This is a genomic window from Gordonia sp. PDNC005 (assembly GCF_016919385.1).
Lineage (GTDB): Bacteria > Actinomycetota > Actinomycetes > Mycobacteriales > Mycobacteriaceae > Gordonia.
The window spans coordinates 3,430,651-3,892,023 of the sequence record NZ_CP070351.1; the positions used below are offsets into that span (position 1 = coordinate 3,430,651).

At 66.1% G+C, this 461,373-nt stretch carries 437 protein-coding genes, 9 tRNA genes, 1 pseudogene and 1 riboswitch (2 of these 448 cut by a window edge); of the genes and pseudogenes, 233 read left to right on the forward strand and 214 right to left on the reverse strand.

What is annotated here, in order from left to right; all coding sequences use genetic code 11:
- Positions 1-594, forward strand: partial view of a hypothetical protein gene (locus JVX90_RS16540; protein WP_205329776.1) — the 3' portion only. Its footprint begins 357 nt before the window's first position; the window shows 594 of its 951 coding nt (coding positions 358-951); its start codon lies beyond the left edge, outside the window; it ends in the stop codon at positions 592-594.
- Here the strand turns inward: JVX90_RS16540 and JVX90_RS16545 are convergent.
- Positions 585-1,217 carry a hypothetical protein gene (locus tag JVX90_RS16545; RefSeq protein ID WP_205329777.1) on the reverse strand — a complete coding sequence of 211 codons (633 nt, stop codon included), beginning with the start codon at positions 1,215-1,217 and terminating at the stop codon, positions 585-587. The genes JVX90_RS16540 and JVX90_RS16545 overlap by 10 nt on opposite strands.
- 399 nt (positions 1,218-1,616) lie before the next feature.
- On the opposite strand from JVX90_RS16545, the gene JVX90_RS16550 reads away from it, so the two are divergent.
- A complete protein-coding gene (locus JVX90_RS16550; RefSeq protein ID WP_205329778.1) occupies positions 1,617-2,273 on the forward strand; it encodes an NAD(P)H-binding protein in 657 nt (218 codons plus the stop codon).
- 8 nt (positions 2,274-2,281) lie between these two features.
- Here JVX90_RS16550 and JVX90_RS16555 read toward each other — a convergent pair whose 3' ends face one another.
- Positions 2,282-3,502: an oxygenase MpaB family protein gene (locus JVX90_RS16555; protein ID WP_205329779.1), complete on the reverse strand. Its 1,221-nt coding sequence runs from the start codon at positions 3,500-3,502 to the stop codon at positions 2,282-2,284.
- Positions 3,503-3,653: 151 nt separating this feature from the next.
- On the opposite strand from JVX90_RS16555, the gene JVX90_RS16560 reads away from it, so the two are divergent.
- Positions 3,654-4,568 carry a TIGR03564 family F420-dependent LLM class oxidoreductase gene (locus JVX90_RS16560; RefSeq protein WP_205329780.1) on the forward strand — a complete coding sequence of 305 codons (915 nt, stop codon included), beginning with the start codon at positions 3,654-3,656 and terminating at the stop codon, positions 4,566-4,568.
- Between the two features lie 38 nt (positions 4,569-4,606).
- Positions 4,607-5,452: a sulfurtransferase gene (locus JVX90_RS16565; protein WP_205329781.1), complete on the forward strand. Its 846-nt coding sequence runs from the start codon at positions 4,607-4,609 to the stop codon at positions 5,450-5,452.
- A 4-nt stretch (positions 5,453-5,456) separates the two neighbouring features.
- Here the strand turns inward: JVX90_RS16565 and JVX90_RS16570 are convergent, their stop codons facing one another.
- Both JVX90_RS16570 and JVX90_RS16575 read right to left on the reverse strand, forming a co-directional pair.
- Entirely contained in the window at positions 5,457-6,677 is a 1,221-nt protein-coding gene (locus JVX90_RS16570) for a DegT/DnrJ/EryC1/StrS family aminotransferase (protein ID WP_205329782.1), read from the reverse strand.
- 286 nt (positions 6,678-6,963) lie between these two features.
- Positions 6,964-7,425, reverse strand: coding sequence for a type IV toxin-antitoxin system AbiEi family antitoxin domain-containing protein (locus tag JVX90_RS16575; RefSeq protein WP_240193931.1), 462 nt, complete (start codon positions 7,423-7,425; stop codon positions 6,964-6,966).
- A gap of 96 nt (positions 7,426-7,521) precedes the next feature.
- Between JVX90_RS16575 and JVX90_RS16580 the strand changes: the two genes are divergently transcribed.
- Positions 7,522-8,766, forward strand: coding sequence for a solute carrier family 23 protein (locus JVX90_RS16580; protein ID WP_205329783.1), 1,245 nt, complete (start codon positions 7,522-7,524; stop codon positions 8,764-8,766).
- Position 8,767: 1 nt separating this feature from the next.
- Here JVX90_RS16580 and JVX90_RS16585 read toward each other — a convergent pair whose 3' ends face one another.
- Both JVX90_RS16585 and JVX90_RS16590 read right to left on the reverse strand, forming a co-directional pair.
- Entirely contained in the window at positions 8,768-9,295 is a 528-nt protein-coding gene (locus JVX90_RS16585; protein ID WP_205329784.1) for a DUF4334 domain-containing protein, read from the reverse strand.
- Positions 9,292-10,158, reverse strand: a complete 867-nt coding sequence (locus JVX90_RS16590; protein ID WP_205329785.1) for an oxygenase MpaB family protein — start codon at positions 10,156-10,158, stop codon at positions 9,292-9,294. Before JVX90_RS16590 ends, JVX90_RS16585 begins: the two co-directional genes overlap by 4 nt.
- Positions 10,159-10,252: 94 nt before the next feature.
- Between JVX90_RS16590 and JVX90_RS16595 the strand changes: the two genes are divergently transcribed.
- Positions 10,253-10,822, forward strand: a complete 570-nt coding sequence (locus JVX90_RS16595; RefSeq protein WP_205329786.1) for a TetR/AcrR family transcriptional regulator — start codon at positions 10,253-10,255, stop codon at positions 10,820-10,822.
- Here the strand turns inward: JVX90_RS16595 and JVX90_RS16600 are convergent.
- Positions 10,807-11,676 carry an SDR family oxidoreductase gene (locus JVX90_RS16600; RefSeq protein WP_205329787.1) on the reverse strand — a complete coding sequence of 290 codons (870 nt, stop codon included), beginning with the start codon at positions 11,674-11,676 and terminating at the stop codon, positions 10,807-10,809. The genes JVX90_RS16595 and JVX90_RS16600 overlap by 16 nt on opposite strands.
- A gap of 47 nt (positions 11,677-11,723) precedes the next feature.
- Positions 11,724-12,839, reverse strand: a complete 1,116-nt coding sequence (locus tag JVX90_RS16605) for an amidohydrolase family protein (protein ID WP_205329788.1) — start codon at positions 12,837-12,839, stop codon at positions 11,724-11,726.
- Between the two features lie 126 nt (positions 12,840-12,965).
- Here JVX90_RS16605 and JVX90_RS16610 point away from each other — a divergent pair, with 126 nt between their 5' ends.
- Complete coding sequence (locus JVX90_RS16610) at positions 12,966-14,120, forward strand: globin domain-containing protein (protein WP_205329789.1); 1,155 nt, start codon at positions 12,966-12,968, stop codon at positions 14,118-14,120.
- A 14-nt stretch (positions 14,121-14,134) separates the two neighbouring features.
- Here the strand turns inward: JVX90_RS16610 and JVX90_RS16615 are convergent, their stop codons facing one another.
- Positions 14,135-15,001: a MerR family transcriptional regulator gene (locus tag JVX90_RS16615; RefSeq protein ID WP_205329790.1), complete on the reverse strand. Its 867-nt coding sequence runs from the start codon at positions 14,999-15,001 to the stop codon at positions 14,135-14,137.
- Between the two features lie 151 nt (positions 15,002-15,152).
- On the opposite strand from JVX90_RS16615, the gene JVX90_RS16620 reads away from it, so the two are divergent.
- The 7 genes from JVX90_RS16620 to JVX90_RS16650 all read left to right on the forward strand — a co-directional run bounded on the left by JVX90_RS16620 (position 15,153) and on the right by JVX90_RS16650 (position 19,898).
- Positions 15,153-15,692 carry a DNA starvation/stationary phase protection protein gene (locus JVX90_RS16620; protein WP_205329791.1) on the forward strand — a complete coding sequence of 180 codons (540 nt, stop codon included), beginning with the start codon at positions 15,153-15,155 and terminating at the stop codon, positions 15,690-15,692.
- A 76-nt stretch (positions 15,693-15,768) separates the two neighbouring features.
- A complete protein-coding gene (locus tag JVX90_RS16625) occupies positions 15,769-15,975 on the forward strand; it encodes a CsbD family protein (protein WP_008382003.1) in 207 nt (68 codons plus the stop codon).
- A 97-nt stretch (positions 15,976-16,072) separates the two neighbouring features.
- Positions 16,073-17,023: an SDR family NAD(P)-dependent oxidoreductase gene (locus JVX90_RS16630; protein ID WP_205329792.1), complete on the forward strand. Its 951-nt coding sequence runs from the start codon at positions 16,073-16,075 to the stop codon at positions 17,021-17,023.
- On the forward strand, positions 16,987-18,510 hold the full coding sequence (locus JVX90_RS16635) for an SDR family oxidoreductase (RefSeq protein WP_205329793.1): 1,524 nt from the start codon (positions 16,987-16,989) through the stop codon (positions 18,508-18,510). The genes JVX90_RS16630 and JVX90_RS16635 overlap by 37 nt, the downstream gene beginning before the upstream one ends.
- On the forward strand, positions 18,503-18,940 hold the full coding sequence (locus JVX90_RS16640) for an SRPBCC family protein (protein WP_205329794.1): 438 nt from the start codon (positions 18,503-18,505) through the stop codon (positions 18,938-18,940). The genes JVX90_RS16635 and JVX90_RS16640 overlap by 8 nt, the downstream gene beginning before the upstream one ends.
- Before the next feature lie 74 nt (positions 18,941-19,014).
- Positions 19,015-19,374 carry a metalloregulator ArsR/SmtB family transcription factor gene (locus JVX90_RS16645; RefSeq protein ID WP_205329795.1) on the forward strand — a complete coding sequence of 120 codons (360 nt, stop codon included), beginning with the start codon at positions 19,015-19,017 and terminating at the stop codon, positions 19,372-19,374.
- Entirely contained in the window at positions 19,371-19,898 is a 528-nt protein-coding gene (locus tag JVX90_RS16650; RefSeq protein WP_205329796.1) for an SRPBCC family protein, read from the forward strand. Before JVX90_RS16645 ends, JVX90_RS16650 begins: the two co-directional genes overlap by 4 nt.
- Positions 19,899-20,187: 289 nt before the next feature.
- On the opposite strand, the gene lon is transcribed toward JVX90_RS16650, so the two are convergent.
- Positions 20,188-22,566: an endopeptidase La gene (gene lon / locus JVX90_RS16655; protein ID WP_205329797.1), complete on the reverse strand. Its 2,379-nt coding sequence runs from the start codon at positions 22,564-22,566 to the stop codon at positions 20,188-20,190.
- A gap of 28 nt (positions 22,567-22,594) precedes the next feature.
- Positions 22,595-23,152 carry a MarR family transcriptional regulator gene (locus tag JVX90_RS16660; protein WP_205329798.1) on the reverse strand — a complete coding sequence of 186 codons (558 nt, stop codon included), beginning with the start codon at positions 23,150-23,152 and terminating at the stop codon, positions 22,595-22,597.
- 65 nt (positions 23,153-23,217) lie between these two features.
- On the opposite strand from JVX90_RS16660, the gene JVX90_RS16665 reads away from it, so the two are divergent.
- Positions 23,218-24,846: a DHA2 family efflux MFS transporter permease subunit gene (locus JVX90_RS16665; protein ID WP_205329799.1), complete on the forward strand. Its 1,629-nt coding sequence runs from the start codon at positions 23,218-23,220 to the stop codon at positions 24,844-24,846.
- Between the two features lie 63 nt (positions 24,847-24,909).
- Here JVX90_RS16665 and JVX90_RS16670 read toward each other — a convergent pair whose 3' ends face one another.
- The 4 genes from JVX90_RS16670 to dnaK form a co-directional block, all read right to left on the reverse strand.
- The gene (locus tag JVX90_RS16670) at positions 24,910-25,314 is read right to left on the reverse strand and encodes a helix-turn-helix domain-containing protein (protein WP_205329800.1); all 405 of its coding nucleotides are present in this window, start codon (positions 25,312-25,314) and stop codon (positions 24,910-24,912) included.
- Between the two features lie 6 nt (positions 25,315-25,320).
- Entirely contained in the window at positions 25,321-26,487 is a 1,167-nt protein-coding gene (gene dnaJ / locus JVX90_RS16675; RefSeq protein ID WP_205329801.1) for a molecular chaperone DnaJ, read from the reverse strand.
- Between the two features lie 90 nt (positions 26,488-26,577).
- Positions 26,578-27,120: a nucleotide exchange factor GrpE gene (gene grpE / locus JVX90_RS16680; protein WP_205329802.1), complete on the reverse strand. Its 543-nt coding sequence runs from the start codon at positions 27,118-27,120 to the stop codon at positions 26,578-26,580.
- Positions 27,117-28,955, reverse strand: a complete 1,839-nt coding sequence (gene dnaK, locus JVX90_RS16685; protein WP_205329803.1) for a molecular chaperone DnaK — start codon at positions 28,953-28,955, stop codon at positions 27,117-27,119. The genes grpE and dnaK overlap by 4 nt, the downstream gene beginning before the upstream one ends.
- A gap of 613 nt (positions 28,956-29,568) precedes the next feature.
- On the opposite strand from dnaK, the gene JVX90_RS16690 reads away from it, so the two are divergent.
- The 13 genes from JVX90_RS16690 to JVX90_RS16750 all read left to right on the forward strand — a co-directional run bounded on the left by JVX90_RS16690 (position 29,569) and on the right by JVX90_RS16750 (position 40,986).
- Positions 29,569-30,279 (forward strand): hypothetical protein, encoded by a 711-nt coding sequence (locus JVX90_RS16690; RefSeq protein ID WP_205329804.1) that lies wholly within the window; start codon positions 29,569-29,571, stop codon positions 30,277-30,279.
- A 210-nt stretch (positions 30,280-30,489) separates the two neighbouring features.
- Entirely contained in the window at positions 30,490-30,996 is a 507-nt protein-coding gene (locus tag JVX90_RS16695; RefSeq protein ID WP_205329805.1) for an alternate-type signal peptide domain-containing protein, read from the forward strand.
- Between the two features lie 22 nt (positions 30,997-31,018).
- Positions 31,019-31,555 (forward strand): hypothetical protein, encoded by a 537-nt coding sequence (locus tag JVX90_RS16700; RefSeq protein ID WP_205329806.1) that lies wholly within the window; start codon positions 31,019-31,021, stop codon positions 31,553-31,555.
- 41 nt (positions 31,556-31,596) lie between these two features.
- Positions 31,597-32,622, forward strand: coding sequence for a signal peptidase I (locus tag JVX90_RS16705; RefSeq protein WP_240193932.1), 1,026 nt, complete (start codon positions 31,597-31,599; stop codon positions 32,620-32,622).
- A gap of 13 nt (positions 32,623-32,635) precedes the next feature.
- Positions 32,636-33,265, forward strand: coding sequence for a SipW-dependent-type signal peptide-containing protein (locus JVX90_RS16710; protein WP_205329808.1), 630 nt, complete (start codon positions 32,636-32,638; stop codon positions 33,263-33,265).
- A 7-nt stretch (positions 33,266-33,272) separates the two neighbouring features.
- Positions 33,273-33,848, forward strand: a complete 576-nt coding sequence (locus JVX90_RS16715) for a signal peptidase I (RefSeq protein ID WP_205329809.1) — start codon at positions 33,273-33,275, stop codon at positions 33,846-33,848.
- Positions 33,841-34,758, forward strand: coding sequence for a hypothetical protein (locus tag JVX90_RS16720; protein ID WP_205329810.1), 918 nt, complete (start codon positions 33,841-33,843; stop codon positions 34,756-34,758). The genes JVX90_RS16715 and JVX90_RS16720 overlap by 8 nt, the downstream gene beginning before the upstream one ends.
- Positions 34,759-34,905: 147 nt before the next feature.
- Positions 34,906-35,919 carry a hypothetical protein gene (locus JVX90_RS16725; RefSeq protein WP_205329811.1) on the forward strand — a complete coding sequence of 338 codons (1,014 nt, stop codon included), beginning with the start codon at positions 34,906-34,908 and terminating at the stop codon, positions 35,917-35,919.
- A gap of 120 nt (positions 35,920-36,039) precedes the next feature.
- Entirely contained in the window at positions 36,040-36,393 is a 354-nt protein-coding gene (locus JVX90_RS20700) for a DivIVA domain-containing protein (RefSeq protein WP_205329812.1), read from the forward strand.
- Positions 36,394-36,442: 49 nt separating this feature from the next.
- Positions 36,443-37,237 (forward strand): crotonase/enoyl-CoA hydratase family protein, encoded by a 795-nt coding sequence (locus JVX90_RS16735; protein ID WP_205329813.1) that lies wholly within the window; start codon positions 36,443-36,445, stop codon positions 37,235-37,237.
- A gap of 87 nt (positions 37,238-37,324) precedes the next feature.
- A complete protein-coding gene (locus JVX90_RS16740; protein WP_205329814.1) occupies positions 37,325-38,521 on the forward strand; it encodes a DUF5931 domain-containing protein in 1,197 nt (398 codons plus the stop codon).
- Positions 38,476-39,162: a response regulator transcription factor gene (locus JVX90_RS16745; protein WP_205329815.1), complete on the forward strand. Its 687-nt coding sequence runs from the start codon at positions 38,476-38,478 to the stop codon at positions 39,160-39,162. The genes JVX90_RS16740 and JVX90_RS16745 overlap by 46 nt, the downstream gene beginning before the upstream one ends.
- Before the next feature lie 120 nt (positions 39,163-39,282).
- Positions 39,283-40,986: a DUF1720 domain-containing protein gene (locus tag JVX90_RS16750; protein WP_205329816.1), complete on the forward strand. Its 1,704-nt coding sequence runs from the start codon at positions 39,283-39,285 to the stop codon at positions 40,984-40,986.
- A gap of 72 nt (positions 40,987-41,058) precedes the next feature.
- Here JVX90_RS16750 and JVX90_RS16755 read toward each other — a convergent pair whose 3' ends face one another.
- Both JVX90_RS16755 and JVX90_RS16760 read right to left on the reverse strand, forming a co-directional pair.
- Positions 41,059-41,589, reverse strand: coding sequence for a hypothetical protein (locus JVX90_RS16755; protein ID WP_205329817.1), 531 nt, complete (start codon positions 41,587-41,589; stop codon positions 41,059-41,061).
- 68 nt (positions 41,590-41,657) lie between these two features.
- On the reverse strand, positions 41,658-42,782 hold the full coding sequence (locus JVX90_RS16760) for an NDMA-dependent alcohol dehydrogenase (protein ID WP_205329818.1): 1,125 nt from the start codon (positions 42,780-42,782) through the stop codon (positions 41,658-41,660).
- 198 nt (positions 42,783-42,980) lie between these two features.
- On the opposite strand from JVX90_RS16760, the gene JVX90_RS16765 reads away from it, so the two are divergent.
- Positions 42,981-45,143 (forward strand): acyltransferase family protein, encoded by a 2,163-nt coding sequence (locus JVX90_RS16765; protein WP_205329819.1) that lies wholly within the window; start codon positions 42,981-42,983, stop codon positions 45,141-45,143.
- Positions 45,144-45,146: 3 nt separating this feature from the next.
- Here JVX90_RS16765 and JVX90_RS16770 read toward each other — a convergent pair whose 3' ends face one another.
- Both JVX90_RS16770 and JVX90_RS16775 read right to left on the reverse strand, forming a co-directional pair.
- Positions 45,147-45,662 carry a hypothetical protein gene (locus JVX90_RS16770; RefSeq protein ID WP_205329820.1) on the reverse strand — a complete coding sequence of 172 codons (516 nt, stop codon included), beginning with the start codon at positions 45,660-45,662 and terminating at the stop codon, positions 45,147-45,149.
- Between the two features lie 31 nt (positions 45,663-45,693).
- Positions 45,694-46,311: an ElyC/SanA/YdcF family protein gene (locus tag JVX90_RS16775; protein ID WP_336819911.1), complete on the reverse strand. Its 618-nt coding sequence runs from the start codon at positions 46,309-46,311 to the stop codon at positions 45,694-45,696.
- A gap of 201 nt (positions 46,312-46,512) precedes the next feature.
- Between JVX90_RS16775 and JVX90_RS16780 the strand changes: the two genes are divergently transcribed.
- Positions 46,513-47,901, forward strand: coding sequence for a wax ester/triacylglycerol synthase family O-acyltransferase (locus tag JVX90_RS16780; protein ID WP_205329821.1), 1,389 nt, complete (start codon positions 46,513-46,515; stop codon positions 47,899-47,901).
- Positions 47,902-47,981: 80 nt separating this feature from the next.
- Here JVX90_RS16780 and JVX90_RS16785 read toward each other — a convergent pair whose 3' ends face one another.
- Positions 47,982-49,274 carry a hypothetical protein gene (locus tag JVX90_RS16785; RefSeq protein ID WP_205329822.1) on the reverse strand — a complete coding sequence of 431 codons (1,293 nt, stop codon included), beginning with the start codon at positions 49,272-49,274 and terminating at the stop codon, positions 47,982-47,984.
- A 427-nt stretch (positions 49,275-49,701) separates the two neighbouring features.
- On the opposite strand from JVX90_RS16785, the gene JVX90_RS16790 reads away from it, so the two are divergent.
- From JVX90_RS16790 to JVX90_RS16800, 3 genes are all read left to right on the forward strand, one after another.
- The gene (locus tag JVX90_RS16790; RefSeq protein ID WP_205329823.1) at positions 49,702-52,962 is read left to right on the forward strand and encodes a (Fe-S)-binding protein; all 3,261 of its coding nucleotides are present in this window, start codon (positions 49,702-49,704) and stop codon (positions 52,960-52,962) included.
- 293 nt (positions 52,963-53,255) lie between these two features.
- Complete coding sequence (locus tag JVX90_RS16795) at positions 53,256-55,187, forward strand: Ig-like domain-containing protein (protein ID WP_240193933.1); 1,932 nt, start codon at positions 53,256-53,258, stop codon at positions 55,185-55,187.
- A gap of 26 nt (positions 55,188-55,213) precedes the next feature.
- The gene (locus tag JVX90_RS16800) at positions 55,214-56,956 is read left to right on the forward strand and encodes an Ig-like domain-containing protein (RefSeq protein ID WP_205329824.1); all 1,743 of its coding nucleotides are present in this window, start codon (positions 55,214-55,216) and stop codon (positions 56,954-56,956) included.
- Between the two features lie 158 nt (positions 56,957-57,114).
- Here JVX90_RS16800 and JVX90_RS16805 read toward each other — a convergent pair whose 3' ends face one another.
- On the reverse strand, positions 57,115-57,975 hold the full coding sequence (locus JVX90_RS16805) for an exodeoxyribonuclease III (protein ID WP_205329825.1): 861 nt from the start codon (positions 57,973-57,975) through the stop codon (positions 57,115-57,117).
- Positions 57,976-58,032: 57 nt separating this feature from the next.
- Here JVX90_RS16805 and JVX90_RS16810 point away from each other — a divergent pair, with 57 nt between their 5' ends.
- From JVX90_RS16810 to JVX90_RS16830, 5 genes are all read left to right on the forward strand, one after another.
- Positions 58,033-59,286: a pyridoxal phosphate-dependent aminotransferase gene (locus tag JVX90_RS16810; protein ID WP_205329826.1), complete on the forward strand. Its 1,254-nt coding sequence runs from the start codon at positions 58,033-58,035 to the stop codon at positions 59,284-59,286.
- Between the two features lie 86 nt (positions 59,287-59,372).
- Positions 59,373-61,139 carry an SDR family oxidoreductase gene (locus tag JVX90_RS16815; RefSeq protein WP_205329827.1) on the forward strand — a complete coding sequence of 589 codons (1,767 nt, stop codon included), beginning with the start codon at positions 59,373-59,375 and terminating at the stop codon, positions 61,137-61,139.
- A gap of 9 nt (positions 61,140-61,148) precedes the next feature.
- The gene (locus tag JVX90_RS16820) at positions 61,149-62,063 is read left to right on the forward strand and encodes a metal-dependent hydrolase (protein WP_205329828.1); all 915 of its coding nucleotides are present in this window, start codon (positions 61,149-61,151) and stop codon (positions 62,061-62,063) included.
- A gap of 4 nt (positions 62,064-62,067) precedes the next feature.
- Positions 62,068-63,189: a PDR/VanB family oxidoreductase gene (locus tag JVX90_RS16825; protein WP_205329829.1), complete on the forward strand. Its 1,122-nt coding sequence runs from the start codon at positions 62,068-62,070 to the stop codon at positions 63,187-63,189.
- 67 nt (positions 63,190-63,256) lie between these two features.
- The gene (locus JVX90_RS16830; RefSeq protein ID WP_205329830.1) at positions 63,257-64,021 is read left to right on the forward strand and encodes a MerR family transcriptional regulator; all 765 of its coding nucleotides are present in this window, start codon (positions 63,257-63,259) and stop codon (positions 64,019-64,021) included.
- A gap of 32 nt (positions 64,022-64,053) precedes the next feature.
- Here the strand turns inward: JVX90_RS16830 and JVX90_RS16835 are convergent, their stop codons facing one another.
- Together JVX90_RS16835 and dcd are read right to left on the reverse strand one after the other, a co-directional pair.
- On the reverse strand, positions 64,054-65,199 hold the full coding sequence (locus JVX90_RS16835) for a hypothetical protein (RefSeq protein ID WP_205329831.1): 1,146 nt from the start codon (positions 65,197-65,199) through the stop codon (positions 64,054-64,056).
- A gap of 1 nt (position 65,200) precedes the next feature.
- On the reverse strand, positions 65,201-65,770 hold the full coding sequence (gene dcd, locus JVX90_RS16840; RefSeq protein WP_205332467.1) for a dCTP deaminase: 570 nt from the start codon (positions 65,768-65,770) through the stop codon (positions 65,201-65,203).
- Positions 65,771-65,924: 154 nt separating this feature from the next.
- Between dcd and JVX90_RS16845 the strand changes: the two genes are divergently transcribed.
- A complete protein-coding gene (locus JVX90_RS16845) occupies positions 65,925-66,506 on the forward strand; it encodes a lipocalin family protein (RefSeq protein ID WP_205329832.1) in 582 nt (193 codons plus the stop codon).
- Between the two features lie 19 nt (positions 66,507-66,525).
- Here the strand turns inward: JVX90_RS16845 and JVX90_RS16850 are convergent, their stop codons facing one another.
- Positions 66,526-67,854, reverse strand: coding sequence for a deoxyribodipyrimidine photo-lyase (locus tag JVX90_RS16850; protein ID WP_205329833.1), 1,329 nt, complete (start codon positions 67,852-67,854; stop codon positions 66,526-66,528).
- Positions 67,855-67,968: 114 nt separating this feature from the next.
- Between JVX90_RS16850 and JVX90_RS16855 the strand changes: the two genes are divergently transcribed.
- From JVX90_RS16855 to JVX90_RS16870, 4 genes are all read left to right on the forward strand, one after another.
- Positions 67,969-68,042, forward strand: a tRNA-Gly gene (locus tag JVX90_RS16855).
- A 95-nt stretch (positions 68,043-68,137) separates the two neighbouring features.
- Positions 68,138-68,929, forward strand: coding sequence for a potassium channel family protein (locus JVX90_RS16860; RefSeq protein ID WP_205329834.1), 792 nt, complete (start codon positions 68,138-68,140; stop codon positions 68,927-68,929).
- A gap of 228 nt (positions 68,930-69,157) precedes the next feature.
- Positions 69,158-69,919: a lytic murein transglycosylase gene (locus JVX90_RS16865; protein ID WP_205329835.1), complete on the forward strand. Its 762-nt coding sequence runs from the start codon at positions 69,158-69,160 to the stop codon at positions 69,917-69,919.
- 118 nt (positions 69,920-70,037) lie between these two features.
- A complete protein-coding gene (locus tag JVX90_RS16870; RefSeq protein WP_205329836.1) occupies positions 70,038-70,898 on the forward strand; it encodes a hypothetical protein in 861 nt (286 codons plus the stop codon).
- 253 nt (positions 70,899-71,151) lie between these two features.
- Here the strand turns inward: JVX90_RS16870 and JVX90_RS16875 are convergent, their stop codons facing one another.
- The gene (locus JVX90_RS16875; RefSeq protein WP_205329837.1) at positions 71,152-72,690 is read right to left on the reverse strand and encodes a DHA2 family efflux MFS transporter permease subunit; all 1,539 of its coding nucleotides are present in this window, start codon (positions 72,688-72,690) and stop codon (positions 71,152-71,154) included.
- A 100-nt stretch (positions 72,691-72,790) separates the two neighbouring features.
- Between JVX90_RS16875 and JVX90_RS16880 the strand changes: the two genes are divergently transcribed.
- Complete coding sequence (locus tag JVX90_RS16880; RefSeq protein WP_205329838.1) at positions 72,791-73,369, forward strand: TetR-like C-terminal domain-containing protein; 579 nt, start codon at positions 72,791-72,793, stop codon at positions 73,367-73,369.
- Between the two features lie 40 nt (positions 73,370-73,409).
- Here the strand turns inward: JVX90_RS16880 and JVX90_RS16885 are convergent, their stop codons facing one another.
- Positions 73,410-74,390 (reverse strand): HEAT repeat domain-containing protein, encoded by a 981-nt coding sequence (locus tag JVX90_RS16885; protein ID WP_205329839.1) that lies wholly within the window; start codon positions 74,388-74,390, stop codon positions 73,410-73,412.
- A gap of 7 nt (positions 74,391-74,397) precedes the next feature.
- Complete coding sequence (locus tag JVX90_RS16890; RefSeq protein ID WP_205329840.1) at positions 74,398-75,042, reverse strand: HEAT repeat domain-containing protein; 645 nt, start codon at positions 75,040-75,042, stop codon at positions 74,398-74,400.
- Between the two features lie 133 nt (positions 75,043-75,175).
- Between JVX90_RS16890 and JVX90_RS16895 the strand changes: the two genes are divergently transcribed.
- A complete protein-coding gene (locus JVX90_RS16895) occupies positions 75,176-76,333 on the forward strand; it encodes a hypothetical protein (protein WP_205329841.1) in 1,158 nt (385 codons plus the stop codon).
- A gap of 150 nt (positions 76,334-76,483) precedes the next feature.
- The gene (locus tag JVX90_RS16900) at positions 76,484-77,773 is read left to right on the forward strand and encodes a family 1 glycosylhydrolase (protein WP_205329842.1); all 1,290 of its coding nucleotides are present in this window, start codon (positions 76,484-76,486) and stop codon (positions 77,771-77,773) included.
- Here the strand turns inward: JVX90_RS16900 and JVX90_RS16905 are convergent.
- From JVX90_RS16905 to JVX90_RS16915, 3 genes are all read right to left on the reverse strand, one after another.
- Entirely contained in the window at positions 77,767-77,934 is a 168-nt protein-coding gene (locus JVX90_RS16905) for a toxin-antitoxin system HicB family antitoxin (protein WP_008381576.1), read from the reverse strand. The two genes, JVX90_RS16900 and JVX90_RS16905, sit on opposite strands and share 7 nt — an antisense overlap.
- Positions 77,931-78,815 carry an SPFH domain-containing protein gene (locus JVX90_RS16910; protein ID WP_205329843.1) on the reverse strand — a complete coding sequence of 295 codons (885 nt, stop codon included), beginning with the start codon at positions 78,813-78,815 and terminating at the stop codon, positions 77,931-77,933. Before JVX90_RS16910 ends, JVX90_RS16905 begins: the two co-directional genes overlap by 4 nt.
- A 70-nt stretch (positions 78,816-78,885) precedes the next feature.
- Entirely contained in the window at positions 78,886-80,559 is a 1,674-nt protein-coding gene (locus JVX90_RS16915) for an alkaline phosphatase D family protein (RefSeq protein WP_240193935.1), read from the reverse strand.
- 116 nt (positions 80,560-80,675) lie between these two features.
- On the opposite strand from JVX90_RS16915, the gene JVX90_RS16920 reads away from it, so the two are divergent.
- The gene (locus JVX90_RS16920) at positions 80,676-81,740 is read left to right on the forward strand and encodes a metallophosphoesterase (RefSeq protein ID WP_205329844.1); all 1,065 of its coding nucleotides are present in this window, start codon (positions 80,676-80,678) and stop codon (positions 81,738-81,740) included.
- Here JVX90_RS16920 and JVX90_RS16925 read toward each other — a convergent pair.
- Positions 81,673-82,314, reverse strand: a complete 642-nt coding sequence (locus JVX90_RS16925) for a DUF998 domain-containing protein (protein ID WP_205329845.1) — start codon at positions 82,312-82,314, stop codon at positions 81,673-81,675. The two genes, JVX90_RS16920 and JVX90_RS16925, sit on opposite strands and share 68 nt — an antisense overlap.
- 53 nt (positions 82,315-82,367) lie before the next feature.
- Here JVX90_RS16925 and JVX90_RS16930 point away from each other — a divergent pair, with 53 nt between their 5' ends.
- On the forward strand, positions 82,368-83,654 hold the full coding sequence (locus JVX90_RS16930; RefSeq protein WP_205329846.1) for an acetyl-CoA C-acetyltransferase: 1,287 nt from the start codon (positions 82,368-82,370) through the stop codon (positions 83,652-83,654).
- A 140-nt stretch (positions 83,655-83,794) separates the two neighbouring features.
- On the opposite strand, the gene JVX90_RS16935 is transcribed toward JVX90_RS16930, so the two are convergent.
- On the reverse strand, positions 83,795-84,448 hold the full coding sequence (locus tag JVX90_RS16935; protein ID WP_205329847.1) for a LysE/ArgO family amino acid transporter: 654 nt from the start codon (positions 84,446-84,448) through the stop codon (positions 83,795-83,797).
- A gap of 55 nt (positions 84,449-84,503) precedes the next feature.
- Here JVX90_RS16935 and JVX90_RS16940 point away from each other — a divergent pair, with 55 nt between their 5' ends.
- Complete coding sequence (locus tag JVX90_RS16940; protein ID WP_205332469.1) at positions 84,504-85,454, forward strand: LysR family transcriptional regulator ArgP; 951 nt, start codon at positions 84,504-84,506, stop codon at positions 85,452-85,454.
- A gap of 13 nt (positions 85,455-85,467) precedes the next feature.
- Here the strand turns inward: JVX90_RS16940 and JVX90_RS16945 are convergent, their stop codons facing one another.
- A complete protein-coding gene (locus JVX90_RS16945) occupies positions 85,468-85,650 on the reverse strand; it encodes a hypothetical protein (protein WP_205329848.1) in 183 nt (60 codons plus the stop codon).
- A gap of 32 nt (positions 85,651-85,682) precedes the next feature.
- Positions 85,683-86,063 (reverse strand): carboxymuconolactone decarboxylase family protein, encoded by a 381-nt coding sequence (locus JVX90_RS16950; protein ID WP_205329849.1) that lies wholly within the window; start codon positions 86,061-86,063, stop codon positions 85,683-85,685.
- 168 nt (positions 86,064-86,231) lie between these two features.
- On the opposite strand from JVX90_RS16950, the gene JVX90_RS16955 reads away from it, so the two are divergent.
- Both JVX90_RS16955 and JVX90_RS16960 read left to right on the forward strand, forming a co-directional pair.
- Positions 86,232-87,851, forward strand: a complete 1,620-nt coding sequence (locus tag JVX90_RS16955; RefSeq protein ID WP_205329850.1) for a hypothetical protein — start codon at positions 86,232-86,234, stop codon at positions 87,849-87,851.
- On the forward strand, positions 87,848-88,699 hold the full coding sequence (locus tag JVX90_RS16960; RefSeq protein WP_205329851.1) for an alpha/beta hydrolase: 852 nt from the start codon (positions 87,848-87,850) through the stop codon (positions 88,697-88,699). Before JVX90_RS16955 ends, JVX90_RS16960 begins: the two co-directional genes overlap by 4 nt.
- Before the next feature lie 94 nt (positions 88,700-88,793).
- Here the strand turns inward: JVX90_RS16960 and JVX90_RS16965 are convergent, their stop codons facing one another.
- Positions 88,794-89,960: an ATP-grasp domain-containing protein gene (locus JVX90_RS16965; protein ID WP_240193936.1), complete on the reverse strand. Its 1,167-nt coding sequence runs from the start codon at positions 89,958-89,960 to the stop codon at positions 88,794-88,796.
- A 98-nt stretch (positions 89,961-90,058) separates the two neighbouring features.
- Between JVX90_RS16965 and JVX90_RS16970 the strand changes: the two genes are divergently transcribed.
- Positions 90,059-91,009 (forward strand): EamA/RhaT family transporter, encoded by a 951-nt coding sequence (locus JVX90_RS16970; RefSeq protein WP_205329852.1) that lies wholly within the window; start codon positions 90,059-90,061, stop codon positions 91,007-91,009.
- A 1-nt stretch (position 91,010) separates the two neighbouring features.
- Here JVX90_RS16970 and JVX90_RS16975 read toward each other — a convergent pair whose 3' ends face one another.
- The 3 genes from JVX90_RS16975 to JVX90_RS16985 form a co-directional block, all read right to left on the reverse strand.
- Positions 91,011-91,769 (reverse strand): thiazole synthase, encoded by a 759-nt coding sequence (locus JVX90_RS16975; protein ID WP_205329853.1) that lies wholly within the window; start codon positions 91,767-91,769, stop codon positions 91,011-91,013.
- A complete protein-coding gene (gene thiS / locus JVX90_RS16980; protein ID WP_205329854.1) occupies positions 91,762-91,959 on the reverse strand; it encodes a sulfur carrier protein ThiS in 198 nt (65 codons plus the stop codon). Before thiS ends, JVX90_RS16975 begins: the two co-directional genes overlap by 8 nt.
- Before the next feature lie 22 nt (positions 91,960-91,981).
- A complete protein-coding gene (locus tag JVX90_RS16985) occupies positions 91,982-93,019 on the reverse strand; it encodes an FAD-dependent oxidoreductase (protein WP_205329855.1) in 1,038 nt (345 codons plus the stop codon).
- Positions 92,988-93,099, reverse strand: a riboswitch (TPP riboswitch). Its footprint overlaps the gene before it by 32 nt.
- A 28-nt stretch (positions 93,100-93,127) precedes the next feature.
- Between JVX90_RS16985 and thiE the strand changes: the two genes are divergently transcribed.
- Together thiE and JVX90_RS16995 are read left to right on the forward strand one after the other, a co-directional pair.
- Positions 93,128-93,784 (forward strand): thiamine phosphate synthase, encoded by a 657-nt coding sequence (thiE, locus tag JVX90_RS16990; protein WP_205329856.1) that lies wholly within the window; start codon positions 93,128-93,130, stop codon positions 93,782-93,784.
- 121 nt (positions 93,785-93,905) lie between these two features.
- The gene (locus JVX90_RS16995; RefSeq protein ID WP_205329857.1) at positions 93,906-94,367 is read left to right on the forward strand and encodes a hypothetical protein; all 462 of its coding nucleotides are present in this window, start codon (positions 93,906-93,908) and stop codon (positions 94,365-94,367) included.
- 67 nt (positions 94,368-94,434) lie between these two features.
- On the opposite strand, the gene JVX90_RS17000 is transcribed toward JVX90_RS16995, so the two are convergent.
- Positions 94,435-94,908 carry an NUDIX hydrolase gene (locus tag JVX90_RS17000; protein WP_205329858.1) on the reverse strand — a complete coding sequence of 158 codons (474 nt, stop codon included), beginning with the start codon at positions 94,906-94,908 and terminating at the stop codon, positions 94,435-94,437.
- A gap of 119 nt (positions 94,909-95,027) precedes the next feature.
- On the opposite strand from JVX90_RS17000, the gene JVX90_RS17005 reads away from it, so the two are divergent.
- Genes JVX90_RS17005 through JVX90_RS17015 form a run of 3 tightly spaced genes read left to right on the forward strand, consistent with a single transcriptional unit; the run spans position 95,028 to position 99,887 of the window.
- Positions 95,028-96,479, forward strand: a complete 1,452-nt coding sequence (locus JVX90_RS17005; protein WP_205329859.1) for a hypothetical protein — start codon at positions 95,028-95,030, stop codon at positions 96,477-96,479.
- A complete protein-coding gene (locus JVX90_RS17010; RefSeq protein WP_205329860.1) occupies positions 96,476-97,450 on the forward strand; it encodes a glutamate ABC transporter substrate-binding protein in 975 nt (324 codons plus the stop codon). The genes JVX90_RS17005 and JVX90_RS17010 overlap by 4 nt, the downstream gene beginning before the upstream one ends.
- Before the next feature lie 4 nt (positions 97,451-97,454).
- Entirely contained in the window at positions 97,455-99,887 is a 2,433-nt protein-coding gene (locus JVX90_RS17015; protein WP_205329861.1) for a serine/threonine-protein kinase, read from the forward strand.
- On the opposite strand, the gene JVX90_RS17020 is transcribed toward JVX90_RS17015, so the two are convergent.
- Positions 99,888-100,964, reverse strand: a complete 1,077-nt coding sequence (locus tag JVX90_RS17020) for an HtaA domain-containing protein (RefSeq protein WP_205329862.1) — start codon at positions 100,962-100,964, stop codon at positions 99,888-99,890.
- Between the two features lie 107 nt (positions 100,965-101,071).
- Here JVX90_RS17020 and JVX90_RS17025 point away from each other — a divergent pair, with 107 nt between their 5' ends.
- The 3 genes from JVX90_RS17025 (at position 101,072) to JVX90_RS17035 (ending at position 102,876) form a co-directional block, all read left to right on the forward strand.
- Positions 101,072-101,464, forward strand: a complete 393-nt coding sequence (locus tag JVX90_RS17025; protein WP_205329863.1) for a VOC family protein — start codon at positions 101,072-101,074, stop codon at positions 101,462-101,464.
- On the forward strand, positions 101,437-102,255 hold the full coding sequence (locus JVX90_RS17030) for a helix-turn-helix domain-containing protein (RefSeq protein ID WP_205329864.1): 819 nt from the start codon (positions 101,437-101,439) through the stop codon (positions 102,253-102,255). The genes JVX90_RS17025 and JVX90_RS17030 overlap by 28 nt, the downstream gene beginning before the upstream one ends.
- 111 nt (positions 102,256-102,366) lie before the next feature.
- Complete coding sequence (locus JVX90_RS17035) at positions 102,367-102,876, forward strand: hypothetical protein (RefSeq protein ID WP_205329865.1); 510 nt, start codon at positions 102,367-102,369, stop codon at positions 102,874-102,876.
- 836 nt (positions 102,877-103,712) lie between these two features.
- Here JVX90_RS17035 and JVX90_RS17040 read toward each other — a convergent pair.
- From JVX90_RS17040 to JVX90_RS17050, 3 genes are read right to left on the reverse strand one after another with little or no spacing between them, the layout of a single operon-like run.
- Positions 103,713-104,774, reverse strand: a complete 1,062-nt coding sequence (locus JVX90_RS17040) for a DNA primase small subunit domain-containing protein (RefSeq protein ID WP_205329866.1) — start codon at positions 104,772-104,774, stop codon at positions 103,713-103,715.
- Positions 104,767-105,819: an ATP-dependent DNA ligase gene (locus JVX90_RS17045; RefSeq protein ID WP_205332471.1), complete on the reverse strand. Its 1,053-nt coding sequence runs from the start codon at positions 105,817-105,819 to the stop codon at positions 104,767-104,769. Before JVX90_RS17045 ends, JVX90_RS17040 begins: the two co-directional genes overlap by 8 nt.
- 47 nt (positions 105,820-105,866) lie before the next feature.
- Entirely contained in the window at positions 105,867-106,376 is a 510-nt protein-coding gene (locus tag JVX90_RS17050; protein ID WP_008377792.1) for an Lrp/AsnC family transcriptional regulator, read from the reverse strand.
- A 188-nt stretch (positions 106,377-106,564) separates the two neighbouring features.
- Between JVX90_RS17050 and JVX90_RS17055 the strand changes: the two genes are divergently transcribed.
- The 3 genes from JVX90_RS17055 (at position 106,565) to JVX90_RS17065 (ending at position 111,681) form a co-directional block, all read left to right on the forward strand.
- Positions 106,565-107,638 carry a Glu/Leu/Phe/Val dehydrogenase gene (locus JVX90_RS17055; protein WP_205329867.1) on the forward strand — a complete coding sequence of 358 codons (1,074 nt, stop codon included), beginning with the start codon at positions 106,565-106,567 and terminating at the stop codon, positions 107,636-107,638.
- Between the two features lie 47 nt (positions 107,639-107,685).
- Positions 107,686-109,638: an alkaline phosphatase family protein gene (locus tag JVX90_RS17060; RefSeq protein WP_205329868.1), complete on the forward strand. Its 1,953-nt coding sequence runs from the start codon at positions 107,686-107,688 to the stop codon at positions 109,636-109,638.
- A 66-nt stretch (positions 109,639-109,704) separates the two neighbouring features.
- On the forward strand, positions 109,705-111,681 hold the full coding sequence (locus JVX90_RS17065) for an alkaline phosphatase family protein (protein WP_205329869.1): 1,977 nt from the start codon (positions 109,705-109,707) through the stop codon (positions 111,679-111,681).
- Here the strand turns inward: JVX90_RS17065 and JVX90_RS17070 are convergent.
- Entirely contained in the window at positions 111,667-112,146 is a 480-nt protein-coding gene (locus tag JVX90_RS17070) for a DUF456 domain-containing protein (protein ID WP_240193937.1), read from the reverse strand. The genes JVX90_RS17065 and JVX90_RS17070 overlap by 15 nt on opposite strands.
- A 30-nt stretch (positions 112,147-112,176) precedes the next feature.
- On the opposite strand from JVX90_RS17070, the gene gluQRS reads away from it, so the two are divergent.
- Complete coding sequence (gluQRS, locus tag JVX90_RS17075; protein ID WP_205329870.1) at positions 112,177-113,121, forward strand: tRNA glutamyl-Q(34) synthetase GluQRS; 945 nt, start codon at positions 112,177-112,179, stop codon at positions 113,119-113,121.
- Between the two features lie 5 nt (positions 113,122-113,126).
- Here gluQRS and JVX90_RS17080 read toward each other — a convergent pair whose 3' ends face one another.
- Positions 113,127-114,635, reverse strand: a complete 1,509-nt coding sequence (locus JVX90_RS17080) for an HNH endonuclease signature motif containing protein (protein WP_205329871.1) — start codon at positions 114,633-114,635, stop codon at positions 113,127-113,129.
- Positions 114,636-114,864: 229 nt separating this feature from the next.
- Between JVX90_RS17080 and JVX90_RS17085 the strand changes: the two genes are divergently transcribed.
- Complete coding sequence (locus tag JVX90_RS17085; protein WP_205329872.1) at positions 114,865-115,569, forward strand: LpqN/LpqT family lipoprotein; 705 nt, start codon at positions 114,865-114,867, stop codon at positions 115,567-115,569.
- 62 nt (positions 115,570-115,631) lie between these two features.
- Here JVX90_RS17085 and JVX90_RS17090 read toward each other — a convergent pair whose 3' ends face one another.
- The 4 genes from JVX90_RS17090 to tgt are packed head-to-tail and all read right to left on the reverse strand — an operon-like array spanning position 115,632 to position 118,869.
- Entirely contained in the window at positions 115,632-116,039 is a 408-nt protein-coding gene (locus JVX90_RS17090; protein WP_205332473.1) for a VOC family protein, read from the reverse strand.
- Between the two features lie 16 nt (positions 116,040-116,055).
- Positions 116,056-116,493, reverse strand: a complete 438-nt coding sequence (locus JVX90_RS17095) for an AraC family transcriptional regulator (RefSeq protein WP_205329873.1) — start codon at positions 116,491-116,493, stop codon at positions 116,056-116,058.
- Between the two features lie 11 nt (positions 116,494-116,504).
- Complete coding sequence (locus JVX90_RS17100) at positions 116,505-117,590, reverse strand: alanine racemase (RefSeq protein WP_205329874.1); 1,086 nt, start codon at positions 117,588-117,590, stop codon at positions 116,505-116,507.
- Positions 117,583-118,869, reverse strand: coding sequence for a tRNA guanosine(34) transglycosylase Tgt (gene tgt, locus JVX90_RS17105; protein WP_205329875.1), 1,287 nt, complete (start codon positions 118,867-118,869; stop codon positions 117,583-117,585). The genes JVX90_RS17100 and tgt overlap by 8 nt, the downstream gene beginning before the upstream one ends.
- On the opposite strand from tgt, the gene JVX90_RS17110 reads away from it, so the two are divergent.
- Positions 118,868-119,317, forward strand: a complete 450-nt coding sequence (locus tag JVX90_RS17110; RefSeq protein ID WP_240193938.1) for a hypothetical protein — start codon at positions 118,868-118,870, stop codon at positions 119,315-119,317. The two genes, tgt and JVX90_RS17110, sit on opposite strands and share 2 nt — an antisense overlap.
- 10 nt (positions 119,318-119,327) lie before the next feature.
- Here the strand turns inward: JVX90_RS17110 and murF are convergent, their stop codons facing one another.
- Positions 119,328-120,647: a UDP-N-acetylmuramoyl-tripeptide--D-alanyl-D-alanine ligase gene (gene murF / locus JVX90_RS17115; RefSeq protein WP_205329876.1), complete on the reverse strand. Its 1,320-nt coding sequence runs from the start codon at positions 120,645-120,647 to the stop codon at positions 119,328-119,330.
- Positions 120,648-120,686: 39 nt separating this feature from the next.
- Between murF and JVX90_RS17120 the strand changes: the two genes are divergently transcribed.
- Positions 120,687-121,760 (forward strand): D-alanine--D-alanine ligase family protein, encoded by a 1,074-nt coding sequence (locus JVX90_RS17120; protein WP_205329877.1) that lies wholly within the window; start codon positions 120,687-120,689, stop codon positions 121,758-121,760.
- 67 nt (positions 121,761-121,827) lie between these two features.
- Here JVX90_RS17120 and JVX90_RS17125 read toward each other — a convergent pair whose 3' ends face one another.
- The 6 genes from JVX90_RS17125 to JVX90_RS17150 all read right to left on the reverse strand — a co-directional run bounded on the left by JVX90_RS17125 (position 121,828) and on the right by JVX90_RS17150 (position 124,129).
- Entirely contained in the window at positions 121,828-122,151 is a 324-nt protein-coding gene (locus JVX90_RS17125) for a hypothetical protein (protein WP_205329878.1), read from the reverse strand.
- Positions 122,152-122,191: 40 nt separating this feature from the next.
- Positions 122,192-122,467 (reverse strand): hypothetical protein, encoded by a 276-nt coding sequence (locus tag JVX90_RS17130; RefSeq protein WP_205329879.1) that lies wholly within the window; start codon positions 122,465-122,467, stop codon positions 122,192-122,194.
- Positions 122,468-122,529: 62 nt separating this feature from the next.
- Positions 122,530-122,617 (reverse strand) — tRNA-Ser (locus JVX90_RS17135).
- Between the two features lie 71 nt (positions 122,618-122,688).
- Positions 122,689-123,063 carry a mannosyltransferase gene (locus JVX90_RS17140; protein ID WP_205329880.1) on the reverse strand — a complete coding sequence of 125 codons (375 nt, stop codon included), beginning with the start codon at positions 123,061-123,063 and terminating at the stop codon, positions 122,689-122,691.
- A 59-nt stretch (positions 123,064-123,122) separates the two neighbouring features.
- Entirely contained in the window at positions 123,123-123,599 is a 477-nt protein-coding gene (locus JVX90_RS17145; protein ID WP_205329881.1) for a nucleoside deaminase, read from the reverse strand.
- 8 nt (positions 123,600-123,607) lie between these two features.
- Positions 123,608-124,129 (reverse strand): tRNA adenosine deaminase-associated protein, encoded by a 522-nt coding sequence (locus JVX90_RS17150; RefSeq protein ID WP_205329882.1) that lies wholly within the window; start codon positions 124,127-124,129, stop codon positions 123,608-123,610.
- A 71-nt stretch (positions 124,130-124,200) separates the two neighbouring features.
- On the opposite strand from JVX90_RS17150, the gene JVX90_RS17155 reads away from it, so the two are divergent.
- A complete protein-coding gene (locus tag JVX90_RS17155; RefSeq protein WP_205329883.1) occupies positions 124,201-125,154 on the forward strand; it encodes a prephenate dehydrogenase in 954 nt (317 codons plus the stop codon).
- An 18-nt stretch (positions 125,155-125,172) separates the two neighbouring features.
- Here JVX90_RS17155 and JVX90_RS17160 read toward each other — a convergent pair whose 3' ends face one another.
- Positions 125,173-125,766: a putative glycolipid-binding domain-containing protein gene (locus JVX90_RS17160; RefSeq protein WP_205329884.1), complete on the reverse strand. Its 594-nt coding sequence runs from the start codon at positions 125,764-125,766 to the stop codon at positions 125,173-125,175.
- 16 nt (positions 125,767-125,782) lie between these two features.
- Complete coding sequence (locus JVX90_RS17165; RefSeq protein ID WP_205329885.1) at positions 125,783-126,469, reverse strand: hypothetical protein; 687 nt, start codon at positions 126,467-126,469, stop codon at positions 125,783-125,785.
- Positions 126,470-126,602: 133 nt separating this feature from the next.
- On the opposite strand from JVX90_RS17165, the gene JVX90_RS20630 reads away from it, so the two are divergent.
- Entirely contained in the window at positions 126,603-127,097 is a 495-nt protein-coding gene (locus JVX90_RS20630; RefSeq protein WP_240193939.1) for an excalibur calcium-binding domain-containing protein, read from the forward strand.
- Positions 127,098-127,299: 202 nt separating this feature from the next.
- On the opposite strand, the gene JVX90_RS17175 is transcribed toward JVX90_RS20630, so the two are convergent.
- From JVX90_RS17175 to JVX90_RS17185, 3 genes are all read right to left on the reverse strand, one after another.
- The gene (locus tag JVX90_RS17175; RefSeq protein WP_205329886.1) at positions 127,300-127,692 is read right to left on the reverse strand and encodes a hypothetical protein; all 393 of its coding nucleotides are present in this window, start codon (positions 127,690-127,692) and stop codon (positions 127,300-127,302) included.
- 187 nt (positions 127,693-127,879) lie between these two features.
- Positions 127,880-127,955: transfer RNA gene (locus JVX90_RS17180), tRNA-Arg, on the reverse strand.
- A gap of 62 nt (positions 127,956-128,017) precedes the next feature.
- Positions 128,018-128,107 (reverse strand) — tRNA-Ser (locus JVX90_RS17185).
- 113 nt (positions 128,108-128,220) lie between these two features.
- Between JVX90_RS17185 and hisC the strand changes: the two genes are divergently transcribed.
- Positions 128,221-129,282, forward strand: coding sequence for a histidinol-phosphate transaminase (gene hisC / locus JVX90_RS17190; protein ID WP_205329887.1), 1,062 nt, complete (start codon positions 128,221-128,223; stop codon positions 129,280-129,282).
- Positions 129,283-129,397: 115 nt separating this feature from the next.
- On the opposite strand, the gene JVX90_RS17195 is transcribed toward hisC, so the two are convergent.
- The 7 genes from JVX90_RS17195 to JVX90_RS17225 all read right to left on the reverse strand — a co-directional run bounded on the left by JVX90_RS17195 (position 129,398) and on the right by JVX90_RS17225 (position 136,366).
- A complete protein-coding gene (locus JVX90_RS17195; protein ID WP_205329888.1) occupies positions 129,398-130,390 on the reverse strand; it encodes an alpha/beta hydrolase family protein in 993 nt (330 codons plus the stop codon).
- An 87-nt stretch (positions 130,391-130,477) separates the two neighbouring features.
- Entirely contained in the window at positions 130,478-131,485 is a 1,008-nt protein-coding gene (locus JVX90_RS17200) for an alpha/beta hydrolase family protein (protein WP_205329889.1), read from the reverse strand.
- Between the two features lie 128 nt (positions 131,486-131,613).
- The gene (locus tag JVX90_RS17205; RefSeq protein ID WP_205329890.1) at positions 131,614-132,816 is read right to left on the reverse strand and encodes a hypothetical protein; all 1,203 of its coding nucleotides are present in this window, start codon (positions 132,814-132,816) and stop codon (positions 131,614-131,616) included.
- 99 nt (positions 132,817-132,915) lie between these two features.
- Positions 132,916-133,521, reverse strand: coding sequence for a response regulator transcription factor (locus JVX90_RS17210; protein WP_205329891.1), 606 nt, complete (start codon positions 133,519-133,521; stop codon positions 132,916-132,918).
- Positions 133,518-134,660 (reverse strand): sensor histidine kinase, encoded by a 1,143-nt coding sequence (locus tag JVX90_RS17215; protein WP_205329892.1) that lies wholly within the window; start codon positions 134,658-134,660, stop codon positions 133,518-133,520. The genes JVX90_RS17210 and JVX90_RS17215 overlap by 4 nt, the downstream gene beginning before the upstream one ends.
- Before the next feature lie 8 nt (positions 134,661-134,668).
- Positions 134,669-135,436, reverse strand: coding sequence for an ABC transporter permease (locus JVX90_RS17220; protein WP_205329893.1), 768 nt, complete (start codon positions 135,434-135,436; stop codon positions 134,669-134,671).
- Positions 135,437-135,445: 9 nt separating this feature from the next.
- Positions 135,446-136,366 (reverse strand): ABC transporter ATP-binding protein, encoded by a 921-nt coding sequence (locus tag JVX90_RS17225; protein WP_205329894.1) that lies wholly within the window; start codon positions 136,364-136,366, stop codon positions 135,446-135,448.
- Between the two features lie 161 nt (positions 136,367-136,527).
- Between JVX90_RS17225 and JVX90_RS17230 the strand changes: the two genes are divergently transcribed.
- A complete protein-coding gene (locus tag JVX90_RS17230) occupies positions 136,528-137,781 on the forward strand; it encodes a helix-turn-helix domain-containing protein (protein ID WP_205329895.1) in 1,254 nt (417 codons plus the stop codon).
- A gap of 14 nt (positions 137,782-137,795) precedes the next feature.
- On the opposite strand, the gene JVX90_RS17235 is transcribed toward JVX90_RS17230, so the two are convergent.
- Both JVX90_RS17235 and JVX90_RS17240 read right to left on the reverse strand, forming a co-directional pair.
- On the reverse strand, positions 137,796-141,170 hold the full coding sequence (locus tag JVX90_RS17235) for an arabinosyltransferase domain-containing protein (RefSeq protein ID WP_205329896.1): 3,375 nt from the start codon (positions 141,168-141,170) through the stop codon (positions 137,796-137,798).
- A 10-nt stretch (positions 141,171-141,180) separates the two neighbouring features.
- Positions 141,181-144,429, reverse strand: a complete 3,249-nt coding sequence (locus JVX90_RS17240) for an arabinosyltransferase domain-containing protein (protein ID WP_205329897.1) — start codon at positions 144,427-144,429, stop codon at positions 141,181-141,183.
- 218 nt (positions 144,430-144,647) lie between these two features.
- On the opposite strand from JVX90_RS17240, the gene JVX90_RS17245 reads away from it, so the two are divergent.
- On the forward strand, positions 144,648-146,171 hold the full coding sequence (locus JVX90_RS17245) for an aldehyde dehydrogenase family protein (protein ID WP_205329898.1): 1,524 nt from the start codon (positions 144,648-144,650) through the stop codon (positions 146,169-146,171).
- Positions 146,172-146,272: 101 nt separating this feature from the next.
- Positions 146,273-146,689, forward strand: coding sequence for a DUF779 domain-containing protein (locus JVX90_RS17250; protein ID WP_205329899.1), 417 nt, complete (start codon positions 146,273-146,275; stop codon positions 146,687-146,689).
- On the opposite strand, the gene JVX90_RS17255 is transcribed toward JVX90_RS17250, so the two are convergent.
- The 3 genes from JVX90_RS17255 to JVX90_RS17265 all read right to left on the reverse strand — a co-directional run bounded on the left by JVX90_RS17255 (position 146,690) and on the right by JVX90_RS17265 (position 149,544).
- On the reverse strand, positions 146,690-147,589 hold the full coding sequence (locus JVX90_RS17255; RefSeq protein ID WP_205329900.1) for an SDR family NAD(P)-dependent oxidoreductase: 900 nt from the start codon (positions 147,587-147,589) through the stop codon (positions 146,690-146,692). It lies immediately after the preceding gene.
- Complete coding sequence (locus tag JVX90_RS17260) at positions 147,586-148,491, reverse strand: oxidoreductase (protein ID WP_205329901.1); 906 nt, start codon at positions 148,489-148,491, stop codon at positions 147,586-147,588. Before JVX90_RS17260 ends, JVX90_RS17255 begins: the two co-directional genes overlap by 4 nt.
- Before the next feature lie 63 nt (positions 148,492-148,554).
- Positions 148,555-149,544, reverse strand: coding sequence for a putative sulfate exporter family transporter (locus tag JVX90_RS17265; protein WP_240193940.1), 990 nt, complete (start codon positions 149,542-149,544; stop codon positions 148,555-148,557).
- 118 nt (positions 149,545-149,662) lie between these two features.
- Here JVX90_RS17265 and JVX90_RS17270 point away from each other — a divergent pair, with 118 nt between their 5' ends.
- Both JVX90_RS17270 and JVX90_RS17275 read left to right on the forward strand, forming a co-directional pair.
- Positions 149,663-150,562, forward strand: a complete 900-nt coding sequence (locus JVX90_RS17270) for a LysR family transcriptional regulator (protein ID WP_205329903.1) — start codon at positions 149,663-149,665, stop codon at positions 150,560-150,562.
- Positions 150,559-151,206 (forward strand): class I SAM-dependent methyltransferase, encoded by a 648-nt coding sequence (locus tag JVX90_RS17275; protein WP_205329904.1) that lies wholly within the window; start codon positions 150,559-150,561, stop codon positions 151,204-151,206. Before JVX90_RS17270 ends, JVX90_RS17275 begins: the two co-directional genes overlap by 4 nt.
- Positions 151,207-151,223: 17 nt before the next feature.
- On the opposite strand, the gene JVX90_RS17280 is transcribed toward JVX90_RS17275, so the two are convergent.
- Positions 151,224-151,973 carry a LysR substrate-binding domain-containing protein gene (locus JVX90_RS17280; protein WP_205329905.1) on the reverse strand — a complete coding sequence of 250 codons (750 nt, stop codon included), beginning with the start codon at positions 151,971-151,973 and terminating at the stop codon, positions 151,224-151,226.
- A gap of 47 nt (positions 151,974-152,020) precedes the next feature.
- On the opposite strand from JVX90_RS17280, the gene JVX90_RS17285 reads away from it, so the two are divergent.
- Positions 152,021-152,440, forward strand: a complete 420-nt coding sequence (locus JVX90_RS17285) for a DUF5997 family protein (protein ID WP_205332475.1) — start codon at positions 152,021-152,023, stop codon at positions 152,438-152,440.
- On the forward strand, positions 152,437-154,041 hold the full coding sequence (locus tag JVX90_RS17290) for an FUSC family protein (protein ID WP_205329906.1): 1,605 nt from the start codon (positions 152,437-152,439) through the stop codon (positions 154,039-154,041). Before JVX90_RS17285 ends, JVX90_RS17290 begins: the two co-directional genes overlap by 4 nt.
- Here JVX90_RS17290 and JVX90_RS17295 read toward each other — a convergent pair.
- Entirely contained in the window at positions 153,987-155,264 is a 1,278-nt protein-coding gene (locus JVX90_RS17295; protein WP_205329907.1) for an MFS transporter, read from the reverse strand. The two genes, JVX90_RS17290 and JVX90_RS17295, sit on opposite strands and share 55 nt — an antisense overlap.
- Positions 155,265-155,335: 71 nt before the next feature.
- Between JVX90_RS17295 and JVX90_RS17300 the strand changes: the two genes are divergently transcribed.
- Positions 155,336-156,316, forward strand: a complete 981-nt coding sequence (locus JVX90_RS17300; protein ID WP_205329908.1) for a helix-turn-helix domain-containing protein — start codon at positions 155,336-155,338, stop codon at positions 156,314-156,316.
- Here the strand turns inward: JVX90_RS17300 and JVX90_RS17305 are convergent.
- From JVX90_RS17305 to JVX90_RS17315, 3 genes are all read right to left on the reverse strand, one after another.
- The gene (locus JVX90_RS17305) at positions 156,287-157,198 is read right to left on the reverse strand and encodes a D-isomer specific 2-hydroxyacid dehydrogenase family protein (RefSeq protein WP_205329909.1); all 912 of its coding nucleotides are present in this window, start codon (positions 157,196-157,198) and stop codon (positions 156,287-156,289) included. The genes JVX90_RS17300 and JVX90_RS17305 overlap by 30 nt on opposite strands.
- Before the next feature lie 91 nt (positions 157,199-157,289).
- Positions 157,290-157,931 carry an isochorismatase family cysteine hydrolase gene (locus tag JVX90_RS17310; protein ID WP_205329910.1) on the reverse strand — a complete coding sequence of 214 codons (642 nt, stop codon included), beginning with the start codon at positions 157,929-157,931 and terminating at the stop codon, positions 157,290-157,292.
- A 19-nt stretch (positions 157,932-157,950) separates the two neighbouring features.
- Entirely contained in the window at positions 157,951-158,370 is a 420-nt protein-coding gene (locus tag JVX90_RS17315) for a PaaI family thioesterase (protein WP_205329911.1), read from the reverse strand.
- Positions 158,371-158,458: 88 nt separating this feature from the next.
- On the opposite strand from JVX90_RS17315, the gene JVX90_RS17320 reads away from it, so the two are divergent.
- A complete protein-coding gene (locus tag JVX90_RS17320; RefSeq protein WP_205329912.1) occupies positions 158,459-158,926 on the forward strand; it encodes a helix-turn-helix domain-containing protein in 468 nt (155 codons plus the stop codon).
- 4 nt (positions 158,927-158,930) lie between these two features.
- Here JVX90_RS17320 and JVX90_RS17325 read toward each other — a convergent pair whose 3' ends face one another.
- Complete coding sequence (locus JVX90_RS17325; protein ID WP_205329913.1) at positions 158,931-159,725, reverse strand: LysR family transcriptional regulator; 795 nt, start codon at positions 159,723-159,725, stop codon at positions 158,931-158,933.
- Between the two features lie 69 nt (positions 159,726-159,794).
- On the opposite strand from JVX90_RS17325, the gene JVX90_RS17330 reads away from it, so the two are divergent.
- Positions 159,795-160,703, forward strand: a complete 909-nt coding sequence (locus JVX90_RS17330) for an EamA family transporter (protein ID WP_205329914.1) — start codon at positions 159,795-159,797, stop codon at positions 160,701-160,703.
- On the opposite strand, the gene JVX90_RS17335 is transcribed toward JVX90_RS17330, so the two are convergent.
- A complete protein-coding gene (locus tag JVX90_RS17335) occupies positions 160,663-161,982 on the reverse strand; it encodes an MFS transporter (protein ID WP_205329915.1) in 1,320 nt (439 codons plus the stop codon). The genes JVX90_RS17330 and JVX90_RS17335 overlap by 41 nt on opposite strands.
- Positions 161,983-162,040: 58 nt before the next feature.
- Positions 162,041-162,727 carry a hypothetical protein gene (locus JVX90_RS17340; RefSeq protein WP_205329916.1) on the reverse strand — a complete coding sequence of 229 codons (687 nt, stop codon included), beginning with the start codon at positions 162,725-162,727 and terminating at the stop codon, positions 162,041-162,043.
- A 131-nt stretch (positions 162,728-162,858) separates the two neighbouring features.
- On the opposite strand from JVX90_RS17340, the gene JVX90_RS17345 reads away from it, so the two are divergent.
- A complete protein-coding gene (locus tag JVX90_RS17345; protein WP_205329917.1) occupies positions 162,859-163,689 on the forward strand; it encodes an SGNH/GDSL hydrolase family protein in 831 nt (276 codons plus the stop codon).
- 18 nt (positions 163,690-163,707) lie between these two features.
- Here the strand turns inward: JVX90_RS17345 and JVX90_RS17350 are convergent, their stop codons facing one another.
- A complete protein-coding gene (locus JVX90_RS17350) occupies positions 163,708-165,879 on the reverse strand; it encodes an acyltransferase family protein (protein WP_205329918.1) in 2,172 nt (723 codons plus the stop codon).
- A 265-nt stretch (positions 165,880-166,144) separates the two neighbouring features.
- Between JVX90_RS17350 and JVX90_RS17355 the strand changes: the two genes are divergently transcribed.
- Positions 166,145-168,319 carry an acyltransferase family protein gene (locus JVX90_RS17355; protein WP_205329919.1) on the forward strand — a complete coding sequence of 725 codons (2,175 nt, stop codon included), beginning with the start codon at positions 166,145-166,147 and terminating at the stop codon, positions 168,317-168,319.
- 6 nt (positions 168,320-168,325) lie between these two features.
- On the opposite strand, the gene JVX90_RS17360 is transcribed toward JVX90_RS17355, so the two are convergent.
- The 5 genes from JVX90_RS17360 to JVX90_RS17380 form a co-directional block, all read right to left on the reverse strand.
- Positions 168,326-168,967 carry an NUDIX hydrolase gene (locus tag JVX90_RS17360; protein WP_205329920.1) on the reverse strand — a complete coding sequence of 214 codons (642 nt, stop codon included), beginning with the start codon at positions 168,965-168,967 and terminating at the stop codon, positions 168,326-168,328.
- Positions 168,964-170,079, reverse strand: coding sequence for an AAA family ATPase (locus JVX90_RS17365; RefSeq protein ID WP_205329921.1), 1,116 nt, complete (start codon positions 170,077-170,079; stop codon positions 168,964-168,966). Before JVX90_RS17365 ends, JVX90_RS17360 begins: the two co-directional genes overlap by 4 nt.
- On the reverse strand, positions 170,076-170,744 hold the full coding sequence (gene pnuC, locus JVX90_RS17370; protein WP_240193941.1) for a nicotinamide riboside transporter PnuC: 669 nt from the start codon (positions 170,742-170,744) through the stop codon (positions 170,076-170,078). The genes JVX90_RS17365 and pnuC overlap by 4 nt, the downstream gene beginning before the upstream one ends.
- A 31-nt stretch (positions 170,745-170,775) precedes the next feature.
- Positions 170,776-172,266 (reverse strand): alanine/glycine:cation symporter family protein, encoded by a 1,491-nt coding sequence (locus JVX90_RS17375; protein ID WP_205329922.1) that lies wholly within the window; start codon positions 172,264-172,266, stop codon positions 170,776-170,778.
- A 161-nt stretch (positions 172,267-172,427) separates the two neighbouring features.
- Positions 172,428-173,897, reverse strand: coding sequence for an MFS transporter (locus tag JVX90_RS17380; RefSeq protein ID WP_205329923.1), 1,470 nt, complete (start codon positions 173,895-173,897; stop codon positions 172,428-172,430).
- A gap of 573 nt (positions 173,898-174,470) precedes the next feature.
- On the opposite strand from JVX90_RS17380, the gene JVX90_RS17385 reads away from it, so the two are divergent.
- The 6 genes from JVX90_RS17385 (at position 174,471) to JVX90_RS17410 (ending at position 181,129) form a co-directional block, all read left to right on the forward strand.
- Positions 174,471-175,352 carry an NAD(P)-binding domain-containing protein gene (locus JVX90_RS17385; protein ID WP_205329924.1) on the forward strand — a complete coding sequence of 294 codons (882 nt, stop codon included), beginning with the start codon at positions 174,471-174,473 and terminating at the stop codon, positions 175,350-175,352.
- 63 nt (positions 175,353-175,415) lie between these two features.
- The gene (locus tag JVX90_RS17390; RefSeq protein WP_205329925.1) at positions 175,416-176,690 is read left to right on the forward strand and encodes an aminotransferase class III-fold pyridoxal phosphate-dependent enzyme; all 1,275 of its coding nucleotides are present in this window, start codon (positions 175,416-175,418) and stop codon (positions 176,688-176,690) included.
- Positions 176,687-177,691, forward strand: coding sequence for a dihydrodipicolinate reductase (locus JVX90_RS17395; RefSeq protein ID WP_205329926.1), 1,005 nt, complete (start codon positions 176,687-176,689; stop codon positions 177,689-177,691). Before JVX90_RS17390 ends, JVX90_RS17395 begins: the two co-directional genes overlap by 4 nt.
- 16 nt (positions 177,692-177,707) lie before the next feature.
- Positions 177,708-179,057: an NAD-dependent succinate-semialdehyde dehydrogenase gene (locus JVX90_RS17400; RefSeq protein ID WP_205329927.1), complete on the forward strand. Its 1,350-nt coding sequence runs from the start codon at positions 177,708-177,710 to the stop codon at positions 179,055-179,057.
- Positions 179,058-179,073: 16 nt separating this feature from the next.
- Positions 179,074-180,192: a Zn-dependent alcohol dehydrogenase gene (locus JVX90_RS17405; protein WP_205329928.1), complete on the forward strand. Its 1,119-nt coding sequence runs from the start codon at positions 179,074-179,076 to the stop codon at positions 180,190-180,192.
- A gap of 37 nt (positions 180,193-180,229) precedes the next feature.
- The gene (locus JVX90_RS17410; RefSeq protein ID WP_205329929.1) at positions 180,230-181,129 is read left to right on the forward strand and encodes a phytanoyl-CoA dioxygenase family protein; all 900 of its coding nucleotides are present in this window, start codon (positions 180,230-180,232) and stop codon (positions 181,127-181,129) included.
- Between the two features lie 75 nt (positions 181,130-181,204).
- On the opposite strand, the gene JVX90_RS17415 is transcribed toward JVX90_RS17410, so the two are convergent.
- The 4 genes from JVX90_RS17415 to JVX90_RS17430 form a co-directional block, all read right to left on the reverse strand.
- On the reverse strand, positions 181,205-181,807 hold the full coding sequence (locus JVX90_RS17415) for a TetR/AcrR family transcriptional regulator (protein ID WP_205329930.1): 603 nt from the start codon (positions 181,805-181,807) through the stop codon (positions 181,205-181,207).
- Positions 181,808-181,895: 88 nt separating this feature from the next.
- Positions 181,896-183,446 carry an AMP-binding protein gene (locus JVX90_RS17420; RefSeq protein ID WP_205329931.1) on the reverse strand — a complete coding sequence of 517 codons (1,551 nt, stop codon included), beginning with the start codon at positions 183,444-183,446 and terminating at the stop codon, positions 181,896-181,898.
- A gap of 45 nt (positions 183,447-183,491) precedes the next feature.
- Positions 183,492-184,730 carry a helix-turn-helix domain-containing protein gene (locus JVX90_RS17425; RefSeq protein ID WP_205329932.1) on the reverse strand — a complete coding sequence of 413 codons (1,239 nt, stop codon included), beginning with the start codon at positions 184,728-184,730 and terminating at the stop codon, positions 183,492-183,494.
- Positions 184,731-184,804: 74 nt separating this feature from the next.
- Entirely contained in the window at positions 184,805-185,665 is an 861-nt protein-coding gene (locus tag JVX90_RS17430) for a phytanoyl-CoA dioxygenase family protein (protein ID WP_205329933.1), read from the reverse strand.
- Positions 185,666-186,031: 366 nt separating this feature from the next.
- Here JVX90_RS17430 and JVX90_RS17435 point away from each other — a divergent pair, with 366 nt between their 5' ends.
- From JVX90_RS17435 to JVX90_RS17450, 4 genes are all read left to right on the forward strand, one after another.
- A complete protein-coding gene (locus JVX90_RS17435) occupies positions 186,032-187,573 on the forward strand; it encodes an NAD(P)/FAD-dependent oxidoreductase (protein ID WP_205329934.1) in 1,542 nt (513 codons plus the stop codon).
- Positions 187,570-188,625: an alpha/beta hydrolase gene (locus JVX90_RS17440; RefSeq protein ID WP_205329935.1), complete on the forward strand. Its 1,056-nt coding sequence runs from the start codon at positions 187,570-187,572 to the stop codon at positions 188,623-188,625. The genes JVX90_RS17435 and JVX90_RS17440 overlap by 4 nt, the downstream gene beginning before the upstream one ends.
- Positions 188,626-188,633: 8 nt before the next feature.
- On the forward strand, positions 188,634-189,362 hold the full coding sequence (locus tag JVX90_RS17445; protein WP_205329936.1) for a hypothetical protein: 729 nt from the start codon (positions 188,634-188,636) through the stop codon (positions 189,360-189,362).
- A 157-nt stretch (positions 189,363-189,519) separates the two neighbouring features.
- Positions 189,520-189,801, forward strand: coding sequence for a cyclic-phosphate processing receiver domain-containing protein (locus tag JVX90_RS17450; protein ID WP_205329937.1), 282 nt, complete (start codon positions 189,520-189,522; stop codon positions 189,799-189,801).
- Positions 189,802-190,048: 247 nt separating this feature from the next.
- Here JVX90_RS17450 and JVX90_RS17455 read toward each other — a convergent pair whose 3' ends face one another.
- Together JVX90_RS17455 and JVX90_RS17460 are read right to left on the reverse strand one after the other, a co-directional pair.
- Positions 190,049-190,417, reverse strand: a complete 369-nt coding sequence (locus JVX90_RS17455; protein WP_205329938.1) for a hypothetical protein — start codon at positions 190,415-190,417, stop codon at positions 190,049-190,051.
- A 111-nt stretch (positions 190,418-190,528) separates the two neighbouring features.
- Positions 190,529-190,613, reverse strand: a tRNA-Ser gene (locus JVX90_RS17460).
- A 77-nt stretch (positions 190,614-190,690) separates the two neighbouring features.
- Here JVX90_RS17460 and JVX90_RS17465 point away from each other — a divergent pair.
- Both JVX90_RS17465 and JVX90_RS17470 read left to right on the forward strand, forming a co-directional pair.
- Positions 190,691-191,653, forward strand: coding sequence for an NAD(P)H-quinone oxidoreductase (locus JVX90_RS17465; RefSeq protein WP_205329939.1), 963 nt, complete (start codon positions 190,691-190,693; stop codon positions 191,651-191,653).
- Between the two features lie 27 nt (positions 191,654-191,680).
- The gene (locus JVX90_RS17470; RefSeq protein WP_205329940.1) at positions 191,681-192,301 is read left to right on the forward strand and encodes a CHAP domain-containing protein; all 621 of its coding nucleotides are present in this window, start codon (positions 191,681-191,683) and stop codon (positions 192,299-192,301) included.
- A 65-nt stretch (positions 192,302-192,366) separates the two neighbouring features.
- On the opposite strand, the gene JVX90_RS17475 is transcribed toward JVX90_RS17470, so the two are convergent.
- The 3 genes from JVX90_RS17475 to JVX90_RS17485 form a co-directional block, all read right to left on the reverse strand.
- Entirely contained in the window at positions 192,367-193,875 is a 1,509-nt protein-coding gene (locus tag JVX90_RS17475) for an HNH endonuclease signature motif containing protein (protein WP_205329941.1), read from the reverse strand.
- 343 nt (positions 193,876-194,218) lie between these two features.
- Entirely contained in the window at positions 194,219-194,635 is a 417-nt protein-coding gene (locus JVX90_RS17480; protein WP_205329942.1) for a nitroreductase family deazaflavin-dependent oxidoreductase, read from the reverse strand.
- 95 nt (positions 194,636-194,730) lie between these two features.
- Entirely contained in the window at positions 194,731-196,569 is a 1,839-nt protein-coding gene (locus JVX90_RS17485) for an NAD(P)/FAD-dependent oxidoreductase (protein ID WP_205329943.1), read from the reverse strand.
- Positions 196,570-196,745: 176 nt separating this feature from the next.
- On the opposite strand from JVX90_RS17485, the gene JVX90_RS17490 reads away from it, so the two are divergent.
- Positions 196,746-197,963, forward strand: a complete 1,218-nt coding sequence (locus JVX90_RS17490) for a GAF domain-containing protein (RefSeq protein ID WP_205329944.1) — start codon at positions 196,746-196,748, stop codon at positions 197,961-197,963.
- Positions 197,964-197,999: 36 nt separating this feature from the next.
- Positions 198,000-198,734: a metallophosphoesterase gene (locus tag JVX90_RS17495; RefSeq protein ID WP_205329945.1), complete on the forward strand. Its 735-nt coding sequence runs from the start codon at positions 198,000-198,002 to the stop codon at positions 198,732-198,734.
- Positions 198,735-198,752: 18 nt separating this feature from the next.
- On the opposite strand, the gene JVX90_RS17500 is transcribed toward JVX90_RS17495, so the two are convergent.
- Both JVX90_RS17500 and JVX90_RS17505 read right to left on the reverse strand, forming a co-directional pair.
- Positions 198,753-201,233 carry an ABC transporter permease gene (locus JVX90_RS17500; RefSeq protein ID WP_205329946.1) on the reverse strand — a complete coding sequence of 827 codons (2,481 nt, stop codon included), beginning with the start codon at positions 201,231-201,233 and terminating at the stop codon, positions 198,753-198,755.
- Entirely contained in the window at positions 201,227-201,958 is a 732-nt protein-coding gene (locus JVX90_RS17505) for an ABC transporter ATP-binding protein (protein WP_205329947.1), read from the reverse strand. The genes JVX90_RS17500 and JVX90_RS17505 overlap by 7 nt, the downstream gene beginning before the upstream one ends.
- A 104-nt stretch (positions 201,959-202,062) precedes the next feature.
- On the opposite strand from JVX90_RS17505, the gene JVX90_RS17510 reads away from it, so the two are divergent.
- Together JVX90_RS17510 and JVX90_RS17515 are read left to right on the forward strand one after the other, a co-directional pair.
- Positions 202,063-203,322 carry a histidine kinase gene (locus tag JVX90_RS17510; protein WP_240193942.1) on the forward strand — a complete coding sequence of 420 codons (1,260 nt, stop codon included), beginning with the start codon at positions 202,063-202,065 and terminating at the stop codon, positions 203,320-203,322.
- A complete protein-coding gene (locus tag JVX90_RS17515; RefSeq protein WP_205329948.1) occupies positions 203,310-203,948 on the forward strand; it encodes a response regulator transcription factor in 639 nt (212 codons plus the stop codon). The genes JVX90_RS17510 and JVX90_RS17515 overlap by 13 nt, the downstream gene beginning before the upstream one ends.
- On the opposite strand, the gene JVX90_RS17520 is transcribed toward JVX90_RS17515, so the two are convergent.
- The 5 genes from JVX90_RS17520 to JVX90_RS17540 form a co-directional block, all read right to left on the reverse strand.
- Positions 203,949-206,783: a hypothetical protein gene (locus JVX90_RS17520; protein ID WP_205329949.1), complete on the reverse strand. Its 2,835-nt coding sequence runs from the start codon at positions 206,781-206,783 to the stop codon at positions 203,949-203,951.
- Complete coding sequence (locus JVX90_RS17525) at positions 206,780-208,552, reverse strand: HSP90 family protein (protein ID WP_205329950.1); 1,773 nt, start codon at positions 208,550-208,552, stop codon at positions 206,780-206,782. The genes JVX90_RS17520 and JVX90_RS17525 overlap by 4 nt, the downstream gene beginning before the upstream one ends.
- A gap of 233 nt (positions 208,553-208,785) precedes the next feature.
- Positions 208,786-210,225, reverse strand: coding sequence for a Re/Si-specific NAD(P)(+) transhydrogenase subunit beta (pntB, locus tag JVX90_RS17530; RefSeq protein ID WP_205329951.1), 1,440 nt, complete (start codon positions 210,223-210,225; stop codon positions 208,786-208,788).
- Between the two features lie 5 nt (positions 210,226-210,230).
- Positions 210,231-211,763: a Re/Si-specific NAD(P)(+) transhydrogenase subunit alpha gene (locus JVX90_RS17535; RefSeq protein WP_205329952.1), complete on the reverse strand. Its 1,533-nt coding sequence runs from the start codon at positions 211,761-211,763 to the stop codon at positions 210,231-210,233.
- A 263-nt stretch (positions 211,764-212,026) separates the two neighbouring features.
- Complete coding sequence (locus tag JVX90_RS17540) at positions 212,027-213,484, reverse strand: FAD-binding protein (protein ID WP_205329953.1); 1,458 nt, start codon at positions 213,482-213,484, stop codon at positions 212,027-212,029.
- A gap of 70 nt (positions 213,485-213,554) precedes the next feature.
- On the opposite strand from JVX90_RS17540, the gene JVX90_RS17545 reads away from it, so the two are divergent.
- Positions 213,555-214,523: an alpha/beta hydrolase gene (locus JVX90_RS17545; protein WP_205329954.1), complete on the forward strand. Its 969-nt coding sequence runs from the start codon at positions 213,555-213,557 to the stop codon at positions 214,521-214,523.
- Here the strand turns inward: JVX90_RS17545 and JVX90_RS17550 are convergent.
- The 4 genes from JVX90_RS17550 to nadB all read right to left on the reverse strand — a co-directional run bounded on the left by JVX90_RS17550 (position 214,520) and on the right by nadB (position 218,623).
- Positions 214,520-215,044, reverse strand: a complete 525-nt coding sequence (locus JVX90_RS17550) for a hypothetical protein (protein WP_240193943.1) — start codon at positions 215,042-215,044, stop codon at positions 214,520-214,522. The two genes, JVX90_RS17545 and JVX90_RS17550, sit on opposite strands and share 4 nt — an antisense overlap.
- Positions 215,045-215,276: 232 nt before the next feature.
- Positions 215,277-215,597, reverse strand: coding sequence for a metal-sensitive transcriptional regulator (locus JVX90_RS17555; protein WP_205329955.1), 321 nt, complete (start codon positions 215,595-215,597; stop codon positions 215,277-215,279).
- A gap of 88 nt (positions 215,598-215,685) precedes the next feature.
- Entirely contained in the window at positions 215,686-216,975 is a 1,290-nt protein-coding gene (locus JVX90_RS17560) for a hypothetical protein (RefSeq protein ID WP_205329956.1), read from the reverse strand.
- Between the two features lie 58 nt (positions 216,976-217,033).
- The gene (nadB, locus tag JVX90_RS17565; RefSeq protein ID WP_205329957.1) at positions 217,034-218,623 is read right to left on the reverse strand and encodes an L-aspartate oxidase; all 1,590 of its coding nucleotides are present in this window, start codon (positions 218,621-218,623) and stop codon (positions 217,034-217,036) included.
- 137 nt (positions 218,624-218,760) lie between these two features.
- Between nadB and JVX90_RS17570 the strand changes: the two genes are divergently transcribed.
- The 7 genes from JVX90_RS17570 (at position 218,761) to JVX90_RS17600 (ending at position 228,544) form a co-directional block, all read left to right on the forward strand.
- The gene (locus tag JVX90_RS17570) at positions 218,761-220,128 is read left to right on the forward strand and encodes an AarF/UbiB family protein (protein ID WP_205329958.1); all 1,368 of its coding nucleotides are present in this window, start codon (positions 218,761-218,763) and stop codon (positions 220,126-220,128) included.
- The gene (locus tag JVX90_RS17575) at positions 220,125-221,747 is read left to right on the forward strand and encodes a DUF3068 domain-containing protein (RefSeq protein WP_205329959.1); all 1,623 of its coding nucleotides are present in this window, start codon (positions 220,125-220,127) and stop codon (positions 221,745-221,747) included. The genes JVX90_RS17570 and JVX90_RS17575 overlap by 4 nt, the downstream gene beginning before the upstream one ends.
- Positions 221,748-221,934: 187 nt before the next feature.
- Positions 221,935-222,897 carry an alpha/beta hydrolase family protein gene (locus JVX90_RS17580; protein WP_205329960.1) on the forward strand — a complete coding sequence of 321 codons (963 nt, stop codon included), beginning with the start codon at positions 221,935-221,937 and terminating at the stop codon, positions 222,895-222,897.
- Positions 222,898-223,002: 105 nt separating this feature from the next.
- Positions 223,003-224,010: a Dyp-type peroxidase gene (locus JVX90_RS17585; protein ID WP_205329961.1), complete on the forward strand. Its 1,008-nt coding sequence runs from the start codon at positions 223,003-223,005 to the stop codon at positions 224,008-224,010.
- A gap of 40 nt (positions 224,011-224,050) precedes the next feature.
- Complete coding sequence (locus tag JVX90_RS17590) at positions 224,051-224,842, forward strand: family 1 encapsulin nanocompartment shell protein (protein ID WP_205329962.1); 792 nt, start codon at positions 224,051-224,053, stop codon at positions 224,840-224,842.
- A gap of 52 nt (positions 224,843-224,894) precedes the next feature.
- Entirely contained in the window at positions 224,895-226,628 is a 1,734-nt protein-coding gene (locus tag JVX90_RS17595) for an ABC transporter ATP-binding protein (RefSeq protein ID WP_205329963.1), read from the forward strand.
- Positions 226,629-226,657: 29 nt separating this feature from the next.
- The gene (locus tag JVX90_RS17600) at positions 226,658-228,544 is read left to right on the forward strand and encodes an ABC transporter ATP-binding protein (RefSeq protein WP_205332479.1); all 1,887 of its coding nucleotides are present in this window, start codon (positions 226,658-226,660) and stop codon (positions 228,542-228,544) included.
- 153 nt (positions 228,545-228,697) lie between these two features.
- Here JVX90_RS17600 and JVX90_RS17605 read toward each other — a convergent pair whose 3' ends face one another.
- Positions 228,698-229,708, reverse strand: a complete 1,011-nt coding sequence (locus JVX90_RS17605) for a DMT family transporter (RefSeq protein ID WP_205329964.1) — start codon at positions 229,706-229,708, stop codon at positions 228,698-228,700.
- Positions 229,709-229,799: 91 nt separating this feature from the next.
- Between JVX90_RS17605 and JVX90_RS17610 the strand changes: the two genes are divergently transcribed.
- The 4 genes from JVX90_RS17610 to rnhA are packed head-to-tail and all read left to right on the forward strand — an operon-like array spanning position 229,800 to position 232,045.
- Positions 229,800-230,693 (forward strand): LysR family transcriptional regulator, encoded by an 894-nt coding sequence (locus JVX90_RS17610; protein WP_205329965.1) that lies wholly within the window; start codon positions 229,800-229,802, stop codon positions 230,691-230,693.
- 14 nt (positions 230,694-230,707) lie between these two features.
- On the forward strand, positions 230,708-231,235 hold the full coding sequence (locus JVX90_RS17615) for a DUF1697 domain-containing protein (RefSeq protein WP_205329966.1): 528 nt from the start codon (positions 230,708-230,710) through the stop codon (positions 231,233-231,235).
- Positions 231,232-231,564 (forward strand): DUF202 domain-containing protein, encoded by a 333-nt coding sequence (locus JVX90_RS17620; protein WP_205329967.1) that lies wholly within the window; start codon positions 231,232-231,234, stop codon positions 231,562-231,564. Before JVX90_RS17615 ends, JVX90_RS17620 begins: the two co-directional genes overlap by 4 nt.
- Before the next feature lie 22 nt (positions 231,565-231,586).
- On the forward strand, positions 231,587-232,045 hold the full coding sequence (gene rnhA / locus JVX90_RS17625; RefSeq protein ID WP_008376994.1) for a ribonuclease HI: 459 nt from the start codon (positions 231,587-231,589) through the stop codon (positions 232,043-232,045).
- Between the two features lie 58 nt (positions 232,046-232,103).
- On the opposite strand, the gene JVX90_RS17630 is transcribed toward rnhA, so the two are convergent.
- The 3 genes from JVX90_RS17630 to JVX90_RS17640 form a co-directional block, all read right to left on the reverse strand.
- Positions 232,104-233,030, reverse strand: a complete 927-nt coding sequence (locus tag JVX90_RS17630; RefSeq protein ID WP_240193944.1) for a hypothetical protein — start codon at positions 233,028-233,030, stop codon at positions 232,104-232,106.
- A gap of 117 nt (positions 233,031-233,147) precedes the next feature.
- Positions 233,148-235,157: a YhgE/Pip domain-containing protein gene (locus JVX90_RS17635; protein WP_205329968.1), complete on the reverse strand. Its 2,010-nt coding sequence runs from the start codon at positions 235,155-235,157 to the stop codon at positions 233,148-233,150.
- Positions 235,157-235,855 (reverse strand): hypothetical protein, encoded by a 699-nt coding sequence (locus tag JVX90_RS17640; protein WP_205329969.1) that lies wholly within the window; start codon positions 235,853-235,855, stop codon positions 235,157-235,159. Before JVX90_RS17640 ends, JVX90_RS17635 begins: the two co-directional genes overlap by 1 nt.
- Before the next feature lie 176 nt (positions 235,856-236,031).
- On the opposite strand from JVX90_RS17640, the gene JVX90_RS17645 reads away from it, so the two are divergent.
- The 6 genes from JVX90_RS17645 to JVX90_RS17670 are packed head-to-tail and all read left to right on the forward strand — an operon-like array spanning position 236,032 to position 241,801.
- A complete protein-coding gene (locus JVX90_RS17645; protein WP_205329970.1) occupies positions 236,032-237,204 on the forward strand; it encodes an acyl-CoA dehydrogenase family protein in 1,173 nt (390 codons plus the stop codon).
- Complete coding sequence (locus tag JVX90_RS17650) at positions 237,201-238,358, forward strand: CoA transferase (protein ID WP_205329971.1); 1,158 nt, start codon at positions 237,201-237,203, stop codon at positions 238,356-238,358. The genes JVX90_RS17645 and JVX90_RS17650 overlap by 4 nt, the downstream gene beginning before the upstream one ends.
- Positions 238,359-238,366: 8 nt before the next feature.
- Positions 238,367-239,563, forward strand: coding sequence for an acyl-CoA dehydrogenase family protein (locus JVX90_RS17655; protein WP_205329972.1), 1,197 nt, complete (start codon positions 238,367-238,369; stop codon positions 239,561-239,563).
- Positions 239,550-240,188 carry a TetR/AcrR family transcriptional regulator gene (locus JVX90_RS17660; protein ID WP_205329973.1) on the forward strand — a complete coding sequence of 213 codons (639 nt, stop codon included), beginning with the start codon at positions 239,550-239,552 and terminating at the stop codon, positions 240,186-240,188. The genes JVX90_RS17655 and JVX90_RS17660 overlap by 14 nt, the downstream gene beginning before the upstream one ends.
- A gap of 6 nt (positions 240,189-240,194) precedes the next feature.
- Positions 240,195-240,938, forward strand: coding sequence for a 3-oxoacyl-ACP reductase FabG (fabG, locus tag JVX90_RS17665; RefSeq protein WP_205329974.1), 744 nt, complete (start codon positions 240,195-240,197; stop codon positions 240,936-240,938).
- Positions 240,938-241,801: a MaoC family dehydratase N-terminal domain-containing protein gene (locus JVX90_RS17670; RefSeq protein ID WP_205329975.1), complete on the forward strand. Its 864-nt coding sequence runs from the start codon at positions 240,938-240,940 to the stop codon at positions 241,799-241,801. The genes fabG and JVX90_RS17670 overlap by 1 nt, the downstream gene beginning before the upstream one ends.
- A gap of 15 nt (positions 241,802-241,816) precedes the next feature.
- Here the strand turns inward: JVX90_RS17670 and JVX90_RS17675 are convergent, their stop codons facing one another.
- Positions 241,817-242,206, reverse strand: coding sequence for a DUF5313 family protein (locus tag JVX90_RS17675; protein ID WP_205329976.1), 390 nt, complete (start codon positions 242,204-242,206; stop codon positions 241,817-241,819).
- Between the two features lie 104 nt (positions 242,207-242,310).
- On the opposite strand from JVX90_RS17675, the gene JVX90_RS17680 reads away from it, so the two are divergent.
- Entirely contained in the window at positions 242,311-242,766 is a 456-nt protein-coding gene (locus tag JVX90_RS17680) for a MarR family transcriptional regulator (protein WP_205329977.1), read from the forward strand.
- A gap of 3 nt (positions 242,767-242,769) precedes the next feature.
- On the opposite strand, the gene JVX90_RS17685 is transcribed toward JVX90_RS17680, so the two are convergent.
- Positions 242,770-243,627, reverse strand: coding sequence for an SGNH/GDSL hydrolase family protein (locus tag JVX90_RS17685; RefSeq protein ID WP_205329978.1), 858 nt, complete (start codon positions 243,625-243,627; stop codon positions 242,770-242,772).
- A gap of 166 nt (positions 243,628-243,793) precedes the next feature.
- Here JVX90_RS17685 and JVX90_RS17690 point away from each other — a divergent pair, with 166 nt between their 5' ends.
- Positions 243,794-244,159 carry a RidA family protein gene (locus tag JVX90_RS17690; protein ID WP_205329979.1) on the forward strand — a complete coding sequence of 122 codons (366 nt, stop codon included), beginning with the start codon at positions 243,794-243,796 and terminating at the stop codon, positions 244,157-244,159.
- 41 nt (positions 244,160-244,200) lie between these two features.
- Positions 244,201-244,740, forward strand: a complete 540-nt coding sequence (locus JVX90_RS17695) for a MarR family transcriptional regulator (RefSeq protein WP_205329980.1) — start codon at positions 244,201-244,203, stop codon at positions 244,738-244,740.
- A 67-nt stretch (positions 244,741-244,807) separates the two neighbouring features.
- On the opposite strand, the gene JVX90_RS17700 is transcribed toward JVX90_RS17695, so the two are convergent.
- From JVX90_RS17700 to JVX90_RS17780, 17 genes are all read right to left on the reverse strand, one after another.
- A complete protein-coding gene (locus JVX90_RS17700) occupies positions 244,808-245,842 on the reverse strand; it encodes an aromatic ring-hydroxylating dioxygenase subunit alpha (protein ID WP_205329981.1) in 1,035 nt (344 codons plus the stop codon).
- Positions 245,839-246,072: a recombinase-like helix-turn-helix domain-containing protein gene (locus JVX90_RS17705; protein WP_205329982.1), complete on the reverse strand. Its 234-nt coding sequence runs from the start codon at positions 246,070-246,072 to the stop codon at positions 245,839-245,841. The genes JVX90_RS17700 and JVX90_RS17705 overlap by 4 nt, the downstream gene beginning before the upstream one ends.
- Positions 246,073-246,082: 10 nt before the next feature.
- Positions 246,083-247,045, reverse strand: coding sequence for a PDR/VanB family oxidoreductase (locus JVX90_RS17710; RefSeq protein WP_240193945.1), 963 nt, complete (start codon positions 247,043-247,045; stop codon positions 246,083-246,085).
- 122 nt (positions 247,046-247,167) lie between these two features.
- Positions 247,168-248,808 carry a thiamine pyrophosphate-binding protein gene (locus JVX90_RS17715; RefSeq protein WP_205329983.1) on the reverse strand — a complete coding sequence of 547 codons (1,641 nt, stop codon included), beginning with the start codon at positions 248,806-248,808 and terminating at the stop codon, positions 247,168-247,170.
- 71 nt (positions 248,809-248,879) lie between these two features.
- A complete protein-coding gene (locus tag JVX90_RS17720; RefSeq protein ID WP_205329984.1) occupies positions 248,880-249,665 on the reverse strand; it encodes an SDR family oxidoreductase in 786 nt (261 codons plus the stop codon).
- 13 nt (positions 249,666-249,678) lie between these two features.
- Positions 249,679-250,407, reverse strand: coding sequence for a 3-oxoacyl-ACP reductase family protein (locus JVX90_RS17725; RefSeq protein WP_240193946.1), 729 nt, complete (start codon positions 250,405-250,407; stop codon positions 249,679-249,681).
- A 29-nt stretch (positions 250,408-250,436) separates the two neighbouring features.
- Positions 250,437-250,937, reverse strand: coding sequence for a cupin domain-containing protein (locus JVX90_RS17730; RefSeq protein WP_205329985.1), 501 nt, complete (start codon positions 250,935-250,937; stop codon positions 250,437-250,439).
- Between the two features lie 42 nt (positions 250,938-250,979).
- Entirely contained in the window at positions 250,980-251,762 is a 783-nt protein-coding gene (locus tag JVX90_RS17735; protein ID WP_205329986.1) for an alpha/beta fold hydrolase, read from the reverse strand.
- 11 nt (positions 251,763-251,773) lie between these two features.
- Positions 251,774-252,712, reverse strand: a complete 939-nt coding sequence (locus JVX90_RS17740) for a VOC family protein (RefSeq protein ID WP_205329987.1) — start codon at positions 252,710-252,712, stop codon at positions 251,774-251,776.
- A 97-nt stretch (positions 252,713-252,809) separates the two neighbouring features.
- A complete protein-coding gene (locus tag JVX90_RS17745; RefSeq protein ID WP_205329988.1) occupies positions 252,810-254,306 on the reverse strand; it encodes an aldehyde dehydrogenase in 1,497 nt (498 codons plus the stop codon).
- Complete coding sequence (locus tag JVX90_RS17750) at positions 254,303-255,676, reverse strand: MFS transporter (protein WP_205329989.1); 1,374 nt, start codon at positions 255,674-255,676, stop codon at positions 254,303-254,305. The genes JVX90_RS17745 and JVX90_RS17750 overlap by 4 nt, the downstream gene beginning before the upstream one ends.
- 119 nt (positions 255,677-255,795) lie before the next feature.
- On the reverse strand, positions 255,796-256,935 hold the full coding sequence (locus tag JVX90_RS17755; RefSeq protein WP_205329990.1) for an FAD-dependent monooxygenase: 1,140 nt from the start codon (positions 256,933-256,935) through the stop codon (positions 255,796-255,798).
- Positions 256,936-257,050: 115 nt separating this feature from the next.
- Positions 257,051-257,851: an SDR family oxidoreductase gene (locus JVX90_RS17760; protein WP_205329991.1), complete on the reverse strand. Its 801-nt coding sequence runs from the start codon at positions 257,849-257,851 to the stop codon at positions 257,051-257,053.
- Positions 257,852-257,962: 111 nt separating this feature from the next.
- The gene (locus JVX90_RS17765; protein ID WP_205332483.1) at positions 257,963-258,802 is read right to left on the reverse strand and encodes an SDR family NAD(P)-dependent oxidoreductase; all 840 of its coding nucleotides are present in this window, start codon (positions 258,800-258,802) and stop codon (positions 257,963-257,965) included.
- Complete coding sequence (locus tag JVX90_RS17770; RefSeq protein ID WP_205329992.1) at positions 258,795-262,196, reverse strand: pyruvate carboxylase; 3,402 nt, start codon at positions 262,194-262,196, stop codon at positions 258,795-258,797. Before JVX90_RS17770 ends, JVX90_RS17765 begins: the two co-directional genes overlap by 8 nt.
- 177 nt (positions 262,197-262,373) lie before the next feature.
- Entirely contained in the window at positions 262,374-263,876 is a 1,503-nt protein-coding gene (locus JVX90_RS17775) for a hypothetical protein (protein WP_205329993.1), read from the reverse strand.
- Positions 263,877-264,045: 169 nt separating this feature from the next.
- The gene (locus tag JVX90_RS17780; protein WP_205329994.1) at positions 264,046-265,515 is read right to left on the reverse strand and encodes a hypothetical protein; all 1,470 of its coding nucleotides are present in this window, start codon (positions 265,513-265,515) and stop codon (positions 264,046-264,048) included.
- A gap of 231 nt (positions 265,516-265,746) precedes the next feature.
- Between JVX90_RS17780 and JVX90_RS17785 the strand changes: the two genes are divergently transcribed.
- Positions 265,747-266,349: a glyoxalase gene (locus tag JVX90_RS17785; protein WP_205329995.1), complete on the forward strand. Its 603-nt coding sequence runs from the start codon at positions 265,747-265,749 to the stop codon at positions 266,347-266,349.
- A gap of 8 nt (positions 266,350-266,357) precedes the next feature.
- On the opposite strand, the gene JVX90_RS17790 is transcribed toward JVX90_RS17785, so the two are convergent.
- The 3 genes from JVX90_RS17790 to JVX90_RS17800 all read right to left on the reverse strand — a co-directional run bounded on the left by JVX90_RS17790 (position 266,358) and on the right by JVX90_RS17800 (position 271,039).
- On the reverse strand, positions 266,358-267,248 hold the full coding sequence (locus JVX90_RS17790) for an oxidoreductase (protein WP_240193947.1): 891 nt from the start codon (positions 267,246-267,248) through the stop codon (positions 266,358-266,360).
- A 372-nt stretch (positions 267,249-267,620) separates the two neighbouring features.
- The gene (locus JVX90_RS17795) at positions 267,621-269,069 is read right to left on the reverse strand and encodes an MFS transporter (protein WP_205329996.1); all 1,449 of its coding nucleotides are present in this window, start codon (positions 269,067-269,069) and stop codon (positions 267,621-267,623) included.
- Positions 269,070-269,104: 35 nt separating this feature from the next.
- A complete protein-coding gene (locus JVX90_RS17800) occupies positions 269,105-271,039 on the reverse strand; it encodes an NAD(P)/FAD-dependent oxidoreductase (RefSeq protein ID WP_205329997.1) in 1,935 nt (644 codons plus the stop codon).
- A gap of 184 nt (positions 271,040-271,223) precedes the next feature.
- On the opposite strand from JVX90_RS17800, the gene JVX90_RS17805 reads away from it, so the two are divergent.
- Both JVX90_RS17805 and JVX90_RS17810 read left to right on the forward strand, forming a co-directional pair.
- Positions 271,224-272,159, forward strand: coding sequence for an SDR family oxidoreductase (locus JVX90_RS17805; protein ID WP_205329998.1), 936 nt, complete (start codon positions 271,224-271,226; stop codon positions 272,157-272,159).
- A complete protein-coding gene (locus tag JVX90_RS17810) occupies positions 272,156-273,082 on the forward strand; it encodes an alpha/beta hydrolase (RefSeq protein ID WP_205329999.1) in 927 nt (308 codons plus the stop codon). Before JVX90_RS17805 ends, JVX90_RS17810 begins: the two co-directional genes overlap by 4 nt.
- 7 nt (positions 273,083-273,089) lie before the next feature.
- On the opposite strand, the gene JVX90_RS17815 is transcribed toward JVX90_RS17810, so the two are convergent.
- Complete coding sequence (locus tag JVX90_RS17815; protein WP_205330000.1) at positions 273,090-273,686, reverse strand: TetR/AcrR family transcriptional regulator; 597 nt, start codon at positions 273,684-273,686, stop codon at positions 273,090-273,092.
- A 46-nt stretch (positions 273,687-273,732) separates the two neighbouring features.
- Entirely contained in the window at positions 273,733-274,119 is a 387-nt protein-coding gene (locus tag JVX90_RS17820; protein WP_205332485.1) for a MarR family transcriptional regulator, read from the reverse strand.
- A 113-nt stretch (positions 274,120-274,232) separates the two neighbouring features.
- Here JVX90_RS17820 and JVX90_RS17825 point away from each other — a divergent pair, with 113 nt between their 5' ends.
- The gene (locus tag JVX90_RS17825; RefSeq protein WP_240193948.1) at positions 274,233-276,413 is read left to right on the forward strand and encodes an MMPL family transporter; all 2,181 of its coding nucleotides are present in this window, start codon (positions 274,233-274,235) and stop codon (positions 276,411-276,413) included.
- Here JVX90_RS17825 and JVX90_RS17830 read toward each other — a convergent pair.
- Complete coding sequence (locus tag JVX90_RS17830) at positions 276,407-277,045, reverse strand: TetR family transcriptional regulator (protein ID WP_205330001.1); 639 nt, start codon at positions 277,043-277,045, stop codon at positions 276,407-276,409. The genes JVX90_RS17825 and JVX90_RS17830 overlap by 7 nt on opposite strands.
- Before the next feature lie 138 nt (positions 277,046-277,183).
- On the opposite strand from JVX90_RS17830, the gene JVX90_RS17835 reads away from it, so the two are divergent.
- The 6 genes from JVX90_RS17835 to JVX90_RS17860 all read left to right on the forward strand — a co-directional run bounded on the left by JVX90_RS17835 (position 277,184) and on the right by JVX90_RS17860 (position 283,568).
- Positions 277,184-278,500: an NAD(P)-binding domain-containing protein gene (locus tag JVX90_RS17835; RefSeq protein ID WP_205330002.1), complete on the forward strand. Its 1,317-nt coding sequence runs from the start codon at positions 277,184-277,186 to the stop codon at positions 278,498-278,500.
- A complete protein-coding gene (locus tag JVX90_RS17840; RefSeq protein WP_205330003.1) occupies positions 278,497-279,297 on the forward strand; it encodes an SDR family oxidoreductase in 801 nt (266 codons plus the stop codon). The genes JVX90_RS17835 and JVX90_RS17840 overlap by 4 nt, the downstream gene beginning before the upstream one ends.
- On the forward strand, positions 279,294-280,073 hold the full coding sequence (locus tag JVX90_RS17845) for an acetoacetate decarboxylase family protein (protein ID WP_205330004.1): 780 nt from the start codon (positions 279,294-279,296) through the stop codon (positions 280,071-280,073). Before JVX90_RS17840 ends, JVX90_RS17845 begins: the two co-directional genes overlap by 4 nt.
- 5 nt (positions 280,074-280,078) lie before the next feature.
- Complete coding sequence (locus JVX90_RS17850) at positions 280,079-281,305, forward strand: NADH:flavin oxidoreductase (RefSeq protein ID WP_205330005.1); 1,227 nt, start codon at positions 280,079-280,081, stop codon at positions 281,303-281,305.
- A 131-nt stretch (positions 281,306-281,436) separates the two neighbouring features.
- Positions 281,437-282,945, forward strand: a complete 1,509-nt coding sequence (locus tag JVX90_RS17855; protein WP_205330006.1) for an HNH endonuclease signature motif containing protein — start codon at positions 281,437-281,439, stop codon at positions 282,943-282,945.
- Positions 282,946-283,052: 107 nt separating this feature from the next.
- Positions 283,053-283,568, forward strand: coding sequence for a nuclear transport factor 2 family protein (locus tag JVX90_RS17860; RefSeq protein ID WP_205330007.1), 516 nt, complete (start codon positions 283,053-283,055; stop codon positions 283,566-283,568).
- Here JVX90_RS17860 and JVX90_RS17865 read toward each other — a convergent pair.
- Complete coding sequence (locus tag JVX90_RS17865; RefSeq protein ID WP_205330008.1) at positions 283,555-284,436, reverse strand: LLM class F420-dependent oxidoreductase; 882 nt, start codon at positions 284,434-284,436, stop codon at positions 283,555-283,557. The two genes, JVX90_RS17860 and JVX90_RS17865, sit on opposite strands and share 14 nt — an antisense overlap.
- Positions 284,437-284,659: 223 nt before the next feature.
- Between JVX90_RS17865 and JVX90_RS17870 the strand changes: the two genes are divergently transcribed.
- Positions 284,660-285,019, forward strand: a complete 360-nt coding sequence (locus tag JVX90_RS17870; protein ID WP_205330009.1) for a PLD nuclease N-terminal domain-containing protein — start codon at positions 284,660-284,662, stop codon at positions 285,017-285,019.
- A 79-nt stretch (positions 285,020-285,098) separates the two neighbouring features.
- A complete protein-coding gene (locus JVX90_RS17875; RefSeq protein WP_205330010.1) occupies positions 285,099-285,326 on the forward strand; it encodes a hypothetical protein in 228 nt (75 codons plus the stop codon).
- A 28-nt stretch (positions 285,327-285,354) separates the two neighbouring features.
- Here the strand turns inward: JVX90_RS17875 and JVX90_RS17880 are convergent, their stop codons facing one another.
- From JVX90_RS17880 to JVX90_RS17900, 5 genes are all read right to left on the reverse strand, one after another.
- Positions 285,355-285,579 (reverse strand): cupin, encoded by a 225-nt coding sequence (locus JVX90_RS17880; protein ID WP_240193949.1) that lies wholly within the window; start codon positions 285,577-285,579, stop codon positions 285,355-285,357.
- A gap of 156 nt (positions 285,580-285,735) precedes the next feature.
- The gene (locus JVX90_RS17885; protein ID WP_205330011.1) at positions 285,736-286,230 is read right to left on the reverse strand and encodes a hypothetical protein; all 495 of its coding nucleotides are present in this window, start codon (positions 286,228-286,230) and stop codon (positions 285,736-285,738) included.
- Between the two features lie 88 nt (positions 286,231-286,318).
- Positions 286,319-288,532, reverse strand: coding sequence for a replicative DNA helicase (dnaB, locus tag JVX90_RS17890; RefSeq protein ID WP_205330012.1), 2,214 nt, complete (start codon positions 288,530-288,532; stop codon positions 286,319-286,321).
- A gap of 393 nt (positions 288,533-288,925) precedes the next feature.
- Positions 288,926-289,990: a lipocalin-like domain-containing protein gene (locus tag JVX90_RS17895; RefSeq protein ID WP_205330013.1), complete on the reverse strand. Its 1,065-nt coding sequence runs from the start codon at positions 289,988-289,990 to the stop codon at positions 288,926-288,928.
- A 13-nt stretch (positions 289,991-290,003) separates the two neighbouring features.
- Positions 290,004-291,257, reverse strand: coding sequence for an oxygenase MpaB family protein (locus tag JVX90_RS17900; protein ID WP_205330014.1), 1,254 nt, complete (start codon positions 291,255-291,257; stop codon positions 290,004-290,006).
- Between the two features lie 43 nt (positions 291,258-291,300).
- On the opposite strand from JVX90_RS17900, the gene JVX90_RS17905 reads away from it, so the two are divergent.
- Complete coding sequence (locus JVX90_RS17905; protein ID WP_205330015.1) at positions 291,301-291,864, forward strand: TetR/AcrR family transcriptional regulator; 564 nt, start codon at positions 291,301-291,303, stop codon at positions 291,862-291,864.
- On the opposite strand, the gene JVX90_RS17910 is transcribed toward JVX90_RS17905, so the two are convergent.
- Positions 291,858-292,334 (reverse strand): nuclear transport factor 2 family protein, encoded by a 477-nt coding sequence (locus JVX90_RS17910; protein ID WP_205330016.1) that lies wholly within the window; start codon positions 292,332-292,334, stop codon positions 291,858-291,860. The genes JVX90_RS17905 and JVX90_RS17910 overlap by 7 nt on opposite strands.
- The gene (locus tag JVX90_RS17915) at positions 292,331-292,963 is read right to left on the reverse strand and encodes a TetR/AcrR family transcriptional regulator (protein WP_205330017.1); all 633 of its coding nucleotides are present in this window, start codon (positions 292,961-292,963) and stop codon (positions 292,331-292,333) included. Before JVX90_RS17915 ends, JVX90_RS17910 begins: the two co-directional genes overlap by 4 nt.
- A 46-nt stretch (positions 292,964-293,009) precedes the next feature.
- Between JVX90_RS17915 and JVX90_RS17920 the strand changes: the two genes are divergently transcribed.
- The 3 genes from JVX90_RS17920 (at position 293,010) to JVX90_RS17930 (ending at position 295,878) form a co-directional block, all read left to right on the forward strand.
- Entirely contained in the window at positions 293,010-293,993 is a 984-nt protein-coding gene (locus tag JVX90_RS17920) for a nitronate monooxygenase family protein (RefSeq protein WP_205330018.1), read from the forward strand.
- A gap of 50 nt (positions 293,994-294,043) precedes the next feature.
- Positions 294,044-294,592 carry a hypothetical protein gene (locus JVX90_RS17925; RefSeq protein WP_205330019.1) on the forward strand — a complete coding sequence of 183 codons (549 nt, stop codon included), beginning with the start codon at positions 294,044-294,046 and terminating at the stop codon, positions 294,590-294,592.
- Positions 294,593-294,699: 107 nt separating this feature from the next.
- Positions 294,700-295,878: a low temperature requirement protein A gene (locus JVX90_RS17930; RefSeq protein ID WP_205330020.1), complete on the forward strand. Its 1,179-nt coding sequence runs from the start codon at positions 294,700-294,702 to the stop codon at positions 295,876-295,878.
- Here the strand turns inward: JVX90_RS17930 and JVX90_RS17935 are convergent.
- From JVX90_RS17935 to rpsF, 5 genes are all read right to left on the reverse strand, one after another.
- Entirely contained in the window at positions 295,875-297,086 is a 1,212-nt protein-coding gene (locus tag JVX90_RS17935) for an acetyl-CoA C-acetyltransferase (protein ID WP_205330021.1), read from the reverse strand. The two genes, JVX90_RS17930 and JVX90_RS17935, sit on opposite strands and share 4 nt — an antisense overlap.
- Before the next feature lie 148 nt (positions 297,087-297,234).
- Entirely contained in the window at positions 297,235-297,684 is a 450-nt protein-coding gene (gene rplI / locus JVX90_RS17940; RefSeq protein ID WP_008379330.1) for a 50S ribosomal protein L9, read from the reverse strand.
- Positions 297,685-297,701: 17 nt separating this feature from the next.
- The gene (rpsR, locus tag JVX90_RS17945; protein ID WP_205330022.1) at positions 297,702-297,959 is read right to left on the reverse strand and encodes a 30S ribosomal protein S18; all 258 of its coding nucleotides are present in this window, start codon (positions 297,957-297,959) and stop codon (positions 297,702-297,704) included.
- A gap of 42 nt (positions 297,960-298,001) precedes the next feature.
- Positions 298,002-298,562, reverse strand: a complete 561-nt coding sequence (locus JVX90_RS17950; RefSeq protein ID WP_205330023.1) for a single-stranded DNA-binding protein — start codon at positions 298,560-298,562, stop codon at positions 298,002-298,004.
- A 136-nt stretch (positions 298,563-298,698) separates the two neighbouring features.
- Positions 298,699-298,980 carry a 30S ribosomal protein S6 gene (rpsF, locus tag JVX90_RS17955; RefSeq protein WP_008379334.1) on the reverse strand — a complete coding sequence of 94 codons (282 nt, stop codon included), beginning with the start codon at positions 298,978-298,980 and terminating at the stop codon, positions 298,699-298,701.
- 139 nt (positions 298,981-299,119) lie between these two features.
- On the opposite strand from rpsF, the gene JVX90_RS17960 reads away from it, so the two are divergent.
- Entirely contained in the window at positions 299,120-301,120 is a 2,001-nt protein-coding gene (locus JVX90_RS17960) for a GNAT family N-acetyltransferase (protein ID WP_205330024.1), read from the forward strand.
- A gap of 13 nt (positions 301,121-301,133) precedes the next feature.
- Here the strand turns inward: JVX90_RS17960 and JVX90_RS17965 are convergent, their stop codons facing one another.
- From JVX90_RS17965 to JVX90_RS17975, 3 genes are all read right to left on the reverse strand, one after another.
- Entirely contained in the window at positions 301,134-302,660 is a 1,527-nt protein-coding gene (locus JVX90_RS17965) for a glycosyltransferase 87 family protein (RefSeq protein WP_205330025.1), read from the reverse strand.
- A complete protein-coding gene (locus JVX90_RS17970; RefSeq protein WP_205330026.1) occupies positions 302,661-304,907 on the reverse strand; it encodes a transglycosylase domain-containing protein in 2,247 nt (748 codons plus the stop codon). It lies immediately after the preceding gene.
- A 127-nt stretch (positions 304,908-305,034) separates the two neighbouring features.
- The gene (locus JVX90_RS17975) at positions 305,035-305,424 is read right to left on the reverse strand and encodes a DUF5318 family protein (RefSeq protein ID WP_205330027.1); all 390 of its coding nucleotides are present in this window, start codon (positions 305,422-305,424) and stop codon (positions 305,035-305,037) included.
- Between the two features lie 148 nt (positions 305,425-305,572).
- Here JVX90_RS17975 and JVX90_RS17980 point away from each other — a divergent pair, with 148 nt between their 5' ends.
- The 13 genes from JVX90_RS17980 (at position 305,573) to JVX90_RS18040 (ending at position 319,803) form a co-directional block, all read left to right on the forward strand.
- Complete coding sequence (locus JVX90_RS17980) at positions 305,573-306,220, forward strand: PadR family transcriptional regulator (RefSeq protein ID WP_205330028.1); 648 nt, start codon at positions 305,573-305,575, stop codon at positions 306,218-306,220.
- Positions 306,213-307,307, forward strand: coding sequence for an inositol-3-phosphate synthase (locus JVX90_RS17985; RefSeq protein ID WP_205330029.1), 1,095 nt, complete (start codon positions 306,213-306,215; stop codon positions 307,305-307,307). Before JVX90_RS17980 ends, JVX90_RS17985 begins: the two co-directional genes overlap by 8 nt.
- A gap of 162 nt (positions 307,308-307,469) precedes the next feature.
- Positions 307,470-308,639, forward strand: a complete 1,170-nt coding sequence (locus tag JVX90_RS17990; RefSeq protein ID WP_240193950.1) for a cation:proton antiporter — start codon at positions 307,470-307,472, stop codon at positions 308,637-308,639.
- A 327-nt stretch (positions 308,640-308,966) separates the two neighbouring features.
- Positions 308,967-309,542 carry a TerD family protein gene (locus JVX90_RS17995; RefSeq protein ID WP_205330031.1) on the forward strand — a complete coding sequence of 192 codons (576 nt, stop codon included), beginning with the start codon at positions 308,967-308,969 and terminating at the stop codon, positions 309,540-309,542.
- Positions 309,543-309,670: 128 nt separating this feature from the next.
- Positions 309,671-310,762: a DUF475 domain-containing protein gene (locus JVX90_RS18000; protein WP_205330032.1), complete on the forward strand. Its 1,092-nt coding sequence runs from the start codon at positions 309,671-309,673 to the stop codon at positions 310,760-310,762.
- Between the two features lie 88 nt (positions 310,763-310,850).
- Positions 310,851-312,038 (forward strand): hypothetical protein, encoded by a 1,188-nt coding sequence (locus tag JVX90_RS18005; RefSeq protein ID WP_205330033.1) that lies wholly within the window; start codon positions 310,851-310,853, stop codon positions 312,036-312,038.
- A gap of 31 nt (positions 312,039-312,069) precedes the next feature.
- Positions 312,070-313,305 carry an HpcH/HpaI aldolase/citrate lyase family protein gene (locus tag JVX90_RS18010; RefSeq protein ID WP_240193951.1) on the forward strand — a complete coding sequence of 412 codons (1,236 nt, stop codon included), beginning with the start codon at positions 312,070-312,072 and terminating at the stop codon, positions 313,303-313,305.
- The gene (locus JVX90_RS18015; RefSeq protein WP_205330034.1) at positions 313,302-315,698 is read left to right on the forward strand and encodes a phosphoribosyltransferase; all 2,397 of its coding nucleotides are present in this window, start codon (positions 313,302-313,304) and stop codon (positions 315,696-315,698) included. Before JVX90_RS18010 ends, JVX90_RS18015 begins: the two co-directional genes overlap by 4 nt.
- Positions 315,695-316,564, forward strand: coding sequence for an HAD family hydrolase (locus JVX90_RS18020; protein ID WP_205330035.1), 870 nt, complete (start codon positions 315,695-315,697; stop codon positions 316,562-316,564). The genes JVX90_RS18015 and JVX90_RS18020 overlap by 4 nt, the downstream gene beginning before the upstream one ends.
- 11 nt (positions 316,565-316,575) lie before the next feature.
- Positions 316,576-317,889: a TerD family protein gene (locus tag JVX90_RS18025; protein ID WP_205330036.1), complete on the forward strand. Its 1,314-nt coding sequence runs from the start codon at positions 316,576-316,578 to the stop codon at positions 317,887-317,889.
- 83 nt (positions 317,890-317,972) lie between these two features.
- Positions 317,973-318,530 carry a permease gene (locus JVX90_RS18030; protein ID WP_205330037.1) on the forward strand — a complete coding sequence of 186 codons (558 nt, stop codon included), beginning with the start codon at positions 317,973-317,975 and terminating at the stop codon, positions 318,528-318,530.
- A 115-nt stretch (positions 318,531-318,645) separates the two neighbouring features.
- The gene (locus JVX90_RS18035; RefSeq protein ID WP_205330038.1) at positions 318,646-319,221 is read left to right on the forward strand and encodes a TerD family protein; all 576 of its coding nucleotides are present in this window, start codon (positions 318,646-318,648) and stop codon (positions 319,219-319,221) included.
- A gap of 12 nt (positions 319,222-319,233) precedes the next feature.
- Positions 319,234-319,803, forward strand: coding sequence for a GNAT family N-acetyltransferase (locus JVX90_RS18040; protein WP_205330039.1), 570 nt, complete (start codon positions 319,234-319,236; stop codon positions 319,801-319,803).
- Between the two features lie 79 nt (positions 319,804-319,882).
- On the opposite strand, the gene argG is transcribed toward JVX90_RS18040, so the two are convergent.
- The gene (gene argG, locus JVX90_RS18045; RefSeq protein ID WP_205330040.1) at positions 319,883-321,298 is read right to left on the reverse strand and encodes an argininosuccinate synthase; all 1,416 of its coding nucleotides are present in this window, start codon (positions 321,296-321,298) and stop codon (positions 319,883-319,885) included.
- 106 nt (positions 321,299-321,404) lie between these two features.
- Here argG and JVX90_RS18050 point away from each other — a divergent pair, with 106 nt between their 5' ends.
- Positions 321,405-322,292 carry a type IV toxin-antitoxin system AbiEi family antitoxin domain-containing protein gene (locus JVX90_RS18050; protein ID WP_205330041.1) on the forward strand — a complete coding sequence of 296 codons (888 nt, stop codon included), beginning with the start codon at positions 321,405-321,407 and terminating at the stop codon, positions 322,290-322,292.
- 21 nt (positions 322,293-322,313) lie between these two features.
- Here JVX90_RS18050 and JVX90_RS18055 read toward each other — a convergent pair whose 3' ends face one another.
- Positions 322,314-323,615 (reverse strand): TrpB-like pyridoxal phosphate-dependent enzyme, encoded by a 1,302-nt coding sequence (locus JVX90_RS18055; RefSeq protein ID WP_205330042.1) that lies wholly within the window; start codon positions 323,613-323,615, stop codon positions 322,314-322,316.
- A gap of 37 nt (positions 323,616-323,652) precedes the next feature.
- Between JVX90_RS18055 and JVX90_RS18060 the strand changes: the two genes are divergently transcribed.
- The gene (locus tag JVX90_RS18060) at positions 323,653-324,564 is read left to right on the forward strand and encodes an NADP-dependent oxidoreductase (RefSeq protein WP_205330043.1); all 912 of its coding nucleotides are present in this window, start codon (positions 323,653-323,655) and stop codon (positions 324,562-324,564) included.
- Between the two features lie 118 nt (positions 324,565-324,682).
- Here JVX90_RS18060 and JVX90_RS18065 read toward each other — a convergent pair whose 3' ends face one another.
- Both JVX90_RS18065 and JVX90_RS18070 read right to left on the reverse strand, forming a co-directional pair.
- Positions 324,683-325,585: a diacylglycerol kinase family protein gene (locus JVX90_RS18065; RefSeq protein WP_205330044.1), complete on the reverse strand. Its 903-nt coding sequence runs from the start codon at positions 325,583-325,585 to the stop codon at positions 324,683-324,685.
- Positions 325,582-327,177: an FAD-binding oxidoreductase gene (locus tag JVX90_RS18070; RefSeq protein ID WP_205330045.1), complete on the reverse strand. Its 1,596-nt coding sequence runs from the start codon at positions 327,175-327,177 to the stop codon at positions 325,582-325,584. Before JVX90_RS18070 ends, JVX90_RS18065 begins: the two co-directional genes overlap by 4 nt.
- A gap of 40 nt (positions 327,178-327,217) precedes the next feature.
- On the opposite strand from JVX90_RS18070, the gene JVX90_RS18075 reads away from it, so the two are divergent.
- Together JVX90_RS18075 and JVX90_RS18080 are read left to right on the forward strand one after the other, a co-directional pair.
- On the forward strand, positions 327,218-327,871 hold the full coding sequence (locus JVX90_RS18075; protein ID WP_205330046.1) for a TetR/AcrR family transcriptional regulator: 654 nt from the start codon (positions 327,218-327,220) through the stop codon (positions 327,869-327,871).
- A complete protein-coding gene (locus JVX90_RS18080; RefSeq protein WP_205330047.1) occupies positions 327,868-329,421 on the forward strand; it encodes a glycerol-3-phosphate dehydrogenase/oxidase in 1,554 nt (517 codons plus the stop codon). Before JVX90_RS18075 ends, JVX90_RS18080 begins: the two co-directional genes overlap by 4 nt.
- Positions 329,422-329,438: 17 nt before the next feature.
- Here the strand turns inward: JVX90_RS18080 and dinB are convergent, their stop codons facing one another.
- A complete protein-coding gene (dinB, locus tag JVX90_RS18085; RefSeq protein ID WP_205330048.1) occupies positions 329,439-330,650 on the reverse strand; it encodes a DNA polymerase IV in 1,212 nt (403 codons plus the stop codon).
- 137 nt (positions 330,651-330,787) lie between these two features.
- Here dinB and JVX90_RS18090 point away from each other — a divergent pair, with 137 nt between their 5' ends.
- Genes JVX90_RS18090 through JVX90_RS18110 form a run of 5 tightly spaced genes read left to right on the forward strand, consistent with a single transcriptional unit; the run spans position 330,788 to position 334,500 of the window.
- Entirely contained in the window at positions 330,788-331,066 is a 279-nt protein-coding gene (locus tag JVX90_RS18090; protein ID WP_205330049.1) for a hypothetical protein, read from the forward strand.
- The gene (locus tag JVX90_RS18095; RefSeq protein ID WP_205330050.1) at positions 331,063-331,983 is read left to right on the forward strand and encodes an ABC transporter ATP-binding protein; all 921 of its coding nucleotides are present in this window, start codon (positions 331,063-331,065) and stop codon (positions 331,981-331,983) included. The genes JVX90_RS18090 and JVX90_RS18095 overlap by 4 nt, the downstream gene beginning before the upstream one ends.
- Positions 331,980-332,747, forward strand: a complete 768-nt coding sequence (locus tag JVX90_RS18100; protein ID WP_205330051.1) for an ABC transporter permease — start codon at positions 331,980-331,982, stop codon at positions 332,745-332,747. Before JVX90_RS18095 ends, JVX90_RS18100 begins: the two co-directional genes overlap by 4 nt.
- Positions 332,744-333,883 carry a histidine kinase gene (locus tag JVX90_RS18105; RefSeq protein ID WP_240193952.1) on the forward strand — a complete coding sequence of 380 codons (1,140 nt, stop codon included), beginning with the start codon at positions 332,744-332,746 and terminating at the stop codon, positions 333,881-333,883. Before JVX90_RS18100 ends, JVX90_RS18105 begins: the two co-directional genes overlap by 4 nt.
- A complete protein-coding gene (locus JVX90_RS18110) occupies positions 333,880-334,500 on the forward strand; it encodes a response regulator transcription factor (protein ID WP_205330052.1) in 621 nt (206 codons plus the stop codon). Before JVX90_RS18105 ends, JVX90_RS18110 begins: the two co-directional genes overlap by 4 nt.
- A gap of 236 nt (positions 334,501-334,736) precedes the next feature.
- On the opposite strand, the gene JVX90_RS18115 is transcribed toward JVX90_RS18110, so the two are convergent.
- Positions 334,737-335,372, reverse strand: a complete 636-nt coding sequence (locus tag JVX90_RS18115) for a class I SAM-dependent methyltransferase (protein WP_205330053.1) — start codon at positions 335,370-335,372, stop codon at positions 334,737-334,739.
- 86 nt (positions 335,373-335,458) lie between these two features.
- On the opposite strand from JVX90_RS18115, the gene JVX90_RS18120 reads away from it, so the two are divergent.
- Positions 335,459-336,253, forward strand: a complete 795-nt coding sequence (locus JVX90_RS18120) for an LLM class F420-dependent oxidoreductase (RefSeq protein WP_205330054.1) — start codon at positions 335,459-335,461, stop codon at positions 336,251-336,253.
- 7 nt (positions 336,254-336,260) lie between these two features.
- Here JVX90_RS18120 and JVX90_RS18125 read toward each other — a convergent pair whose 3' ends face one another.
- Entirely contained in the window at positions 336,261-336,728 is a 468-nt protein-coding gene (locus JVX90_RS18125) for a hypothetical protein (RefSeq protein ID WP_205330055.1), read from the reverse strand.
- Positions 336,725-337,366, reverse strand: coding sequence for a sigma-70 family RNA polymerase sigma factor (locus tag JVX90_RS18130; RefSeq protein WP_205330056.1), 642 nt, complete (start codon positions 337,364-337,366; stop codon positions 336,725-336,727). Before JVX90_RS18130 ends, JVX90_RS18125 begins: the two co-directional genes overlap by 4 nt.
- Positions 337,367-337,497: 131 nt before the next feature.
- Here JVX90_RS18130 and JVX90_RS18135 point away from each other — a divergent pair, with 131 nt between their 5' ends.
- The 6 genes from JVX90_RS18135 to JVX90_RS18160 are packed head-to-tail and all read left to right on the forward strand — an operon-like array spanning position 337,498 to position 340,053.
- Positions 337,498-337,998, forward strand: a complete 501-nt coding sequence (locus tag JVX90_RS18135; RefSeq protein WP_205330057.1) for an Asp23/Gls24 family envelope stress response protein — start codon at positions 337,498-337,500, stop codon at positions 337,996-337,998.
- Positions 337,998-338,285: a hypothetical protein gene (locus JVX90_RS18140; RefSeq protein ID WP_205330058.1), complete on the forward strand. Its 288-nt coding sequence runs from the start codon at positions 337,998-338,000 to the stop codon at positions 338,283-338,285. Before JVX90_RS18135 ends, JVX90_RS18140 begins: the two co-directional genes overlap by 1 nt.
- Entirely contained in the window at positions 338,285-338,467 is a 183-nt protein-coding gene (locus JVX90_RS18145) for a DUF2273 domain-containing protein (RefSeq protein ID WP_008379423.1), read from the forward strand. The genes JVX90_RS18140 and JVX90_RS18145 overlap by 1 nt, the downstream gene beginning before the upstream one ends.
- Complete coding sequence (locus JVX90_RS18150) at positions 338,460-338,921, forward strand: Asp23/Gls24 family envelope stress response protein (RefSeq protein WP_205330059.1); 462 nt, start codon at positions 338,460-338,462, stop codon at positions 338,919-338,921. The genes JVX90_RS18145 and JVX90_RS18150 overlap by 8 nt, the downstream gene beginning before the upstream one ends.
- Entirely contained in the window at positions 338,918-339,496 is a 579-nt protein-coding gene (locus tag JVX90_RS18155; protein WP_205330060.1) for a DUF6286 domain-containing protein, read from the forward strand. Before JVX90_RS18150 ends, JVX90_RS18155 begins: the two co-directional genes overlap by 4 nt.
- A complete protein-coding gene (locus JVX90_RS18160) occupies positions 339,493-340,053 on the forward strand; it encodes a hypothetical protein (RefSeq protein WP_205330061.1) in 561 nt (186 codons plus the stop codon). The genes JVX90_RS18155 and JVX90_RS18160 overlap by 4 nt, the downstream gene beginning before the upstream one ends.
- Positions 340,054-340,057: 4 nt before the next feature.
- Here JVX90_RS18160 and JVX90_RS18165 read toward each other — a convergent pair whose 3' ends face one another.
- On the reverse strand, positions 340,058-341,473 hold the full coding sequence (locus JVX90_RS18165; protein WP_205330062.1) for an NAD(P)/FAD-dependent oxidoreductase: 1,416 nt from the start codon (positions 341,471-341,473) through the stop codon (positions 340,058-340,060).
- 58 nt (positions 341,474-341,531) lie between these two features.
- Here JVX90_RS18165 and JVX90_RS18170 point away from each other — a divergent pair, with 58 nt between their 5' ends.
- Together JVX90_RS18170 and JVX90_RS18175 are read left to right on the forward strand one after the other, a co-directional pair.
- Positions 341,532-343,229 (forward strand): TPM domain-containing protein, encoded by a 1,698-nt coding sequence (locus JVX90_RS18170; protein WP_205330063.1) that lies wholly within the window; start codon positions 341,532-341,534, stop codon positions 343,227-343,229.
- A 1-nt stretch (position 343,230) separates the two neighbouring features.
- A complete protein-coding gene (locus JVX90_RS18175) occupies positions 343,231-343,908 on the forward strand; it encodes an SDR family oxidoreductase (protein ID WP_205330064.1) in 678 nt (225 codons plus the stop codon).
- Here JVX90_RS18175 and JVX90_RS18180 read toward each other — a convergent pair.
- The 3 genes from JVX90_RS18180 to JVX90_RS18190 are packed head-to-tail and all read right to left on the reverse strand — an operon-like array spanning position 343,811 to position 349,829.
- Positions 343,811-348,121, reverse strand: coding sequence for a non-ribosomal peptide synthetase (locus tag JVX90_RS18180; protein ID WP_205330065.1), 4,311 nt, complete (start codon positions 348,119-348,121; stop codon positions 343,811-343,813). The genes JVX90_RS18175 and JVX90_RS18180 overlap by 98 nt on opposite strands.
- Positions 348,118-348,882 carry a methyltransferase gene (locus JVX90_RS18185; RefSeq protein WP_240193953.1) on the reverse strand — a complete coding sequence of 255 codons (765 nt, stop codon included), beginning with the start codon at positions 348,880-348,882 and terminating at the stop codon, positions 348,118-348,120. Before JVX90_RS18185 ends, JVX90_RS18180 begins: the two co-directional genes overlap by 4 nt.
- On the reverse strand, positions 348,837-349,829 hold the full coding sequence (locus JVX90_RS18190; RefSeq protein ID WP_205330066.1) for an iron-containing redox enzyme family protein: 993 nt from the start codon (positions 349,827-349,829) through the stop codon (positions 348,837-348,839). Before JVX90_RS18190 ends, JVX90_RS18185 begins: the two co-directional genes overlap by 46 nt.
- Positions 349,830-349,914: 85 nt before the next feature.
- Between JVX90_RS18190 and JVX90_RS18195 the strand changes: the two genes are divergently transcribed.
- Complete coding sequence (locus tag JVX90_RS18195; RefSeq protein ID WP_205330067.1) at positions 349,915-350,136, forward strand: CDGSH iron-sulfur domain-containing protein; 222 nt, start codon at positions 349,915-349,917, stop codon at positions 350,134-350,136.
- 4 nt (positions 350,137-350,140) lie between these two features.
- Positions 350,141-351,256, forward strand: a complete 1,116-nt coding sequence (locus JVX90_RS18200) for an MFS transporter (RefSeq protein WP_205330068.1) — start codon at positions 350,141-350,143, stop codon at positions 351,254-351,256.
- Here the strand turns inward: JVX90_RS18200 and JVX90_RS18205 are convergent.
- Positions 351,229-351,831 carry a TetR/AcrR family transcriptional regulator gene (locus JVX90_RS18205; RefSeq protein ID WP_205330069.1) on the reverse strand — a complete coding sequence of 201 codons (603 nt, stop codon included), beginning with the start codon at positions 351,829-351,831 and terminating at the stop codon, positions 351,229-351,231. The two genes, JVX90_RS18200 and JVX90_RS18205, sit on opposite strands and share 28 nt — an antisense overlap.
- Before the next feature lie 76 nt (positions 351,832-351,907).
- On the opposite strand from JVX90_RS18205, the gene JVX90_RS18210 reads away from it, so the two are divergent.
- Entirely contained in the window at positions 351,908-352,777 is an 870-nt protein-coding gene (locus tag JVX90_RS18210; RefSeq protein ID WP_205332490.1) for an alpha/beta fold hydrolase, read from the forward strand.
- On the opposite strand, the gene JVX90_RS18215 is transcribed toward JVX90_RS18210, so the two are convergent.
- A complete protein-coding gene (locus JVX90_RS18215) occupies positions 352,764-353,159 on the reverse strand; it encodes a nuclear transport factor 2 family protein (RefSeq protein WP_205330070.1) in 396 nt (131 codons plus the stop codon). The two genes, JVX90_RS18210 and JVX90_RS18215, sit on opposite strands and share 14 nt — an antisense overlap.
- A gap of 84 nt (positions 353,160-353,243) precedes the next feature.
- On the opposite strand from JVX90_RS18215, the gene JVX90_RS18220 reads away from it, so the two are divergent.
- Entirely contained in the window at positions 353,244-353,576 is a 333-nt protein-coding gene (locus tag JVX90_RS18220) for a YnfA family protein (protein ID WP_205330071.1), read from the forward strand.
- Positions 353,577-353,603: 27 nt separating this feature from the next.
- On the opposite strand, the gene JVX90_RS18225 is transcribed toward JVX90_RS18220, so the two are convergent.
- Positions 353,604-354,794 carry an acyl-CoA dehydrogenase family protein gene (locus JVX90_RS18225; protein ID WP_205330072.1) on the reverse strand — a complete coding sequence of 397 codons (1,191 nt, stop codon included), beginning with the start codon at positions 354,792-354,794 and terminating at the stop codon, positions 353,604-353,606.
- A 70-nt stretch (positions 354,795-354,864) separates the two neighbouring features.
- On the opposite strand from JVX90_RS18225, the gene JVX90_RS18230 reads away from it, so the two are divergent.
- Positions 354,865-355,923, forward strand: coding sequence for a DUF2804 family protein (locus tag JVX90_RS18230; protein ID WP_240193954.1), 1,059 nt, complete (start codon positions 354,865-354,867; stop codon positions 355,921-355,923).
- Between the two features lie 24 nt (positions 355,924-355,947).
- On the opposite strand, the gene JVX90_RS18235 is transcribed toward JVX90_RS18230, so the two are convergent.
- Positions 355,948-356,394: a recombinase family protein gene (locus JVX90_RS18235; RefSeq protein WP_205330074.1), complete on the reverse strand. Its 447-nt coding sequence runs from the start codon at positions 356,392-356,394 to the stop codon at positions 355,948-355,950.
- Positions 356,395-356,501: 107 nt separating this feature from the next.
- On the opposite strand from JVX90_RS18235, the gene JVX90_RS18240 reads away from it, so the two are divergent.
- From JVX90_RS18240 to JVX90_RS18250, 3 genes are all read left to right on the forward strand, one after another.
- Positions 356,502-356,574, forward strand: a tRNA-Arg gene (locus JVX90_RS18240).
- Positions 356,575-356,602: 28 nt separating this feature from the next.
- On the forward strand, positions 356,603-357,061 hold the full coding sequence (locus tag JVX90_RS18245) for an HNH endonuclease (protein ID WP_040520094.1): 459 nt from the start codon (positions 356,603-356,605) through the stop codon (positions 357,059-357,061).
- Between the two features lie 40 nt (positions 357,062-357,101).
- The gene (locus JVX90_RS18250; protein ID WP_205330075.1) at positions 357,102-358,310 is read left to right on the forward strand and encodes an RtcB family protein; all 1,209 of its coding nucleotides are present in this window, start codon (positions 357,102-357,104) and stop codon (positions 358,308-358,310) included.
- Between the two features lie 97 nt (positions 358,311-358,407).
- Here the strand turns inward: JVX90_RS18250 and leuS are convergent, their stop codons facing one another.
- A complete protein-coding gene (gene leuS, locus JVX90_RS18255; RefSeq protein ID WP_205330076.1) occupies positions 358,408-361,275 on the reverse strand; it encodes a leucine--tRNA ligase in 2,868 nt (955 codons plus the stop codon).
- 98 nt (positions 361,276-361,373) lie between these two features.
- Here leuS and JVX90_RS18260 point away from each other — a divergent pair, with 98 nt between their 5' ends.
- Entirely contained in the window at positions 361,374-361,946 is a 573-nt protein-coding gene (locus tag JVX90_RS18260; protein ID WP_205330077.1) for an SdpI family protein, read from the forward strand.
- A 5-nt stretch (positions 361,947-361,951) separates the two neighbouring features.
- Positions 361,952-362,944, forward strand: a complete 993-nt coding sequence (locus JVX90_RS18265; RefSeq protein ID WP_205330078.1) for a bile acid:sodium symporter family protein — start codon at positions 361,952-361,954, stop codon at positions 362,942-362,944.
- Here JVX90_RS18265 and JVX90_RS18270 read toward each other — a convergent pair.
- Positions 362,932-363,546, reverse strand: coding sequence for a DedA family protein (locus JVX90_RS18270; RefSeq protein WP_205330079.1), 615 nt, complete (start codon positions 363,544-363,546; stop codon positions 362,932-362,934). The genes JVX90_RS18265 and JVX90_RS18270 overlap by 13 nt on opposite strands.
- Positions 363,547-363,568: 22 nt before the next feature.
- A complete protein-coding gene (locus JVX90_RS18275; protein WP_205330080.1) occupies positions 363,569-364,162 on the reverse strand; it encodes a YqgE/AlgH family protein in 594 nt (197 codons plus the stop codon).
- 147 nt (positions 364,163-364,309) lie between these two features.
- On the opposite strand from JVX90_RS18275, the gene JVX90_RS18280 reads away from it, so the two are divergent.
- The gene (locus JVX90_RS18280; RefSeq protein ID WP_205330081.1) at positions 364,310-365,608 is read left to right on the forward strand and encodes an MFS transporter; all 1,299 of its coding nucleotides are present in this window, start codon (positions 364,310-364,312) and stop codon (positions 365,606-365,608) included.
- Positions 365,609-365,620: 12 nt separating this feature from the next.
- Here JVX90_RS18280 and JVX90_RS18285 read toward each other — a convergent pair whose 3' ends face one another.
- The 3 genes from JVX90_RS18285 to JVX90_RS18295 form a co-directional block, all read right to left on the reverse strand.
- The gene (locus JVX90_RS18285) at positions 365,621-366,013 is read right to left on the reverse strand and encodes a hypothetical protein (RefSeq protein WP_205330082.1); all 393 of its coding nucleotides are present in this window, start codon (positions 366,011-366,013) and stop codon (positions 365,621-365,623) included.
- 64 nt (positions 366,014-366,077) lie between these two features.
- The gene (locus tag JVX90_RS18290; protein ID WP_205330083.1) at positions 366,078-367,169 is read right to left on the reverse strand and encodes an aminotransferase class V-fold PLP-dependent enzyme; all 1,092 of its coding nucleotides are present in this window, start codon (positions 367,167-367,169) and stop codon (positions 366,078-366,080) included.
- Between the two features lie 115 nt (positions 367,170-367,284).
- Positions 367,285-368,763: a CCA tRNA nucleotidyltransferase gene (locus JVX90_RS18295; protein WP_205330084.1), complete on the reverse strand. Its 1,479-nt coding sequence runs from the start codon at positions 368,761-368,763 to the stop codon at positions 367,285-367,287.
- A gap of 88 nt (positions 368,764-368,851) precedes the next feature.
- Between JVX90_RS18295 and JVX90_RS18300 the strand changes: the two genes are divergently transcribed.
- The 4 genes from JVX90_RS18300 to JVX90_RS18315 are packed head-to-tail and all read left to right on the forward strand — an operon-like array spanning position 368,852 to position 376,530.
- Positions 368,852-369,826: an NUDIX hydrolase gene (locus tag JVX90_RS18300; protein WP_205330085.1), complete on the forward strand. Its 975-nt coding sequence runs from the start codon at positions 368,852-368,854 to the stop codon at positions 369,824-369,826.
- A complete protein-coding gene (locus JVX90_RS18305; protein ID WP_205330086.1) occupies positions 369,816-372,368 on the forward strand; it encodes a DUF6049 family protein in 2,553 nt (850 codons plus the stop codon). Before JVX90_RS18300 ends, JVX90_RS18305 begins: the two co-directional genes overlap by 11 nt.
- Entirely contained in the window at positions 372,365-375,919 is a 3,555-nt protein-coding gene (murJ, locus tag JVX90_RS18310; RefSeq protein ID WP_205330087.1) for a murein biosynthesis integral membrane protein MurJ, read from the forward strand. Before JVX90_RS18305 ends, murJ begins: the two co-directional genes overlap by 4 nt.
- Before the next feature lie 2 nt (positions 375,920-375,921).
- Entirely contained in the window at positions 375,922-376,530 is a 609-nt protein-coding gene (locus JVX90_RS18315) for a DNA-3-methyladenine glycosylase I (protein WP_205330088.1), read from the forward strand.
- Between the two features lie 6 nt (positions 376,531-376,536).
- Here the strand turns inward: JVX90_RS18315 and JVX90_RS18320 are convergent, their stop codons facing one another.
- Positions 376,537-377,412: a sterol desaturase family protein gene (locus JVX90_RS18320; protein WP_205330089.1), complete on the reverse strand. Its 876-nt coding sequence runs from the start codon at positions 377,410-377,412 to the stop codon at positions 376,537-376,539.
- A 57-nt stretch (positions 377,413-377,469) separates the two neighbouring features.
- Here JVX90_RS18320 and JVX90_RS18325 point away from each other — a divergent pair, with 57 nt between their 5' ends.
- Positions 377,470-378,165, forward strand: coding sequence for a TetR/AcrR family transcriptional regulator (locus JVX90_RS18325; protein WP_205330090.1), 696 nt, complete (start codon positions 377,470-377,472; stop codon positions 378,163-378,165).
- Here the strand turns inward: JVX90_RS18325 and JVX90_RS18330 are convergent.
- A complete protein-coding gene (locus JVX90_RS18330; RefSeq protein WP_240193955.1) occupies positions 378,152-378,472 on the reverse strand; it encodes a hypothetical protein in 321 nt (106 codons plus the stop codon). The genes JVX90_RS18325 and JVX90_RS18330 overlap by 14 nt on opposite strands.
- A 167-nt stretch (positions 378,473-378,639) precedes the next feature.
- Between JVX90_RS18330 and JVX90_RS18335 the strand changes: the two genes are divergently transcribed.
- Positions 378,640-378,831 (forward strand): sigma factor, encoded by a 192-nt coding sequence (locus JVX90_RS18335; RefSeq protein WP_205330091.1) that lies wholly within the window; start codon positions 378,640-378,642, stop codon positions 378,829-378,831.
- 224 nt (positions 378,832-379,055) lie between these two features.
- Here JVX90_RS18335 and JVX90_RS18340 read toward each other — a convergent pair whose 3' ends face one another.
- The 8 genes from JVX90_RS18340 to JVX90_RS18375 form a co-directional block, all read right to left on the reverse strand.
- A complete protein-coding gene (locus JVX90_RS18340) occupies positions 379,056-379,619 on the reverse strand; it encodes a hypothetical protein (RefSeq protein WP_205330092.1) in 564 nt (187 codons plus the stop codon).
- A gap of 49 nt (positions 379,620-379,668) precedes the next feature.
- The gene (locus JVX90_RS18345) at positions 379,669-381,738 is read right to left on the reverse strand and encodes an HNH endonuclease signature motif containing protein (RefSeq protein ID WP_205330093.1); all 2,070 of its coding nucleotides are present in this window, start codon (positions 381,736-381,738) and stop codon (positions 379,669-379,671) included.
- A 664-nt stretch (positions 381,739-382,402) separates the two neighbouring features.
- Positions 382,403-382,612 (reverse strand): hypothetical protein, encoded by a 210-nt coding sequence (locus JVX90_RS18350; RefSeq protein WP_205330094.1) that lies wholly within the window; start codon positions 382,610-382,612, stop codon positions 382,403-382,405.
- Between the two features lie 207 nt (positions 382,613-382,819).
- Positions 382,820-383,455 carry an MspA family porin gene (locus JVX90_RS18355; RefSeq protein ID WP_205330095.1) on the reverse strand — a complete coding sequence of 212 codons (636 nt, stop codon included), beginning with the start codon at positions 383,453-383,455 and terminating at the stop codon, positions 382,820-382,822.
- Between the two features lie 1,112 nt (positions 383,456-384,567).
- Positions 384,568-385,044, reverse strand: a complete 477-nt coding sequence (locus tag JVX90_RS18360; protein WP_205330096.1) for a hypothetical protein — start codon at positions 385,042-385,044, stop codon at positions 384,568-384,570.
- Complete coding sequence (locus JVX90_RS18365; protein WP_205330097.1) at positions 385,037-386,356, reverse strand: hypothetical protein; 1,320 nt, start codon at positions 386,354-386,356, stop codon at positions 385,037-385,039. The genes JVX90_RS18360 and JVX90_RS18365 overlap by 8 nt, the downstream gene beginning before the upstream one ends.
- Before the next feature lie 980 nt (positions 386,357-387,336).
- Positions 387,337-387,528, reverse strand: a complete 192-nt coding sequence (locus JVX90_RS18370) for a hypothetical protein (RefSeq protein ID WP_205330098.1) — start codon at positions 387,526-387,528, stop codon at positions 387,337-387,339.
- A gap of 200 nt (positions 387,529-387,728) precedes the next feature.
- Positions 387,729-388,367, reverse strand: coding sequence for an MspA family porin (locus JVX90_RS18375; RefSeq protein ID WP_240193956.1), 639 nt, complete (start codon positions 388,365-388,367; stop codon positions 387,729-387,731).
- Positions 388,368-388,684: 317 nt separating this feature from the next.
- Between JVX90_RS18375 and JVX90_RS18380 the strand changes: the two genes are divergently transcribed.
- Complete coding sequence (locus tag JVX90_RS18380) at positions 388,685-389,578, forward strand: ScbA/BarX family gamma-butyrolactone biosynthesis protein (protein WP_240194188.1); 894 nt, start codon at positions 388,685-388,687, stop codon at positions 389,576-389,578.
- Positions 389,579-389,651: 73 nt separating this feature from the next.
- Here the strand turns inward: JVX90_RS18380 and JVX90_RS18385 are convergent, their stop codons facing one another.
- Complete coding sequence (locus JVX90_RS18385) at positions 389,652-390,290, reverse strand: ScbR family autoregulator-binding transcription factor (protein WP_205330100.1); 639 nt, start codon at positions 390,288-390,290, stop codon at positions 389,652-389,654.
- 92 nt (positions 390,291-390,382) lie between these two features.
- Here JVX90_RS18385 and JVX90_RS18390 point away from each other — a divergent pair, with 92 nt between their 5' ends.
- The 6 genes from JVX90_RS18390 (at position 390,383) to JVX90_RS18415 (ending at position 394,919) form a co-directional block, all read left to right on the forward strand.
- Positions 390,383-391,237 (forward strand): NAD(P)-dependent oxidoreductase, encoded by an 855-nt coding sequence (locus tag JVX90_RS18390; RefSeq protein WP_205330101.1) that lies wholly within the window; start codon positions 390,383-390,385, stop codon positions 391,235-391,237.
- Positions 391,238-391,366: 129 nt separating this feature from the next.
- Entirely contained in the window at positions 391,367-391,927 is a 561-nt protein-coding gene (gene sigM, locus JVX90_RS18395) for an RNA polymerase sigma factor SigM (protein ID WP_205330102.1), read from the forward strand.
- Between the two features lie 112 nt (positions 391,928-392,039).
- A complete protein-coding gene (locus tag JVX90_RS18400) occupies positions 392,040-392,231 on the forward strand; it encodes a hypothetical protein (protein WP_205330103.1) in 192 nt (63 codons plus the stop codon).
- Between the two features lie 102 nt (positions 392,232-392,333).
- Positions 392,334-393,272 (forward strand): thioredoxin-disulfide reductase, encoded by a 939-nt coding sequence (trxB, locus tag JVX90_RS18405; protein WP_205330104.1) that lies wholly within the window; start codon positions 392,334-392,336, stop codon positions 393,270-393,272.
- 32 nt (positions 393,273-393,304) lie between these two features.
- Positions 393,305-393,634: a thioredoxin gene (gene trxA, locus JVX90_RS18410; RefSeq protein WP_008381440.1), complete on the forward strand. Its 330-nt coding sequence runs from the start codon at positions 393,305-393,307 to the stop codon at positions 393,632-393,634.
- Between the two features lie 136 nt (positions 393,635-393,770).
- A complete protein-coding gene (locus JVX90_RS18415) occupies positions 393,771-394,919 on the forward strand; it encodes an N-acetylmuramoyl-L-alanine amidase (protein ID WP_205330105.1) in 1,149 nt (382 codons plus the stop codon).
- A 422-nt stretch (positions 394,920-395,341) separates the two neighbouring features.
- Here the strand turns inward: JVX90_RS18415 and JVX90_RS18420 are convergent, their stop codons facing one another.
- From JVX90_RS18420 to rpmH, 9 genes are all read right to left on the reverse strand, one after another.
- Positions 395,342-396,061, reverse strand: coding sequence for a hypothetical protein (locus tag JVX90_RS18420; protein WP_205332493.1), 720 nt, complete (start codon positions 396,059-396,061; stop codon positions 395,342-395,344).
- Positions 396,062-396,158: 97 nt separating this feature from the next.
- Positions 396,159-397,220 carry a ParB/RepB/Spo0J family partition protein gene (locus JVX90_RS18425; RefSeq protein WP_205330106.1) on the reverse strand — a complete coding sequence of 354 codons (1,062 nt, stop codon included), beginning with the start codon at positions 397,218-397,220 and terminating at the stop codon, positions 396,159-396,161.
- Positions 397,220-398,164 (reverse strand): ParA family protein, encoded by a 945-nt coding sequence (locus tag JVX90_RS18430; RefSeq protein ID WP_240193957.1) that lies wholly within the window; start codon positions 398,162-398,164, stop codon positions 397,220-397,222. The genes JVX90_RS18425 and JVX90_RS18430 overlap by 1 nt, the downstream gene beginning before the upstream one ends.
- A 61-nt stretch (positions 398,165-398,225) precedes the next feature.
- Positions 398,226-398,942, reverse strand: a complete 717-nt coding sequence (rsmG, locus tag JVX90_RS18435; protein WP_205330108.1) for a 16S rRNA (guanine(527)-N(7))-methyltransferase RsmG — start codon at positions 398,940-398,942, stop codon at positions 398,226-398,228.
- A gap of 133 nt (positions 398,943-399,075) precedes the next feature.
- Positions 399,076-399,606, reverse strand: coding sequence for a R3H domain-containing nucleic acid-binding protein (locus tag JVX90_RS18440; protein WP_205330109.1), 531 nt, complete (start codon positions 399,604-399,606; stop codon positions 399,076-399,078).
- A 50-nt stretch (positions 399,607-399,656) separates the two neighbouring features.
- Positions 399,657-400,787: a membrane protein insertase YidC gene (yidC, locus tag JVX90_RS18445; protein WP_205330110.1), complete on the reverse strand. Its 1,131-nt coding sequence runs from the start codon at positions 400,785-400,787 to the stop codon at positions 399,657-399,659.
- A gap of 13 nt (positions 400,788-400,800) precedes the next feature.
- Entirely contained in the window at positions 400,801-401,094 is a 294-nt protein-coding gene (gene yidD, locus JVX90_RS18450) for a membrane protein insertion efficiency factor YidD (protein WP_205330111.1), read from the reverse strand.
- Complete coding sequence (gene rnpA / locus JVX90_RS18455) at positions 401,091-401,504, reverse strand: ribonuclease P protein component (RefSeq protein WP_205330112.1); 414 nt, start codon at positions 401,502-401,504, stop codon at positions 401,091-401,093. The genes yidD and rnpA overlap by 4 nt, the downstream gene beginning before the upstream one ends.
- Before the next feature lie 28 nt (positions 401,505-401,532).
- Complete coding sequence (rpmH, locus tag JVX90_RS18460) at positions 401,533-401,676, reverse strand: 50S ribosomal protein L34 (protein WP_006337454.1); 144 nt, start codon at positions 401,674-401,676, stop codon at positions 401,533-401,535.
- Between the two features lie 302 nt (positions 401,677-401,978).
- Here rpmH and dnaA point away from each other — a divergent pair, with 302 nt between their 5' ends.
- From dnaA to JVX90_RS18525, 13 genes are all read left to right on the forward strand, one after another.
- Positions 401,979-403,478 carry a chromosomal replication initiator protein DnaA gene (gene dnaA / locus JVX90_RS18465; protein ID WP_205330113.1) on the forward strand — a complete coding sequence of 500 codons (1,500 nt, stop codon included), beginning with the start codon at positions 401,979-401,981 and terminating at the stop codon, positions 403,476-403,478.
- A 517-nt stretch (positions 403,479-403,995) separates the two neighbouring features.
- A complete protein-coding gene (gene dnaN, locus JVX90_RS18470) occupies positions 403,996-405,198 on the forward strand; it encodes a DNA polymerase III subunit beta (RefSeq protein ID WP_205330114.1) in 1,203 nt (400 codons plus the stop codon).
- Positions 405,199-405,232: 34 nt separating this feature from the next.
- Positions 405,233-406,147: a phosphogluconate dehydrogenase (NAD(+)-dependent, decarboxylating) gene (gnd, locus tag JVX90_RS18475; RefSeq protein ID WP_205330115.1), complete on the forward strand. Its 915-nt coding sequence runs from the start codon at positions 405,233-405,235 to the stop codon at positions 406,145-406,147.
- A 16-nt stretch (positions 406,148-406,163) separates the two neighbouring features.
- On the forward strand, positions 406,164-407,390 hold the full coding sequence (gene recF, locus JVX90_RS18480) for a DNA replication/repair protein RecF (RefSeq protein WP_205330116.1): 1,227 nt from the start codon (positions 406,164-406,166) through the stop codon (positions 407,388-407,390).
- Positions 407,383-407,922, forward strand: coding sequence for a DUF721 family protein (locus tag JVX90_RS18485; protein WP_205330117.1), 540 nt, complete (start codon positions 407,383-407,385; stop codon positions 407,920-407,922). Before recF ends, JVX90_RS18485 begins: the two co-directional genes overlap by 8 nt.
- A 176-nt stretch (positions 407,923-408,098) precedes the next feature.
- Complete coding sequence (gyrB, locus tag JVX90_RS18490; protein ID WP_205330118.1) at positions 408,099-410,156, forward strand: DNA topoisomerase (ATP-hydrolyzing) subunit B; 2,058 nt, start codon at positions 408,099-408,101, stop codon at positions 410,154-410,156.
- A 97-nt stretch (positions 410,157-410,253) separates the two neighbouring features.
- Entirely contained in the window at positions 410,254-412,755 is a 2,502-nt protein-coding gene (gene gyrA, locus JVX90_RS18495) for a DNA gyrase subunit A (RefSeq protein ID WP_205330119.1), read from the forward strand.
- 52 nt (positions 412,756-412,807) lie between these two features.
- Positions 412,808-413,617: a DUF3566 domain-containing protein gene (locus JVX90_RS18500; RefSeq protein ID WP_205330120.1), complete on the forward strand. Its 810-nt coding sequence runs from the start codon at positions 412,808-412,810 to the stop codon at positions 413,615-413,617.
- 76 nt (positions 413,618-413,693) lie between these two features.
- Positions 413,694-413,770: transfer RNA gene (locus JVX90_RS18505), tRNA-Ile, on the forward strand.
- Positions 413,771-413,809: 39 nt separating this feature from the next.
- Positions 413,810-413,882: transfer RNA gene (locus tag JVX90_RS18510), tRNA-Ala, on the forward strand.
- Positions 413,883-414,026: 144 nt separating this feature from the next.
- Positions 414,027-414,179, forward strand: coding sequence for a hypothetical protein (locus JVX90_RS18515; RefSeq protein ID WP_205330121.1), 153 nt, complete (start codon positions 414,027-414,029; stop codon positions 414,177-414,179).
- Positions 414,134-414,403, forward strand: a complete 270-nt coding sequence (locus JVX90_RS18520; RefSeq protein ID WP_205330122.1) for a phosphotransferase — start codon at positions 414,134-414,136, stop codon at positions 414,401-414,403. Before JVX90_RS18515 ends, JVX90_RS18520 begins: the two co-directional genes overlap by 46 nt.
- Positions 414,404-414,448: 45 nt before the next feature.
- The gene (locus JVX90_RS18525) at positions 414,449-414,601 is read left to right on the forward strand and encodes a hypothetical protein (protein WP_205330123.1); all 153 of its coding nucleotides are present in this window, start codon (positions 414,449-414,451) and stop codon (positions 414,599-414,601) included.
- 180 nt (positions 414,602-414,781) lie between these two features.
- Here JVX90_RS18525 and JVX90_RS18530 read toward each other — a convergent pair whose 3' ends face one another.
- On the reverse strand, positions 414,782-415,486 hold the full coding sequence (locus JVX90_RS18530; protein ID WP_240193958.1) for a cutinase family protein: 705 nt from the start codon (positions 415,484-415,486) through the stop codon (positions 414,782-414,784).
- A gap of 44 nt (positions 415,487-415,530) precedes the next feature.
- Entirely contained in the window at positions 415,531-417,078 is a 1,548-nt protein-coding gene (locus JVX90_RS18535; RefSeq protein ID WP_205330125.1) for a PucR family transcriptional regulator, read from the reverse strand.
- Positions 417,079-417,192: 114 nt separating this feature from the next.
- On the opposite strand from JVX90_RS18535, the gene JVX90_RS18540 reads away from it, so the two are divergent.
- On the forward strand, positions 417,193-418,443 hold the full coding sequence (locus tag JVX90_RS18540; RefSeq protein WP_205330126.1) for an FAD-dependent oxidoreductase: 1,251 nt from the start codon (positions 417,193-417,195) through the stop codon (positions 418,441-418,443).
- A gap of 18 nt (positions 418,444-418,461) precedes the next feature.
- On the opposite strand, the gene JVX90_RS20635 is transcribed toward JVX90_RS18540, so the two are convergent.
- Together JVX90_RS20635 and JVX90_RS18550 are read right to left on the reverse strand one after the other, a co-directional pair.
- Positions 418,462-419,010: a DUF4190 domain-containing protein gene (locus JVX90_RS20635; protein ID WP_240193959.1), complete on the reverse strand. Its 549-nt coding sequence runs from the start codon at positions 419,008-419,010 to the stop codon at positions 418,462-418,464.
- Between the two features lie 9 nt (positions 419,011-419,019).
- A complete protein-coding gene (locus JVX90_RS18550) occupies positions 419,020-419,184 on the reverse strand; it encodes a hypothetical protein (protein WP_205330127.1) in 165 nt (54 codons plus the stop codon).
- A gap of 102 nt (positions 419,185-419,286) precedes the next feature.
- Between JVX90_RS18550 and JVX90_RS18555 the strand changes: the two genes are divergently transcribed.
- Positions 419,287-419,808 (forward strand): peptidylprolyl isomerase, encoded by a 522-nt coding sequence (locus tag JVX90_RS18555; RefSeq protein ID WP_205330128.1) that lies wholly within the window; start codon positions 419,287-419,289, stop codon positions 419,806-419,808.
- 151 nt (positions 419,809-419,959) lie between these two features.
- A complete protein-coding gene (locus tag JVX90_RS18560; RefSeq protein WP_336819722.1) occupies positions 419,960-420,664 on the forward strand; it encodes a rhomboid family intramembrane serine protease in 705 nt (234 codons plus the stop codon).
- Between the two features lie 37 nt (positions 420,665-420,701).
- Here the strand turns inward: JVX90_RS18560 and JVX90_RS18565 are convergent, their stop codons facing one another.
- Entirely contained in the window at positions 420,702-421,142 is a 441-nt protein-coding gene (locus JVX90_RS18565; RefSeq protein WP_205330130.1) for a PH domain-containing protein, read from the reverse strand.
- An 88-nt stretch (positions 421,143-421,230) separates the two neighbouring features.
- Positions 421,231-421,521 carry a cell division protein CrgA gene (crgA, locus tag JVX90_RS18570; RefSeq protein ID WP_205330131.1) on the reverse strand — a complete coding sequence of 97 codons (291 nt, stop codon included), beginning with the start codon at positions 421,519-421,521 and terminating at the stop codon, positions 421,231-421,233.
- Between the two features lie 56 nt (positions 421,522-421,577).
- On the opposite strand from crgA, the gene JVX90_RS18575 reads away from it, so the two are divergent.
- Positions 421,578-422,222: an aminodeoxychorismate/anthranilate synthase component II gene (locus JVX90_RS18575; RefSeq protein WP_205330132.1), complete on the forward strand. Its 645-nt coding sequence runs from the start codon at positions 421,578-421,580 to the stop codon at positions 422,220-422,222.
- Between the two features lie 72 nt (positions 422,223-422,294).
- Here JVX90_RS18575 and pknB read toward each other — a convergent pair whose 3' ends face one another.
- The 7 genes from pknB to JVX90_RS18610 form a co-directional block, all read right to left on the reverse strand.
- On the reverse strand, positions 422,295-424,214 hold the full coding sequence (gene pknB / locus JVX90_RS18580; RefSeq protein WP_275889931.1) for a Stk1 family PASTA domain-containing Ser/Thr kinase: 1,920 nt from the start codon (positions 424,212-424,214) through the stop codon (positions 422,295-422,297).
- A gap of 4 nt (positions 424,215-424,218) precedes the next feature.
- The gene (locus tag JVX90_RS18585) at positions 424,219-425,529 is read right to left on the reverse strand and encodes a serine/threonine-protein kinase (protein ID WP_205330133.1); all 1,311 of its coding nucleotides are present in this window, start codon (positions 425,527-425,529) and stop codon (positions 424,219-424,221) included.
- A complete protein-coding gene (locus JVX90_RS18590) occupies positions 425,526-427,028 on the reverse strand; it encodes a penicillin-binding protein 2 (RefSeq protein WP_205330134.1) in 1,503 nt (500 codons plus the stop codon). The genes JVX90_RS18585 and JVX90_RS18590 overlap by 4 nt, the downstream gene beginning before the upstream one ends.
- Positions 427,025-428,449, reverse strand: coding sequence for an FtsW/RodA/SpoVE family cell cycle protein (locus JVX90_RS18595; protein ID WP_205330135.1), 1,425 nt, complete (start codon positions 428,447-428,449; stop codon positions 427,025-427,027). Before JVX90_RS18595 ends, JVX90_RS18590 begins: the two co-directional genes overlap by 4 nt.
- Positions 428,446-429,879: a protein phosphatase 2C domain-containing protein gene (locus JVX90_RS18600; RefSeq protein WP_205330136.1), complete on the reverse strand. Its 1,434-nt coding sequence runs from the start codon at positions 429,877-429,879 to the stop codon at positions 428,446-428,448. The genes JVX90_RS18595 and JVX90_RS18600 overlap by 4 nt, the downstream gene beginning before the upstream one ends.
- The gene (locus JVX90_RS18605) at positions 429,876-430,340 is read right to left on the reverse strand and encodes an FHA domain-containing protein (RefSeq protein WP_205330137.1); all 465 of its coding nucleotides are present in this window, start codon (positions 430,338-430,340) and stop codon (positions 429,876-429,878) included. The genes JVX90_RS18600 and JVX90_RS18605 overlap by 4 nt, the downstream gene beginning before the upstream one ends.
- 112 nt (positions 430,341-430,452) lie before the next feature.
- Entirely contained in the window at positions 430,453-431,829 is a 1,377-nt protein-coding gene (locus tag JVX90_RS18610) for an FhaA domain-containing protein (RefSeq protein WP_205330138.1), read from the reverse strand.
- Positions 431,830-432,088: 259 nt separating this feature from the next.
- On the opposite strand from JVX90_RS18610, the gene JVX90_RS18615 reads away from it, so the two are divergent.
- Positions 432,089-432,171: transfer RNA gene (locus JVX90_RS18615), tRNA-Leu, on the forward strand.
- A 209-nt stretch (positions 432,172-432,380) separates the two neighbouring features.
- Here JVX90_RS18615 and JVX90_RS18620 read toward each other — a convergent pair.
- Positions 432,381-432,614 carry a helix-turn-helix transcriptional regulator gene (locus JVX90_RS18620; RefSeq protein ID WP_275889932.1) on the reverse strand — a complete coding sequence of 78 codons (234 nt, stop codon included), beginning with the start codon at positions 432,612-432,614 and terminating at the stop codon, positions 432,381-432,383.
- A gap of 239 nt (positions 432,615-432,853) precedes the next feature.
- Here JVX90_RS18620 and JVX90_RS18625 point away from each other — a divergent pair, with 239 nt between their 5' ends.
- The 7 genes and pseudogenes from JVX90_RS18625 to JVX90_RS18660 form a co-directional block, all read left to right on the forward strand.
- Positions 432,854-433,471 (forward strand): MspA family porin, encoded by a 618-nt coding sequence (locus JVX90_RS18625; protein ID WP_205330139.1) that lies wholly within the window; start codon positions 432,854-432,856, stop codon positions 433,469-433,471.
- An 83-nt stretch (positions 433,472-433,554) separates the two neighbouring features.
- On the forward strand, positions 433,555-433,833 hold the full coding sequence (locus JVX90_RS18630) for a hypothetical protein (RefSeq protein ID WP_205330140.1): 279 nt from the start codon (positions 433,555-433,557) through the stop codon (positions 433,831-433,833).
- Between the two features lie 463 nt (positions 433,834-434,296).
- A complete protein-coding gene (locus JVX90_RS18635) occupies positions 434,297-436,117 on the forward strand; it encodes a hypothetical protein (protein WP_205330141.1) in 1,821 nt (606 codons plus the stop codon).
- Positions 436,114-436,572, forward strand: a complete 459-nt coding sequence (locus JVX90_RS18640) for a hypothetical protein (RefSeq protein ID WP_205330142.1) — start codon at positions 436,114-436,116, stop codon at positions 436,570-436,572. Before JVX90_RS18635 ends, JVX90_RS18640 begins: the two co-directional genes overlap by 4 nt.
- Positions 436,573-436,597: 25 nt before the next feature.
- Positions 436,598-437,107 carry a hypothetical protein gene (locus tag JVX90_RS18645; protein WP_205330143.1) on the forward strand — a complete coding sequence of 170 codons (510 nt, stop codon included), beginning with the start codon at positions 436,598-436,600 and terminating at the stop codon, positions 437,105-437,107.
- 1,196 nt (positions 437,108-438,303) lie between these two features.
- Positions 438,304-438,852: a hypothetical protein gene (locus tag JVX90_RS18655; RefSeq protein ID WP_205330145.1), complete on the forward strand. Its 549-nt coding sequence runs from the start codon at positions 438,304-438,306 to the stop codon at positions 438,850-438,852.
- A 686-nt stretch (positions 438,853-439,538) separates the two neighbouring features.
- Positions 439,539-439,976, forward strand: a pseudogene (locus JVX90_RS18660) (nitroreductase family deazaflavin-dependent oxidoreductase); the annotation flags it as partial.
- A 56-nt stretch (positions 439,977-440,032) separates the two neighbouring features.
- Here JVX90_RS18660 and JVX90_RS18665 read toward each other — a convergent pair.
- Complete coding sequence (locus tag JVX90_RS18665; RefSeq protein ID WP_240193960.1) at positions 440,033-440,953, reverse strand: aldo/keto reductase; 921 nt, start codon at positions 440,951-440,953, stop codon at positions 440,033-440,035.
- Between the two features lie 129 nt (positions 440,954-441,082).
- Between JVX90_RS18665 and JVX90_RS18670 the strand changes: the two genes are divergently transcribed.
- Positions 441,083-441,703: a TetR family transcriptional regulator gene (locus JVX90_RS18670; protein WP_205330147.1), complete on the forward strand. Its 621-nt coding sequence runs from the start codon at positions 441,083-441,085 to the stop codon at positions 441,701-441,703.
- Here the strand turns inward: JVX90_RS18670 and JVX90_RS18675 are convergent.
- Positions 441,664-443,043 carry an NAD(P)/FAD-dependent oxidoreductase gene (locus JVX90_RS18675; RefSeq protein ID WP_205330148.1) on the reverse strand — a complete coding sequence of 460 codons (1,380 nt, stop codon included), beginning with the start codon at positions 443,041-443,043 and terminating at the stop codon, positions 441,664-441,666. The genes JVX90_RS18670 and JVX90_RS18675 overlap by 40 nt on opposite strands.
- Before the next feature lie 249 nt (positions 443,044-443,292).
- Here JVX90_RS18675 and JVX90_RS18680 point away from each other — a divergent pair, with 249 nt between their 5' ends.
- The 14 genes from JVX90_RS18680 (at position 443,293) to JVX90_RS18745 (ending at position 455,762) form a co-directional block, all read left to right on the forward strand.
- A complete protein-coding gene (locus JVX90_RS18680) occupies positions 443,293-443,559 on the forward strand; it encodes a hypothetical protein (protein ID WP_205330149.1) in 267 nt (88 codons plus the stop codon).
- A gap of 266 nt (positions 443,560-443,825) precedes the next feature.
- Positions 443,826-444,590: a hypothetical protein gene (locus JVX90_RS18685; RefSeq protein WP_205330150.1), complete on the forward strand. Its 765-nt coding sequence runs from the start codon at positions 443,826-443,828 to the stop codon at positions 444,588-444,590.
- 45 nt (positions 444,591-444,635) lie between these two features.
- Positions 444,636-445,253 (forward strand): TetR/AcrR family transcriptional regulator, encoded by a 618-nt coding sequence (locus tag JVX90_RS18690; RefSeq protein ID WP_205330151.1) that lies wholly within the window; start codon positions 444,636-444,638, stop codon positions 445,251-445,253.
- Positions 445,254-445,405: 152 nt separating this feature from the next.
- Positions 445,406-446,326 (forward strand): SDR family NAD(P)-dependent oxidoreductase, encoded by a 921-nt coding sequence (locus tag JVX90_RS18695; RefSeq protein ID WP_205330152.1) that lies wholly within the window; start codon positions 445,406-445,408, stop codon positions 446,324-446,326.
- Between the two features lie 36 nt (positions 446,327-446,362).
- The gene (locus tag JVX90_RS18700) at positions 446,363-446,965 is read left to right on the forward strand and encodes a TetR/AcrR family transcriptional regulator (protein ID WP_205330153.1); all 603 of its coding nucleotides are present in this window, start codon (positions 446,363-446,365) and stop codon (positions 446,963-446,965) included.
- Positions 446,966-447,168: 203 nt separating this feature from the next.
- The gene (locus JVX90_RS18705; RefSeq protein ID WP_205330154.1) at positions 447,169-447,660 is read left to right on the forward strand and encodes a VOC family protein; all 492 of its coding nucleotides are present in this window, start codon (positions 447,169-447,171) and stop codon (positions 447,658-447,660) included.
- Positions 447,657-448,457, forward strand: coding sequence for a mycofactocin-coupled SDR family oxidoreductase (locus tag JVX90_RS18710; protein ID WP_240193961.1), 801 nt, complete (start codon positions 447,657-447,659; stop codon positions 448,455-448,457). Before JVX90_RS18705 ends, JVX90_RS18710 begins: the two co-directional genes overlap by 4 nt.
- A gap of 42 nt (positions 448,458-448,499) precedes the next feature.
- Entirely contained in the window at positions 448,500-449,717 is a 1,218-nt protein-coding gene (locus tag JVX90_RS18715) for a DegT/DnrJ/EryC1/StrS family aminotransferase (protein WP_205330155.1), read from the forward strand.
- The gene (locus JVX90_RS18720) at positions 449,710-450,444 is read left to right on the forward strand and encodes an SDR family oxidoreductase (RefSeq protein ID WP_240193962.1); all 735 of its coding nucleotides are present in this window, start codon (positions 449,710-449,712) and stop codon (positions 450,442-450,444) included. Before JVX90_RS18715 ends, JVX90_RS18720 begins: the two co-directional genes overlap by 8 nt.
- Positions 450,441-451,328: an aldo/keto reductase gene (locus JVX90_RS18725; protein ID WP_205330156.1), complete on the forward strand. Its 888-nt coding sequence runs from the start codon at positions 450,441-450,443 to the stop codon at positions 451,326-451,328. Before JVX90_RS18720 ends, JVX90_RS18725 begins: the two co-directional genes overlap by 4 nt.
- Positions 451,329-451,345: 17 nt before the next feature.
- Entirely contained in the window at positions 451,346-452,689 is a 1,344-nt protein-coding gene (locus JVX90_RS18730; RefSeq protein ID WP_205332499.1) for an MFS transporter, read from the forward strand.
- A gap of 749 nt (positions 452,690-453,438) precedes the next feature.
- Positions 453,439-454,152 carry a hypothetical protein gene (locus tag JVX90_RS18735; RefSeq protein WP_205330157.1) on the forward strand — a complete coding sequence of 238 codons (714 nt, stop codon included), beginning with the start codon at positions 453,439-453,441 and terminating at the stop codon, positions 454,150-454,152.
- A 249-nt stretch (positions 454,153-454,401) separates the two neighbouring features.
- Positions 454,402-454,929 (forward strand): hypothetical protein, encoded by a 528-nt coding sequence (locus JVX90_RS18740; RefSeq protein WP_205330158.1) that lies wholly within the window; start codon positions 454,402-454,404, stop codon positions 454,927-454,929.
- A gap of 299 nt (positions 454,930-455,228) precedes the next feature.
- Entirely contained in the window at positions 455,229-455,762 is a 534-nt protein-coding gene (locus JVX90_RS18745) for a LuxR C-terminal-related transcriptional regulator (RefSeq protein ID WP_205330159.1), read from the forward strand.
- Between the two features lie 36 nt (positions 455,763-455,798).
- Here JVX90_RS18745 and JVX90_RS18750 read toward each other — a convergent pair whose 3' ends face one another.
- Genes JVX90_RS18750 through JVX90_RS18765 form a run of 4 tightly spaced genes read right to left on the reverse strand, consistent with a single transcriptional unit; the run spans position 455,799 to position 460,284 of the window.
- Positions 455,799-456,662, reverse strand: coding sequence for an LLM class flavin-dependent oxidoreductase (locus JVX90_RS18750; protein ID WP_205330160.1), 864 nt, complete (start codon positions 456,660-456,662; stop codon positions 455,799-455,801).
- Positions 456,663-456,701: 39 nt separating this feature from the next.
- Entirely contained in the window at positions 456,702-457,343 is a 642-nt protein-coding gene (locus JVX90_RS18755; RefSeq protein ID WP_240193963.1) for a TetR/AcrR family transcriptional regulator, read from the reverse strand.
- Between the two features lie 42 nt (positions 457,344-457,385).
- Positions 457,386-458,363: an oxygenase MpaB family protein gene (locus tag JVX90_RS18760; protein WP_205330161.1), complete on the reverse strand. Its 978-nt coding sequence runs from the start codon at positions 458,361-458,363 to the stop codon at positions 457,386-457,388.
- A gap of 16 nt (positions 458,364-458,379) precedes the next feature.
- Positions 458,380-460,284: an acyl-CoA dehydrogenase family protein gene (locus tag JVX90_RS18765; RefSeq protein WP_205330162.1), complete on the reverse strand. Its 1,905-nt coding sequence runs from the start codon at positions 460,282-460,284 to the stop codon at positions 458,380-458,382.
- A 132-nt stretch (positions 460,285-460,416) separates the two neighbouring features.
- Here JVX90_RS18765 and JVX90_RS18770 point away from each other — a divergent pair, with 132 nt between their 5' ends.
- Together JVX90_RS18770 and JVX90_RS18775 are read left to right on the forward strand one after the other, a co-directional pair.
- The gene (locus tag JVX90_RS18770; protein WP_240193964.1) at positions 460,417-460,968 is read left to right on the forward strand and encodes a TetR family transcriptional regulator; all 552 of its coding nucleotides are present in this window, start codon (positions 460,417-460,419) and stop codon (positions 460,966-460,968) included.
- Positions 460,968-461,373, forward strand: partial view of an MFS transporter gene (locus JVX90_RS18775; RefSeq protein ID WP_205330164.1) — the 5' end (the start) only. Its footprint extends 1,142 nt past the window's final position; the window shows 406 of its 1,548 coding nt (coding positions 1-406); it begins with the start codon at positions 460,968-460,970; its stop codon lies off the right edge, out of view. Before JVX90_RS18770 ends, JVX90_RS18775 begins: the two co-directional genes overlap by 1 nt.

Consider the following 461,373-nt stretch of genomic DNA (forward strand, 5'->3'; position numbering starts at 1 on the left):
GCCGCGTTCGGCTCCGCCTTTGTGATCGTGGCAGGCCTGTTCTCCCTGGCCGTCGGCGTGCGTTACATCGCGTGGCACGCCCTCGGACGAGCCATCGCGCTCTATCTCCTCGGTCTCGCAGTCGCGATGGTTGTGCTGATCATCGATCCCGCCAACCCCGACCCCGGTACCAGTTGGTGGGCGACCGCGATCGTGCTGATGAGCCTCGGTTGCTCGTCGGTGATGATCGAGTCCTGGTTCCTCGCTCGGTTCGATCTGCGGATCAGCGGACGGCTGTCGGAGATGTTGCTGACCGCGCACCCGGAGCTCGCGTCTGCCGACTACAAGTCAGCGACCCCGGTCCTTCGCGCCGATGACCGCGTTTCGCAGATTCTCGACGGCCTCTACCTGCATGCAGGCGCGGGAGTTGTAATCGTCGAGCTAGACGACGTCGACGCGCTGTCACCGCAGGAACGAGCCGTCCTTGTGGCTGCGTGGCTACACGACTCCGAGGTGACTCCTATCGATCCCGATCTGTTGTCGACGCCGGATGTGCTGTCGGATCGCACCTGGGTGCGGATGGTCTCACGGGAGTTCAACAAGTCTCAGCGGTGACGCGCATGCGGTTTCGGCGGCCGATCGGAGACGACGCCGTAGTAGGCCACGCCATTCCATTCGACTGTTGAGAACCAGGTGGTGTCCCAGCCGCTGACGAACCAGTCCCGCAGGTGTGGCGAGCCCGTCCACGCGTAGAACGGGCGGTTGTTCTCCGTACAGAATTGTTCACACGTCTCCATCATGTCGAGGACCAGTGAACCTCTGCGGTGATCAGGCAGGACCGCCGTGAACACACAGTTGACGGCGTCTTCGGCGGGCATCGGGAGCGGCGGTGAGGTCCACAACTCCACGAGCCGCTCACGCAGCCCCGGCGTCGCAGCCGCGACGTCGACGTCGGCCGGTGTCAGCGGCGGCGTTCCGTCGGGTGACAGATTCGCATCGTGTGGCTGCCACGCGACGATGCCGATGAGCTCACCGTCGGAAGTGTGGGCCCCGACCACACAGTCCGCGTTCAACAGAGGTCGCAGGATCAGTTCCGCGAGCCATTCACGTTTGCTCTGGTCGTCTATGTGTTCACCGAGAAGCCAGCGATACAGAGGAATGTCTCGGATGCCCTGCTCGGCGACCCTGATGACGTCGGGCAGCAGGGTGCGGTCGAGGGCTCGAATAGTGGTGTGCATCGGTGATACGAGTCGGGCCGCTCCACCTTCACGGCGGAGCGGCCCGACTGCATTGAATCCGGTTGAGACCTACTCGCTGCTACCGCCGGCGGAGCCGGTGCTCAAGTGCTCAAGAATCGGGCCGAGGATGTCGATCTCCAGGCGGATGGGTCCTTCTGCCATTGTCTGCTTCTTTCTAGCGATCTGAGTGGGAGTACGTCCGACCGACGATTCAGTCGTCCGTTCGGACCACGATGCTCCCGTATGTGATGTTCGGCACACGATTTGATAAATGTCGTTATTGAACCGTTACCTCACCTGTTCGAACGACACCTGATCGGACTACATCCTTGCCGACCCGCATCTGATGTAACGACAGCCAAGCCTGCAGCGATATTTGTCCTTCAGTACCGTTGACTCATGGCTGACATCATCATCATCGGCGGGCACGGCAAGATCGCACTCCTCCTCGCCCCCTTGCTGAGTGAACGCGGCGACAGCGTGACTTCAGTGATTCGCAATCCGGCCCAGGCCGATGCAGTGGTCGCCGCAGGTGCACAACCACTCGTGTTCGACGTGGAGACCGCGACCCGAGACGAGATCGCCGACGCCCTGTCCGGCTTCGACGCAGTGGTGTGGAGCGCGGGAGCAGGCGGCGGTGACCCGGCCCGCACGTACGCCGTCGACCGAGACGCCGCGATCCGCACCATCGCCGCCGCTGGCGACGCGAGCGTCAACCGCTTCGTGATGGTGTCGTACCTCGGAGCCGGCATCGACCACGGCGTGCCCAGCGACAACTCGTTCTTCGCCTACGCCGAGGCGAAGGCCGCCGCCGACGTCGCCCTCCGCGAATCGGATCTCGACTGGACTGTCCTGATGCCGGGCGCGCTCACCCTCGACGAGCCGTCCGGAACCATCGATCCCGCCGCGATCCGGGCGTCGAATCTCCCCGGGACCTCGCGTGCCAACGTCGCACTCGTAGCCGCAGCGGCACTCGCCGGCACGTCCACGATCGGTCAGAACATCCCCTTCACCGACGGTTCCGTCCCCATCGACGTCGCTCTCGCCGCGCTCTGATTCCTCACCTAGCGGCGGAGCGCCTTCGACGCGTCGAAAGTCTCTTCGCGTCGCCCGATGTGCCACGCGTGCCAACGGCGCCAGCTGCGCATCGCGACGGTTTGTTCGGCGCGGTCGACAGCAGGGATCACTCGGCGTAACAGCTCGACCACGGCGATGAGCGGCGCTCGTGCCACCATGAACGCCAGGCCCGGCAGCCCGCTGGGCAGGCGGTAGTTCCTACGGTTCCAGGGGAGCATGAACAGCCTCGTGTACCCGGCCTGCAGGTGCAGGTGGAACAGAGTGCGCACCCGCTGGAAGCCTCGCACCGACTCCGCAGGCTCGAACGACGGCACAAAACCTTCGACGAGTTCAGGCCCGAGGTCGCCGGAGTCGTGCTTGCGGGTGGCGTCGAAGAAATAGAGCAGGCGCACGCCGTCGCCCACTGTCGCGGGGAACATGTCGTCGACGCGGCATCCGACGAGGTGGCCGAGGTAGCGGTTGAAGTGCAACACCGCTCGCATCTCCGCCGGGCTGGTGATGAAGCCCAGTGCGTACAGACCGAGCGCCGGGCCGACGCTGCCGCCGAGGAGGGTCAGCATCATCTCGCTCTGACTGATCGGCAGACCATGGACGTCGGATCGCCATTCCGGGTGTGCCGCTACGCGCGCTCGCACTGACACATGCATCACCCGCACCTTGAGCGACACCTCACGCGCCGTTGATCCCGGTGTCAGAACCGCGCCCGGGCGACACACTTCGAGCCACCAACGGCTCGTCTCCAAGTACCGGTGAAGGGCCGACGCTCCGGCGTAGCCGCCCGACAACGACAGCGGGACGGCGAGCGACGCCTCGGTGTAGGTGTCCATCGTTCCGGCGTTGCCGACTGCCCCGAGGCTGTATCCCCAGCGCCGCCACACTGCCGCGCCTTGTTCGATGAGGTCCGGGTCGAGCCAGTCGGGGATCGTCTCGAACTCGGCGAAGAGCGCACGCATCGACTCCGGCGCATCGGCGACGTTGGCGATTCCGACGCGCAGCGCCTCGTCGAGCAGTGCTCGTGCCTTCTCGCCACCCATCTCACCGTGGTAGGTCTCGGCGACGAATCGTTCTGCGACGGGGTCGCCTTCCGAGTGCCCGCGGATGAAGGCTTCGGCGACGTCGTCGGACGGCAGCAGATCGAAACGCGCGAATCGTTTCACGCGATCGCGGATCTTCTGGTGCTGCGGAGACACAGTCAACTCGACGCTCATGCCTGACGACGATAGATCCGAACCGCGTGAGACGCCAGCTCGGATTCGTCTCAGGCGTGTTCCGGGCCAGTCACAAGCACTCCGTCTCGGACGCTCGCCCAGCACAAGTATTGTCGACTTCACAGCCCGCCCCACACACATGGAGATCAACATGCAGGTCAGCGTCGTCTGGACGATCAATGCGAAGAACCTGTCCCTCGACAAGTCGATCGAGAATCTCGCGAGACTCCACGACGAGGGCTTCGCACGCGTGTGGTCCACACAGATGCCGAACGAACCCGATCTGCTGACTGCAATCGCGGTCGCGGGACGCGAAGTGCCCGGAATCGAGTTCGGCACCAGTGTTCTCCCGATCCAGTCGCAGCACCCGATGAAGCTCGCTCAGCAGGCGTTGACCGTCAACCAGATCATCGGGGGCCGCCTCAATCTCGGGCTCGGATTGAGCCACCGTGTGGTCACCGAAGGCATGTGGGGTGTGCCGTACGCGAAGCCCGTCCAACGCACCTCGGAGTATCTCGACGGGCTCCTGCCTCTTCTCGCGGGCGACAAAGTCAGTGCCGCAGGCGATCTCGTGACCACTCGCGGCAAGCTTTCGCTGGTGGACGTCCCGACGCCGCCCGTCTACTTCGCCGCACTCGGCCCCAAGATGCTCGACCTCGCGGGCCGTCGCACAGCGGGTACCGTCACCTGGATGACCGGCCCCAAGACTCTGCGGGACCACATCGTCCCGACACTCCGGCAGGCCGCGGCCGACGCCGGACGACCCGAGGGATCGGTCCGCACGGTCGCGATGCTGCCGGTCAGCGTGACCGACGACGTCGACGGCGCGCGAGCCGAGGCCGGACGACAGTTCGCCATGTACGACGGGCTGCCGTCGTACAAGGCGATGCTCGACCGCGAAGGCTTCACGGGGCCCGCAGACGCTGCGATCATCGGCGACGAGGCGACCGTCGCCGATAAGATCCGCGAATTGGCATCGTTCGGCGTCGACGAGTACGTCGGCATCCTCTTCGACCGCGATGCGGAGACCCGCGCCCGAACTCGAGCACTGCTCCGCACCCTTTGAGGGCCGCCGTCAGCACGCGCCTCGCTACGCTCGATCGTATGCCTGACGCCTCGGACCAAGCCGTACTGATCACCGTCGAGGATCTCGTCGAATCGATGCTATCGAATCGGCCGCCCGCGGTGCTCGACATCCGTTGGCAGCTGGGGCGGGACGACGGTGCCGAACGCTACCGCGACGGTCACCTGCCCGGTGCCGTCTACGTTGATCTTGAGACCGAACTGGCTGCGCCCGCAGATCCTGCACTCGGCCGGCATCCCCTCCCCGACCTCGAACGACTGCAGGTCTCAGCCCGCAGTTGGGGAGTCGACTTCGGTTCGCCGGTTGTGGTCTACGACGACAACGCGGGCATGTCCGCGGCACGGGCGTGGTGGCTTCTGCGCTGGGCGGGAGTCGCCGACGTGCGAATCCTCGACGGCGGATTCGATGCGTGGCAGGACGCCGGTATGCGCGTGTCGAAGGGCGACGCGAAGCCGCGGACCGGCACCGTGGCCTTGCCCGGAGGAGCCCTGCCGACCGTCGACATGAACGACGTCGCCGCCACCTCGGCGATTGTGCTCGACGCTCGCGCCACGGAACGGTTCCGCGGGGAGGTAGAGCCCGTCGATCCGCGCCCCGGACACATTCCGGGCGCGGTGAGCGCGCCGACGTCGGACAACGTCGACGCGTCCGGCCGCTTCCTGTCCCCAGCCGAACTCCGCGCCCGATTCGCGGATCTCGGCGTGACCTCCGGGCAGGATGTGGTGGTCTACTGCGGGTCGGGTGTCACCGCAGCTCACCAGATAGCGGCGCTCGCGGTGGCCGGCATCAACGCCACGCTCTATCCCGGCTCGTACTCCCAGTGGTCGTCCGACCCGACGCGCCCGGTTGAGACTTCTCTTCCCTGACCGCTCACCCTCGCAGACCGGCCTTGGCGGCCGAGAACAGTGCCGCGACGACGTGATCCTGCTCGGTGATCGTGAGACTCGGAAACATCGGAAGACGCAGCACGTTCCCGGACCGTGACGTCTCGACACCGCGCTGGGCGAGGGTCTCGCCGGTGTGCGCCGCGAGCCGGGTGTCCTGGGTGACTGCGAACTGGTTCCACACGTGGTTGTCGACTCGCTCGGGCAGGGTGATGAACCCGGTGTCGGCGAGCGGCGCGAGCCAGTCGAGGTAGCGCAACGCCAGGACCGATCGACGCAGGTTGTTGAGTGAGAGATGAGGCAGCCGCGCCGAAAGCGCTGCCGCCTGGACGTCGTCCATAGGGGTGTCGAGACTGAGTTTGCGCGCGAGTTCGGCGACGTCGGACCTGTTCGTGAGCACCGCGCCCGAGCGCCCGCACGAGGCGAGGTTCTTCTCGACGTCGAATCCGACGGCGACGGCGTCCGACCACACCCCCAACCCGTCGAGACCGATACCCTGACCGCCGTCCTCCACGATCGCGACGGCGGTGCCTGCAACAACGGCGCTGATCGAACGGATGTCGGCGGCACGGCCGTTGAGATGGATCGGGACGATGCAGCGAGTGCGCTTGGTCAGCACGTCACGCACCGACTCAGGGTCGAGCAGGTGATCGTCACCCACATCGGCGACCACCGGAGTCGCTCCGGCGAGACAGACGGCGTTAGTGGTCGTGTGCGGCGCGTTCGACGGGATGACGACTTCGTCGCCGCGCCCCACCCCGACCGCGTGCAGTGCCACGACGAGCGCATCCGTGCCGGAGGCTGTTCCGACCGCGCTCACCACTCCGTGGAATCCGGCGAACGCGTGCTCGAACTCCGCGACCTGGGGACCCGCGGTGAACAATCCGGTCACCAGCACGTCGTGGACGGCCCGTTCGATGGGCCCGATCTCCTCGACCGCGAGCAGACGATCACACGGCGCGGCCGGAACCGCCGTCACCACACCTCCGACGTCGACGATCGACTTCCGCTTCCAGAGGGGATTACGCGTCCCCATGTGCCGCAGCTGCTCATTGCCGGGCACGTCGAGAACCATCACCGGCCGCGGTGGGAGACGGTGCATCACCCGATCCGCGAGCAGGCTCAGATCGGCGGCTCGACCGTTGACGGTCATCGGCTCGATGTCATGGACGCCCTGCTCCGACGTGCCCGAGAACACTTGTGTCATCTTCCGTCCCTTTGTAGGCTCAGCGGCCGCTCCATCAGCGGCTGCTCATCCAGAACTACCCCCGATTCGTGTCGTCGGGAACGGGGCGAAGCGTCAATATCTCGTAGGGAAATCGCTAAGACTCCGACTCGAAACACATTCAGTCGACGTTTCGGCGGAGGTCAAGGGTGCTCATGAGCTCGATCACGACTTCGTCGGGCGAGAACTCGAGGCGTTTCCACGAAGATCAGCGGCACCCAGCCGATGGCCGACAACGAGTTCGTCCACCCCGTGATGCCGTGCTTGTTCAAGAACCGCACGAACTTGCGCTCCAACTCCGATTCGGACAGATCTTCCGCGGACCGCAGGAGCCGTCGGGCGGTCCGCATTCCCCGCGAACCCGCATTCCGTTCGAGGGCCGAGCGACGGTACGGCGACACACCGACGCGGGCACCGTGCACGAGTCGACGACGTGCGAGCTCCGCGGCAGTGAGAGCGTCACCTCGTCGGGCAGCACCTTCGTCAGACCGTGCAACCACGCCGCCGCAGTCCTGTCGACGACTGCCCCGGCGTAGCCGTTCGCGACGATCCGGACCCGCGCCATGTCAGTCATCCGGTGCTCCGCCGACAGGAACGTCGACCGCGCGTGCGCTACCCACAGGCCCCTCTCGGTCCGCGCGCGCAACTGCCCTCTTGTCATGCCGAGATCGCGAGCCTGAGCCGTGGTGATGACGCCGTCGTGGTCGGCAAGAAAGCGCGCAGCACGCACTCCGACCGATTGTTCTGCCCCCATACTCGTTGGACGCACGCCACGCCGTTGCGGTTCCACTGCCGCCCCTCGGGCGTGTCGGATAACCTCCGACGCATGTTGACGTGGAAGACCGTCCCGGCAGACGCGACGGTCGTCGCCCCGGACGAACGCTTGTCCTGGCCTCGAACGATCGGAATCGGCGCGCAGCACGTGGTCGCGATGTTCGGCGCCACGTTCCTCGTCCCGGTGCTCACGGGCTTCCCACCGTCGACGACGCTGCTGTTCTCGGGCATCGGCACGATCGCCTTCCTGGTGATCACCGGCAACAAGCTCCCCAGCTATCTCGGCTCGAGCTTCGCGGTGATCGCACCGGTGACCGGCGCAGTCGCGGCACACGGCACGGGCAGTGCACTCGGCGGCCTGATCGTGCTCGGCCTGGTGCTCATCGCGATCGGCGCCGTCGTCCACCTCCTCGGAACCCACTGGATCGACGTGATCCTGCCGCCGATCGTCACCGGCGCGATCGTCGCGCTGATCGGGTTCAATCTGGCGCCCGCCGCGAAGGACAACTTCGAGAAGGGCCCGGTCGTCGGCCTCATCACGCTGGTGCTGATGGTGGCGGTACTCGCGTTCTTCCGCGGCCTCGTCGGCAGACTGGCGATCTTCCTCGCCGTCGTGGTCGGTTACCTGATCGCGCTGGCCCAGGGCGACGTCGACACCTCGGCGATCGCGTCCGCCGCCTGGATCGGATTCCCCGAGTTCCACGCGCCGTCGTTCAACCTGTCAGTCCTCCCGCTGTTCCTACCCGCCGTGATCGCCCTGATCGCCGAGAACATCGGCCACGTGAAGTCGGTGTCGCAGATGACCGGCCGCGACCTCGATCCGATCACCGGCAAGGCGCTGATGGCCGACGGTGTCGCGACCGTCCTGGCGGGCGCGGGCGGCGGATCGGCGACGACGACCTACGCCGAGAACATCGGCGTGATGGCGGCGACCCGCATCTACTCGACGGCCGCGTATTGGGTGGCCGCGATCGCGGCGATCCTCTTGTCTCTTTGCCCGAAGGTCGGCGCTGTGATCTCGGCGATCCCTCCGGGTGTCCTCGGCGGCGCGACCGTGGTGCTCTACGGCCTCGTCGGCATCCTCGGTGTGCGGATCTGGCTCACCGCGAACGTCGACTTCTCCAAGCCGATCAATCAGATGACCGCCGCGATCCCGCTGATCATCGGCATCGCCAACTTCACGTGGCAGGTGGGTGACCTCATGTTCACCGGTATCGCGCTCGGTTCGATCGCCGCACTCGCGATTTACCACGGCATGCGTCTACTCACTGCGGCACGCGACCTCAAGACCGACTGATTCACCAGTCGCGTTCCAAGAGGAAGAAGTACGGCTCGGTCGAGCCGCGGACGTCCATCGCACCGAACAGCGTGTTCTGGTCGAGCGCGCGGAAGTGATCGATGATCGGCAGTTGGTCGTAGACCATGCTCGTGCTGACCACGCCGCGGTATTCAACACGACGCAGTCGGGCTCGGTGCCGACGGGTCCTCGTCAAGGCGAAGCCGACGCCGACACCCGGAATCTTCGGGCGCGGGAGCCGGTCGCCGAACTTCACGAGTGTCTGGAGCGGCATCGCTCCCGGGTTGACCGGGAACAACGAACCGGGTGTGCCGAACAGGAGCGGGTGCACATGATCGGCGTCGTCGAAGCGTTTGCCGTACCAGCCGCTCACTGCGAGGAACCCGTCGAGCGGGTGACCGGTGGGCACCTCGGAGCCGTGCCATTGCCCGAGGACGTCGTCGACTCCGACGCCCGGCAGCGAGTCGTAGAGAGCGGCCGCGTCGGCGTTGGGCAGTCCGGCCTGAAGGTCGGCGACGGTGATCGTCATCGTGCTTCCTCCAGGTGCTTCACCGGACAGCCGCCCGGGAACGTGCCGAGCTTCTCGACCTCGAATCCGGCGGGGTACGACTTCACTCGGCGACTGTCGCCGAAGCCCATCGGGGTGCGCCGCGGCGGCAGCATGCGAACGAACCATGCTCGTGCACGCATCGCCCGTCGGCTCAACGCTACGACGGCGGCGGACGGTTTCTTGTAGTGCAATGCGTCGAGCAGTGGATCGTCCATCAGCGCGCGTGAGAACACCCGGACTGCTGGACGCGCCGGCTTCGGGTAGAAGGTCGCAAGGAGGTCGAGCGTCATGTCGGCGACAGCACGTCCGCCCTCGTCGAAGGCGAAGTGCTCGGCCTCGTACTCGTCGAGCAGTGTCGAGAACTCGTCGTAGGTCGCAGGGATGTCCTTGATGTTCATATGGCGACCGAGCTCGCGGTAGTAGTTCGTCGCGGCGACGACCTCGTCGTAGCTGAGCTTGCGCCAACCGTGGTCGTCGATCCACCGCTTGGGCACCACGACGAAGGTCGCGAGGACGTATCGGAAGTCGTCGTTGGAGATGTCGTATCGGTGATGCATCTGGTTGATTCGACGCAACGCGGCCTTGCCGTCAAGGGACGCGAACCCGCAGACCAGCGGGGCTTCCAGGAGCAGCCCGGTGTCGTCATACCGCTTCTGCGTGTCGTCGAATCCGCCCGAGGCCGCCAGAAGCGACCCGACACTGGGCACCGCGTACGTCCGGAACAGCGCGAAGCTGAGCGCCTGGTTGAAGTCCCACGGGAAGTCGAGCATGGACATGTTCCGGTACATCTCCGTGTAGTCGCGGTGCGGGTCGAGCCCGGCATTGCGATCTGGGTTGAACATGGTGGGTCCTCTCCTAGGCCGTCCACTCACCATAAGTTTACTTACGGGCGGTTCGCAAGGGATTGACCGAACTCGACGTGACAGAATCCCATTCATGGAGACGTCAGCCGAACCCGACAAGCTGCGTTCCCGTTTTCTCGACGCAGGAATGACGGTGCTCGCCCGTGACGGCTATTCCGGGTTCAAGCAGGCCGCGGTCTGCGCCGAAGCAGGCGTCACCACCGGCGCGTTCTACCACTCGTTTCGCAACTGGAAGGCCTTCGAGTCCGAACTGATCGGACATTGGCGAGTCGAGGCCACCGACCGCCTCGTGGAGTCGGCCCGTGGTGTCGCCGACCCCCACGAACGCATCCGCGCGCTCATCTCGATCGCACTCACCCTGCCGCACGCCACCGAGCGCGCCATCCGCACCTGGGCAGCCAACGACCCCGAGGTGCACGCAGCCCTCGCCGACGTGGAGAACGCCAGGCGCAGCGCCATCGCCGAGATGGGGGTTGAACTGTTCGGCGAGGCCACCGCCGACCGCCTCGCGTCGACCGCAATGCTGCTTCTCACCGGATTCGAGAACTCGACACAGCCGTCACTCGACGATTTCAAGTGGGCGATGGACACCTTCACCGCTGCCGCGTTGACGATGACCGGCGCGGATCAGACGTCGGAGTAGTCGGCCACCTGGCCGCGCCTCGGCGCCTGATACATGGTCCACGCCATGCGCGGGAGCAGCCGCCCAGGTAGTCGAGCGGGCCAGTCGTCGGGCCGCAGGAGTGCCTCGGTCCCACCGTCGACGGTAATCACCGATCCGACCATGAAGTCGGCCGCAGGCGACAGCATCGTCATCACCCATTGGGCGAGCTGCGCTGGGGTGCCGTACTCACGCGCCGGCACCGGGAACGACCTCACCTGACTGCCGGTTGGGCTCGACAGCTGCCCCGCGAGCAATGGTGTCATCACCGGCCCGGGTGCAATCACGTTCATGCGGATCCCCGAACCCGCCCACTCGGCCGTCACCGATGTCCGACGGACCCAGCGAGCGACTGCGATCTTCGATGCCGCGTACGACGCGGGCGCCGACAACGGGCCTCGACGCGACAGGATCCGGGCGGCCTTCCCTGCATCACCCGCGAGCAGGGCACGGACCGCTCCGCGCGGAACCAACGGCGTCGACGTGGTCGAATTCGATCCGAACACAACAACTTTCGCGTTGTGCGCCTGCGCCAGGCGCGGCCTGAGCGCCTCCAGGAGTTCGGTGACACCGAGGTAGTTCACCTCGACGAGCGTGCGTTCTCGTCCGCGCCGCGGACCCATCCCCGCAGCCAGAACCGCGCCGTGGATCGGTCCGTCGACCTTGGTCAGGATGTCGCGGGCCGCCGCGATGCGCCCGCCCTGCGTCGACAGATCCGCGGTCACGTCGGCATCAGCGAGATCCACGCCGATCACGTCGTGGCCGTCGTCCCGCAGGCGCTGCGCGACCGCCGCTCCCATGCCCGACGCCGACCCGGTCACCACATACACACCCATACCGCTACTAGAACACGTTTCACTTCTGGTCGGTAGTCCAACCGGACTCAGATTCCGTAGACGCGCTTGGCGTTCTCTGCGAAGAGATGAGCCAGGAGGTGATCACCACGATCACCGACCACGTCGAGCAGGGCGCCGACGACCACGTCGAGCGCGGCGTTGGGCCTGTCGATCGGCATGTCCGAGCCGAACACGACCCGCTCAGGACCGAACCTGTCGACAACATGCAGGACGAGTGGTCCGATCATCTCGGCGAGAATGTCGCGGCCCCCGATGTTGCCTGCCGTCTCGCGGCCGTAACCGAGCGGACCAAGCGCCAACCCTGACACCTTGACGATGATGTTGGATCGAGCGGCGAGCATGCTCATCCGCTCCTTCCACAGGTTCAGGATCTCGGCACGGGCGGCAGCCGTGGCTCCCGCCCCGGACCCGACTGGGCCGAACACCCCGACCGGCAGCCCGAGATGTTCGATGACAATCGTCGTCTCGGGGAATCGCCTGGCCAGGAAGTCGAGCTCGCCCAACTGGTGAGAGTAGGCGAACGAATGGAAGACGAGGCCGTTCTCGGCGATCGACTCGAACCCGCGTAGGAACGACGGGGTGCTGAGAATCCCTGACTCACGGCGCCACTGCATCACCTGCGTATCCGAGTGCCGCGCCCATTTGTAGCGGACACCACGCACCAGCGGGCTGTAGCGCATCTGCTCCTCGACCGACGCACCGAAGTCGGCGTGGGTCGGATCACCTGCGATCACGAGCGCACCGAGATCAGGGATTCCGTTGTGGCCGAACGGCAGACCGGTCACGTAACGCGTCTCGGCGAACGACGACGCCGCATCTGAACTATCGCCGAACCAGTGCGATTCCATGTGGACCACTGAGCTGACGCCGACACCGGCGACGCGCCGGATTCCAGCGGCTTCGGCACCGTACTGTCGAGATCCGTACGGGGAGCGAACGATGCTCGGGTCGATCATCATCCGCATCTCAGAACGCCGGGCCTTCATCCCGGACACCCACAGCGCGGGGCGTGGGAACCGTTTGATCAGCGGCATGGTCGCCACTCGCGCGTACCGAGACAGCGCCCAGGTTGATCGCATCGGGTCGTAGAAATGGACGTGAGCGTCGACGATCCCTGGGATCACTCCACTCAATGTCACCACCGATTCAGGGTCCCATATGCGTCCGACGACACATGCCGCCACCGGCTCAATTCACGTGTCGTGTCGGCCCCGACCGTTACCCTCTAGTACTAACAGTCGGTCGAGAAGCTGAGGAGGACGTCGCCGGTGAGCTCACCCGCGCAGCCCGTGCTGACCGTCCTTCGTGAACGCATCGCTCGCGATCCCGATCGTTTCGCCGTCGGCGTGTTCAATCGGCTGTTCGCCGAGACTCCGTTCCTACGTGAGCTGTTCCCCGGCGACATGAGTCGTATGCGAGCGACGTTCACGCAGGTCGTCGACCACGTTCTCGATGCGATCGCGAACGACGACGACCACGCCGAACTCATCGAGTTCCTCGCACAACTCGGACGCGACCACCGCAAGTTCGGCGTCATCTCAGACCACTACTGGCTGATGTACGACGCACTCATGGCCGAGTTCGCCGCCATGTTGGGCCCGGGATGGTCCCCCGAAGCCCAGGAGGCGACGTCGCACGCGATGATGCTGATGACCGGCGTCATGCGCGGTGCGGCCGACAGCGTCGAGGGGCCCGCGGTCTGGCACGCCCGCGTGGTCCAGAAGTTCCAGATCAACCGGGAACGGGCAGTCGTTCGCCTGGTGCCCACTGGCCCGCGGATGCCGTACCGCTCCGGCGAGTACACCGAAGTCCAGATTCCACAGCATCCGCATCTGTGGCGAAATCTGTCTCCGGCGACGCCGCCGAACGACCGCGGCGAACTCGAGTTCCACGTGCACGCGATCCCCAATGGACTGTTCAGCGGCGCGATCGTCCGCGACACGAAGCCTGGCGACGTGTGGCGCTTCGGCCAGCGGCACGGAACCATGCAGGTGAGCGGCAACCGTCCGGTCCTCATGGTCGGCGGCGGCTCCGGCCTGTCGCCGCTGCGCGCGGTCCTGCTCGAGATGGCTCGCCGCCCGGACTCACCTCCGACCCACATCTTCTACGGCACCCGCCACCCGGGTGAACTGTATGAACTCGGCGTGCTCGCCCAGCTGGCGTCGACCAACCCGTGGCTCCGGGTGACGGCCGTCGCAGAGACACCCGACGACCCGTGGTGGATCGGCGACTCCGCCGATCCACGCCAGTGGGGATTTGAACTCCGATTCGGTCGGGTCGGCGACATCGTCGCCGGATACAGCGACTGGACCCAGCACGAAGTCCTGCTCTCCGGCCCCGCGCCGATGGTGTTCCACACCCAACTCAAGCTGCGCGCGTCCGGCGTCTCACCCGACCGCATCCTCCACGATCCGCTGAACTGACCGCATCTGCCCTGCTAGCGGAGTCGAGAGGCAACCACCACCTCAGTCGACGCCGACATCGACAGAGGGAGCGGGATGGCCGACGGCACGTCGACGGCGTGCTTCCCGCCGACGTACACCTGAGGGACACCCGCGTCGTGCAACACCGCGCAGGCCGCGCTCGCGTTCACGGCGTCGTCGGGCATGGTTGCGACCATCACAACGGTGCGCGGCGCCCATTCGGCGGCGAGTCGCCGCCAGCTGTCCAGGGGCACGTCGGCACCCGCGTACAGGACGTCGACGCCGCGTCTGCGCAGGCAGACGGAGAAGGCGAGTGCTGAGATCTCGTGATGGCAGTCTGGCGGCAGGCCGACCACCACCCGTGGTCCGACTGCCGGTGCGGCGTCGAAGAGTCGCCCGAGCCGACGCATCACGGCGGCGGCTATGTAGTGCTCGACGAGCACCGGTATCCGCCCGCTCGCCCACGCTTCGCCGACGGCCCGCATGCTCGGCATCAGCCATCGTTCGAGAGCCTCTTCGACGTCGGGTTCGGCCAACGCCGCATCGAGTAGTGCGTCGAGTTCCGCTCCGTCGTAGAAGGCGCCGGCCCGCACCAGCGCGTCGTGGTCGTCGAGCAGTCCCTGGAGCTTCGGGCCGGACTGCTCCTCAGCCCTGGGGGTGGTGGCCACGATCGCTGCGGCTCGGTTCGGTGCGATTCCCGACTCGACCAATGCCCGCATGTGCCGTAGACGGTCCACATCGGCCGGCAGGTAACCGCGATAGCCCGACGACCCCGACCTGACCGGTACGACGATCCCGTATCGCTTCTCCCAGGCTCGAAGTGTCGTCGTCGGGATGCCCACGACGCGCGCGACGTGGCCGATCCGCAGCCCCTCTGACATGGGCGATCACCTCCCCGTGCATTCTCGCATCACCCCAAACATTAGACAAACATGGATATTTGTGTAAGGTTTTCGGTGTCGGCGGCCCAACAGGCAATCGACGGGACGAGATCCCGCCCCTCACCGCCACAAGCTGAAGGAGGAAGAACACATGACCGCATTCAGCATCCCCGGGCTCAGCACGAACGACACCGAGAAGGCTGTCGCGATCCTGCAGAAGCGCCTGTCGGCGTACAACGATCTGCATCTGACCCTCAAACACGTGCATTGGAACGTCGTCGGAAAGTCGTTCATCGCAGTCCACGAGATGATCGATCCTCAGGTCGAGCTCGTGCGCGGTTACGCGGACGCAGTCGCCGAGCGGATCGCCGCCATGGGCGCCTCTCCTCGCGGCCGGGCCGGCGACGTCGTCGCCGACCGGGACTGGGACGACTACAGCCTCCTTCGCGACACGACCGACGCCCATCTCGCGGCACTCAACAAGGTGTACGACGGTCTGATCGCCAGCAATCGCGGCGCCATCGCCGCGCTGGGCGACCTCGATCCCGTGTCCGAGGATCTACTCATCGGCCAGACCGGCGAGCTGGAGAAGTTCCAGTGGTTCGTCCGCGCACACCTCGAAGACGAGTCCGGCGCCATCGCAGGACAGGGCGAGCACACCGAGACGGCTGCCGCCGCACGAGCTCGCTGACCCCTCGCTCCCCGATGGGGCGCGGCACAAACCTCACCACCTCACCACAGAAGATCCACGGAAGGACCACAAGATCATGGGCGTTCAGGACAAGTTCGAGAACAAGGCCGAAGAACTCAAGGGCCGTGCAAAGGAGACCGCCGGCGCTGCGCTGGGCGACGACGACCTGAAGAACGAGGGCAAGGCCGACCAGGCGTCTTCCGCCATCCACAAGGGTGTCGAGAAGGTGAAGGACAAGGCGAACGAGATCGCCGAGAAGCTGGTAGGCGACGACAACAAGTAGTCGACGACAGCACTGCGACACGAGGCGGCGGGAGGACGGTTCCCGCCGCCTCGTGGCATTCGGACCACCGGCACCACCTGTTGGAGAGGACTGCACGATGGCACTGCTCGACACCGTGCTGGACCGTTCCGTGATCGGGGGCTACTCACGCCTCGGGTACGCGATCCGGTCCCGGACATGGAATCGGCTTACCCCCGGATCGATGGTGGAACGCACAGTGGCGGTCACGGGCGCGACGTCCGGGATCGGCGCAGCCGCTGCGGCTCGCATTGCCGCACTGGGCGGCAGCCCGATTCTGGTCGGTCGAGACTCCGACCGCGCCGAGAGGGTAAGGGCCTCGATTCTTCAGGCCCAGCCAGGCGCGGTCGTCGGGATCGAACTGGGCGACGTCTCCGACCTGTCCGAGGTCCGCGAGCTCGCGAACCGGCTGACCGATCGAGGAGTGGACGGGATCGTCCACAACGCGGGTGTGATGCCTCCCGAACGCACCGAGTCGGCAGACGGCCACGAGATGTCATTGGCCACGCACGTTCTCGGTCCGGTGCTGCTGACCGAACTGCTGGCCCCACACCTCGCCGCTGCCCGCGACCCGCGCGTCGTGTTCATGTCGTCCGGCGGCATGTACACAGCCTCGCTGCCTTCCGACGACCTCGAGTACCAGTCGGGCGCCTACCGCGGCGCACGCGCCTACGCCCGCAGCAAGCGAGTCCAGGTGGCACTGCTGCCGATACTGGCGGATCGTTGGGCCGCGGCGGGAGTCACGGTGTCGGGCATGCACCCGGGATGGGTGGACACTCCCGGCGTGACCGAGTCGCTGCCGGGATTCCGGCGGGTGGTGAGGCCGCTGCTGCGTTCGGCAGAGGAGGGCGCCGATACCGCTGTGTGGCTCCTCTCGATGGAGCCGACACCGCCCAGCGGGCTGTTCTGGCACGACCGCGCGCCGCGTCCCACGCACTACTTCGGCGGCTCCGACGACGGCCTCGCGCGCGTGTGGCGCGAGATTGCCGACGCATGTCGCATCCCGGAGACGAAGGCGGCACAGCCGTGAGAGTCGTCGTGTTCGGCGCCACCGGGTACATCGGCGGACGGCTCGTTCCCGAGTTGATCGCGGCGGGGCACACCGTGCGACTGATGGCGCGTTCACCGGAGAAGCTCGACGACGTTCCATGGCGCACCGACGTCGACGTGGTCCAGGGCGACGTCACCGATCAGACGTCGGTGCGCGCCGCACTCGACAACCAGGACGTCCTCTACTATCTCGTCCACTCGCTCGTGCGAAAAGACTTCGTCACCGTCGACGCCGACGCCGCCCGACTCGTCGGCGCGCAAGCCGCCGACGCCGGAGTACAACGCATCGTCTACCTCGGCGGCCTCGTACCGGACGCCGAGGAGCTGTCACCGCACTTGGCATCCCGCGCCGAAGTGGGACGGATCCTGCGAAACAGCGGAGTGCCGACGGCGGAGTTGCGGGCCGCGGTGATTCTCGGCTCCGGCTCGGCCAGCTTCGAGATGTTGCGCTACCTGTCCGAGCGTCTGCCCGCAATGATCACCCCGCGCTGGGTGAAGAACCGCATTCAACCGATCGCCGTGCGCGACGTCCTCCACTACCTCGTCGGCTCAGCCATGCTTCCCGCCGATGTCAATCGATCGTTCGACATCGGCGGCCCCGACGTCCTCACCTATCTCGAGATGATGCGCGAGTACGCCGTGGTCGCCGACCTGCCGCGGCGTCTCGTGGTCCCCGTTCCAGTGCTCACACCGTGGCTCTCCGCGCAGTGGGTGAACCTCGTGACGCCGGTCCCGCGGTCGATCGCGGTCCCGCTGATGGAGTCGCTGGTGCACGAGGTGGTCTGCCACGAGCACAACATCGCCGAGTACGTCCCCGACCCGGACGGAGGGCTGACCGGCTACCGACGGGCCGTCGAATTGGCGCTGGCGCGCATCCGCGATCTCGACGTGCCGACCCGATGGTCCGACGCGACGTCGAGCCCTGCCCCGTCCGATCCCATTCCGTCCGATCCAGAGTGGTCGGGCGGCACTCTGTACAAGGACGAACGTCGTCACGACTCCGATGCGCCCCCGCAGGTTCTCTGGGAGGTCATCGAGGCGATCGGCGGCGAGACCGGTTGGTACTCGTTCCCGCTCGCATGGAGTGTCCGCGGATGGATCGATCGTCTCAGCGGCGGCGTAGGCCTCCGCCGAGGTCGACGGGATCCGCGAAGGCTGCGGGTCGGGGAGGCGCTCGACTGGTGGCGCGTCGAGGACCTCGAACGACCGAGGCTCCTCCGACTGCGCGCCGAGATGAAGGTGCCGGGCGACGCATGGCTGGAGTTATCCGTCGAACCCGGTGACAACGGCGGATCGGTGTATCACCAACGTGCACTGTTCCGTCCGAACGGGCTGGCCGGACATGCCTACTGGGCCTCGATCCTGCCTTTCCACGGCGTCATCTTCAGCGGCATGGCACGCAACATCACCGGGCAGGCTGCCGCGCAGTCCAAACACGTCGCCGAACAGGAGAAGGACCATGATTGAGATGCAGCGAACGGTGTCGACCGAGGCATCCGCCACCGCGGTGTTCGACTACTTGTCCGATTTCACCAACGCGGAGCAGTGGGATCCGAATGCCGTCGCCGTGAAGTCGCTCAGCGGCGACGGGCGCGTGGGCACCCGGTATCGAGTCGAGAGCAAGTTCGCCGGTCGAACTACGACGCTCGACTACGAGCTGACTGATCTCAAACCGCACTCCCTCATCCGACTCCGTGGAGAGAAGAAGTCCATCACCGCTGTCGACACGATCACGGTGACCGAGGGCCGAGGCCGCACCGATGTCACCTACGCGGTCGCTTTCGACTTCAACGGCGTGCTCGGGTTGTTCGAGCCGCTGCTGCGCTTCGCCGTCCGACGCCTGTTCTCAGACGGTGCCGAAGGGCTCACCAGGGAACTCGACCGCCTGACGCACTGACCTGAGCCGGGAGCCACGTCGACACGGTGCCGAATCGCTTGACTATTGGTAACCAATTGATTACCAATAGAGGTGTGGACGCTTTCGAAGCTCTCGCAGACCCGGTGCGACGCAGCCTGCTCACGCGGTTGCGCGGCGGGCCGGCTCGAGTAGTCGACCTCGCGAGCCACCACGACATCAGTCGGCCCGCGATCAGCAAGCACCTGCGGCTCCTGACCGAGGCCGGGCTCGTCGACGCGTCGACCTCCGGTCGCGAGCGGCACTATCACCTGACCGCCGACGGAATCGTCCCCGTACTGGACTTCCTCGACGGTCTCCGACCACCTGTGCCATTGATTCCGGAGCATGTCCTCGACGGACTTGATCTCGAGGTCCGACGCACCAGCCGAGAGCGCCGTGAGAGCGACGCCGACCCCAAGGAGAACACCGCATGAGCACACCCACCCCGACCGGTCGACGACTCGATGCCGCCGACGGCACATACTGCGAATGGCGCAGGACGTTTCACGCGCCAATCGACGACGTGTGGGCCGCGATCTCCGAACCGGAGCGCCTGGCCCGTTGGATCGGCACATGGACTGGCGAGCCCGCTTCGGGCGAAGTGCGATTCCAGATGCTGTTCGAGGGCGACGACATGCCGGCGGAGGCGTTCGCCATCGACGAATGCGACCCTCCCCGGCGACTTCGCGTCACGACCACGTCGCCGTACGACGGCGAGAATCCGACACACTGGCGCCTCCGCCTGGACCTCGCCGAGGCCGACGGCGTCACCACGTTGACGTTTGCGCAGAGCGTCCCCGACCCGAAGATGGCTGAAGGCGTCGGCCCCGGTTGGGACTACTACCTCGACCGTCTTGTCGCGGCCGAGACCGGAGACGACGCCTCCGCCGTCGACTTCGCCGACTATCACCCGAACGAGACGTTCACCGCGCATTACCGCGCCGAGTTCGGCTTCTGACGGCCCTCACACCCCCTGCTCCTCGAGCAAGCCCGTCCCCCGCCCCTTGAGCGAGCTCCTCCCCTGCCCTTGAGCGAGCTCGTCCCCTGCCCTTGAGCGAGCTCGTCCCCCTGCCCCTTGAGCGAGCTTGCGAGTCGAAAGGCCTGTGCCGCTACACCTTTCGACTCACTGCGTTCGCTCAAGGAGCAGGTGGATCCATTCGTTCAAGGAGCAGGTGGGTCCGTTCACTCAAGGAGCAGGTGGGTCCGTTCACTCAAGGAGCAGTTGCGGCACAGTCGGACGCCCGGCGTCACGCAGCGGCTTCGACCTCCGACGCAGGCTCCAGTGCAAGCGCGACGATCTCGGCGACGTCCACCATCGGCTTCACGTCGAGAGCATCGAGCACTTCGGCGGGCACGTCGTCGAGGTCGGGCTCGTTGCGCTGCGGGATGAACACCGTCTTCAGGCCGTTCCGTTGCGCGGCCATGAGCTTCTGCTTCACCCCGCCGATCGGAAGCACGCGTCCGTTCAGCGTCACTTCGCCGGTCATGCCGACATCGCTGCGGACACGGCGACCGGTCAGCATCGACACGAGAGCGGTGACCATCGTGACGCCCGCCGACGGCCCGTCTTTGGGGACGGCCCCTGCCGGGAAGTGAATGTGCACTTCGCCGCGGAGCGCCGCCGGGTCGATTCCGAAGTCGGCTGCGTGCGCCTGCACGTAGCTCAGCGCGATCTGCGCCGACTCCTTCATGACGTCACCGAGCTGTCCGGTGAGCTTGAGTGTCAGCGCTCCACCGCCGTCGCCCTCGTTGCTGCGTTGGCCGAGCGCCGACAACGCCTCGATGAACAGCACATCGCCGCCCATGCCGGTGACCGCCAATCCCGTTGCGACGCCGGGGACTTCCGTTCGTTCGGCGATCTCGGGCGTGAAGCGGGGTCGTCCGAGGTAGTCGACGAGGTCGTCCACATCGACGACGATCTCATCTCCCGGGTTCTCCGATTCGCGGACAGCGACCTTGCGGAGCGCCTTCGCGAGAAGTCGCTCGAACTGTCGGACACCCGGTTCCCGGGTGTAATTCGCCGCGATCTCACGGAGTGCGGCGTCGGTGATCGTCGCTTCCGCGGCCGTCAGCGCAGCTCGGTCCATCTGACGCGGGACGAGGTAGTCGCGCGCGATGGCCACCTTGTCGTCCTCGGTGTAGCCGTCGATGGACACCAGCTCCATGCGGTCGAGCAGTGCGGACGGGATGTTCTCGACGACGTTTGCGGTCGCGAGGAACACCACGTCCGAGAGATCGAGGTCCAGGTCCAGGTAGTGATCGCGGAACGTGTGGTTCTGCGCCGGGTCGAGGACTTCGAGCAGAGCCGCCGCCGGGTCACCGCGATAGTCGGAGCCCACCTTGTCGATCTCGTCGAGCAGGACGACGGGGTTCATCGAGCCGGCTTCGCCGATCGCTCGAACGATCCGGCCGGGCAGCGCCCCGACGTAGGTACGACGGTGACCGCGGATCTCGGCTTCGTCGCGCACGCCGCCGAGGGCCACCCGCACGAACTTCCGGCCGAGCGCACGCGCCACCGACTCGCCGAGCGACGTCTTGCCGACTCCGGGAGGACCGGCCAGCACCATGACCGCGCCCGACCCACGGCCACCGACGACCGACATGCCACGTTCGGCGCGGCGGGTGCGGACCGCGAGGTACTCGACGATGCGGTCCTTCACATCGTCGAGCCCGTGGTGGTCGGCGTCGAGAATCTCTCGCGCACCGGCCAGGTCGGTCGAATCGTCGGTGGTGACGGCCCACGGCAGGTCGAGGACAGTGTCGAGCCATGTGCGGATCCAGCCGGCCTCAGGACTCTGGTCGGTTCCGCGTTCCAGCTTGCCGACCTCTCGAAGAGCGGCCTCACGGACCTTCTCCGGCAGATCAGCAGCCTCGACGCGCCCGCGGTAGTCGTCGGCGCCGTCGGGCTCGTCTTCTCCGAGCTCCTTGCGGATCGCGTTGAGCTGCTGCCGGAGCAGGAACTCCTTCTGCGTCTTCTCCATGCCCTCGCGGACGTCGGAGGCGATCTTCTCGCTCACCTCGGTCTCGGCGAGGTGCTCTCCGGTCCAGTCGATGAGGAGTCGGAGACGTTCGTCGACGTCGCCGGTCTCGAGCAGTTGGCGCTTCTGGACGTTGGTCAGCCACGACGTGTAGCCGGACGTGTCCGCCAGCGCGGCCGGGTCGGTGAGCCGGTTGACGGCGTCGATAACCTGCCACGCTTCACGACGCTGGAGCATCGCCAGGACCACCTTGCGGTACTCGGCGGCGAGTTCCTTCGTCGTGTCGGTGATCGGGGTGTCGTCGACGACCTCGACCTGCACCCACAGTGCCGCACCCGGGCCGCTGGTTCCGGCACCGATGTGGGCGCGCTGCTCGCCGCGGACCACCGCGACGTACTGCTCCTGGCCCTGCATGCGCCCGACCTGCACGATCGACGCGATCACGCCGTGTGTCGGGTAACGATCGTCGAGCCGCGGCGCGATCAGAATCTTGCCGTCGGATTCTCCCGGATCTCCGAGGAGAGTCGAGGGGCGAGCCGCGTCCACCGCGGCCTGCGCTGCGTCGTCGAGCGGAACCGGCACCACCATTCCGGGCAGCACCACCAAGTCGGGAACGAACAGGACGGGAACGGAAATGTTCTCAGACATGACACCTCCAAAGTTCAGTCTGTTCGACTCAACCCCTAAAGGCGCCGCCTTGTTCCCCATCAGTTCCGCCGTCGGCGAACGCGTCCGAATGTGCAGCCAGACGGTCGGACATCACGACCAACAGGTCGTCGAGGAATTGCTCGAAACGAGCGATGTCCGCAGCGGGGTATCCCCGCACGAGTGCACCCACGTCGCGCCCGAGAGGTGCGAAGAACCTGTCGGCCAGCGCCTGCACATCGGAGCCGCTCCGCAAGGTGACGACTCGCCGGTCGCCGTTCTCCCGAGTGCGGACCACGTGCCCAGCGGCTTCGAGCCGATTCAGGACAGCCGAGGTCGCCGGGTTCGACTTACCGATTCGCCCACTCAGGCGAGCAGGAGACAGTGGGCTTCCCTGCTCCTCTGCGGCGAGTATCTCCAAGAGCGCTTCGGCGTCTGTCGAATGCAGACCGAGCCAGGCGGCGAACCGCCGACTGAACTCGCGGTAGTTCGCTCCATATGCGCGGAGCCGCTCCGTCAAGCCTTCCCACTGGTCACCATCCCCGACGTTCGATCGGGCAGCTCCCCGAGCCGCAGGCGTGACAGGCATGTTGACAAAGTTACACCGCCCCATTTAGTTTCATGCTGGAATTATTCATCAATGGAAGCATTCACATGACAGGCTCTCAGCCACCCGAGATCGCCCCCACCCGACGGCAATGGCTAGGCCTGCTGGCCATCGCCCTCGGCGTGGCACTGATCGTCGTCGACACGACGATCGTCAATGTGATCGTCCCGTCGATCATCGAAGACTTGGACACCGACTCGACCCAGGCCCAATGGATCCAGGAGTCGTACGCGATCGTGTTCGCGGCCCTCTTGCTGGTGGTCGGACGAGTCGCCGACATCCTCGGCGCGCGGCGAGTGTTCATCGCCGGGGTGATCGTCTTCGGCGTCACGAGCATCCTCGCCGGACTCGCGTCGGGCAGCGATCTGCTGATCATCGCTCGCTTCCTCCAGGGTGCGGGCGCGGCGATGATCCTTCCGACGTCACTCGCCCTGCTCAACGCGACCTTCACCGGCAAATCTCGCGGCCAGGCTTTTGCGATCTGGGGTTCGACGATCGGCGCGGCCGCCGCGCTCGGACCATTGTTGGGCGGCTGGCTCGCCGAGCACGTCTCCTGGCGTTGGGCGTTCGGCATCAACGTGCCGCTCGCCGTTCTCATCGTGATCGGCATCGTGACCTGCATGGATCGCTCGCCGCGCATCCCTGGCCGCATCGACGTCGTCGGGGCTGTCCTGTCCGTGATCGGCCTCGGCCTCCTCGCCTTCGGGCTCATCGAGGGCCGCACCTACGGCTGGACGACGACCACGACACCGCTCTCGGTCGGCGGCTTCACTTGGGGAAGCGGCCCGTCTCCGGTCTTTGTCTCACTCGTCGTGAGTGCGTTCGCAATCGTCGGGTTCGTCGTGCGTCAGGCGGTGCTGCGTCGCGGAGGCAATTCGGACAAGGCGCTGATGGACCTCGGACTGTTCTCCGTGTCGTCGTTCCGAAACGGTAACGTGGCGACGCTGATCATCGGTGTCGGCGAGTTCGGCGTTGTCGCCGTTCTCCCTCTGTGGCTGCAGTTCACTCTCGGATACAGCGCGTTGCAGGCAGGCCTGGCGCTGGTTCCGATCGCGATCGGGAGTTTCATCGCTAGTGGGGCCAGTTTCGGTCTCGCCGACCGCGACGTGACGCCTCTGACGCTGCTACGTGCGGGCCTTGCCTTCGAAGTGGTCGGCCTCGCCGCGCTCGCGCTGTTCGCGAAACCCGACAGTTCCTGGTGGACGCTCGCCCTGATCCTCGCTGTGTACGGGATCGGCGTCGGTTTCGCGACTGCACAGGTCACCAACGTGGTCCTCGCCGACGTTCCCGAGACAGACAACGGCCAGGCCGCCGGAATTCAAAGCGCCTTCCGTCAACTCGGCTCCGCACTCGGCATCGCGATTCTGACCACCGTGTTCTTCACGACCCTGGGTTCACGTGTATCCGATCAGTTGACCGCCGACGGTATGGACGCGAGCGAAGCCGGACAGCATGCCGACACCATCACCAGCACCGCAGGAGCCGCGATCGAGGGGTTCGCCGCTGCGCCTGGCACCGCCCCGGTCGCCGACGCCGGACGTGTCGCGATGACCGACGGCATCATGGTCGGCGGTTACATCGCTGCAGGCTTCGTGTTCCTCGGCCTCGTGGCGTCACTGCTGATTCCGGCGATGAACTCCGCCGCCGCCAAACCATCGGCACCCGCCGCCGTTTGACGGAGTGTGGAGACACGTCGACGAGCCCTGTGACCGCATGTGGTCACAGGGCTCGGGGGTAGTTCAGTTCTTCCGTTTGCGCGGCTGCCAGACGACAAGCGCGTTGGTACGCGGGACGGGAACCAGTTCAGTCCCCGGCCGGATGTTCCGCCGCGCGTTGTCGAGCTCGTTCTGCATCTCGGCGAGGCGGCTCCGCAGGGCGTCGACCTGATCAGTCAGCTCGATGATGCGCTTGACGCCCGCGAGATTGACGCCCTCGTCCTGCGACAGCCGCTGCACTTCGCGCAGCATCTCGACGTCGCGAGACGAGTAGCGCCGCCCGCCGCCACTGGTGCGTTGCGGGCTCACCAGGCCGAGTCGGTCATACGTGCGCAGGGTCTGCGCGTGCATGCCGGCCAGCTCAGCCGCCACCGAGATCAGAAAAGTGGCGGCGTCACCGGCGTCGTCGTGCGATTTCCGTGTGGCCATGACCGATCACCGGGCCCATCCGTCTCGTGGATCGAATCCGCTCGACCGTTCCGCCTCGGCGTACGACTTCATCGCAGCCATCGCTGCGTCGTCGAGCTTCGACGGTACGGCGACCTTCACGGTGACGAGCAGGTCGCCCGCACCGCCGGACCGCTTCGGGACCCCGCGACCCTTGAGCCGCAGCGTACGTCCATCCGAGGTGCCCGCGGGGATCTTCACACCGACAGTCCCGTCCAAGGTGGGAACAGACACCGTCGCACCGAGCACCAGCTCGGAGAACGCGACAGGCAGTTCCACCTTGAGGTCGTTCCCGTTGCGCGTGAACACCTTGTCGGCGTTCACGTGCACGGTCACATACAGGTCGCCCGACGGCGCACCGCGTCGCCCGGCCTCGCCCTGTCCGGCGAGCCGGATGCGCTGCCCGTCTTCGACGCCCTGCGGGACGCGGACGTTGATCGTGCGCGGGCGCACGGTGATACCCGAGCCCGAGCAGTCGGGGCACGGATCGTCGATCTTGGTTCCGGTGCCCTGGCAGTCGGGGCACGGCTCGGAGAATCCGAAGTGACCCTGGTTGCGGCTGACGAAACCCGAACCGCTGCAACTCGTGCACGTGCGAGGGCTCGTCCCGGGCTTGGCGCCGCTGCCGTGGCAGTTGGTGCACGGCGACGGACTAGTCACCCGCAGTTGGACCGTCGTTCCCTGCACCGCGTCGCGGAACGCGAGGGTCGTCTCGGTCTCGAGGTCGTTGCCTCGACGCTGGCGGGGCGCGGCCGTCTTTCGACTGCGTCCGCCGAACAAGCCGCCGAACAGGTCGCCGACATCGGCTCCCCCTCCACCGGCTCCGCCACCGAACAGGTCGCCGATGTCGAAGCCTCCGGCGCCACCTCCGAAACCGCCCGCCGACGGTCCGCCGTCAGCGCGGAATCGACCGCTCGCCATGAGTGTGCGCATCTCGTCGTACTCTTTGCGCTTCGCGTCATCGGCGAGCACGCTATGGGCTTCCGACACTCGCTTGAAGCGTTCCTCGGCGGCCGTGTCGCCGGGGTTGGCGTCGGGATGCAGCTCACGAGCGAGCTTCCGGTATGCCTTCTTGATCTGCTCCGCAGTGGCGTCGGAAGAAACGCCGAGGTCTGCGTAGAAATCGCGTTCCAGCCATTCACGCTGGGCTGCCATCAGACGTCACCTCCTGAAAGTCTGTGTGTAAGTGATCGTCCCGACTCCGCTCGACGACATGAGATCGTCGAGCGGAGTCGAGACGTGTGTTCATTCCGCCGCAGGGGCGTCGTTCACGGTGACCATCGCAGTGCGGATCACCTTGTCACCGAGCCGGTATCCGGCGCGGTAGACCAGTCCGAGCACCGGCTGGTCGCCGGAGCCGTCGTTCTGGATCGCTTCGTGCAGCTCCGGGTCGAACACGTCGCCCGGTTCGCCGAACTTGGCGAGCTTCTCGCTGGTGAGGACGTCGCCCAGCTTGTCGGCGAGCGCCTTGAGCGGGCTGCCCTCGGCAAGGTCGCCGTGCTCGCGGGCACGGTCGAGATCGTCGAGCACGGGCAGCAGCTTCTCGACGAGAATCTGCTTTCCGCGAGTGACGGCCTGGAGAGCCTCCTCGGCGCTGCGGCGCTTGAAGTTCGCGAACTGTGCGCGCTCCCGCTGCAGTGCCTCGGTGAGTTCGGCGACCTGCGGGTCGGCCGCAGCCTGATCGGCTGCGACCTCCTCCGCGTCCGCTTCCTCAACGACGGCCTCGGCCACCGTCTCGTCCGCTTCCGGCGTCACGTCGTCTGGCGTCACGTCGTCGGGCGAGGTCACTTCTTGTCATCCTCTGCCGGGTCGTCCACGACCTCTGCGTCGACGACGTCGTCGGCACCGTCGGCTGCCGCGCCCGCGGCTTCACCCTCGGCCTGAGCGCTGGCGTAGATCGCCTGGCCGACGGCCTGCGACTCCTCCGACAGCTTCTCGATGGCGCTGCGGATTGCAGCGGTGTCGGTGCCCTTCAAGGCCTCGTTGGCCTCCGAGATGGCAGCCTCGACCTTGCTCTTGACGTCGGCCGGGACCTTGTCCTCGTTCTCCTTGAGGAACTTCTCGGTCTGGTTGACGAGCGACTCCGCCTGATTGCGGGTCTCCGCCTCCTCGCGGCGAGCGCGGTCCTCTTCAGCGTGCGCCTCGGCGTCCTTCACCATGCGGTCGATCTCTTCCTTCGAAAGACCGGAACCGTCCTGGATGCGGATGCTGTTCTCCTTGCCGGTGCCCTTGTCCTTCGCCGTGACGTGCACGATGCCGTTGGCGTCGATGTCGAAGGTCACCTCGATCTGCGGGACGCCCTGCGGTGCAGGTGCGATGCCGCCGAGTTCGAACGAGCCGAGGAGCTTGTTGTGCGCCGCGATCTCACGCTCACCCTGGAATACCTGGATCTGCACGGACGGCTGGTTGTTCTCAGCGGTCGTGTAGGTCTCCGAGCGCTTGGTCGGGATGGTGGTGTTGCGCTCGATCAGCTTGTGCATCACGCCGCCCTTGGTCTCGATGCCCAGCGACAGCGGGGTCACGTCGAGCAGGAGCACGTCCTTGACCTCACCGCGAAGCACACCGGCCTGCAGTGCGGCGCCGACGGCGACGACCTCGTCGGGGTTGACGCCCTTGTTGGGGTCCTGTCCACCGGTGAGTTCCTTGACGAGCTCGGTGACGGCGGGCATGCGGGTGGAACCGCCGACGAGGACCACGTGGTCGATGTCGCCGACCGAGATGCCTGCGTCCTTGATGACGGCCTGGAACGGTGTGCGGGTGCGCTCGAGGAGATCACTGGTGATCTTCTGGAACTCACTGCGGCTCAGCTGCTCGTCGAGGAACAGCGGGTTCTTGTCGGCGTCCACTGTGATGTACGGCAGGTTGATCGAGGTCGACTGCGACGACGAGAGTTCGATCTTGGCCTTCTCAGCAGCCTCGCGCAGACGCTGCATCGCCATCTTGTCCTTGGTCAGGTCGATGCCCGAGGTGGACTTGAACTTGTCGACGAGCCATTCGACGAGACGCTCGTCCCAGTCGTCGCCACCGAGGTTGTTGTCGCCCGACGTGGCGCGGACCTCGACGACACCGTCGCCGATTTCCAGGAGCGAGACGTCGAACGTGCCGCCACCGAGGTCGAAGACGAGGATGGTCTGTTCGCTCTCGCCCTTGTCCAGGCCGTACGCGAGTGCGGCCGCGGTGGGCTCGTTGACGATGCGCAGGACGTTGAGGCCGGCGATCTGGCCGGCTTCCTTGGTCGCCTGGCGCTGCGAGTCGTTGAAGTAGGCGGGGACCGTGATGACGGCGTCGGTGACGTCCTCACCCAGGTATGCCTCGGCGTCACGCTTGAGCTTCATGAGCGTGCGCGCGCTGATCTCCTGAGGGGTGTACTTCTTGTCGTCGATCTCGACGGTCCAGTCGGTGCCCATGTGGCGCTTGACCGAACGGATGGTGCGATCGACGTTGGTGACCGCCTGGTTCTTGGCGGGCTGTCCGACGAGGACTTCGCCGTTGCGGGCGAATGCGACGACGGACGGGGTGGTGCGGGAGCCTTCGGCGTTAGCGATGACGGTGGGCTCGCCGCCTTCGAGAACGGACACCACGGAGTTGGTGGTGCCGAGGTCGATTCCGACAGCACGGGACATATGTGTTCCTCCTTGTGGGCGGCTACCTGACGAAGCCGGTTGGTTGGTTGGCCTGGCGTGGCCTTCGTTTCCGAAACCCTTAGCGCCTCGGACTCAGGTCTACCGGCCAAACTCTGCGCCGTCAACTTTCTTGAGTCTTCATCACTCAGGTTTCTTGCTTCGTTCAACCTGTCGGGACACGGTTCCATTCCCTGAACTTGAGCTGCATCCACTCAAGTTTGTGTAATCATCCTCACAACCCCGTCACTCGAGCAAACTCGACACGCCCACCCGACGAGCGAACCTCAGCCCGTCGAGCCGGGCCGAGACACGGGCCGCTCGATCGACAGCCTGAGCACCCCTGCAGCAAATCCGGGTCAACCCACTCGCCACTGGCACGAATCAGGCGCAGAAATGTGACGTCCTGCATGCTTACCTTCCGTGCGTGATGTCGGTCACCATCCCATGAGACCTGGACCTCGAAAGCGTCTCTCTTCGCAGGCAGAGTCACCACCGCCCCTTGTCATCAGCGGCACGAATCGGACGTAGGGGACGGCAAATCCGTGCAGGTCACGTGCTTGTCCCTAGAACGGGTTACAGAAATCGATCGATCGAAAGAGTCACTATTCATCCCATGCCAAACAACGCACGACTGACCCAGACTGTTCGACGCGCAGCCGTCGTCGCTGCTGCCGGCGCAACTGCGGCAGCGCTTGCCGGACTCGGCTCGGGAGCCGCACACGCAACTGTCGGAGAGAACCTCCCGGACAGCTGCCTGCAGTTCTCGGTGAACGGCAACACGTGGGGCGATATCAACACCATTGCGTGGACGGGCAACGTCCCATCACCGGACAACGAGGTGCTGCAGGCCGCGTTCAAGGTGAAGAACAACTGCGACACGCCCGCGAAGTTCCAGGCATACGCAGGCAACTGGGACCTACCGAACGGCGGATCGGCATTCGTGCGCGCAAACGCCGGTGCGGTGACCGGAGTCAAGAAGGATCTCATCGGCGACAAGGGCATCCTCGTCGTCGAGTCGAACCGCCTGACGAAGGGCACACCGATCGACGTGAAGCTGTTCGTCGGCATCCCCGCCGGCGAAACCCAGCAGGGCTTCGTGATCAAGCCTGATTGGAGCACTGCGCTCGAAGAGGTCGCAGGCGACGGTCCCGTCGATCCGGTCGACCCAGGTGAGTGCGACAGCAGCAGCGGCAGTGCAAGCGGATCGCTCGGCGACATCCTCGGCCCCATCCTCTGCAAGGGCACCGGAAGCCTCGGGTCCGGCAGCGCGGCGTCGAAGCTGATCCAGCTCGACTCGCCGAACGTCGTCGCAGCCTCCCGCTGACCGACCAACACTCGACTCCCTCCCTTCCCCGATCTGCCGTGGCGGGCCACCTCCCCGAGGCCCGCCACGGCACCCCCAAGACTTCGGCCGCACCCTTGGTGACCCCGGCCGTCGGCATGCGCTCTGCGCAAGTCAGCTCTGCGCTACGGCAACGAGCACTCCCTCCCAGCACTCCGGCAGTCGGAGTGCCCGACCCGACAAGGGACAAACATGAACAAGGTAACCAAGGGCGCACTCGCCGCGGCCGCAGGCGCAGCCATCCTCGCCGGCGGCGCAGGCACCATGGCCGCGTGGAACAGCAACGTCGGCACCAACGGCGGCACAGTGACCGCCGGTCAGCTGAACCTCACTTCGGTCGACGCAGGCTCCTGGAAGTGGGTCGGCGGAGCCAAAGACGGACAAGCATTCGTCCCCGCGACTGACCGTCTCGTCCCAGGCGACACCGTCCGCTACACCGCGACCTACAAGATCACCGCTGTCGGCACCAACCTGACCGCAACCCTTACCCCCAGCCTGGGCGGCGTCACCGGCGACCTCTCGTCCTACCTGACGGCGACCCCGACCGGCGGCGCAGGCGCCACCGTCACCGCGGCCGACAACAACACCAACAAGACAGTGTCGACCGACATCACTTTCAAGACCGCGACTACCGGCACCGACGGCCAGAACAAGACCGCCGACCTCTCCGGCGCCACGGTCACCCTGCAGCAGAACTAATCCCTCCCCCTAAGAGGAAATCGTGAAGCCCCAAATCAAATGGGCGCTCGCAGCGGCGGCGGTTCTGCTGGTGGGATTTGTGTCCCTCCAGCAGACCGGCGCCCTCTGGCGTTCGGAAGCAACCGCACCCGGCGGCACCGTCACTGCGGGCACGCTCGAAATCTCGGCAGGCCAGAGCGGCGTGAAGAGCTTCAATCTCGACGGATTGACTCTGACCGATGCCGATGCAGGCCAGAGCGTGCAGAAGCCGTTGCCGGTGATCAACTCAGGCAACGTCACCATGCGCTACAAGCTCAACAGCGTTGACGTGAACGGCTCCACACCGCTCATGCTCCGCGTCGCCACGGTCAATACTCAAGCCGAGTGCACGGCCACCGGGACTCCCGGCACCGAGCTGTACAACGGTGCCGCGAACACCGCGTTCACCGCACCGCAGAACGTCTCGGCCGGAACCACCGAAGTGCTCTGTCTGAAGGTGACGATCGCGTCCAACGCGCAGACCTCACAGTCGAGCAACGCAACCTTCACCTTCGGCGCCGAGTCGGTCTCGAACTCATGAATTCGGGTCGCGGAAGCCACCACACCGGCGAGACTGCCGTCTTGCCGGGTCCTGACGACGTCGAGGGCACAGTCGACGACGATGAGAAGACCTCACTGTTGTGGTGGGTCAAGACCATCGCCTCGTGGACTCTGCTCTGCGCCGCCGTCGCGCTGCTCGCAGCACTCGTGGTGGTTCCGCGACTGACTGGTTCAACCGCTTACACGGTGCTGACCGGCTCGATGGAACCGACGTACCCGCCGGGAACGCTCATCGTCGTCAAACCGACACCGGGAGCCGACCTCAAGGCGGGCGACGTCATCACGTTCCAGCCGAAATCGGGTGATCCTTCTGTCACCACCCACCGCATCGTCAGCATCGTCTACGACGCGTCCGGCGTGCGGAAGTTCATCACCAAGGGCGACGCCAACAACGCGACAGACGAGCCGATCATCGAGGAGCAGGTCCGTGGCCGTCTCCTCTACTCGGTGCCCAAACTCGGCTATCTGAACAACGTGATGTCGGGCAACACCCGAAGCATCGCGGTGTTCCTGATCGGCGGCGGGCTCGGCCTCTACGCGTTGTGGATGTGGATCAGCAGCATCCGCGACCGGAAGAAGCCGAAGGACGAGGATTCTGCCGACGAGGCAGCTCCAGCGCCGTCTCCGCCACTCGACTCCCCGAGTTCCAACGAGTGGCCCGTAGCCGATCTCTCCAGCTCCCCGGCAGCAGACTCGAGTGCTGAAACGGTCATCAGCTGTCCTCCGACCGCAGCCCGCCATCGCGCTCCGAGCGATTCCGGTTCCGACTATCTGATCGTCAGTGACGGCTCCCCGAGCATCAGTTCCGACTACCCGATCGTCGTTTCCAGTTCTCCGAGCGCAGGCGAGGAGTTGTCCGCGACAAGCCAGGCCACCGTCGCGTACTCGTCCCTCGCAACTCTGTTCCCCGCCCAATCGACCACGGTGGCCGAGTCACCGCAGTCATCGACATGCCACGCGTGTGGCGCGCCGGCCCCTCCCCCGGCTGAACCTCTCGCGGACGTGCCGTCGACCGCGACTACCCGACCGATCCCCATCATCAAGTGACTTGAGGCAAACGATGTCTTCTCCCACACAATCCCGCTTGCGCGGCCGCCTCGGCGAGACCGGCTGGACGCGCGCCCGCGCCATCGCGTCGCTCGGCATGGTCTTCGGCCTCGGAGCCGTCGGCACGATGGCCGCGTGGTCCGACACCGCGACCGCTACCACCGGCATGTTCACCACGAACTCCATCAACATTCAGATGAAGGTGAACGATAACCGCCCTGTCTACAACTTCACGAGTCTGAAGAAGATCAACATGGCTCGCGGGGCGACCACCGCCGGCGTGCTTGAAGTGAAGAACACCGGGTCCCACCCGTTCACCTACGTCATGAGTGTCGACACCGCCAACAACGGGACCGCGACGTACGGCAGCGCAAGCGCCGCCGTCTTCGCTCAGAACCTTCTTGTCACCGTGTCAAAGGGTGGAACCAAGAGCGGCGACACCTGCACCGGCGGCACCACTCTCGGCACGGCGGACAAGCCGCTTGTCCTCGGGTCCACCGCACTGGTCCCTACTACCGGTCCGCTCGCCGTCAATGCGTCCGACAATCTGTGCGTCCAGGTGACGGTGAACTCGAACGCGCCGAAGGAAGCTCGGATGGCAGCGATCTCGGCGAAGTTCAAGCTCACTGCGACCAAGGTCTGACGTTCGGATGAGTCAGCACACGGACGACAATCCGAAGCCCCGTTCCAGTCGTGAGCTCGCGCTCAATGTCGGTGCCGTACTCGGGCTGGTCTGCATCGTCGTGGCCATCGCCTCGATGCTGTTCGGAATCACACCGCTCGTGTTCCGCTCCGGGTCGATGTCCCCGGACATCCCGACCGGTTCACTCGCACTCGCTCGTACCGTCGACGCCACCGACCTGCGTGTCGGTGATGTGGTGAGTGTCGACAACGAGGTCGGGACCCGCATCACCCACCGGGTGGTCGACATCGAGAATGCGGGAGGCGGTTCTGTCTCCTTGACTCTGAAGGGTGATGCCAACCGCGTTCCGGATCCGTCGCCGTACCAGGTGACCGAGGCAGACCGTGTGATCGGCAGCGTCCCGGTTCTCGGCTACGCCGCAGCCTGGCTCTCGAGCAAAACAGCGATCTTCATCGGCGGCGTCGTCGCCGGCGTTCTCTTGATGCTCGCGTTCGGACCGATCCGACGTCCGCGCGACAGCACTCTCACGACCGACGAGCCCGCCGTCAGCGAGCCGAAACTCCAGGAGGCAGACCATGCCTGACACACTCCAGACCATTCGAGGCAAGACCCCCTCCACGCGGGTACTCCTCGCCATCGGCGGAGCAGCCGCCGTTGCCGTCGGCGCGTTCTCGACAACAGACACACTCGCCGCTGAGAACGACACCGTCAACGCCAACACCTCACAGATCGCCAGCCAGAACTTCTTTCCGGTGCTTGCTCCGACGAATCCGAGCTACAGCAACACGGGCTGGTGTGGTGGCAACCCCACGCTGAAGTGGGCCGCGTCTCCCAACACTCCCGCAGACCAGCGCTGGATCATGGAGGAGTGGAGCGAGAACGGCGGCTCACTAATGTGGACCAGCGCTGAATTGACCAGCACGTCGCGCCAGACTGGGATGGAAAGCGGAGGCGGCGGGACGCACGTGTATCGAATCTATGGCCTGAACAACACGACCAAGGAGCGCTCCACCGGCTACGTCTCGATCTACGTGTGGAGGAACAACGGAAGCTGCGGTCGGCCTGAAGGCACAGCCACGGAGGGCCGGACCGCCGTCACCACCTGGCAGGAGACGACGAGCCACACGCCGTTCGACGCCGAAGAAGTGATCAATCCCCCGAGTCTGAACCGCAGCAAGTTCAACGCGCCGACCGACACCCAGACACCGAAGTCGACCGCACCGTCGTCGGAGTCGGCGTCAGTGGAACCGTCGGCGCCGTCGGAACCGTCTCCGACCGAGTCCTCTGCTCCGAAGGCCCCCGTGAAGATCACCGCTGCGTCGGCGGCGGCCGGCGCGGCGTCCGGGTTCATCATCTACCACGACGGTGTCGAGAAATGCAGCGGGCCGAAAGCCGAGACAGACATCGTGAACTTCGGCAACAACCATGTCACGCTGACGACGGCCGACGGCGCTGTGAAGAACGTCGACGTGAACACCTGCGAAGTCTCGTGAGCACGACCAGTCGTTGACGATAGGCGCGTCCGACATTCCTCCGTCGGACGCGCCTCGTCGCAATTCCGCAGTTCCGGTATACCCGCGGTCCGCTCCACTGCGGATCGAATCCACACTAACCACGCCCCGAAGTCGAGGAGACCAACCGTGGCTGAGCTTCTGCAAATCCTGCGCACAGCAAGCGCACACAAGCGCGCAGTCGTCGCTGCCATCGGCGCTGCCGCAGTCGTGTTCGGCATCGCCCAGACCACCGGCACGATGGCGGCCGAGCAAGACGACGTAGAGGCCACGACCTCGCAGATCGCGAGTCAGAACTTCTTTCCGACGCCGCTTCCCACGTCCATTTCGTGTTCAGAGAGTGGAACCTTGGGCTTCCACAACGCGAACGTGTCGTGGCCGAGCGCAGGAGCCGGCATGAAGTACCGCGTCACCCTGTGGAACGAGGCGATGACGTCCGTTGAACGCGGACCATCCTTCCAGGACGGCACCGGGTGGACGCTGAGCGTGAACTACAACCTCGCTTGGAACAACTACGTCGTCACTGTCGAAACGGTGAACGTCGCCAGCAACACCGCGGACGCCAATCGCCTCGTGTCGTCGGGGCACCGCAGGATTACGGTCGGCTCCAACGCCCAGCGCAATGCCAGCTGCCAGGGAGGTGCCGGCGTGAAGGCGAACGCGACCTGGGAAGACGGCGCATCGTGGGCTCCAGCTGAACCGCAGGTCTTCGGCCGCTCGAGTGTCGGTCCGGAGAGGGAACTCCAGCGGCAGACACCGTCGTCGGTGAGCAAGACACCGGATGCGGAGACAGAAGAAACAACGACGACTTCCGCTCCCGAGCCCTCGGAGACGTCGGCCTCTCCGACGACATCAGAAAAGCCGACGTCGGAGAAGCCCGGGGATGACTCGGAGGAGCCAACCAGCACCTCCGCTGTCCCTTCACGCCCGTCCGCATCGAAGTCTGCCGCGGAGCCGATCATCACTGCAGGAGTGATCGCCGGCTCGACGTCGAAGTTCGTGGTCAGTCACGACGGTGTGGAGAAGTGCCGCGGAGACAAAGATGCGACCGACGTCGTGAGCGTTCGCGGCAACGAAGTTGCTCTCACCACGAGCGATGGCGCAGTCAAGAAGATCGACCCGTACACATGCAGGACATCGTGATCTGATGCGCTAGTGCTGCCGACGCGTCCGGGCCCTGCCCGGACGCGTCTCTGTGTTCTCGAGCAAGACGCCTCCGACGTGCGGTGGGGAGATGTCCGATCTCAACGGTACGATCCGCACATGCTGACCCCAGAGAACATCCGGCTAGTCCGATTCCAGCCGACCCGCCGGTTTGAGAAGGGCTACCGCGAAGAGGACGTCGACCAGTTCCTGCGGGTCGTGGAAGACGACTTCCGCGAGCTGCAACGCCGCGTCGATGGCGGAACCGAAGTGGTCAAGTCGCCGAGCCAATCTGCTGCGACTCCTCGGCCAGAGCGCACGCTTCTCCCCGAAGAGATTCGCGACGTGGCCTTTTCCAAACCTCCGATCGGTCTGCGCGGCTACAACGAGGACGAGGTCGACCAGTTCCTCGACGAGGTCGAAGCGACCGTGCGGATTCTCCGCGACCGCCTGTCGAAGTACGAGGCGCTGTAGGTCAGAAGTGGATGAACGATCATCCGAATGACTTCACTACCCTCACACCATGAGCAACATCAGCTACGAGGTCCGCGAACAGGTGGCGCATGTGCGCCTCAACCGCCCGGAGAAGCACAACGGGCTCACCCTCGACATGCTCGACGACCTCGCCGCCGCGGCCGACCGCGCAGCCAAGGACCGCAGCCTGCGCGCCGTGATCCTCTCCGGCGAAGGCGACTCGTTCTGCTCCGGACTCGACTTCGCCTCCGCAGGCAGAGAACAGGGCCGGATCATGCGGATGCTGGTCCCCAAGAAGGCATCCGCCGCCAACAACTTCCAGAACGCGGGATGGGCGTGGCGCAACGTGCCGGTCCCGGTGATCGCCGTCATCACGGGCCACTGTTACGGCGGCGGTCTGCAGATCGCGCTCGCCGCCGACTTCAGGTTCGCCGCCTCCGACGCCGACCTCTCGATCCTCGAGGCGAAGTGGGGCCTCATCCCCGACATGTCACTGTCGGCGAGCATCGCGCAGCTCACCACCATCGACATCGCGAAGCGCCTGACCATGACAGGCGAGATGTTCGACGCCGAGCAGGCCCTCGACTGGGGTCTGGTGTCCGGAGTGTCCGACGACCCGTTCGCCGATGCCGACGCTCTCATCGAGCAGATCAAACAGCGGTCGCCCGATGCTGTCGCAGCGTCGAAGGCCCTGTTCGAGAACACCTGGTACAACGGTTCGCGCCTGTCGTTTCCCGTGGAACAAACTCTGCAGGTCCGTCTGCTTCGCGGCCGCAACCACACGATCGCCCGCAACGCCGGCCTGAAGAAGGAGAAGCCCGTGTTCGGGGATCGTCAGATCTAGGTGCGCCTCGCCTGCGCTCAACCAGCAGGGTGAACTCCGCTCGACGGGCAGGGGCCGCCGACTGGTCGGACATGGGAAGGTCGAAGGATGCAGGCAGACAGTCGCAGCCGACCGCAGTTGGTTCAGAGTTGGCGAGAGATCGAGGACCGCGACCCGGTGGGCCCGCTGTGGCGAGCCGCGCAGATCTTCCGACTCCTGTCGTTCGTGTACGCGCTCGGCTTCCAGATCGCGATCAACGGTGACCTCACCCGGCCGGGCCTCACCTGGACACTGTTCGGGTTCCTGACCGCCGCCAACATCTGGTGGGCGGCGGGCTACCTCGTAGGATTCGGACGACGCCCCTGGTTCGTGGCCGTCGAAGTCGTCGTGTCGGCGAGCATGATGCTGTCGACGTCGTTCGTCACCGACAACGACTGGATCAGCCACAACCAGACCTGGCCGACAACCCTGTGGATGACCAACGCCGCGCTCTCGGCGGCCGTCATCGGCGGAACGCTGTGGGGCGCCGCCGCAGCGCTCGCCATCGCTGGGGCCAACTATTACGTCAAGGGCGAGATCTCCCTGAACTTCGGCCGCAACGCCACGACGATCCTGCTCGTGTCGGCAGCAGCCGCCGTCGGTATGGCCGCCTCGCGGGCCCGAACGGTGCACGGCGAGCTCGTCTCGGCCATCGCTCTCGCGGCTCGCTCGGCCGAACGCGACCGACTGTCCCGCGAAGTGCACGACGGCGTCCTCCAAGTTCTCGCGTTGATGGCCAAGCGTGGGCGCGAGATCGGCGGCGACGCAGCCGAACTCGCCGAACTCGCCGCCGAGCAGGAACGCCGACTCCGGGCGCTCATCGCCGACGAACCCGAGACCCCCACCGCGCTTGCACCATCGAGCCGTGATCTCGCGGCTGCCCTGCGATCGTCGGTCGCGCACCGCGCCCAGGTGAGCGCCCCCGCCGACCCGGTGACCGTCGACGCCCACATCGCCGACGAACTCCTCGCCGCCGTCGACAACATCCTCGACAATGTCGCGCACCACGCGGGCCCCGGAGCAGAAGCCTTCATCCTCCTCGAAGACCTCGGCGACGAAGTGATCGTCAGCGTCCGCGACGACGGCGTCGGCATCCCCGACGGGCGCCTCGCCGCCGCCGAAGCCGAAGGTCGTCTGGGCATCTCACAGTCGGTGATCGGCAGGGTCGAGGCACTCGGTGGAACGGCACGCCTGGAGTCCGCGCCCGACGCCGGGACAGAATGGGAGCTGTCCGCACCGAAACACGACGGGAAGGCCACACCGTGAGCGACCTTCGAGTGATGGTGGTCGACGACCATCCGATGTGGCGCGACGGCGTGGCCCGCGACCTCACCGACAACGGGTTCGACGTCGTCGCGACCGCAGACAGTGTCGCCGCGGCCGCAGTCCGCGCGGCCGCCACCCTGCCCGACGTGGTCCTCATGGACATGAATCTCCCCGACGGAACCGGCGCACAAGCCACCGCCGCCGTTCTCGACGTGCACCCCGCGGCACGCGTTCTGATCCTGTCGGCGTCCGACGAGCGCGACGACGTCCTCGAGGCCATCAAGGCCGGGGCCACCGGGTACCTCGTGAAGAGTGCCCAGCAGTCGGAGCTGATCGCCGCGGTCACCTCGACCGGCGAGGGCCAACCGGTCTTCACTCCCGGCCTCGCAGGACTTGTTCTCGGCGAATACCGCCGCATGTCGCAGTCGCCGCAGTCGGACGCGCCGGTTCTGACCGGCCGTGAGACCGAAGTACTCCGGCATGTGGCGAAGGGCCTGTCGTCGCGGCAGATCGCGACCCGACTGGAGATCAGTCCGCGCACCGTCGAGAACCACGTCGGTTCGGCACTTCGGAAACTGCAACTCGGCAACCGAGTCGAACTCGCCCGGTACGCCATCGAACACGGGCTCGACGCCGACTGAACTGCGCGGCGAGCCATCTCTACGGCGCGATCTCCTACGGGATGCGCACGCGCAAGTGACCAGGGGAAGTGCGTAGTCCTACTCATGTCCTCGGGCCCGATCCGGGCGAGGGTTGAAGGCATGAACGAGACCCCGCAGCCAACGCCCGTCAATCGTCTGTCCAACCAGCTGCCGCCGACCGGTCCGCAGCCCTACCAACCGCACATCCAATACCAGACCTCCGGCTACACGCCGTACCCCGCCATGGCACCGTTGCCGCCGACTCCGACCATCGGCCAACGACTATCCGCCGCCGCTGAAAGCGGCCTCATCGGCCGAGTCCTCGCCGGTGTCGGCGTCGCGATCACACTTTCCGGAATCGTGATGCTCCTCGTCCTCGCCGCACAGGCCGGACTCCTTCGTCCCGAAGTCCGTGTTGCAGGCGGCGGTGTCCTCGCCGCCGCACTCACAGCTCTCGGAATCTGGATCGGCCGCACACCCGCCAAGCGCCCAGGCGCCATCGCCATCGTCGCGACCGGCATCGCGGGCCTGCTGTTCGACGTCCTCGCGACCAGCGCCATTTACAACTGGGTGCCCGCCGCAGCGGCACTCGGAGTCGCAGGCGCCATCGCAGGCGGTGGACTGTACCTCGCCCACCGTTGGGAGTCCCAGACTCTTGGATTGATGGTGTCGATCCCGGTCCTGATCCTGGCGCCCATCGTCACGCAGGGCAGCGACGAGACACTCGTCGCATTCATGATCGTGTACGTCGCAGCCACCACTTGGATTCAGGTCGGCCGAGACTGGACCGCCATGTTCCTGGTCAACGCCGCCGCCGTCATCATCCCCGCCGGGCTCCATCCCCAGTTCGCCGACAACCCGTGGGTCGCGGCGTCGCTCGCTCTCGCCGGAGTCGCAGTGCTCACCGGCTCATCGGTCCTGATCGCTCGCACCAGCAGCAACCCCGAACTCATCGCCCTCGCCGCCGCGATCGGCGCGCTCCCCCTGATCACCTCGGTCACCGACCTCGGCGCACCCGCCGCAGCACTTCTCACCGGTGGCGCCGCAACCTTCGCCACGGCCGCCTTCGGCACCGCACGCACACTGGGCCGCGACGTCCGGATCATGTGGCTCATCCCGGCAGGCCTGCTCCTGCTGCTGGCAGCCGGTTACGCCGTCGACACGGCCTACCGCCCCTCGACCATCCTCGCCGCAGCCGTCGTCCTCGCCGGAGCGTCGTTCTACGCACGTGACCTCGCACTCCCGATCCGCGTCATCGCCACCGTGTTCGGCGCAATCGGCATTCTGATGCTCAACGCGTACGGCGCCGCGGCGCAGGTGTTCGTCCCGACCCTCGACGAACGCTCCACGTATGCATCACTCCTCGTCGGCACCATCGTCGGCCTGATCACCACCGCGCTGCTCACCTGGGCATGGGCCACCTCTTTCAAGGCGCACGCACTCCGCATCAGCCTGGCCGGCGGCGTCACCGCACTGTGGCTCATCACCAGCGGCAGCCTCAGCGTCGCGCACCTGATCACCGACGACGTCGACGCCGCCTTCCGTGCCGGCCATGCGGCCACCACGATCATCTGGGGTTCGGTCGCTGTGGTCGCCCTGCTGAAGGCTCGCCGTCTCGCCGGGTCAGACCGCGCAGTGGTCCTCACCGCAGGTCTGGCGGTCATGGCCGCAGCGATCGGCAAGCTGTTCCTGTTCGACCTCGCCGCCCTCGACGGTGTGTACCGCGTCATCGCTTTCATCGTCGTCGGCCTCATGCTCCTCGGCCTCGGCGTCTCATACGCCCAGACTCTGGTCTCCTCTGACGAAGAGCCTGCTCACGCCTGACGCAAACACACAAAACGGGCCGGATCCCATTGGGGTCCGGCCCGTTTTGTGTTCCGTTGCGACGAGCAAGGACTACTTCTTGAGAACTCCCATGACGACGCCGCCCGCAAGAGCGACGATGGCACCGACCAGAGCGAGGTACAGACCCGAACCGGCCTTGAATTCGTTGCCGATCGTCAGAAGAGCGAAGCCCGCGCTGAGCAGTGCGAAGACGCCGGCGATGATCGGAGCGCGCTTCATGTTGTCGGTGAACTTGCCAAGCAGACGCGCGACGGCCACAACGATCAGCACGACCATCGCGATGCCGGCGACCCAGTGCAGACGTCCCATCGACGCGGAGGTGATCTCGTAGACCTCGCCGCTCGTCTTGGCGCCCAGGCCGGTGACCGTCGCCCCGGAGTCGGCCTTGGCGACCATCCAGACCATCGGGTAACTGATCAGTACCAGAACAGCACCGACGATCGATACGACGGCGCCAACGGAGAAACCCGTGTACTCGTTCGCCTGCGCCGGCAGCGTGTAGTCGGCCTGGCCGACCGGCTGCTGCGCGTAGTTCGGGATGTCCTGCTGCGGCGGGAGGTTTGCGGGATTCTGCTGCGTCATGCCGGAAACGTAACGCACCCGCACGCAACTGCGTGCGGGTGCGTCGATCGGGTGAATGGACGAGCGACCTACCAGTCGGCCTCGTCGTAGACGACCATGCCGCGGATGTTGTTGCCTTCAAGCATGTCGTCGTAGGCGCGGTTGATGTCTTCGAGCCGGTAGGTCTGAGTGACGAGGTCGGCGAGATTGAGCTGGCCCGCCCGGTACTCGTTGAGCAGCTTCGGGATCTGCGTGCGCGGTCCGGCGCCGCCGAAGATGGCGCCCTGAATCCGCTTCTGCAGCAGAGTCAGCTCGAACAGGTTGAGCTTCACGTCCATCGCGGCGTAGTCGCCCATGCCGACAACAACCACCTGGCCGCCCTTCGCGGTCAGTGCCGCAGCAGGCGCGATGTACTCGCCCTTCATCTCACCGATGGTGAGGACGACGGTGTTCGCCATCTTTCCCCACGTCAGCTCGTTGACAGCGGGGATCGCCTCCTCCATCGACTCGAAAGTGTGCGTCGCGCCGAGCTTCTCTGCCATGTCGCGCTTGAACTTCACCGGGTCGACGGCGACAACGTGCCGCGCGCCGGACGCCTTCGCCCCCTGGACCGAGTTGATGCCGACACCACCGATACCGACGACCACCACGGTGTCGCCGACACGAGTCCCGCCGATCTCCGACGCCGAACCCCAGCCGGTTGCAACACCGCAGCCGAGCAGAGCGGCTTGCTGAAGCGGAATGTCGTTCTCTACCTTGACCAGCGACGCCTCGTTCACCGTGATGTAAGGCGAGAACGTGCCCAGCAGACACATCTGGGTGAGACCCTCACCGTTCTGCGTCACGCGGTGAGTCTTGTCAGAGATCGAGAGTCCGGTCAGCAGACCCGCACCCTCGTCACAGATGTTCTGCGCGCCACGCGAGCACGGCTCACAGACGCCGCATGCCGGGATGAACGCAGTGACGACATGGTCGCCCTCCGCGAACCGAGTGACGCCCTCGCCGACCTTGACGACAACACCTGCGCCTTCGTGGCCGCCGACAACGGGGAACGGCGCGGGCGACTGCCCGGTCCGCAGATGGTGGTCCGAGTGGCAGAGTCCGGATGCGACCAACCGCACCTGGACTTCCCCGGCGACCGGGTCGCCGAGCTCGATCTCCTCGATCTTCCATTCCTCGTTGACGCCGTGCAGGACTGCGGCTTTCGTCTTCATGCGCACATCACTCTCTTCGTGGAGTAGGTCGTTCGGGTCACGCGCCGAGCGTGTGACCACGGTCTCATCCTGCCCTCCGAGGCGCGTTCCGCGTGAGCATATGTCGAATTACGCCGACGCCCGATCCACGGCAGCGCACGGATCGACACGCCGGACCGGAATGGAAATCGGCGTGTCGATGCACGTAGCATCCGGGCTGTGACGAACGCCGGAAGCAATACCCGACCACCGTCGCCGCAGGACTCGTCGAAGCCCGCCGCGACCGGAAAGTCGGCGGACTACCGGCTCGACCTCGACGGACTCCGCGGAATCGCCATCTTCCTCGTCGCCGTCTTCCACGTCTGGTTCGGGCGGGTGTCCGGCGGAGTCGACGTCTTCCTCACCCTGTCCGGATACTTCTTCGTCGCCTCACTGCTCAAGCACGTGATCACCACCAACCCGTCGGACGTCGGATGGTCGGTGGCGATCAACCCGTGGCCGAGGCTGTCGCGGATGCTGCGGCGTCTCGTCCCCGCACTCTTCCTCGTGCTTGCGGCGATCGCCGTCCTGATCTGGTCGCTGATGCCCAGCACAAGGTGGGGCCCGCTCAGCCGTGAACTGTTCGCCTCGGCGTTCTACTACCAGAACTATCACCTGGCGTTCGCGTCGCAGGACTACGGTGCGGCCGACTCCGCGATCAGCCCGATGCAGCATCTGTGGTCGATGGCGATGCAGGGCCAGTTCTTCTTCCTCACCATCATCTGCGCTCTCGCGCTCGGCGGCCTGCTCAAGCTCGGCGCTCGACGATGGGAGGCTCTCGGGAAGCCCAAGGTCATCACCGGCGTCGTCGGCGGATCGCTCGCGCTCGTCGCACTCGTGTCGTTCGCGTGGGCCAACTACCGCCACGGCATCCATCAGACGTTCAACTACTACGACACCATCGCGCGCCTGTGGGAGCCGATCACCGGCGGCCTGCTCGCCATCTGGATGCCACGACTCGCGATGCCGAACTGGCTGCGATCGGCACTCAGTTTCGTGGCCGTCGCACTCATCGCGTCGTCCGGGTTCTGGATCGCCGGCGTCGAAGAGTATCCGGCGGCAATGGCGCTCGTGCCCGCCGGTTCGACGCTGCTACTGATCTGGCTGGGCTCCGCGGCCACCGCTCCGTCATCGGACGCAGGCCTGTCACCGATGGGCCGGGTGCTCGCGCACCCGAGGATCGTGTGGCTCGGCTCGATCGCATACGCCCTCTACCTGTGGCATTGGCCGCTGCTGATCTTCTACATGACGTGGCGCTTCCAGGACGACGTGTCGTTCGTGGAGGGCACCGGCATCCTGATCGTCTCAGTCGGCATCGCGTGGTTCACCACCAAGTACGTGGAGACCCCTCTGCGCGCCGGACGCGGCGGAGGCTTCTCCGCCCGGTACCGCAAGCTGATGGCGATCTTCCTCGTCTGCGTGTCGCTGTTCGCCTTCGCGAGCGCAGGCTACTGGCAGTACCGCGAGTCCAAGCAACAGATCGACACGACCAACCTCGATCCCAGGCTTTACCCCGGTGTCCGCGCGTTCTTCGACGACGTGCCCGTCCCGGCGGTCGACCCGGTACCGACCCCCGAGGGCGCCGAAGGCGACTGGCCGCTCAATCACCGCCCCCACTTCTCCAACTTCGGCGACCCGTCCATCCGAATCGGCGTGTACGGGAACACGCGCGCGAAGCGCACCATCGCCGTCGTCGGTGGATCGCACTCCGAACACTGGATGACCGCGATTGATGTCATCGGCAAGCAACGCGGCTTCCGTGTCACGACGTATATGAAGGCCGGCTGTGCGCTCAGCACCGAAGCCGCGGTCGAGTTCAACGGCCGCATTCTCACTGAATGCAACGACTGGTCCGAACGCGTCATGGCGAAGCTTGCCGAGGACAAGCCGGACGTCGTCTTCACCACGGCCACCCGGCCGGTCGACGACGGGCCGGGCGACGTGACACCACGCGGCTACCTCGACATCTTCGATCAGTTCAAGAAGTCGGGACAGAAGGTGATCGCACTCCGCGACACACCGTGGACCAACGGCCCGATGCTCCCCCGCGACTGCATCGCCGCGGGTCGAAGCCCAGAGGTGTGCGGCATAAGTCGCGACCGGGCCCTGTCGCCAGTGAGCCCCATCGACGCCATCCGGGCCGACTACCCGAACATCACGTTCCTCGACTACAGCGACGGGTTCTGCCGCGACGGATACTGCCCCGCGGTGGTCGGCAACATCCTCGTCTGGCACGACTCGCATCACCTGACCACGGCCATCGTCCGCAGCACAATCCCCTACCTCGACTCCGACTTCGGACGCGCCACCGGATGGTGGAAACCGACGAAGGCTCCGCGCTGACGGTCAGTCGAGCAGGCAGCGGACTGACGCGCCATCGAAGCCCGGCGCCACGAGGACGACGTCGTCGTGACCACCGGTCCGGCTGTCCAGCAACGCCCGGACCGGGGACACCGAACGGATGACGAGCGGATCGTGACCACCCGGCGGCCGAGTGCTGTGCTCGCCCACGGTGAGGACCACCGACGCAGCTCCCTCCTGTTCGGCGTCGGTGATCAAGACGGCCGAACCGCCTGCCAGGAGCGACGCCCCGACTGCCAGCGCCGACACAAAGCCCGCAGAGCCGCCGTCGACGTCGAATGTCCGGACCGTCCACGACGCACCGATGCCGTCCCGGACGGCCGTCGCGACACCCGCCGCGGCGCGGTCGCCGACGTGGATCACCGCTGTGAGAGCCGACGGACCGAGCCCGGCGTCGTCGAGCGCTGCGTAGGCGGCGCGGAGCGGGAGCAGCGTCCCGGACCAATCGCCGCTGGTCACCGCTATTCCCGCCACGTGCAAGCCGGGTCGCCGCGTAGTCATGCGACCACGCTAGGCCCGCTGCCGGCGGTGCCTATTCGTTCGAATGACGCACGGCGTCGAACACCGCGCGTGGACGCGATAACAGCGCCTCCCTGAGATGATTGCGCACCTTGCTGTACAGCGAGCAGTGCCCGCAAGGCGCGATCACTCCGGTGGCGGCGACTCCGAACGCGTCGCACAGCATCACCGCCCGTCCGGCGTGGAAGTCCTGCGTGACGATGAGCGCCTCGGTGATCCCGAACTCAGAGGCCGCACGCCTGCATGTCGCAGCCGTGTTGAGTCCGAGCGGGTCGTCGACGATCACCTCGGGCGGTACACCGTGGTCGACGAGGTATGAACGCATCACTGCGACCTCGTTGCCCGCATCGTCGGAGTTGTTGCCGGAGTTCAGAATTCGGTCGATCCGACCCTGCCGGTAGAGATCTACCGCGACGTCGAGCCGCGCTCGGACGTAGTCGCCCGCCTCGCGGTCCTCAACCTTCGCGCCGAGGACGATGAGGGTTCGCGGCGCGTCGTCCGGCAGCTCAGTCGGTTCCACGACCCTGCCCCGAGACGCCACTGCCACCCATGACGAGGTGACCACGATCAAAGTCTCCACTGCGATCACCAACAACAGTGCGAGCAGGCGGAAACGACGACGAATGATCACCCGTTCACGTTAGTCGCGCCGTTCAACCAGTCCCGCTCACGGGAAGCAGACCTCCTGTGCGCCGCGCTCCGGCTGAGCGGTGATCGTTGAACTCAGACCTGGGCGAGAGGCACCTCAATGCGGACTTCCAGTGTGCGGCATGTCACAATTGTTCGCCTGCGTGAACGCGCAGCGCACTACTCACCCGGAGGCGCACCACCGATGCAGTACATGCCGGTCACGGAATCGATGTTCTTGGTCGCGGAGACCCGCGACCAGCCGATGCACGTCGGCGGACTGCAGTTGTTCGTACCGCGCGAGGGCCAGACCTCCGACGAACTCGCCGAAGAGATGGCCGCCAGCTTCGCCGCGGCGACTGACGTGGCACCGATGTTCCTCAAACGACCCGCGACGCCCGCTCAGTTCGCCGGGTACACCGCGTGGTCGTTCGACGACGAGATCGATCCCGACTACCACCTGCGCCGCATCATCCTGCCCCGCCCGGGCGCCGTCCGCGATCTGCTGCGTTACGTCTCGCTCAACCACGGCGCGCTGCTCGACCGACGCAGGCCGATGTGGGAGATGCACATCATCGAAGGGCTCGCCGACGGCCGGGTGGCGCTGTACACGAAGGTCCACCACTCCGTCGTGGACGGCGTCACCGCACTCCGCCTGTTGCAGAGGACGCTGTCGACCGATCCGACCGACCGCTCGGGTACCGCCGTCTGGGACGCACGACTCAAGCGCCGCCGGCCCCCGGTCGAGAGCGAGTCCAAGGGACTGCTCGCCTCGATAACCGGAGTTGCAGGCCAGGTGCTCGACATCGCCGACCAGGTGGTCGGGCTTGCTCCAGCCGCGGCGAAGATCGCGATCGCGGGAGTCACCGACAAGGACTACTTCGCGCCGATGCAGCAGGCGCCGCAGACGATCCTGAATGTCCCGATCGGATCCGCACGACGCTTCGCCGCGCAGGATTGGCCTGTCGAACGGCTCCGCGCAGTCGGCAAGGCACAGAAGATGACGCTCAACGACGTTGTGGTCGCGATGTGCGCGGGCGCGATGCGCACCTACCTGTCCGACCACGACGCCCTCCCGGACGAATCACTCGTCGCGGTGATGCCGGTGTCGCTGCACGCCGAAGGGGACGACGACGGCAACGCCGTCACCGCGATCTCGGTGCGCATGGCGACCGACCTCGACGACGCGGGTGAACGTCTCGCGGCGATCAAGGCGTCGACGGCCGCGGCAAAGAAGGCGGTCCGCGGACTCCGCCCCCTGCAGGCTCTCGCGCTCGGCGCAGCCACCATCTGGCCCCTGGCCTTCAACACCGTCCCCGGGTTCGTCGAGTACACGCCGACCGGCTTCAACCTGATGATCTCGAACGTCCCCGGCCCCGAGGAGCAGTTGTACTGGAACGGCGCACGCCTCGACGGCTGCTACCCCGTGTCCATCCCGATGGAGGGCCTGGCGATGAACATCACCGTCACCACCGTCTCCGGCAAGGCGAACTTCGGCATCATCGGCGCCCGTGCCGAACTACCACGCCTTCAGCGCATCCTCGATCACCTCGAAACCACGCTGTCCGAGCTCGAGGCCCTTCCGCCCGCCTGACCACGGCGCCGAAAGACGGCAGAAACACTTCGGCCACCGCGAACAATCGCGGTGGCCGAGGTGCCTTTATCGGGGACCGATCACGCAGCAGCCGGAGCTTCTTCGGCAGCGGCAGACGCTTCGTCAGCGGCCGGAGCCTCGTCGGCGGCCTCTGCGGTCGGAGCCTCAGTCGCAGGAGCCTCGGCAGCAGGCGCTTCCTCCGCCGGAGCCTCAGTGACAGGAGCCTCAACCACGGGCGCCTCGACGACCGGAGCCTCGACCGCAGGTGTCCCGAGGTCGGGCGTTTCGACCGCGGGTGTTTCGACGGCCGGCGTCTCGACGATCGGTGCCGGCTTCTTGTCGGCGACGACGGCTGCGGTCGGCGCAGCCGGGGTGTCAGCCTTGGGCTTGAACAGGTCCGACTCGAACTTCGGCCCCTGCGGGGTCATCACGACACGGAACAGGTCGTCCGAGAACTTCGGGATGATGTTGCCTCCGAGCAGGTCCATGACCGACTTCGGGATCGGCAGCTTGATTCCCATGGCCTCCTGGACCGCGCTGAAATCCGAGAGGACCTTGAGCGGGTTGCCCAGAGCGAGCGACAGCGGGTTCTTGATCGCGTAGACGACCGGACCTTCACCCTCCTGCGACTTCTGGAAGATGAAGAGAACGCTGGTGCACGACGAGACATTCTTGCCCGTGGTCGGGTCGGTGACCTGCGCGGTGCCGTAGATCGCGGTGCAGATCGTCTGCGCTTTGCCGGTGAAGCCGTCGTGCTCACCGGACGCTGCGGCGATGCCGCCGAGAGCGGTGGCCGAAGCGTTCTGACCGAGGCCCACTGCCAGTGCGATGCCGCCGGGCAGCGCCTTGGCGTTGGCCTTCGCGTCGCCGATACCTGCAGCCAGGGCGAAGCCGCCCAGGTTGGCGTGCGCCAGACCCGTGCCGCCGAGGCCACCGATGCCGATGGCGCCACTCAGGACGTAGTCGGCGATGGCCGTTCCGGTACCGCCTGCGCCGATCGCGGATGTGAAGCCGCTGCCGGAGATCGTGGCGTTGCCGGGGTAGAGGAGCTGCGGATCCCACTGGGAGCCGAGATCCAGCGGAATCGTGATCGCTTTGTTCATGTCACCGAGGTGGATGCCGAGGTTCGGCGCGATGAGGCCGAGAATCGCGTCCACGCCCTTGGCGATGACCGAGGGTGCGGCCGTCGAGCAGTCGGCGGACCAGTGCTCGGTCATGTCGCCCTTGATCGGGTCGCCGGGGTTGCAGCTGTAGGAGGGAAGATCGGGATTTCCCTCGGCGGCGTGCGCGGGAGCAGGCATGAGCCCACCCGCGGCCAGGGTCAAGGAGGCGAAGCCCGCCACCAGTGACCTGCGAATTGTCGACTTCTTCACGTCAACTCTTTCTGTGCAGTTCCTGTCCGGAACACGGATGTCGTGCATACAGGGGACACGACCTGACCCGACAGTAACTTCTGTGATGTGGATTAACTCCACAGCGTGGGTATGCACGGAGTCACACGGCATGAATCACCCGCTCGCGCGACAGATTTGTGCCCGGGGGCATCGAGAAGGCCCTATTGGATCGATTGATCGACAACGATCACAGGCCATCGCCGCGGACTTGGCCCCGTCATTACTCGCGAGTAACATTCTCCACAGACACCTGGAACCCGTTGCAACCTGCAAAGTTAGGTAAACCTTGGCGGCGCAGGGCGGGGCCGAAGCCTTACGGTTACCAGGAGAAAAACGTCGACTTCGACGCGGGCATCGGCCGCTCACGTCGAGTCTTGGTACGACCTGAAGAAAGGCCGGTACTTCCATGACGACGACCACGGTTGTGATCGGATCGATTGCGGTTCTGATCAGCATCGCCTGCTGGGGATCATTCCTCCGCGGCGTGACCAACATGGCACGCACGATCTTCCAAGGGCAGAAGGTCGACTCGGGACGCTTCGCGTACCCGGGCAAGCGCCTGTACACGATGCTCAAGGAGTTCATCGCGCACACGCGCATGGTGAAGTTCCGGACAGTCGGTGTGGCGCACTGGCTCGTGATGATCGGCTTCCTCGGCGGCTTCCTGCTCTTCTTCGAGGCATACGGGCAGTCGATCAACCCCGAGTTCCACTGGCCGATTTTCGGCAACACCTTCGGCTGGCACCTCTGGGACGAGATCCTCGGCATCGGCACCGTCGTCGGCATCGTGACGCTGATCGTCATCCGCCAGATCAATCACCCGCGCATCCCGGGTCGTCTCTCGCGCTTCAGCGGCTCGCGCTTCGCCCCCGCCTACATCATCGAGAGCATCGTGCTCGTCGAAGGCCTGGGCATGATCTTCGTCAAGGCAGGCAAGATCGCCACGTACGGTCACGCGAACGCAGGGTCGGACTTCTTCACCATGCAGGTCGCCAAACTCCTGCCGTCGAGCGCGCTGATGGTGGCGCTCTTCGCCGTCGTCAAGCTCCTGTCGGGCAGCTTGTTCCTGCTGCTGGTGGGCCTGAACCTCAACTGGGGTGTCGCGTGGCACCGCTTCGCCGCGTTCCCCAACATCTTCTTCAAGCGCGAGGCCGACGGTGGCGTCGCCCTCGGTGCGGCCAAGCCGATGATGAGCCAGGGCCAGGTTCTGGACATGGAGACCGCCGACCCCGACGTCGACGCGTTCGGCGCGGGCAAGATCGAAGACTTCAGCTGGAAGGGCTGGCTCGACTTCACGACCTGTACGGAGTGTGGCCGCTGCCAGAGCCAGTGCCCGGCCTGGAACACGGGTAAGCCACTGTCGCCGAAGCTGATGATCATGTCGCTGCGCGACCACGCGTACGCCAAGGCTCCGTACCTGCTCGCAGGCGGCAGCAAGGACATGAGCGGCGATGAGGTCGGTCTCGTGGACGCCGACGGCAACGTAGACGAAGCGAAGCTGAACGCGATCCCCGAAGCCGCCCGCCTCGAAGCCGAGCGCAAGCTCGTCGGCGAGTCGCTCGGCGACGATCCGACCGGCGCTGTCATCGACGCGGAAGCGCTGTGGAGCTGCACCACGTGTGGCGCCTGCGTCGAGCAGTGCCCCGTCGACATCGAGCACGTCGACCACTTCATCGACATGCGCCGCTACCAGGTGCTCATCGAGTCGGACTTCCCGTCCGAGCTCGCGGGCATGTTCAAGAACCTCGAGAACAAGGGCAATCCCTGGGGCCAGAACTCGTCGGCGCGCACCGCGTGGATCGACGAGATGGACATCAACATCCCGGTGTACGGCAAGGACGTCGAGTCGTTCGAGGGCTACGAGTACCTCTTCTGGGTCGGTTGCGCCGGCGCATACGAGGACCGCGCGAAGAAGACCACCAAGGCGGTGGCCGAACTCCTCGACATCGCCGCTGTCGACTTCCTGGTCCTCGGCGAGGGCGAGACCTGTACCGGCGACTCCGCTCGCCGCGCGGGCAACGAGTTCCTTTTCCAGATGCTGGCGCAGCAGAACATCGAAACGTTCAACGAGCTCTTCGCGACTGCCCCGACTCAGCGCAAGAAGATCGTCGTCACCTGTGCACACTGCTTCAACGCACTCGGCAACGAATACCCGCAGGTCGGCGGCGACTACGAGGTGGTTCACCACACGCAACTGCTGAACCGCCTGGTGCGCGAGAAGCGCCTCGTCCCGGTGGCCCCGATCGGCGGCGGCGAAGCCGTCACGTACCACGACCCCTGCTACCTGGGCCGTCACAACAAGGTTTACGACGCTCCGCGTGAGCTGATGGACGCAGCCGGCGGCCAGCTCGCCGAGATGCCGCGTCACGGTGAACGTTCCATGTGTTGTGGCGCCGGTGGTGCTCGCATGTGGATGGAAGAGCAGATCGGCAAGCGCATCAACGTCGACCGCGTCGACGAAGCGCTCGACACGCTCACCGCCGCACCTGCGGGTGAGACGACCAAGAAGATCGCGACCGGCTGCCCGTTCTGCCGCGTGATGCTGACCGACGGCGTGACCGCCCAGCTCAGTGGCACCGAGGACGAGGGCAAGGTCGAGGTCGTCGACGTCGCGCAGATGATTCTCGAGGGCGTCAACCGCGGCCGCGAGCAGGTCAAGCGTGGAGGTCAGTTCCTCGGCCCGATCCCCGTCGCCGCGCCTGTCGCCGAGGCTCCGGCCGCATCCGCTCCCGCCGCCAAGCCGGCCGCCGCCGCTCCGGCAGCGGCCAAGCCCGCGGCAGCTCCGGCGGCCGGCGGCCTCGCTCCTGCGGGCGGCCTGAAGAAGCCGGGCGGCCTCAAGAAGCCCGGCGGCGCACCCAAGCCGGGCGGAGCGACGGCCGCTGCACCTGCGGCACCTGCGGCCGGTGGACTCACCATGGGCGGCGGACTCAAGAAGCCGGGCGGCCTCAAGAAGCCCGGCGGCGCACCCAAGCCGGGTGGAGCGGCGGCCGCCCCGGTCGCCCCCGCTGCCGAGTCTGCACCCGCAGCCACCGCAGCGACCGAGGGCAAGGCAAAGGGCTTCGGCATGGCCGGAGGGTTGAAGAAGCCGGGCGCCAAGAAGCCCGGTTCAGCAGCCTCTGCCGCCGCACCGGCCCCGACAGCTCCCGCCGCCGAGCCCGCAGCAACTGAGCCTGCCACCGACGCCGCGATGACTGAAGGAACCGAGGGCAAGGCCAAGGGCTTCGGCATGGCGGGTGGATTGAAGAAGCCGGGCGCCAAGAAGCCCGGTTCGGCGGCCCCTGCCGCCGCACCGGCTCCGGCCGCACCTGTTGCCGAGCCCACGGCATCCGAGCCGGTCGCCGATGCTCCGACGCCGGAAGCGTCTGTCGCACCGTCGGCCGCCGCAGTGACCGAAGGGACCGAAGGCAAAGCCAAGGGCTTCGGCATGGCAGGCGGACTCAAGAAGCCAGGCGCCAAGAAGCCCGGCGCTGCTGCACCCGTCGCGGTATCGGCAGCCGAGCCCGACGCAGTCGTTGAGAAGACACCGACGGCGGACGAGTCCCCGGCAGCGGACGAGACCCCAGCGGCAACCCCGGCAACCGATTCGCGAACGATCACCGAGACAGGTGCGTCGAAGGCGAAGGGGTTCGGGATCGCAGCCGGAAAGAAGCGTCCCGGCGGCAAGTGATTCGTTAGGAGAACGGCCCGGAAGCACTCGCTTCCGGGCCGTTTTTCGTGCGCGTCTATCAGGATGAATTCGTTCGATCGATCGACAGTCATTCCCAAGCGGAAATGTGCCGTGCGCCACTCATGAAGTTGAATGTGTGCCGACTTTCAGCAAATTGGCACACGGTTGTGTCAGATGATCACTCCAGTCACATGCGCACCAGCACTGGTCGCCGAGTGTCTTAGATTCGCCTCAGCAATGCCCGGATCGACATCCTCCTGTCGAATTCGACCGCACGACGAAGGGGAAGCTTCATGTTCAGCCGCAAGAGTGCGGCGACCGTCGCGACGATCGCCACGGCGGTCGGTTCGCTGGTCGCGTTCGCACCCGCATCACCCGCGTCCGCCGCGGACGTCATAACCACAACCGCGTTCTCACACGCCTGCGCCGTCGACGGGTCGTTCTCCGACTGGACAACGAACTACAACGACACCATGGTCGTGAGTGCGCCTGCCACCGTCGCTCCGGGCGAACAGTTCACCATCAAGATGCAGGCCGGCTCGCTGGTGATGCCCGATGCCAACATCGGCCGCCTGAAGTACGACTTCAAGGTCCCGACCGGCGTCACCATGGAATCCGCCACCATCGTCCCCGGCACAGCCGTCGGCCTCAGTGGTCAGACTCCGACACTGTTCCGAGTGAACTCAGCCGGCCAGGTCGACCCAGCCGGCGAGTACCTTCGGATCACCGGCGATGGTCACCTGACTATCAACAACGGCCCCAACGGCAAGGACAACGATCCCGGCAAGGGACTCCAGGCAAACAAGAACGTCCAGTGGAAGACACCGCAGATCGCGATCGTCGTGAAGGCCTCGATGACCGAGGGCACCCACATCAAGACCGGCATCCGCACCGGTGACGACTCTGCAGCGATCAAGGCCAACGAGACGAGCATCAGCTTCGGCGACACCCGCAATCTCGTCGACAAGACCGCGACATACTGTGTCGCAGCGGGCGACGGACGCGGAGCGCTGTCGGACACCGAAGTCATCGACCCGGCCATCCGAACCTCGGTTTCGCTCGATGTCCCGGACAACGCAGGCGTCGGCCAGGAAGTTGCCCTCAAGGCCACTCTGGACCCCGCCAGCGCCGAGGGCAAAGTCCAGTTCAAAGACGGCGCTGACGACATCGGCGGGCCGGTGACCGTCCACAACGGTGTCGCGACTCTCGATCACACTTTCACCACACGCGGCGACCATGACATCAAGGCCGTCTTCACCGCCGATGCGGGCTTCCGCGACGCCTCGTCCACCGTCAAGACAGTGACCGTGAAAACTGCGACCACCACAACGCTCACCGCACCGGCAACCGCTCGCGTCGGGGAAGACGTCGAGTTCACAGCGAACGTCTCCCCCGACGAAGCGACCGGCACCGTTCAGTTCAAGGAAGGCGCGACCGACCTTGGCGCGCCGGTACCCGTCGTCGACGGCAAGGCGACGATCACCCGCAAGTACGACGAGGCCGGCAGTCACACGATCAAGGCAGTCTTCAACGCCTCGGGCCACTTCGCCGACTCCGAATCGGACGCCAAGACCACCACCGTCAAGGACGCCGACTTCTCGACCACCGCAGTCGTCATCGATCCGACGGACGCCGTGACCGGCGAGTCCACCGCGCTGCGCGCCACGGTCCGCCCGATTCCCGACGGCGGCGAGGTCGAGTTCTTCGTCGATGGCACGTCGGTCGGCAAGGCTGATGTCGGCACCGGCGACGGTGTCGCCGTCCTGGCCCACACATTCACCACCGCGGGCTCGGCATCTGTGACCGCGAAGTATCTCGGAGCAGACGGCTTCGCCGCCTCCGGAGAGTCGGCGCCCCGCACGGTGACCGTCCGCAACCCGGACACCCGCACCGACTCGAGCACCTCGCTGACCGTCGCGGGCGCGCCCAATGTCGGCAAGACTGCGACGTTCACCGCTCGTGTCACGCCCGGCACCGCAGGAGGAAAGGTCCAGTTCCGCGTCGGAACCACCGAGGTCGGTGCACCGGTCGACGTCGTCAACGGCGTCGCAACCCTCACCCACACGTTCAATGCCGAAGGCACTTTCGCGATCACCGCGGAGTACCTGGGCGACGACAACAACCGCGGCTCCGAGTCGGGCCCGACCGTCGTCAAGGTGACCACCGCGTCCACTCCGGTCGATCCGGGCGGCAACGGCTCGCTCTCCAACATCTTCGGCAGTTAGCCGACACCTTCCACTAGGAGATTCTCGTGCAGAAGAGAACCCGCCGACTCGTCACGATCGGCGCAGTAACCCTCGCCGGGCTCACGGTCGTGCCGACTGTGCCCGCGAACGCAGAAACCACCACCACCGTCTTCGACGTCATGTGCAAGGCGACGCCGTCGTCGTCCCTGGCAGGCGGACCACAGAACATCGGCAACCCCGGGGCACCGATCGAGGTGACCGCACCGGCAACCGTCGAACCCGGCCAAGAGTTCGACGTGATCATCGCGCCGCCGCCGATCACGATTCCGAACGGGATCACCGCGTCCGGGATCACGGCGACTGTCAAAGAGTCGTCTCGCATCAAGATCGACGTGATGGTGCCGGACAACGCTCAGTTCCTCGGCGCCGACGTGATTCCGGGGACCAGCATCGGCCTCAGCGGTGTCGCGCCGAACATGCTGCGGGTCAACGAGTCGGGGAATGTCGATCCCAACGGATCGATCATCCGACTGTCGGGCAACAACCAGACGATCGGCAACGGCCCCAGCTCCAACAAGAGCTCGTCGGGCGGCATCGTCGCCAAGAACGTCGGCGGCAGCGGCGACTCGACGACCTTCAAACTCCCCCAGGTCAAAGCGCGGCTGAAGGCCGGCCCCTCCGGTCAGATCAGTCTGAAGCTCCGCACCGCGGGTAGCGCGGGCGACTTCGGCAACGACGCCAACCCGATCACCCTTCTCCCGCAGGCCACCGCGCCACTGGTCGGGACGATCTGGGCTCCGGCGCAGTGCACACCGCGCACCACAGCAGACGGCCCACTGAACAACGGTGCAGGTCCGCTCGCGACAGTGAACATCGAACAAGCCGACAAGGCCACGACGACAACTCTCGCCGTGCCCGGAACAGTCAAGAACGGCGACACCGCCACACTGACCGCGAACGTCGCACCCGCGGCGAACGGCGGGACCGTGCAGTTCTCGCTGAACGGCGACGACCTCGGCGCGCCGGTCGACGTCGAGAACGGCACGGCCTCGATCGAGCACAAGTTCGAGACCGACGGCGATTTCGACGTGAAGGCCGTCTTCTCCGGGACGAACGGTTTTGAGGGCTCCACGTCTGGCACGAAGACGATCAAGGTCACGACCGACGACGTCGCCACCACGGTCCGCACCACCGGCCCCAACGACGCGTACGTCGACGAGGACGTCAACCTGACCGCCCAGGTCACCCCTGCTGTCCAAGGCGGCACAGTCACGTTCACCGTGGACGGCGCTCCCGGCCCGACTGCGAACGTCGGGTCCGACGGAACAGCCGTCGCGCCGTACAAGTTCACGACGCCGGGCACACACCGAGTGCTGGCCCGCTACTCGGGCCGTGCGGGTGTCGCCGGCTCGGTCGCCCCGATGTTCCCAGTCAGCGTGACGACTGCACCCGCGGCCGCCGTCTCGACCACGACCACACTGGCTCCGGTCGGCACGGTCAACAAGGGCGAGTCGGTGACCCTGAAGGCCACCGTCGATCCGTCGAACGCGAACGGCACCGTTCAGTTCAAGATCGGTGACGATCCGATCGGACGCCCGGTCCGTGTTGTCAACGGCGTCGCGACTCTGACCACGACGTTCGCCACCGGCGGCACGTTCGCGATCAGTGCTCAGTTCAAGGCGGACAACGGGTTCATCGACTCGGCGTCTGATCCCCAGACCCTGACCGTTCCCGGCGGCCAGGATCCGACCGATCCGGGTACCAACCCCGGCGGAAACGGTTCGCTGGACAGCATCTTCGGCAGCTGATCCCCTCTGCTGAACCACTTCGGCCCCGACACCGTCGTCACGGTGTCGGGGCCGTCGTCGTGTCAGGACCGCAAACGTTGGCGGCTTTTCCGGTCCCACAGCCGTGTTATGTCTCAGGACATCGGCCCCACACCAAGAATCGCTGCCAACGTTGGCAGTCAGTCGCGGTAGCGGACCGACAGCGGAGCGTGGTCAGACAACCGCGAGTCCGGTGAGTGCTCCTTGTCGACCCAGACGGCTTCCGCGCGTCGAGCGAGGGTCGGCGAAGCCAGCTGATGATCCACTCGCCAGCCGACGTCCTTGCTGAACGACTCCCCGGCCCAACTCCACCAGGTCAGCGGTCCGGGACGGTCACCGTGCACCTGCCGGATCACGTCCACCAGACGCCGAGGCGACAGTAACGATGAGAACCACTCGCGCTCCTCGGGCAGGAATCCCTCCATCTTCCGCGCCGCGCGCCAGTTGGTGACGTCGTGCTCCACGTGAGCGACATTGAAGTCGCCGATCAGCGTGAAATCGCGCCCGGCACGCGCTGCGGCCAGCCTGTTCCGATCGAGTTCGCGCGCGAAGCCTGCGAGGAATGCCATCTTTCGCTCGTACTTCGCACCGCCGTCCATCTCCGCCCGCATCCCGCCGGGGCGCTGAAGGTGCGCGGGGAGGCCGCCCTTCGGCAGGTAGAGGCAGGCGACGGTCAGCGGGCGGTCGGCGAGGTCGACCTCGATGTAGCGCCCGTGGCCGGCGTATGCACCGAGGCCACGGGCCTTCGGCGGACCGGTCGCCCATGACCGCACGGCGACCGGTTCGTGGCGAGTGAGCAGGCCGACGCCGTTCCGGCCGGGGATCGACCCGACGTCCACCGCCGCCGAGTACCCGCGGAACTCGCCGACCTCCGATGCCGGGCAGCGCAACTCCTGAAGTCCGACGACGTCGGGCGAGCGGTCGGCCAGCCAGTCGTCGAACCCGCGGCGTCGCGCGGCCCTAATGCCGTTGACGTTGAACGAAGTGACAGTGAAACCCACGCCACAACAATGCACGCTGGCTCATAATCGCTTGCCTGCGGCTGACAGAATGTACGCATGAGCCGCCCCCATGTGTCGCACCAGAACCTCAATCTGCGGACGATCGAGCAGTCCGAGAAGCTGCAGAACGTCTGCTACGAGATCCGCGGACCGGTGCACGCGCACGCATCGCGACTCGAGGCGGAGGGACACCGGATCCTCAAACTGAACATCGGCAATCCGGCCATCTTCGGCTTCGAGGCCCCCGATGTGATCCTGCGCGACATGATCCACGCGCTCCCCTACTCGCAGGGGTACTCGGAATCGGCGGGCGTACTGTCTGCCCGCCGTGCCGTCGTGACCCGCTACGAGCTGATCCCCGACTTCCCGTACTTCGACGTCGACGACGTCCTGCTCGGCAACGGCGTGTCCGAGCTGATCACGATGACGATGCAGGCGCTCCTCAACAACGGGGACGAAGTCCTGATCCCGGCGCCCGACTACCCGCTGTGGACCGCGATGACAGCTCTCTCCGGCGGCACCCCGGTGCACTACAAGTGCGACGAGGACAACGGCTGGAATCCGTCGATCGAGGACATCGAATCGAAGATCACGCCCAACACCAAGGCGATCGTCGTCATCAACCCGAACAACCCGACGGGTGCCGTCTACTCACGAGAGGTGCTGCAGAAGCTCGTCGACGTCGCGCGGAAGCACTCGCTGCTGATCCTCGCCGACGAGATCTACGACAAGATCCTGTACGACGACGCCGAGCACATCAACGTCGCGTCGCTGGCACCCGACCTGCTGGTGTTCACCTTCAACGGATTGTCGAAGGCGTACCGCGTGTGCGGCTACCGCGCGGGCTGGGTCGTGATGACCGGACCGAAGGACCACGCGCGCGGCCTCATCGAGGGCATGGGCATCCTCGCGTCGACCCGTCTGTGTGCGAATGTGCCCGCCCAGCACGCCATCCAGGTGGCCCTCGGCGGCTACCAGTCGATCAACGATCTTGTCCTTCCCGGAGGCCGGCTGCTCGAGCAGCGCAACATCACGTGGGACAAGCTCAACGAGATCCCCGGCGTGAGTTGCGTGAAGCCGATGGGCGCGCTGTACGCCTTCCCGCGCCTCGATCCCGAGGTCCACGAGATCCACAACGACGAGAAGTTCGTCCAAGATCTCCTGCTTCAGGAGAAGATCCTCGTGGTCCAAGGATCGGGATTCAACATGTCCGACAACGAACACTTCCGGATCGTCACCCTGCCGTGGGCGCGCGACCTGGCGGACGCTGTGGAGAGGATCGGCAACTTCCTGTCGTCGTACCGCCAGTAGTCGAAACTCGCGCTAACAATTGTTAGCGTGTTATGTGTCACCGGTGGTACCGTGTCAACGAATAATGGCACGATCGGAGACGACACATGACGGACTGGCAGCGCACCGACATCACGGCAGGCGCCGCGCGGATCGCGACGTTCGCGTACGGCGACACCACCGACACCAACCGCCCCGCGGTGGTCCTGGTGCACGGATGGCCCGACACGCATCACCTGTGGGACCGCATCGCCCCGCAGCTCGCAAAGCACTACCGCGTTTTCGCGTACGACACTCGCGGCTTCGGTGAGAGCGACCGTCCCACCGACGTGCCGTCGTACGCGCTGCCCGGCCTTGCGGAGGATCTGTTCGCCGTGATCGACGCAGTCACCGACGGTGGCAGTGCACACGTCGTCGCCCACGACTGGGGTTCGGTCCAGACGTGGGAGGCCGTGACCACGCCCGACGCCGAGAAGCGCATCAAGTCGTTCACCTCGGTGTCCGGCCCCAACCTCGACTTCCTCAGCGAATGGGCACGCGCCCAGCTCGCGTCGCCGACACCAGGGAACGTCGGGCGTGCACTGTCGCAGGTCGCGTCGTCCGCGTACACCGGCTTCTTCCAGATCCCCGGCGTCTCGGACGCGTTCTTCCGCGCGTTCGGCTCCGAGAAGATCTGGACCGAGTTCCTGCACACGATCGAGGGCACCCCGCGTGACAACGTGTCGTTCGCTCCGACGCTGCGCGAGGACATGATCTCCGGCCTCAAGCTGTACCGCGCGAACATTCGCGGCAAGCTCGCCCGCCCCGAACCGCGTCCGACGAAGGTCCCCGTTCTCGAGGTGGTCAACGACCGCGACATCGCGCTGCGCCCGGCGATCTTCGACCTGACCCACACGCACGCCGAGAAGCTATGGCGCAAGAGCGGCACGTCAGGCCACTGGCTGCCCTACACGAATCCCGACTACCTGGCGGACACCGCTCGCGAGTTCATCGACTTCGTCGAGAACGGCACATCGAGCGCCCCGAACACCATCGACCGCGCCCGTCAGTTCGGCAAGCCGCTCGCACTCACGGGCAAACTCGCCGTCATCACGGGCGCAGGCAGCGGCATCGGACGCGAGACGGCGTACGCGCTGGCCGCTCTCGGCTGCGAGGTGGTCCTCGCCGACATCAACGTCGCCAGCGCCGAGGAGACGGCCACCGAGTGCAAGGCGAAGGGTGTTCTCACCAACGTCTACGAGCTCGACGTCTCGAAGGTCGCCGCGGTGGACGAGTTCGCCGAAACCGTCCGCGCCCGCCACGGCGTTCCGGACATCGTGATCAACAATGCGGGCATCGCGCTCGCAGGCAGCGCTCTCGCGGCGACGGACGAGCAACTCGATCGCCTCTTCGACATCAACGTTCGCGGCGTCATCTCCGGCAGCCGCGCGTTCGCCCGTCAGATGGTGGCCCGCGGAACCGGCGGCCACATCGTCAACCTGTCGTCGGCAGCGGCGTTCACCCCGTCCCGCGACCTCGGCCTGTACTCGGCGAGCAAGGCTGCGGTCCTCATGTTCTCCGAGAGCCTGCGCGCAGAGCTCGCCGAGCATCGCATCGGTGTGAGCGCGATCTGCCCCGGCATCGTCCACACGAACATCACGAGCAACACGCAGTTCGCGGGCGCCACCGATGAAGACGCCACGCGCGCCAAGATCGACGGGTTCTACGAGAAGCGCAATTACACCCCCGACCGCGTGGCACGCCAGATCGTCGACGCCGTCGTCTCGAACAAGGCCGTCGTGCCCGTGACACCGGAGGCCGAGTTCGGCTACCGCGTTTACCGATTCTTCCCCTGGGCGTCGCGCATCGCCGCACGTCAGAAGCTGAACGGATAGGACCACACCATGACCGCAGTGCACGCTAACCGTTCCACCCCCGAGACCGATCCGGGCGAGGTGGAGCTGCACGCCCGCAACGTCGCGTTCGACCTCTCGAAGACACCTCTTCACTGGATTCCCGGGGCTCCCGTCTCCTCGAACATGATCACCGTCCTCAACCTGCTGCTGCCCGAGGGCGAGCGCTGGTTCGTGGAGACCTTCAACGAAGCACTCCCGATGATCAAGGACGAGAAGCTCGCGACCGCGATGCGCGGCTTCGTCGGCCAGGAGGCGATGCACGCCGAGGTTCACGACAAGGCCGTCGAGAACTGGCTGACACGCCACGGGGTGGACGCGACCGGCTACATCGAGCAGATGGAATGGATCTTCCGCAAAGTCCTCGGACCGCGCCAGGGCCAGACGCCGGAGCAGGACCTCAAGCACCTCATCGAGCGTCTCTGGCTGATCGCGGCGATCGAGCACTACACGGCGCTGCTCGGCGATTTCGCCTTGAACTCCACGTGGGTCGAGAACGGCGCCGATCCGAACATGGCCGACATGTTCGTCTGGCACGGTGCGGAGGAAGTAGAGCACCGGGCCGTCGCGCACGATGCCGCGGCCTACTTCGGCGACACCCCGCTCCGGCGTGGTCGTGCGATGGCGCTCGCGATGCCGTTCCTGGCGATTCTGCTGGTCCGCGGTTTCCGCTTCATCAACAGCCAGGACCCGCTGTACGACGACATGAGCGTCCCCGCCAAGTACAGGAAGTACGTCAAGGACTACTTCGTCGAATCGCGACGTGGGTTGTTCCCGAAGATCGGCGGCCTCGTGTGGGCCACGGCCACCTACTTCAAGCCGGGCTTCCATCCGAACGACATCGGTGACACCGCGCAGGCTGTCGCCTACTTGGCGTCGTCGCCGGGCGCTCGTCGCGCGGGGTGAACCGATGAATCATCTGATGCATCCGCATGAGACGACGCTGGTCACCGAGCCGCCGCACCTCCAGGGGCGGTGGCGACGCGACCCGCTGATGCGCCTGATCACCGGCATCGGCAAGACCTGGTTCCCGTTCTGGGGAAGTCTCGAACCATTGCGGGAGACCGCCGAGAACAACGGCATTCAGGTGCTCGAGATCGTCGGCCGCGAGGTAGTGGCCAACGACGACAACGTGATCGCGTTGACGTTCGCGGCACCGGATCGATCGGTCCTCCCCGAATGGCACGCCGGGGCTCACCTCGACCTGTTGCTGCCGTCGGGCCGCATGCGCGAGTATTCGCTGTGCGGCGATCCCGGCGACCGGACGACGTACCGGGTGGCAGTCCGCCGCATTCCGGGTGGCGGCGGCGGTTCGGTGGAGGTCCACGACGACCTCGCCGTCGGCGACACCATCTCGATCAAGGGGCCGCGCAACGCGTTCCCGTTGGCGATGCCCGGCTACGGCTCCCCGGTGGGACGCCTGCGGTTCGTCGCCGCGGGCATCGGCATCACACCGATCCTGCCGATGGTCGCGATCGCCGACCGATTCGGGCTCGACTGGTCGATGATCTACACCGGCCGGACACTCGACTCCATCCCTTTCCGCGACGAGCTCGCACGCTACGGCGACCGTGTTCAGATCCGCACCGACGACGACCACGGTCTGCCCACGATGACCGAACTGGTCGGCGACATCGGTGATGACGGCCTCGCCGTCTACTGCTGCGGTCCGACGCCGATGCTCGAGGCGCTTCGTGTCCACCTCGTCGATCGCGCCGACGTGGAACTGCACTATGAGCGGTTCTCACCGCCGCCGATCGAGAACGGCACCGAGTTCGAGATCCGTCTCTCCTCGACAGGCGAGACGCAGACCGTCGCCGCCGACGAGTCTGTGCTGACGGCGCTGCGCCGACTCCGCCCGAACACCCCGTACTCGTGCCAGCAGGGCTTCTGCGGCACGTGCAAGCTGCGGGTGTCCGACGGCGTCGTCGATCACCGAGACGGCAGCCTGATGGAACCCGAGCGCGAGGCGGGCTACTTCCTGCCGTGTGTCTCGCGCTGCGACTCGGACTCTCTCACTATCGACGCCTGACCGCTCTTCGAACGTGCCCTTCCTGGTCTTCGAGCGCAGTCGAGATGGACTTTGACAGAATGCACGGGTGACCGAGTACCGAATCGACGATCTGGCGCACGCCGCGGGCACCACCACACGCAATGTCCGCGGGTACCAGGACCGCGGGCTGATTCCGCGTCCCATCCGCCGGGGTCGGATCGCGATCTACAACGATGAGCACCTCGCTCAGCTGCGAGTGATCAACGACCTGCTGGGTCGTGGGTTCACGATGCAGCACATCGGCGAGTTTTTCGAGCGGATGCGTCAGGGCGAGGATCTCGCCGAGGTGCTCGGTCTGCGCGAGATGGTGTCGGAGCCGTGGTCGCGAACTCCGTCGGAGACGGTGTCCGCCGCAGAACTGCATGAACTGCTGGGCACCGACGACGCCGAGCTTCTCGCTCGGGTGCAGGCGTCGGGTCTGATCGAACCGGTCGGCGACGAGACTCCGCCGGCTCAGTACTTGATCACGGACACCGAGAGCATCGACGGCTACGTGCGTCTGATGGCGATCGGCGTGCCGTTGGAGTACATCCTCGGCCTGCAGAGCAAGCTCGACGACGACATGGACCGCGCCGCGCACACGCTGATCTCAGCGGGTCGCAGCGCCATCACCGAGGGCAGGTTCGACGGCTGGATCCCGGAGAGCGACGAGGAGTCGGGGTGGGCGTCGCTGTTCCTCGGCGAACTGCGTCGCACGGGCCGTGTCGCCGCGCACAACACGCTGTACCGAGCACTCGACCGCGAACTGTCCCGCCAGCTGGACGACTACCTGTCCATCGCCCGGGAGCGCAAACACGCCGCCGAGTCCTGATCAACGCCCGCCGGCAGAGAGACGCCGGCGCGCTACCGGACGACGATCGGCGGGAGGCCGGGGATCGGGTTCGGCACGGTCCGGCGGTGCGGGCCGGGCGAAGGATTGCGGCCGGTCGACGGCTTCTTCGTCGTCTTCTTCGGCGGCGGCGGTGGCGGAGGCGTCGTATAGCGGAGCATCGTCGAGCGGGCCGCCGCGAGTTCGGCCGGGTCAGCCGAGTTCGGGATGTGTTCAGGTGCCGATGTCGACGTCGAACCCGTGGTCGTTGCCGCACTGCCGGAATCGTTGACCGACGCCATGTTCGGACCGGCATGTTCGTGGAGGTTCATCGCAACGGCCGCGCCTGCGCCACCGAGTCCCAGCAGAAGCGCTATCGACGCTGCTGCTGTCCAGCGAATTCGGCGCTTGGCCTGGTGCTCGCGAGCGGCTCGCTCCTCGTCACTCTCCTCGAAGTCGTCCTCGGCGACCGGGGCGTCGAACTGGACGTCCCCGTTGGCGTCGAGTTGGTAGTCGGCGGGGTCGATGCCTGCCGCGCTGAACGACAGCGGACCACTCTCGGTGGTGTCGGTCCATGCGAGTTTCGAGGGTGCGTCGTCGACGCGGTCGAGCAGGCCTGTCGGGCGCTCGTCTCCGCCGAACGTGGTCGGAAACGGATCGCCAGGCAGGAGCGCGCTGAATCCGCGTTCGGTGAATGCCTCCCATAGTCCGGGCCAGAGGTCGGTCCCGGGGCCGAGGAGGATGGCGTCGACGGGGGCCGGGCCTGCCAGTTCGATCAGCATGCCGTGAAGTCGGTTCACTTCTGGGACGGTCGCCTCGACCATCTCCAGTCGCGTGACGGACACGAACTTGAGGGTGCCGCGGCCCATCGCGAGTGCGGAGTCGCGGTCGCCGATGGACTCTCGAGCCCGCGACGCCAGGTCCACGAGTTCGTCGAACACATCGGCGTCGGACGCCTCGGGGACCTTTCCGTTCTCCAGCAGCTCACCTGCGATCCTCATGTCCAGCACGGGCGGGACGATCCGGGGCTCACGAAGTTCGGCGAGCACATCGCGGGAGCCGGTCACACGGCCCATCCACACGCCGGAGTCGCCGAACGTGACAGCGAGCACGGCACCCGTGGGGACGGGCGGGACAGTGAATCCCGCCAACCATGCAAGGGCGCCGCGTGCGTCGGTCATGTCAATCGGTCTGGAAGTTCAGGTAGGCCTTCGACGGCGTCGGACCGCGCTGCCCCTGGTACTTGGAGCCGACAGCGGCGCTGCCGTACGGATTCTCTGCCGGACTGGACAGGCGGATGAGGCACAGCTGCCCGATCTTCATGCCCGGCCACAGGGTGATCGGAAGGTTCGCGACGTTCGACAGTTCCAGCGTGATGTGCCCGCTGAAGCCGGGGTCGATGAAGCCCGCCGTCGAATGGGTGAGGAGACCGAGGCGGCCGAGCGACGACTTGCCTTCGAGTCGTCCCGCGAGGTCGTCGGGGAGCGAGAGGACTTCGAGCGTCGACCCGAGAACGAACTCGCCGGGATGCAGAACGAACGGTTCACCCTCGACCGGCTCAACGAGCGTGGTCAGCTCGTCCTGCTGCTGCTTCGGGTCGATGTGGGTGTACTTGGTGTTGTTGAAGACGCGGAACAGCCCGTCCAGACGCACGTCGACGCTCGACGGTTGGACCATGGCCTCGTCGAACGGTTCGACGCCCAGCCGTCCCCCGCCGATCTCGGCACGGATGTCGCGATCAGATAACAGCACACGAAGAGCGTACTGGAATTTCGGGCCGATCTTGACATCCGCCGTCGTGACAGTTGTTGACATCTCACGTCCGCGGCGGCCCATCCGATACTGTTTCGGCTCCGAATCGCCTGGTGTTCCTGCTCGCAGATTTCCACCAGATCGGAGAATCTCCATGATCCGTCGTCTTGTCGTCGCCGCGCTGGTCGCACTGACCACCGCAGCCGTGGCACCCCTCGGCGCGACCGCTCACGCCGCTCCTCTGCAACCTGTCCCTCGTGTGGACCTCACCCGCTATCTCGGCGTGTGGCACCAGGTCGCGGCGAACCCGGCGCCCTTCAACATCGACTGCGTCCGCGACACGACTGCGCGGTATTCGCTGATCGATTCCCGGACGATCCGGGTGAAGAACTCGTGCACCACTGTCACCGGCACCACACGGTCGATCGTGGGCCGGGCGCGAGTCAACGGTCCCGCCTCATTGCATGTCTCGTTCCCGGGCGTTCCCGGGCAGTCGGCCGTGGATGGCCCGAGTAATTACCTGGTGGCCTACATCGCCGACGACTACTCGTGGGCCCTCGTCGGCGACCCGACACGGCTGTCGGGGTTTGTGCTCTCACGTTCGGGTTCTGTCGACCGCGCGAAGTGGCGGAGCATCCGGTCGGTCGTGGAGCGGAAGGGCTACAACGCGTGCTTGATGCTGACGTCGCCGGTCACCGGAGGGATGCGTGACATCCGGCCCCTGTGCACTGTCTGAAGCCACGGCAGGAGTGAGGTCAGTCTTTGATCGACGTGTATCGGTCGAGCGCGTCGAGGCGCTCGGCGGAATGGTCGACGATCGGCTCGGGGTAGTTCCCGGGCCGATCGCCGGTCGGCTTGTGCACCTTCTTGCCTGCAACTGATCGGAGTTCGGGCACCCAGCGGCGGACGTAGTCGCCGGTCGGGTCGAACTTCTCTCCCTGCGTGGTCGGGTTGAACACCCGGAAGTACGGCGAGGCGTCGGTTCCACAACCGGCGACCCATTGCCATCCGTGCTGGTTGGAAGCGAGGTCGCCGTCGATGAGGAAGTCCATGAAGTGCCGGGCGCCCCACTGCCACGGCAGGTGGAGGTCTTTGGTGAGGAACGACGCGACGATCATCCGCACACGATTGTGCATCCATCCTTCGGCTGCGAGTTGGCGCATGCCCGCATCGACGATCGGATAGCCCGTTCGGCCCTCGCACCACGCGCGGAAGGCTTCCTGTGCGTCCGATCCGGTGTTGTGGGGCATCCGACGGAACTTCTCGTTGAACTCGATGTACGCACTGTCGGGCCGGTGATTCAGGACGTCGGCGTAGAACTCGCGCCAGCACAGTTCACTGCGGAACTTCGCCGCTCCGTCGTCGGTGCGCGACCTCATGTCGTGGAGGAGTGTCCGCGGGTGCAGGCATCCAGTTTTCAGATAAGCCGACAGCCGGCTGGTCCGGTCGAGGTCGGGGCGGTCTCGACTCGTGCCGTAGTCGGCGAGGTCGTCGGTGAGGAAGTCGTGCCACCGTTCCAGCGCTGCGGCTTCCCCCGCGGGCGCGAGTGGTTTCGCGGCCGGCTGCGGCACGTCCTGCCTACCCCGCACTCCCGTCGGATCGAGCCAAGTCAAAGTCGTGGCGTCGCTCGAGGCGGGCGGTCGCCAGCCGTGCTCGTGCCACGCGCGCTGGTAGGGGCCGAACACCCGATACGGGGTGCCGTCGCCCTTCACGACGCGACCCGGCGCGACGGCGTACGGCGACCCGGTCGGCACGAGCGGCGTCTGTCCAAGCGCCGTTTCCACCGCCTCGTCGCGGCGACGTCCGTACGGCGAGAAGTCGGCCGAGATGTGGACAGATTCTGCGCCGATCTCGTCGACCAGACGCGGCAGCTCCACTTCGGGTTGACCGTGCAGGATGAGCAGCCTGCCGTCCAACGACTCGTTGAGCGCGGCCAAGCAGCCGAGGAAGAAGTCCGTGCGAGGTCCCGGCCGAGCCACCTGATCATCGAGGACGAACACGCCGACCGCCGTGTCTGCATCGGCGGCAGCCGCAGTCAACGTCGGAAGATCGTGCACGCGCAGATCGCGTCGAAACCAGACCACCGAAGGGTTCGCTTGAGACTCGATAGGACAACTCCTGCCTGTTCACGACATGCTCTGCACCGTCCACGGACCGTGTTTGTTACGGTAGTCCTCGCACGGGTCACCCTGCGCAGCGCCGATGTAGTTTAGTGGTAGAACATCAGCTTCCCAAGCTGAGAGTGCGGGTTCGATTCCCGTCATCGGCTCCACCAAATCCCCTGATCAGAGACTCTCGGACTCTTCATCCGAACGACTGATCCTAGTTGTTCTCGATGAGTGGGCACCTTCGGCAAGAATCTCCGCCATGACATCTTCATCGGAGCAGGCGGCCCGACGCCCGTCTCGCCTTTCCCGCCGAGCCGCATGGGAGCGTCACTCCGAACCGGTTCTGGCTGCCGCGGCTGTCGCATTTCTGATCGCCTATGATGCCCCGATTGTGAAGTCCGACCTGAGCCCAGGTTGGCAGTCTGCGTGTACCGCCGCGACGATCGTGGCCTGGATCATCTTCGCTCTCGACTACGTGGCGCGCCTGATCCTGACCGGCGACAAGAGGTACTTCATTCGCCACAACTGGTTCGACGCGCTGATTCTGGCCATGCCGGTGCTCCGACCGCTTCGCGCGCTGCGACTCGTCGCGCTTCTATCGATCGCACACCGCGCCGGAACGAACACTCTCCGCGGCCGAGTCGTCACCTATGCGGCCGGCGGCACAACGCTCCTCCTCATACTCTCGTCACTCGCGATCACCGACGCGGAACGAGGACAGCCTGGAGCCACGATCAACGGGATCGGCGACGGACTCTGGTGGTCGATCACCACGATGACAACTGTCGGATACGGCGATCGTTATCCCGTCACGGCATCTGGCCGATTCATCGCCGCAGCGTTGATGCTGGCCGGGATCGCACTTCTGGGCGTCGTCACCGCCACCGTCGCATCCTGGCTCATCGAACGGATCGACGACGCCAAGAAACAGGAAGCCACCACTCAAGCATTGGTCAACGAACTACGGATTGAGATCGAACGACTGCACAAGCGGCTCGACGCTCGCGAGCAGCTCGCCGAATCGGACGATCAACGCGATACCGGAAACTAGGCCTCCTGACGTGCGCCGTCTCACACTGGGAGGCCCTCCACCGGATGACCTGCGGGTGCGCTGCCAGCCTCCCGGCAATCAACCTGTTTTATAACGACTAGATAACAACAAGACCGCGGATTCATGTACGTTCGTCGGAGTCCTCGATCGGACGCGACGCATGTGTCGCACCGCCTCCCCCACCTCGGGCGGCCGACGAGGAGAACTTTCCCCGACCCCTGGGAGACCATGCATCCGCACCGCCCCCTCCGTAAGACCATCGTGCTCGCAATGGCCGGCGTCGCTCCCGTCGCCGCCCTTCTGACGGGTGCGGCGGCGAGTACCGCCGAGCAGGCGGCTGCTCCCGCCGTCGTACAGGCAGCGCAGGTCCAGCCGCAGCAAGAGCACCCACAGATGTCTGCGCCCGCGACCACGCAAGTTCAGGTCCGTAAAGCGGCCCTCACCCGCCCGGTCGCACCGCCGCGAGTTCCCGCGTCTGTGTCCAAGGGACTCGTTCCGCGCGTGAACTTCGACGCCTACCGTTCGGCGGAGGCGTCGATGGCGAAGTCGACACCCCGCTGCCACATCAACTGGAAACTGATCGCGGGCATCGGACGCGTCGAGTCGCACCACGCCAACCTCGGCGACACCTTCCGCAACGGCAAGCTGCGCACCCCGATCTACGGCCCGACGCTCGACGGCTCCCTCGCGGGCAACCGAGTCGTCTCCGACACCGACGGCGGACGCCTCGACGGCGACTCGACGTACGACCGCGCAGTCGGACCCATGCAGTTCCTCCCGTCCACCTGGGAGCACTACGCCGCCGACGGGAACGGCGACGGGAAGAAGGATCCGCAGAACCTCTTCGACGCAGCGCTCACCACCGCACGCTACCTGTGCGAGGACCGCGTCGACCTGCGTAAGGCAGGCGACCGAGTCACCTCGATCCTGCGGTACAACAACTCGATGGAGTACGTGAACGACGTCCTCGGCTTCGCGCGAAGCTACTGACGGTTCGACGAACTTCGGCACTCCCCACCGCGCATAGCGCGGCGCGGAGTGCCGAAGTTGTTTCGTCGCCAGAAGGCGGCCCGTTGACACGACTCTGCGAGACACAGATGGTGGAGGCATGACCGCTGCACGGACCGCGTACGAGTCCCTCGAGCCATTCCACGTCCTCGCCTACTTCAACCCCGGAATGGGCGACGCCCTCAAAGACACCGGCGTCGACCCGTCGTCGTTCTACCTCGGCGCTCGCGGAGCACCCCTCGGCGACTGCGCCCCCGAGGTCGTGATCTCGACGTTCTACAACTTCGCACCGGCCACGGTGACGGCCGGATGGGCGACCGCGCGCGCAGCAGGCCTCCAGAAGATCGCCGATCGCCGCTTCGCGATGCTCGACGCGTCGCTCCGCGACATCCTCGGCGACCTCGCCGGCAATCCCGAGATCACCGAACTCGCCGACGGCTTCGGCCGTCTCGCATCCGACCTCCCGCTCGGCGGACGCGCACTGGCCGCCGCATGGTCGACGTCGACGCCGCCGGACGGCAATCACCTGCTCCGACTGTGGAACAACATCGCGATCCTGCGTGAATGGCGCGGCGACAACCACATCGCAGTGCTCGTCGCCCACGGGCTCGACGGCATCGACGCCTGCACCTTCCACGAGTCGACGCTGCTCGACCCGACCATCCGCCGCCGCGCAATGGGTCGGCGGTTGACTCAGCTGACCCGCGGCTGGTCGGACACCGACTGGGAGGCATCCGTCGATCGGCTGGTGGCACGCGGCATCGTCGAACGGACCGACGACGGGCATCGCCTCACCGCCGACGGGGCCGCACTCTACGACGACATCGAAGCCACGACCGACGCTCTCGGCGAAAACGTCTGGTCGGCCCCCGGCGCCGACGATCTGGTCGCTCGGATGCGGCCGTACGTCAAAGCCGTCATCGACGCGGGCGTGCTCCCGGGGACCAAAAAGAAGGCCTGACGACAGGACTGCCCCCACCGCTCCTCAAGCGAAGGGAGTCCCCTGCTCCTTGAGCGAACGAAGTGAGTCGAAAGGTCGTCGTCCACCGCCGAACTACGTCCACGAGCCCACCGCCTGACGGGTCATAAAGGCTGGCGTGAGAATCCTGGTTTCGTGTATTCGGCGAGGCGCTTCGACTCACTTCGTTCGCTCAACGAGCAGTGGGACTCCGCGCGCTCAACGAGCAGGTGGGTCTGTTCGCTCAACGAGTGCGTCAGCCGACGAGCGCAGGTTCGGGCTCCGACGCCTCCACACGGGGCGCGCGCAGAGCCCACGCCCCGATCACCGCGGAAAGAACCGAAACCCCCACTGCAACCCAGGTGGCCTGGGCCAGCCCGTCGATGAACACCGACGACACCGCGTCGTGCACAGCCTGTCCCGCACTACCCGGGGCCCTTTCGGACACCGCGACGCCGGCCATCACCGACTGCTCGGCGGTCTCACGAATCTGGGCGGGCACGCCGATGGAGGTGAGACGGTCCGCGACATCGGCGGCGTACACCGAAGTCATGACTGACCCGAGGACGGCGACGCCCAACGTTCCGCCGATCTCGCGGGTCGTGTCGTTGACCGCAGAACCGGCACCGGCCTGCTCGGGCGTGAGCGCATCCATGATCACCTGGGTGCACGGGCCGGAGATCAGCGCGAGTCCGGCCGCCATCAGCATCATCGACCAGATGATCAAGCCGAAGTACGTCGACTCCATTCCGACGAACTGAACGAGCCCGAAGCCTGTAGCCATCAGAAGTGCTCCGGTCACAGCGACCGGTCGCGGACCGAATCTGTGCGACGCCGCCATCGCGAACGGCGACAGCGCCGCGACCACGATGGCGAACGGCAGTGTGCGGATGCCGGCCTGCAGTGGGCTGAAGCCCTGCACGGCCTGGAAGTACTGCGTGATCAGGAAGATGAACCCGAACAGGGAGAAGAACGCGACAGCCACCATGCCCGCGGCGGCCGCGAAGCGACGATTGGCGAACAGTCGGACGTCAAAGATCGGATTCGTGACCCGTTGTTGATGGATGACGAACACGGCCAGAATCACAAGCGAGGCCAGTAGACCGACGATGGTTCGCGCTGATCCCCAACCTGCGGCGGGACCTTCGATGACCGAGTAGGTGAGCAGACCGAGGCCGGCGATCGACAGGACGACTCCCACGGCGTCGAACCGCGGAAGCAACGCATGAGCATCGACTCCGCGCGTGGGAACCACAGCGAGCACGGCGACGAAGGCGACCACACCGAACGGAACGTTCACCCAGAACACGGACGACCACGAGAAGTGTTCGAGCAGCCATCCGCCGAGCACCGGTCCGATCGCGATGGCGATCCCCGACGTCGCGGCCCAGACGCCGACTGCTGCTGCCCGCTGCTTGGGCTCGGTGAAGATGCCGACGATCAGCGCGAGCGTCGCCGGGAACACCAGGGCCGCGAACAGTCCAAGACCGGCGCGAGCCGCGATCAGTTCACCGAGTGAACCGGCGAGGGCCGCACCCACGGACACCGCCACGAATCCGACGATGCCGCCGAGCAGCATCCGCCGGTGTCCGAAGCGGTCGCCGAGGTAACCACCCGTAAGGAGCAGTCCGGCGAAGACCAGCGTGTACGCGTCGACGACCCACTGAAGTCCCGAGATCCCCGCTTCCAGATCCCGACTGATCGTCGGCAGCGCCACATTCACGATCGTGTTGTCGACCATCACCAGCAGCTCGGCGAAGCAGAGCGCCGCGAGGGCGAGCCATTTGGTTCTCATCAGTTCCTCCGTTGTAGAACGACGTACCAAATTAGTAGTACGCCGTCCTACAATGAAGGTCAAGAACTTTATAGAACATCGTTCTAGTAAGGTGGAACACATGCCGCGTTCACCAGTCAGCCGACGCACCCCTGCCGCTCAGGTCCGGTCGTCCCTCCTCGCGGCCGCACGACAGATCCTCGAGAGCGAGGGGCCGAGCGGGTTGACTGTGCGCGCGGTCGCCGCGGCCGCGGGCGTTGCACCGATGGGCGTCTACAACCACTTCGACGGCAAAGACGGGCTCCTGTCGGCCGCCGTCAACGACGGCTTCGCAGAGTTCGCGCGAGCCATCGCCACCACGGACAACGATCCCACCGACAGACTGCTGGCATCGGGCCGCGCGTACCGCGCGTTCGCACTCGCCAACCCGACTCTCTACGTGCTGATGTTCGGCGGACAGTGCGACCCCGACATCGCCGTGGCATCCGCCGCGTTCACCGCCCTCGTGGAGATCGTTCAGTACGGCCAGGTGGGAGGCATCATCCGAGACGACGACCCCGGCTCGATCGCCATGCAGGTGTGGTCGTGCGTCCACGGCGCGACAAGCCTCGAACTCGCATCACCCACACCTCCGGGAGCGACGATGGACGAGAACTACGAGAACGTCATCAACTTGATCGCGCGGGGCCTCGCGCCCTAGAGAACTATGGAGGCGCTTCCCGGTGCCACGACCGGAATCGTCACCAACGTTGAGAATCGACGAGATAGCGGGCCGTGACCGCTGTCCCGCGGTCCGGATCGTCGACGAGCCGCTGCAACACCTCACGAGCGTCGGGGCCTCCGATCTCACCGAGCGCCTGCGCGATTCTGCGGCGAACGCACGCGTCGGCGGCATCCAGGCCCACGGCGAGGCGGCGGACAACAGCCGCCGGGTCGCCGACTGCGGCCAACGCCTCCGAAGCGTCCACGTCCGCGACGCCCTCGATCACTCGCTCGATCAACAGGGGGATCACAGCGGCGTCGCCGCGAACCGCCAACTCCTGTGTAGCGCGACTCCGCACCGTCGGATCGGGGTCGCCGACGACCGACCGCAACGCCTCCGATGATGCCTCCGTGTTGATGTCCACAAGCGTAAGGACGGCGCGCCGTCGCAGGTGAGCGTCGGAATCCGTGAGCACCTCAGCCAGGATCGGAACCACGTCGGCACCCGAGCGGACCACAGCCCACCGCAACGCGCCTGCGACGTTCTCGTTCTCCTCCGACAACAACGCCCCGACCAGAGCGTCGGGAGGCGGGCCGGTCCCGGAGACGGTCAGCGCCGCTCGCTGCCGACTGGCCGCGTCCGCGGACTCCAACCCCGACAGCAGCGCGACGACGCCGAGCACCTGTTCCCAGTCGTCCGGCCCGGCGTCGGCCACCTGCCGCAGGCGAGACAACAGTTCCCGTTCCCGCGCGATCCGCGCTTCCGCGCGCAGCGCGAGATCGGCGACGAGGTCGGCAGGCCGAAAGTCCGGATCGTCCAGCGCCTGCCGAACTTCGCGGAGCGACAGACCAAGCGCCCGCAGACTCTCGACGTGGAAGATCGCGGCGATGTCGTCGGCCGAGTACTCCCGGTACCCGGCCGACGACCGCCCACTCGGCCTCGCCAGACCGAGCGAATCGTAGTGACGCAGCATCCGGGCGCTCACGCCGGAGCGTCGCGCCACCTCACCGATTCGCATGATCGCCTCACATGTCGTCGGCCGCCGCACCGAGCGCGGCGATCCGCTTGGCCGCATCGACATCAAAACCGAATGCCGACTCCGGGTCGTTCATCAGTTGTTCGGTCGCGGCGGCGTGTCCGCGGACGATCGGGTCCGTCGACCGCCGAGCGAACCGCACCACCGGCGCCGCAGCTGACCCGAGCTCAACAAACGCTCTGCTCAAGCTCCGGTGCACGTCCGTGTCGCCGCGTCCGAACTGCGTCGCCAGTATCGCAGCCAACTCGGCCTGTTGGTCCGCGGGAACCAGAATCACTGCGGCCCGCCACGCCGCCCTCGCCACCTCGACGTCAGCGTCCGTGAGCAGCGCACGAGTGATGAACGGCCACGCTGTGTGGTCCCCGACCTTCGACAACGAGTGCAGCGCCTGACTCCTCGCCTGCGCGACCGACGATCCGATTTCGCGGACGAGCACCGGCACAGTGCTGGCCCCGGGCAGGCGCGTGATGGCCCAGGTCAGCATGTCTCGGACATAAAAGTCCGGCTCCACACGGCACCGGTCGATCAGCGCGTCGAGCAGCCTGCTGTCGGGATCGGTGCCTGCCGCCATCGCAGCCTGCAGTCGGACGGACGCCCTTTCGTCGGCGAGGGCGCGGATGATCTGCGCGGTCATGTGACCACCTCCTTCATCCTCCACCCAAGACCTTCACACGATGTGAAGGTCAACCTTCGGATTTCCGCACGCGCCGTCGAGATCGGACCTAACGTCGAAATGTCCGACTACCGCCACATCAGAATCGATGCTCATGACCGTCTCGGTACAGCACACGTCCAAACTGTTGGGCCTGGCCGCGATTGCGGCGACCCTTGCGCTCATCGCTCCCACCGCCCCGCCGGCACACGCCAACGTCGATCCCGGCACGTCCGCCACCTGCGTCGCAGGCGACCCCGAACTCGCCGACGCCTCGTGGCGAGTGCCGATCGTCGGCACCACGATCACCATCACCGCCGACTGTCGCGGATCCAGCCCGTCCCTACTCGCCCGTGGCGTGGACGCCCTGATCGGCTCGGACACTCTCGGTTCGATGAACCAGGCGATCACGTTCGGACTGCGCATCGGCACCACGTCGGCCATTCACGGCAACGGACTGAACACCGCGATCGCTGCACTCGGCGGCGACGCCACGTCGTCGTCGAACCTGATCGCCAGCATCGCCGTCTCCGCGGCCACCGGCGCGGGCACCGCGGATGCCAACGGGCTGCTCGGAGCAGGCGTCTCTCTCGCTGTCGGCGGCATCGGAGCCAACAGCGCAACAACAAACGCACTGCCGGGCGGCATCGCGATCGCGTCGTCCAATCACCCGCTGTCGGGTCGGAACGCCCGTGCCACCGCTCTCCTCGGCATCTCCAGCGCCACCGCCACCGCCGATCCAGACGACGGAGCCGTGTGCACCGCCCTCTACGGATCGGCGCAGGTCACCGATCGAAGCGGCGCCAACATTGACTCCTGTACCAGCGTCGGATTCCTGTTCCAGCGCTATCAGGAGGGCAACGGCCCGGTGTGGTTCGCAATGAAGAATCCGTTCTCGGTCCGCCTGACAGCCCCCATCGGGGACGGCCTCACCGGCCTGATCGACAACGTCGGCGATCTCGTCGATCTCCCGCCGGCCGTCGGTGACGTGCTCGGATCGTCGTTCGTGCCGGAGTTCCAGCGCGATCTGATCCGCGTCTCGTTCACCAATGGTCTGCACTTCGGCACCGACCTGTTCGGCGGTGCGGGTTCCTCTGACAGCGGGTCGTCAGGATCGTCGGACAACGGCTCCTCGAACAGCGGTTCTGCCGGCTCATCCGACACACCCGATCCGACACCGACGCCCACCAGGGCGAACACCTCGTCGACGAAGGCCGGACCCGTCGATCCGATCGCCGTTGTGATCAAGCAGATCGTTCCGGCACACCGCTGACGTCGCCTAACCGTCACCGCTCAGCGGCAGTACCGCTCTATGTGGAGGTGCTCGCTCCGAGCGGTGACGGTTGGACACACATGCCGAGTGACCAGCACCGAATCCGGCCGAATCGCCAACACGATCGTTCGATCAGCACATACTGGCGGAATGCGAAGGCGTCTCACTGTCCTGATCACCGCTGCCGTCCTCCTCCTCGCACCTCTCACACCCGCGAACGCGGCGGAAAGGGTCGGGCCGCTGCCCTCCGACTTCCTGTGGGGTGTGGCATCGTCCGGATTCCAGGCCGAGGGGCACTCTCCGGCAAGCAACTGGACGCGGTACATCGCGCAGGGGAAGACGACGGACAAGATCGGGAACTCCATCGACTTCCGCCACCGATACAAGTCCGACATCCAGCTGGCCAAGGACCTCGGCGTGAAGGTCTATCGCATCGGGATCGAGTGGGCGCGCGTCGAACCGAGGCCGGGCCGGATCGACCGCAGAGAGCTCGCCTACTACGACGACCTGATCTCGTCGATCGTCGCAGCGGGCATGCGGCCGATGATCACCCTCGACCACTGGGTGTACCCGGCGTGGATCGCCGATCGCGGCGGCTGGGCGTGGTCGGGGATCACCGCGAGGTGGCTGCAGCACAACCGGATGATCGTCGACCGCTACGCGAAGGTCCATCCGCTCTGGATCAGTATCAACGAGCCGACCGCATACGTGATGAAGGAAGTGATGCACGGCGGCATCGCCATCGGCGACGTCCCGGCGATGACCGACCGCATCGTGCGGGTGCACCGCGCGATATACGACTACATCCACGCGCGCGACGCGAAGGCACAGGTGTCGTCGAACATCGCGTACATTCCGGCCGCCGAGCCGATCCTCGACAAGACCGTTCTGAACAGGATCGCCGACAAACTCGACTTCGTGGGGATCGACTACTACTACTCGGCGACACCGACCGACCTCTCAGTGGCGAACGTTGCGATCGATCGGATGTGGGACGCGTCGATGGCCGCCGACGGCATCTACTACGCACTGCGCGACCTGCATGAACGATTTCCGAGCAAGCCGCTCTACATCGTGGAGGCCGGACTGGTCACCCAGGACGGGCGGCCCCGCGCCGACGGCTACCGGCGGTCCGATCACCTCAAGGACATGACGTACTGGATTCAGCGCGCCCACGACGACGGCATGCCGGTGATGGGTTTCAACTACTGGACGCTCACCGACAACTACGAGTGGGGCAACTTCGCGTCACGGTTCGGCCTGTACACGGTGAATGTGAAGACCGACCCGACACTGACACGTCACCCGACGGACGGCGTGGCGGCATACCGCCAGGTGACGACGGCCAATGGCGTCGACCGAACCTATCGACCGACGCGGCCCGCGGTGTGGTGTTCGCTCGTCGCGGGCGCGTCGAGCTGCACACGCCCGGTTCATTGACGCGGGCTGCGTCCCGCCTCCTTCAAGGCGAGACGCAGCGCGTACTCCAGTTGCGCGTTGATGCTGCGCAGGTCGTCGGCCGCCCATTTCGCGATGGCGGCGTGGACATCGGGATCGAGTCGCAGCAGGACCTTCTTCGACTCCCGTCTGGGAGCGGTCATGCGTACAGCGAGCCCGCGTTCACAACCGGTTGCGTGGCTCGATCGCCACACAACACAACAAGCAGGTTCGAGACCATCTGTGCACGACGCTCATCGTCGAGTTCAACGATGCCCTGGTCGCTGAGCCGATCGAGCGCGAGACCGACCATTCCGACGGCGCCTTCGACGATCTGCTGACGAGCGGCGACCACCTGCGACGCCTGCTGGCGGACGAGCATCGCCTGTGCGATCTCCGGTGCGTACGCGAGGTGCGTGATCCGGGCCTCGATCACTTCGATCCCCGCTGACTCGGTCCGCTCTCGCAGTTCATCGGTGAGCTCTTCGGCGACGGTCGCGCCGTCACGCAGGCTGATCCGGTCGGCTTCATGCGCATCGTACGGATGGATGGTCGCGAGGTGACGGACCGCAGCCTCCGACTGTGTGGCGACGTACTGCTCGTAGTCGTCGACGGCGAACGCCGCCTTGAAACTGTCCACCACGCGGTAGACGACCACTGCGCCGATCTCGACTGGATTGCCGTCGGCGTCGTTCACCTTCAGGGTCTGCGTCTCGAAGTTTCGGATACGCAGCGAGATGCTCTGCTTGTCGGCGAGCGGGATGACGCTCACGAAACCTGGCTCGCTGACCGACCCGACGTAACGCCCGAAGAACTGGACGACGCGGGCCTCATTGGGTCCGACGACCGTCAGCCCGCTCATCGCGAGCAGTGTCGCGAGCCCGATGACGATGGCCAGGACGACGACCACGGCCAGCGCCGCGGACCCGCCGTCGGCCATCACGATCACCGACGTGATGCCGGCGATCACGCATATCGCGAGCACTGCGAGTCCGCCGATCAGCGCGACGAACCCGTTCATCCGCCATGCCTGCTTGAGTTCCACGACTACTCCTCTCGACTCCGCCCGCGGATCGAGAGGAGTGATATCACCACGATAGCAAGGTGGGAGTACCCTACGCCGGACCGTGCGCCTTCACCATCCGGCGCGAACCGGAGTTCACCTTCCACGACTGTCCGCGGTACTGGGTGGTGCGCGGGTCGGAACGGTCGGCGAGGAAGTACCAGTCCATCTGCGCCGCGGACGGAGTGATCGTCATGACCGCGTAGCCGTGCGCGTCGGTGTCGACCCAGCGGATGTGGTTGTTCGTGGCCTGCATCGCGGCAGACGCGGCACCGCCGACCGGCGAGTGCTCGGGAAGCAGAACCATGTCGTCGACGTTGTTCGACGTCACCGAGGTGACGACGAATTCGGTGGCGACAGTGCCCGCGCCGGGATAGTTCGCAGGCTTGCGGGGAATGTCGTTGGCGAACGACATGTGGATGTCGCCGGTGATGAACACAACGTTCTTTTTGCCTGCTCGGTCGATGGCGTCGAGGAGCCTCTCACGATCCTTGACGTAACCGTCCCACTGATCGCCGTTGAAGGGGACGCCGTTCTCCGGAACACCGATCAGCGTGGTCAGCTCCTTGGTGCGGGCCGGATCGAGCGGCGGGATGAGCATCGGCGCGATCATCACCGAGTTGCCGACGATCTGCCACTTCGCAGTGGACGTGGTGATTCCGCCCTGCACCCACTCCATCTGACGGCGGCCCATGATGGTGCGCTTCGGATCATCCGACTCCGTGGAGAAGCGCGACGCCTCCTTGTCGCGGTAGGTGCGCAGATCGAGCATGTTCAGCTCGAGCAGCTTGCCATACGCGAGACGACGGTAGATGTGCCGATTGTCCGCGCTGACCTGCGGACGAATCGGCATCCACTCGTAATACGCCTTGTCGGCGTGCGCCTTACGCTGAGCCCACGAACCCTGCGACGGCTTGTGGTTCTCCGCACCGTGCTTCCACTGGTTGTCGGCGGCCTCATGGTCGTCCCACGTGACGATGAACGGGTGCTGCGCGTGAGCGGCCTGCAGATCGCGGTCGGTCTTGTACTGACCGTGGCGGATTCGGTAGTCGGCGAGCGAGACGATGTCGTGGCGAGGCGTGTGCATGCGGACGGAACCGTGCTTGCCGCCGTATTCACCAGCGCCGTACTCGTAGATGTAGTCCCCGAGGAACACGACGGCGTCGAGGTCGGTGCGCTTGGCGAGGAACCGGTAGGCGCCGAAGTAGCCGGCCTCCCAGTTGGCACAACTCGCAACTCCGAAGCGCACCTTTGAGACGTCCGCACCGGCCGCCGGGGCGGTCTTGGTGCGTCCGATCGGCGAGACGGCGCCCGTCGCGGGCCCCGAGGTGATGCAGAATCGGTACCAGTAGGTCGTCGCCGGATTCAGTCCGGAGGCATCAACTTTGACGGTGTGATCCTTGGACGCGTCGGTGCTCGTCGAACCCGACGCGACACGTGACGTGAAAGCGCGGTCGGACGCGATCTCCCAAGTGACTGTCGACGCCGCGCCGCGACCCGATCCGGGGGTCGCGTCGCTGGTAGGAGTCACGCGGGTCCAGAGGATCACACCGCCGGGCAGCGGGTCGCCGGATGCGACGCCGTGGCGGAAAGCAGTGGTGGCGGCGGTTGCGGTCGGAGCGGCGACACCGGCCGCGAGCGGGAGTCCAACGGCGAGAGCGCCTGCGCCGGCGGCGCCCATGAAGCCGCGGCGGGTGACTGAGGTGGGGGCTGCTGAGTCATGCATACGGGGACGATCCCACAGCCCGATGACCCGATGGTGAACTCTCGGGTAACGACAGATCGTCGTAGATACGTCAGGACGCCATGTCCCGTTCATTCATTCATGGGAAAGTGGATCGCATGATCGAGAACAGCCCCTTGTCGGTCGGCCCAGACCGTCGTACCTTCCTCGCCGGAGCCGCTGCGGTGGCAGGCACCGCCGCCACTGTCGCCGTCGCCGGAGCCGGAGCTCCCGAGGCATCAGCCGCTGCCCGCTACCCGCTGCCGCACAAGTCCGACGCGTTGCGTGTACTCGTCACCGGCGACGCCGGGACCGGCGAGAAGCCGCAGTTCGCCGTCACCGCGGCCGCCCGCAAGTTGCACGCGGCCCGCAAGTTCGACGTCGCTGTCGGCCTCGGCGACAACATCTACGAGTCGGGCCCGAAGGGTCCGGACGATCACCAGTTCCAGACCAAGTTCGAGAAGCCGAACACCGGCTTGGACTTCCCGTGGCTGATGACGCTCGGCAACCACGACAACACTGCGATCTTCCCCGGCGACGGCGGCTGGCTGCTCCGCGGTGACGCCGAAGTGAAGTACCACTCGCGGTCGCGTCGTTGGTACATGCCGTCGCGCTACTACTCGGTGTCGCTCGGTGTGGCCGACTTCTTCATCGTCGACCTCAATCCGCTCGCGGCCTACATTCCCCCGGTGTTCTCCCCGGAATGGGAGCCGGGCGGTCACTACATGACCCGTCAGGCGCGCTGGCTCGACAAGGCGCTCGCGTCGTCGAAGGCTCCCTGGAAGTTCGTCTGCACGCATCACCCTTACGCGAACAACGGTCCGCACGGTCCGGCAGGCGACTTCGACGGGCTCCCCGCACCGCTGAACGGCCAGGCGGCGAAGGACTTCATCGAGCGCCATATCGCCGGCAAGGCGCAGTTCCTGTTCTCCGGACACGATCACAGCCAGCAGGTCCTGGAGAACGTCCATGGGCTGAAGGGCACTCGCCAGATCGTGTCGGGCGCGGCGGGCAAAACCGTCCACAAGTCGTCGACGAAGCGATTCCGCGCTCGCTACGAGAACTATCGGGACCGCGGCTTCATGACCCTCGACATCACGCCGAGCACCGTTGGCCTCACGGCGTACGAGGTGCCCGCTTCGGGCGCTGCACGCGCCGCCTACTCGACCACGTACCGACGCTGAACACGAGGAGCCACACGCTCATCGCTCCCACCTGGATCCGCTGAGCAAGCCCCAGCAGATAGTCGCCCTGGAGGCGATCCGACCCGAGCATCCATCCGGTCGCGATCGTCACCAGGGCGAATGTCGTTGCGCCGAGCGTTCTCATGATCGGCCAGTTGCCTTCGTGGAACGACGACCACGTGGCAGCACCCATCGTCACGAACAGTGAGAAGACGGCGATCGCACTCGTCGCGGCGTGCACGATCGGCACCGTGCCCATCGGCGCGAGCGCGTCGGCGACCGTCGCCATGCCGAACACGCCGAGTGCAACGACGGCCGTCGCCGCACCTCGACCCCGGGGCCGGATGCCGAACAGGAGCAACGAAGCTCCGATCGCCGCGACCCCGGTCACGATGTCGCCGTACGAGTACACCTGGTGCCACGGGACGTCATCGGCTTCCAGCTCCGAGAGGAACGACCGGAATCGATCCCGCCCCGTCGGGACGATGAAGTCGAAGACCCACGAGGAGTACGCAATGCCCGCGATGACGAGCGCAGCGGTCGCCAGCACACTCCACACCTTGCCACTACTCACTGTCTCATCCCCCGATGTCAGAATTGATCGATCGCGTCGTTACAGTGTCCAGCATGACCGACCGCACCCTGACCGACGTCCTCGTCCTCGGCAGCAATCGAATTCCGTTCGCACGGTCGAACGGGGCGTACCTCGGCGAGACCAACCAGTCGATGCTCACGGCCGCACTCGGCGGACTCATCGACCGCTACGGCCTCGCGGGCCAACGCCTCGGCGAGGTCACGGGCGGCGCAGTCGTCAAACTCGCGCGCGACCACAGCCTCACGCGCGAAGCACTCATCGACTCGTCGCTCTCCCGCATGACGCCGACGGTCGACGTGCAGCAGCAGTGCGCTACCGGCGGGCAGGCGATCGTTCACATCGCCAACAAGATCGCGTGCGGCCAGATCGAGTCGGGTGTCGCCTGCGGAGCGGACACGACGTCCGACCCGCCGATCGGTTTCGGCCCCCGTCTGCGGAATCGCCTGGTCAAGGTGAACGCGGCGCGCTCACTCCGCGACCGACTCCGCGAAGCCGCTCAGATCCCGCTGTCGATCGACTTAGACATCCCGAGCCCGTCCGAACGACGCACACACCTCGTTCCCGGCGCGGCCCAGGCGATCACCGGCGCGGCGTGGAACGTCGGACGCCAGGAGCAGGACGAGATCGCGCTCGCTTCGCACGAGAAGCTCGCCACCGCCTACGACGATGGGTTCTTCGACGACCTCGTCACCCCTTTCGCGGGCCTCGCGCAGGACGACAACATGAGGCGCGGACTCACCGCCGAACGCCTCGCCGGACTGTCACCGTGCTTCGGGGGCGACGACGGCACCATGACCGCCGCCAACTCCACCACCCTGACCGACGGCGCCTCGAGCGTCCTCCTCGGCAATCCGGCATGGGCGGCCGAGCGCGGGCTTACCCCGCTCGCCCGCATCGCCGACGCGCAGAGTTGGGCCGTCGACTACGTGGACGGCGACCCGAAGTCGGAGGGCGTCCTGATGGCACCGGTGTACGCGGTGGACGAGTTGCTGCGCCGAAACCATCTGACGCTGCAGGACTTCGACTTCTACGAGATCCACGAAGCGTTCGCCTCGCAGGTGTGCTCCACCCTCGCCGCGTGGGCCGACGACGACTTCTGCCGTGAGAATCTCGGCCATGAGGCGCTCGGCGAGATCGACCGCTCGAAGCTCAACGTCCGCGGCGGCTCCCTCGCCACCGGTCACCCGTTCGGCGCGACAGGCGGCCGCATCGTGGGCACTCTCGCGAAGCTGATCTCCCAGCGTCCCGGATCCCGCGGTCTGGTGTCGATCTGCGCAGGCAGCGGCATGTCGGTCGCCCTGATCCTCGAATCGGCCTGATCCGGCCGACGGGCGGAATGCCCGCTCCGTGAAACAGCCCCAACTGCTCTTCGCGCGAGCATGCGGACCCCGTGTCCCTTGAGCGAGCATGCGAGTCGAAAGGCCACGACGACCACAAGAGCCCACGCCAGTCGAGACGGTCAGCTCATCGCGATGAGGCTGACGCCGAGCCCGACCATGACGACGGCGATGACCGAGTCGAGGACGCGCCACGCCCGGACGGAGGAGAACATCGGGGCCATCTTCTTGGCGCCGAATCCGAGCGCGAGGAACCAGACGATGCTGGCGACGCATGCGCCGATGGTGAAGGCCCACTTCGCGTCCGCGTGGCTGTTCGCGATCGACCCGAGCGTCAGGACGGTGTCGAGGTAGGTGTGCGGGTTCAGCCAGGTGAGGGCCAGCGCCGTGCCGAGTGCGGCCCAGAGGCCACGGTTGCGGCTCGGGTCGTCGTTCGTGGTCGACGACGCCGTCGGTCGCCATGCCCTGCGCGCCGCGAATCCGCCCAGCACAACCAGGTACAGGCCGCCCACGATCTTGGCCACACTAACGATGCCGGGGTGGGCTGACACGACCGCTCCCAGGCCGACTGTTCCGGCGCTGATCAGCACGATGTCGGACACGACGCACACGGCGATCACGGGCAGTACATACCCGCCGCTGATTCCTTGACGGATGACGTAGATGTTCTGAGGTCCGATGGCGATGATGAGGCCCGCGCCGGTGAAGAGTCCGGCGAGTGCGGCGAGCAGGAAGGTCGTGGTCACGTAGATCGACGTTAGGAACCGATCGATCATTAGTCCATCAACTGATTCTTAGGAAAGATTAGAATCGGTAATTGTGATCTCTGGCATGGACGTCTCCGCTGAAAGCCTCGTGACCCTCACCGCAGTTCTCCGAGAGGGCACGTTCGAAGCCGCGGCAGCATCGCTGCACGTCACGCCGTCGGCGGTGAGTCAGCGCATCAAAGCACTGGAGCAGTCCGTCGGGCGGGTCCTGGTCCGTCGCGTCAAACCGGTGACCGCGACACCCGACGGCGAGGTCCTCGCACGGCTCGGCGAGCAGTGGTCGCTCCTCGTCGCCGAAGCGCAGGGTGAGCTCACCGGGATCGCCCACGAACCCGACGTCGACCCGCGAATGCTGCCGCGAGTGACCATTCCGATCGCGTGCAACGCCGATTCGCTCGCGACATGGTTCCTGCCGGTCGTCGCCGAGTTCCACAGCGAACACCCGGTCTCGATCGACCTGCACCGAGACGACGAGAGCGTCACCACTGCGATGCTCAGGGCAGGCGACGTGGTCGGCGCGGTGACCTCCGAACCGATCGTCGTCCGCGGGTGCCAGACGGTGGAACTCGGTTCGCTGCGGTACTTCCCTGTCGCTTCACCGGAGTTCATCGAGCGATGGCTGCCGCACGGCGTTCGCTCCCGCGACATGCAGTACGCGCCGATGGTGATGTTCGACCGTAAGGATCACCTTCAGATCAAGGCCCTCAAACACCTTGTCGCCGAGCCGATCTCGCCGCCGGTGAACTACATCCCGGCGGCGTCGGAGTATCGGCGCGCCATCCAGGCCGGCATCGGATGGGGTGCGGTCCCCGAGGTGGAGATCGACGACGAACAGATCGGCCGTCGACTCGTGCCCCTCACCAAGCGGCCGGTCGACGTGCCGCTCTACTGGCAGCATTGGAAACTCCGGTCGCCGCTCGTCTCCGGTTTGACCGACCTCGTCGTCGAGCACGCCCGACGCAGTCTTGTCCCGCCCCGCCGTGGCCTCGCTCCGGTCCCCTCCGGCGGGCGCTGACCGGCCTGCGGCGTCAGCGGCGGAACTTCGCGAAGAAGCCTCCACTCGCAGCCTTCGCCGCCGACTTCTCCTGGGCGGTGTGCGTGCCCGCGCACCACCGGTCCGCCGGAACCGAGGCCTTCACCTGAGCGATGTGGCTGCCGCAGCCCGCCCAGGTCGTCTTTCCACATGTTCGGCACCTACTGGGTCGACACATCGGATGCCGTCCTCTCTTGTTCGAGTTCGGGGTCAGGCCGGAGTCTCGCCCGCGTCGATCGCATCGACGAATTCGAGAAACGCCTCGAAGGCGCGGGCGCCGTGCACGGTCGCCGGTCCGCCGTGCATGAGGAACGTGACGCCGATCGCCTCCGCGGCCTCCTGCGGCGTCGCGCCTGCGCGTGCCGCAGCCTGACCGTGGGACGCGACGCACCCGTCACAGCCTTCGACGACGCCTATCGCCAGGGCTATCAGCTCCTTCGTCTTCCGGTCGAGCGCTCCGTCGACGAACGCCGCGGACGAGAGAGCGCTCCAGCCCTTGTACACGTCAGGAATCGCGCGGCGCAGTTCCCGGTGCAGCGGGGCCAGGTCGCGCAGGACCTGCTTGCCGTGCGGTGAGTCATGGTCGGTCATCGAAAAGTCCTTTCATAGGCGTTCGCGACTCCGTGCGACCCCGGATCGCCACATCCCCCAGGGGGGTTATGACAATCGTATCCCAATATCCCCCTAGGGGGTTACCGATAGTGGCGGTGGTCTCACCGACGCCCCAGAACTAGAACACGTTCGCGGTACCATCCGGGAGTGAAGAGCCTCCGCGCACCCTCCCTCCTGCTCGCCTTGGCCACCGCAGCGTCCCTGCTCACGACGCCGATCGGCGGCGGCGACTCCCACGCCGGCCCTGCGTCGTGCGTGCCCTTCGGGACCGCCCAGTTGCCGCCCGGTGCACCGGCCACCGGGAGTCGGGCCGGCCTGTCGACGTTCCCCCGGTACACGGGGACTTCGGCTCCGTCACGTGTGGAAATGCGCACCGAGACCACTCAGTTCAATCTCCATTGGGAGTTCGCGCTGGTCGGGCATCGCCTGATCACCCGTCCGCGGTCGTCAACGCAGTGGCGATCCGTACCTCTCCCCTCGTGTCTGCGGAATCGGCTCGTCGCGATCTCCCTCGATGACGACGAGTTGGTCGGCGTCGACGGCCACGGCTGGATCTACACGATGGACAACGTGAATCAGTCGCCGCGACTGTGGAACTGGACCTCGGCGTGGGGCGCGATGCTCTGGACCGGTCCGGGACGGACCCTTCCAGCCAAGCGAGTCGGCGGATGGGCACTGTCGGTCACGTCGCCGTCAGACAACCGCGCCTACCAGGACATCGCAGGTCGGGTACATCCGAGCGGACAGGCCAAGATGACGATGATCCCGACCCTCACCGGCGACGGCAGTCGCATCACGTACGCCGACCCGTGGCTCCCCAACGACAACAGTTACGAAGTCGGCGGCCCGCTCGGCGGACGGTTCCGGTCGCGGTCGCTGTCGGCAGCGGCGTCGACGATGTTCGTGATGAACAAGTTCGGCGACATGTTCACCCGCACCTTCGACTTCGACTCCTCGGGCTCGGACTCGGTCTTCTTCCGATACAGCTGGGAATCGCAGCGCGGCAAGCCGAGTGCCGACAATCTCATGGTCGAGACGTGGGATCGATCGAAGGCAGCCGTCCAGCTCCCGGCCCCCGATTGGACGCGGCAACCGAAGATCCCCGGCGAGATCTTCTCGACGGTCACCGTCATCGCGACCGGCCCGGGCGTCGAGCGGCGTGAACTGCGAGTGGCGGGCAAGCGCGACGGTGTCGCGGGCTTCTGGCACAAGTCGCTGCAGGCCTCCAACTGGTCGTTCACGAGCACCGGCGGAACGCCGCCCGGCACGCCGGTGGAGAACTCGACGTCGGACCGTTCGAGTGACACTCTCGCTCCACCCGTGCCGTGGAACCTGTCGGCGTCGCTGCCGTCACGGAAGACGTTGGTCGACGGCCAGCTCCTGATCGACATCGGCCTGCCCTACAGCGTCGTCGACCCGCGTCTGCTCGATCAGGTCGGGCTCCACGCACCTAAGTCCGGCTACCGCCTCTACGTGACCGCGTTCGATCCGGCCGCGACCACGCGCCCGGCAGTTGTGGTGACTCCGAGCGGGAAGCGGATCGACGTTCTTCTGCACACCGCCGACGGCATGCGCATGTCGCCGCGCACGACGGGCCTGACGTCGGTCCCGCGACATCTCATCGGAGCCGTCGCACTCGATGATGCGACATTCGCCCGACGCGCGTCGGACCCGACGGTCCGCGCATTCGTCCGAGACTGGATGCGGGGCAAGCAGGTCACGCCGATCACGCTGAGCGCCACGACGACGAGCTTGGTGATCCGATGAGCGGCGATTTGATCCAGGTGGGCGACGAGGTCACGATCTGGGCGTCCCGTGTCGGAGAGGGGCCCGCCGTGCTCCTCTCGGCGGGACTCGGAATGCCCCCTGGCACATGGACTTTCACGGGACTCCCCGACCGCTTGGTAGATGCCGGCTTTCAGGTGATCACCTACGCCGCCCGCGGAGTGGCGCCCTCGTCGGCGCCGCCGGCTCCGTACTCCGTCCACGAGATGGCCGGCGACGCCGCCGCAGTCCTCGACCACTACGGCGTCGACGAAGCGATCCTCGTCGGCTATTCGATGGGCTGCTACGTCTCGCAGGCTCTCCTCGACGTGTGGGGTGGATCCATCCGCGGCCTCGCGATGATCGCCGGCCTGCGGTCGTCTGTCATCGGCGAGATCGTCAACCAGATGGAACTGGACCTCATCGAACGAGTGGGGAGTGTGCCCGCGTCGGTGTCGCTGTTCGAACAGCTGATGACGACGCTGTCGCCGTCGGCGCTCCGCGACAACGCACAGGTGGCGGTCTGGCGCGATCTGATGGGCGGCTCGGCGGACGTGTGGACGTCCGATGCGGGCCAACACGGTCAGACCGCGGCCTCGTACGCATGGATGAGTGCGGGCGAACCGACAGTTGAACGACTCGCCGGAATCCGTTGCCCCACCCTCGTGGTCGGCTTCGGCGACGACGTGTTCTTCCCGGCCACCGGCTCTCGCGAAGCCGCCTCACACATCCCGAACGCCGGCTGGATCCTCATCGAAGGCGAAGGCCACGGCGGCTTGATGCTCGACGCCCAGCATCGCGCCTCATCGCACGTCGCGGAGTTCTGCGCCTCGCTCACCACCGATCTGTAGCGGGTCAGGCGACGCCGCCCCAGGACACGCGGACAGTCAGGCAAACCCGCTACATGAGTGGTGTCAGGAGGGGCGACGGCAGGGCGTGATTCGGCTAGACCGGGCGGCCGTCCCACTCGTGGTCGTGCATGAAGCCGCCATCGATTCCGACGCCGTACTTACGGGCCTGACGCATGATCCCGGCGTACGCGAGCGGCATCATGGCAGCGGGTTTGGGGTCGAGCGGGTCGATGATGACGTCCTTCGACTCACGCATCTTGGCCCGAAACTTCTTGAAGGTGTTGTTCGGGTACGCGTTCTTCTTCCACCCGAACAGCAGCATGCCCGCACCGATCATCGTCGATCGGCCGAGCGGCGGCGTGATCAGTTCGGTGTTCTCGCCGAAGAAGGCCCGATCCACTCTCTGTTCGCGGGTGAACATCATGATTCCGCTGGTCCCGCGCGGATTGCACTCGATGGTGTAGAGACCTCGTTCAGGATGGTCGATGAAGTCCAGACCCATGTGCCCCGTGAAGTTGACCGACTTCGCGAGACTGCGGGTCCACTCGAGGATCCCCTCGTGGTCGACGTGCTCGAACGTCAGACACGATTTGCCGTCGATCGCGTAGTCGACCGGGTAGGTCGCGTGCGCGAAGACCTCACCGTCGCGGCACACCGAGTAGGTGCAGTACCTGTCACCCTCGAGCCACTCCTGGGCGATCCACGGATTTGTCGGATCGAACTCCAGGTAGCTCAGGTCGTCACCCGGGTGGGCCTTGTAGATGGTCTGTGAGCCCCGCGAGTAAGCCTGTTTGATCGCAAACGGAGTGGTGAAGTCGAGCTTCTCGACATCCTCCGGACTCGACAGTTCCATGAACTTCAACGTCTCGAAACCACGCTCGGTCAACGCGCGCTGGTAGGAGAGCTTGTTGTGCAGCATGTCCTCCACCTCGAACGGCGAGAGGAACAATTCGACGGTGTCGGGGAAGAGGCCTGCCATCATCGCGAGGATGTCTGTCTCCTCGTGAATCGGGATGACGATGTCGACCCCTTCACGTTCGACGATCGCTGCGAGTTCCCGACAGTATTCCTGCGGCGCGAACTTGGGCGGCGGCACCTTGTGAAAGGCGCTCACCGCGTTCGAATACCTGCTCACACCCACCGCAAGACTGTCGACGACGGTCACGCGGTGACCCGCAGCCGCCATCAGTCGCGCCAGGTTGAGCGTCAGAAACGACCGCGCGAAAGTGATCAAGACATGTCTGCTCGTACCAGAGGCCACAGATACACACTAGACACTCCTCACGTACGGCCGGGTAATGTGGGCAATCGATCAACAGCGGGATCGTCACTCGCACGGTGGGATTGGGGAATTCTTCGTTGTTCGCAATCGGAATCATCGCGGCAGCCATGGCGGCAGTCGCGTACGGCGTGTCGACCGTGCTGCGCGCACTGGGTGCACGTCGCGTCGCGCTCGAAATGCGCGAAGACGGTAAGAACGACGTTCACCCGCTCGAAGAGGGCGGCGCCGCGCCGTCTGTCTCGTCGACGATGTCGACCATCGCCGACCCCGCATTCATTCTCGGCACGCTGATGGTGATCGTCGGCTTCGGCGGCGGCGCACTCGCGGCGCGTTTCCTTCCGTTGTTCCTGGCACAGTCGATCGTGGCGGCGAACCTCGTCGTCACCGCGCTCCTCGGCACCCTGCTGCTGAACATCACGCTGCACACCCGCGACTGGGTAGCGATCTGGCTTGTGGTCCTGTCGCTGTTCATGCTCGGCGTCTCGTCATCCCCGCACGCGCACGACGCGGCGTCCCGCGACTTCCACTGGGGTCTGCTGATCGCGACCTTCATCGTCGCGGCGATCGCCCTGATCGGTGTGTACAAACTCGGCAAGTACGCGGCCATCGTCGGCGGCGCCGCATCGGGTCTGCTGTTCGGCATCATCGCGATCGCGGTGCGCGTCCTCGACGGACTCGAGCCGTTCGACCTGGTCACGATACTGACGGACCCCGCCGCCTGGTCGATCGCCGTCGCAGGCGCCGTCGGCTTCTTCGTTCAGACCGTCGCCCTGCAGGTGGGAGCGGTCAACGGCGTCACCGCGTTGCTGGTGGTCGGCGAAACTGCGGGCCCCAGTCTCATCGGCGTCGCATTCCTCGGAGACGCCGCGCGAGAAGGCCTCGGATGGCTGGCCGTTGTCGGCTTCGTCGGCGCAGTCGTGGGAGCGGTTCTCGTCGCCTGGTACGGCACCGGCGACCCTGACCACTTCGGCGAGGCCCCACCCGAGAAGGGCGGCTGGCGCCGCGGCCGCGAGCAGTCGGAAGCCTGACTCAGTCGCGATCGGGGCTCGACGCCTGCGCCCAGAAGCGCTTCGGGATGCGCCCCGCACATGATGCGAGCCGCCCCGCCTTGACCGCGTGCGCCATCGCCTCCGCCATCAACTCCGGATTCTCCGCGCGGGTGACGGCACTCGCGAGAAGCACTGCGTCGCATCCGAGTTCCATCGCGAGTGCGGCGTCGGAGGCGGTCCCGATTCCCGCGTCCAGGACAACCGGCACACTCGCGCGGGACACGATCATCTCGATGTTGTGCGGATTCGCGATCCCGAGACCGGTCCCGATCGGCGCACCGAGCGGCATCACGGCAGCGACGCCCGCATCTTCGAGACGGAGCGCCAGCACCGGGTCGTCGTTGGTGTAGGCCATCACCACGAAGCCGTCGGCGACAAGCGCGGTCGCAGCGTCGACGAGTTCAAGCGAGTCGGGCAACAGAGTCCGGTCGTCGGCGACAACTTCCAGTTTCACCAGATCGGTCTCGACGGCCTCGCGGCCCAGCTGCGCGGTCAGCACGGCCTCGGCAGTCGTGTGACATCCCGCGGTGTTCGGGAGCACCGCGATGTCGAGCCTCCGCAGGAGGTCGAGGACGCCGGTCCCGGCCGTCGGATCCACCCGACGCATCGCGACTGTCGTGAGTTCAGTGCCGGAGGCTACGAGTGCACGTTCCAGGACGGCGAGGTTCGACGCCCCGCCGGTGCCCATGATCAGCCGTGACGAGAACTCGCGGCCCGCCACGACAAATCCGTCAGCCACCCTGCACCGCCGTCAGAACGTCGACCTCGGCGTAGGCGCCGATCTCTTCGTCCCAACGCGTCTTCGGCCGCACCACACCGTTGACGGCGACAGCGACGCCGGTGTCCGGCAGATCGAGGTGCGCGAGCAGTGCAGGTACGTCGACAGGTCCGTCGAGGACGACGGTGTCGCCGTTGACTGTGAGTTCCACGGGATTCTCCTTCGTTGAGGGTTCAAGCAAGCAGGCAGGCGACACGGTTCGCCGTCCACGGCGCGAGGGCTATTCCGTTGCGGCCGTGGCCGGTCGCAACGATCACGCGGTCGTCGATCCGACGGATCACAGGAAGTCCGTCCACGGACGACGGGCGGATCCCGGCCGCGGTCTCCACCAGTTCGTAGGTACGCAGGCCCGGCATCAGTTCGCCCGCGTCGGCGAGCAGGTCCGCGACTCCCCCTGCTTGCGGAGCACGATCGTCCGGCCCGACGGCCTCGTACTGGGTTGCGCCGACGACTACTCCGTCGGCACGCGGGACGACGTACAGTGGTCTGCCGTGCCAGCGGGCTCGGATCACTCGAGCGGGCGGCGGCACCGCCCACCGAGTGCGACGCAGGCGAAGAATCTCGCCTTTCTCGCCGCGCATCGGTAGTTCCCCCACGGACGCTACCTGCGGAGTTCCCAACCCCGCGGCTACGAGAACCTGATCGCCCGGGACCGCGGCGGCGTCGGTGATTTCAGCAGCAACGAACCGGACTCCCGCTCCCCCGGCAGCGGACCTGAGCGCGTCGAGCAGACGTCGATTGTCGACAGCGCCCTCCCCGGTCGCGAGGTATCCGCCCGCGGTGTTTCGAGTGAGCGCGAATTCGACACGACGCATTCCCGCCGCAGATTCGGCGTTGATCGTCGCATCCGGCAGCTGGGCGCGCACGAACGCGACCTGGTCGTCGAGCTCTGCGAGATCGGCGCTCGACGCGGCGACCAACAGGCTGTCGTCGGCGACCCGAACGGCGGGGTCACCTAGACGAGTCAGGAAGTCCGGCCAAGCGGATGCCGACTCCGCGGCCACCGCGAGCAGAGCGTCTTCACCTGGCCTGGTCTCTCCGAAACAGCCGAGCATTCCGCCCGCGACGTGCGCGGCACGGCGCTGTGTCCCGGCGTCGAACACTGTCACCGACCAGCCGCGATCTGCTGCCGCCAACGCACACGACAGCCCGATCACTCCGCCGCCGACAACAGAGAGGTCACGTCCCACGATGCATCCCTTCGCCGGCATTACCCGGATCAGGTCAGACGGTCAGCGACGGCCCGCGTCGCACTCTCAGCCCGGCGCCCCGGACTCCCGTGTCTTCACACTTCCGCCGCCCAGCCTACCGTTGACACCATGCCCGCCGACCCGCGCACCGCTCTCGCCGACGCCCGCCTCTACCTGTGCACCGATGCCCGCCGCGAGCGCGGCGACCTCCTCGACTTCATCGCCGAAGCCGTCGCCGGAGGTGTCGACATCGTGCAACTCCGAGACAAGGAACTCGACGCGAAGGAAGAACTCGAGATCCTCGCCGCGATGCGGGGCGTGGTGCACGCGGGCGGCGCTCTGCTCGCCGTCAACGACCGCGCCGACATCGCACACGCCGCGCGGGCCGACGTCCTCCACATCGGGCAGGACGACCTGCCGCCGGCCGCGGCGCGTGCCATCGTCGGACCCGATGTCGTCATCGGCCGTTCCACGCACGACGAGGACCAGATGCGCGCGGCAGCCGCCGACCCAGATGTCGACTACTTCTGCACCGGCCCGTGCTGGACGACGCCCACCAAACCCGGCCGCGCCGCGACCGGCCTCGGCCTGGTGCGGGCCGCTCATTCGGAGTCCGGCGGCAAACCGTGGTTCGCGATCGGCGGAATCGATCTGGACCTGGTCCACGATGTGGCGGCCGCCGGCGCGTCACGCATCGTTGTGGTGCGTGCGATCACTGACGAAGCGGATCCACGCGGGGCCGCTACCGCTCTCCGCGGTGCGGTGCTAGGCTCGTCGACACTATGACGTGGAAGCTCCTGGTAACCCGCCGCAGCGGGGTCTGATTCGACCGACCCCCCGCTGCGGGTTCGTCGTCTTCCACCACTTTCGTCGGTCACGAAATCTTCGACCGAAATGAACCGACGATATGCGTTCCATTCAGATCCACCCGACATCGTTGACCCCGTACGGGCACGGCGTCCGCCGACTGCCCGCCTGGTTCCCACCGGAGGCGGCCACGATGACCACTGCCAGCTTCAACAACACTTACGCCCCGACCGGCGCGATCGCCCTCGACGACCTTCGGGTCGAGCCCGGCGCCGCCGACATGGTTCGCTGCACCGCCCACATGACGGTCGCCGCACGCACGGTCAGTCTCGAGGCGACCGCGGCGGGCACGATCGGCGCGATGACGTCGATGCTCTACGACATCGGCGCGGGCGTCGAGATCATGTCGTTCTACCAGCAGACCGAAGGCGCGGAGATCATCACGTATCTCCTCTGCGACCGTGACGGCGACCGCTGCTGGAGTTACGGCCGCGGGCGGACTGGCGACGAGTCAGCAGTCAATGCGCTCATCTCCGGGGCCAATCAGCTCGCGAAAGGCTGAGCCGTATCTGCTTCCTTGAGCGAGCGAAGCGAGTCAACTGGCTGTTCAGGGTCTGAATCGGAGACGGTCAGAACCGGAGACGATCCACGAGCGCGGGCCAGGCCAGGGCCAACCCCGGGTGCAGGGGGAGGTCGGCGACCGACGCGGAGGGCACCCAGCGCAGTTCCGCCGACTCGCCGTTGGCGACGGTCGTGATCTGATGTGCGGTCCGAGCGATGACCGTCGTGTACGTCCATCCGCTCGACGCCCGGTGGGTGACCACCGAGTCGGTCACCTCGAGGTCGGACGCGGCGATGCCCGCCTCTTCGTGCGCCTCGCGAACGGCGGCCTGCTCGACGGTCTCGTGGGAGTCGCGGGCACCGCCGGGCAGGCCCCAGGTGCCGCCTTGGTGCGACCACACCGCACGGTGCTGCAGCAGCACGGCGACACCGTCGCCGCCTCCGTCGAGGGGTGCGGTGAGCAGGAGTCCCGCAGCACCGTGACGTCCCCAGTAGCGCTGTCCGTCAGCGTCGAAGACCCAGCCGTCGCCGTCTCCCTGCACGATGTCTCCTTCGCCGTCCGCGGGTGATCGCCCGACTCGCCCATCACGCTACCGGGTCCTCCCATGCGGACGAAGGGCTGCGGACTAGGCTGGGTTGAACCGAGGGAAAGGGACCGCAAGTGACCGGCCAGGTTTCGGGTGTGCGCTCCGCGCTCTCGCATGCCGGTCGGACTGTGATCCCCGACCGGGTCACTCCGGGACCCACTCTGCGGCAGGTGATCGCAGACCGCAGGGAGATCGCCGCCATGACTCGGGAGCGCGTGGCATCCCCGCTGGTGACGCTGCGTTTCTACGCGACGACTACGCCTGGGAAGCTGGTCATCATCCTGCTCGCGATGATCGTCGCCTGCGGTCTCACCGGGTGGTACTCGTCGGCTGCATTGACCTCTCGCAGTTCCACCCTGTCGTCGTTGATCGATCGGAGTGAACCGCAGGCCGAGGCCGCCGAAGTCCTCTACAGCTCGCTGTCGGTGGCCGACGCGTCCGCCAATTCGGCGTTCATCTCCGGCGGCCGCGAAACGCCCGAGCTGCGGGCGAACTTCATGAACTCGATCGCGACGGCGTCCACGGCGCTGATCGCCGCGACCGACGGCTACCGCGAAGGCGCGGCCCCACACACCGAGGACGAGGAGTCGGCCCGCGCCGACCTGAACACGTTGGCGGTGAAGATCCCCGCCTACACGGGGCTCGTCGAGACCGCACGCACGAACAACCGGCTCGGCTACCCGGTCGGCTCGGCGTATCTGACGGTCGCGTCGTCGTTGATGCAGAACACGATCCTGCCGGCGGCACAACGGCTCTACGAGCAACGGTCGGCCGCCATCTCCGAACCGCAGCGCACACTGACGGTCCCCCCGTGGGGTGTGTACGTCGCACTGTTCCTGATCATCGGCATGCTGCTGGCCACAGGCCGCTACCTCGCGAGACGGACACGGCGTCATTTCAACATCGGGTTGATCGCCGCGCTCACGGCGATGATCCTGGGCACGGTGTGGCTGCTCGCATCCGGTCTGATGTCGGTCGCCGCGGCCAACACCGCCAAGGTGTCGGGCGCCGACCCGCTGCACACCCTCACCAGCATGCGGATTCTGACCCAGCAGGCGCGTTCGGCGGAGACCCTGTCGCTGGTGCGTCGGTCGGATCCCGGCGAACTCGACCGCACGTTCATGGACGCCATGGACAAGATCCGAACCGAGGCCGACGCACTGCGCGCCGATCCCGATCTCGCCGACGATCCCGGAGTCACCGACCGTCTCGAAGACGTGAAGTCGGCCGTCGTCCGGTGGCGGTCCGCACACGTCGAAGTCGCACGACTGTTGACCAACGGCGACTTCACCGGAGCACGTGCGCTCACCGTCGGCGAGGGCACCATAAGCACCGCGACGGCGTACTCCGAGGCGAACACGGCGCTCGTCGCCGCCATCAACGACGCCCGGTCGACGTTCCGGACCAACATCAACACCGCTCAGCGAGTTCTCGGGTTCACCGGCGGCGGCATCGCCGTACTGTGCGTGGTCGCTGCGCTCGCCGTGTTCGGCGGACTGTTCCCGCGGATCCGGGAGTACCGATGAACCGTCGTCTCACCGCAACGTTGGTCTCCGTGGTCGTCGCGGCGTCACTCACCGCCTGCGCTATGCCTACCAACGAGGGCAACCCGCCGCCGACGACCACAGCGTTCATCCCCTTGCCTCCGGACGTCACCTTCGACGACTCCGTCGACACGCGGATCCAGAGCACCACATGCGACACGTCGAGCCTCAGGCCGACCGACAGCACGCCGGAACCCGGCCAGATGCCGCCCGGATCGACGATGGCGGCCATCGTCAAACGCGGCCGTCTTGTGGTCGGCACGGACCTCGGATCGAATCCGCTGAGCTTCCGCGATCCCCTGTCCGGCGACGTGAGGGGCTTCGACGTCGACGTCGCGCACTGGATCGCCGCTGCACTGTTCGGCGACCCCAACCGCATCGACTACCGGATGGTCTCGACCGACAACCGGATCGACGCGCTCACCTCCGGAGCGGTCGACGTCGTCATCAAATCGATGAGCATCACGTGCAAACGTCTGGAGTCGATCGACTTCTCATCGCCGTACTTCAACGCCGCGCAGCGCATCCTCGCCTACCGGCACTCCGGGATCGAGACAGTTGCCGACCTGAAGAACAAGAAGGTGTGCGCCACCCGATCGTCCACGTCGGCGACCAGGGTGAAGGAGATGACGCCGAGCGTTCGGTTCGTGTCGACGGTCAGCTGGGCCGACTGTCTGGTGATGATGCAGCAGGGACAGGTGGACGCGATCACATCCGACACTCCGATCCTCGCGGGCATCGTCGCCCAGGACCCCTGGGTGCAGGTGGTCGGAGACAGCCTCGGCACCGAGGATTACGGCGTCGGCGTAGCGAAGGGGCACCCCGACTTCGTGCGTTTCATCAACGGGGTTCTCGCCGCACGCCGCGGCGACGGCAGTTGGCAGAGGTCCTATTCCGAATGGCTGTCGGTCCTCGGACCGGGCAGCCCGCCGTCGTATTCCTACCGCGATTGAGATCATGGCCGACCACACCGACGAACCCTCGACCGAACCGGCGCAGACGATGCCGACGGACACTCCGCCGCGCGCGTCTGCGGTTGAGGTGAGCACTGCCGCCACCGATGAGGGCCCGGCGACACAGGCCACCGAGACGGCGGCGTCACTCGTCGGCCCGCCGACGGTCGGCACGATGCCCGCGCACGAGGGGACCCAGGCGACGCAGGTTCGGCGACTGTTCGACGACATCACCGCCTCGCGCCGCAAGACCCGTAAGGGCCCGCATGTGCACGACCGCCGTCTCGGCAGCGAACTCGTGCAGCTCCCCGACGTCACCGACATCGATCCCGCCGACGCCGTTCTCGCCGACCCGAAGATCGTCGAGTCGAAGCGCACATGCTGGCAGTGCGGCCGGAAGGTCGGCCGTTCATCGGGAGAGGGCAAGGGACCGATCCAGGGCACCTGTCCCAACTGCGGATCGCGGTACTCGTTTGTTCCGGGGCTCTCGCGCGGAACCATGGTGGCCGACCAGTACGAGATCGCGGGCGCGATCGCGCACGGCGGCATGGGGTGGATCTATCTCGCGGTGGATCACAACGTGTCCGACCGCCCCGTCGTCCTCAAGGGCCTTCTGAACTCGTCGGACTCGCAGGCTCAGGCTGTCGCGATCGCCGAGCGCCAGTTCCTCGCGTCAGTCAACGATCCCGGCATCGTGAAGATCTTCAACTTCGTCGAATGGGCCGATGAGGACGGCCGACTGTTCGGTTACATCGTCATGGAGTACGTGGGCGGTCACACGCTCAAACAACTGACGACGTCGGACTCGGGCAAGTCGAAGGTGATGCCCGTCGAGCAGGCGATGGCGTACATCCTCGAGGTGCTCTCGGCGGTCGGGTATCTGCATTCGGTCGGGCTGGTCTACAACGACGTGAAGCCTGACAACATCATGATCACCTCCGACGAGGTGAAGCTCATCGATCTCGGCGCGGTGTCGGCGATCAACGGATACGGCCGCCTCTACGGCACGCCGGGCTTCCAGGCGCCGGAGATCGTCGAGACGGGCCCGCAGGTGGTCACCGACATCTATTCGATCGGCCGGACGCTCGCCGCGCTCACCGTCGACATGCCGATGGAGGACGGCCGATACCTCGACGGCCTGCCAGACCCGGACACCACGCCCGTGTTCGTCGAGAACCCGTCGTTCTACTTTCTGCTGCACAGGGCGACGTCGACCGATCCGGCGGAACGTTTCGAGTCCGCAGAAGAGATGACGACGCAGGTGCTCAACGTGCTGCGCGAGACCGTGGCCCTGCACACCGGTGTGCCGCGGCCGTCGATGTCCACGGTCTTCACTCCCCAGCGATCAACGTTCGCGACGGAACTGCTGCTGGCCCCGGTCGACGGATTCTTCGACCCGAAGGACGCCGCGATTCACGATCCGGCCGACATCGCGCGAGCCCTCCCAGTTCCGCTTGTCGACCCGACCGACCCGGCCGCCAACGTGCTCACCTCGGCCGCGCTCTCGTATCCGCGGCAGACGTTGGACACCATCAACGCCGCTCGTGCCGACGGTTTCGCGACGTTGATGCGCGGAGTGTCGGATGAGGAGAATCCGCTCGACCCCGACCATCCCTCGCTGGAGATCGACCTCGCCGAGGCGCGGGCCCACTTGGAGCTGGGCAACCTCGACACCGCACTGGAACTGCTGCGCGGGGTCGCCGATCATCATGGCGACTCGTGGCGGTTGCACTGGTTCCTCGGCATCTGCGCACTGCTGAACGCCGAGCCGGAACTCGCCTACGACCGATTCCACGAGGTACTCGAAGCGATGCCCGGCGAGGTGGCGCCCAAGCTCGCCGTCGCGGGCACGGCCGAGCTCATCGGGTACTGGCTGTCGGCGGACGACTTCATCACCAACGAGCAGGCCGCCCAGGTCGAACGCTGGTACGACATCGCGCGGCAGGCTTACCACGACCTGTGGCTCACCGACCACGGCATCGTGACCGCAGCGTTCGGGTTCGCCCGGATGTTGTTGGCCGAAGGTGAGATCGGCCCGGCCATCGAACCCCTCGACGAGGTGCCGATGACGAGTCGCCACTATGGAACTGCGCAGATCAGCGCGATTCTGGCGCTCGTCCACGGGCGGCCCGGCGAGGAGCTGACCAGGGAGGAGCTGTTCGAGGCGGCGAACCGTTTCAGTTCGATCGGCTACGACGACCCGCGACGTCGCAGGCTGAAGCTGATCATCCTCGGGAGCGCACTCGGTTGGATCGACGCCAACCCCGACCCCGGCCAGTGCGGCGAGTTCCTCGGATTCCCGTTCACCGAACAGGGGCTGCGTGCCGGCACCGAACGATCACTGCGCGAACTCGCGCGCGCCACGCGAGACAACCGGGCACATCGCTTCCTGCTGGTCGACCTGGCGAACCTCGTGCGCCCCGCAACACTGTTCTGATCAGGACAGCGCGACAGGCAACGCCCCGGAGAGAGAGGCCGCTGCGAGAGATGTCGGCGTCAGTCCGGCGCGGAACGTCGTCCGTACGCCCGTGACCGGCAGCCCACGCACGATTCGCGACGCCTGCGCAGCCGTGAGATGCAGATCCGCGACATCGATGCGACGGAGCGCGTCGGTGCCGTTCATGTCGGTGCTCGAGGTGCGCATCGACAGGACTGCGCGGGTGCCGTTCACCCGGATGATCGGATCGGCGAGAGCGATTTCGAGGAGATGGAACTTGGTGAACGCGACGACCGTGCCGCGGTATCGGAGTTCGCCGCGACCATTGGCGATCGAGTTGTCCGTGAGCTCGAACGACATGCGCCCCGCGTCGTCGACTCCGGAGCCGTCGCTGCCCGACAGCGAACCGCCGCTGCGTTCCACCGAGGACGCGAAGGCCGGAGAGAGCCCCCATACCAGGTCTTTCGCGGGTGCCTTCGGCGTGTTGGGTCCGGAGTCGGTGGAGTAGTTGATCGGGACGAACCGTTCCTGCGAGGCGTTCACCGCATCGGCCGCGCCGTACGTGTAGACGCCCCACCGCTTTCCTGCCGGGACCTTGTCCGGAGTCGCGAGGGTCAGTCGAGCGGTGAAACGTCCTGCGGCGTCGAGCGGGACCCATTGCTGGCGGACGGTCCGGCGCAGGTCGAACGGCGCGTTCGGAACCTTCGCGAGAGCGTTGCGCGACAAAGCCCACTTCGTCTTGGAGCGCACCTCCGCACGCGATGACGCGGGCGCGCCCTTCGACGGCTGCCACACCGGAGCGAATCCGCCGAAGGTGACGAAGGTTCCGTGCGGCACGCCAGGTGGCACCGGGACGGGCAGACCCGAGGTGTTGGCACGCGGGTCGAATCCGACGCCCTTGACGACTACCTCGTCTCCCGGGTGCAACACGGTGTCGCCCACCGGTGTCACCCCGTCGGAGAGGAACACCGAGATCGTGGGTCCTGTGGGGACCGCCGCCACGTTCCCGACACCGACGCCCGCGAGCGCGCAGACCGCGACGACGACCAGAACCAGCACACTGCGCAATCGAGACATGAGATGAGCCTAACCTAGGCGGCGTTGGGACTCTTGGGCCGGAGGTCCCCGGTCGTTCTGCCGATTCGTACAAGAATCCGCCGCTGCGCAGGGGCAGGATCGTCCCTATGAACACACGAACAGACACCAACATCTGGCCCGGCATCACCTGCGACGATGCGCTCGCCGAACGCGACTGGCTCGAAAGCCTCGGGTTCGCCCCCGGCATCCTCGTCGAGGGCGACGGCGACGGCGAGGTGATCCACTCGGAGATGCTGTGGCCCGACGGCGGCCGAGTGATGATCCATTCGACCTGCAAAACCGACACCACCTTCACGACACCGGCGGGCAGCGCGAGTGTCTACGTCGTCGTGACCGATCCGGACGCCGTCTACGCCAAAGCACAGGCGGTCGGCGCACGGCTGGTGCGCGACATGGCCGAAGAGGATTATGGGTCGAGAGGATTCTCCATCGCCGATCCGGAGGGCAACACGTGGAGTTTCGGGACGTACGCGGGCTGACCGCCGAACTGGAGCGGTTCGGTGTCGGCGTCTCGCCGTACACCATCTCCGGCGCCCGACCCGGAACTCACCTCGGCTTGCCGTCGCCGACCGTGACATTGATCGTCGACCTCCAAGACGGGCTCGACCTCAGCGGCCCGGGTCTGAGCAGACGCACACTGTTCCGGTGCTGCATCGGCGGACTCCACACGGCGCCATTCACTATTCATCACGACGGATCGCAGGTCGGGGTGCAGATGAGCCTGTCCCCGGGCGCTGTCCGACGACTGTTCAGCGTTCCCGCCTCGGCATTGGGTTCATCGTCGTTCGAGCTGGCCGACCTCGCCCCACAACTGGCGACACGCCTGTACGACGCTGTCGGGTCGGCCGACCCCGCCGACCGCGGTCGGGTGGCCTCGCAGACTTTGGCCGCCGCTATCGGGAGTCGGTTGGAGCCGACGCCGCCCGGCGCAGATCCGGATGCGGTGCGGACGTGGAGGCGGATCCTGCAGAACACCGGCCGAGTGACCGTAGGTGAGCTCGTCGCCGAATCCGGATGGTCGGCGCGTCGCCTGACCGGAGTCTTCACCGCCGAGTTCGGCCTTGGACCGAAGCAGGCGGCCCGGCTGGTCCGGTTCGACGCCGCCCGGCGCGCCCTCGAATCGGGAGTCACGCCCGGAGTGGTGGCGGCCGATCTCGGCTACGCCGACCAATCGCACCTGTCCCGGGACTTCACCGAGTTCACTGGACATCCGCCCCGCAGGTACCTGGCCGAGAGGCGCTCCGAGTTCGTCAGTCTCGCCGACTGCTGAACCTCGGGACGCGACGGTAACCAGCGTGCGAACCAACAGTGCTGTTCGCTGCCCGACGCCCGCGCCAAAGACTGGATTGCGCGGCTCACCGAGGTCCGGTAGTCAAGATTCATGAGGACCATCACGACGTTGCACGTTCGATGCGCGATCTTCGTCGCCGGTGCCGCGTTCGCCGCAGCATCCATTTTGACCGGATGCCACCCCACCCCGACGCAAGAAGACCTCGACTCCGAATCGGCGGGACAACTACTGGATAGCTACCATTTGCCACCAGATTTCGTCTTCGTTCAGGGGCGCAAATGGCCGCGTAGTTTCGTCGGCAGCGCTGGGTATGCCATCCGCTACAGCGGTCCCGCAGATAGATACAAAATTCTACGAAGTGCTCCCATTCGTGAGAATCTCGGCGAGTTTCAAGAGGTGGCCTGCGAAAATGCGTCACTACCGTGGGATGAGCTAGACCTCGGTTGGCTTGGGCTGGCCTGCCCGCCCGATGCGATGATCCGGGTCGCTCGCGTCCCTAGCAGAGACGCAGGCGACCCAGTCGGCATGGGCGACACGGCCCTAATCCTGTCGCGCAACTACAGCGACACCCAACTCGTGGTCATCGCTCCTGGAACGTAAGCACTACACCTGCGACTTTGGCACACAGGTATCAACGAGTGGCTCCATGAAACAGAAGCGGGACCCACTACAGGTGGGACCATGTCGGTCAAGCACCGCATCGAGGACTAAGTCCCAGCGTTGGTAACCACGAGCCGAGTCTCGTGGTTACCTCGCGCTAGAACCAGCATGGATTCACCCTGATTCATGGAGGCCGATGTGGCCACGCCCTGCACCCGAGCGATACGAACTGTGGTTCGCGGTGGACATGACAGCCCCAGCCAACTGAGGTCCATCGCACCCAGCCGACCTCCCTGGCGCAGTCCGTATTCACAAGGCGCATTCTGCAAATCGCCGAACGTGCGGCTAATCGAAACACTTCGGAGCGTCATGTAACTCTTCTCGGGGCCACTGAACCTGACAGCAAAAGCGGAGCTTCCGACAGATTGAGCTGGCCAATTCTTCCCAGTCACAAAGGTGAACTCTGCCGGTATGGAGAAATGCCTCCGGCTTAGAAGATCACGCGCCGAATCATCGTCAAGATCAAGCGTACTGGGCCCGTAGACCCACCCTGCAACCGTCTCGCACGCGGTCAAAACGAGCGAAGCCGCAACGGCAGTAGCCACCGCCGCACTGCCGCGTGGTCCCCTCCGATTTCCCATCATTCGTGACTACATGACACCGACTAAACGCGCAACGACACCTGCACAAACAGCTGATCGCGACGAATGTCCGAGTCAGATCAGTCGAACAGCGCTGCACCGCCCTGCCCATTCACCCGTTGCAAGCGGACCGCCACGCGGCAACTACATCGCAGTCTGAGTCGATTGGCTGCCTGCTACTGAAGCCCCGGGGCGCTACTTCTCGACGCGGTTGCCGTCGGCGTCCCAGTTCTCGGCGACCTTCTTGCTCGGCTGCACGCGAGGCGGCTCGCCGGGCATCTTGGGGTACGACGGCGGGTACGGCAGGTCACCGAGCCCCTCCGCGTCGTCTCGGTGCACCATCTCCAGGAGCGGTTCGAGGCCCGCGGCGTGGTCGCCGATGTCGGCCCACGGATCACCGCGCTCGGCGACGAGACCGGGCACGGAAGCGATAGTCAGATCGTCGGGGTCGACGTCGACCAGTTCGTCCCAGGTCAGCGGCGTGGAGACGCGGGCTCGGGCCGATTTCCGGGCGGAGTACGGTGCGGCCATCGATCGGTCGCGGGCGTTCTGGTTGTAATCGATGAAGATCCGATCCCCGCGCTCCTCCTTCCACCACGATGTGGTGACGGCGTCGGGGGCACGGCGCTCGAGTTCACGCCCCAGAGCGATCACTGCGCGGCGGGTGGCGATGAAGTCCCACTCGGCGCGGATCGGCACGAAGACATGGATTCCGCGGCTGCCCGAGGTCTTGACGAAGCCGGTGAATCCCAGTTCGTCCAGGAGTGGTCGCAGCAGATCCTGCGCCACGTTGCGCACGGCGGCGAAGTCGCGGCCCGCGGGCGGGTCGAGGTCGATGCGGAGTTGATCGGGGTGGTCGTTGTCGGGGTCGACGGTCGGCCACGTGTGGAAGGTGACGGTCCCGAGATTCGCGGCCCACACGACGTCGGCGGATGTCCGCGGGCAGAACGCCTGGCCGGTCCGCTTGGACGGGAACACGATCCGCGTCGACTCCACGTGATCGGGGTGGTACTTCGTGAGGTGCTTCTGATAGATCTCGTCGCCCTCGACTCCGTCGGGGAAGCGCTGCAGGAACGTCGGCCGACCCCGCAGCGCTGCAAGCAGCGGACCGGCGGTCGCCATCGTCCGGTAGTAGTCGACGAGGTCGCCCTTGCGTCCGCCGTCCTCGCCCAGTTCCGGGAAGTAGATCTTGTCGGGGTTGCTGAGCTTGACCTCGACGCCGTCGACGTCGAGCATCACCGGCTTAGGCTTAGGCATCGTTCGAACCCTCCAGAACGTCGTGGATGTCGTAGGTCAGTGGAACGTCAAGCTGGTCGTATCCGCAGCTGTCCGGGTTCCGGTCGGGACGCCAACGCAGGAACTTCACGGTGTGGCGGAAGCGCCCGTTCTCCATCTGGTCGTACGCCACTTCGACGACGAGTTCCTGCCGGATCGGAATCCACTCGCCACTTCCAGCGGAACGCCAGCGAGACAGCTCACCCTGAGCGACGTTGTCGGGGTCGAGCCGCATGGGCTCGAACATCTGCTGCAGTTCCTGACGTTTGACGTCGGAGAAGGCACTCGACCCGCCGACCATGCGCAGTTCACCGTCCTCGCCGTAGAGGCCGAGAAGCATCGAGCCGAGGCCGGTGCCGCTCTTGTGCACGCGATAGCCGAGGACGACGCAGTCGGCCGTCCGCTTGTGTTTGATCTTGAGCATCTCGCGCTTGCCCGGGACGTACACGCCCGCAAGCGGTTTGGCGACAACGCCGTCGAGCCCGGCGCCTTCGAACGCGGTGAACCAGTCGCGGGCCACGTCGGCGTCCTGCGTCACACGACTGACCTGCATCCGACCGTCTCCGCTGATCGCCTCGAGCAGCGCGGCACGGCGCGCCTCGAACGGTTCGCCGGTCAGGTCGGTGTCGCCGAGGGCGAGTGCGTCGAAGCCGATGAAGATCGCGGGCGTCTCCTCCGACAGCTTGGCCACGCGTGAGGCGGCCGGATGGATCCGCTGACTCAGAGAGTCCCAGTCGAGGCGCCGGACACCGTTGATGTCCTTCACCACACCGACCTCACCGTCGACGACACACCGTTCGGGGAGCTCCGCTCTCGCTGCATCGACGAGTTCAGGGAAGTAGCGCGCGAGGTCTTTGCCGCCGCGAGACGCCATCACGACCTCTTCGCCGTCGCGGAACACCAGCGCCCGGAATCCGTCCCACTTCGGCTCATACGACCACGCGGGGCCGTCGGCAGGCTGATCGGGAACAGCGGCAACGGCTTTCGCGAGCATCGGCGCTACGGGCGGGCTGATCGGAAGGTCCACCCGTTCATCGTCCACGACACCTACGACAGCGGCAACGGATTCGCCGGTCAGGATCGATTCGGCGGCGCGGTGGAACGTCCCCAGCCGGAGTCTTTCGCCAGTTCGGCGAGGGGTGGGACCGACCGGTGCGGCAGCGGAGTGGTGAGCGTGAGCCAGGTGCTCGAGTGGACGACGCCGGGAAACGCGACGATCGTCGAGATGAGATCGAGCAGATCGGGCTGGGTGGCGGACGCGACCCGGACCAGGAGGTCTTCCCGTCCGGTGACGGTGTGCACTTCGATCACCTGGGGAATCCGACTCACTTCGTCGACGATCGCCGACAGGCTTCCCTGATGCGTCTCCAGTGCCACGAAGGCGTGGACCACGAGGCCCGCTCTAGTCAGGTCGATCTCGGGCCGGTAACCGGTGATGAGCCCACCGTCCTCCATCCGCCGCAACCGCGATTGCACGGTGTTGCGCGAGACCCCGGCTTTGGCTGCCAGTTCGACGACACCGGACCGAGCGTCCTTCTCCAACAGCCTCAGCAGTTCAACGTCGAGTTGATCGATGCTGAGCATTTCTGCCACCTAACTATCGCCGCCAGTCGCATCAACTGATCAATCCGATCAGTAATCGTCGATTCAGTAGAACTGATGGCATCGTACGTCCGACGATGGTCGAGCAGACCCACAATGACCTGCATCACACTGCGGCACCGGCACATCCACCACGCCGCACCACCCGGCCACATCCCGGAAGGACCTCCATGACCCTCGCCGATCACCGCTCCGACCTCAGCGTGTTCTCGCATCCCGACATGACGATCGATCCCCCGCACGAGCAGATCGTGTTCTGCCGGGACGCGGCGAGCGGCCTGCGCGCGATCATCGCGATCCACTCGACCACGCTCGGACCGGCACTCGGCGGAACACGCTTCTACCCGTATGCGGCAGAGGCCGACGCCCTCGGCGACGTCTTGCGCCTCTCCCGTGGGATGACGTTCAAGTCCGCGGCCGCCGGCCTGGACCTCGGCGGCGGCAAGGCGGTCATCATCGGCGACCCGGCGGTCGACAAGACCCCCGAACTGCTGCGCGCATACGGGCGCTTCGTCGACACTCTCGGCGGGCGTTACATCACCGCGGGCGACGTGGGCACCACCTCGGACGACATGGACGTGATCGGCGAGGGCACGCGCTTCGTCGCGTCGAAGACCCAGACCAACGGCGGTTCCGGCGACACCGCCCCGATGACGGCGCTCGGCGTGTTCAGCGCACTGCTCGCCTCGGCAGAACAGGCGTGGGGCAGCTCCGACCTGACCGGCCGGGTGATCGGCGTGGAGGGTGTCGGCAAGGTCGGCACCCAACTCGTCGACCTGCTGATCGCCGCGGGCGCGACCGTGTTGGCGGCCGAGCGGAACGCCGCGGCACGCGAGGCGTTCAGCGCGAGGTTCCCGCAGGCACGGATCGTCGAGGACGTGCGCTCGGCGGCGCTCGACGTGTACGCGCCCTGCGCGATGGGCGGCACCGTCACCGCCGAGCTGGCCCGGGAGACCTCTGCCGCGGTCGTCTGCGGCGCCGCGAACAACCAGTTGTCGACGCCGGAGGTGGAGCAGATCCTCGGCGGCCGCGGCATCGTGTGGGCGCCGGACTACATCGCAAATGCGGGCGGAGTGATCCAGGCGTTCAGCGAGCAGCGCGACTGGACGCACCAGCAGATGCGCGACAAGGTCGAAGCGCTCCGAGACCGTACCGCACACGTTCTCAGCACCGCGGCCGCCAAGGGCATCACCGCCGGTGACGCCGCCCGCCTCGTTGTCGCCGAGCGATTGGCGTCGGCCTGACCGAAGCACCCCTCGCTGGATCAATCGATCCACTAGAGTCTCGATGCATGGCCACCTCACCGAAGCACGTCTCGGAGCACTCGCGGAGACACTTCCTCGGGCTGACGGCGGGTGCGGTCGGCATGGCGGGAGCGGCATCGCTGCTCCCGCCATCGCTGCTGTCGGCGGTGGCACAGGCGCGCCCCGCAGGGTCGATCGACGACGTCGAGCACGTGGTGATCCTGATGCAGGAGAACCGGTCCTTCGACCATTACTTCGGCACCATGAAGGGAGTCCGCGGCTTCGCCGACAACTCGGCCAAGCCCGGAGTCTTCACGCAGGACGGAATCCGCCCGTTCCTGGCGCGGGACGCCGCCAACCGCGGGTCCCTGTCCGTCGAGTATCTGGCGTCACTGCCGCACGAGTGGGCCGACGGGCAACGGGCCCTCCGCCACGGGCACTGTGACGGGTGGATCGCGGCGAAGGGCACCGCCACCATGGCGTGTTACAACCGGCAGGACATCCCGTTTCACCACGCCCTCGCCGAGACGTTCACCATCTGTGACGGGTACTTCGCGTCGTCGCCGACCGGGACCGGCACCAACCGCAACTACTTGTTCTCCGGGAAGTCCGGGTACGAGCCGTGGGGCGCCCGGTCGGTCGGCAACGAGATGTACGCCCCGGTCCACCCCGGACTCGCGTGGGACACGTACGCCGAAATGCTGCAGCGCGCAGGCGTCGACTGGCGCGTCTACCAGGAGTGGGACAACTTCACCGACAACAATCTCGACTTCTTCACGACGTTCCGCGCGATCGGGCGCGATGCAGTGCTGCGCGCCGGTCAACTCGGGATCGATCTCACCGGCTTCTACTCGCTGCTGATCGCGAACGGCCGGAAGGGGCCGCACGGCGACGTCCTGCCGTCTGCGGACCAGCGTGCGCGTGTCAGAGCGGTGCATCGCGCCGCACGATCCCTCGGTCGACGCCAGGCCGAGCTCTACAACCGCGCGTTGTTTCGCAGCGAGCCGGGGACCCTGATCTCACGCTTCCGGAGTGACGTCGAGAACAACCGGCTGCCCGCCGTCTCCTGGATCGTGGCGCCCGAGGCCGATTCCGAGCATCCGAAGAGTTCGTCGCCGATTCAGTCAGCCAACGTGGTGTACCGCCTGCTCGACGCGTTGGCTTCCACTCCCGAGGTGTGGCGCAAGACGGCAGTGATTCTGAACTACGACGAGTTCGACGGTTACTTCGACCACGTAGTGCCGCCGATGCCCCCGAAGGGCGAACCGGACGAGTGGTGGGAAGGCGATCCGATGGGCTTCGGGTTCCGGGTGCCGATGACGATCGTGTCGCCGTGGACGGTGGGCGGCCGGGTCTCGTCCGAGGTGTTCGATCACACGTCGGTCGTCCGCTTCCTCGAGCGGGTGACCGGAGTGCGGTGTCCGAACATCTCGGCGTGGCGGCGGAAGGTGAGCGGCGATCTGGTCTCAACACTCGACTTCGGTCGCTCCGGCGGCCTCCAGGTTCCCGAGGCTCCCGGTCCGCCGCCTGCGTTCCACAAACGGTGGACGGCGAAACCCGCCGGCGGATTCCCCGAGCAGGAGGCGGGTGTCGCCACTGCACTGCCCACGCCGTACCGCCTCTCGGCGAACGTGGTGAACGGCGCCGTCGAACTGATCAACGACGGCGACCGTGCCGCTGTGTTCGCCGTGTTCCACGACGGTGACGTCACGCACGCGACCGTACGCGGCACCCGGCGAATCCGTCTGCCCCGCACCACGAACCACGTGGTGATAACCGGCCCCGACCGTTTCCTGCGCGACCTCCACTTCACTCCGGGCGGGTCCAGTGCGCTAGTTGAACTCGATCACGACGCAGGCAGTGTCCGTGTGGACGGCCGCACGGTCTCGACGCGGGAGAGTTGGTACGAGGTGACCGTCGCCCACACGCACGGACGGCAGTACTTCACCGGGCGCCTCGAAAGCGGCCGGGTGACGACTACGTCGCCGTTGCGCCGCTGACTCGCCGCTCACCCGCCACCACGTCGACACCGCCTCGACACCCCGCGCTCCTAGCGTCTGGAGATCGTGGCGACATCCCCCGAAACGGTTTCCGAACACTCCCGCAGGCATTTTCTCGGACTGACCGCAGGCGCCGTCGGCGCGGCGGCCGCGGCGACCCTCCTCCCGCAGTCGCTGATCAACGCGGTCGCCAAAGGGCGCCCCGCCGGCGGTCTTCGCGATGTGGAGCACGTGGTGGTCCTCATGCAGGAGAACCGGTCTTTCGACCACTACTTCGGCGCCCTGCGCGGAGTTCGAGGGTTCGCTGACAATTCGGCCCTGCCCGGCGTCTTCGATCAAGACGGCGTCCACCCGTTCCTCGCAAGGTCGGCAGCGAACCGTGGCGATCTGTCCGTCGAGTACCTCGCCTCACTCCCCCACAGCTGGCCCGACGGCCACCAGGCCCTCAATGGAGGACGCTGCGACGGCTGGGTCGGGGCGAAGGGCAAGGCGACGATGGCCGCCTACGACCGGAGGGACATCGGTTTCCACTACGCGCTCGCTGAGACGTTCACCGTGTGCGACGCCTACTTCGCGTCGTGCCCCACATCGACCAGCCCCAACCGCAACTTCCTGTTCTCCGGCACCACCGGATTCGAACCCTACGGTCCTCGCGCAGTCGGGAACGACGCCTACGACAGCGCACACCCCGGGTACTTCTGGAAGTCGTACGCCGAGAGCCTGCACGACGCCGGTGTGGACTGGCGGGTGTACCAGGAGTGGGACAACTTCACCGACAACAACCTCGACTTCTTCGCGAGTCTGCGCACGATTGGGCGTGCATCGATCGCGAACGCGGGTCTCGGCATCGACGATCTCACCGGGTTCTATGCCGATCTGCTCGAGAAATCGTCGGCCGGTTCGGACGGTGTCTACCGGACGACCGACGCCCAGCGTCGTGCCGCACAATCGGTGCACGATTCGGCCGCCCGTCTCGGCGGAAAGTACGCCGACCTCTACAACCGAGCCCTGTATCGCGGCGAGCCCGGCAGTCTCGTGAGCCGTTTCCGAGAGGACGTCGAGAAGAACTCGCTCCCGACGATCTCGTGGATCGTGACATCGGCGGCCGATTCCGAACACCCCGGATCGTCGTCGCCGATCCAGTCGTCGACCATCACCTACCAGTTGCTCGACGCATTGGCCTCGAATCCCGCGGTCTGGAACAAGACCGCAGTGCTCCTGAACTTCGACGAGTTCGACGGGTACTTCGACCACGTGGTGCCGCCGTTGCCGCCGGAAGGCGAACCCGACGAGTGGTGGGCCGGCAAGCCGATGGGACTGGGGTTCCGCGTTCCGATGACGATCGTGTCGCCGTGGACAGTCGGTGGGCGAGTCTCCTCGGAGGTGTTCGACCACACCTCGGTCGTACGGTTCATGGAGCGCGTGACCGGCGTTCGGTGCCCGAACATCTCCCGCTGGCGGCGCAAAGTGTGCGGCGACCTGGTCTCCACATTCGATTTCAGCCGGTCGGACGGCTACCGCGCGCCGTCGAAGCCCGGAAGGGTTCCGGCGTTCGTCGAACGGTGGAACGCCGAGCCCGGCGGCGACGTCCCCGTCCAGGAGTCAGGCGACGCGGTCGCGCTGCCCACGCCATATCGCCTCTCCGCGAACGTGACGGAGGGCGTCCTCACTCTGACCAACGAAGGTTCACGCGCCGCGGTGTTCGGCGTCTTCCACAACGGCAGGGCCGAACACCACACGGTCACCGACCGGCGACGCGTGACGCTGCCGTCGGGAACCGATCACGTCGTTGTGACGGGACCCGACCGGTTCCTGCGTGATCTGCACTTCCGTCCCGGCGGGTCGACGGCCCGAGTGACGCTCAATCACGCCGCCGGACGGATCACTGTGAACGGACGCGATGTGACGTCGACCGCGGTCCGGAACAGTTGGTATGAGGTGAGCGTCGCCGACACCTCCGGGCGGCAGTACTTCACCGGCCGTCTCGAGAACGGCCGTCGGACGCGCACCTCGCCGCTTCACCGTGATCTAGGTCGCGACTAGATAGCCGAGCCAGGCGGCGACAGCGGCGAGCGCCCCGGCGAGTTCGATGACGATCAGAAGGCCGACTGTCTTAGTGGCGGTGATGCCGCCGGTCCAGCCCGCCTTCAGGTCTTTCAGTCGGACGGCTTCGGCTACGACAGTGCCCACGATGAAACCGAGCGGCAGCCCGATGACGGGCACCACGAAGAACCCGATGATGCCGAGCAGTCCGCCGACGACGAGTGACCAGCGTCCGACGTCCGACTTCGCGAGCGATCGCCCGCCGATCACGTACTTGACGATCCAGGCGATCGCCATGCACGCCACGGCCGCGGCGAACACCCACCATGCGGTGCCGCCGGAGAGGATCGCCCAGATCAGGATTCCGGCCGCGACCAGCACTGTTCCCGGTAGCAGTGGCACGACGATGCCGACGAGCCCCACCGCCATGAGGACGCTGACTCCGGCATATGCCCAGGTGTTCACATCGACCATGTAAGCAGGCCGTGGCATACGGTGGGGACCGTGGTTCTCGACGTCACGCCCGCCGGGCGCTTCGCTCCGTCGCCGTCCGGCGATCTGCACATCGGAAATCTGCGGACCGCGGTCCTCGCCGATCTGTTCGCCCGCACGTCGGGCCGACGGTTCCTCATGCGTGTGGAAGACCTCGACCGCGTGCGCGAGGGCGCCGAGGAGCGTCAGCTCGCCGACCTCGCAGCGCTCGGCATCCGGTGGGCCGAGCCGGTGATCCGTCAGTCCGAGCGCCGCGATGTGTACACCGCGGTGGTCGACGGATTGACCGCGGAAGGTCGCACTTTCGAGTGCTTCTGCACGCGCCGGGAGATCCTCGACGCACCGTCCGCGCCGCACGCCCCGCAGGGCGCCTACCCCGGCACCTGCCGCGACCTGACCGATGCCGAGCGTGATGAGCGGCGCCGCACCCGCCCGGCGGCGATCCGGTTGCGTGCCGATGTCACGGAGTTCACCGTCCACGATGCGCTGCACGGTCCGTTCACCGGCGACGTCGACGACTTCGTCCTGCGTCGCAACGACGGGACGCCCGCGTACAACCTGGCCGTGGTCGTCGACGACACCGCGACCGGCGTCGACCAGGTGGTCAGGGGCGACGACTTGCTGAGCTCGGCACCCCGGCAGGCCTATCTCGCGACGCTACTCAGTGCGACGCCGCCGGAGTACGTGCACGTCCCGATGGTCCTGAACAGGAACGGAGCGCGTCTGGCCAAACGGGACGGCGCCGTCACTCTGTCCGACCTCGCCGAGCAGGGAGTCGACTCGGCCGGGGTCCTGTCCATGATCGCGGCGTCGCTGGGCATGGCCGGCGAGGGTGAGGCGGTCACCATCGACGTCCTCGCATCACGCTTCGACCCGGCCCGACTTCCTCGCGAACCGTGGGTGTTCGAGCCACGCACAGGGTCCGGGCATGGCGGTGCCCCCGCCTGAGCAGCTCAGGCGGGGTTGCGCACCACGTCGACCCCGGGTGGGGCCGGTGGTCCCGGTGGTGGTGCCGGGATTCGGCAGGAGAGCCACTTCTCCACTGCCGATCCGGACTGGGTGGCCCGGATCGCCGGGAGGAGCTTCTCCGGCTGCAGCGAGTGGTTGACCTTCCACGGCTCGTTCGAGCCGGTGGGTCGCCAGCCGACCCGGCCCTTGAACGGGCCCGAGGTCAGGATGGTGGTCTCCCATCCGCCGGGTGTGGTGGAGACGCTGCGGTTATGTCCTCCGCACGCACCGCCCAGGTGGTCGATGTCGGTCGGGCCGCCGTCTTGCCAGTCGGGCATGTGATGCGCCTGGGTGCGGGACCACGGGGTGGTGCAGCCGGGTGCGGTGCAGCCGCGGTCCCGGCCGAACAAAGCTAGGCGTTGCGCCAGCGACGCCAGACGCTTGCCGCGACCCAGGTACAGAACCTGCGACGACTGGCCCTCGAACACTTCGAGCCACGGGGTCGCGTCGACGGCGAGGTCGACCAGATCGGCCACGGGCAGACGCGTGCCGGTCGCGGTGACCGCAACACCTGCCCGGTTTTCGAGGTCTTCGAGCGATGCGGTGACCACCAAATGCGACGGGAGGGCGACGGAGTCGCCGAGGGCGCCGTTGGCGAGGAGGTGGTCGAGCATTGCTTCGAGTGCGTCATGGTTGCGCTGGGACTGCGACCGGACATCCCGTTCGCGGGCGGCGGAGAGTGCCTCGGCGTCGGCGCCGTAGGCGGCGCCGCGGGGTGACTCGGGGTCGTCGGGGTTGTTCATCCCGGGTTCTGCCCAGAGGGTGAGGATTGCTTCGAGCTTGGCGCGAAGCGCCGGCGACAGTTGTGCCCGGATCTTGGACATCAGGCGCTTGTCCTGCGGTTGGATCGCGAATCCTCGGGTCCGGGCGCGGTCAGCGTCGTCAGTCAGGGAGCCGTCGGGGTCGAGGTGGGCCAGGATGCGGCGTCCGACTTCGCGGGTGCCCTCCGGGGTCAGGTCGCGGGACAGTTCGGCGAGCTCAGCTTCGGCACGAGCCTTGTCCTCGGCCGGGATGGCGGCGGGGATCTCCTCGATCACGGCGACGATCTCATTGACGTGGTCGACCGACAGGTCGCCATCGGCAACGGCGGCGGCGGTGGCCGGCAAGACCGGGTCAAGCTGATCGCCGGAGAAGTTGTACATCGGGCTGATCGCCAACGCCGCAGTCAGACGGCGCTTGCTCGCCCCGACACCGAGGCGCAGCGCGGAAGTCAGGTACTTGCCCGGCGTCTGCGCTCCCGCCTTGCGGTACGCGCCGCGGGTAGAGACCTCCGCGAAGAGGCGGGCGTCCACGCCGTCCGCCCGACGGTGCGAACGCTCAAGAACATCCGCAGCGAGCAGGACATCGTCGTCGGTCATCGCCGTAAGCGACACCGACGAGAGCTTCGCGGCCACCTCATCCTGCAGGTGAGCCAGTTCGAGAGGCGAATCGGGGAGATCAAATGTGTCGATCATGGCGTTCGCCCCCCCCTTCAGAGAGCCTTGGGTAGTGTCCGGTTTTGCTGTTATCTCCAGTGTAAACCTATTGTGCGACAAATCATAGCGTTTTCGTAAATCCGTTCGATTCTGGGGAAAGCCAGTCGTTCCAACTGTTCTCCAAGCGACGACTCCTACGCTGAGCGTGTTCACGACGTCATCGGCGGCGTCGGAAGTTTCCGGACATCACTGGACCAGGAGGACTGAAGTGACAATCTCTACTCTCATGCGCGGACTCGTCGTCACCGCATCGGCCTGCGCGCTTGTCGTAGGAGTCGCCTCGTGCAGCAAGGACGACTCGTCGAGCAGCTCCGCTTCCACCACGAGCAACTCGACGACGCCCACGGCGACCACCAGCTCTGCTCCGACGACGTCCAGCAGCACGGGTGCGAACCCGACGATCGCCGACTACATCAAAGAACAGGGCATCACCGAGACGAAGGCGACCCCGGGAGAGGACGGTGCTCCCAGCGTCGACATGCCTACACCCGACGGCTGGGCACAGGTCGAGAAGAGCGACCTGCCCGAGTACGCCCTCGGCGCGATCAAGTACTCCGGCGCTCAGGGCTCCAACTACACCGCGAACATCGTGGCGTTGTTCTCGAAACTGACCGGCCCCGTCGACGTGGACAAGCTCTTCGAACTCGCGCCGGGCGAACTCCGCAACCTCGACGACTTCAGTGAGATCGGGTCGGGACACAAGTCCACGCTGTCCGGATTCGGGTCGTACAAGATGGCCGGGCAGTACACCCTCAAGGGCATGACGGTGCTCACCGCGCAGCAGACCGTCGTCATCGAGGCCGCCGACGCCGTGTACGTCCTCCAGCTGAACGCCACCAGCAATGAGGATCAGGCCGACGCGCTGCAGAAGGCCATGGACCAGATCGACGAGCAGACCAAGATCACCGCATAGGTGTCACGCGAGTACGGACCCGACACCGCGAAGGTGTCGGGTCCGTACGTGGCCTGGAAGGGTCAGAGCTGGTCGATGCGGACGAGGTTGCCCGACGGGTCGCGGAACGCGCAGTCGCGGACCCCGTAGTTCTGGTCGGTCGGCTCCTGCACCACGTCGGCTCCGGCCGCGGCGACCTTCTCGAACAGCGCGTCGAGGTCGTCGGAGGCGAGAGTCACCGCGCCGTACGACCCCTTCGCCATGAGATCGAGGATGGTCGCCCGCTCGGCGTCGGTGATGCCGGGGTCGACGGCCGGCGGGTGAAGCACGATCGACACGTCGCTCTGCCCGACGGGTCCCAAGGTGATCCACCGGAGGTCGTTGTAGCCGACGTCCTTACGGACCTCGAAGCCGAGCATGTCGCGGTAGAACTTCAGCGATTCGTCGGCGTCGTTGTGAGGGAGGAATGCGTACTGGATCTTCACGTTCATGGTCATGCCGTCGACGTTATTCGGCGGTCGGACGACGCGCTTCTCGATTCCTGACCGGTCTTGCGACCTGTTTGGCGAGGCATGCGGGGACGCCGTCCCATTCGCTCCCGTTGTTGCGCTGATACACGCTCGGCGGCACGCCGACGAGCTCGGTGAATCTGGTGCTGAACGTCCCCAGCGACGACGACCCGACCGCGAAGCAGACCTCGGTCACAGACATGTCGCCCCGCCTGAGCAACGTCATCGCACGTTCCACCCGCCGCGTCATCAGATACGAGTACGGCGATTCCCCGTAGACACGTTTGAACTCGCGGCTCAGGTGGCCTGCCGACATGAACACGCCGCTCGCGAGTTCTTCCACGTTGAGCGGCTTGTCGAATTCGCGGTCGATCCGGTCCCGAACCCGACGCATCGCGACGACAGTCTGCCGTCTGGTGTCCCGATCGTCGGCCATGGCCCGCCCGCTCAGCTGTTGCGGCCGCGCGCGGCGACAGTCCATCGTCCGACGACGAGCCCGCCGCGCGCCACCGCGACGTCGTCGACGAGGTTCAACACCGGGCACACGTGGTTGGGGACAACCCGGATGCGCGAGCCGAGCGCCGGCAGCGCCGCACGCTTGGGGAACTCGACCGTCGCGTGGTGCTCCGACAGGGCCGTGACTCGCGCGTCCGGATGATCGCGCAGCCGCGCGAACCCGGTGGTCCACCCCGGACGGTCGCTGCCGAGCACTTTGCTTCCGGAGTCGAGGACGATGCGGCGGTTGGCCGGGCCCTCGTGCCTGCTGACAACCGTGGCGAGCACGGTGAGCGCGATGTCGTCGGGTTCGATACGCCCGAGCTCCCACTGCTGGGCGTCGCCGAACACGTAGACGCCCGGCCGGGCTTCGGTGAGCACGTCGGCGTCGGACAGCAGCGCGCTCGGAGTGGACCCACCACTGCGGACGTCCACGCGGAATCCGGCCTCGGTGAGGAGGTCGGCCGCATCCCGCAGAGTTGTCGCCTCCTGCGTCGCCGCGGGCACCTGAGCGTCGGGCCCGTAGCTGTGGCCGGGGAAGGTGAACACACCGCTCACCCGCAGGCCCGCATCGGCGGCGGCCTTCGCGACGTCGACCACGTCGTCGACGAGCGCGCCGGTGCGGTGATGCCCGCTGTCGACCTCGATGACCACTTCGACCCTGGAGACGGCATCGCCGAGCAGCCGCGCCGCGGTCACCGCGGCCGGCGCGGAGTCGATTCCGAATGAGATGTCCACCCGCTTCGCGAGTGCTGCGAGTCGCGCGGCTGACGACCGTGTGAGCCACAGCGGGTAGGCGATGAACAGATCGTCGACCCCGGCGTCGGCGAAGACCTCCGCCTCGCCGATCGTCGCGACGGACAGCCCGACGGCCCCTGCCTTGATCTGCTTGTGAGCGATCTCGACGATCTTGTGCGTTTTGGCGTGGGGTCGCAGGTCGACGCCCTTGGCGGCCATCGCATCGGCCATCGCGGCGATGTTCCGGTCCAGGACATCGGCGTCGACGATCACAGTCGGAGTGCCGACCATGTCACCCATTGCGCTTGGTCCCCGCGTAGTAGCGGCCGAGGAACTCGTCGCGGTACTCGACGTAGTTCCCGTCCTCGATCGCCTTGCGAGCTCGGTCGACGAGCGTGATGGTGAACGACAGGTTGTGCAGTGTCGCCAAGGTCGACGCCAGTCCTTCCTTCGCCTTGAACAGGTGATGCAGGTAGGCCCGCGTGTACTGGGTGGAGTAGTTGTCGAGTTCCGCGTCGAGCGGAGTGAAATCGCGTTTGAACTTGGCGTTCGTGATGTTGTAGCGGCCGTCGAACGAGTAGATGGCCCCGTTGCGCGCGACGCGCGTCGGGGAGACGCAGTCGAAGGTGTCGGCGCCGTTCTCGATGGCAGTGAAGATGTCGTCCGGCTCGCTGATGCCGAGCAGGTGCCGGGGTGCGTCGTCGGGCATCTCGTCGGTGACCCACCCGACGATGGTGCCGAGGTTGTCTTTCTCAAGGGCGCCGCCGATGCCGTAGCCGCCGAAACCCTTGCCGCCGTTGTCGCGGTCGATGCGACTCAGTTCCACGAGGTCGCGTGTGGCCTTGCGCCGCAGGTCCTCGTACTGGGCACCCTGAATCACTCCCCACAGCGCCTGCTGCGGGCGGTGTGAACGCTCGGTCGACAGCCTGTTGTGCTCGGCCAGGCAGCGGATGGCCCACTGCCGGGTCCGCTCCAGCGACTGCTCCTGGTACCCGCGGGTGTTCATCAGCGTGGTGAGTTCGTCGAACGCGAAGATGATGTCGGCGCCGAGCTGGTGCTGGATCTGCATCGACACCTCCGGGGTGAACCGGTGGCTGGTGCCGTCGATGTGCGATTTGAAGGTGACGCCGTCGTCGTCGACGTTCGCCAGGCGCTCTTTGCCCTCGGCGATGATCGTGTCGTCCTGCGGACCGGTCGCGTCCATCGAGATGACCTTCTTGAACCCGACGCCGAGCGACATCACCTGAAAGCCGCCACTGTCGGTGTACGTCGGTCCGGGCCAGTTCATGAAGCGCCCGAGACCACCCGCTTCGTCGACGATGTCGGAGCCGGGTTGCAGGTACAGGTGGTAGGCGTTCGCCAGCACGGCCTGCGCCCCGAGCGCTGCCACCTGTTCGGGCACCACGGTCTTCACCGTCGCCTTGGTTCCGACGGGCACAAAAGCCGGCGTCTGGATCTCTCCGTGCGGAGTGACGATGGTGCCGGTACGACCGGCCGTCCCGTCGAGGGTGGAACGCCGGATGAACTCACTGCTGGTCACGAGGACCCATTGTTCCAGGTTCGCTACCGTGGGGACCATGATGACTCGCACGATGAAGCTCGCCGCAACCGCAGTCCTGGGCCTCGCGCTCGCCGGAACCGTCGCCGCATGCGGTGACGAGACCGCTGCCCCGAGCGCCGAGTCGACGTCGACCACCGCGGCGGTCACTCCCCCGACCGACCGCAGTGTCCCCGTCGTGCCAGGTCGCAAGCCCACATCGGAGACGGCCACCACTCCGGAGTCGAGCACCCCGGACGATGCGAAGTCGTGCGGACCGGCGAAGGGCCCCGACGGAGCGCTGCAGATCCATCTCGTCGAGGGCGACGTGACGTGCGCGACCGCGAAGGCCATCGCGAAGGAGTACAGCCCGCTCATCGCGACCGGTCAGACGCAGAAGGTCCGCGACTGGGAGTGCGGCCCGTCCACCGTCACCGGTGAACTCGCCCGATGCACCTACGACTCCAAGGCCTTCGCCCTGGTCCCGTAGCCACCTGGATCTACGCGAGCGCCTGCGCGACGCGTTCGAGCTGAGCGACGCGGCTGCCCTTCACCAGGACCGCGTCGCCCTCGGACAGGTCACCGAGTGCCGCGACGGCCCCCGCTACGTCCGCCACGTGGATCACTCCGGTGTCGCCGTAGGCGGGTTCGTCGACGGCGATGACGGTGATCCCCAGTTCCGTCGCCTGGCGCGCAACGTCCCGGTGGGCGGCCGGACCGTCTGCGCCGAGCTCGGCCATCGTCCCGACAACGGCGAAACGTCGCCGTGCGTCGAGGCGATGCAGCGACGAGAGACCGGCGATCATCGACGTCGGGTTCGCGTTGTAGGCGTCGTTGATCACCGTGACGCCCGCAGCCGTTGTGCTCATCTCCATGCGGAGCCCGGAGAGCGCGGCATCGTTCAACCCGGACGGCAGGGCTTCGAGCGGAACGCCGAGCCCACACGCAGCGGCGGCCGCAGCCAGCGCGTTCGGGACTTGGTGCTCGCCACGTGCCTGCAGCGCGACCGGCGTCGAACCCCAAGGGCTGTGCAGCGTGAACGATGGTCGGAGCTGCGCGTCGAGCACCACATCGGTGGCGCGGACGTCGGCGTCGTCGGCGACCCCGTACGTGAGGACCCGCGCCTGCGTGCGCGACCGCATGGCCTTGACCACCGCGTGATCGGCGTTGAGGACTGCGATTCCGTCGGTGGGCAGTGATTCGACGAGTTCGCCCTTGGCTTGAGCGACGTCGTCGAGGGTTCCGAACATCTCCAAGTGGACGGCTTCGACGCGGGTGATGACACCGACCGTCGGGGACGCGATGCCACAAAGAAGCGCGATGTGCCCGACTCCTCGCGCGCCCATCTCGAGGACGACGGCCTCAGTGTCGTCGGGCGCACCGAGAAGCGTGAGCGGCAGGCCCAGTTCGTTGTTGAACGACTTCTCACTGGCCGCCGTGCGGTACGTGGTCGCGAGGACACCTGCGAGCAGATCCTTCGTCGACGTCTTGCCGACGGACCCGGTCACACCGACGACCCGCGGTGGAAGTGACGCGCGGACCGCCCGACCGATGTCTGCGAGGGCAACTGCGGTGTCGGAGACCTGCACAGCTGTTGCACTCACCGCGGGATCCGGTGCGCGGTCTGTCAGGTAGACGGTGGCGCCAGCGTCGACGGCGACCGGAATGAAATCGTGACCGTCACGCGCTGCGACGATCGGCACGAACAGCTGACCGGGGGCGATAGTGCGCGAGTCGATACTCGCCGAAACGACCTGGACGTCCGGCCCGTGAAGGGTTCCAGCGGTGGCTGCTGCGATCTGACTGGCGAGGAGGTGCACGAAGAGAAACGCTACAGGCGAACACGTATCCTGGCACCCATGAGCACCCCCCTGCTGCGCTTGGTCGTCCTCTACGGCGGAGTGTCCGCCGAGCACGACGTGTCGCGGGTTACCGCCGCCCACGTGCTGGCCGCCGCCGACACCGACAAGTACGTCCTCGTCCCCGTCGGGATCGACAAGACCGGCGTGTGGCATCGCAACGACGCCGCCGCCGCAGCCCTCGCTGCAGGCGAGACGCTGCCGAACCGTCTCGACATCGAAGGCCCCGAAGTCGATCCGCTGTCCGTGATCCGCGGCACCGATTCCGAGATCACCGTCGTTCTCCCGCTGCTGCACGGTCCGCACGGCGAAGACGGCACGGTCCAGGGCATGCTCGAACTGCTCAAGACTCCGTACGTCGGCTGTGGTGTCCTGTCGTCCGCCCTCTGCATGGACAAGGCGATGGCCAAGGAGGTCGCGGCGCGAGCGGGGATTCCGCAGTGCGCATGGATCACCTTCCGCGACGGCGTGGACGATGCCCGCACTGTCGTCGACCAGGCGGTTGAAGAACTAGGCCTCCCGGTGTTCGTGAAGCCCGCGAACATGGGCTCGTCGGTCGGCGTCTCACGCGCGACCACGCCCGACGAGCTCGACAAGGCCATCAATCTCGCTCTCCACTACGACGACGTGGTCGTCATCGAGGAAGCCGTCGCCGGGCGCGAGATCGAGGTCGGTGTGCTCGGCAACACCGCGCCGGACACCACGCTTCCCGGGGAGATCAAGCCGGGCAGTGATTTCTACGACTACGAGGACAAGTACGTCACCGGTGCTGCCGAGCTGATGATCCCGGCGCCGTTGTCCGACGCCGCGATCGCCGAAGTGCGCGATCTGGCGGCCGACGCCTACGTCGCGCTGCGCTGCGCCGGCATGGCTCGGGTGGACTTCTTCTATGAAGAGGACGGCCGCGGATGGCTTCTCAACGAGATCAACACCATCCCCGGCTTCACCCCCGCATCGATGTACCCGAAGATGTGGGAGGCGTCGGGCATCGCCTACCCCGACCTCATCGACCGGCTCGTCACCCTCGCCCTCGAGGTGCATCGTCGGCGTAGTTCGTTCTCGACCGACCACTGACCCGCCGTAGAACGTTGGCGACTTTTCCCGGCCCCAGCGGGAAGAACGTCGTCGCCAACGTTCTCGGTCACTGCCCATACAGGTAGGCGCCCCGGGGATTCTCGTGGATGGTGAACCGTTCGCCGCTGAGGTTTCCGACCCGCATCCACAGCGGCCTCGTCACGCCTTCGACCACATCGACGACACTGGACGCCCGTCGCGTGTCCCAGCGGCCGAACCACCGACACGCGACCGCTACTCGATGAGTGCCGGGGGCGACCTCGAATGTCGCCGTCGCCCGCCACGGGACGACGTGCTCAGCACCGTCGATGTCGACGACTGCACTGGCCATACGGCGAAACAGCGCCGATGCGAATCGTGCGGAGTCGATGGTCACGGCGATGGCGGTCATGACTGACACGCTAGGCGAACGCGAGTAGGAGTCGCTCTGCTCAGGGCGCAGTGGCGCGCGCGAGAAAGTCCTCGAATACGGCGAACATCGGAGCATCCAACTCGAACCGGAGCACTTGGAAGTCGACGTGTGCACCCCGCGCGGACAGGACCACGCGGACACTGCCCGACGCAGGCTTCGACTTGACCGCGAGGAAATCCAGGTCGTAGACGAAGGTGCCCGGCTCCCAGCGAGGTGTGGACACGATCAAGAAGTCTCGATCCCGGGTGACGTTCAGATCGGGGGCGAGCCGCAGTCGTTCGTATTTCTCAGTCATCGGAACGTCTCCCTGGAATTGGAAAAGGCCCCCGACCTGCAATGCAGATCGGGGGCCTCGAGCGGTGGCGGAGGGATTTGAACCCCCGGTGCAGGGTTACTACACACGACATTTCGAGTGTCGCACCTTCGGCCGCTCGGACACGCCACCGGGAAGAACTATACGGCAGAGGTCCGGTCGCACGAAATCAGCTGGTCAGAGCTAGTTTCCGCGATATTCGACTACTTGTCGGTCGGCGTTCCAGGAGCGCTGCCCGGACCACCTGACCCGCCACCGGTCAGCTTGTCGGCGAACTCGGTCACCTTGGTGACAGCCGTGTTGACCGCACTCTGCACCTGCTCGTTCGCTGCGACCTCGTTGACCTTGTCCACCGCGGTGTTGACGGCGTTCTGGACGTGCTCGTTCGCAGCGATCTCGCTGACCTTGCCCATCGCGGTGTTGACGGCGCCTTGAACGTGTTCGTTGGCGGCGATCTCATCGATCTTCGTGCGCGCCGTCTCGACGGCGGCCTTCACCTGCTCACTCTCGGCGATCTCGTTGACCTTGCCGCGGACGACCTCGACGACCTCGTTGACCTTGTCCATCGGATCAGACATGACGTTTCCTTTCGGAGTCCTGGTGGGCTGTGCGCCCGCACCACCAGTGTGCCGCAGATTCAGCGTCGGGCCGCGAAGAAGTCAGTGACGAGCACCGCACAATCCGCTTCGAGGACTCCACCGAGCACTTCCGGGCGATGAACGAGTCGGGGGTCGCGCAGCACGTCCCACAGCGAACCGACGGCGCCGGTCTTCGGTTCCCACGCCCCGAACACGACGCGAGAGACTCTGGCGAGGCCGATCGCTCCGGCACACATGGTGCACGGTTCGACGGTGACAGCCAACGTGCAGCCTTCCAGTCGCCAGCCGTCTCCGTGCCGCCTCGTCGCCTCACGTAGGGCCAGCACTTCCGCGTGCGCGGTCGGATCGCCGTCTGCCTCCCGCCGATTCGCAGCGGATGCCAGAACTGAGCCGTCCGGCCCGACGATCACGGCGCCGATCGGAACGTCGTCCGGGCCCGCGTGACGGGCGGCGTCGAGCGCGAGTCTCATCAACCACTCGGCGTCGCGCTGCACCGCGCCGCGATCAGGCGTCATCGCCGGAGTCAGTGACCGAGATCGTCGAGAACGGCCGCCAACTCGTCAGCGCACCCGAGCCGGGCTGCGATCATGCCGATCTGCTCGTCGGCGTACAGGTCGGTGTCGCCGACGATCACACTCATCACCGCGTCGGGCAGACCGAGATCGGCGAGGATCGCGAGATCCCCCTCCTCCCACGGGTCGACGTCGTCGATCTCATCGGGATCGAGATCCGGAACGTCGATGTTGAGGACATCGAGGACGTCGACGGCGATGTCGTAGTCGACGGACGCCGTCGCGTCGGAGATGAGTAGGCGTGCACCGGACGGGGAGGGCCGGACGATGATGAAGAACTCGTCGTCGACGTCCAAAAGGCCGAAGACGGCACCCGTCACCCGCAGCTCCCGTAGTTGGAGTTCGGCGTCGTCGAGGCTGTCGAGCGCAGACGGTTTGAGTGCCGTGACCTTCCAACCGGACTCACTGAGTGCAACGGCCACTGCGAAACCGTCGACGTCGGAGTAATCGCTCTTCGCGACAGGCTTCGCCATGTCCGCCACCGTAGCCGCTTTTCGACACTCTCCCAAGTCGGATTCGGCCTGGGTATGCCAGGCTTGAAGGCGTGTCTACTGCATTGCCGCGTCCCGTCTGCATTCTCGGTCTCGGACTGATCGGCGGCTCCCTGCTCCGCAGGCTGGCTGCCGACCAGACCGTCGCGTTCGGTTACAACCGCTCTCAGGCGACAGTTGATGCCGCGAGCGCAGGCGGCTACGACGCTTCGTCCGATCTGGTGGCGACGCTCGCGAGGGCCGCTGAACTCGACGCGCTGATCGTTCTGGCGACACCCGTGACGACTCTCGGCCCCATCGTCGACGCCGTCGTCGAACACGCCCCGGAATGCCTGCTGACCGACGTGGTGAGCGTGAAGGAGGAAGTCGCACGGATCGTCGCGCGGCATCACCCGGCGGGACGCTACGTCGGCGGGCATCCGATGGCCGGAACCGCGTACTCGGGGTGGGGCGCCACCGATCCCTCGCTGTTCGAGGGTGCGATGTGGATGGTGACAACACACGACGACACTCCCGCGGACGACTGGCTCGCCGTGGCTGCGATGGCCCGGGCGGTCGGATCGAATGTCGTCCCCGCGGCGAACGACGCCCATGACCGTGCGGCGGCGGCGATCTCGCACAATCCGCACCTCACCGCGGCTGTCACCGCGGCTGTCGGCGCCGGCGAGAGCTCACTGTCCTTGCGACTCGCGGCGGGCAGTTTCCGCGACGGAACGCGAGTGGCGGGGACCGCACCCGACCTCCAGCGCGCGATGCTCGAAGCCAACGCGGTGGCCCTGCTCAACACCCTCAGCGAGACGATCGACCTACTCGTAGCGGCGCGTGACCGTCTCCGCGACCACGGCGACGTGGCAGCACTCGTCGAGGCGGGTCACCGAGCGCGGCAGCGGTACGACGCGATCGCGGGCGGCGAACTGCAGCCGATCACCGATGTGACAGTCGGCGACGACGGCTGGCAGCAGGAACTGCGGCGTCAGGCACACCTGGGACGGGTCTGGCTGAGTTGAGCCCAGACGGGTTCAGACCTAGACGATCCGGGTGGCGTTCCCAACGTAGTCGAGGACCACACCCTGACCGTCGATGGTGAGTTCGCTGGTCAAACCGTTCGTGACGACCGTTAGTCGACCGTCGGCAACCGTGTAGTCGGCCTGGGCCGGTTCGATGTTGAATGTCGGCAGCTTCAGGCTGACCAGGTGCACGCCGGTCGCGTTGCCACCTTCGACGATCTTGTGGCGATTGATCGGCAGCGTCTTGAAGAATGGGGAGCCGACGACGTCCACCGCTTCGGCTCCACCGAATTCACTCTGCACGGTCGTGTCGGCGGTCTGCACCATCCATTTGCCGTCCATGTCGCGGCTGAGGTCGAGCTGCCCTTCGCCGCCTGCTCGGATCACGCGGACCGACAGTCGGCGCGCCACTCCGATGTCGTTGGTCACCAGCTCATACGACGCCGAGTAGGCCTCGACGTCGGCACTCGCGGCGCAGATGATGCGGCCGTATGCGCGGAGCCGGCCGCCGCCGGTCTTGAGTCGCACCTGTTCGAGCCTGCCCCCGTCGGGACTACGCCAGGTGAACATCGTCTTGGCTCCGGTGTCGGCAGCCGCTTCGGAGGAAGTCACGCCTCTACGTTAGCTTTCACCCGGCCGCACGGCAGACTACAGCGCCGGACGGGTCGCCTTCGGGTATCTCTTCGTGCGCGACGGGTGCACCGTCGACCGTGATCGTGCACGACGCTGCAGCGCCTGCGCGCGCCACCACATTGATCCTGAGCAGCCCCGGCGTCGTGACTACCTTCTGCTCCCAATGGCTCGAGTCCATGAAGTCCAACTGCACACGACCATCGTTGAAATAGATGACCGTCGAGCCCGGAGCCGCGTCCACCGAGAGGAGCGCCTCAAGACTGTTCCTCGGCGACGGGGTCCGGCTTTCACCAGGCACCGTCTCGGTCGGAGTGATCGATTTCGGCAGATACGGGTCGTCGATGTTCTGTGAAGCAGGAGGTTCGGCACGAGACGGCGGATCGTCCGAACCGCCGCCCGACATCAGTTTCAGACCCCCGACCACGACGAGCACCAGAACGACAACAGACACGACGCCCCACGCGAGCCGCACCGGACTGTTCGACGGCGGCGTGTTCGATGACGGAACCTGTCCGGGTTCGACGACGATCTCGGGTTGCTCCTGCGGGAACTCTGCGCCCGGCTCGGGGGTGTAGGCGTAACGTGCACCGCCGTCCGGGGCGTATCCGAGAGGCGGGTACTGCTGCCCCGCGGCCATCGGCGGCCGGTACCCAGGCCGTCCGTTCCACTGTCCCGATTCCACGCTTGCCACCCTACGCGGCCGTCGACTGCCCCTCTGCCTCGACAAATCCTCTGTTCGCCCGACAGGTTCGGGCGATATCGAAGGTCTCATCGGTGTTGTAATCACAGGACATCACCGACGGAAGGGTCATATCATGCCTCGACTCACGATCGCAGTGACGGCAGCAGTCACCGCCGCGGCTCTCGCCTCCTCGACCTTCGCCGCTTCGGTCGCCGACGCTCAACCCCGACCTGCGGCGTACTACCAGAATTGTGATGCCGTCAGATCTGCAGACGCCGCCCCGATATATCGCGGACAGGACGGCTACCGTCCCGGCCTCGACAGAGATGGTGACGGAGTCGCGTGTGAGACAGGAAACGCCGCCCCACCCCCTGCACCGAGAGTGACCCCGAAGCCGAAGCCCAGACCGCCGCGATCCACTCCCGCACCGAAACCCAAGCCGCAACCGAAGCGGGCATCGAACGTCTCCCGGCAGTTCGACCGGATCCACTACGTCTTCTGCACCAAACGTCGGACGGGCAACCTGATCAAGTATCAAGACTTCTTCGGCCACTTCCAGACACGCTACATCGACCTCAACAACTGGAACGGCCGGCGTTCTGCGGGTTCTTCGATTCGATCGAGCTGAACCCCCGTGGGCACTTCGTGTGGGGCTCCGTGCGGAACGATCGTTCCCCCACCGCCTTCTGCGAGCTGCGCATCAACGGCCGCCTCGTGGCTCGGGAGAACGAGAGGCGCATCGGCTGGGCGATCTGCTGACGCACCACAACCACTAGACCCACCAAGGGCGGGACCGGGTCATCCAGTCCCGCCCTTGGTGAATCGTTCCACTACCAGCGCGTCCAGAGCGTGAACGCACGCTTTCCGGTGCGGTTGAAACTGATCCAGACGTTGCCGTTGTGCGACGCCGCCTCGCGAACCAAGCCGTTGGCGGTCGCATACGTCACGTAACCGCGACCTGGGACATAAACGCGCTTGAAGCGGGTCTTCGGATCGACCGAGCCGTAGAAATGCGGTCGAACCGCAGGATGGTCGAGGACCCCGGCGACACCTGAACGCGCGAGCTGCTTGGTCTCCGCCTTGGTGAAACCGACAAACACCTTGGAACCGGTGTCACGCACCACCGCCGCCGACGCCTGGCCCGTCGTCGCCACAGCCCCCGTGGCGACGAGTCCGAGTGCAGCAAACGCAGCAAGCACAATGCCAAACAGACGATTCTTCATATTTCCCCCCATTATTCGAGTCATGTCGGACATACGCGCCCGACCAAGTGAGCGTCGCACGAATCCCACGAAGAATCTAGCAATTCAACAGCAAATGTTTGGTGTGTCCGGTCACATCACGGTGACCCGCGTGCACTGGAGACGACAAAAGAACCCCACCCGGAAACCGGGTGGGGTTCTTGAAACATGGTGCGCCCGAAGGGATTCGAACCCCTAACCTCTTGATCCGTAGTCAAGTGCTCTATCCGTTGAGCTACGGGCGCGTGCGTGATCGAGTGTACCCGATCGTCATTCTTCAATTTTACCCAGGGCGAACCTCGGTCGGCGGAGGCGAGAGGATTTGAACCTCCGGTTCCGTTTTACGCGGAACAACTCATTAGCAGTGAGTCCCATTCGGCCGCTCTGGCACGCCTCCAGCGGAGTTCGTATCGCGAACTTCCGAGGCAGAACATTACACAGACCTTTCAAGCTGTAGCAAATCGGCAGGTCGCCGCCGTGCCACAGGCGCGCGGGGCATACATTCGAGGGGTGGCCCCACGCATGAGATCAGACCTGGACTCCCTGCCCGTCTACGTCCCCGGCAAGACGTTTCCGGGCGCCATCAAGCTCGCGAGCAACGAGACCACCCATCCCCCGCTGCCGAGCGTGCAGGCAGCGATCGCCGACGCCGTCGCCACGCTCAACCGGTACCCCGACAACGGGATGGTGGAATTGACCGACGAGCTGGCCAAGTCGCTCGGCGTCACACCGGACGAGATCCAGGTGGGGTGCGGGTCGGTGATCCTGTGCCAGAACCTGATCACCGCCACCTCCGGTCCGGGCGACGAAGTCCTGTTCGGGTGGCGTTCGTTCGAGACGTACCCACTCGCCACGCGCGTCGCGGGTGCCACTCCCGTCCAGGTCCCGCTGACCGGCGACGGCGTCCACGACCTCGAGGCCATGGCCGCGGCGATCACCGACCGCACCCGCCTGATCTTCGTCTGCAACCCGAACAACCCGACCGGCACCGTTGTGGAGGCGGCAGCGCTCCGCGCTTTCCTGGAGGCGGTGCCGAGCGATGTCGTCGTCGCCCTCGACGAGGCCTACTTCGAGTACACGCGGCTCGACGGCCCCCACGCTTACGACGCATTGGAGCTTCGCCGCGAGTTCGAGAATCTTGTTGTGCTGCGCACTTTCTCGAAGGCGTACGGTCTCGCCGGCCTGCGCGTCGGATACGCCGTCGCGCACCCGACTGTCATCACGGCGCTCGGAAAGATCCACGTTCCGTTCAGTGTCGGCACACTGACTCAAGTGGCCGCAGTGGCCTCTCTGCGCGTCCAAGACGAGCTTCTGGAACGTACTGAGGCCGTGGTGGCCGAACGCGACCGTGTGACAGCAGCGTTGCGCGACCTCGGGTACCGCGTGCCCGACTCACAAGCCAACTTCGTCTGGCTCGATCTCGGCGACGAGTCGACGGCATTCGCGGAGGCGAGCACTGCGGTCGGCGTGATCGTCCGACCGTTCGCAGGCGACGGCGTCCGCGTCACGGTGACCGATCGCGACGAGGACGACTCGTTTCTGGCCTTCGCCTCGGCCTATGTCGGCCGGTAGTCCGCACCGCGACCTTCAATGACAAACGCGGCCTTCGTGAAGGCCGCGTTTGTCAACGAAGTGTCGATCCGCCTCGACGAGTGCAGCGGATGCCGAAGGAGACCGCGTCGGGCACTCAGAGTGCCGGGGCGAGCGTCTCCCACGCCTTGGGAAGGTCCTGCTTCCAGTAGTCCCAGCGATGCGTGCCGATGAGGCGGAATCCGGGGGTGAAGGCGATTCCCTCACGCTGGAGATCAGCCGCGAATTCGAGGGAGCAGCGGTACGCGCCCATCTCGAGCGCCGAACCTGCCGCCATCTGCGCGTCGCGCGGGCCTTCCGACGGATCGTAGTCCGCGGTCAGATCGAAGGGCCCGATTGCGCCGGAGCCCGCGGAGATGAAGATTCGCTTGCCACGCAGAGCGTCCAGCTTCCGCGCCGGGTCGTGTTCTCTCCAATACTCGCCGCCGGGGGTGCCCCACATCTTCACGGCGTCTGCTCCGCTCTTGGCTAGCGTCGACCGCACATACGCCTCATTGGCGGGCCCGGTGATCGGTGGGCAGCCGCTCAACGACGCGACACCGCGGTACAGCTCCGGGTGACGCGCAGCGAGCGCAAAGGCCGACTGGCCGCCCATCGACAGCCCCATCACCGCATTGTTGCCGGATCCGTGGAACCGTTCATCGATCAGCGGGGGAAGTTCCTTGGTCAGGAACGTCTCCCACTGCGGCTTGCCCAGCTTCGCGTCGGTGCTGCGCCAGTTGGTGTAGAACGACGCCGCGCCGCCCGCGGGGAGGACGACGTTCACATTGCGTCCGGCGAAGTATTGAGCGGCGCCGCCCTTGGTGATCCAGTCGCTGACGTTCTCACCTGCATCCGCGCCGTCGAGCATGTAGAGGCTCGGACGCGGGGCCGTTCCGCCGGGCGTCAGAACGGTCACCTTCATCTTGCGGTCCATCGATGGAGAGTCGACGGTGATGTCCACCCGTTCGAGCGACACGTTCTTCGCTGCAACAATGCGAGCAGCACGGTGGCGAGACGGCGCCGCATCTACCGCAGCAGGCACCAAGACTGTGACTACTGCGACCGCTGTGACAGCAGAAGCGATACGTGTAAACCGATGGGACCACATGGTGGCTAAGAGTACCGAAGTTTACGCACCAGTAGGTGTGGCCCAGATAACAGGAAGCCAAGCGTTAGCGATATGGCAACGCGGACGTCACAACGCAGGCTCAAGCACCTTCCACATGCGCCCGAGGCCCAGTTTCCAGTAGTCCCAACGATGCGTTCCGACCCTCCGCAAGTCCAGAGTGAACGGCACCTTCGCCTTCGTCAGCTTGACTGCGAACTCACGCGTGCAACTGTCGGCACCGATCTCAACACCCGAAGCGATCCCGAAGACGATCGAGGGCGGCATCTCCGAATCCGGGTCGCCGTGACGATCAGCCTCTCCGGGCTTCCCCTGGGCCGACTCCATATAGATGGTGGTTCCCCTCAGTGCATCAAGGCGGAACTGTGGATCATGCGAACGCCAGTATCGTCCTCCTGCCGGACCCCACATCTTCTCGGCATTGCCGCCGTACATCGCGGCGGTCGCCTTCACGAACGCTTCGTTCTTCGCGCCGGTGATGACGGGGCAACCGCTGAGCGATCCGATCGCGCGGTACAGCCCGGGATTGCGACTACTGAGCGTGAATGCCGACTGGCCACCCATCGAGAGGCCCGCAACACCGTTGCTTCCGTTGCCGTGGAAGCGACCATCGATCACCGGGGGCAGTTCCCGAGTGAGGAATGTCTCCCAATGCGGACGCCCGATCTTCGGGTCCTCCTTGAGCCAGTTGGTATAGAACGACGCGGCACCACCTGCCGGGAACACCGCATTGACGTTGCGCCCCGCGAAGAACTCCTCCGCGCCACCTTTGGTGATCCAGTCGCTGACATCCTCGCCCGCACCTGCACCGTCGAGCATGTAGATCGTCGGACGCGGAGCGTCGCCGGTCGGCGACAGAACAGTGACCTTGACGTCCCAGCCCATCGAGGACGAGCTCACGGTGAGGTCGACGCGGAACGGGGTGACGCGCTTCTCGGAGACGATGGCCGACGCGTCAGGGGCGGTCGGCGACGGATCGTCAGCGGACGCGATGCCGACGGCGTTGGGAACACCTATAAGAGACACGGCGACGACCGCAAGGGCAGCCGTGAGACGGACGAACCGCGAGGGGGACATGGACGCCAACCGTAGCGTCGAGACGGACATCACACCCCATCGGGATCGCCCCACCGGTCACATGTCGAGACAGACGGCACGGATGTGTGCCCGTGTGGCATCCACACGCCGATGAAACGGACACCCGGTCAGGGTTCGTATCGCTCCGGAAGCTCTCGCATCAAGCCTGGCCCAAGCTGCGAGATGTTGCCCTGCAAGACGTCTCGGTACACGCGTAGTTGCTCTTCGCCGCTGCGTACTTGCTGAGACAACCGACGCGTGTGGTCCGCGCCTATCTCCCGGTCACCCGACCTCGCAAGGAGATGATCGATGCGAGCGTCGATGGTGGAGGCTCGGTCGAACTCGTCGAGCAGACGGAGTTCGACGGCGGCCGACTCGACCGTCGCGGCGATCTCGCTGAGCGCGTGTACACGGTCGATCAACTCCGACCAGACCGGACGCAGCGCGTTCTCCCTCGCAGCGATGTGCTCGGCGAAGCCTGCATCAAAACCGCCGTTACGTTTCGCCTGATCAAGGTCGACCCGCAGTGCACGGAGCGCAACGATGTCGGCGGAGATCTCGGCGAGCTCGGCGTGAAGATTCACCTGGACACGCTGCATCTCGAAGTGATCCGACAGCCAGGCGGGGTTGGTGCGGATCCGGTCGTAATAGTGCCCCGCGACGAACAGCAGAGTCTCGTAGCCGTCGGAGAACGCCGCACCGCGTGCGAGGGTCCCCGTAGCGACTGCGTCCGGTCCGAAGACCTTCGCCGCCATCTCCTCCATCTGGCGGCGAGGACCGCGACCGCCGACCTGCCCGACGGCGCCGACGACCTTGTCGAACATGTCTGAACCGGCTTTACGAGCGCCGACAGGGCGATTCGGGACCGGAGTGCACAGCAGGCCCGAGAAGAGCTGCTCGCGCTCATCGATCTCCAGGTATGTGTTCTCGCGGCGTTCCCGACGGATCGCACGTGTACCACTCGGAAAGATCCCCTTCGCGGTGACGACCGCCCGGTGTGCGTCTTCCCGACGACGGTTGAGACCGGCCAACCGCGACCGGACGATCGGCTGGACCAACCCGGGGAGCACGGTGGTGCCGAGGTAGCCCTCGGCGTGGAGAATGCTGCGCTGGACCCGACGGAGTTCGCTGTACCCGTTAGAGGGTGATGGAAGCGGCAGATTGCTCGAGGCCCGGCGAACGACTGTCGCTCGCGCCGTCGGCGTCAGGTACGCCGACGCGATGAGCAGACATGACAGGTCGGACAGCTCCGGAGGCTGGCCGGGGACGCGGGCGTCGTTCGTCCACTGCCGCAGATCGGCGACCGTGGTTGAGCGAGCATTTTCGGACATGACCACATGCTACCGGCGGGCACCGACAACCCGCCCTTGCGAATCTCGCCACATCGGACGGTCGAGCGAGGCGGCAAGCACGCCGTCCGGGTGCATCGATCAGATCCAGCCGCGCTCGTGCGCCACCCTCGCGGCCTCGGCACGCGTCGACGTACCCGTCTTGCCTATGGCCGACGACAGATGGTTCCGCACGGTGCCCTGCGACAGATGCACTTGCGCGGCGATGGATGCAACGGTTCCGCCTGACAGCGCGGCGGCGAGCACATCCGACTCGCGAGGCGTCAACGGATTCTCCCCGCTCGTCAGGCTCTCCGTGGCCAGCGTCGGGTCGATGACGCGGAGTCCGGCATCCACCCGACGGACTGCGTCCGCGAGTTGCGCGGCGGGGGTGTCTTTGACGACGAAGCCCGACGCTCCCGCGTCGATCGCGCGACGCAGGTAGCCGGGCCTTCCGAATGTGGTCACGATCAACGAGCGGACGCCCGGCAGTTCCGCCGTCACACGGGCGGCGGCCTCGATGCCGTCGATGCCCGGCATCTCGATGTCGAGGAGACACACCTGCGCCTGCGATTCTCTTGCCGCGGCAAGGACTTCGTCTCCTCGTCCGACTTGCGCGACGACGGTCAGGTCGGGCTCGAGGTCGAGGAGCGCGGCGAGCGCCCCGCGGACCAGCGCCTGGTCGTCTGCCAGCAGCAGTCGGATCATCGGTTCTCCTCCGTCACGGTCGCGGTCACCACGGTCCCACAGTCGTCCGAGGAGACAGCGAGCCGACCGCCTGCGGCGTCGACCCGTTCCGCAAGACCGCGCAGGCCGTTCCCGAACGTGAGCAGCGGTGATCCCCGGCCGTCATCACGGACCATCAGCGTGTCCGGGGTGACGGTCACTTCGCACGACGACGCACCCGAATGCCGGACCACGTTGGTGACCGATTCCCGCAGGACCCAGGCGAACAACGTGGCGTTCGGCGTCGAAACCGTGGCCGGATCCGGCAGGTCCGCGGTGATCCCCGCCGCGCGAAGCGCGCTTCCCGCGGACGCGAGAACACCCGGCAGATCCGGAGTCCGGAGCCGACCGACTGTCGTCCGAACTTCGGCGAGCGCCGCCCTGGTGAGGGCGTTCACCTCGGCGATCTCGGCTTTGGCGCGTTCGGGATCAAGATCGACAAGCCTGCCCGCCAGCTCGGTCTTGACGGAGATGACTGTCAGGGAATGCCCCAGGATGTCGTGGACGTCGCGCGCAACGCTCTCCCGCTCGGCGACGACGGCGAGTTCGGCGTCGAGCTCCCGTTGCCGCTCATGCATCTCGGCGCGCGCCGATTCGCGTTCGCTGACCGCGCGCATGGCGATCATCGTCATGCCGATGGCCGCCATGATCGCCACCACACCGAAGTCGACGGACCAGCCCAGAACCTTCGGGACCGCCCAGGCCGCGATGATGAGCGCGACGATGACGGCTACCTGCAGGCGACGCGGCGCGATGAACGAGATGATCGCCATCAGGAACCCGGCCAGACCGAACGTCGCCTCGTGCAGAATCGGGAACAACGCCAGGACAAGTGCAACGAGCACTCCTGCGAAAATCCATCGTGAGCGCTCCGCACCGGTGGTGATCCCCGGCCCGTTGTACATGAACAGGATGCAGGAGGTGGCGTAGACCAGCCCGAATGCACCGATCAGGGCCAGGCCGAGCGCCTTGACGCCGACGGTGTGGTCCGAGCCGATCAGCGACGAGATCGGGTACACGAGGAAGATCAGCCACACGGCGCCGAACGCCCAGCGCCATTGGCGCCAGGGCATCCGGTCGTCTGCGGTGATCCGGTCTATCCGGTCCCGGAGGGCACTCATGAGAGTCCTTACTGGCGGTTGCTACTGCGAGAGTAGAAGAAGGCGGCCGCAGTGGCGAAGGTCGCCGCCCAGAACACTGCGTTCGCGACCATCACCCAGACGCTGATCGCGGTTCCGTCGATCGTGACTCCACTGTCGAGGGGATAGCGCGCCAGTGACACGACGCCGAACATCGGGGTGAACTCGGCGATCCGCAGCATGGTGCCCGAGAGCGGGACGAACACGTTGCCCGCGAAAGCGAGGAGTGCGAGCACCCCGCCGAGCGCCTGCATGGCGCCGTCGGCCTTGAGAAGACTTCCCAGCGCCAGACCGAGGGCGGCGAACACCGACGATCCGAGCCAACCGATGAGCAGGCACGCGATCCAGACACCGGCCGGAGCCTTCGCGCCACTGATCGCACCGACCACGGTGAGGACCACGACGGGCAGCGCGCTCATCGTCAACGCCAGCGCCACCTTGGTGGAGACGTACCCGCTCGGCTTGAGCGGAGTCATCATCAGCGTGCGGGTCCACCCGGCCTGCTGTTCGATGGAGACCGAGGCGGCATTCGACGACGCCGCCAGGATCGCGCCGTACACGGCCATTCCGACCAAGACGTAGAACGCGACGTTGCCGCTGCCGACCATCTCGGAGTGCTTCTGCGTGGCGCCGAAGACGAGGTACAGCAGCGCGGGCATGGCAATGGTGAAGATCATCGCGCGGCGGTTCCGCAGCACGCGTCGGACGTCGTATTTGAGGTAGGTGGGCGCGATTCCCGCGCCGGACAGTGCCGTCATGGTTGGTCTCTACTTTCCTGCGGTGGGCGTGGCTGAGGTGAGTGCGACGAAGGCGTCTTCGAGGTTGTGGGCGGCGATCTCGACGTCACGGGCCCTGGTGCTGGTGAGGAGGTGCCGCGCGAGGGCGTCAGAGTCGGCGAGTGACAGGTAGATCCGTCCACCGCGGCGTTCAACGATCTCCAGGTCCGGGAACACTCGATGCAGCGCGGGAACGGCGGTCTCGTCGAGCTGCGCGGAGACGACCCGCCGACTCGCCTGGCTCCGAATGGCCGCGGTGGACCCGTCGGCGACGACGCGTCCGCCTGCGATCATCACGATCCGGTCGGCGAAGGCGTCGGCCTCCTCCAGGTAGTGCGTCGCGAACAGGACGGTGCGACCGTGACGTGCATCCGCCCGCATCGCGGACCAGAACGTGCGGCGGGACTCTACGTCCATCCCGGCCGTCGGCTCGTCGAGGACGATGAGGTCGGGGTCGGGCAGCAGCGCAAGTGCGAACTTCAGGCGCTGCTGTTCGCCTCCCGAGCAGCGGGACACTTTGCGGTCCGCGATCTCGGCGATGTCGGCGCGGACCATGACCGCCTCGACGTCGGCGTTCCTGTTGTGCAGCGAAGCGACGATCCCGACGGTCTCGGCGACGGTGAAGTCGTCCATGAGCCCGCCGGTCTGCATGACTGCGGCGATCCGTCCGTCGCGAGCGGCCTTGCACGGTTCCTGACCGAAGACGCGGACCTCGCCGGCATCCGGCGACGACAGGCCGAGGATCATGTCGAGGGTTGTCGTCTTGCCCGCACCGTTCGGCCCGAGGAAAGCGACGACCTCCCCCGGCTGGACGGCGAGCTCGACGCCCTTCACCGCTTCGACGACGGCGCCCTTGGGCCCCGCGAAACTCTTGGTCAACTGTGTTGCTGAGATGGCGAGTGCGCTGTTCATGCCATTAACATTCCCGCTTCGCCGCGCTCGTCACCCAGCGCAGATGTCACGTCCTTCCCATGACAGGTGTCATGCCGCGACGGATCCGACAAACACACCGACCGTGACCGTCGTCACTCCGATTTGGCACAATCAAGGTACGAGTGCCACCGGAGGAAGCCATGTCGAACGGGAAGTCTGCGACCACGCGAGTTCGGCGTGCGTACGAACAGTTCCTGTCCGGGGTCACGCCGCCCGACGGCGCGGTCCGCTCGCTGGTCCGGGACTCGTGGGCTCGGTCGCTCCGACAGGGCGTCACGGCGACCCCGGAGGCGTCGCCGGACGGCATGTCCGACACTGATTTCTCGGTCTACCGCGCAGCTCACCGGCTCGCGTCCGTTCGGCCGCTGATCAAATCGTTGATGCTCGACGACATCGCCGACGCCGGGGTGGTGGTGGCCCTGACCGATCGGAACGGGCGCCTGCTGTGGGTGGACGGCGACCGCTCGACACGTGGAGCGGCGGCGAAGATCAACTTCGTCGAAGGCACCGTGTGGAGTGAGGACTCCGTCGGAACCAATGCCCCCGGGCTGGCCCTGAGCCTGGATCGCAGCATCCAGATCATCGGCCCCGAGCACTACGCGAGCCCGGTCCAGAAGTGGAACTGCACGGCCGCGCCCGTCCACGACCCGGTGACCGGTGAGGTCATCGGCGCGATCGACGTGACCGGCGGAGCAGCGGCCGCCGCACCGTTCGCGCTGGCCGCAGTCCGGTCCGTGGTCGCGGCGGTGGAACGTGAGCTGCAGTCGACCGCCGTCGACCTGTCCGCCGAGCGGGTCCTCACCGCGAGCCTGCAGTCTCGGCTGTCGGTGCTCACGAACGAACCCGGCTGGCGCGCACCGGGTCGGCCCGCCAAACTGCTGTCGCCCCGTCACGCCGAGATCCTGCTGCTCCTCCATCTGCATCCGGACGGCCTGAGCACCGACCAGCTCGCAGGACTGCTGTCCGACGGAGAGCTCGGATCCGTGACGGTCCGCGCGGAGATCTCCCGCCTCCGCCGAGACATCGGCGACGTCGTCGCGTCCCGCCCTTACCGCCTCGTCGGCGACGTGACGTCCGACGTCGCCGAGATGCGAGAGGCGATCCTCACCGGCCACCTCCCCGGCGCACTCGCACTGTTCGGCCGCGGCGGCTTGATCGCCGACTCCGCAGCCCCCGGGATCGTCGACCTGTTCGACGAACTACGCGAAGACCTGCGGTCCGCCGTCTTCGCCAGTGGCGATGTGACGGCGCTGCAGGCGTGGGCGTCGTCGCCGCACGGCCGAGACGACTTCCAGGCGTGGACGATCCTCCGAAACAATCTCCCGTCGGGTCACCCCGACGCGGCCATCGCCGCCAGCCGCGTCCGACTCCTCAACCGCCGCTTCGGCGCCTGAACCCGGGCGGGTCCCTAGTTCTTGTAGGGCCGCATCGGGCCGGGTGTCCAGAGTCCGTTGTGCTGCATCGTCGAGACGTCGAGGCGCGCGGTGACCTGCGGGGCGAGGGGTTCCAGGCGACGGAGCGTCCCCCAGTCCTTGGCCCAGGAGTTCCGTAGATAGCCGGGTTTGGTGACCGACCGCAGCATGTTCTCGGTGATCCCGAGCGGCCCGCCGTAGTCGCCCGCCATCCAGCGCTGCGAGTTCACGCGCTCACCTTCGGCGTCGGGCGTGATTCGCCATTCGGGGACCTCGAGCACACCGTTGATCGCCGACGCGGGACGCTGGCACGGGAAGGCCAGCGCGACCTCCCAGTCGAGCAGCACGGGCGCCTGCGAACCGACGAGATCGTTCAACGTCACGAGTTTTGTGACACGCGGCGGTGTGACGGCCAGCCACTGCGCGGGGGCCGCCGAGACGTCGGACGCCACGATCCGGACGACCGTCGCACGCGGCGGTGCCGACGCCAACGGGAAGCGCAGGTTGCGCCACTGCGGCGCTCCGCCCGCGTCCAGCGGCACCATCGACGCGACAGTTGTGACTCGGCCGTCCTTCTCGACCCGACCGAACTCCAGCCGCAGCGACTGCCCGCTGTTGAGAACTGCGAGGTCGTCGAGGTACTCGACCGAACCGGCGACAGACATCGTGACCAGCGGCGCATCGTCACTGCGAGCAGGCATGCCGTACCACGACGACGTCAGCTTGCCACGCCCGTTCGGCGACCCGAAGGTGCCGAGGACCGGAACCCTCTTCTGATCCAAGCCGAACGGCAGTTTCACCGATGACCCGTTGACACCCGCGGTGCCGACCGTGCCGCCGTCGGTGTCCGCCGACCCGCCGGAGGTCGACGACGAGTCTGTCGCATCGGACGTCTGCTGAACGGCTCCACTGGAGTCGCTGTCGGAGTCGTCTTCGCTCTCGAGGTGCGTGGGGACGCCGTTCGGCGTGAAGCCGTCGGCCCCGCCCTTACCGCCCGCCAACGCGTCGGCGACGCTCACACCCTTCTGACCGGCGACGTCTGCGGGCGCGAGGAGCCCCTTGTTGGGGTCGGCCTCGACGAGGACGTCCTCGGCCAGAGCGCACGACTTTCCGCGCAGGGAGTCGACGTTCGAATGTGTCCACGTCCACGAGTCGCCGAGTGCGGCCTTGCCGACCGATGCGAACGTGAACAGCAGGACGATCGCGCACACGATGGACAGCGCGTACCGGGGAAGCCTGCCGACGAGTCCGAGATCGCCTCGACTGCGCTCGACGGGCGAAAGACGCTCCGCGGACGAGGGACGCTCGGCGGGCAGGGAAGGTCCATCGCTCAACGCGTCGTCGCGGTAGTACTGCCAGACGCCGAGGGCGGTCAGGGCCACAGCGGCCGCGAAGATCGGCATGTACAGGGCGAACGGACCGAAGTGCGGAGTGTCGTCGGCCCATGGGATGCCGTAGCTGCCGACGTACCACCACTGGTTGCGGCCCGCGAACGCCACCGCGAGCGCGTAGGTCGCTGCAGCGGCGAAGAACGTCCGATTGCACCGTCGATGCAGCACTTCAGGCCGAATCATCGTGGTCGCGGCCGCGGCGAGGACACCTGTCAGACAGGCGATGGCGCCCATCTGGTGGGTCGCCTTCGTCGGGACGAACGCCAACACGACAACCGCGCCGGCCGTGACCGACACCAGACGCCACAGCGGTCCGGTCGGCATGCCGGTGATCCGGCGTCGACTGAGCAGCAGCAGAACGATCAGGAGGACGGACAGGATCGTCACGAAGATGCCGATGCGGCGCGCGATCGAACCGTCCGGAGTCGGGTTGAGCAGCACGTAGTAGCGCATGCCTTCGTTCCACCACTTGTTGGTGGGTCCGACGATGCCCTGAACGCGTACGCCTTCCATGATCGACGCGATGGTCTGATCGGAGAAGATCTCGTACAGCACGGCGACGCCGGATGCGAGGAGCGGCACCAGCATCGGAAGCCAGCCGTCACGGGCTCGCCGCGCCCGGAGCCGAGCGATCAGCGGCCGAAGGCCGGCGAGGAGCGCAACAGCGGCGATCGCGCCGACCGGGTGAATCGTCAGCGTGAACGCGGCGGTGATGATCGCCAGCGCCCACGGGACCAGGCGACCGGACGCGATGGCGCGTTCCACCAGGACCCACGTCGCGAGGACGCCGACGGTGATGGCCGGTTCCACGCGGAGTCCGTTGTTGAACGGCAGCCACACCGCAAGGAAGCCGAGGGCCGCGGCCCAGTACGCCGACTTCGACGTCCGGACCGCCCGGCCCAGGCGGGGCAGTGCGAACCGACTGATCAGGAACCATCCGGCGAGGCCGAAGAGCAGCGGTAGCAGCCGCAGCCACGGCACGGATGTGCTGACCTGCATCCACAGCGACAGGTACTGGTAGTGCCAGCCGAACGGATCTTGGGGGACGCCGAAGTACCGGTAGTAGTTGTCCAGGTACCCCGCGCCTGGGGCGACACGGCCGACGGTCACCTGGTAGCCGTCGTCGGCGGTGTTGCCGCCGATGAACAACCACACCCCGAGCACAGCGGTGACGAGGACGTCGGGAACGGTGGGCCGCCACCAGTGCTTCGGCAGCAGACGACGCAGTTTCTTGCCGTCGCGTGCGTCGAGCACGGCGAGTGCCGCGATCGACAGCAGCGTCGCGAGGACGCCGATGATCAGCAGCGCGCCCTTGAGCGTCGTCGGGCTGGAGATGAAGCGAGTGTCGACGGTCGAGCGGAAGGTCAAGCCGTCCGGCGGCGTCGTCTTCGGCAGATCGGTGTAAACACCGAGGATCTGCGGGCGCGAGTTCGGGTCGGGGACGTCGAAGGTGGTCTGGCCGTCGCCGGTGAATCCTTCGACTGCACCCCTGGTCCCCTCCGAGTCGGCGTGCACGACGATCCGGCAGTCGGACGCGCGCTGCGCCTGCGCCCGCGGAACGTTGAGGACGACTGAGCTTCGCTGCGTCACCAGGATGCGATCAGCGGTGGCCCGGACGAAGAGCCCGACCTTGCCCGCTTCGGCGCCTGCAGCCGGCACCGTAGACACGAGGACTCCACCGCTCGCCGGAAGCTCGGCGGCGAGCCGACACGGCACGGCGATGTCCATCGAGACCGGGACGTACGACACGTTCGGTGCGGCGACGTTCTGCACAACCGGCGTCGCGTCCTGTGCGGCGGCCTGCGGCCAATTGAGCTCGGTCTTCGTGTACGAGACGGGCAGCAACGGCGAGACGACGGCCAGCAGCACACCGAGCAGACCGGCGGCCACGGCGACGATCTTCGCTATCCGAACTGTGCGTTCACTCGGGCCGCGTTGCGGTTCGACGGCTGCGCTTTCCACGTTCTTCACTTCACTCACTGGGCGACCCCTACTCATTGGGCGACACCGCCCGGATCGGACCCGATCGCTTCCATCCCCACGCCGTCTCCGCCGACGTCGAGACCTGCGCGGTCGCCGCGTCGGGGGCCAGCGGCGTCAATCTCAGCAGTGCTCCCCAGTCGCGGTACCAGTCGTTCTTCAGATACGTCGAGACCGTCGACTCCGAGGCGATGCCGTCGGTGACGCCGAGAATCCCACCACCGGACCGGTCCTGCCAGGACGTCGATTTCGACCCGGCGGTCACCTGATCGGGCATGATGCGCCACTTCGGCTGCTCGAACACGCCGTCGCGAGCCGTCATCGGCCGCTGACACGGGAACTGCGCGCCGACCGACAGGTCCAACAGCACCGGGGTGTCGTGTCCGATCACCTCGTTCAGGGTCTTCAGCGCGGGTGCGCGCGGCGGGGTGAACGCCAGCCACTCGTCCGGGTTCACGTTGGAGTCTTCAGCGACGATGCGCATCGCAGTCGCCTCCCGGGGCACCGCAGCCATCGGAATGCGCAGGTTGCGCCACGGTCGGTTGGAGCCCCAGTCGGGGTCGATCGGCACGTAGGTGCCGATCGGGGTGAACTCGGTTCCCTCACCGCGTCCGAATTCGACCACGAGCGACCGTCCGGGGCGGGCCGCAGCGTCCCTGTCGATGGAGAAGATCGAGCCCGCTGCGGAGATCACCAGCAACGGCGACGCGTCGTGCGCCGGCAGCGAGTACCACGACGACGTGAGGTGGGCCGTCCCGTCGTCGTAGCCGTAGCTGCCCAGCACCGGCGTCCGGGCGGGGTCGAGACCGAAGGGAAGGGCCGCGACGGAGCCGTTGACGGTGGTCGCTCCGCGTCCACCGAGGGTTCCCGGCGTTCCGGGGGTGACGACGAACGGCGCGGAGACCTTGCGCCCGGTGTGGATGGTGCCTGCACCGATGACGATGTTCTCCGGCGTCAGGTCGGCGGCGACACCGTCGGGTGTGAAACCGACGGACTCGCCGGACAGCGCCTTCGAGACGTTCGACGTCCCGATCGGCCTGAGCATTCCCGCGTTGGAATCCGGCTCGACGAGGACGTCGTCGGCCATTCCACAGGTGTCGCCCGCGACGGCGCGCAGTCCCGCGTTCAGGTTGGTGTAGCTGTCGGACCGTTGGACGGCCGCGCGGGCGAAGAGCGCCCCCTCGGCGAGCAGCACCGCGACCACCAGCACCAGCATCGGCGCCGACCGAGCGACCGTACGCCACCGGGTGTCGTGATCGATCACCTTCGACGACGGCGGCCGGACGTGGCACCAGATGGCGGCCAGGAACGCGACACCGGTGAGGCCGAGGAACAGCGTCGGAGCCGGAATGCCCTTGAGCCCGGGGATCTTGTCCGACCACGAGATGCCGAAGTCGTAGCTCCAGCCCCACGCATTGGAGCCCGCCGTGGCGCCGGCACACGCGAGCATCAGCGCTGCGAGATAGATCCAGAGGTCACGGGCAGAGCGGCGCGCCTGCTGTGCCATCACGACGGTGACCACAGCGGCGAGTGCGGCTCCCAGACCCGCGTAGACACCGAACTGCACCGTCCACTTGGTGGGCGTGAACGACAGCAGCAGGATCGTCAGGAGCGTAGCCGCGACGAGACGCCACACCGGCCCGCGGGCGATCCCGGGGATGTGCTTGCGGCGCAACAGGACTGCGAGCGTTGCGAGCAGCGACAGGACCAGGACGAGGACCGGGAGACGACGGGCGAGGGCGCCGTCGTCATGCGAGAGGGTCAGGAAGTAGAAGCGGAGGAGTTCCTGGTACCAGGCGGCGGTCGGGCCCACTTCGTAACGCACTCGGATCGCCTCGCCGATCGTGGCGATGGTCTGCTGGCGGAACACCACCAGCACGACGAATGCGAATGCCGCGCCGATCGGCGCGATGAGCGGAAGCAGTCCGGCTTCACGATGGCGGGCGCGGATCACGCGCAGCATCGGTCGGGAACCGGCGATCAGGACTGCAACGGCGATGATGCCGTGCGGGGCCGTCGCCAGGGTCAGGCCTGCGAAGAGTGCGGCCAGCGCAGCGGGCAGGATGCGGCGTGTGGCGACAGCGCGCTCGGTCATCCACCATGTCAACAGCGAACCGAGGACGATGATCGCCTCGCTGCGCATGCCCGACGCGAAAGGCATCCAGTAGGCGACGAACACGGCTGCCGCGGTCAGCGCCGCCCACTGCGATCCGCGGATCGCCACGCCGAGACGCGGGAGAAGAACACGGCTGAGGATGAACCACGACGCCAGGCCCGCGAGCAGAGCGGGCAGGCGCATCCAGATCGCCGCGGTCGAGATCTCGGCCCAGTGGCCGAGGAAGGAGTAGTACCAGTCGAAGGGCGCTTCGGGCACGTTGAACCAGCGGTAGTAGTCGCCGAGGTAGCCCACATCGGACGCGTTGCGTCCCATCGTGAGGATGTAGCCGTCGTCCGACGATCCGGCGCCGAGGAAGTGCCAGATCACCAGCGACGCGGTGACCAGCAGATCCACCACGCTCGGGATCAGGATCTTCCAGCGTCCAACCGGCGAGAAACGGTGGCGGTGGCCGTTCGCGGAGTCGAGCTTCCACGCGGCGAACAGCGCGAGGATCACGGCGATCACACCGACGACGATCACGAGCCACTTGAGGATCGTCGGGGTCACGTCGAAGCGGTTGTCGACGTCGATCGTCACGGCGAGGCCCGCTCCTTGCGCGGCCTTGACCTGCGCGCCGTCCAGATCGGTGAAGACGCCGGTGACCTGAGGCTTCTCCGCATCCGGATCAGTAACGGCCGGTCCGACACCCACAACTTGTGCGAACACCGTCGGTCCGTCCGACCAGACGTGAATGCTGCGGCACTTCGCGAGGTCGGCACGAGACGCCGAGACCAATTCCACTCCGCGAACGGCGACCGTCACACCCGCCTGTGACGCGGAGACCAACAGGGCGTTCTCACGGAACCCTTCGGCTTTGGTCGGCATGGACGCCACGATCGTCTTGGGCGTGTCGCCATCGACCTGGCGCAGCACAGTGCACGGAATGCTCACGTCGAGCGACGCCGGAGTCTGAGTCGCGAGCGGCGCGACGACCGATCCGTCCGCCGAGTTCAGCGTCTGGCCGCTGGGCCAGTCGATGGTCGCAGACCGCTCCTGAACAGGAAGGAAAGGCGTCAACACCGCCGCCGCGATCGCGATCGATCCGGCGACGGCCGCGATGATCGCGTACGTCCGTGAGGGTGCTGCAGGCCGAGTAGACATCGAGGTGATGCTAAGCCGTCGCGCTAAGTAAAACCTGAAGGGCACCGGCGAACGCGCCGACAGTGCCCCAATCGAGACCGACAGTCAGCGCGAAACGCGGTGGACGCCCACTAGAAGCAGCGCCGATCGTTCTGCAACGTTGTTGCAACCATGACCGGCCTACGGTGTGTTTCACATCACCAAGATCACCGTTTGAGCTGTGCGAAGGAGTCACCACAATGGCCGTTTACGCCAAGCCCGGAACCGAGGGTTCCGTCATGAGCTTCGAGTCGCGTTACGACAACTGGATCGGCGGCAAGTGGGTGCCTCCGGTCAAAGGCCAGTACTTCGAGAATCCGTCCCCCGTCGACGGCAAGACGTTCTGCGAGGTCGCACGCTCGACTGCCGAGGACATCGACCTCGCGCTCGACGCCGCACACGCCGCAGCACCCGCGTGGGGCAAGACCTCGGTCGCCGAGCGCGCGGTGATCCTCAATCAGATCGCCGACCGCATGGAGGCGAACCTCGAGAAGATCGCCGTCGCCGAGTGCTGGGAGAACGGCAAGGCGGTCCGTGAGACGCTCGCCGCCGACATCCCGCTCGCCATCGACCACTTTCGATACTTCGCAGGCGCCATCCGCGCTCAGGAGGGCGGCATCTCGGAGATCGACCAGGACACGGTCGCCTACCACTTCCACGAGCCGCTCGGCGTCGTCGGTCAGATCATCCCGTGGAACTTCCCCATCCTGATGGCGACGTGGAAGCTGGCGCCGGCACTCGCGGCGGGCAACGCCGTGGTCCTCAAGCCCGCCGAGCAGACACCGTCGTCGATCCTGTACCTGATGAGCATCATCGGCGACCTGCTGCCCGACGGTGTCCTCAACATCGTCAACGGCTTCGGCGTCGAAGCGGGCAAGCCGCTGGCATCGAGCAACCGCATCCGCAAGATCGCGTTCACGGGTGAGACGACCACCGGCCGCCTGATCATGCAGTACGCAACCGAGAACCTGATCCCGGTGACCCTGGAACTCGGCGGCAAGAGCCCCAACCTGTTCTTCGACGACGTCATGTCCGCCGACGACGGCTACCTCGACCGCGCTCTCGAGGGCTTCTCGATGTTCGCGCTCAACCAGGGCGAGGTCTGCACCTGCCCGAGCCGCGCCCTCGTCCAGGGCGGCATCTACGACGACTTCCTGGAGAAGGCCGTCGCCCGCGTCAAGGCGATCAAGCAGGGCAACCCACTCGACACCGACACCATGATGGGCGCTCAGGCCAGCAGCGACCAGTGGGAGAAGATCAAGTCGTATCTGGCCATCGGCCGTGACGAAGGCGCAAAGGTGCTCACCGGCGGCGAACCCGCCGACCTCGGCGGCGACCTGTCCGGCGGTTACTACATCCAGCCGACCGTGTTCGCGGGCGACAACAAGATGCGCATCTTCCAGGAGGAGATCTTCGGCCCGGTTCTGGCCGTCGCGTCGTTCACCGACTACGACGACGCGATCTCCATCGCCAACGACACCCTGTACGGCCTCGGTGCGGGCGTGTGGAGCCGCAACGGCGCCGTCGCCTACCGCGCCGGACGTGACATCCAGGCCGGCCGCGTGTGGACGAACACCTACCACGACTACCCGGCACACGCGGCGTTCGGCGGCTACAAGCAGTCCGGCGTCGGACGCGAGAACCACCTGATGATGCTCGGCCACTACCAGCAGACGAAGAACCTCCTCGTCGGCTACTCGCAGAACGCCAAGGGCTTCTTCTGAGAAGTTCCACGGTGCACCGCCGATAGACCCTCGCCCGGACCGGCGTTCCCGGTCCGGGCGAGTCCCATCTCTCCACCGGCCCCAGGTGAAAGGATCAACCCATGACCACCACCGCACCCGACCGTGTGGTCGCGACCCAGGCGGGCGTCGACCTCCTCACCAAACTGTCGGAGCTGCACGGCGGGCTGATGATCCACCAGTCCGGCGGCTGCTGTGACGGGTCGGCGCCGATGTGTTATCCGGTCGGAGAGTTCCGCATCGGCCAGCGCGACGTGCTGGTCGGCGAGATCGACCTGCCCGATCCGCTCCCCGCGGTGCGGGTCTGGATAGGTGGCGACCAGTTCGAGGCGTGGAAGCACACGCAGCTGATCGTCGACGTCGTCCCCGGTCGGGGTGCGGGCTTCTCTCTCGAGGCGCCTGAAGGTGTGCGGTTCCTGTCGCGCGCCCGTGCATTCACCGACGAGGAGAACACCCTGCTCGCGGCCTCACCGCCGAGAGTCGGAGCGGACTTCGACTGACTACTGTCCCCGCTCCCCGAGAGCCGCAGCCGACTCCGGGACCGCCAGATAGTCGACCTGCCGCCAGAGAGCCATGGACCCGGGCACCACAGTCGTCCCGACCGTCGCGGCCTCACCGGCGAGCGTCGACACTCGCGGACGGCCGTACTTGATCCCTCGCATGACCAAGGTGGCGGCCTGACCCGCACTGATGCTCGACGCCTTACGATATGCGCCGGTCGGTTCGATCATCGGTGTCCGTGTCAGAGGCATCTTGACCGAGGTGACGGTCACGCCGCGGCCCGCGACCTCCCCCGCCAGCACCTCGCCGAAGGCGTCGAGCGCGGCTTTGCTCGCGGCGTACGCGCCGAAACGGGGACCGAGTGCCTGTGTCGCGATGCTCGACACGTTCACAATCCGTCCATGACCGCGTTCGACCATGCTCGGCAGCACCGCCAGCGTGCACGCGACGGCGCCGAAGTAGTTGACGTCCATGGTCCGCCGGTAGTCGTGCATGCGGTCGGCGGCGTTCACCGTCGAACGACGAATCGATCGTCCCGCGTTGTTGACGAGCACTTCGATCGGACCGACCGACTCTTCGATGTCGGCCATCATCGACCTGACCGCGTCTTCGTCTGTCACATCGCATTGGCGCACATGGATCTCACCCGACCTGGACAGCTCGGCGCGCGCCTGCTCGAGCTCGTCCAGTCGTCGGGCGACGATGACCACACGAGCTCCTTCGCCGAGGCAGCGACGTGCCGCGGCGAGGCCGATCCCCGAGCTGCCGCCCGTCACGACCACCACGCGTCCGACCAGATCGAGGGCGCCCAGTCGCATGGCTGACGCTGCGTTCTTGACGACGAAGCGCTCGATTCCGCGCCGCGCTCCCCACAGCCTGTCCAACGGCCCGGCGCTCATGACTGAACTCCGTCGCGCGCCGCGCCGTCGAAGTCGTATTCGATGCCGGTCATCTTCTCGGACTCGGTCCACAGCCGCGCGGCGAGGCGGCGATTTCGCGACAGGCGGGTGGACCGCGATGGCCGCACCGGCCCGCGGGACCCGATGAGGAGTCCCGTCGGTCCCCAGAACACCTCGGGATCAGCCGCTTCGGTGGCCGCGAACAGAGTCGACTCCGCCGCTTTCTCCGGCGGGTGCCCCACCAGGCTCGCGCCCAGCACACCGACCCGGTCGAAGACCGTCTCGGTCCGTGCGAACAGATCGGTCCCGGACACACCAGGATGGACTCCGTATGAGCGGACGGAGCTCCCCGCAGCACGGAGACGGCGTTCCAGCTCGCGAGCGAACATCAGGTTCGCGAGCTTCGACTGCGCGTAGGCGAGGTTCCGCTGGTATCTGCGGTGTCGGTAGTCGAGGTCGTCGATCCACAGCTTCGGCGTCTGCCGGTGAGCGATGCTCGACAGGGTGACCACCCGGTCGGTGATCCTGTCGAGCAGTAGGCCGGTCAACGCGAAGTGACCGAGGTGATTGACACCGAACTGCATCTCGAACCCGTCGACGGTGCGGCGGAACGGGACGTTCATCAGCCCGGCGTTGTTGATCAAGACGTCGAACTCTCCCTGCCCGGTGGCGAAGGATCGAACTGACGACAGGTCGGCGAGGTCGAGCGGAGCGACGGACACGTCACCTCCGATCTCACCTGCGACTCGCTCCGCTTTGGTGACGTCCCGGCACGCCAGGACCACACTGCCGCCCTTATCTGCCAGTCTCTTCGCCGTCACCGAACCGAGTCCGCCGTTGGCTCCAGTGATGATGAAACGCCGCCCGGTCTGATCCCCGATGTGATCTGCTGACCAACTCATTTGTGCCTCCCTGAGCCGTTTCGACCTCAGAGTAAGCGTTACCAACGGTTACGGCAATGGTTGTCAGGCGGCGAACAGCACGCCGACCAGCGCGATCGAGGCCACGAGAACCGTGCCCGAGGCGGCGAGGGCAAGTGGGCGAAGTCCAACTCGACGCATGACGTCGATCCGGATTCCGGCGCCGAGGGCGAACATGGCGGTGGTGAGTGCGATCTTCTGAAGGTCGCCGCCGATCGAGAGCGCCACGTCCGGCAGCACGCCCGCCGACCGCACTGCGACGAAGCCCAGGAAACCGACGACGAACAGCGGGACCAGCGGCGGACGCTTGCCGCCGTCACCGATCTCCCTGCGCTGCCGCACGCTGATCACAGCGAGCACCGGCGCGAGCATCACGACGCGTGCGAGTTTGACGACCACCGCCACGGCCAACGCGCTGCCACTGATCATGCCGCCGGCTGCGACAACCTGCGCGACCTCGTGGATCGAGCCGCCGGCCCACATGCCCGCCGTCGAATCCGACAGGCCCATCACACTCGCGAGGAACGGCACGGCCGGAATCATGAGGGTGCCGAAGACGACGACACATCCGACTGCAGCCGCGACGTCCTCTTCCTTCGCGTCGATCACTCCGTCGACGGCCGCGACCGCGGCTGCGCCGCAGATCGACATGCCGCAGGCGATCAGGAGACGCTGGGCGAACGGAACGCCGAGCAGTTTGCCGATGTAGAGGGTGCCGAGGATGCCGCCGCCCACGATCGCCACGACCACCACGATGACGCCGGCGCCGAGGCCGAGGATGTCGCCGACGACGAGCTGAAGGCCGAGGAGCGCGACGCCGATGCGCAGCAGTGTCTTGGAGGCGAACGTCAGACCCGGTCGAAGGGTCGCGGGCAGGGTGATCATGTTCGCGCACACGGCGCCGAGCAGGATCGCGATGAGCAACGGGCTCATCGCCGGGAGCGCGGTCGACAGACTGACCGCGACGGCCGCGCCGAGACCTGCGAGTGCGAGGCCGGGAAGCACCCCGGAGGTCTGCGGCTTGAGGATCGTCATGCATCCACTGTGGCCGCTGATCGGAGCACCCGGTACCCCGATTCCGAGCATGTGTTCATATCCACTTGATATGGATAATCCATATCTGAGTGACATCTCCGCAGGTTATGGTCGTGGCATGGATGTGCGATCACTCGACCTCGGAGCACTGGAGCTGCTCGTCGGCGTCGACGACCATGGCAGCCTGAGCGCGGCGGCGCGGATCACGGGCGTCGCCCAACCGAATGCGAGCCGATCGATCTCCCGTTTGGAACGCCAGTTGGGTGTGCCGTTGATCAAGCGCGCGACCGCAGGCTCGACACTCACGCCGCAGGGAACCGTGTTGGTCCACTGGGCCCGCCAGATCGTGGACGGTGCGGCCGAGCTCCTGGACGTCGCAGAGGGCCTGAAGTCCGATCACACGGCGGAACTGACCGTCGGTGCGTCGATGACTGTCGCCGAGCACCTGCTGCCCCGCTGGCTCGGCACATTCCGCGCCAAGTTTCCCGAGGTGACCGTCCATCTACGTGTGCAGAACTCGTCGACCGTATTCGTGTCGTTGGCGAACGACGCCTGCGACCTCGGGTTCGTCGAGTCTCCGTCCGTGCCGTCGAAGCTGTGCGGGACCGTCGTCGCCCGCGACCGCCTCGTGCTTGTGGTCCCACCCGATCACCCGTGGACACGGCGTCGACGGAAGGTCAGCGCAGAAGAGCTCGCTGCGACGCCACTCCTGGTCAGGGAGCCGGGGTCGGGCACCCGCACCACGCTCGACGACGCGCTCAGCGCCTTCCCCCGCGCCGAACCGATCCTCGAACTCGGCAGCAGCGCCGCAATCCGAACCTCGGTCGCCGCCGGAGTCGGGCCCGCCGTGCTGAGCAGCCTCGCGATCGCCGACGACGCACGCTCCGGTGCGGTCCGGCCGGTCGAGGTGGACGGCCTGGACCTGTCACGCGCGCTCCGCGCCGTGTGGCGACCTCCACGTGAGCTGCGGGGCCCCGCAGCCGAACTCGTCCGCATCGCCCGAGGGAGCAACACATGACCGCCGAACAACTCGGCTACGACACGATGGCGCAGACATATGCCGACTTGATTCCCGACACATTCCAATCGCCGCTTGAAAAGGCGGCGGTGGACGCCTTCGCCTCGGAGATACGCGGCTCGAACCTCGGCTCGACGATCGTCGACGTCGGCTGCGGCATCGGACATGTCGCGGCGTATCTCACCGACGCCGGCTTCACCGTGCTGGCGGTCGATCCGAGCACCGGCATGCGTGAGCAGGCCGAACTCGCACATCCCGACCTGGAGTTGTCCGCCGACGACGCCTCGCTGAGCACCGTCGACCTGTCGGCAGTCGCCGGGGTCGTGGCCCGGTACAGCCTGATCCACGTAGCGCCGGACGGTGTGCGCGAAGCTCTGGCCGACTGGGCGTCCCGTCTGCCGTCCGGGGCCTGCATCCTCCTGGCCGGGCAGTCGAGTGATGAACCCGGCGTCAGCGAGTTCGACCACGCAGTCGCCCCTGCCTGGCGATGGCATCCCGACTCGATCGCCGAAGCCGTCACAGATGTCGGTTTCACTGAACTGTGGCGGACGGTGAGCCGTCCGGCGGAAGGGTTCCACCGCTTCCCGGAGTTCCACCTGTGCGCGAGGACTCTGCCGGGAAATTCTGGTGAATTCGCGTCGTAGAGCGAATTCACCAGTTCTCAGCGCGAAGGCCGACGACGACGGGCCGAGCCGCCCTTCCCCTTACCCGGGATCTTCCCCGCGGCTTCGCGGTTGGCGCGTTTTGCTGCGGCCTTCTCCTTGGCCGAGCGCTTCGGAGCAGGTTCGGAACCTCCGCGCGACGACGTGGCCTTGCGACCTCGGACGATCCCGATGAACTCGTCACACAGCTCGGATGTCGGGGCCGGCCAGAGCAGACCGACGGTGCTCGTCGGCGCATCCGTCACCGGCCGGTAGACGAGGTCCTTGCGGTGATGCAGCCGCGCCAACGACTGTGGGACCAACAGGAGGCCGATTCCGGCGGCGACGAGCTCGATCGCGTCGGCAACGGTGTCCGGTTGATGTTCGACGGCCGTACCCGGACGGTCGGGCACCATGAGCGGCTCGTCGAGCGGCCAAAGGAACGGCTCGTCGGCGACGTCGGCGAACGTCAGATCGTCTCCGGCGGTGAGTCCGTGGTCCTTCGGCAGCACGACAACCGTCGTCTCCTCGTACAGGGAGATCGTGTGGTGAGGCCCGGGATCGCCGTCTGCAAGAGCGTCTGGCAGCCGAGTGATTGTGATGTCAGCATTCCCGGAAGCGATCGCGTCTGCGGTGTCGGCGACGTCAAGGGCCACGAGGGCGAGCGGCACCTGCGGAAGCCGCTCTTTCCATATCCGCACCCACTTGGCGGGAGTGACGCCTGGCACGTACGCGAGAGTGAAGCGGCGCGGCGTTTCGGGCGAGGTCACGGTTCGAGGCTACCGCCCGATACCCTGGACGCATGAGCTCGCAGTCGATGAAACCGGCCACCGCCGCCAAGAAGTTGGACGTCTACCTGCCGGCGACTCCCGCAGAGTTCCGCGAAGGTCTGATCACACGCACCGCACTCGAAGCCCTGCAGGCCGATCCGCCGCAGTGGCTCCGTGATCTGCGGGCCAACGGGCCTCATCCGAAGAACCTGGTGGCGGGCAAGCTCGGCATCTCGAACTCGGCGCTGGTCCGCGGCGAGATCACCGAGGCACTGACAACCGAGCAGATCAACGCCCTGCTCGAGGAGATGCCGGAGTGGCTTGCTGCCGAACGTGCCCTGCACGTCGAGGTGCTGCGCGAAGAACGCCGTGTCCGGTCGCTGCACGGTGATCGTCGTCGCGCACGGGAGCAAGCCGAAGCGGAGGCGACCGCCGAATCCGACGTCGAGGCAGACTCGGCCGAGTGACGGCCGAGCAGACCCCGGATCCGTCTCCGCCGCCGCGGCCGCGATTCGCCGGTGTGCTCTTTCGCCGTCCGTCTGCACGAGGACGATGGGCACCCGCCGCTCGGGCCGGCCTGTCGCTCGCTCTGCCCGCGACGGTCCTCGCCCTCTGCGGTTTCGGCACGGGTTCGCTTCTCGCAGCAATGGGCGCATTCGCCGTCCTGTACGGCGAGCGGCGCGCATATCTGATCCGATGGCGAGTGATTCTGACGGCCGGTGTGCTGCTGACGGCGATGGCCGCGCTTTTCGGCGCGCTCGGTTCGGCCGCCGGACCGGACGCGTCGATCGGGGTTGATCTGGGAGTAGTCGCCGCTCTCTCCGGGTGCGCGGGCATCAGCGTGTTCGTGGGCAACGCGCTGCGCCTCGGCCCGCCCGGACCGTTCTTCTTCGTCCTCGTCGCGGGTGTGTCCCAACTCGTCACGCGCCACGGCGTCGACGTCGGCCACCTCGTGCTGTTCAGCGCCGCCGGCGCTCTCGCGTCGCTGGTCGTGGGAATGGCGCCCGCGCTGTGGCACCCGCGTGGACCGGAGACCGCCGCGACCACTGCGGCGCTGGAGGCGGCCGAACGATACCTCGCGTCGAACTCGGCCGCCGATCCCGCGGCACGACACGGCGTTGCACTCTCGACTCTGAACGCGTGGACGGTCCTCCACGATGCTGCAGCCACCGACAGCGAACTCGCACAGCGACTGTGGGCAGCACACCAGAAGGTCCATGACGCGCAGGTCAGCAGCTTCGTCGCGCCCCTCCCCCGTCCGAGCGTCGCCCGTCGCCTGGCGTTCGCCGCGAGCCTCGACAGTCACGCCGCCGTGTCGGCGTTCCGTGCGGCCGTCGCCGCAGCACTCGCAGGGTCGATCGCCGTACTCTCCGGACTCGGCCGTCCCGACTGGGCGATTCTCGGCGCCGTGCTCGTCCTTCAACTCGGCCCCGATCGTGTGCACGGTTCCATCCGTGGCGCTCAACGGGTGCTCGGCACAGTGGCCGGCGTCGGCCTGTACGCAATCCTCCATGTGCTCGACCTGCACGTCGGTCCGTTGATCGTCGTCCTCGCGATCCTCAACGTGCTGATCGAGTTGACGGTCGCGACGAATTACGCCGTCGCCGTCCTGTTCATCACCCCGTTGGCGCTGCTCATGGGCGGTCCGAGCACACCCCTGCCCGTCCAGATCGGCGAACGGATCGGCGAGACCGTTCTCGGCGTCGCCGTCGCGATCGCCGCCGTCTGGCTGCTGTTGCCACGTGTCCACCGTCGAACGCTCCACAGTGCCGACTCGGCTGTTCAACACGCCGGCTCCGAGGTGCTCACCGACGGCGCGACGTCGCCCGTCGACTCCGACGGCATGCGACAGAACCGCCGCGACCTGCAGTGGCGTCTCGTCGAAGCCGAACTCGCCGCCACCGACAGCGCATGCGACGAGCCCGCGTGGGCTCGTCAGCATTGGGCTGAGCACACGCGGATCGCAGGTGTCGGCTACGACGTGCTGGGCGCGTGCTGGCGGACGCCGCTGGGTCAGCCGATCGACGCCGGAGTCCGGGCCGAGCTCTCCTCCCGCATCAGTCGCTGACGGGGAACCGCCCAGCACAGGAATCCGGCGACGACACACAGGACCGCAGCGGTGTAGAAGGCCGGATCGTAGCCGCCCGACGCATCGCGGATCGCTCCCGCACCGAATGCCGCGACGGCCGCTCCGAGCTGATGAGCAGCGAAGATCCACCCGAAGACGACCGGGGTCGCGTCGCCGAACTGTTCTCGCGCCAACGCCATCGTTGGAGGGACGGTCGCCACCCAGTCCAGCCCGTAGAACAGGATGAACACCCAGACGCTCGGCGTGGCCGTCGCCCCGAGGATCGACGGCAGTCCGGCCAGCGCGACACCCCGCCCGAGGTAGTAGATCACCAGCAGGATCCGCGGGTCGACGCGGTCGGTGAGCCATCCCGACGCGATCGTTCCGACCACGTCGAAGACTCCGACGAGCGCCAACAGCGACGCCGCCGTCGTCGCGGGCATGCCGTGATCGCCCGCTGCCGGAATGAAGTGGGTCTGCAACAAGCCGTTGGTGGTCGCTCCGCAGATCGCGAAGCTGGCCGCGAGCAGCCAGAACACGGGTCGGCGCGCGCCCAGCGCGAGGCCGCCCAGTGCCGCGCGCGCCATCCCGCGGTCTTCCCGAACCGGCGGAGACACCGTGGTCGACCCGAACGCCGCCATCCCGAGGTCCGACGGCCACGACCTCAGGAGCAGACCGGCGACCGGCACCACCGCGACCGCGACGGCGGTGACCACAAGCACCGACGTGCGCCAGCCGTGTGCGTCGGCCAGCGCTGCAACGATCGGCAGGAAGATCAGCTGCCCGGTGGCAGAGGCCGCCGTCAATACTCCGGTCACGAGGCCGCGCCGCTCGACGAACCAGCGGGTGGCGATCGTCGCTACGAACGCGGTCGAGAGTGCGCCGGTGCCCAGACCCACGAGCACACCCCACAGCAGCACGAGCTGCCAACTGGCCGTCATGAAGACCGCGAGTCCCGTGCCCGCCGCGATCAGAGCCAGCGCCGCCGTCACGACCGGCCGGATTCCGAACTTGTCCATGAGCGCGGCGGCGAAGGGCGCGGTGAGTCCGTAGAGCGCCATGTTGACACTCATCGCAGCGCCGATGGTGCCGTGCGACCACCCGAACTCGTGGTGCAACGGATCCATCAGGACGCCCGGGACCGACCGGAAGCCCGCGGCGCCGAGGATGGTCAGGAAGGCCACACCCGCGATCACCCAGGCGTAGTGGATGCGAAGTTTCACGTGAATCACAATGCCCGGCACCCCTTTCCAGAACCAGTGGCATGAATGCCAATAAATGGCAGAATAATGCCATGCAAACTGTCGCGGTTCTCCTCGTCGAACCAGTCATCGGATTCGACGCGACCATTGCACCCACCTGTTTCGGCAAGGCGGACGACGCCGAGGGGAACCCGCTGTACGACGTTGTCACCTGCAGTGTCACCGGAGACCCCGTCCGATCGACGAACGGCTACGCGATCACGCCGGAGTCGGATGCTTCAGTCCTCGCCCGCGCGGACACCGTGGTGATCCCCGGGACGAAGTGCCCGCCTGCACGTGAGGCGGGCAATCTGCCAGAAGATCTGCGCGAGGCCCTTGCCCTGATAAGACCGGGCACCCGACTCGTGTCGATCTGCACCGGCGCGTTCATCCTCGCGGCCGCCGGACTGCTCGACGGCCGTCCGGCCACCACCCACTGGCAGGCAGGTTCCGACCTGCTTCGCCTGCATCCGACGGTCTCTTTGATCGATCACGTCCTGTACGTCGACGACGGCGACATTCTGACGTCGGCCGGAGTCGCGTCGGGCATCGACTTATGCCTGCACATCATCCGTGGCGACCACGGCACCGCCGCCGCGGCGCGCGTCGCCAGATACTGCGTCCTGCCGCCCGCCCGCGAGGGCACTCATCCGCAGTTCGTCGACCGCCCAGTTCCGCCGCGCGGTGAGGGAAGCACCGCGCCGGTGAGACAGTGGGCGACGGCGAATCCGTCGGAGAACTTGTCCGTCGAACGCCTGGCGCGGCGCTCGGGGATGAGCGTGCGCACGTTCAATCGGCGGTTCCGGGAGGAGACCGGGCAGACGCCGGGTGCCTGGGTGCAACGCCTCCGCCTCGACCACGCGCGCGAGCTTCTCGAACGCAGCGACCTCTCGATCGACGCCGTCGCCGAGCAGTCCGGACTCGGCAGCTCGGCAAGCCTCCGCGTCCATCTGCGCCGGGACACCGGCATGCCTCCTGCCATGTACCGCCGGGCGTTTGGAGGATCAGTAGCCGCGGCCCACCTCGACTCGTGAGATCAGGTCGAGCCCTGCCGTGAAACGCCGGAGGTTCTCGGTCAGGAACGGCGCCATCTCGGTTGTCAGACGCCCCGCCGGGTTGGCGACGTGCGGGGTGATCACCACGTTGTCCAGGCTGAACAACGGATCGTCGAGCGGCGGCGGTTCCGGGTCGGTCACGTCGAGTCCGGCGCCGGCGATCGCCCCGCCGACCAGGGCCCGGTACAGCGCCGCCTGGTCGATCAACGGCCCGCGGGCGACGTTCACCACCCATGAGTGGGGCTTGAGGAGTGCGAGTGTCCGGTCATTGATCACGTGCCGTGTCTCTGCGGTGTCGGGTGCCGCCAGCACGACGTGATCGGCGCGGGCCAACGCCTCATCGATCTCAGATGCAGGAAGTGTCAGGTCGGCGCCGTCGACTGATCGGCCCGACCTGTTGACGGCGATCACCGAGGCCCCGCACGCGGCCAGCATCGGAGTGAGCGCACGGCCGATTCCACCCGCGCCGAGGATCACGACAGTCGAACCTCGCAGCGTCCGCACCGCCGGGTCCACAGCACCCTTCGCCCAGCGACTCCGGGCCGAGGCGACAACCTGACGGGTCCCGGCGAGCAAGAGCGCAAGCGCGTGTTCGGCGCATCCCTGCGCATAGAAACCGGACGCATTGGTCCAGATGCGGCGCTCGTCGAGCACGCCGGCGTCGACGAACCGTTCGATGCCCGCGGTACTGAGTGCAACCCACTCGATGGAGTCCGGCAGTTCGGGAAAGCCGTCTGGCCCTCCCAGCCACACCAGGATTTGAGCGTGGTCCAGCGAGACCAGCTCAGCTCCCGCGTCGCGCACCGCTCCCACCACGTGAGGGTCGTGTACCGGTTCGACAGCGACGCGCAGTGAGCTCATGCGTCCATCTGTATCACTCCCGTCCCGCTGCTCGTTGAGCGAACGAAGTGAGTCGAAGCGCGCAGATGACCTTTCGACTCACTCCGTTCGCTCAAGGAGCAGGAGGGATCACACTCAATTCGGCGACGGCGTCGTCGACCGTCCGAAGACGAACTCCGATCAACTCCAGATCGGCGAGGCGTTCCGGCGTGGTCTGCGACGTCGCGTCAACGACGAGAACGGTCCGGTAGTCACGTTCCGAAGCGTCGAACAGCGTTGCTCGTGGACAGTTCGGGAGATTGCACCCGGCCACGACGACGGTGTCGATCCCCAGGTCGCTAAGCGTGCGATCCAGCGATGTCCGGTGAAACGCCGACCAGCGCGGTTTGTACATCACCGACTCGTCGGGGCCGATCTGCTGGGTCTCACCACTCCGCAGTAGATTCCAATCGAGCGTCAGAGCGTGAGGCAGGAGCGCGGCCGGGATGTCCGCGCCCCTCGTCCCTGGGCGGACGACCGCGTCACCGGACTCGATCGCCGCACGCCGCACGAGGTCGACGTCCGATTCCCCGGCCTCATACGACCGAACAATGTGCACGATCGGCCTGCCTGCTGCGCGGAACGACGTCGCGAGGCGAGCGAGTTCCGGTATTCGATCGGCCGTCCCTTCGACTGCGCGCGGGCCGATCGCGAAGTCGTTCTGGACGTCGATGATCAACAGGGCCGACGTCGCCCAGTCGGGATCGAGGTACATACCCCGATCATGACTCATGTCAGGAGGGCAACGGAACGTTCTGCAATCGCAGCTGGCCGCGGGCGAGAGTCTTGCCTGTCGTGTCATCGGTCACCTCGACGAGCCACAACTGCTGGGTCCGGCCCTGCTGAATCGGCTCGGCGATCACCGTCGCACGGCCCCCCGTCGACGGGCGGAGGAAGTCGGTGGCGTTGTGGACGCCGACGGCGAACTGGCCGCGGTCGGCGACGGCGGCACTCGCACCGATGCTGCCCGCACTCTCGACGAACGTGGCGTACACGCCACCGTGCACCACTCCCCACGGCGTGTGATGGCGTTCGTCGAGATCGACGTATCCCTCCACGCGAGTTCCCGTCACCACCGTCGGCACCATGCCCGCGGCTCGGAGGAACTCGCTCGCGCCGTCGAGGCCGACCTCGGGCATCGCACTGTCGGTCATGGGCTTCTCCTTCGAATCTGACTATTGATTACGAAGTTAGATCGGCCGCATGCTGACTGTCAATAGTGAAGTCAGCTAGTCTGGGTGAATGAAGTGGCTCGACATCGACCCGGGGAACTGCTCAGTGCAGCGAACCCTCGACGTGATCGGTGACCGGTGGAGTGTCCTCGTCCTCCGCGAGGTGTTCAACGGTGTGCGGCGCTTCGATCAGATCAAGTCACACACGGGTGTCTCCGACTCCGTGCTCTCCGATCGTCTCCGACGGCTCGTCGACAACGACGTTCTCCGCGCGGTCGATTACCAGGAGGCCGGTGCGCGGCGTCGCAAGGAGTACCGGCTGACCCCGGCCGGGTTCGACCTTCAGCCGGTCCTGCTCTCGCTGCTGAGTTGGGGCGACACACACCGCGCCGACCCAGAGGGGCCTGCGCTGGCCATGGTCCACGACGATTGTGGTGCGCCGGTGGCGCTCGAGCTGCGGTGCGCAGCAGGCCATCAAATCGAGAATCGGCGTGACATCCACGCCGAGCCGGGCCCCGGCGCGCGCATTCACCAGTAGCGGGTCATCGGCGGCCGCGCACCGGCCCCAACAGCCGAACCGTCACTGGCGGAAGATCCGGACACTGCAGGTACACGGTTCTCGGATGAATGTGGAACTCGGCCGTGCTGACCGACGTGACACCAAACCTGTCCGGCGCCGCAGCGATCGCGTTCAGCCAGGTCAAGGGATCGGGCACCACAACCGGCTCGCCATCGAACACACCCCACAGATCATGCGGGACGGTCCCCGACCCCTCGCTGAGGACCGGCGTCGAATCGGCGCACAGCTCGGCCAACGTCACCGACGCCCGGTCGGCGAGACGGTGACGGGCGTTGACCAGCACCACCCGTCGCTCCGACTCCTCCGCGAGCAGCACCGTGTGCGCGGGCACCGGAGCGTCGGGTGACGGTATCCGAATCAGGGCACGGTCGACCCTGCCGTGTACCAATTCACCGACCGGATCCACAGCGTGCCGGAGTTCGTACGACGGTCCTGCGTCGAGCCCCTGTTCGAGCTTCGGCGTCAGACCACCCCACGCGTAACCAATGGTCAGCGGACCGTCCGAACTGCCGCCCCCGAACAGTTCGTCGTACCCGTCGACGACCCGCTCGATCCCGACAAGGAGTTCCGCTGCACCCGGCGCGAGTCGAGTGCCCGTCGACCGGCGGTCGAACAGAGGCGCCCCCAGCGCTCGTTCGACGTCGGCCACCGCACGGCTGACCGTTGGCTGCGACACTCCCAGAGCACGCGCGGCAGCCGAGATCCCGCCCGCACGGGCGACGGTCACGACGTACCGCAGCCGCTCAATCTCAGCCATACGCCAACTGTATGGGGATCTCCGCTGCGGCACTGCCGATACCCGGTCCGCATCCCTACCGTCTGACCGATGACCACACGTTTGCGGTTCGTCGGCGAACCCACATTGCTGGTACTGCTCTGGTCGAGCGGTGCCGTCGCGATCGGCATCGGACTCGACGGCATGTCACCCCAGACGTTCCTCACCGTCCGCGCGATCGGCGCCGCTTCCTGTGCGTGGGCCATCGTCCTCACAACTCGGTCGACGTTGCCGACCGGCCGAGAACTGGCGATCGTCGTCGGCGCAGGGCTCCTTCTGCAGGTGACGTACCAGTGCGCGTACTTCCTCGCTATCGCCCATCACATCGGTGCCGGAATGATCTCGCTGATCATGTCGGCGCAGCCCCTGCTCACCGTGGTGGCGGCAGGCGCACTGTCGCGACGCACCGCCGTCGGCGCGGGTCTGGGCGTGATCGGCGTAGGTGTCGCCGTCGTCGCCGACACCTCGGGCACTGGCGACGCCTCCATCGTGGCGTTCGCCTTCGCCGCCGTCGCACTTCTCGCGATCACCGCGGGAACCCTCGTGCAGGCCAAGGTCACGTCGACGACGGGCTGGTCGTGCGTCGCCGTTCAGTCGACTGTCAGCGCAACGGTATTCGGTGGCGTCGTCATGGCGATCGGGCCAGGCGAGGTCCACTTGACGGTGTCGTCGGTCGTAGCCGTCGCGTGGGTGACGATTGTCGTCAGCGTGATCGCCACAGCGCTCCTCTATCGGATCACGCGAGAGCGCGGCGCCGTGGTGGTCAGCGGACTGTTTCTCGTGGTCCCGTCGTGCGCCGCGGGCCTGGACTATCTCCTGACCGGCACCGGTGTGCCGCCACTGGCGATCGTCGGCGGTGCCGTCGCCGTCGTCGGACTCGTGATGCTGCAGCGCCCGGACACCCGATCACGCCGGTCGATCAGACGCGGTCGAGATCGACGTCTCGCGTCTCCTTCATGACGATCAGCGCGATCAGGGTCGAGACGCCCGCGATCGCGAGGTAGACGCCCACCCATCCGACCCCGAAGTCGGCGACGAGCCACGTCGCGATGAACGGGGCGATAGCGGCGCCGATGATCGACGCGAAGTTGTACGCGATACCGCTGCCCGTATAGCGGACGTTGGTCGCGAACAGCTCCGGCAACACGGCGCTCATCGGACCGAACGTGAAGCCCATCAGCGTCAGGCCGACGATGAGGACCGCCAGCATCGACCCCTGCGTGACGTGCGCGGGATCGAGAATCCACTGGAACGACAGTCCGTAGACGATGATCAAGACCGTCGCGATGATCAGGACGAGTCGACGCCCGAAGCGGTCGGCGAGCTGTCCGGAGACCGCGACGAACACGGCGAAGAACACCACGGCGATCAGCTGCATCTGCAAGAAGTCGATGTACGAGATTCCAAGCTTCGTGCCGGACTTGTCGACGACCTTGCCGGTTCCGTAGGACACGACCCAGGTAGTGACCAGGTAGAAGAGCGTGTAGGTGGCGACCATGACGAATGTGCCGATGATGAGCGGACGCCACGCCGTCCGGACCACTTCGCCCAGCGGGGTCTTGACCTTCTTGCCCTCCTGGACGGCCTTCGCGAACACCGGAGTCTCGGTCAGCTTGAGTCGGACGTACAGGCCGAGAATCACCATGAACGCCGACAGCAGGAACGGAATGCGCCAGCCCCACGTCATGAACGGATGATCCGCACCGGAGGTCTTCGAGTCGAAGTCCATCACCGACATGATCACCAGGAAGGTGCCGTTGGCCAGGAAGAACCCGAACGGCGCACCGAGCTGGGGCCACATCGCCGCCCACGCCCGTTTACCCTTCTCCGCAGTCTCCGTGGCGAGAAGCGCCGCGCCCGACCATTCACCGCCGAGGCCGAGCCCCTGCGCGAATCGCATCAGCGCCAGCAGCGCGGGTGCGAGGTAGCCGGCCTGTTCGAATGTCGGCAGCACACCGATGAGGAACGTTGCGACGCCCATCGTGACAAGCGATCCGACCAAGGTCGCCTTGCGCCCCACCCGATCACCGAAATGACCGAAGAGGATCGAGCCGATCGGCCGCGCGGCGAACGCCAGGCCGAACGTGGCGAACGACGCGAGGAGCGCCGCGGTGTCGTCCCCCTTGGGGAAGAACAATGTCGGGAAGACGAGGACCGCCGCGGTCGCATAGATGTAGAAGTCGAAGAACTCGATGGTGGTGCCGACCATCGACGCGATGATGATTCGCCTGCGATTCATTCCGTTGACGATAACGTCAACCGTTCGATCGACAGGCAGGAACCCGCCGACGGCCGTGTCAGTCGCAGTATCCGCAGTGCCCGGTGGCGGGCAGTGCGGTGAAACAGGTCGGGCACAGCCGAGGCTTGGGCTCTTCCCGATCCGCGGCCTTGGCGGACTTCGGCTTTGCGGCCGCGCGCGGCTTCGGCTCCGCCTTGGCTCGGGGCTCGGCTTTCGCCTTCGGTGCGGCCTTCGGTTTGGCCGTCTTGCGCGGCGCCTGTGCGCGAGCGGCGACGGCACGACGCTCGGCGACGCGCGGAGCAAGGATCGGTCGTGCTCCCGGCGGCATCGCGGCTCCCGCGAACACGTAACAGTCGAACCGTGCGACGGCCGCGTCGCGATCAGGATCCTCCGGCTTGTCCCGGCCAGCCACCTCGACGACGTGGAGGTAGGCGTCCCCGACACTCTCGTCCAGGCGAACGCAGAGCGACGCGAGGAGAGGTTCGCCCTCGCCACGCAGGCGGGTCACTGCCGCGAGGAGATCGTTGATCCACAGGCGGACGGGACGGCCGGCGCGGATGCCGGTCTCGCTCTGCACCTTCGACGCGACCTCGGCTTGCGTGATGAGTGAGCCGAAGACCTTCGCCGTCTCGATCAGGAGGTCCCGAGCGACGGGGGCCCACTCGGCGAGCGCCTCGGTGAACGGAATGGGCAGTTCGCCAGGCTCGCGAAATGCGGTGGTGGCGGAGTCGTCGTCGGAGTGCACCCAATGAAAATATTCCGGTTGCGCGACCGTAGTCGAATCGCGAGGTCAGGTTGTGACGGACAACCCGTTCCCAAGTCGTGACCAACCACCACTTGTTACTGAAGTAACTGATGTAGTTCAGTGGGACTATTGTGACGAAACTTCTGCGCACCCATATTCGTACGGCCGCCCTCGGTGCGGTCAGCGTCGGCGTCGCCGTGACACTGAGCGCCCCCGCGCCCGCGTCGGCACTACCCGCCATGCCCGACTTATCGTCGCTGTCGAACTCCTCGGCAGGCCTCCCCTCCGTTCTGGAGATCCTTCCGGGACTGCTCCAGCAGGCTCCCCTCCCGAGGCCGGACGGACGGACACACTGCACGAAGGTGGTGCAGATCGGCGACTCGACATCGGTCTCCGCCGACTCCGCAACCGCACTCCCCCGCGCAGACGACACGGCGACAGCGCAGTACGGCAGGGTCGGCGTCAGCTCGGTGGCCGTCGACGCCCTGTCTGGGCGGGCTATCGTCGGCGGTCCCGGCGTCGATGCCGAGCACGCCGTGACCTCACGTTCGGCCTCGGCGGGGAACGCCTGCTGGGTGATCGCGATGGGCGTCAACGACGCAGGCGCCATCAGCGGCGGCAGTTCCGTCGGTGCAGACGAACGCATCGACCGCATCATGAAGCAACTGACCGGTCGGGCCGTGCTGTGGCCGACGATCGCGTCGTCCAACCCGTCGAACCCCGCGTTCGGCAGGGCGTCGATGAAGGCGTTCAACGACGCCCTCCGCCGTGCGACCACTCGCTACCCCAACCTCGCCGTCTACGACTGGGCCGCCACGGCTCGTCCAGAGATGTTCACCGACGGCATCCACTACACGTCGGCTGCCTATGCCGACCGCAATCGTCGATTCGCCGATGCGCTGGCTGCCGCCTATCCGACGGGCGGCGGCGCGTCGCCGACCAGGGCCTGGATAGCGGGCTGAAGCGAGTGCGACACCTGCCTACAGCGGACAGGTGATGTTCGGGTCGCGCTCACCACGCACGGCCTGACGGAGCCCCTGTTCCACCGCGTCCACGTAGAGCCGCAGGCCGGGGCCCACCGGATGGACGCCGTCGGCGCCGAGGTCGCCGGGATTGGCCGCAGCGATCGAGCACCAGGGCGCGAGGAACACGTTCGGCTTGCGTTTGACATAGCGGAGCACCTGATTCGCCGCCTGCGGAATGCCGTCGACGGGCCCGAAGGGGACGACGAGCACCACTTTTCGGTCCGGACCGAGCATTCGCATGATGCGGTTGAGCTGGCCGGGGAACGCCTGGCCGTTGGTTCCGAAACCGAGGACGACGAACTCGCGCATCTTGTCATTGGCCAGCAGATCGGCGAGCACGCCTTCGCCGCCCGAGTAGTGCCGCGACACCTCGGCGTCGATGTAGATGCCTGGCAGTCTCCTCCGCAGCGCTTGGGACGACGCGAGCATCACCGAGTCGCCGACCGCGGTCACCTCAGGCCCCGTCGGAAGCTCGCGCGACGGTTTCGGCGGCAGGACAACAGCGGGAGCCTCATTCGCCTGGCGCTGCATCTCGGCCAGATCGTCGAGTTGCTGTTCCAGAGCCGACTTCGACGGACTCGATCCGAGCGCCGAACCGGCGAGCATCACCACGGCCAGAACCGCCGCCACACCTGCGAGCGGTGCGACCCGTCGAGCACTGGCACCTACCGCGGTCAGCACACCTCGGAAGCCGAGCCGGCGGAACGGCGTCTCGATCCAGCGGTACGAGAATTCGGACAGTGCAACACTGACGGCGGCCGCGATCACCCCGATCATCCAGCCGGGCATCGTGTGCGTCGCGTCGATCCCACTGCCGTTGATCAGTTCGCGCGTGAAGATGAATGCGGGCCAATGCCACAGATAGAGACTGAAAGACCGCGCGCCGAACCACCGCAGCGCGCGGTTGCTCAACACCGTGGGAATCGGCCCCGCTTCGCGGACCGCATTATGCACCAGGACCGTCGTCAGCAGGCAGGCCACGAGCAGGCCGCCGCGGTACGTGGCCGACGCCGTGTCGGGGAGGACGAACAGCATCACGATGAGCCCGACAAAAGCGACCGGCGCAACGATCACTCCGAGCCATTTCGCGACCACCGGGCTACGTCGCAGCGGCCAGGAGTCGACGGCGTCGGACGCGGGCGCCGTGATGACCAGGGCCAGTGCGGCACCCGCGAGCAGCCCGAACAGGTGCGTGTCACTGCCGAAGTACACACGACTCGGGTCGGCGGCCGGATCGTGCAGCAAGGCCATCGCAGCCGCTGAGGCCAGGCCGAGGACGGTGGCGATCACCGCCGCGACGAGCAGGCGACGCCGGATGTCCAGCTTTCGCGTGAGCACCATGACGCCGAGGAACATCAGCGGCCAGATCACGTAGAACTGCTCTTCGATCGCCAACGACCAGTAGTGCATGAAGATGCGCGGTGTGGTCTCGGCGAAGTAGCTCTGCGACTGCACGATCTGCACCCAGTTGTTCACGAACAGCAGTGAGCTGAAGAACTGCTCTTTCAGCTTCACTGCGACGTCGCCGCCGATGAGTCCGGCGACCGCACTGGACACCACCAGTACGGCGACGGACGCGGGCAGGATCCGGCGCGCTCGACGTGTCCAGAACCCGTTGAGCGACACCCGTCCGCCTGCACCGAACTCGCGGACAAGGAGAGACGTGATCAGGAAACCCGAGAGGACGAAGAAGATGTCGACGCCGAGATATCCGCCGCGCATCACATCTCCGAACAGGTGATAGATGACGACGGAGAGCACTGCAATACCGCGCAGGCCGTCGAGGGCCGGGGCCCGACGGATCCCACCCGTCTTGGGCTGCGGCTTCAGCGCGGGCTCCGGATCAGCCTCTGGTTCTGGCTTGGAATCTGGTTCCGGCGCGACTGCTTCCGGCTCCACAACCAGTCCGGCAACCGGGAAGGTCAGGTCGACGGGCTCTTCGACAACCGGATCGACGGTCTCGTCGACCGGCTCCGGTGCAGGCGGGGCGTCCGGCAAAGTCTCTTCGACAACGTTGATGACGTCGTCGGATTCGGGCAGCGCGACGTCCACGGTCTCTTCGACGAGCCGCGGTTTCCGGATGGCGACAGTGTGGACGCGTGGGCGCTCGGTGATCGTTCCCGTCATCGGATGCACTCCTGCCGCGCCTGTTTGTCGACGGCGTCAACGCAGAGCACGCGGCCCAGCATAACGGAGCAGATCGGCCACAGCCGATCGGACGACAGGCGTTCGTCATCCGTTCGATGCACGTCACAGTGAGGGCGTTCGGGAGCGGCCGTGGACGAGTCCGGTTCGTCGCGGCTGCTAGAATCGCAAGCTGCGAACCCGGCACCTGCCAGGGGAAACGCGGTGTCCACCCGACTGCAGGTGGGAGCAGGAACGGGAGACGACCATGGCGAATCCGGCGGTGAGCGGGGCCGGGAAGTCGGAGTCGTCCGGAAAAGCCGCCAGCCCCGCCTACCGCACCGACCTCGACGGACTCCGCGGTATCGCCATCGCCCTCGTCGCCTGCTTCCACGTGTGGTTCGGTCGGGTTTCCGGCGGCGTCGACGTGTTCCTCACCCTGTCCGGATACTTCTTCATCGGGTCACTGGTCCGACACACCATCCACAGCCAGTCGAGCTTGATCGGTTTCGGCGAGACGATCAGCCCCTGGCCACGACTCAAGCGGCTGCTGCGGCGGCTGCTCCCTGCGCTCTACACAGTCCTGATCGTCGTAGCGCTGCTGACGATTGCAGTCATCGCACAGACTCGCTGGCTGAACGTCGGGCGCGAGGTGATCGCGAGCGCCCTGTACTTCCAGAACTATCACCTGGCGAAGAACTCGCAGGACTACCTGGCCGCAAGTTCGGCCAACAGTCCTCTCCAGCATCTGTGGTCCATGTCGATGCAGGGCCAGTTCTTCGTCGGAGCCCTGCTGGTCCTGCTGACGGTCGCCGGCGTCATCAAGATCCTCGGTTCACGCTTCGAGGTGTTCACTCGGCCCGTGGTGGTCCGTGCGATCTTCGCCGTGCTCGTCGGCGCGGTGGCGGCCGCATCGTTCGTCTGGGCGCAGCACCGGCTGCACATCGATCAGCCGTACAACTACTACGACACCCTGTCGCGACTGTGGGAGCCGCTGGTCGGCGGCCTTCTCGCGATATGGATGCCGACCTGGCGGGTGCCGACGCGGATCCGCAGCGCCGTGACCGTCGCCGCGCTGATCGTCATCGCCACCTGCGGTTGGTGGATCGACGGCGTAGCCGAGTACCCCGCAGCACTGGCGTGGGTCCCGGTCGGGGCGACGCTGCTGATCATCTGGTCCGGCCAGGTCTCCCCCGGTCAGAACCGGCCCGCGGCGAACGGGATGCTCGCGAGTCACCGAGCCGTCTGGTTGGGCGGACTGTCGTACTCGCTGTACCTGATCCACTGGCCGCTGCTGATCTTCTACCTGACCTGGCACGGGACCGACCACGCGACGTTCGTCGAGGGCACCGCGATCCTCGCCGTGTCCCTCGGCCTCGCGTGGTTGATGAAGCGGTACGTCGAGGATCCCATGCGGGGCGGAGGACGGTCGTCCATCACACACGTGCGGTGGCCGTCGCACCCGCGCGTGACCTACCCGGCGATCCTCACGGTGGTGCTCGTGGCTGCCTCCGCGGGTACCGCGGGTGCGATCACCGCGTGGGACCGTCACATCTCGGGCGTCCACGTCGACACCGCCAACCTCGATCCGGCGCTCTACCCAGGCGCGCGGGCACTCCTCGACGGAGTCCCCGTGCCCGCCGTCGACCCGCAGCCGACGCCCCTCGCCGCCGCGTCCGACCTGCCGCAGACGTTCTTCGACGGTGTGATGGTCGAGATGGACGTGACGACTCCCGGCGTCGGCGTCTACGGCGATGTGAACGGATCGAAGACGATCGCGCTGGTGGGCGGATCCCACACCGAGATGTGGCTGGGCGCGGTTGATCCCATCGCCAAGGCCAACGGCGTCAAGATCCTCACGTACGTCAAACGCGGCTGCCCGATCACCGTCGACGAGAATCCCGCCTACCTCGAACGGGTGCCGTACCCCGAGTGTTACGAGTGGAACCTCGCGGTGATGGACGACCTCCTCAAGATCAGGCCGGACGCCGTCATCACGAACTCGACGCGGCCCGCGGAATCCGGCCCGGGAGACTTTCTCCCGCAGGGCTACATCACCGCGTTCCAGGAGTTGACGTCCGCGGGCATCCCGGTGATCGGCATCCGAGACACCCCGTGGCCGCACAATGATCAGGGACCGATCGACACGCCCAACTGCCTGTCCGGCGGCGGCACCGCCACCTCGTGCGGCACCGATCGGGCGAGTGCACTGAGCGCGGTCGACCCAGCACGCGCGCTCGCCGCGCGCGATCCGCTGTTCCATGCCCTCGACTTCACCGACGGCGTCTGCACCGCCGACTTCTGCCCGGCGATCGTCGGGAACATCATGGTGTACCGCGATCCGCATCATCTGACGCAGACGTATGTGCGGACGCTGATCCCCGAACTCGAGCGTCAACTCGCCGAGGCCCTTCCCTGGATTGCGCCGCCGCCCGCGCAGTGATTGCGGTCAGTCGTCGTCCGCAGAACTCCACTCCCACACGAGCGGGCGCCTGCCTGGCTTCCCGACGTCCGGAGCCTGAGTGGACCGCAGTTGCGAATGTCCCGAGAGAGCGCGCCGAAGATTCGACTGATGCACCGGCTCGCCGGTGACGTCGCTGGTCAGACGCACAGCGTCGGGTGTGGAGAACCACGGACCGGTGAGAGCTCGGGTGGTGTCGTCGTCGGACCAAAGTCGTTGTCGGACCTGGGCGAGCGCCATCGTCACGATCGAGTTGTGATCGAACGGCAGAGTCGGCTCTTCGTCGGCTGACGTCCACGACACCCCGGCCGCCCCGTCGTCCACGACGTTCGGGGCGATCACGGCGACGAAGGCCACCGAGATCGCATGCCGACGCGGTTCGCGGTTCGGGCCGTCGAACGCGCCGATCTGAAACCGGTGACGCACGGAGGACGGCCTGATCCCGGCCTTGCTGTCGAGCGCGCGGCTTGCCGCCTCGGCGAGCCGCTCACCAGTCCCGAGAAGCACACCGGGGAGTGCGAACTGTCCGATGAACGGTTCGAAGCGCCTGCGGGCGGTGCCGACGACGAGTCCGGTCTGCGTCCATGCGATCGGGACGACGTCGACGGCGATCAGCGGCTGGTCGGTCATGCGAGCACCGTCGATTCGGCCCACTCCGGGGAGTCGAAACGGCACGTTCGGCGCCACGCCGCGTCGACAGTCGCGATCGCATACTCGAGACGTTCGGATGGGGAGCCCCGCAGCAGAACCCACGAGTGGCCGGCGGCGGTCAGCTCGTCGACGAACCAGTCGTGCATCGTGACTCGGATGTGTTCGCCGTCGCGCCAACCGTCCTGCTCGAACGGGACACCGACGTGATCGGTCACGAGGTACAGCGCGCGTCGGGGCAGTTCCGACGTCGCCGCGGTGAGCGCCCCCGTACTGTGCGAGCCGACATACCGCCGCTCCCACAGCATGGTCGCGAAGGCGTCCGTGTCGGCGATGACCAGCGGATGGGCGCGAGCGGCGTCGTTCTCGCGGCGCGTCTGCTCCGCGGCGATGGCGGTGAACTGCTCAGTGGTCCACTCGAGGCCGTCGAGTGTCGGAGTCGGTCGTCCGGCGCGTGCCGCCGCCTCACGCGTCTGGCGGTACAGCGAGTACGTGAACTCCCGGCCGTACTCCTCGACTCGCCGCATGCCGTGGTGGCCGGGCAGCGATCGGTAATGGTCGACCAGTCCCCTGGCGAGGGTCGTCGTGCCCGTCGATTCGGCTCCGACGACGATGATCCGCGTCGCCAGCCCGAGCCGCACGGCTTCCGGGAGTTGCCCCCACCGACCGACCACATCGGTGCGGACCGCGGTGCCGCTGACCGAGATCCCCGACCGGAGCGGGTCGTACACGTCTGCGGTTGCACCGAGTTCCGCGGCGAGCCGTTCTCCGTAGCTCTCGCTCGAGACCACAACGTCCGGCAGGGGCAGCCCGTTCACCCGCAACGCCACCTCCATCGCCTGGACGTGTGCGGTCCAGGCGACTGACGACGTGTAGTCGACCGGCGCGTCGTCGAGCATGCCCACGACCGTCACCTCCGGCAGGTGTGACGACGCCTGCCGCAGCCAGTCGACTCGGTTGGCGAGCGGAATCGACTCCTGCGTCGCGGCCATCACCAGGATCACGGCGCGACCGTATCGCGCGGCGTGCTCGATCAGCGCGAGGTGACCGTTGTGCGGCGGGTAGAACTTGCCGATGACCAGTGCTGTCGTCATCCCACGACCACCACGTCGGGCGTGCCCGCCTGGGCTGCGAGGTCTCGACGCCACCGTCGCAGGCCGTCGATGCACAGGCAGAGGAAGCCCGCGTACAGGATCGCGGTGAGCCACAGTCCCTTGTGCACGTACAGCGGGATCGAGACGATGTCGACGACGATCCACACCCACCACTGCTCGATGATCTTCCGCGCCTGGCCCCACGTGGCCAGCAGTGATGCGGCGAGGATGAAGGCGTCCGGCCACGGGACCGTGGAATCGGTCTGACTGTGCAGGAGAAGGGCGACGGCGACGGTTCCGGCTGCTGTCGCCAGCCCTCCGGCAACCGCTTCGATCGGCGTCACACGACGGACCGGCAAGTCGGACGCCGATGCTGCACGCCGCCACATCCACCAGCCGTACAGGCCGAGCACCGCGAAGATCACCTGGAGGGCGGTGTCTGCATAGAGTCCAGCACCGAGGAACAGGACGATGAACACGACGTTGTTGGCGATGCCGATCGGCCAGTTCCACCTCAGTTGACGGGTCACCGCCCACACGCAGAGGGCGCCCGTCACGAAGCCGAGCACCTCGACCGCCGTCAACGGCTGATTCCCGATCGTGAACACCGTGGTGTTCAGCATGTCGATGACGTTCATGGCACTCCCCTCGTGGTTCTGTGCCATGACGATAGTTGAAAAACTCAGTTCGAGTCAATCATCTCTTCGTCAGCCCCTGCCGCTGCGCGTCCGCAGCGAGAGCGGGCTCCCTGATCGTCTCCGGGTCGGTGCCGTCCCAGCACTCGACTCCGGTGAGTCCCGGGACGTCGCCGCGGTGGAACACCGGGTCCAGGCCGCGTGATCGCTGCTCCGAGTAGTTCTTCAACAGCACTACCGCAACGCCACCGATCGCGAACAGCCCGACGATGTTCACCGTCGCCATCACCGACGAGAAGAGATCCGCGAGGTTCCAGACGAGCGACACCTTGGCGATAGCGCCGAAGAACACGAAGCCGACGACGACCACGCGGAACACGTTGAGCACCCACCGCCGCCGCGTGAAGAACGCGATGTTCGTCTCGCCGTAGTAGTAGTTGCCGATCACGGAGCTGAACGCGAGGAAGAACAGGATCACCGCCAAAAGGGGCCCCGCCCAGGATCCGATGTGCTGCGCGAGCGCCGTCTGCGTCAGCTGCACACCCTCAAGATCACTTCCATAATCCGGGTTGGACAGCAGAATGATGAACGCGGTGGCCGAGCAGACGATCAGGGTGTCGAAGTAGACGCCGAGAGTCTGCACGAGGCCCTGCTTCACCGGGTGGGACACGGCTGCGGTCGCGGCGGCGTTCGGTGTCGATCCCATGCCCGCTTCGTTGGAGAACAGTCCACGACGCATGCCCTGCATGATCGCCGCCCATACCCCGCCTCCGACGAACTCACGCCAGCCGAAGGCCGACTCGACGATGTCTCGGATCACGCCGGGAAGCTGCGTCAGATTGGTCAGCACCACCAGCAACGCGAGCCCGACGTACAGCACCGCCATCGCCGGGACCAGCACCTGGGATACACCGGAGATGCGGTGGACTCCGCCGAAGATGACCGCCGCGGTCAGGACTGCCAGCACCCCTCCGATCACGTACGGGAGCCATTCGCCGTCGACGTCGACCGCCAGATCGACCGCTGACGTGATCGAGTTCGACTGCACAGCGTTGAACACGAATCCGTAGGTGAACGTGATCGCCATGGCGAACACGAACGCCATCGCGATTCCGACTCTCCGGTTCTTGATCCCTCGGCTCAGGTAGTAGGCGGGACCGCCGCGGTAGTCGGCGCCGTCGCGCACCTTGTAAAGCTGGCCCAGAGTCGATTCGACGAAAGCGGTGGCCCCGCCGATGATCGCGAGCATCCACATCCAGAACACGGCACCCGGACCGCCGATCGTGAGCGCCACGGCGACACCCGCGACGTTGCCGGTCCCCACGCGGGATGCCGCCGAGATGCAGAACGCACGAAACGCCGAGATCTGAGCGCCGCCGTCCTTCCCGGTGGGCGGGCGCTCTTTGATCGCACGGGCCATCTCTGGCGCCATCCGGAGCTGGACCACTGCCGTGCGCACGCCCCACCACAAGCCGGCACCGACCAGCAGGACGATGAGCACGTACCCGTAGTGATCGTTGAACCAGACGACTGCATCATCGAGGGCGTCCATGAGGCGAGTGTATCGACGGGTTGATCGGATTCACTGCGACGGTCCCGGGCGCGACGACCGTCCGGTCGGGGCCGTTTCGAGGTCCGGTGCCGCACCCCGAGTCCCGCGGCGGGTGCGGACTCGGTATCGCCTACCGAGTCCGCACCCGCATTCTGTGTCGGTCAGACTCGGTCGGCGACGGAGGGCATCACGACTCGCGACCGCGACGACGCCACCGCGACGACGATCAGAGCTGCGATGCCGACCACGATCCAGTAGCCGATGCCGAACTGGCCCTTCGACGCGATCTCGATGTCAGTACCCGGAATGACGAGTGTCGACCAGCTCAGCACCGTCGTGACCACGGCCGACCCCAGGGAGAATCCGACGGCCATGGCCGTGCCCACCATTGCGCCCGCCATACCCGCCTTCTCCTCGCGCACCGACTGCTGCACGAGGGCGAAACACGCCGAGTAGACGATCGAGCAGCCGAAACCCACCACTCCCGAGGCGACCAGGAAGCTCCACTCCTGGTCAGAGACCGCGATGAGCAAGACGAATCCGGCGAGAGCGATCACTGCGCCGACGTTGAAGACCGCCAGTCCGCGGCCCGCAGCGACCGGGCGTTCAGCTACGGCGCCACCGATCAGGAAGGTCACAGCGAACGGAATCATGAGCATGCCGGTGTCGAGCGCGCTGAGACCGAGTCCGTACGAATCGGACGGAGCCAACCACGCGGGGTCGACCTGGGCGAAGTTGCTCATCAGGACGAGGAAAGCCGCGTTGACCATGGCGATCAAGGTGATCACGATGCACGACAGAATCACCGGCGACGACTTCGCGACCGACGGATCGAATACGGGCGTCGACGTCTTCCGCTGCGCCTGGAGCCACGTCGCGGCACCGACAATGCCGACGACGAGCGGGATCAATGCTCCCGCACCCCACTCGAGCCCCTGCGTCATGGCGAGCAGGAGGGCGCCAATCCATGCGACGAGCCAGGTGGTGCCGATGACCGGGATGCTCCCACCAGAGATCGACTGCGCGTTCTGCGGAATGATGAGCGCGGACGCGAAGATGGTGACAGCGAAGCACGCCGTGAGGATGTAGAAGAACATCTGGACCGACACGTAGTCGACGATGAGTCCGCCGCCGATCATGCCGATGACGATGCCGGCACCGGTAGCCATCACCAAGACGGCCACCGAGATGGCCAGGCCGCTCTCGCCGAGAGCTCGACGCAGGAAGCCGAGCGGGAGCAGCTGGGCGGCGCCTCCGAAGCCCATGACGACTGCACCGGCGAGCAGCGCGCCGTAGGAGTTGCCAACGGCGATGATGCCGCCGCCGAGTGTCATCGCGATACACGCCGCCACGGCTGCGGTGCGGTCGCCTGCGACATCGGACAGTTTCGGCAACACGATGAAGCCCGCACCACCGCCGAGAGTGAGAAGCGTGAAGATCCAGGTCGCGGCGGCCACCGAGGTGATCTGGTACTCCGCCTGAATCACCGGAAGAAGAGGTGGAAGCAGGAAGGTGAGCGCGTTGGTCAGGATCACGAGCAGCGACGCGACTCCGATCAACTGTAGTCGGGTCGAGCCGGCGACTCTCGGTGCGGCGGCGGCGACGCCGAGAGGCGACAGTGCATCTGTCATGTCGATACTCCTGTAAGAAGGGATGCTTCCGGGCGCTTGCCTGGACGGGGAATGGCCTGCGCGGGGGCGGGCCGGGCGGACGCGACCGGGAGGTCACGTCGGACGAGCATGGGGGCCGAAGAGCAGTCTCGACTCCTCAGGTGGGCGCTTCCGGCTCACATCCGGCGCTTCTGCTCGGCGTGACACAGTTCCCAATCGGTTGTCACTGTGACCCGATGCACAGCGTAGGGCAACATGGACGCTTGATCAATAGTTTGACTAAATCAAATGACCAGCGCGGTATCCGTCCGAATTGCTCGTCCGTCGACTGTCGATGCGATCGACGCTGCGGTGACGACCACTCGCTCGTAGTGACCCCACGCAGAGCGACGCAAGGTGTGCACAACGCACCGCGGCGCGACCGAGGACGGTGACATCCGAATATGGTCGTCACCTCTTCCATCAATGAGAGTGATTCAGTACACATCACTCAGTGACGGTCATAGCCGCAGCGCAGACGGCTTCTCCAGTCGCACCCAATCGATGGCTCCGGCGTGGAATCGACCGGCAGCCCTGGTGAAAGAAGGCATGGACATGACCACATACCCATCCCCGAACACCGTCTCGGTGCTCGGAACCGGGAACATGGGCGCCGCCATCGTGCGCGCCCTGCTGACCTCCGGCCGTCGGGTCGTCGCATGGAATCGGACGCCCGAGAGGGCACACGCACTGGTCGCAGACGGCGCCCTGTTGGCGCCGACCGCCGCCGAAGCGGTGCGGGCGTCGGAGTTGACAATCATCTGCGTATCGACCACCGACGCCGCGCAGACGGCCCTCGACGGAATCGCTCTCGAGGACTTCGCCGACCGCACCGTCCTCAACCTGACCACCGGCACCCCGGACGACGCGCATGCGCTGACCGGCTGGGCGGCCGACTGCGGAGTCAGATACCTCGACGGTTCCATCGGCGCATACCCCGAACAGATCGGCGGCGACGACACCCTGATCACGGTGTCCGGCGAGGAGACCCTCTGGCTCAAGCACCGCGACACGATCCTCGCCTTGGCGGGACGCTCGATGCACGTCGGCGACGACCCCGCAGCCGCCAACATCATCGACGCAGGACTCACCGGCGCGTTCTACATGTCCAGCCTTGTCTCCTTCGTCGAAGCGGTCCGCTACATGAACGGCGCGGGCGTCTCCAACGACGCGATCGCCGGGCTGGTCGACTACACCACCGCCGTACTCGCCCACCAGATGCTGGCCGCGCTGCGCGAGATCGACGCGGACGATTTCGACACCGATCAGGCCACGATCGACGTATTCGCGCACACATCCGCCGCGTTCGCCGAGGCGATCAGCGCAGGCAGCGACGCAACGATGATCAACGCGACCGCGAGCACGTTCCGCCGAGCCGCCGACGCAGGACTCGGCGAGAAGGCTCTCGCGGCACTGCACACGCTCGCATCGAACTAGGGCGTGTCTGACACGCCCTAACCTCGCGCTCCCCCACCGAAGTACCACTAGTCAAGGAGAACCATGGCGATCGACTCCTCCCGGACCGCCTTCACGCGGACTCAGCGCAGCCTCGCGGCCGGCGTGAGTTCGGGCCTTCGTCGGACGATGCAACCGGTCCCGCTCTTCGTCGATCGCGCCGAGGGCGCTCACGTCTGGGACCTCGACGGCGACCGTTACATCGACTACGTGATGGCCTGGGGACCGCTCGTCCACGGACACAGCGATCCGCACGTCATCGATGCGGTGCAGCGCGTCGTCACCTCGATGCAGGTGGTCGGAATGGGACATCGGCTCGAGTACGAAGCGGCCGAGGCAGTCCTGGAATCCGTACCGGGCGCGCAGCGACTCGTGTGGGCCAACACCGGAACCGAGGCCGTCCAGGTCGCACTGCGACTCGCTCGCGCGGCGACCGGCCGACATCGCATCGTCAAGATGACCAAGGCGTATCACGGCTGGCACGACAGCGTGTACGCGAGCATCGACGCGGGAGACACCGGTGAGGCCGCCGTCAGCGCCAGCCGCGGTCAGAGCCCCAACGCCTACGCCGACCTCATCATCAGTCAGTTCAACGACGTTGAGTCGATCACCCGCATCCTCGCCGATGCCGCCGAACGTCAGATCGCGGCAGTGCTCGTCGACCCGATCATGAGCAACGCAGGCGTCCTGGAACCGCAGGACGGGTTCCTCGAGACACTGCGCAAACTCTGCGACCGCCACGGCGTGGTCTTGATCTTCGACGAGGTGATCACCGGCTTCCGGATCGCACGCGGAGGCGCCGCCGAACGATTCGGCGTGACCCCGGACCTCTCGGTGTTCGGCAAGGCGATCGCGGGCGGATTCACCCAGAGCGCCGTCGTCGGCAAAGCCGACATCGTCGACCTTGTCGTCGACGGCGTCATGCACGCCGGAACGTTCAACGGCAATCCGGCCGCCCTGGCCGCGGTCAAGGCGTCGATGGAACTGTGCGCTGCACCCGACATGTACTCCCGGCTCGACGGTCTCGGGGCCGCGTTCGAAGAGGAGATCTCCACGGTCCTGACCGACGCCTGCACGGGCAGCGGTCTCCGCCGCGTCGGCTCACTGCTGCAGTTCGTTCCGGGTGACGATCAGGCGACCAGCCTGCACGGCACGGGAGGACTCTGGTCCGGCATCTCTGCAGCCATGCTCGAAGCCGGCGTCGTCTTCACGCCCTCCGGGAAGATCTTCCTGAGCACCGCGCATTCGGCCGCCGACATCCGGCAGACCGCCGAGCGTCTGCACGACGCTCTCCGCGTCCCCGCAGGGGAGTCCGCATGACGACCAGTGTGGTGCTCATCGGCCTCGGCGCCACCGGCCGGGCCATCGCGTCGTCGCTCCGACGACGAGACGACATAGAGATCATTGGGGCCGCAGACTCGAATCCCGCGACAGCCGGCGAAGACCTCGGCACAGTACTCGACGAGTCGGAGCACGGCGTCACCGTCGTCGCCTCACCGTCTGAACTGCCCGTCGCCGACCTCGCGGTCATCGCGACCACATCCGATCTGCGGCAGGTCGCGGGCACCATCCTTCCGCTGCTCGAGCTCGGGTACAACGTGCTCAGCATCTGCGAGGAGCTCGGCTACCCGTGGCGCAGCCATCCCGACATCGCGCGTCGCCTCGACGCGACCGCGAAGGCCCACGGGGTCACCGTCGCAGGCGGCGGAGCCAACCCCGGCGTTCTGATGGACACTCTTCCGTTGCTGCTCAGCACTCTGACTCAGCGGGCGCGCACGGTCCGCATCCGCCGACGGACCGACATGTCGCCGTACAGCGGCATCCTGCCGAAGTTCGGCCTCGGACTGACCGTCGCCGACTTCGACGACGCCCGCCGACGCGGCGACGTCGTGGGACACCACGGTTTCGCGGAATCGATCGAAGCACTCGCAACCGGACTCGGGTGGCGGTTGGACACGATCGAAATCGGCGAACCGACACCCGGCAAGGTCCGCGCGTCGGGCCAGATCTGCGCGATCAACCATGGCGCACGCGGTCTCATCGACGGCGAGGCGGTGATCGACCTGGAGATCATGTTCGCGCTCTTCGACCCGTCCGACGACGTCTCGGCCGGCGACGAGTACCAGATCGTCGGCGACGATCAGACCATCGATCTGCGGTCCGACGTCGGCTTCGACTCCTTCCGCAGCACCGTCGCCGCGGCTGTCAACTCCGCCGCAGCCGTCGTCGAAGCGCCACCGGGCCTGCTGTCGATGGGAGACCTGTCGGCCCGGGCCATCGCATCGAAAGGCCGGCGCACGCGCCTGGCCACCATTCACTGACATAGGAGCGACCACCATGAACAGTCCCGAATACACCGTCATCGACCCCGCGACCGGCGAGGCCGCGTCCACGTTCTCGACCGCGACCGACGCCGACATCGACGCGGCCTTGAGTGCCGCAGATGGCGCCTACCGCGGATGGTCCGCCTCCTCGACCGTCGCCCAGCGCGCCGAGTTGCTCCGCGCCGCTGCTGCGCTCCACATGGAGCGACGAGACGAGCTTGCCGCGATCATTCACCGCGAGATGGGCAAGCCGATGGACCAGTCCGTCGGCGAGGTGGAATTCAGCGCCGCAATCTACGAGTACTACGCCGACAACGCGGAGCGCTTCCTCGCCGATCAGCCGATCGAGCTCCTCGCAGGTGACGGCAGCGCACGCATTCGACGGGAAGCCGTGGGCGTCCTGCTCGGCGTGATGCCGTGGAACTACCCGTACTACCAGGTCGCGCGGTTCGCGGGACCGAACTTGGTCCTCGGCAACACCATCGTCCTCAAGCACGCTCCGCAGTGCCCGGAGTCGGCGGCCGCGATCGAGAGGATCTTCGTCGACGCGGGCTTCCCCGAAGGCGCCTACGTCAACGTCTACGCCTCACACGATCAGATCGCCGACGCCATCGACGACACGCGCGTCCGCGGAGTGTCGTTCACCGGTTCGGAGCGCGCGGGCGCCCAGATCGCCGAGATCGCGGGTCGCTGCCTGAAGAAGGTGGTGCTCGAACTCGGCGGCTCCGACCCGTTCATCGTCCTGTCGTCCGACGATCTGAGCGCCACCGTCGACGCCGCTCTCGAAGCCCGCCTCGAGAACACCGGTCAAGCCTGCAACGGCGCCAAGCGGATGATCGTCATCGACGACCTGTATGACGAGTTCGTCGCCACGTTCACCGAGCGGATGCTCGCCGCGGGCGACGGCGTGGCTCCGCTCTCATCGGTGGCCGCCGCACAGCGGCTGGAGCAGCAGGTCGCGCGGGCCGTCGCCGAGGGCGTCACGCTGACCAGCGCAGGCGAGCGAAACGGCGCGTTCTTCCCGCCCGCCGTACTCACCGACGTGAAGCCCGGATCGCCTGCCGCCGCCGAAGAACTCTTCGGCCCGGTCGCCACCGTCTACCGCGTCGGGTCGGAGGACGAGGCGGTGGAGCTGGCCAACGACACCTCGTACGGCCTCGGCTCCTACGTGTTCACCACTGATCCCGCACAGGCCGAACGCGTGGCCCAGCGGATCGAAGCCGGAATGGTCTTCATCAACGGCGTCGGGATGGAAGGCGTGGAGCTGCCTTTCGGCGGCATCAAACGATCCGGCTTCGGCCGCGAACTCGGCAGCCTCGGCATCGACGAGTTCGCCAACAAGAAGCTCATCCGTACCGCCTGACGACAAGGAACTTTTCATGACCATCGAATTCCGGGCCGCGATCTTCCGCGCGCCCAACACGCCCCTCACCATCGAGACCGTCTCGATCCCGTCCACTCCGCCGCCCGGCGAGGTCCTCGTCCGGATGAAGGCGAGCGGGCTGTGCCACAGCGATCTCCACGTCATCGTCGGCGAATGGGACGGCATGCCCACCCCGATGATCCTCGGCCACGAGGGCGCAGGTGTCATCGAAGCCGTGGGCGACGGCGTCACGAACGTCGCGGTCGGTGACCACGTGGTGCTGTCGTGGACGCCGTCGTGCGGTCGCTGCCGGTACTGCGTCAGCGGGCGGACCGTGCTCTGCGACAAGGCGGCCGAGCACTCGGCCAACCACGTGTCGTTCGACGGCGGCACCCGCATCACCTCGGCGTCGGGCGAACCCGTGTACGGCTTCGCCGGTCTCGGCACCTTCGGCGAGTACGCGATGCTCCCCGAATCCGCGGCGATCACCGTCGACGCGGCCGCACCCTTCGAGCAGTCGGCCCTCGTCGGCTGCGCCGTGACCACCGGTATCGGCGCCGCCGTGAACACCGCGCGCGTCCTCAACACCGAGACCGTGCTGGTCATCGGATGCGGCGGCGTCGGACTCAACGCGGTCCAGGGCGCGCGTTTGGTCGGCGCGCGCCGCATCATCGCCGCCGACATCTCCGACAGCAAGCTCGCCCAGGCCAAGGCCTTCGGCGCCCACGACGTGATCAACAGCGCCACCGAAGACCTCTCGGAGCGGATCGCGGAGATCACCGAGGGGCACGGCGTGGAGGTCGCCATCGAGGCGATCGGTCTGCCGCAGACCATCGAGGCCGCCTACAGCGCCCTCGCTCGCGGCGGTCGTGCGATCGTCGCAGGCCAGGTGGCCGACGGCGTGAAGGTGTCGATCGATCCGTTTGTCATGTCCGATCAGGAGCTCTCGCTCATCGGCTCCAACTACGGCTCCAGCAGGGCCGCCGTCGACTTCCCCAACCTCGTCGAGCACTACCTGAACGGTCGAATCGACCTCGACTCGCTGGTGACCGGGGTGATCGGCCTGAACGACATCAACGACGGCTTCGACGAGATGAAGCGCGGCGAAGGCATCCGGTCCGTGATCCGCTACTGACCGACGTCCACCCGACACCGAAACAAGGAGACCCACAATGACTGGTCTGACCACACTCCCGGCGACCGCGTCGGTCGACGAGGCTGCGGCCGTCGTCGACCGTGACGGCGGCGTCATCATCGAGGACTTCTTTTCCCCGGAGACGATCGTCGAGCTCCGAGCCGAGATCGACGCGGCGCTGAACGAGGTGCCGTGGGGCCAGGACGACTTCTCCGGGCAGCGCACCAAGCGCCTGTACGGGGTTTTCCAGCACACCCAGCATGCCGCGACGGCGGTGCGGCATCCCCTCTACGCCGGGCTCGCCAAGTACTTCCTCGAACGCGAGGTGCCGACCTGGGCCGGCGAGTATCAGTTCCCGATCGCCCCGACCTACCAGGTGGGCGTCAGCTCGATCATCGACATCCACCCAGGTGAGGGCGCGCAGCCGCTCCATCGCGACGACGCAGTCTGGCAGTGGCGACACGAGCCGGGCTACCGCCAGGCCAGGGTCCAGATCATGGTCGCGGTAACCGACTTCACCGCCGAGAACGGCGGCACCATGGTCATTCCGGGGAGCCACCTGTGGGGCGACGACCGCGGACCGCGCGTCGACGAGGCGATCCCGACCGAGATGTCGGCCGGCTCCGCTCTGATCTGGGTCGGCGGCACCTTCCACGGCGGTGGCAACAACACTTCCGACAGCAGCCGGATCGGACTCACCATCGGGCTCGACCTCGGCTACCTGCGGCAGGAGGAGAACAACTTCCTCACCTACTCCCCCGACGTGGTGAAGAGATTCGACGAAGACATCCAGGCATTTCTGGGCTGGTCGACGTGCCCGCCCGGAACCGGATTCGTCGCCCATGAGGGTGTGATGGCCGACCCGATCTTCCTGCTCAAGGACGGAGCCCCGGTCGTCAACACCTTCTCGCAATTCGACGAGAAATCCGACGCCTGACGGCACGGCGCGTCCCCCCGACGACCCCGCTCGGCGAAAGCACCACTTCGCCGGGCGGGGTTCTCCACGTTCGGTCTACTGTCCCCGGCTGCTGCCCGCGGCCCGAGCCGTCGCGCACAGCGACGGGAGGCCCGCACAGAGCATCTCGACGAAGGCGTCCACCCGAGCAGTGTCGCGATCGGCCGCCCACTGGACCACCAGTCCGTCGAGCCCGGCAGTCAGTATCGAGGCGAGAGTCTTCACCGAGACGTCGTCGATCCCCGGTTCGGCCTCCGTCAGTATCTTCACGACGGCGTCGAGGTAGCCGTCGACCGATTCGACTGCCTGGTCAGGGCGATTTCGGCACATCCACAGATGCAGGTCGAGCTGGGCCAGCGCGTAGTCGGGGTGCGTGACGATCCATGCGCACGCCCTCCGGATGAGGCGTTCGGCAGCGGCTTCGAGCCCTACGGGATGGACGTCCGCGAACGGCCGAGCGGCCTCTTCCGCGAGGTGTTCGAACACCGCGTGGAAGAGGCTGTCTTTGTCTCGGAAGCAGTAGTGCAACGATGCGAGCGGAGCGCCGGCCGCCTCGGCGATGCGACGGGTAGTCGCACTCGCGACTCCCTGCTCCGCGATCACCTTGGCGGCGGCCTCGACGAATTGCACCGACCGGTCCGCTGTCGACACATGCGCCACGACTATCACTCCTTGCCGACGGTTCCAGGACGCATCCCGGAGAAATCGTTTGATCAAGTCAAACGTACCGGAGTCGGCGCACGACGATCTACAACTGGGCCGCCCGCTCTCGCAGGACGAACTTCTGGGTCTTGCCGGTTGTCGTCTTGGGCAGTTCGTCGAAGACCACCACCCGCGGCGCCTTGTAGCGGGCGATCTGGCCCTTCACGTGAGCGATGAGCTCGTCGGCTCCGACGTCGGCACCTGGAACGAGATGGACGAATGCCACGGGGATCTCGCCCCACTTCTCGTCGGGTGCACCCACCACGGCCGCTTCGAGTACCGCCGGGTGCTCGGCCAGCACGTGCTCCACCTCCACGCTGGCGATGTTCTCACCGCCGCTGATGATGATGTCCTTGCTGCGATCGCGAAGCTCGATGTACCCGTCGGCGTGTCGAACGGCCAGGTCACCGGTCCGAAACCACCCGTCGGGGATCGCCTTCCGCGTCGCTTCCGCGTCGTCGAGATAGCCGAGCATCACGTTGTTTCCGGCCAGCGCGATCTCGCCGATCGTCGCGCCGTCGGCGGGTACGTCCGAACCGTCGGGGCGGACCACCCGAGGCGGCAGCGACACAAGGTTTCCAACTCCCTGCCGTGCTTTGAGCCGGATGATCGACTCGTCGTCGCGGTCGGCCCATTCCGGCGGAGCCTCGCAGATGAGCGCGGGTCCGAAGCTCTCGGTGAGCCCGTAGAGATGAGTGATGTCGAACCCCAAGCGCGTCATCCGGCGCAGAACCGCCGGTGCGGGCGGAGCACCGCCGGTGCCGATCGAGACGGTGCGCGCGAGGGGCGCAGCGCTCGGCGAGTGCGCGATCATGTCGAGCACGGCCGGCGCGCCGTTGAGGCTGGTCACGCCCTCGGTCTCGATCAGGCGCCAGATCTCGTCGGAGTCGACCTTGGGCAGACACACGTGCGTACCGGCTGCGGCGGTGACCGCCCACGTGAAACACCAGCCGTTGCAATGGAACATCGGCAGAGTCCACAGGTGGACGGTGTCCGGCCCGAGCGCAAAGTGGCTGGTCATCGCCAGCGCCTGCAAGTAGGCACCGCGATGGTGGTACTGCACGCCCTTCGGCGCACCCGTGGTACCCGAGGTGTAGTTGATCGCGAGCACCGACCGCTCGTCGTACACCTCGCTCCGAAACGGCGCCGACCGACTGACCAGCGTCTGGTACTCGGTATCGGGGCCGCCGGAGACGATCATTCGGGGCGCATCGGCGAGGCCTCCGCAGACCTCCGCCACCAGCTCCGCGAACCGCGAATCGTAGATGAGCACGCCTGCGCCCGAGTGCGCGAGGATGTACGCGAGTTCCCGCGTCCCCAATCGCGTGTTCAGCGCGACCAGGGGCACGCCGGCCCACGGCACGCCGTAGTGCGCTTCGAGCAAGACGTGATTGTTCGGCGTCAGCACCGCGATCGGCCTACCGTCGCTGATGTCCCGCAACCCGCCCGCCAGACGCAGGCACCGGTCACGGAATTCCTGGTAGGTCCATCGGTGGTCGCCGTCGACGACAGCGATCCGGTCACCGTGCGCGGCCGCGGCCCGATCGAGCAGGGCGGTAGGGGTCAGCGGAGCCCACGCATGCGATGCGTCATTCATTACAGGAGAGTCCTTTGTGAAGGTATGTGCATAGGTGCCCTCAGATCACGCCGGGTCACGGCGCAAGAGCAGCAGTGTCAGTGCCGCCGCCACTTCAGTGGGGTGCTGAGCGAACGGCTTGGGGAGCAACTCGTCGACCCGCGCGAGACGGCGATCGATGGTGTTGCGGTGGGTGTACAGCCGCTCGGCCGTGCTTGTCCGGTTGAGCCCTTCCTCGACATAGACCAGCACCGTCTGATGCAGCACGGGACTCGCGTCGAGGAAGTCGCCCAATACGTCGGCGACGAACCGGTCCGCCGCCGCGACATCGGCCGAGATCAGGTCGACGAGCTGGACGTCCTCGTAGCGGACGATGGACAGATGGGAGTCGAGACGGGCCAAGAGCCGCTGTGCCGCTGCGGCGTCCATGTGGGTGCGCCGAAATCCGGCGACGTCCTTCGCGGGCCTGCCGAGGGCCACCCGAACGCGCCGCTGGCCGCGCAGCCGATCGGCGAGCACTGCGGGCGACGGTGTGGCGACCGCCGGAATCCACAGCCACAGCGCCACCGTCCCCGCGACCACGGTGAGCCGGCTCTCCGCCCCACACGCCCTCATCACCTGTTCGGCCGCACGCTCGAGCAGACCGATGTCGTCCTCCGAGTCGACCCAGACCACGGCACCGACATGGGAGCCGGTGAGCGCGTATCCGAGCTGCGCCTCCGCCGTCGGGGTGGCGACGTCGGCCCCCTGCAACAACAGCTCAACGGTGGCATACCGCTGCAGTTGAGCGCCGCCGGCCAGCTGTTCCCGGATCCCCTGGACGTATCGGGACAGCTCCGCCATCGAGTCGTCGGTCGCGGTGGCGAACATGTTCCCGGAGACCTCGCAGAGCTCACGCAGTTCGTCGAGGTCGTCAGTGGCCTTGAAACATTCTCCAAGCCACCACTTCCACCACACACGCTCCACTGAGCGCCACGCTCCGATGTCATCGACGACGAGCCCGCGCAGGACGACATCGTGGGCGAACGTCAACACTTCGCCACCTGTCATCGGCGGCACTCTCCGCCCGGGGTTGGTGATGTTCGATGTCAGCCATTGCTTGAGGAACGAGACGACCAGGGCCGCGTCGGCTTCGGCGAGTGCGGGATCGTCCACGATCATCTGATAGCGCGGATCCGACACCGACGCGGCTATCGACGATTCGACGATCTCGGCCGTCCGACCGAGCAGGTCCTCGGCCAGTTCCCGGATCAGGCGCGCCACCGGCTCAGAGGGGTCGGGCCACAGCTGATCTGGAGTCGTCATAATGGCCATTTTCCTCGCGTCGGCGTCGACCTTCCGTGATTCGGCGGAAGAATTGTCCACACCCCGAGAATTCTCTACAGGCCGAGGTAGTCGGCGAGCTCGGAGTAGTCGACCTGCCAGAGGCCGGGTGAGCCGAGCGGGTACTGCGAGCGGAAGCCGAGGATCCGCTGGACGCGCTCGGGGAGCTTGGCCGCGGTCTCGCGGGACACCAGGAAGGGGTAGGCCTCCTCGCCGACCAGGTAGCCGGGGTTGAAGGCGAACGACACCGCGCGCCGGTACTCGCCGGTGGTGACGTTGGCTCCGCCGCCGTGGACGGTCTTGCCGCTGATGAACAGCGCGTCGCCGGCCTTCATGGTTGCGGGGATCGTCTTCTCCGGAGCGCCGCGGTCCTCGAAGTCGGGCCAGAGGTGGCTGCCCGGGATCACTCGGGTCGCGCCGTTCTCCTCGGTGAAGTCGGTGAGGGCGATGAGGAAGTTGAGCGTGATCTCCGGTCCGGCGGGGCCCATGCCGACAAAGGGGTACCAGTTCTCGAGATCCCGATGAAGCATCTGGGCGCGGTTGCCCGGACCGATCTCGATCACCTGAGCGGTCGTCATCCAATAGGTGCCCGACTCCGGGAGGAATCGCGTGTCACACAGCTCATGGACCAGATCGAGGTCGATGACCTCGTCGCGGAACACATCGCTGCGATTGACCAGGTTGGTCAGACGCTTGGTGTTCACGCCGTGGAACTCCTGGACGAGCTCGTTCTCGTGGGTGCTGCCCGCGGCGAGCGTCGCGACCGAGGGATCGATCTCGGAGTTGAAACGCGCGACCTGGTCTGCGGAGAGCAGTCCTTCGATGACGACGCCGCCGTCGCGGTCAACGATCGCGAGGATGTCGGCCGCTCGGGTTGTGCTCGGGACTCGCTGGAGGCCTGTTTCGACGCTGGTCATGGGATTTCCTATCTGTGGGGATCCGGTTCGCCGACTACTCAGCGAGCTGAGTTCCAGGGGAATCCGGGTCGGTGTGCTGTGGCGCAGATCTCACTATCGACATCTCGTGGCCCGCTGCCTATCCGCACGTTTGAGCATCTGTCGCGGCGAGGCGGTGCATATCGCACCCTCGCCGCAGGTCCGGGCGATTCGGGACCACGGCGCGAGATCCGCCGCGAGGAAAGTGTGTGAGATTTCCACACCTCCGCTCGACAAGACGCTGAGATTCGATGTGGCGTGCGTTACACCGATTTCGGCAGGCTGAGCCACATCACATAGTCACATCCACCCCGGAGGCGCCGTCCTGGCGCGGAATGAGAGAAGAAGATGAGCAGCGGTAGCTCAGCAACGCAGCCGGAGTACTTCGACATCGTCGTCATCGGCGGCGGCATCTCGGGAATCGGCTTGGCCGTCTACGCGACGCAGGAGTTCCCGAAGAAGAAGGTCGCACTGCTCGAGGGTCGCGACTCCGTCGGCGGAACGTGGGACCTGTTCCGATACCCCGGCATCCGTTCCGACTCCGACCTGCACACCTTCGCGTACGAGTTCAAGAACTGGAAGGACGAGAAGGCGATCGCCGACGCTCCGCTGATCCTCGACTACCTCAAGGAGACTGTCGAAGAGTACGGGCTCAGCGACATCGTGCGGTACCGGCACAGGGTCATCTCAGCGGAATGGTCGAGCGATGACGCCGAGTGGCTGCTGACGGTCGAGGTCACCGACGCCGACAGCACCGTCCACAGCGAGGTTATCAAGGCCGGCTGGGTGTTCGGGGCCACCGGCTACTACCGGTACGACGAGGGTTTCACTCCCGAATTCGCCGGCCGCGAAGACTTCGAGGGCGACATCATCCACCCGCAGCACTGGCCGGAGGACTACGACTACTCCGGCAAGAAGGTGGTCGTGATCGGCAGTGGCGCCACCGCCATCACTCTCATCCCGTCGATGCTGATCGGCGACGGCGCGGCGTCGCACGTCACCATGCTGCAGCGGACGCCGACGTACATTCTGACGTTGCCGCGCGTGGACACCGTGGCCCTGAAGCTCACCAAGCTGCTCGGCGAGCGCCGCGGCTACCTCGCGACTCGCTGGAAGAACACCTTGACCGACTGGGGCTTGATGAAGGTGCTCACCACCTTCCCGAAGGCGGGACGCAAGTTCATCCGCTGGGTCAACACGCAGGAGCTGCCCGACGGCTTCGACGTCGACAAGCACTTCAACCCGCCCTACGAGCCGTGGGACCAGCGCCTCTGCCTGGCGCCCGACGGCGACTTCTTCGGCGCCATCCGCGACGGCAACGCCGATGTGGTCACCGATCGCATCCGTCGCTTCACGAAGACCGGCATCGAACTGGAGTCGGGCGAGCACCTGGACGCTGATCTGATCGTCACCGCGACCGGGCTCAACATGCGTCTCTTCGGCGGTGTCGACATCTCGGTCGACGGCCGACCGGTCAACGTCGCCGACTCGGTGGTCTACCGCGGCATGCTGCTGTCCGGCATCCCCAACTGGTTGATGGCGGTCGGCTACACCAAGTCGTCGTGGACGTTGAAGATCGGCCTGCTCGGAAAGAGCCTCATCGAGATTCTGCGCCACATGGACACGCACGGCTACGACACCGCGGTCCCTGTGGCCCCCGAAGGGACCGGCACTCGACCTGTCATCGACCTCGATTCCGGATACATGCTGCGCGCCAAGCACACGTTGCCGCGCCAGGGCGACGAGATGCCGTGGCAGCAGAAGCAGGTGTTCCTCGAAGACCGCCGGATGTACCGGGGACCGACGATCACCGACGCACTGCACTTCTCGTCGCGCCTCGAGCGCGAGTTGGGCGCGAAGCCGGTCGCGGCCGAAGGAACCCAGCGATGACCGTCACCGCCGCCCCGCCGTCCTCGTCGCCGCGCAGCTTGACCGGCGCCGAGCGAGTTCAGCGCGCCGTGTTCACCGCGATCGGTCGACTGCCCCAACGGCTGCTCACGCGAATCGCGCCGAACGTCGTCAACTCCGACGGCGACGTCATGGCGCCAGAGATCGCAATCATGTTGAAGGCAACCGAATCGGCGCCCGATTTCAGCGACGGCTCCGTGGAGGACGCGCGCATCGGAATGGACACGGACTGCCTCGTGTTCGCCGACGATGCGCCGACGATGGACGTCGACGATCTCGTCCTGCCGAGCGGCATCCATGCCAGCCTGTACCGTCCGGCTGGGCGGTCCGACGGTTTGATTCTGTTCGTGCACGGCGGCGGATTTGTCATCGGCAGCCGCGAGGAATACGACTCGCCGGTCCGACTGATCGCCGATCGTGTCGGGGTGGCCGTGTTGTCGGTGGAGTACAGACTCGCCCCGGAGGCTCCGTTCCCCGGTCCGGTCGACGACACCGTCGAGGCCTGGCGGTTCGCCGTCGAGCACGCCGCCGAGTGGGGTGTGGATCCGCGCAAACTGGTTCTGCTCGGCGACAGCGCAGGCGGAAATCTGTGCGCGGTCCTCGCCAACGAGATCGCGGGCGAGGACGTCCAGCCTCGACTGCAGGTGCTGATGTACCCAGTGGTCGACTCGGTCGGCGACTACGCGTCGCGCCACGAGTTCGTCGACAGTTCCGCGCTGTCCGGCAAGCAGATCGACTGGTTCACCGGCCACTACCTGCCCGAGGGACAGTCTCCGAGCGATCCGCGTCTGTCGCCGATGTTTGTCGACGACCTGTCCGGGGCGCCTGCCACGCTGATCACCGTCGCGGGCTTCGACCCGCTCCGCGACGAGGCATTGGCCTACGCCGACCGTCTGACCGAGGCCGGCGTCTCGACTCGGGTGATGCGCGAGAGCGGTCTGGTGCACGGCTACATCTCGATGACGCGGATCAGTTCCAACGCCCGCGCCGCCGTCGACCGCGTCTCCGACGCCATCGCGTCTGCTCTCGCCTGAGGAACCACATGTCCATCACTCACATGATTCTGGTGTTGATCGCCAACCTCGCGATGCTGGGCGCCGGTTACGTCTACGGCGTTCGGCTGCTTCGGCGCCACCGCAACTTCCTGCTCGGGTTCGAGTGGATCGTGATCGCGTTGTCGGGCACCAACGTGCTGCTCCTCGCCGCCACCGGTGTCTCACACGACAGTTTCAGTTATCACCTGATGGTGTTCTTCGACGCCTTCTCGCGGTCGTTCGGCATGACCGTGATCTTCATCCTCGGCATGATGGCCGTGACTCACCGGTACCGGCCCACCTGGATCGTCGAGGCCGTCGCGATTCTGGCGGGCGTGGCCGTCGGTCTCAACCGCACCCTCGACGTCCGCCCGGTGAGCCTGGGGTGGACCGCGTTCTACACCGTCACCAACCTCGCCGTCGCGGCGTTCATGCTGTACGTCGCCGCGCGGCTGTTCCGGATCGGCGAGCGCCGTCACGGCGTCTGGGTGTCGGTGGCGACCGTCCTCGGGACGCTCATCGCAGTGTCGTACGACTTCGTCCGCATCCCCGGCGACGACGCCGACCACACGCTCTTCTACAGCATCGCCATGGCCGTCTGGGCGCTCATGCTCGTGACGTACTACTACGGCTACCGGGCACTCGACGAGCACCAGAACCGGGTCGCGCCGGAGTCGGCGTCGGCGTCGGCGTCGGCGTCGGACGAGACAACCGCGCCACTCACCGCATCGCAGTGACATAACGCCATCAATGCACCGCCGTGACCTCGATCGAGCCTCAGCCGATCGAGGTCACGGCAGTGTTGGAAAGGCGCCGAACGATCGTGCGCCGCGACTGTCCGCATCACGAAATTCAGTCGCTACGCGCTTCGCCGGGCCCGTATCCTCCTCGCTCATGAAACTCTTCGTCGACGACCTTCGCGATCCACCCGACGACACTTGGACCGTTGCACGGACTTCTGCCGAGGCGCTCGTCGTCCTCCGAGGCAACGAACCGGTCGTCGAACTGTCGTTGGATCACGATCTCGGCGGCGACGACACCACTCGGCCGGTGGTCCTGCACCTCGCTGAACACGGCGGCTGGCCGCCGATCGTGCGCGTGCACTCGGCGAATCCGGTCGGCGTCAGCTGGCTGGTCGGCATGGTCGAGCGCTACGGCCCGGGCATCACTCGCTGAGGGAACGCATCCGTGGCCGCGACCTGCACCGAGCCTACTGACGTCGTGGCAGCACCAAGCCTGCTACGGCGTGCTCATCCAGGTCGCCTACTCCGAGGCCCCGATTTCGAACCCCCGGAGAGCCCCTGCACGTCAACCGGCGATCGGCGGGTCAAGGCTGGGCTCAGCCGACTGTCTCGATGCGCATCAAAACAGGCTCTCATTGGACGAGGTAGTGACGATTACCTCGAATCCTGTCGACCGCCGGCTACCACAGCGCCAAGATGACGATGATCATCGAAGGGGACGCACACGCCACGCCGATCGCTACGATGGCTCCCCAGCCCTGACGCTCGTGTTCACTCCTGCCGAGCGTGCCCCGGTGAAACCGCGTGTACGGCGGCGCGTAATAGATATCAACAGCAGCACCCGATGCCACCCCGACGTCGATCGCGTCGTGGCCGACTACTTCGAGTCGATGGGTTCCCACCCGAACGGGAAGGTCGGTGACGCCGAAGCTCGTCTGGCATTTGCGCCCGTCCAGCAGGACCGTTGTGCGCCCGATCGGCGTGGTGAGAAGTGACCCTTGCCGATGCAATCGTATCGATTGCGACATCTCAGGCGAAACATTTGTCATGGGCGTGGACTCTAGGCGCTTCGATGCGCCGATGGCGCCTGCGACACGACGGCGACGTGCACGGACCGACGAAAGGGCCCTCGAACCGCAAGAACGGTCGAGGGCCTGCTGCGGAAGCGGAGGGATTTGAACCCCCGGTGGTTTTACCCACGCTCGCTTTCAAGGCGAGTGCATTCGGCCGCTCTGCCACGCTTCCCTAGCCGACCACGTTAGCGCACGTCGTCCGACGTCGGCCCACGTGCCCGGACTGTCGATCGGTGGAACACTGGAGCTATGCGCGCGATTGCAGGTTCCGAGCCCCTCGACGTCACCGACCTACCCGAGCCGGAACCTGCGCCGGGAGAGGTGATCGTCGACGTTGCGGCTGCCGGAGTGAATCGCGCCGACATCCTTCAGGCCGCAGGCAACTACCCGCCGCCGCCCGGGGCGTCGGACGTCCTCGGCCTGGAAGTGTCCGGAACGATCTCCGCGATCGGAGACAATGTGTCCGGCTGGTCGATCGGCGACGAAGTGTGCGCACTCCTGGCGGGCGGCGGCTACGCGGAAAGAGTGGCCGTTCCGGCACCGCAGTTGATGCCGGTGCCCCGGGGCGTCGACCTCGTGTCCGCCGCGGCCCTGCCGGAAGTCGCCTGCACCGTGATGTCGAACATCGTGCTGACCGCCCACCTAGGGCCTGGTGAACTTCTCCTCGTGCACGGCGGCAGCAGCGGAATCGGCACCCACGCGATCCAGTTGGCGCACGCCCTGGGCGCGCGAGTCGCCGTCACTGCCCGCAATCAGGGCAAGCTCGACCGCTGTCGAGACCTCGGTGCCGACATACTCATCGACTACTCGACTCAGGATTTCGACCAGGTCATCGCGGCGGAGGGCGGGGCGGACGTCATCCTCGACATCATCGGCGCCAAGTATTTGTCACGGAACGTGACAGCGCTGGCGACGGGCGGGCGACTCGTCATCATCGGCATGCAGGGTGGAGTGAAGGCCGAGCTGAACATCGCGGCCCTGATGACCAAGCGCGCCGCAGTCGTCGGCACCACGCTCCGCGGCCGCCCGGTGGTCGGCCCTGGTTCGAAGGCGATGATCGTCGCGGAGACGATTGCCCGGACGTGGCCGCTCGTCGCAAGCGGCGACGTCCAGCCGATCATCGACTCTGTCTTCGACCTGGCCGACGCAGGTGCCGCGCACGCTCGGCTCAATTCCGGCGAAGCCGTCGGGAAGGTGCTGCTCACCATCTGAGACGAGTCTCGGCTACCGTTGGCGGCCATGACAACGGCAGACGACACCGACGTTCACCCGCCACGCAAACTGCGTCGCCGGTGGATTGTGCTCGCGGTAGTCGCCGTCATCCTCGCGGGAGGTGCGGTCGTCGCTGAACAGACAGGAGCGATCCGCACGGGATTAGCCTGGTGGGACAGCCGCAATCTCACGTATCCGGACGTCGACACGGCGCAGCTCTCACCGGTACAGCAGCGCATCGTGGACGTGACTCGCGCCGAGTACGACGCACAGCCTGCCGGCACCAAGTACTCCCAGGGCGTCGAGGAGGAATGGTGCGCCGATTTCGTCAGCTGGGTGATGCGCTCCGCGGGCCGCGAGTTCAGCAACCCGAACTCCGGCAGTTGGCGCATCCCCGGCGTGTACACGCTCACGGAGTACTTCCAGGCTGAGAAGCGATTCCGACCCGCAGGATCCGGCTACACGCCCAAGCTCGGCGACGTGATGCTGTACGGCCACGACAGTCCGTTCCGGCAGCACACCAACATCGTGCTGACTGTCGACGATGGAGTGGTCACCACCGTCGGCGGCAACGAATGGGGCGGCCACGTCCGGATCAGTCGGTTCGACCTGTCCGACCGCGGTCTGGTCGGGATCGGCGTGCTCTGATCACAGAGTTCCCCGGAACGGGCTTTAGTCGACTGCGGACATGGCGGCGTCCCCGCCTGACCAGCTCAGGCGAGGTTCCGCACCACGTCGGTCCCGGGTGGGGCCGGTGGTCCCGGTGGTGGTGCCGGGATTCGGCAGGAGAGCCACTTCTCCACTGCCGATCCGGACTTGGTGGCCCGAACTGCCGGGAGGAGCTTCTCCGGCTGCAGGGAGTGGTTGACCTTCCACGGCTCGTTCGAGCCGGTGGGTCGCCAGCCGACCCGGCCCTTGAACGGGCCCGAGGTGAGGATGGTGGTCTCCCATCCGCCGGGTGTGGTGGAGACGCTGCGGTTATGTCCTCCGCACGCACCGCCCAGGTGGTCGATGTCGGTGGGTCCGCCGTCGTGCCAGTCGGGCATGTGATGGGCCTGGGTGCGTGACCACGGGGTGGTGCAGCCGGGTGCGGTGCAGCCGCGGTCCCTGCCGAACAACGCGAGGCGTTGGGCGAGGGACGCCAGGCGGCGGCCACGCCCGAAGTGCAGGATCTGCGACGACTGGCCTTCGAAGACTTCGAGCCATGGGGTCGCGTCGGCTGCGATGTCGACCAGATCGGTGACCGGGAGACGCGTGCCGGTCGCGGTGACGGCAACGCCTGCCCGGTTTTCGAGGTCTTCGAGCGATGCGGTGACCACCAAATGTGAGGGGAGGGCGACGGAGTCGCCGAGGGCGCCGTTGGCGAGGAGGTGGTCGAGCATTGCTTCGAGTGCGTCATGGTTGCGCTGGGACTGCGACCGGCTGTCCCGTTCGCGGGCGGCGGAGAGTGCCTCGGCGTCGGCGCCGTAGGCCGCTCCGCGGGGTGATTCGGGGTCGTCGGGGTTGTTCATCCCGGGTTCTGCCCACAGGGTGAGGATTGCTTCGAGCTTGGCTCGAAGCGCCGGCGACAGTTGTGCCCGGATCTTGGACATCAGGCGCTTGTCCTGCGGTTGGATCGCAAATCCTCGGGTCCGGGCGCGGTCGGCGTCGTCAGTCAGCGAACCGTCGGGGTCGAGGTGAGCCAGGATGCGGCGTCCGACTTCGCGGGTGCCCTCCGGGGTCAGGTCGCGGGACAGTTCGGCGAGCTCGGCCTCGGCACGAGCCTTGTCGTCGGCGGGGATCGCGGCGGGGATCTCCTCGATCACGGCGACGATCTCGTTGACGTGGTCGACCGAGAGGTCGCCATCGGCGACCGCTGCTGCGGTGGCCGGCAAGACCGGGTCAAGCTGGTCGCCGGAGTAGTTGTACATCGGGCTGATCGCCAACGCCGCGGCCAGGCGACGCTTGCTCGCGCCGGCACCGAGGCGCAGCGCGGCGGTGAGGTACTTGCCCGGCGTCTGGGCGCCGGCCTTGCGGTACGCGCCGCGGGTAGAGACCTCCGCGAAGAGGCGGGCGTCCACGCCGTCCGAACGCCGATGGGAGCGCTCAAGAACACCCGACATCAGCAGCACGTCGTCATCGGTCATCGGGGTCAGCGACACCGACGACAACTTCACAGCCACCGCGTCCTGCAGGCGGGCCAGCTCCAGAGGCGAATCGGGGAGATCGAAGGTGTTGGCCATGGCGTTCGCCCCCCTTTCAGCGCGTTGCGGACGGGGTGTCCGGTTTTGCTGTTATCTCCAGTGTAAACCTACTGTGTGACAAATCATAGTAGTTTCGCACCTTAGTTCTAGTAGAGGGCCGAGGCTTCGTGCCGAAACTGGTGAGGAGCGCTGCTCCTGGGCGGCCTTTCGACTCGCTCCGCTCGCTCAAGGAGCAGGGGACGCGCGTTGCGCTCACGACGCAAAGGACGCGTGTTGCGCTCAAGGAGCGGGGAAACGCTTCCGGCACAAATAGTTTCAGGGCCGATCCAGCAGCGGATCGACCCTGAAACTGTCAGGACGCTCGACGGCGTCCAACGGTTCACTACTCCAGCACGAAGACGGGGATGAGGCGGTCGGTCTTGGTCTGGTACTCCGCGTAGGGCGGGAACGCCGCGACGGCGAGCTCCCACCAGTGGGCACGCTCGTCACCGGACACTTCGCGGGCGGTCTTCACGGAGACGACGTCGCCGTCCTGCACTGTGACCTGCGGGTTGGCCTTCACGTTGAAGTACCACGACGGGTGCTTCGGGTCGCCGCCCTTGGACGCGACCATCGCATACTTGCCGTCTTCTTCCACGCGCATCAGGGGCACGTAACGCTCCTTGCCCGACTTCGCGCCGAGCGTGGTGAACAGCACGACCTTCATTCCGTTGATGCCGACACCGTCGGTGGTTCCTTCGGCGAGGATCTTCTCGGTCTGGTTGCGGACCCAGTCAGTGGGGCTCAGTTCAGGAGTCATGTCTTCGACGGTAGCGCGGTTCGCCTCCGGCGGGCGCGGACATGAGAGGACCGCCCGGGCGGGGGATGTCCGGGCGGTCCGTGCTCTCGTTGATGTCAGCTCAGATGATGCACCTCCTGCAGTCCGTAGACGGGGGTGTCGAGGCCTTCGAAACGGGCCTTGAGCTGGAGTGCGAGATACAGGGAGTAGTGGCGCGACTGGTGCAGGTTGCCGCCGTGGAACCACAGGCCGGGCTGCTGCGTCGGCTTCCACATGTTGCGCTGCTCTCCTTCCCAAGGCCCGGGGTCCTTCGTGGTGTCGGAGCCGAGGCCCCACACCTTGCCGACTCGGTCTGCGACTTCCTGTCCCATCAGGTCGGCCGCCCAGCCGTTCATCGAGCCGTACCCGGTCGCGTAGACGACGACGTCGGCGGGCAGTTCGGTGCCGTCGGAGAGCACCACACTGTTCTCCGTCAGATGATCGACGCCGCCGTGAGCCAGCTTGATGGTGCCGTCGGCGACGCGCTCACACGCGCCGACGTCGATGTAGTAGCCCGAACCGCGCCGCAGGTACTTCATGAACAGTCCGGAGTCGTCGTCGCCGAAGTCGAGGTCGAACCCGGCGGCCTCGAGTCGTGCGTAGAAGTCCTTGTCCCGTTCGCGGATCTGGTCGTACAGCGGGATCTGGAACTGATGCATGATCTTGTACGGCAACGAAGCGAAGGTCATGTCAGCCTTCTTCGTGGTCATGCCGCCCTTGACCGCCTGCTCGCTGTAGAGCGCACCGAGTCCGATCTCCATCAGCGAATCGGACTTCACGATGTGCGTCGACGAACGCTGCACCATCGTGGTGTCGATGCCGTTCTCGACAAGCGCCTTGCAGATGTCGTGCGCCGAGTTGTTGGCGCCGATGACGACTACCTTCTTGCCCGCGTACGCGTCCGGCCCCGGGTGCCGGCTGGAGTGATGCTGGTCGCCGGCGAAGATCTCCGCGCCTGGGAACGTCGGAACGTTGGCCTTTCCGGACATGCCGGTCGCCAAGACGAGCTGAGTCGGATGCAGCGTCATCTTCTCGCCGTCACGAACCAACTCGACGGTCCATCGGCCCGCTTCTTCGTCGTACGACGCCGACGTGCACTCAGTTTTGCTCCAGTACGGGACCTCCATGACCTTGGTGTAGAACTCCAGCCAGTCGCCGATCTTGTCCTTCGGCGCAAACACCGGCCAGTTGTCCGGGAACGGCAGGTACGGGAGGTGGTCGTACCAGACCGGGTCGTGCAGGCAGAGCGTCTTGTAACGGCTGCGCCACTGGTCACCCGGGCGGTCGTACTTGTCGACCACAACCGACGGAACACCGAGCTGCCGCAGCCGGGCGCCGAGTGCGATGCCGCCCTGGCCGCCACCGATGACCAGCACGTACGGCTGGACGGCAGTGCCGAGTTCGGCCTCCTCGTCTTCCCGCTTCTCCGCCCACGAGCGTCGGTCCGGGTCGTTGCCGTGGACTGCGCCCATCGGTCGCGAGAAGCCGTTGCGCTCTTCGTGACCTTTGAGTTCCTGGAGGGTGGTGAGCAGCGTCCACGCCCGATCCTCCCCGTCGTCGTCGGCCTTGATGCGGAGATGACCGTCGCCGCGGCCGGTGGCCGTCTCGAACTCGATGAAAGCCTCAACAACCCCGTCCGACTCCGACGGGGCCTCGCTCGGTGCAAATCCGCGCGGAGCCGTCTCGGCGAGGCGTTCGGTGAGCATCTCGACGATCCGATCCGGGCCCTCAACGGTCTTGAGATTCCAGGTGAACGCCACCAGGTCGCGCCAATAGCTGTCGGCGACGAACAGGGACGCCACCGCCTGCGGGTCGTTCGCTGCGAGCGCGTTGTTGAACTTGGCCAGCCAGGCGTCCATTCGCGCTCCCGGCGAGTCGGCTGCCGTGTCGATCACGATGTCGGCGGTCTGCGTCATCTGAACTTCCCTCTCGTTTCTCATGCACTTGATGTGATGGACAGCACACTCCACCGCCTGGTGGGCCGACAAGGGTTGCAGAGCGTTGCAACGTCGTTGCGCCGACGTCACCGAGCGGCGCACCCTGGACGACGAGCAGATGTGACTGCCGCCACACCGTGAGGGACGAGGTCCAGATGACGATCACAACAGGCCACCCCGCACCCGAACCGGCCCTCGCGACCGGTGAGGATCCGCGCGAGTTCGCGCAGGTCCTGCACGCCGTATACGACGCGGCGATGGCAGGCGAACGTCTACCGGCACGTCCCCGCTCGGTGATCGGGCAGTCGTGGGAGCGGGCCGCCCACGCGGGCGTCGACCCCGACCGAGGCGGACCGTCCGACCCGATCGCCGCCGCCGACCTCACCGAGCGACGTCGCTCGTCCGGCCTCGCCGATCTCCTGGACGACCTCACTCACGGCCTCGACGCCGTCGTCCGCGACAGCCCGAACATCCTCGTGGTCGCCGACGCCGACGGGCACGTGCTGTGGCGGGCCGGCACCTCCGCGGTGCGACGCCGCGCCGACCACCTCGGTTTCGTCGAGGGTGCGTCGTGGGCCGAAGGCGCCGTCGGCACCAACGCCATCGGCACCGCGCTCGCGTCCGGCCGGGCCGTGCAGGTGTTCTCCGCCGAGCACTTCGTCCGCACACATCACGCGTGGACCTGCACCGGAGCGCCGATCCACGATCCGCGAACCGGTGGGCTGCTCGGCGCCGTGGACGTGAGCGGCCCCGCGTCGTCGATCCACCCGGCGACGGTCGCCCTGGTCGACTCGGTGGCCCGACTCGCCGAAGCCCGACTGCAGATCGCGCATCACGACCAACTCGACATGCTGCGCAGCGTCGCCGCCCCGATCCTCGCCAGGGCAGGTCGGCCCGCTCTCGCCGTCGACGAGTTCGGCTGGGTCGCCGCAGTAGACCGCGTTCCGCCGCGACGACGGATCGTCCTGCCCTCCGACGTCGCGCCCGACCGGATGCACGTCGCCGGCCTCGGCCTGTGCGACCTCGAACCCCTTCCCGGCGGATGGCTCGTGCGGCCCGCCGACGTCGAGTCGCGAACCGGGACGACCGTCGTGATCACCGACGAGCCCGACGGCCGAGCCGCCGTCACCGTCCGAACGACGGACGGCGAATGGACCCACCGAGCCACCCCTCGACACCGAGATCTGTTGGCGCAGTTGGCAGTTCATCGCGAGGGCCGAAGTGCCGCGGAACTCGCGTCCACCATCTTCGGCGACCCGACGCGCACCGTCACCGTGCGCGCCGAGATGTCACGGCTCCGCAGGACGTTCGGCGCGCTCCTCGCCACCGGGCCGTACCGATTCGCGAAAGACGTCGACGTCACGGTCGCCTGATCGGCCGCCTTCGGGCGCTTCCGATAGCCTGGGGTCATGTTCGTCGTCGCCCAGATCAGCGACCTGCACTTCCGCAACTCCGACCCGGAGCAACTCGCGCGCATCGACGCCGTGATGCGCTACCTGAACGAGCGCTGCGGCGGTCCGTCGGCGATCGACGCGCTCCTGGTGACCGGCGATCTCGCCGACGACGGACTCCCCGGCCAGTACGCGGAAGCGGCCGCGCACGTCGTCACCGAGATCCCGACGCTCACACTGCTCGGCAACCACGACGACCGCACCGCCTTCCACGGCGGCCTGCAGCCGGTGAACACGTCACTGCTCGTGGACGGACTGCTCCTCCTCGGCCTCGATTCGTCGATACCCGGTCGCCAGGACGGTGAACTCACCGAGACGACGCTTGCCTGGGCGTCCGAACAGATCGAGGCCGCGGGTGACGCCCCGGTCCTGGTCGCATTCCACCATCCGCCCATCGATGTGGGCATGCCGTTCATGGACTCGATCCGCCAACTCGACCCGTCGGCGTTCGAGGCGTTTGTGCGCCGTCACGAGAACATCGTCGGCCTGGTGTGCGGGCACATCCACTCTCCGTCGACGACGATGTTCGCCGGAGTGCCACTGGTCACCGCGCCGGGTGTGGCGTCGACGTTGAACTTGCCGTTCGAGGGCGATGACGTCCTCAACGACACACAGCCGCCCGGCATCGCCTTCCACTTCATCGACGACACCGGACGTCTGACCACCCATTTCCGTAGCGTTCGGCTCGACTAGCGCGGGCCCGAACTCCGGTCAGACGGCGCTTCCCGGCTCCGCGCCGCGCATCGCGACCCGGGTGCCGACCGCGAGTGCCGCCAATCCGATCCCGCACATCGCACCGACGACCACGACCGAGCCGACAAGAGGCAGGGTCGGCACCGCGGACCCGCCCATGCCGATGCTCAGACCGACCAGCGGCGGCGCCGCCACCAGCAGACCGAGGACAAGCGCCGCGCCTGCGACGAGGAGCGATTCGATCCGCATCATCGACCGGATCTGCTGCCGCTTCGCGCCGACCAGGCGAAGTAGAGCGAAGTCCCGACGCCGCTGAGTGGTGGCCATGACCAGGGTGTTCACCACAGCTACCGCGATGTAGCCGAGGATCACCACGAGCGCGATCGTATTGACCCAGCCCTGCTGCTCAGCTTCGGCGCGATCGGCGGGATCATCCGACGGAGCCACTGCGGTCAGACCCATGTCCGACACCCTGGACGCGACGTCGGCGCCCGGTTCGGTGGACAGGAGAGCCTGCGTGCTCACTCCCGATTCGGTGTGCGCTCGGACCGTGTCGTCCGCCATCAGCGCGGCGCCGAACCCGAGGCCGCGGGTGTACACGGCAACCACCGTCGCGTCGAGCGGTGCGCCGTCCCCGAAGAAGCCGACCAGCCGACCACCTACATCCACCCTCGCCGTGGACGCGAAGTCCGTGCTGACGGCCACCGTGTTCTTCTCTGCGAGCCGAGCGAGGTCGCCCGAACGGACGTCGACGTCGAGGGTGGCGGGCAGCGATTCGGGATCGACGCCGGTCAGCGACATCGTCGACCGGGTGTCCCTGTCGTCGTCGACCATCCGGTACTGCGCGACCGCCTGTGTCGCCGTCAACGGATTCACCGCCAGCACACCCCGAATGTCGCGGAGGTCGTCGATCACCTCGGGCGCAAGCCCTCCGGGGTGCCGGACCGCGAGGTCGGCGGTCACTCCCACTCGGACTTCCGTCGACGCCGCCTCCGCCGTGATGGCCGGCGCGCCCAACTGGACGAGTCCGAGCCCGATCCCGAGTGCAAGCGGAGTCACCGCCGCCGCGAACCTGCGGGTGTCGTGCCGCGCGGACTCGGCGGCCAGCACGGGCGCAGGCGCTCCTGTACTGCGCAGCACGGCGCCGACGACTGCCGTCAGCGCCGACATCAACCACGGACCGAGCAGCGCGACAGCGATGATCAGCAGCATCGCGGCACCCGCGGACGATGCCCGCGCGGCCTCTCCTTCGGCCATCACCGGCCCGGCGGACGCACCCAGGCCACCCACTCCGAGGAGGACGCCCGCCACCAGCCGGGCCTTGTGCGGCGTCGCCGTCGGCGCCGCGGCGTCTCGCAGGGCGTCGACCGGATCGAGTTTCGCCGGTCGTCGCGCGGCGAGCAGCCCCGCGACGACCGCGGCGACGAGCACGGACCCACACCCCACGACAGCAGGGAGCGGCCCGGTGGCGAGTTCGAAGTCGGACGGGATCACGCCGCCTTCGACGAAGCCCCATTGGAGCACGCCTGCGAGGAGGTAGCCGGGGACAACGCCCGTCGCGGCGCCGAGGACGGCGACCAGGAGCACCTCGCGCGTGACGATGCCGCGGATCTGCCTGCCCGACGCGCCCACCGCGCGGAGCAGCGCGAAGTCGCGGTGCCTCGACTGCACCGACAGCGAGAGCGTGCCCGACACGACGAACAGCGCGACGAGCAGGCAGGTGCCGGCGAAGGCGGCGCTGATCCCGATCAGGGCGGCCCGACCGGCACCCGCATCGCGGAACTCGGTGTCACCGCGACTGCTGCCGGTGCGAGCTTCGATTCCGGGAAACGCGCCCCGGATCCGATCGGCGACCGACTCCGGCGACTCCCCCTCGCGCGGAATCACGGCGAGCACACGGGCCGAGCCGGGCGCGATCGTCGCCAGCATCTTGTCACCGAGGTAGACGTCGGACGGCCGGTCGTCTGACCGACCGAGGTCGTCGACGGTCCCGACAACCGTGACGTCCACCTGGCGTCCGGCACGGTCGACGACGGTGCGATCGCCGACCGACAGGCCGGTGCCATCGGCGACGACCGCCTCACCGTGAGCTGCGGGCGCCCGACCGTCGACGATCTCGAGGCCCGCGATCTGGACGGACTGCCATCCATGTGCGATCACCGGTCGCCCGCCGACCAGCACCGGAACCGATCGATCCCCGATCACCTTCTCGACCTCCGGCATCGCCGCGATCCGCGACGTCGCGTCCTTCGGCAGCGGGGCGCGTTCAGCCAGTGGCAGATCGGCGTCTTCGATCACGTCGACAGTCTGCGGGCCGGAGACGACGATCGGTGCGCCCGCCAGTCGTTGAGGTTCAAGACCGCCGCGGAACCCGGATTCGAAGAGCACGCCCAGTCCGGTGATCAGCGCCGTCGCGATGAGGACCGCCACAAAAACACCGATGAAGCTTGCACGCGAGTGCCGGAGATCGGCGAAGACGAGTCGACGCACGGTCACCACGCCCCGAGTGAACTCATGCGGGAAGCGATCGCCTGCGCGTCGCCGCCCGCCATCGACCCGACGACCGCGCCGTCGGCGAGGAATACCACGCGGTCGGCGTGTGCCGCTGCGATCGGATCGTGCGTCACCATGAGAATCGTCTGGTCAAGCGTGCGCGCGGTGTACGCCAGGAGGTCGAGGACCTGCTTGGCGGTCCGCGAGTCGAGGGCGCCCGTCGGTTCGTCGCCGAACACGACATGCGGCCGCGTCACGAGGGCTCGGGCGATCGCCACGCGCTGCTGCTGCCCGCCGGACAGTTCCGTCGGACGGTGCTTGCGTCGTTCGGTGAGTCCAACGGCGCCGATCAGGTAGTCGAGCCAATCGCGATCCACCGCGCGCCGGCCGAGCAGCAGCGGAAGGGTGATGTTGTCTTCGACGGTGAGCGCGGGCAGCAGGTTGTACGACTGGAAGACGAACCCGACGTGGTCCCTGCGGAACGCGGTCAGCTTGTTCGCTCCGAGCTGCGAGACTGTGTCCCCGCCCATCCGCACCGTTCCGCTCGTCGGCGTGTCCAGGCCGGCTGCGCAGTGCAGCAGGGTGCTCTTGCCCGATCCGGACGGGCCCATGACCGCCGTGAACGAGCCGGTCGGCAACCGCAGGTCGACGCCGCGCAGTGCGGTGACCCCACTGCGTCCTCTGCCGTACTTCTTGACGACCGCTTCCACGGTCAGTGCTGTCGATGTCATGGGGAGAACGCTATGAACCATTCCGATCGTTTCCGATACAGCAGACTGCCGAGTTCGAGGTATAGCCAGCTGTAGTGTCATCGTCCGACGGCTACGGCAGACTCATGTCTGTGAATCGACAGCGTGAGCCCCGTCCGATGCGGACGTGGTGGAACGCTCTGCGGTTCGTCGCCGTCGAGACTGCGGCCGCCGTGGGCTCCACCGCGATCGGGATGGTGCTGCTGCTGGTGTCGCCGCTCATGCTGTTCACGGGCGGTTGGATCATCGTTCCGGCGCTCGCCGGGGTTCTTCATCGGTGGGCCGGACGTGCCCGGGCCCGGTCACGAACATTTCTCGGTCGGCCGCAGACCCTCGATCGAACATCTGGCGCCGTACCGGTCACGAGACGCGAACAGCTGAGGGCCGCACTGTCTCGAACTACCGGACGGGAACTCTGGTGGCTGGTCCTGCACGGGCTCCCTGCCCTGATCATCGGCCTGATCACGGTCGCAGTGCCCCTCGGAGTGGTGTCGTCGCTGTCGGTCCTGATCCGCTGGCAGTACGCCGCCGAGGGTGAACCCCTCATCGGTCCATTCACCGTCACCTCGTGGGCGCAAGCGGCGTGGGCGCCGGTGGCGGCCCTCGGCTACGGGCTCCTCGCATGGTGGCTCGTTCCCGCAATCGCAGCGTTGTTCGCGCGGACCACCGACGCGGCACTGACGCCGTCCCGCCGCACCGAACTGGCGGCCCGCGTCGACTCGCTGACTCTCAGCAGGGCCGCGGCGCTCGACGCTCACACCGCCGAGCTCCAACGCATCGAGCGCGACCTCCACGACGGAGCGCAGAACAGGCTCGTCGGCGTCGTCATGATGCTCGGCCTGGCTAGGCGGGCCCTCGATTCCGGCGACCCCACCGCCGTCGACTACGTCGAACGGGCACAACAGGCCGCGTCTGACGCGCTGGCCGGACTGCGCTCGACGGTCCACGACATCTATCCGCCGGTGCTCGCCGACCTAGGTCTGTCCGGTGCACTGTCCGCGGTGGCAGGACGCAGCGCCGTGCCGTGCGATCTACAGGCCGACGATGTTCCGCGAGTGCCGGCCGCGGTGGAGGCCGCGGTGTACTTCGTCGTCGCGGAGTCGCTGAACAACGTCGCCAAGTACTCGAATGCCACACACGCGCAGATCAGCCTGACACACGACCGGCCCACCGATCGCCTTGTCGTCGAGGTGGTCGACGACGGTGTCGGAGGCGCCTCTATCCGGCCCGACGGTGGCCTCGAGGGGATCGTTCGGCGGGTCCAGGCGTTCGAGGGGACCATGACCTTGTCCAGTCCGGTGGGCGGCCCCACCGTTGTGAGAACGGAAATGCCATGCGGATCGTGATCGCCGAGGACGACACCCTGCTCAGGGAGGGGCTAGCGCTGTTGTTGCGGAGCGAGGGTTTCGACGTCGTCGCGGCCGTCGACACCGGCGAGGCGTTCCTCGGCATGCTCGACGACGCCGACGCCGCTGTTCTCGACGTACGGATGCCTCCGACGTTCACCGTCGAAGGACTCGAGGCAGCTCGTGAGGCGCGGCGACGCCGGCCAGGATTCCCCGTGCTCGTGCTGTCGGCGTACGTCGAGGACAGGTACGCCGGACAACTCGTCGCCGAGGGCGCCGACGGCCTGGGATACCTGCTGAAGGAACGCGTGGGCGACGTCGCCGCATTTGTCGACGCACTCCGCCGAGTGGCTGCGGGCGGCACGGTGATGGACCCGGAAGTGGTGTCTCAGCTGATGAGCAGGAGGGCGACCGGCGATCCGGTGCGAGCGCTGACCCCGCGGGAACGCGAAGTCCTCGGTCTCATGGCCGAAGGACTCGACAACCAGACGATCGCCGAGCGTCTGGTTGTGAGCGACACGGCTGTCAGCAAGCACATCGGCAACATCTTCGCCAAGCTCGGTCTGTCCCCGTCCGACGGAGGGCACCGGCGAGTGTTGGCCGTGCTCGCGTACCTGCAGGACTGATCAGCCGGGAAACTCCAACTCGCTGAGCAGATCGAGCAGCGCCGGGTGGTCGGGTGCATGACGCAACGCCTCCTGCACGAGGGCGAGGGCGTCTGCGGTCAGGCCGTCCTCGGCGGCTATGGTCGCGGAGAGGTGCAGAACCGGGATCAACAGGCCGATCCAGTTTGCGGCCCGGGCGCGTGCCGCCACGTCCAGGAGCAGCGCGCTGGAACGCTCCGGGTCGGACACCCGCACGATGTCGGCTCGCGCGAAGTCGAGGCGGGCTCGTTCGAAGTCGACGGGTGCTCCCGTCGCCAACTCTTCGTATGCCTGGTCGGCACGCGCGAGATAGGCATCCGCGCCGTCGTGGTCACCCGCGAAGTACGCCGTCAGTGCGGCCGTGCGCAGGCAGTCCGCCGCGTCGAATCCCGCACCTGACTCCGAGTACCAGGTGACGGCGGCATCGAGGTCGGCGAGAGCTTCGGGGAACTGCTGCTGGTCGGCGTGCTCGACGGCCCGCGCGGCGTGGAGCTGCGCCTGAACCACCGGTGGCACATGGTCGGTGTACGCGTCGATCACCCGGGTGTACGACTCCACCGAATCGCCGGAGCGTCCCGCAGCCGACTGCGCGCGTGCCAAGACCTGCATGCCCTGCATCTGTGCGCCGATGTCGCCGCGCGTCTCCATCGTCGCCACCGCCGACTCCACGAGTTCGATCACAGCGAGCGGGTCCTCCTCACGCATCAGCATGATGTGCCCGAGGTCGAAACGCGCGATGTCGGCGGCCCCATCGTCGCCTTCGACCATCCACACCGCAAGAGCCCGCTCGGCGTCGTCCCGTGCTACGTCGACGTCGTCGAGGTCGAGCCGCAGCGCCGATCGTGACGCCAGGACCTCGGCCAACAACGAGTACCGTGCAACGGTCTCCGCCTCACCGAGCAGGAGGAGCGCGGCAGCGCCGTCCGTCCGCGCAGCCACCCCGGCCGCAAGCTGGAGCGCCCCGACGAGTTCCGATCGATACAGCAAAGCCTGGTCGGCGTCGCTCGCGAGGTCCGCGGCGCGCCGAGCCGCCACCAGCGCGGCATCCACCTCGCGCGACGGGTCGAAACCGTCGGATCCGCGGGCGAGTTCACCGAGCACGTCCACCCTCAGGCGGTGCAGCGCGGATCGGGAGGCCGCCGCGTCGGCGTCCACCGAACCTGTCGCCGCGAGTGCCTCCGGATCGTCCAGGAGGGGAATCTCCCCGGCGTCCACCCGGTCGAGCACTGCCAGGCCCTCGTCGACAGCCGCGAGCGCGCGGGTCGGGTCGAACGGGGCGAGAGCCATGCCGAGGAGCCGTGCGAAGTTCGCACGTGCGCCCGCGCTCCATTCCGGATCCGCGTCGCGCCAACCGACGAGCAGGTCGGGCGACGCTCCGCCGCTGTGCACCTCGAGCAGTGCCGCGAGCAGGTCCGACTGCGCTGACCACGCCGGGTAGCCCGACCGGCTCGAGTCTGCCGCGGCGCGGAGTTCCTCAACGGCCCCATGCGGATCGGTACGGCGGCGATCCCAGGCCAACATGTGCCGCGCTCGGATGCGAGTCCGGCCGGACAATTCCTCGACCCGCGGCCGCAACGCGTCCGCACACTGTTCTGCTCGGCGCGGTGATGAGGACGCGAACGCCGAGAGGCCAGACACCAGCTCCGCCGCCGTCCGGTTCGCGATCGGCTTCACCCGAGCGTCGGCCTTGGTCTGCAGGGCGGTGGTCGAACGGACTGCCAGTACCTCTTCGAGCGCCGACGACACGGCGTCCGACGCGTTGCGCACGTCGAACCGACCCGCCGTCACCCGGACGTAGTCGGCGAGTTCGGCGGCCACCTGCGACGCGGCGACCGGCCCGGGCACCCCGTCCTCGTCGCGTCGAACGACGACGGTGTCGGCGTCGCTGTCCGCGGCCGAAGCGAAGGTCGCCGACAGGGCCGCGGCGAGTTGTGCCGCCGACAGGGGGTTCGGGCACTGGTCGACGACGTCCGCATGCCGGAGAGCCATCGGCAGCGCATCGGCGAGCGCGTCGACCCGCAGGAGTGCGACCATCGCGTGAGCGATGTGCCCGTACAGGTGAACCGGGCCGTACGTCTCCTCCAGCGACCGCGCCGCCCTGATCACGTCGTCACGACGTCCGGCGCGACCCCACGCCTCGATCAGCGCGCCGTACGTCTCCGCCGGATAGAAGCCGCACCGTTCCGCCGGATCTCCGTCGAGGTCGGGAGTCGACAGCGCCTCGGCCTGCGCGTACGCACCCGCCGCGACGTAGACCGCACCCACGGTCGCACGCGTTCCCGGCCCGCAGGTCCCGGCGGGCGGACGATAGTCGACACATTCGTCGAGAATCCGGATCGCGTCGTCCGACCGGCCCTGATGGACCGCGATGTCCGCGTGCACGGCCGCTTCCACGGCGGGCGCGTAGTACACCGTCCCCTTGACTCTCCTCGACCAGTCGTCGGTGATGCCGCGGATCTGCTCCAGGGACAACTCGGGGATTCCGGTGAGCGAGTCGAGGAGGTCGACGACGGTCGTCTGGAACTGCTCCACCTGCCAGTCGTCCAACTCGAAGTCGGCGCCGTGGGCGTCCTGCGTCCGGTACAACCAGGCGACGAGTGTGAGCACATCGGTGGTCCGGCCCGCCCAGAGCGCGGAGTACGCGCCCTCGAGTCGCGTGAGCACCCGCAGGTCGAGGTCGCCGGTCTCGTCGGCCCGCGCGATCAGCGACGGGAACGGACCGAAGTCCTCGTGCCCGAAACGCGGGTCGCCGTGCCGCGCCATCCAGAGGTCGTCGAGGATCTCACCGATCGCCGGGTTGATGTGCGGGCCGCTCATTCCACGTCTCCCTCGATGCTGTCCCGGGTCGCGAGATCGGCGAGCAGGGTGATCGCCGAGTCGAGTTCGGACGCGGCAGCCACCCGCACCGACCGACGGGCGCGGAGCATCGCCTGGCTGTAGATCACTCGGATGAGAGCTCCGGCGACAACGTCGTCACCCAGGGTCGGGAGACGTTTCACCAGGGCGTTGGTCGCGTTGAGGACCAGAACCGGCCGCGTCGGCGGGACGTCGCCGTCGTCGAGCGCTGCCAACGCGGCCAGCCACGCGTCCGGTTCACCCGCGGCCTCCGACAGCATCTCGGTCCGATCTTGTGCGATGCGCGCCGAGTCGTCGGTCAGCAGCAGCGCGGACACTCCGTCGGGCTCGAACTCTCGCAGGCTCACCTCGCAGTCGAAAGGCGAGACCGCACGTCGAGCGAGGTGGACGGCCGCGTCGAACTCCGCGCGCAGTTCCGCGCTCGGCGTCGACAATGCGGACAGCAGAAACTGTTGCCCGATGGGTTCGCACTGCAGCTGCGGGTCTGCGGCGATCAACGCTCGGATGACGGCGGTCTCGAAAGCGTGCCCTGCGTTGACCAGGCCGATTCCCCGCCCGGCGAGGATGTCGGCGAGCACCCGGTAGTCGTCGACGCTGCCCGCATACCGGATCGTGTCGAAGCGGGCGCGGAACGTGGCCAGTGGCATCGGACCGACGTTGGTGTCGAAGACGCAGTGCTTGTCGACGAAGCCCAGCAGTTCCGGCCGGTGAGCGGCGAGGGCTTTGACTCCCTGCTCGTGCACGTTGAGGAACCGTTCCCGCACCACCGGACGCGACCCGAGGCCCGTCAGCCACCCGGAGATCTGCTCACCGAGCGACACCGACACGGCCTCGAACAGGTCGTCACGGACCAGTCCTTCCCGCGACGCCGTCGGCTTCAGTCCGGTCGAGTCGACGACGAGCCGCACGAAGTACGCCCATTCCGGGACCAGGGCGGGGACGTCACCGACCAGGAGGCCCTTCACGTACACACGATGAGTGGCCCTGGCGACGAGGTCACCACCGCTCGGCCGCACGAACGCGACGCCGCGCATACCGGCTTCGGGGACGTCGACGTCGAACATCTCCAACGGTGTGAAGCCGAGTTCGTCCTGGCTGAACGCGACACGCGCGGCGTCTCGGCCGCCGGACGGGCCCCCGAACAGGCCGGGACCTTCGTTGACGCGCTCGCCGTTGACCAGTACCGGGGTCGGATGCATGGCGGTGTACTCGGCGGCGAGGGCCCGGACCTTCTCCGGCGCGAGCCATGAGCGAGTGTCCGGGCGGGCGGTGATGCGGACAGTGGTTCCGGTGGCCTTGCGGTCGCCGGGTGTGAGTTCAACCTCGCCCGTTGATGTACCGGTCCAGACGACGGCGTCGGCGTCGTCCGCGCGGGAGGTGACTTCGATGCGGTCGCCGACGAGGAATCCGCTGAGGAGACCAACACCGAACTGGCCGATCTGAGAGGTCGATCCGAACCCGAACGGGTCGCGCTTGGAGCTGGCGCCGATGGTCCCGAGCAGACGCGCGATGGTGTCGCCAGTCATGCCGACCCCCTGGTCGGCGATCTCGAAGACTGATCCGTCCGCCGTGATCTCGATCGGCGCATCCGACCGATCAGCCTCCGACTGCGCGTCGATCGCATTCTGGAGCAACTCACGGACGTACACGCCCGGCCCCGTGTAGAGATTGGTCCCGAGCACGTCGATCAACGCACTCAGATCGACGTCGAACACACTGGCGTCATCCATGCGTCGATCGTACGTTCACGCACGTCTGCCGTCGTCCGCCCGAAGTCGCATCGTCGTGAACAAGGTGCCGCAAAAGTCACATAAGGGCGGTGTACGAAACACACCCCGGTGTTGCCTTTCGGCCAGGGCGTGAGTTTCGTGCTCCCTGCGATGCCAGGGAACTGCTCCCCGACGACCAAAAGATCGCCCCGCGAACCGAAGTGGTTCGCGGGGCGATCGTGGTGAAGCGACTCTTACAGAGCGGAGATGATGTCTTCCACTCGGTCCTTCGCGTCACCGAACAGCATCTGCGTGTTCTCGCGGAAGAACAGCGGGTTCTGGACACCGGCGTAACCGGCGGCCATCGAACGCTTGAACACGATGACGTCCTTGGCGTTCCAGACCTCGAGGACCGGCATGCCCGCGATCGGCGAGCTCGGATCCTCCGACGCCGCCGGGTTCACCGTGTCGTTGGCGCCGATGACCAGCACGACGTCGGTCTCCGGGAAGTCGTCGTTGATCTCGTCCATTTCCAGAACGACGTCGTACGGCACCTTCGCCTCGGCGAGCAGCACGTTCATGTGGCCGGGCAGACGGCCGGCGACAGGGTGGATGCCGAAGCGGACGTCGACGCCCTTCGCGCGCAGTTTGGCGGTCAGATCGGCCACCGGGTACTGCGCCTGTGCGACGGCCATGCCGTAACCCGGCGTGATCACGACGGACGATGCGCCTGCGAGGAGCTCGGCGGCGGCGTCGGCCTGGATCTCGCGGTGTTCGCCGTAGTCCTTGTCCTCGGCCGGGCCGGCTTCGATGCCGAAGCCGCCTGCGATGACGGAGATGAACGAGCGGTTCATCGCCTTGCACATGATGTACGACAGGTACGCACCCGAGGAGCCGACGAGCGCACCGGTGACGATCAGCAGATCGTTGCTGAGCAGGAAGCCCGACGCGGCCGCGGCCCAACCGGAGTACGAGTTGAGCATCGACACGACGACCGGCATGTCGCCGCCGCCGATCGAGGCCACCAGGTGCCAACCGAGGAACAGCGCGAGCGCGGTGATGACCGCGAGCAGGACGTAACCGGTGGTGTCGTCCTTGGCGTCACGCGCCACGTAGATGCCGGTCAGCACTGCGAACACGACGATCGAACCGACGTTGATGAAGTTCTTGCCGGGCAGCATCAGCGGCGACGACTTGATCTTCGCCGACAGTTTCAGGTTGGCGACGATCGAACCGGTGAAGGTCACGGCGCCGATGAAGATGCCGATCGCGACCTCTGCGGCGTGGATACCCGTGAGGGCGCCCGCATCATCGGGGTTGACACCCTCGAGGTGAGCGCCGGTGATGGCGCCGTTCCAGCCGATGAGGACGGCGGCGAGACCGACGAACGAGTGCAGGAGAGCTATGAGCTCGGGCATGCCCGTCATCTCGACGATCTTCGCTCGCCAGAGGCCGATCAGGGCGCCGATGACAACGGCGCCGCCCATCAGGCCGATGGAGATCCACTTGCCGTCGAGATCGGTCATGTTGTCGACGGCGAGGGCGATCGTCGCGATGATCGCGACGGCCATGCCGACCATGCCGTACGTGAGGCCGCTCTTGGCGGACTCGTGCTTGCTCAATCCGGCCAGCGACAGGATGAACAGGAGCGACGCGACGATGTACGCCGCAACAGTGATCGAATTGATGTCCATGGACGTCAGGCCCCCTTGCTGAACATGGCGAGCATGCGTCGGGTCACTGCAAAGCCGCCGAAGATGTTGATGGAGGCGAGCAGGATCGCGATCGCGGAGAGCACGCGAATCGTGGTGTCTTCGGTGGCGATCTGCAACAGCGCGCCGACCACGACAACGCCGGAGATGGCGTTGGTGACCGACATCAGCGGCGTGTGCAGCGCGTGTGCGACCTTGCCGATGACGTAGTAGCCGATGACGATCGCCAGCATGAGCACCGTGAAGTGCTGCGGGATCGGATCGGGCGCGACGGCGACGACGAGGCCGTACAGGACGATGCCGGCAAGGACGAGGGCGACCTTCTTGCCGGCCGACATCGGAGCCTTGGGCTCGGCGACCGGCGCGGGCTCGGCCGCGGCGGCCTTCGGAGCTGCGGACACCTGGACGGGCGGCGGCGGCCACATGCCTTCGCCGTCACGCGTCACCGTGATGCCGCGCTGGACGATGTCGTCCATGTCGAGCGTCAGCTCACCGTCCTTCGACGGGGTGAGGAGCTTGAGCAGGTTGACGATGTTGGTGCCGTACAACTGCGACGTCTGAGCGGCCAGCCGGCCTGCCAGGTCGGTGTAGCCGAGGATCGTGACGCCACCGTCGGTGACGACCTTCTCGTCGGTGACCGTGCCTGCGGCATTGCCGCCGTTGGCGGCCGCCATGTCGACGATCACGGACCCGTGCTTCATGCCCGCGACGGTCTCCGGCGAGAGGAGCTTGGGAGCCGGACGGCCGGGGATCAGCGCTGTCGTGATGACGATGTCGGCGGCACGCGCCTCCTCGTCGTACATCGACGCGGTGGCGGCCTCCTGCTCGGCGGTCATCTCCTTGGCGTAGCCGTCTTCAGACTTCTCCGCCTCGAATTCGACGTGCACGAACTCCGCGCCCATCGACTCGACCTGCTCGGCGACCTCGGGACGCACGTCGAACGCACGAACCACGGCGCCCATCGCGGACGCGGCGCCGATCGCGGCCAGACCGGCCACACCGGCGCCGACCACGAACACCCGAGCGGGCGGGATCTTGCCGGCTGCGGTCACCTGACCGGTGAACATCCGGCCGAACTCGTGTGCCGCCTCGACGACGGCGCGGTAGCCCGCGACGTTCGCCATCGACGACAACACGTCCATGGACTGCGCGCGCGAGATGCGCGGGACAGCATCCATGGCGAGCGCGGTGACGCCTGCGTTCGTCAGCTTCTCAACGAGTTCGGGGTTGCGCGCCGGGGCCATCATCGAGATCAGCACTGCGCCGCGGCGCATGCGAGCGATCTCGGCGTCGGTCGGAGCGTTCACCTTGACGACCACGTCGGCGGCCCACACGTCGTCGGTCGAACCGACTCGTGCGCCCGCCTCGGTGAACGCCGCGTCGGGCTGTTCCGAGAGCGAACCCGCACCGGCCTCGACGAGGACGTCGTATCCGAGCTGCTGCAGCTGGCCGACCGTCTTCGCGGTCGCAGCGACGAGCGTCTCGCCTGTCTTGGACTCCTGAGGGATGCCGATCAGCATGTCGATGCCTCTCCTGCATTCATATCTGTTGTTCTCACCTTGATCTGATCGCCGCATCAGACAAGATCGACGGGCACAAGGTACAGGTCAACGCCAGGAGCTCCCGCTCCGGAGAACGGTTCCATAGTGACCGGCAAGTGCTTCATCGAACTCGCGCGATGCTGCAGGAAACGTGGGGTAACCCGCATGATGGAAAACGTGGGACGAACTTAGCACGGGGTAAGAATCACCCAAGAGTGCCTGTAAGTCAGATCACAGCACTGCTAGATGTGTGCTGCGGCGGATGCGCCGGCACGCCTGCCGAAGTAGGAGCCTTCTCCGAGCTGAGTGCCCGAAGCGTAGCCCTTTCCGTCCTGCGCAAGATTGGCTGCGCAGGCTCCGGCGGCGTACAGGCCCGGGATTACCGAACCGTCCTCGTGCAGAACCGCGCCGTCGACAGTGGTCGCCATTCCGCCGATGGTGAAACCTGCGTACAGCGCCTTGCCGAGGCTCATGTCGAAGGCCGCCCACGGCCCGCGATCCTGCGGGGCGAGGAACTCGGGGCTCTTGTGGAAGTCGGGATCCTCGCCGTTTGCAGCATAGGTGTTGTACCGGTCCAGAGTCGAAACGAGGGTGTCACGATCGAGGCCGAGACCGTCGGCCATCTCCTCCACCGTCTCCCATCCGTCGATGAACGGGCACAGCGGGAACTCGGGCCGCTGCATGTGCGCTTCGTCCACGATCAGATACGCGGCTCGATCGGTCTGGTCCATCACGAATCCCGACGTGCGGGAGTGATAAGAATCTTCGGCGACGAACCGCTTTCCCTCCTTGTTGACGGCGAGACCGGTCAACAGAATCGACGGCGGGTACACGGGTGCGGTGATGAACGCCTGGTCCATGTGCTTGAGTTTGGCGCCGACCGAAACGCCCATGCGGATGCCGAGACCGTCGTCGTAGGTGCTGCCGAGTGTGAACGGCTTCTCGGCGAGCTGCGGAACGTACTCGGCGACCATGTCGGGGTTCATCACAAACCCGCCTGCCGCGATGATCACCGATTTGGCCTTGATGCAACCTTCGGTCGCACCGTCCTTGAAGCGGGCGCCGACCACCGCGCCGGAGTCGTCGACGATCAGGGCGCGGCCACCCACCTCGTAGCGGATCGGGACGCCGAGCTCACCGAGGCGGTCGACGAGTAGGCCGATCACCATGCCCGCGCCGCCGGTGTCGCCGGGCACCGGCACTTTGTGGCCGCGGGGCGCCGGGATCGCCTGATCCTTGTACGGCCAGACCTTCTCGTTGCCGGTGAACATCAGTCCCTGCGTCTGCGGCTGAATGACGGCCTTCTCCGGGTAGTAGGAGCGCTCGAACTCGAAGCCGAGGTTCTCCAGCCAACCGAAGTGCTCAACACTGTCGTCGCAGTAGGCACGGATCTTGTCGGGTTCGGGATCGCGGGAGACGGCGGTCAGGTACTTGGCCATCTCGTCGGCACTGTCATCGTGGCCTGTCGCCTGTTGGACGGCGGTTCCTCCCCCGAGGTAGAAGTGCCCGCCCGCCATGCAACTGGTGCCGCCTGCCGCCGCCGACCGTTCGAGCACGATGACACTCGCACCCGCCGCCGCGGCCTCGACTGCGGCACAGCACCCGCCGATCCCCGCACCGAGAACCAGCACGTCCACGTCGTCCGTGTACTCCGCGACATCGTTCGCATCAACTGTTTCCGGGATGTCCAAGCCACTCATGGACGCCAGCCTAGACGATGTTCTAGAACATGTTCTAGTGTCACTGGAACTCGAAGCGAGAGGAGTCACGATGACCAGGCATCACACGGTGGACGTCGGCGACATCACGATGCACGTCACCGAGCGGGGCGAGGGCGACGCCATAGTCCTGTGCCACGGCTTTCCCGGCCTCGGGTACAGCTGGCGGCACCAGATCGACGCGCTCGCCGACGCAGGCTATCGAGTGATCGCCCCCGACATGCGCGGCTACGGTCGGACCGACGCACCGTCCGATCCACGGCTGTACGACCGCGAGCACACTGTCGCCGACATGGTCGGCCTGCTCGACGCCCTCGACATCGACCGAGCAGTGTTCGGCGGCCACGACTTCGGCGCCCACCTGGTGTGGGACCTGCCAGCGCGCGTGCCCGACCGTGTCGTCGCGCTGGCGCAGTTCAGCGTTCCGCGCGTCGCACGGATGCCGGTGCGGCCCAGCGTCGCGTTCGAGTACATGGCCAAGCAGCACTTTCTGCACCTGCACTACTTCCAGCGGCCGGGCGTCGCCGAGGTCGAACTCGACGCCCGTCCCCGCGAGTTCTTGGCGAAGCTGTTCCACGCTCTCAGCGGTGACGGCCGCTACCTCGACTGCTGGGGATTCGCGTCAGAAGGCAACGGGTACCTCGACGTGCTGCCGGAGCCGCCCGTCCTCCCATGGTCATGGCTGTCGGAGGCGGAGTTCAACGTGTACGTCGACGAGTTCGCACGCACCGGTTTCACCGGCGGTCTCAACTGGTACCGGGCCGAAGACCTGGTGTGGGAGCAGAACGCGGAATTCCACGACGTCCCCATCACGGTGCCGACAACGTTCATCGTCGGTGCCGAGGACCCAGTCCTGCAGATGATGGGCGACGATCCCCTCTCCCAGACTGCCGACCGCGTTCCCGGACTGCGGTCGACACACGTGATCCCGGGCGCGGGGCACTTCGTGCAGATGGAAGCCGCGGATCACGTCAATCGGATCCTCATCGACTTCCTCGACGGGCTGGGGCGCGCCCCTTAACGCCACACCCAGAACGTGATGATGCGGCGCGGACCGTCGAACCCGTATCCGAGATACACGCCGTTGCCGAGCCTACGGATCTCGTCGTGCAGGCCGCTGCGTGCGTAGTCGATGCGGATCACGCGCTTCCCGTCGACCGCCGAACGCCCGTAGTAGACGTTCGCCGGCAGCGCCTCGCCGCCGAGCACGCGGTTGGTGAGCCATCCGCGGTAGAAGTGCTTGCCCGCCCACACACCGCCGATGGCCGACGACGCCCCGTTGTTCGGGCCTCCGATCGGCCGCGCCTGTCCGTTGTAGACGCCGACCGGCAGAGCGCCCGCCTGCGCCGCGCGGAACAGTCGGTCGACGCCCGCCTGACTGCACGTGTTTCGCAACGCGGACACGGTCGCAGCCTTCGACGTCGCCGCGATGACAGTCGTCGGGCACCTCGGCGCGGCGTCCGCCTGTGCGGGGACCGCGACGAGCGCAGCCGTCGCCGCACACCCGGCCGCGAACACAGACAAGGACTTCCGAACGTTCATGATGGACCTCTCGTGAGTCAGGGTTCCCGGCCTCATTCAAGTCTGCGCGCCCGCGGCCCCGATCGGTAGACCCGGATTCAGTCGGCGTCCGACAATGGCCCCGCATCCGCTCCCTTCAACGACATCCGCTCCCTTCCCGGAGGGAACAGATGTCGCTGGAGGGAGCGGATGTAGCGGAAAGGAGCGGATGGAGGTCACCCGCTGCGCCGCTCACGTGCTCATTTGACGAGGGTCAGGACTTGACCAGGCGCGTGATGGCCTTCATCGCCTCGGCGATCTTCTCGTCGGCCGCCTCATCGCTCTCGCGGGCGGCGGATACCACACAGTGGTTCATGTGGTCCGACAGCAGCCCGAGGCTCACCGCCTCGAGCGCCTTCGTCATCGCCGACACCTGCGTGAGGATGTCGATGCAGTACGCCTCTTCCTCGACCATCCGCTGGAGGCCGCGAGCCTGCCCCTCGATCAGCTTCAGACGACGGACGTACCCGGCCTGATTGCCGATGTATCCGTGATGACCGTGGTCGCCTTCGTCAGTGTTGTCGTGTGCGCACATGGCCCACCCTTTCGCCTATACCCCCTGCTGGTATCAGTGATACCCGCTCAGGACGATTTCGTCTACCCCTGCGGGGTATCTGACGGTGTCACTCGGGGAGTCGTGACGCGATCTCAGCGATGGCGCCCGCGACATCTCGGAGCGCCTCGCGGAGCTCTCGGGCGTCGTCGGCGACCGCTTCATCGCGTAGACGATCAGCCGCGCCGCGAACAGCGGCGGTCATCGCCTTGAGGTCGTCTCCGGTGAGGTCGGGCGTCGGAGCGGCGGCACGCCGCAGCGTCGTCGGCACCCCCATCCGCAGGGGATCGTCGTTCGAGGCGATGACCTGCAGGATCGACGTGGTCAGAACCGCGTCGGACGTCGGCCGGACCTCCATCAGAGTCGCGTCGGGATCGTCCCGGAAGACGACCGTCGTCGCACCTCCCGGCGCGTCGTCGCCCAGCGACGGCTCGTACGTGTTGTCGACCTTCTTGCGCTTGTGCTTCTGCCGCTTGCCCGACCGGTCGTCCGCGGGCACGAACTGCGCCGGACCGGAGGTCACCGACTCCTCGGACGTGATGATCACCGGTTCCGGATGGACGGCGACAGCACCGTCGGGTATCTCGATCGGCGCGACGTCGTCGACCGGACCCGACGGCGGGTCCACGGTGTCCACCTCGTCGACATCCACGACCTCAACATCGACGACGTCGACCTCAGCGGGCTCCACTGGGACCGGATCGGGCGGAATCGCGGCGACCGGGGTGGGCGGGGCGTCCCCGAACGTCCGCCAGGTGCCGTCCGGCGACGGAGGCACAAAAGGGGCGTCCTCGGGGCGGAGGGAAGGGAGGTCCGCGAAGAGTCGGTCCATGGCCGTCCGAGAGTCCACGTCGTGCGGCCACCCCGGCGGAGTGGGCAACGGCGCGAACGTCTCGGTCGGCGGGTCTGGATCCATGTCGAACGCGGACGGTGCGGGCCAGGGAGCCGTCGGAGGGAACGAGGGGCGGCTCGGCGGCACATACGCCGCAGCCGCGGCCGGCCTGCGGTCCATCGGCGAAGCAGGGTCGGCCCGTGGAGCCTCCATGACGGGCGGCGCAACGGACGCAGCCACACTGTGCGGTCCACTGTGGCCCCGGTAGAAGCGGCACGGCGACCCGTCGACGCCCGCCATCGGGCACGGGTCCTCGTCGCGGAGCATCTGCGCGCCGCGTGCGAAGTCGCCCCAGACCAGCCATCGCCTCCGACCGTGGTGCAGCTGGTCACCGTCCGATGCGTGGGCGCCGGGATGACCTTCGTAGAGGACACATCCGATGAGCCACTCGGCGTCGGGTCCGAGACTGAGGGCGGCGCGTTCGTCCGATGTGGCGACGATCGACGACCAGCATCGTCCACCACTCATGGACACACCCCTTCCCGGCTGCTGCTGTGTGCAGTGTACGGAGGTTGCCGGGCGGTATCTAGGAGGTTGGCACGGCGCGTTCGCGCGCCGCGACCAGCCGATCGCCGTCCAGCACGAACTGCCGAGACACCCGATTCACCGACGTCGCAGGGTGATCGGCACGTTGGTGGCAACCACGCGATTCCTCGCGATGCAGGGCCGCGGCGACGATCGCGCGGGCGGTGAGGGTGAGTGCGGCGTCCTCCGCGGACCGCAGGTCCGTCAGGGGACGCAGCGGCGAACCGTCGAGCAACACGGCGACCGATTCGAGTCCCGCGGCGTCGCGATCGAGGGCGACGTCGTGCGACATCGCGTCCTGAAGTGCAGTCCGGTCGCAGGTCCGAGCCGCACCCGACTCCGGCACATCGACCTCGACAACCCGACGCCCGGCCCTCGACGACGCCTCGACCGCGCTCCGACGGCCCATCACAAGACCTTCGAGAAGGCTGTTGGACGCGAGGCGGTTCGCGCCGTGCAGCCCGGTGCGGGCGGTCTCACCTGCGGCGAGGAGTCCCGGCACGCTGGTGCGACCGTCGCCGTCGGTGGCGACGCCTCCGCACAGGTAGTGCGCGCCGGGGACCACCGGAAGGTAGCCGCCGGTCACGTCCAGCCCCGACGCGCGGACACCGGCGGTGACTGTAGGGAAGCGGTCGGCGAAATCGGCGACACCGGTGATGTCCAGGTGCACGCAGTCCGCGCCCGTCCGCTCCATCGCGGCGGCCACGGCGCGGGCGACCACGTCACGCGGGGCGAGATCACCGAGCGGGTGGACTCCGGCGGTCACAGACTGGCCGTTCACGTCGACGAGCCTTCCGCCTTCACCTCGAACCGCCTCACTGACCAGTGTCCGACGTCCACGGGCGCCCGGGACGAACAGCATGGTCGGGTGGAACTGCACGAACTCGAGGTCGGCGACGGCCGCACCGGCTCGAAGAGCGAGCGCGATCCCGTCTCCGGTGGCGCCTGCCGGGTTGGTGGTGGCGGCGTACACGTGGCCCACTCCGCCGGTCGCCAGCAGGACCGTCGGCGCCCACGCGACACTCTGCACGCCCGACGTCACGTACGCCGCACCGACGACTTCGCCGTCGTGCACGAGGACGTCCGACGCCCATGTGTCGTCGAGGACCGTCAGCCCGGCGCGCCCGGCGGCCTCCCCCAGTGCCTGCTGCACACGGGCCCCGGTCGCGTCGCCGCCTGCGTGGATGATGCGGCGGACACTGTGTCCTCCCTCGCGGGTGCGCAGGAATCGACCCTGGACGTCGGTGTCGAAGTGTGCGCCCCGATCCACGAGTTGGCTCACCGCGGGCCAACCGTCGGCCAGGATCGGCCTGGTGGACGTCGGATCGGTGAGGCCGGCGCCTGCGTTCAGGGTGTCGCTGACGTGCAGTTCGATCGAGTCGTCGGGGATCGCCGGATCGACGACGGCGATGCCACCCTGGGCGTAGAAGGTCGAGGTCGGATGTTCGGCGTCGCCCGGATTCCACCGCTGCCCCTTGTTGAGGACCACCACGTCGAGCCCGCGCTCGGCCGCCGACAGCGCGGCCGTGAGCCCGGCGATCCCGGCACCGATCACAACGAGGTCGGCACGACGTTCCGTGCGTGCACCCATGACATCCTCCTGCCCGACCCGACCACCAACCAGTTATCGACTCAGAATCGAAAACTCTGGTCGACGGTAGTCCTGCGCGGGGCGCGAGGCAATGACGAATCGGACGCGGGCGTCGGAACCAACTAGACTCCTCAGGCGTGACGACCGTCGAACCCGATCCGGACTCTGGCCGAGGCGCCCTGCCCGCCGTGTCGCCGATCAGCGAAGTCGGCCGTTTCACGTCGACTTCCGTACATGCGGCGGCCGGAGTGGGGCGGCTCGCCGTCGGCGCCGTCGGCGGACTCCTCCGTGGTCGGACGCCCGGCGCGGCGGATGTGGCCCGCGAGGTCCGACGCACCTTCGAGCACCTCGGCCCCACCTACGTGAAGCTCGGGCAGCTGATCGCGTCCAGCCCCGGAGTCTTCGGCCCGACGCTCTCGGGCGAGTTCGAGAGTCTCCTCGACCAGGTGCGCCCCCTCGACTTCTCCCAGGTCAAGGCCCTCTTCGTCGAAGACCTCGGAGCTGCGCCCGACGAGGTGTTCGCGACGTTCGACGAGACGCCGATCGCGTCGGCGTCCATCGCGCAAGTCCACACCGCGACGCTGCACAGCGGCGACGAGGTGGTCGTGAAGATCCAGCGGCCCGGCATCGCCGACCGCCTCGCACCCGACGTCGCGATTCTCGAACGCCTCGCCGGTCTCGTCGAGATCTCCGAGTACGGCCGCATGCTGTCGGCACGCCACGTCGTCGAGGACTTCGCCGACGGTCTCGGCGCCGAACTCGACTTCCGCAACGAGGCCGCGACGATGGCCGAGTGGTTCGAGTGCCTGCAACCCGGGCCCTTTGGAGACCGCGTCCGCGTCCCGCGTGTCTACCCCGAACTGACGACCCGCCGTGTCATGACGATGGAACGGATCTACGCCACTCGTATCGACGACGCCGCGGCAGTCCGCGCGGCAGGTCACGACGGTGAGGCGCTGGTCCGCAACCTGCTGCTGTCGCTGCTCGACTCGGCGTTCCACGGCGGGCTCTTCCACGGCGACCTGCACGCGGGCAACGTGCTCGTCGACGACGACGGCAAGCTCGTCCTCCTCGACTTCGGCATCGTCGGACGATTCGACGCCCGCACGCGCCGCATCCTCCGCCAACTTGTCGTGGACTTGATCGTGAAACAGGACTACGACTCCGCGGGCCGCGCCATCTTTCTGCTCGGTGCGGTCCACAACCCCGGTTCGACGTCGAAGGGCGGCGACGACCTGCGCAAGGTCACCTCGCCGCTGTCGACCACCGAACTCGGTTCGATGAGCTACACCGACCTCGGCAGGCAGCTCGCGGCCGTCGCGAAGGCGCACGACGCGCGGTTGCCGCGCGAGCTCGTGCTCGTCGGGAAGCAACTGCTCTACGTTGAGAAGTACATGAAGCTGCTCGCGCCTCGATGGAAGGCGATCAGCGACCGAGAGATCTACGGCTACATGGCCGGGATCATGAAGGAAGCCGAACGTGATCGAAGGAGCCGTCTGAAATGAAGCGCGTCCTACTGGCCTTCACTGCGTTCTTCGGCGTCGCGTTCATCGCGGCCGCCGTCGTGATCCCGATCTACCTGGTGCCGAAGCTGAAGGTGGTGCCGCTCGACCTCGACATCACATCCGTCGCGTCCACCGTCCCGGCCCAGGGCGAGACCGGCGACCGCTACCCCGCGGTCATCTTCGACCGTTGCTCTGTGACCAAGAAGAAGGCGGCGCAGTTCGACGCCAACCTGACTCAGCAGCGCCGTTCAGTGATCGTCGACCCGTCCGACGCCGACCAGGCCACTCTCCAGTCCGCGCAGACCGTGCGCATCGACCGCGTCCGCGATTCCGCCGGCAGGGAACGCGACCTGACGATGTCGACCGACGGCGAGCGAGCCTGCGACGACGCGCTGCTCACCGCGACAGTCGACCGTGTGTCGGTGAATCGCAAAACCTCGGTCCCGAACGGTGTCGTCAGTTCACTGCAGCTCGAGTCGGTTCCCGAGGGCGGCAACGTCGACGAGGCCTCGGTCCGCCTCGACGACCGCAAGGGCTTCCAGTACAAGTTCGGCTTCAACGTCCAGAAGCGCGAGTACTACTACTTCGACACAAACACACGCCAGGACTCCCCGGCGAAGTTCGTGGAGGAGAAGGTCATCAACGGCGTGAAGACCTATCACTTCGAGGCCGACGTTCCCGAGAAGGATCTGTCCGACCTGCCGAACCCGCAGGGCGACGCCGCACTCGGCACCATTCTGAACATGCCCGCCGGCTGGTGGGGCATCACCGGCAGGGGCGTCAAGGCCAAGGACATGGTCGAGATGCACCGCTACGGCGCCGCGACTCGCCACGTGTACGTGGAGCCGGTCACCGGCACGATCGTCTCCGGTTTCGAGGAGCAGCACCAGTACTTCAAGTCGCCCGACGACAGCTCGGAGACCCCTCGCGCCATCCGCGAATTCCGCATGGACGCTCTCAAGGCGACGTTCCAGTGGTCCGACGAGACGGTCGCACAGCAGACCGACCGGGCGAAGCACTACGTGAACCTCCTCAAGTGGGGCGGCACGTATGTACCGATCATCCTGGGCGTCCTCGGCGGCCTCCTCCTTCTCGCGTGGGTGTTCCTCGTCTGGCGTGGCCGCAAGAAGCCTGCCGGGTCGACCGACGACCCCCAGGACCCTCAGGACCACCCGGCGTTCAACGAGCCGACGGGAGACGCGCCGCCCGCCGTGGCCCTCGACAAGACGCCCGTCGACGACACACCGACCACGTCGTACGCGGTCAGCGACGGCGCGTACACGTACGACCCGTCGTCGTTCGGCGACCCGAATCACCAGCGCCCGACGTTCGCGGCTCCCTACGCGCCAGCGCCGGACACAACCGTGATCCCGCAGGTGGCACCCGAGGCCCCGGACACCACAGTGATCCCGGAACAGTCAGAGTGGCAGCGTGCCGTCCCCCAAGAGTCGGAGTGGCATCCCCGCCACGAGGCGCCCGACTCCGAGACGTCTGAGCCGACTACGCCCGGTCATGTCGCGCCGAGCCCTCTCGACGAAACGGACACCGGAGCATTCCGTTCACCGTTCGCCGACCCCACCCGACCTATGCCAGATCTCGACCAGAACCGCGATCGGTGACGGCCCGAGCAGCGTGAACTACCGGAGGAACGTCCGACAATGGCAGGTGGCGAACCATGTCTCCGCTTTGGACACACCATCACGATTAGATTACGCTGAACGACCGAATGGGGGATCGGGCCGGTCTCAGTCCCTTGATTACGATCTTCCGGCGGCTTCGGCCGTCGCAGACGAAAAGGAAAACCGAATGCTCTCCAGCGCCCGTAAGCGCTTGACTGCCGGTGTGCTCGCACTGGCCACGGCTGCCACCGCGGCCGTTGTCGTCACTCCCGCACCGCAGGCTCAGGCCGCGGGCGTCGTCGAGAACGTCTGGTCCGCCGCGATGCATCGCAGCGTCCCCGTCAAGATCATCGACGGCGGCGCAGGCAAGTCGAAGCCGACCCTCTACCTGCTGGACGGTCTGCGTGCCCCCAAGCACAACAGCGGCTGGCTCATCGAGACCAACGTCGACAAGTTCATGGTCGGCAAGGGCACCAACGTCGCGATCCCGTTCGGCGGCGGCGGCAGCTTCTACACGAACTGGGAGCGCCGCGACCCTAAGCTCGGCCTCAACAAGTGGGAGACCTTCCTGACTCGGGAACTCCCCGCGTACATGAAGAAGAACCACGGCAGTGACAACCGTCGCAACGGTGTCGCAGGCCTGTCGATGTCGGGCACCGCAGCGCTGAACCTCGCATCGCGCCACCCGAACTTCTACAAGGCCGTCGCCTCGTACTCCGGTTACCCGACCGTCACCATGCCGGGCTTCGGCCAGGGCATCCAGGCCTCTGTCATGGAGATGGGCGGCAACCCGGTCAACATGTGGGGTGTCTGGCCCGCAGGCGAGTGGGCCGCCAACGATCCGTTCCTGACTGCAGGCAACCTCGCCGGCCACCGCGTGTACGTCTCCTCGGGCACCGGCGTCGGCTCCAAGTACGACTCGTCGCTCACCCCGGGCAGCCCGAACTTCAACGCGACCAAGTTCGCTCAGATGGTTCCGCTCGAGGTCGCCGCGTCGACCAGCTCGCAGCTGTACATCGCGCGTCTCGCGACGGTCCCCGGCGTCCGCCTCACCACGCACATCTCTCCCGACGGCGCGCACTGGTGGGATTACTGGCAGGCACGTTTCAAGGAGTCGTGGGCCTCGACCTTCCGCCCCGCCTTCTTCTGATCTCTCCCCGCTCGTCGAGCGGAAACTGACGGCCGGCACCCCTTGTGGGTCGCCGGCCGTCGGCGTGTCAGCACTGGAGTCGGCAGGCCGGGCTAGGGTAGACGAGTGGGTACCGGACAGCACATTCTGACGAGTAAAACGCCGACGGCGGTGTTCCTGGTGGTGACAGTCGACGAGGGCGGGGAGGATGCCGCGCGTGACGCGCTCGAAGGCCTCGCGGGCATCGTGACCACCGTGTCGTCGCGCGTTCCGGATGCCACGCTGTGCGCGGTCGTCGCGATCGGGTCGGATGCGTGGGACCGACTCTTCACCGGGCCGCGCCCCGCCGAACTCCATCCGTTCGTCGAACTGACCGGTGAGGTCCACACCGCGCCCGCCACCCCCGGCGATCTGTTGCTTCACATCAAGTCCGACCGCGCCGACCTCGCCTACGAGGTCGGACGGCTCTGGACTGCGCAGCTCGGCGAAGCCGTCACCACCGTCGACGAGACGCACGGCTTCCGGTACTTCGACATGCGCGACCTGATCGGATTCGTCGACGGCACCGAGAACCCCAACGGGCCGGACGCGGTCTCCGCGATCACCGTCGCCCCCGAGCAGGACCCCGACTTCGCGGGCGGCAGCTACGTCGCCGTGCAGCGGTACGTCACCGAGTTCGCTGAGTGGAATGCACTGCCGACCTCCGATCAGGAGGATGCGATCGGACGGAGCAAGCTCGAGAACGTCGAGATGGACGACGACACCAAACCGTCGAACGCCCACACGGCATTGACGAACCTCCCCGACGTCGACGGCAAACCGCAGGACATAGTCCGCGACAACATGCCGTACGGCGACATCGCAGGCGACGGGGTGAAGGGCACGTACTTCATCGCCTACTCGAAGACCCCGGCGATCACCGAGGAGATGCTGCGCCACATGTTCCTCGGCGATCCGCCCGGTAATCACGATCGGCTGCTCGACTTCACCACCGCGGTCACCGGAACGCAGTTCTTCGCACCGACCGCCGAGTTCCTCGCCGACCTGCCGCCCGCACCCGAGGCCGAACCCGCCGAACAGCCCACGACCGTCGGACCATCCGACGGATCGCTCGGCATCGGATCGCTCCGCTGACCCCACCGAAGTGAACGCCGGACTGAAAGGACAACACCCCATGACCAATCTGCACCGCGAACTCGCGCCGATCTCGAGCGCCGCCTGGGCCGAGATCGAGGAGGAGGCCACCCGCTCCTTCAAGCGGAACGTCGCCGGCCGCCGCCTGGTCGATGTGAAGGGCCCGCTCGGCCTCGACACCGACTCGGTGACCATCGGCCACCGCACCAAGATCGACGCCCCCTCCGACGGAATCCAGGCGTACCTGCGCAACGCGCAGCCGCTCGTTGAGCTGAAGGTCCCGTTCACCGTGACCCGTGAAGCGATCGACGATGTGGAGCGCGGCGCCGCCGACTCCGACTGGGACCCCGTGGTCAACGCGGCCCGAGATCTCGCACACGCCGAGGACCGGGCGATCTTCTCCGGGTACCCGGCCGCGAACATCTCGGGCATGTCGGCGGGCGCCACCAAGATCGCGCTGCCCGAGGACGTCCGCGACTACCCGGAGGCTCTCAGCCAGGCGATCAACGCGCTCCGTCTCGCATCCGTCGACGGTCCTTACTCGCTCGCCCTGTCCGCCGACCTGTTCGCGCTGGTGAACGAGACGTCCAACCACGGTTACCCGATCCGCGAGCACCTGCGGCGGCTCCTGGTCGACGGCGAGATCGTGTGGGCGCCCGCCATCAGCGGCGGATACCTGGTGTCGACCCGCGGCGGTGATTTTGAGCTGACCATCGGCCAGGACGTGTCCATCGGCTACGACTCGCACGACGCCGATGTCGTCAATCTGTACTTCACCGAGTCGTTCACCTACCTGAACTACACCGATGAGGCAGCCGTCGCACTCACCTGAGGAGACGAATTTCGAAGTGCCATGACGCCGGTGAGTGCGTAGGGTCGATCGAGTGCTGATCCGACTCCTTCGCATGTACCTGACGAAGTACCGCAGTCTGATCATCGCCGTGATCGCCCTCCAACTGGTGGCGACCGCGGCGATGCTCTATCTCCCCACCTTGAACGCCGACATCATCGACCGTGGTGTCGCGGCAGGCGACACCGGATACATCCTGTCGACCGGCGGGTGGATGCTGCTCGTGTCGCTCGTGCAGATCGTGTGCTCGGTCGCGGCGATGTACTTCGGCGCGAAGGCCGCACTCGGCGCGGGCCGCGACATGCGCCACGACCTCCTGCATCGGGTGAACGAGTTCTCCGCACGCGAGGTCGGACACTTCGGCGCACCGTCGTTGATCACACGCACCACGAACGACGTGCAGCAGGTGCAACTGCTGGCCGTCATGTCGATCTCCATCCTGGTGACCGCTCCCATCATGGGCATCGGCGGCATCGCGATGGGCATGCACGTCGCGCTCCCGATCTCCTGGGTTCTTGTTGTCGCCGTCCCCGTCCTCGGGATCACGATGGGCCTGATCATCGGCCGCATGATCCCGGCGTTCCGTTCGATGCAGGAACGCATCGACAACGTGAATCGCGTGATGCGCGAGCAGATCACCGGAATCCGCGTGGTCCGGGCGTTCGTCCGCGAACGGTACGAGACGCAGAGGTTCGGTGTCGCCAACGACGATCTCGCGGATGCGACGCTGAGGGTCGGCCGGATGACTGCGCTGATGTTCCCCGCGGTCATGCTGATCACCAACCTCACGTTGATCGCCGTCCTCTGGTTCGGTGGACATGCCGTCGACGACGGCACCGTCGAGATCGGATCGCTCACGGCGATGATCAGTTACGTCATGCAGATCATGATGTCGGTGATGATGGCGTCGTTCCTCGCGATGATGGCCCCACGCGCCGGTGTGTGCGCCGAACGCATCTGCGAAGTCCTCGACACCGAGTCCTCGGTGCACTCTCCCGCGGTGTCGAAGGAGCAGACCGCCGACCCGGCGGTCGTCGAGTTCGACGACGTCGAGTTCCGGTACCCGGGCGCTGCCGAACCGGTCTTGTGCGGAGTGTCGTTCACCACCGCGCCGGGCACCACGACGGCGATCGTCGGCTCCACCGGATCGGGCAAGACGACGCTGGTGAATCTGATCCCGCGCCTGCTCGACACGACCGGCGGAGTGCTGCGCATCGGCGGAGTCGACGTCCGCGAACAGGATCCCGACCTGCTGCGGTCCGGCATCGGCGTCGTCCCCCAGCGGCCGTATCTCTTCTCCGGAACAGTCGCCACCAACCTCAGGCACGGCAAGCCCGACGCGACCGACGACGAACTGTGGGAGGCGCTGACCGTCGCACAGGCCGCGGACTTCGTCCGGGCCATGCCCGACGGGCTCGACACAGCGATCTCGCAGGGCGGCACCACTGTCTCGGGCGGGCAACGACAGCGGTTGGCGATCGCGCGCGCGCTCGTCCGCCGCCCTGCCGTGTACGTGTTCGACGACTCGTTCTCGGCCCTTGATCTCACCACCGACGCTCGACTGCGCGCCGCCTTGGTGCCCGCCACGCGCGACTCCGCGATGATCGTCGTCGCGCAGCGCATCTCGACGATCACCGGAGCCGACCAGATCGTCGTCCTCGACGCCGGAACCGTGGTCGGCATCGGAACACACGACGAACTGCTGGAGTCGTGTCCCACCTACGCTGAGATAGCCGAATCTCAGCTGTCGATCGGAGCTGCACAGTGACCCGCCCCGGAGCAGCCGGCCCACCCGGAATGACGCCGTCGATGGAGAAGGCCCACTCGTTCGGCCCGTCGCTGAAGCGTCTGGTGCGCCACCTCGGCGCGTACCGGACGATGATGACCGTGATCGTCGTGTCGATCATCGGTTCCGTCGCACTCAACGCGTACTCGCCGAGGGTCCTCGGTGACGCCACAGACGAACTGTTCTCCGGCGTCATCGGATCGCAGTTGCCCGCCGGTCTCACCAAGGACCAGGCCGTCGAGGGGCTCCGCCAGTCGGGCCACGACACGTTCGCCGACATGGTGTCCGCGATGGACGTCGTACCGGGCCACGGAGTCGACTTCAGCGCCGTCGGACGGATCCTCGCGATCGTCCTGGCCTTGTACGTGGCGTCGGCGCTGTTCGGCTGGCTCGGCGCGTACCTGCTGAACAAGGTCGTCGTCTCCACCATCACCGACCTGCGCGGACGCATCGAGGCCAAGATCCATCGCCTTCCGCTGTCGTTCTACGACGAGTCCAAGCGCGGCGATCTCCTCAGCCGCGTGACGAACGACCTCGACAATCTCTCGCAGTCGTTGCAGCAGACCATCAGCCAGTTGCTCAACTCGGTGCTCATGGTGATCGCGATCCTCGTGATGATGCTGAGCATCTCACCGCTGCTGTCGCTGATCGCTCTCGCCACCGTCCCGATCGCGGCGATCGCGACAGGCATGATCGCCAAGCGCTCCAAGCCGCATTTCATCGGCCAGTGGTCGTCCACCGGCGCGCTCAACGCACAGATCGAGGAGGCCTTCACCGGCCACGAGCTCGTCAAGGCGTTCGGCCGTCGAGAAGCGGTCGAAGCCGACTTCGACGAACGCAACACCGCGCTCTACGAGTCGTCGTGGCGCGCCCAGTTCATCTCCGGCATCATCATGCCGACCATCATGTTCCTGGGGAACCTGAACTACGTCGCCGTCGCCGTCGTCGGTGGTCTGCGTGTGGCGTCCGGCCAGCTCAGCCTCGGTGAAGTGCAGGCGTTCATCCAGTACTCCCGGCAGTTCACGCAGCCGCTCACCCAGATCGGGTCGATGTTCAACCTGATGCAGTCCGGCGTCGCATCGGCCGAACGCATCTTCTCCGTCCTCGACGAGCCCGAAGAGACCCCGGACCCCGCGAAGCCGGAGTCGCCGGAGACCAGTCGCGGACGCATCGTGTTCGACGACGTCTCGTTCCGGTACGTCGACGATCGTCCGCTGATCGAGAACCTGTCCCTGACCGCTGAAGCAGGCGACACAGTCGCCATCGTCGGACCGACCGGCGCAGGCAAGACCACCCTGGTGAACCTGATCATGCGGTTCTACGAGGTGGACGAGGGAACCATCTGGATCGACGGCGTCGACGCCTCGCACATGTCACGCGACGACCTCCGGGAACGCACCGGAATGGTGCTGCAGGACTCGTGGTTGTTCGGTGGGACGATCTACGACAACATCGCCTACGGTGATCCCACTGCAAGCCGCGAGGAGGTCCTCGAAGCGGCCCGGATAAGTCACGTCGACCACTTCGTCAGGACACTGCCCGACGGTTACGACACCGTGCTCGACGACGAGGGCGGCGGCGTCTCCGCAGGTGAACGACAGCTCATCACGATCGCGCGCGCCTTCCTCGCCAAGCCGACGGTGCTGATTCTCGACGAGGCGACGAGTTCCGTCGACACCCGCACGGAACTCCTCATCGGCAAGGCGATGGCCAACCTGCGTGCCGACCGCACCAGCTTTGTCATCGCGCACCGCCTCTCGACGATCCGCGACGCCGACGTCATCGTGGTCATGGAGGACGGACACATCGTCGAGCAGGGTTCGCATGAATCACTTCTCGAAGCAGAAGGGGCCTACTTCCGCCTCTACTCCGCCCAGTTCTCCGCCGCCGTCACCTAACCCGCCCCCTGCGAGCGCGCCCCTGCTCTGCTCCTCGGGCGCGCTCTCCCCACTGCTCCTCGGGCGCGCTCTCCCCACTGCTCCTCGGGCGCGCTCTCCCCACTGCTCCTTGAGCGAGCGAAGCGAGTCGAAAGGCGTCCCCGTCCCACCCGGTCAGCGGGCGGAGACGTCCACTTCGGCAGTCCTCGCGGGCTCGCCTATCGGCTCGCGCGCTGCGGAGGGCTCCGCGGACGTCTCCGCCCGCTGACCTCGTTGTGGTGCCTTCTTCCGGCTGCGTCGCTCCCCTCTCGAGAGTGTGCTGTCTGTTGCGGCGCTCATCGTCGTTCCGATGCTCGCGGCTATGACGGACGCGATGGCGAGGGACGGGAGGACGCCGATCGGTTGGTGGAGCAGTGCAAACCCTGCGACGGCGGCGATCGCCGGCTCCAAGCTCAGCAGGACGCCGAACACGTTCTTCGGCAGGCGGCGCAGGGCATTCAGCTCGAGCGAGTACGGGATGAGCGAGCCCAGGAGCGCGGTGCCCGCGGCGAGCGCGAGCAGACGCCAGTCGCCGAATGCGGGCGCGGCTGCGGCCCCGCCCATCGGCAGCAGCACGATCGACGAGATCACCAGCGCCGCGGCGAGACCACCCGTACCCGGCACGCGGGCACTCACCTTGGCGCCCGCGAGGATGTAGCCGGCCCAGAAGAGTCCCGCGAGCAGTGCGAACAACACACCGGTCGGGTCGAGCGACGACGCGCCGAGCACACTGTCCACACCGAGCAGCATCATGCCGACGAACGCCAGACCGACCCACAGCAGGTCGGTGCGACGGCGCGACAGCACCGCCGACAGGATGAGCGGTCCGAGGAACTCGATGGCGACGGCGGTGCCGAGCGGGATGCGGTCGATGGCGGCGTAGAACGAACCGTTCATCGCGGCGAGCACAGCGCCGAATGCGGCGACGGCACGCCACTGAGATCGCTCCCACCGGAGGACTCTCGGTCGGGTGATCGCGGCCAGCACCAGTGCCGCGATCGTCAGCCGCAGCTGCGTCGCACCCCAGGAGCCGACGTCGTCGAAGAGGTGCACGGCCATCGCCGCCCCGAACTGCAACGACACGCACGATCCGATGATCATCGCCACTGCCGCACCCGTGCGAGCCTCGCCAACCTTCGTGTTCACGAGATCTACTCTTCGCCCAGCGATACGATCAGTCCAGCGAATGTCTCTGGCGGATAATCGTTAGTAGTTCTGATGGATTCGAGGAGCGGAAATGCTGAACGTCGCACGCTTGCGAGTGCTCCGCGAACTGCACCTGCGCGGAACGCTCGCAGCCGTCGCCGACGCCCTCTCGTACACGCCGTCGGCCGTCTCGCAGCAGTTGTCCCAACTCGAGAAGGAAGCCGGGGTCCAACTGCTCGAGAAGGTCGGTCGCGGCGTCCGCCTGACCGACCAGGCGATCACCCTGGTCGGGCACACGGAGGCGATTCTCGCGCGTCTCGAGCTCGCGGAGTCGGAGTTGGCGGCAGCACAGCCCGAGGTCAGAGGAGTCCTGCGTGTCGCGTCGTTCCAGTCGGTTGTGCTCGAGCTCGCGCCCGCAGCGCTCACTCTGCTCGCGGAGCGGCATCCACGACTGCAGGTCGAGATCACGCAGCGCGACGAAGCTCTCGGCAGCAGCGGACTGCTCGCGCACGAGTTCGACGTCGTCCTCGGCGAGGAGTTCCCGGGTGGCCCCCACGAGATTCGCTCCGGAATCGACCGAGAGGACCTCCTCAGGGATCCATTGCTGCTGGCGATGCCGTCCCACGGTCCGCTCGCCGACCTGCCCGCCGACGTGACGCAGCTGGCCGACGCCCCGTGGGCTCTCGACCCGGCGGACCTGGCGATGGGAGCATGGTCGCGCGATGTGTGCCGGTCGGCTGGCTTCGAACCGGACGTCCGCTTCGACACACCGGATCCGCTCCTTCAGGCGCATCTGGTCCGCAGCGGTCACGCCGTCGCACTGCTTCCGTCGCTGATCGCCGACGCGCACCTGCACGGAACGCGACTCTCGTCCCTGCCCGGCGATCCACATCGCCGCCTGTACACGGCGGCTCGGGCCGGGCGCTCTGGCCATCCCTCGATCCGTGCTTTCCGTTCGGCGCTCGCACACGCCGCCCGAGGGTGAACTACCGTCGAGACATGCCCGCATCGCGCATCGTCCTGCTCCGCGCCGTGAACGTCGGAGGCGCGAAGCTTCCGATGGAACGGCTTCGCTCGATCGCGTCCGATCTCGGCGCCACGGACGTGTCGACGTACATCGCGTCCGGCAACCTGCTGTGCACGCCGCCGGGGGAACCGGAAGCGTTCGACCGCGCGCTCGAACAGGCGATCTCCGACGAGTTCGGATACTTCCGCGAAGTGATCAGTCGGACGCCGGACGAGGTCGCCGCCGCGCTCGCAGCGTCTCCGTTCGTCGGCCGCAAGCATGCGCACATCTATTTCCTGACCGGTTCGCCCGACGCCGATGCGGCGGAGAGATTCTGTGAAACCGACTTCGGCGGCGGTGAGCGGTTCGCGGTGATCGGCGCCGACCTGCACATCGACTACCCGGAGGGCGCGGGCACCACGAAGCTCACTCCTGCGAAGATCGCGAAACTGTTGGGCGTCACCGGAACCGGTCGGAATCTGCGGACGTCCGCGATGCTCGTCGAACGGGCTCGGGCGTGACCGAGCGGCCTCCGGGGTCGGTCGACGCCCGCTTCACGATGGCCGCCGAACGGACCCTGCTCGCGTGGTTGCGGACCGCGCTCGGCCTCCTCGCTGCCGGTGTCGCCGTGTTGCATGTGGTCGGCGACTTCGCCTCGCCTGCGCTGCAGACGACACTCGGAGTGGCGCTGGTCCTGCTCGGCGGCGCGTCGGCCGCCGTCGGCGCGTGGCGATGGCAGCGTGTCACGCGGGCACTGTCCGACGGCGGACCGATGCCGGGACCAGTCGGCATCTGGCTGCTCGTCGGCGCCTTCGTGGTGCTGTCGGTCGTGTTCGCCGTCGCCCGATGACCGCCCGGTAATCTGGTCCATCATGAGCGCACCCGACTCCTCCGCGAAGACTGTCGAGATCTCTACCGACGGTGCGTGCCTCGGCAACCCGGGCCCCGGCGGTTGGGGCGCGATCCTCCGGTACGGCGACGTCGAGAAGGAGATCTCCGGTTCCGAACCCGACACGACCAACAACCGGATGGAGTTGATGGCGGCGATCAAAGCGCTGAACGCGCTCACTCGCCCGTCGACGGTGATCCTCTACACCGATTCGAGCTACGTCCGGAACGGCATCACCAAGTGGGTCGCGGGCTGGGTTCGCAACGGCTGGAAGACGGCGTCAAAGCAGCCCGTCAAGAACGCCGACCTGTGGCAGGACCTCATCGACGCCGAGGACAAACACACCGTCGAATGGCGCTGGGTCAAGGGCCACGCCGGAGACAAGTACAACGAGATCGCCGACACCCTCGCCACCTCCGCTGCCCGGGCCCTGAAGGGCTGAACAGCTTCAACACAACTAACCTGCCGTTTGGTGTCACCAGATGACACCAAACGGCAGGTTAGCGGCACTTCGGGCACGTGTGGAACGATGTCAGTGCGCTGCGCTCGGACAGGGCGCGCGCCACCTTGGCGGCCGTAGCGCACGGTCGGCCGATCACCTGCCCTGTACCTAGCCTCAACGTGAGACGCTTCGCGCTGACAGCGGCGTCTAGATCCCGTTCCATATCTGCGTCCCGGTCACGTGCACTGTTGTGAAAGCGCCATCCGTCAAGTTCGACGACGACTCCAGCGTCCGGATAGTCCAGATCCCGGTAGCCTTTTCGCCCTGCAGTCGTCGGGGCCTGCCGGATCGCAGCCGGAAGGCCGTGCGGCCGTTCCACGTCGGTGAGGTAGCGATGCTCAAGCACCGAGCATGTGCCGGCAGCGATGTCTGTCAGCACGTCACGAACGAAGGCGCGGCGACGATAGCGGCCTCGCTTAGCGAGACAAGCGAGAAGTCGTTGAGCGGTCGTGACGCGAGCGTTCACCGCATCGGCGAGCACCGCAATCGCGTCGATCTCCGACGCCGCAGCCGATGCGACGTCGAGCACCGCCTCTTCGACACGCAACCGAGGCGGCTGCAGATTCCACGCGACGGCTTCCTCGAGGTTCGATCGGCGATGGACCACAACGCCAGGCCGCTTCGTGAACTTCCGATCGTCAGCGACCACAACGTGGATCGTCGCGCCTGCATTGGGGAGCACCGACGTGAAGCCGAGCGCGGCCGGGTACAAATCGAGCACCGCCGCCCACGCTCGCTGACGCCACGTGAGCGGTCCGGTGTGATTGACGTAGACACCTGCGAACACCACTGTCCAGTCACGCCGCCGAATCAGGCGGCGAATGTCGTTCGGCGTGTACCCGCAGCCGATGGACTGCCGGCGCGCGATGACGCCGTCCTGCATCGAGAGGACGTCGGCAATGTTCAGATCGGCGGTCGTGGCCACAGCCCGAATCGTGGCAAATGAGGACGGATCGGTAAACACCGTTGTCCACAGGCACGGCGTCGCCGTCTAGCCTGTCGTTTAGTGGCACAGGCTGACACCAAACGACAGGTTAAGGGTCTATACCTGGATCGGCGGGTAGAGCTGTTCCATGGTGTACTGCCTGTTCCGTCTCGCGGCCCAGGAGCTGATGGCGAGGCTGCCGAGCATGACGCCGGCGAGGACGGCGACGCTGATGCCGAGGCGGTGGTCGACGCCGCCGGATATCAGCTGCCGCATGCCGGTGACGGCATAGCCCATCGGGTCGTACGGGTGCAGGATCTGCGCGGGTTTCGCCGTCGTCTCCACCGGATATATGCCGCCGGACGCGACGATCTGCACCATCAGGAACGCCAACGACACCACTCGTCCGACGGCGACGCCGAGCACCGAGTTGAACATCTGTATCAACGCCAGGAATGCGGCGGAGACGAGAAGCATGAAGCCGACCATGCCCAGCGGGTGTGCGGGATCGAGGCCGACCGCGAAGTGCGCGACCAGGAACATGACGACCACCTGGGCGATCGCGATCAGAACGGCCGGCCAGTACGACGCGAGGATCGCGCGGAGGCCACCGAGGCCATTGACCACCGGACGCGCCTGCAGCGGCTTGATCATCATCCAGATGATGATCGTGCCGATGAACATGGCGAGTGGGAGGAAGAACGGCGCAAAGCCCGCACCGAACGTCGGAGCCTTGTTGTGCGTGAACTCGTTCAGCACAACGGGCTGGGACAGGTTGGCAGCCGTCTTCTGACGCTGCGCATCGTCACCGAAGTCGGGGATCTGCTTGACGCCGTCCGAAAGCCCCTTGGACAGTTCATCGGCGCCCGCGGAGAGCTTCGGCGTACCGTCCGCGAGTTGCGCGGCACCCGTCGCCAGACGGTTGCTTCCGTCGGTGAGCTGGATCAGGCCCGAGTTGAGCGCGGCCGACCCGTCCTTCAGCTGATTCGCGCCGTCGGTGAGCTGCCCCAACTTGCCCGCGAGCTGGCCGTTCTCGAGCATCGCCAGCATCCCGTAGAGCCCGGAGTTCTTGTCGCCCAACTGTTGCGACAGCGCGTGCGACTGCTGCGACAGATTGTCGACACGTTGTGTGGTGGACGGATCGACGCCCTGCGTCTTGAGGAACGTCTGCACCGGCTTGAGCGAGTTCGCGAGGGCGCGGGCGTTCGGGTCCCTGCTGTTGCGCAACTGAGTCATCACCCCGGTCAACGCACGCTCGGCCTGCGACTGCCCTGCTCCGACCTGTCCGACAACGTCGAGCACACTCGACATGTCCCGAGTCAGGCGAGCGGCGTCGGACGCGTACTGCGTGGGTTTGATCCCCGAACTCGCGACCTGCGCGAGTGTGGCCTTCAACGGCTCGGCAGCCGAGTTGATGCCGTCCGCGAGCTGACCCGCACCGTCCGCGAGCTTCGCCGAACCGTCCCGCGCGGTCACCATGTTGGCGGCCAGTTCGTCGGCGCCGGACGCCAGCTTCTGCGCGCCGTCGTCCGCCGTTTTGAGACCCGTGGCGAGTTGATCGGCGCCGTCGGCGGCCTTGGTCAGACCCGCACCGGCGGTGGTGAGCCCAACAAGCACCTGGTCGACGGCCTGCTGGCCGATCTTGTCGTTGAGGGTCGCGGTGACCTGCGCCGCCGCATTCTGGCCGATGATCCCGGCGAGATAGCTGTTGGCGTCGTTGAACTGGAAGTCGACCTGTGCCTTGTGCGGATTCTTCGTGGTCGCCGAGGCGATCGACGAGCTGAAGTCTTTCGGGATGGTGATCGTGAAGTAGTAGCGACCATGAGCCAACCCGTCCGACGCGTCCGCCGCATCCGTCACTTGGACGCCGAGCTGGCCCGATGCGACGAGTTCGGTCTCCACCTGCTCTCCCGCGTTCAACGTCTTCCCCTGGGCCGACGCCCCCGCGTCCTCGTTGACCAGTGCGACAGGAACCTTGGCGACCTCGTCGAACGGATTCCAGAACACCCACAGGTACATCGCGCCGTACAGCAGCGGCATCAGGATGACGGTGACGATCGCGATGCGGGGCATCGCGCCTTTCGAGTACCGCTTGAGCTCGGTCCCGAGGGACATTCCAGCCAACATCAGCGCTTCCCTTCCCCGGAAGTGAGTTCGTCGTGCGTCAGGTTCGGGACATCGATGACGAGGCGATGACCGAGGTCGTCGGGCAGCGGGTTGACGGTCGACGTGATCACCGTCTGCGCTTCACCGAGGTGAGCGAGGCGTCGCACCAGGACCCGCTGATTCACGTCGCTCGTCACCTGGTCGATGCTTCCGACGACCAGCAACGGGGGCCGCTTCGTGTTCGCGAGCGCGATCCGCAGCAGCATCCGATCGAGTTCGGACAAGTCGTCGACGTATTCGTCGAGCTCAGGGAGCGGGAGATCTCCGAACACCGGGCGGCCGAGGCGTTCGAGGTCGCCTACCCCCGCTTTGCCGATCAGCCGGTACCACGGCGCATCCCACCGGATCTGCTCGGTGATCAGGTCGACCACACGCACCGCGTTGTAGACGGCGTCGAGTTCGTCGACGGCCGCCAGCCCGGCGAGCCGGAAGATCCGCTTCGCCCCCGAGTGTCCGAACACCGACAGGTCGCCGCCTTTGATCTTCATGCGACCCGCAAGCGTCATCTGCAGGGCGGTGCGGCCGGATCCGGCAGGTCCACGCAGCACGGTGAGCCCGCCCGTCGGGACGTCGAGGTCGATCGGGCCGTAGACCGGTCCCCACGGACCCCGTTGTGTGATTCCGCGGGCGACGACTGCCGGCTGGTCAGCGATGGTCATGTCTGGAGACTAGTGCTCAAACACCCAGGTCACGATTCAGACCGGCCTCAGAGTGTGCGAACAGACGTTGTCAGAATTGCGGTGGCGGCGGTCACGAATCGGCCTGGCGGGCGCTCCGAGGGCGATGTAGAGTCCATTTTCTAAAGGATTAGTAGATTTCCAGAGATAGGCGGCACATGGCCGACGTGAGCCCCGACGACTTCGCACCGATCCTCGACTCGGTGCGCGAGTGGATCCGAACACGGGTCATCCCCCGCGAACGCGAGATCGCCGACACCGACTCGATCCCGGACGACATCCGGCAGCAGGCCAAGGACATGGGCTTGTACGGCTACGCCATCCCGCAGGAGTGGGGCGGCCTCGGGCTCGACCTCGCGCAGGATGTCGAACTGGCGATGGAGTTCGGCTACACAGCACTGGCTCTGCGCTCGACCTTCGGCACCAACAACGGCATCGCGGGGCAGGTCCTGGTCAACTTCGGCACCGACGAGCAGAAGTCGCAGTGGCTCGAGAAGATCGCGTCGGGCGACGTCGTCGCGTCGTTCGCGCTCACCGAACCGGGCGCCGGGTCGAACCCCGCCGGCCTGCGCACCAAGGCGGCCCAACAGGACGACGGCGACTGGATCATCGACGGTGAGAAGTGCTTCATCACCAACGCGCCGAACGCCGACCTGTTCGTGACCTTCGCCCGCACCCGCCCCGCCGACGCGTCCGGGCCCGGTATCGCCGTGTTCCTCGTACCCGCGGACTCGGCGGGCGTGTCCGTCGCGAACCACGACGAGAAGATGGGCCAACAGGGCGCGTGGACTGCGAACGTCGCGTTCAGCGGAGTCCGTGTGCCGGACTCCGCGCTGGTCGGCGGTGACGTCGACACCGGCTACCGCGCCGCGATGATCTCCCTCGCCCGCGGACGCGTGCACATCGCGGCGCTCGCCGTCGGCTCGGCACAGCGTGCCCTCGACGAGTCCCTCCGACATGTCGCCGTCACCACCCAGGGCGGCACGCCCATCGGCGACTTCCAACTGGTCCAGGCGCATATCGCCGACATGCAGACGGACGTGATGGCCGGGCGGGCTCTCGTCCGCGACGCGGCGGCCAAGTGGGTCGGCGAAGAGGACCGCCGCCTCGCGCCGTCTGTCGCCAAGCTCTTCTGCACCGAGATGGTCGGCCGAGTCGCCGACACGGCCGTTCAGGTCCACGGCGGATCGGGCTACATGCGCGAGATGCCCGTCGAACGCATCTACCGCGACGTCCGACTACTGCGACTCTACGAGGGCACCAGCGAGATCCAGCGGCTCATCATCGGCGGAGGCCTCGTCAAACAGGCCAAGAAGGCCGCCGGAGCATGACAGCGACCGGTCCCCTCGCCGGCCTGCGCATCGTCGAGTTCGCGAGTTTCGTCGCGGGCCCGAGTGCGGGCATGACCCTCGCCCAGCTCGGCGCCGAGGTGATCCGCGTCGACCCGATCGGCGGCAACGTCGATTTCCATCGGTGGCCGATCTCCCGGCGATCCGACGACAGTCTCTACTGGACCGCCCTCAACCGCGGCAAACGCTCGGTCACACTCGACGTCCGGAGCGACGAGGGTCGCGAACGGCTCCTCGACCTGGCCACCGCACCCGGCGCCGATGCCGGCATCATCCTCGACAACGCCGTCGGCCGACAGTGGCTCGACTACGGCGAGCTCCGCAAACGCCGCGCCGACGTGATCTCCGTCCGCATCGAAGGACGGTCCGACGGCGGTGCCGCAGTCGACTACACGGTGAACGCGGAGATCGGCGTCCCCGATCTCACCGGCCCGGCAGACTCTGCGGACCCCGTCAACAGCGTGCTCCCGGCATGGGATCTCATCGCAGGTCAGCAGGCCGTGGTCGCCATACTCGCCGCCGTCCGCCGGCGCGACCGGACCGGCGAGGGCTCCCTGGTGAAGATCGCCCTCGCCGACGTCGCCACCGCGGCGGTGGCGGGCATGGGGTGGCTCACCGAGGCCACCGAGGTCGGCGACCGAGGCAAACACGGCAACCACCTGTACGGGACGTTCGGCGTCGACTTCGCCACGTCCGACGGCGGCCGCGTGATGATCGCCGCGCTGACACCTCGCCAATGGGCTGCTCTCGGAGACGCGACTGGGAAGGCCGCCGCACTCGCCGCCGTCGCCGACGCCCTCGACGCCGACTTCACCACCGACGAGAGTCGCTACCGGCATCGGGACGTGATCGAGGCAGTCCTTCGCGGCTGGTTCGCCGAACGGACCACCGCCCAGGTGCGCTCCGCGCTGGACGGGGCAGGCGTCCTGTGGGGCCGCTACCGAACCATGGGGGAGGCTGCAGGGGAGTTCCTTACCGACCCGGCGAGCAATCCGGTGCTCGTTGAACTCGATCAACCGGGAATCGGTCCGGTGATCTCGGCGAGCTCCCCGATCCGCTTCGACGATCGGTACAGCGGAACCCGCCCGGCGCCCGCACTCGGTGCCGACACCGACGCCGTTCTGGACGAGACATGAGGAACCCCATGAGCTCGCTGTGTGCAACAGCCGACCTGACCGACGTGCAGCGCGACATCCTGTCCACCGTCCGCGACTTCGTCGACAGTCAGATCCTGCCGGTCGCGACCGAGCTGGAACACGCCGACGAGTACCCGACCGACATCGTGGCGGCGATGAAGGAGATGGGCATCTTCGGACTGACCATCGACGAACAGTACGGCGGGCTCGGCGAATCTCTGCTGACCTACGCGCTGGTGGTCGAGGAGATATCCCGCGGATGGATGAGTGTCAGCGGCATCATCAACACTCACTTCATCGTCGCCTACCTGCTGCAGCAGCACGGCACACAGGAACAGAAGGACAAGTACCTGCCACGTCTCGCAGCGGGGGAACTCACCGGCGCTTTCTCGATGTCCGAACCCGCTCTCGGATCCGACGTCGCCGCGATCACGACCACCGCCACCCCGGACGACAGCGGTCGGTACATGATCAACGGGCAGAAGATGTGGCTCACCAACGGCGGCACCTCGTCGCTCGTCGCCGTCCTCGTCCGCACCCCCGAGGGCAAGGACCGCCCACACCAGAATCTGACGACCTTCCTGATCGAGAAGACTCCCGGCTTCGGCGAGGTCGCGCCCGGACTCGCCATCCCAGGGAAGATCGACAAGATGGGCTACAAGGGTGTCGACACCACCGAGCTCCTCTTCGACGACTATTCGATCGACGCGGCCGAGATCCTCGGCGGCGAACCCGGTCGCGGTTTCTACCAGATGATGGACGGGGTCGAGGTGGGGCGCGTCAATGTCGCGGCGCGGGCCGTCGGCGTCGCACACCGCGCGTTCGAACTCGGCACCTCGTACGCCCAACAGCGCGAGACGTTCGGCAAACCGATCGCCCAGCATCAGGCCGTCCTGTTCCGCATCGCCGAGATGGGCACCAAGGTCGAAGCCGCGCACCAGATGGTGGTTCGGGCCGCTCGCATCAAAGACACAGGTGAACGCAACGATCTCGAGGCCGGGATGGCCAAGTACCTCGCGTCGGAGTATTGCCGCGATGTAGTCGAGGACGCGTTCCGGATACACGGCGGCTACGGCTTCGCGAAGGAGTACGAGATCGAACGCCTCTACCGCGAGGCGCCGATGCTATTGATCGGCGAAGGAACCGCCGACATCCAACGCATGATCATCGGACGCCGACTGCTGGAGATGTATGGCGACCATTGATCCAGTCGCGACACCCGGGCGTCGACAGTCCAAGTCGGAGACCACTCGCGCTCGCATCATCACCGCGGCAGCGAAGGTTCTCGCCGAGACCGGTTTCGGGCACACCAGATTGTCGGCCATCGCGGATGAGGCAGGCATGCAGATCGGCAGCCTCTACTACTACTTCGGGTCCAAGGACGAACTGGTGGAGGCCGCTCTCGACGAAGCAGGAGCACTGGTCCACCGAGCGGTGTACAGCGCCGTCGACGACCTGCCGGCGACCGCGACGCCCGGTGAACGGCTGTCCGCGGCGGTGCGCAGCTTCATTCGGGTCCGAATCGACGTCGGCAACATGTCCGCCGCCCACATCCGCAACTACCGGGACGTCCCGAAGGAGATGCGCGACCGTCTCCGCCCGGCGCTGGAGCAGTTCTCCGAGTTTTGGGCGTCCCTGGTCCGCGACGCTGCCGAGTCAGGTGAGATCCGGTCCGACATCGACCCGCGCATACTGCACATGTTCGTCTTCCACACATCCGAACAGATCACCAAATGGCCCGCCGCCATCAAGACCTCAACCGCCGACACCGTCGACGTGATGCACCGGCTGATCCTCGCCGGACTCCACCCATCAACCGAACAGGACTGAACACCCATGACCGCTCTCCTCACAGGAAAGACCGTCGTCATCACCGGCGCGGCCCAGGGCATCGGCCTCGCGATCGCGCGACGATTCGTCGACGAAGGCGCTCGCGTGGTCCTCGGTGACCTCAATGCCGAGCAGGTTGAATCGGCAGCGGCATCATTCGCCGACTCCGGCACCGCAGTCGGCGTCGCGTGCGACGTCACGTCCGGCGACGACGTCGCGCGGCTCGTCGACACCGCCGTGACGACGTTCGGATCACTCGATGTCATGGTCAACAACGCCGGCATCACCCGCGACGCCACCATGCGGAAGATGACCGAGGACGAGTTCGATCAGGTCATCGACGTCCACCTCAAGGGCGTCTGGCACGGGACGCGCGCCGCAGCCGCTCACATGCGCGAACAGAAGGCCGGGTCGATCGTCAATCTCTCCTCGATCTCGGGCAAGGTGGGACTCGCGGGCCAGACCAACTACTCCGCGGCAAAGGCAGGCATCGTCGGACTCTCCAAAGCAGCCGCGAAGGAGATCGCCTACCTCGGCGTTCGGGTCAATTGCATCCAGCCCGGGCTGATCCGCACGGCTATGACAGAGGCGATGCCCCAGCGCATCTGGGACGCCAAGATGGCCGAGATCCCGATGGCTCGCGCAGGCGAACCCGAGGAGATCGCGTCCGTCGCCGCCTTCCTCGCCTCCGACCTCTCCTCGTACATGACGGGGACCGTGCTCGAAGTGACCGGCGGACGATACATGTGATGTCCAAGTGGGAGCCGCACACCGTCACCACCGACGAGTGCATCGACCCGGCTCCGGTCGCCGCGCTGGCCGCGCTGTTCGACGACGGTCTGCCCACTCCTTCCGTCGGCGATCACCTGCCGCCCCTCTGGCACTGGGTCGCGCTGGCCCGATGGGCGCGGTCATCGCAGATCAGCGTTGACGGTCACCCTTTCCGGGGATCGTTCCTCCCGCCGATCGAACTGCCTCGCAGAATGTTCGCCGGCGGCTCTGTCGACTTCCACGCGCCGCTTCGCATCGGCGATACGACCGCACGCGAGTCCCGGGTGGTCGACGTCGCGGAGAAAGACGGTCGCAGCGGTCGGTTCACGATCGTCACCGTGGTCACGACACTGCACACTCCCGCGGGCGAACCGGCAGTCGTCGAGACACAGAACCTCATCTATCGGGAGGCGTCGAGGATCGCGGATCCGCGTCCACCCGCAGGTTCGGCGAGTGATCTCGTCCCCGGCGGTGCACCGTTCACGGCGCACGACGGGGGCTTCGACTTCCGTACCGACCCGACACTGCTCATGCGGTTCTCCGCGGCTACCGCCAACGCGCACCGCATCCACTACGACTGGCCGTACGCGACAGGTGTGGAGGGATACCCAGGCCTCGTCGTGCACGGACCACTGATGTCACTCGCCCTCGCCGAGGCCCACCGACTGTCGAGCGATCGTGCGATCGCCCGGATCACGCATCGGAACTCGGCACCGCTGTTCTGCGGCCAGCAAGCGTGGCTGCGCCCTAGCGACACCGCGAACGGCCGAACTGTCGCGCTTATCGGGCCGGGCGGACTCGATGCCGGACCGCACACCAGCATCGACATCGCCTTCCCCTGACCGTGGTCCCGCCGGTCAGTGCGCCTCGCGACGAGCCGCGTAGACGGCTTCGTATTTCTGCTTCGCAACGGCGGCGTCGGCACGTTGCCGTTGGGTGAGCGGTGAGTTCCCGAGCCCGTGCTGTTGGAGTCTGCGAACGCGGTTCTGGTCCTTGTACGACACCGAGTAGACGAAGGCGAGAATCGCCGCCAGCAGCACCATCAGCGCCCGAATCCACCAGTCGCCGCCGAACCCGAAATAGAACGCGAGGTAGATCGGAAGGAAGCAGAACTGCGCTCGGATCAGGTGCCGCGGGGTGGCGAAACGACCTGTCAGATCGTTGAGGACCCAGTCGTGCTGTGTCTCGGGAAGCTTCGCTCCGTACGCGTAGGCGATCCACTGCAGCGGGTTCGGGCGAGCGCTCATCTCCGGGTCCTCACAGACGTCGATTCAAGTAGTGCGCTATTGAATATTGCACGAATCAATGCGCGATTCAATAGTGCACGATCAATTCGGGCTAGTCTGTGTCCATGAGCACTGTGATCGACGGCAATCCCCTCGAACTGCATCGGCAGGTCTGTTTTGCGCTCGCCGTCGCCAATCGGTCGGTGCTGAAGATCTACCGCCGAGTCCTCGACCCCCTCGGACTCACACATCCCCAGTACCTGGTGATGCTCGCGCTCTGGGAAGACTCCCCTTTGCCGGTCAAAGACATCGGACGACTCCTGCAGCTCGACTCGGCAACCTTGTCGCCACTCCTCAAGCGCCTCGAGGCCGGCGGGCTGATCACTCGCCGACGCAACATCGACGACGAACGAATCGTCGAGATCCTCCTCACCCACGCGGGCGCAGCCTTACGAGAAGAAGCGCTGAGCATCCCTGGGCAGGTCGTCGACGCACTCGGCGTCGACCTGTCCGACCTCGAAGAACTTCACGCCGTGCTGACCAAGGTCAACGCCGCCGCCTTACGCGCAGACCAGGGGTGAGCGTCAACCCTTGAGAACCCGAGCGGCGACCTCTGCCATCTTCCGCTCGCCGAGCGCATTCGGATGCACCGGCACCGGCTGGACAGTGGTCAGAAGCGGCTCAACCCATCGGACACCCACGGGCTTGCACGCGTCATGCCCGGCTGACGCCGCCGCGACGTCAACGAGCGTCACACCCGTCTGCGCGGCGGCTCGTGCGATCGCGTCGTTCAACTCCACCTGCACCCGATGCGTGAACTTTCCGTCGGCGGGAGCGACGGGCATGCCGGGGCACACAGTGTTCGAGTCCGGCGCGATCCACGGGTAGTTCAGCGCGAGCACCTTCGCATTCGGCGCGGCGGCTCGCACAGCACTCATCGCCCGAACCAACTTCGGGAACGTCTTGTCGCGAATCGTCTTCAGCACGGCCGTCGAGTTCTGGTCTTCACACGGCGAGCCCTTCATCCCCGCCTTGACGCCGGCGATCACACACTTCATGACCGTTCCCGCAAAAACGTTCTCATCGTTGCCGCCGATCGAGAAGGTGACGACGTCGACGTTCCGATTCAGAGCGCGGAGCTGCGGTTTCACGTCACTGTTCTGCGAGGTGAAGAAGTCGTCAGTTGTCGCGCCTCCACAGCTGACGTCGGTCAGCCGATACCGGTTCTTCCGTGCGAGCAGGTGCGCGAAGTTGTCGTTCGCCTGGAGACACAGGAGCGAGGAGCCCAGTGCCGGCGGAAGCACTCCAGAACCGGCCGAATAGCTGTCGCCGAGGTTGACGTAGCGAATCTCCTCGGCGCGGGCGTCTCCCGGCACCAGTCCACCCGCGACGACCACCGCCGCCATTGCAACTCCGAGCAGCGTCGAGAGTCGGCTCCGCATCACACCATCTCCTGTAGATCGATTGATCGACAATTTTCACGAACTGTAACGCAGATCTCCTTTTGGCAACAGGGCCCAGTCCGGCCGGCATGTCGACGAAGAACCTTGCAATCAAGTAGTTGAGGACTAAACTAAAGAAAGCATCCCCGATCGAAACGAGAGCGACATGACCGCAGCCACCTCAGCCAATCACCCGTACAGCCCGGCATACCGGGCGGGCGACCACGTCTACGTCTCCGGAGCGCTATCGGTCGACGTCGACTACCAGCCCGTTTCCGGCCGGGACGAGGCGCTAGACGCGGCCGTCGACCGAATGAGCGACCGACTGGCCACCGCCGGGGCGGCACTCTCCGACGTGGTAAAACTGACCTACTTCGTGACCGACCTCTCGTTGCGGGAAGAAGCGAACCGGCAGTTCGAGCGTCTCTTCGCCGTTCCGAGGCCTGCCCGCACCTTCCTCGAAGTGAGTGCGCTTCCGTACGGTGCGACCGTGGAGATCGACGCCATAGCCGTCACCACCGACCACTCGTGATCGAAGCGTCGGCCGACATCACGACCCGAAGGGATGAGCGAGTGCCCGAGCATCACCTACCACCGGACGCGGTCGACCATGCGATCGCGCAGTGGGCGCAGGAACGCCCGGCGCTGGACGTGTCGGCCCTCGAGGTCTTCGGCCGGCTTCATCGCACCTACCTGCGTTATCAGTCGTCCATGTCGACGCTGTTCGCCCAGTACGACCTGAACACCGCGTCGTTCGACGTGCTCGCCGCACTCCGCCGATCGGGCCCGCCGTTCCGCATGACCTCGACGGAGCTGGCCCGCACCATGCTCGTCACGACGGGCGGAGTGACGCTTCGTGTCGATCGGCTCGAGAAGACCGGCCTGGTGGAACGTCAGCGCGACGCCGACGACCGGCGAGTGGTCTACGTCTGCCTGACCACGACCGGACTCAGGGTGATCGACGACGCGGCCACCGCCCACTTCCAGAACGAACTCGTCCTGCTCGACGGGCTGAACGAGACAGATCAGCGGCAGCTCGCTCGTCTGCTCCGAGCGCTGGAGTCGTCTATCCGCGACGCCGAGAACCGGCTCGACGAGCCCGACTCCGCCTGAGGGTTCGACCGACAACAACGGCGCGGCCGCCGGGATCACTCCCGGCGGCCGCGCCGTCTCCTGTTCGTCACGCGTCGGCGAGTCGTTTCGCCTGCTCTTCGGCCTGATTCCGGTACATGCGGCGCAGACGGATCACGCCGAGATCGTGCTGGTAGAGGTTCTCGGCCTGGTCGGCGTCCGGCGCCATGTGTTCGAGCATGATGCGGTCCTGCTCCAGCACTGCCCAGTGGCGGGCCTCCAGCGTGGTCCTGTAGAGGAACCGCCAGACGTCTCGCTCCCAGCCGCTCACCCTGCGGTATCGCCAGAAGAACGTCGCCGTCTTGTTCGCGTCGATCGGCGTCGCCATCCCGACGATGCCGAACGATCCGCCGGGACCCGCCGTGGCCGGGTACGGGATCTCCAGATCGACCCAGTCGACGCCGGTCCGACAGAACTCGACCCAGTCGAAGTTCACACCGCGCTGGTCGGTCTTCTCGAAGAAGAAGCCGCGGTCGGTCTCCCGGATGCGGAACCGCGCAGAGGTGGCGCCGCCCGCCATCGAGTGCGACTCGTGATGAAGGAAGGCTCCGTGCATCGGATCCAGAAGGTTCTCCAGCGCGAAGCGCCACGGCGCATCCCACTCCACATAGCAGAGGAACGCGGAGATGCCGTCGTCGCTGAGCCGCTCGGGGACCTCGAGAGGTCCCGGCTCGGCCTCGGGATCGGTCCCGAACCAGGCCAGGATCGCTCCGCCGACTTCGCGAATCGGCAGGCTCCTGACCAGCTTCTTCCCTTCGAGGTTGCAGCCCGGCATGCCGGGCACGGCGAGCACGGTTCCGTCGCCGCCCACCTGGACGCCGTGGTACTGGCAGGCGATGCGGTCGCCGAGGTGCATGCCCTGCGACAACGGCGCACCACGGTGGGGACAGCGATCGGCGAGCATTCGCACCTCGCCGTCGGACTGTCGGAACAGCACCCACTGCTCCCCGAGCCGTTCGAGCTTCCGGATGGCGCCCCGTTCGATCCAGTCGGACGGGCACACGGCGTGCCACTGGTCACGCATTCCGGTGGCGAAGATGTCGTCGGCGGACAGAGCGCCCGGGCTGTAGACGCGGGCCATCATCGGCCTCCGTTTCCTGAATTCGCGAGTCGAGCGATCTCGACCTGGAACGACTCCTGCGACCACGGCGTGCCGTCAGGACTGACGATGCCGATCTGATTGAGGCCTTCGACGAGGGCTTCGAGGGTGTGTCCCCCGTCGCCGAAGACCTGTTCGATCGCCTTGGCGAGTCGAGACTCGTACGGCGTCGGATCGGTTACACGTGCCTGATCAGGCACCAGATACAGACTCATCGAGCTCCTCCTAGAGATCGAGTACCAATTCTTCGGACTGTGCGCGCGAGACGCAGATCATCATGGTTGCGCCGCTCTCCTGCTCGGAGGTCGACAAGACGAAGTCGCGGTGGTCGGGGACTCCGCGCAGGACGCGAGTCTCGCAGCTCCCGCACATGCCCTCACGGCACGAGTTGGGGACGTCGACACCCGCCCCTTCGAGGGCGTCGAGAATGGCGACGTCGGGTCCGACCTCGACGGTGACGTCGGATGCGTCGCAGCGGACGGTGAATCCGGTGTCGGCCCCCGACTCGTCGTCTTCTGCACGAGCCTTCGGCTTGAACCGCTCGAGCCGGATCGTCTCGGCGTCCCACGCCTGCCCGCGCTGTTCAACGGCGGAGAGAAGTCCCTCCGGCCCGCAGGTGTACACGAGCGTGTCGGGTCGCGGCTCGCCGATCAGCGCGTCCAGGTCGAGGACGCCTTCCCGATCCTCACTGACGACCGACACGTTCTCGCCGTAGGCCTGCAGCTCTCCGACGAAGGCCATCGTCTCTCGACTCCGACCGCCGTAGTGCAGTTCCCACTCGGCGCCCGAGCGGTGGGCCTGCGCGATCATCGGGAGCATCGGGGTGATGCCGATGCCTCCCGCGACGAACACGTACTTCGGCGCGGCGAGCAACTCGAAGTTGTTCCGCGGTGCACTGACCGACACGAGGTGGCCGGGACGCAGATCGTCGTGGACATAGCGTGAGCCGCCTCGGGTGGCTGGATCGCGGAGCACCCCGATCCGATACTTCGTCTTGTCGGACGGGTCGCCGCACAGCGAGTACTGGCGGACCAGGCCCTTCCCCAGATGGATGTCGATGTGGGAGCCGGGAGTCCACTCGGGCAGTGAGCCGCCCGCTACGTCCTCCAGGTGGACCGACACGACTCCGTCGGCCTCCCACCGCATCGAGCGGACGAGAAGTTCCATCGTTCCGGTGTCCAGGTTCATTGCTCGACCTTTCCGAGCGGGCCCGCAGCGGGCATTTAACTGAGTAGTGAATAGTTTAGCACTCAAGTATGAGCGGTGTCACAGGTTGCGGCGAAAGAGCTCCCGGCAATTGCACGCAGACGTCAGCGAGGAACGGATACGGGCGGCGTGAACGGGGTCGGCATCGGCCCGAACGCGGCGAGATCCACCTCGACGAGAACGGGGCCGCGCAGCGAGACCGCCTCGGGGAGCACCGACTCCGCGTCGTCCGCGGATTCGATTCGCCGGTAGTCGAGCCCTAGCGCACCGGACAACGCTGCGAAGTCGGGAGTCGCCAGGTCGACCGCGTAAGTCGGACCGGTCGCGGCCTGCATGTTCCGCAGCACGCCGTATCCCCCGTCGTTGAAGACGAGCATCACCAGCCACGGCTTCTCCTGTGCGACGGTCAACAGCTCACCGAGATGGACGGCGAGTCCACCGTCACCGGCGATGGCCAGCGTCGGGCGGGTCTCATCGGCGAGAGCGGAACCGATCGCCATGCCGAGGCCCTGGCCGATGCCGCCGCCGCGCGGAAACACGTTGGCTCGGGGATCACCCATCGACAGCAGTCGATTGCCCCACGAACTCGACGCGATGGTGACGTCGCGCGCGACGACCGAGTCGGTTGGGAACGCGGCCCGGACGGCGTCGCACAACCGAGCGTGGTCGCCGAGGCCTGCACGTTGGCGGGTGCGCGCGTCGACACGGGCGCGCTTCCCACGCTCGGTCCACTCCGCTGCGACCTGTCCCTCGAGGTCAGCCGAGGCCAGGACCTGGTCGAGCACGGACCGGACGTCGCCCACGATGCCTGCCGTCACCGGAAACACCCGGCCCGGGGCCGCTGCATCGAGGTCCACCTGGACGTGATTCTTCGGCACCGGTATCGAGTAGTCACCGGTCTCGTTGCTGCGGAAATGGGTGCCCAGCGACACCAGCAGGTCGGCCTCAGCCAGCAGTTCGCGTCCGGCCGGCGTCGCACCGTAGTTGCCGACGCACAGTTCGTGTTCTTCGTCGACGGCCCCGCGCCCGGAGTTGCTGGTCAGCAGCGGGGCGCCCCATCGCTCGACGAGCTCGGTGAGCTGGGCACCCGCTTCGCGGACACCGCCGCCCGCCCAGATCACCGGGCGCTCGGCGGCGTCGATCGCTGCGAGCAACGGTGCGATCTGCTCCGCGGAGACTCCGGCCGGCGCCTCCGCCGCGATCGGCGGACCCGGGACCACGTCGTGCTCGGCGTACTGCAGATCGATTGGCCATTCGACGGACACCGGTCCGCCCGGCGCGGCGAGTGCGCGTCGGACGCCGTCGCGCAGGATCTTTCCCGCTTCGCCGGGATCGGTGACGGTCACCGCATAGGACGAGACCGCCGTCAGCATGCCCAGTTGATCTTTGGTCTCGTGGATGAATCCCCGACCGGACCCGAGGTAGTCCGTCTGCACCTGCCCGGTCACGTGCAGCACCGACGTTCCCGCGCTCAACGACTCGATCAGGGATCCCGCCGCGTTGCCCGCACCGGTTCCCGTGCTTGTCAGGGCGCAACCGAGCCCACCCATCGCACGGGCGTAGCCGTCCGCGGCGTTGACCGCTCCGGCCTCGTGGCGCACGGGCACGAACCGCAGCTGTGCGGCGACGGCCTCGACGAGCGGCAGGTTGTGCACGCTGACGATGCCGAAGACGGTGTCGACGCCTGCCTCGCGCAGCACCTGCACGAGCAGGTCGCCGCCGTTCTTGATGTTCTTGTCGGTCATTGGGTTCTCCCGGGAGAGTCGACGATCGCGAGACGATCGAGAGGGGCTGACGATCAGGGCTGGAGGGTCGGTCAGACGTACCGTGCGACGCCGCCGCACACGTCGAGGCAGGAGCCGGTCACATAGGACGATCGCGGCGAGAGCAGGGTCAGGATCATCGCGGCGACCTCGTCGGCGTGCCCGAAGCGACCGAGGGCGACCCCCCGATCGGCGGCGATCCGGGCCTCCCACTCGGCGAACGACTGCGGGTCGCCGGACTGGTCGTAGCGTCTGCGCCACTGCCCGGTGTCGATCAAGCCGAGCGCGACCGAGTTCACCCGCACCGCGGGCGCGAGTTCCTGCGACAGCGACTTGCTGAGATTGAGCAGACCCGCGCGCGCCGCACTGGTCGCGACCAGTCTCGATTCGGGCTGGCGGGCGAGGACGGCGTTGACGTTGACGATGGCGGCCGCGTCCGAGTTCCGCAGGTGCGGCAGGGCCGCGTCGACGGTGTTGAGCACACTGGAGAACTTGAGATCGAGTTCGTCGCGCCAGTCGTCGAGGGTGGTCTCCGCACGAGGCGCCATTCTGGACCCGCCCGCATTGTTGACGACGCCGTCCAACCGCCCGAACCGCGCGACGCCCGCGGTCACAACCGCGTCGACATCGGTACGACTGCGGACGTCGGCCGCCACCGTCACGACCCGGTCCTGCGCGTGCGGCACGGCCTCGGCGAGGACAGTTGCGAGCTTGTCGCCGTCACGGGCACAGGTGACCACGTTCGCCCCTTCGTCGAGGAGGAGACGAACTGTCGCCAGTCCGACGCCGGAGCTGCCTCCGGTGACCAGGTACGCGCGGTCGCGCAGCAGGAGGTCCATGTCTGATGTCCTTCTAGTGGAAGACGAACCCGCCGTCGATGACGAGTTCCTGTCCGGTGATGTACGACGCCTCGTCGCCGAGCAGGAATGTGACTGCTCCGACGAGGTCAGCGGGGCGCTGAGGCCGGGTCAGGGCCCGGTTGCGCCGATACAGGTCGTGTCGGTGCTCGGGGACGTGTGCCGCCGACTCCGACTCGGTCAGCCCCGGCGACACCGTGTTGACGGTGATGTCGTGCGGGCCGAGGTCGCGGGCCATCGCACGGGTCAGTGCCGACACGCCGCCCTTGGACGAGATGTAGTGGCACAGATTCTGCGAACCGTAGAGCGCCGCGTCCGACCCGATGTTGACGATCCGTCCACCACCTGCGGTGATGAGATGCGGCGCCACCGCCCGGCTGACGAGGAAGGTGCCCCGCAGGTTCACGTCGAGCACCCGGTCCCAGTCCTCGACGGCGAGCTCGTGGACGGCTTTCCCCCCGACGCCGTCGGCGAGGGCCGCGTTGTTGACGAGCCCGTGAATCGGTCCGTCGGCGGTCACCGTCTCGACCATCTCTTCGACCGAGTCGGCCGAGCGGACGTCGAGTGGGCAGAAGCTCGCCCGCACGCCCGCACCGGCCAACGTCTCGACTGCGGCGGCACCCCAGTCCTCTCGGATGTCGGCGACCCACACCTGCGCACCGGCGAGGCCTGCATGCTCGGCGATCGCCAGTCCGAGACCGCGCCCGGAACCTGTGACGAGCACAGTCCTTCCGCGCAGGTCCGTCACTACGATCAGTCCCGGGTGACGCCGTGCATGACCGACGTCTCGGGGTAGGTCGGGACCTGCGGCTTCTGGGCGCCGATGATCACGCAGAACAACGCGGGCTCATCGGTGACGTTCTTGAGGCTGCGCGGCACTCCCGCGGGCACCACGATCATGTCGCGGTATCCGAGGGTGCGCTTCTCCTCCTTGCCGTCGCGGTGCACTCCCACCTCGATCTGTCCTTCGAGGACGAAGAACGCCTCTTCGGCGTCGTGATGGGTGTGCTCGGGGCCTTCGGCGCCCGCCGGGAGCAGCATGTTCGAGAACGTGAAACCGCGCGACGGGATGATCCGCTTGTCGTCGCCGTGGTCGCCGGTCGCGCCCGATCCGACGTACCGGATCTGTGCGCGCTTGAACTGGTCGCCGGCCTTGGCCTGGAAGCCGAGTGCGTCCCAGTCCTCCTTGCGGCTGTCACGGGTGAGGATGAGCGAGTCGGTGAACTCGGCGAGGTCGGAAGTCTGGTAGTCCATGGCTTTTCTCCTTCTAGTGATGGGTTGTCGATCTGATGGACATCACTGAGCGCGGAGGCGCTCGGTGATCTGGATGAACGATTCCGCCCAGGCGTTGAACGCCTCCGGGCGGTCGCGGTTGGCGAGGTGTCCCGCCCCGCGGAGCGTCACGTACACGGCACCGGGGATGCCGCCTGCGAGCACTTGGGAAGCGGCGTGACCCGTCACCTCGTCGCAGTCGCCCGCGACGACAAGAGTCGGAACGTCCACCTCGGGCAGCCGGTCGGTGTGATCGGTGGCCGCCATGGCCTCGGCGGCACTGCGGTATCCGGCAGGCCGGATCGCCGCGGCCATCTCCTCGGCGACTGCGGCGACGGTGGTCCCGTCTGCGTCGGAAGCAAGCAGTCGACGGGCACGATCCGCCACGAACGCCGCGAGATCGGCTTCGACGTCTGCGGCCCGCGCCAGCATCGAGCCGGCCGATTCCGGCGTCGCTCCGGAGCCGACAGTGGAGCTTCCGAGAATCAGGCTTCGCACCAAGTCGGGTCGACGGAGAGCGAGGCGGGTGGCGATCACTCCGCCCCACGACATGCCGAGGACGTGAGCACCTTGTTCACCGCAGCGGTCCTCGATGAGCGATGCCACACGGTCCGCGTAGTCGTCCATGCTGAGCGGGTTCGCGACGTCGGCCGATCGCCCGTAACCGGGTGCGTCCCACGCGAGGAGCCGATGGTTCTCGGCGAGCTCGGCGACCTGGGGGTCGAACGATCGTGAACTCCCCCCGATGCCGTGGAGGAGAACAACGGAGGGGCCGGAGCCCTCGTCGACGACATGCAGGTCGGTCATGACTCCTCCGGTCATCGGTCGGCACTCACGCGCAGGTCGGGGCGGTGCGCGAACGCACCGTCGTCGGGCACACCCGCCATATGGGAGCGCACCTCGGCCGATGGCGGACCCGCGGTCCCCCACGTGTCGGACAGTTCTGGAACACGTCGCCACACGCGGCAGAGCCAGCGGTCCTCGTCCACCTGGGCGATGCCGGACGTGTACTCGCAGACCAGACCGGCCGGGTCGGCGAAGTAGGAGAACGTGTTGTCGCCCGGCCCGTGCCTTCCCGGCCCCCACATCGGCACAACACCGTGATGTCGCAACCTGCCGATGCCTCGCATGAAGTGATCGACGGACGGCATCTCGTAGGCGACGTGATTGATCGCCGTCCACTCCGCCTGGTTGAACGCAATGCTGTGGTGATCGGAGTTGCAGCGTAGGAACGCCATCTGATGCTCGGACCAGTCGGACACCCGCATCCCGAGGACATCGGTGTAGAACGCGACGGCAGCGTCGATGTCGACGGTGTTGAGGACGACGTGGGTCACGCCGACCGGCACCGCTTCGGATCGGTGCATCGTGGTGACGGCGTATGCGTCGGCGAGAAGCTGGATCACCCGGCCCTCGGGGTCGACGAAGCTGACGCCGTATCCGGCGGCGATCTCGCCGGTAGGTCCGGGGCCGGCGACGATCGGGACGCCGCGTGCGCCGAGTCGGCGGGCCGCCTCGTCGACCTCGACAGGAGTACGGACGGCGAACGTGATTCGGCCGAGGCCGTTCTGCTCGGCCGACGTCAACTGGAGGACGTGATGCTCGTCGCCGGTGCCGCGGAGCCACGCGCCTTCGGCACCGCGTTCCACGACCGACAGGCCCCAGACGTTCTCGTAGAAGTCCGCGGATTCCGATGCCGCGGATGTGCGCAGCTCGACGGACCGAAGCCTGGCCAGGGTCGCTACCGGCTGATTCATCGTGACCTCCTCAAGTATCTTTACAATTAGTAGTTTAGCGCTCAAGTATTACGATGTGAAGTGTTTCACGGTCTTTTCTCAGAAGTGGCCGGCGACGCTATACGTCGCCGACGCCCGCCCACGGGTTCGGTTCCGGGTCGAGCCCCAGGTACACGCTTTTGACCCGGGAGTAGGCGGCGATGCCCTCCCGGCCCTTCTCGGTACCGAGTCCGCTCTCCTTGACGCCGCCGAACGGCGTGGAGATGGAGAACGCCTTGTAGGTGTTGATCCAGACGTTGCCGGCCTCCAGCCGGTCGGCGAGCCGCAGGGCCCGCCGGTAGTCGCTCGTCCAGATGCCCGCGGCGAGCCCGTACACGCTGTCGTTCGCCTTCCGGACCAGGTCGTCCTCGTCGGAGAACCCGAACGCGACCAGCACCGGACCGAAGATCTCCTCGCGCGACACCGTTGCGTCGGCGTCGAGCCCGTCGATGACGGTCGGCAGGTAGTACGACCCCTCCGCCAGTGCGGGATCATCAGGGGCACCACCGCCGCATCTGATCCGGGCGCCGTCGACACGCGCGGAGTCGACGTACGCCGCCACGCTGTCGCGATGCCTGCGGTGCACCAGCGGACCCACTCGCGTCGCCGGGTCGAAACCGTCACCCACCGGGAGCGCCTCAGTGGATGCGACGAGCTTGTTCATGAACGTCTCGTAGAGGGAGTCGTGCACGAACAGTCGGGAGCCCGCGACACAACTCTGACCGGATGACGAGAAGATTCCGTACATCACACCCGCAACCGCCTGATCGATGTCGGCGTCGTCGAGGACGACGGTCGGCGACTTCCCGCCGAGTTCCAACGACACCGGCATGAGCTTCTCAGCGGCCTGATGAGCGAGCCCCCTACCGGTGGACGTACCTCCGGTGAAGCTCACCTTGCCCACTCCCGGATGCCTGACGATGGCGTCTCCGACGACGGACCCCCGGCCCGGCAGCACAGACACCAGGCCCGCAGGGATCCCGGCCTCCTCGACCAGTCGGGCGAGAGCGAGCGACACGAGAGGTGTCCACTCGGCCGGCTTGAGCACCACGGCGTTGCCCGCAGCGAGGGCGGGTGCAAGCTTCTGCGCGTCCGACGCGATCGGCGAGTTCCAGGGTGCGATCGCGCCGACGACGCCGATGGGCTCGTGCTGCACCCAGGTCCGGTAGTCGCCACGTGGCACCGTCATCGACTCGTCGTAGGTCTCGAGGACGGACGCGAAGTAGCGGAACGTGCCTGCGGCGCTCCCAGCGAGGGCGCGCGTCTCCACAATCGACTTGCCGGTGTTGAACGTCTGAAGTGTGGCGAGCCGGTCCGCGTCCCGTTCGACGAGATCGCCGAGGCGCCGCAGATAGGCCGCGCGATGATGCGGCGCCATACGACGCCAGTCGGGGTCGGCGGCAGCCGCCGCCCCTGCGGCGACTGCGGCGTCCACGTCGTCGGCGGTGGACTGCGAGATGGTCTGCAGGAGGCCTCCGGTAGCCGGGTCGACGATCTCTGACGCGGGTCCGGACACCGCGACCCACTTGCCTCCGACGAACGCCTCATCGGGAATCGGAGTGAAGTCCGGCCTCATTTGGAGATCTCCTCGAGAGTGAGTTCCTTGGTCTCGACTGCGAACAGTGCAACAACGATCGCGCCGATACCCGCGATGACGGCGAACACACCGAACACCCAGCTCAGCGATCCGCCGTGATCAAGAATCCAGCCGACCACCAGCGGGCCGACGACGATGCCGAGTCGACCGGCGGCTCCGCCGAACGCGGCGCCCATGGCCCGCATGCGAGTCGGGTACAGCTCGGCGGTGTAGACATACAGCGCCATGTTGACGGCGAAAACCAGCAGCGCGGCCGACGCCGACCAGATCAAGACGGCCATCTCGGTGTTCGTACCGAAGCCGGAAAGCAGGCCGAGCGTCAAAGCGCACATCGCCATGGCGGACGCGATGCACAGCCGACGGCCGAGGCCGTCGATGACAAACGCGATGATCAGGCAGCCGACCAGTCCCGCGACAGTGGTGAAGATGCTGTAGTGCAGCGCCGTTGAGGTGCTGACTCCGAAGTGTTTGCGGTACAGGGTGGGCAGCCACGAGGCGATGCCGTAGTTCACGAAGTACGCGCAGAGCCAGATCGACGCGAGCATCAGTGTGCGACGCAGGTAGACGCCTTCGAAGAGTTCGCGGAAACGAGCCTTGCGGACGACGGCTGGATCGTCGACGGCGGGCCGAGGCTCCGCCAGTTCGATCCCCCGCGAACGCACGTCGGCTTCGATGATCGAGACCGACTCGTCGGCCTCGTCGAACCGACCACGTGCGGCAAGCCACCTCGGCGACTCGGGAAGGCGGTGCAGGAGCGGAACAAGAAGAACCGGCAGCGCGCCGAGTGCGAAGAGGATCTGGTAGCCGTAGTTCGGCACGATCCACGCCGAGACGATCGCCGACATGACGAGGCCGACCGGGAAGATCGTCTCGTACAGCAGGACGAATCGGCCTCGCCCATGGGCCTTGGCGATCTCGCCGATGTAGGCGGCAGCCACCGGGACCTCGGCCCCGAGGCCCAGACCTTGGATGAATCGCAAGATCATGAAGATGACGAGCGAGTTGGTGAACGCCATGCCGAGACTGGCGATGGCGTAAACGACGAGCGAGATCTCGATGACGCGCAGTCGGCCGATGCGATCGGCGAGCCAACCGCCGCCGAGTGCGCCGAACAGCATGCCGAGGCCGCCGACCGCGATGACCCAGGCGATCATCGTCGACGTGAGGTTCCAGGCGGTCGGGAGGTCGGGCAGCGAGTAGGCGATCATGAGCTGGTCGAAGCCGTCGAAGAAGGTGACGGCTCCGACGATGACACGTGCTTTGACGTGCCATCGACTCATGGGCAGACGCTCCATGCGCGCGTTGATCGCATCAGCCGCGCGACCGGCGTCCAGGGTGGAAGTCTCCATGTGAGTGCTCCTAGGCTGTTGGGACTCTGAGGGAGGAGGGAAGGCTAGTGCCTTAGGTCTCAATTATTTATAGCTTAAGTGTTGGCTGGATCACAAGGATTCGTCGAGGCGAGTTCAGATCACCCAATCGGCGCGGCCAGCGGCACCGACCAAGCGTCGTAGCCGTACACCCAGTCGCCCCCACCCGCGCTGCGCAGCCAGTTGTTGTCGCGAGACGACGCTTGAATCTTCGAAGCGCGCGGCTTCCGCACCGCCTCGTACCGCTCGAACGCTACCGACGGATCGCCGAAATCGGCGAGGCACCGGGCCAACACCACCGCATCCTCACAGGCCTGACCTGCACCTTGAGCCATGAAAGGTGTCATCGGATGGCACGCGTCGCCGAGGAGCACTGCGCGGCCCCCGCTCCAGTTCGACAAGGGAGGTCGGACGTAGAGCGCTGATTTGAGCACGCTGTCGCAACGATCGAGGAGCGTGCGCGCCTCCGGATGGAAGTCCGCGTAGAGCGACCGGAGCTCGGTGATGCTTCCGGGCGTGGTCCACGACTCCTCGGTCCACGCAATCTGACCGACCGTCGCGAAGACGAACACCTCGTCGAGGCCGAGCGGAAAGGTCACGATCTGCGTGACCGGGTCCGGCCCCCACCATTTGGTGAAGCAGTCGGCATTGGACAGGCCTGCGACCGCGCCGCTCGGGATCACCGCGCGGAAGGCGACGATGCCGGTGAACTCGGGCTCATCCGGACCGAGCAGCGCATGGCGAACGCGCGAATGAATGCCGTCGGCGCCGATGACGATGTCAGCGAAGGCGTCGGATCCGTCAGCGAACCGAAGACGGACACCGTCCGCGCCGTTCTCGATCGACTCGAGTCGCCTGCCGAGCTCGATGACGCCGTCGGGAAGATCGCGCTCGAGGGCGGACATGAGGTCACCCCGATGAACCGTGAGCTGCGGCGCGCCGTAGCGCTCGTGAGCGTGGTCGCCGAGCGCAACTCGCGAGGTCTCCTCGCCGGTGTCCCACATCCTGCTCAGCCGGAACTGAGGGCGGCCGCCGTGAGCGCGCAACCAGTCCCCGACCCCACCGCCGAGACCGTCGAGAGCCTTGACGGCGTTGGGCGTGAGATTGACGTCCGCGCCGACTCGCGAGAACCCGGACGACTGTTCGTACACGGTCACGTCGACACCCGACCGAAGGAGTGCTGCAGCGGCCGTCAGACCGCCCACACCTCCGCCGACGACCGCTGCCTGCAGTTTTCTCATGTGATGGACTCCCAAGTGTTCGATCCGATTTAGCTTGCTGCTTAACTATCTAGCAACAAGCTATAATCTGGATCACACTTGAGGTCAAGCGACGCAGTCCATCACAGACCGATGGTCAGAAGTGCGTGCCTCCATCGACACGGACCTCGGCGCCGGTGATGAACGCACCGTCCGAGCTGGCGAGCATCGCCACCACACCCGCGACGGTCTCCGGCCCGGCGAATCCTTGACCGAGGGCGGGAGCGAGCTTGGCGAACAGCATCATGTCGGCATCCTCGGGCAGACCCGGACCACGGCTGGCACCGCTCTCACCGCTGCCGTCCGTCATGCCCGACGAGATCGATCCCGGCTGGACGGCGGTGAAACGGACTCCCTGCTTCGCGTACTCGGCGGCGAGCGCGTGCGTCATCGACTGGATTCCGCCCTTCGACGCCGCGTACGCCGACATGTAGGGATGCGCGAACATGGCCGACGTGGAACTGAAGTTCACGACGGCCGCATCGTCCGACTCGATCAGAGCGGGAAGCGACTCCCGGATCATCAGGAAGGTGCCGACGAGGTTCACCCGCAGCACCAGCTCGAAGTCGGCGAGCGAGGTCTTGTGCGTGTGCGACGACCGGAGGATGCCCGCGGCGTTCACCAGGGCGTCGATGCCGCCGAGCGCGTCACGCGCGGCAGCGACCCCCGCGGTCACCGACGCCTCGTCAGATACGTCGATGACAACGGTGGTGAGACGGTCGGCGGCCTCCCCTGCCTTGGAGACGGTGTCCGCGAGACCCGCTTCGCTGACGTCGGCGGCGACGACCGATCCACCCTCGGCGAGGATGCGGAGCACTGTCGCCTGCCCGATCCCCGATCCGGCTCCGGTGATGACAACTCGGCGACCGTCGTAACGGGCGGGAACGACTGCGGGCATGGTGGGCTCCTTCAGGGCGACGGGAACGTGGGTGGACGCCAAGTCTCGCCTAGAACCGCTCCCACCGTCGCCGAATCTCCCGTCCAGCGGGAGGCCGCCGGACCGAACTGGTCAGGTCAAGCCGACCAGTCTGCTCGACTCTTCCCACAGTCCGCCCACCAGGCGTTGGTCCCGCGCCTGACGCGACTGCGGCCCGTTCGGGCGGTTTCGATGGAAGTACACGCCGTTGACCGCCTGGTCCGCGCCCCGTCTGGCCAACACGATCAGCGGCTGCGCACCCTTCTCCGGCGTGATCGGACCCAGATGCCGCAACGGCGACCGGTAGGCGAGGTCGACCCATTTCGAGTCGCGGCCGAAGCTCGTCGCCACGGCACCGGGATGGACCGCGGCGGCCACGATCGCGTCGTCCGCCCACCGTTGGGCGATCCCCCGCGCGAAGAGGATGTTCATGAGCTTGCTGCTGCCGTACGCCCGCGGCTGACCGATGTGTCGGCGCCGTCCGTCGAGATCAGTGAGATCGACCCTGCCCCAGAGATTCCCAATGCTCGAGGTGTTGACCACGAGTGCCCCTCCGGACGCCGACGCCAGCCGTTCGTGCAGCAGATTCGTCAACAGAAAGCCGGCCAGATGATTCACCTGGAAGTTCGGTTCGAACCCGTCCGCCGTCCGGTCATCGGGGTGGAATGTCCCGCCCGCGTTGTTGAGCAGCACGTCGATCGACTCAGTCCGATCAGCGATGTCAGCGGCCAGACGACGCACGTCGTCCAGAACGCCGAAGTCGGCGCTGAGCACCGCCGCACCGGTCTGCTCGGCCACCGCGGCGAGCTTGGTGATCGACCGACCGACGACGATCAGGTCGACGCCGTCACCGGCGAGCTCACGGGCAGCGACGGCGCCGATCCCGTCGCTCCCGCCGGTGACGACGACCGTCCGACGTGGACGCTCACTCATCGCGAAGTGCGACGAGCAGGTCACCCGCCTCCACCTGCGCCACCTTGGTGATCGCGGTACGGCCGACCACACCACCACGCGGGGCGGTGATCGCGGCTTCCATCTTCATGGCCTCGATGGTGCCGATCGCTCCGCCGGCCTCCACGGTGTCGCCTTCGGCGACCGACAGGGTGACAACACCCGCGAACGGCGCTGCGACATGGCCGGGATCGTTCTTATCGGCCTTCTCGGCGGCCGGGATGTCGGCGGCGACGGACCGGTCGCGTGCGGTGACCGGTCGGAGTTGACCGTTCAGGATGCACATGACAGTGCGCATGCCGTGCTCGTCGGGCTCCGAGATCGCCTCCAGACCGATCAACAGGTTCACACCCTTCGACAGCTCGACTCGGCTCTCCTGGCCGCTGCGCAGACCGTAGAAGAACTGGCCCGCCGACAGCCGTGACGTGTCGCCGAACTGTTCGACGTGTGCGAGGTACTCCTTGGTCGGGCCGGGGAACAGCAACCGGTTGAGTGTCGCGCGGCGTGTCGCCGAGTCGCCCGCGAGGCCGGCCTCGTCCTCGGCTGTCAGCTCGGTCTGCGGTTTGGCCTCGCTGCGACCGGCGAGTGCGCGGGTGCGGAACGGTTCGGGCCAGCCGCCGACCGGTGTGCCGAGCTCGCCGCGCAGGAATCCGATCACCGAGTCGGGAATGTCGTAGCGGGCCGGGTCCGCGGCGAAGTCGTCGACGCTGACACCCGAACCGACGAGCGCGAGGGCGAGGTCGCCGACCACCTTCGACGACGGCGTCACCTTCACCAGGCGGCCGAGGAGACGGTCCGCCGCCGCGTACTTGGCCTCGACCTCCTCGAATCGGTCGGCCAGGCCGAGGGCCGCGGCCTGCGTTCGCAGGTTCGACAGCTGACCGCCGGGGATCTCGTGGGTGTACACACGGCCGGTGGGCGACGGAACGCCCGACTCGAACGGCACGTACACCTTGCGCAGCGCCTCCCAGTACGGTTCGAGGTCGCAGACCGCGTCCAAGCTGATACCCGTGTCGCGGTCGCTGTGCGCCGCTGCGGCGACGATCGCCGACAGCGACGGCTGGCTCGTCGTGCCCGACATCGGTGCGCTGGCACCGTCGACGGCGTCGGCGCCCGCCTGCCACGCGGCGAGGTACGTCGCGAGCTGGCCGCCGGGAGTGTCGTGCGTGTGGACGTGAATCGGCAGATCGAACTCCGACCGCAGCGCAGTGACCAGCTTCGTCGCGGCGGTCGGACGGAGCAGGCCCGCCATGTCTTTGATGGCGAGGACGTGAGCGCCCGCATCGACGATCTGCTCGGCCAGACGCAGGTAGTAGTCGAGCGTGTAGAGCTTCTCGTCGGGATTCGCGAGGTCGCCGGTGTAACTCATCGCGACCTCGGCGATCGTGGTGCCGGTCTCACGGACCGCGTCGATCGCGGGCCGCATCTGATCGACGTTGTTGAGGGCGTCGAAGATGCGGAAGATGTCGATGCCGGTGGACGCCGCCTCGGCGACGAACGCGCGCGTCACCGACTCCGGGTACGGCGTGTAGCCGACGGTGTTGCGACCCCGGAGCAGCATCTGCAGGCAGATGTTCGGGACCGCCTCCCGCAACTGTGCGAGCCGGTCCCACGGGTCCTCCTTCAGGAAGCGGAGGGCGACGTCGTACGTCGCGCCGCCCCATGCCTCGATCGACAAGAGTTCCGGCGTCAGTCGTGCAACGTGAGGTGCGACCGCGGTCAAGCTCGACGTCCGGACCCTGGTCGCGAGCAGTGACTGGTGCGCGTCGCGGAACGTCGTGTCGGTGACGGCCAGCGCCGACTGCTCGCGCAATGCTTGTGCGAAACCGTCCGGTCCGAGTTCCAGCAGTCGCTGCCGGGAGCCTGCGGGCGGCGCGACGCCGAGGTCGACGGCGGGCAGCTTCTCCGTGGAACGTCCAGTCTTCGGGCGCGGACCGTCCGGGAGGTTCACGGTCACGTCGGCGAGGTACGACAGGATCTTCGACGCGCGGTCCGCCGAGGCGTTCAATGTCAGCAGATGCGGGCGCTCCTCGATGAACGACGTCGTGACATGGCCGGCACGGAAATCGGGGTCGTCGAGCAGCGCCTGCAGAAACGGAATGTTCGTGGAGACGCCACGAATGCGGAACTCGGTGACGGCGCGGCGCGCGTGGGCGACGGCCGACTCGAAGTCCCGCCCGCGGCAGGTGAGCTTGACGAGCATCGAGTCGAAGTACGCTCCGACCTCGGCGCCGAGCGCGGAACCGCCGTCGAGGCGGATGCCGCCGCCGCCGGGACTGCGGTAGGCGGTGATGCGGCCGGTGTCCGGGCGGAAACCGTTGGCCGGGTCCTCGGTGGTGATGCGGCATTGCAGTGCGGCGCCGCGGATGACGATCGACTCCTGCGTCAGACCGAGCTCGGCGAGTGTCGCGCCTGCGGCGACGCGCAACTGCGACTGGACGAGGTCGACGTCGGTGATCTCCTCGGTGACGGTGTGCTCCACCTGGATGCGCGGGTTCATCTCGATGAACATATGGTGACCGCGCTCGTCGACGAGGAACTCGACGGTGCCGGCGCAGCTGTAACCGATCTGCCGCGCGAAAGCGACGGCATCGGCGCAGATCTTCTCCCGCAGCGCCGGGTCGAGATTGGGCGCGGGCGCCAGCTCGACGACCTTCTGGTGACGACGCTGCACCGAGCAGTCGCGTTCGAAGAGGTGGATGACGTCGCCGTGCGTGTCGGCGAGGATCTGCACCTCTATGTGCCGAGGGTTGATGACGGCCTGCTCCAGGAACACCGTCGCGTCGCCGAACGCCGACTCCGCCTCACGTGACGCGGCCTCGATGGCCTCGCGAAGTCCGGACAGCTTCTCCACGCGACGCATGCCGCGTCCACCACCGCCTGCGACGGCTTTGACGAAGATCGGGAATGTCATCGACTCCGCAACACGCAACAGTTCGTCGACGTCGGTCGACGGCTCGGACGACGGCAGCACCGGCAGTCCGGCGGCCTTCGCGGCGGCGATCGCTCGCGCCTTGTTGCCCGTCAGTTCGAGTACTTCACGCGGCGGCCCGACGAAAGTGATGCCCTCGGCCTCACACGCTGCGGCGAGATCGGGGTTCTCCGACAGGAAGCCGTATCCCGGGTAGATCGCGTCGGCGCCGGCTTGTTTCGCCGCATCGATGATGAGGTTGATGTCCAGGTAGTTGCGGACCGGGTGACCGGGCTCGCCGATCTGGTACGACTCGTCCGCTTTGGTCCGGTGTCCGGAGTTGCGGTCCTCATACGGGAACACTGCCACGGTTTTGATGCCGAGTTCGTAGGAGGCGCGGAAGGCGCGGATCGCGATCTCGCCGCGGTTGGCGACGAGGACTTTGGCGAAGTTCTGGGTGGTCATCGGATCGGTGTTCCTTTGATCATCGTCGTGCGACGCCCTTTGGAGGGTTCGGCAAGTAGCGTCGGGGAGCGTGCCGCGGCGGATTGGTGCACCACGTCATCGTCAAACGTAGTGGCGGCCGCCAGCGGTCACAGTCCGATTCGTTGAGACATATGATCTGTTTTTGTCATAGAACGTTCAGGAACGCTCGATCTCCAGACACAGCGACGACATCAGGTTCAGCAGGACGTTCAGCCCGTACGTGGTGAGGAATCCGCCGACGTGCGGCAGCAGTTCGATCCCGAGGGCCGATGAGAACAGCGGCGACACCGTCGCATCGTCGATCGCAGTGAGGACGAAGGTGATGACCTGCGCTGCGATGTCGGCGGCGAGCTTTGCACTCGCTACGGTCACATCGGCGAGAGTGATCGTCTGTGCCAGGCCGACACCGCGTCCGAGGAGCTTCGCGATCCCGAGGATCTGCGCGAGCTCGGGATTGTCCGACGACCCGTTCTCCAGCCCGATGTCGATGATCTTCTCGAGTTCCGACGGTCCGGGATCGGCGCCTTCGGGCACTCGAGTGGCGCCGAGGAACCTCTCCAGGCCGCGGGTGACCGCCGCGATCCGATTCGCGGTCTTCTCGTCTGGGGCGTCGGCCTGCAGCAGCTTCGACGTGAGCGAGACGATCCGGCCGAGCGAGAGGTCGGAGACCGACGGGCAGGTGGACGGCTCCGCGATCGCGAGCTGGTCGGCGATCGACTGGATGATCGTCGGAACCTCGGTGCTGAACTGCAGGTCCGGGTCGGGTTTGCCCGCGCGGGAGATCTCATCCGGCGTCATCTTGACCAGGCAGCGGCCGATGATCGCGTCGCTGATCTTCGAGTACAGGAGGGACATCCCCTGTGCGCCGAGCGAGAGCGGCATCGTGATCAGCGTGATGCTGCTCGCCGGACCGGCGGCCAGCAGGACCGGCGCGATGTCGTTGAGCACCGACGACGGGATCAGCACCGTCAGGTAGAAGTACAGCCACGCGGTCTCGACGGCCTGGCTGATCGTCAGATTGTCGAGCGTGATCGGCTGTGCGTACCGGCCTTCCTTCACGTTCATCAGCTGCGTGACGAGCCACTGCGAGATCGGGTCCCGATGGGTGTTCATGGGTGCCGATTCCGACGCGCCGAGGCCCCTGGGGTGCGTCGAGACGGCGAGCGTCGAGATCTCCATGCTCTGCAGGTCGGCCAGAACCGACGCCCTGGCGGCTTCGGCCTCGGCACGCTGCGCGGGCGGGAGGTACGGCATGAACGAGTCGAACACCGCTCGGACCACTGCGCCGAAGGTCGCCGTCTCGGCACCGACACAGCTCGCGTCGGACGTGCCCTTGTTCGACGACCCCAGGTCTGACGATCCGACGCCTGAACTCCCGTCGTCCGGCTTCTCTTGTTCGGTCGCGTCCGGGTCGGTCGGCGACGCGGGATCGAGCTCGTCGCCCTCTGCTGCACGCTTGGTGAGCGTGTCGACTCCGTCGGGGGTGGTGACAGCGGCCGGGCTCTCCTCCATCGCGGCCGCTGCCGTATCAATGGACGCCGTCAGGTCACGGGCGGGGACGGGGCTGCTCTGCCCGACGCTCATGACGATGACGGAACTCGCGAGGAGGGCGCTGCCCACGCGGACGACACGCGACGACAGGAAACGATTGACTGCCACTGGACTACGAACCCTCTACTCACGACGCCACGCACGGCTATGCGACGTCCAACGAGGTTCATTCAGTCATGTTTTGTGGGCTTCACGTGCCGATGAAGCATGTTTTGGGTCACATCGTCCCGTCTTGGTCGTTCCAGGTCACATAACGTGCCAGTCGTTCACGTATCGATCACCAGGAGGCGACCGGAGTTCCCTCCGACGACGCTGGGACCTTGTCCTCGTCGAGGCAGATCGACCGGAGCACGTTGTGGAAGACGACCAGTCCGTAGGTGTTCGGAGCGCTGATGACACCCTTGATCCGCGGCATCAGGTCGACGCCGCCCATCGTCGCGGCGAGTCCCGACGCCACCTGGTCCTGAATCAGGGCGATCACCTGGGTCGTCAACGCGTACGCGAAGTAGGCGGCCGTCAGCGATTTGGTGACCGTCAGGTCCCACATTGGGACCATCTCACCGGGCTTGTCGCCCTTCGCGAGATTGTGCGCCAGGCCGACGAGCATGTCGGTGAGCGCTCCGCCCGCGTAAGGCGCCACGCCGAGCCCGTACGACAGCAGCGTCTCGACCGTCGAGAAGTCGGCCGGGTCCGCGGGGATCAGATTGTGGGGCACCATGGTGGTCTTCATGAACTGCTTCAGGCCGCGAATCCGGTTCTTCACCTCGGCCGCCGTTCTGCGGTTCGGCACGACCGCCTGCAGGTACTCGGAGGTCCGTTCGACGACTCGCCCCAGCGACATGTCGGCGACGGCGGGACACGTTCCGGGTTCCGCGATCGACACCTGGCCCGCGATGTCGGCGATGATCGACGGGACCTGCGAGGTGAAGGCCAGGTCGGGATCGGGTTGTCCCGCCTGACTGATCTGCTCCGGGGTCATCTGCGCGGTGCATCGGTCGACGACAGCGTTGCTGATCGCCTTGTAGAACAGTTTCATCCCGGCGGTGCCGATGGTGATCGGCAAGGTGATCAGGGTGCCGAGCGACGTCGGGCCGACCGAGTAGAACGTCGGCATGGTGTCTTTGACCATCGTCAGCGGGATGACGGCGGTCAGGTAGAAGTACAGCCACGCAGTCTCCACCGCCTGCGACACCGTGAGGTTGTCGACGCGGATCGGCCGGCCCGCCTCGCCGTCTTTGACGTTCATCAGCTGCGTCACGATCCACTGCGAGATCGGATCGCGGTAGGTGTTGATCGGTGCGTCGTCGGACGCTCCGAGATCCGACGGATGCATCGAGATCGCGAGGTCGGAGATCGTCATCTGATGGAGGCCGGACAGCGCCCGAGCCTTCGCCGCCCGTGCCGCGGCACGATGCTGCGCGGGAATCTGCGGGAGGAACGAGTCGAACACCGAACTGAAGACGACGCCGAGCGTCGCCGACCGACCTGGAGCGCACACGGTGCCGTCGGGCGAGATCACCGTCGGACGTGACCGCTTGGACGACGTGGGCGCAGCGGATTCCTCATCCACTGTGGTCACCCTGTCGAGGAGAATCTGCTCGGGAAGGTCGACCACAGAGGCTCGGTCCGACGCCGACGGGACGCCGCCCGTGCTCTGCGTGGTGCCGACCACCAGCAGGCCGCACACCATCGCGGCTGTTCCGATTCGCAGCGCCCGTGCGCGTGCCGTCTTACCGAACGTAATCACGTGAAGTTCTCCCGACTCACCAGCGTGCGGCAAGCACGCGACCGCTCTGTATCTAGCCACGTCGGGGACCGTTCCGCGCGATGAGACGGCGGTTTCGACACGAAATTAATCATCTGTTCGGACTAACGGCAAATCTGTGCCAGAGGGCGGCGTCGAGCGTCACGGATTGCGGTTCGTATCGATCAGTTTTCGAGAAGCGTGAGACGCGCGGACCGCCGTAGCGTTGTTCCCATGACATCAATCAACGCACTCACCATCACCGCAACCGACGTCGACGCGACGCAGACCTTCTACAACAAGGCATTCGGCCTCGGCGACCGGCTCCGCGTGGAGCAATCCGACGAACCGTCATCGGGCTTCCGCGGCTTCGTCATCTCACTCGTCGTCGCCGACCCCGGTGTGGTCGACGGGTTCTTCGACGCCGCGGTCGCTGCGGGAGCGAAAGTCGTCAAGCCGGCGTCGAAGTCGCTCTGGGGCTACGGCGCGACCCTCGAGGCGCCGGACGGCACCGTGTGGACGCTGGCCTCGTCGACGAAGAAGGCCACCGGGGCACCGTTGGGCGTCGTCGACTCGATCGTCCTGTTGCTCGGCGCAGACGACGTCGCAGCCACGAAGACGTTCTACATCGACAAGGGCTTCACCGTCGCGAAGAGCTTCGGTCGCAAGTACGTCGAGTTCGAGAAGGGCGACGGACAGATCACCCTCGCCCTGCAGAGCCGCAAGGCCACGGCCAAGAACGCGGGTGTGCCGGCCGACGGCAGCGGGTCGCACCGCCTCATCGTGTCGTCCGACGCGGGTGCGTTCACCGACCCAGACGGCTTCGTCTGGGCTTGACCCGAGCGTCAGAGGGTGAACGACGCTCCGGTCAATTCCTCCGACAGGTCCCACAGCTTCGTCGCCACGTCGAGGTCACTCGCACGGGCGGTACGGCCCGCGAGTGCGGGATGACCGCGCATCTCATTGAGCCCGTCCGGTCCGACATACGAACCGCCGGGCAGATCCTGGCTCGCGGCGAACAGCATCGGCCACGTCCCCGCCTCCGCCGACTGGGCGATCACCTTGTTTCCGATCCGACCACCCCAGTCGAAGACGGGGTTGCCGGTGCGGGTCTGCAGGTTGGTGGCCGCGTAGCCGGGGTGCGCGGCCATCGATCGAACTGCCGATCCCGCGGCCGTGAGCTTGCGCTGCAGCTCGAGCGAGAACAGCAGGTTGGCGAGTTTCGACTGCCCGTACGCTGCCGCGCGGCTGTAGCGGCGCCGTTCCCAGTTGAGGTCGGCGAGGTCGATTCGGCCACTGCGGTGCATCATCGACGACATCGTGACGACTCGGTCCGTCACGTGAGGCAGCAGCAGATTCGTGAGCGCGAAGTGACCGAGATGGTTGGTGCCGATCTGCATCTCGAATCCGTCCGCGGTCCGCGACTCGGGCACGTTCATCACGCCCGCGTTGTTCGCCAGGACCGCGATGTCGCCGCTCCAGTCGCGCGCGAAGTCGCGAATGGACGAGAGATCCGCGAGATCGAGGCGACGGACGTCGGCGTGTCCACTCAGAGACGCCGCAGCCTTCTCACCCCTGTTCGTGTCGCGGACTGCGAGGACGACGTTCGCGCCGACGCGCGCGAACTCCTGTGCCGCCACCAGGCCGAGCCCGCTGTTCGCGCCGGTGACGATCACCGTCCGCCCGGTGAAGTCGGGAAGGTCGTCGGATGTCCACGTCATCGCATCGCTGCTCATCAGTCCTTGCTATCACTCATCTCGACGCGTGTCACCGACCGGCGATGACTCGGGCCCCCCACGGACCCGAGTCACCGGCCGGCGCCTCGATGAGGTGACAGCCAATCGATCGATCGATCAACTGGTGGGTACCGTAGGCGGACCGACGTGGCGATGTCCAAATAACGGCGACGATTCAGTCGTTCGGCGGATTTCCAGTACCCCGAAGTCCCAGCGAGATGACTGACTGAGTCCGATGACCGGTGTTGATCACTCGCCGCTCAAGGTTCGCTTCGGTGCCCACGTCACGCGCGACCTCGACCAGGAGCCGATTCGCACACCGGCCGGACACCCCGTTGGTGTCGACGAACCGCGAAGTCGGCAGACTCCTGCTCACTGCTCTGTCGCCTTCTTCTGGATGCCCCGCGGAACGGCGAGAGAGAGGACCGCACCGAGGAGCGCCGCGCCCGCGGACACCAGGAACGCGTACCGGAAACCCGACTCTTGGTAGACCACTCCGGTCGGCCCGGAGTCGGCCACGAAGTGCGCCAGGACGGTGAACCCGATCGCCGAGATCAAGGTGCCCGCCATCGTCTGCGCGACTCCGACAAAACTCGATCCGACGGCTCGCTCAGTCTCCGGAAGCGTCAGAAGAGTCAGGTTCGGGACCGCGGCGTAGATCATGCATCCGAGACCGAACACCACCCAGATGAGCATCATCACGGCCTGCGACGTCGGAACAGCGGCGAGGAACGCCGCCGACGCGGCGATCGCGAGGGCGCCCAGCGTCAGATGGTTCCGGAAACCGACTCTCCGTGCGGTGGCGCCCACGATGAACCCGCTCGCCACGATCGCCAATTGCCCGGGAAGGAGCCATCCGGCCATCTGGGTGGCGGAGAGCCCGAAACCGTAACCGGTGCTGGTCGGTGATTGCAGAAGCATCGGCATCAGCGTTGCGAGGAGTGTCGTCGCACCATATGCGATACCGCCCGCGATCACCACGAACCGGAGCCCAGGGTTGGTGATCAAGTCGATTCGGATGAGCGGCTCAGGGGTACGACGCTCCCACCAGACCCACATTGCGAATCCGACGAGACCGGCGGCTACGACTCCGAGGGTCCGTGAGTCGACGATGCCCCATACTTTGCCCTTGGACAGTCCGAACATCACGACGAACATGCTCACCGTCACCAGGAGCGCGCCGATCCAATCGATTCCGGACTTCGAGCGGATCGACGTCTCCGGAACGAACAGCGCCGCGAGCACCGCGCCGATCGCGCAGAACCCGAACGCGAACCAGAACACCGACCGCATCCCGTAGTGATCGATGAGGACACCGGCGACGAGCATCGAACCGACACCGACGGCACCGACCCCCGTATTGGCGATGCTGATCGACAGCGACTGCATTCGGCGCGGGAACGTGTCTCGAATCAACGTGTATCCCAACGCCATGCATGCGAAGGCGATTCCGGAGATGAATCGCCCGGCGACGAGGATCTCAAAGCTCGGCGCGGTCGCCGATATCAACGCGCCGACCGCTCCGATCGCAGCCGTGACGACGAGCATCCTCCTCTTGCCGTAGCGGTCGGCCAACTTCCCGAGGACCGGGGAGGCGACCGCGCCGGACAGCGTGAACGCCGTCATCACCCAGACCACCTGACTTCCGGGAAACTCCGCGGCCACCTGAGGCAGAGCGGGGGCGATGAGCGAGAACCCGAGCGCCGATTGCTCGGTGAGGAGCAGCAGGATCAGCAGGACGCCGACCCAGGATCGTGTGGAGCGGTCGTCGGGCGACGAAGCCTCCACCTGCCGGGCATTCCCGGACGTCGAGACGGACATGGATCAACTCGCTTTCTGGGGGCGCTCGGCCGAGGTCATCGGAGGGAGAAGTGGGCGGGGTCGGGCGCACGGTGTTCGTTCCACACGTCGACGAGCCGCCACGGGCAGGCGAGGATCACTCGCCCCTGGTCGTTCCGGTAATAGGTGTGCGCCGTCGGCGTGTAGCGCCACACGGTGTTCTCCATGTCTGCGTCGATACGTTCGACGTACTCGTCGTAAGCCGCACGAGTCGGCTCGAGAGAACGGCTGCCCGTCTCCGCGAGGAGGTGCAGACATTCGAAGAGGTAGTGGACGATCACCTCGATGCCGAAGTTGTTCCCCGCACCGTGGCTGGGGTTCGCGTTGGGCGCGTTCGCGACGAAGAAGTTCGGGAAGCCGGGCACCGTTCCGCCTCGATACGCACGCGGGTCGTTGTCGGCCCACTCGTCGACCAACCGGACCCCGTCCCGGCCTCGAATGTCGAAGTCGGACAGAAAGTCCAGGTGGAAGCCCGTGGCGTACACGATCACGTCCACCTTCACGATGTCGCCGTCCGGTGTTCGGATCCCCTCCTCGGTGATCTCCGCCGGTTCGGCGACCACGACGTCCACGTGATCCTGCGCGAGTGAGGCGTAGTAGCGACCGGGATCGCGGATGATGCGCTTTCCGAAGGGAGCGAAGTCGGGCGTCACCTTCGCCGCGAGCTCAGAGCCCTCGCCGAATGTTCGGTCGATGTACGCCAGACAATCGTTCAGAAGGAAGTCGTTCGCCGGGGAGATCGACTTGTGGTCGGCCGCCCACTCCGGATCGACGATGACGACGGGATAGCCGTTGTCCGCCGCGCCCCAGAACGCCTTGAGCCGCAACCAATTCGCGTAGAACGGAACACGCCGGCCGAGACGCCGATGGTGATCCGGCACGTCGTCACTGTCGCGTTTCCTCGGCGCCACCCAGTGCGGTTGACGCTGGAACAGCGTGAGGTGGGCGACGTCGCCCGCGATCGCGTCGACTACCTGAGCGGCTGTGCACCCCGCTCCGATCACAGCGACCCGTTTGCCGGTCACGTCGATGGAGTGGTCCCACTGCCCGGTGTGCACACTCACCCCCTGGAAGCGTTCACGTCCCGGTGCGGACGGATACTTCGGCCGATTCAGGTATCCGGCTGCGGTGAGTACAGCGGCCGCCGTCTCCTCCCGGGCGCCGTCCACGTCGCGAATCCGAATCCGCCATCGCGCGGCGCTCTCGTCCCAGGTCAGTGCTTCGACTTCGGTGCCGAATAGGGTGCGCCGGTCGATGCCGCTCCGCGCGACGACGTCACGAAGGTAGTCCTGATACTCGCCGCCCTTGGGGTAATAGCTGGTCCAGTCGGGATTGAGCTCGTGAGACAACGAGTAGTAGGCCGACGGCGTGTCGACGCCGACGCCCGGGTAGGTCTGAGTGAGCCACGTGCCTCCGATGTCGTGGTTGCGCTCGTAGATCCGGTACTCGACCCCCTCGCGCTGTGCGCGCAGACCTGCAGCGATTCCCGCCAGTCCGGCGCCGACGATGGCGAGATCGAGCGTCGAAGGAATTGAGGCAGTCCTCGGACTCGCCGCTTGTGCGAGCCGGAATCCACCCTGTTCGAGCAGCATCGCGTAGTACTCGGACGGGACTTCGACACCCATCGCAGTGGTCGCGAGTCGGCCGAAGAACTCGAGGTCGACGGCGCCCGTGTCGACAGCAGACTGAGGGTCTCGGTCGGTGAGTTCACGCGCCAGCCTGTCGACGATCGCGTCCGCCGTGCCGGGATCGGTGACGCCGCGCATCTCCGGCGGATCCGCGATGTGATCGATCGCTCCGCCCAGATCGTCGAGCACGGTCGGGTCGCCGGTGACCTGTGCCAACACGGCCAAGAGGACTGCGGGGTCGGCTCGACGCAGGTCCTCTCGGAGGACGTCGTGATCGGAGTCGGCAGGACGGGTTCCGGCGTGGGTTGGGGCGAATGTGGACACTGAACGGCTCCTCGTCGACTGCAGGATTTGTGTGTGATGCGGAACACTATTCAAACTCCAGAGCCACTGTCAATACTCACCGATAGATTTCCATATTCTGGGTCTAGTGAATGACCTCTTGATATAGAAATGCGGTGAGGGTGGCGACACGACGCCGCTCCCGCAGACTGAGAGGACCGCTCGCATGAACGAACTGCGCTTCGACGGGCAAGTCGCGCTGATAACCGGCGTCTCCACGTTCGGGCTCGGGCTCGCGTACGCCCGCCAACTGGCAGAACGTGGCTGCCGCATAGTCGTGAACGATCTCGGCCGCGACTGGACAGGCGGCGCCAATCAACCCGGAACCGACGCCGCCGTGCAGATCCTGCGCGCTGAAGGCGCCGATGCGGTCGGCGCCACGGGAGACGTCGTCACGCAGGCCGACACGATCGTGCAGGCGGCAGTCGACTCGTTCGGTCGCCTGGACATCGTCATCAACAACGCCGGAGCGGGAGGCGACTTCGACACTCAGGTCGACGTCCATCTACGAGGCGCGCACCGCATCGCGGAAGCCGCCTGGCCTCACCTCGTCACGGCGCGCGGCGCGATTCTGAACATCTCCTCCAATGGGAGCTACGGCGCACCCGCGATGCCCGGTTATGCGGCCGCCAAGGGCGCGATCCTGTCGCTCACCCGCACCCAAGCGATCCTCGGCCGACCGCACGGTGTCCGCGCCAACACCGTCCTTCCGGCGGCATGGACTCGATCGACCGCAGGAATCGAACAACCGGGGTTCGCGGAGTTCATCAGAACTCACTTCCCGCCGGAGGCCGTCGCAGCGTTCGTCGCGTATCTGCTGCACCGAGACACATCCGTGACGGGCGAGGCGTTCGCAGTCGGGGGCGGCCAAGTGACCCGGGTGATTCAAGCCGAGTCACGGGGAGCCTTCGCCGCCGAGCACGTCCCGGAGGCATGGCCCGAGTTGATCGATCACGTCCTCGCCGTCGACGAGGTGACCACGGCGCATTCACTCTGGGCTCAACTCGACGCATTCGTCGGTCGGATGCCATCTGAGGTACAGGCCGATTGGGATCTGGTCAAAGTGTCGCCCGACGTCACGGGGAAGGCCGGTGCACGATGACCGAACTGGACGCCGACGTCGCCGCCTACCTCGAAGCTCGCCGTTCCACCTGGGTCCCCATGCACGTGGCGGGCATCGACGCGTCGCGTGCAGCACTCGCCGCCCTGCCGAGCCGGACCGGACCAGAGATGCACACCGTCGAGGACAGGGTCCTCGACGGGCCCCACGGACCGCTGCCGGTCCGCATCTACCGGCCGTCGGCGCAGACACGACTCCCAGCGATGGCGTACTTCCACGGGGGAGGCATGGTGATCGGAACGATCGACGACTTCGACATCGTCGCGCGATTCCTCGCCGAAGCGTCCGGGGCCGTCGTCATGAGCGTCGACTACCGACTCGCTCCCGAGCACCAGTACCCGGTGGCCACCGAGGAGGCCTGGTTCGCGGTGCAATGGCTGGCCGCCCACGCTGATGAGCTGGACATCAACGCCGATCGGATCGCGGTGGCGGGTGACAGTGCCGGCGCCACCCTGGCCGCGGGTGTCGCATTGCAGAGTCGCGACGAGGGCGGACCTCCGCTGTCGTTCCAACTCCACCTGTACGCCGGAATCGATCGGGACGACACGCGGCCCTCCGTCATCGAGTTCGCCGCCGGCCCGATCATCACCGCGGGCGACTTCGCGTGGGCCAAGAACCACTACCTGGGCGACGACCCGAGCCTCGACCACCCGTACGGTGTTCCGAGTCTCGCCGACGATCTGTCGGGATTGGCCGACGCGATCGTCGTCACGGCGTCGCACGACCCCAGCCGAGACAGCGCCGAAGAGTATGGTCTACGTCTTCGTGATGCCGGGGTGCAGGTGGCGATGCTGCGATACCCGGGAGTGGCCCACGGCTTCCTGATGCACGCCGATCACCACGCCCGTGCTCGGCTCGCGCTGGACGAGATCGGCGGGTTGATGCGGGCCAAGCTGAGGCGGTGACCCGCCGTCAGTCGACTCGCAGCACCGAGCACCAGACGTCGGTGAGTGTCGAGATCGCCACATCTCTGTCCATCTCCCACCCGCGGACCATCCACGTGTTCATGAATGTGGCGATCCCGCCGATGAGGATGAGCGCACGCTGCTCGCCGCCATCACCGGCGAATCGTGCCCAGAGCGCCTGGTTCATCGTCAACGCTTCGACGAATCTGCGGTGGTAGTCGATGTAGAAGTCGTCGTACTGGACCAGCCCGGCCGACTGCACCTGCAATCGCACGCGGCTCGCCTCCCACGCGTCGACCAGGCCGACGATCCACCCGGAGATGCTCTCGCGCGTCCACTCGTCGAGTTCGCCGAATGCCCGGTACAGCGCTTCCGCTTCGTCCCACAGTTCGATGACGATCTCCCGAGCGATCGAATCCTTGCTGGGGAAGTACGAGTAGACCGTGGCGCGACTCGCTCCCGCAGCGTTCGCGATCTCGTCGATCGTGGTCTCCCGGAACCCCTGACGGCCGATCAGGTCAGCGGCGGCGTCCAACAGTGTGGCGCGAGTCCGCACCTTCTGTTGCTCCCGAAGAGTCAGACGCGGCTTCGGTACAGATTCCATACTCCGAGTCTACTGTGGGGACGCTGAGCTGGTCGCAGACGACGCATTACCCGGTCGGACGCGCCTGTGAAGCGATGAGCTCGAGCAGGATCGCGCGGAGATCTGCCTCCGAGTCGCCGATCGCTGCGATCAGACGAGGATCGGTGCGCTCGGCCTCCACCAGTTGCTCGTAGACCCGTCGGCCTTCTGCAGTCGCGGCGACGACCCGGCGACGTTGATCACTCGGGTCCACTTCGCGCGTCACGTACCCGCTGCGCTCCAGCCGTTCAATCGTGTGACTGGCGGTCTGGTCGGTGACCCTGGCGGCCTGCGCGATCTCTCGTTGCGACGCCGACTCTCGGGCGACGGTGTGCAGCACCACGAGGCCCGCACTCGACATGCTGTACTCGCGGAGCACTCTCTCCCATTCGTGCTCCACCAGCCGCGCCGCCATCGAGAGCAGACGCCCAGTCGGCCACCCGGCGTATCCATCGTTCACGCCGATCAACCTACCGCCGAACGAGCTCAGAATTCGGCCCGTTGAATTACTCAGTAGACTGAGCTTTAATGACGGTACGTGAGAACGACACACCGCGGCCCACGACAACTTCGGAGGACTCCGTGCCCGACCTCGCCGACACGAAACGACGGACAAGCCGCAGGCGATGGCTCGTCCCCGCCCTGCTGATCATCGCCTGGCTCATCGTGGGGTCGATGGGCGGACAGTTCGCCGGCCGCCTCGGCGACGTCCAGACCAATGACAACTCCTCCTTCTTGCCCGCGTCGGCGGAAGCGACCGAGGTGGCGGAGATCGAATCGTCGTTCGTCGACAGCAGCAGCGTTCCCGCGATCATCGCCGCATCGCGTGATTCCGGAGTCACGCCTGCCGACGTCACGTTCCTGCAGACCGCGGCCGCGGCGGCCGCCCAAGCCGATGATGCAGTCCAGGCCTCCTCACCCGCCGTGCGATCGCAGGACGGCGCAGCCGCGCGACTAGTCGTTCCGATCGATTCGACGAGCGACGTCGGTGACGTCGTCGAAGACTTGCGCGAGGTGCTCGCCAGAGGCGCACCCGACGGCTTGTCCGTTTACGTGACCGGGCCCGCCGGGACCGCCGCCGACCTGACCGAAGCCTTCGGCGGCATCGACGGCCTCCTCCTGCTCGTCGCAGGCATCGTGGTGATTCTGATTCTGATCGTCGTGTACCGGAGCCCCATCCTCCCGTTCATCGTCATCCTGTCCGCGATCTTCGCGCTCGCTCTCGCCAGTGCAGTCGTGTACTGGCTCGCATCCACCGACACGATCACGCTCAACGGTCAAAGCCAGGGCATTCTCTTCATCTTGGTGTTCGGCGCCGCGACCGACTACGCCCTCCTGCTCGTCGCACGCTATCGAGAGGAGCTCTCCACAACGGACGACCGGTACGACGCCATGCGCACTGCGTGGCGGGCGACCATCGAACCTGTCGCCGCGTCGGCAGGCACCGTGATCGCCGGCGTTCTGTGCCTGCTGCTCTCGGATCTGAACTCGAATCGCAGCCTTGGACCTGTCGCCGCCATCGGAATCGCCGCCTCGCTGATCGCGTCGATGACATTCCTGCCTGCGGTTCTCGCACTCGTCGGCAGGCGCGCCTTCTGGCCGCGGACGCCCGTCCACACGGCGTCACAACCTGCCGATGCCGAGCACTCTCACCGCATCTGGGCAGCGCTCGCACGGCAGGTCTCGCGCCGTCCGCGCACGATCTGGGTGGCCTGCGTGCTGCTTCTCGGCATCTTCGCGGCCCTCATGCCGTCCTTCAAGGCCGACGGCGTGGCCCAGTCGGACACCTTCCTCGTCACGGTCGACTCCCAGCGCGGGCAGGACGTCCTCTCTGCCCATTTCGATGCCGACGCCGGGTCGCCCGCGCTCATCATCACCAGTTCGGGAACCGTCGCCGCAGTCCAGAAGGCTGCGGCAGGCGTCGAAGGAGTTGCCACCGTGACCCCGGTCGGCGACGCGGGCGGCGCTCCCAAGACCGTGGACGGCCGCTCCGCGCTGCGAGCCGAACTCACCGATCCCGCAGACTCGCTCGCCGCCGAGGACACCGTCGTTCGACTCCGCGACGCGGTCCGCTCCGTCGACGGCTCCGACGCCCTTGTCGGCGGTTCCACTGCCGTCGACCTGGACACGAAGACCACCGCGACACACGACAAGAACCTGATCATTCCCGTCGTGAGCCTGGTCGTCCTGCTGATCCTGTGCCTGCTGCTCCGCTCGATCCTCGCGCCGCTGATCCTGATGGCGACGGTGATCCTCTCGTTCGCGGCCACACTTGGGATCTCGTCGATCGTGTTCAACCACATCCTCGGGTTCCCCGGCGCGGATCCCGTCGTCCCGCTGTTCGCCTTCGTGTTCCTCGTGGCCCTCGGAATCGACTACAACATCTTCCTGATGACACGCGCCCGTGAAGAGGCCCTCCAGATCGGGACGCGTCGAGGGATCATCAAGGCGTTGACCGTGACAGGCGGAGTGATCACGTCGGCAGGCGTCGTCCTCGCCGCCACCTTCTCCGCACTCTCGGTGATTCCGCTGATCTTCCTCGCGCAGATCGCCTTCATCGTCGCGTTCGGGGTTCTGCTCGACGCCCTGATCGTGAGGACCCTGCTGGTCCCGGCGCTGGTGCACGACATCGGGCAGAAGGTCTGGTGGCCCAGCCGACTGAGCCGCTCCGAGCGCCTAGACGCTCACTCGGAGGCCGAGCGTCACTGAGTCGCCTTGTCGACCACGCTCCCCGCGGCGGCGACGAGACGCTCGCGCGTGTACTCCTCCGGCCGCGACAGGAGGAGCCTGCCCGACTCGATGACGAGCGCGACCATCATGCGCGCGTGAACATCGACGTCGAGGCGGTCCGCTTCGGGACCCCGGTCAGCGGCGTGGGCGCGTAGAACCTCGGCAAGCCGGGTGGCGGCCTCTTCGCGGCCACGCTCGACGGTGCGCCGAAACGCGGGGGTCGCACTGTCGGCGAGTTGCAGGACCGCCCGCCACAGGTCGGGCGAATCCTCGAACATCCGGAGCAGGTTTCCGTACACGACGAGCGCGATGCTCGACGAGCCGCGAACCGATTCGCTCACGGTGACAGCCGCCGAGCACTGTGCGAGCGCGCGCGCTTCCTCCCGTCGCAGCGACGCGTTGAGAAGGTCCGCCGAATCGCCGAAGTGCTTGTAGACCACGGGGCGCGTCACGCCTGCCTCGGACGCCACGGATTCGATCGACACCTTGTGGACGCCCCGCTCCACGATCACCCGGAGCACTGCATCGAGGAGTTGCTCACGCCGTTCCTCTGACCCCATCCGGGGTGCGTACGGACGCCTGAGCTGCACATCCGTGTCCAGATCCGCCATCGAAGCTTCCTCCCGTATCGCGCTCGCCAGCGCCCCGCCATCGTACGACTTGTTAAGTTACACTCACTGTAGCTACAGTCTATGTAACTTTTGTGAGGATGCCAGATCCTCCCGTGCACCAGCGAAGGCGGGCGAACGATGGACCGAAGCGAACGAGTCTGCGTCATTGGGGCCGGTTACGTCGGCAACGGCGTCGCAGGCGCACTGACCAGAGCCGGGGTCGACTACGACCAACTCGAGGCGAACGACCGGATCGGCGGCAACTGGTCGCACGGCGTCTACGACTCGACCCACCTCATCAGCTCCAAGACGTCGACGCAGTACGTCGAGTTCCCTATGCCAGGCGACTACCCCACATTTCCGAGCCGGCAACAGATGCTCGCGTACCTGCAGTCGTATGTGGACGAGTTCGGCCTCGAGCAGCGCATCGAGTTCAGCACCGAGGTCGTCGACGTCCGACCGGTCGACGCCAACGGAATGGCCGGCTGGCACGTCCGCCTCGCTTCGGGCGAGGTCCGGAGATATAGAGCCGTCGTCGTCGCGAACGGCCACTATTGGGAGCGCAACATGCCGCACTACCCGGGCACTTTCACCGGCGAACAGATCCACTCGAAGGACTATCGGCGACCGACCGACTTCGCTGCGGACGGACGTGTGCTGGTGGTCGGCGCCGGAAACTCAGCCAGCGACATCGCAGTGGAGGCGTCCGCCACCTTCGGCACCGCCGACATCTCGATGCGCCGAGGCTACTGGTTCATCCCGAAGACCATGTTCGGGGTCCCGGTGTCCGAACTCGACCGCGTCTGGTGGCCGATGCCGCTCCAGCGCGCGGCGTTCAAGATGATGCTTCGGTTGAGTTACGGCGACTACGAGTCGTACGGGCTGGCGCGCCCGGACCACAAGTTGTTCACCCGCGACGTCACGGTCAACACCTCACTCATGTACGCGCTGCAACACGGTCGCGTGGTCCCGCGACCGGAGATCGAACGATTCGACGGCCCGACCGTGCACTTCACCGACGGAACGTCGTCCGACTACAACACAGTGGTGTGGGCGACGGGCTTCCGCACGAGGTTCCCGATGCTCGACGAGTCGATGTTCGTCTGGGAGGACGGCGACCCCTTGCTCATCGAGCACGTCCTCGCGCCGAGGTTCGCCAATATCTATCTCATGGGGCTCGTCGCTCCTCGGTCGGGAGCTGGTCGCATCATCTCGCACGGCGCAGCGTTTCTCGCCGAAGCGATCGATGCGCAACCCAGGTTCTCCGAGCCGCTCGCCGACGTCGTCGGCCGGTGGATTCCCGCACGATCGTCGATGCTCGCAGGCTCGGCGGAGATCCTCTGTCGAATCCGCCTCCTGAGGCAGGGCCTCCGCGCTCTGTCCGCGGCAGCCGCGATGCGGCCGACCCTCTCACCCGTCCGAACGCCCGCACCAAAGGAGCAGATCCCGTCATGAGCTTCCCCTCCCCGACCCCGGATGCCCGGGTCGTCATCACCGGAGCGTCGAGCGGCATCGGCGAGGCGCTCGCCGAATCGTTCGCGCGGCGCGGCCACTCCTTGATCCTGGTCGCCCGGCGCGCGGACCGCCTCCGCCTCCTCGCCGATCGACTCGCCACGCGCTACGTCGTCATCGCCGACGTCGAAGCGTGCGACCTCGCCGATCGCGACAGCCGCCGCGGGCTCGTCGACCGACTCGGCGCCGTCGATGTCAGCGGGATCTGCCTGAACGCAGGATTCGCGACGTACGGCGGCATTCTCGACCTCGATCCCGACCGGGAACGGGAACAGGTCGAGGTGAACGTCGTGGCCGTCCACGACCTTCTGCTCGGTGTCCTGCCGGGACTTGTCGCACGGGGCTCCGGCGGGATCCTCGTGACCGGGTCGACCGCGGGCAATCAACCCAGCCCCAACAACACGACGTACGCGGCTACTAAGGCTTTTGTGAACACGCTGTCCGAATCGCTGCACAGTGAGCTCGCCGGGACCGGCGTCACCTGCACACTCCTCGCGCCTGGGCCCGTCCGCACCGAGTTCGCGGAGGTGGCGGACCTCGGTGCGATCGAGCAACGCCTTCCGGCGTTCGCCTGGGTGAGCGCAGAATCCGCAGCCGAAGCGGCCGTCCGCGGCCTCCTGTCCGGGCGCCGACGGGTGGTACCCGGCGTGACCGCAAAACTGCAGGACGTCGGGGGCAGGCACGCTCCGCGAGCCATCCTCAGCCCGATCCTGCGGAGCGCGTACGGAGAGTTCAGATGAGAGGACTTCCGACGAGCAGCCGAGGCGCCGACTACAACCTGCGCGGCAGCCTTCGGGAAGCACGGCGTCTGGCTCCGGTCCGCGGAATGCTGTATCGCGACGCGCACTACTTCACCGCCACCGTCGAGGTGGATGTGCCGACCATGAACGCCTGGTTGCCCGCAGGCGTGCGACCCGTCAATCCGGGGCGTGCCGACGTCTTCGCAGCGTGGTTCCCCGACTGCACGTACGGCTCGGTGTACCACGAGGCCGGTGTGTTCGTTCACATCAAGACCATCGGCGGACGCACCGGAATCCACTGCCCGTGGATGATCCTCGACGACGACGTCGCGTTGATCCTCGGACGAGAGCTCCTCGGCTACCCGAAGAAGCTCGGGGAGATCAACTGGTCCCTGGACGACACGACGATCTCCGCTTCGGCCCACCGCCGCGGAGAAGAGCTGCTGACCATGAGCGGGCGGCTGGGCGACGTCGTCTCCGATGCGCCGCCGATCCTCGGCCGGCCACATCGAAACGTCGCGGGCACCCTCGGCGCGTCGTTGCCTCGAGTCATCGGCTTCACACCGGGCGAGCACCCGATCGAGACCCGGACCGTGCATCTCGACGACTTCCGAATCCGGGGCACCGAGCGAGACCCCATCGACCGGATGGGCCTGGGAGCCGTCGTCGACTCCCGTCTGCATCGCGTCGACCTGTCCGCCGGCAGCCCGCCGATTCCGCTCCGCCCGTTGTCCCCGCTGTTCTCCCTGACCCGACTTCGACCGAGAGTCCTGTGATCACCATGCCCGATACTCCTCACGTCGCCCGTCCCCTGACACTGCCCTGCGGGCAGGTCCTCACGAACCGACTGGCCAAGGCCGCGATGAGCGAGCAACTCGCTTCTCGAGACGGAACACCAGGCGATGCTCTACGACGCCTGTACTCGGTCTGGTCGCGCAGTGGGGCAGGCCTGCTCCTCTCCGGGAACATCATGGTCGACCGCGACGCGCTCACCGAGCCCGGCAACGTCATCCTCAACGACGCCCGAGGTCTCGAGGCGATCCAGAGATGGACGGCGGCGACGTCGGGCACCGACACGAAGCTCTGGGCGCAGATCAGTCATCCGGGCAAGGTCGCCGTCTCCCCGTTCAACCGCCGTCCGGTGGCCCCTTCGGCTCGCCGCAGCCCGGTGCCCGGATACAACCTGCGCAAGCCGCGCGAGCTGGCGAGCCGCGAGGTCTCGGATCTGATCGGAAGGTTCGCGCGCACCGCGGAGTTGGCGGTGGCAGGCGGGTTCGACGGCATTCAGATCCACGCCGCACACGGCTACCTCCTGTCACAGTTCCTCTCACCGGTCGCGAATCAACGATCAGACGAGTGGGGAGGTGACGACACTCGTCGCATGCGCGCAGTCCTGGAGACCGTCCGCGCCGTTCGCGACGTCGTCGGCAACAGCGTCCCTGTGTCGGTGAAGCTCAACTCGAAGGACTTTGTTCACGGCGATTTCTCCTCTGAGCAGGCGGTCGCCGTTGCCGTCGCCCTCGGCGAGGAGGGCATCGATCTGCTCGAGATCAGCGGCGGCGGATACGAGCAGCCCGCGATGACCGGAGTCGCCGACGGCCAGGACGCCACCACCGATCACGGGTACTTCTTCAGGTTCGCCGAGCAGATCCGTGCAGTCAGTCCGGTCCCGATCATGCTCACCGGAGGCCTCCGAAAGCCCGCAGCGATGGAAGCTGTCCTCGCCGGCGGAGTGGTGGACGTGATCGGACTCGGGCGGCCTCTCGCGTTTGTGCCCGACTACCCGAAACACCTGATCGAAGGCCGCGAGCCGCCCCTCCCCAAGAGCGCACCGCGCATCGGTTATCGCCCTGCCGACGGTTACCTCGAACTCGCGTGGCACAACAATCAGCTTCATCGGATCGCCGCTGGGAAGTCGCCTCAGCACCGCCCGGGTCTGCGCACTCTCGCGCAGTCGCTCACCAGGATCACCGTCGCCGCCGGAAGACAAGCCACAATCCCCCGCTGACCCGGACCTGCGACTCTCTTATCGAACTCACAGGCGAATCTTCTATGTATTCGGACACATACAGACTAGACTGGAGATACCAAGCAAAACGGACACTCTAACTGTCGAGACGCCGAAGGGAGGCGAACACGATGAACGACACATTCGATCTTCCCGATTCGCCTCTAGAGCTCGCCCGCCTGCAGGACGCAGTGGCCGCGAAGCTGTCGTCGGTGTCGCTGACCCCGATGACCGATGACGACGTGCTGCACATGTCCGACGTCTTCGAGCGTTCGAACCGCCGCTCCGACGGCGTCAGCGCCCGCCTCTTCGCGGAAGTGTCCACTCGTGGCGCCTACCGCAAAGCGGGTGCTCAGACTCCGGGCAAGTACCTCACTTCCGCGCTTCGTCTCGGTGCCGGCGCGAGCAAACGTCGTCTCGCCGCCGCCTTGGCGATCAGTCCGATGTACAACTACTCGGGCGACCAGCTCGACCCGACGCTGCCGGCCACGGCAGCAGCTGTGGCCGATGGTGATCTGTCGGTCGATCACGTCAGTGAGATCGTCGCTGTGATCGACGAGATCCCGGCCGCGATCCCGGCAGAGGACAAGGCCCGCGCCGAGGCCGAGCTCGCCGAACTGTCTCGGCAGTTGACCCCGGAGGGCACCCGGGAGGTCGGACGCCGGATCCTGGCCCACTTGGATCCTGACGGTTCGTTGACCGACGACGCCGACCGTGCGCGGACTCGGGGATTTGCGATCCAACCGCAGGACAAGCGACTGATGTCGAAGATTAGGGCGCAACTGTCCCCGTCGCTTCGAGCCAAGCTCGAGGCCATTCTGACCCTGTGGGCCGAGCCGGGGATGAACAATCCCGACGACCCGGAGTCCCCGCGCGGGCCGGCCTACAGCGCCGACGCCGAAGCCCTCGCAGCGGCGCGTGAGCGGGACACGCGGTCGCAGTCCCAGCGCAACCACGACGCGCTCGAAGCGATGCTCGACCACCTGCTCGCCAACGGCGCGCTCGGCGACTCGATCGCCCTCCCGGCCCACCTTGTGGTGACCGCCTCACTCGAGGACCTCGAGAACCGGGCCGGGGTTGCGGTCACCGCGACGGGGACTCGTCTGCCGGTGGCTGATCTGGTCGACATCGCCGCCGACGCGACCCCGTGGCTCGAAGTGTTCGAAGGCCAGTCCTCGCAGATCCTGCACTTCGGGCGCGGCCGCCGCCTGGCCTCCCTCGCCCAGCGGTTGGCGTTGTTCGGTCGGGACCGCGGCTGCACCGCGCCCGGCTGCACCACCGCGTGGTCACGGACCCAGGCGCATCACATGCCGGACTGGCAGGACGGTGGCCCGACCGATATCGATCACCTGGGCGGTGCGTGCGGAGGACATAACCGCAGTGTCTCCACCACACCCGGCGGATGGGAGACCACCGTCCTGACCTCGGGCCCGTTCAAGGGTCGGGTCGGATGGCGGCCTACCGGTTCGAACGAGCCGTGGAAGGTCAACCACTCGCTGCAGCCGGAGAAGCTCCTCCCGGCAGTTCGGGCCACCCAGTCCGGATCGGCAGTGGAGAAGTGGCTCTCCTGCCGAATCCCGGCACCACCACCGGGACCACCGGCCCCACCCGGGGTCGACGTGGTGCGCAACCCCGCCTGAACTGGTCAGGCGGGGACACCGCCATGCCCGCATCCCGAGCAGAGCGCTGGTTCCAGTGAATGGAAGTCGTTCTTGTAGCTGCGACCCGCCTCTGTCACGTTGAGACCATGACTGCTCAACTCACTCTCAGCACCGCCGACCAGCTCATGGCAATCGAGGAGATCAAGCGGACGTTCTGCGCTCGCCTCCGCTGCATGGACAACAAGGAGTGGGAGGTCTATCCGACGCTGCACACCGACGATGTTGTCTCCGAGACCTGGGGAGGACTGCCGGCCGACAAGCAGCCGAAGACCGGCGGCACGTCGAATCGGATCGTTGGAAAGGAGAAGTTGACGGCCGCGATCAGCAGCTTTCTCGACGGCGACGTCAAGGTGACGACGGTGCATCACGGTCACATGCCGGAGATCGAACTGACGTCGGACACCACGGCCCGCGGCGTCTGGGCGATGGAGGACAAGCTCTGGTGGACCAACGGCGATCACGAGGAGCATCTCCACGGATACGGCCACTACCACGAGGAATACCGCAAGGAGGACGGTCGCTGGCTGATCAGCTACCGCAGGCTCAGCCGCCTCCGCGAGGACACGACACCGAACTACTTCGACTACGTCACGGCGCTGTAGTCGCGTCGAACCGCGCACCGACCGACTCGGCGACGTTCCGCAGTTCGGCCAGCTGATCGGTGTAGTGCACAAGGCTGTCCGCGGTGAGCGACGCCGTGACGATCGTCGCCCCGGCGTCGCGCAGGCTCTCCAACCGGTGTCGGGTGTCGTCGGGGTCTCCGAGCGGATCGAGTAGTCCGCTCGTGAGGACGACGTCGAAACCATCGGGAAGGTCGACGGTCGGCAGCATCTGGGACACCTGCTCCGGCGTCAGCGCGAACGGACTGAACCCGTCGCCCAACTCGACGGCTCGCCGCAGCGCCCGACGAGTGCGTCCGCCGACCCAGACGGGGACCGAGTCCTGCACGGCGTGCGGCTCCACCATCACGTCGTCGTACGCGTAGAACGGACCGTCGTGCCTCGGTGTGCCGGTGGAGAAGGCCGACCGGATGGCTGCGAGCGCATCGTCGGCACGTGCACCCCGATCGTCGAAGGGCATGTCGAGGAGCTCGAACTCCTCGCGCAGGCTGCCGACCCCGACTCCGAGGACCAGTCGACCGCCCGACACCTGGTCGAGGGTGCCGTAGCGTTTGGCCACCTCGAGCGGATGGTGATATCCGAGGACCAGCACGCTGGTGGCGAAGCGGATCCGCTCGGTCACCGCCGCAAGGTATCCGAACGTCGCGAGCGGGTCCCAGTAGACGCCGCCCCGCTCGGTCGCGACGTCGACCGGCACCGCCACATGTTCACTGCACGTCACGTGGTGATAGCCGAGTCGATCAGCAGCCCGCGCCACGGTCGCCAACTCGGCGATTCCGGAACCGGCCTCCCAGACCTGAGTGGTCGGCGGGTAAGCGGTGACAACGGGGAGCCCGAGACCGACGAACATCAGATCGCTCCGAGCGTCGGCTCTGACGAACCGTGACGGACAAGGTCGGACATGTGCTCGCTCCCCGATCGCGGACTCTTTCATCGAGCATCGCACGCACCAGGTCCGCATCCCGGGGCGGTCCTGCTGGGTGGGAGAACCACGCCGTGGTGACCGGAGGAGTCGCCCCGTTCCCGGCATACATGGCACTATCGGACGAGAGAGTCTCTTCTGGGGGTGTGTGGTGCCGTACTTCGGTCTGATCGTGCTGGTGGTCTGGGCAATAGCGCTCGTCGACGTCGTCGTCGCCGAGGAGTACCGCGTTCGGCATCTGCCGAAGATCGCGTGGCTCATCATCGTGATCCTGCTGCCGCTCGTCGGCTCCCTCGTGTGGTTCCTCGTCGGCCGCCCGGAGGGCGCCGCTGCGCCTGCCAGAACGACGGGCTACCCAGAATACGAACGGCCAAGCAGGTCGGCGCCGTCCAATCCGGACGACGACGAGGAGTTCCTCCGATCGATCCGCGAACGAGCGGAAGAACAGCGCCGCAAGGGCCGCGAACTGCGCGACAAGCAGGACCCCGACGGCGCTCCAGCGGAGGACTGACCGCTCCCCAAGTCCTGTTTGACGTTCCCCTTCGCCGGGTACTCCCCTCGCCTGACCACATCACGGCGAGGAGAACGACATGAGACGACTCACCCCAGGATGCACCGTCCGATGCCGTCGACCGTCCGGCGAGACCGCGGAGGGCACCGTCACCGCGGTGCGCCACTTCCCTGTCGACTTCGTCGAGGTCCTGTTCGCCGGTGAGGACCGGCCCGTCGCGTACACCGGCTCTACCCTCGCACGGGCCGAAGCAGCGACCGACATCGACAACCGCCCTCTCATTGCAGACGGAGCCTGGCAGGAGTAGCTCCGACCCGGGTGCCGCCGCCCGCCCGTCAGACGCTGCCCGCCTGCTCGACCACAAGGATTCGCGCTTCCGGTGCGGGATGCGCGATGTGCTCATCGCCCACTTCGACGCAGCACACTGTTCCCGGAGTCAACCGTTCGACGTGCTCTTCACCGTCCACCCGGTAGTGCATGTCCACCGCACCGTCAAGGACCACGAACACCTCGGGGCCGTCGTTCACATGCCACATGTACGGCTGATCGGTCCAGTGCATCCGAACCTTCGCCGACCCGATGTCCACGAGATCGAGCGCACCCACGGACGGTCGGCGGTGTAGTCGGCGGCGGTGTAAAACGCACGATTTGTCACTCCTCTTCGGGTGAAGCACAGTCGGCTCCGGCCTACGGTTGGTGCCTACTGATGTGACTATTCAGCTGCCCTTGACGATTTCACCGAACTCCGGAGGAAAGTCATCCCCAGGTTTCAAGCCCAGTTGTTTCATGGCAGCGAACGTCTTCGCGCTCGACAACAGATAGGCAGCTGTGGAGAAGCTGGAGCCCGACCGACTATCGGGATCTGCTCGCCCTGAGACGAAGTGCGGCGGTACCACCGGCACGCACTCAGCCTGACCGATGGACCGCTTGCCGTTCACGTCGAGCCAGTTCGCGAAATCAGCGTAGTCGACCGCATTCAAGATGTGATCGGCCAGGACCGCTTCCATGAAATCTGCCAGCGGCAACAGTTCTTCACTGATCATCGTCGACGGGTCGAAGATCCAGACGGTCGGATCCCCTGGTCTCTCCATCTGGTCGATCCAGTACTGGACACCTCGCCAGTCGCCGGCGATCACTCGGACGTCTCTTTCGAAGATCGCGTCGACGATACGCGACAGAGTGTCCGATGTGCCCGCGTCGTAGATCTGCATCGCACCGCGACCGATCACGACGAAAGCATCGTCATTCGCCGGCCGGTCTGCCCGCTGCTTCCGCCGCCAGAATGGCGAAACCACGACCTCAGCCCCGCGCCATGTCCACGAACTTCGAGAGGTGCAGTTGGTGGGCGACGGTGATGGTGGCCGTCGGCCCGTTACGGTGCTTGCCGACGATGATGTCGGCTTCGCCTGCGCGGGGATCGTCGCGCTCGATGGAGTCGGGGCGGTGCAGCAGGATGACCATGTCGGCGTCCTGCTCCAGAGATCCCGACTCACGGAGGTCGGACACCTGCGGGCGCTTGTCGGTTCGCTGTTCCGGTCCACGGTTCAGCTGCGAGATCGCGACCACGGGGACCTCGAGTTCTTTTGCGAGGAGCTTGATCGAACGAGAGAACTCCGAGACCTCTTGCTGACGTGACTCGACCTTCTTGCCGGACGTCATCAGCTGCATGTAGTCGATGACGACGAGCCGCAGGTCGTGGCGCTGCTTGAGACGCCGAGCCTTCGCGCGGATCTCCATCATCGTGAGGTTCGGCGAGTCGTCGATGAACAGCGGAGCCTCGGTGATCTCGCCCATGCGGCGCGCGAGGCGGCTCCAGTCGTCGTCGGACATGTTGCCCGACCGCATGTCGCCGAGCTTCACCTTGGCTTCGGCCGAGAGCAGTCGCATGACGATCTCGGTCTTGCTCATCTCCAACGAGAACATCGCGCTGGTGAGGCCGTGGTGGATCGACGCCGACCGCAGCCAGTCCATCGCGAGCGTCGAATTGTGGGTCGGGACCATCGCTTCACCCGCGAGGTACAGGTGACTTCGGTTGTCGACCTGAACACAACGCACCGGCACGCTCGGCACCGGCCGAACCGCGACTACGAGCCGCGACCGAACCCGGGTCCGAAGCTCCTTGTGGCGCTGCATCTTGTCGTGGACGGTGAAGACGTCGTCGGACGCGGCCAACCGCACCCACCCGCTGCTCGCCCGACGGAACGTGTAGCCCAGGCCCGCGGCTAGGTCGCCGACGATGCCCGACATGTGGTTGGTCGCGGCGGGGACGGTGATCCAGCCGTCGTCGTCGACGCGCGCGCGGGAGTCGAGGATGCCCGCCAACAGCGCACGACGCTGAGTGATCGATCCGCGCAGGTACTCGCGCGGGATGCGGCCACCGAGGTCGGCCATCAACGTCATCACGTCGACGGGGCCCTCGTCCTCGATCCGCATGGTGATCTCGGGGTCGTCGTACGCCATGCCGGCGAGAGCGCCGACTGTGTACGGGCCGTACGCGAACGGGCGACGCGGCAACTCGAGCGGCTCGGCGTTCGGGACCGTTGCACGCCCGGCGTACGACTGCAGCGCGTCCGTGGTGAGCACCTCGCGGCGACCGTCGATGTCGGCCACCCACTGGTGCTCCTGATCGGCGACGAGCGAGCCGCCGTCGTCGAACTCGATCTCAAAACACGGCCGCTGAGTCATCACGTCCGTCGCAGCGACCACCCGGGTGGGACGCCCGTCCGCTCCGAGCAGACGATCACCGACGGCGACGTTGCCCATCGTCGTCCAGCCGCCGGGTGTCGGGAGAGGCGTGTCGAGCGCAAGCGCCTTGCCCACACCGGGGCGTGCGGCGACGATGATCATCTGCCCCGGGTGCAGACCGTTGGTCAACTTGTCGAGATCGGCGAAACCGGTCGGAACACCAAGCGACAGTCCACCGCGCGACGCGATCGAGTCGAGCTCGTCGAGCGTCGGCTGCAGAAGCTCTTCGAGGACCACATAGTCCTCGGCGGTTCGACGCTCGGTGACCTCGTACACCTCGGCCTGTGCACGGTCGACGACCTCGGCCACGTCCTGGCCGCCGTCGCCGGCGTAGCCGTACTGCACGATGCGCGTGCCCGCTTCGACGAGCCGACGCAGGATCGCCTTCTCGCCGACGATCTCCGCGTAGTAGCCGGCGTTGGCCGCGGTCGGGACCGTCGAGATGAGGGTGTGCAGGTAAGGGGCGCCACCGACTTTGCGGAGATCACCGCGTCGCTCCAACTCGGCACTGACGGTGACGGCGTCGGCGGGCTCACCGCGTCCGTACAGCTCGAGGATCGCGTCGTAGACGGCCTGATGTGCGGGCTTGTAGAAGTCGCCGGGGCGGATGCGTTCGAGGACGTCGGCGACGGCGTCCTTCGACAGCAGCATGCCGCCCAACACCGACTGCTCGGCCTGCAGATCCTGGGGTGGCTGACGCCCGTAATCCTCCCGTGGCGGGGTGCCCGGCTCCTCCTGCTCGGGACCCTGGTCCTCCGGTTCTGCCACGCGCGTCTCCCCCACTCGTCGCTCAACGTCACCCCGGCGCGGCCGCCCCCGGAGTCCTGTCAGTTGCCACTGGGCGAACTGAAACCTTCCCAGAGGTTAGGGCCAGGCACCGAACCGCATCAAATGACCCCTGTGGACAACACTGTTGATGCCGTGTGCACAACTGGCGAAACCTCTGGACGGCATGTGCAATCTCCTGTGTACAGCGTGGGGAATTCGTCGGCCGTTCCGTGCCAATCCACAGGTCAGGACCATGTTTCTAATTCCCCAGCCATCAGATCGCCACGCGTCGGCGTGTTGCGTTGCGCCACGCCCGGGCAGCACTCCACGAGAGGTTGAGGTCTCTGCCATCGTCCTCTCCCACAGGCCCATTCATACGTTCGATGTACACCGTCAGGTCAAGCCGACGAGTTCGTGGAGAGTCGTCCCCGACACCGTCTCCACGCTGCCGTCGACCTGCGTCACCGCGAGTGTGAAATCGGACTGAAAGCGGAAGTAGCCGGGTCGGCCGACAAGGCGATCCATCACCGGTCGGAGCAATGCGCTGCCGATGACCGGAACGTCGTCGAGCAGCGACTGTGCGTGCAGAACACTCCGAACGTCGAGGGTCAACGAGAACTCTCCGGGGCTCTCCAGTGTGACGCTGGTGGGATACTCACGACGCGCGACGGGGTCGTACGCCCTCGGCCCTTCGGAGAGGGCCGCGTCGCCGGTACTCAGGATGATCGAGTCGCCTTTGGCGAGCATCACCGGCGCGATCTGGAGCCTGCCGTACTTCTCCTGCGTCGCGACGACGGCGTAGAGCAGCGAGTACTCGGCGGTGTAGAGCCTGCCCCAATGCCACTGGTCGATGACCTTCGGCATGGTGCCGACACCCCAGTTGTGGTCTGCGTACCCCGTGCCGACCACGTCCCACGACTCCTCGCCGACCCTCATCCGGCCGGTGACGGTCGCACGCGGGGCGCCGACACACCAGCCGAACACTCCGCCGTCGCCGAAGAGCGTCTCCCCGCGACCCGGCATCCATGGCGGCAGTTCGTTGACGAACTCGAGATCGAGCCGCACGTCGTCCTCGTCGAGAATCACCCGGTAGCTAGGGAGGCCGCCCTCGCTCAGGATCACACGCGCAGAGTTCGGGCCGATCCGCACGTCCACCTCGTCAGTCGAGAAGTGCGCGGCCCTCGACGGATAGCGTTGCGCGATCTGCCGTCTCGTCCCATCCGGGCGGTAGACGATGATCTCCACCCAGGGTCTGGCGAACGGCGGGTCCTCGGGACGGCGCTTCACCAAGAACCCGACGACGGTGTACCCGTTGTCGAGGTGCGCATCGAAGTACCAATGCTCGAACGCGCTGTGCTCGGCACGCGGATGCAAGGCATTGTGATGAGGCAGTACGGCGGTCAGCTCACCGTCCTTGCGGCCCGGCCCGTTCCACACCTCGACGACATCGATGGGCATGACGCTCCTCCTATCAGCGGCGCAGCGCGCCGGATGCGTCGAACTCGGCTTCTCGACCCGCCATCTGCGCGCGGTACCAGTTCTCGCGGTGCATGATCATCCACTTCTCGTGCAGCCTGCCGATCGGACGGATCCGGCGGAGCGTCTCGATCAGCAGCACCGCGGGCAGGCGCACCGCGATCCACAGCAGACCGGGCCAGGCGTTCGGCATCCGGTACTTCGCATAGGTGGGCGGCATCATGAACAGCCGCGAGTACGCGGCGTACATCGTGCCGTTGTAGCGCTCACGCAGTCTGATGAGCCCGGCGTGTCCGTCGCGCGGCGCGAACGCAGCTGGGAACGATTCGATCAGCTCGACGCCGTGGTCGCCGGCGTCGTGACTGCGCGACACGGTCACCAGCGCAAGCAGGCGCAGCGTGTCGGCGATCGTCTCCGGGTACCAGGTGTTCCGGACCCCCAGGAGATGACCCATGTAGCGCTGGAAATGGATCAGTTCGTTGATCTCGGCGCGCGTGGTCTGCACTCCGACCATCCACAAAGCCATCGCGGGGACCACGCTTCCACCTGCGAGCGTCAGGAGTTGGTAGGCCTGACTGATCGGATATCCCCAGCGTGTCGAATCCCATTCCGGATGCTCGGCGACGCGGCGTCGGACGAACACGTGCATCACGCGGACGAGCATCGCCGTCGCGCGCCCCTGACTCCCCGGAGTGAGCAGCGCTCCCGGCTCGGAGACGTCGATCCAGAACTTGGCGGTCTCCAGGAACCGGCGCAGCGCGTTGTCGCCCGCGTACCCGCCCGCCAACGACAGCGGCGTCGCAACGGCGGCCTCGGTGTACATCTCGAGGGTCTCTCCGCCCGCGACGCTGAACAGGAACGTCCCCCATCGCCGCCATGTGCGGGCCCCGGCCTCGACGAGCTCCGGGTCCACCCAGTCGGGGACGTCCTCGAACTCGGCGAACAGATCGACCATCGCCTGCGGCGGATTGTTGATACTGCCGATCCCGTGGTCAAGCGCCTGCGTCAGCATGGCCCGCCCCTCTGTCCGGCCGATCGCGCCGAGGAACACCTCGTCGACGAACCGTTCGGCGATGGGATCGGAGTTGTGCATGTCGCCGCAGAACGCCTCGATCTGCCCTGTGGTCGGGAAGACGTCTTTGCCGGTCAACCCCTTCGCGAGCTTGCGCACACGACGGACTGCGGGGCGGGCCATCGCCTGCCGATAAGGGAATGCGGAGGGTGTGACGGTGTTCACGCCGCCGACCATACCATGAGGTATGGTTCGTGCGTAGGTACGCTAACCTGGGTCGATGCCTCGTCGAACCACTCGCCTCGCGGCCACCGACTGGGTGGACGCCGCGCTCGGCCTCATCACGACCGAGGGTGTGGCAAGCGTCAAGATCAATCGGCTGTGCGCGGTTCTCGACGTCACGAAAGGCAGCTTCTACTGGCACTTCGACGACATCGACGCCCTCTGGGAGGCGATGGCCCAGCGGTGGCACGAGACACACAACTCTCGCCCCACCGAGCTCAACGCTCTCGCCTCACTCCCGGCGGATGAACGCGTTATGGCACTCGCGACGATGCTGATGTCCGATCGCAACCTCACCGTCGAGACAGCGATCCGCGACTGGTCTCGAACCAATCCGCGGATCGCTGCAACGGTGCAGCAGATCGATCGTGACGTCTTCGACGTGATCTATTGCGCGATGATCGAGCTCGACCTCGGCGAGACCCGCGCCCGGCTGATCGCCGGCCTGCTCGTCTACGCGGGCATCGGCTACATCCATGGACACGACAGTCTGCCGAACCCGACTCCCGATGAATTGCGCGAAGCGATATCCGGGTTGCTTCCACCTGCGCGAGATCACTGAGGTCGCAGGAGTCCACGCGGTTCGTCGGACCCGTCGACCACCCTCGCGACACGCCGCTCCACTCGCCAGCCGTCGTCGACACGGATCAGTTCCCACCGGTTGGCCGTGAGACGCGCAACGGCAAAACCACTGGACGAGGTTCGTCGAACGATGAGCTGCGAGTAACTGCGAACCGTTGCGCGGTCACCGTCGAGAGTGATCTGCGGAGCCGTCATGAGATGACCGCAGCCGTGCGCGATCAGCCCCTGATGGGGCTCGCCCTCAACCATCGCCGCGATCTCCTGCCGCCCTGCGAGCAGTCCGGTGTCGACGTCGTAGACACCGTCGGGAGTGAACATTCCTGCCGTGACCTGTGCCGATCCGGTGTCGACCGCGGCTCCGTACGAGTAGACGAGGTCCATGATCGCCAGCCGATCCTCGGCCGACCGCAGTCGATCCTCAAGCGCGTCGAGTCGTTCCTCGATGGTCATTCCGCCACCTCCATGCGGGATCCCACCAGAGGGAGGATCGCTTCGAACATCGCCTCCCAATTGGCGAGAGCCGGTTCGGTCTCCGGATCGCGCGGATGGAACGTGTACGCCAGCCGGGCGCCACGCATTGACGTGATCATCACTTCGCGTGTCCGGAGGTACTCGGGCGAGGCCGTGACCTGCGGGCCGAACAACTCGTCGGCGCGGGCCCGGAGCACACCGAGCATCCGCCGCTCGACGTCCGACAACGCCTCGCGCAGCTCGGGGTTCGCGGTCCGCGCGCCCATCCAGAGTTCCATCGTCGCCCAGAAGCACGACTGTCCGGTGATCTCCCACATCGCCGCCACCGCGAATCGGATCCGTTCACGCAGGTCGTCGGGGATCGCGACACCGGCCGTCAGCTCGGTGATCCGAACGTCCGCGAGGTGATGCACTGCCGCTGTGAGGAGCAGTTCTCGCGACGGGAAGTGGTGGAGAAGTCTCCCGCGCGAAACTCCCGCGACCTGCTGGATGTGCAGCGTTGTCGCGGCCGAGTACCCCTCTTCGAACAGCACCTTGGCCGCGGCCTCGAGAATCGTGTCGCGTGTCTGCGCCGCTCGGTCCTGCTGCTTTCGTTCCACGTGAATCATTCTCCACCCTTTTCAAACAGTCACCTCTGACTGTATCGTTCGGAGCATGTCGCTTCCCGAGATCCTCCAGACTCCGCTCACCGTGCCCGTCGTCGCGTCGCCGATGTTCATCGCGTCGGGACCGAGACTCGTCGCCGCCCAGTGCCAGGCGGGCGTGATCGGCTCGTTCCCCGCACTGAACGCCCGCCCGGCGTCACAGCTCGGCGACTGGCTCGACGAGATCACCGAGTCGAACGCAGCGTACGCAGCCGCCAATCCCGACGCCGTCGTCGCACCGTTCGCCGTGAACCAGATCGTGCACCGGTCCAATGCGCGACTCGACGAGGACCTCGCGACCATCGTCGAGCACAAGGTGCCGATCGTCATCACCTCGCTCGGCGCGCGCCCCGACGTGAACGAGGCCGTGCACTCCTACGGCGGCATCGTGCTCCACGACATCATCAACAACACGTTCGCGCACAAGGCGATCGAGCGCGGCGCCGACGGCCTCATCGCTGTGGCGGCAGGTGCGGGCGGCCACGCCGGCACCCTGTCACCGTTCCCGTTGATCCAGGAGATCCGCGAATGGTTCGACGGCCCGCTGCTGCTGTCGGGTGCGATCGCACACGGTCGCTCGATCCTCGCCGCGCTCGCGGCGGGCGCCGACTTCGCCTATGTCGGTTCGGCCTTCCTCGCCACCGACGAGGCCAACGTCGTCGAGGACTACAAGAACATGGTCGTCGACTCGCGCGCCGACGACATCGTCTACAGCAGCACCTTCACCGGCGTGCACGGCAACTACCTGCGAGGAAGCATCGAGGCTCACGGTCTCGACGCCGACAACCTCCCGAAGCCGACGTCCGGCCCCGATCCGCTCGAGGGCGGCCTCGGCGAGATCAAGGCGTGGCGCGACGTGTGGGGCTGCGGCCAGGGCATCTCGTCCGTCGCCTCCCGCGGGACCGTCGCCCAGACCGTCGACCGTCTCGCCGCCGAGTACAACGACGCCCGCGATGCACTCGACCGTCGAACGGGAGCCGCAGCCCTCGTCTGAGCTCCGCTCAAACCGCCCGTCGGCGGTGGCAGGCGTGGTGGAATGAACGGATGCGAGCAGACTGTTCTCGTTTCACCCGCCTGACCACCGCCGTCGTCGCATTGATCGCGCTGGCGTCGGCGCTCGTCGCGGTGGCGCCTGCCGACGCCGCGCCCCTGCGGACCAAACTGCCACTCGGTCAGTACTCGTCCGTGAACGCCGCACGATTCACGTCGTACGCCTTCGCCGACGGCGGTCGGACGTTCTTCGTCGCGGCCAGGCGGCTCTGCCAGATCGGACCGACTCCCGGCAACGTCGCCTGCTCCGGCCGGACGAAGTCCGCACCGCCGCGTACCGTCGGCGTCGCGATCACCGGCGACATGCAGGGTCCACACTGGATCCCGCGGGGAACGAGCTACCGATTCGGATCACGCGCGGGCTTCCGTGCACCGGTCCTCAAACCCGGTCAACGCATCACATCGGCCAACGTGACATGTGCGGTCCCCCGACGCGGAGTTGTCATCTGCTCGACTATGAACAGGGCGTTTGTCCTGTCACCGTCGACGCACAGGTTCTACTACCCGCGCGGCGACCGTCATCACGATCGCAACCCCCGCTGAGGGCACCGCAACCGGACGCCGCCTTCGCAAGCGTTCGATGAACGGCCACGCGTTATCCTGATCTCCGATCAACGAAGCATTCGTCGAAGGGGAGTTCGACTGTGGGGATGGCGTCTGTGGAGAGGGCCAGAAGCAGAGGCGGCGAGGTCGCGACGATCGAGTTGTTCTTCGATCTCGTCTACGTTTTTGCATTCAGCCAGCTGGCGGCGTTCTTCGTCGGTCATCTGACCGGCCGAGGCGCACTCGAGATGTTGGTGCTGTTCGGCGGAGTCTGGTGGGTGTGGAACTACACGGCATGGGCCACCAACTTCGTGGACCCGGCACGCATTCCAGTGCGTGTCCTGCTCGTCGGCCTCATGCTCGCGAGCCTCGTCATGGCGGCCGCCATACCCGAAGCGTTCGGCGACCGGGGCCATCAGTTCGCCATCGCGCTGGCGGCGATGCAGGTGATCCGCCCGCTGTTCGTCGCCGTCACGATGTGGGGAAGTCAGGTCGGGCGAAACTACGCGCACCTTCTCGCGTGGTCCACGGTCGCGGCATCGGTCTGGGTGATCGGCGCATTCTGTGAGCCCGACACTCGCCTGATCGTGTGGGCGCTCGCGCTCGCGATCGACGTCGCAGCGCCGATGGTCCGCACATGGCTGCCTGGTCTCGGCAGCATCGAGATGAGCGAATGGAAGCTGACGCCCGCTCACCTGGTGGAACGGAATCGCCTGATCTTCATCATCGCGCTCGGCGAGACGGTTCTGTCGATCGGCCGCGAGTTCATGCACATGGAGTCGAGCCTCTTGTCGTACGCCGCGCTGGGCGTCGCCTTCCTGGTTCCGGTCGCGTTCTGGTGGCTGTACTTCGCCCATCACTCAGAACGCACCGAACGCAGGCTCGAGGAGTCCGCCGACCCCACGGCACTCGCACGCGGCGGCTTCGCGTACGCCCACGCGATTCTCGTCGCCGGCGTCATCGTCACGGCAGTCGGCGCCGAGAAGATGCTCGCTCACCCACATGACGATGCGACCGTCGTCTACGCACTGCTCATCGCGGGTGGGCCGGCCCTGTTCTTCCTCGGCCTCGCCCTTTTCGTCGGGTCCATCGGCGGTCTCGACCGCTATGAATCAACCGTCGCCATCATCGTCCTCACCACGCTCACGTCGATCGGAGTTGTCGCGGCCGCCGTCGGCATGGACCTGTTCCACCTGTCGGCTCTTGTCTCGGCCACCCTCGTTGTGGGTGTCGGATCGGCGTCGTGGCATCACCGGAACGACAAAGCCCTTTCAGCAGAGGCCTAGTCGATGCGCTCGAAGATCGCTGCGAGGCCCTGTCCGCCGCCGATGCACATCGTCTCGACGGCGTAGCGGCCCTGGCGGCGTTCCAACTCGCGCAGCATCGTCGCCAGGATCCGCACACCGGTGGCGCCGACGGGATGGCCGAGTGAGATGCCGGACCCGTTGACGTTGATCCGGTCGAAGTCGGAGCTTCCGAGACCCAACGCGGTGGTGCACGCGAGCACCTGCGCCGCAAACGCCTCGTTCAGTTCGATCAGGTCGAGGTCGGAGAGCCCCAGGCCTGCCCGTTCGAGCGCGAGCTGCGTCGACGGCACGGGACCGACGCCCATCCGTGACGGCTCGGTTCCCGACACCGCCCACGACACCAGGCGGGCGAGCGGCCGCAGACCGAGGCGTTCGGCCTCCTCACGCGATGCGACGATGCACACGGACGCGCCGTCGTTCTGCCCGCTTGCATTGCCCGCGGTGACCGTCGCGGCCGGATCCACCTTCAGTCGCACCGGCCGCAGTGCAGCAAGCGCTTCGGCCGAGATGTCCGGCCGCGGATGTTCGTCACGAGAACGGACCAGGTCGCCCTTGCGCGTCTCGACGGTGACCGGGACGATCTCGTCGTCGAACCGGCCCTCCGTCTGCGCGGCCACGGCACGCACGTGCGAATTGAGTGCGAGCTCGTCCTGCGCCTCCCGGCTGATCGAGTATTCGGTCCGCAGATTCTCGGCGGTCTCCAACATTCCACCCGGCACCGGATGGAGCTTGCCGCCCGCGGTCACTCGTCCGCGTCCGATACGGTCGGCCAGAGTCGCGTCGGCGCCTCGAAGGCCGAATCTCAACCCGAGCGCATAGTGCTCCACCTGGCTCATGCTCTCTGCCCCGCCCGCGAGCACCAGGTCGGCGACGCCGGTCTGGACGCGCATCGCCGCGTCGAGCACCGCCTGCAGACCGGACCCGCAGCGGCGGTCCACCTGCATCCCGGGCACCGAGACGTCCAGGCCGGCATCGAGTGCCGCGACACGACCGATCGCCGGCGCCTCGCCGTTCGAGTAGCACTGCCCGAAGATCACGTCGTCGATGTCGTCACCCGCGACTCCGGTGCGGGCCACGAGTTCCCTGATCACGGTCGACGCGAGATCGGCGGCGGGCACTGTGGCGAACATGCCACCGTAACCGCCGACCGGAGTGCGGATCGGTTCACAGATCACGGCGTCACGCATCAGTGCGGTTTCCCTTCTCACGGTGGTTCTGCTCCCCACTCTATGGTCGAAACCCACCAGGACGTCCCGACTCCGCTCGACGACCAGGAACGACAAAGGCCGGTCACCCGCTAGGGGTGACCGGCCTTTGTGGCTCAGTGTGCGAACGTCAGGCGACGACCGACAGGCTGAGCTTTGCTTCGACCTTCGGGTGCAGCTTCACGACGACCGGGTACGAGCCCAGCGCCTTGATGTGGCCCTTCGGCAGCTCCACGTTGCGCTTGTCGACGGCCGGGCCGCCCGCGGTGCGGATGGCGCCTGCGACGTCGGAGGCGGAGACCGAGCCGAACAGCTTGCCCGAGTCGTGGGTCTTGACGGTCAGCGACACGTTGTCGAGACCTTCGAGAGCCTGCTTCAGTTCGTTCGCGTGGTCCAGGTCGCGCACGGCGCGAGCTTCCTGGGCGCGACGAATGCCTTCGACCTGCTTCTCGGCGCCACGGGTGGCGACGATCGCGAAGTTGCGGGGCAGCAGGTAGTTGCGTGCGTAGCCGTCACGGACCTCAACGAGGTCACCGGGAACTCCGAGGTTCTCGACTGCGGCAGTAAGGATCAGCTTCATGTTCTGTCCCTTCCTGGTCAGCGACCGGTCGAGGTGAAGGGCAGCAGCGCCACTTCACGCGAGTTCTTGACGGCCACCGCGACGTCGCGCTGGTGCTGAACGCAGTTGCCGGTCACGCGACGCGAACGGATCTTGCCGCGGTCCGACAGGAAGCGACGCAGGAGCGCCGTGTCCTTGTAATCGATATCGGTCTTCTTGTCCTTGCAGAAGGTGCAGGCCTTGGCCTTTGTGATCTTCTCCACGCGGGCCTTGCGGCCGCCTTTAGCTTTTGCCATGTGATGCTCCAGTTGAGTGCCTCCGGGCTGGCGGGCCCGGAATCAGAAAGGTGGTTCGTCGTCCCCACCGGAGAAGCCTCCGCCGGCAGCAGGTGCGCTGCCCCACGGGTCTTCAGCCGGCTGACTCGATGCAGCGGGTCGGCCGCCACCGGAGTTGCCTCCGTAGCCGCCGCCGGAGTTGCCTCCGCCGTAGTTACCGCCGCCGCCCGAGTTCCCTCCGCCGAAATTGCCTCCGCCGCCGCGCTGGGTCCTGTTGACCTGTGCGGTGGCGTAGCGCAGCGAGGGACCGATCTCGTCCACTTCCAGCTCCACAACGGTGCGCTTCTCACCCTCGCGGGTTTCGTACGACCGTTGCTTGAGCTTGCCCTGCACGATGACGCGGTTGCCCTTCTTGAGCGACTCAGTCACGTTCTCCGCAGCGTCACGCCAGATGCTGCAGCGGAGGAACAGCGCTTCGCCGTCCTTCCACTCGTTCGTCTGGCGATCGAATGTGCGCGGAGTGGAGGCCACCGTGAAATTGGCGACCGGCGCTCCGGACGGCGTGAAACGCAGTTCCGGATCGGCGGTCAGATTTCCGATGACCGTGATGACTGTGTCAGTCATGAGACTCCCCTAACGTCTGTGTGGAACGCCCGAAGGCACTCTGCAATGGTTACGCACCACAGTAGAGCGGACCTCTGACATTGTCAGGGCCGGATTCCACAGGTTTGCACAGGTGGTTCGTGGACGCGCCCGGCGCTTACTTGCGCAGGACCTTGGTGCGCAGAACCGACTCGTTCAGCTTCAGCTGACGGTCGAGCTCGTTGACCGTGTCCGGGGTCGCGTTGAGATCGATGACGGCGTAAATGCCTTCGTTGTGCTTGGCGATCTCGTAGGCAAGACGGCGCTTGCCCCAGATGTCGACGTTGTCCACACTTCCGCCGTCCTTACGGACGACATTGAGGAACGTATCCAGTGAAGGGGCGACGGTGCGCTCGTCCAAGCTCGGATCGAGAATGACCATCAGTTCGTAGTGACGCATGAAACCTCATCACCTCCTATGGGCTTAGTTCGGCCACGGACTGTCCGCGGCAGGAGGGTCGCCTGCGTCGGCAACCTGTCCAGGCTACATGAGTGGCCGGTGACCAGCGAAATCGTCTGCGTCCACTAACCTGACCACCATGCCTGCCACGTGGTCGACGCGCATCGGCCGTCCCCGTGTCGGCGAGGTCACCCTCGTCGTCCTCACCTCGCTGCTGCTGACCGTGTTCGCCCTGGCCTGGGCGTTCCGGGTGAAAGAGGTGTGCGGCGGTGCGCCGTTCGACGAATGGGGCCGCAGTTCGATCTTCCCGGCCGGACCGCCTCGGGCGCTGATTCCCTGCTACTCCGACATCATGCGGCTGTGGATCGGCCGCGATGTGGATCGTCACGTGTTCCCGTACATCCACGGCGGAATCACCGAGCAGGGTGATCTGTTCGGCGGCGTCGTCGAGTACCCGGTGCTGTCCGGGATGCTGTTGTGGCTCGGCGCGATCGGCGCTCACACCGATGTGCAGTTCCTGCAGCACAGTGCACTCATCCTCGCACCGTTCGCACTCGCGACAACGGCGCTGCTCGCGGTGATGACCCGCTGGTGGGTGCTGCTGTGGGCGGCGACACCGCCGCTCGTCCTCTACGCATTCCACAACTGGGAACTGCCCGTCGTGTTCACGTCCGTCGCGGCCGTCGCGGTCATGGCATACGGCGGGAGCGTCGATCCGCGGACCGGCGGACGGCGCATGCCCCTGAGACGAACCGCGATCATCGCAGCAGTGTTCCTCGGCGTCGGTTTCTCCTTGAAGCTGTACCCCGGCTTCTTTGTGCTCCCACTTGCGCTGTACGTGCTGACCTGCGGGGAGTCCTCCCGCGCCCGTCGCTCCCTCGACTGGGTCGGGGCGGCGTGGGTGGTCGCGACGGCGACCATCGTCGTGATCGCCACGCAGGCGCCGTTCATGATCGCCGGGTACCGGGGGTGGAAGGCCGCGCTCGACTTCCAGGGCCGCCGCGAAGCGGATCTGACGACGAACAGCGTCTGGTACTGGGGGCTGCGTCTGCTGACCGGCGGCGAGACCGACACCTACCACTCACTCGTCGGGGCGCTGTCCCCGTTGCTCGTCGCCGCGGGTTTTGCGGTCGCCGTCTGGCTCGGGTGGCGTGTCTATCAGCGCGACGGAGTGTTTCCGTGGCTCGGCGTGGCCGCGGCGATGCTGTGCGCGTTCATGGTGTTCCACAAGGTGCACTCACCGCAGTACACGCTGTGGATTCTGCCGTTCTTCGTGATGATGAGGGTCCGCTGGTGGATCATCGCCGCCTACCTGCTCACCGACGTCCTGCTCGACATCTCGATCTTCCGGTTGATGGGGTACATGCGTCATCCTGCCTCCGCGCCGTGGCAGGACTCGGTCGGCGTGAGCGTCAGCGTCTGGGTGCACGCGGTGATCCTCGTGACTCTGATCGTGGGCTTCGTGCGGATGCCGATCCGCGAGCCCCTCGCGTCCTATCTCTCGACGTCGGTCGCACCGAGAGGTCCGCTGACACGACTCGCCGACGCCGACGACGCCGACGCTCGGACGTGGGTCGGCACGCCGACGCTGGTCCGCGGCGATGTGACTCTGCGTCCCCTGCGGACATCCGACGCCGCAGCGCTTGCGAAGCTGGTCCCCGCGTCCGACCTGTCGCTGTACGCGTGGACCGGACCGATCCCGCAGACGCCCGAGGACGCCACGCGATGGATTGTGACGGCGCTGTCGACTCCGACGCGAGTGCCGTTCGCCGTTCTGCACGACGGCGAGTTCGTGGGCACCACCAGCCTCTACGACGTGGACGCGTCGCATCGCACCCTCGCGGTCGGTTTCACGTTCTACGGCCGGGCGGCGATGGGCACCGTTGTCAATCCGACGTCGAAACTGCTGCTCCTCGAGCACGCCTTCGACACCTGCGGCGCGGTCCGCGTCGTATGGCACACGCATGAGGAGAACGCCCGCTCACGGGCCGCGATCGCCAAACTCGGCGCCGAGTTCGAAGGTCTCCTGCGCAAGCACCGACGGTTCGGCGACGGCTGGCGGACCACCGCGCAGTTCGCCATGACCGACGACGACTGGCCTCCGCACCGCGACCGCCTCCTCGAGCGCGCCGCGCGATGATCGGATAGGGACGCTAGACCGGCAGCGGTGACTGGAGGAGGCGGCCGCCGTCGGGGCGCGCTGCGGCGGCGGGCCGCAGGAGATCCCACACGACGTAGGCGCAGAGGGCCACGACCATGATCCATCGAGCGCCCGCCATGACGTAGAACAGTTCGACCGGCACCCATTTACGTTCGGGCGCGAGGAACAGGGCCATCCGCGGAACCCAGAGCAGCGCGTCGAAGGTCATCCACGCAAGCAGGACGCGCGGCTGTGGAATCGCGAGGACTGCGAGCGGGACCAGCCACAGCGACATCTCCGGTCGCCATTCCTTGCCGACCAGCAGCAGCCCGGCGACCAGTAGGAACATGAGCACGGGCAGTCGCGGTTCGCGCCGCGACCTGAGTCCGACGTACGTCACGCCGGCCACGACTGCCACCATCAGCGCCAGCATGAGCGCGTTGACGACGGTCGGCTGCGCATCCCACCCGGTGGCGTGGGCGATCAGGCTGTAGACGGAGTCGGGTCCGACAGCGCGGTCGCGCCACTGGGTGAAGGTCGCCGACCATCCGGACGGGTAGATCGAGGCCACGACACCGTTCACGACGCCCCACGAAAGGAACGCTCCGATCGCCACGCTCGCCGCCTCGGAGAGCCGTCGTTCGCGGACGCAGAGGATCGCGATCGCGGGTATGAGCAGCAGAGGATAGATCGCGGTGGCGGCGCCCAGTCCGACGAGCACTCCGGTGAGCCACGCCCGCTCACGCGACCAGGCGTACATGGCCAGCGCGGTGAACATCACCGGCAGCACCTCGTACGACGTGAACGCGTGCACGAGGACCAGCGGCGAGATCACCATGAGCGTGATGAGCCACGGGTCGCGACGCCGGGTCCGCATGGTCGCCCATACGGCGATCAGCCAGCCGAGCGTCATCAGCAGCGCGGCGATGGAGAAGTAGTTGGCCACGTCGAGCGCCCGCGGCAGGCCGACCGCCTCGGTGAGCGCGCCCCAGCCCCGCGCCGCCTGCGCGGTGACGTACATGAAGGCGGCGGTCACGACCGGCACCCCGATGTACTGTTTGGCGCCGTCGGTCTCCCAGTACGTGCGGAACGGCGCGGCGCCGCCGCGGAGGTCCGCCGGTGTCAGGTGGTTCTCGCTGTACCCGGCGATGACGTTCGAGTAGCAGAGTCCGTAGAACTGGCGTTGGTGGTCCCAGTCCAGACGCATGGTCGCGCCCGCGTCGTTCGACGGCGTCTGCTGCAGACAGCCGCCTGCCTTTCCGAACCAACTGAACGCCAGGACAAGCAACGCGAGCAGGAACAGCACGCGAAGCGGCGTCCACGTCCGGTTGCGACCGATCGCCGCGTGCAGCCCGACTGGACCACCGATCGACGTGCTCAACTGGCCGACGAGCGGTTCCGTGCGCGAGGGCAGCACCCGGTCGGTCGCGAGCCGCAGATCGTCGGCCAGCGGAGCAGGGCTGTCGACGTCTGAGACGCCGACAGCCCGGTCCGACGCCGCGGGCGTCGAACCGGGCTCGGTGTCGTGCGGTGTGGTCACTTACTGGCCGCGGCTTCGAGTGCCGGTGGTCTCCTCGGTGGTGGCGCCGTTGTCGCCCCCGTTGTTCCCGTTGTCGCCACTGTTCCCGTTGTTGCCGTTGTTCCCATTCTCGCGGGTGATCGTGACACCGGGCAGGACGGTGATGTTGCCGTCATTGCCCTCGCCGGGCAGACGGGGACGCGACCGTTCTCGGGTGGTCTCCGTGGGCGTGTACGTGGTGGGCGGAGGCTCGTAGGGCACACCGGCCTGGCCGCCGACCTGTTCGGGTTCGGGGAACTGCTCGATCGGCATGCCTTCGAGGGCGGCGTTCATCTGGGCTCGCCAGATCTGCGCGGGCAGACCGCTGCCGTAGATGGTTCCGCCGTACGAGTTGCGGAGCGCGGTGCCCTTGTTGGTACCGACCCAGACGGCCGTCGACAGCTGCGGCGTGTAACCGACCATCCAGGCGTCCTTGTTCTCGCCGGTGTCGCCGAGCTGGGCGGTACCGGTCTTTGCCGCAGACGGGCGGGCGCCGTACGTCGAGTCGTAGAGCGCATTGCCGTTCGAGTAGGCGGCGATCGGCGAGAGGGCGGCCGACACGTTGTCGGCGACGGCTGCGGACACCACACGCTTGCCCTTGTTGGCCTCACGGTCGAACAGCACGTCGCCGGTGGACGTCTCGACCTTCTGGACGAGGTACGGCTCGCGGTAGATTCCCGACGCGGCGAGCGTCGCGTAGGCCGACGCCATGTCGAGGACGCGAGTCGGGTACTGACCCAGGACGATGCCGTTCTCCGGCTTGCCGTTCGGCTCGGACAGCGTGTGCTCGATGTCGCCGAAGCTCTCGGCGATGCCGAGTCGGTGCGCGGTGTCGGCCACAGCCTGCGGGCCGCCGTTGAGGTCCATCATCAGGCGGTAGAACACCGTGTTGAGGGACATCTTGGTGGCCGTTGCGAGGTTGCACGTTCCGCAGCTCTCGCCGTCGGAGTTGTTGATGGTGAACCCACCCGGTCCGACGTAGGGGCTCGAGTCGTAACGCTGCGAGAGAGGGATGTCCTGCTCGAGGCCCGCGACCAGCGCGAACACTTTGAAGACCGAACCGGTCTGAAGGCCTGCCGATGCGTAATCCCAACCCTGGCCGTCGTTGCCGCCGAAGTATCCGACGATGCCTCCGGTTGCGGGGTCGATGGACACGGAGGCCGTCCGCAGTTCCTTCGGCTCACCGGTCATCACCGACCGCGCTTGGGAGACGAGAGCGTTCTGCACCTGAGGGCGGATCGCCGTGGTGATCTTCAGGCCGCCGGTTCGCACGTCCTGCTCGGTGATCCCGAGCGTGTCGAGTTCGGCGAGGACCTTGCGCTCGATCAGCCCGTTGGGGCCGCTCTTGGCCTCGCTGCTGTCGGCCGCCTTCGCCGCCGCGACCTTCGGGAACTTCTGCGTGTCGCGATCGGACTTCTTCAAGTAGCCGATGTCGACCATGCCGTCGAGCACGTAGTTCCAGCGTTCGGTAGCCATCTCGGGGTTGACGGCCGGGTCGTAGAGCGACGGTCCGCGCACGATGCCCGCGAGGAGAGCGGACTCGGACGCGCTGAGGCAGTTCGCCCGCTTGGCGCGGGGCAGTTTCGAATCGGCACACTGCTCGGGGGTCACCTTGGTGATGTCCCGGCCGAAGTAGGCCTTAGCGGCGGCAGCGATGCCGTACGCGCCGCGTCCGAAGTAGATGGTGTTGAGGTACGCCGCCATGATCTGTTCTTTGGACCACTGGCGGGACATCTTGGTGGCGATGGCCAACTCTTTGAACTTGCGCTTGTAGCTGACCTCGTCACCGACGATGGCGTTCTTGACGTACTGCTGGGTGATCGTCGAGCCGCCGCCCGCTCCGCCGTCGCTGGTGAGCTTGCCGAGTGCGGCACGCGAGAAACCGCTCAAGGAGAATCCGACGTTGGAGTCGAAGTCACGATCCTCGGCCGCCTTGATCGCGGCGACCATCGAGGTCGGGATGTTCTCGTACTTGACGTCGGTGCGATTGCCCTCCGGCGGGACCACTCGGGCCAGGACACCGCCCTTCGAGTCGACGATCGTCGCGACCTGATTCTGCTTGATGTCGCCCGGTGCCGGCACGACGACGGTCACGTACGTGAAGACGAACGCGGCCACTCCCACGATCACGAGGACCGGTACCGCGCCGGCCACGATGCCGACGACCCACGCCGCGATCCTCGCAGCGGTCCGTCGACCCTCTGCCTTGTCCCCAGCTCCGCTGGTCATCGCTCACCCATTTCTCTGCGCTCATCGGTCCCGCGCGAGGACCGTCTCCACAACTCTGACGCACGGACGCGTCGCTGCCAACTCAGTGGCGGCGTCGACGCTGTCTCGCTCGTCACCCTTCTGACGACTATTTCGCTGCTCGGCGGCGCTTTGTTGCGCGCGCCGGCACACCGGCAACGTACGACTGGATCAGATAGTTCCAGCGGCAGGTTCGGCACACCTCGACGACGTGGACGGTGAACTCTGGCGAGCGGGTGGCCAAGACCGCGATCTCGGCCTCTGTGCGCGCCGTGCCCGACGGTCCCCCGATTGCGCTTCCGAACAGCCACGACACCTGCGTGACCTGCTCCTTGCGGCACACCGGGCAGGGCCGGTCGGTGCCCTGACCATGAAACTTGGCGGCCCGCAGGAGATACGTGTCGGCGTCGCAGACGTCTTTCAGCTGGACTTCGCCCGCGCGCATGCGCGCCAGCGTGGCGCGTCGTGCGAGGGCGTAGTCGATCTGTTGACGGTGCACGGGCTCCAGCCTAGACGCGCACTCCGTCACCTCCGGCTGTGATGGAGATCAAACCTCGGAAGCTACTGTTCAGTTCGTTCCCGGTTATATCGATGCGATACATTGGTGGCTGCATCCAGCCGTCACAACGAGCCGAGAGGAGACCGACATGCTCGAAATGGCAGTTCTCGGGCTTCTCCTCGAATCCCCGATGCACGGATACGAGCTGCGTAAGCGCCTCACCGGCCTGCTCGGCGCGTTCCGCGCCTTCTCGTACGGCTCGCTGTACCCGACACTGCGGCGCATGCGCGCCGACGGCCTGATCGCCGAGGACGACGCCGAGACCGCAACTGGCGTCAAAGTCCGCCGCGGACGTCGCGTCTACCGGCTGACACCACTCGGCGAGACCCGCTTCAGCGAACTCGTCGCCGACACCGGCCCGCAGAACTACACCGACGACGGTTTCGGTGTGCACCTCGCGTTCTTCAGCCGCACCCCGGCGGTCGCGCGGATGCGAATCCTCGAAGGCCGCCGCCGTCAGGTCGAAGAACGCCGTGAAGGACTCCGCGAGATGCTCGGCCGCGCGATGGGATCGAGCGACCACTACACGCGTCAGATGCACGAGCTGAGCCTGGAGACCTCCGAGCGCGAGGTCCAGTGGCTCAACAAGCTGATCGCCGACGAGGCGTCGGCAGGATCCACAGATTTGCATGCCTCCGCGCCGGTCACCGGCGACGGCATCGAAAAAGGAAAGAAATCGGCGGTACAGCAGTCCGTCGTACCGCCACAGAATGAAGGAGAGCCCGACCATGGGTGAAACCAACAACGTGCGCGTGGCCATCGTGGGCGTGGGCAACTGCGCCTCATCCTTGGTCCAGGGCGTCGAGTACTACAAGGATGCTGACGAGAACGCAGTCGTTCCCGGCCTCATGCACGTCAAGTTCGGCGCGTACCACGTCCGCGACGTCCAGTTCGTCGCCGCGTTCGACGTGGACGCCAAGAAGGTCGGCTTCGACCTCGCCGAGGCGATCAACAACAGCGAGAACAACACCATCAAGATCGCTGACGTGCCGCCGCTGAACGTGACCGTCCAGCGCGGCCACACCCTCGACGGTCTCGGCAAGTACTACCGCGAGACCATCACCGAGGCCGACGGCGACGCCGTCGACGTCGTGCAGGCGCTGAAGGACGCGAAGGTCGACGTCCTCGTCTCGTACCTGCCCGTCGGCTCGGAGCAGGCCGACAAGTTCTACGCACAGTGCGCGATCGACGCGGGCGTCGCCTTCGTCAACGCCCTCCCCGTCTTCATCGCCTCCGATCCGGAATGGGCGAAGAAGTTCACCGACGCCGGTGTCCCGATCGTCGGCGACGACATCAAGAGCCAGGTCGGCGCCACCATCACCCACCGTGTGATGGCGAAGCTCTTCGAGGACCGCGGTGTCGCCCTCGATCGCACCTACCAGCTGAACGTCGGCGGCAACATGGACTTCAAGAACATGCTCGAGCGTGAGCGCCTGGAGTCGAAGAAGGTCTCGAAGACTCAGGCCGTCACCAGCAACCTGAGCGGCTCGCTGGCCAACAAGGTGTACGACAAGAACGTGCACATCGGCCCGTCGGACTACGTCGCTTGGCTCGACGACCGCAAGTGGGCGTACGTCCGCCTCGAAGGCCGCGCCTTCGGCGACGTGCCGCTGAACCTGGAGTACAAGCTCGAGGTCTGGGACTCGCCCAACTCGGCGGGCATCATCATCGACGCCGTGCGTGCCGCGAAGATCGCCAAGGACCGCGGCATCGGCGGCCCGATCCTCCCCGCGTCGGCCTACCTCATGAAGAGCCCGCCAGAGCAGATCGCCGACGACATCGCTCGTCAGCAGCTCGAAGCGTTCATCATCGGCGCCGAGTAGCCTCAACCAGCTCGACAACCGACAGCCCGGACCTCCTCATCGGAGGGCCGGGCTGTCGGTGTACTTGGGGCCTCGCTGGACCCGCACCGGGTCGGAAGGTCCGTCAACGGAGCCTGCCCGAAACGTCAACGTTGCGAACCCTCCGACTACGATTCGATGGCGATGTCCGATCCTGCCTCCCTCCTCGTGGTCCCGCTCCTGATGATCGCCGCGGCACTCGCCGGCCGCGCGACCGCCCGCTGGATAGCGGTGCCAATCGTCGTGTTCGAGCTCGTGCTGGGCGTGGCCGCCGGTCCCGACGCCCTCGGCTGGGTGGACCGGACGTCGTTCCTCGCACAGCTGTCGCAGTTCGGCGTGATGCTGCTCTTCTTCGTCGCCGGTTCGGAGATCGACGCCGCGTCCCTGCGCGGGCGCACCGGACGCCGTGCGTGGCTGGGCTGGGCGATCAGCATCTGCATCGGCGTCGCAATCGGTTACGTCGCAGAACCCGGCATCGGCGCCCTGATCATCGGGATCTGTCTCGCCTCGACGGCTCTGGGCACGCTGCTGCCCATACTCCGCGACGCCGGTGATCTCGGAACCCCGTTCGGCTCCGCCGTCGGCGCCGTCGGAACCGTCGGCGAATTCGGGCCGATCATCGCGATCTCAGTGTTTCTGGGGACTCGATCGCCCGGTATGTCGACGGTCGTCCTCGTCGTGTTCGCAGTGATCGCACTCGCCGCTATCCTGCACGCCCAGCGACGCACTCACCAACGGCTGCATCGGATCGTGGAATCGACGTTGCACACATCGGGGCAGTTCGCCGTCCGATGTGTGCTCGGAATTCTCGCCGTCCTCGTGTTCCTGGCGCTCCAACTCGGTGTAGACATGCTGCTCGGGGCGTTCACCGCCGGAATCGTGTGGCGGCTGCTCATGCGCGACGCCGACGAGGCGACCCGCCGCAGCGTCGACGCCAAGGTCGATGCACTGGCCTTCGGCTTCCTCGTCCCCATCTTCTTCGTCTACACAGGAGTCAAGTTCGATCTCCGTGCACTCCTCGACGCACCGCTCGCGTTCGCGGTGATTCCGGTTGTCACCATCGCACTCCTCCTGGTCCGCGGGATTCCGTCGATGCTCGCCGCACCGACAGGCGCCGCCCGGCGCGAACGAGCCGCGGTCGGTCTGATGGGTGCCACCGCACTGCCGATCATCGTCGTCGCGACCGACATCGGAGTTGAACACCACGCGATCACCTCGACCGAGGCGGCCGTCTTCGTCGGTGCGGGCGTGCTGTCCGTGTTGGTGTTCCCGATCGTCGCCGCCGCTGTGCGGAAACCGCGAGCCTCGGTTTGACAGGCTGACGCCTGTTTCGATCCGGGCTGTGCATGGCCGTCCGGGTACTTTCACCGAGGCGGCGGCATCAGCCTGTGTGGAATGACCCCGACGACATCGGGAATCTCCCTGATGCCGCATTGCGGGATACAGGCTAGTCTCGGCGTTGTGTGGTGAGGCACATCGTGGCTCGATCAGGGTGTCATCCGGGCCGGACTTCGTTCGCACGATCGACGCCGTCCACCCCCGGAACACAAAACACACATAAGCTGACGAACATGCCCGGCCTCCCTCGGGCCAGGCACCGACCATCGAGCGGACGCTCGGCGAGAACGAAAGGCACTGCACATGGGTGTGAGCTTGACCAAGGGCGGCAACGTCTCCCTCACCAAGGAGGCCCCCGGCCTGACCGCCGTCTCCATCGGCCTCGGCTGGGACGTTCGTTCCACCACCGGCACCGACTTCGACCTCGACGGCAGCGCCATCGCGCTGAACGCCGACAAGAAGGCCGTCTCGGACCAGCACTTCATCTTCTTCAACAACCTCCGCTCGCCCGACGGCTCGATCGAGCACACCGGCGACAACACCACCGGCGACGGCGACGGCGACGACGAGGTCATCAACGTCGACCTCGCAGCCGTCCCGCCGGAGATCGCCTCCATCGTGTTCCCCGTCTCGATCTACGACGCGGACGCACGCAGCCAGTCGTTCGGCCAGGTCCGCAACGCGTTCATCCGCGTCGTCAACCGCGCCAACGGCTCGGAGATCGCCCGCTACGACCTGTCCGAGGACGCGTCGACCGAGACCGCCATGGTCTTCGGTGAGCTGTACCGCAACGGCGCGGACTGGAAGTTCCGCGCCATCGGTCAGGGCTACGCCTCCGGCCTCGCGGGCATCGCCCGCGACTTCGGCGTCAACGTCTAACCCCTCACCGCCGCAACAGCAACGACGCACCGACGGGCCACCAGCTCGTCGGTGCGTCGCGCCACGTACGACGAGCCGCCGACCTCACTGATGTCGCGCCGTCCAAGAAAGAAAAGGCCGACACCCACGTGATTCTCCGCATCTTCGGACTATCGTTCGTGATCTCCATAGCGGCGCTCGTCGTCGCATTCGTCTACGGCGGGCCCGAAGCCCTCCTGCTCACGATCATCCTCGGCATCCTCGAAGTGTCGCTCTCCTTCGACAACGCCGTCATCAACGCCACCGTCCTCCGCCGGATGAGTGAGTTCTGGCAGAAGATCTTCCTCACGATCGGCATCGTCATCGCCGTGTTCGGCATGCGGATCCTGTTCCCGCTGGCCATCGTCTGGATCACCGCCGGGCTCAACCCGGTTCAGGCGTTCGACCTCGCGCTCAATCCGCCGACCGACCCGAACGCCGACAGCTACGAATCGCTGATCACCGCGGCACACCCGCAGATCGCGTCGTTCGGCGGCATGTTCCTGTTGATGCTGTTCCTCGGCTTCATCTTCGACGACAAGGAGATCACCTGGTTGTCGTGGCTGGAGAAGCCGCTGATCCGCATCGGAAAGCTCGATCAGCTGGCCGTCGTCATCGCCGCGGGCATCCTGGTGATCACCGCGACATTCATCGCCCACGAGGGCGAAGGTGCGACCGTCATGATTGCCGGAACTCTCGGCATGATCTCGTACATCCTGGTCAACGGCCTCGGAGAGCTGTTCAACGTCGAAGAGGAGGGCGACGAGCCGTCGACCGGTCCGTCCGACCTGGCGAAGGCCACGGGCAAGGCGGGCTTCTTCCTGTTCCTGTACCTCGAGGTGCTCGACGCCAGCTTCTCCTTCGACGGTGTGATCGGCGCGTTCGCCATCACCGCGGACCCGATCATCATCGCCCTCGGCCTCGGCCTCATCGGCGCACTGTTCGTTCGCTCGCTGACCGTGTACCTGGTCCGCCAGGGCACCCTGTCGGAGTACGTCTACCTCGAGCACGGCGCTCACTGGGCGATCGGCGCACTCGCGTTCATCCTCATGTACTCGATCGGCACACCGGTTCCCGAGGTCGTCACCGGCCTGGTGGGCGTTGCGTTGATCGGCGCCGCCATGATCAGCAGCATCGTTCGCCGCCGCAAGCAGGCCGACGAGCCGGCTGGCGACGCCGCACTCGTCGACTCGAAGGAGTAGCGCTCATGGCGATCGACACGAGCACCGGGTCGATCATGCGAACGTCTGCCGACCGGGCCGTCCTCCGCTGACTGGATACGATCGAATCGTGCCCACCAATCCGCGCCGGGGCCTGTTCGGCAGGCGACCGCAGAGCAACCGCGCCACGCCCGCGCAGCTCGCGGCTCTGACCGACGCCTTCTTCGCCTGTGAACGGGCGATGGGTGACATGGCGAGCGCCGTTCAAGCCGCGCAGGCGGTGGCGCCCGGCTCCATTGCGACCGCCGAATGGGACACCGCGCGGGACCGCTACGACCAGGTGATCTCCCGCTACTTGGTGATCTCGGCCGACGACTCCCCCGAGGCCACCCCGGCGAACGTGGACCAGTGCACCCGGGCGTTCGTCGAGACCACCGAGTGGCTCGGCCGCTACGCGGCGTGGCAGGCGTCCGGTCTGCAGGCCGGGCGAGCCGCGATCAACGGTGCCGCCCAAGCCGAACAGCAGGCCAGGGTGGCAGCCAACCAGGCGCTCACCGCGCTCGATCAGGCACCGGTGGAACACGCTCACCTCACATCTGTTCGGACCGCGGCCGACGCACTCGCACAAGACCTCACCAGGTTCGAAGCGGCGACGGGCCTCACCGAGCGGCAGCGAGCGGCAGACCTCGTCGTCGAAGCCGCGCACCGCGTCATCGATCTCCTCGATCGGGCTCCGGGCCTGACCGCAGAGACCGAGAAGACCATGCGGTCGCTCGCCACGCGTCGGCAGGCGATCGAGACGAAGCTCGACGGCCTGCCCGCGCTGATGTCCCAACTGCTGCGGGACTTCAGTTCCGAATGCTCCATCGACCTCGTCGACGTCCCTCGCGACGTCGGACACGACCTGCAGAACGCGGACGAACGGCTGGACCGCGCACGAGTCCTCCTAGGCCACGCACCGGACGAGGCACGAGCAGCCACCGAACAGGCCAGGGCCCACCTGGCGGACGCGGACGAACAACTCGACCGTGTCGTCGACAGACTGTCCGACCTACGGGAGGTTCGCGCCGATCCGACAGTCGCCGCGTCACGTGTCCGCTTCCGGATCCGGGACGCCCAGAACTTCGCCGTCGACAATCACCAGGTCCGTGAGTGGGGATCGGTGCTCGACGCCCAGAACGACCGAGTCGACCGCGCCGCAGCGGTCCTCGAACGGATTCACCCCGACTACTGGTTCTACCTCTCCGAACTGCGGGCGGTCGACGCCCGCGTCACCGACATCATCGGACGGATGCGTGAGCACGTCTCACGCGCCTGACGACACATCTACCGAACGAAAGGAGCCGCCCATGCCCACCGACATCACCAGCGACTCCGTTGACCCCGCCACGACCCGGGGCATCACTCGACCCGCCACGACCCGGGGCATCACCCAGTTCCCCCAACTGGCCGACGAGCAGCTCGACCGCCTGTTCCTGCACCGCCCGCAGACGGTGGATCTGCACTCGCCGATCGACCACCTGGCGATCGCCCTCGGCGCCACCCTCTACGTGCCCGCCACCCGCGACGACCTGACCGCCGTGATCCGACGCCGCGCCGAATCCGGCGTCACCTCGATGGTCATCGACCTCGAAGACGCCGTCGCCGACGAAGACGAGGCGACCGCCGTCGACCGAACCATCACGACCCTCGCCGAGTTCGCCGACGACGACTGGGATCGTCTCCTCTTGTTCGTCCGCGTCCGGACCACCGCTCACATCGAGACCGTCATCGCGGGCCTCACACCCGGTCACTGCCTCGCAGGCTTCGTGATCCCGAAGTTCGAAGCCGAGTCGGGTTCCGCGGCACTCGACACCATCGCCGCCGTGTCCGCCGACTGGGATCGCCCCCTCTACGTGATGCCCGTGCTGGAGACGCCGCGCATCGTGCACCGCGAGACTCGCGACGCCGAACTGACCGCCATCCGCGAAGTCCTCAATCGCCACCGCGAACGAGTCCTCGCCGTCCGCATCGGCGCCACCGACATCTGCGGGCTGTTCGGCATCCGCCGCGACCGCGACGTCACCATCTACGACGTCCGCGTCGCCGCCGACGCCGTCGCGGGCATCGTCAACATGCTCGGCCGCAGAGACGGGACAGGCTTCGTGATCACCGGCCCGGTGTGGGAGTATTTCGCGAATCACGAACGGATGTTCGCGCCGACTCTGCGGCACACTCCGTTCCGCGAGCACGACGCCGTCTACTTCCGGCAACAGTTGGTGAGCCGGGACCTTGACGGCCTGCTCCGGGAGATCGCTCTCGACCGCGCCAACGGCATCACCGGCAAGACGGTGATCCACCCCGTCCACGTGGGCGCCGTGCATTCGCTCTCGACAGTCACCGACGAGGAGTACTCCGACGCGCTCGACATCCTCGACCGCGACGGCGGCGGCGCGCAGGCCTCCGCGTACGGCAACAAGATGAACGAACTGAAACCACATCGCAACTGGGCGCTCGGGGTGATGAACCGGGCACACGTCTTCGGCGTCACCCGCCGCGACATCAGCTTCGTCGACCTTCTCACCGAATGGGCTGCTGACCAATGACTCCCTCCTGGGTGACCGACACCTTCGATGCGCACGTCTCCGGCGTCGACGACCTCGTTGAACTCGGGTTGCGCCGCAATCCGAAACGCGCGCACCTGCTGGTGTCGACGGTGCTGGGAAAGCACATCCCGACACCGCCGTCACGGGTGCGCGATGCGGCTAACGATCTCGGCGACGCCGTCACCGGGATCCTCGGCGACGAGGCGTCCACCGCGACGGTTCTCGGATTCGCCGAGACCGCGACCGGTCTCGGCCACTGCGTCGCCGAGCGCATCACAGCTGCGCGGTACCTCCACTCGACGCGCCGCGCCGTCGATGGCGCGACGGTGCACGGCTCCTTCGAAGAGGGCCACTCCCACGCGACGACCCACATGCTGCAGCCGACCGACGCCGATTTCCTCAACACCGATCCGTCGGTGCCCGTGGTGCTCGTCGACGACGAGATCAGTACCGGACGCACCGCCGTCGAGGCGATCGAGGCACTGCACCGTCTGCATCCCCACCGGCGCTACCTCGTCGCTTCACTTGTCGACATGCGCGACGACGGGCACCGAGCCGAATGCAACGCGGCCGCGACACGCCTCGGCGTGACCATCGACTTCACCTCCGTCGCCGACGGCGTGATCCGCTTGCCCGAGGGGATGACCGAGCGAGTGATGGCCCTCGACGCACCCCAGCTCAATCAGACCGCGCAGGACCGGGGCGACGTCACGTTCTTCGCCGCCGGTTGGCCTGCGGCCGTCCCGGACGGCGGCCGCCACGGCTTCCTCGCCGACGACACCGCTGCGTTCCATCGGGCCGTCGACGACGTCACCGCCGGGCTGTCCGACGTCTTCGCCCCGGGTGAGCTGGTGACCGTCGTCGGGCACGAAGAACTCATGTACCTCCCCTTGTGCATCGCCGAGCGGCTCAGGTCGTACGGTGTCGACACGCGTTTTCAGACCACGTCCCGGTCACCGGCTCACGTTCGTGACCAAGACGGATATCCGCTGCGCCGCGGCTTCTCCTTCCCCGCTCCCGAAACGCCACCCGGCTCCTCGTCGAAGCGTCCAGCCGCGGACATCCGCTACCTGTACAACGTCGCCGAACCCGGCTCGGACGTCGTCCCGACGGTCCTGCTGGTGATCGACGACCCCGCCGACACCACCGCGTTGCGCGCGGACGGTGGACTCCTCGACGTCCTGTCGGCCGCCGGTCATCGTGTTGTCGTGCTGACCGTGCCCGCGACCGATCCCGCACGCTTGTCCCGCTCACGAACCGCAGGCGCACAGCGCATCGAACCGGCAGGCGATCCACTGCGCGCACCCGACTTCGGCTCCTATTCGCCGAGTGAGGTCGCGTGGCTGCTCAAGGACCTGTCCGAGTTCTCGCTGGAAGGCGACGTAGCCGAGCGGGAGCGCCGAATCCAGGCGGGCGTCGCACACTATGCGGAGTCGTTGCCCGTCGAGTTCCAGCCCGGTGAGGCGTACCTCGAGTTGTTCGACGCGACACTCACGTCGTCGGCCCGCCGACTGGCGCTCGCCGTCGGAACCGTCGCCGAACTGATCCTCGCCGAACGGTCGTCGAACCCGACGCTGGTCTCCCTCGCCCGTGCCGGAACTCCGGTCGGGACGCTGATCGCGCGGTGGATTCGGGCGACCCGGCACTCTCAGCCCGCGCACTACAGTGTGTCGATTGTGCGCGATCGTGGGATCGATGCCGTCGCGTTGGACTACATCGCCGCACGTCACGACCCCGCTTCGGTGGTGTTCGTCGACGGCTGGACAGGCAAGGGCGCCATCGCGAAAGAACTCACCGCGGCCCTGCGGGTGTACGAGGAGGGTGGGGGCGCGCACTTCGACGACGAACTCGCAGTGCTCGCCGATCCCGGATCGTGCACCCGCCTGTACGGCACACGCGACGACTTCCTGATCGCCTCGGCCTGTCTCAACTCGACGGTGTCCGGGCTCGTCTCGCGCACCGTGCTCAACGCCGACCTGATCGGCCCCGGCGATTTCCACGGCGCCAAGTTCTATCGCGACCTGGTGCCGCACGACGTGTCGAACCGCTTCCTCGACGCCGTCACCGCCGAGTTCGACACCGTCCTCGATCAGGCGCGCGCCGACGCCGCGGCCCTGCGCGACGCCGACCGGACGCCGACCTGGGACGGCTGGGCGTCCGTCGAGGAGATGCAGCGGCGATACGGACTGTCGTCGATCAACTTCGTGAAGCCCGGGATCGGCGAGACCACTCGAGTACTCCTGCGCCGTGTTCCGTGGCGGATTCTGGTGCGCGACGCCGACCTTCCCGATCACGAGCACATCCGTCTGCTCGCCGCCGAGCGCGGGGTGCCCGTCGACGTGGTGCCCGACCTCGCGTACTCCTGCGTCGGGCTGATCAAGGAGTCCGTGTGAACGCCCTCATCGCCACCGACCTCGACCGCACGATGGTCTTCTCCCGTGCTGCGTCCGCCCCCAGCTCTTCGAGCGCTCCCGAGGAGCCCGTCTGCGTCGAGATCTACAACGACGCGCCGTTGTCGTTCATGACCTCCGGCGCGGTGGGGAAGCTGGCCGCGCTCGCGGCGTCGACGCCGGTGGTTCCGACCACCACTCGCACACGTGAGCAGTTCGAACGCATCACCCTGCCGGGAGGTCCGTTCGCGTACGCCGTGGTGAGCAACGGCGGTCGGATCATTCGCGACGGCGAGGACGACGCCGCGTGGCGTACTGCTTTGGAGGCGAGAATCGCGACGACGTCGGTGCCCGTCTCGGAACTGCACGCCGACCTCGAGACGAGGATCGACGAGTCGTGGGTGTCGTCGACGCGCATCGCCGACGAGCTGTTCGCGTACCTCGTGGTCGACCTGGACCGGCAGCCCTCCGACTTCGTCGACGACTGGCGGGCGTGGTGCACTCCCCGGGGTTGGTCGGTGTCACAGCAGGGCCGCAAGATCTACGCGATGCCCGATGGCGTGACCAAGTCCGCCGCCGTGGCCGAGATCCGCCGCAGCCTCGTCGACGACGGTGTCCTCACCCCGGACGCGCCGCTGCTGGCGGCGGGCGACGGTCAGTTGGACGCCGATCTGCTCCGCTACGCCGACCATGCCATCCGGCCCGCCCACGGCGAGCTCCACGACTCCGGATGGACCCGGCCCGGCCTCACCGTGACTCCCTCGGCCGGTATCAAGGCGGGCGAGGAGATCCTCGACTGGTTCGCTGACCACGCGCATCAACCAGCGTCATCGCCCCATCCGCTCCGACCGGCTCTCGCCGAGAAGTAAGAGGTAATCCGATGTCTTCACTCACCAAGGGCCAGAATGCGGCGCTCCCGACCGGGGACGTCGTCGTGTCCGTCGAAGTGGCTGCGGCCGCCGATCTGTCGGCTCTCCTTGTCACCGAGGCCGGCAAGGTCCGCAGCGACGCCGACTTCGTGTTCTTCAACCAGCCTGCAGGACCCGGCGTTCAGCTTCGTGACGGGCGCCTGCACATCTCGACGGCGGCCATCCCGTCGGACATCACCGCGATCCGCGCGGTCATCACGTTGGACGACACCACCCGCAGCTTCGGGCAGTTCGCACCGCCGGTCACCCGGGTGTTCGACGCCGCGGGGACCCCGCTGTTCGACTACGTCGTCGACGGTCTGACGGCCGAGTCGGTTGTCATCGCAGCCGAGGTGTACCAGCGCAACGGGCAGTGGAAGGTGCGCGCGGTCGGTCAGGGTTACGCGGGCGGTTTCGCCGACCTGGTCCGCGACCACGGCGTCGCGGTCGACGACGCCCCGGCTCAAGCCGCTCCCCCCGCGCCGCCCGTCGCGCAGGCACCGCCGGCCTACAGCCCGCCGCCCCAGCAGAGCTACACGCCGCCGCCCGCACCGCCGAGTTACGCGCCGCCCTCGCCGCAGCAGAACTACACACCTCCGGCCCCGGCGTACGGCGCGCCCGCCCAGCCTCAGTACGGCGCGCCCGCTCAGCCGCCTGCACCGCCGCAGGAGCAGGCGCCGATCAGCCTCTCGAAGGACCGGCCCGTCTCGCTGGTCAAGGGTCAGAAGGTGTCGCTGAAGAAGGACGGCGGAGTTCCGCTCACCCAAGTGTGGATGGGCCTCGGTTGGGATCCGGTGCAGACCGGGAAGCGCGGCTTCTTCGGTGGCGGCGGAGGCGGTGGCGACATCGACCTCGACGCGTCGGTCCTGCTGTTCTCGCAGGGCAACTGCGTCGAAAGTGTGTACTTCGGCAACCTGCGGTCGAAGAACCAGTCGATCGTCCACTCCGGCGACAACCTGACTGGCGAGGGCGCGGGCGACGACGAGGTGATCTCCGTCGATCTGTCGGCGATCCCGCCGCACGTGGACCGTCTGGCCTTCATCGTCACCTCCTACCGGGGGCAGACCTTCGCCGAGGTCCAGAACGCGTACTGCCGACTCATCGACCAGACGACCAACGCCGAGCTCGCGCGCTACACGCTTGCAGGCGGCATGCCGTTCACTGGCGTGTGCATGGCCGTCGTGTCGCGGATCAACGGCGAATGGCAGCTCCGCGCCGTCGGCGAGGGCTTCAACGCCAAGACCGCCAACAAGGCGATCCCCCACGTGATGCCCTACCTCGCCTGAGCTCCGTCCGCCAGTTGTGTCACGTATGTGGTCACAACTGGCGGAGGGAAGCCGAACTCGCGCATTTGTGGAAGAGTTGTCGCATGACCGACGAGCTTCCCGAAACCGCACCGCAGACCCCTCACTCACGCCTGGGCGGACTCACATCGAAGCTGCCCGAGATCTCCGGACGCACCAAGGCGATCATCGGTGTGAGCATCGTCGTGCTGTTGGTCGTGGGGTACCTGATATTGCAGCGCTTCCTTCCTCAGTGGTGGGGTCGTGAGATCGCTGCCGACGTCGGCGGGAGCTTCACCCGCGGTTCGCTCTACGGTCTCGGATACGGGCTGCTCGGCTCCGCGGTGACACTGATCCTGCTGTACTTCGCGTATGTGACGATCGGCCGCTACCGGAACATCGTGTCGTGGACGCTGTTGGTTCTCGCTCTGGCATCGACCGTCCCCAACCTGCTGACTCTCAGCGTCGTCATCGGCAACGGGAGCGGCGCGGAATCCGGACGTCTCGCCCTCGACTACGACGGTATGGGCTTCCGCGGCGCGACGCTTATCGGGCTGATCATCGGCATTGTCATCGGCCTCGCCGTCGACTTCTATCTGCTCGGGAAGCGGCGCGCGAAGGCCAAGGCGGAAGTCGCCGCCTGACGATGCGCAGGTCTGCGCTTCGCGCCGCACGAACTCTCAGATTTCCGTCAGCCCCGCATGGTGAAGTGGTGTCGGCTAAACACCTAATCGGTAGATCGAACGAAAGGAACATCTCATGAGCGTGAGCCTCGCCAAGGGCGGAAACGTCTCCCTCGCCAAGGAGGCCCCGGGCCTCACCGCGGTGACGATCGGCCTCGGTTGGGACGTCCGGACCACCTCCGGTGTCGACTTCGACCTCGACGGCAGCGCATTGGCGCTCGGCGCCAACGGCAAGGTCCCGTCCGATCAGCATTTCGTCTTCTACAACAACCTCCGTTCGCCTGACGGTTCGATCGAGCACACCGGCGACAACTTGACCGGCGAGGGCGACGGCGACGACGAGTCGATCAACGTCGACCTCGCCGCTGTGCCGCCGGAGATCGCCAGCATCGTCTTCCCGGTGTCGATCCACGACGCAACCGCTCGCGGGCAGTCGTTCGGCCAGGTCCGCAACGCGTTCATCCGCGTCGTGAACCGCGCAAACGGCGCCGAGATCGCCCGCTACGACCTCACCGAGGACGCGTCGTCGGAGACGGCGATGAGCTTCGGCGAACTGTACCGCTACAACGGCGAGTGGAAGTTCCGCGCGATCGGTCAGGGTTACGCAAGCGGACTCGCGGGAATCGCCCGCGACTTCGGCGTCAACATCTGAGGTACACCTCCGATGCCGATCATCGTCCGCGCTGCCCATTCGTTTGAGGACGTGCGGACGATGGTCGGCCCCAAGAGACCCGACGCGAGTGTCTGCTTCTGCCTGAGTCACCGACTCCCCGCGAAACAGAACCGCGCCCTCGTCGGGCCGGCGCGCGGCGAGTACGTCCGTTCGCTGTGCGAGTCGACCATCGCGCCGGGTGTCCTCGCCTACGACGGCGACGACGTCGTCGGCTGGGCGGGAGTCGCTCCGCGCTCCGAGACGTCGTTCGCACGATCCACCAAGATCCCTCACCTCGACGACCTGCCGGTCTGGTCGGTCTGGTGCCTGCGTGTGCGCCCCGGCCATCGAGGCAAGGGCATCACTGCGTCCCTGCTCGACGGCGCGATCGACTTCGCCCGCACCAACGGCGCCCCCGTCCTCGAGGGTTACCCGTCCGACAACGGTGCCGACCGCATCGACCTGACCATGGCGTTCGTCGGATCGCGGGCCATGTTCGAGCGCGCCGGTTTCGCCTACGCCGGACCGACGTCGTCGTTGTCCGGAGGATTCCCCCGCGTGATCATGCGCCGTACCCTGTGACCTGCGGAGCAACACCGCGCACACATCAAAAAGCCCGGGCGATCCGCGTGGATCGCCCGGGCTTTTCGAGTGCTGGTGTCTAGTCGACGCCGAAATCGATGGCGGCGCGGTCGAGCGACTCCGAGGCCGCGTCTTCCGGGGTGCCGCCCGCGATGGCCTGCGCGCCGCCCTCCGACAGTTCACCTACGAGATCCGCGGTCGCGCCACCGACGATGCCGAGGGTCGCATACTGCTCGAGGCGCGAACGCGAGTCGGCGATGTCGAGGTTGCGCATCGTCAGCTGACCGATGCGGTCGGCCGGGCCGAACGCGGCGTCGCCGACACGCTCCATCGACAGCTTGTCCGGGTGGTACGAGAGCGCGGGGCCCTGCGTGTTCAGGAAATGGTAGTCGTCGCCGCGGCGGAGACGGACGGTCACTTCACCGGTGATCGCGGAACCGACCCAGCGGACGAGTGCCTCGCGCAGCATGAGTGCCTGCGAATCCATCCACCGGCCCTCGTACATGAGGCGACCGAGGCGACGGCCCTCGTTGTGGTAGTTCGCGACGGTGTCTTCATTGTGGATGGCGTTCACGAGACGCTCGTAGCCGATGTGCAGCAGCGCCATGCCCGGCGCCTCGTAGATGCCACGCGACTTGGCTTCGATGATGCGGTTCTCGATCTGGTCCGAGACGCCGAGGCCGTGACGGCCGCCGATCTCGTTGGCCTTCAAGACGAGTGCGACGGCGTCGTCGAACACTTCGCCGTTGATGGCGACCGGACGACCTTGCTCGAAGCGGATCGTGACGTCTTCGGTCGCGACCTCGACGTCGTCACGCCATGCGGCGACGCCCATGATCGGCTCCACCACGTCGAGGCCGTGGTCGAGGTGCTCGAGGGTCTTGGCCTCATGTGTGGCACCCCAGATGTTGGCGTCTGTCGAGTACGCCTTCTCCTGCGAGTCGCGGTACGGCAGCTTGCGCTCGACGAGCCACTGGCTCATCTCGTGGCGACCGCCGAGCTCTTCGACGAACTGGGTGTCGAGCCACGGCTTGTAGATCCGCAGGTTCGGGTTCGCCATCAGGCCGTAGCGGTAGAACCGCTCGATGTCGTTGCCCTTGTAGGTGGAGCCGTCGCCCCAGATGTCGACGCCGTCCTCCTTCATGGCGCGGACCAGCAGCATGCCGGTCACGACACGGCCGAGCGGCGTGGTGTTGAAGTACGTCTTGCCGGAGCTTCGGATGTGGAAGGCCCCGCACTGCAGCGCGACCAGGCCTTCTTCGACGAGCGCCGAACGGCAGTCGACCAGGCGTGAGATCTCCGCGCCGTACTGGCCTGCACGACCGGGCACCGAGCCGATGTCCGGCTCGTCGGCCTGACCGAGGTCAGCGGTGTACGTGCAAGGGATCGCGCCCTTCTCACGCATCCATGCGACGGCGACGGAGGTGTCAAGGCCACCCGAGAAGGCGATTCCGACACGCTCGCCCTTGGGCAGAGAACTCAGCACTTTCGACATACGTCCAGCTTAAACAGTGGTTCCGCGTCCTACCGAATCCGGTCGGATTGCGGCCCGCGCCCGCGCGTCGCGGAACTGCTCCGTGCGTCTGTGCGTCTGACCTTGTATGAGAGATGCTGGGATACGAACTCGCGCGCAACTGCATGCCGAGGGGCTGGCGGACACCGACATCCGCAGGATGGTCGAGACCGGCACACTCACCCGACTGCGGCCCGGATGGTTCGCCCTCGGCGCCCATGATCTCCGTGCGGCGACCGCAGTGCAAGACGGCGGCGTCCTCGGCTGCGTGTCGGCGCTGCAGTTCCACGGACTGTGGGTGCCGCCCGGACACACCGCACTGCACCTGCGACGCAGTCCCAAGATGACCGGCAAGAACGCCGCATGCCGACCCTTCCAGGGGCCGCTCCGCTCAACCGTCGACGCGGTCGACTCCATCCCCATCGCTCTCAAGTACGCAGCCCACTGCCTCGAGGTCGACGAATGGGTTGCCGTGTGCGACTCGCATCTGAACTCGACCGGTGAAACGGTCGGGGATCTACTCGCTCAGATGGGAGCAGTCGGGCCGACAGTTCGCGATCTCGCCTACCGCACCGATCCGCGCGCACAATCCGGGACGGAGAGCATCACGCGGGTTCGGCTCCGCGCCGCACACTTCTCAGTTGTCGTCCAACCGCGGATAGCGGGCATCGACTGGTCCGACCTTCGGATCGGGAAGCTGATTCTTGAATGCGACTCAGTGCTTCACCACTCGAGTCGCGAGGACTACGAGCGCGATCATCATCGCGACCGCCGCGCCCTGCTCGATGGATGGCTGACGATGCGGCTCACGTACGACGACATCCTGTACGACTGGCCCGGCACCCTTGCCGACATCCGCGCAATCACTCGGGCCGACCGTCACCGCGCCAGGAGCGCCCGCGACCAGGCGATGGTGCTGAGATCGCTTCGCTCATCGGGCCACGAGGGCAATATGCCCCCGTGGCCCGATTTCTGATGCGATCTCAGCGGTAGTTGGTCAGAAACCGCCGTTGATGAAGTCCGCGTAGGCGGGGAGGTCGAGCTGGCCGTGGCCGGAGAGGCCGATCACGACGACTTCCTCCTTGTCGCTGTTGGCGACGTGGGCCGCGCAGGCGGCGATCGCGTGCGTCGACTCCGGCGCTGGGACGATGCCCTGGGCCCGTGCGAACTGCACACCGGCGCTGAATGCATCGTGCTGATCGATCGCGGTGCCCTCGACCAGACCGAGCTCCACCGTGTGACTCAGAGCGGGCGCCATGCCGTGGTAGCGGAGTCCACCTGCGTGGATTGGGTCCGGAACGAAGTCCATGCCGAGGGTGTGCATCTTCAACAGCGGGGTGAGGCCTGCGACGTCGCCGTGGTCGTAGCGGTACTCACCCTGCGTGATCGACGGGCACGCCGACGGTTCGGCGGCGACGATGCGCGGGTTCGAACGGCCATGGATCTTCTCCCGCAGGAACGGGAACGACAGTCCGGCGAGGTTCGAACCGCCACCGGCACAACCGAACACGACATCCGCGCCACCGGGCTCCACGGCGTACAGCTGGTCGACGGCCTCTTGACCGATCACGCTCTGATGCAGGACGACGTGGTTCAGCACGCTGCCGAGGGCGTACCGGGTGTCGTCGTTCTTGGCGGCGACCTCGACGGCCTCCGACACCGCCATGCCGAGGCTGCCGGTGGTGTTCGGGTCCTTCTCGAGCATCGCGCGGCCTGCTTCGGTGAGGTCGGACGGGCTCGGGTGCAGCGTTCCTCCGTAGGTGCGGATGAGGTGTCCGCGGTACGGCTTGGAGTCGTACGACGCCCGGACCTGCCACACCTCGACGTCGATGCCGAACTGCGCGCCGGCGAACGAGAGCGCACTGCCCCACTGGCCCGCACCGGTCTCGGTCGTCAGCTTCTTCACACCGTCGACGCTGTTGTAGTACGCCTGCGCGACAGCGGAGTTCGTCTTGTGGCTGCCGACGGGGCTGACGCCCTCGTACTTCACGTAGATGCGCGCCTTGGTGTTCAGCGCCTCTTCGAACTTGCGTGCGCGGAACAGCGGCGAGGGACGCCACATCTTGTAGATCTCTCGGACCGGTTCGGGGATCTCGATGTACGCCTCGGTCGAGACCTCCTGTGCGATGAGACCTGCCGGGAACAGCGCGGCGAGGTCCTCGGGGCCCACCGGTTCCTTGGTTCCGGGATGCAGATGCGGCGGGATCGGCTCGTCGAGCTCGGCAGCCAGGTTGTACCAGTGAGTGGGGACGTCCACGGTCACGAGATCGGGGTTCGTGGCGTCAACATTGCTTGTCATGCACGTCACAATAACGGGCGGTCTACCCTCGGAGCACATGACGGGTCGACGATGGCAGTGCAGCGGTCCCGATGGGCTCGCCGATTTCGAGTTCGTGCAGGTCGAGGCCGCGATGCCGGGCCCGGACGAGGTGCGAGTCGAGGTCAGGGCGGCGGGGGTCAACCCGGCCGATCTCAAGCACACCCGACGCGCGACGGCGTACCCGGTGCCGGTCGGCTACGAGATCGCGGGAGTGGTCACCGATGTCGGATCCGCTGCCGCCGACCGCTTCGCGCCTGGTGACCGGGTGGTCGCCTTCCGCGTGCGCGGCGGCTATGCGACGGAGCTGACGTTTCCAGCCGAGAAGGCCTTCGCCCTGCCCGACTCTGCGGACGATGTCAGCGCGGCCGGACTGCTCCTCGCCGGAACAACGGCCGCCGACATGCTGCACCGCAGCGGAGCGTCGGACGGTGACACGATTCTCGTGCACGGAGCGTCGGGCGCAGTCGGCGCGACTCTTCTGCAACTCGCCGCGCGTCGTGGCATCCGCGTGATCGGGACGGCGAGCCCCTCGAGACTCGACACGGTGCGCAGGTTCGGCGGGATGCCCGTCGCCTATGGTCCGGGGCTCGTTGACCGGCTCCGCGGATGGACCTTCGACGCGGCCCTCGACCTCGCGGGCACCGACGAGGCGACCACTGCGTCGTTGACCCTTGTATCCGACAGGTCGCGCACCATCACCGCCGCGAACAAGTCGGCAGCCGAGCAGTACGGCTTCGTCGCCGTGGCTGGCATGGACCCGGAGAGCACGGCGTTCCGCGACGCCGTGCGCCCGGAGCTCATCACCATGCTCGCGGCAGGCGAACTGGAAGTGCCTGTTGCGCAGACCTTCCCGCTCACCCGGGCGCTCGAGGCCCTGGAGCTCGTCGCGTCCGGGGCCGCAGGCGGCAAGGTCGTCCTCACCATCTGATCGACGCCGCCGACTTTCCGTCACCCGTTTCCATCACAACGACGGCATTCCGTCACTTTCGACGTCAAGCGGTGATGCTTCGTCCAACCGGCGACGGAAACGGGTGACGAAATGCCGACTACACCAGGATCGGCAGTGCTCCGGGGCGGATGGTGACGGTCACCGGGAACGCGCTGAGCAGGTCGCCGTCAGCATGGACGGGCAGTTGCCGATCGGCGTCGAGCGTGATCGTGGTTCCGGACAGGAACTCGATCTCCTCGCGTCCCACGTGCGCCCCCGTCTTCGCCTGCTTCATCAGGCTCGCGAGGCGATACTTCGAGTGATCACCACGGATCAGCATCACCTGGATCTCACCGCTGTCGACCGACGCCGTGGGAACCATGCGGAGGCCATGGCCGTAGTCGCCCGAATTCGCCACCACCACGATGTGCGCGGACGACTCATGACGGACTCCGTCGACGGTGAGCGACACCCGGAAGGGCTTCCAGCGCAATGCGGTCAGGACCGGCGCGACCCGATACGACACCCGGCCCATCCAACGGAGCCGGTTGATCAATTCGGTCGCCACCGAGTCGAGGCCGACATACACGTTGCCGACCGCCACTGCGGTGCTTCCATCGGGTCGCTCCACGTCGAACACGTCCATCCGCCGCACCCGTCCGCCCGCCAGTACAGCGGCGATGGCGGTGGGCTCCAGCGACAGTCCGAGGTGGCGGACGAGATCGTTGCCGCGCCCGGCGGCGGCGACGCCCATCCGCGCGCCGTCAACGGCCAGCACGCCTTCTGCGACGTCGCGGACGTGTCCGTCTCCGCCGACGGCAACCGTCAGCGCACCACTGCGCGCCGCCTCGGTCGCCACACGGGTCGCGTGCTCAGAGGATTCCGACTCGATGACCTCGACGTCGGAGACGCCGAGCCGATCCAGTTCTGCGGCGACGGCCGGCCACTGTTGTTTGGCCGCCCCACCTCCGGAGATCGGGTTCACCACCGCGACGATACGCGGCGCGTCAGCGCTGGTCACGGCAGCAGAATACCGGGATTGAGGATCCCGTTGGGGTCCAGAGCATTCTTCACGGCACGCAGCGCGGTCACCTGAACGTCACCGACCTCTTCGAGATAGGTGCCACGGTGATCAGTGCCGACCGCGTGATGGTGAGTGATCGACGCACCGGCCGCGCGGATCGCGGCGTTCGCGGCCGCCTTCGCCTTGCCCCACTGCTCGAGCGGATCGGCGAGAGCGTTGGAGATCACGGTGAAGTACAGCGAGGCGCCGGTCGGGTAGACGTGGGAGATGTGGCACATGACCACGGCGGGCGTGCCCTGCTCGCCGAGGGCTCCGGTGACCGCAGCCGTGACGTCGGCCTTCAGCTTGTCGATGTTCGACCAGAAGGTCACGGTCTCCAAGGTCTCCACCAGCGCGCCCGCGTCGAGCAGCGGATCACGCAGGTACGGGCCACGGAACCGGCCTTCTCGCCAGTGCTCACCCGGCTCGGTTCCGAGCGGAGTGCCGCCGAGGTCGGCCAGACGCGCCGACACGTAGGCATCGCGGCATTCGACGTCGGCCTGGTCGCCTTCGAATCCGACGACCATCAGGCAGCCGCCCACCGGACCGCTCGCCGACCCGGCTGCCGACGGGTTCGCCAGGTTGAGGCCGGTCTCGGCCTCGTCGGACAGACGCAGCACCGTGGGCTTGACGTTGGCCTGTGCGACAGCGCGCATCGCAGCAGCGCCTGCGGCGAAGTCGGGGAAGTGCCAACCGTAGAAGCGGCGGACGGTCGGCACCGGGTGGACGTGGACCCGCACCTGCGTGACCACGCCGAACGCACCTTCGCTGCCGAGGATCAGTTGCCGCAGGTCAGGGCCTGCGGCCGACTTCGGGGCGGTGCCGATCTCGGCGACGCCGCCCGGGGTCGCGAGGGTCAGGCCGACGACCATCTCGTCGAAGCGGCCGTAGCCGATCGACGACTGACCGGCCGAACGGGTGACGGCGCAGCCGCCGACCGTTGCGCCCTCGTACGACTGCGGGAAGTGCCCGAGCTCAAATCCGTGCTCGCCGAGCAGACGTTCGGCGTCGGGAAGGCGCGTGCCTGCAGCGAAGGTCGCGATCTGCGAGACCTCGTCGAGGTTGATCAGTCCGGTCAGCTGACGGAGGTCGAGGCTGATGATCGGACGCGTGCGATCGGGGACGAGGCCGCCGGTGACGGTGGTGCCTCCGGCGTAGGGGCTCAGCCCGATGCCGGCGGAGTCGCACACTGCGAGGACGGCGGCGACCTGGTCCGCGGTGGTCGGGGCGACGACCGCATCCGGCGCATCGCTGGCGTCTCCGGCGCGGAACTTCAGCAGGTCGGGAGTCGAGAAGCCGCGAAGACGGGCCGCACGAACTGTGTCGTCGGTGCTGACCTGCGCGCCGGTGGCGGTGAGGTCTGCCAGTGCCGCGTCGTCGAGTCGTGACGCGGGGATCACCAGGTCGACGGGTGCCGGCGCGGCTTGGTTGATGCCGAGCATGGTCAGCGCGCCGATCACCGAATCGGAGAGATGCATCGGGTCGTTCGGGTTGCCCCAGCGGCCCGGGGTGAAGTCGACGACGTCGACGGCGGTCTCGCTCGTGGTCATTTTCGGCCTTCCGTTCAGCGTTGGTGATACAGTTATACATATGATGTCGCAGCGAATCAATGGAGCGCGAGCCAACGGGCCCTCCAGCTCGTCCCGCTCCCCGAGCGGAGTCGAGGGGAGAACCGCAGCGAACGCGATCAGCGAGGACGTGATTCTCGATGCCGCGGCGAAGCTGATGTCCACCATCGGCATCCGGCGCACCACGATGGCCGACGTCGCGCGGACCGCCGAGGTGTCCCGCGCGACTCTCTACCGGCGTTTTCCGAACGTGGAATCGCTTGCCGCACAGGTCACCACACGAGAGTTCACGCGCATCGCAGCCGAATCGCCCGCCCACGAGAGTCTCGCAACGCGTGAGTCGATGATCGTCGGACTCGTGCACCTCGTGAGCGCCGCCCGGAAGCATCCTCTGCTGCAGCGGATCATCGAGCTCGATCCCGAGTTCCTCATGCCGTACCTGCTCCATCGCACCGGTCGGACGTCGCGCAGTCAGCTCGACACGATCGAGCACCTGCTGGCCGCAGGTCAGGCAGCGGGAGAGATCCGCGACGGCGACGCGGCCCGGATGGCGACCACCGTCCTGCAGATGGCGTGGTCGTTTGCGCTGACCGGCCCCGTCTTCACCGACCCCGACGACGTCGACGCGCTCGACGACGAACTCTCGGAACTCCTCGAAAGGTACCTCCGCCCATGACCTCCGACATGCTCATCGGCCACCCCTCCATCGACCCCTCGTCGCTTCTGTCACCTTCGCGTCGGAGCGCCGACCTGGCTCGGCTCGCTGCATCGCCGGCAGTGGATCTCGTGGTGATCGGCGGCGGCGTGACCGGTGCCGGTGTTGCCCTCGACGCCGTCTCGCGCGGCCTGTCGACGGTGCTCATCGAGAGCCGTGATCTTGCGTTCGGCACCAGCCGGTGGTCATCGAAGTTGGTGCACGGCGGCCTTCGATACCTGGCGTCCGGCGCAGTCGGCATCGCCTACGAGAGCGCCGTAGAGCGTGACGCGTTGATCTGCACGATCGCTCCGCACCTGGTGCGGCCGCTGCCGCAGGTGGTGCCGCTGACGAAGGACGTCAACTTCTTCAACGCCGCACTGACGCGGACAGGATTCCTCGCCGGTGACGCGCTGCGAATCGCCGCCAAGACACCTTCGTCCACACTGGCCCGCTCGCGGCGCATCTCCGCCTCCGAGGTTGTTGAGCTCGCGCCGACCGTCAAGCAGGACGGCCTGCGCGGCGGCCTCCTGAACTGGGACGGACAGCTCAACGACGACGCCCGTCTTGTGATCGGCATCGCGCGGACCGCGGCTTCACTCGGGGCGACCGTCCTGACCCACGCCCGCGCCGACCAGGTGACCGGAACGTCTGTCGACGTGACCGACGAACTCACCGGCGCCAGCTTCGGCATCCGCGCGAAGGCCGTCGTGAACGCGACCGGAGTATGGGCCGCACAGGTCGACTCCGCGATCGCCCTTCGCCCGAGCCGTGGCACTCATCTGGTGATGAGTCAGGACAGCTTCAACGGCCTGACGGCCGGACTCACCGTCGCCGTGCCCGGCCATTTCGGCCGCTACGTCTTCGCTCTCCCGCAGGCCGACGGCCGCGTGTACGTCGGGCTCACTGACGAGGAGGCCGATGGCGAGATTCCGGACGTTCCGCGGCCTGAGGAGTCGGAGATCGACTTCCTTCTCGACACGGTGAACCTCGCACTCGGCACACCGCTGTCTCGTGACGATGTCATCGGCACGTACTCCGGGCTGCGCCCCCTTCTCGATTCCGGATCGGGCGAGACGTCGGACGTCTCCCGCAAGCACGCCGTCCTGACACGCGGCGACGGACTGGTGACCGTGGTCGGCGGCAAGCTGACCACCTACCGTCGAATGGCACAGGATGCCGTCGACGCAGCGATCCAGGCGTCCGGCCTCACCGCATCCGAGTGCCGGACACGCGCATTGCCGCTGGTCGGGGCCGCGGGGCCGGACGTCCTCGCCGGCGTCAACGCGCCCGATCGTTTGGTCGCGAAGTACGGGACGGAAGCTCCGGCCGTCGTCGACCTCGGGGCATCCGTCCCAGCCCTCGCCTCGCCGGTGGCCGACGGCACCGAAGTGACCGGCGCCGAGTTCGTGTTCGGTGTGCACGCCGAGGGCGCGATCACCGTGGACGATGTTCTCGAGCGCCGATCCCGCCTCTCCCTCACCCCACTCGTCGCCGACGCCGCCCGCCCCGCCGCGGAGGCTGCGTTCTAGCCGTCTCCAGACGGGGACTAGTCGGGGAGCATCGGGGCGTCGTCGCCGTGATGACGGTTGATCAGTGCGCCGCGGGTGACGGCGTCGCGGCCGAACTTGCCACGTAGGGAGTCGACGGCGATGTCGAGAGCGGCGGCGTGATCGTCGCCGTCGAACGGCAGGGTGAGTTGGACGGCGCCGTGGTCGGCGAGATTCGTCAATGAGAGCCCGATCAGTGTGCAGCCTCGTGCCCGGACGAGCGGCATCGCATCGGCGAGCAGTCCGCGTGCCACCGCGAGGATCGTCTCCGTCGAGTCCGTCGGATCGGGCAGCGAGCGGGATCGGGTGACCGCGTCGAAGTCCTGAAACCGAAGCCGAAGGACCACGGTCCGTGTCAGCCGGTCGGCCTTGCGAAGCCTGACGCCGAGACGGTCGACGATCGCCAGGAGTGTCGCCTCGATATCGGACTCCGACTTGATCCGACGTCCGAGCGCGCGCTGTGCCCCGATCGATCGGCGTCGCCTTCCTGTCTCGACCCGCCTCGGGTCCCGGGCCATCGACAGCGCGTACAAGTGCGCGCCGGTACCGCGGCCGAGAAGCCCGCACATGCGCGACTCCCCCAACTCGGCGATCTGCCCCACTGTCGAGATCCCGGCGTCAAACAGGCGTGCCTCCGTCTTCGCTCCCACACCCCACAACCTCCGCACGGGAAGCGGATGGAGGAAGTCGAGTTCACGCCCGGCCTCCACATGTAGAAGGCCGTCCGGCTTGCCGACCGCGCTCGCGACCTTCGCCAGAAACTTGCTGCGCGCCACGCCCACGGTGATCGGCAGACCGACGTCGACCCGGACACGCTCCCGCAGGCGCTCCGCTATCTCGACCGGCGTCCCGCTGATCTTGCGCAGGCCGGAGACGTCGAGGAACGCTTCGTCGACCGATATTCCCTCCACCAGCGGCGTCACGTCCCGGAACACATCAAAGACCGCCTTCGAAGCCTGCATGTACGCGTCGAACCGCGCGGGCATCGTCACCGCCGTCGGACACAATGCTCGCGCCTCGTGACCGGGCATCGGGGATCGGACGCCGACGGCTTTCGCCTCGTAACTCGCCGCCAACACGACGCCGCCCCCGACGAGCACGGGACGCCCACGAAGATGCGGGTGATCGCGTTGCTCGACCGACGCGTAGAACGAGTCGAGATCGGCGTGGAGGATCGACGCGTCGGCGCGTTCGAACTGTTCGATCCTCATGCAGCGATCATGGCACCCCGGTACGACAATCTCCGGTGGTCGACATGACAGATGTCATCGGATTTCCATGACGAGCGCACACGAACCGATGACTCTGCGCACTACTGCACACACCCGCAGGCCGCGAGGCTTGACGCATGAACACAACACCTTCCGCCGGACACTCCCCCCGGCCCGAGCCCGGCCTCCGCGACGCCTCGTTCCACGACCTGTTCATGGACTGCTGCCGCCTCGGCCCGGCACCGACGCGATCCCGAGAGCTGTTCGCAATCGGTGTGACCGCTGTCCTCATCGGACTGGTGCTCGTCATCGTGCAGCCCCCTCTGGCCGCCGGAGCGTTCGCGGTCGGCATCGCCGGCGCATTCATGGCGGTGCGCTGGGGTATCGGCACCCGCGACAAGTGGACCCGCCGATGACCGCGATCATCGACGCCAACAACCTGCACCGTTGGTACGGACACGGCGACGCCGCCTATCACGCGGTTCGCGGTGTCGACCTCACCGTCGACGAGGGCGAGGTGTTCGCCCTGCTCGGAACCAACGGTGCAGGCAAGACGTCGACCCTCGATCTTCTCGAAGGCCTGGCGACACCGGACGACGGAACGGTCGCGGTGTTCGGGCTCGATCCCGTCAACGATCGGCGGGCGGTCCGTCCAGACGTGGGCATCATGCTTCAGTCCGGAGGGCTGCCCGCCGAACTGACCGTCGCCGAGACTCTCGAGATGTGGCGCGGCACCTGCAGCCATCCGACCACCGTGGACGACGTTCTCGGGAAGGTCCGCCTCGCGGGCCGGGCAGACGTCCGAGTCGGCTCGCTGTCCGGCGGCGAGAAACGCCGCGTCGACCTGGCGTGCGCTCTGCTGGGCCGCCCGCGACTGCTCTTCCTCGACGAGCCGACCACCGGTCTCGATCCAGAGAGCCGGCGTGCCACCTGGACGCTCCTCACCGACCTCAAGGCCGCGGGCGTCACGATGGTTCTGACAACCCACTATCTCGACGAAGCGGAAGCACTCGCGGATCGGATCGCGATAATGCACGCCGGGGCCGTCTCGCGGGAGGGCACGCTGCGCGACATCGTCGACGCTCACCCATCCACCGTCACGTTCGACGCCCCGGACGTTGCACTCCCGGAGTTCAGCGGCATGCATTCCGAAGCGGGCCGAGTGGAAATCCGCACCTTCGCCCTCCAGCGCGACCTGCACAGGCTACTGACCTGGGCAGACGCCGCCGACGTGCAACTGACAGGTCTGGCGGCACGAGCAGCATCGCTCGAGTCGGTATTCCTCGACATCGCTGGAGAGACCACCCTTGCGACGACCGGAGCGAACCGATGACCACTGCAGACACTTTCCGCCGCCGCCCGCTGTACTCACTGGCTCGCGCCGAGTTCCGTCAGTTCCTCCGCAACAGGACTCTCGTGGTGATGGGCATCGTGTTCCCCGTCCTCCTGCCACTCACGATCTTCCTGCTCTCTCGCAGCAACGGCGTCACTCACGACTCGGTCGCGGCGACGTTCGACATGTTCGCGCTGTACGCCTTGGTGTTCGTGCAGTTCTACACGGTGCTGTCGATGGTCACGACACGCCGTGGCGAGGGCGTGCTGAAACGACTGCGCACCGGTGAGGCCGCCGACTGGCAGATACTCGCCGCACCTAACGTGCCGGGCGTGACGGTGACCGCCGCCTCGTCGCTTGTGGTCGCGGTCGTCGTCTACGGTTCCGGTGGTCCCGCTCCGGCGAATCCGCTTCTCATCGTCCTGGGCCTCGCCGCGGGGGTGCCCGTGTTCGGCCTGTTGGCCCTCGCCACCAGCGGATTCACGAAGAACGCCGAGGCCGCCCAGATCACGTCCCTGCCGGTCATGGCCCTGGCCATGATCGGGATGGGCAACATTCGCGACGCCCTGCCCGACCGTGCCGCCGACATCGTCGGATGGACGCCTTACGCCGCGGTGTCCGACCTGGTGCGCCTCGGCGCGTCGGACGGCACCGTCAGCGGGACGTTCGCCGACTCGGCCGGTCCGATTGCGACACTGATCATATGGACCGCACTCGCGATCGGCCTCGTCTACAAATCGTTCCGCTGGGACGACCGCGGATGAATCTCACGCCCGGGCGATGGTCCCGCTTGTCCGAACCGGCCAAGTATCGGGCCTACACTCGGGCCACGCTGCTCGGCGTAGTCACGATGGTCGGGGTGCTCGCCGCCGCTAATCTTCGCGAACACGCCGGTGTACTGGCCGTGATGCTGACGGCGACGGTGTCTGCATTGATGGCTTTCGAGGCCCGCCCCGAGTTGACCGGGCGTGATGCTCCGCGACTCGACTCGTGGCTCACCCGCATCGCCACCGTGGGATTCGCCGGATCATGGCTTGCCGGATTGATCGCGGCGCACTCGTCGACCGGCGACGCCGTCGCGTTCGCACGCGGTGGCGCCTGGTTCGTCGTGGTGCTCGCAGCTGCAGCCCTGCTCCCGTTCATGACGAGACGCTGGGAGCTTCTCGCTGCGATTGCCCTCATCACCGCGGTCGTGTCGGGCGCTCCGGACGGTCGGCCGGTGAACGTGCTGCCTCCCGCACTCGTGGCCGTGTTCTGCTGCGGGACCACACGAGCGTCGCTGTGGGCACTTCGGATCGTCGACGACCTCGACGAAGCCCGCCGGACACAGGCCGAACTCGAAGTCGCCGAGGAACGGCTGCGGTTCGCGCGCGACCTTCACGACGTGGTGGGCCGCGGATTCTCCACTATCGCGGTGAAGAGCGAACTCGCGTCGCGACTTCTCCACGCCGGGGCCTCTGACCTGGCAGCCACCGAGATGGACGAGATCAAGGCTCTCGCCGTGTCGTCCATGGAGGAGATGCGCTCGTTGGTGCGCGGCTACCGCGGTATCGATCTGCCCGGGGAGGTGGCCGGAGCCCGGTCGCTCCTCGCCGCCGCGGGCTGCGACCTGGTGATCGCAGGACGACCCGAGGACGTCCCGGAGCGACTCCACGAAGCGGCCGCATGGGTGGTCCGCGAAGGAACCACCAACATCGTCCGGCATTCGTCCGCCACCACTGCGACACTCGATCTCGGCTCGGCCGGGATGAAGCTGACCAACAACGGCGTCGTCGCCCCGGTCGGCGCTCAATCCGGACTCCGCGGCCTGTCCGAGCGCCTCGCTGCCGTCGGCGGTGTCGTGACCACGGGCTCCGCCGATGGAGCCTTCACCCTGGACGTTCGTTGGGAGACGACATGATTCCGGTTCTACTGGCCGACGACGAGACCCTCATTCGGTCGGCTATGGCCACCATGCTCGGGCTGGAGGACGACCTCGACGTCGTCGCCGACGTCAGCACTGGAGAGGACCTCGTCCGTCTGTGGCGGGCGCGAGTCGACGGCGGTCTCCCGACCGCGGTCGCCGTCCTCGATCTGCAGCTTCCCGGTATCGACGGCATCGAGGTCGCTCAGCATATCCTGGCGATGTCGCCGGATGCGGGAACACTCATCGTGACGAGCCACGGTCGTCCCGGATATCTGAAACGTGCACTCTCGGTCGGCGTTCGTGGATTCCTGCCCAAGACGGCGTCGGCGGAGACACTCGCCGCAGTGATCCGGTCCGTGCACGACGGCGGGCGCTACGTCGATCCGGAGCTCGCCGCCGAAGCCATCTCCACCGGCGACTCGGTGCTCACCGCACGCGAGGCCGATGTACTCGAGTTCGCGATCGACGGCTCGTCGATCGACGAGATCGCGGCACGCGCGCACCTGTCCCCCGGTACCACGCGCAACTACCTCTCGTCGGCGATGGCCAAGCTCGCCGTCGCCAACCGATACGAGGCCGCCGTCAAGGCCCGAGAACTCGGCTGGATCTGAAACCGTGCGGATTTCCCTGCGAGTCACTGCTCCTTGAACGAGCTTGCGAGTCACTGTTCCCCGAGCGACCCGCACGTCCCCTGCTCCTTGAGCGAGCTTGCGAGTCGAAAGGTGTTGCCGCAGGAGCCTTTCGACTCGCTTCGCTCGCTCAAGGAGCAGGTGGAGGCCGCTCACCAAAGGAGCAGGTAGAGGCGCCGCGCTCAAGACGCGGGAGGGGCGGAGTCGCGAGACCGGCGTTATGCGAGGCGTCGGGCCTTGAGCACTTCGTCGTTGATGTGCGCACCGTTGCCCGCGGCGATACCGCGCGGACGCACTTCGGAGAGCTCGACGACCCATCCGTCGCCGAGGATGCCCGCGATGTCGGCGGGCCGGATGAAGTCGGCCGGGTCGAAGCCGTGAGCACGCATTCCCTCGGCTTCATGTGCGACGACGAGCAAAGTCCCGCCGGGCGCGACCGCGCCGATCAGCACGTCCACCAGTACTCGCCGCTGCTGCGGGATCGGGAAGTAGAACGCCGACACCAGGTCGAACGGCGCGTTCGGGACGGGTTCGACAGTCAGGTCCACCCGATTCCACGAGATGGTCCCGTCCGGATCTGCTTCGCGTGCTCTGTCGACGGCGACCTGCGAGATGTCGACCGCTGTCACGGCCCACCCCTTGCCGGTGAGCCACCGCGCGTCGGCGCCTTCCCCGCTTCCCACGTCGAGGGCCGTTCCCGGTTCGAGCGAGTCGGCCTCCGCGAGCAGTGCGGGGTTCACGTTCGTCGTCCAGATGCGGTCGGACACGCGATAGCGCTCGTCCCATTCCTGGGCGGACTCGGGATGGCGGGGCGCCTGCGTCGGCGCGGCGTGATGATCGTGGTTGTCACTCATGCTCACAACGTAGCGACAAGCATGCCGAATCGTCATGCCTCGTTGCGCATGACGCAAGAATCAGGTGCTGGTGCACACTGGGAGTCATGACATTCCCTGTGCGCATCGGTGTCCAGCTCCAGCCCCAGCACTCCCCCGACTACAGCCTCATTCGTGACGCGGTCCGCCGCGCAGAAGACATCGGCGTGGACGTCGTCTTCAACTGGGACCACTTCTTCCCACTGTCCGGCGATCCCGACGGTGCTCACTTCGAATGCTGGACGATGCTCGGCGCATGGGCGGAACAGACCGAGCGCATCGAGTTCGGTCCCCTCGTCGCGTGCAACAGCTACCGCAATCCGGAGCTGCTCGCCGACATGGCGCGCACGGTGGATCGTATCTCGAACGGACGCCTGATCCTCGGAATCGGCAGCGGCTGGTTCAAGCGCGACTACGACGAGTACGGCTACGACTTCTCCACCACCGGTAAGCGACTGGACGCTCTCGGCGAGTCGCTGCCACGCATCGAGGCGCGTATGGCTCAGCTCAACCCGCAGCCGGTGCGCAAGATCCCCGTGCTGATCGGCGGCGGCGGTGAGAAGAAGACCTTGCGGCACGTCGCCGCGCATGCCGACATCTGGCACTCGTTCGTGGATGTCGAGACCTACCGCCACAAGTCGGCGATCCTCGCCGAACACTGCGCTGACGTGGGACGCGATCCCTCGACGATCGAACGGTCCGCGGAGTTGAAGGCCGATGGGGGCGTCGACGAACTGAAACGATTCGGCGACGCGATAACCGCCGAGGGCGTGAGCCTGCTGACGCTCGCCGTCAACGGTCCCGACTACGACCTCTCGGTTGTCGAGAGCCTGGTGCGCTGGCGCGACGGCCGCACCGGCTGAGGCCGGTTCAGTCGAGCCACTCGCGTGTGTAGAGGTCCTGCCAGCGGACCGTCAATTCCAACCGGGCCGCTGCACTCGCGTGCGGCCCGATCGTCGAGATGAGGACGTCGTCCACGACGTCGCGCACCTGATCGGACAGCTCGACGAGATCGTCGGCGTACCGGGCGATCAAGCCCATCCGAACAGCCTCGACCCGGTCATCGGGTCCGTCCACCGACGCGAACACCACAAGCCTCCCGATCGTGCGGCGGACACGGACCGCGATGAGTTGCTTGAGGACTCTGTCGCTGACCCAGACTCCCGGCGCGTCGGCGACGAGTGAGCGCGCAGGCCTGCGCACCCGGCCGAGGCCCGATGAGATCGACGAGATGAGCCGTTCCACGTCGCTGTCCGGCTCCTGCTGGTCTCGCACGGCGTCCACCAGCCAGCCGTCGGTCGGGTCGGCGCTCTGATCGTCACGCTTGGCGTCGTTCATGGCCGTTCTCCTTTCCCGCGGGCAGCCGGTCTGTCACTCTCGTGGGGCTTCGCACCAGGCTGCCACGGTGCTAGTCGGGTCGCCAGGAACTTCCGACTTCGCTGCAGATGACCCCTGACCGAACCCGTGCTCACACGGAGCACCTGGGCGATCTCGTCGATGGTGAGACCCTCGACCTCCTTCAGCCACCAGGCGGCACGCGACGCGTAGGGAAGGTTCTCGAGTTCGGCGCGCAAGGCATCCATCAAAGCCGAGTGCTCCGCCATGTCGGCGGGCTCGGGCCCCTTGGCGAGCAGATCGACGAATCGATCGTCGGACACGGGCAGATCCCGTCGCTTCCGATAGTGGTCGACGGTCCTCCGATGCGCCACAGCGAACATCCACGTCCGGAACGAGCTACGGAATCCGAAGTCCGGCAATGCTTTCCACGTATCGAGAAGCGTCTCTTGAGCGAGATCCTCGGCGACCTGCGGGTCGCTGACCATCCTCCGCATATAGCGCAGCAGAACCGGTGACATGCGTCGAACCAGCACTGAGAACGCTTCGGCGTCACCGACCGCAGCAGTAGCGGCGAGCTCGTCGTCACTGAGCTCACCAAGGTCCAATTCCCCTACGTGATGGGGATCACGTGACATCATGCGTGCAACTTCCCCGCCTCCCTGCGACTGACCATACACACGGATCGCGTGTTCCGACGCCGTCGGACGAGGGGTCGTGATCCGTGCGCCGCACAATGAACCGGCATTACGCCATGGACAAAGGAGTTCGCGTGTCAGAGAACGCAACCACCACCGCAGCTGCAGCCGAGAACAAGACGGACGCCGCCGTGAAGACAGAGCAGAAGTCCTCTGCGGGCCGCGAGATCGCACGGCGTGACACCGCAGGCGACCGTGGCCGGACGTCGATCGCCGACATCGTCGTGGCGAAGATCGCGGGCATCGCAGCGCGCGAGATCGACGGCGTCTACGACGTCGGCGGCACCACCGAGCGTGTGGTCGGCAAGGTCCGCGAGGTTCTGCCCGGCACCGGCGTCAGCGCCACCCAGGGCATCGATGTGGAGGTCGGTGAGCGCCAAGCCGCCGTCGACGTGTCGATCGTCGCCGAATACGGAGTCGCCATCCATCAACTCGCAGCAGCCATTCGCCGCAACGTCATCAGCGCGATCGAGCAGATGACGGGACTCGAGGTCACCGAGGTCAACGTGACCGTCCACGACGTGAACTTCGGTGACGAGGTGGAGCCGTCCGGATCGTCACGGAGGGTCGAGTGATGAGTGACGAGTCCACTGCCGAACGGATCGCCGAGGCCGTGCTCGCCATACCCGGCGTAGTCGACCTGCACAGCGGCCTGTTCGGTGAGGTCGCCACGTATCTCCCGGGACGGCGTGTTCCGGGAATCGCGATCCGCGACGATGACGGAGAGGTCCACCTGGTGGTCGATCTCGCGTACGACCTGCAAACGGTCGCGACTGCGGCACGAGAGGCGGCCGAGGAGATCACCGGCAAGGAGTTCGCCGTAGTCGTCGAAGACGTCGAATCTGATCGGAAGGCGGGATGATGAAGAACAATGCGGTCATCGGCCTGTTCGCGGGCCTGCTGCTGGCTATTGCGGCGACGACGGGCGGTTTCTGGGGTCTGATCGTCGCACTCGTGCTCGGCGCGATCGGCACCGTCGTCGGCCTGCACCGCGACGGAGTGATCGACCTGGGCGCTGTGGTGCGGAGCAGGGGCCGTGGCTGACCGGCCGCTGGCGGATCCACCCGGCGCTCTGGTCATCGCCGACAGAGTCGTCGAGAAGATCGCGACACGCGCGGCGCTGAACGTCGACGGGGTGGTCCGGCACCAGGACACCGTCGGCTCACTGCTCGGCGCGGCCGGAGATCGCCTCGGCATCGGGGCAGACCTGCCGAGGGCGACCGTCGACTCGATGGGAAGCGCACGTCGGCTCTCATTGACGGTCGCACTCACCTGGCCGTCCGAGGTCACGCGCCTGACCCACGAGATCCGCAGTCGGGTGGCGGACGAGCTCGAGGAGTACACCGGCGACCGGCCGGTGCGGGTCGATGTCACGGTGCGTCACCTCGTCCCACGCGGTGAGGTCGCGCGCCGGAAGAACGGGTACATCGACCTTCCCGCACTGACCGATGCCGACAGCCGTGCCGAATCACATCGATTGGAGGAGGAGAGCTCATGACACGCACACGAACGGCGGACCCGTCGGGGTCCGCCGACATCTCGGACCGTCGGGTGTTCACACCGTCCGGCCTCCCCGGGGCCGCGGTGTTCGGGGCTGTGCTCGGTGCGGCCTTGTTGACCCTGTGCGGCGTCGCGATCCGCGATCTGGTTGTCAAGGCCGGCTGGGCGGAGGGCAGCCCGTGGCTCGGCGACCTCGCAGAACGGTCGTCGGAAGCGTCATGGGAAGCATGGGCGTGGCCGACGGTGATCGCTCTGGTCTTTGTCGGTGTCGTACTGCTCGTGCTAGCCGCAAAGCCGCGTAAGCCCACGCACCTTCGACTCGCAGGCCACGACGTGATGTGGACGCGGCGCATCGACGTCGCACGTCGCTGCAGCGCGGCGGCCGACGACGTGGCCGCCGTCGATCACGCGACGACAATCGTGACTCGACGGCGCGTGAAATGCACTGTGCACTGCCGCGACGACGTGGATCGATCCGCTGTTCAAGCGGCAGTCGAAGGAGTCGTCGGCGAGCTCGAGTCGTCGCCTCGAGTTAAGGTCCGATTCGTTCACCCACGTGGAGGTCGCCGATGAACCGCGCACCGGCGTCATTGCACCGCCTGTCCACCGCATTGCTGGGCTTGGCTCTGATCGCCGTGGGTGGAGCGGCCCTCGCGCATCGGTTCGGCCTGCGGCCCGTCTCCGACTGGGTGGACCGCTTCGACCCGTCATCGATCGATCGTCTCGCCGGCAGCGGATGGTGGACGGCCGTGCTCGCGGGTGTTGCTGTGGTCTCCCTCATCTGGGGCCTTGTCCTCATCGGGTCCACCATCCGACCCAGAGCGGTCGACGATCTTGAACTCGACGGATCCGACCCGAGCGGCGAGCTCGTGATCGCGCCCAAACTCATCGCGTCCGCTGTCGCCGACGATCTCGCGGGTGACACGATGTTCCAGAAGGTGTCGGCTCGTGCGCTGGACGACCGGTCACGGAAGATCATCCGGGTGGAGGTGACAGCGCGACCTGATCGGAGCTACGCCGACATCGTCGAACGTGTCGGCCGTGCGACCAGCCAGATCGCGGACGCTCTGGTCGGATCGGACGTGCACGTGCAGGCGTTCATCCATCTCGAGCGCTCTCCGAAGCACTGAGCTGTCAGCGTCGCGCGTGCAGCGCGTGAAGAGCCGCGCGACGCCCCGACATGCCGTGGACTCCCCCGCCCGGGGCCGTCGCCGACGAGCACAGATAGACGCCGGGCAGGCCGGTGAACTGGGGAGTCGTCGACAGGATCGGACGCACGAGGAGTTGTCGCAGGCTCGCCGCCCCGCAGTTGATGTCACCGGCGATGTAGTTGCTGTTGTGGGCGGCGAAGTCGGCGGCCGTCGTCACGATCGTTCCGTCGACGATGTCGCTGAAGCCCGGCGCGCGGAGTTCGATCGCCGCGGTGATGGCCGCCGACATGTCGACCTCGCACCCGGCGGGCACGTGGCAGTACGCCCAGGCCAGGTGCGTGCCCGCCGGAGCCCGGGTCGGGTCCACTCGGGTCGGCTCACCGCCGAGCACCCACGGCCGCTGCGGAACTCGACCCGCGGCGACGTCGGCCTCCGTCGTGCGAACGTGAGCGAGGTCGTCGGCGAGGTGGAAGGTCGCGGTACCCGCCATGACGTCAGGGCGATGGGTCCATGGGATGGGATCCGAGAGCAGGAAGTCGACCTTGCAGACGCCCGGCCCGTAGTCGATCCGGCGCAGCGCCCGCGCGTAGCGCCGCGGCACCGCGTCACCCAGCACCCGCTGAACAACCGCGGGTGATGTGTCGAAGAAAAGGTCCGCCCCCGTCGGCAGCTGCGCCCGCTCCGTCACCTCGACTCCGGTCTCGATCCGTCCCCCGTGTGCGAGGACGACGGCGGCCAACGCGTCGGCGATCGCCTGCGAGCCGCCCTCGGCGACCGGCCAGCCGGTCTCGGTCAGCATGCCCAGGAGCAGTCCGGCCGCCGACGAACCGAGCGTGGACAACGGCCGAATCGCGTGAGCGGCGATGGCCGCGAACACGGTGGCGGCGCGGTCCGTGCGGAACGCTTTCGCAAGCACGTCGACCGGTGCCAGCGCGGCGGGCGAAAACCTGGCCATGTCGAGGGGCCTGCGTGGCATCGCGGGCATGGCGAGTATGTCGTCGGCGAGCGCAGCGGGCTGGGCCGATGGTGTGACAAGCCGCTCCCACCGCTTCGAATCCACGCCGAATTCCTCTGCGACGGAACGCTTTCCACGTCGCACGGCGATCACGTCGTCGGCCGCGACATGCGCGATCGAGACGTTCGGCACGGACCACCGCAGGCCGTGAGCGGTGAGAGCGAGATCTGCGAAGGCCGGGGAGACGAATCCCGTCGGGTGCACCGCCGAGCACACATCGCGGCGGATTCCGGCGCCGAACGCCTCATCGGTGCGCGCACCTCCCCCGATCGTCTCGGCGGCTTCGAGAACCAGCACGCGACGGCCCGCGACAGCGAGAGTCGCGGCGGCGGTCAGACCGTTCGGCCCCGAACCCACGACGACGGCATCGAACACGTCACGCACTATTCACTCCTCTCACAGACACCCACCTCGAGTGTCACCCAGACGATAGATTGGTGCCATGTCGTCCGCCTCTGCCCGACGGTTGCTGGCCCTCGCGTCCGTGCCCGTCGCTCTGTTCCTCGGTTCGCTGACCGCCGGATCGGCCCACGCGCAGCCACCCCTGCACCTTCCGGCTCAAGTCGTCGACCCCGCGAATGCGTTGAACGCCGCCCAGAGCGCAGAGATTCAGCAGTCGGTCACCAAGCTCGCCGACGATCAGGAGATCGCCTACTGGGTGGTCTACGTGAAGAACTTCGACGGACTGTCACCCGAGGAGTGGACGTCGCAGACTGTCGCGCAGAGCGATTTCGGAACTCGCGACGTGATCCTCGCGATCGCGACCGACGACCGCACCGCCTACCTGCAGGCTCCGTTCGAGGTGGACGGGCTCACGGACTCCGAGATCGCGACGATCACCGCTGACGACCTGGATCCGGCGGTGAAGGAAGGGCGATTCGCCGACGCCGCACTGGCCGTCGGATCGGCCCTCGGGTCCGCAGCTGACGACGACTCGGCATCTCGAGTCGGCCTGATCACGACAGTTGTCATCGTCGGCGCCCTCGCACTCGTCGGAGTGGGGCTGTATGTCCGGAAACGACGTGCCGGCGAGCCTGAAGAAGAGGCCTTCACGGCCGACGAACTCGGGCGCCAGCCGCTCAGCGAACTCGACCCGTGGTCCCGCGAGGTCCTGACCGGCACCGACCGGGCGATTGCAACAAGCGCCGACGAACTCTCACTGGCCGTCGACGAACTCGGATCCGATGTGGCGCAGCCTTTCACCGACGCAGTGCTCGACGCTCGCGCAGCGCTCGCCGACGCGTTCACCCTCCGGCAGCGAATCGACGACGGGCTCGTTCCCGACCCCGAGGAGCAGCGCGCACTCCTGGTGCGAATCATCACCACGTGCTCCGACGCCGATGCCTCACTCGACCGCCAGGTCGCCGGATTCGACGCTCTGCGCGACCTGCTCACCGATCCGGCCGCTCGCTTCGACGCCCTCGCCGCGCGGGTCGCCGAGATCACCGCACGACTCCCCCGGACACAGTCCCGGCTCGACGAACTGACGTCCGAACACGGCGCCGACGTCGCCTCGATCACCGAGAACGTCGCGCTCGCCGCCGAGCATCTGCAGTTCGCGGAGGACGTTCTTGAGCAAGGCCGGGAGGCCTCCGCCGCCGGCCTCTCCGGACGCGGCTCCGTCGTGGGTTCGATCCGCTCGGCCGAAGGTGCCCTGGATCAGGCGGCGAAGCTGCTCGACGCCGTTGACGGCGCCGATCCGAGCAGCGCCGACGACGTCGACCTGCCCGCGGTGATCGACCGCGTACAGGCCGCGTCCGACTACGTCGAGACTCGTCGTGGTGTGGTCGGATCCATCGCCCGGACACGGCTGTCCGAGGCCCGTCGTCTCGCGGATACTGCCGCAGACCTCGCCGAATCCGATCCCGCAACGTCGACGGAGGCTGCGGCTAGGGCCTCCGCGCTCGCCGATCAGGCGCTGACCACGGCCCAGGCCGACGTCGCCGATTGGTTCGATTCGCAGAGTGTGCCGTCCGACGACTCGTACGGCGACCTGGCCCCGGTGTTGACCGGCATCCTCGTCGACACGGTGCTCAGTTACGACGTCCACGACGGCGGCTACAGCCACGATGGCCGAAGCCCGGCGTCGTACGGCGGCTCGTCGAGTTCCGGGCGCATCGGTGTCGGCGGCCGGATCTGACATGCCCACAGCATTGATCACCGGCGCCAGCCGCGGTGTGGGCGCTCAGATCGCACACGCGCTCGCACCCACTCACGATCTCCTGCTCGGCGGCCGCGGGAGCACCGAACTCGACAGTCTCGCAATGGAACTCGACGGTGCCGCGACGTTTCCCGTCGACCTCACCGATCACGAGTCACTGGAAGCAGCGACCGAGGCCATCACCGCACTCGACGTCCTCGTACACAGTGCCGGGGTCGCGAGCAGTCTGGAGTCCGTCGCCGACACACCGGCCGACGAGTGGCGCTATCTGCTTGAGGTGAATCTCATCGCCGCAGCCGAACTGACACGACTGCTGTTGCCCGCGCTGCGCGCCGCCGGAGGGCACGTCGTGTTCCTCAACTCGGGTGCCGGCATGCGGGTCAATCCGGGGTGGACGCCGTACGCGGCCAGCAAGTTCGGGCTGCGGGCGCTCGCGGATGGTCTCCGACTGGAGGAGCCGTCGCTGCGAGTCACGTCGGTCTTCCCGGGCCGCATCGACACCGACATGCAGCGAGACATCGTCGCCATCGAGGGCGCCGAGTACAACCCTTCGAAGTTCCTCAAGCCGGAGACCGTCGCCGCGGCAGTGGCCCACGCGATCTCGACACCGCCGGACGCTCACCCCACGGACGTGGTCCTGCGCCCGACAGGTCGCTGAACGATCCCACCAGATCCGCCGCCAGGCGCTCGACGTATCCCTCGTCGAACAGGGCGGATGCGTACAGTATCTCCACCCGCCCGGCCGCACCCCTGGCCGGCGCGACGATCGACACGTGCAGATCGCATCGTGCGATGTCAACGGGGTACGGCGTCACGTGGACTCCGGGAAAGTCCGGATCGCGATCCATGGTCAGCATCACCTGAAACAACGGGTGCCGATCGGTCGACGACGGCCCCAGTGCGTCGACCACGTCGCTGAATGCGGTCGCCGAGTGTGCAAATGCCTCATTCTCTGCCTGCCGTACCGCCTCGACGGTGGCGGGCCAGGACACCTCCATCCGGCACAGGACGCTGACGGTGTTCACGAACATGCCGACCACCCCGTCCCACCGGGTGTCGTCGCGTCCCGAGATCAGGGCGCCGACCGGGACTGCGCTCGCGCCGCTCCGCGCACTCACGAGCGCCGCGAGCGCCGCACGGAGGACGGTCAGCTCGGTCACGCGGTGCTCTCGAGCGGCGTCACCGACAGCAGCCCACTGACCTGGCGCGATCGGGTGCGACACCCGTGCTCCACGGTTGTCCCAGACGGATGCTCGCCGCGACACGGTGGCGAGGTCGACGACGATCGACGCTGCCGGCGCGAAGTGGGCGATGTCGGCGTCCCGGTTCATGTCGGCCCGGGCGGTCGCGAGGCGCGCATAGTCCCGGTAGTCCACGCCTCGTGTACGAGGCGGCTCGGTCAGGCTCCCCGCCAGAAGCCGCAGGGATTCGCCGTCCACCGCGAGGTGATGAAAGGCGAATCCGACCTGCGTGGTGGCCCCACGCGGGGCGATCACCGCGCGGATCGGGTAGCCAGAGGCCACGTCGATCGGCTCGTGCAGGCGTCGGCGCATGTGAGACGGATCGGCGAGCGAATCGATTCGCCACCGATCCGGATCCGCGGTCGAGTCGATCGTGAACGTCGCGTCGTCGGCGAACCTGCTGCGGAGCATCGGATGTGCGTCCACCAGCGAACCGACGAGCCCTCGTGCATCGGCCGCCGAGATCACCCCCGGAACAGTGATTTCGAAGGCGATGAGGTGATCGAGCCGGCGCCGGCCCCCGAACACCGTGCGCTGCGCCGGAGAGATCGGCACGGGCCCGTCGTCGCGAGGGGCGGGTTGGGACCGGTCATGAGCAATCGACTCGATGCGTTCCGCGATTCGCAGGGGCGTGCCGGAAGCGAAGACGTCGCGCACGCCGATCCGCACGCCGAGTCGCCCGTTGATGTCGGCTGCCACCGCTGTCGCCGACAGGGAGTCCCCGGCGAGGTCGAAGAAGTCGTCGTCGATCCCCAGCCGGTCGGTGCCGAGTGCCCGTTCGAAAGCGTCGACCACTGCCTTCTCCACCTCTGTCGAGGGCGCACGGAACCGCCGCCGCTCGCCGACCACCGGCGGCGGCAGCGCAGACGTGTCGATCTTGTTGTTCACCGTCAGCGGGAGTTCGTCGAGCAACGTCACTCCGGCCGGGGTGTGTGGTGAACCGGCCAGGTCACGCACGCTCGCCCGCACGCGTCGGGTCAGGTCTGCCGTGTCGACACCCGCAGCGGGGACCACGTACGTGTGCAGCCAGGCCCCTGAATCGGTTCTATGGGCGACGGTCACGCTCCCCGTCACGAGACCGGTCGCCACCACAGCACGATCGGTCTCCGCGGGCTCGACGCGTACCCCGTGGATCTTGACCTGACCGTCGCCGCGGCCGAGGAACCACAATCGATCGTCGACACCGCGCCGCACACGATCGCCTGTCCGGTACATCCGTCCGCCGTCACCGTCCAGCGATGCGACGAAACGGTCCGCCGTGCGGCCCGCCAGTCCGACGACGCCGCTGGCGAGGCTGGGACCCACTACGTACAACTCACCCTCACCGCCGCGCGGGACCGGGCGAAGTCGCCGGTCGAGGACATGGATCCGCACCCCTCGCATCGGCCTGCCGAGAGCGATCAGCGGCTCGACGCCGTCGGGGTCGATCGGCTCGGTCAGAGTCACACTGCACGTGGTCTCGGTGGGTCCGTACGCGCAGCGGACGGTCCTGGTCCGCGCCCATCGTCGTATCAACGGCGCCGGACACACGTCTCCGCCGACTATCAGGTGCGTGAGGTTCGGGAGACCCTCAGCCGGGAGCGTCGCGAGTACCGCGGGCGTGACGAACAGGTGAGTCACTCCGCGGCTCTCCAGCAATGATTCGAGGTCTGCTCCACCGCGCACCTCGGGAGGGATGATCACCAGCGCTGCACCGGCGTGGGCCGCCGCGAGCATCTCGACGATCGCCGTGTCGAAGCCCGGCGACGCGAGATGAGCGACAACACTGGTGTCGTCCAGACCGTAGTGATCATCCATCTCGTCCACCAGTGCACCGATTCCGCTGTGCGTCACCACGATCCCTTTCGGGGTCCCCGTACTGCCGGACGTGTACAGGAGGTATGCGGCGGTGTTGTGCCGGACTTCAGGGGGAGTGCTCTCCCCGGATGTCCGACGGTCGGCCACATTGATGTCGGCGAGGTTGATGTCGGCGAGGTTGATGTCGGCGCCCGGACCGAGGCCGAGCACCAGCGCCGGCCGCGCGTCGCCGAGCATGGTCAGCCGACGCTTCTCCGGCAGCGAGGGATCGATCGGCAACACGCACATTCCGGCCGCCGCGACCGCCCAAGCGGCGACAACGCTGTGAACTGATCTCTCACATACGACGGCGACGACGTCACCGGGTCGTGCACGCTCACGCAGGGTCTGCGCGACGCGGGCGGCCTGCTCTGCGACGGCGGAGTACGTGTGTTCGCGACCGTCGGCGTCGACCACAGCCACCCGGTCGGGTCTCCGGCGCCGGAGGTACTCGTCAGCGAGAGTGCGCATTCGGTCCGACGGCTCACCCACGAGCGCCGGGGTCGGATCGAGGACGTCCAGACCGACTGTCGGGGTGTCATGTTCGGCAGTGCTCAGCGCCCGGACTCCGCCGACGACACCATCGAGAAGCGCTTCGGCAAAGGCGACGTCGTGGGCCTCGGCGTTCACCTCGATCTCGATCCGGAGGGTGTCGGCGCCTCCGGGGTACACGTTGATGTTCACGTCGTCGACTGGTCCAGTCGTGAGCACCCTCAGCCCGGCCCGCACCCCGTCCCCGAGGCCGACATCCGGGATAGACGGCACCAGATTCACCACCGGTCCGAGGCGCTGACGCCCGCGATCGTCGACGATCTCCTCGAAGCGGAAGCACTGGTGGCGGAGCGCTTCGGACAGCGTCGCCGCCACGGTGCGCAGAAGAGCGTCGACCGACACGGCGTCTACCTGTTCGATGAGGATCGGCAGCAGGTTGGACATCGTCCCGGCGGCGGCGCGGACGGCCGCCGTCGTGCGCCCGGATGTGACCAGCGTGAGCGGGATCGACGAGCGATCGGAGATCCGGGACAGGCCCACCGCGCAGCCCGCGACCAGGACCGCGACTGTCGGCACACCTGCTCGTACGGCAGTTCGGCCGAGGTCGGATGCAGACGAGACGTCCAGATCGACTCCGACGACATGCGAGGCAGACGACGGGCCTACAGAGCGTGGTGCGAATCGGAGCGGATCTGGCGCCGCAGCCATCACTTCGCGCCAGTGGTCCCTGTCGCGGCGACGACGGTTCGACACGAGATAGGTCTCCTCGTGGTCGAGGATCGCATCGGGACCGCGGGGCGACGAGGGCGCACCGCTGTCGGCTGCCGAGCCGACTCGTGTTCGGTACCGATGCGCGACGTGGCGCATCATCAGGCCGGCCGCATAACCGTCGAGGAGGATGTGGTGAGCGCGGGCATAAAACGTCCATCTCGACGGACCGATCTCGAGGAGCACACACCGCAGCAGGGGACCCGCCATGTCGACCGGCTCCCGCGTCGCGGCGGCCATCCATTCGACGGCCGCTCGTTCCGGATCGACCTCGTGGATCATCGAAACGGTCTCTGTCAGGCGAGGGCGGCTGTGCACTTCGCTTGTCAGCATGGGCTGGCCGTCCACCCTGAGTCGAGTGGTGGACATTCCGAGGTCCGCGCACACCTCGTCCACACATGCCGCGAGGGCGCCTGCGTCGAGCGACCCCTCGATGTCCAAGCATTGCGCAACAACGATCGGGACACTGTCGCCGACCATCTGCTGGGCGAACCACAGCGCCCTCTGGGCGCGATTCAGCGGAAAGTCAGTCATACGGCCGCGGCACGGACGGCTCGCACTACAACAACCCGCTCCTCGGTCTGGCCGGGCTCGATGAGTCCCCTCTCGGCGAGCCAACCCGCCCGTTCGCTCGTCACGGGGCCGAACTGCAGGCGCGCCTCGTCGACGACCGATCCGGCGAGTCCGTTCGTCGCCAGACGATCGACGACTTCCGCCACGCCTGCGATGTCGGAGAAGACCAGGAGGAGTACACCTTCGGCGCTGAGGATCTCCGGGGCACGGTCGACGATCACGTTGAGCACCGCACGGCCGTCCGGACCCGCGTCCCACGCGTGACCGTCGAGCGTGTCGTGTGGAGCGGGCACATACGGCGGGTTGGCGACGAGCAGGTCGACAGGCTGCACGGGCATCCACACCCGCACGTCAGCCTGCACCGCTACGACGTCGACGCCGTTGGCGGCCGCGTTCGCCGCGACGGCGCGTACTGCTTCTGCGCGATCGTCGACCGCGCAGACGACAGCACCGGTGAGGGCCGCATAGATCGACGCAATACCGCTGCCGGCGCACAGTTCAACCACCGACTGGTTCGGCGGCGCACCCTTGAGTTCACCGACGACTGCGCGACTCAGCAGTGCGGAGTCCACCGACGGAGGGTACACCCCGGGACGGTCGATGACGTCGGGGCGCGAGTAGGGGAGTTCCGCGAGAATCCGGCTCGTCATCTCTTCACCGACGGCCCAGTCGACGATCATCTCGTGACCGCGGGGAGAAGTGACGATCGTCCGGCCTCCCACGCGTCCCAGATCTGCTCGCTGAGCAGATTCTCGACGACCATGCACGCGCGCGCACCGCGCACGAGTCCAATGCGGTCAGCGGGCGTCACGCCGAGCTCCCCGGCGACTCGACGGACGATCAGCTGCTCGTGGACCGCGTCGGCCTCCACGTGCTCGTCGTAGAAGATTCGCGCCGATTCGTCCACGCCGAGCCGGTGCAGGGCCCTGCTGTAATCCCGACTGGGGAGCGATGAGGACATCTCGATGAGGCAGAGATGTCCCACGAGTTCATTGACTCGACTCCGGTGCATTCCGAAATACGACAACGTGTTCAACGCGGCCAATGTGGCTGCCGGAACACGGTCTATGTAGTGCGCATAGGAATCACTGAGATCAAGCTTTCGCATTAAGTTGGCAAACAGTTCAGAATGCATGAAATCAAGTCGACCGCCACCGTATTCGTCCGATTGCACTTCCACGAGCGCGGCCTTCGCCGGACCCGCGATCCGCGGAATCGCATGGGTGTGAAGGTCCGCTTCGCGGAGTTGATTGAGCGAGCGGTGGATCACGATCTCCCGAAACTGCTCGACGGTGCCCTTGGTCGCCATGAATCTGGCGAGCGGCGGCCCGTCGTCGGATCCGCCGATCCGGAAGAGCTCGTCGACCACGTCGACCGGATCGACGACGCATCCGACCGATTCGTCGAGTGCTGCCATGTGGAGGGCCTCGAGGTCTGACCGAAGACGGAGCAGGTCAGGGTCCCATCCGAGCTCATCGTCGACACGGTCGATCCCGCGGAGGTGCAGTTCGTACAGCAACGTGAGTGCAAGCTGCGCATCGTCGTCCGCAAATACGTCGACGACGTGGTCAACACCGGTCGACGCTACCCGGCGAGAGGAGCCACGGGGATCCGTCAGGTCCGCGAGCAAAGCCTCAGTGATCTTTCCGCGTGCCGACGGGACTGGCATTCTCAGCGCTTCCGACGGACGCTGCTCTGGGTCCGTGAGTACACTCGAATCAATCATCGATTGCTGCTCCCGTGGGATTGGAATAATGGCTCTTCACGATAAGTCCGGCGATTCTGCGCCCGGAGAAGTGACCGTATTCCCATGCCCTGGCGGCCCTCTTCTCGTTCGCGGTCCCATTTCAGTCGTCAATGCCGATGGTAGCGCGTTCTCGCCACGCCGACAGACGGTCGCGTTCTGCCGCTGCGGCCGGTCGACCATTGCTCCGATGTGCGACGGTTCGCACAAGAGTGGACGACCGAAACAATAGCGGCATGCGCTTTCCGGTCGCCGTTCTTGTGCTTGCGGCGACAGCGTTCACGGTCGTCGTCGACGAGACGTCCATCGCCCTCCTCGGACCGTCGGTGGCCGCCGAGTTCGGACTCGGCGACCAGGTCCGTCATCTTCTCGTCACCCCGTTCGCGGCCGCCTTCGTCGGAACCCTGCCCGCGGCCGTTCTGCTCTTCGGACGTGTCGACCCACGGCGTGCGGTGGCGCCCGCCACCTGCGTGTTCGCCGTGAGTGCTGCGGCCGGAGCCCTCGCGCCGTCAGTATTCGCACTGGTGAGCGCCCGAGCTGCCCAAGGCGCGGCAGCCGCTGTTGTCATGACCTGCGTGCTGGCATCACTGCATGTCGTGACTGTCGACTCGCCGACTCGGACCCGTGACTTCGCCCTGTTCTCCGTGGTCTCCGGTGCGGGCGCAGTCGCCGCGCTGCTGGTGGCGGCGCCACTGGCGACCGTGTCGTGGCGCCTGTGCTTCTGGGCAGTTTGTGCCGCAGCCCTCTGCTGCGTCGCCGGCTGGCTCGCGGTGGGGTCCGAGTCGAGCGACGGCGGGCGGTCTCAGCCCGGCGCACCGGGGTCGACACCCTGGCGCGCCCTGTCGACCACGTCCATCGTGAACGCCGTGCTGAGCGCTTCGGTCATCACCGTCAGCTTCGCCGTGCAACAGGATCACGACTGGTCTCCGGCTGAGACCGGAATCGGCTTCCTCCCGCTCAACGGCGCGGCGGCGATCGGAGCGGTGGTGGTGTCGCGGTTCGCCGACCGGCTCGGGCCGCGATTCCTGCTCTGCGGAGGCATCGGCCTGCTCGCGATGGGGTGTGCACTTCTCAGTCTCGTTCCCGAGCGACCTGCCGCCATTCTCGCCGCGACAGTTCCGCTTGGTCTCGGCCTCGGAGTAGCTCTTCCGCTGGTCAACGACGGTGTGCTGACCGGTTCCGACAACCGGCCGATGCACCGTGCTGCCGCGCTGGGTGTCGCACAGCAGATCGGACTCGCCGTGGGGGCGTTGATCGCTGCCGTCCACTCCCCGGTTGCACTCAGCGTGTTAGCCGCCTGCGCCGCCCTGTGGGCGGTGACCGCTCAAGCCTCGCCGAGCCCGCGCAGATAATTCCCGATGATCGCGGCGGTCCGATCGGGTTCGGGGCCGATGACCGTCCGCGCCAGCACCAGCGCATCGGTGAGACCGATGAGCGCCTCCACCTGATCGACGTCCGACGGCACTCCCGCCTTCGCAAGGGCGGCTGCCGCGATGCGAGTCGTCATCTCATGAACGTCCCCCGGTGCTGTCAGCCGATCCCGCAGATCTGGTCGGTCGGCCAGCTCAAGGATCAATGCGTATCGGGCTCGCATGTCTTCCGTGCGAGCCACCAGCGTGTCGACGAGCCCGACGAGCGTGTCGGTGAGCTCGGCGACGCTCACTCGATCACGACTCACCAGCTCGCTTCCGAGGCTGATCGTCACGTGGTGGGCATCGGCGACCGCGCGGTCGGAGAGAGTGTCGATCACGATCTCGAGCAGTGCCGATCGTGTCTTCGCGTGATAAGACGTGGTCCCCGACGGAACCTCCGCCTCCCGGTCGACGGCTCGATGTGTCAGGGCACGGACTCCGTCGCGCGCGATGATTCTGATCGCGCTGTCGGCGATCGTCGTGCGGCGGTCTGGCCGCTCAACGGATGTTGACACGACCCGATACTACAGGTGTAGCGTCGGACTCATAGCCACTACACCTGTAGCGACGAACTGGGGGTCAACCATGCCGATGATCGAAGATCACGTCGACCGAGATCTGTATCCGTTCGAATCCCGCTGGTTCACGTCGTCTGTCGGGCGCGTTCACTACGTGGACGAGGGGAGCGGCCCGACGATCGTGTTCTGCCACGGATCACCGACCTGGAGTTTCATGTTCCGCAAGGTGATGACCTCGTTGCGGAACGACTACCGCTGCATCGCCGCAGATCTTCTCGGCTTCGGCCTCTCGGAACGACCGGACACGTTCGGGTACACGGTGCGCGAGCACGTGTCTGTGCTCGGCGAGCTGCTCGACCACCTCGGAGTGGACGACTACATCGTCGTCGGGCACGACTGGGGCGGGCCGATCGGACTGGCCGCATCGGTGCCACGTGCCGACCGAGTCCGTGGACTAGTGCTGACGAACACGTGTTTCTGGCCGATCACCAGGCTTCCGAATCGCCTGTTCAGCACAGTGATGGGCACCCGGATGATGCGTCGTCGAATAGTCGAGCGGAACTTCCTCGTCGAACAGGTACTCCTGGGCCGACTCGGGCCGCCGCTGACCGCCGCGGAGGCCGATCAGTATCGCCTCGCTCAGCCATCTCCGGCGGCTCGACCCGCCCTGGCAGTGATTCCGACCGAGATCACCGCCGCGGCCCCGCTGCTCTCAACGCTGGAGCACAACGTCGCGTCAGCGCTGCGGGACCGTCCGGTCGTCGCGGTATGGGGCATGCGAGACAAGGTGTTTCCGGCACACGACTGTCTGCCACGCATTCATAGGGCTTTCGACGACGTCACCGAGGTGAGAATCGCGCACGCAGGCCACTTCACTGCCGAAGAAGCTCCCGACGACCTGATTCGAGCGATCGTCGAGCGCTTCCCGATCAGAGCTGCTTGAGGTCCGACTGCTCCCAGACGGCACGCATCGAGACGATCTTGCCCTCGTCGTTGAACACCATGATGTCGACGGGGGTTATCTCAAACTTCATTCCGGCGGTGCCCGTCACCAGAGTGAACTCGAAGACTGCGGTGTCGCCGGCGATCTTGGTCCACTTGAGTGTGGCGTCGCGACTGTCGAGGTTCGTGATGATCCCGTAGAACTCGACCAGTTCCTCGCGAGTGCCTCGGATCGGCGCACCGATCGGGTCCTCTACTGTCGCGCCCGCGGCGTACAGGTCGGCGATGTCGTCGGCGGACCCGCCGTTGAGGCCGTCGATGTAGGCCTGGACGGTCGCGGCGATCTTCTCCGACAGCGTGAGTTCCTGCTGGTCAGCGGTCATTTTCACTCCCTGAATTGAAACATGTTCTAGTTGAACCGTAGCAGGGGAGGAGTGCATGCTGAAGTGTCCTGGCACGATTGGCCCATGGTGATCCGTTCGCTTCTCCTATTCGCCCTCGCCGCCGTTGCCGAGATCGGCGGCGCATGGCTCGTCTGGCAGGGAGTACGGGAACATCGCGGATGGCTGTGGATCGGTGCCGGAGTCATCGCGCTGGGCGCCTACGGTTTTGTCGCCACCCTGCAACCCGATGCCGAGTTCGGCCGCATCCTGGCTGCATACGGCGGAGTGTTCGTGGCGGGGTCACTCGCGTGGGGAATGGTCGCGGACGGCTACCGGCCGGATCGATGGGATGTCATCGGCGCCCTCGTCTGCCTCGCAGGCGTGGCCCTGATCATGTACGCGCCGCGGAGCACCTAGGCATCCGCGGCGCGCGAGCTGGCCCGATCAGCGCAGGTCGGCGCTGCTCTTGCCCAGCACGCGGCGGGCGATGATCAGCTGCTGGATCTGCTGAGTTCCCTCGAAGATGTCGAGGATCTTCGAGTCGCGCGCCCACTTCTCGAGCATCTCCTTCTCGGAGAAGCCCGCGGTGGCGCCGATCTCGACGGCCTTGTTCGTCAGATCGGTGACGGTGCGTCCGGCCTTCGCCTTCGACATCGACGCCTCAGTCGAGTTCGGCTGCTTGTTGTCGGCCATCCACGCGGCGCGCAGAGTCAGCATCCACGACGCCTCCCAGTCGGACTCGAGACGGATGAACTCGGCGACGGCTGCATGTTGGGCGGCGACGGGTCGGTCGTAGTCGATCTCGTGGCCGGCTTCCTCGATGATCCGGCGCAGCTCTTCGAGTGCGGCGCGGCCAAGACCGACGGCCATAGCGGCGACCACCGGGCGGGTGTTGTCGAACGTCTGCATGACGCCGCCGAAACCCTTCTTGACGTTGATCTCCGGGGTTCCCAGAAGGTTGTCTGCCGACACCCGAGCGTTCTCGAAACGCACGACTGCGGTGTCGGACGAGCGGATGCCGAGCTTGTGCTCGAGGCGCGCGACGGTGACGCCGTCGGTGGACATCGGGACAACGAAGCTCTTGATGGCGGCGCGCCCGACGTTCTTGTCGAGCGTCGCCCAGACCACGACGTGGTCGGCGCGCGAACCGGCGGTCACGAAGATCTTCTCGCCGTTGATGACGTACTCGTTGCCGTCGAGAACGGCGGTTGTCGAGACTGCGGCAGAGTCGGAGCCGAAGCCCGGCTCGGTGATCGCCATGGCGGCCCACACGTCGGCGAAGCGTTCAAGCTGCTCCTCGTTTGCCACCGCGGCGATCGCCGCGTTGCCGAGGCCCTGGTAGGGGATCGACAGCATCAGGCCGACGTCGCCCCAGCTCAGCTCGCGTGCGTTGAGCACCGAGCGGAGATTGGCGCCGTTGACGGTGTCCTCCTTCGCCGCGGCGGCCTTGTCGGAGTCCTTGTCCCCGCCGCGCGCCTGTTTGGCGATCTTGCCGAGTTCGTCCAGTTCCACCGGGTACTCGTGCTCGGCCTGGTCGTACTTGCGGGATATGGGCCGGAAGATGTGCTCGGCCGCGAGACGGGCGCGCTCGACCGTGGAGTTCAGCTTCTCCGGGAGCTCAAGGTTGATAGCCATGCCGCAACCTTACTATCGAGTAAGTTACTTGTCGATAGGCTCTCACGGGCCGGGCCGCTACGGTCGAAGCGTGACCTCCCGCGTGTACCCCCCGCTCCGCACTGCACCGCCCGCCAAACTCGTGACCGGCGGCCGATACAACTTCGGCACCTACGACGGGCCGATCGCAACGATCAATCCGCTCGACGCAGCGGGTGACGGCCTGCTCGCCGGACCTCGACGCGCGGTGCGCGACCTCGGACTCAAGGAGTGGGAGGCGTTCCAGCTCGGTGACGACGACTGGTTCGTGCTCGGCGCCGTCTACAACGCGAAGGCCCTCGGCCTCCTGCAGGTCCTGGTGGTCGACAAGCGCAAGGACATCATCACCCGATTCGAGACGAAGCTGCCGTCACCGATGCTGTCGGTGGCGCGCGGCCTGTCCGGCACCACCTCGCACGGCGACTTCGACGGACTCAAGATCTCCCTCGGAAACGACCTTCCCGACGGGACCCTGACTGTCGACGCGACCCGCTCTGCACGGGGCGACAACCCGTCGCTCTCGCTGCACACGACGGGGGACTGTTCACCCGAGTCGGCCGCTCACCTCGTGATCGTTCATCCGTTCGCCGACAACGACGCCCTGTATTCGCACAAGGTGATAATGCCGATGACCGGTTCACTCGTCCTCGGCGACGAGCGGGTCGGATTCGCCGATGACCACGGCTTCCTGATCCTCGACGATCATCACGGCGACTACCCGCGCCCGATGAAGTACGACTGGATCACCGCGGCGCGTCGCACCGACGGCAGGGTCGAAGGATTCAACCTGACCGACAACCAGATCCGGAACCCCGCTGAGTTCAACGAGAACGCGATCTGGGTCGGGAACACTCTCGACCGGCTTCCGCCGGTGACCTTCGAGCGGCCCGATGGGCCGTGGGGGATGTGGCGCGCTCGTGACGCCGACGGCGCAGTCGACGTGACGTTCACCCCGGTCGTGAAATCGACGATGCACGTAGGGCCGCGAAAAGTGCTCGCCGAGTACTACGCGCCGTACGGCTGGTTCTCCGGTGTCATCCACGGCGAGAACAACACTCTCTCCGTGGACGGCATGTACGGCGTCGGCGAGCAGAAACGCATCACCGTCTGACACACCGTCAGTCTCCGGGTACGACTACGCCCCGGCGCTGGAAGCGATCCGGGGCGTGAAAGTTGTATGGGGTGCGACGGTGATGAATTCGCGGCCTTGTGCAGACAAGGCTGCCGACAGCAGGTCGGCGGCGGGATGTGAATCGGTGACGATGCGGGTGACGGTCTGGTCGGCGAGGAGCCGCCTGAGGACGGACGACAAGTCGTCCTCTCGACATGTCTCGTCGACCCGCATTCCGCGGGACAAGGCCCATTCCTTGAGCTCGCCCGCACTGCGCGGATCGCTCAGATAGAGCGCCGTCCGGCCGGGCCGCGTCGCCTGTGAAACGGGCGTGTCCGAGACGTCGACCAAGATCAGGCGTCCCACTTTCCGCGCAGGGTGAGGCAACGTCCCGTTCTTGAACCAGCGTTGCGCGGTCTTCGTCGAGATCCCCTGCGTCTGCGCGTATCGGGTGAGGTTCATCGTCGCCACGAAGAGACAGTGTCCAGCCGATGTACGACTCAAGTCAATTCGTATCCGGTCAATAAAAGACTTGACCGGACTTTAGCGGACACTTAGCGTTCTCCACGTCATACAACGTCTTCCTAGCTCAGTGGATAGAGCGTCCGGCTACGAACCGGGAGGTCAGGGGTTCAAATCCCTTGGAGGACACGCGAAGCGAGAAGAGGCTCGGGCAGTCATGGTCATCGAGGCGATAGATCGAATACCCGTCGTGGTCCGCAATGCGGACAACGCAGTGCTCCACAGTCGACCTTTTCGCGAGATCGTCGGGCATCTGCTCGACGGAAAGGTGTGGGTGGTCGCGAACTTCGACCCGCCGGTCATCGCACACGCGGTGTCCATGCAGATCGAGGTTCCGCGGGAGGTGATCCTCCGCGACTACGTGTACCGCCCGTACGTGGAGGTGGACCGTACAACGCGCGAGAAGATTCTGCGTCGGGACCGCCATCTCTGCGGCTACTGCGGCCTGCACGCGAACACGTGGGATCACGTGATGCCGCAGTCCCGCGGGGGCGGCAACACCTGGTTCAACTGCATCGCAGCATGCGGACCATGCAACTGGGACAAGGGCGATCGCACCCCGGAAGAGGCGGGCCTCCGCCTGCTCTGGGAGCCTTACCGTCCCGCCTGGGCGTGATGCCCATTGAGAGAAGAACATTGTTGAGAGGAGGGGACTCATGAACGAGTACCCCGTTGCGCTTCCCGGAGCGCGGGCCGACACGCTGATGTGGGCCGAACCGGGAGAGATCGAACCTGCGGCGCTGGACCAGCTCCGAAACATCTCCAAGCTCCCCTGGGTGGAGAAGCTCCGGGTGATGCCCGACGTGCACCTCGGCAAGGGTGCGACTGTCGGTTCAGTGATCGCGATGCGCGACGCCGTCGCGCCGGCAGCCGTCGGTGTCGACATCGGATGCGGCATGGCAGCCGTTCAGACCGATCTGACGATGGACGACCTGCCGGACAGCCTCGCACCTCTGCGTGCGGGCATCGAGCAGGCCGTTCCCGTCGGCTTCAACGCTCACAACGGCGTCACCGACGTGCTGCGGAAGCAGTGGCCGCTCAAGCGCGAGGCCGACCGGCTCTTCGGATCGTTCGACGCACTCCGTGCGCCGAAGATCGCTGAACGTGAAGGCCGCATGCACGCCCAGTGCGGATCCCTGGGCGGGGGAAATCACTTCATCGAGGTGTGCGCAGACGACGACGGCAGCATCTGGCTGATGCTTCACTCCGGCTCCCGCAACATCGGCAACGAACTCGCGCGTCGGCACATCGAGACCGCTCGAACCCTTGAGCACAATCTCGGCCTGCCGGACCGCGACCTCGCGGTGTTCCTCGCAGGAACTGAGGAGATGTCCGCCTACCTGCACGATCTGTACTGGGCGCAGGATTACGCCCGCCTGAACCGGGCGGCGATGATGGCCCTGGTCAAGGCTGTCGTCGTCGAACACTTCCCGCAGGTGACGTTCCGGTCCGAGGTGCAGTGCCACCACAACTACGTCGCAGAGGAGACCTACGACGGCGTGGATGTGATCGTCACCCGCAAGGGCGCGATCCGCGCGGGCTCTGGCGATCTCGGGCTGATTCCGGGCTCCATGGGAACCGGATCGTTCGTCGTCCGTGGTCTCGGCAATGAGCAGGGCCTGTGCTCGGCGTCCCACGGTGCCGGCCGTCGTATGTCCCGCACCAAGGCGAAGAAGACGTTCACCGTCGACGACCTCGCGACGCAGACGGCCGGAGTCGAATGCCGCAAGGACCGCGGGGTGCTCGACGAGATCCCGGGCGCCTACAAGGACCTTCAGCAGGTGATCAACGCCCAGACCACCGGGCCGTCACCGCTGGTCGAGGTGGTCGCCCGCCTCACCACGCTGATGTGCGTCAAGGGCTGAGCGCCCGCTGCCAGACGCAAAAGTCAGTACTCAGACGCGACACCGAGGGCAATATGCCCTCGAGTCTCGATCTGAGTACTGACTTTTGGCGTACCTGCTACGGGATGACGTTCACCATGCGGCCGGGAACGTAGATCACCTTGCGCGGTTCACCGTCGAGCAGCGCGGCGATCTTCTCGTCGGCCAACGCGGCAGCGACGACGGTGGCCTCGTCGGCGTCGGCGGCGACCGTCACCCGACTCCGAACCTTGCCCTTGACCTGGACCGGGATCTCAACGCTGTCGTCCACGAGATACCGCTCATCGACCTCGGGGAACGGTCCGCGCGCCAACGATCCGTCGTGGCCCAGACGACCCCACAGCTCTTCGGCGAGGTGCGGAGCGAGGGGAGCGAGCATCAGCACGACTGCCTCGACCGCCGTCCGCGGCGCGCCATTCGGGTACGTCTTGGTCAGGTGGTTGGTGAGTTCGATGAGCTTGGCGACGGCGGTGTTGGTCCGCAGGTTCGCAAAGTCGTCACGCACACCCTCCGCGGTGCGCGCGAGCGCCTTGAGCGTGTCGACGGCGGGTTCGTCGCCGGTCACCCGGACTTCACCCGACTCCTCGTCGACAACCAGACGCCAGACGCGCTGCAGGAAACGCTGGGCGCCGACGACGTCCTTCGTCGCCCACGGACGCGACTGGTCGAGCGGACCCATCGACATCTCGTACACGCGAAGGGTGTCGGCGCCGTAGTCGCGGCAGATATCGTCGGGAGCAACGGAGTTCTTGAGCGACTTGCCCATCTTCCCGTACTCCTGATTGACCTCTTCATCCTGGTAGAAGAACTTTCCGTCCTTCTCCACGACCTCGTCGGCCGGCACGTAGACGCCGCGCGAATCGGTGTACGCGAACGCCTGGATCATGCCCTGGTTGAAGAGTCGGCGGTACGGTTCGACGCTGGTCACGTAGCCGAGGTCGAACAGCACCTTATGCCAGAAGCGCGAATACAGCAGATGAAGGACCGCGTGCTCCATGCCTCCGATGTACAGGTCCAGACCGCCCGGATCGTTCGGTCCGTGCAACGCCGGACGCGGACCCATCCAGTACGCCTCGTTCTCCTTGGCGCACAGGGTCTCGTCGTTCGTCGGGTCGATGTACCGCAGCTGGTACCAGGAGCTGCCCGCCCATTGCGGCATGACGTTGGTGTCGCGCGTGTACGTCTGCACACCGTCGCCGAGATCAAGCTCAACGCTCACCCAGTCGGTGGCCTTCGCCAGCGGGGGAGACGGCTCACTGTCGGCGTCGTTCGGATCGAACGCGACGGGCGCGTAGTCGGCGACCTCGGGCAACTCGATCGGCAGCATCGACTCCGGCAGCGCGTGAGGGGCGCCGTCGGCGTCGTACACGATGGGGAACGGCTCACCCCAATAACGCTGACGGGCGAACAGCCAATCTCGCAGCTTGTACTGAATGGTTCCGGTGCCCGTGCCGTCGGCTTCCAGGCGTTCGATGATCGCGGCCTTCGCGTCGGCCACGGTCAGACCGTTCAGGAAATCGGAGTTCACCAGCGGGCCGTCACCGGTGAAGGCCGCCTCTGCGATGCCCTCGTCTGAGCCGATCACCTCGAGCAGCGGGAGACCGAAGGCCGTCGCGAACTCATAGTCGCGAGTGTCGTGCGCCGGCACCGCCATGATGGCGCCGGTGCCGTAACCGATCAGGACGTAGTCGGCGATGAAGACCGGAACTTGCGCTCCGTTCACCGGGTTGGTGGCGTACGCACCGGTGAAGACGCCGGTCTTCTCCTTGTTCTCCTGACGCTCGAGGTCGCTCTTGGCGGCGATCGACGCCCGGTACGCCGCGACGGCATCGGCCGGGGTGGCGGCACCACCGGTCCAGCGGTCGTCCACGCCTTCGGGCCACGCGTCGGCGACCAGTGCGTCGACCAGCTCGTGCTCAGGTGCCAGGACCATGTAGCTGGCGCCGAACAGCGTGTCGGGGCGGGTCGTGAACACCTCGATGGGTGAACCGGCCGCAGTCGAGAACTTCACCTGTGCGCCCCGCGACCGGCCGATCCAGTTGCGCTGCATCGTCTTGACCTTCTCCGGCCAGTCGAGCAGGTCGAGGTCGTCGATCAGTCGGTCCGAGTACGCGGTGATCCGCATCATCCACTGACGGAGGTTCTTACGGAAGACGGGGAAGTTGCCGCGCTCCGACTTGCCTTCCGCGGTCACCTCCTCGTTCGCGAGCACGGTCCCGAGACCGGGGCACCAGTTGACCAGCGAGTTGCTCAGGTAGACGAGACGGTACGAATCGAGGACGTCGTTCCGCTCGGCGGCGGTCAGCTCGGCCCACGCGCGGCCGTCGTCCAACGAGCGCTCTCCCGACGTGAGAGCCTCGACGAGTTCGGCGATCGGCCGGGCCTTGCCCTGGGCCGGATCGAACCAGGCGTTGTAGATCTGCAGGAAGATCCACTGAGTCCAGCGGTAGAACTCGACGTCGGTGGTGGCAACGCGGCGTCGTTCGTCATGGCCGAGGCCGAGACGACGGATCTGCCCGAGGTACCGCTCGATGTTCGCCTCGGTGGTGGTGCGCGGATGGGTGCCCGTCTGCACCGCGTACTGCTCCGCCGGCAGACCGAACGAGTCGAAACCCATCGTGTGCAGGACGTTCTTACCCGTCATCCGCTGGAAACGGGCGAAGACGTCCGTGCCGATGAAGCCCAGCGGGTGCCCCACATGCAGTCCAGCACCCGACGGATACGGGAACATGTCCTGCACGAACAGCTTGTCGTCGGCGTCGGGCTGCGGGCCGTCGAACGCGCTGAAGTCGCCCGCGAGCGGACCGACCGGGTTCGGTGCGTGGAAGGTGCCGTCGGTCGCCCAACGCTCCTGCCAGCGCGACTCGATCTCACCGGCCGTTGCGGCGGTGTACCGATGCCCGGGAACGAACTCGGCGGGACGATGCGAAGAATCAGCGGAGGTCACCCCACCAGGGTAAATCGTCGCTGTTCGACGCCCAAAAGCACGGTTGCCGTCGTCACACGATTCGAAACGGCGACAAGGTCGGTCGTACAGTTGGTTCTGTGCACATCCTGTCCGTCGTCACCGCCGTTCTCGCGCTTCTACTCGCAGTGTTCTGGGCAGGCGTCGGCACCGCCGGCCTGCTCGGCGGCATCAAGCGCAATCGGTGGATCGGAGTCCGATCCGACGAGACGATGCGATCCGCCGAGGCATTCGCCGCGGGCAACAAGGCCGCCTCGCCGGGCTTCCTCTTCGCCGCACTGGTTCTCGCGATCGGAGGTGTGCTCGGATTCTCCGGCGATCTCGGCTTCCTGTTCGCGATCGTCGCCATCGTCGCCGGGTTCGGCATCGCCGTCCTAGCCGCCGGGTTCGGCGTCCGAGTGGCCGCAGCGGTCCCAGAACCGGAGGACGAGGGAGGATGCAGCTCGGGCTGCTGCTCCGGCGAGACGACCACTCCCGCCGACGACGGATGCACCGACGACCCGGCCTCCGACTGCGGGACCAGCTCGTGCGGCTCCTGTGCACTTCAGGGCATGTGCACCACCGACGGTGCCCCGACTGACCGACCCGCTCACTCCACTCCCGGCGCCGTAATTGATCGGCCCGCTCACTCCGCTCCCGGCGCCGTGCACTGATCGGTATGCGCAAGCTTCTGGAGAAGTCGCCGATCGACGGTTTCATTCTGTCGATCTTCGCCGCTGTCGTCGTCGCCGCAGTCTTCCCTGCGGGCGGAGTTTTCGCCGAGGTGATGGACTGGGTAGTCACCTGCCTGATCGCGCTGCTGTTCTTCCTGTACGGCACCCGGCTGTCGCCTCGCGAGGCGCTCGACGGACTCACCCACTGGCGTCTGCACACCACGATTCTGGCGTTCACGTTTGTTCTGTTCCCGATCGTCGGACTTCTGCTGAAGCCCGTGCTGACTCCGATGATCGGCTCCGACCTGGCCGCCGGTTTCCTCTACCTCACGTTGGTCCCGTCGACGGTGCAGTCGTCGATCGCTTTCACCTCGATCGCTCGCGGCAACGTGGCAGGCGCCATCGTCAGCGCGTCGGCGTCCAACCTGATCGGCGTCGTCCTGACCCCAGCGCTGGTGGTGCTGACGATGAGCTCAACCGCTGGTGTTCACATCAGCGGGGACTCGATCCTGAAGATCTGTCTGCAGATCCTCGTTCCGTTCATCGTCGGACAGCTCGCGCGACCGCTGGTGAGTCCATTCTTGAAGAAGTACGCCGAGCCGACCAAATACGTCGATCGGGGTTCGATCGTCCTTGTTGTCTATGTCGCGTTCAGCGAGGGCGTGCAATCTGGACTGTGGAGCAGAGTGACCGCGTTCGAGGTGATCATGGTGGCGGTGGTGTCACTGGTGTTGGTCTGCGTGATGCTGGCTTTGACGTGGTACGTCCCGCGGCGGATGGGCTTCGACCGGGCCGACTCGATCGCGATCCAGTTCTGCGGGACCAAGAAGAGCCTCGCAACCGGTCTCCCACTGGCGAGCGTCATGTTCGGAGGTTCGATCGTCGGCTTCATGGTGCTGCCGTTGATGATCTTCCACCAGATCCAGCTTGTGCTCTGCGCATGGTTGTCGGCCCGCTACGGTCGTGACGCTCCGGCCCAGGAGACTCAGGTCGCCTGAGTCTGGCGAACGCGCCGATAGATCAGAAACGCCAACGACAGCAGTCCGACGCCGATCGCGACCATCAGCGCGACGTCGGCGCCGAGGGTGGCTCCAACCGCCCACGAGATGAGCAGGACCGTCGCCGTCCAACTGACCGCTCCGATGGCACTCGCCACCGCGAAGCGTCGGAACGGCATCCGGCGGGCGCCTGCGACCAGGGGGATCAGACTCCTGACGAAGCCGATCCACCGCGCGGAGGCGACGGCGACGATCGCGTCACCGGGACTCGGCGCCTGTCGGCGCGCCCGGATCATGCGGCGTGTCATGCGGCGGCCCAATCGGGTGGCGCTCAGTCGAGGACCGAATCCTCGGCCCACCCAATAGCCGGTCCAATCACCCGCAATCGCGGCCAGTGCGCTCAGGACGATGAGGACGCCGATGTGCGCAGATCCGATCGAGGCGACCACACCTGCTGCGATCAGCACACCCTCGCTCGGCACCACCACACCCACGACGACCACGGACGTCTCGATGTACACAACGCCCGCGGTGATCGCGTACACCGCCCACGCGGGTGCCGCATCGATCCACGACGTCAACTGATCGGTCAGGAACTGCATTCCGGTGTCAACCGCGGGGCGGTCAGTTGTCTTCCGGGCGCAGGGGATACGTGGACAACAGCGGCAGCGGCCACGGCTGTCGCTGCAGGACTCGCTGCCAGACGTCGACCGACGGTTCCGACAACAGATCCGTCGGGAGTCCGGGCGCCACGATCCAGCTGCTCTCGGCGAGCTCGTCGTCCAACTGCCCGGCCTCCCAGCCCGCATACCCGGCGAAGATCCGAACGCCGGTGAGGACGGTCGCCATCTCCTCCGGGTCGGCGTCGAGGTCGACCATCGCGACAGGTCCGAGCACCTGATGGAGTTTGGGCTGCTTGGCGACATCGACGCCGGCTTTCGCCACTCCAAGACATAGGGCGGACGATGTGCCGACCGGGCCGCCGACGAAGACCGCGCGTGGACTGGCCGCCAGATCGGCCCAGCGCGGGAGGATGTTGTGGACGGCGGCGTCGCTCATCCGGTTGAGGACAACGCCGAGGGTGCCCTGCTCGTCGTGCTCGATCACATAGACGACGGTCCGCACGAACGTCTCGCCTGACAGCGCCGTGGACGCGATCAGAAGCGCCCCGGGAGCCACCTCGGGTCGATCGTGAATGAACTCACCGCCGGACACCATCCCATCATGACACCAGATGGCTCGCGACGGCCGCGACGCGGCCACGACGTTGCCCGAATCGGGTCGTTCATGACAGACCGGGAAACCATTCATGTGACGTGCGCCGACCGTGCGAACCAAGTTGTCCGCCGTCGGTACGATCGAGTGGTGAGCTTCTGGTCGCAGGTCAAGTCCCCGGGCCTGCTTCGCCTGCTCGGAGTCAGGGTGTTGAGCCAGCTCAGCGACGGTGCGTTTCAGGCGGCGCTCGCGTTCTCGATCTTGTTCAACCCGGATCGGCACACCGACCCGATCGCTATCGCCGCCGGATTCGCCGTTCTCCTTCTTCCGTACTCGGTACTCGGTCCGTTCGCCGGTGCGCTGCTCGACCATTGGGACAGGCGCCGCGTCCTGGTCTGGGTGAACGTCCTACGGGCCCTCGCCGTCGTTCTCGTCGCCATCACGATGAGTGCCAATGTTCCCGACACTGCCGTCCTGCTGGCCGCACTGGTCGTGACCGGATGCAGTCGCTTCGTCGCATCAGGTCTGTCCGCCGGACTGCCGCATGTGGCGCCCGCGTCCGTGATCATCGAGATGAACGCCGTGTTCACCACTCTCGGTGCCGCGATGCTGGCCGCAGGCGCCGCAGTGTCGACGGTGCTGAGGGCGATTTTCGGCGCAGACAACGCCGGCTCGGGGGCGACCCTTCTGTCCGGTGCCGTGTTCGCCCTCTGTTCCGGACTGCTCGCTGCGACCTTCGCCCCCAAGCGCCTCGGACCCGACAGGCCCGACGGCGCGGGCCACTCCGCTCTGTACTCGATGGGGCGTGGGCTCGCCCACGGCATCCGCGCAGTCGCCGACCATCCCAGCGTGGCCGTCGTCCTCGGCGCCATCGGCGTCCACCGCATCGTCTTCGGTATGAACACGCTGATGTTCCTGCTGATCGTCCGCAACTTCGACCTCGGATGGCCGCTGTTCACCAACGTCCGTGCGATGGCGGCGATCGGCGCCGCAGTCGCCCTCGGTGCGCTCATCGCAGCCGTCTCGACTCCGTGGTCCGTCCACCATTTCGGGCGTCGCCGCACAGTCGCCTGTGCACTTCTGGTCGGCGCGCTGGCCGAAGCGCTCATCGGGCCGCTGCAGGCGGCGACCGTGCTGCTCAGCGCAGGTCTGCTCGGACTGGCCGGCCAGACGGTGAAGCTGTGCGGCGACGTCGCCATGCAGTGCGACGTCCCCGACTCGTACCGCGGGCAGGTGTTCGCCGTTCAGGACGCCCTGTTCAACTCGGCTTTCGTGGCGGCCGCTTTCATCGCCGCACTGGTGATCCCGGCCAACGGATTCTCGATCGGGCTGATCTCCGTGGGGACGATCCTCTACGTCGTCGGGGCCGCGTTCGTCTGGCGGTCGAACCCGGTGGCCGTCGAAGGCCCCGACCCGGCCACCGTGGAACGCGAACAACACCTCGTCTGACCCGCCGACCTCCTAGGGGATCGGCCTCGAAGTGTCGGCGTACCCGTCCCCGTCGGAGTCGATGAGGACTGTGTCGTCGGAACTGTCGCCATCGGTGTCGAGAGAGGACTCGCGCGGCCTGTCGACCGTCCGCGCCGAGTCTGCTGGGCGCTCCCAGAGTCCCTTCCCGCCGTCGGTGAACACCGAATCGGGGTGCCCGTTGTCGTCGAGGTCGAGCGCCGATCGATCGGCGACGCCGTCGCCGTCTGAATCCCACATGGCGTCGTCTACGCGACCGTCGCCGTCGAAATCGAGCGCCACGGCGTCGAACAGGCCGTCACCCGACAGGTCCAGATCGGCGGGGGAACGCCACGACGAGAGGTCGCCGTCGCCGGTGCCGAATCCGTACTCGATGACGGGGTCCATACCAGTTAGACGCACAGATCCCGTCCGCGGTTCCGCTGCCTGCGGCGCGTCGCCCGATCGCCGGTCAGTACCCCATGGTGCGAATGGCGTTCGCGAGATCGTCGAGCTGCTCGCGCCGCACATCGAGGTGCGGGGACACCCGCAGGAACGACCGGTCGCCCGCCAGTGGTGCTCGCCATGGCTCTGCTGCGGTCACCAGAATTCCCGACTGCAGCAGTTTCGCCTTCGCGGCGTGCAGGTCGGACGGTCCCCATCCCGGCGGCGGCGCGAGTGTCACCAGCGCTGACGCCTCGTCGACGGGCTCGACCACCTCCCAGCTGCCGATTCCGTTGAGACGTTCACGGGTGATGCGGCCGATGGCTGCGAGCTCCGAGTACACGCGGTCCGGGCCGATCTCGATCACCTCGGCGACCGCTTGACCGAGCCCGAGCTGACCTGCGATGAACGACTCGGAGAAGAACACGTCGATATGCGCGAGCGCGTCGGGTCGGACCGCGACGAAACCGATTCCGCGTGGGCCGGTCAGCCACTTGCGCGCGGTGCCGTACACCGCGTCGGCGCCCGTCACGGTCGGCACGTGGCCGACGGACTGGGCCATGTCGACGACGACGGGCACGCCCGCGTTGTGCGCGACCTCGACGATCTGTTCCACCGGCTGCACCACACCACTCGCCGAGCCGATGTGGCAGACGTGGATGAAGTCGGGCTGCTCGAACTGCAGCATGTTCTCCAGCGCGTCGACATCGATGCGACCGTAGACGTCGGCGTCGGGCAGCGCCCGGACCGCGAAGTTCCGCCGCTCGAACTCGGCGAGGTTCGGGCCGAACTCGTTCTTTCCGACCCACACGATCGGCGACATGGGCAACGCCCAACCGTTGAGCAGTGCGCGCATCGCCGCGCGTGCACTGTCCCGATAGGAGACCTCCTCCGGGCTGTGCCCGATGAGGGAGGCGATCGCCGCGCGGCTCGCGTCGAGTGCTTCCGCCTGTTCGTCGGCTGCAACGTATGCGCCACGTTCGGCTTCACGCTCAAGGTGTCGGGTGATCGATTCGACAGTCGACCGTGACGATCGTCCCGCCGACGCCGCATCCAGATGTGCGAGCGACGGCTCTGCTCGCGCTGCATGCCACTGTTCCCCGAGTTCACTGCAGTACATGGTCACGAATCTACCCTCGGTGCTGATCGGGCGAACACGACGACGATCACAGCCCGGGAAACTATCCGGGGTGAACGCTCCGGGAAAGTCAGACGGCTGAACGACGCACCGCCGATCAGCGAGCCGAACGCTCCGCCCACCAGGCCCGAAGTGCGGCTTCCGCGTCGTCGTGGCTCATCGGACCGGCGTCGAGCCGCAGTTCCTTGAGGTACCGCCACGCTTCACCGACGAGGGGACCCGGAGGGAGACCGAGGAGGGCCATGATGGCGTTGCCGTCTAGGTCGGGGCGTACCCGGTCGAGGTCTTCCGCCTCCTTGAGGACTGCGATGCGCTGTTCCAGCTCGTCGTAGGTCTCCTGGAGCTTCCGGGCGCGTCGACGGTTCCGGGTGGTGCAATCGGCGCGCACCAGCTTGTGCAGGCGGTCGAGCAGGGGACCGGCGTCGGCGACGTAGCGGCGAACCGCGGAGTCGGTCCACCTTCCCTCGCCGTACCCGTGAAAGCGCAGGTGCAGGAATACCAGCTGCGACACGTCGTCGACGATCGCCTTGGGATACTTGAGCGCACGCATGCGCTTTCGGACCATCTTCGCGCCGACCACCTCGTGGTGGTGGAAGCTGACGCCGCCGCCGTCTTCGTGACGACGGGTGGCCGGCTTTCCGATGTCGTGAAGAAGCGCCGCCCACCGCAGCACGAGGTCGGGGTCGCCGGTCTCCAGGTCGACCGCCTGCTTCAACACCGTGAGCGAGTGCTGGTAGACGTCCTTGTGCTGGTGATGCTCGTCGATCGTCAGCTTCATGCCGGGGATCTCCGGTAGCACCCGCTCCGCCAGTCCCGACTCGACGAACAAGTCGACACCGTCGAGTGGGAACTCGCCCAGGATCATCTTGTCGAGTTCCACTCGGACTCGCTCGACGGTGATCCGGTCGATCTGCTCGGCCATCTCGCGTGTCGCGTCGAGCACCCGGTCGGCCAGCGCGAATCCGAGTTGTGACACGAATCGAACACCTCGCAGCATGCGGAGGGGATCGTCGTTGAACGAGTTCTCGGGCGCAGACGGGGTGTCGATGACTCCTGCGAGCAGATCGCTCATGCCGTCGAGAGGATCGCAGAACTCCTGGGTCCCGTCCGGCAGAAGCCGAACGGCCATCGCATTCACCCGGAAGTCACGACGGATCAGGTCACCGTCGAGCGTGTCGCCGAAGGTGACGATCGGGTTTCGACTCACCTGGTCGTACATGTCGGATCGGAATGTCGTGATCTCGACCATGTGGTCGTCGAACTGTGCGCTGACGGTCCCGAATTCGATGCCGGTGTCCCACACCGCAGGCGCCCAGCCGCGCAGGATCTCGCTGATCACCTCGGGTCGAGCGTCGGTCGTGAAATCGAGGTCGTTGCCCAGCCTGCCGAGCACCGCGTCTCGCACCGAGCCTCCGACCAGGTACAACTCGTGTCCTCTGTCGGCGAATCGGGCAGCCAACGGCGTCACGACGTCGCTCAGAGAAGCAAGGGTGACACTCGCCGCCGCAAGGAGGCGGGTACGACGTTCGGCGCGAGCGTCGTCCCTCGCGCCACCGCTCTGCGCACTGCCGGTCATGAGATGCAAGACTACCGACCCCGACATGCGGCTCGCGCGGTCAGCCTTCGATAGCTAACAGACGGTAACGAACGGCTAGCATCGGAGTGTGTCTGCCGAACCATCACTGCACCATACGGACGTCGCCTCCGACGCTCCGTCGGGCAGTGGTGCCGCGGACAAGGCTACGGGCGGTGGGCCTGATCAGCCGCAGCGCAACCGACGCAACCGACGCGGCCGACGCCGTCGTGGACGCCGCTCAGGTCGACCGGCCGACGCCACGAAGGTCAGCGAACCGACTCAGGACGATAAACCGGCCGGTGACAGCACTCCGAAGCCGTCCGACCTCGCAGCACGGTCCAGACGAGGGAATCCGTCGCCGTCGAATGCCGACAAGAACTCTCCCGCGTCGATGCCGCGCACCAAGCGTCGCGGCGGACGACGCACCCCCGAACCGGAGCCGTCGCCCAAGCTGCGGACCGTCCGGGAGACGTCGGCGGGCGGACTGGTGCTCGCAGACCTCGACGCGCCCTTCGACGACATGACGGCTGCGCTGATCGGCCGTGTGGACCGTCGGGGTCGGACGATGTGGTCGCTGCCCAAGGGCCACATCGAGACCGGTGAGACAGCCGAGCAGACCGCGATGCGCGAAGTCGCCGAGGAGACGGGCATCTCCGGGACCGTCGTCGCGCCGCTGGGCAAGATCGACTACTGGTTCGTCAGCGAAGGCAGACGGATCCACAAGACCGTCCACCATTACCTTCTCCGATTCACCGGCGGTGAACTCTCCGACGAGGACTACGAGGTGAGTGAGGTCGCGTGGGTGCCGCTGAGCGAATTGCCCCGTAAGCTCACGTACTCTGACGAACGACGTCTCGCACGGATGGCCGAATCGGTGATCGCCGATCTCCGCAGCGACCCCAGCCGGTTGGCGCAGTCGGAGGCCTCCTGCATCCGTACCGAACCGAACGACTATGAGAAAGCCGCAGCCGCCCGCAATCAGCGCCGAAACGAACCGCCGCCCCCGGTCAAAGCCCGGCGGCGCAGGCGGCGACCGCGGCGCCCGGCCAACGGTGACTCGTAGCCGCGCGGGGCGCGGCGCCCGACTGACGGCGTTTGTCGCAGCAGTGTTCTTGATCGTGGGATTCGTTCTGGTCACCGGTGGTGTCGGACCCGCGGCATCCGAACCGGACGGCGGCCCCAACACCCACTACGCCTCGGTCGCGCTCACCGAGGTGACTCCGTCGACGGTCACCGGGAGCACCGGGCACACGGTGACCGTGCGCGGAAAGGTCACCAATACTTTCGACCGTCCGATTCGCGACGTGATCGTCCGACTCCAGCGGGCGGCGGCCGCCACCTCGACGGACCTGCGCACAGTCCTCGACGCCGATCCGTCGGTCTACGAGACGGCGACGTCGTTCACCGACGTCGCGAAGGAGCTCGCACCGCGTCAGAGCGTGGATTTCACCGTGTCGGTCCCGTTGTCGAACGGCGGACTGTCGATCACGAAGGCAGGCGTCTACCCGCTGCTCGTGAACGTGAACGGCACCCCGGACTACGGCGGTCAGGCGCGCATCGCCGACTCCCGCACGCTGCTGCCGGTGCTCTCGCTTCCGGCCGACCGTGCTCGCGCCCAACAGTGGACCGACCCCGGCTCCGGCGCCGACGCCGACCCGCTCCTCGGGCGCGACGGATCCATCGCGGCCGACGACTCGAGCCCGACGGCCTTCACCTTCCTCTGGCCGTTGGCCTCCCCTCCGCAGCAGGCGGCTGGAACCCTCGGCGGCGACACTGCAGACATGCGCTTGACCAGCGACGCGATGGCGTCTTCGCTCGAACCGGGGGGGCGTCTCGGGCAATCGTTGAAGGCGCTCGAGACCATCGTCGGCGTCTCCGACGGCGGTGAGCCGAAGCCGTCCGAGATCGACGACCGGGTCCGCAGCTCCATATGCATCGCCGTGGACCCCGATCTTCTCGTCACGGTGAAGGGGATGGCGTCCGGGTATGTCGTCTCCGACGATCCGGCGGATCCTGCCGCATCCACCCGCAGCGGTGAGGGATCGTCGACGGCGAAGTCGTGGCTCCAGCGGCTCGCGAAAGTCGCGTCGTCGATGTGTGTGACCGCACTCCCGTACGCGCAGGCCGGACTCGACTCGCTGCACCGCATCTCCGACTCCGCGCTGTCGGACGACGCGATCGCCGGGGGATACGACACCGTCGACGATCTGCTGGGGGTCACCTCCGTCCGCGGTCTGACTGTGCCGGCGGTCGGAACACTCACCGAACAGGGCCGAACCTTCCTCAGCGGGCGCGAGGGTTCGGGCGCCGCCGCAGTGGTGTCGACGTCCGTCGATCCCGGCCAGAGCGACCGCACCGGATCGTCGACGGTCGGTCAGTACCGCTCCGACGGATTCGCTCTCCAGACCTACGACCCCGGCGTCAGCAGTGCACTCGGTGCTGTCGGCGCCCACACGAGCACACCGTCGTACATCCCGGCGTGGCAGCGGGTCGACACCTCTGGCGAGTCGGACGTGTCGCGCAGGCAGACGGCAGCTGCTTCGATCGCCTTGCCGATGCTCAACGCCCCGACCCGCACCCCGGGTGAGGATCGGCCTGAGATCACCGAGGTGACGGGCCGCAGCGCGTTCACCGTGCCGCCGGTCTACTGGTCGCCGACGCCCGCTGACGCACGCGCGCTCCTCGACACAGCTGGTCTGATGGTCGCCTCCGGGGCAGCGAACCCGGTCCCGCTGAAAGACGTGGTGACGGGACTGGCGGACGCCAACTCGCGTGCCGATCTCGCCGTCCCCGGTGACGTGCCCCAGCTCGCTGCCAGCGGCTACCCGCTGTCGTCGAAAGACCTGACGATAGTTCAGCGCGACCTCCGCCTCGTCGGGCAGTTGGAGGACTCGTTCGCCACCGGTCACGATCTGCCGTTCAGTCCGGACGAGTACCTCGACCCGCTGCGACGTGACGTCCTTCGCGCGGTGTCGACGCCGGCGAGCACGGATCTCACCGTTTATCGTCTCGAACGCCCTCGGCGTCTGACGGCTATCGGGCTCACCCTCAGCCACGTCAAACAGTCGGTGTCGTTGCTAGACCCGAGCGGGCGTTACACCCTCGCGTCCGAACGCAGCCCACTCCTGCTCGTGGTCCGGAACGACCTCGCCCTACCGATCAAAGTGCGCCTGGACATCACCGCGCCAGACGAGATCAGCGTCGGCGACGTCGGCGTGGTCGAGATCCCCGCGCAGGGCACGCGGCAGTTGCAGCTGCCCACCCACGCATCCAGCTCGCAACCCGCCACTGTCCGGATCGCTCTCGTGACGAGCAACGACGTGCCGCTGAGCACGCCTGTCGACTTGTCCATCTACGCGAACGCCTACGGCAAGCCGCTGTTCTACATCACGATCGCGGCCGGCGTCATTCTGATCCTGCTGACCGCGCGGCGACTCTGGCACCGGTTCCGCGGAGAACCCGACCCGGCCGATGAGGACCGACCCGAACCCGACGAGCACGAACGTGAACTCGCCTCCGCCGGCTACCAGCAGCGCCTGGCCGCCGAGCGTGTTGTCACCGACACCCCGGAGCGTGAGAACCCCGACCCCGGAGAGCGTGCATGACGACCGAGCAGAAGCAAGAAGTCGACACCCCGTCCGACGAGAGCGTGATGCGGACCGGTGGGTCCATAGCGATCGCCACCCTGACGAGCCGAATCACGGGCTTCGTCCGCACCGTTCTCGTGCTGGCGATGCTCGGGCCGGCTATCTCCTCGGCGTTCCAAGCCGCCTATGTGCTGCCGAACATGATCGCCGAGGTTGTGCTCGGCGCGGTCCTGACGGCCATCGTCATCCCCGTGCTGGTCCGCGCCGAAGCTGAGGACGACGACGGCGGCGTCGGGTTCATCAACCGCATCTTCACACTCACACTGACCGTTCTCGGTGCGGCGACACTCGTTGCGCTGATCGCAGCGCCACTCCTCACCATGTTGAACGTGGGGGACGGAAAGGTCGACCGATCGCTGACGACTGCCCTGGCGTACCTGTTGCTGCCGGAGATCCTCTTCTACGGCCTGTCTGCCCTGTTCATCGCAATACTGAACATGAAGGGACTGTTCAAACCCGGCGCCTGGGCACCGGTTCTGAACAACATCGTCCAGATCACGACGCTGGTCCTCTTCTATCTGATGCCGGGGGACCTCACCCTCAACCCGGCACGGATGTCCGATCCCAAACTGCTCGTCCTGGGTGTCGGCACCACACTGGGCGTCGTGATGCAGGCGACGATTCTGCTGCCGTACCTGCGCAAGGCAGGCGTGAAACTGAGCCTCAAGTGGGGCCTGGACGACCGTCTCCGCCGATTCGGCAACATGGCCGTCGCGATCATCGGCTACGTCCTCGTCCTGCAGGTCGGCCTGGTCATCACCTACCGCATCGCCGCACACGCCTCCGCGTCCGGCATCTCCGTCTACGCCACCCACTGGCAGCTGCTGCAACTGCCGTACGGCGTGCTCGGCGTGACCATCCTGACTGCGATCATGCCGCGACTGTCGCGAAACGCTGCCGCCGACGACACCAACGCCGTTGTCGACGACATGTCCCTCGCGACGCGACTCACGATGATCTCGCTTGTCCCCGTCGTCGCGTTCATGACCTTCTTCGGTCCTGCCATCGGCATCGCGGTGTTCAACTTCGGCAACTTCGAGCAGGACACCGCGTCACAACTGGGCTCGGTCCTCGCCTGGGGCGCCTTCACTCTCATCCCGTACGCGATGACCCTCGTCCAGTTGCGCGTCTTCTACGCCCGCGAGGACGCCTGGACACCGACCGCGATGGTCCTCGGCATCACCGTGGTCAAGGTCGCGGCGTCGTATCTCGGGCCCGTCCTGTTCGACGACCCCGAACTCGTGGTCCGCTGGCTGTCGTTGTCGAACGGCCTCGGATACCTGGTCGGCGCAATCGTCGGTCACCTCCTGCTCAAGCGCACTCTCGGCGGCGCAACGATGACCGATGTGGCCCGCTCGTCGCTGATCACCTTGGGCGTCTCCGTCGTGACTGCCGGCGCAGTGTGGGGGATCGCCGAGGTCACCGGACTGCATCGCATGTCGACCGAGGCGGGCAAGGTCGGGTCTGTCGCTTATCTCGCGATCACCGCGATCGTGGTTCTCGGCGTGGTCTACCTGATGCTGACGGCGCTCAAGCTGCCCGACATGGTCGCGATCAGCAACACCGTGATGCGTCTCGTCGGACGCTTCATTCCGAGGCTGGCCCCGGCCCCGGAGCCCGAGGCCGACCGCGATTCGCACACCATGACCGTCCAGTTCCCGCGGATCTCCTCGGACGAATCCTTCCCGTACGCTGGGCAAGTAGATGTCCGACGCCGCTTCGACCGGGGTACGGCCACGTGGCAGGAGTATTCCGCGTACTCCGGCGGGGCCGCGGGGGAGACGACTGTCATTCCCGTCATCCGACCCGGGCGCCCGGCTCGCCCGCCGATGCGCCCGACCCCTGGGCCGTCGCAGCCCCAACGCCCTGGAGGAGTTCAACCGATGTCCGGACCCGACTCGGACGACGATCGTCGTCCGTCGACGGAGCCGACGCGGGCCATGATTCCGAAGGCGGACCCGCCCGTTCAACCGCGCGGGCCGAAGCTGGTCCCTGGCGCGGCCGTCGCGGGCGGTCGATACCGACTGCTGGAGCCGCAGGGCGGCACTCGAGGCCTCGCGTTCTGGCGCGCGAAGGACACCGGACTGGACCGCGAAGTCGGATTGACGTTCGTCGATCCACTGCAGGTGGCGCCGCCGATCAATCCCGGCGACCGCGATCCGCAGGACGAGGGCCCGCAGGCCATCCTCCACCGCACACGGCGACTCGGCCAGCTGCACACCGCAGGTGTGGCGCGAGTCCTCGACGTGGTGCGAAGTGCCTCCGGCGGCATCGTCGTCACCGAGTGGGTGAACGGCTCCACGCTGGCCGAAGTGGCCGCGACCGCGCCGTCGGCAACGGGTGCCGCGCGTGCCGTCCGGGCTCTCGCCGCGGGCGCCGAGGCTGCCCATCGTGCGGGCGCCGTGCTGTCCATCGACCATCCTGACCGCATCCGCATCAGCGCCGACGGCGACGCCGTGTTGGCGTTCCCTGCGATCCTGGCCGACGACGACAGGTCATCTGACGTCCGCGGACTCGGCGCGGTGCTGTACGCACTCCTCCTGAATCGCTGGACGCTCGACGGCGAGACCGGCAAGGAATTGGCGACCGCCGCCATCGCCCGCGGCCTCGTCGGCGGCATGCGCCTGGCCGATCCCGATCCTCGGAATCCCGGACAGCCGATAGCGCCGATACAGGCCCGCCAAGAGATCCCGTTCGAGATCTCGGCCGTCGCCTCCCGCGCACTCGAAGGCGACCGCGGCATCCGGACCGCCGCCACCGTGCAGCACGTCCTCGACCAGGCGACTGTCGTCGACCTGCAGACCGACATGCTGCCGCGGGTCGAGACGCGACAGCCACCGGTGTCGGTCGCACCCATCAGCCGAACACGCAAGGAACGGCTGATGGGCGAAGGCCAGGCGGGGAAGCGGAATGTCGCTCTGCTCGCGGGCGGCGCCTTGTTCATCTTGTTCGTGATCGTGGCCGTCATCGTCGCCGCCACCAACATGTTCGCCTCACCCGACGATGAGAACAACCTCGACTCGTTCCTGCCGAACTCCTCGTCGAGTGCAGCTCAGGCGCCCGGCCCGGACGGCGGATCGCCGATCTCGGTCGCAGCCGTCACACTGCTGGACGTGTCCGATCAGGACCCCGACTCGTCGAGCAACATCTCGAACGTTCTCACCGGCGCCTCGCCGGCGTGGAAGACCGACAACTATCGCGGTGCACAGTTCGCCGGTCTCAAGGACGGCCTCGGGTTGATGTTCCGGTTGAAGGCCCCGGGATCGATCAAGACGGTCACCATCGAGACGGCGACACCCGGCTTCAGCGTCGAGTTGCGCACGGCGCCCCGCAAGCCCGCATCACTCGACGCGACCACCGAGGTCGGCAATGGAACGGTCGACGCCAAGAAGGTGACGTTGAAGGTCGGGTCCCCGTCGAGCTCCGGCTACTTCATCGTATGGCTGACGTCGCTCCCGGAGAACGGCAGCGGGTATCAGGCCGTCATCAACCGCGTCACGTTGCGCTGACGATGGACGACGGCGCGGTCCTCTGCGACGACGGCCTGCTCCGCACTCCGTGGGGCGCAGTGCCAGGCATGATGCGCGAGTACTACGACACCGAGTGGGGCCTGCCCGTGGTGGGGGAGAACGCCTACTTCGAGCGGCTTTCGCTGGAGGGATTTCAGGCGGGACTGTCGTGGGCGACGATCCTCCGCAAGCGTCCCGCGTTCCGCGAGGTGTTCGCACACTTCGACGTCGAGACCGTCGCAGCCTTCGGTCCGGACGTCGTCGACTCGCTGATGTCAGATTCTCGGATCGTCCGCAACAGGGCCAAGATCGAAGCCACCATCGGTAACGCGCAGGCCACCGTGTGCCTGCGCGACGAAGGAGGGCTCGAAGCGTTCCTGTGGTCGTTCAAACCCACGCAGACACCGCGCCCCGTTCGGATGAGTGAGGTCCCGACCACGTCCGACGAATCAGTGAAGATGTCGAAGGCGTTGCGCAAGAGAGGTTTCCGATTCGTCGGCCCGACGACGATGTACGCGCTGATGGAGGCGGTAGGCATCGTCGACACTCATCTTGTCGACTCTCACCGCCGTGGCGCGTCCGGTGTCTGGCCCGCTGCTCCCGTTTCCTGAGCCGAGCTAGGACGACGTGGCCGTCGGCGCCCATCCCGGTGGTCCGAAGACGTATCCGAGTTTGTCGCGCAGAGTCGGGGCCGACCGGACGTCGCGCGCGATCGCCGCGTACTCGTAGGTCTGCAGGGTCCAGACGTTGAACGTGTCGACTGGTTTGGTGAGTCCGTAGTGGGGACGATGAAGCTCCGGCTGGAACGATCCGAACCACCGATCGAAAACGATGAAGACCCCGCCGTAGTTGCGGTCGAGGTACTCAGCGTCGCTTCCGTGATGCACACGGTGATGCGACGGCGTGTTCATGACGTACTCGAACGGCCGCCACATGCGATCGATGTGCTCGGTGTGCACCCAGAACTGATAGATCAGGTTCACCGCGTACGTCCCGAACACCACCGCGGGTGGAATGCCGAGGGCGGGGAGCGGTAGCCAGATGATCAAGCTCATCGTCGGATTCCACTTCTGCCGCAGTGCAGTCGCGAAGTTGTAGTACTCACTGGAGTGGTGCGCCTGGTGCGTCGCCCAGACCAGGCGCACACGATGCGCGATCCGGTGCTGCCAGTAGTAGAAGAAGTCGACTGCGACGAACCCGATAACCCACGTGTACCAGCCCGTGATCGGCAGCTGCCACGGCGCGACATAGGCGAACAACGCCGTGTAGACGGCCAACGCGACGATCTTCCCGAGTGCCGACGTGCCGATCGACACCAGACCCATCACCAGGGACGCCTTCGTGTCTGCTGCCGCGTACGCTCCCTTGCCGGGCCTGCCGCCGTCGTCGGACAGCTTCGCCGCCGCGAACAGTTCGAGGCCGAGCATCAACGCGAAGAACGGGATCGCGAGAACCGTCGGTTCGCGCATCGCCTCGGGCAGGGAACTCCACATTTCTGGAACGATAACGAGTCAGTTCTGTCGGGTCCACTGTGGAATATCATTGGCACGATGAGCAGCACTGTCGGGGGACGCACGTACGGTGGGATGACCGCCGAGGATCGGCTCGTTCAACGCCGAGAATCCCTGATCGCCGCCGGGCTGGAGCTGTTCGGTACGCAGGGGTACCCCAACGTGTCCGTGAAGCGGATCTGTGACGACGCCGGACTCACCCAGCGGTACTTCTATGAGTCGTTCCCGGATCGTGCAGCGCTGTTGGGCGAGGTGTACTCGCGGTGCGTGGACACGGCTCGTCAAGCGACAGTGACTGCTGCGGCGAGCATCTTCACCGATGCGGGCATCAGCGGGGGAGCGATCCCACCCGGCCTGATTCCCCGAGTCACCACCGAGGCGCTCGGCGCCATGATCCGGTGTTTGGCCGACGATCCGCGGCGCGCCCGCGTCATGATGATCGAAGTGGTCGGGGTGAGTCCCGAACTAGAGAAGCTCCGGCTGACCGCGATTCACGAATGGGCGTCGCTGATCGTCGGCATCGCCGTCGGCGACGATGCTCCGACTCCGCACCAACGTATGGCCGCGATCGGGCTCGTCGGTGCGCTCACTCAGTTGCTCGTCGAATGGCAGATGGCCGTCACCGACCCGATCACTCCGGAGATGGGACCGGAACTCTTCGACGTGGACGCGATCCACGCCGTGATGACCGACATGTTCACGTCCACCTATGAGCGGATATTCACGCCTTCGTGATCCATTGCGTGCGGATCCGCTCGGCCACCGCCTCCGCGTCCGGCACCACGAACAGCACCTCGGACCCGTCGCTGAGCGTCACGCACAAGCGATCCTGCTTGCCGCCGCTCCAGAACTTGCCCGTGCCCGGGGCCGTCCCGATCGCTGACACGTATCGGTGCTGGACAGCGAAGCGCGCGCCCTGCGCCCGCTTGCCCTTCGGCTCGAACACGATGTGCGTCTTCGTCAGCTCGAGCCGACCGGGTACAGCGACCATGCCCGCCGATCGGGCAGCAGTCCACGTCGCCAACGGCTGGTCTTCAGTCATGGGTAGAGAGTACCGAGCGGTGGTGGCCACCTGCCCTGACCACACGTTGTGCGCACGGCGCTGGTTTGTCCATAGATCCGCCGCAATCACCCGCAAGAATCGGCGTGTTATCCACAACTACGCTGAAACAGCTAAATCGGACTATCGATCTGCCTAGTCTCAATCGCATGACTCGGGGGACGATCGATTCGCGCAGCGACTACCAATTGGTTCAGGACCACGCCCGCGGCGAAGCCTCGGCATTCCACGAACTGATCGCACGCCACCAGAACAAACTGTGGGCGGTGGCGTTGCGAACCACGGGAAACCACGACGACGCACCAGACGCGCTCCAGGACGCGCTGTTGTCGATCCACTGACGAGATGCAGGGAACATGACCCAAACACGCCGGGCGGAGACTCCGTTCTCGTCGGCATGTCGCAAGTTCGGTTCATTTAGCCTGCAAAACCAATGGTCAGAGCAGTAGATCTTCGTCAGATCATGCAGGTATTTGAACAACCTTCGGCCTTGGCCGTCTCTCGATCGGATGGCGACGTGCGTTCGACGACCGACGGTGGGTCCACGGCAGCGTGCGTGCTGGGATTAGATCCTCGAAACCAGGTCGTCAAAGTTCGACGGAATCGGATCACCCGACCGCAACCCGAGCTGCTCCATTACGCGCACAGCTTTCATGCAGTACAACAGATATCTCGCGGTCTCGATTGACCGGGATGCCCGCCGGCTCGACTCGACCGACCCACTCACGAACACAGGCGGCAAGAGCGGGACGCAGTCGGCCTCGCCGATCGACGAAACTCCGTGAGACTGCATCCACTCCGTTAAGGCCAGAGAGTCCACAGCCTCCAACATCGCCTGGCTCGGGAGAAGTTCGGTGAATCTCTGTAGATCGACCGTTTCTTCATTTGCCATCGACGAAGCGTCGAACATCCATACCGCGTTCGACCCTGCGCTTCCATGGGCCGGATCAATCCAGTACTGGATTCCCCGCCAGTCGCCGGCTATGACATGAACTGGACGATCGAGCATAGCGCCTACAATCGCCGACATATTTCCCGAGTTCTCGGAATCATAGACCTGAATCGCGCCACCGCCAAACGCAACATAGGCTTCTGCGCTAGATGAGTCTCCCGACTCCTTTATTGCCACTTAGATACCCCTTCGATCCGAGTTCAATCCGCCCACAAGATTTGAAAGCTCATTCTAGCAGCCTCTCACCTCCCTTCCAAATAATTTCGGCAATAATATCACCTTCCTTTAGGCCCGCCGACTTGATCGCATTGGATATACGAGCGCCCATGCTTTTGTTTACCGAGGCGTCCAGGAGCTGGAGGTTGTGCAAAGCATTGTCACCACCCAACTGAAGGTCGATAATATGGTCGACATTCCATCCATGCGGCACAAGAAACTTCCCGGATTTCCCCTTCGCAGAGTTCGTGAGAGACCCGAGAAAGTTCTGCTTGATCTGAGGGAATCCCGCTCTTGCTGGAGCCGTAACCACCAGTCCGCCATTTAGAACCGAATCGGCTCGGATCGCTGAAGTCTTCGCAATCTCTTGATCGATCTGGCTACGTGAGAACCGCGAAGGAGGCGGAGATATTTCAAGCACATGGCCTACAATTTGATCCACATGAGGGGTGCGGACGGCCGCGGAAAGCGCCTCGTCGACGGGCACATGACCGAGAATCGTGGCTCCTCTACCTGCGCGGATTCCTGATTGGACAGCCTTCGCGACAGCACCTCCAGCTCCGGGGATTGCGGCGACTGCTCCGGTGCCGGCGAGCATTCCCCATGCGTAGGCCGGAGCTGTATTCAGATAGTTTGGGTTGACTCCCGTGAGTGCCTCGAGGAGTATGTTCTCGCGGTTGGGATGGTTGTAGACGCGTGGTGTTCCGATGTTGATGCTGTTGTGCATTCCGTCGGACATCGAGTTCGGCAGGTACATGATGATGTCGCCGAGGCCACTACCCATCGCCTTCCACGTGTCCCAGGTTCCGTGCGGGCCGACGCCGACCAGCGATCGAGCTCCGTCCCATGCTCCTTCTGCAAAGTCGCCGAGGCCATCTCCGAAGCTCAAGTCCGTGCCGTCTGCGTGGGTGGCTCGGTCGGGCTCGGATTCTCCCGGCTTGAAGTGAAGTGCCCGGTCTGTCTCAAAGTTCGTTAGGATGGTGCTGCCGTCAGAATTGACGGTGAGTTGTTCGTCTCCCCTGTTGAGGACAATGGTCTGGTCCTCGCCGCTTTCGGTAAACTGTTGCGGGATCGCTTGGGCGATCTTTTCCCAGTCGTAGTCCGCATCCGGGTTGGTGAGGGTCGCAGCGATCGTGCCACCGGGCTTGAGGAGGACGTTAACGTCTTTGTCGGAGTACGCGCTGTTGTACAGGTGCCCTTCAGCGTCATAGTTGAGGGTCTGGTGCGTTTCGGTTATGTAGTCGTACTGACGGACAGTGGTTCCTGCTGACGGATTGAGAGGATCGTCGTAGCGTTCTTCACGCAGGATCTTCTCACCATCGCTGGTGAAGACTTCGGCGACTTGGCTGCCGTACTCGCCGGTGGAGAGAACGGTCTTGTTTCCTGTTATCGGGTCTGTCGTCTCCACCACCGGGCTGCCCGCCGCATCGTCGAATCTCCGGGACGGCATGAGTTGACCGTCGTCCCCACGGATCCACCCGGTACCGTCCTCGTTCCAGTACGGCCCGGGATCGTCGGCAGCAGCTATGGCCGGTCCTTGATTTTCGACAATATTCCCGTTCCCGTCACCGGTCTCCGTGTACACGGCGCCAGTCTGCGGGTTGGTCTGGGTCATTTCGTAGGGGAGGCCGTTCTCCTTGTTGAACTCCCAGGACCCTGGGGAGTCTGCGATCTGCGGACCTGCAATCGGCACTCCGAAAGTATTCGGCCGTGTCTCAGCCCCTACATTGTCAGGATATGCAGGAGGCGGTACACCCTCTTGTGCATCGGCGACGCCATTGGCGTTCATGTCGTCGACTGTGCACATATCGAGTGGATCGGCCAGGATCGGGAATAGTGCGTTCTCGGCTGGTTCGACGTGCTGGATCAGGTCACCGTTCTCATCGACTGTGTACCACGTCTTCTGCGGCCGTCCTGCGGCGTCGAAGGCCCACGGCCGCGCGACCTGACGGATCGCATTTCCGTTCTTGTCGTAGACGGTTGCCGACCCGTCGGGGTTGACCTTGGTGTAGCCGCCCTCGGGAACGTTCATCGCGAACCGATACGTCGTCGGGGACGACTCGTCGTGGATCAGCACCATCCGCGAGGGTCCCACAGTTGCCCGAGTTGACCCACCGCGCGAGAGCAACGACCGAGCCCGCGGACTAGCCGCCGCGACAGCCGCAGCACCGGCGATCGCCCACACCGGCAACGGAATCGACCCACCATCACCGTCTGAAGCCGGAGACAGGAACGCCTGATCCGAGGGAGACTGCTCCGACTGCTTCACCGGCACCCCGGCCGGTGCCTGCGTACGGCCGGGCGTCTGGCCGTTGTCGCTGGGCCGGCCTGGACGGTTCGGTGTGACCGTTGCCGGGGCCGGGGTCCTTGGACCTGTCGGTCCTCCGGCACGGTCGGGCCGGTTCTGGTCCGTAGGTTGGCCGCCGACGATCGGCGTGCCGTTACCGGTACCCGGTCCGGGGCCGACATCCCCGCCGATCACCGCACCACCATTGGACGTCCCCGGGGCACCCGGGGTGGTTGTTGGGGCGTTCATCGTCGGCGGCGGAGTGTAGGTCGGGACACTGATGCATGGCCAACTCGGCCCGTACTGAGCGCGCATCTGATCACATAACGCATCGGCCCGCGCATCACCACCGCCGAGACCTGCGGCCAGGATCGCACCGGTGAACGCTAACGTCCCTGCTCCAGCAGTTAACGCTGCTGCTCGACGTCCCACGCGTGAGTTGCTTGCTGTGGCCATGTCAGTTGCCCTTGCCCCGGATCGCACCCCACAGAGCGTCGACTCCGGCCCAGAACCACCGACCGCCGATCGACATCACCAGGAAGAAGCACAAGAACACCAACACGTTCCCGTGCTCGTCACCCCACCTACCGAGATTCGGCAGGTTGATCGCCGCCACCACCAGGATCGCGCAACCGGCGATCAACGCCAGCACGGACCACACCGACACCGACCGGCCCCCGCCTGAACCGCTGGAGTCATTCCCGCCACCGGCACCGTCGGACGGTTCACGCTCGGGGGACGCGCCCGCGGTCGGTCGTGAATGTCTTGGTCCGGCCGCGGTCGGTGACGGCGTTGTCGCCTTGGGTTCGGTCGTGGTCATGTCATACCCCCGTATGTTGTGATGATCGAAAGTCGAGATCGACGGCAAGCAGCGTCAGAGCAGGTGTGGCTCGCCGTACAAGTTGAACGTGTTGTCGTTGGCCTTGGTCGTCATCGCGACCCGCACATACGCGCGCACCGCAGGACGAGCACCGACGCAACCGGAGATCTCCACCCGCACACCCTCCAGCCGGGCACCGGCCGATGGGCCCTGCAACGGCTTCTGAGCAAACGGCACATCCACGGTGGCGCCGTTCTTCAACGACGTCGAAATGTTCGGCATCGCCTGCACGCCCAGCACGATCGCCGGCGGGTAGCTGATCGACATCTGTGCCGTCGGACCTCCAGTGATGCCCACGTTCACCCCGTCCATCTGCCACTGGCATGACACCTGGAACCCGGTCGACAACACCGCAGCATTCACCGGCGCACTCCCCGTGCCGGTTATCGTCGCCGATCCACGCAAGTCAAGGAACGCCTCATACGAACCATGTCCGCGACTGAGCGCCGGAACGCTCTGAATCCGCTCACCCGACTTGGTCAACGACACCTTCCACCCGTCATCAGACGTACGGGTGATCGTCTTGTCCTTGAACGTAGTGGCGGCGTCGGCGGACCCGACACCGCCGGTGCTAGCAATCAGAGCGCTACCGGCTAGAACGACGGCTGCGACAGTGCGCGATCCGCGCATGAACTCCCCCTCAAGATTTGATACACCGCCGAGAGAGCACCCGATCGCAACGTAGAAGGATCCCCCCGCAGAAACCCCCGACAGCCTGATCACGTCCCCACGCGGCTGAACTGGAACTATCGTGACATTACTGCGGCTTTACCTGTTTACAAGGTGATATGAGACAGATCACTAGTTCACGCTCGGCTATCGCCAGTGACATGCTGAGATTCCGAGCTCGTCCGTTAGCATCTATGCAGCAAATGCCCGATCCTCGTCAACCCTCCGGCCGAAGAACGAACACCGCCATGCAACGGCGCAAATACGAACCCATGGTCGAGCACAGAGTGCGTTCAGCTCTTGACACTCGGGCCGGCGTGCCAACAGCCATCCACTGTGGTTACAAACCCGACGGCCGTCCACTTGTCGTGGTCCAGTCGATGGAACATCGCCATCGGTGTGGCTCACCGACGGCCCGCCACTCAATCGGACCGGCGAAGGTGCCCATAGCTTTGGCCGCTGATCCGGATGAGTGCTGGCGCTCTGTTCGCGGACAGCTTTCAGAGATATCAACCGGGGACGTCCACGCGCCGCCAGCTCACAATCGCTGCGTCGGATCGGCCCGGCCCAAAGTCGTTTCGGTACGCGTGCCCGTCCTGATCACCTGACCCTGCTTCACTCCTGTGCCACATGAACCAGGGCTGAGTCGATCGCCGATGCCTGGGTCGAGATCGACGGTGCCATAGTCGCAGTTACGGGCGCGCGACGGCATCTCGACCACCACGTTGTGAACCCGTAGCCAGGTTGTCCACAGATTCGACCCAAACAACCAGTGGAATCGGCGTGTTATCCACAACTACGCTGAAACACGACTTGTCGCCCGTGCGGTGCGAGCGCCGTCTACTACCTGGGTCCGTCGAGCCAGTAAACAGCGCGAACGCGACGTTACCGTCCGTGGCGTCAGGTTCGACCGCGACCATCAGCACCGCTGGCGCGGTATCAGATGTAGGTGTGGTGCTTTCAGCCGCCGCGATTAGTCCAGTTCTGCCGACGCCGACTGCGAGGCCCGCAAGAATCGGCCAGGTGGGACCGCTTGAGCGCCCACCTAGGGCCGCCTTCCCGTGAGGCTGCAGTTACGTTGTTAACCACTTTCGGATTCGGCGGCCGTCGGGACCCACTTCTCTTGCGTATGCTGCCACTTCGGGGTCTCGTTCAGATATGAACTGAAGGACTCGATGGGAGACGACGAGGATTCCGCGGTGTCCTCGAGAGAAGTCGTCACGCATGAGCTTTCCCGTAACTACTAGAAGCGCTATCTCTGGGAGTATCACTTCGACTCCTTCTTCGGCGTACTCCCATACTTTCGCCGTGGCCGATCCCAAGGTGTAACCCGAGAACTGCATGGGCGCCATCTCCTCGGCGAATTTCTGGGTAACCGCGCAGTATCCGTATCGACCCATGATCACGTGGGTGCTCGTGTAGTCGAAGTAGAACTCAGCAGATAGAGCAGTACCCTCATCGGATTCTGAAGTCCTAAGGACATGCGCTGTGGGGTATGCATGCAATGCATAGAACCCCTTGCCTGGTTCCTGCTCGCTCAAATCATGCATCTAAAACCTCCAGTTTCATCGCGTCATTCATCCAGGCGTCAACTATATCTTCAAATATTTCCCGGATGGCGTCCACGCCAATCCCTTTCCTGATATTCGGATTGGATCGAATTTCGTCGATAGTTCCTTCAGCTACACCTAGCGACCTAAGAATATCGTCTGCCAGCTCGGTTCCGTAGATTGGGGGAGAGGGCACCATCATTCCTCCGATCAGGATGTCGATGAGGAGCTGTCCGAACCTTAGGCCGCGGCGTACCTCAGGGAACCTCTCCGGCGGTATCGGAGGCGCGCCCTTACCCGGTTCAATTCCCAGCGCCTCGTAGATTACATTCCACGCTATACGTACCAGAGATAGATGAATCTCGTTGTTGTCACTCATCCAGAATCCGCGCAGGTTCCCGGGAGCGTGTCGCTCCAGACTGTCGAAGAGTTCCGGAAAGGAGTCAAATATTGTTTGCTCAATTGCGTGATGAATCACCTTTCCAATTGGGCTGTTTCCAGTGAACTGCCAGTAGATAAAGCGGTAGTTATTGAGGACGAGCTTCGCTAGTTCATACAGTGGATCACCGGGCTCAGGTGCCGGAACCTCGCCTTGGGGAAGGCGAGGATTTTCCTGCCCTGTGTCGGCATCGGGGTCGCCGCCTGGTTCGTTTGGTGTCTCTCCGGTCAGAAGCGTGCGGATTTGGTCTACGATCTCGCCGATTCTTCCGGGTACCTCACGTGGTCCGACCTCATCTGGACCACGCCCGGGGCCGATTGGCGTGCGTGGTTCACCAAATGGCGGCTCGTCGTCCGGCATCTTCGGATGCTTCGGCGGATTCCAGGGCTTGATTCTGTCAGGTTCATCAAGATCCGGAGGCCGCCGTGTTGGGACCCCCTGATCTTCACCTTCGCCCGGCGACTGCGGATCTGGGCTTTCATCTGGACCTGTTTGGTCCGGCGTATCTCCTGGTGTCGTCGGACCCGGGTAGTCGCCTGGGCTATCTGGGCCAGGCGCATCGCCAGGTTGCTCATCCGGTCCGGGGTCGGGGCTGTCGCCAGGCTTCACCCTAGGTGATGGGGTGCGCGGCTCGATCCGATGTTTTGGAGTGCTCTCGCCCCGCTTCGGCGGTGTCTCAGGTACCAGCTCTCGGCCGAGAATCACCGCGAGCCGCATCATTTGCTCGGTCGTGATGCTCGATATCGTCCTGCCGTCCATCAACGCGTCGAGGATCTCCGGCTGGGCTCTGAGCAACTCCATCCCGAGCTCGTTGGCAACCTGGGCTGCCCTCGCCTGCCCATACATCGCGACAAACGCAGCCCACAAGAACACGAATGCTAGACCACTAATTGCGATCGGCCACCCGACCGGCTGTACGTCATTCTCAGGAGGAGCCGTGTTCGGGATGTTCGGCGACGGCGTGGGTTGGTTTCCGTACCCTCCGTCTTGGCCGGAGTCTCCGTTGTACGTACCGCCCGTCCCGCCAGTACCGGTGCCGGCTTGGTCTCCCGTGGTGGCTGTGCCAGATTGCGTCTGGTCGTCTGTTGTCCCGCCTTGATTGGACTGTTCCAGCTCGTGCTGGTTCTCTTGCTGCTGATTCTCCTGTTGGTTTTGCTGCTGTTCGTTGCGTTGCTTTTCCTGGCGTTCACTGTCGTCCTCGGTGGTCCCACTCGGCGCGATCGCGGTGTAGTTGTCGATCGCCGCGGCCGGTCTCCGTAGACGCGGTGCTGCCGGTCGCCGGGAGTATGCACCCGCAAGTGCGGCCGCGCCCCCAAGAAGCCACCAGACTGTCGGGACCTCGCCGTTCGGCTCGGGCTCCGCGGCTCCTGCTGTCTCAGTGGGCGCGGGCGTTCGAGCTGGGTTGTGCGGTGTGCGCCCGACATCGGGGGTTCCGACAGGTTGTGGTGTCTGCGGGACTACCGACGAGTCGGAGCCTCGTTGAGGTGACATTGTTGTCGTAGGGGACCGTGGATGGTCTGTTGTGCCGCCAACGATCGGAGTTCCGTCGCCCTGGCCAGGTCCTGGACCGGCGTTTCCGCCAATCACTGGTCCACCGTCAGAGGCACCGGGGGCACCAGGCGTAGCGGTTGGTGCGTTCATGGTCGGCGGAGGCGTGTACGTGGGCACGCTGATGCATGGCCAACTTGGACCGTACTGTGCTCGCATTTGGTCACACAGTGCGTCTGCATCGGCGGTTCCGGTACCGGTCAACCCCGCGAGTGCCAGCGTACCGGCCACCGCTGCGGCGCCAGTGACCGCAGCGAGCGCCGAGGCCCGGCGAAGAAGATAGTGTCCCCCCATCACCACCTACCTCAGTTCATCTTCGTTCGGACCGCGGCGGTGATCGCATCTATGCCGGTCCAGAACCAACGGCCGCCGATCGACATCACCAGGAAGAACACCAAGAACACCGGTACCTGACCGTGCTCGACGCTCCACCGACCGAGGTTCGACATGTTCATCGCTGCGGCAACGAGGATCGCGCAGCCAGCGATGAACGCCAAGACGGTCCAAACCGGAATCGATGAGGCCCCACCCCTCGAAGGAGCCCCTTGCTTCCGATCGTCGTCCGGTCCGCGGTCCTTCGCGTGCTGCGGCGCTCGTCGACCACTTGCCGCTTCGAGATCTGTCGTTGATGTCATTTGTCCCCCAAATGTGACGGTGAAAGAGTTGCGCTCGGCCGATGCCGACCGGGTAGCCGCGGTCAGAGGCGATGCGGTTTGCCGTACAAACTGAACGTGTTGTCGTTGGCTTTGGACGTCATAGCGACTCGCACATAAGCCCGAACCGAGGGACGCGCCCCCACGCATCCGGAGATTTCGATGCGCACGCCCTCCATGCGAGCTCCGGCCGACGGCCCACGCAGCGGCTTGGTCGCGAATGGAACGTCGACGCTGGTGCCGTTACGTAGTGTCGTCGAGATGTTCGGCATGACCTGCGCGCCGATGACAAGAGCCGGCGGATACGAGATCGACATCTGAGCCGTCGGCCCACCTGTCACACCCACGTTCACCCCGTCCATCTGCCACTGACACGCGACCTGGAAACCCGTGGTCAACACCGCGGCGTCCACCGGAACCGCGCCGGCACCTGTCACCGATGCTTCACCCCGCAGATCCACAAACGCTTCGTACGACTTGTGGCCGCGGCTGAGCGCGCGAACACGATCGATCCGCTCAGCAGACTTGGTCAGCCGCACCGTCCACCCATCATCAGAAACGCGCGTGATGCTCTGATCGGCGAATGTCGCACCGGGTTTGGCCTCAGCGGTGCCCGCTGACACCGCAGCCCCACTCGTGGCAGCGGCGACGACCAACGCTGCACCAAGAATCTGTCTACGCACGAGTGACCTCCATCGTTAAGAAACCGGTTTGCCGGTACGTTGCAGCACGGTAGCAGGTTGCCCGCAGTCCGCAAAGCTCTCCCACGCAACACGGCCATGACCCAGACAGCGTCCGAAACGTCAGCTAGGACGGGTGTTCGCTCGTCCGATGCTTCGCGAACACCATACTTGCTGCACAGCAGCACTTATGTGGCCTCGAAGCGCCACCGGTCCTCGTCATCTGATCAGTGTATTTCGGGCGTACTGCGCTTGCGTGTGGTGCCCGACTGGCCCCAATGTGTGACGCCATGACCATCGTCTCGAACCGGCACACCGGTATGGAAATCAGTCCAGAGCTCGGCTCACACTCGAGCACGATCGACCGGCGAACAGTTCATCGTCGCGCGATCAGCGAGGTTCTCGTGAGCAGTATCGCCCCTCTCCATGGGTGTGCTGACGGGCGTTTCGTCGTGTCAGCACAGCTGCCGCGTGCGCACGCGTACTTTCCACCCGTGGCAGGTCGGCACGATCCCATGCTTCTCGCCGAAGTGCTCCGCCAAGCTGTTATCGCTATCAGCCACGAGTTCCTAGGCGTCCCGTTCGGGCACCACTTCACGATGCAAGCTTTGAGCATCTCGGTGACCACGTCACCGTTTCCGTCATTTACCGAACCCGCCGACCTGGTTGTGGAGGTTGGCATCTCCAATGCCCAGACCCTCGACGATGGCCTGTGCGCGATCGATGTCGATCTGACCTTCATGCACGGCACCAGCACCATCGCCTACGGGTCCGGACAGGCTCGGATCTTTGCTCCGGCGGCGTACGCCAGACTCCGGCAACCGATCCTTGCCATCGAGGCATCGCACATGCCGATCGAGAATCAGGCCGGTTCGGATCGACCCGGCATCTGTGTGCTCGACGGCTGCGGCGCTGCGGGAACGTGGCGTCTACGCGTCGATCCGGGGCATCCGACCTTCTTCGACCATCCCAGCGATCATGTCCCCGGAATGCTCATCCTCGAAGGATTCCGGCAGGCCGCCCTTCAGCAAACGCAGAACGGGCACAACCTGCTCGCGACCATGAGCGCTCGCCTGCACCGCTTCGGCGAACTCGATCGAGAAACCACCATCAGCATCGTCAACGACACAGCACCTGGCGTACACCTACAGTGCCGTCAAGACGATCACCTGCTCGCCGAAGCCACCGTCACCTTCAGCCCGACCCGTTCATGAACCAGGTTCTCGACACGACCGGAACCAAGAGATCGCAGGCAACAACATGCGCCCTGTGCAGCCGCTACGGGCGTTACTGGTTGCCCGTCCACCTGGCGGCACGTATGGCATCCAGTGGCGTCGACGAGTCCGGGCGAACCAAGCCGGGCAACAGAAGGCCCCACATCTCATCGATACGCGCTTCCAGATCTAACCGACGACTGCGAACGTTCGACACCAGCTGAACGCCAGTGAACGCCGCAATAACGAAGCGTCCCAACGCGTCCGGATCCACCGTCGCCAACAAGTCGCCTTCAGCGATCGCCTGCACCGCCAACTCTCGGCACGCCGAGATCCAACCCTCGTACGGCCCCGCGGGACCATCCGCTGCGCTCTGTTCCAGAGTCAACCGAATACCCGCCGTGACCGCCACATCGTCAACGATCTGCCGGCCCATCTCATGGCACAGCATCACAATCTGCGCCAACGCAGGCGCCGCCGACCCAGCGATGGACTCAACAGCGGCGATCGACAACTCGTGCTGCCGGTCAATCACAGCCTTGGCCAAATCCTCCTTCGACTGGAAATGAAAGTAGAGCGCACCTCGAGTAACACCGGTCCTATCGACGATGTCATTGAGCTTCGCGCGCTCATACCCGAACTCGGCAAACACCTGCGACGCGCCATCAAGGATCAACTCGTATGTAACCGCTGCCCGAGCCTGTTTGACCATCACCACACCCTTCCACGCCCACTCGACACCGTCGGTAACAGCACGAACTCTAACGCCAACCTCTCCCGCCCCGCCCACGACAGGAGTTACCCATGACACAACGCACCGTAGTAATCACCGGCGCCACCGGGTTCGTCGGCAGCGCGATCACCAGGGCGCTCGCCGCACAACCAACCACCCGAGTCATCGCACTATCCCGAACCAGAACCTCACCCATCGCGAACGTCACCCCGGTCCACGCCGACATCACCGATCGCAGTGCCATCCGTGCAGCTCTACACACGGCCGACATGGTCATTCACGCCGCCGCCTACAGCGGGACCGACACAGAACGTGCAGACGAGATCAACACCAAGGGCACCCGAAACCTCGTAGACGCGGCACACTCACACCAGATCAACGACATCGTCTACATCAGCTCCATCGGCGTCCTCGGCGACGGCCCCTTCCAGGACGTTCCAGACAACGCCCCAGCACGCCCAGCAACACACACCAGCCTCACCCGCGTCCACGCCGAGAACGCCGTCACCGCGCACGGCGGCCTCGTCATCCGCCCGGCATTCACGCACGGCCCACACCCCAACTCGTTCACCGAAGGACTCCGACGAATCACCACAACCCTCGGAGCCGTCGTCGACGGCGGCACCGCCCGACAGTCCACAACAAGCGTCGACGACCTCGCACGGCTCGTAGCCCACATAGCGGCGGACGAGCTGCATCATGACGATCGCGGCAACAGAATGAACTGGTCGACTGGAGAACCAAAGACCATAGGCGAACTCATCTCCTCGCTCTGCCCATTGGTGCCTGCAGATCTCGGTGCACTGACCTACGAGCAAGCAGCGTCCAGAGCCCGTCACGTCGGACTCAGCGAGCGGGCTCTCAACCTTGTCGGAACGGAGCACACGTTCGATTCCGGTTCAGGCGGATCGGAGACCGCTATCTGACCACCGCGTTGTGAACCCGCGACCGGGTTGTCCACAGATTCGACTCAAACATGCAGCAGAATCGGCGTGTTATCCACAAATACGCTGAACCATCTAAATCGGACTACCGATCTGCCTAGTCTCATTCGCATGACTCGGGGGACGATCGATTCGCGCAGCGACTACCAGTTGGTACAGGACCACGCCCGCGGCGAGGCCTCTGCATTCCACGAACTGATCGCACGCCACCAGAACAAGCTGTGGGCCGTCGCATTGCGAACCACGGGAAACCACGACGACGCGTCGGACGCACTGCAGGAGGCGTTGTTATCGATCCACACTCGGGCTGACAGCTTCCGCAACGATTGCAGCGTATCGAGTTGGATGCATCGCATCGTCCTGAACGCTTCTCTCGATCGACTGCGCCGCGTCAAGCACCACAGTGCGTCCCTGCTGTTCGAGGACGACGAGTCACTCATCGATCCCCAGGACCACAACGCCGACATCGACTTGTCGGTGTCAATCGGCCGGGCCCTCGACGTCCTTCCCGCCGAACAGCGCGCGGTGATCGTGCTCGTCGACGTGTACGGCCACAGCGTCTGCGAGGCGTCACGAATGCTGGGCGTGCCCGAAGGCACGGTCAAAAGCCGGTGCAACCGGGCCCGCAAGAAGCTCGCGCTGGTACTGGGTCATCTGCGCGACGACGAATGACGATGCCAGCGACACGCCCGACCCGCTCGTAAATGGAACCCAAGTCCGGTTACATGCGTCCAACTGTTGAAGGGACCGAACAAGCGACGTGACGGCAGGCGGACAAATTCTGATGGAACACAACGGAGCGGTACGACGACCATTGGACGTCTCCGACTCCGAACCGACCGACAGCCCGAAGATCACCGCCGCGGTCGACGCGACGATCGCTGACCTCCGCTCGTTGAGGGATGAGGAGACGCCGGTACCTGAGGATGTCCAGGCCCGGATGCGACAGACCATCGCGAGCCTGACCCACCGCTGAACCTGAGCACCCCGGCCCGCCGGGAACATCAGCCCATATCCTTGTGTTGAACGTTGAGCCGCGCGAAAAGCACGCGCTCTACATACGCGACACGGAGGATAGATGAGCGACACCGACAACCAGATCCACGAACTGATCATCGTGGGTTCGGGACCCGCCGGCTACACGGCTGCGATCTACGCGGCACGTGCTGAGCTGTCGCCCGTCGTCTTCGAAGGCGTGTCGTTCGGCGGCGCTCTGATGACCACCACCGAAGTCGAGAACTTCCCCGGCTTCCAGAAGGGCATCCAGGGACCCGAGCTCATGGATGAGATGCGCGAGCAGGCGATCCGCTTCGGCGCCGATCTGCGCATCGAAGAGGTCGACACGATGCGCCTCGAAGGCGATATCAAAGAAGTCGAGGTCGGGGGAGAGGTGTACCGCGCACGCGCCGTGATCCTCGCAATGGGTGCCGCTGCCCGCTACCTCGGGGTTCCCGGCGAGCAGGAACTGCTCGGTCGCGGCGTCTCCTCGTGTGCCACGTGTGACGGCTTCTTCTTCAAGGAGCAGGACATCGTGGTGGTCGGCGGAGGCGACTCCGCCATGGAGGAGGCCACGTTCCTCACCAAGTTCGCCCGCAAGGTCAGCCTGATCCACCGTCGCGAGGAATTCCGCTCGTCGAAGATCATGCTTGAACGCGCTCGCGAGAACGACAAGATCGAGTTCGTCACTAACACTGCCGTCTCCGCAGTCAAGGGCGACGGATCCGTGTCCGAGCTCGAGCTGATCGACACCGTCACCGGCGAGACGCGCACCCTTGCCGCGACAGGCATGTTTGTCGCCATCGGTCACGACCCCCGCAGCTTACTCGTCAGCGGCCAGGTCGACCTCGACGACGAGGGCTACGTGAAGGTCGACGGCCGTTCCACGTACACCAACATCCCCGGCGTGTTCGCCTGCGGCGACCTCGTCGACCACACCTACCGCCAGGCGATCACCGCCGCCGGCAGCGGCTGCTCGGCCGCGATCGACGCCGAGCGTTGGCTCGCCGACCACGCCTGACAGTCCACCACTGATAAATAAGGAGCACTCCCATGGCAGTTCACACCGTTGACGTCACCGACGCCACGTTCGCGTCCGACGTCCTGGAATCAAACAAGCCCGTCCTGGTCGACTTCTGGGCCACCTGGTGCGGACCGTGCAAGATGGTGGCTCCCGTCCTCGACGAGATCGCCCGCGACAACGGCGAGAAGATCACCGTCGCCAAGATCGACATCGATGCCAACCCGGGAGTCGCCCGCGACTTCCAGATCATGTCAATCCCGACCATGATCCTGTTCGAGAACGGCAAGCCCACCAAGACCATTCAGGGCGCCAAGCCGAAGGCTGCGATCCTGCGGGAGCTCGCTCCAGTCCTCGAGTGACCATCGGGTCTCAATAGCCGACTTCATTTGTCGGCACCACCGGAGACCTGAGAGAATAGAGCGGTGCAGTGACGGCCGCCGATCTGCACAAGATCGGCGGCCGTCACCCTTTTGCGAGAGAGAAGTGGGGTTCTCCATGCCGGTATTGCGTCTGGGCGACCATGGCTCGGCAGTAGCCGAAGTCAGGGCGATCTTGGCATCACGGGGACTGCTCCCCGCCGCCCCGACAGCAGCGCCGAGCAATGAGCGGAGCCCGTGGTCTCCGCCAGAAGCAGTGTTCGACGCCGCCTGTGATCGGGCTGTCCGAGCGTTCCAGCAGGAGCGCGGACTCATCGTCGACGGCATCGTCGGACACGCCACGTACAACGCCCTCCGGGAAGCCTCGTACACGCTCGGCAGCCGAGTACTGCTGTACCGCCTCTCCGCCCCGATGACGGGGGACGACGTCGCGACCCTCCAGTCACGTCTACAGAACCTCGGCTACTACCACGGACTTGTCGACGGACTCTTCGGCGACGTCACCCACAACTCCGTTGGGCTGTACCAGACCGAGTACGGCCTCTCCTCAGACGGCATATGTGGACCGGAGACGCTTCGCTCACTCAACCGCCTCGGCACCCGCATCACCGGCGGCTCCCCGCACGCCATCCGGGAGGAGGAGCATGTCCGACGCTCCGGTCCCCAACTCACCGGCAAGCGGATCCTGATCGATCCGGGTGCCACCGACGACTCGGACGCAGCGATCCTGTGGGACCTCGCCTCGCGCTTGGAGGGTCGCATGTCAGCAGCGGGGATGGAGACCTTCCTGTCGCACGACGGCAAATCTTCACCCGACGACGATGAACGCGCCCGTGTCGCCAACCTCGCCGATGTCGACCTGATGATCTCGCTTCGCGCGGGCCATTACACCAACGATCATGCGAACGGCGTCGCGACGTTCTACTTCGGTAACACCCACGGCTCGTTCTCCACCATCGGCCGAAATCTGGCGAGCTACATACAGCGCGAACTCGTCGCGCGTACCGACTTCCTCGACTGCCGCACCCACGAACGCACCTGGAGCATCCTCCGACTCACTCGCATGCCTGTTGTTCTCGTGGAGGCCGGATACATCACCAATCCCCACGACGCGGCGATTCTGTCTGACGCCGCCGCCCGCGACACCATCGCAGAAGCGATCCTCGTCGCAGTGAAGCGCCTGTACCTTCTCGGCGAGAACGACCGCCCCACAGGTACGTACACCTTCGCCGATCTGCTCGAGGCAGAGCGAATCACACCGATGTAGTTCGACAAGTTTCCCGTGAAACAACGGCCCGGCTGAACTCAGCCGGGCCGTTTCTGTTGAGCACCGTTCCCTTACCGCTTGTCATCTCGCCGGGACGGGTCCGACAGCGATCGGTTGACGGTACCGACGGTTCGACTCGCTCCGCGGGTCTTGGGCGAGCCTACGAGAACAAAGGCACTCAACGACCAAGAGAGAGGATCGGTCAACGAGCAAGCTCGGCGAACTCTGCGTCCAGTTCACCCGGACCTTGATCCATCACGGCCGTTCATCGCCGCGGGAATCTACAGAGCATCAGCCGTGCTGCGACGTCTCCAGACTCAATCGACGCTGGGACCTGTCGTCCGGTGGGTGAAGCCGAAAAGGACCGGACAGCGTCGATTGATTCACGTGAAACATCCCACCACCAGCGGGCGCTTAGCGAATCAGCAGACGGGGGAGGGGAGGGGTGCAGGAGCCGCCAAATCGAGTTCGGCTTCAAGAACAAGCTTCTCGAGAGCTCGTTCAACCGCCGACTTCCATCCGAGCCCTTCGTCGAGTTCAAGACGCAAGCGAGGGAGATACAGATCGGGTGCCACAATCTCGAAGCCCGCGTCAAGCAAGAATGAGGTCGGCATGAGACAAACTTGGCAGGTGTCGGACGCCATGCCGCTACCGAGCATCAGGCCGACGAGGTCTTGTTCCAGCGGTTCCCGGCTACCGCTGAAACCAAACGCTTCAATGGCTCGAACGCCACGTCGGACGACATCACCGACGACCGCATCCACGAGGGTGTGGAGCGAATCCTCGAACCCGGGTTCAACACGCACAGTAGTCAACAGAACCGCGTCGGATCCGACAGGGCCGGTGGGGAACCGTCGAGCCCTTGGAACACGATTCGGAGGAGCGTAGAGCGCCGTGCCGACGACGTTCTCGGTGGTCGATTCAACGGCCACCTGACCGCAGGTACCCCACTCCAGGAGAAGTCCCGAGATCCAGGCTTCCTTGTCGAACTCGCTCTCCAGCGTTTCACGTGAAACGCCCGCGGATGGATCAAGCGACGCATCGCCGTCACCCTGGACCATCTCCCAGAACACGCAGCGGCGGGTGTGAGCCGGCAACGAATGGAACATTTCGAGTTCCAGAGGCGTCACTGACACACTCATCGCTGCTCCATTTCGGCGTGTTCTGGAAGTCCTGTCACTGTGACGTTTTGGACTGGTGCACCCGGATCGCTGCAAGCAAAACGAGTATTTCGGTCATCTACTTGGAGTCTGTGTTCTCCGCAATCACGGTGACAATGCGCTCAAGATCGTCGACAGAACCGAACTCGATGACGACTTTTCCCTTGCGCTTGCTCAGACTCACGGTCACCTTTGTGTCCAGGCGATCCGACAACCGATCCGCAACGTCCTGCAGACCAGGCATCTGCATCTGCTGACGCTTGCGCGGCGTGGCAGTCGGCACCGCACCATCGTGGTTGGCGAGTGTCACCGCCTCCTCTGTTGCACGAACCGACAGTCCCTCAGCGACGATGCGGGCCGCCAGCGCTTCCTGAGCGTCTGCGCCCGTCTCCAGGGAGAGAAGCGCCCGCGCGTGACCGGCCGAGAGGACGCCTGCAGCAACACGACGCTGAACGGGGATCGGGAGTTTCAGCAGACGGATCATGTTGGTGATCACCGGACGAGATCGACCCAGCCTGTTTGCCAGCTCCTCGTGTGTCACGTCAAACTCTTCAAGTAGCTGCTGATACGCGGCCGCTTCTTCCAACGGGTTCAACTGAGCACGATGAATATTCTCCAGCAGTGCATCACGCAGCATGTCGCCGTCAGGCGTCTGCCGAACGATCGCTGGAATGGCCTCGAGGCCGACGCTAGTCGCGGCGCGCCATCGACGCTCACCCATGATGAGCTGATACTTCACGCCTCCAACAGTGGGGGAGGGGAGCTCCCGCACCACGATCGGCTGCATCAGTCCGAACTCACGAATCGAATGCTCAAGCTCCGCGAGTGCCTCCTCATCGAAGACGGTTCGCGGCTGATGGGGATTCGGCTGTATCTGCGACGGCGGAATCTCGCGGTAAACCGCGCCCAGATCGTCGGAGCCTGATGTCGCGACGGTCGTGTCGGCCAGCGGGTCTGTCGAGACCGGAGAACCTGGGCGCGGAACTGCTCCGGACCCGCCGCCGATCACCACGTCAGCAGCCGCAGCACCCATTCGGGTGGTGTTCGTACCGTGCCCGTCTTCGGTAGGACCGGTCGGGATCAACGCGGCCAGACCACGTCCGAGTCCGCCACGACGCTGGACGTCACGCTGCTGTGCCATTACGCCAGACCTCCTTCAACCGCTGCACGCTGTGCCAGTTCACGAGACGCATCCAAATAGCTCATCGATCCACGTGAACCCGGGTCGTACTCAATGATCGTCATCCCGAAGCCAGGAGCCTCAGACACCTTCACGCTCCGGGGAATGATCGTCGACAACACCTTGTCTCCGAAGTGGCCACGGACCTCGGCAGCCACCTGATCGGCGAGCTTGGTGCGACCGTCGTACATGGTGAGGAGAATCGTCGAGACGTGCAGTTCCTTGTTCAGATGCGCCTGGACAAGCTCGATGTTCCGAAGCAGCTGGCCGACACCCTCCAGTGCGTAGTACTCACACTGGATCGGAATCAGCACTTCGCGTGCCGCCACCATTGCGTTGACGGTCAGCAGACCGAGCGATGGCGGGCAGTCGATCAAGACGTAGTCGATGCCGAGCTCGGCGAGCACGTCGTGATCCAACGCGTTGCGGAGCCTGCTCTCACGAGCGACAACCGACACCAGCTCAATCTCCGCGCCCGCGAGATCCAAAGTCGACGGCACGCAGTAGAGGCGCTCATTGGCGGGAGAGCGTTGGATGGCGTCTCGCAACGGCACATCGTCGAGCAACATCTCGTACACCGACGCGATACCGGGCTGACGATGATCGATGCCGAGAGCCGTGCTCGCATTGCCCTGTGGATCGAGGTCGATCACAAGCACTCCGAGTCCGTGAATCGCGAGCCCGGCAGCGAGATTCACGGCGGAGGTCGTCTTGCCGACGCCGCCCTTCTGATTCGCGACGGTCATGATCCGCGGACGTGCGGGGCGGGGGAGGGTACCGGTACCGCCGGGTGTCAGCACTTGACTGGCACGTTCAGCGGCCGCGGCGATTGGAGTGTCCCCATACTGCTGGGCCGGGGGAACGGACGGCGTTTCACGTGAAACAGAGGGTTCGTAGTGGGGCACCCCGGAGCTCCTTTTGTCGTTGCTTCCATTGTGCGCCCTGCGTCGAAATGACACCAATTCTCTATCGCTTCCTCTTGGCGCGACGTGCCGCCCGACGTGCTGCGGCGACGTCACTCGCGAGTTCCACTCTTGTCCCAGTGAGAAGAGTTGTCGGTTCGTCCAGCACATCGACTCCGCACTGAGACACTGTCAGATCTGCGAGCCCAGCCTTCCGAACCGCATCACGATCGCGTTCGATCTCGTCGGCGACCGATCGGCCCTTCAACGCCACCAGTCGGCCACCCACCTTGATCAACGGCGCCGACCAACCGGCAAGACGAGCCAGGGGAGCGACGGCGCGCGAAGTGACGATGTCTGCAGTTCCGACCGTCGCGACGATCGCCTTCTCCTCGGCACGTCCACGGATGACCGTGACGTTGTCGAGCCCGAGTTCCGCCACCACTTCGTCCAAGAATGTCGTACGACGAAGGAGGGGCTCGATCAGAGTAATCGACACGTGACGTTTTGCGATCGCAAGGGGGATGCCCGGCAATCCCGCGCCGGATCCGATGTCGAACACCGTCGAACCATCATCGATCACCTCGCCGAGCACGCCACAATTCAGGATGTGACGCGTCCACAACCGCGATACCTCGCTCGGTCCGATCAGTCCGCGGAGGACCCCTTCGTCGGTGAGCATCCGCGCGTAGCTCTCAGCCAGCTCGAGGCGGTCACCGAACACCTCGGCTGCACTCGCTGGTGTCGGCTCGCATTCGATCGCGGCTTGTTCGTCAGTCATCTGTCCCCGTTCGCTACTTCCGCGTTTCACGTGAAACACGGTGAATCACATGCATGTCATTCTCCCCTGTGAAACGAGAGAAGTCCCGGCCGGGTGGCCGGGACTTCTCAAAGCTCATGGGGGAGGGGAGTGGTCACTCTTTGATGACGACGACGCGTCGCTTCGGCTCCGCCCCTTCGCTCTCACTGTAGACACCGTCGACAGCTGCCACTGCATCGTGAACGATCTTCCGCTCGAACGGTGTCATCGGGTCCAACGACTCTCGATCGCCGGCATCACCGTCACGCACTCGTTCGGCGACTTCGGTGCCGAGGCGCGCCAGGCGATCCCGACGATCGGCGCGCCAGCGGCCCACGTCGAGCATCAGACGGCTACGATCGCCGGTCGCCTGCTGCACCGCGAGGCGAGTCAGCTCCTGAAGTGCGTCCAACACTTCACCGTCGCGACCGACCAACTTCGACAGATCTTTGCCTCCGTCGATGCTGACGATTGCACGATCACCGTCAACGTCCAGATCGATGTCGCCGTCGAAGTCGAGCACGTCGAGCAGCTGCTCGAGGTAGTCGCCCGCGATCTCGCCTTCTTCGACCAAACGGTCTTCCTCGTCGACCTCTTCGACGTCCACGTCTGGCTCGACGGGCGCCTGCACAGCGTCTCCGGTCATGGTTGTACCTCTATCTGTCTTCGGAAAAAGTTCTGGTGGGAAGAACCGGATCAGCGCTTGCGACCCTGTTTGTTCTTCTTGTTGCGCTTGTTGCCGGACTGCTTGGCGCCACCCGGCTTGTTCGCGGGGCGCTGCCCGGGGACAGGCTTCTTCGGCGCCTCGTCGACGGCGGTCTCAGTCTTCTTCGTGAGATCGGTCTTCTTCTCGACTTCGACGGCCTCGTCGACAACATGCTTCGTCTTGACACCCGGCTTGGCACCGGGTTTCGGGGCGTTGGCCTTGTTCCGCTCTTCCTTGGCGAGCTTGGCCTCTTCCTCTTCCTTCGCCATGCGGCCGAACACGATGTGCTGCTGGGCGTAGGTCCAGAGGTTGTTGCTCACCCAGTAGATGAGGATGGCGACGGGGAAGAACGGGCCGGTCACGAGAATGCCCAGCGGGAAGACGTACAGGGCGAGCTTGTTCATGATTCGCGTCTGCGGGTTGTCGGCAGCCTCGGCAGTCTGACGAGCGACCGACGCGCGCGAGTTCATGTGCGTCGCGATCGAGGCCACGATCATCAGCGGAACGACCACAAAACCGATCTGCCAGCGAGTGAAGTCAATCGTCCCACCGGGTTCGACGAAGGCTTTGAACTGCTCAACAGGCTCGGTGATGTACGACGACAGCGGAACACCGAAAAGGCGAGCATCGAGGAAGTTCGCGACCTGATCCGCACTGAACGCGTAGTTTCCCGTTCCGCGCGTCTCCGCAGCCGTCATCGCGTGGCTCGGCGCACCGAACGGCATAGCGGTTCCGGCACCCATGCGGTTGAACGAGCGCAGCACGTGGAACAGACCGATGAACACCGGGATCTGCATGAACATCGGGAGGCAGCCGAGAAGAGGGTTGAAGCCGTGCTCCTTCTGGAGCTTCTGCATCTCCTCGGTCATCTTGACCCGGTCGTTGGCATACTTCTTGCGGATCGCCTGCATCTGCGGGTTGATTTCCTGCATCTGCTTCGTCGTGCGGATCTGCTTGACGAACGGCTTGTACAGGATTGCGCGAAGCGTGAAGACCAGGAAGACCACCGACAGCGCCCATGCGACGCCGTCGCCGCCGGGAGTGTTCGGCGTCAGGTGGTCGAACAGCCAGTGCCAGACCCACATGATCCAGGACACCGGGTAGTAGATGAAGTTGAGCACGGCTCAGTGACCCCTATCTGATGACGACGCCGCGGCGTCGCTGGTGGAAAGCGTGGAGGGGACCGTTCTCCGGCACCGGGTCGTAACCGGGCTTGTGCCATGGTCCGCATTTGAGCAGTCGCCAGACCGACAGCACCGAACCCCAGAGGAATCCGTGCTTGGTCAGCGCTTCGACCGCATAGCCGCTGCACGTCGGCTCGAACCGACACGTAGGCATGCGAGTGGGAGAGATCCAGGTCCGGTACAGCTCGACCACAAAGATCAACGATCGACGAGGGAGCGAGTACAGACTGCGAAAGAACGTCATGAGGAAGAACCTGCCCGCGCGAACGCCTTCTGCGCCTTCGGGTGAGCGAATCCGGCCCGGAGTTGGGCGGCGAGTTCATCCGTCGACCGGGTTGCGATCGACGGGAACGCACGGAGAACAACAAAGGTCTCCGGGTTCTCAAGCTCCGGGCGGATCTGTGCGAAAGCGTGACGAAGACGCCGAGCGACTCGATGACGGACGACGGCGTTGCCGACCTTCTTCGAGACGATCAGGCCGAGCCACGGTCCGCCGCGGAGGGCGACGTCGGCACGCAGAGCGCTGGTGTCCGGCCACTCCACACCGACTGGTGCAAGGTGAATCACCAGATCACGCGCCGAAACCCGCACACCGGAACCCAGTGTGCGGGTGAAGTCGGATCTCGTGGAGATCCGCCTGGAGTCGGCAGTCACCGATCAGCGCGATCGGAGGCGCGCCGAATCAGGCGGTCAGCTTGGCGCGGCCCTTGGAGCGGCGGCCGTTCACGATGGCGCGGCCGGCGCGGGTACGCATGCGCAGACGGAAACCGTGCACACGAGCGCGACGACGGTTGTTGGGCTGGAAAGTACGCTTCCCCTTAGCCACTGGGTACTCCTAGGGTCGAAACTGCAGGTGGTCCTCGGCCCATGCTCACCTGCGCGGTCTCATCCCACAAGGAATGACCAGCAAGCGTGCTTGGGCGACCTTTCGAGACTACTCAGTGCCGCCTCACGAATCAAACCGCTCCCCACCAGGCTCGATCTGTCCCAGGAGAATTACAAGGGTGGAATTTGTTCACAGCTTTGTCCACAGATGTGGATAACTGTGTGGAGAAGTTAGCGTCTGCGGCGTCGTTCGTGGCACGCTTTACGCCTGAGAGTGACTGATGCGGGATGAGGGGACGCGAGATGCCGAGCGATCGGGAATCGTTCAACGATGTGTGGAACAAGGTCGTCGCTGAACTGACCGACGAGTCCGGTCTGCAAGGGGCGCAACCGCTTTCGCGGATGCAAAAAGCCTGGTTGTCGCTGGTTCAGCCGCTGACGATGACCGAGGGCTTCGCTCTCCTGGCCGTCCCGACACCACTTGTGCAAGAACAGATCGAACGCGATCTCCGCGACTTGATCCGGACGACGCTGAACCGCCACCTCGATCAGTCTGTGGACATCGCCGTGCGCGTCGCCGAACCACAGGAGGTGACACCCGCACCTGTGGAGAGCGTGGGGACACCGCCGCCGGCGGCCGACCCGACACCCTCGAATCAGTTCGCCGCTTTGAACTACTCAGAGCAGCCGACACAGGGCCCCCACCCGGGTCCGCGCGAGTGGACGACCTACTTCCAGGATCGCGATGTCGCGACACCCGCGGAGAGCAGCACCACATCGCTGCATCCTCGCTACACCTTCGACACGTTTGTCATCGGCGCGTCGAACCGCTTCGCTCACGCATCGGCGGTCGCCGTCGCCGAGAACCCGGCTCGGGCGTACAACCCGCTGTTCATCTGGGGTGAGTCCGGCCTGGGCAAGACTCACCTGCTGCACGCGGCAGGTCACTACGCGCAGCGGCTGTACCCGGGCATGCGTGTGAAGTACGTGTCGACCGAAGAGTTCACGAACGACTTCATCAACTCGCTGCGTGATGACCGTCGTGCCGTGTTCAAGCGCCGGTACCGAGACATCGACATGCTGCTCATCGACGACATCCAGTTCCTGGAGGGTCGAGAGGGCATCCAGGAGGAGTTCTTCCACACGTTCAACACGCTGCACAATGCGAACAAGCAGATCGTGGTGTCGTCGGACCGTCCGCCGAAGCAGTTGGCGACGCTCGAAGACCGACTCCGCACCCGATTCGAGTGGGGCCTGATCACCGACGTCCAGCCACCGGACCTCGAGACGCGGATCGCCATCCTTCGTAAGAAGGCGCAGATGGACAAACTCGCGGCGCCCGACGACGTGCTGGAGCTGATCGCGTCGAAGATCGAACGCAACATCCGCGAGCTCGAAGGCGCCCTCATCAGGGTGACGGCGTTCGCGTCGCTGCAGAACGCCGAGCTCGACCGTTCACTCGCCGAGGTGGTCCTGAAGGCGCTCATGCCCGACGACGGGTCGATCGAGATCAGTGCGGCGAGCATTCTGGCGATCTCCGCGGAGTACTTCGACATCTCGATCGAGGATCTTCGGGGACCCAGCAAGGTCCGCAACGTGACACAGGCCAGGCAGATCGCCATGTACTTGTGCCGCGAGCTCACCGATCTGTCACTGCCGAAGATCGGCGAGGCGTTCGACCGCGACCACACGACAGTCATGCACGCGGTCAAGAAGATCAACAAGGAGATGCCTGAGCGGCCGAAGGTCTACGACCACGTTCAGGAACTCACCGCGCGCGTGAAGCAGCGCGCGAACCGTTGACCCTCAAGTGACCAACCAGAGTTGTCTTCAAGCGTCCCGGCGCGTGTCCTCGTGTGTCGCCACCGGCGTGTCGCTCCTACAAAACCCCAGGTGCGCTTCGCCGACACCCTGTGGACAACTTGGTGACGACTACCCCGAAAGTTGTGCACAGGAGTTGTGCACACTGTGGATAAATATCGCCGTCCACAGGGGCACAGATTTGTCCACAGGTGCCGTCCATTCAGGTTCCACACGGCTCAGTGCCGCATGACCTGCGGCTACGACCGTTGTCCACAGATTTCACAGGCCCTACTACTACCTATATTTTCTTTCTAGAGATCTTCCTTTAAAAGTAGGAGTGTGGATGCACAGCTCCACACACTCCGGACCCCGTCCCGGCGGTGCACCAAATCTCACAGGTGTTGCGACCACCCACGGTGGTCGCTCTAAAGTGGGATTCATCGCGGCACTCGATGGGCCGCCAGGCTTCGCACAACCGTGCTCCAGGGCCGAACCAGCAGAAGGGCAATCACCGCTGATGAAGTTTCGTGTCGTGCGTGACGAGTTCGCCGACGCCGTCGCGTGGGTCGCCAGGAGCCTGCCGTCTCGTCCGCCGGTGCCAGTTCTTGGCTGTGTGGTCCTGACAGCGGGTGACGACGGCCTGCGTGTGTCGGGCTTCGACTACGAGGTCTCGGCAACGCAGACGATTTCCGCTGAGGTCGCCGAGTCGGGAAAGTCGCTGGTCTCGGGGCGGCTTCTCGCAGACATCACGAAGGCACTCCCGCATAAGCCCGTCGATGTGACCATCGACGGAAGCCGTGTCGCGATCTCGTGCGGCAGCTCCAAGTTCTCGCTTCCGACGATGCCCGTCGAGGACTACCCGGATCTGCCCGACGTTCCGGAGACCACGGGAACGGTCCCCGCGGAGCTGTTCGCCGAAGCGGTCTCCCAGGTCGCCGTCGCGGCCGGTCGTGACGACACCCTGCCGATGCTCACCGGTGTTCGTGTTGAGATCGAGGGCGACAAGGTGGTCCTCGCGGCCACCGACAGGTTCCGCCTCGCGGTCCGCGAACTGCATTGGGCCCCTGCGGAATCCGGTGCGTCCGGCGCTGCGCTCGTTCCGGCGAAGACGTTGTCCGAGGCGGCGAAGTCGGCGGGCTCGGATGCGACGGGAAGTGTGGAACTCGCCTTCGGCTCGGTCCACGCGATCGGCTCCGACGGCATCCTCGGCATCACGAACAACGCTAAGAAGACCACGACTCGACTGCTTGACGCCGAGTTCCCGAAGTTCCGTCAGCTGTTCCCGGCAGGCCACACGTCGGTCGCCACCGTCGAGAGCGCTCCGCTGATCGAGGCCATAAAGCGTGTGGCGCTGGTCGCTGAGCGCGGCGCGCAGGTCCGCATGGACTTCAGCCGTGACGCAGTCATGTTGACTGCCGGCGGCGACGAAGCCGGCAAGGCCGAAGAAGAGCTCCCCGTCTCGTTCTACGGCGAGCCGATCATCATCGCGTTCAACCCGACCTACCTGCTCGACGGTCTCGCGGCCATCGGCTCCTCGATCGTCGAGTTCGGATTCACCAACCCGGAACCCGACGGCAGCGGACAGCGTCGCGCCGCCGTGCGTCCCGCCGTGCTGCGGCCGGCGTCGGGCGACGATCCCTCCGCCGACGAATCCGGTCTGTACGCAGCGCCGGACAGCGAGTTCAGCTACCTGCTCATGCCGGTCCGCCTGCCGGGCTGACCTGCGCTCACCACGCCTGAAAGAGGATCTCACCATGCAGCTCGGACTTGTCGGCCTCGGCAAAATGGGTGACAACATGCGGGCCCGCGTCAAGGCCGCCGGCCACGACGTCGTCGGCTACGACCCACGTCCGGAAGTGTCCGACGTCGCCGATCTGGCTGGACTCGTCGAGGCTCTCGAGGCGCCTCGCGTCGTGTGGTTGATGGTTCCGCACGGTGAGGTCACGCGAAACTCGGTCACCGAGCTCGCCGGCCTCCTGGAGCCGGGCGACGTCGTGATCGACGGTGGCAACTCACGATTCACCGACGATCAGCCGCACGCCGACCTCCTCGCGGTGAAGGGCATCGGTTACCTCGACTGCGGTGTCTCAGGCGGTGTGTGGGGACGTGACAACGGGTACGCGCTGATGGTCGGCGGCAGCAAGGACGACGTCGCGAAGGTCATGCCGATCTTCGACGCGCTGCGCCCGGAGGGTCCGCGTGAGAACGGCTTTGTGCACGTCGGACCCGTCGGTGCAGGTCACTACGCGAAAATGGTCCACAACGGCATCGAGTACGGCCTGATGCACGCCTACGCCGAGGGATACGAGCTCCTCGACGCGGAGCCGCTCATCGAAGACGTCACCGGCACCCTCCGCGCCTGGACACAGGGAACCGTCGTCCGTTCGTGGCTGCTCGACCTCCTGGTTCGTGCACTCGAAGAGGATCCGGGCCTGTCCGAGATCTCCGACTACACGACCGATTCCGGTGAAGGCCGCTGGACTGTCGAAGAGGCGATCCGCCATTCGGTCCCCGCGAACGTCATCTCCGCCGCACTCTTCGCACGCTTCGCGTCGCGCCAGGAGACGTCACCTGCTCTGAAGGCGGTGTCTGCGCTGCGCAACCAGTTCGGCGGACACGCCATGCGTGACGGCTCCGGCGCCAGCGTGGGCGAGACGTCCAAGCACTGAGGGCGTTGGATCGCCGGTGTTCGTCCGGGAATTGAGTCTGCGCGACTACCGGTCGTGGCCGACCGCGGAGTTCACTCTCGCTCCGGAGACGACGGTGTTCGTCGGTCGGAACGGATTCGGAAAGACGAATCTGCTCGAGTCGCTGTTCTATGTCTCGACACTCCGATCGCACCGGGTGTCGGCTGATGCGCCGCTGGTCAGGTCCGGTTGTGATGCGGCGAAAGTATCGGCGACCGTCGAGAACGACGGCCGCGAGCTGACCGTCGACTTGACGATCGCGGCCTCCGGCGCGAACAAGGCGACGATCAACACTCGCCCGGTGCGGCGTACGCGGGAAGTCCTCGGGATTCTGCGGACCGTGTTGTTCGCCCCCGAAGACCTGTCCTTGGTGCGCGGCGATCCGGGGGAGCGGCGTCGGTTCGTCGACGAACTCGTCGCTCAACTCCGGCCGATCGCCGCAGGCGCCAAAGCCGACTACGACCGCGTTCTACGTCAGCGATCGGCGCTGCTGAAGACGGCGGGCGCCGCGATGCGCCGCGGCGAGACCGACTCGGTGTTGACCACCCTCGACGTGTGGGACGGTCAGCTCGCCGACCTCGGAGCACAGGTGACGGCGGCGAGACTGGCCGTGGTCCGGCAGATCGCACCCCACGTGACCGGGGGATACGCGTCTATCGCACCTCATTCGCGTCCTGCGACCATCGCGTATCGATCAGCTGCCGGCCTTGAAGTGGACGCATCCGAGGGCGGTGACGAGTCGATTCCGCACATCCGCGAGGTGCTCGCCGACCGTCTGGTGCAGATGCGGTCTAAGGAGATCGACCGCGGTTTGTGCCTGGTGGGACCGCATCGGGACGACGTTGAACTGGTCCTCGGCGACGAACCGGCGAAGGGCTTCGCCAGCCATGGGGAGTCGTGGTCGTTTGCGCTCGCGCTGCGGCTGGCGAGTGTGGAACTGCTCCGCGAAGACGGGGTGGATCCGGTGATCATGCTCGACGACGTCTTCGCCGAACTCGACGTCCGACGCCGCGAGAAGCTCGCCGAGTTCACCGCGGACACCGAACAACTGCTGGTCACGGCTGCTGTCGCGGACGACATCCCGGCGGCGGTCGGCGGCCGACGGGTCATGATAGGGGTGTCCGACGACGACGGACCGCGGCGCTCATTGGTCGTCGAGGACGATTCGATGAGGGACGATTCAGTGGTGGACGAGTCGAGCGGGGAGGTGCCTTCCGATGTCTGAGGACGATCCGCTCGCCGGGCGCAGCGGGTACGAGATGGCGCGGAAGGCGCTCGAAGACGCACGCGCGGAGGCCAAAGCCGCCGGGAAGTCGGTCGGCATGGGCCGATCCGCGCCGATGCGCCCGCGCCGATCCGGCGACCGGTCACGCCGTTCCTGGTCAGGGGCTGGACCGGACTCGCGCGATCCGCAACCGTTGGGCAGACTGACCGGCAAGATCGCGAAGTCGCGAGGCTGGGAACCGAAGGTCGCCGAAGGCACGGTGTTCGGCATGTGGCCGACGATCGTGGGTGAGGACATCGCGTCGCACGCGACGCCGGAGCGGATGGCCGACGGAGTGCTGCACATTCGTGCGGAGTCGACCGCATGGGCGACGCAGCTCCGGTACATGCAGGGGCAGATCATCGCGAAGATCGCCGCCGCGATCGGACACGGCGTGGTCAAGAGCCTCCGAATCGTTGGACCGCAGGCGCCGTCGTGGCGAAAGGGGCCCCGCCACGTGTCCGGTCGGGGACCGCGTGACACGTACGGCTGATCGCCGATTCAACGCGCCGGAACCGTTTTGAACGTCAACGGACTCGATGCAACCACTGATCGTCGCGCTACGAGCAAATCAGGGCTCGCCACACCCCTGCTGAGCGCGGCTGCTCAGTCGCCCTGCGGGTACACTGACAGAGACTTACTCGCGAGATGAACAGGAGTGGACCCTTCGTGGCCGACACCAGTAGCAACGAGCCGAAGAAGAACAGCAAAGGCAAGGCCGGCGAGTACGGTGCGGACTCCATCAGCATCCTCGAGGGTCTCGAGGCCGTCCGCAAACGTCCCGGCATGTACATCGGCTCCACCGGTGAGCGCGGTCTGCACCACCTGATCTGGGAAGTCGTCGACAACTCTGTCGACGAGGCGATGGCCGGACACGCCACGCGGGTCGATGTCACCCTGCTGGCCGACGGCGGAATCCGCGTCGTCGACGACGGTCGAGGCATGCCGGTCGGAATGCACGCCACTGGTGTCCCCGCTGTTGAGGTCATCATGACGCAGCTGCACGCGGGCGGAAAGTTCGACTCCGATTCGTACGCGGTGTCCGGCGGTCTGCACGGTGTCGGCATCTCGGTCGTGAACGCGCTGTCCACACGCGTCGACCTCGAGATCCGAAACAACGGATCGTTCTGGAACCAGACTTACACGTACGCAGAGCCCGGTCCTCTGGTGGAGGGTGCCGCGACACGCGAGACCGGAACCTCGGTGTCGTTCTGGCCGGACGCCGAGATCTTCGAGACGGTGAAGTTCAACGCCGAGACCGTCGCTCGTCGTCTCCAGGAGATGGCGTTCCTGAACAAGGGCTTGACGATCACGCTCACCGACGAGCGGATCACCGAGGCGGACGTCGAGGCTGCGCCGGACGTGGAAGGCGACGACAGCGCTGAGTCGATCAAGACCGCCGACGAGCGTGCGGAGAAGATCGCCAAGGTCAAGACCCGGACGTACCACTACCCGGACGGTCTGGTCGACTACATCAAGCACCTCAACCGCACCAAGAACGCGGTGCACAAGTCGGTCGTCGGCTTCGCAGCCAAGGGGACCGGCCACGAGGTCGAGATCGCGATGCAGTGGAACGACTCGTACTCCGAGAGTGTTCACACATTCGCGAACACCATCAACACCCACGAGGGCGGAACGCACGAAGAAGGCTTCCGCGCGGCGCTGACCAGCACTGTCAACAAGTACGCACTCGACAAGAAGCTGATCAAGGACAAGAAGGAAGAGCGTCTCTCCGGCGACGACATCCGTGAAGGTCTCGCCGCGGTGATCTCGGTGAAGGTCGGCGACCCGCAGTTCGAAGGTCAGACGAAGACCAAGCTCGGCAACACCGAGGTCAAGAGCTTCGTGCAGAAGGCGTGTAACGAGCACCTCGCCGACTGGTTCGAGGCGAACCCGGCCGAGGCGAAGATCATCATCCGCAAGGCCTCCGACTCCCACCAGGCTCGTGCCGCGGCCCGCCGAGCACGCGACATGGTGCGCCGCAAGACCGCGACCGACATCGGTGGACTGCCCGGCAAGCTCGCCGACTGCCGCAGCAAGGATCCGGAGAAGTCCGAGGTCTACATCGTGGAGGGCGACTCCGCAGGCGGCTCGGCCAAGTCGGGCCGCGACTCGATGTACCAGGCGATCCTGCCGCTGCGCGGAAAGATCATCAACGTCGAGAAGGCTCGCATCGACCGTGTCTTGAAGAACGCCGAAGTCCAGTCGATCATCACCGCGTTCGGCACCGGCATCCACGACGAGTTCGACATCGCCAAGCTGAGGTACCACAAGATCGTGCTCATGGCCGACGCCGACGTCGACGGTCAGCACATCGCAACGCTCCTGCTCACGCTGCTGTTCCGTTTCATGCGGCCGCTGATCGAGCAGGGCCACGTCTACTTGGCGCAGCCGCCGCTGTACAAGCTGAAGTGGCAGAAGGGCGCCGCACCGGACTTCGCGTACAGCGACCGCGAACGCGACGCACTGCTGGAGGCGGGCAAGGCCTCGGGCAAGAAGATCAACATGGCCGACGGCATCCAGCGCTACAAGGGTCTGGGCGAGATGAACGCCAGCGAGCTGTGGGAGACCACCATGGACCCCGACGTCCGTGTCCTCAAGCAGGTCACCCTCGACGACGCCGCCGCCGCCGACGAACTGTTCTCCATCCTGATGGGCGAAGACGTCGCTGCTCGCCGCAGCTTCATCGCACGCAACGCCAAGGACGTCCGCTTCCTCGACGTGTAGTCCTTCTCGGCTCGAGGACGACGAAGGCTTGTTGAGCCTTCCTGATCGTCGAGCAGAGTCGAGACACCGTCGAGACGCCAACTAAGAAAGTGAATCCATGAGCGACGAAACCGACCTGTCACCGCTGAACGGCGACGGAACCGGCGACCGCATCGATCCCGTCGACCTCGGCCAGGAGATGCAGAACTCCTACATCGATTACGCGATGAGCGTGATCGTCGGCCGCGCACTGCCTGAGGTCCGCGACGGCCTCAAGCCTGTGCACCGTCGTCTGCTGTACGCGTCGTTCGACGCAGGCTTCCGCCCGGAGCGCGGCTACGTGAAGTCGGCGCGTCCCGTCTCGGAGACGATGGGTAACTACCACCCGCACGGCGACAGCTCGATCTACGACGCGCTGGTCCGTCTCGCGCAGCCGTGGTCGATGCGCTACCCGCTGATCGACGGCCAGGGCAACTTCGGTTCCCGCGGCAACGACGGCGCGGCCGCCATGCGATACACGGAGGCTCGTCTCACTCCTCTGGCGATGGAGATGCTCCGCGACATCACCGAGGAGACGGTCGACTTCGTCCCGAACTACGACGGTAAGACCGAGGAGCCGACGGTGCTGCCGTCGCGTGTCCCGAACCTGCTGATCAACGGTTCCGGCGGCATCGCGGTCGGCATGGCGACCAACATCCCGCCGCACAATCTGCGCGAGGTCTCCGACGCGGTGTTCTGGGCTCTGGAGAACCCGGAGGCGGACGAGGAGAGCACCCTCGAAGCGTGCATGGAAGCCGTGAAGGGCCCGGACTTCCCGACGGCTGCACTGATCGTCGGAAGCCAGGGCATCAAGGATGCCTACATGACCGGGCGCGGCAGCATCCGCATGCGCAGCGTGGTGGACATCGAGGAGAACAAGGGCGCCACCCAACTGGTGATCACCGAGCTCCCGTTCCAGGTGAACCCCGACAACCTGATCGGCTCGATCGCCGAGCAGGTGAACGACGGCAAGCTCAAGGGCATCAGCAAGATCGACGACGAGTCGTCCGACCGCGCCGGCATGCGCATCGTGATCACGTTGCGTCGTGACGCTGTCGCGAAGGTCGTGCTGAACAACCTCTACAAGCACAGCCAATTGCAGACCAACTTCGGCGCCAACATGCTGTCGATCGTCGACGGTGTGCCGCGCACTCTGCGTCTGGATCAGATGATCCGCTACTACGTGGCTCATCAGATCGAAGTGATCGTCCGACGGACTCGTTACCGTCTGCGCAAGGCCGAGGAACGCGCGCACATCCTGCGTGGTCTCGTGAAGGCCCTCGACGCCCTGGACGAGGTGATCGCGCTGATCCGCGCGTCGGCCAACACCGATGCCGCTCGCAGCGGGTTGATGGATCTCCTCGACATCGACGAGATCCAGGCCGACGCGATTCTGGCGATGCAGCTGCGTCGTCTGTCTGCTCTCGAGCGTCAGAAGATCGTCGACGAGTTGGCCGAGATCGAGCGCGAGATCGCCGACCTGAAGGACATTCTGGAGCGTCCCGAGCGTCAGCGTGCGATCGTGCGCGACGAGCTGAAGGAGGTCGTCGACAAGTACGGCGACGACCGTCGCACCAAGATCATCGCCGCCGAAGGCGATGTGACCGACGAGGACCTGATCGCTCGTGAGGACGTTGTCGTCACGATCACCGAGACCGGGTACGCCAAGCGCACCAAGACTGACCTGTACCGCAGCCAGAAGCGCGGCGGCAAGGGCGTGCAGGGCGCAGGCCTGAAGCAGGACGACATCGTCGCTCACTTCTTCGTGTCGAGCACCCACGACTGGCTGCTGTTCTTCACCACGAAGGGTCGCGTCTACCGAGCGAAGGCGTATGAGCTGCCCGAAGCGAACCGGACCGCTCGCGGTCAGCACGTCGCCAACCTCTTGGCGTTCCAGCCGGAGGAGCGGATCGCTCAGGTCATCCGGATCTCCGGCTACGACCACGCCCCGTACCTGGTGCTCGCCACCCGCAACGGCCTGGTCAAGAAGTCGCGTCTGGACGCGTTCGACTCGAACCGCTCCGGCGGCCTGGCCGCGATCAACCTCCGTGGTGACGACGAGCTCGTCGGCGCACAGCTGTGCAGCGGCGACGACGATCTGCTGCTCGTGTCGAAGAAGGGCCAGTCGATCCGCTTCACCGCGGGCGACGAGGCGCTGCGCCCGATGGGCCGTCAGACGTCCGGTGTGCAGGGCATGCGATTCAACGACGACGACGAGTTGCTGTCGCTCAACGTGGTCCAGGACGACACCTACCTGCTGGTCGCGACGTCGGGCGGTTACGCGAAGCGCACCGAGATCAGCGAGTACACGCCGCAGGGTCGAGGCGGCAAGGGTGTGCTGACCATCCAGTACGACCCCAAGCGCGGCGAACTGGTCGGCGCGATCATCGTCGATCTCGACAGCGAGGTGTACGCGATTACATCCGGCGGCGGTGTGATCCGGACTCTTGCGAAGCAGGTCCGAAAGGCTGGACGTCAGACAAAGGGCGTTCGCCTGATGAACCTGTCGGACGGCGACAACCTGTTGGCCATCGCCCGCAACGCCGACGAGCCGGAAGAGGGCGCGGCAGAGCAGGAATGACGCCTGTTGCGTTTAGGGTGGGTGGTGTCACCCGTCCAGTGAGGAATTGCTTGTGAGCACACCTGACGACCAGAACGCCGACCGCGGCCAGGTCGTTCCCCCGTGGAAGCGGGGGGAGAAGTCCGCGTCGACCGGTCTGACTGCCGGTGAGATGGCCAAGGCCGTCTCGTCCGACGACGCTCGCCCCGCCGGCCCGGCTCCTCGTGGAGTCGTGTCGGGACAGCGTCCGTCGACGCCGTCATCGGGCCCGATCCCGACCGTCGGTCCGCCTGCTGCGACGCCTCCTAAGGCGCCGACGGGGCCGCAGCAGGCCGCACCTTCGGCCCCCAAGCCAGCGTTTGTGGAATCGGACACGCGGAACATCCCGCGCGACGATCTGGCGAAGAAGGACCAGCTGCCCGACCTCGACGCGATTCACCAGGTGGAGGCGTCGAAGGACGCGAAGGCCGCCGCTGCGCGCGCACAGTCGCAGACCATCCCGTCGCGCGCCATCGGAGTTCCGCTGCGTGCAGCGGTCCAGATCCGGCGCGTCGACCCGTGGTCGGTGTTCAAGGTGACCGGCGTGCTGTCGATCGCCGGCTTCTTCATCTGGATGATCGCTGTCGCCGTCCTGTACGGCGTCCTGGCGGGCATGGGCGTGTGGGACCAGATCAACGGCTCGTTCGGCGACATCATCGCGTCTGACGGCACCAGCAGCGGCTCCGACATCATCGGCACAGGCATGGTGTTCGGGTTCTCGGCGGGCTTCGGTGTGGTCGCTGCGATTCTCGTCACAGGTATCGCGACGATCTCGGCGTACATCTACAACGTGTGTGCCGACATGGTCGGCGGCGTCGAAGTGACGCTGGCCGACCTCGACTGAAGTAGTCGTCACTAGGTCTGTGACCTGCCGTTTTGGTACTTCCGGAATCGTCGGGTAACGTTCCATCTCGGTTCAAGGGCCTATAGCTCAGGCGGTTAGAGCGCTTCGCTGATAACGAAGAGGTCGGAGGTTCAAGTCCTCCTAGGCCCACCACGACCACCCGGCGATCGACTATCATGGTCGAAGCCACCCGGGGCCTTAGCTCAGTTGGTAGAGCGCCGCCTTTGCAAGGCGGATGTCAGGAGTTCGAATCTCCTAGGCTCCACAAGTAAGTAGACACACGGTCAGGCGCGGTACCGAGAGAATCGGTATCGCGCCTGACTCGTTGTGTGCACGTTCTGCCGCATCTCCTAGGCGGCGACGCGCGTGGCCCGGTGGGTGCACGCGGTCAGCGGTGAGGATCTGCGCCGTGGCTGCGACGGTTCTCGAGGAGTTCAGGCTCGGCTTCCTGTCGTTGCCGACGTTCGGGGATAGGCCGGTCGAGCAGATCGTGAATCATCTTGATCGGGCTGTGCGGTGGGCGGCACCGGAGCTGCCTCCGGTGATGGAGCGGGGGCACTGAAGTGGCTCAAGGGAAACCTCTACGAGCCGGAGCATCCGACATTGGTCTGGGGTGAGGCTCGCATGCCGAACATCCTGTACACGCCCCAGCTGTCGGTGGCGGGCGTTCTGGACTGGGAGATGGCGTATCTGGGCCACCACGAGGCCGACTTGGCCTGGTTGCTCTTCCTGGACTGGGCCTGCAGTGACTTCGAAGGGCATGCGTCGCTTCCGGGAACTCCGTAACGAGATGAGACGATCGCGCGCTACGAAGAGTTGACAGGGTGGAAGGTGCGGAACCTCCGCTTCAACGAGGTTCTGGCCGCGGTCCTGCTCGCGGTTCCGCTTGTGCGCCTGACCACCCATCTGCGGTTGGGAGCTGACGTGGACATCAATGGCTTCTGCATGCACCGCCTCGAGCAGCTACTCCCGCCGAACGCCTGAATGAACCCTGCGTCCGATTCTCCGGTGGAGTCAATCACTCGAGACGTTTGATTCGGGTCGAGTCGGGCAGAAGGCCGCACAGCAGGCCAGCTTGCCTCTCAGATGGATGAGACGTTCGAGACTCACTGAAGGAGCGGGTCTCCAATCGCCTGAAGCACCGACCGGCGGTACAGGCGAGAGTCAGTGCACCCGACGAGCGACGAAGTTCGCGGCGTTGTCGGTCATCCCGTTGACGGCGTATTCGCCGTGCACAGTGTTCGGTCGGCTGATGGGTCCGCCGTCGCAGATGTTGTCGCCGGGAATGCAGTACTCGCGAGTCATCGCGCGGTAGCGCGCACCAACGCGCATCGGAGGCACGCGGGCGTCACGGAACCAGCGATCTGCGGGACCGCCGAAGATCAGCACCCCTGCGACATGGCGCGCGACAGATCCCGCCAGCGGCGAGGGCACTTCAGTGAGGATCGGAGCGACGGCGTTCAGCTGATCGCTGACGGCGTACGTGACGACGGCCGCCCCCTGCGAATAGCCGCCGACGACGATGCGAGTGGAGGGGCAGCGCGATGCGATCGCGCGCATCTGGCCCTGGGTGTCACGGACGCCGACGGCGACGGTCTTCAGGAAATCGATGCCCTCGGTGAACGCGTCGCTCGCCTGGTAGCGGACCGGGGAGACGCGGACCGACTTGCCGGGGAAGCGGTTCTGAAGCGACCGGTACATCGCCTGACCGGTGGTTCCCACCGGTGCGCCGGATTCCTGTGTTCCACGGGCGAACACCAGGTGAATATCGGCGCAGTCGGCCGCCGAGGCGGTTCCGGTTCCGGACGGGACCGTGACTCCTACAATCGACAACAGTCCGACCAAGACGATGAGCAGGCGCTTTGTCATGCTCTGCATAGTAGAGCGTCCTGCCGACAAATGCCCGCCATCCATCAGTCGGCGTTTGATCCGTCGAGTCGAACGGAAACAGCAGACCAGCGCTCGATCAGCAAACTCAACGCAATCCGAATGCGTGGATCGTCGAGGTCGACGCCGATCAGGTCGGCGATCGAATTCCGACGATTCCGCAGGGTATTCGGGTGAATGCCGAGCTTCGCTGCCGCGCGGGTCGGCTCTGCCGGAGATGCGAGGATTTCGCGAAGGGTCTGCACATAGGCGCTCGAATGGTCGGCGTCATGACGCGCCAACACGTCGACCGGGCTCGGTGCAGTCCCGGCGAGCGAGGCGACAGCGCGAGCGATGACAACCTCGTGCCACACGTCGTCGGATGTGGACGGAGTGGGAACCGCCCCTGCACGTTGCAGCACGAGTACGTCGATCGCATCGGCGCGAGAACGGGGGAGGTCTGCGGCGGCGACGGCCACCCGCCCTGCGGCGAGATGCGTGTCGGCCTTGGAGAGGGAGTGGGTCGTCGCGCTCAGCCACGCCCAACTCCCCGGGCGACGACCGGCCGCCGTGACCAGAGCCATCGGAATCCCGTCCACCTCGGTCAACAAGGGCTGGGACCATCCGGCTCGCCGCAGTGCGATCTCCCAGAGTTCGAGGCCGAATCCCTCGTCCGCCGAAGCGCTCCCAAGCGCGACGACGCGCCACGGCCCGTCCGGGAGTCGGTCCGACGCTTCGTCTCCGGTGATCAGGACCGATCGCAAGCGCTCTATGGTGACCCGCCGCGCGGCACCGAAGACGGCGCGCAGTCGGAGGAGATGCAGTGCGACCACTGACGTGGTGCGGACGAGCTCCGCGAGCTGTTCGTCGGACAGCGGGCCCGGGTCCACGACCCAGATCGATCCGAGCAGTTCTCGACCCGCTCGCACCGGGACGACGAGACGTTCAAGCACGCCGTCCGAGCCCGCGGCGACTCGGAAAGGCTCAGTCGCGGCGTGCAGGGTCCGGAACACTCCGCGTGAACGGAAATGCTTGACCACGTGTTCGGGCACTCGTCGTCCGACGATCGTCGAGATCCGGACCGGGTCGGCGGTGTCCTGCAGAGCCGAGTACGCCAGCACCCGAGAGAAGGCGTCCTCGATGGTCACCGGCGCCGACACGATCGCCGCAGCGGCATCGGCGAACTCGAAGAGCTCGCTGTAATCCACCGGGTGCGCAACGAGCGCTCCCGCCGAGCTCGTCGACTGGTCGAGCACACTGCGCACCAGCCACGCGAAATGGGTCCACGACACGATCGGCCGCAACTCGAGCACGGGAAGCCCGAGATCTGCCGCGACGGCGGCCACCTCGGGAAGTTCGGCGTATGGCGCCCGAAGCACCACTGCCGCGGCCTGTACGGCCTCTGCCGCCCGCAGAACGTCCAGCGCGGAGTCGGCGTCGTGTGCGCCGTTGCCGAGCAGCAGAGTTCCCGCGTCGTGAGACGGCAGGTCCCCGTCGGCGAGCAGCACGTCGGTCACCGTCCGTCGGACACCGTTTCCTGTCCGCCGGACGATTCCCTCGCCGAGCGACTCCGCCAACGTGTCGACGTCGATCACAGTGCCCTCACCACAGTTGAGACTGTACTCAACTGTGGCTAACGAACAGTGACTTCCATCACTTGAGGTCCGACACTGAGGTGACAGGCATCAGGCGACGAAGGGCAGGACACAATGAGCAACACAGGTCACCAGCGGCGGATCGCCGTCGTCGGAGCGGGCATGGTCGGACTGTCCACCGCGTGGTTCCTCCAGGAACGCGGTGTCGAGGTGACCGTCCTCGAGCGCAAAGACGTCGCCGCCGGATCGTCCTGGGGCAACGCCGGATGGCTCACTCCGGGAATCAGCACTCCGCTTCCCGAACCTGCAGTGCTCAAGTACGGGATCCGTGCGGTGCTGAGTCCGTCGTCGCCCGTTTACGTGCCGCCCACTGCCAACCCGCGTCTCATTCGGTTCCTCACCTCATTCGCGCGGCACAGCACCGCAGCGCGTTGGAAGACCGCGATGGACTCACTCGTCCCGATCAACCGAACCGCGCTCCCGGCGTTCGACGCCCTGGCCGACGGAGGAGTGGAAGTCGGTACGCGTGCCGCGGATGACTTCATCGCCGCGTATCGCACCGAATCGGACCGCGAAGTGCTCCTCGACGAGCTCGAACACATCAAGGCCGCCGGCCAGGACATCGGATTCGAGCTGATCAGCGGCGCGCGGGCGCGAGAGATCACCCCGGCGCTGTCGGAGGAGGTGAACTACGCGATCCGACTCGAGGGACAGCGGTTCATCGATCCCGGCGCGTTCGTCGACTCGCTCGCGGCGTCGTTCCGCGGTCGCGGTGGCGTGATCCGTGAAGGTGTTCGTGTCGACGACGTCGACGCGGCCGCGACAGGCGTTGTGCTGACCACCTCCGAGGGCGTCGAGCGATACGACGACGTGGTGTTGGCGACGGGCGCCTGGATCAGCCGGCAGGCCCGCGACTTCGGCGTTCGCGTGCCGGTCCAGGCCGGTCGGGGCTACAGCTTCAGCGTCCCGGTGGACACCGTTCCGACGAGTCCGGTCTACTTTCCTGCACAACGAGTGGCGTGCACACCGCTCGGTGACCGCTTGCGAGTCGCCGGAATGATGGAGTTCCGTGATCCCGACGCCGATCTCGACAGCCGCCGGATCAAGGCCATCGTCGACGCGGCGCGTCAGCTGTTGACGGGTGTCGACCTCGACGACCGCAAGGACGAGTGGGTCGGTTCGCGGCCCTGTACGCCGGACGGTCTCCCCGTGATCGGCTCGACCTTCGCTTCCAACGTGCACGTCGCGGGTGGTCACGGCATGTGGGGAATCACCCTCGGACCCGCGACCGGCCGTCTCCTCGCGGAGTCGATCGTCACCGGTACGACGCCGCGGGAGCTGGCGCCGTTCAACCCACTCCGCTGACGGAGGGCATCGCTGACGTCAGATGAGGATCCAGAGGTATGCGATGACACCGAGTACCAGGGCGAGCAGCCACAGGTAGCCCACGATGATCGCAGCGACGGCGAAGTGCCGCCCGATGGTGCCGTCACGGTCGATCTGGTTCCTGGACCGGTATCCCAGCCACAGACCGAACGGGAACGTGATGCCAAGGCCAGACAGCACGAGAGCGACGATCGACAGGTAGTTGATGTCGGCCTGTGCCGACGAAGTGGTTGTCGACGACGTCGAGGTGGGGGCCACCGGACTCTCCTTCGCGGGCGCGGGCGGTGAGGCGGGAGCCGCAGGCGACATGGGTCGCTTGGGTTCCGGCGCTGCCGAGTAGGCGAGCGAACCCGCTTGCTTCGCCTGGTCGACGGGTGGCTGGGTCGGTCGTGGCGGAGGCTGGTTGCCGTGGGGCGGACGGGGCTGCGGGGGCGGACCCTGCGGCGGGCGACCCGGCTGGGCCTGGTGCTGCGGCACGGGCTGCGCGGGGCGCGGCGGGTTCGGGCCCGAAGGCATCGGGCCGCGGCGCGGATCGTCGGTGGTCACGAGTACAAATTACCTTCCGCCGAGGTCGGACGGACCGTCGGACAGATCCTCGATGCGCGGAACTGTCGGCGACACCGGCGGATGCTCAGTGCGCGAACGACGCGCGACGACGACGATGCCTGTCACCAACAGGACGAGCGCAGAGCCGACCACGACGAGGAGTTTGTTGCCCATCACTCCAGGTTGCCAGGTGATTCGGGTCCACGCCAACCGCGTCGCCGCTGATAGGGGCCCGATCACATCGAATTGTCAGACGGACATGGTTTGATTGATGTCGTGAGTGAGCAGAACAAGACCGCGACCCTGCACACCAATCGCGGCGACATCGTCATCGAACTCTTCCCGAACCACGCACCGGTCACCGTTGCGAATTTCGTCGGCCTGGCCGACGGCTCCAAGGAGTACACGACCACCAACGCCAAGGGTGAGGCCAGCGGCCCGTTCTACGACGGCGCCGTGTTCCACCGCGTCATCGAGGGCTTCATGCTCCAGGGCGGCGACCCGACGGGCAGCGGTCGTGGCGGCCCGGGCTACCAGTTCAAGGACGAGTTCCACCCCGAACTCCAGTTCGATCGTCCGTACCTCCTCGCGATGGCGAACGCCGGACCGGGTACCAACGGCTCGCAGTTCTTCATCACGGTCGGCGCCACGCCGCACCTGAACCGTCGCCACACGATCTTCGGCGAGGTCAAGGATGCAGCGTCGCAGGCTGTTGTCGACGCCATCGCCGCCACCCCGACCGATCGCGCCGACCGGCCGGTCGACGACGTGGTGATCGAGAGCGTTGAGCTCTCCTGACTTGAACCAGGTCTGTTACCGACACACCGACCGCCCCACCGCGTTGTCATGCACGCGGTGCGGGCGGTCGGCGTGTCATGAATGCCTCCGTCCCGCATCCGTCGGTCAACACTGTGTCGACTGCGTCTCGCAGGACGCTGCATCGGCTCGGGTGACCTCGCCAACGCCCGCAGTCGTGTCGGCGAATGCCAAGCCGCTCGTCACCTACACGCTGATCGCGATCAACGTGATCGTGTTCGCCGCAGTGCTTCTGCAGGCGGGCGGGACAACGCTGCCCTACTCCTCGATCTATCGAGAAGGCGCCCTCATCAGCGGAGCCGGACTCGACGATCAGTACTGGCGGCTGCTGACCTCGGGGTTCTTGCACCAGAGCGTGCCGCACCTCGCGATCAACATGTTCTCGCTGTACATCATCGGCGCGGACCTGGAGAGAGCTCTCGGCCGTGGCCGCTATCTGGCCATCTACGTGGTGAGCCTGCTCGGGGGAAGTGCCGCCGTGATGGCGTTCCAGTCGGGCATCACCGCCACCGCAGGCGCTTCGGGCGCCATCTACGGTCTGATGGGTGCGCTGCTGATACTTCTTCTCCGCGTCAAGGCCCCGGTGCAGACGGTTCTCGGCGTGATCGCGATCAACATCGTCATCTCGGTGACCATCCCCGGGATCTCCCTCTACGGACACCTCGGCGGTCTGGTGTTCGGAGCGGCGGCCGCCGGTGCGGTCGTGTGGTTGCCGGCGCGACTGCTGCCTCCGGAGCGCCGGACCCAGGCGGCCGTCTCCCGCATCGGCTGGTACGGACTGGCGGCCCTCGCGGTGCTCGCCGTAGTCATCGGCACCAGCCTCGGTGCCGTCGCCTAGAGCCGGAGGTCTCTGCTCGTCGAACGGAGTCGAGGGTTCAGTCGACCGGGAAACCTGCGTCGGTGAGTGCCTCGACCACGACGGTCGGCTCGACGCCGAGATCCCATCGACCGAATACGAGGAGCCGGTCGTCGGGTAGGTCGATCACCAGCTGACGACTGCGCCCGGCGAGGCGGCGGGTCTCGAGGGTTCCGACGCGAACCACATCGCTGGCAGTCAACGACACGCGACCGGTGAGCGTCCGGACCACGATCCGCGGTCCCGGAAACAAGGACAGACGCGGGCGGCGGACCAGCGCGATCACGCCGGTCACGATGAGCCCGACTGCCGCCACCCCGATGAACACCATTGCGGGCGGTTCCGTGTACGACGCTGCAGCGGCCGCCGCTAACGCGATCCCGGCGCCGATCAAGGCGATGCCGGCCGCGAGCGGCGTCGACCATGAGGCCGACGGCGTCGAGTCATCCACAGTATTCATTCGTTATCCACAGGCGTTGTTCACAGGTGGGGATGAGTTACACACATGTAATTTCCACACTGGGGACAACACTGTGAGGTGTTCGCCCTCAGCGCCAGCCCATCGTCATCAACAGACCGACAACCATGAAGCCGAAACCGATCAGCATGTTCCATGGGCCGAGCTCGGCCATCCAGTTGAGGAACTTGCCTTCCGCACCCCATGCCTCCTGCGTGGCGCCCAAGTAGTAGACGAGCAGCCACACCAGGCCGATGAGCATGAGACCGAACATGACGGACTGGTACACAACTCCCGACGGACCCGCCTTCACCTTCACCGGAGTACGGCTGGCGCTGTTGACGGTGTAGTCGGTCTTCTTCCGGACCTTTGACTTAGGCATACCCTCTACGGTATCCCAGCTGCACCGCCAGCAGCGAAAACGATAACCTTGCAGGCGTGCGCATCCTCGTCATCGACAACTACGACAGCTTCGTCTACAACCTGGTCCAGTACTTGGGCCAGCTCGGTGTCGAGGCAGTCGTCTGGCGCAACGACGACGAGCAGCTCGCAGACCTCGAGGCCGTGGTCTCGGACTTCGACGGAATCCTCCTGAGCCCCGGGCCGGGCACCCCGTCGCGTGCCGGTGCGACGGTGCCGATCGTCGGCGTTGCGGCCGCAGCCGGGACTCCACTTCTTGGGGTCTGCCTCGGGCACCAGGCGATCGGTGAGGCGTTCGGCGCCACCGTCGATCGTGCTCCCGAGCTCCTTCACGGAAAGACGTCGCTGGTGAATCACGACGGCCGCGGTGTTCTCGCCGGGCTGCCCGATCCGTTCACGGCGACTCGCTACCATTCGCTCACCGTGCTGCCCGAGACGATCCCGGACGTGCTCGAGGTGACCGGGACCACCGACTCCGGCATCGTGATGGCGATGAAGCACCGTGACCTTCCGATTCACGGAGTGCAGTTCCACCCGGAGAGCGTCCTGACGCAGGGTGGGCACAGAATGCTCGCCAACTGGCTCGCCGTGTGCGGTTTCGACGTGCCCGCCGGCCGCGTCGACCTCCTCGAAGAGCAGATGGCCAAAGCTCTCGCCAACTGACTCCGCCGCGTCTCCTCCTGCTCGTTGCAGCGTGAGCAGAGAGGTCGAGCGGGCGAGGCGAGTCGAAAGCGCCTAGAACAGGCTGCCCTTGCCGACGACGACGGACACCGAGTCGGACTTCTTCAGGGTGTCGTTCGCCGCAGGCCGCTGGGACATCACTTTGCCGTCGTTCGGGCTGGCGAGCGGCACCTTCCGTTCGGTGATCGTCAGGGTCGTGTCGTCCCAGCCTGCCTGAGTCAAGGCGGCCTGGGCCTCCTCGGGCGTCTTGCCCCGCAGGTCGGGTACGACGAACATGTTTCCGCGCGAGATCATCACCTGCACGGTGCTGCCGACGCGAACCGATGTGCCCTCGCCTGGCGAGCTGTTGACGACCTGACCCGCGGGCAGTTCGGAGTCGGCGGGGACGAAGACCGGTTCCAGCTTCATCTGTGTGAGTGCGGTCCGGGCCTGCTTCTCGGTTTGACCTCGCAGGTCGGGGATCGTCACCTCTTGTGGTCCGGTGCCGATGTAGACGACCACCCGGCTGGTGACCGCGACGGTGGCGCCGGTCTGCGGGTTGGTTCGCACCACCTTGTCCTTGAGGGCCGCGGTCGAGTCGATCTTCTCGACTTTCACATCCTCGAACCCTTGGACTTTCAGCGTGTTCCGGGCGTCTTCGAGGGTCTTGCCGCGCAGATCCGGAACGGGATTCCGTTGCGGACCGGACGACACGTACAGCATGACCTCCGAGCCCTTGGGCGTGGGGACGTCGTTGCCGGGAACCGTTCGGGTGGCAAGGCCTTCGGCGATGTCCGAACTCGCCTCCTTCTGCTCCCTTACGTCGAAGCCCGCTTGTTCTAGGTTCGCTTTCGCCGCGTCGGCGGACAGGCCTGCGACCTTGGGCACGGCGATCGACGGTTGGTCAGGAGTCCAGGGCGCCCACGCGATGAGGCCGCCGACCAGCGCGAGGATGGCGATGAGTGCCACCGCCACCTGGAGGCGCCTACGCCGGTAGATCGGGGTCGGCTCGTCCTCGATCACTTCGGAGAGGCGGTGACCGTTGCGTCGCGGCGTCGACTCGTCGTCGGTGGATGCGAGCCGGGGCGCGTTGATGAAGTCGGTCTGCTCCTGGTCGGTGAGCAGCATGGGCGCGGACGGCTTGCCGCCTGCGAGCACCTTGATGAGGTCGGAGCGGAAGTCGGCTGCCGTCTGGTATCGGTTCGCCGGGTTCTTGCTCATCGCCTGCATGACGATCGAGTCGAGTTCCGGCGACAGACCCGGACGTACGGCGGACGGCCTGCGTGGATCCTCGTGGACGTGCTGGTGAGCGACGGCGATCGGTGAGTCACCGGTGAACGGGGGCTCGCCGGTGGTGAGTTCGAAGAGCACACAGCCCATCGAGTAGATGTCACTGCGCGGATCGACCTTGATGCCGCGTGCCTGCTCCGGCGAGAGGTACTGCGCGGTGCCCATCACGGCGGACGTCTGGGTCATGGTCGCCGACGTGTCGTCCATCGCCCTGGCGATGCCGAAGTCCATCACCTTCACGGCACCGGCCCGGTCGATCATCACGTTGGCGGGCTTCATGTCCCGGTGGACGATCGCCATGCGGTGCGAGAAGTCCATGGCGGCCGCGACGTCGGCCATCCACGTCATCGCCTGCTTGGGCGCGATGACACCGTCGTCGGATGCGCGGAGGATGTCGCGGAGGGTGTCGCCGTCGACGTACTCCATGACGATGAACGGGATCGGACCTTCGGGGGTCTCGGCCTCACCGGTGTCGAAGACCTGCACGATCGACGGATGCGTCAGCTTGGCGGCATTCTGGGCTTCACGGCGGAACCGCAGGTAGAACGACGGATCACGCGCCAGGTCGGCACGCAGCACCTTGATCGCGACGTCGCGGTGCAGCAACAGGTCGCGAGCGTACTGGACTTCGGACATCCCGCCGAAGCCCAGCGTCTCGCCGAGCTCGTATCGCTCGGAGAGGTAGTGCGGATCCAGGTCGCTCACAGCATCACGGCCTAATCGTAACGCCGGGGAGGATGGTGATCTCGCCGTTGTTCGACGAGGTCTTGGGGCTGGTCGACTCGTCGGTCGTGGTCTCGTCGGTCGTCGAGGAAGGCGTCTCCTCTTCGCTCGACGTCTCCTCGGTGCTCGACGACGTGGTCTCCTCCGAGGTCGTCTCCTCAGGGGCCTGCGTCTGGGTTTCGGTGACGGTCGGAGTTGTCGTCGGAGCCGACGGTTCAGTCGGGCTGTTGGTGATCCAGAACGCGATCAGTGCGATCGCAGCCAGGAGCAACAGCGCGGCGACTGCGGTGAGCACCTTGTGGGTGGTGCTCCACCCGTCGTCGACGGCGGGTGCGGCCGCTGTCGAGGGTCCGGTGGCCGGCCGCGGAGCGGGAGCCGCCGATGTCATGGCGCGCGTCGACGACGGGACAGGCGCGGGTACTGGCGCCACGCCGCCTGCGGTACGCGGACGCGGCGGACGGTGCCCGGCGCGGACTGCTGCCACGGCGTCGGCGAACTCGCCGCCGGTGGCGTAGCGCTGCTGAGCGTCCTTGGACAGTGTGATGTCGATGAGCTCGCGGATCGGCGCCGGCACGGTCGACGGCAACGGCGGCGGCGGATCCTGGATGTGCTTCATCGCGACCGTGATGGCGCCGTCGCCGAGGAACGGGCGCCGGCCGGTGAGCGCCTCATAGCCGACCACACCGAGCGAGTAGACGTCCGACGCCGCGGTGGCCTCGCCGCCCATCGCCTGTTCGGGCGAGATGTACTGGGCGGTGCCCATCACCATGCCCGTCTGGGTGACGGGTGCGGCGTCGACGGCCTTGGCGATGCCGAAGTCGGTGATCTTGACCTGACCGGTGGGTGTGATCAGGATGTTGCCGGGTTTCACGTCACGGTGCACGAGGCCCGCGGTGTGCGCTGCCTGCAGCGCGCGGCCGGTCTGCTCGAGCATGTCGAGGGTGTGCGTCAGCGCGAGTTGCCCCATCCGGCTGATCACCGAGTTCAGCGGCTCGCCGTCGACCAACTCCATGACCAGGTATGCGAGCGGGTCGCCACCGTTGCGGTCGGGGGTCTCGCCGTAGTCGAAGACGTTCGCGATGCCGGGATCGTTGAGGCGCGCCGTCGTCTGAGCCTCGGTTCGGAAACGTCCGAGGAACTCGGAGTCGTTCGAGTACTCGGCCTTGAGGACCTTCACAGCGACGCGACGTCCGAGACGGGTGTCGAGAGCTTCCCACACCTGGCCCATGCCGCCCGTGGCGATCAGTCGGACCAGCCGATAGCGTTCGGCGATGATGGTGCCGTTCTGCAGGCTCATCGAGCACCTCCGGTGTATGCGTTCATCACTGCGCGTCCAATCGGGGCGGCAACAACGCCGCCGTATGCGTTCTGACCCTGAGCGCCGTTCTCGACCATCACTGCGATGGCGATCCGGCTGTTCGAGCTGGGCGAGAACGCGATGTACCAGGCGTACGGCGTTTCACCGCCCTGCGCGACGTCGGAGTGCTCGGCTGTGCCGGTCTTCGACGCGATGCCCGACTGGGCGCCGCGGGTGTTCTGTTCGGACTTGATCATCATGTCCGTGATCGTGGTGGCCTCCGCCGCACTGAGCGGACGGTTGACGGTGGTCGGCGACGTGGTCGCGATGGTCCGGAGGTCTGCTGTCTGCAGTTTGTCGACCATGTACGGCTGCATTCGGACACCGCCGTTGGCGATTGTCGCGGCGATGACGGCATTCTGCAGGACCGTGAGCCGCACGTCGCGCTGCCCGATCGCGGACTGGCCGAGGGCGGCGAGGTCGGAGCCGATGTCGCCGACGGACGACTTCACGACGGACAGCGGGATGTTCGCCGGGTCGTCACCCACGCCGAAGTCCTTCGCGGTAGACGTGAACTCGTCGACCTTGTCTCCGGGCATCTTCTCGGACAGGAGCTGTGCGAACGCGGTGTTGCAGGAGTACTCGAACGCCTGCGTGAGGGTGACCGTCCCGTTCGACGAGCCGGGGCACGTGGATCCGCTGTCGTTCGAGAGGGTGGCGTCGCTGTCCGGGAGTTTCCACCGGGCGTCGGCCGTGAGGCGTGTGCCGGGACCGAGGCCGTTGGTCAGCGCGGTCGCCGTGGAGACCACCTTGAAGGTGGAGCCGGGTGGGTACAGCGAGCCGATCGCACGGTTGACCAGCGGTGAATGGGACTCGTCGGCGGTCAGTTCCTTCCATGCTCCTTCGGCCTTCGCGAAGTCTTGCGTGGCGATCGTGTTCGGGTCGTAACTGGGTGTGGACGCCATCGCGAGGATCTTGCCGCTGCTCGGCTCCATGGCGACAACGGCGCCGCGGCACGGGCCGTCGCACTCGGCGTTCGCGAGCTCGCGGTATGCCACCCGCTGCAGTTTCGGGTCGATCGTCGTGACCACGTTGCCACCGCGCGGGTCGCGCCCAGAGAACATGTCCATGAACCGCTGCGTGAACAGTCGGTCGTCGTTGCCGTTGAGGACGGCGTCCTCGGCGGCTTCGATGCCGCGGTCGGCGCGGTAGACGAACGAGAAGTAACCGGTGACCGGAGCGAACGCGCTCGGGTTGGTCGGATACTTCCGCAAGTACTTGAACCGGCTGTCGGTCGGAATGCTCTCGGCGATGACGGTGCCGTCGGATGCGACGATCAGACCGCGCTGACGCGAGTACTCGTCGAGCAGCACGCGCGAGTTGCGGGTGTCGTTGCGGAGATCGTCTGCGCGGAACACCTGAATCCACGTGGCGTTGGCCAGGAGTGCGACCACCATGACGATGGCGGCGATGGCGACGTTCCGGATGGGGCGGTTCATGCGCGCTTCACCACCTGCGTGGCCATCGCGTCAACGGGTGCGGGCTTGGCCTTCGGCGCGTCGGGTTCGCGAGCCGCGTTGGAGATGCGGATCAGCAGCGCGAGCAGGAGATAGTTGGCGAGCAGCGACGATCCGCCGTACGCGAGGAACGGTGTTGTCAGACCGGTCAGCGGGATCAGCTTGGACACGCCGCCGAACACGACGAACACCTGGAAGATGATCGTGAACGCCAGGCCTGCGGCGAGGAGCTTGCCGAAGCTGTCACGGACGGCGATCGCGGATCGGAATCCGCGGATCGTCAGGATCATGTAGAGCATCATCAGGCCGGCGAGGCCGACGAGGCCGAGTTCTTCGCCGAACGAGGTGAGGATGAAGTCGGTGTTCGCGAACGGCACGATGTTGGGGCGACCGGACCCGAGACCGGTGCCGAACAGGCCGCCGGTGGCGAAGCCGAAGAGGCTCTGCGCGATCTGGTACCCGAAGGTGTCGTACTGGGCGAACGGGTCCTGCCAGATGGAGACGCGCACCCGGAGGTGCTCGAACAATTGGTAGGCGACGGTCGCTCCGAGTGCAAACAGGGTGACGCCGAGCATCAGCCAACTGACCCGGGACGTCGCGACGTACAGCAGCACGAGGACGGTCGCGAAGATCAGCAACGGGGTGCCGAGGTCGTTCTCGACCGCGAGGACGCCGATTGCGATGACCCATGCGGCGAGCAGGGGACCGAGGTCGCGCAGTCGCGGGAAGTCGATGCCTGCGAACTGCTTGCCCGCGGTGGTGAACAGGTCGCGTCGAGACACGAGGAACGCGGCGCTGAAGATGATGATGAGGATCTTCGAGAACTCGCCGGGCTGGATGCTGAATCCGGGCAGGATGATCCAGTTCCGCGAGCCGTTGACCTCGGCCATCGAGGCGGGCAGGATCGCCGGGATCGCAAGGAAGACGATGCCGCCGAGACCGAGGGTGTACGCGTAGCGCGACAGAGTCCGGTGATCGCGGATCACGATCAGCGTCAACGCGAAGACGACGACCCCGATGAACGCCCACACCAACTGCTGGTCGGCGTTGTGCGTCCGTTCAGTCTCCTTAAGCAGCTCGTCGGCGCGAGCCGAGCCGAGGTCGAGACGGTGGATCATCACCAGGCCGAGCCCGTTGAGGGCGGCGACCGTCGGCAGCAGAATCGGGTCGGCGTACGGCGCGAACCGTCGGACCACAAGATGCAGAATCGCGCACAAGGCCGTGAACGCCGCCAGGAACTTGGCGACTTCGATGGTCAACGGCATGCCCTGGGCGAGTTCGACGATCACCAGTGCGGCACCGATGATCACGACGACGAAGCCCAGGAGCACAAGTTCGGTGGTGCGTCCTGCGCTCGACGGCGGTGACGTCGGGGGCGCGTGTCCGGTGGGGGCCGCTGTCATCCGCGCGCTCGACAGTTCTGGGTGTCGTCGGGTGTGCTGGTCGGAGCAGGGGTCGCCGTGGTCGGCTTCGGGCTCTCGGACTTCGTCGGATCACCCGGACGCGGCGTCTCGCCGGGCTTTGGTGTCTCCTCCGGCTTCGGCGTGACCGGCTCGGGGCACAACTCGGTGAAGGTCAGCTCGTCGCGGACGCGGTCCTGAGCGGCCTCGAGCGACAGGTTCTTGATGCTGTTCGACTCGACCGCTGCGCGACTGGCCTGATTGAGGTCGGAGACGCGCATGGGTGTGCACGCGGTGCCCTCCGGGAGGAAGGTGACCGACGGCTGGTCGACGGTCGGACTGTCGATGCAGACCACCTGATTGGGCTTCTCGACGCTGAAGAACAGCAGATTGTCGGGTGTGCCGCTGTGGATCTCGACGTTGCCGTCGGCCGAGGCGGTGACGAAGGTGCTGTTCAGTGCCTGCGAGCGGACCACGAAGAACGCGGTCACCAGGAGACCGACGAGCACGAGTGCACCCGCGATCACGAGTGGCCATCCCCACCGGCGCTTGTGGACGGGCTCGGGTGTCGCGGTGATCGTGGGACGCTGTGTCGCCGGGGCGGGCGGACGCAGGGCCGCGGCACGTCCGGCAGCGGTCTTCGGGTCGGGGACATAACCTGCCTGGTCGTCGTCACCCGCTGCGCCGCCGAGAATGGGGCGCGACTCGCCGTACTCGTCGTCGACGACGTCGGCGACCACCACGGTCACGTTGTCCGGCCCGCCGCTGCGGAGGGCGAGCTCGATCAGACGGTCCGCACACGCCTTGTGATCGGCGATGCCGCCGAGAGTGTCGGCAAGGGTCTCCTCGGAGACGACGTCGGAGAGACCGTCGCTGCACAGCAGGTACCGATCGCCCGCGCGGGCTTCGCGCATGATGAGCGTCGGCTCCACCTCTTGTCCGGTCAAGGCGCGCATGATCAACGACCGCTGCGGGTGCGAGTGCGCCTGTTCCGGGGTGATCCGTCCTTCGTCGACGAGGGACTGCACAAACGTGTCGTCACGGGTGATCTGGGTGAGGACACCGTCGCGGTAGAGGTACCCGCGCGAGTCGCCGACGTGGCAGAGGCCGATGCGACTGCCTGCGAACAGGATCGCAGTCAGTGTGGTGCCCATGCCGTCGAGTTCGGGGGACTGCTCCACCTGATGTGCGATTGCGGCGTTGCCGGCGTGAGTGGCGCGATCGAGGGCCGACAGCAGGTCGCCACCCGGTTCGTCGTCGTCCAGTGTGCGGAGCGCTTGGATGACCAATTGGCTGGCGACTTCGCCTGCGGCGTGTCCGCCCATTCCGTCGGCGAGCGCGAGGAGGCGCGCACCTGCATACACGGAGTCTTCGTTGTTCGACCGGACGAGGCCGCGGTCGCTTCGCGCGATATAGCGCAGGACGAGGGTCACGGGCGTAGCTCAATCACGGTCTTGCCGACCCGGATCGGGGTGTTGATCGGGGCTCGGACGGCGGTCGTCACTTTGGAACGGTCGAGATAGGTGCCGTTGGTGGACCCGAGGTCTTCGACGTACCAATCGTCGCCGCGAGGGGAGATGCGGGCGTGACGTTCGGATGCGTAGTCGTCGGTGAGGACGAGGGTCGAGTCGTCGGCGCGGCCGATCAGAACGGGCTGTGAGCCGAGGGTGATGCGGGTGTTCGCGAGAGCGCCGGCCGTGACGACGAGGTATTTGGCCGTGCCGCGAGAGCGACTGGTGCGCGACTTGCGGTCGGCACGTCCCCCGCCGAGCGGCAGTCGCCCGCTGGATGCCGCTGAGAGGTCGTTACGCATCGCGCGAATGATCGCGTACACGAACAGCCACAGCAGGACGAGAAACCCGAACCGGGTCACCTGCAACAGAATGCCCTGCACCTGCGCGTCACCTCCCTCACGAAGTACAACTCTCCCCATCCGGCGGACGCCGGGATGCAAACAACTGTCGGGGGACGCGAAGTTCCCCCGACAGCATCTTATGCGGTCTGCGCTACTGGAAGCGGACCGTGATGTCGGAGTGGCCGAGTCGGATACGGTCGCCGTTGGCGAGTTCCCAGCTGCTGACCTGCAGGTCGTTGACCGTGGTGCCGTTGGTCGAGTTGAGATCGGTGAGCATGGCGACCTGTCCGTCCCAGCGGATCTCGGCGTGGCGGCGCGAGACGCCGGTGTCGGGGAGACGGAACTGAGCGTCCTGGCCGCGACCGAGGACGTTCGAGCCCTGACGCAGCGAGAAGGTGCGGTTGCTGCCGTCTTCGAGGACGAGGGTGATGCCCGCCGGGGCGTAGCCGCCGCCCTGCGGTGCTGCGTATCCCTGATCGGCGTAGCCCTGCTGCTCGTACCCCTGCGGAGCGCCGTACTGCTGGTCGTAGCCACCCTGTGCCGGTGCCGCGTATCCCTGCTGGTCGTAACCGCCCTGTGCGGGAGCTGCGTAACCCTGGTCGTAGCCGCCCTGATCGGCGTATGCCTGAGGCTGCTGGCCGTAGCCCTGGTCGGCCGGCGCGGCGTATCCCTGGTCGTAGGCCTGCGGCTGTGCGTATCCCTGATCTGCCGGTGCCGCGTACTGCTGCTGGTCGTAACCCTGCTGCTGTCCGTAGGTCTGGTCGGCGGGAGCGGCGTAGCCCTGCTGGTCGTAGCCGCCCTGCTGCTGACCGTAGTCGTACGCCTGTGGCTGCTGCTGTCCGTATCCCTGGTCGGCGGGAGCTGCGTACTGCTGCTGGTCGTAACCCTGCTGCTGTGCGTAGCCCTGGTCGGCGGGAGCCGCGTACTGCTGCTGGTCGTATCCGCCCTGCTGCTGCGGTGCGTCGTACTGCGGCTGCTGCTGGCCATAGCCTTGCTGCTGGTCGTAGTCGTACTGCGGGTACTGTCCGCCCTGCTGCGGGTAGCCGGGGTACTGGCCGCCCTGATCGTTTCCGGGGGGATTGGTCATGGCTTGGGCTCCTCGGTGACTTTCTGGTCCCGGGGCCGCGGCGGACGCGGGAACCGGGCGTGGTGTGGCGTCGGGGTTGACGACGCCGTTGGTATGGAACTGTCCGGTGTGCAGTGACGGTATCTGATCGAACTCTACGACTACAGGACCATAAGTCTGCCACCCATTGTCACGGATGAAGTCCTCCAAATGGCGGGAGAAGATCTTCCGGTTCAATTCGTACTCCGTGGAGACGTGCTCCAGGTCGGATGAACTCAGCGAGACGATGTAGCTGTTCGCCACCAGGGAGGCGCCGTCGCCCAGGTGCTCGAGAGTGCCTTCGGCTTCCCGCTGAAGGCGCTGCTCGATCTCCTGGGGCGCCACGGAGCCGCCGAAGACGCGGGCGAATCCACCGTCTACGGCGGACTCGAGCTTGCGCTCGAATCGGTCGAGAAACTTCACTCGTCCGGACTCCCTTCGATGCTCTGTGGCGTGTCGGCGTGCATACCGTGCCTCTCGATGTTACCGACAGGTCAAGCTCGACGCTGCCCGTGTGCACCACCCGTATCTGGTGTCACACCTGTGGCCCGCGTTCCCTCGCTCGGTTCGGCGTTGTCTGCGCAGGTCAATTGTGGTCCCGTTGGGCGATTTTCGTCGTCCTGCCGCTGCGTGCTATCGTTTTTTACGTCCGAAAGGACATACGTCGAATGATCGACGCCGCGCGCGAGTGGCGGAATGGCAGACGCGCTGGCTTCAGGTGCCAGTGTCCTTCGGGACGTGGGGGTTCAAGTCCCCCTTCGCGCACAACGAGCGGTTCAGGTTGTGATCAAAAGAGAGGTCAGGTTGCGGAAATGCAACCTGACCTCTCTTTTTGTTGCTGCCGCCGATGTGCGCTCGGCATGTATTCGCTTCGGCGGGACCTGCGAGCGCTAGTCCCGAAGCCCGGTATGTGAGCGAATTCCAATGGGAGTCCGCGGTGTCGAGCACGCGGGATTCAGTTGAGGACTGGAGACCTACTCAGCTGAGCTCTGGAAACGAAAGAGCTCGACGATCTCAACATCCAGAGTTTCGGCGAGGTCAAACACGCGATCGAGCAGCAGGGAGTGCTTTCCGTGCTCGATTTCGACGTAGAAGGAGCGGTCGAATCCTGCTCGCTCGGCCAGTCGTTCCTGCGTCAGTCCGGCAGAAGTGCGAAGTGTCCGCAACCGTGCGCTGAACGCCGTTCGGCGGTCGGTGTGGTGGCGCAATAGTTGAGAAGCTTGGTGGTTTCCGTGGCATCGTGTCGACTGTTTGCGTGAATGTTGCGAGACTGTTGACGCGGAATCCCGTGTGGTGCTAACTTCCGATGAATGTCGGGTTTCCGGCTTGGGGGATTTATTCGTTCCTGTGCGCCTGACGTTGCGACGCTGCGTCAGGCTCGAACGTATGGCTCCTCCTTCGTCTTGATGGACTGGAGTGTGAGCTTGTGCGGTTGATGGTTCGAGTGATGTCTGCGATCGTCGCAGTGGCGGCGTTCGCCGCTATCGGTGACGGTGGTGTGGCGTCGGCTGATCGGTCTGTTCGGATTCCTGATCGGACGGTGGTCAAGCGGTCTGATGACGGGTGGTCGGTCCGGCTGACGAAGTCGGCGGAGAAGATCGTGTCGGTCCCGCCACTGTCACGGGGTGTGGGCTCCTTCGAGGCATTCCTCGACCTACGCGGAGAGGCTGAAATAACTGGTCAAGGCACTGTTCCGGTTGATGCCGCAGTCCTAACAATGGGGTACCAACTGTCCTGCCAATGGCAGATGAATGGCGTCAATGTCGGAATTTCCGGTGGTCCGACAGCGCAGGCATCGATCACCTGGCCCCCGGCGTTGGTCGTCGGTGTGCAGGTCATGCCGACGGTCTCGACGACCCTTGCCAACGGTGCCACCGTCGATGTGAAGTTCGGTCAGAAGGCACTGCGTGGGGCCCGCGCGGGTACCCGCGCCGAAGGCGTGCGGGTGGAGATCTCCGGGTGTGTGGGGGCTCGTCCTGCGGTCCGTGCCTATGTGCGTGTGTCGATGGCTACCGCTGCTAACGACAACACGTTCACCATGTACGGCTCACCGCATCTGCTGTAGCTGTGGGACTTCACGAGAGGATCGACATGACGTTGACCGACGATACGACGACTGTTGCTGATCATTCGCGGGCCAGGAGGGATGTGCGTGCGGATGATGACTCCACGGCTCGCGATGACCGGTCGGGGACCAAGGGCGAGGGTAAGTCGGTGCCGGTGGGCACGATGGTCCTGTTCTTGCTCGGATGCGGTGTGCTTGTCACGGCTGCGATGAATATCTCGAATCTGGGGCCGTGGGGAGAACGGCACGGCGAAGTGTGGGTGTTCCTCGGATTCTTCCTCGTGATGTCTATCGGTGGCCGGTGGTTCTGGGCAGGCATCGATGCAATCGTCTCGGCTCTTCGATCAGGTAAGGACGACTGAACTCATGGGGAATTGGGGGGAGATCCGACGAGGGTGGGGCATCCGACTAGCGGCAGTGGTTGGTGCGGTCGGTGGAGTTGGTCTGCTTGCGGGTGTTGTGGGCGCCGGTGGTGCGGACGCCGATGCGTTGTGTGCGCAGTTGAGGGCGCAGTACGGCCCGAGTTGGCCGTGTATCAGTGTGCCGACGAACACTCCGCCTCCGATGCCAGGGGTGACCACCCCGACGCCGGGTGCTCCTGGTGTGGACGGCGGTGGCCCGGTTCTTGGTGGTGATGCCGGTCCTGGTCCGGGCCAGGGTGATGGGACACCGATCGTGGGCGGCCCGACTCAGGTGCCTGGCCGACCGAGGGGACAGATACCTGCTACCCCCGCACCAGGACACATCGACGTCGGCGAACCGCCGGCCGGGAGTCGCCCGGCGGACCCTCCCCCTGGTCGGACGACCGCACCTGCGCCCGTGACGGTGACCGGCGACGAGTGGTCTGATCAGAATCAAGCATTGCAGCCGTCTGATGATGGCCGCGGGTACGTGCCGTTGCCGGTGTGGTTGATCGCCGGCGCTGCCGCGGTCGCCGTCGCCAATCCACGGGCCAGATCGCTGCTACGCCGCGGCGGATCGACACGAGCAACTGTGGGGCCCTCGCGGATGGTGCTAATCCACGATGAGTCCTCGCCGACGACGTATCGGTTTGCCATGAACGTCCCCGAGGGTGGCTACACCAAGGTCAACCCGGACGGGTCGGCGACGGTGTACGACAAGGACGGGAACGCGATCCGTCAGGTCGCGCGGCCGTGGGCCTTCGACGCCGCAGGACGACCTCAGAAGACGTGGTACACCGTTGCCGAGAATGGTGACTTGGTTCAGCACGTCGAGCCAGCCGACAATGCGATATTTCCTATCCTGGCTGATCCTACTGACTCTGCTTTGGGTAATCTCATGCTCGCGCCTGATCGCTCGGGTTCTCCTGATGCGGGGAATGCTCAGCAGCCGCAGTATAATCCGTACAATCCTCTTACTTATCCGCCGCCAGCTGAACAGGCCCCTAGTACTGGGCCAACAGAACAAGCTCCTAACGTGGGTACGACCGATACTGGCGATTCTGCTTTGGGTAATCTCATGCTCGCTCCCGATCGGTCGGGTTCTCCTGATGCAGGGAATGCTCAGCAGCCGCAGTATAATCCGTACAATCCACTTACTTATCCACCACCGACCGAACAGGCCCCTAGTACTGGACCAACCGATTCTGGCGATTCTGCTCTGGGTAATCTCATGCTTGCGCCGGACCGAAACTTTGACTCCAGCGACAGTGCTAACAGAGGCGGACCCCAAGACCAGCTCGCGTCGGGGCAAACTCTGACGTACTTCGACTGGCTCAAAACGGTCCAGGACGGGGAACGAATCGAGGGCCGAATCTACGAAGGGTCTGGTTCTGAAGGGTCTCACTTCTACTACCTGTTTACGAGGAACTCCGATGGGGACCTCGTGGAGATTCCGGTTAAGGGCACCGATCACGCAATTGAAGACGAGCTTGTGTACGTGCTTGCCGACGGCACTGGGCACACAGCGTCGGGCGATACAGCGATTGTCGACGACGCGGGTCATTGGTGGGTGCTGAGAACTAATAGTCAGGGCGATCCCACTCGTACTGCGGTTATCGACGGTAAAGAGATAACGATCACGACCGAGCAGGAGTTTCCTGACGGTTCTTACATTGAACGAGTACAGGGTGACGATATACCTGTCATAATTCGGAAGTTTGACCGAAACGGCGTGTTGATTGTTGAGCGTGAGCTCGATCCTGGCACGGTTGTCGACGATGGGCTGTTGGGAAAGACCGCGCTCTCGTTGGCGTTGCCAGGTGGCTTCTTGGTGCGCGGTGCTCGGCTATTGCTAACAATGATGCGGCGCGGAAACGATGGAGCGGTGCCCAAGGCGCCTAGCAATGTCCCGCGTGCTCCTCGTGCTCCGCGGCGTCCGGGGGCATCTGAGCGCAACAAGGAGATACGCGAGGTCCGGCCGGAGTATGGAACGTCGACATCGGAGGTTCTGTCGCGCGGGTCCAGTTCACTGAAGAAGGCAACGGATCAGATTGGTCGGGTTATACAGGGAGTGAACCGTCAAGGGGAAACGACCCCCGTACAGCCTCCCCCAGGCGCGAGCATGATGAGGCCCTCGCCTTCTCCGTCACCTGATGTGCAATCCGGCGACATACTGCTTGCGTTTGCCCTTGTTATCGGCATAGCGTGGACAGCAATAAAGAGATTGTTAGGAGGCGGTCGATGATCAACGACGATGATCTTGAGGTCTTGAAACGGGTATGCCAGTCAGCTACCAGTATTTCTTCCATGACCCCGCGGTACCTGGAATCACTTGTGTCGCGACCAAGTTGGGAAACAAATCTGATCGCTATGCAGGTAGTTGTCAAGCTAAATTTCTCACTGCTAATTGACGACGACTCGGCGCCATACGTGAACCTCGCGGTCTATCGAGAGGCTATGTACCCTGGCGTGTGTGACTTTCTCGGATGGGATCGGGAAGAGTTCGACTACCGTATGGAGCTATTCTTCAACAAGAATTCGACCGTCCCCACAAGGTTCGAAAATGAAGATGAAGATCAGGAGTACCGAGGCGTGGCCCTGCTTGGATGTGCGCTATTCGTGTTAGGAGTCGATGTGTGGGACGAGCGTGAATGGACTAGTACGGTCGATACTCTGCGCAAGGCGAAGAATGTTTGGTAAATTCCGACCCGTCCAGGACCTGTTTGTGGGCGCAATCGATTCACAGGGAATTCAGGAGCAGTTCTCGGGCGTATGGGCTCGTATTGATAGGGGTGATAGCCCGAGAGAATCGCTAGATACCTTCGTTGAGTGTCTCACTACCCCGACGGCGATGGCGCGCGGAGTTCATGCAGTTCTGAATATTCGATTGTTGAGAATTCTGCACGCGGCAAACTCCTATTCGGACGCGAGCGGATATTCTCCAGAGGTGTTGGCTCGTCTGGTGGTAAATGCGCTCATGCCCAAGATTCATGCGCTAGATACGGACATGTCTCCAGATGTGTACGAAAAGTTCATCTGCATGTATATCCGAAATGGAGGTCACGGTTCGATCAAGGATCTTGATTCCCTCGGTGAACGCGGCGTGTGCACATTGGCATTGGCATTGGCGTTCGGCCTACGCCGAGATGACAGCCTATGGGCAGACGCAGAGATCGCGGCAAACGACCCGCAGGTCCGTCGCGAATCGAAGAAGATGGTTCGGAGGTCTCGGTAATCGTCTGCTGATTCTCCAGCTACGTCGTGACGCATTCGGTTGGACTCGTGGTGCGTTGCTCTGGCAGGAAACGGTACGAATCTCGTTGTGAGACGCTCTTGCGCGCACCGATCTCGACGCCCGAACAGATCCAGGGGCCCGGTCTCGAAGAGGCGCGAGCACGCGCTGCGCACAGATCAACCCTCCGCGACAACTCTCCGGCTGGGCGCAGGTGGCACCAGCGTTCCCGACGACGGCGTCTCTGACGTCCGTGGCATGGTTCATGCAGACTGGTCATCCAGATCTATCGTTGGATGGTCGAGCGATTTCGCCGGTCGGCTGGTTGGCAGCGGGCGAAGACCCTGATCGGATCGTCGACATGATCATTACCGCATTCGTATATCACGCGTCGTGACCGCTACCTGGGGTTGGGCGGTTTTGGTGTAGGTGATTTCGACGACGAGAACCAGACCCAGCCCAGGCTTCAATAGTCACCGGAAACCAGAGCAGGCACGGGGAACAGGCGATCGACCGCCGTCCCGATCGCCACGCGGCGCGCAACGAGGCACCTGGCTCGTTGATCGGATCCGGTCGGGCCCTGGATGTTCTGCCCCTGATGAGTCAATTGACGAAACGAGGATGTCGAGCGGGTTTCAACGAGGATCGAGAATCTACCCCGTCGCTCGTCGCTGACTAGGCGACTTCGACATGGCCTTGCGCACACTTCGGCGACGACATCGTTCTGGAGACTGCGGGCGTAGCCGTGCGGTCCAAGCGCCAGTAAGGTATACAACCCGCCATGCTTAAGCGTTCGACATGGCCTGGGACAGGCAAACTCGAGCCGGGCGAAGGGCAGCCAGAGTTCCAGCCGTTGCCAACCGTCGAATGGCCTGACACACCGGACCACCCGTATCCGCCCGTCAACAAGCTGGGGGTTCCTTACCCGAAGGTAATAGATCCCCGGACAGGGATGCCGATTCCTCATCCGCCACGACCGAACATGGAGCGAGTTTCCCCGGACCTTCGCGCAAAGGGCGGATGGAGAAAGCCTTTCCTCAATGAGTGGATTAGCCGAGGGTATCCTGTGCCCGAGGGGAACCCGAATTTCGACGGGTGGGAAGTGCATCATATAATTCCGAGAGAATTCGGTGGAACGAATGACTTCAACAATCTGATTCCGCTGCCGAGGGAAATTCATAACATCTACAGTAGGTGGTTTGACCAGTATGGAAACTAGTGATGATAGGCGATCGGATATTGTATCAGTACTTGCGCGGTATCCTGCTGCGGATGAAAGGCAGCTGGGGGGGTACCAGTATGTCGTCGTCACGCAATATGCAGGGCCGGCCGAACTGCGTGACATAGAGAATGAATGGTCTGGACGTTCATTGCCGCAGGTGTTGGTGGAATTCTGGTCGCAGGTAACGTCTGCGGTCCTGCTTTTCCGTGAGGGCTCGGACGGTTTGAGGATTCTCTCGCCGACCGAAAGCCGAGTCGCTTCTGAGGGGATTTCGATTGACCATGAAGTTGGCGAGGAGTTCTTCCACGATGACGACTTCATCTTAGGTGAGTTTCAAGGGTATGATTGGCTCCTCGTCTTCTCGCCTGAAGAGGGCTGGATGGTTACGGGTGAATCGGGGGACCGCAGAGAAAACTGGGTACACCTGGGGTCGGGCATAGATCGGTTTCTCGAGGTATTTCTGCGGGTTGGTGGTACTGATGGTGATTGGGAAACGCCATTTGTCAACGGCAGCTACGGGGGCTGACCGGTCGTTTTTGGGAGTGGTGCGCTGGCCCTCCGTAATCCATAGACCGCTCACGCTCGTGCATTCTCATTTGCGCGGCGTCCGCCTGCGAGAACGCCCTATAGCAGGGGGATTCCGGGGGAAGCTCATGACCACATACAGCACAGCGTCGGTTAACCGCTAAGATAAGGGACCGCGCGATGTCCGTCGAACTCAATACTGGCGTATCGCCCCTCCAAGACACCTCTGCGGGTATCGGATATCCCCTCCGTTCACGTGGTAGCTCCGCGATCCACTCCGGTGCGTTGACTTCCCAGTCGACGATCACGAGACCACCTAACCTCTCCGAAGCTGTGCGCTCTTCGCCTTACTCACCAGCGGAACCACGAGCGTCGTGGCTCATTCTGTCACTGCCCTAAGACACCTCGGCGTCATCTGAACGCGGCTGGACGGAACTGCCCGGTCATCGGGGTGGTTCTGTTCGGTGTCGTCCTGCGGGTTGTGTTGGGGCGGCTGCCAGGAACGGCATGATGATGCGAAGCAATTGTTCGACTCGCGGTATGGCCATGATGCGGGTCAGAGCTGCGGTACCGACGACGCACGCGTCGCTTCCCGCTGATGAACTGTTCATGAGCGGAAACGGACGCCCAGGGCGTGGACGCTGTCGGTAGGTTGGTTGACGCAGTTCAGTGGCAGATGAGAGTGAGATGACCGTGGCGATGGCGCGGAACCCTACACCCCCGTGGTGGCTCAAGCCCATCAACAAAGTGATGATCCTGCTCGGTCGTCTGGGGGTGGGCGGCGACAATGGCCCGCTGATCTTGACGACCGTCGGCCGGAAATCGGGCAAACAGCGTCGGACTCCCGTGACGCCGATGACAGTCGACGGCCACCGGTACATCGTCGGCGGTTTTCCCGGCGCGGATTGGGTGCGAAATGCTCAGGCGCAGCCCGATGCGACCGTGGGTCTCGGGAAGCGATCGACGCCCGTCCGGTTGGTCGAGATGTCGGTGGAGCTGTCGCGACCTCTGCTGCGACAGTTCCCGACGTTGGTACCCACCGGAGTCGAGTTCATGCGGAGCTCCGGCCTGGTCACGGAAGGACGCCCTGACGAGTTCGAAGCCCTCGCCGGTCGATGCGCGGTGTCCGGATCGACGCTCGATAGGAAGGTCTCGGCCGCGATGGAAGTCGGTGGTCGGGGCTACCCGAGCCAGGGCGACGGGGTGCCGCGGTCTCCGTGTGCGCCATGCGGTGCGGCGTCGGAGATTAGACGGAGATCGACGTCTGTCAGCTTCAGGTCGGCTGCAGCGATGTTCTCGGCGACGCGGTCGGGATTCCGGGAGCCGGGGATCGGGACGATGAAGTCGCCCTGCGCGAGGACCCACGACAGGGCCAACTGGGGGAGACTCACGCCCCGAGATTCTCCGATCGCAGTCAGACGCTCGACGATCCCGAGGTTGCTCGAGTAGTTCGCCTTGTTCCACCACTCCATGAAGGTCCGGAAGTCGCCACGTTCGTAGCCTGCGGCCGGACGAGGTGCTCCGGTCAGGAAACCGCGTGCGAGGGGTGCATAGGCGATGAAGCCGATCCCGAGTTCGTCGAGCAGCGGAAAGAGCGGCAGCGCGTCTTGGGCGAAGATCGAGAACTCGGTCTGAAGAACTGAGATCGGATGAACGGCATGTGCTGCCCGGAGCGCGTCGGGTGTCGCTTCCGACAGCCCGAGGTACCGGACCTTGCCGGCGTCGACCAACTCGCCCATCACACCGACGACGTCCTCGATCGGGACAGCCGGATCGAGGCGATGCTGGTACAGGACGTCGATGTAGTCGACGTCCAAGTTGAGAAGGCTCGCATCCACGACGCGACGGATGTGGTCCGGGTGCGAGTCGACGCCGAACTGTTTTGTCATGCCGAACTTGGTGGCGACCGTGACGTTCTCACGGAACGGCTTGATCGCGCGGCCGACCAGCCGTTCGCCCGCTCCCCATCCATACATCTCGGCGGTGTCGAAGTGGGTGACGCCGAGGTCGTGCGCCCGGCGGATCGCGGCGACGGCTTCGTCGACGTCCGTGGTGCCGTAGCCGACGGCGACCCCCATCGAGCCGTATCCGATCTCCGACATTCGAAGGCCTTGGTTGCCTATCTCACGTGACTGCATCTGCTCTCCAGTTCGAACCGAACGGTTTGGTTTGACGGTAGGCCCGGGTTGGGCGAGAGTCAAACCGAACAGTTTGGTTGGTACTGTGACGCCATGCCGTCCGACAGTCGATCCGAGTCCACTCGCGACCGCATCATCGGTGCGGCGACCGTCGAATTCGCAGATCACGGGATCGGCGCGGCCCGGATCGATCGGATCGCGAAGGCGGCAAAGACGAGTAAGGAACGCGTGTACGCGTACTTCCGGAGCAAGGAAGAGCTGTATCGCTTCGTCTCGGCACGGGAGTTGGATGCTGTCGCCGAAGCGACCCGGCTCGATCCGGCCGACCTGCCGGCGTACGCCGGGCGTCTGCACGACTACTTCGTCGAACACCCGCACAGTCGACGTCTCATGCGGTGGGGAGAGCTGGAGTTATCGAGCACTGACGACACCGCACGGGAAACGGCGCGCAGAAAGACCGTTGTGCTGCGTGAGGCGCAGCACAACGGTCTGATCGATCCCACCTGGGATCCGTTGGACGTGCTCGTCTTCGTCAACCGTCTCGCGTCGGCGTGGGTTGACCAGCCGGGATTGCCGAGCATCGACACCGACGCGGGCGCTGCGTTCTCAGCGGCGCGGCGTCAAGCGATCGTCGACGCTGTCGAGAGGCTGTTCCCGGTCGGTGGACCTCCTGCTCAGACCACCGATTCCGACGCCTCGTCAGCGTCGAGTTGAGTCGAGAGGTACCGCTCGCGGGAGTCGTCGAGCTCGTCCATCCACGCGGTGTGGTGAACAGTCGCCATGGTTCCAGTCATCACCGAGGGGTACGCCTTGTCCCGGTAGGTGAGGATGTCGACCTTCTTGTCGGCCTTCCATGCGAGGAAGGTGTCGACGACTTCGTCGAGGTCGAACATCGGGTAGTCCGTCTGCTCGATGAGGTCGCGGATGTAGTCGGCCTGGAAGCGAACCGCGGCTTCGTCGGTCGCGACTGCCGCGTAGGTGGCCTTCCACTCGTTCATGTGAACTTGACGCTCCTCGGCGTCGGGGAGAGCGAAGCGTCCGAGGATCAGGTCGCGGACGAACCATGCCTGCGCGTCGAACATGTTGAACGTGAACCACTGATCTTGTGCGCCGAGGTAGTGCAGGCGCGGGTTCTTCTGCCATGTGACGCCGCGGTACAGGCCGTCGGGATAGAGATTGTTCGGGGAGTCGATGCGCGACTCGTGCGGCAGGAACGGGTAGTGGTGCAGGTATCCGGTGCACAGCACCACGGCGTCGAACTCGCGTGACGTCCCGTCAATGAAGTGGGCCACCGATCCGTCGAACCGCGCGACCTCCGGGACCTCGTCGACACCGTCGGGCCAGGCGAACCCCTGTGGCTGCGTCCGGTAGCTCATCGTGACCTGGCGGGCGCCCATCTTGTGCGACTGGATGCCGATGTCCTCGGCCGAGTAGGAGCCGCCGATGAGGAGCAGCCGCTGTCCGGCGAAACGTTCGGCGCCGCGGAACTCGTGCGCGTGGATCACCTCACCGGGGAACGTGCCGATGCCCTCGAAGTCGGGGACATTCGGGAACGAGAAGTGCCCGGTCGCGACGATGACCTCGTCGAAGGCCTCGGTGAGCGTCTCCTTGTTCCGCAGATCATCGACGGTGACAGTGAAGCTCTCCGACTGCTCGTCGAACTCGACATGACGCACGGCGTGTGCGAATCGCACGGAGTCTTTGACCCCCGACTCGACGGCGCGGCCGTTGATGTAGTCCCATAGGACTTCACGCGGCGGGTACGACGAGATGGGGCGGCCGAAGTGCTGGTCGAAGGTGTACTCGGCGAACTCGAGCGCCTCCTTCGGACCGTTCGACCAGAGGTTGCGATACATGCTGGAGTGGACGGGCTCGCCGTACCTGTCGGTTCCGGTGCGCCACGAGAAGTTCCACTGTCCTCCCCAGTCGTCCTGCTTCTCGTAACAGACGACGTCGGGCACGTCGGTGCCGCCTCGTTCTGCCGACTTGAACGCTCGCAGGGCTGCCATTCCGCTCGGCCCCGCGCCGATGATCGCGATCCTCTTCCGCTGCACGACTACCTTTCCAACCGAGAGAATCTCCCTCGGCTCACCGGCCCGTCAGCGGGCCGGAACCTGTTCTCAGGTCCATCTACTGTCTGTAGGGGCACTCGCTGAAGTCAAACTCACGCCGTTCACTAGGATTGGGAGGTTTGCGGCGGGACGAATGAGTTCACCGGGGGCGTCCCTGTGGGGTGCGAGTTCGGGTAGACAGGTCTACGAGCCGCCGTCGTCGACGGCGCCGCGAACGAGAGTGAGACCGGAATGTCGGAACGACTGATCACCATCGGCGGAATCGGACTGGCCGCGACCGGCGTCGCCCACTTCGTGGCGCCGAGTCTGTTCCACGGCATCACAGCGCCCGCGTTCCCCGACGACACGGCGAAGGCCATTCAGGTGAACGGCACCGCCGAGACGCTGATCGGCGTGGCGATCGCGGTCCCAATGACTCGGAAGGCGGGCTTTGTGGGCCTCGGTCTTTACGGCGCGTACCTCGCCGCAAATGCTGCGAAGGCGCGTGGATCGCGCTGAGCCTTTCGCGGTGACGGTTCCTCGGCAATCTGTGCTGACGCGGACAAGGATAGATACGTTCGAGCTGTGACATACTTTCGTATGTGAACGGTGTTGGTGAAGGTCCACGGGTTCTGATCATCGGCAGTGGGCCGGTCGGGCGCCTGCTTGCGACCTCGATCGTGCCGAATGCTCGAGTGGCTCTTGGAGTGCGAGAGTCTACGGGAATGCTCGACGTCAGGACGGTCCGTGCGAGGTCGCGGCTCCGCGGGATTCAGTCCCCATGTGTGCGACGCGTTGAACTGTGGCCGGTGGGCGGTGTCGACGCCGACGACTGGGACATCGTGATCAGCACGGCGCCGGTGACGGAACCGGACGTCACCGACCTGTTCCGCTCGGCAGGCCCGGACGTTGTCCTCGCCTCGGTCTCGCAGGTCCCGTCTGAGATCGAGGCATTGCGGGACGTGGCCGGTGAACGTCGGTGGGCGGTCATCACGCCGAACGTCTTGGCCCAGAACTCCGGTGCAGTCACTCAGTGGTGGCAGCCGGGTTCATCACGCTTCACTGTCGCCGAACCGGCGGGCGGCGAGATCGCACAGGACCTGTTCGGCGACGAGCGGTGGGTTGCAAGCGGTCCGGTGTCGTCGGGCCTCATCGCTGCCGCTGCGGTGATGCCGTTGGTCGCGGCGCTGCAGTCGGTCGACTTCCACCCGAAGGGCCGTCACCGTGCGCTGCGGTCGGGTGCTGCTGCCGCCGACGAGGCGGGTCGAGCGGTCGCGGCAGCGTACGGTGTCGACGCGCCGAGATCTGTGAGACCCGTCATCGCCGGGATCGGGCTGCGGGCGGTGGGCGTCGTGGCACCCGTCGACATCGACTTCTATCTCCGAGGCCATTTCGGGTCCCACACGCATCAGACGACGACAATGCTCGACGACTGGATCGTCCTCGGAGACACACATGGCATTCGGACCGAGGCGCTGGTGGCGTTGCGTGACGATCTGTCGGGCACGTCAGCCGGGCCGCCACAGAGGATGAACCCGACCAAACCATGAGATGGCAGACGTTTATCGACAGCCCACTTCGGTACGCTGCCAGACATGGTTGATGGAACGCGTTCGCGTCGGGCTGAGTATGCGGAACTCACGAAGCAGGCGATCCTGGAGGCAGCAGCCGACTCCTTCATCAACAACGGCTATGCCGACACCGGCTTGGACGAGATCGGTCGAGTCGCACGTGTCAGCAAAGGCGCGGTGTACCACCACTTCGCGGACAAGCCAGGACTGTTCGCGGCGGTCTTCGAATCTCGATGCAGTGCAGCGCTCGAGTCGATCGTCGAGGTGATGCCCGAGGGCGTCACTCCACGCCAGGCCATCCACGGAGCCATCGCGGCCGTACTCAACGCCTATTCGGCAGACCCTGAACTGCGAGAACTCTCTCGCCAGGCCGGACAGGCCATAGGGGAGGCTCGCCGTCGCGAGATCCAGCAACGGAAGTCGGTTCCCTTCGTTCAATCGATATTCGAGAACGCGTCTGCCGACGGATCGCTGCGAGACGGAATCGACGTCGCTGTCGCGGCGAGGATGGTCCTCGAGCTGGTATTCGACGGTGCCGTGACATATGCAGAGGACCCGGAACGTCCGGGCTACCGAGACCAGATGGAACAGGTGCTGGTTGCGATGGTCACGGGGCTGTTGTCGGACCAAGACTCTCAGTAGCGCAGCAGGAGTCGCCGCGTCTGAGTCGGGACGTCTTCCGTCATCTCCCGGAGGATGGGATCAGGCGGTAGTCACCGAGGCTCGTGCGGCCCACTCTCAGGTGCACGAGGAGGCGGGCAGTCCGATCTCGTCGTGAGATGAGAGGAGACGCAATGGCGTCCGCATTGGCCGGAAAGACGGCGTTGATCACCGGCAGCAGTCGAGGGATCGGTCGGGGGATCGCGCAACGATTGGCGGCAGAGGGAGCCACTGTTGTGGTCAGCGCACGATCCTCGGGCGTGTCACCGTCGGTTCGTGCCGACACCGCGACGTCGTTGCCCGGAACGGTGGACGAGACGGCGGCGCTGATCGAGGCGGTCGGAGGCCGGGCTGTTGTGATCACCGCCGACATCAGCGATCCCACCGACAGGGAACGACTCGTGCGCGAGACCGTCGAGCAGACAGGTCGCTTGGACATCCTGGTCAACAACGCGGGATACGCCGATTACTCGGTGGTCTCCGACATGTCGATGGCGACGTTCGACCGCACGGTCGAGCACTATCTCCGGGCGCCGTTCGCCTTGTCGCAAGCGGCCCTTCCGCATATGCGGGCGGCCGGAGCGGGCTGGATCGTCAACATCGGATCGTCGACGGGACTCGATCCGATCCGTCCCTTCCGGGACTACAACAAGGATGCCGGAGACGTGATCTACGCGTCGATGAAGGCGGCGCTGCATCGATTCTCGCAAGGCCTCGCCGCCGAGCTGGTCGACGACAACATCGCGGTCAACGTCGTGGGACCGTCTACGGCGATTATGACTCCCGGCGCCGCAGCTCTGATTCCGGAGGGCTTCGAGACAGAGCCCGTCGAGTACTTGGCTGAGACGGTGCTCGCCATGTGTGTGCAGCCGGCGTCCGAGCGGACGGGGCTGGTCGCGTTCAGCCTCCACTACCCGTGGGACACCGAGCTGGACGTGCACAGTCTCGACGGCACTAGCGTGCTGCCGAGGCTCGAGCCGCCGTCGTGGTCGAATCCGAACATCCGTCCCGACGGCATCGGTGAGACGGTGGGCGCGAGGGTGTCGGTGGACTGATCCTCCGCTGGCCGCTCACGACTACTCTGATTCGATGTGACCACCGAGAAGGCCGCTGTGAACGGTCGACGGGCCGACATCCTGGCCGCTGCGGCGGCATTGTTCGCGACCCGCGGCATCGAGGCCACGTCGGTACGCGAGATCGGCGAGCGCGTCGGGCTGAACCCCGGCGCGCTGTACCACTACTTCCCGTCCAAGAGCGCCATCGCTCGAGACCTGATCACCGGGTACCTGACCGATCTGCTCGCCGACTACCGCGCGGCGGGGCTCGACGGTCTTGAACCCCGCCCAAGGCTCAAGGCGATCGTCGATGTCTCGCTCGCGACCGGAGCCGCTCGTCCCGACGAGACGAAGATCTATCACGCCGAGTTCCCCAACCTGCGGAGGATGCGCGACTACGAGCACGCCCGCGACGTGACCGACGAGATCCAGTCGATCTGGCTCACCGCGATCGAGGCGGGAAAAGACGATGGAACCCTTCGCCGAGACGTTCCGACGAAGGTCTTCCATCGCTTCCTGCGCGACGCCGTGTGGTTCAGCGTCTATTGGCGCAAGGACGACGAATCCTATCCTCTGGACGAGCTGTCCGATCACTGCCTCGCCGTCTTCCTCGACGGTATGGCGAACCGGCCCTCCTGACCTGACCAGGACTTCCACCCGGCGCGGCGATGTTCGCGTTCGGGCGGTCAGTCGTGCGCGCCATGCGGTTGAATGATCGTTCAAATTGATTCATTGATTGCTATTGACAAGTCTTTGTCGGTTTGGCGATGATGCCTTTGAACGATCATTCAATCGGGTGATCGCAACTGCACGACCAACCATGGAGAGGATGTGGTCGTCGTATGATCCCGATCGACCCCAACGCGTTCGCGTTCGATCTCGGACGGTTGCACCACGTCGGCGTTGTTGTCGCCGACATCCAGGGGGCAGCCGCCCACTTCGCCGAGATGTACGGCCTCGACATCACTGTCGGCGACGAGTCCGAGTACCGGTGCCGTGTCGACGGCGCAGAGCAGGTGACCGTCCAGCGTCTCGGTCTGTCCGTCCAGGGCCCACCGCACATCGAACTCTTGCGGGCGGTCCCGCAATCGTCGGTCTGGACTGTCGGTCCGGCGGTGCATCATCTGGGATTTGTCGTCGACGACGTGCCTGCCGCTTCGCGTGAACTGTCACGGCGCGGCGCACCGCTGTGGATGGGCGGCGAGCGTGACGGAACCTGTCCGGTCGGCACCGCCTATCACCGTGACGCGTTCGGGCTCACGATCGAGCTGCTCGACGCCGCGACCGAACGCAGGATCACGACACGCCTGTTCGGCGAGGCGGTGACCGCATGATGATGGCAGGCAAGACGGTCCTGATCACCGGAGCCGCGCAGAGCCAAGGACGAAGCCATGCCGTTGCGATGGCCGAGGCGGGTGCCCGTGTCATCGCCGTCGACTCGTGCACTCAACTCGACATCGTCGACTACCCGATGGGGACGCCCGAAGGGCTCGCCGAGACGGTCCGCCTGGTCGAGGCTGCGGGCGGACGCATCCACTCCGCCCGCGTCGACGTGCGTGATCGTAATGCGCTCGAGGCCGTGATCGAACACGGAGTGGACCTCTTCGGCGGACTCGACGTCGTGGTCGCCAACGCGTCGATCTGCACCGTTCAGCCGCACGACGAAGTCACGGACGAGATCTGGCAGACCACCATCGACGTCAACCTGACCGGCGTCTGGAACACCTGCGCGGCTGCCATCCCGCATCTTGATCTCGGCGGTGGCGGCAACATCGTCATCACCGGGTCAACGGGCAGCACGGTCGGTCTGCCGTTCTACGCGCCGTACGTCGCCGCCAAGCACGCCCTCGTCGGACTGTGCCGTTCCCTCGCCCTCGAACTGTCCGATCGTGGCATCCGCGTGAACATGATCAACCCGACCGGCGTCGACACCCCGCAGGGGCACTCCGCCGTGCTTCCGAAACTCCTGGAGCAGCGCCCCGACCTCGGTCCCATCTTCATGAACTCGCTGCCTGTCGACCGCATCGACGCCGTCGACGTGACCCGAGCCTTGATGTTTCTCGCGTCCGACGACGCCAGGTACATCACCGGCGTCACCCTCCCCGTCGACGCGGGCTCCACCATCCGCTGACAAACACCCGACACATTTCTCACCCCACACAGGAGACCTCCCATGACTCGAGTCATCTATGCCCGCAGCGTCCACGACGAGCGCGAGATCGAGGCCTGCCTCGAAGTGCTGCGCGGCGGCCCGTACGCCATGAAGATCGGCAAGAACGTCGCCGAGATGGAGAGTCGTGTCGCCGACCTCTACGGCAAGAAGCTGGGCTTGATGTGCAACTCGGGATCGTCCGCGCTCTATCTCGCTCTTGAACTGCTCGACCTGCCGAAGGGCGCGGAGGTCATCACCTCGCCGTTGACGTTCTCCACCGACGTGTCGCCGATCGTGCGCGGCGGATGGATCCCGGTCTTCGTCGACGTCGAACCCGACACCTACAACGTCGACGTGTCGAAGATCGAGGAGTTGATCACTCCGCGGACCGGCGCGATCCTGGTGCCCAACCTCGCCGGGAACGCCCCAGACTGGGATGCGATCCGCGCACTCGCCGACAAGCACGGCCTCAAGGTGATCGAAGACTCGTGCGACTGCATCGGCACCACGCTGCGCGGCACCAAGACGGGCTCGCGTTCGGACATCACGGTCACGAGCTTCGCGATGGCGCACATCATCACGTGTGCGGGCAACGGCGGCATGGTCTGCCTGGACGACGAGAAGCTCCGCGACAAGGGGCTCATGCTCCGCCGATGGGGTCGTCGCAGTGAGCCGCACCTGTTCGGCTCGGCCGGCGAAGGACGCGTCTTCCGGGAGGAACTCGACGGCGTCGACTACGACAACGACTTCATCTTCGACGTCCTGCCGTGGAACTTCGAACCGTCCGAGCTGGGCGCCGCGTTCGGGCTGGTGCAACTGAGCAAGCTCGACACCAACTACGCGCGTCGCGCCGAGATCTTCGAAGCGTTCTCCGAAGCCTTCGGCGCCTACCCGGAACTGTTCCGGCTGCCGCGTCAGCTCGACGGCTTTCACACCGCGTGGCTCTGCTACCCGATCACCATCCGCGAGGACGCGGGCTTCGCCCGTTCGGACCTGCAGGAGTCGTTGGAGTCGGCGGGCATCGACACGCGAACCGTGTGGAGCGGCAACGTCACCCGACACCCGATGATGCGGAACGTCGAATACCACATCCCCGAGGGCGGCCTCCCCAACGCCGACGAGGTGTTCGAGCGCGGCATGTCGCTCGGCATGAGCCACGGTATGAGCGACGAGGAACTCGATCACGTGGTCGCGAGCATTCATGCTTTCGCCGCTCCTCGGGTCCAGGCCCGTGTCTGACGTGGTCGTATTCCGTCACGCGGTGGTGACCGGGGGAGCGAGCGGGATCGGCGCGGCGGTCGTCTCCCGACTCCGAGACCGGGGTCTGGCCGTGACGGTCTTCGATCGGGCCGATCCGTCGGACCCGCAGGATGGCGTTCAGTACCTGTCCGTGGACGTCACCGATCGAGCCGCGGTCGAGTCGGCGATGGCGGCGTGCTCCGCAGGTCAGCCGACACCTGACGTGCTGGTCACCAGCCACGGGATCCGGGGAGAGTTCCTGCCTGCAGTCGATCTCGACCCGGACACGTTCCGTCGGGTGTTCGACGTTCACGTCACCGGAACTCTCCTCGTCGCGACCGCATTCGCGCGGCCACTGCTCGCGGCCAGGCGACCGGGTGCGATCGTCACGCTGTCGTCGACGACCGCCTACGGCGGCTGGGCGAAGCAGGCCGACTACGGAACCGCAAAAGCGGCCGTCGAGCAGCTCAGTCGCAACCTCGCGATCGAGTGGGCCCCGCACATCCGGGTCAACAGCGTCGCACCCGGTCACACCCTGACCCCGATGGTCCAGGAGATGATCGACCAGGGATACGACGTGTCCGAGGTCGAAGCCCGAAGTCCCCTCGGCCGGCTGTGTCGTCCGGAAGAGATGGCGCGCAGCATCGAGCATCTGGCGCTCGACGCGACCTTCGTGACCGGAGTGGCGATGCCGGTCGACGGCGGGTGGACGGCTGTCGGACGATGACGCCGTCCGGTACTCGAGCTGTCGGGGACCTCGTTGTGCCTGCCGTCGGCTTCGGCGCGATGACGATCACCCAGGTCCCCGGCTTCGATGTCGAGCAGGGGCGGCGGACCGTCCACACTGCGCTGGACGTCGGGATGCGATTCTTCGACACCGCCGATGTGTACGGACCGGCAGGCGCGGAGGCCGGCGTGAACGAGCTAGCGCTCGCCGACGCGTTGCGTACGTGGTCCGGTTCCACCGACGACGTTGTGGTCGCCACCAAAGGCGGGCACCTGCGGTTCACCGACGACACCTGGTGGATCGACGGCGGCCACCGCCACCTTCGTGAGGCGTGCATCGCATCCGTCCGGCGGCTGGGCCTGGACCCGTTGCCGCTGTACCTCCATCATCGGCCCGATCCGCAGTTGCCGTACGAGGAGTCGATGCTCGCGATGCGAGCCCTTTGGGACGAGGGACTGGTGCGACGAGTCGGGATCTCGAACGCGAACCCCGCGCAGATCGCGGTGGCGAGCCAGATCCTCGGCGATGCACTCGTCGCCGTCGAGAACGAATACTCCCCCGGATTCCGGTCGTCCGAGCCGGAGGTGGCCGAGTGCGAACGTCGTGGCCTTGCCTTCCTGTCGTGGGGCCCGTTCGGCGGAATGCGCCGTGCCAAATCCATGGGTGATCAAGGTTCGCCTTTCGAGACTGTCGCGCGCCGACACGGGGTGAGTGTCCACCGAGTGGCGCTCGCCTGGCAGCTCCACCGCTCGTCGGCGGTGATTCCCATCCCGGGCGCGTCCCGGCCGGAGTCGGTCATCGACTCGTTCGGCGCACTCGACTTGCCACTGTCCGCCGACGACATGGTGTTGCTCGACGGTCCGCCACCAGAGAAAGAGAACTGACCATGACCACGAATCCCATGAGCGAATTCCAATCATCAACGTCGACCGACGAGACAGTGCACGACCAGCACGGACAGGTGAGGCGCGTCGTCATGTCGAGTCTTCTCGGCACCGTCATCGAGTACTACGACTTCCTGCTGTACAGCACGATGGCGGCCCTCGTTTTCGGTCGGCTGTACTTTCCGTCGTCGAACGGGGCGGTGTCGACGATCGCCGCATTCGGCACTCTCGCGGCAGGTTACGTGGCACGACCCCTCGGGGGAATCCTGTTCGGACACTTCGGGGACCGGCTCGGCCGCAAGTCGATGTTGATCCTGTCGATGTCGTTGATGGGTGGGGCGAGCTTCCTCATCGGCGTGCTCCCGACCTTTCACACGATCGGAATCGCGGCGCCGATCCTGCTCGTCGTCCTTCGACTCGTGCAAGGCGTTGCGGTGGGCGGCGAATGGGGCGGTGCTGCGCTCATGGTCATCGAGCACGCCGAACCGGACAAGCGCGGCAGACTCGCCGGCATCATGCAGATGGGGTCACCGCTCGGTTCCCTCGCTTCCACGGTCGCCGTCCTGGCGGTGACCGCGTTGCCGGACGAGAGCTTCACGCTCTGGGGGTGGCGAATCCCGTTCCTGATCAGCGCGATCCTCCTCGCGATCGGTCTCTACGTGCGGCTGAGCGTGGTGGAGAGCCCAGTGTTCGCGCAGGCTGTGGAGGAGGCGTCGGCGGTCAAGAGCCAGAGGATTCCTGCGCTGCAAGTCCTCCGCCGGCCCCGAGCCCTGATCCTGGCGACCGCCGTCGGCATCGGACCGTTTGTCATGACCGCGTTGATCAGCTCGCACATCCTCGCGTACGGGCCCGCTGTCGGATACGACAAGTCGGATGTGGTCCGGACTCTGCTGTTCACCTCGTTCACGGCGTTGGTCTGCATTCCGCTCTTCTCTGCACTGTCGGATCGTCTCGGCAGGCGCACGGTCAGCCTGGCCGGAGCCGTCGGCGCGATCGTCTTCGCGTTCCCGCTCTATGCGATGGTCGGGAGCGGTTCGGTCTTCGTCTTGACCATCGGTCTGATGATCGCGATGGTCATGCAGAACGCCCTGTACGCGCCGCTCGCGCCGATGCTGTCGGAGATGTTCGGAACGGGTGTCCGGTACACGGGCGTGTCGATGGGTTACCAGATGGCCAGCCTCCTCGGCGCAGGCTTCACTCCGATGATCGCGGCGTGGCTGGTGGACCTGAACGACGACTCCAGCATTCCGTTGAGCCTGCTGATGGTCGCGGGCGCCGCGATCACCATCGCCGGCATCTCGCAGCTTCGGGAATCGCGCGGTCGCGACCTCACCTCCGAGATCTCGTCGACGTCGGTCTGACCTAAGGACCGGCGAGACTGCACCAGGCGCGGGCTTCGTCTTGGTGATTGTCTCAGCGACAAACGAGAGTCGGCACGTAGATGATTGTTGAGGAATGTCCGGCATCGCGTGCTTGACGGTCGCTCTGTGATTGGGGTCAACCCGTCGAGTTTAATCAACTGGCATCGATCCGGTAATGGTTTCGGGCCCTACGGAAGATGGCTTACATCCCTGCTTTCATAGGGCCTTTAGTCCCTTCGTGGTTGATTTCAAGTGCTACGAGGCACTTTAGCTTTCGGCTGCGACCAAATCGGGCAGAGCAGAGCCCGGTTTCTCTACTCACATCGCATGTGTAAAGCTCGGAGATAGGGGGAAATGTCGGTATCGGACGTTTGACTCCTTGTTATATGCGCGTGTTTGGTTGACGACGGTGGGGACGCCCTCCTTCATTCCATTCTTCAAGAAAGAGAGCACTTGCAATGCATATAAGAACGGGCGATGATTCCGTTACTCTCAGCAGGAAGCGCAGACTCCGAATTGGCGGCGTCGTAGCTCTGGGGCTGGCCGCCGCACTGGTTGCCCCGAGCTCCCATGCGGCGGAGGCCTCGGCGGCCGTAGCGTCAACGTCGCATGCTGCTGTCGATCAGTCCTCTGCGCACGTGGTGTCGGCGGCCCTCCAGAGCAAGGCGCCAACCGTCGGAAACGCAGTCGTCGCAGCGAGGGTTGCGTCAAAGCCGAGCTATTCGACGAGTAACGATCGTGTGCAGCAGGTGGCCGACGCGGAAGCCCAACGCAGCGCGGCGATTGGGGCGGCGATCGGCGCGAGCGCGGGCGCAGCTGTTGCGGGTGCTGTCGGCTGGCTTCCCGGAGCAGTCGTCGGCGGCTTCGTCACAGGCGTCGGGATCGGGGTAACTGCTGGTATCACCGGAGCAGTGATCGGCACTGCGGTCGGTGCAGCTCTTGGTTGTGTTGTCGGACTTCCGTACATCATTGTCGGTTGCGCTGTCGGAATGCCCATCGGTGCGGCTCTGGGCGGAGTGATCGGCGGCGCGGCGGGCGCCTTCATCGGTGGTGCTTACGGTGCCGTCGCGGGTGGCGTCGTCAGTGGCCTTCCTACCGGCGTGGTGGTTGCACCCATCGGTGCACTCGTCGGTGGAGCCATCGGTGCTGGACTAGGACTGTGGTTCGGCCAGACATGGGGGCGCGGCGAAGGTATGGACCGAGTCAGCAACGCGAAGTCGGCTGAGGCAGTGCGCAACGCGACTGCCTCGTCGGCCAATACGCAGCGAAACCCTGCTTCTGCTGTGGCGCCGACCGGTTCGCAGAGCAGCCAGGAGCAGGCGATTGCCTCTCGTGTCGAGGAGGCCGCCGACGTTGTCGGAGCTGACCTGCAAGCCGCTTCTGTGCAGCTCGAACGATCAATCGGCAGCGTTGCGAGGCAGGCACAAGCCGGGTTGAGCACTGTGCTCGACACCGTGAAGTAGGCAGTAGCGCCCAGGCGGCAACCCAATCCCGGACTGACTGCAGCGGCCCGGGATTGGGAGTCGCGGAACAGACAACTTCCCCGTATACCGAGCGAGAAATCCAGAATGGTTCCCCATAAAAGCCCGCAAACGAGCCGTGCTCTCACCGCGGCCGCGATAGTCGCCGTCGTAGTACCTCTCGGCGCGTGTTCCGGTCCTCCAGAATCATCGTCCACCGGACCGGGCTCCGCCGTCACCTCCGTCCACGACGTGCCGCCAGGGTACGTTCGCGCAGAACAAGCAGGGCTGCTGATCAAGATCCCCGAGCGGTGGACGCCGCTCAACGTACACGACGCAATGGCAGATCCGGATTCGGTAGCGCCTGAAGTGAAGAGACTGGCTTCGGAGCGCAACCTCACGATTGAGCAATACGTATCGCTGCTTCAGGGTGCGGACCTGGTGCTCTTCGGCCCCACTCAAAAAGAGGAAACGGCCACAGTCAACATCGTCACCGACGTGCGGTTGAAGTCCTTGCCGACGCCGGAGAAGGTCCGTCAAGAGCTCGTCGCGATCGGGGCTCCGACACCCCGCGCCGGCGTCACCACCACAAAGCTCCTGGGTCGTGCTATCTGGTCTTCAGTCTCCATCACCCCTACATCGCCGTCTGCCCTGTTCATTCTGACGGCGATCGGTCCGAACGGGCTGGTCACACTGACGGCATCGAGTCCGTCCATTGCGGAAGCGAAACGATGCGTCATGAGAATCACATCTCAGATGATCAGTTGGACGAAACCTTGAGGTGATGAGCGTGTGAAGAATTGGCGTGAGCATCGTTCAATTGGCGGTCGAAAGAATGGACACCTCCGGATCGTGTCAGCGTGTGAGGAGATCTCGAATGCCGGACGTGTGAGGAAGGTGTGTTCGGAACCATGACTGAACCTTGCGTAGGCGATGGCCGCGGGTCTCTCCGTTCAAAGACCCATCTTCTCTCCACAAGCGATCGGTACCCCTCCGTGGTCCTCCATGGACTTGAGGATGACGCGTCCGACGAGGTTGAAGCAGCTCTCCGCAGTCGAGGGATTCTGAAGTTCAGTCGCTTGGTCAGCATCGACGAGGCTCTGACCGTTGCGGAAGGCGAAGTGAATGTTGCGATTGTTTATGCGCCTGGGTCCAGAGGGGGTGCACTGGAGATCTGTCAAGGTCTTATCGCCAAAGACTTTCATTGCCTACTCTTGATTCGAGAGATCGATCCCCAGCTCGTGTTCCAGGCAATCGAGATCGGGGTTCACTCTATTGATCAGTCTTCGCTGCCGCAGGCATACGTCAAAGCGCGGCTCGACTCCATAATTCGCCGACGACAGATGATCGGGCCTCAAGTCGTGACAGCTCTGATGGAAGAGATTCAACGACGCGGGCAGCGGGCATTCCTCACTCGTGGTCTCTCGACGAGGGAAGTGGAAGTCGTCGAGCTGGTTGGTTTAGGTCTCTCGAATGGGGAGATCGGAGCTCGACTCGGTATCACGACCAGTGCAGTCAACCGAATGGTTACCGGAATCCGACACACATTGGAACTGTCCAGCCGAGACGATCTCATTCGGCGTGCACACGAGATGTGGCGGAGCCCTCGCTGAGGCAGGCCCCTTCCGGCCGTAACAACCGCTGATGTTTCAGTCTCTATGCGTCTCGAAACCGCGTTCAGCGAGAGCGTCGAGAACAGCCACGTCGCCGCGGTACGGCTCGTCGTCACGCGGCCAGTGGACGATGATGTCGGAGAAGCCGATGTGGGCTGCGCGGCCGGCCATCTCGTCGAATCGGCCGACTGACTCCAGCACGGACGCCGGTGCGCTCGCCAGATTCAGATAGGTGTCGATCGTTCGCCCGGTGGCGGCCGCGGTGTCGGAGGCGAGTGCGTGGTTGGAAGCGACTGCCGCGAACCAGTCGTCGAGACTGTCGGTCGACGGTCCGGTCGTCAACCAGGCATCGCCAGTCCTGGCCGCGAACCGAACCGACCGTGGCCCGTTACCCGCGAGGATCAGCGGCACGCGGGAGCGGACCTCCCCTCCGACCAGGCGCATGTCGCGTGCCGAGTAGTAGTCGCCGTCGGCGTCCACGTGGTCTTCCCGCAGGGTGCGGTCGAGCAGGAGTGTGAACTCCTGGAATCGGTCGACCTTCTGCTTCGGCGTCAGCGGTGCTTGGCCGAGCAGACCGTCGTCCGGAGTCCCGCCCGCGCCTAGGCCGAGCAGCAGTCGTCCGTCGGAGATGTCCACCATCGTCTGGACCTCGCGCGAGGTGCTCACCGGGTGACGGAAGTTCGGGGAGATCACGTACGTTCCGAGCTTGATGCGGTCGGTCACGCTTGCCGCCGCGGCGAGCGTCGGCGTGCAGGAGAACCATCGCGCGTCGGGCAGCCCGCCCCACACCAGGTGGTCGTACGTCCACGCATGGTGCAAGCCCATCTCCTCGGCTCGCTGCCACAACGGACGCGCATCGCGCCACGGCATGTCGGGGAGGATGCATATCCCGTATCGCATGGTGTCGAGACTAGCGCTGTCGGCAGGCTCGACACGAGATCACGCGCTACGCATCCCCCGATAGACGGCCGCTCCGATGAACGCCCCGAGATCGTGCGGGGTCATCGAGTGGTCGGAGTCCGAACCGAGAAGTGTTCGGACTGCGCCTTCTCCCGACGAGACCCAGAACTCGACGAGAGCGGAGAGCTTCCGTTCCGCATCGTCGGTTCCCCACGCGTCGAGCGTCGGGGCGAGCAACTGTCGGCACCGTTCGACAACGATCGCTCGGCCGCGGCCGAACAACTCGGTGACCTCAGCATCGGGATTGCCGTAGAGGAGTCTCCACGCCTGAGGTCGAGCGGCGACGGCCGCCAGTAGAGCCTGAAAACCCTCGATGAACACCGCTTCGGTGGCGTCGACCGCTCGTGCGCGCAGGATCCCCGGAAGTGCTTCGCCGAGGTACCGCTCTTCTCGATCGATCAGCGCCGCGAGGATCTCTGATCGACTCGAGAAACACGCATAGACAACCGGTCGAGTGACATCGAGCGACGATGCGATTGACGCGATCGTGACCGATGAGATTCCGTCCTCGTTCGCGATCTGCAAAGCCGCGTCGAGAATCTGGGGCCGGCGCCGATCAGGACCGAGGTGCTCGGCCCGGTTGCGCGAGCCGCCGCGGGTTCGACTCGACGTCACGCTCACCTCCGGTGCGACCTGACTCCTCCAACGATCTGCGGTCGAACACTACGCGACGGGAACGCCGTTCTCGGGTGCGGGTCCGCGCGAGGATCGGTAGATCTCCCGGGCGTGTGCGACGGTCGGCGTTGCTGCGCTGTCGGGCGAGGGAGATGACAGATGCTGCGCGTACAGCGCACCGGTCATCGGGCCGATCGCACGTCGGACCAGGCGACTCGTCAATTGGGGGTCGCGACGGAGCAGGCCTACCGCGGCGCGGACTGCCGGAGGATAGGCGGCGTCGACGATTGCGGAATGGTCGAATCCGCCGACCGTGCGCATCCATTTGGGGAGTGTCGCGATGGCGGCAGGCGCGACGATCCGGCTGCTCGCCCACACACGGGGACCCCGATCGATAGGTGTGTGGAGGAGATAGTGCATGCCCCGATGCGCACGTTCGGAGACGCAGAGTCCGGACCGAACCGCCTCGAAGTACTCTCGCACCTCGTCGCGATTGGTGGGGACGTCAGACGGGCGGCAGGTCTGCAGTTCGGCGGCGATCACACAGTCGGCCCAGTATCGCTCCTCTTCTTCTGCCGTGAGTCTGCCCGGCCCGTACATCTCGTAGCACTTGAGAACCGAGTGCCAGCCGGTCACGTGGATCCAGAGCTGTGAGTCGGGGTTGTTGGCGCTGTACCGGCGCCCTGTGATCGGATCGACTCCGGTCGACTGGGCGTGGACCTTGAGGAGATGGTCGGATGCGGTCACCGCCATTCTGCTGTCGCCGACGGCGACCACCAGAAAGTAGGCGAACGTGTGGTCCAGGCGCCCATACGGGTCCGTGTAGATCCCGCCGACGTCGGCGACGGATGCTGTCAGCGCCGGGTCGAAGTGCTCCAACGTGACCGCTCGCTGGAATCCGATGAGCGCAGTGGGGGACGTCCACACCTTCCAGGTGGGGGAGTCGGGACCGAAGAAGCCGTTGTCGACCTTTCGGAGGGGCATGGTCGGTGTGTCGAAGGCCGGCCGGTCGATGTGTGTGGTCATGTCTGCTCCAGTCGATTCAAGGGTTCATTGTGTAGGCGCCGGCGAGTTCCCTGGCCTGTCCCAGCACCCGCCCGGTCCGGTCGTCGTCGGCGATCGGGCGGCGGATGAGTTCGAGCGCTCTGCGCTGCTGGGCAGGAGTAGACGTAGGCTTGCCGTTCAAGGTCACCGCGTGGCGAGAGAAGTCGCGTACCAGCAGATCAAAGAGGTGATCCAGCACATCACGATCTGTTCCCAGGAGCCGAGCCTGCTCAAGGATCAACTGCGCATATGGGATCAACGTGAACAGCTCACCGAGCGCGAAGAGGAAATCGACATCGCTGCGCTGATCGGACGTCGGCGCGGCCGCGGCGAGCAGCGACTGGAATGTCAGTGCTTGGTCGAGGAATACTGCGACGTTCGGAATCTCCGAGAACTGCTCGAAGACCGGACGCCAATCAGGAAACACGATGTTGCCGAGACCCGAGCTCGGGCCCTGGTTGAACAGGAAGGTGTCATCGGCCGCGTCCCGGCGTTTTGGCACATCGGTGGTGGGTATGCGCGCGACCTCCTTCCGAAGGCGAGGGACGGCGGTTGCGGCGTGCCGACCCGCCCAGCGAAGTGCCCCGGCGACAGACGAAGTCGGTATCGCCGACGGAAGGCGGCCCAACGCCGCGAGCCCGATGTCGGAAGGATCGAACATGTATCCGGGCATGAACTTGAGGGCGAGGGCCATGTTCACGTGAACTGTTCCCTCGAGACGTGGCAACCCGAACATGGCCGTCAGCCCGACTGGGAAGTACATGTCGTTCTCGAATCCGCGCGCGGCGATGACATCAGCGATGTCCTCGTAGAGTCGTTGTCCGTTTCGAGTCACCGACATCTTCTCGATGGCACTCACCAGCAGGTACCGACGGTCGTCTCGATGCGCGGAGCGCATGTAGTCGATGGCGCGTTCGCTGTACAGCTTCATCCCGGCGAGGCGGGCGTAACTGTCCGCCACCAGACCCCGGACCTGCGGGAACTCAGTGACTCGGTGTCCGAACAGCACGCGCGAATCGGCGTGGGTGAGTGCCTCGTACATTGCGTGTTCGCACGCGCCGATTGCGCCGAATCCGAGATTGAACTTCCCGACGTTGACTGTGTTCATCGCCGCGTCGAAAGCCGCCCGACCGGTGTGGAGGATGTCGGCATCGTCGACGGGATAGTCCTCGAGGTCGAACGCGGCTACGTACATCTGCGAGTCGACGACGTTCTTGCGCAACTTGTACTCGTCGGCCCGAGAGTCCGCGGCGAAGAACATGTAACCGGAATACTCGGCATCCGACAGTCGTCGGTCGGTGCTCGACGAGTCGATGATCGATGCATCTGAGCGGCGACCGAATACCGAGACCATTGCCGCGCGGTTGCCGTTGCCGATGTAGTACTTGCCGCCTGTCGCGGTGAATCCGGCTCCGTTCGGTCGCGGCTCGAGGAGCATGTCTGTGGAGTACACGTCCGCGCCGTGCGCCCGCTCGGACAATCCGAAAGCGAAGATCTCGCCCTGCTCGAGAAGGATCGCAGCCCGTCGGCGTGCTTCCGTGTTCGTGCTCTGCCAGATCGGCATGAGTCCTAGGACGGTGACTTGCCAGACGTACCAATACTGCATTCCGTAGAAGCCGAGGACCTGACTCAGACGTGCGTTGCGTGCCGTGTCCCACCGCTTGTCCGGGTCGCCGTCCGCGAACTCGGCAGGCGTGAGGAATGTGGCGAACAGACGCTCTCTCTTCACGAAATCGAGGAAGTCCTGGTACCAGATCCGATCTCTGTTCTCAGCCAGCAGACGCTGCTTTCCCAGCGTTTCGAAGTAGTCGACGGTTGCGCCGAGCATGCGGCGGGTTGTGGCGTCGAACTCAGTGAATTCGCAGGTGCGGGGGTTGAAAATGTCCACGTCGCCCAATCTCATCGTAGTTCCTACGAATGTGTAGGAATCATTTCCTACGCGACTGTAGCATTGAGATCTGGAAATTTCAGTTGCCGACGGCTCGGAAATTCTGTACAAACGTACATGTACAAACGTACAGAATTGGAGGAGACGATGGCGAAGCACGATCCGCAGGCGCGACGTCAAGCGATCATCGAGGCCGCCGCCGACCTGATCGCCGAAGTGGGGCCGGGCAAATTGACTCATCGACTGGTGGCTGCCCGCGCCGAGGTTCCGTTGGGGTCGACGACGGCGTACTTCACCTCCATCGACGACCTCCGCCAGGCGGCCCTGGCCTTTCACGTCGAAGACATCGATCGCACCTTGAAACAGATCGGCGACGAGTTCGTCGCCGACCCGGCGGGTGCTCCGGATCGACTCGTCGACTATCTGTTCGACTACCTCTCAGATCAGCGGAGCGTCGCGTCTGCCGCCGCGCTCAACTCGACGGCCACATTCGACCCGCAGGTCCGTGAGCTGGCCCGACGGTGGACCGACGGCATGATCGAAGCGCTCGCCGAACACATCGGCCGCGACAACGCGCTCGCTGTCGCGATCATCTCCGACGGCGCGTGCGTGCACGCCGCCATCCGCGGTGCCCCCGTCTCCAAAGCCGACCTGCAACGAGCCTTTGCGCCCTTCCTGAATCACCCTGAGGACACCTGATGACCGACATCACGACACCACCAGCCCGACCGCCCATCTCGACCCGCCGCGCATGGGCGGCGACGATCACGCTCTCCATGAGCCTGCTCGTCATCACCATGGACATGACGATCCTCAACATCGCGCTGCCGACCATGTCGCGCGAACTGCAGCCGTCCGGAGAGCAACTCCTCTGGATCGTGGACGTGTACTCGCTCGTCCTCGCGGGACTCCTGGTCGCGTCGAGCGCCGTCGCCGACCGCTGGGGACGCAAACGACTCCTGCTGACCGGCTACACGATCTTCGCGCTGGCGTCACTGATGGTGTTGTTCGCTGACTCGCCCGGCGCGGTCATCGCGATCCGCGCGATGCTCGGCATCGGTGGCGCCATGATCATGCCGACGACGTTGTCGCTGATCAGAACGA

Coding starts and splice junctions, on each gene's coding strand:
- JVX90_RS16545 (WP_205329777.1), bottom strand. CDS start 1,217: ATGCACACCACTATTCGAGCCCTCGACCGCACCCTGCTGCCCGACGTC.
- JVX90_RS16550 (WP_205329778.1), top strand. CDS start 1,617: ATGGCTGACATCATCATCATCGGCGGGCACGGCAAGATCGCACTCCTC.
- JVX90_RS16555 (WP_205329779.1), bottom strand. CDS start 3,502: ATGAGCGTCGAGTTGACTGTGTCTCCGCAGCACCAGAAGATCCGCGAT.
- JVX90_RS16560 (WP_205329780.1), top strand. CDS start 3,654: ATGCAGGTCAGCGTCGTCTGGACGATCAATGCGAAGAACCTGTCCCTC.
- JVX90_RS16565 (WP_205329781.1), top strand. CDS start 4,607: ATGCCTGACGCCTCGGACCAAGCCGTACTGATCACCGTCGAGGATCTC.
- JVX90_RS16570 (WP_205329782.1), bottom strand. CDS start 6,677: ATGACACAAGTGTTCTCGGGCACGTCGGAGCAGGGCGTCCATGACATC.
- JVX90_RS16580 (WP_205329783.1), top strand. CDS start 7,522: ATGTTGACGTGGAAGACCGTCCCGGCAGACGCGACGGTCGTCGCCCCG.
- JVX90_RS16585 (WP_205329784.1), bottom strand. CDS start 9,295: ATGACGATCACCGTCGCCGACCTTCAGGCCGGACTGCCCAACGCCGAC.
- JVX90_RS16590 (WP_205329785.1), bottom strand. CDS start 10,158: ATGTTCAACCCAGATCGCAATGCCGGGCTCGACCCGCACCGCGACTAC.
- JVX90_RS16595 (WP_205329786.1), top strand. CDS start 10,253: ATGGAGACGTCAGCCGAACCCGACAAGCTGCGTTCCCGTTTTCTCGAC.
- JVX90_RS16600 (WP_205329787.1), bottom strand. CDS start 11,676: ATGGGTGTGTATGTGGTGACCGGGTCGGCGTCGGGCATGGGAGCGGCG.
- JVX90_RS16615 (WP_205329790.1), bottom strand. CDS start 15,001: ATGTCAGAGGGGCTGCGGATCGGCCACGTCGCGCGCGTCGTGGGCATC.
- JVX90_RS16620 (WP_205329791.1), top strand. CDS start 15,153: ATGACCGCATTCAGCATCCCCGGGCTCAGCACGAACGACACCGAGAAG.
- JVX90_RS16625 (WP_008382003.1), top strand. CDS start 15,769: ATGGGCGTTCAGGACAAGTTCGAGAACAAGGCCGAAGAACTCAAGGGC.
- JVX90_RS16630 (WP_205329792.1), top strand. CDS start 16,073: ATGGCACTGCTCGACACCGTGCTGGACCGTTCCGTGATCGGGGGCTAC.
- JVX90_RS16635 (WP_205329793.1), top strand. CDS start 16,987: ATGTCGCATCCCGGAGACGAAGGCGGCACAGCCGTGAGAGTCGTCGTG.
- JVX90_RS16640 (WP_205329794.1), top strand. CDS start 18,503: ATGATTGAGATGCAGCGAACGGTGTCGACCGAGGCATCCGCCACCGCG.
- JVX90_RS16650 (WP_205329796.1), top strand. CDS start 19,371: ATGAGCACACCCACCCCGACCGGTCGACGACTCGATGCCGCCGACGGC.
- lon (WP_205329797.1), bottom strand. CDS start 22,566: ATGTCTGAGAACATTTCCGTTCCCGTCCTGTTCGTTCCCGACTTGGTG.
- JVX90_RS16660 (WP_205329798.1), bottom strand. CDS start 23,152: ATGCCTGTCACGCCTGCGGCTCGGGGAGCTGCCCGATCGAACGTCGGG.
- JVX90_RS16665 (WP_205329799.1), top strand. CDS start 23,218: ATGACAGGCTCTCAGCCACCCGAGATCGCCCCCACCCGACGGCAATGG.
- JVX90_RS16670 (WP_205329800.1), bottom strand. CDS start 25,314: ATGGCCACACGGAAATCGCACGACGACGCCGGTGACGCCGCCACTTTT.
- dnaJ (WP_205329801.1), bottom strand. CDS start 26,487: ATGGCAGCCCAGCGTGAATGGCTGGAACGCGATTTCTACGCAGACCTC.
- dnaK (WP_205329803.1), bottom strand. CDS start 28,955: ATGTCCCGTGCTGTCGGAATCGACCTCGGCACCACCAACTCCGTGGTG.
- JVX90_RS16690 (WP_205329804.1), top strand. CDS start 29,569: ATGCCAAACAACGCACGACTGACCCAGACTGTTCGACGCGCAGCCGTC.
- JVX90_RS16695 (WP_205329805.1), top strand. CDS start 30,490: ATGAACAAGGTAACCAAGGGCGCACTCGCCGCGGCCGCAGGCGCAGCC.
- JVX90_RS16710 (WP_205329808.1), top strand. CDS start 32,636: ATGTCTTCTCCCACACAATCCCGCTTGCGCGGCCGCCTCGGCGAGACC.
- JVX90_RS16715 (WP_205329809.1), top strand. CDS start 33,273: ATGAGTCAGCACACGGACGACAATCCGAAGCCCCGTTCCAGTCGTGAG.
- JVX90_RS16720 (WP_205329810.1), top strand. CDS start 33,841: ATGCCTGACACACTCCAGACCATTCGAGGCAAGACCCCCTCCACGCGG.
- JVX90_RS20700 (WP_205329812.1), top strand. CDS start 36,040: ATGCTGACCCCAGAGAACATCCGGCTAGTCCGATTCCAGCCGACCCGC.
- JVX90_RS16735 (WP_205329813.1), top strand. CDS start 36,443: ATGAGCAACATCAGCTACGAGGTCCGCGAACAGGTGGCGCATGTGCGC.
- JVX90_RS16740 (WP_205329814.1), top strand. CDS start 37,325: ATGCAGGCAGACAGTCGCAGCCGACCGCAGTTGGTTCAGAGTTGGCGA.
- JVX90_RS16745 (WP_205329815.1), top strand. CDS start 38,476: ATGGGAGCTGTCCGCACCGAAACACGACGGGAAGGCCACACCGTGAGC.
- JVX90_RS16750 (WP_205329816.1), top strand. CDS start 39,283: ATGAACGAGACCCCGCAGCCAACGCCCGTCAATCGTCTGTCCAACCAG.
- JVX90_RS16755 (WP_205329817.1), bottom strand. CDS start 41,589: ATGACGCAGCAGAATCCCGCAAACCTCCCGCCGCAGCAGGACATCCCG.
- JVX90_RS16760 (WP_205329818.1), bottom strand. CDS start 42,782: ATGAAGACGAAAGCCGCAGTCCTGCACGGCGTCAACGAGGAATGGAAG.
- JVX90_RS16770 (WP_205329820.1), bottom strand. CDS start 45,662: ATGACTACGCGGCGACCCGGCTTGCACGTGGCGGGAATAGCGGTGACC.
- JVX90_RS16780 (WP_205329821.1), top strand. CDS start 46,513: ATGCAGTACATGCCGGTCACGGAATCGATGTTCTTGGTCGCGGAGACC.
- JVX90_RS16790 (WP_205329823.1), top strand. CDS start 49,702: ATGACGACGACCACGGTTGTGATCGGATCGATTGCGGTTCTGATCAGC.
- JVX90_RS16795 (WP_240193933.1), top strand. CDS start 53,256: ATGTTCAGCCGCAAGAGTGCGGCGACCGTCGCGACGATCGCCACGGCG.
- JVX90_RS16810 (WP_205329826.1), top strand. CDS start 58,033: ATGAGCCGCCCCCATGTGTCGCACCAGAACCTCAATCTGCGGACGATC.
- JVX90_RS16815 (WP_205329827.1), top strand. CDS start 59,373: ATGACGGACTGGCAGCGCACCGACATCACGGCAGGCGCCGCGCGGATC.
- JVX90_RS16820 (WP_205329828.1), top strand. CDS start 61,149: ATGACCGCAGTGCACGCTAACCGTTCCACCCCCGAGACCGATCCGGGC.
- JVX90_RS16825 (WP_205329829.1), top strand. CDS start 62,068: ATGAATCATCTGATGCATCCGCATGAGACGACGCTGGTCACCGAGCCG.
- JVX90_RS16835 (WP_205329831.1), bottom strand. CDS start 65,199: ATGACCGACGCACGCGGCGCCCTTGCATGGTTGGCGGGATTCACTGTC.
- JVX90_RS16845 (WP_205329832.1), top strand. CDS start 65,925: ATGATCCGTCGTCTTGTCGTCGCCGCGCTGGTCGCACTGACCACCGCA.
- JVX90_RS16860 (WP_205329834.1), top strand. CDS start 68,138: ATGACATCTTCATCGGAGCAGGCGGCCCGACGCCCGTCTCGCCTTTCC.
- JVX90_RS16865 (WP_205329835.1), top strand. CDS start 69,158: ATGCATCCGCACCGCCCCCTCCGTAAGACCATCGTGCTCGCAATGGCC.
- JVX90_RS16870 (WP_205329836.1), top strand. CDS start 70,038: ATGACCGCTGCACGGACCGCGTACGAGTCCCTCGAGCCATTCCACGTC.
- JVX90_RS16875 (WP_205329837.1), bottom strand. CDS start 72,690: ATGAGAACCAAATGGCTCGCCCTCGCGGCGCTCTGCTTCGCCGAGCTG.
- JVX90_RS16880 (WP_205329838.1), top strand. CDS start 72,791: ATGCCGCGTTCACCAGTCAGCCGACGCACCCCTGCCGCTCAGGTCCGG.
- JVX90_RS16885 (WP_205329839.1), bottom strand. CDS start 74,390: ATGCGAATCGGTGAGGTGGCGCGACGCTCCGGCGTGAGCGCCCGGATG.
- JVX90_RS16890 (WP_205329840.1), bottom strand. CDS start 75,042: ATGACCGCGCAGATCATCCGCGCCCTCGCCGACGAAAGGGCGTCCGTC.
- JVX90_RS16895 (WP_205329841.1), top strand. CDS start 75,176: ATGACCGTCTCGGTACAGCACACGTCCAAACTGTTGGGCCTGGCCGCG.
- JVX90_RS16900 (WP_205329842.1), top strand. CDS start 76,484: ATGCGAAGGCGTCTCACTGTCCTGATCACCGCTGCCGTCCTCCTCCTC.
- JVX90_RS16905 (WP_008381576.1), bottom strand. CDS start 77,934: ATGACCGCTCCCAGACGGGAGTCGAAGAAGGTCCTGCTGCGACTCGAT.
- JVX90_RS16915 (WP_240193935.1), bottom strand. CDS start 80,559: ATGCATGACTCAGCAGCCCCCACCTCAGTCACCCGCCGCGGCTTCATG.
- JVX90_RS16920 (WP_205329844.1), top strand. CDS start 80,676: ATGATCGAGAACAGCCCCTTGTCGGTCGGCCCAGACCGTCGTACCTTC.
- JVX90_RS16930 (WP_205329846.1), top strand. CDS start 82,368: ATGACCGACCGCACCCTGACCGACGTCCTCGTCCTCGGCAGCAATCGA.
- JVX90_RS16935 (WP_205329847.1), bottom strand. CDS start 84,448: ATGATCGATCGGTTCCTAACGTCGATCTACGTGACCACGACCTTCCTG.
- JVX90_RS16940 (WP_205332469.1), top strand. CDS start 84,504: ATGGACGTCTCCGCTGAAAGCCTCGTGACCCTCACCGCAGTTCTCCGA.
- JVX90_RS16945 (WP_205329848.1), bottom strand. CDS start 85,650: ATGTGTCGACCCAGTAGGTGCCGAACATGTGGAAAGACGACCTGGGCG.
- JVX90_RS16950 (WP_205329849.1), bottom strand. CDS start 86,063: ATGACCGACCATGACTCACCGCACGGCAAGCAGGTCCTGCGCGACCTG.
- JVX90_RS16960 (WP_205329851.1), top strand. CDS start 87,848: ATGAGCGGCGATTTGATCCAGGTGGGCGACGAGGTCACGATCTGGGCG.
- JVX90_RS16985 (WP_205329855.1), bottom strand. CDS start 93,019: ATGCCGGCGAAGGGATGCATCGTGGGACGTGACCTCTCTGTTGTCGGC.
- thiE (WP_205329856.1), top strand. CDS start 93,128: ATGCCCGCCGACCCGCGCACCGCTCTCGCCGACGCCCGCCTCTACCTG.
- JVX90_RS16995 (WP_205329857.1), top strand. CDS start 93,906: ATGCGTTCCATTCAGATCCACCCGACATCGTTGACCCCGTACGGGCAC.
- JVX90_RS17010 (WP_205329860.1), top strand. CDS start 96,476: ATGAACCGTCGTCTCACCGCAACGTTGGTCTCCGTGGTCGTCGCGGCG.
- JVX90_RS17015 (WP_205329861.1), top strand. CDS start 97,455: ATGGCCGACCACACCGACGAACCCTCGACCGAACCGGCGCAGACGATG.
- JVX90_RS17020 (WP_205329862.1), bottom strand. CDS start 100,964: ATGTCTCGATTGCGCAGTGTGCTGGTTCTGGTCGTCGTCGCGGTCTGC.
- JVX90_RS17025 (WP_205329863.1), top strand. CDS start 101,072: ATGAACACACGAACAGACACCAACATCTGGCCCGGCATCACCTGCGAC.
- JVX90_RS17035 (WP_205329865.1), top strand. CDS start 102,367: ATGAGGACCATCACGACGTTGCACGTTCGATGCGCGATCTTCGTCGCC.
- JVX90_RS17040 (WP_205329866.1), bottom strand. CDS start 104,774: ATGCCTAAGCCTAAGCCGGTGATGCTCGACGTCGACGGCGTCGAGGTC.
- JVX90_RS17050 (WP_008377792.1), bottom strand. CDS start 106,376: ATGCTCAGCATCGATCAACTCGACGTTGAACTGCTGAGGCTGTTGGAG.
- JVX90_RS17055 (WP_205329867.1), top strand. CDS start 106,565: ATGACCCTCGCCGATCACCGCTCCGACCTCAGCGTGTTCTCGCATCCC.
- JVX90_RS17060 (WP_205329868.1), top strand. CDS start 107,686: ATGGCCACCTCACCGAAGCACGTCTCGGAGCACTCGCGGAGACACTTC.
- JVX90_RS17080 (WP_205329871.1), bottom strand. CDS start 114,635: ATGATCGACACATTTGATCTCCCCGATTCGCCTCTCGAACTGGCTCAC.
- JVX90_RS17090 (WP_205332473.1), bottom strand. CDS start 116,039: ATGAACGTGAAGATCCAGTACGCATTCCTCCCTCACAACGACGCCGAC.
- JVX90_RS17095 (WP_205329873.1), bottom strand. CDS start 116,493: ATGGCCGACGATCGGGACACCAGACGGCAGACTGTCGTCGCGATGCGT.
- JVX90_RS17100 (WP_205329874.1), bottom strand. CDS start 117,590: ATGGGTGACATGGTCGGCACTCCGACTGTGATCGTCGACGCCGATGTC.
- JVX90_RS17110 (WP_240193938.1), top strand. CDS start 118,868: ATGATGACTCGCACGATGAAGCTCGCCGCAACCGCAGTCCTGGGCCTC.
- tgt (WP_205329875.1), bottom strand. CDS start 118,869: ATGGTCCCCACGGTAGCGAACCTGGAACAATGGGTCCTCGTGACCAGC.
- JVX90_RS17120 (WP_205329877.1), top strand. CDS start 120,687: ATGAGCACCCCCCTGCTGCGCTTGGTCGTCCTCTACGGCGGAGTGTCC.
- JVX90_RS17125 (WP_205329878.1), bottom strand. CDS start 122,151: ATGACCGCCATCGCCGTGACCATCGACTCCGCACGATTCGCATCGGCG.
- JVX90_RS17130 (WP_205329879.1), bottom strand. CDS start 122,467: ATGACTGAGAAATACGAACGACTGCGGCTCGCCCCCGATCTGAACGTC.
- JVX90_RS17140 (WP_205329880.1), bottom strand. CDS start 123,063: ATGTCTGATCCGATGGACAAGGTCAACGAGGTCGTCGAGGTCGTCCGC.
- JVX90_RS17145 (WP_205329881.1), bottom strand. CDS start 123,599: ATGACGCCTGATCGCGGCGCGGTGCAGCGCGACGCCGAGTGGTTGATG.
- JVX90_RS17150 (WP_205329882.1), bottom strand. CDS start 124,129: ATGGCGAAGCCTGTCGCGAAGAGCGATTACTCCGACGTCGACGGTTTC.
- JVX90_RS20630 (WP_240193939.1), top strand. CDS start 126,603: ATGCCTCGACTCACGATCGCAGTGACGGCAGCAGTCACCGCCGCGGCT.
- JVX90_RS17175 (WP_205329886.1), bottom strand. CDS start 127,692: ATGAAGAATCGTCTGTTTGGCATTGTGCTTGCTGCGTTTGCTGCACTC.
- JVX90_RS17195 (WP_205329888.1), bottom strand. CDS start 130,390: ATGTGGTCCCATCGGTTTACACGTATCGCTTCTGCTGTCACAGCGGTC.
- JVX90_RS17200 (WP_205329889.1), bottom strand. CDS start 131,485: ATGTCCCCCTCGCGGTTCGTCCGTCTCACGGCTGCCCTTGCGGTCGTC.
- JVX90_RS17205 (WP_205329890.1), bottom strand. CDS start 132,816: ATGTCCGAAAATGCTCGCTCAACCACGGTCGCCGATCTGCGGCAGTGG.
- JVX90_RS17210 (WP_205329891.1), bottom strand. CDS start 133,521: ATGATCCGACTGCTGCTGGCAGACGACCAGGCGCTGGTCCGCGGGGCG.
- JVX90_RS17215 (WP_205329892.1), bottom strand. CDS start 134,660: ATGAGTGCCCTCCGGGACCGGATAGACCGGATCACCGCAGACGACCGG.
- JVX90_RS17220 (WP_205329893.1), bottom strand. CDS start 135,436: ATGACGGCACTGTCCGGCGCGGGAATCGCGCCCACCTACCTCAAATAC.
- JVX90_RS17225 (WP_205329894.1), bottom strand. CDS start 136,366: ATGAACAGCGCACTCGCCATCTCAGCAACACAGTTGACCAAGAGTTTC.
- JVX90_RS17230 (WP_205329895.1), top strand. CDS start 136,528: ATGTCGAACGGGAAGTCTGCGACCACGCGAGTTCGGCGTGCGTACGAA.
- JVX90_RS17240 (WP_205329897.1), bottom strand. CDS start 144,429: ATGTCTACTCGGCCTGCAGCACCCTCACGGACGTACGCGATCATCGCG.
- JVX90_RS17245 (WP_205329898.1), top strand. CDS start 144,648: ATGGCCGTTTACGCCAAGCCCGGAACCGAGGGTTCCGTCATGAGCTTC.
- JVX90_RS17250 (WP_205329899.1), top strand. CDS start 146,273: ATGACCACCACCGCACCCGACCGTGTGGTCGCGACCCAGGCGGGCGTC.
- JVX90_RS17255 (WP_205329900.1), bottom strand. CDS start 147,589: ATGAGCGCCGGGCCGTTGGACAGGCTGTGGGGAGCGCGGCGCGGAATC.
- JVX90_RS17260 (WP_205329901.1), bottom strand. CDS start 148,491: ATGAGTTGGTCAGCAGATCACATCGGGGATCAGACCGGGCGGCGTTTC.
- JVX90_RS17265 (WP_240193940.1), bottom strand. CDS start 149,544: ATGACGATCCTCAAGCCGCAGACCTCCGGGGTGCTTCCCGGCCTCGCA.
- JVX90_RS17270 (WP_205329903.1), top strand. CDS start 149,663: ATGGATGTGCGATCACTCGACCTCGGAGCACTGGAGCTGCTCGTCGGC.
- JVX90_RS17275 (WP_205329904.1), top strand. CDS start 150,559: ATGACCGCCGAACAACTCGGCTACGACACGATGGCGCAGACATATGCC.
- JVX90_RS17285 (WP_205332475.1), top strand. CDS start 152,021: ATGAAACCGGCCACCGCCGCCAAGAAGTTGGACGTCTACCTGCCGGCG.
- JVX90_RS17300 (WP_205329908.1), top strand. CDS start 155,336: ATGCAAACTGTCGCGGTTCTCCTCGTCGAACCAGTCATCGGATTCGAC.
- JVX90_RS17305 (WP_205329909.1), bottom strand. CDS start 157,198: ATGAGCTCACTGCGCGTCGCTGTCGAACCGGTACACGACCCTCACGTG.
- JVX90_RS17310 (WP_205329910.1), bottom strand. CDS start 157,931: ATGTACCTCGATCCCGACTGGGCGACGTCGGCCCTGTTGATCATCGAC.
- JVX90_RS17315 (WP_205329911.1), bottom strand. CDS start 158,370: ATGACCGACAGTGCGATGCCCGAGGTCGGCCTCGACGGCGCGAGCGAG.
- JVX90_RS17320 (WP_205329912.1), top strand. CDS start 158,459: ATGAAGTGGCTCGACATCGACCCGGGGAACTGCTCAGTGCAGCGAACC.
- JVX90_RS17325 (WP_205329913.1), bottom strand. CDS start 159,725: ATGGCTGAGATTGAGCGGCTGCGGTACGTCGTGACCGTCGCCCGTGCG.
- JVX90_RS17330 (WP_205329914.1), top strand. CDS start 159,795: ATGACCACACGTTTGCGGTTCGTCGGCGAACCCACATTGCTGGTACTG.
- JVX90_RS17335 (WP_205329915.1), bottom strand. CDS start 161,982: ATGAATCGCAGGCGAATCATCATCGCGTCGATGGTCGGCACCACCATC.
- JVX90_RS17350 (WP_205329918.1), bottom strand. CDS start 165,879: ATGACGGGAACGATCACCGAGCGCCCACGCGTCCACACTGTCGCCATC.
- JVX90_RS17355 (WP_205329919.1), top strand. CDS start 166,145: ATGGCGAATCCGGCGGTGAGCGGGGCCGGGAAGTCGGAGTCGTCCGGA.
- JVX90_RS17360 (WP_205329920.1), bottom strand. CDS start 168,967: ATGACCGACCAGCCGCTGATCGCCGTCGACGTCGTCCCGATCGCATGG.
- JVX90_RS17365 (WP_205329921.1), bottom strand. CDS start 170,079: ATGACGACAGCACTGGTCATCGGCAAGTTCTACCCGCCGCACAACGGT.
- pnuC (WP_240193941.1), bottom strand. CDS start 170,744: ATGGCACAGAACCACGAGGGGAGTGCCATGAACGTCATCGACATGCTG.
- JVX90_RS17375 (WP_205329922.1), bottom strand. CDS start 172,266: ATGGACGCCCTCGATGATGCAGTCGTCTGGTTCAACGATCACTACGGG.
- JVX90_RS17380 (WP_205329923.1), bottom strand. CDS start 173,897: ATGACAGATGCACTGTCGCCTCTCGGCGTCGCCGCCGCCGCACCGAGA.
- JVX90_RS17385 (WP_205329924.1), top strand. CDS start 174,471: ATGACCACATACCCATCCCCGAACACCGTCTCGGTGCTCGGAACCGGG.
- JVX90_RS17390 (WP_205329925.1), top strand. CDS start 175,416: ATGGCGATCGACTCCTCCCGGACCGCCTTCACGCGGACTCAGCGCAGC.
- JVX90_RS17395 (WP_205329926.1), top strand. CDS start 176,687: ATGACGACCAGTGTGGTGCTCATCGGCCTCGGCGCCACCGGCCGGGCC.
- JVX90_RS17400 (WP_205329927.1), top strand. CDS start 177,708: ATGAACAGTCCCGAATACACCGTCATCGACCCCGCGACCGGCGAGGCC.
- JVX90_RS17405 (WP_205329928.1), top strand. CDS start 179,074: ATGACCATCGAATTCCGGGCCGCGATCTTCCGCGCGCCCAACACGCCC.
- JVX90_RS17410 (WP_205329929.1), top strand. CDS start 180,230: ATGACTGGTCTGACCACACTCCCGGCGACCGCGTCGGTCGACGAGGCT.
- JVX90_RS17420 (WP_205329931.1), bottom strand. CDS start 183,446: ATGAATGACGCATCGCATGCGTGGGCTCCGCTGACCCCTACCGCCCTG.
- JVX90_RS17425 (WP_205329932.1), bottom strand. CDS start 184,730: ATGACGACTCCAGATCAGCTGTGGCCCGACCCCTCTGAGCCGGTGGCG.
- JVX90_RS17430 (WP_205329933.1), bottom strand. CDS start 185,665: ATGACCAGCGTCGAAACAGGCCTCCAGCGAGTCCCGAGCACAACCCGA.
- JVX90_RS17435 (WP_205329934.1), top strand. CDS start 186,032: ATGAGCAGCGGTAGCTCAGCAACGCAGCCGGAGTACTTCGACATCGTC.
- JVX90_RS17440 (WP_205329935.1), top strand. CDS start 187,570: ATGACCGTCACCGCCGCCCCGCCGTCCTCGTCGCCGCGCAGCTTGACC.
- JVX90_RS17445 (WP_205329936.1), top strand. CDS start 188,634: ATGTCCATCACTCACATGATTCTGGTGTTGATCGCCAACCTCGCGATG.
- JVX90_RS17450 (WP_205329937.1), top strand. CDS start 189,520: ATGAAACTCTTCGTCGACGACCTTCGCGATCCACCCGACGACACTTGG.
- JVX90_RS17455 (WP_205329938.1), bottom strand. CDS start 190,417: ATGACAAATGTTTCGCCTGAGATGTCGCAATCGATACGATTGCATCGG.
- JVX90_RS17465 (WP_205329939.1), top strand. CDS start 190,691: ATGCGCGCGATTGCAGGTTCCGAGCCCCTCGACGTCACCGACCTACCC.
- JVX90_RS17470 (WP_205329940.1), top strand. CDS start 191,681: ATGACAACGGCAGACGACACCGACGTTCACCCGCCACGCAAACTGCGT.
- JVX90_RS17475 (WP_205329941.1), bottom strand. CDS start 193,875: ATGGCCAACACCTTCGATCTCCCCGATTCGCCTCTGGAGCTGGCCCGC.
- JVX90_RS17480 (WP_205329942.1), bottom strand. CDS start 194,635: ATGACTCCTGAACTGAGCCCCACTGACTGGGTCCGCAACCAGACCGAG.
- JVX90_RS17485 (WP_205329943.1), bottom strand. CDS start 196,569: ATGACGCAGACCGCCGACATCGTGATCGACACGGCAGCCGACTCGCCG.
- JVX90_RS17490 (WP_205329944.1), top strand. CDS start 196,746: ATGACGATCACAACAGGCCACCCCGCACCCGAACCGGCCCTCGCGACC.
- JVX90_RS17495 (WP_205329945.1), top strand. CDS start 198,000: ATGTTCGTCGTCGCCCAGATCAGCGACCTGCACTTCCGCAACTCCGAC.
- JVX90_RS17505 (WP_205329947.1), bottom strand. CDS start 201,958: ATGACATCGACAGCACTGACCGTGGAAGCGGTCGTCAAGAAGTACGGC.
- JVX90_RS17510 (WP_240193942.1), top strand. CDS start 202,063: ATGTCTGTGAATCGACAGCGTGAGCCCCGTCCGATGCGGACGTGGTGG.
- JVX90_RS17515 (WP_205329948.1), top strand. CDS start 203,310: ATGCGGATCGTGATCGCCGAGGACGACACCCTGCTCAGGGAGGGGCTA.
- JVX90_RS17520 (WP_205329949.1), bottom strand. CDS start 206,783: ATGAGCGGCCCGCACATCAACCCGGCGATCGGTGAGATCCTCGACGAC.
- JVX90_RS17525 (WP_205329950.1), bottom strand. CDS start 208,552: ATGGATGACGCCAGTGTGTTCGACGTCGATCTGAGTGCGTTGATCGAC.
- pntB (WP_205329951.1), bottom strand. CDS start 210,225: ATGGACATCAATTCGATCACTGTTGCGGCGTACATCGTCGCGTCGCTC.
- JVX90_RS17535 (WP_205329952.1), bottom strand. CDS start 211,763: ATGCTGATCGGCATCCCTCAGGAGTCCAAGACAGGCGAGACGCTCGTC.
- JVX90_RS17540 (WP_205329953.1), bottom strand. CDS start 213,484: ATGAGTGGCTTGGACATCCCGGAAACAGTTGATGCGAACGATGTCGCG.
- JVX90_RS17545 (WP_205329954.1), top strand. CDS start 213,555: ATGACCAGGCATCACACGGTGGACGTCGGCGACATCACGATGCACGTC.
- JVX90_RS17550 (WP_240193943.1), bottom strand. CDS start 215,044: ATGAACGTTCGGAAGTCCTTGTCTGTGTTCGCGGCCGGGTGTGCGGCG.
- JVX90_RS17555 (WP_205329955.1), bottom strand. CDS start 215,597: ATGTGCGCACACGACAACACTGACGAAGGCGACCACGGTCATCACGGA.
- JVX90_RS17560 (WP_205329956.1), bottom strand. CDS start 216,975: ATGAGTGGTGGACGATGCTGGTCGTCGATCGTCGCCACATCGGACGAA.
- nadB (WP_205329957.1), bottom strand. CDS start 218,623: ATGGGTGCACGCACGGAACGTCGTGCCGACCTCGTTGTGATCGGTGCC.
- JVX90_RS17575 (WP_205329959.1), top strand. CDS start 220,125: ATGAAGCGCGTCCTACTGGCCTTCACTGCGTTCTTCGGCGTCGCGTTC.
- JVX90_RS17580 (WP_205329960.1), top strand. CDS start 221,935: ATGCTCTCCAGCGCCCGTAAGCGCTTGACTGCCGGTGTGCTCGCACTG.
- JVX90_RS17590 (WP_205329962.1), top strand. CDS start 224,051: ATGACCAATCTGCACCGCGAACTCGCGCCGATCTCGAGCGCCGCCTGG.
- JVX90_RS17600 (WP_205332479.1), top strand. CDS start 226,658: ATGACGCCGTCGATGGAGAAGGCCCACTCGTTCGGCCCGTCGCTGAAG.
- JVX90_RS17610 (WP_205329965.1), top strand. CDS start 229,800: ATGCTGAACGTCGCACGCTTGCGAGTGCTCCGCGAACTGCACCTGCGC.
- JVX90_RS17615 (WP_205329966.1), top strand. CDS start 230,708: ATGCCCGCATCGCGCATCGTCCTGCTCCGCGCCGTGAACGTCGGAGGC.
- rnhA (WP_008376994.1), top strand. CDS start 231,587: ATGAGCGCACCCGACTCCTCCGCGAAGACTGTCGAGATCTCTACCGAC.
- JVX90_RS17635 (WP_205329968.1), bottom strand. CDS start 235,157: ATGTTGGCTGGAATGTCCCTCGGGACCGAGCTCAAGCGGTACTCGAAA.
- JVX90_RS17640 (WP_205329969.1), bottom strand. CDS start 235,855: ATGACCATCGCTGACCAGCCGGCAGTCGTCGCCCGCGGAATCACACAA.
- JVX90_RS17645 (WP_205329970.1), top strand. CDS start 236,032: ATGGCCGACGTGAGCCCCGACGACTTCGCACCGATCCTCGACTCGGTG.
- JVX90_RS17650 (WP_205329971.1), top strand. CDS start 237,201: ATGACAGCGACCGGTCCCCTCGCCGGCCTGCGCATCGTCGAGTTCGCG.
- JVX90_RS17655 (WP_205329972.1), top strand. CDS start 238,367: ATGAGCTCGCTGTGTGCAACAGCCGACCTGACCGACGTGCAGCGCGAC.
- JVX90_RS17660 (WP_205329973.1), top strand. CDS start 239,550: ATGGCGACCATTGATCCAGTCGCGACACCCGGGCGTCGACAGTCCAAG.
- fabG (WP_205329974.1), top strand. CDS start 240,195: ATGACCGCTCTCCTCACAGGAAAGACCGTCGTCATCACCGGCGCGGCC.
- JVX90_RS17670 (WP_205329975.1), top strand. CDS start 240,938: ATGTCCAAGTGGGAGCCGCACACCGTCACCACCGACGAGTGCATCGAC.
- JVX90_RS17675 (WP_205329976.1), bottom strand. CDS start 242,206: ATGAGCGCTCGCCCGAACCCGCTGCAGTGGATCGCCTACGCGTACGGA.
- JVX90_RS17680 (WP_205329977.1), top strand. CDS start 242,311: ATGAGCACTGTGATCGACGGCAATCCCCTCGAACTGCATCGGCAGGTC.
- JVX90_RS17685 (WP_205329978.1), bottom strand. CDS start 243,627: ATGCGGAGCCGACTCTCGACGCTGCTCGGAGTTGCAATGGCGGCGGTG.
- JVX90_RS17690 (WP_205329979.1), top strand. CDS start 243,794: ATGACCGCAGCCACCTCAGCCAATCACCCGTACAGCCCGGCATACCGG.
- JVX90_RS17700 (WP_205329981.1), bottom strand. CDS start 245,842: ATGATGGCCCGCGTCTACAGCCCGGGCGCTCTGTCCGCCGACGACATC.
- JVX90_RS17705 (WP_205329982.1), bottom strand. CDS start 246,072: ATGAGTCTGTATCTGGTGCCTGATCAGGCACGTGTAACCGATCCGACG.
- JVX90_RS17710 (WP_240193945.1), bottom strand. CDS start 247,045: ATGAACCTGGACACCGGAACGATGGAACTTCTCGTCCGCTCGATGCGG.
- JVX90_RS17715 (WP_205329983.1), bottom strand. CDS start 248,808: ATGACCGACAAGAACATCAAGAACGGCGGCGACCTGCTCGTGCAGGTG.
- JVX90_RS17720 (WP_205329984.1), bottom strand. CDS start 249,665: ATGGACCTCCTGCTGCGCGACCGCGCGTACCTGGTCACCGGAGGCAGC.
- JVX90_RS17730 (WP_205329985.1), bottom strand. CDS start 250,937: ATGGACTACCAGACTTCCGACCTCGCCGAGTTCACCGACTCGCTCATC.
- JVX90_RS17735 (WP_205329986.1), bottom strand. CDS start 251,762: ATGACCGACCTGCATGTCGTCGACGAGGGCTCCGGCCCCTCCGTTGTT.
- JVX90_RS17740 (WP_205329987.1), bottom strand. CDS start 252,712: ATGAATCAGCCGGTAGCGACCCTGGCCAGGCTTCGGTCCGTCGAGCTG.
- JVX90_RS17745 (WP_205329988.1), bottom strand. CDS start 254,306: ATGAGGCCGGACTTCACTCCGATTCCCGATGAGGCGTTCGTCGGAGGC.
- JVX90_RS17750 (WP_205329989.1), bottom strand. CDS start 255,676: ATGGAGACTTCCACCCTGGACGCCGGTCGCGCGGCTGATGCGATCAAC.
- JVX90_RS17755 (WP_205329990.1), bottom strand. CDS start 256,935: ATGAGAAAACTGCAGGCAGCGGTCGTCGGCGGAGGTGTGGGCGGTCTG.
- JVX90_RS17760 (WP_205329991.1), bottom strand. CDS start 257,851: ATGCCCGCAGTCGTTCCCGCCCGTTACGACGGTCGCCGAGTTGTCATC.
- JVX90_RS17765 (WP_205332483.1), bottom strand. CDS start 258,802: ATGAGTGAGCGTCCACGTCGGACGGTCGTCGTCACCGGCGGGAGCGAC.
- JVX90_RS17770 (WP_205329992.1), bottom strand. CDS start 262,196: ATGACCACCCAGAACTTCGCCAAAGTCCTCGTCGCCAACCGCGGCGAG.
- JVX90_RS17785 (WP_205329995.1), top strand. CDS start 265,747: ATGACATCAATCAACGCACTCACCATCACCGCAACCGACGTCGACGCG.
- JVX90_RS17790 (WP_240193947.1), bottom strand. CDS start 267,248: ATGAGCAGCGATGCGATGACGTGGACATCCGACGACCTTCCCGACTTC.
- JVX90_RS17795 (WP_205329996.1), bottom strand. CDS start 269,069: ATGTCCGTCTCGACGTCCGGGAATGCCCGGCAGGTGGAGGCTTCGTCG.
- JVX90_RS17805 (WP_205329998.1), top strand. CDS start 271,224: ATGAACGAACTGCGCTTCGACGGGCAAGTCGCGCTGATAACCGGCGTC.
- JVX90_RS17810 (WP_205329999.1), top strand. CDS start 272,156: ATGACCGAACTGGACGCCGACGTCGCCGCCTACCTCGAAGCTCGCCGT.
- JVX90_RS17815 (WP_205330000.1), bottom strand. CDS start 273,686: ATGGAATCTGTACCGAAGCCGCGTCTGACTCTTCGGGAGCAACAGAAG.
- JVX90_RS17820 (WP_205332485.1), bottom strand. CDS start 274,119: ATGGCGGCGCGGCTGGTGGAGCACGAATGGGAGAGAGTGCTCCGCGAG.
- JVX90_RS17825 (WP_240193948.1), top strand. CDS start 274,233: ATGACGGTACGTGAGAACGACACACCGCGGCCCACGACAACTTCGGAG.
- JVX90_RS17830 (WP_205330001.1), bottom strand. CDS start 277,045: ATGGCGGATCTGGACACGGATGTGCAGCTCAGGCGTCCGTACGCACCC.
- JVX90_RS17835 (WP_205330002.1), top strand. CDS start 277,184: ATGGACCGAAGCGAACGAGTCTGCGTCATTGGGGCCGGTTACGTCGGC.
- JVX90_RS17840 (WP_205330003.1), top strand. CDS start 278,497: ATGAGCTTCCCCTCCCCGACCCCGGATGCCCGGGTCGTCATCACCGGA.
- JVX90_RS17845 (WP_205330004.1), top strand. CDS start 279,294: ATGAGAGGACTTCCGACGAGCAGCCGAGGCGCCGACTACAACCTGCGC.
- JVX90_RS17850 (WP_205330005.1), top strand. CDS start 280,079: ATGCCCGATACTCCTCACGTCGCCCGTCCCCTGACACTGCCCTGCGGG.
- JVX90_RS17855 (WP_205330006.1), top strand. CDS start 281,437: ATGAACGACACATTCGATCTTCCCGATTCGCCTCTAGAGCTCGCCCGC.
- JVX90_RS17860 (WP_205330007.1), top strand. CDS start 283,053: ATGACTGCTCAACTCACTCTCAGCACCGCCGACCAGCTCATGGCAATC.
- JVX90_RS17865 (WP_205330008.1), bottom strand. CDS start 284,436: ATGTTCGTCGGTCTCGGGCTCCCCGTTGTCACCGCTTACCCGCCGACC.
- JVX90_RS17875 (WP_205330010.1), top strand. CDS start 285,099: ATGAGACGACTCACCCCAGGATGCACCGTCCGATGCCGTCGACCGTCC.
- JVX90_RS17880 (WP_240193949.1), bottom strand. CDS start 285,579: ATGCACTGGACCGATCAGCCGTACATGTGGCATGTGAACGACGGCCCC.
- JVX90_RS17885 (WP_205330011.1), bottom strand. CDS start 286,230: ATGCAGATCTACGACGCGGGCACATCGGACACTCTGTCGCGTATCGTC.
- JVX90_RS17895 (WP_205330013.1), bottom strand. CDS start 289,990: ATGCCCATCGATGTCGTCGAGGTGTGGAACGGGCCGGGCCGCAAGGAC.
- JVX90_RS17900 (WP_205330014.1), bottom strand. CDS start 291,257: ATGGTCGGCGGCGTGAACACCGTCACACCCTCCGCATTCCCTTATCGG.
- JVX90_RS17905 (WP_205330015.1), top strand. CDS start 291,301: ATGCCTCGTCGAACCACTCGCCTCGCGGCCACCGACTGGGTGGACGCC.
- JVX90_RS17910 (WP_205330016.1), bottom strand. CDS start 292,334: ATGACCATCGAGGAACGACTCGACGCGCTTGAGGATCGACTGCGGTCG.
- JVX90_RS17915 (WP_205330017.1), bottom strand. CDS start 292,963: ATGATTCACGTGGAACGAAAGCAGCAGGACCGAGCGGCGCAGACACGC.
- JVX90_RS17920 (WP_205330018.1), top strand. CDS start 293,010: ATGTCGCTTCCCGAGATCCTCCAGACTCCGCTCACCGTGCCCGTCGTC.
- JVX90_RS17925 (WP_205330019.1), top strand. CDS start 294,044: ATGCGAGCAGACTGTTCTCGTTTCACCCGCCTGACCACCGCCGTCGTC.
- JVX90_RS17930 (WP_205330020.1), top strand. CDS start 294,700: ATGGCGTCTGTGGAGAGGGCCAGAAGCAGAGGCGGCGAGGTCGCGACG.
- JVX90_RS17935 (WP_205330021.1), bottom strand. CDS start 297,086: ATGCGTGACGCCGTGATCTGTGAACCGATCCGCACTCCGGTCGGCGGT.
- rplI (WP_008379330.1), bottom strand. CDS start 297,684: ATGAAGCTGATCCTTACTGCCGCAGTCGAGAACCTCGGAGTTCCCGGT.
- rpsR (WP_205330022.1), bottom strand. CDS start 297,959: ATGGCAAAAGCTAAAGGCGGCCGCAAGGCCCGCGTGGAGAAGATCACA.
- JVX90_RS17950 (WP_205330023.1), bottom strand. CDS start 298,562: ATGACTGACACAGTCATCACGGTCATCGGAAATCTGACCGCCGATCCG.
- rpsF (WP_008379334.1), bottom strand. CDS start 298,980: ATGCGTCACTACGAACTGATGGTCATTCTCGATCCGAGCTTGGACGAG.
- JVX90_RS17960 (WP_205330024.1), top strand. CDS start 299,120: ATGCCTGCCACGTGGTCGACGCGCATCGGCCGTCCCCGTGTCGGCGAG.
- JVX90_RS17970 (WP_205330026.1), bottom strand. CDS start 304,907: ATGACCAGCGGAGCTGGGGACAAGGCAGAGGGTCGACGGACCGCTGCG.
- JVX90_RS17980 (WP_205330028.1), top strand. CDS start 305,573: ATGCTCGAAATGGCAGTTCTCGGGCTTCTCCTCGAATCCCCGATGCAC.
- JVX90_RS17985 (WP_205330029.1), top strand. CDS start 306,213: ATGGGTGAAACCAACAACGTGCGCGTGGCCATCGTGGGCGTGGGCAAC.
- JVX90_RS17990 (WP_240193950.1), top strand. CDS start 307,470: ATGTCCGATCCTGCCTCCCTCCTCGTGGTCCCGCTCCTGATGATCGCC.
- JVX90_RS17995 (WP_205330031.1), top strand. CDS start 308,967: ATGGGTGTGAGCTTGACCAAGGGCGGCAACGTCTCCCTCACCAAGGAG.
- JVX90_RS18010 (WP_240193951.1), top strand. CDS start 312,070: ATGCCCACCGACATCACCAGCGACTCCGTTGACCCCGCCACGACCCGG.
- JVX90_RS18015 (WP_205330034.1), top strand. CDS start 313,302: ATGACTCCCTCCTGGGTGACCGACACCTTCGATGCGCACGTCTCCGGC.
- JVX90_RS18025 (WP_205330036.1), top strand. CDS start 316,576: ATGTCTTCACTCACCAAGGGCCAGAATGCGGCGCTCCCGACCGGGGAC.
- JVX90_RS18030 (WP_205330037.1), top strand. CDS start 317,973: ATGACCGACGAGCTTCCCGAAACCGCACCGCAGACCCCTCACTCACGC.
- JVX90_RS18035 (WP_205330038.1), top strand. CDS start 318,646: ATGAGCGTGAGCCTCGCCAAGGGCGGAAACGTCTCCCTCGCCAAGGAG.
- JVX90_RS18040 (WP_205330039.1), top strand. CDS start 319,234: ATGCCGATCATCGTCCGCGCTGCCCATTCGTTTGAGGACGTGCGGACG.
- argG (WP_205330040.1), bottom strand. CDS start 321,298: ATGTCGAAAGTGCTGAGTTCTCTGCCCAAGGGCGAGCGTGTCGGAATC.
- JVX90_RS18050 (WP_205330041.1), top strand. CDS start 321,405: ATGAGAGATGCTGGGATACGAACTCGCGCGCAACTGCATGCCGAGGGG.
- JVX90_RS18055 (WP_205330042.1), bottom strand. CDS start 323,615: ATGACAAGCAATGTTGACGCCACGAACCCCGATCTCGTGACCGTGGAC.
- JVX90_RS18060 (WP_205330043.1), top strand. CDS start 323,653: ATGACGGGTCGACGATGGCAGTGCAGCGGTCCCGATGGGCTCGCCGAT.
- JVX90_RS18070 (WP_205330045.1), bottom strand. CDS start 327,177: ATGACCACGAGCGAGACCGCCGTCGACGTCGTCGACTTCACCCCGGGC.
- JVX90_RS18075 (WP_205330046.1), top strand. CDS start 327,218: ATGATGTCGCAGCGAATCAATGGAGCGCGAGCCAACGGGCCCTCCAGC.
- JVX90_RS18080 (WP_205330047.1), top strand. CDS start 327,868: ATGACCTCCGACATGCTCATCGGCCACCCCTCCATCGACCCCTCGTCG.
- dinB (WP_205330048.1), bottom strand. CDS start 330,650: ATGAGGATCGAACAGTTCGAACGCGCCGACGCGTCGATCCTCCACGCC.
- JVX90_RS18090 (WP_205330049.1), top strand. CDS start 330,788: ATGAACACAACACCTTCCGCCGGACACTCCCCCCGGCCCGAGCCCGGC.
- JVX90_RS18095 (WP_205330050.1), top strand. CDS start 331,063: ATGACCGCGATCATCGACGCCAACAACCTGCACCGTTGGTACGGACAC.
- JVX90_RS18100 (WP_205330051.1), top strand. CDS start 331,980: ATGACCACTGCAGACACTTTCCGCCGCCGCCCGCTGTACTCACTGGCT.
- JVX90_RS18105 (WP_240193952.1), top strand. CDS start 332,744: ATGAATCTCACGCCCGGGCGATGGTCCCGCTTGTCCGAACCGGCCAAG.
- JVX90_RS18110 (WP_205330052.1), top strand. CDS start 333,880: ATGATTCCGGTTCTACTGGCCGACGACGAGACCCTCATTCGGTCGGCT.
- JVX90_RS18115 (WP_205330053.1), bottom strand. CDS start 335,372: ATGAGTGACAACCACGATCATCACGCCGCGCCGACGCAGGCGCCCCGC.
- JVX90_RS18120 (WP_205330054.1), top strand. CDS start 335,459: ATGACATTCCCTGTGCGCATCGGTGTCCAGCTCCAGCCCCAGCACTCC.
- JVX90_RS18125 (WP_205330055.1), bottom strand. CDS start 336,728: ATGAACGACGCCAAGCGTGACGATCAGAGCGCCGACCCGACCGACGGC.
- JVX90_RS18130 (WP_205330056.1), bottom strand. CDS start 337,366: ATGATGTCACGTGATCCCCATCACGTAGGGGAATTGGACCTTGGTGAG.
- JVX90_RS18140 (WP_205330058.1), top strand. CDS start 337,998: ATGAGTGACGAGTCCACTGCCGAACGGATCGCCGAGGCCGTGCTCGCC.
- JVX90_RS18145 (WP_008379423.1), top strand. CDS start 338,285: ATGAAGAACAATGCGGTCATCGGCCTGTTCGCGGGCCTGCTGCTGGCT.
- JVX90_RS18155 (WP_205330060.1), top strand. CDS start 338,918: ATGACACGCACACGAACGGCGGACCCGTCGGGGTCCGCCGACATCTCG.
- JVX90_RS18160 (WP_205330061.1), top strand. CDS start 339,493: ATGAACCGCGCACCGGCGTCATTGCACCGCCTGTCCACCGCATTGCTG.
- JVX90_RS18170 (WP_205330063.1), top strand. CDS start 341,532: ATGTCGTCCGCCTCTGCCCGACGGTTGCTGGCCCTCGCGTCCGTGCCC.
- JVX90_RS18175 (WP_205330064.1), top strand. CDS start 343,231: ATGCCCACAGCATTGATCACCGGCGCCAGCCGCGGTGTGGGCGCTCAG.
- JVX90_RS18180 (WP_205330065.1), bottom strand. CDS start 348,121: ATGACTGACTTTCCGCTGAATCGCGCCCAGAGGGCGCTGTGGTTCGCC.
- JVX90_RS18190 (WP_205330066.1), bottom strand. CDS start 349,829: ATGCCAGTCCCGTCGGCACGCGGAAAGATCACTGAGGCTTTGCTCGCG.
- JVX90_RS18195 (WP_205330067.1), top strand. CDS start 349,915: ATGGCTCTTCACGATAAGTCCGGCGATTCTGCGCCCGGAGAAGTGACC.
- JVX90_RS18200 (WP_205330068.1), top strand. CDS start 350,141: ATGCGCTTTCCGGTCGCCGTTCTTGTGCTTGCGGCGACAGCGTTCACG.
- JVX90_RS18210 (WP_205332490.1), top strand. CDS start 351,908: ATGATCGAAGATCACGTCGACCGAGATCTGTATCCGTTCGAATCCCGC.
- JVX90_RS18215 (WP_205330070.1), bottom strand. CDS start 353,159: ATGACCGCTGACCAGCAGGAACTCACGCTGTCGGAGAAGATCGCCGCG.
- JVX90_RS18220 (WP_205330071.1), top strand. CDS start 353,244: ATGGTGATCCGTTCGCTTCTCCTATTCGCCCTCGCCGCCGTTGCCGAG.
- JVX90_RS18225 (WP_205330072.1), bottom strand. CDS start 354,794: ATGGCTATCAACCTTGAGCTCCCGGAGAAGCTGAACTCCACGGTCGAG.
- JVX90_RS18245 (WP_040520094.1), top strand. CDS start 356,603: ATGGTCATCGAGGCGATAGATCGAATACCCGTCGTGGTCCGCAATGCG.
- JVX90_RS18250 (WP_205330075.1), top strand. CDS start 357,102: ATGAACGAGTACCCCGTTGCGCTTCCCGGAGCGCGGGCCGACACGCTG.
- JVX90_RS18265 (WP_205330078.1), top strand. CDS start 361,952: ATGCGCAAGCTTCTGGAGAAGTCGCCGATCGACGGTTTCATTCTGTCG.
- JVX90_RS18270 (WP_205330079.1), bottom strand. CDS start 363,546: ATGCAGTTCCTGACCGATCAGTTGACGTCGTGGATCGATGCGGCACCC.
- JVX90_RS18275 (WP_205330080.1), bottom strand. CDS start 364,162: ATGGTGTCCGGCGGTGAGTTCATTCACGATCGACCCGAGGTGGCTCCC.
- JVX90_RS18285 (WP_205330082.1), bottom strand. CDS start 366,013: ATGGACCCCGTCATCGAGTACGGATTCGGCACCGGCGACGGCGACCTC.
- JVX90_RS18290 (WP_205330083.1), bottom strand. CDS start 367,169: ATGTACTGCAGTGAACTCGGGGAACAGTGGCATGCAGCGCGAGCAGAG.
- JVX90_RS18295 (WP_205330084.1), bottom strand. CDS start 368,763: ATGACCGGCAGTGCGCAGAGCGGTGGCGCGAGGGACGACGCTCGCGCC.
- murJ (WP_205330087.1), top strand. CDS start 372,365: ATGACGACCGAGCAGAAGCAAGAAGTCGACACCCCGTCCGACGAGAGC.
- JVX90_RS18315 (WP_205330088.1), top strand. CDS start 375,922: ATGGACGACGGCGCGGTCCTCTGCGACGACGGCCTGCTCCGCACTCCG.
- JVX90_RS18320 (WP_205330089.1), bottom strand. CDS start 377,412: ATGTGGAGTTCCCTGCCCGAGGCGATGCGCGAACCGACGGTTCTCGCG.
- JVX90_RS18325 (WP_205330090.1), top strand. CDS start 377,470: ATGAGCAGCACTGTCGGGGGACGCACGTACGGTGGGATGACCGCCGAG.
- JVX90_RS18330 (WP_240193955.1), bottom strand. CDS start 378,472: ATGACTGAAGACCAGCCGTTGGCGACGTGGACTGCTGCCCGATCGGCG.
- JVX90_RS18335 (WP_205330091.1), top strand. CDS start 378,640: ATGACTCGGGGGACGATCGATTCGCGCAGCGACTACCAATTGGTTCAG.
- JVX90_RS18345 (WP_205330093.1), bottom strand. CDS start 381,738: ATGGTGCTGATCCACGACGAGTCGTCCCCGACGACGTATCGGTTCGCG.
- JVX90_RS18355 (WP_205330095.1), bottom strand. CDS start 383,455: ATGCGCGGATCGCGCACTGTCGCAGCCGTCGTTCTAGCCGGTAGCGCT.
- JVX90_RS18360 (WP_205330096.1), bottom strand. CDS start 385,044: ATGCATGATTTGAGCGAGCAGGAACCAGGCAAGGGGTTCTATGCATTG.
- JVX90_RS18380 (WP_240194188.1), top strand. CDS start 388,685: ATGGAAATCAGTCCAGAGCTCGGCTCACACTCGAGCACGATCGACCGG.
- JVX90_RS18385 (WP_205330100.1), bottom strand. CDS start 390,290: ATGGTCAAACAGGCTCGGGCAGCGGTTACATACGAGTTGATCCTTGAT.
- JVX90_RS18390 (WP_205330101.1), top strand. CDS start 390,383: ATGACACAACGCACCGTAGTAATCACCGGCGCCACCGGGTTCGTCGGC.
- sigM (WP_205330102.1), top strand. CDS start 391,367: ATGACTCGGGGGACGATCGATTCGCGCAGCGACTACCAGTTGGTACAG.
- JVX90_RS18400 (WP_205330103.1), top strand. CDS start 392,040: ATGGAACACAACGGAGCGGTACGACGACCATTGGACGTCTCCGACTCC.
- trxB (WP_205330104.1), top strand. CDS start 392,334: ATGAGCGACACCGACAACCAGATCCACGAACTGATCATCGTGGGTTCG.
- trxA (WP_008381440.1), top strand. CDS start 393,305: ATGGCAGTTCACACCGTTGACGTCACCGACGCCACGTTCGCGTCCGAC.
- JVX90_RS18415 (WP_205330105.1), top strand. CDS start 393,771: ATGCCGGTATTGCGTCTGGGCGACCATGGCTCGGCAGTAGCCGAAGTC.
- JVX90_RS18420 (WP_205332493.1), bottom strand. CDS start 396,061: ATGAGTGTGTCAGTGACGCCTCTGGAACTCGAAATGTTCCATTCGTTG.
- JVX90_RS18425 (WP_205330106.1), bottom strand. CDS start 397,220: ATGGCACAGCAGCGTGACGTCCAGCGTCGTGGCGGACTCGGACGTGGT.
- rsmG (WP_205330108.1), bottom strand. CDS start 398,942: ATGACTGACGAACAAGCCGCGATCGAATGCGAGCCGACACCAGCGAGT.
- JVX90_RS18440 (WP_205330109.1), bottom strand. CDS start 399,606: ATGACCGGAGACGCTGTGCAGGCGCCCGTCGAGCCAGACGTGGACGTC.
- yidD (WP_205330111.1), bottom strand. CDS start 401,094: ATGACGTTCTTTCGCAGTCTGTACTCGCTCCCTCGTCGATCGTTGATC.
- dnaA (WP_205330113.1), top strand. CDS start 401,979: ATGCCGAGCGATCGGGAATCGTTCAACGATGTGTGGAACAAGGTCGTC.
- dnaN (WP_205330114.1), top strand. CDS start 403,996: ATGAAGTTTCGTGTCGTGCGTGACGAGTTCGCCGACGCCGTCGCGTGG.
- gnd (WP_205330115.1), top strand. CDS start 405,233: ATGCAGCTCGGACTTGTCGGCCTCGGCAAAATGGGTGACAACATGCGG.
- JVX90_RS18485 (WP_205330117.1), top strand. CDS start 407,383: ATGTCTGAGGACGATCCGCTCGCCGGGCGCAGCGGGTACGAGATGGCG.
- gyrA (WP_205330119.1), top strand. CDS start 410,254: ATGAGCGACGAAACCGACCTGTCACCGCTGAACGGCGACGGAACCGGC.
- JVX90_RS18530 (WP_240193958.1), bottom strand. CDS start 415,486: ATGACAAAGCGCCTGCTCATCGTCTTGGTCGGACTGTTGTCGATTGTA.
- JVX90_RS18540 (WP_205330126.1), top strand. CDS start 417,193: ATGAGCAACACAGGTCACCAGCGGCGGATCGCCGTCGTCGGAGCGGGC.
- JVX90_RS18550 (WP_205330127.1), bottom strand. CDS start 419,184: ATGGGCAACAAACTCCTCGTCGTGGTCGGCTCTGCGCTCGTCCTGTTG.
- JVX90_RS18565 (WP_205330130.1), bottom strand. CDS start 421,142: ATGAATACTGTGGATGACTCGACGCCGTCGGCCTCATGGTCGACGCCG.
- crgA (WP_205330131.1), bottom strand. CDS start 421,521: ATGCCTAAGTCAAAGGTCCGGAAGAAGACCGACTACACCGTCAACAGC.
- JVX90_RS18585 (WP_205330133.1), bottom strand. CDS start 425,529: ATGAGCCTGCAGAACGGCACCATCATCGCCGAACGCTATCGGCTGGTC.
- JVX90_RS18590 (WP_205330134.1), bottom strand. CDS start 427,028: ATGAACCGCCCCATCCGGAACGTCGCCATCGCCGCCATCGTCATGGTG.
- JVX90_RS18595 (WP_205330135.1), bottom strand. CDS start 428,449: ATGACAGCGGCCCCCACCGGACACGCGCCCCCGACGTCACCGCCGTCG.
- JVX90_RS18625 (WP_205330139.1), top strand. CDS start 432,854: ATGTCTGCGATCGTCGCAGTGGCGGCGTTCGCCGCTATCGGTGACGGT.
- JVX90_RS18640 (WP_205330142.1), top strand. CDS start 436,114: ATGATCAACGACGATGATCTTGAGGTCTTGAAACGGGTATGCCAGTCA.
- JVX90_RS18665 (WP_240193960.1), bottom strand. CDS start 440,953: ATGTCGGAGATCGGATACGGCTCGATGGGGGTCGCCGTCGGCTACGGC.
- JVX90_RS18670 (WP_205330147.1), top strand. CDS start 441,083: ATGCCGTCCGACAGTCGATCCGAGTCCACTCGCGACCGCATCATCGGT.
- JVX90_RS18680 (WP_205330149.1), top strand. CDS start 443,293: ATGTCGGAACGACTGATCACCATCGGCGGAATCGGACTGGCCGCGACC.
- JVX90_RS18690 (WP_205330151.1), top strand. CDS start 444,636: ATGGTTGATGGAACGCGTTCGCGTCGGGCTGAGTATGCGGAACTCACG.
- JVX90_RS18695 (WP_205330152.1), top strand. CDS start 445,406: ATGGCGTCCGCATTGGCCGGAAAGACGGCGTTGATCACCGGCAGCAGT.
- JVX90_RS18705 (WP_205330154.1), top strand. CDS start 447,169: ATGATCCCGATCGACCCCAACGCGTTCGCGTTCGATCTCGGACGGTTG.
- JVX90_RS18710 (WP_240193961.1), top strand. CDS start 447,657: ATGATGATGGCAGGCAAGACGGTCCTGATCACCGGAGCCGCGCAGAGC.
- JVX90_RS18715 (WP_205330155.1), top strand. CDS start 448,500: ATGACTCGAGTCATCTATGCCCGCAGCGTCCACGACGAGCGCGAGATC.
- JVX90_RS18725 (WP_205330156.1), top strand. CDS start 450,441: ATGACGCCGTCCGGTACTCGAGCTGTCGGGGACCTCGTTGTGCCTGCC.
- JVX90_RS18730 (WP_205332499.1), top strand. CDS start 451,346: ATGAGCGAATTCCAATCATCAACGTCGACCGACGAGACAGTGCACGAC.
- JVX90_RS18750 (WP_205330160.1), bottom strand. CDS start 456,662: ATGCGATACGGGATATGCATCCTCCCCGACATGCCGTGGCGCGATGCG.
- JVX90_RS18760 (WP_205330161.1), bottom strand. CDS start 458,363: ATGACCACACACATCGACCGGCCGGCCTTCGACACACCGACCATGCCC.
- JVX90_RS18765 (WP_205330162.1), bottom strand. CDS start 460,284: ATGAGATTGGGCGACGTGGACATTTTCAACCCCCGCACCTGCGAATTC.
- JVX90_RS18770 (WP_240193964.1), top strand. CDS start 460,417: ATGGCGAAGCACGATCCGCAGGCGCGACGTCAAGCGATCATCGAGGCC.